The sequence below is a fragment of the Sinorhizobium sp. Y406 genome (genome assembly GCF_058732025.1).
On the sequence record NZ_CM178975.1, the window covers coordinates 627,086 to 1,079,874 of the forward strand.

Consider the following 452,789-nt stretch of genomic DNA (forward strand, 5'->3'; position numbering starts at 1 on the left):
CGGCGGCGAAGGAGAGCGCCATTCGACCGCCGCAGCACTGGCCGATTTCCGGGCCGAGCGGTATTTCCAGCCGATGCTCGGCGGTCGCGCCCCGAAGCAGGTCGCGCGCGTGGTCGATCGCCATGAACTCCAATTGCCCGCCGCCGATGGTGGCAAAGATGCGGTCCTTCGAGACGAGCATCCAGGCATCCGTATCGCGCGGGGTCGAGCCTGCCGCGCCCGTCACCTCGATGAGGATACAGGCGGGCTCCCGGGCGAGAAAATCGCGGATGTCCTTTCTTGTCGCCATCTCCATCATCCGTCCGCTTCTGCCGAGCGCAGTCGCTCGATTGCCATCAGCACACGCTCCGGCGTCGCCGGCGCGTCGATGCGCGGCGGAATACGATAGCCCGCCACGCTCGCCGCTGCCATGGATATCGCTTCGAGAACTGAAATGCCCAACATGAAGGGCGGTTCCCCGACTGCCTTCGAGCGACGGATCGTCTCCTCGCGGTTGACCGACCATTCGGCGAGCCGCACATTGAAGACACGCGGCCGGTCCGAGGCGAGCGGGATCTTGTAGGTCGAGGGGGCATGGGTGCGCAGCCGCCCCTTTGCATCCCACCAGAGTTCCTCGGTCGTGAGCCATCCCATGCCCTGGACGAAGGCGCCCTCCACCTGGCCGAGATCAAGCGCCGGATTGAGCGACCGGCCGACGTCATGAAGGATATCGGTGCGCTCGACCTGGTATTCGCCGGTCAGCGTGTCGACGGAGACCTCGGAACAGGAGGCGCCATAGGCAAAGTAGTAGAACGGCCTTCCCTTGCCCTCCGAGCGGTCCCAATGGATCTTCGGCGTCTTGTAGAAGCCGGCCGCCGAGAGCTGCACGCGCGCGGCATAGGCGGACTTGATGAGATCCGCAAAGGCGATGCGCTCTGCGCCTACGCGGACCATATTCGGCTCAAAAGCCACGTCGGCCTCGCTGAGGCCGTAGCGATCCGCCGCGAAGCGCACCAGCCGCGCCTTGATCTGCTGGGCCGCATTGGCGGCGGCCATGCCATTCAGGTCGGACCCGGAGGAGGCCGCGGTCGCGGACGTGTTCGGCACCTTGCCGGTCGAGGTCGCCGTCACCTTGATGCAGTCGAGATCGACCTGGAACTCGTCCGCCACGACCTGGGCAACCTTGGTATGGAGCCCCTGCCCCATCTCCGTGCCGCCATGGTTCAGCTGGATCGACCCGTCCGTATAGACATGGATCAGGGCACCGGCCTGGTTGTATTCCGTCTTGGTGAAGGAGATGCCGAACTTCACCGGCGTCAGAGCGATGCCGCGCCTGACCACGTGGTTCTCGCGGTTAAACGCAAGCACGGCCCGCCGGCGGGCAGCGTAATCGGCTGAGGTTTCCAGTTCCCCGATGATCCGGCCGATGATGTTATCTTCCACCGTCTGGTGGTACGGCGTCAGGTTCCGCCCCTCGCCGCCATAAAAATTGAGCTTGCGGATTTCGAGCGGATCCTTGCCGAGCGTATAGGCAATGTCCTCGATCATCCGCTCGCCGCCGACCATGCCCTGCGGACCGCCGAAGCCGCGAAAGGCGGTGTTCGAGACCGTATTGGTCTTCTGCGGCCGCGAGCGCAGCCTGACATTCGGGTAGAAATAGCAATTGTCGGCATGGAAGAGCGCACGGTCGGTCACGGGCCCGGAAAGATCGGCCGAGAAGCCACAGCGCGCGGCGAACACCGCGTCCACCGCCTCAATGTGGCCTTCGTCGTCGAAACCGATCTTGTAGCCGACATGGAAATCGTGGCGTTTGCCCGTCGCCGTCATGTCGTCGTCGCGGTCCGGGCGCAGCTTGACGGCGCGGCCGAATTTCTTCGCCGCAAGCGCCGCGGCGGCGGCGAACAGGTTCGCCTGCGTCTCCTTGCCGCCGAAGGCGCCGCCCATCCGGCGGATATTGACCGTTACCGCATTGGATGGAACGCCGAGCACCTGGGCGACCATGTGCTGCGTCTCGCTCGGGTGCTGCGTCGAGGCGAAGACCGTGACCTCGTCGTCCTCGCCGGGGATGGCGAGGGAGATGTGACCTTCGAGATAGAAATGATCCTGGCCGCCGATCCGCATCTCGCCTTCGACGACATGCCGCGATTTGGCAAAACCGGCTTCGATATCACCCCGTTCGAGCTTCAGCGGATCGACGACCAGCGGATAATTCGCAGCCGCGGCCTCCACAACGTCGGTGACGTGCGGCAGATCCCGGTATTCGATCCTGACCTTTGCCGCCGCACGCCGGGCTGCGTCGCGCGTGGTGGCGATGACGGCGAAGACCGGCTGTCCATGGAACTCGACCTTGTCGGTTGCGAACACGGGATCGTCGTGCTTGTGCGCCGGACTGATGTCGTTCTCGCCGGGAATATCTCTGGACGTCACGATGCCGATAACGCCGGGGCTGCTCGTCACCGCGCCGAAATCGATGGAGAGGATTTCGGCGTGGGCGCGCTCAGACAGGCCGAGATAGCCGTGCAGCGTCCCGGCCGGCTCGGAAATATCGTCGATATATTCGGCCGTTCCGGTGACATGCTTATGGCCGGATTCGTGCCGCTCCTGCTCATGGACGCCACCGCGGATGCGATCGACGGGCTGCATCACATTCATGTGCTCAAGCCTCCTAAACGGCGACCGCGAGACCGCGGTCGATGCGGAAATTGCTCGTCCCCTGGGTTTCCAGATAAAAGCGACGCAACAGGTTCTCGGCGACGAGCATCCGGTAGTCGGCCGAGGCCCGCCAATCGCTGAGAGGCGTGAAATCTCGCTCGAAGGCCGAGGCGGCCGCCTCGACTACGGCTTCGCTCCAGATGCCCCCCTTCAGCGCCGCCTCCACGCTCCTGGCGCGCTTCGGCGTGCCCGCCATGCCGCCGAAGGCAATGACCGCATCGGCAACCCTACCTTCCTCGAACTTCACGCGGAAAGCGCCGCAAACAGCCGAGATATCCTCGTCGAACCGTTTGGAAACCTTGTAGACCGCAAGACGCTCCTCCCTGCCGATGAACGGGACCCGGATGCTCTCGACGAATTCGCCGGGCTCGCGATCCTGTCTGCCGTACTCGATGAAGAATCCTTCGAGCGGCAGCGTCCGCCGCCTCTCTCCCTTGCGCAAAGTCACCGATGCGCCGAGCGCGATCAGTGCCGGCGGCGTGTCGCCGATCGGAGAGCCGTTGGCGATATTGCCGCCGATGGTGCCCATGTTGCGCACCTGCTCGCCGCCGATCCGGTCCCAGAGCTCGCTGAGTTGCGGCAGATGACGGACGATTACCGGATAGGCCTCCGAATAGCTGGCACCTGCGCCAAGCGTGATGCCGCTCTCGTCTACGGAAATCCGTCGCAACTCGTCGAGAGGGGAGAGGTGAACGACCGGCGCGATCTCGCGCATGAACTTCGTCACCCACAGGCCGACATCGGTCGAGCCGGCAACGATCGTCGCGTTCGGATTGGCTTCGAGCACCGCAGCGAGATCGTCGACCGAGCCCGGCAGCACGATGCTTTCGTCCTCGCCGCCGATCTCGACGCGACGGCCATCCTTGAGCGAGACGAGCTGTCGGGTGATCTTGTCGCGTTCGGCAACCAGCGGATCCTTTCCGAGCTCACCGATCGACGAAATCGCTTCCGCCGCGCGGATTATGGCGGCATAGCCGGTGCAACGACAGAGATTGCCCTGCAGCGCCTTCTCGATCTCCCGGATGCTCGGTTGCGCGTTCCCCATCCAGAGCCCGTAAAGCGACATCACAAAACCGGGCGTGCAGAAGCCGCACTGGGAGGCATGGGTCTCAACCATCGCCTGCTGCACCGGATGCAGCGGACCACTCGGCTGCGAAAGCGCCTCGACGGTCACGACATGACAGCCGTCGAGCGAAGCAACGAAGCGAATGCAGGCATTGACGGATTCGTATTTCAACCGGCCCTCGAACAATCGACCGACGAGCACCGTGCAGGCGCCGCAGTCGCCCTCGGCGCAGCCTTCCTTGGTGCCGCGCAAGTTGCGATCGATACGCAGGAAGTCGAGCAGAGTCTGGACCGGCGAGACTTCGGCAAGCTCGACCAGCCGATCGTTCAGGATGAAGCGGATCGTGTTGCGGATCTCGATTATCATTGCTTGTCAGCTCCCGCGATAGGTGGAATAAGCGAAGGGCGAGAGCAGGAGCGGCACGTGGTAGTGCGCGCCTGGATCGGCAATTCCGAAGCGGATCGGGATGAGGTCGAGGAATGGAGCGGCAGCGCCTTCGGCGCCCATATATTCGCCCGCGTGAAACCGCAATTCATAGATCCCGCATTCCATCGCCTCTCCGCTGATGAGCGGGTCATCGCATCGGCCGTCGCCATTCGTACGGACCGACACAATATGCTCGCGCCATTCGCCGTCGAGACGGTAAAGGTCGATCCTCAGGTTCGCCGCCGGCTTGCCGCTTGCCGTGTCCAGCACGTGGGTGGTCAGCCGCCCGGCGCCGCCGCTCTCAGTTTGCATGCCTTTCCTCCTCCCAACTCGCTCCTGGCAGTCGATGGCCGAGTATCCGGAGGACTGCCCGCCTTGTGTAGCGCGCATAGGCTTCGAGACTTTCAAATTTTTCGAGGGGAATTGGACCCGATATTCCTCGCTACGAATCCTTCCTCGAAAAAACAACAGGAGGATTTGCTTCACATGAGATATCCGCGCGATCTCCACGGCTACGGCCCCGATCCGAATGTGGCCTGGCCGGACCAGGCCTGCATCGCCGTGCAATTCGTCGTCAATTACGAGGAGGGCGGCGAAAATTGCGTGCTGCACGGCGATGCGGCTTCCGAGGCATTTCTCTCGGAAATCGTCGGCGCCGAGCCCTGGCCCGGCAAGCGCCATTGGAACATGGAGACGATCTATGAATACGGCGCACGCGCCGGCTTCTGGCGCTTGCACCGGATTCTTACCGACCGGCGCGTACCGGTTACGGTCTATGGCGTCGCAACCGCCTTGCAGCGATCACCCGCACAGGTGGCCGCCATGCAAAGTGCAGGCTGGGAAATCGCTTCGCATGGGCTGAAATGGATAGAGCACAGGGATTTCACTGCCGAGGAAGAGCGCGCGATAATTGCCGAAGCGGTCCGGCTGCACACCATCGTCACCGGCGAGCCGCCGCGGGGCTGGTATACGGGCCGCTGCTCGGAGAACACGCTCGATCTCGTCACCGCGACCGGCGGCTTCGATTATATTTCCGACAGCTATGCGGACGACCTGCCCTACTGGCACGAGCATGCCGACCGGCACCAACTCGTCATCCCCTACACGCTCGACGCCAACGACATGCGCTTCGCAACGGCGCAGGGCTTCAACAGCGGCGATCAGTTCTTCAGTTACCTCAAGGACAGTTTCGACATGCTCTATGCCGAAGGGCTGGCCGGCTCTCCGAAGATGATGAGTATCGGCCTTCACTGCCGTCTCGCCGGGCGGCCCGGGCGGGCAGCTGCCCTCGCCCGCTTCATCGATTACGTCAAGAGCCATGAAAAAGTCTGGCTCGCCCGCCGTATCGACATCGCCCGCTACTGGGCCGACGCCTACCCGTTCCGCCCGGCGGACGATCGCCCCTCGCGGCTTTCCGAGGCGGACTTCGTCGCCCGTTTTGGCGGCGTATTCGAGCATTCGGACTGGATCGCCCGGCGCGCCTTTGCCCGCGAGCTCTCGCCTGCCCACGACACGGCCACCGGTCTCTCCGCGGCACTGACGGCGGTCTTTCGCGGGTCGAGCGAAGCGGAACGCCTTGGGGTGCTCAATGCCCACCCGGATCTGGCGGGCAAGCTCGCCCAGGCGAAGCGCCTGACCGAGAGCTCGACCAACGAACAGGCTTCGGCCGGTCTCGGCGCGTTGACGGATCGTGAGCGGGAACGCTTCGCGACGCTCAACGCCGCCTATGTCGAGACCTTCGGCTTCCCCTTCATCATGGCGGTCAAAGGGCGCAGCAAGGACGAAATCCTCGCCTCCTTCGAAGAGCGGATCGGCAACGACCGCGATACCGAATTCGAGACGGCATGCCGCCAGGTGGAGCGGATCGCGGTGCTGCGCCTCGAGCAGATGCTACCGGACTGAAGACAGCAAAAGCAGAACGAAACAGCCGGACCCGCATCGCTGCGGGTCCGGCTGTTTCGTCTGAAACGTAGATCGTCACTCGGCAAAGAAGGCGAAGCGCACGATGAACAGCGCTGCAACGATCTGCGTCGCCGGGTGGATGACGGTCCAGCGGCCCGTGCACAGCTTCAGGATCACATAGCTCACGAAGCCGAAGGCAAGACCGTTGGCAATCGAGTAGGTGAAGGGCATGGCGAGCGCCGTCAGCGCAGCCGGCGCCGCCTCGGTCAGGTCGTCCCAATCGATTTCCGTCAGTTCGCGCATCATCAGCCCCGCAACGTAAAGCAGCGCCGGCGCGGTCGCGTAGGACGGGACGGCGGCGGCGAGCGGTGAGACGAAAAGGGCCGCGAGGAACAATACCGAAATGGTGAGCGCGGTCAGGCCGGTGCGGCCGCCCGCCTGCACGCCTGAGGCGCTTTCGACATAGGCGGTGGTGCTGCTGGTGCCGATCATCGATCCGGCGATAATGGCCGAACTGTCGGCAAGCAGCGCACGTCCGAGGCGGTTGGGCTTGGCTTCTTCCACCAGCTTCGCCCGCTTGGCAACACCGATCAGCGTACCGGTGGCATCGAAGACTTCCACGAGCACGAAGACGAGGATCACATGGACGAGACCGCCATGCAGGGCGCCCATGATGTCGAGTTGGAAGAACGTCGGTGCGATGCTCGGCGGTGCGGAGACGACGCCCTTGAATTCGGAAACGCCGAGAACCATCGACAGGACCGTCACGACGAGAATGCCGATCAGGATCGAACCGCGGACTCGTAGCGAGTCGAGCACAGCAATGACGAAGAAGCCAAGGATTGCCAGCAGCGGCCCGGTCTGCTTCAGGTCGCCGAGGCCGACCAGCGTCGCCGGATTGTCGACGACGATGCCGGCATTCTTGAGCGCGATGATGCCGAGAAACAGGCCGATACCGGCCGCAATGGCGCTGCGCAGCGAATGCGGAATACCGGCGATCAGCCAGCTGCGGACGCCCGTCACGGTCAAAAACAGGAAGATGATGCCTGAGATGAACACGGCGCCAAGCGCCTGCTGCCAAGTGAAGCCGAGTGCTGCCACCACGGTGAAGGCGAAGAAGGCGTTGAGCCCCATGCCCGGCGCCATGCCGATCGGCCAATTGGCGACGAGCGCCATTACGGCGGAACCAAGGGCCGCCGCAAGACAGGTCGCGACGAAGACCGCGTCGCGGTCCATGCCGGTGGTCGAAAGGATATCCGGGTTGACGAAGATGATGTACGACATCGTCAGGAATGTCGTGAGACCCGCCACCAGCTCGGTGCGGATTGTGGTGTCATGCTCTTTCAGTTTGAATAGTCGCTCGAACATTGTTCCTCCCTTGGATCACGGCTCATGGACGTGATCGATCCTCATGGCAGGACGCGGACTCGTGGAATCCGGCCGCCTCTCCTCGACCCGCTCCGGCAGGCGCACCGCCGCGAGACAGGGGCCGGCAACCGCTCCTCCGGCTCCGACCATTGCTGTTTCTGACCGGTCGTTGGACGATCCAGGTTCACGGCGGCCCTTTGGCCGCGGCGCACGAGCGCTCTCGCCTCTCATTCGCAGCCTGCTGATTGTGCTTCGTCGCGCGAGCGACCGCTAGCCGCCTATTTCCCAAAGGAAAACGAAACACTTTCAAGAATCTCCAGGGCAGTCGGCATGCTGCACCCGATCCCCGTAGCAAACGTCCGAGGCTCCGAATGCCTTACTTTGCAACTATTGCGTTGCTTCGAAGCCGGCTATAGCCGCCGGCCGCTTCGCGCCGAGAGGGCCTGCCTCAATTGCTGGAGAACGTCATCGCGCTGATCCACCAATGCCGTCGCGATCGTCCTGAGCTCGCACCTCAGCCCATAGAGCTGATCCAGCAGCGTCAGAATGATCGGCACGGCGTCATCATTGACGTTCATGTCGCTGCGCAGTTCACAGACCAGGCGAATTCGAGCGATATCGACCTCGTCGAAGACGGGCCCTGCTTCGCCTTGCGATGGCATGATCCAGCCGCGCTGCACCCATTGACGCAACTGCCTGAGGGTGATTGTACCGAAGACTTCGAGGACTTCCCTTTCACGCAGCTTCATTGGGCCCTCCGTAGTGCTCCGCGCGGATCATAGGCATGCGCCCCGCGCCAGCCTTCCATGAACTTCTCCAGCTCAGGATCGACCTTCTCCGGCAGAACAACATTCAGGACGACGCGCTGATCCCCCGAGGAGCCCTGTTGAGGCTTCACGCCCTTGCCCCTGAGACGAAGGACATTGCCGGTGTTCGACCCCTTGGGAACGGTCATCGATACCCGGCCGGAAATCGTCGGCACCTCGATCTTGGCGCCGAGCACCGCCTCGTACAGCGTGATCGGCAGGTCGATTTCGATGTCGTTGCCGTCGCGACGGAAAACCGGATGAGAACGGACGCTCACCTGGATCAGGGCGTCCCCGTTCTCGCCGCCGCCGATCCCGGCCGTGCCCTTCCCCTTGAGCCGCAGAGTACTGCCGTCGCGCGTGCCGGCGGGAATCGTGAGATCGAGCGTGTTTCCGTCGGGAAAGGTGATGCGGCGGCGGGCACCGTTGACGGCCTCGAGGAACTCGATCTCAAGCTGGTAGTAGAGGTCCTGACCGCGCGCCTTGAACCGTCCCCCGCCCCGTCCCCGACCGAAAAGATCGGAAAAAATGTCCGACATATCCTCGAATTCGCCCGCTCCGGCCGAGGAAGTGTAGCGGCGTGCCTGGTCTGCGTCGGCGTAGTGCCGATAGTAATGTTGCTGCGGTCGCTCCGCCCCCGAGGCATCGATCTCGCCGCGATCGAAGCGGGCGCGCTGTTCGGGGTTGTTCAGCAGCTGGTAGGCCGCCGAAAGCGTCTTGAATTGCGTTTCCACCTCCTTGTCGCCCGGGTGCAAATCGGGGTGCAACTGCTTCGCACGCTGGCGATATGCTTTGCGGATCTCATCCTGCGTGGCGGTGCGCGAAACACCAAGAACCTGATACGGATCGTCACTCACCAATTGCCCTCCATCGACTTCATCCACGGATCCCGCAACCATCCGGCAGCCTCGATCTTTCCAAACCGCGCCAGCAGCCCAGCCGCAGCGCAATGGCCCCGGTGGAAGACCTGATGCCTCACGGGCGGCGATCCGCACTAAGGACATGGTGTCATTGAGCATCGATTTCAAAAAGGGGGGTGAGAGGGCCCAGCCGATAGGCGAATCTGGATTCGAGCTTAAGGCCAATTTCCCCGCCGCCAGCAAGTCAAAGTGCTACAGCGCCGCGGTTCTTATAAGACACGCGACGCTGTAGGCGGATCGCAGCAATGGCTCAGTCTTTTTTCTCGGCGGTTGCGACCGGTTCCGTCGTCAAATTGAAATCCGCCATCTCTTCCGCGGTGAGGTAGTAGAGCCGGTCCGGCGGCGTTTCGAGGGCATTGATCCAGAGCCCGGCGCCGATGCCCATCGAATGAAGGTGACGGGCCACGCGGGCGGTGGTGGATTGTGCGGCCGACATGGCCTGTTCCGCCGTCGTTTGTCCGCTACCGCTAAAGACCTGGTGCACGCCGACGACGGCGTCCTTTTCGGCGATGCGCGCCACGCCGCCGGCAAAGACGATCGGGCAGGAAGAGGCGCAGAGCGCCCGTGATGCCACCTTGGTATCGAGTTGCCTTTCGCGGATCAGTTTCGACATGGCGAGCGCGTCCTCCACCGACCCGCCCGGGGAATTGAGCGCCACCGTCTTCACATATTCACCGCGCTTCCCGATCTCCTCGGCGAAGCGCGCCGCGGCCCCGAGGTCGATCGTACCTTCGGCGAGCAAAACGCCACCGGATTTGAGCTCGAGTTTCATCGGCTGGCGCAGCACTTCGTTGGAGCTGGCGGGCTGCACCGGCGGAGCGCTTGGCGCGCCTTCGGTCAGCGCCGGAGGCAGGACCGGCTGGTCCTGGCGATTCGGGTCGATGCCCGGAAATTCGGCGTTCATGGCTGCGATTTCGCGCATATCGATCCAGAGGAAGATCCCCGCCGCCGACAACAGGGTGAAGAAGGCGCCGCGCATCAGCATGCCGTCGTCAAGCCGCGCCAGCGCCTTGCATGCCTCATCGATCCTCATGCGACCGATCCTTTGCACGCGCCCTCGCCTCCAGGCTGGTGATGTTGTTCAGCTCTTCGCCTTCCGGAGGGGCGTCAATCTCAGAAGGGCTCACCCCCCTTGCCGTCACGGCTTGCTGTACCTCAAGCGCTTTCAGGAGCTCGGCCGCCGTAATGCGCTCGGCAAACGGCATCTTCTCCTCCTGTTTGCGGATGACGCCATGCACCGTGGCCAGAATGAAGACCAGCACGCCCGGCAGCAGGTCGATGGAAATGGCCCCGGCCCAAGCCGGTATGAAATCGGCCGCGTAGCGCAATACGGCTTCGGCGGAGGAGAGCGGCACGAAGCGGCGCTCCGCCACGGGCGCACGGGCGAGAATTTCGTCGGCCGCTTCGGAAAGGACCCTGGACTGCGCCGCGACGGAGGACCGTACCGTTTCCATCACCGTGTCCTGGCGGTTGACGAGATCGGCATTGCCGCCATCGGCGACCGGCGCGATGAAACCGAGGGAGAGGTCATCTGCGGCGCGGCGGATGGATGGCGCGATCGAAGTCTGCCCAAGGGAGGCTATTACGCCTGTAAGCGCCACCACTTCGGAGGAGAACTGGTCGGCACGCGGCGACACCGCGCCCGGCGCCGAGACGAGCCTGCGCATGGTTTCGAGCCGCTTCTGCCCGTTATTGAACAGTTTCGTGACCTGTTCACGGGAGGCATGGACGCCATTCTCCAGCTCCCTCATCTGCGCCGACATCTGCGACAGAAGTTGCACCACGCTTCCGGATCCTTGCGTCCCCGTCAGCGCGCCCGATTGCCGCTCCGAGACGGCGAGCTGGGCAAAGCGTTCGGATGCACGCTGGATATCGGGAAGCAGGCTTTGGGCCGCAAGCGCATTCTGATGCGCCTGGTCGAGGTCGCCGCTGTAGTCCTCCACCGTTTCCGCAAGGTGCTGTTCGAGCGCGGCCGAACCGGCCAGCGCCGCCGCATTGAGCCAGCTCGACATGGCGATGATCATCGCCGCACCCAAAGCCATCACACCCAGCATCGCCACTCGGCCCGCATGGGTGGTCACATGCGGATAGAAGCGCGCCATATAGGACCAGAAGGCGTATATGCCGACCGAAACCGAGGCCGAGTAGATGATCGCCGCAAAGAACACCGCGGTCGGCGAGCCGTCCAGAAGGCTGCGCACGCCGAGGTAGGTGTAGACGCCCGAGGCGAGCGCCAGCACTGCCAGCGCAAAACGCGTCATGGTTTCGACGGCCGCGACGCCCTCGTGCAAACGTTGGGATGCTCCGAGCGTCATGAGCGAAATCTCCGCAAAGGAATGTATTCCTTAACAAAGAATGAAGAAGCGGGCGGAATAAAGGCCGCCGCTTTGCAGCGGGCCTGGCCCGCATTTCTCGCACTTCTTGCGCTCTGCGTATGACTGTGGCGAGGTGGATACGGGGGAAAGCCGCGAAAAGCTTGTCATCCCTGACGAGTGGAAAGAAACGAATACGAGTTTCACTCATCAAGTGTCATGCGCGGCGGGGAACACGCAATTGTCCAGTGGAAGATGTCCATGTGATCGGATACCCGTGCCCACCAGGTTAAAGATCACACCGCTGCGGCCGGCCCGCCGAAGGTGAGGTTTGCTTGGACGTCGACATAAAGCCGCTTCAAATGCAAAGCTGGGGTGGTCGTTCACGGCATCTGATATAGTTATGACCGCATGTCGTACCGGAAAAAAGCTGATGCAGTTTCAGGAGAGGACTTCCTTGTCGCCGCTCTCTCGACCGATCCGGAAAGCTGGGCTCTGTTCCTCGATATCGATGGTACGTTGCTTGACCTTGCCGAAACGCCGGACGCCATAGCGGTTCCGCCTTCGCTGCCCGCCCATCTCGAGGCCTTGTCGCGAAAACTCGGAGGCGCGCTCGCACTTGTGACCGGTCGCGGGCTTGATTATGCGGGGCAGCTTTTTTCGCCGTTCCGTTTTCCCATCGCCGGACTTCATGGTGCCGAGCGCCGCGATGCGGATGGCCGGATGTACAAAGCCGCGGCGACGGCGGAATTTGAGCGACTGAAGGCCGATCTGATCGCCGATACGGCCAACTGGGCGGGCGTTCTGATCGAAGACAAGGGAGCGGCAGTCGCCGCCCATTACCGGCTTGCGCCGGACCGAAAGCACGCACTTGAACCGCTGATAGAGCGGGCATTGATCCGAGCGGGACCAGACTGGACGATCCAGCACGGCAAGATGGTTATCGAAATTCGTCCGGCCAGCGCCGACAAGGGCCAGGCCGTGGCGGCGTTTCTGGCGCAGCCAACCTTTGCCGGCAGACGCGCGATCGCGATCGGCGACGATGTGACCGACGAAGCGATGTTTCGCACGGTCAACCGGCTCGGCGGCTATTCGATCCGCATCGGTCCGCCTTTGCCTGCGAGCGAAGCGCTGGGCACCACCCCTTCTTCCGAGGCTTTGCGCGCCATCATCGCCAGGTTGGTCTCCTGAGCACCTGACATATTATCTGCATGAAAGGCATTGAGCATGAGCCGCCTCGTTATTGTCTCCAACCGCGTGCCCGTTCCGGACAAGGGCGGCGTTGCGCCCGCTGGCGGGCTGGCGGTCGCGTTGAAAGTCGCGCTTGAAGAGCATGGCGGCATTTGGATGGGTTGGTCGGGAACGTCGAGCGGCAAGCACGAGCCGGCGCCGCTTGCGCATCTCCAGCAGGGCAATGTCACCTATGCGCTGACCGATCTGACCGATACCGACGTAGAGGAATACTACCACGGCTTCGCCAATCGCGTTCTCTGGCCGATCTGCCACTATCGGCTTGATCTCGCCGAATACGGTCGCAAGGAAATGGCCGGCTATTTCCGCGTCAACCGCTTCTTCGCCCATCGCCTGGCGCCGCTTGTCAAGCCCGATGACGTCCTCTGGGTGCATGACTACCACTTGATCCCTCTCGCCGCGGAACTGCGTCAGATGGGCCTGAAGAACCGTATCGGCTTTTTTCTTCACATTCCCTGGCCGCCTGCGGACGTGCTCTTCACGATGCCTGTTCACGAGGAGATCATGCGTGGCCTGTCGCACTACGACGTCGTCGGCTTTCAAACCGATCACGACCTCGAGAACTTCGCCAGCTGCCTCAGGCGGGAAGGCATCGGCGACGAAATTGGCGGAGGCCGCTTCAGTGCCTATGGCCGCGTATTCAGGGGCGGCGTCTATGCGATCGGCATCGAGACTGCCGCCTTCGCCGAATTCGCCCAAAAGGCATCCACCAACAGCACGGTCAAGAAGGCACGGGAAAGCATTGAACACCGCAGTCTGATAATCGGTGTCGATCGCCTGGATTATTCCAAGGGAATCACGCAGCGCATCGACGCATTTGAACGCTTCGTCCTGGACAATCCGGCCTACAGGGGGCGCGTTACCTATCTGCAAATCACGCCGAAGTCGCGCTCCGAAGTGCCGGAATATGAAGCTATGCAACGCACGGTTGCAGAACAGGCCGGCCGGGTGAACGGCGCACTCGGCGCCGTCGATTGGGTGCCTATACGTTATATCACCCGCTCCGTCGGCCGTCGCATTCTTGCAGGGCTTTACCGGCTGGGCAAAGTCGGCCTCGTGACGCCGCTTCGAGACGGCATGAACCTCGTCGCGAAGGAATATGTGGCCGCGCAGGATCCGGACGATCCGGGCGTGCTTGTGCTATCGCGCTTCGCGGGCGCTGCCCGCGAGCTGCGGGGCGCGCTTCTCGTCAATCCATACGACATAGAGGGGACCGCGAACGCCATGGCGCGCGCGCTCAGCATGCCGCTGGAAGAGCGGAAGGAGCGTTGGCAGCTGATGATGGACCACTTGCTGGAACACGACGTTTCGCGCTGGTGTCGTAATTTTCTCAACGATTTGACAGCATGATCGGATCAGTTCGGTCAGGGCGCTCCGCAGCGATTGCCGATCTCAATGCTGCATGGCGTTCGAGGTGCCGCAGGATCATATGCTCGCTGCTAGGGTCCTGACCCTAGAACGATGCGCAAAGCTGGTCCTCACCACTTGAACAAGGCGTTCGGCCGGGAGCAATATCAGAACTCCAGGATCGCATAGGGCCGCCCGGACGGCTTCTCGACATGGGCGGCGACGTTGTAAACGGGCGCGCCGCCGGGTGTATTTCCTCGGTAGGTGCCCCTGTGCGCGTGGCCATGAACGACCGCACTCACCCGAAAGCGGTCGATGGTTTCGGCAAACCGCGAGCAACCAAGAAACGGATAAATCGCCTCCGGCTCTCCGGCGACGGTTTCCGCGATCGGGGCATAGTGGAGCACCACGACGGAGTGCCGCGCGCTGACCTTTCGCAGGGCGTTCTCCAGGCGCATCGCCTCATCGACCGTCTCGGATACCATCGTTTTGATCGCGGGCTCGCCGAAGGAGCCGAGCATGTGGCGGCCGAAGCCGCCCACGAAGCCTTTTGTGCCGGCGAAGCCGACGCCGGCGACCTCAACCGCCTGTCCGTTGAGGAGGTGCACACCGGCCTTCATCAGGATCGCCGATATCTCGTCGACGGCATTGCACTGGTGATCGTGATTGCCGAGCACCGCCACCACCGGAACCGTGCAGGACTTCAGGTCGGCGGCGAGGAGTTCGGCTTCCACGGGTTTGCCGAGATCAGTGAGGTCGCCGGCGATCACAAGCACGTCCGCCACGCGCGATATCTCTGAAAACAGCTCCGTGCAGGAGGCCGAGCCGTCCTCCTTCACATGAAGATCCGCGACCGCTGCCACTTTCGTCTTGCTCATCGCGCTACTCCTTGGTTCCCGTACGCATCTCGACATCGCCGCCGACGTCGGCGAAGCCCCATTCCGTGACGTCGACTTCGTAATCCGCTCGCGAGTACATTCGTCCGCGGCATATCTTCGTCTGCGACAGCGGAAGTTCCCCCTGCGCGGCCAACCGACGCAACAGCTCGTCGAGCAGCCATGGCGGGACCCGGTCGCGTTCGGAAGGATATATCCACCGGAAGTTGAGGAGATGAATCAGCAAAACCTCCCAATGCGCGTCCATGTAGTCGAGCAGCCTGCGCCAATCGATCTGATCGTGGGACTTGAGGATCATATGAGCCACGTCGGCGCCATCGTAGCGCTCGCGAAGCTGAATGAAGGATTTCGACCAAACCAGTTCCGTCGGTGCGACAATCGAGACTGCGTTGGCATTGATCTTCACCTTCAGCGCATGTTCGAACCAGGCATCGCTGACCAGCATCGTTCCGTTCGAGGAGGAGAATATGACGTCGAAGAAATGCTTGCCCTTGTAAACCTTGCCCAGCCAGCGCTCGTCCTCGATCTCGGCGGTATAGCCGAGTGACTGGAAATGGTTGAGTATGCGGGCGAAATCGCCTGCCTTGCAAAATATATCGAGGTCCTTGGTCAGCCGCGAGATGCCCGTATAAGCACTGACGGCGAACGTGCCAGCGATCAGGAACGGGATTTTCGACTTCACAAGATCGGCGATGGCGGTCGCGACGAAGTCCTCAGCCTCCGCGCCGGCGAGTCGCGGCAGCGCCAGCGGAGGCTGAGCGCGGCGAGAGGATTTCTGCTGCGATGACCTCGCCATATTCTCGTCTCCTGCGAAGGAATTCCTACGAGAACATTCGAGAACTTGAGTATGTTCCGCTCGTCTCGAATCAGCGCAGCTCGGCTCGATAGGGCGAAAGTCGCCGGAGACTTTTTGTAGCCGACGTCCCCCGCACATGTTGAGGGAAAACATGCGCGGTTTTTCCGCGCACTGGCCTTCAGCCGGTCATTCAAGTCGAAGGACCATGCCCGGCAAAGATGCGGACGCGCAATCTCCGGCTTGCGGGGACAGGCTCCATAATTGCGCAAAAGCGTTTACCCTTACGGACGTTTTCTTAAACGGAGTACCGAAATCCCGGAATAAGACCTTCCTCTCTGATCAAACCGCAGATAGCGTCTCAGCGTAGCTACATCTCTAAGCTACGTCCCCGCTCCCAACGAAGGCAACTGGAGGCGGGACTTGCCCCGCCCTCGTGCGGGGCTTTTTCGTCGCTCGTGGCGAGTCGATTGTTAAAGAGATGCGTCTGCCGATGAGCGGAAGCGCCGGCGACATGAGCCGGAGTGCCGCCCCGCCCTGCATTATGCTCGCCCTTGGCGCTCCCGATCGTCGAGAACATTTCATTTCGTTAGAGTAGCGGCGCCTTCTCCAAAGAGACTAGGCGCTCATGGAGCGACGCCAGCCAGCAGATCTTTATGAACCGCAACGGCGGCAATCTCTCCGTGCGCCATGGCCACGCCGAGCTGATTAAGACCGGTCACGACATCTCCGGCCGCGTAGAACCGCTCTACATTGGTGCGCTGGTGAGCGTCGGTGGGGATCCGCCCTTCTTGGTCAAGTCTCACTCCGACACTGGCAGCAAGGTTGGAGCGTGGCCTGCAGCCGAGCGCGGAATAAACCGCCACGGGCTCCAGCCGCCTACCCTCCGCCAGTTCAAGCATAAGGCGACCGTCCGCCGTCGGACCGTGTGACAGCAATGGGGATGTGGCGAGGCGCACCGGCTCGCGCACATCGGCGGCACTGACCCCCTGCAATTCAACACCCAGGGTCGCAAGCGTCACGTCATCCGTAAACGACAGGAGGAATTTTGCTTCCTTCAGTGCCCGCCGGGTGTGACCGATGACGACGACAGCAGCGCCGTTGATCTCGTAACCGTCGCAGATGGGGCAAATCCGCAGATTGCCTTTTCGCACCAGCTCCGTTGCATCCCGCCACGGCGGGAGAATGTCCACGAGACCTGTCGCGCAGATCATGGCACGGCTGTCGAGCGTGCGTTCCGCGACCATGCACTGAAAACCGGCACTCGCCTGCTCGACCCGATCCGCGCAGCCGGCGATGTAGTCGACGCCAAGCTTTTGGACCTGCGCACCCATTCTGGTGAGAAGGTCTCGACCCGGAATCCCGTCGGGGAACGCCGGATGATTGAATGATCTCGGGATAAGGGAAGCGCGGCTTTGTCCGCCGTCGGTTATGATTACTCGTCGGTTGAGCCGCGCGAGGTAGATGCCCGCGACGAGCCCGGCGGGGCCTCCGCCCAGAATGACGCAATCGTACATCGGCCGGGCGCTCCCGCTTGCTGGGTTCTGTATGGAATTCGACCCGGACGCTGACGCCCGGATGCGGCCAAACTGCCGAACCCTCGAGGTGTTCCCGAAGAAATAGTTCCTGGGGAGAAAATGGCGAGTTCGTCCTCGTGCCGGGCCACTCCCAATTCGCTGTCCGAGGAACATGTTCCGTCCGGCCCAGTTGAAACCGCAACGTGAAGCGAACGCGGGCATCGCGGTAACGCGTTCTCGTCAGCGACTGAAGGAGAGGTGATGAGAGTGCTTGTGGTAGGGGCTACCGGCCTGATCGGCTCGGCCGTCTGCGCGAGGCTTCTCGAGCGGGGCATGACGGTGGTGCGCGTGGTTCGTCCGGGCACTTCCCGGTCATGGACCGGCGAAGCCGTGGAACTCGATCTTGCGCGCGCCGTCTGGCCCGCAGACTGGCTGCCTCATCTGTCGGACATAGCGGCGGTGGTCAACTGTGCAGGCACGCTTCAGGACGGGCCGGGCGAGGATACAACCGGCGTCCACGTCCGCGGTCCCTCGGCGCTGTTCGAGGCTTGCGAAAAGGCAGGCGTGCGCCGCGTCATTCATTTTTCCGCAATGGGTGTCGAAAAGCAGCAACCGTCGCCGTTCTCGCGCACCAAGTTCGAGGGCGACCAGGCGTTGATGGCCCGCGACCTGGACTGGATCATTCTGCGCCCCTCCGTCGTCCTCGGCCCGGGCGCCTTTGGCGCCAGTGCGCTCTTCCGTGGCCTCGCGGCACTTCCTGTGCTGCCGCTCATGCCGGATACCGGTCGCCTGCAGGTCGTGCGCCTCGAAGACGTTGTTCGCACCGTCGAGATGCTCGTTCACCCGAGTGCCCCCAAGCGGCTGGTCCTCGAAGTTGCGGGACCAGAGACCCTGTCCTTCGAAGAAATCGTGGGCGCTTACCGGCGCTGGTTCGGCTGGCCCCCAGCCCGCACGCTCTCCATCCCCGCGCCGCTCGCACACCTCCTCTACAAGCTCAGCGACCTTGCCGGAGCGCTCGGCTGGCGTCCGCCGACGCGGAGTACGGCCCAAAAAGAGATCACCCGCGGCGCCACGGGCGACAACCGCGCCTGGGCGGAGGCCATACAGGTCGAACCGACAGCGCTCTCGGCAGCGCTGGCGCATACGCCGGTCTCTGTTCAGGAAAGATGGTTTGCCAAGCTGTATCTCCTGAAGCCGGTCGTCTTCGTCGTGTTGTCACTGTTCTGGATCAGCACCGGGACCATATCGCTAACGGCCGGATACCAGATCGGCATCGATCTCATGGAACGCACCGGCGCTGGTGTCCTCGCCGGTCCCAGCGTCATTGCCGGAGCGGTCGCAGACATCGTCATCGGACTTGCCATTGCGGTTCGTCGAACCAGCCGCACGGGTCTCTATGCTGCTATTGGCCTCTCCCTCTTCTATGCCGTCGCCGGGACGATTCTGCTTCCGGAATTGTGGAACGAGCCGCTCGGCCCGCTCATGAAGATCTGGCCGATCATCGTGCTTCACCTCGCCGCTTTGGCGATCATCAAGGAGCGATGATGCTCTATTTCGTCCTCAAGTACCTCCACATCATCGGCGCCTCCGTGCTGTTGGGCACGGGAGCCGGAATCGCATTCTTCATGCTTGTGGCGCATCGCACCGGGCGCGCCGACACCGTCGCTGCCGTTGCGCGCATCGTCGTCCTGGCGGACTTCCTGTTCACCGCCACCGCCGTCTTCCTGCAGCCGATCACGGGAGTAGCTCTTGCCTGGCATGTGGGTTATTCGCTGGCGGAGGGGTGGATTGTGTTGTCGATCCTCCTGTACCTGCTAACGGGTGCATTCTGGCTGCCGGTGGTGTGGATGCAGATGGAGATGCGCAGACTCGCGGAGGCCGCCGACAAGGACGGGAAGCCCTTGCCCAAACGCTATCACAGGCTCTTTCATCTGTGGTTCGCCTTCGGCTTTCCCGCCTTTGCCGCAGTGCTCGGGATCTTCTGGCTAATGATCGCTCGGCCCGCAATAGAGTGGTAGCCGCACGGTTCCCGCCTGGCCGGTGCGGAAACATTTCGTTGAGTTCGTCGTTCGTATCTGGGGTTCGGCGACCTGTCGCCGCTCCGCAACATGCCCCTGCAATCATCGCAGACTGGCAGGGTCTTCCCTCAATACTCGATCCGGGAGGTGAGCGAATGGATTTTCTATCCAGGATGGAACGCGAAATCGAGCTACTGCCGGACTGGGTCGTGAGCGTGGGAGTGCTTGCCGTTTTCATTTCCGCGGGACTTCTCATCCATCGACTCGCTTTCGGCCTATTGCGACGGCTCGTCGGCCCGAAGGATCTATTCTGGCGCTCGTTCGTCGCGCGCGCGGAACGGCCGGCGAGAATGGTGGCGCTCGTGTTCGGCCTCTATGCCGGCGCGTCGGTGGCACCGCTCACGTCGAGCCAGGCCGGCGCTCTACGCCACGTGCTTCTGGTTTGTTGCATCATCCTGGTGGCGTGGATCGTCCACACTGCCATACATATCTGGTCCGTCGTCTATCTCAGACGGTTCCAGCTCGATGCCGAGGACAACCTCCTCGCACGCAAGCATGTCACCCAGTTCCGGATCATGCGCCGCATCGCCAATTCTCTGCTCATCGTTCTGGCGGCAGCGGCTGTGCTGATGACCTTCGAGAACGTCAGACAATATGGCGTGAGCCTTCTTGCGTCCGCCGGCGCCGCCGGTATCGTCGTGGGTCTCGCCTTGCAGCCGGTCCTGAAGAACCTCCTGGCCGGCGTACAGCTTGCGATCACACAGCCCATCCGCATCGACGACGCCATCCTCGTCGAGGGAGAATTCGGACGGGTCGAAGAGATCACCTCCACCTACGTCGTCGTGAAACTCTGGGACTGGCGCCGTCTCGTTCTTCCATTGAACTATTTCATGGAGCATCCCTTCCAGAACTGGACGCGCGAGAGCGCTCCGCTGATCGGTTCGATGATGGTCTACCTCGACTACACGATGCCCGTTGGCGTCATTCGCAGGAAGGTGGAGGAGATTGCGTCGCGGTCGGTCAATTTTGACGGCAAGGTTCTGAATGTGGCGGTAACCGATTTGCGCGAAAATGTGATGCAGATCCGCGTCCTCGCCTCGGCTGCCGACTCTGGCCGCGCCTTCGATCTGCGTTGCGAGCTGCGCGAGCAGATCATCGATTTCGTGCAGCAGAAATTTCCGAACGCGTTGCCGCGTTTGCGTCTGGAGGAGACACCATCGGCGACTTCGCCTGGTAGATCAGGCGATTGGCAAGAGCGGAGCGGATGATTGTCTCGCGAACTGCCGCAAGGGCGCAAGCGTGACAACCTTGGCACATCGCAATGCCGTCTGGGGAGGGCGGCAACCGCCCCACCTTTAATCCACCTCGGTTAAAGGAGACATGCAGCATTTCGAAGTGCTACAGCGACCTTTGCGCGTCTAATAAGACGCGCGGCGCTGTAGAGACATGGAATCCGGCTGCCACAGGGCCTATATCTTGGCTCGGGAATCGAAAGGTAATCGCATGAATATCGGCGATGTCGCACGCGCTTCGGGCGTCTCGGCGAAAATGATCCGCTACTACGAAACGATCGGCCTCATTCCGCCTGCGAGCCGCAGCCAATCCGGCTACCGCACCTACGGCGACAATGACGTCCACACGCTGCGCTTCATTCGCCGGGCACGCGATCTCGGCTTCACCGTCGAGCAGATGGGCGATCTCCTGGCACTGTGGCGGGATCGGTCACGCGCCAGCGCCGAGGTCAAGAAAATCGCGCTTGATCAGGTGAAGATCCTGGAGCGCAAGGCAGACGAACTGAAGGCAATGAGCCGCACGCTCAAGCATCTGGCCGCGCATTGCCACGGCGACGCCCGGCCGGATTGCCCGATCCTCGACGATCTTTCAGGGGGCGTCAGCGAGCCGGAAACGTCAGGCGAGCCGGCCCGGTTCGGACGCACCGACATCAATCCCCTGCAGGGTGCACAGCGATCGCGAGCATAGCGGCATCGAAGCGGAAAGGAGCAACCTATGACCATGCCTCGCCGGAAATTCCTCGCTGGCGCACTGGCAGGCTCGTTCGTCTTTGTTCCCGCTCTGCGCACCGCTGCGGCGGGCGATGCGCGCATGGACGTCTACAAGGATCCGCTATGCGGCTGTTGTGAGAGTTGGGCCGCAGCAATGAGACAAGCGGGGTTCTCAGTCAGCATTCACGACGAAAGCAACATGACCGCGATCAAGCGTCGCTTCGCCATCCCGGCGGAGTTGGAGGCCTGCCACACCGCCGTTCTCGACGGCTATGTCGTCGAGGGGCATGTGCCCGTGGAGGCGGTGAGAAAGATTCTAGCCGAGCGCCCGGACATCGCGGGCATCGCCGTGCCCGGCATGCCTGCAGGCTCGACCGGCATGGGTGACGACCCCGAAGCCAGCTATGAAGTCTATGTGATTCCACGACAGGCTGGGGGGATGCCGACAATTTTCCACAGCGTGCGCCCGCGAACCGAGCCCTGAAGCTTGCATTCACCGGAGTGCATGCGATGCGCTGTGCTTTACAGCGCCGCGCGTCTTTTCCGACGCGCAAAGGTCGCTGCAACTATTTGAATCTGCGCATCGAGCTTTCGGACAATCGGGGACGATTTTCGGGCCGATGCGCTGGCGGAAATGAATTATTTCGCGACGAAGAGCAGGTCGAAGCCTCTAATTTCGCGCCGAGCGACAGATTTGCGGAGCGCCACCCACATCGCGGAGGGATTTTCAAGCCGAAAGCCGCGGAAGCTCCGGACGAGGCGGATCGTCGCCGCGACGGTGCGAAGCACCCGTAGCGCGGCGGGGCCGGACAGCGTGGCCGCAAGGATCTGCGGGTGCACCGCAAGGAGCACGCCCGTGGTCCTCCTCCGATCGATCGCGCGAAACTGGTTGAGCGCCTTATACTCGTAGCCTTCAATGTCGATTTTGATGCAAAGCCGTTCGCTCTTCGCCATCGCCTGGAGTTCCGGGATGGTGACGGTCCTGGCGGTAATCGCCATGCCCGTTTCGTCGGCAATGAGCGCCGAGGTTTCCGAGCTACCGAAGCCGCCGCCGACGGAGTGGAGCACTAGGCTCTCATCCTCGGAGAGCGCGGCAGCGATGAGTTCCACCCGGCCGACGTTTCCCGCCCGCATCTGCGTCAGCACATCGAAGCAGACCGGGTCGGGCTCGACGGCAATGACGTCGTGCGCGATCTGCGCAGCCCAATAGGGGGTCACGCCGATCCAGCCGCCAATGTCGATGAACGTCGTCCTGTCGTCCACGAGGCGTTCGATATTACGGAACGTGCCGGGCTCCCACTCCCCGGCCTGGAGCCGGGCGAAGAAGCGCTTCTTTTCCGGTTTCTCGGGAAAGTATACGGTTTTTTGGAAATAAGTTATCGCGCGCATGGCGCTTCTCTAGCGCATCGACCCGAAAATCGAAATCGTTTTTCCGAAAGCGCGATACGTAGGTGCAAAGAGATACAGCGTGTCTGAAGAGACGCGCGGCACCGTGCGCATGACTTGGGGAATCGGAACCGGCTCACGACAAGATCACCAAGCCAAAGCGACCGCGGCATCTGGCAGAAAACGAAAAACCTCAGGCTTCGACGCGTTGGGCGCGGCTGCGGGCCTCTGTCAGTTCCGACGTCGTCTGGCTGAGGCGATCGGCAAGAACGCGCATGATTTCCACAGCCATCTCAGGAAAATCGGCCAATAGCTTCAGGAAATCGTCCTTGCGGATGCGCAGGGCTTCGAGCGGCGTCGTCGTCGTGATCGTAGCGGTGCGCGGCGTATTACAGAGAATGGCGATCTCGCCTATGATCGAATTCTCCTCCACCTCGGCGACCTTCACCGCGCCGCTGGGCGTCGAGACCAGCACGTCGGCCTTGCCTGACAGGATGACATAGGCAGCATCGCCGATGTCCCCCTGATGAAACAGGTTCTCTCCCGCGCCATAGAGCACTCGGTCTGAGGTGAAGGCCAGGAGCTTGAGCTTTGCAGGTGGCAGACCGGCAAACAGCGTAATCCGTCGCAGCATTTCCACTTCATCTTTTAGGAGCATGTCAGTCCGCTTCTCTCCGCATCTCTCACGGGCGCATACACCTCCCGTCCCCACGTTCGGGAAATATGCCTGCCTCCTCACACAAATACTACATCAAGATGCCAATTCCTTGTAGTCGCTGTCCTTTGCGGGCGTTTGCGCGCTCTCATCCCTCAACAGGCGCCCATTCTCGAAATGCGCAACGCGATCGAAGAGTTCCGAAAGGGCCGGATTGGAAATGACCCAGACGATGGCTGGATTGCGATTCTCATCGCGGAGGAACGCAAAGACATTCCGCGTAATTCGGTCCTGCGTCCGCTGATCGAGGGCAAGCAGGGGCTGATTGAACACATAGAAGTCCGAGACGCGCATGAGCGTGCGCGCCAGATTGAGTTTCTGTCGCTGACCAGCCGTCAGGCGCTTGCCGCCCGCCCCGACGTCGAAATCGAGGCCGAAGGCCAGCACCTTGCCGTCAAGCCCAAGCGATTCGAAAAGATCGCGCACGATCGCGCGAATTCTGTCCGAACCGTCCGTGTGCTTGTGGCCAATGCGGCCGAAGAGCACGTTGTCGATGATGCTCGCAGAAGCCATGTAGCGGCTCGGCTCGTAATGCTCGATGATACCCACGAGATCGGCGGGCAGGCCGTCGCTGAACTCGCGCCGGGCCTCGACGATCTTCTTCATCAAGTCATCGCTCAAGAGACCGAAGCGGTGCCGCGTCTCGATGTAGCCGAAGCATAGGCGGATGATGCGAATAGCGTCATCTTCCGAGACCTCTTCGAGCGGCCGCCCTCTCAGCCTCTGCAGGAGCCCTTCATAGACGGGAATCTCATCACTCGTCATGAAGGTGAGCTGCTGGAAGAACGGATGATCCGGAGGCAGGTCGCGGAACAATTCGACGACGTTTTCCGCGATCTCCAGCCCCATTTCATAAAAGGTCTCGTGCAGACCCGCGCGCTTCAGCACCGTCTTGAAGAACGGATGGTTTTCAAGCGCCTGCTCCCACCTTGCCCGGTCCGTTACGGTTCCGAAAAGCAGGTTCTCGCCGACGGTCGCCTCGATGTTGTAGGTGCCAGGCTCGAAGAACACGACCAGATCGCTTAGCTTCTCGTCCTCCAGGCGCCGGCGCAGGGCGCCTCGCATATCGACGATCTCGCCTGCGAAGTCCGCATGTTCTACCGGATCCATGGTTGAGCGGACGGCCAGCGCCAAGACGTCATTGGTCAGCAGTACAACATCGAGAACCGCCCTCACCTTGGCAAAGAGATCCTCCGTGCCGGTCACACCGGCGGCGGCGTAGTCGATCCAATCGCTGTTGATATCGAGCGACGGATTGCCGGCAAGCTTCGCTTCCAGCAACTCCCATCTGCGGTGGGCGGCCCTGTCACCCTCATAGACGACCTCGGTCAACGGCGCGTGCTTCAGCCCGTAGAGAAGATTGTCGCCTAGGCTGCCCTGGAAGGCGTAGACCTCGGAAGAGGCATAGGAGATCCGCCGCCCGACGATGGCTTCCGGCACTTCGCGGATATCGTTGTCACCGACGACGATCCTCCCGCTTGCGGGCCACGTCAACCGGCCGAGAGCCTCGGCCAGCGCCTCGCCGCCACTGCCGGTGCCGCCGGTGATCGCAACCGTCTCGCCCGGACGGATCTGGAGCGACACGTGCTCGACGAGCTTCGCCCCGCCGTCATCGGCGAGCGACAGATTGACCGCCGCAAGCGCGCCGCTCAGTTGAGGAGCCGGCTCGACCGAGACCTCCTGGACCTTCGGATCGATCAGCGGTTCGACGCTGAACTGTTCCACGACCTGCGTGTATTTCACCTGGACGTCCTGGCGGGCCTGATCCCAGTCTATCAGTTCCTTCAAAGGACCTGGCAGATCCTTGTAGGCACCGATCACCGCGACGAGTTGGCCAATGTCGAGCCGCCCCTGCAGCGCGAAATAGCCGCCGATCGAGTAGAAGAGGAATGGCGTCACCTGGGCGAGGAAGTTGTTGAGAAACTTCACCAGGAACTTCCATTGGTAGAGGTCGTAGCGGATCTTGAAGATATAGCCAAGGCGCGCGGCGATATCGGCCCTCTCGTAGTTCGACGTATCATGACCGCGGATGGTGTGAATGCCGTCGACGATTTCGCTGACCCGGCCCGAGAGCTGACGGGCGGTCAGCTGGCGCTCGCGGCCGAGGACCAGCAGCCGCTTGCGCATGCGCGGAATGATTATCGCCTGCAGGGCGACGACGAGCGCCGCAACGAAGCCGAGCCAGAAATTCTGGAGAAGGATGAAGACCAACGCAGTCAGCGCCTGCCCGCCGAGCAGCGCCGGCTGCACGAAGGCGTCGCCCGTGAAGCCGCCCATAGGTTCGACCTCGTCCTTGACCATGGTTGCGATTTCGGCAGGCTTTACCCGCTTCAAATAGTTGGGCGGGAAGCGCAGGACGCGATCGATCAGTTCGAAACGGATGCGTCTGAGGAGCCGTTCGCCAAGGCGGCCCTTGTAGGTGTTGATGTAGAACTTGAAGAGACCGTTGACGATCACGAGCAAGAGAAACACGAGGCTGAGCGCCAGCAGCGTACCTTGCCGGCCAAGCTCCAAGCCGGAAAACAAATCGACATGACCAACGATCGGCAAATCGAAGGAAATCGGCATGAAGGGCTGGGTAGCCCCGGGTGTTTCGAAGCCGTCACCCTGAATTGGCCCGTTGACGATCTGCTTCGGCAGGTCGAAGGACAGGAAATAGGGAATCATCGACAGTGCCACGACCAGCAGGATCCAAAGCTGCTGCTTGCGGGTATGAGTCCATATGTAGCGGGAAAGACGTGTTTCCATGGGTCGGCAATGAAACCTGAACTATAATACGGGATCGCGCGGCCGCCTTGATGGCAGACGCTCGCCGCACATGGTTTCTCTACATCTGATCTTCAATGGCTTCCCTTCAACCAACTGTGACCGCTCGCCACGAGCGCAGGCTGCCGTTGCGCCACGGACTTCAAATATGGTGAGCTCCCCATCGCCCGAGCCGAGGGCTTCTCGCGCGCTGCTTGCGCTTGGTACAGGGTGAGCTTACAACACCCGCATGACGCATGCCAGCCACTCCCCCCGCTCCGATGCAGATTGGCACGAGAACGCCTACGATCTTGTGCGGGGACTCGCCGCCTATTCCGGAAGCTTGCTGGCGGACGGCATCGCAAGGGTGATAGCCAAGCATCCGCATGCGAACATTGCCAACGCCTTCAACTACAAGCAGGTCGGCTGCAAGCTCTGGGCACGCGAGAAGCTCTTCGATTGCGCCGGCCCCTGCTATCGCAAGATTGCAGTTCTCGGCGGGTGGTACGGCGTACTGCCTGCCATGCTCCTCGAAGACCCACGCTTCGACATTGCGACTGCCGTAAGCTATGACATCGATCCCGCGGTTGAAGAGGTTTCGCGCACGCTGGGTGCCGGGTTTGGCGAGAGATTTCGCGCGGTCACCGCCGACATGTATGCCCTCGATTATCGGGCGATCGGGGCCGATCTGATCGTCAACACGAGTTGCGAACACATTGCGGACCTTGCCGGTTGGCTTCGCCTCCTGCCCTCCGGAACTCGCGTTCTTCTCCAGTCGAATAACTATTTTAGCGAACCCACACACATCAGCTGTGTTCACTCGCTCGACGAATTCCGTGCCCAAGCCGCTCTCGCGCATATCGATTTCGCGGGCGCACTGCCGATGAAGAAATACACGCGCTTCATGCTGATCGGAACGGTCTGATCGTTCTATCTCGCGACAACTGATCCTCGAGGATCATTGCGGTCTGCGCCGCACCGTTTAAGTCGAGCGGCGGCATGGCCGATCTTGGCCGCACGAGCATTGCTTCGACGCGATGCGCAAGGTCCTCGGGCGTGATGCCCTCTTCTGGCAGAACGGCCGCAAGACCAAGCCTTTCAAGCCTCTCCGCACGTGTACTCTGTTCGGTTTCCCCGCCCGCGGTGAAGGGAATGAGCAACGAAGCGCATCCGGCGCGAAGGACATCGCAGACGGTGTTGTAGCCGGCCTGAGAAACCGAAAGGCGGGCACCGGCGAGCAGGTTCGCAAAGTCCTGACGGAAGCGAAACAGACCGACGCCCGCGGGCAACGCTGCGCTGAGCGCATCGAAATCGCCTTGCGGCAGGTTGGGACCGGTCACCAGGCACCAGCGAAGCGCGTCCGGCAGCAGCCGCGCAGCCGCGAGCGCGGCGGCGATCAATTCCTTGCCGACCGCACCGCCGCCGGCGGAGACTACGACGTCGAATCTTTCGCTCGACTGCGCTGGCGGCGGCGGTGCGACGAGGCCCGTATAGACGACCCTGTCCGCGACCTCGCCTGCGAGCGGAAAGGTCTCCTCAAGCCGCGCGAAGGCCGGATCGCCATGGACGAGCACCAGATCGAAATGCTCCCTGACGAGCGCCACCGTCTCCTCCGCGCGTCCTGGCTTCAGCCGCTCCTGCAAGATGTCGCGCAGCGAAGTCGCGACGAGAGGACGCCGTTCCATGGCCGCAATGGCGTCGAGCAGCGGCAGGAGTTCGAAGCGCATCTGCCGGCGCCCGAACGGGAAAGCTTCTATGATGACAACGTCCGGCTTGGCACGCCGCAACGCATCGATAAGCAGGTCCTTTCGGTGCTCAAGGAATGCCGGCGTCACCGGATCGCCGGCCGCGTCGCAGAGACCGGAAAAGCCATGATCGCCCGCCGCCACCGCCGGTAGGGCAACCGTCTTTATTCCCGCTCCCGGAAAGCCCGGCACGGGCAAGCCGCCCATCACCATCGCCACGTCGAAGCCCCGTTCGCCAAGCGCCTTGGCAATTCGACTCGCCCGCGCGAGATGGCCGATCCCGAGAAGGTGCTGGACATAGAAGAAGACGCGCCGTTTGCTCAAGGAACCTTTCTCCATTCTTCTTGGAAAAGCCCGATCAATTGGCGGACGCTCGAGTGATGATCGAATTCGGTGCGCACGCGCCTTTCCGCGGCCGCCCCGAGGTGCCGCCTAAGATCGGGGTCGCGGATCAGGCGCTCGAGCGCCGCGGAAAGCGCGCGAGGGTCTTCGGGCGGCACCACGAGACCGTTTTCCCCATCATCGAGCAATTCCGGCACGCCGGAGACAGCGGTCGAGACACAGGCGAGCCTCTGGCTCGACGCCTCGACCAGGACGTTCGGCAGACCGTCGCGGTCACCATCCGCGGCAATCCGGCAGGCGAGTGCGAAGACATCGCTTTCGCGGTAACGGGCAAGGACGTCCTTCTGATCGAGCGCGCCGTTCCAGCTCACCCGTTCGGCTAGGCCAAGCTCGCCGGCGAGTGCGCGAAGTTCCCTCGTCAGATCACCGGCACCGATGTGGTCGAATCGCCAATTGAGGTCGGGGGGCAGCAGCGACAGCGCCTTCAAGAGAACGTCGAATCCCTTCTTTGCGACCGCCCGGCCGACGCTGACGATCCGAACGGGATCGTCCGGGTCCGAGCCGTCGCGGCTCGAATGATCACCCGCAAACACCGGAAAGCGGGCGAGATCGAGGCCATGATAGCTCAGGTGCACACGCGATTCGGCATCCGTGAGGCCCTTGAGATGCTCGAAACCTGTCCTGGTGCAGGTCACGGTCCAGCGAGCGCGCCCCAGCTTCTCGGAAAGCTCCCAGTCGGAAGACGTCCAGATGTCCTTCGCATGCGCCGAACAGGTCCAGGGAACGCCGGCCATGAGGCTGGCATAGGCCGTGACCGATGCTGGCGTGTGGATGAAATGCGCGTGCAGCCAGCCTGCGTCTCCGGGCCACTCTGCGAAGAGCACCAGCGCCTGGCCGAAGCGGCGAAAGCGGTTGCGCGTCCTGTCACGCAGGAGGTCGCGGAGGAAGGGCCCGAGCGCGCGCCAAAAACCGGCTTTCGGCACCGACCTGACAAGCGCCCGCAGCACGCGACGGGGTTCATCGTGCAAATATTCCGGCAGATAATGGACGGCGGCGCGGATCTCGTCATGGACGGGGTGGCGCTTCAGGTCGGTCGGTCGGCGGAGCGCGATAAGCACGAGCTCGTGTCCCGCCCTTTCGAGACCAAGCAATTCCTGCGCGATGAATGTTTCCGAAAGGCGCGGATAGCCCTTCAGGACGACAGCGATTTTTCGATTCGAGGACACGGATATCAGCTTGTCTGCTTTACGATGCTCAAGTGCTGTTGCGACCGGTGGTCGAGCCAATCTCCGACGATGTCGGAAATGTGCATAAGGCCCTCCAGCCTCAGCCCGTGGGCGCTGCGGGACGGCGGTGCGCGATGCGGCAGGGCCTTGATGGCGGCGGCGAAGCGCAACGGATCTTCGGACTCCTGCGGCAGCAGCATGTCGACGAGGCCGAGGGCGGAGGCACGCTGCGCCCGGATCAACTGCTCCTCACGCGGTACCAGTCGCGGCACGATCAGCGCTGGCTTGTCGAAGGAAAGGATCTCGCAATAGGTATTATATCCGCCCATCGACACGACGCCTTTGGCGCCGGCGACCAGTTCCTCCATGCGATTGTCGAACTCGATCATCCTGATGAAGGGTATGCTGCTGCCCTTGCGGGTCAGCTTGTTGCGCTTCTTGGCAGGCATGTAGGGTCCGAGGACGACAAGCGCATTGTAGGTCAGTTCGGGATCCTGCTGATAGGCATGGATGACATCATGGATCAGATCGGCGCCGTCGCCGCCGCCGCCGGTCGTCACGAGGATGTAATCCCCCTCCGGCCTGTGGCTCGGCATATTGTCGCGCGGAACGCCTCTTTGCAGGAAGCCGACGAAGTTCATCCGGTCGCGAACGGCCATGGGCACATCCAGTCCCACCAACGGATCATAGAAGTCCGGCGGGCCATAAACCCAGATGGCATCGTAGAACTGCTCGATCTTACGCATCGTGTCGCGGCGTTTCCACTCGACCTCAAGCAGGTGTGGCGCGTCCATGACGTCGCGCAGACCGAGGACCAGCCGGGTTCCGTGCGCCTTCAAATATGTCAAGGTGTCCTCTACCTCGCCGCGCAGGCCCATCGGCTCCTTGTCGACGATGAAGATGTCCGGCTTGAAGGTCTCCGCCGTGGAGCGAATGATCGACTGGCGCATCTTCAGCGTCTCGTGCAACTCGATGTGCCGGTCGAGCGAGGTGTATTCGCCGTTTCGAAGCTTGATGACGCTCGGGATCTTCACGAAATCGACGCGGGCGCGATAGTCGAACGCGCCGGCGATCGTCGCGCCGGAAATGATGAGAATCTGCAGACCGCTATAGTCCTCGACCAGCGCATGCGCAATCGCACGACAGCGCCTGAGGTGACCGAGGCCGAAGGTATCATGGCTGTACATCAGGATTCGGGCATCTTCGAAACGCCGTGTCATGCCAGAACCTTTCTCTTCTTGAGACCGCGGCCCGCTGCAGCGCGAGATGGCCCGGGAGGTGAGGTGATACCGAGGCTATTTGTAGGGATCGGCGGCGTCGCGCAACCCGTCTCCCAGGAAGTTGAACGCCAATATCACAAGAATAACAGGTATGGTCGGTAACAGCAGCCATGGGTAGAAGGCAATGACGCTGACGCTTCTTGCCTCCGTCAGGAGGATGCCCCAGCTCGTGATCGGCGGCCGGAGACCGAGACCAAGGAAGCTCAGCGCGGTTTCGCCGAGGATCATGCCGGGGATCGAGATGGTGGCCGTGGCGATCAAATGGGACATGAAGCCCGGCACGAGATGGCGCCCGATGATACGGCTGCTTCTTGCTCCCATCAGCTGCGCGGCAAGGACATAATCTTCTTCTCTCAAAGCAAGCAGCTTCGACCGCACGGCGCGCGCAAGCCCGGTCCAGTCGAGCAGCCCGAGGATCACGGTGATGCCGAGATAGATCAGGATCGGGCTCCATGTTGCGGGCATGATCGCCGCGAGCGCCAGCCACAGGGGAATGCTCGGTATCGATTGCAGGACCTCGATCAGCCGCTGGACGACGAGGTCGAAGACCCCACCGTGATAGCCGGCCAGTCCGCCGATGATGATACCCAGGACGAAGCTGACGGTGATGCCGAGGAGACCGATCGTGAGCGAAATCCGCGCGCCATAGATGATGCGCGACAGCACGTCGCGACCAAGCCTGTCCGTGCCGAGGAGAAAGAGCTGACCACCTTCTGCCGGACAGAAGAGATGCACATTGCTTTCGAAGAGACCCCAGAAGCGATAGCTGTCGCCGCGACAGAAGAAACGCACCGGCTCCACGTCGGCAGGGTTGTCCGCATAGTTTCGCTTCAGCGTGTCCATGTCGAGCGTCATGGTCCGGCCATAGACGAAGGGGCCGACGAATTCGCCCTCATGGAAAAGATGGATCTGCTGCGGCGGCGCATAGATGAAATCGACATTGCGCGTATGCAGATTGTAGGGCGCCAGGAACTCGCAGATGAGGATCATTCCGTAGAGGACCGCAAGGAAAATGCCGGACGCAAGCGCCAGCCTGTGACGCTTGAATTTCCACCACATCAGGCGCAACTGCGATGCCTGGTTGACGCGGACTTGCTCCTCCGTCATCTCCTCGACCGAATAGGGATCGAAGGGAGCGGTCGAAACGTAATGCGGCAGGGGCTCGCCGGGCGCCGGAATGGGGGACGTCACTTGGTGCTCCTGCCTTGCAAGCGAATTCTCGGATCGAGGACGGCCAGCGCCAGATCGGAAATCAGCACGCCGATGACGGTGAGGAAGGCGAGGAACATCAGAAACGAACCGGCCAGATACATGTCCTGGCTCTGCAGCGCCTTGACCAGCATCGGGCCGGTGGTCTCGAGCGAGAGCACGATCGCCGTGATTTCCGCACCGGAGATGATGGCCGGCAGGATCGAGCCGATGTCGGAGATGAAGAAATTGAGCGCCATGCGCAGTGGATATTTGAGCAGCGTCTTCGTCGGCGAAAGCCCCTTGGCCCTCGCCGTGACGACATATTGCTTTTGAAGCTCGTCAAGCAGGTTGGCTCTCAGCCGCCGGATCATGCCGGCCGTACCGGCGGCGCCGATAATGACAACCGGAATCCAGATGTGTTCGAGGATCGATTTCGCCTTCTCCCAGCTCATCGGCTCCGCGAAATATTTCTGGTCCATGAGATGGCCGATCGAGGTGCCGAACCAGATGTTGGCGAAATACATGAGGATCAGCGCCAGCATGAAGTTCGGGACTGCGATGCCGATGAGCCCGACCAGCGACAGGCCGTAATCGCCCCAGCTATATTGATGCGTCGCGGCATAGATGCCGATCGGAAAGGCGATGATCCAGGTAAACACGATCGTGAGGAAGGAGACGAGAATCGTCAGCCACAACCGGTCGCCGACGACCTCGCTCACCGGCAGCTGGTATTCGAAGGAATAGCCGAAGTCGCCCTGCAGCATGCCCCCGACCCAGTAAACGTAACGCAACACTGCCGGCTTGTCGAAGCCGTACTCTCTGCGCAGCGCCTCTATCTGCTCCATGTCGACACCCTCGCCCTGGGCGCGCAGTTCGGCAATGTAGCTTTCGAAATAGTCGCCCGGCGGCAGCTCTATGATCGCGAAGACGAGCGCGGAAATGATGATGAGGGTCGGCACCATGACAGCGATACGCCAGAGGATGTAGCGAAGCATGTCAGTTGCCCTCTTCCAGCCAGAACGTATCGGTCTTGTAGACGCCGAAATAGCTCGTCGGATCGAAGCCATAGAGCCCCTCATCCGGGAAGTTGCGCAGTTTCTCCGTGACGAGGATCGGCTGTAGCGATGCGTTGACCAGTCCTATCGAGAAGACCTGGTCCGTGTAGATGGAGAGCATCTCCTTCCATATCTCTTCCCGCTCGGCAGCGTCGGAGGAAAGCCTCCAGCGCTTGAGAAGCTTGAGAAGCTCGACGACCGACGGCATATCGGGCGCCTCACCCATCTCGCCGTGGGACATGTAGTTGAGCCCCCAGACCGGCCATTGCAACTGGTCATCCGCAGTCGGCGCGAGCTGGCCGGGATTCATGTCTGCCGTCGGCACGCCGTTGTCGATGCCGAACCACAGCGACATGATGATCTCGCCGCCGACGGCGCGGCTGCGGAAGGTATCGCGCTGCGAGGCACGGATGAAGAGCGATATGCCAACCTTGTGCCAATAGTCGGCGACAAGCTGGAGCACATCCGTATCGAGCGTGCTTTCGCCGGGCGTTTCCACGACGATTTGCGCCCTGCGCCCGTCGGGCAGGAAACGGATGCCGTCGCTGTCGCGTTCGACGAGACCGGCCTCGTCAAGCAGCGCATTGGCGCGATCCGGATCGTGAGCGATCCAGGCACTGGCGAATTCAGGCGCGAAGAGCGGGCTCTCCGGCAGGACGGTATCGGCGCTTTCCTTCGTCAGGCCGTAGAACATCGCCATGTTGATTTCGCGCCTGTCGATCGCCAGCGACAGGGCCCGGCGGACGCGCACGTCTCTCAGCAACGGCCGCCAGACCGGATCTGCGCAGTTGAGATTCGGAAGCAACGCAAGGCGCGAACCTTGCGTCTTTTTCCACAGCTTGACCTTCACCGGATAACGCTTCTCAGCATCCTTGAGGAAAGTGTAGTCGACAAAGTCGATGCCGGTCGCCTGCAGGTCGCTCTCACCCGTGCCGGCCTTTGCCGGAATGAGCGCGGACGAGCTGACACTGAGCACGAACCGGTCGATATAGGGCAATTGCAGGCCGTTTTCGTCGACGCGATGGAAATACGGGTTGCGCTCGAAGATGAACTGTTCGGCCGGCAGCGGCGTGGTGTTGCGCCAGGGATCGAGCGTTGGAAGATCCGGATTTTCAGGGCGATAGGAGCGCGCCATGCGCATATGCAATTGGCTCCACTTCTTCAGGCGCTCCTGCCTGAGGATCGCCTTCAGCTTTTCCTCGTCCTGGTACTTCTCGTGGAACTGCTTGAGGTAGGCGGACGGCACGGCAATGACCAGTGGCTGCGGCGCGGCAAGCTTCTGGAGGAAATCCGGGTTGGGCACCGACCAGGAATAGCGCAGGGTGCGCTCGTCTAGGGTTTCGAACTTCCCAGCCTCCCCATCGATGACCAGTGCCGTTGGCAGGCCAGCCGGCGACAATTTCTCGTTAAGCAGCACATCCTCCCAGCAATAGCGGAAGTCCTCCGCCGTCAGCGGCGTGCCGTCCGACCATTTGTGACCTTCACGCAGGCGGAAGGTGAAGATGCGATCCTCTTCCGTCTCATAGCCCTCGAGAACATCGGGGTGAAGGTCGAGATTCTCATCGTAGCCGACCAGCCGGGCATAGCCGTAGATCGTCATTAGGCGAATATCCTTAGCGCTGCCGATCAGCATACGGAGCCTGCCGCCATGGCGGCCCGGTTCCCGTCCCATCGCAGCGACCTTGATTACCCGCGGGATCTTCGGCAGTCGTTCATTCAGCGGCGGCACCTTGCCTTCAGCGACGAGCGGCGCCAGAGCGTCGAGCTCGCGCGTGGCGCCGAGCAGCGATCTCGGCAACGCCGTCGAGGCGAGCATGCCGAGCGCGGTTCTTCGCGTGATCACCGTCGTAACTCCCTTGCATCCACCGATTTCCGGGCGAGCACGAAATGACCGCCGCCGAGATCGGCGGGAACCAGCGCATCCCTCTCGCCGCCGCCGACGAACTGTGCGCCCCATTGCCGCTGATCCGAACCGCCGCTCGCCTGGAGCGACTCGAAGTCGAGCTTGCGGTCGAGGTCCGGATAGGGCACGGCCGCCAGCAGCGATTTCGTATAGGGGTGGACGGGGTCGCGCATCAGCACCTCGCGCGGCGCCAGTTCCACGATGCGGCCGGCGCACATGACGGCAATGCGGTCCGCCATGTAGTCGACGACGGCGAGGTTGTGCGAGATGAACAGCATCGTCAAGCCGAGCTCCTTCTGCAGATCCTTCAGGAGGTTGAGGATCTGCGCCTGCACCGACACATCGAGTGCCGAAACGGGCTCGTCGCAGATCAGCAGCTGCGGCAGGAGAGCCAATGCTCGCGCAATGCCGATGCGCTGCCTTTGGCCGCCGGAGAAACTGTGCGGGTACCGGTTGATGAAACGCTGGTCGAGGCCGACCGCCTGTAGCAGGGAGCGCACGGTTTCGACCCGCGACCGCGGCGTACCCCGGCCGTGAATTTCAAGCGGTTCGCTCAAGATGTTCTTGATCGTCAGGCGCGGAGAGAGCGACGACACGGGATCCTGGAAGACCATCTGGATCTTCGTGCGCATCGCCTTGAGGTCCGCCCCTTGGAGCTTCAGGACATCCACCGGCCCGTCACCGTCGTCGAAGGCGACAGAGCCGCTATCCGGAGTCACGGCTCGCATAAGAATCTTGCTGACCGTCGTTTTGCCGCAGCCACTTTCGCCGACCAGACCCAGGCATTCGCCGCGGCGAATATCGAAGCTGACATTGTCGACCGCCCGGTGACGCGAACCGTCGTCGCCACCAAACCAGCCGGAACTGCGGGTCGTGAACGTCTTCGAAAGATCGCGCACCGACACGAGGACATCCGGTCCGGCCGCTCGTTTCGCCTGCTGGCTGCCGATCAGCGTGTCCGCCTTGACCGGCACTTCGCGAAGCGCCTTCAACCGTTCGCCGGGCTTCATGTCGAAATGCGGCACGGCGGCCATCAGCCCCTTCAGATAAGGGTGCTGGGGATTGCGAAAGATCGCATCGACCGGGCCGGCCTCGACGATTTCCCCATGATAGATTACCACGACCTCATCGGCCATGTTGGCGACGACGCCGAGATCATGCGTGATCAGCAGCATTGCCATGTTCATCTTGGCCTGGAGCTCACGCAGGAGCTGGAGAATCTGAGCCTGCACCGTGACATCGAGAGCGGTTGTCGGCTCGTCGGCAATCAGCAGCGCCGGCCGACAGATCAGTGCCATCGCGATCATCGCGCGCTGCCGCATTCCACCGGAAAGCTCGAACGGGTACATGTCGTATGCTCGCTTCGGATAGGCAAATCCAACATATCCCAGAAGCTGCTCGGTCCGCTGCCGCCGCTCGGCCTTGTCCGCATCCGTATGAATCGTCAGCACTTCGGAAATTTGGTTTCCGACCGTATGGAGCGGCGACAGCGACGTCATCGGCTCCTGAAAGATCTTGCTGATGCGCGCACCGCGAATCTCGTGGATCTCGCGTCCATCGGGCTCCAGCGCCAGAAGGTCGACAGGCTTTCCAACCGCCTTCGGGTCACTGAACAGGACCCGCCCGCTGACCTTGGCCACGCTCGGCAGAATGCCCATGATCGCCTGGCTGATCGCCGATTTTCCCGAGCCGGACTCACCGACGAGCGCGGTCACCTTGCCCGGCAAAATCCTGAAGTTGGCCCCCCGGACCGCATGCACTTCGCCCCCAAGAACCGAAAACGTGATCCGCAGACCCTCAACTCGCAGCAGGTCCGCTCCCAAGCTCATTGCAACACGCTTCCTTCGCGCCACTCCTCGCATAATCCGGCTTGGTATTATGCAAGCAACCCCAAAGTGTTATCAGCGCCGCTCGCGCATCCGCGGCGGCCGTCAAGCAAAAACAGTAGCCTAGGTTCAACAGGCTGTCCAGCAGACCGGAAGGCGGGTGAATTCGCCTAAAAGGGGCAAGTGCCGTTCGTCAACACGTCGGTGCAAAATGGCGAGCGACGGAAATCGTCGTAGTAGAGCGTCCAGTCGGTGGTATCGGCAGCGCGATAGGGACCGAATTTGAAATACTGGTTTTCACCAAGACCCTTGTCCGCATGACCGATATGGCCTTTCACCGTCACGATCGGCTTACCATTGGCATAGAGCTCAATGTGGCCGGTACCGTCGGGGCCAGGTTTGGTGTAGACGGCGAAATCGATCCAGCCGGAGTCGGGATGGGGCAGCGGGTTGCCATGATTGGTAACCCTCACGGCCGTCGTGCAGGAATTGAAGAGGCTGCCGTCTTCCGGCTCCCAATTGCTGTCTGCCGCAACCAGAATGCGCATCTGGTTAACGTCAGGGCGGAGCCAAACGGGCGTCTCGCCGGCGCCGCAGCGTGCGGGGACATTGTCGGGCCCGGTCGAAGCCGGCGGCAGGTAATTCGTCTCTACGGTCGCGAAAAGCTTGCCGAGATCCATGCGCAGCGCAAGGAAGGGACTGAAATCGCCATCCGCACCGGGGTCGATCTCGCGTTTCCACTGCGCGATGAGGTAGCGGTGATCGCCGTTCGGGATGGGATCGTCGAACTTTACCGCGAAGCCGTACCAGACGCCCTCGTCGTAAGGCACGCGCAGCTCTGTCTTTTCCCAGATTTCCGCCCGCTCGCTGCACCCGTCGTTCAGGCTTGGGCAATGGGGTACCACGCTGAGCTTCAGGCCCCCAGTGCCCGTTCTTTTGACGAGGCTTTGAAACTCGACCGATCCAGCACTTTGTTCGAAGTTCTCACGGTAATAAAGGCCGCCCTCCGGGGCGAAATCCTTGCCGTCGAAGCCGTCGACGAGCTTGCGCTCCGTCGGCGGCTGCGACGATTGAGCACCCGCAACGCCGGGCAGAATGAAAATGGCAGCCAGCAAAACGACGCGAAGCATTGAACTCCTCATTGAAGCATCTTGTCGATCAGACCGCGCGGCCCCGACACCTGTTTCTTGTTACGATAGAGCAACATGACATGCTCGGCTTCGGAGAGTCCATCCTCAACCGCGCGCTCTGCATTCTCGTCCACGATCGCGGCAAGGGCAGTATCGCGCGGGTAAAGCACGGTGAACTTCTGGCGCACCCCGCGCAAGGTCTCCTCGCCAAGGGTCAGCCAGTCGCCCCCGCAGTAGTTGACGAAGGCTTCGCTGGCGACAACGCTGTGGCCATATTTCTTCGTCAGGCTCTGCAGCCGCTGCACCTCGTTCACTGCGGAGCCGAAGACTGAGAACGTCAACCGGTCCCGAAGCCCCACATTGCCGAACATGACATTGCCCACATGCAGACCGATGCCAAAGCCGATCGGATCGCGGCCAAGTTTTTTCCGCTCGGCATTGAGGGCGGCCATGCGCGCGCTCGCTGCGCCGACGGCCGCGAAAGCCTCTCGGCTGGCCAGTTCCGACGGCTCCCGGTGCCTGCCGCAGGGATAGACGGCGATGAAGCCGTCGCCGACAAAGCTCAGGATTTGACCGCCGTTGCGATTGAACGGCGTGGCGATAGCGTCGAAGAAGCCATTCAGCGTTTCGATATAGGCCTGCCGCCCCTCCTTCTCCGCCAACATGGTGGAATCGCGCATGTCCGCCATCACCAGGGCAGCGCGAACCGTCTCGCCATCGCCGCGCCGAACCTGTCCGCTCATGACTCGCCGTCCGGCATTGGCGCCAAGATAGGTCGTCAGCATATTGTCGGCGAGCTTGCCGAGCACGGCGACCTTTGCGGCGATCGCCAAGTGGTTCTGGAGCCGCAACAAGGCCGCGATGACGTCATCGCTGAAGCCGCCGTGGCGATCCGTCGTCCACGAGCCGACCATGCCATGCTCGGATTCTGCGCCGAGCGGCTGCATGAACGCGATATAGTCGGTTGCGCCCTGCTCCTTCAACTCGTCAAAAATCGGAAACTCCGACGGTTCAGACGGGTCGATGCGCCGTCTCACATGGTCGAGATTGTTGCTGAGCAGGTAATAATAGGGGCTCTCCAGGAAGCGCTGCGGATTGCGTGCCAATTCCTCGTGGCGCAATCCGGTCACCTCGATGCCCCTGCCGCGCCACCAGGTAAAGCCGAGTGCGTCATAGAGCGGGTGCAGCATCGAGAAAGACAGATGGACGCGCATCAGCGGCAGGCCCGCCGCCGCGAGCCTTTCGCAGAAGCCGCGCACGATCGTCTCCAGCGTTTCGTCGCTAAGCGAAGTGCGCATGAGCCAATCCGCAACCTTGTCCAGGAGGATTTCGGAAACATTGCCATCGGATTGGCTCATTGGATGTCCTCATCGTTGCGGTGGCGTCCGCTCCCGCTACGGCAGGACGGCAAAAGGGATCGCCTGACCGGGGCAGCATCAGAAGTTTCGCACCGTCGAATTAGAAAAGTTCACGCCGCATTGCGGCAGACTCGTACGGCGACCGGGTGTCGCCTGCCCTCCGCAGATATTCACGGTCGGGCAGGATTTCCAGAGACCTCCGCAATTTTCGATCGCAGAGCGACTCTTACACGAAACGTCGGCTCCGTTTGCACCCTCGAATTGCCGGGGTTGCGTGGAGCGGAACGGCCCGTGCTTGACTTGAGGCTGCATTATCGCCAACAAAACGGAATCGAAATGGCAGCCGCACCATGGTCAGATCGACCGCCTGAGAACACTGGAAACTTAACTTGACCTCCCCTCATCACGACCGGCTCCTCGAATCGATTACAGCGCACGCCGCCCATGTCGGCGTCATCGGATTGGGCTATGTTGGCCTGCCGCTCGCCATTGCCGTCGCGCGCTCTGGTTTTTCGGTAACCGGCTTCGACATCGACCCTGCGAAGATCGTCGCACTCGATGAGGGGCGCTCGTATGTCGAGGCAGTTACGGACGACGCTCTCGGACGCGAAGCGGAAGCCGGGCGCTTCCGCTCGACGACCGATTTCGCCGGCCTCGGCCTCTGCGACGTGATCGTGATCTGTGTACCGACACCGCTCACCAAGCACCGCGATCCCGACCTCTCCTTCGTGGAAAAGACGTCTCACGCGATCGCCAAGACCTTGCGGCCGGGTCAGCTCATCGTGCTGGAGTCGACTACCTATCCCGGAACCACCGATGGCGTTGTGCGCGCGATCCTCGAGGAGACGGGACTGAAGTCGGGCGCTGACTTCTTCCTCGGGTTTTCGCCAGAGCGGGAAGATCCCGGCAACCGCGCCTTCGAGACGGCCAGTATCCCCAAGGTGGTCGCCGGCGACGGTGCACTCGCCGCGGCGCTCATGGAGCGGTTCTATGGCGCCGTGGTGGCGTCGGTCGTGCCGGTCTCATCCAATGCGACGGCCGAGGCGGTGAAGCTGACGGAGAATATCTTCCGTGCGGTCAACATCGCGCTCGTCAACGAACTCAAGGTCGTCTACGACGCGATGGGCATCGATATCTGGGAAGTGATCGAGGCCGCCAAGACGAAACCGTTCGGCTACATGCCTTTCTATCCCGGCCCAGGACTCGGTGGGCACTGCATCCCAATCGATCCGTTCTATCTCACATGGAAGTCGCGCGAATACGAATTGCCGACCCGCTTCATCGAACTCGCAGGCGAGATCAACTCGGCCATGCCCCGCCATGTGGTCGGACGGCTCGCCGAGGCGCTCGACCGCCGGCAGGGAAAGGCGCTGAGCCGCTCGAGCGTGCTCATCATCGGCCTTGCCTATAAGAAGAACGTCCCTGACATTCGCGAGAGCCCGTCGCTGAGGCTGATCGAACTGATCGAGGAACGGGGCGGCAAGGCTTCCTTCCACGATCCGCATGTGGACGAAATTCCCTCGACGCGAGAGTATCCTTCGCTGAAGGGACGCCGGTCTGTCGCCTTCGACGAAGACACAATCCGCCGTTTCGATGCCGTGCTTGTCGCGACGGACCATGACGCCGTCGACTATGCCGCCCTCGTCCGCTGGGCGCCGCTGATCATCGACACGCGCAACGTCTTTGCGCGCCGAGGACACTCGGCGGACCACATCCTCAAGGCATGACGGAAGAACCGGCGACCCCACTAGATCACGATGATTTTAGGTCGGATGGACCTAAATTCATAAACGTGATCGATTCTAAAGAGTTGGCGCGGGATGCGGGGCGGAAAACCGCGCACACTTTTCCTCATCCCGCGCTAGCGAACCGTCCCGGAAAGATCGCCTTGAGGTTCTTTGCAGCCATTGCATAGCCGCCGGCGGCACCGTCGATGAAATGCATGTGATCGCGGCTCATGGGTGTGGGAACGATGCAGGTCATCAGTGCCGAGTCCTGCCGATGCAGTCCGTACCGGCAAACGCGTGCGTCCACCCCTCGCTCCAGCCGCTCTTCGATGCGGCGCAACCGATCGGCGCTGACGTCGATCGTCATCTTGAGCCCGTCATCGAACTTGCGGAAATCGGAATTGCTGGCGAGATCGTGCTTGTATTGAGCGACATCGAATTTGCCAAGATTGAGGCCTAGCCGGAAGCACAGGAAGAGCACGAGGCTCTGCAGTGCGATCCACGACCAGGCGAGCAACCGCCAGCTTCTCGAAGCCACGGCGCGCGATTCGACCGTGACCCCGTTGATCGACAGACGCGGCTCCGGGCCGTCTTCGGGCACCGGGTGCGCCGCCCGCTCCTCGCCCTCGGCCAAGGCCACGATCTCGCCGATCAAGGCCTGGAATTCGGGGCCGCTGCCACGCTCGCCCGGCAGGGCGATGATCGAGACGATGGCGCCGTGTCTTGAGACGATCGGGCTCCAGCGGCAGGAGAGGCCGGTCAAGTCGGGCCTCGTGCCAGGCGGCGCCGCCTCGACCTGGTAACGGCCTGCTTTCATCTCGGCTTCCGCCCAGCTTGCGCCGCCGCCGGAAAACATGGCGTAGGAGACCTGCTCGCTCGCCTTGAAGCGGGCCACGCGCATGTCGAGCCCCTGTGCCCGAATGTCGGAGACGGGCACCAGCGCAGCACGCAACTCGAGGCCGAGTTCCTCCGCCACCCAGGTCTTGGCCGCCGCGAGGGCCGATCGCGCCTTGACCGCCACCGCCGCCGGTATGGCGGCAAGCGCCCCGTCGCCGCCGAAGACGAAGGCCAGGTTTCGCTCGTCAAGCGCATTCATGAGCGCTGATATCACGCTGGCACCGGCGGTATTGACGCTCTTGTACTTCCCGTCCGCAATCGCGCCGGTAGAATTGACAATGTCGGCAACGGCGAGCAGCCAGCCTTCAGGCAGGGGCCTGTAGTTGGCCTCGTCTGCAACGCCTTCGAACGCCTCGAAAAGCGGTAGGTTCGCGTAGAACTGCATGTCGGCCGCGTTAGCCATGGATATCCATACCCTTCAACTGATCGCGCGAGCGGGCCCGCTACCGGATCAGCGCCCGATCAACATCTATCGCGTCCCGCCGATGGACAAACACGTTGGTGCGCCAAAACAGAGTTTCAAGGGGGGCTCCGGTCGGCCGCACCAGAGATGCAGTCCGGCCGCGAGGCGCGAATGCCTTGCAGGACCATGATAATGTGTGCTTGTCTAGTCAGCGCGCTTTAGGCAAGGGGCTCGAAGCGGGCAGGATAAAGCCGGATTGGAATGCAGGAAGAAACCTTTCGCGTGAGGTTCTGGGGCGTACGAGGCAGTTTGCCGGTTTCCGGTGAGCAATTCCTGGCCTATGGCGGCAATACCTCCTGCATCGAAGTCCGCTACGGCAACGAGGTGCTGATCTTCGACGCCGGTTCCGGTATACGGGAAGCCGGGCTGTCACTGATGCGGGAAGGCATATCGAAATTCGATGTCTTCTTCACCCATAGCCATTACGACCATATTATCGGCCTGCCCTATTTTAAACCGATCTACCGCTGCAGCACGGCGGTGCGTTTCTGGTCCGGGCACCTTCACGGGCAGATGTCGACCCGGGAGATGATCAACGAGTTCATGCGGCCGCCGTGGTTCCCGGTCGGCACGGGAATATGCGAAGCCAGCCTCGACTGCGTCGACTTCGGTCCTGGCGATACGCTTTCTCCCCGAGACGATGTCTCCGTCCGAACAATGAGCCTTGTTCACCCGGGCGGCTGCGTCGGCTACAGGGTCGACTGGGGTGGCCGCGCTGTCGCGCTCATCTATGACACGGAACACGAGCCGGGCATCCTCGATCCCGCGCTCCTCGATTTCATCGCCGGCGCCGACCTGATGGTCTACGACTGCACCTATCTGGAATCGGAAATTCCGACCTATCGTGGCTTCGGTCATTCGACAGGTATGCACGGTTCACGCTTGGCAAAGGCCGCCGGCATTCCGCGGCTTGCCATGTTCCATCACGACCCTTCGCGCACCGATGCGGCGCTTGCCGCGATGGAACAGGAAGTGCAGGTTTTCTTTCCCGGTGCGTTCGCCGCTCGCGACCGCCAGATCATCGACCTATGAGATCGGCGACGCTGCGCCACCGGCAGGCGGGGTGCGACGCGGTGATTTCGAACAGCTTCGACAGGAACGCCCAGACGCTCTCGTCGTGAACCAGGTGGTGGGTGAGGATTCCGACCGTTCCCTCGCCATCACTTACCTCGTCCAACCGCCGCAGGATTTCGTGGACGAGCATCGCGTGATCGCGACCGCCGCGTGTCCCCCGCCAATCCATCACGTCCACATGGGTATTGATGAAAGCGAGCTCCGGCCGGCGAAGGGCGGCGGCTTTGCCGGCGGCCTCCGGGCCGAAGACCGAGAGCGCCCTGAATCCGATATTGGAGAGTTCGGCAACTACCCCGGCATCGATGCGGTTCCACGGCGGGACGAGCAACGGCACGAAGGCCGCGGGAAAGAGCATGCGCAGACGCGCATATCCGGTGCTCAATTCCCCGACGATCGCGCCGCTCGGCCGGTGCGCTCCGAGTTCCTGCCGCTTTTCTCCCGCCGAGGCGTGATTTTCGTGCGACCAGCCGTGAACCGCAACGCTGATGCCGCGGCGTCCGGCGACGCAGCGCGCGAGGCGTTCGTCGGTATAGGCGGGTATGACGGCCAAGGTCGCCGGCACGGAGAAGCGCTCCGTCAGGTCGAGCAACCGGTGAAGCGCCGCGGTGGGTTCGACCGCATCGTCGTCGCGCAGCCAGAAATCGACACTTTGCCCGGCGTCCTGCAAATGGTCGAGGCGGTCGATCAGCGCCTGCCAAGCGGAATGCCCGGTCATGGCTTGCTCCTCACATAATGGTCGAATATCCCGCCGAGGCGCTGAGCGGCAGCCGGAAGTGAGCGTTCTTCGAACACGAAACGGCGCGCACGCTCGCCGCATTCGGCCAGAAGCGTCTCGTCATCGCGAAATCTCCGGATTGCCGCAGCGAGAAGCGCGACGTCCCCGGGCGGCGTCAGAATTCCCGTCTCACCATCCTTGACGACCGCAGGCACGCCTGCCGTCCTTTGCGCTACGACCGGCAAGCCCGCCGCCTGCGCCTCGAGATAGGAAAGCCCGTATGCCTCACCGCAGCCGGGCCAGACATAGAGATCGGCGCTAGCCAGAATTCCGGCGATCGCCCCCGGCTGCGTCGCACCGGCCCAGTCGAGCCGCTCTGCCGGGAGGAAGGAAAAGGCATCAGAAACCTCCGCGCTGGCAGGACCGTCCCCGACGACCGTCAGCGTCCAGGGCAGATCGACAAGGTGCTGCAAAGCACGCGACAGCATTCGAAAGCTGTCCATCTTGTCGCCCGGCCGCATCATGGCAACCGAGATCAGCCGGAAGCTCCCGCTCTTTCTTCTTTCCAGTTTCTCGAAAGGCGCTACGTCGATGAAGGGCGAGAGCATCGCATAGCGCCCGTCCGGGATTGCGCTCTCCAGTCCCTCCCGATCTCGCTGAGTGAAACAGACATTGACGGCGGCCTGCCGCGCACCGGCGGCCACCTCGTCCTGGGCAAGCTTCCAGGGCCCGTGACTGCGACGGGACGAATAGGAGCTCTCGGCCGTCACATAGGGAATGGAGAACTCCGCCGACAGGCGGGGACCGATCAGGTCCGGGGACTTGTAGTAAGGATGGTAGCAGAACCACGCATCGGGTGCGCCGCCCTGCCGCCAGAGGGCGCGAAGGCGCGCGATCTCCTGATCTGCCTGCAGGCGTAGCGTCGAGAAATCCGCATGCGAGGCTTCGCGCGAGAAGCTTCGCAAGCGCGAAGCGATGTCGACCTCATGCCCTGCCAGTTGCAGCGCTTCGATGAGCATGCGCGCCATCTGCCGGTCGCCCGAGGGGACTGGGTGGTCAGGGGGTTTCAGAGGCGCATGGAACGCGATTTTCATTGCGCCGCGAGCTATCCCGCCTTCCAGACCCCATGTCAACAGCAGGCACGAGCACTCTCGTGCTCGCAGGATCAATCACTCAGCCTGCTGCCGCGGCCCGGACGAACTCTCCGGAATCATGCCGATGGCCGAGCTTTTCCGAGAGCTCTTTCGCCGCGTCGATCAGGACACGGAGATAGGCATCGCGATTGCGCAAACCGTCCTCCTTGGGGGCGACAAGGCAGAGTGTAGCGATGCAAATTTCGCCCGCATCATAGACCGGCACGGCGAAGCAATGGGTGAAACTGTCTACGATGCTGTTGAAAGTGAAGTAGCCGTTCTTCTTGGCTTCGCGGACTTGCGCGATGAATTCGGCCGGGTCGAGCCGATGCCCGTTCGGCAGCAGGAAATCCTCCTGCGGGATGAAGGCCAGTAGCTCCTCGTCGCTCATATGATCCACGAGCAAGCGGCCAGAAGCAGTCCACGGAATGGCGACCGGTTCGCCGATATTCGTCGAGATGCGGAAGGGCCGGCTGCCCTCGTTCATCAGAACGACGGCATATTTATTGCCTTCCAACTGGCACATCTGCGCGGTTTCGCGCGTCTCTTCGGCAATCCGCGCGAGCAGATGCTCCGACTCGCGGATGAGATCGAACTGCTCGGCATAGGCGGCGCCGAGAAAATAGAGCCTGCGGCCCAGAAACACGCGGCCGTCGTCGCCCCGATATTCGAGCACGCCCTGACGGAGAAGCAGATTGACGAGTTCATAGACCGACGAACGCGGTGCCTCGATCCCCTGGGCGATTTCGTTCGGGCGGAGCGGCTGGCGCTGAAGACGCAGGAAGTCGAGGATCTCGAAGGCCCGGTCGAGCCCCCGTGCCCGGCGATTGATCGTGTCTGCTGCGTCCGTCATCGCACCCTCGGTTTAGATCGGAACGCGACGAGAAGGTCCCATCCCGCTCCGGCCACTTGGAAGATCACTTCATTTAGCCTTGTAGGCCACGCAGTCAACTTCAACCTTGCAGTCGACCATCATGCGCGACTGCACACAGGCGCGTGCCGGCGGGTTCATGCCGAAATATTCGGCGTAGACACCGTTGAAGGTCCAGAAGTCGCGCGGGTCATCGAGCCAGACGCCAACCCGGACCACGTCTTCGATCCCGTAGCCCGCCTCGTGAAGGATGGCGATCATATTCTCGATCGCCTTACGGCTTTCGGCAATGATGCCGCCGCCGATGATCTCGCCGCCCTCCATGGCAACCTGGCCCGAGACATAGAGCCAGCCATTCGCCTCGACGGCGCGCGCAAAGGGCAAGGCCTGCTTGCCCGCACCGGTTTCGCCCGTCCCATAACGCTTGATCGTCACACGTCACTCCACTTCTTGATTTTTCAGCTGAATGTCAATTGAACGCCGAGGATTTCAGGAATTCCGCCAGCCGCTCCGTCTTCGGCTTCACAAACATCTCGCGGGGGTCGCCCTCCTCGCCGATCCGCCCCTGGTTCATGAAGATGACCCGAGACGACACCTCGTAGGCAAAGCGCATCTCGTGCGTGACGATGAGCATGCTCATGCCGTCTTCCGCGAGCCCCTTGATCACCTGCAGCACCTCGTTGACGAGTTCCGGGTCGAGCGCGGATGTCACCTCGTCGAAGAGCATCAGCCTCGGATTCATGGCGATGGCGCGGGCGATTGCGACGCGCTGCTGCTGACCGCCGGAAAGCTGACCGGGGTAATGGTCGATACGGGAGAGGAGCCCCACCCGGTCGAGCCATTTCTCGGCAAGCGCCCTTGCTTCGTCGCGACCCATCTTCTTCACCTTGATCAGCCCCAGCATCACATTTGCCGCGGCGCTCATGTGCGGAAACAGATTGAACTGCTGGAAGGCCATGCCAGTCAGGGCGCGCTGGCGAGCGATCTCGCGCTCCGGCTTGCGACGGCGCACGCCGCCAACCGTCTCGTAGCCGATTTCCGCGCCATCGAGGGTGATGGTGCCACCCTGGAACTCCTCGAGCATGTTGATGCAGCGGAGCATTGTCGTCTTGCCGGAACCGCTCGAGCCGATGATGCTGATCACCTCGCCCTGGCGCATCGTACAATCCACGCCCTTCAGGACCTCGACCGTGCCGTAGCGCTTGTGAAGATCACGGATTTCGAGAAGATTGTTCATCGGGGCCTCACGATGGAACGGCGGTCTTGCGCTCGACGTAGCGGCCGAAGCGCTCGATGCCGTAGTTGATGACGAAATAGAGGAAGCCCGCGAAGAAATAGAATTCGAGGCTCATGAAGGTGCGGGAGATCACTTCCTGCGTGCGCAGCAAGAGCTCGGCCACGCCGATGATCGAAAGCAGCGTCGAAGCCTTGACCATTTCGGCCGCGGTGTTGACCCAGGCCGGCAGCGCCTGGCGCAGCGCCTGCGGTCCCAGCACATAGGCGAAGGTCTGCGGGAAGGTGAGCCCGATCGCCTTCGCGGCCTCGGTCTGGCCCTTCGGGATAGATTGCAGCGCCCCGCGCACCAGTTCGCCGACATGCGAGCTGCAAAAGACCGCAAGCGCCAGAACGCCCGCCTGGAACGGGCCGAGATTGATGCCCACAGTGCCCAGGACGTAGTAGCTCGCAAGTACGAGGACGAGCACCGGCGTGCCGCGGATGAAATCCGTGTAACCGCGGACCAGCCATTTGAGCGGTCTCACGCCATAGGTGAGCGCCAGCCCGACAAAAACGCCCAGCACCGTACCGACGACGATCGACGATAGCGAGATCGAGATCGACACGCCAAGGCCCTTGAGAAGTGGAAACCGCGCCACCCAGAGCTGATCGAGAAAGGAGAAGTCCATTGGCGTCACCTCGGCACGGCGAGCCGCCGCTCGACGGCCCGCATCAGCGCGGCCAGCAGCGAACAGGTTGCGACATAGAGGCAGCTCGCGACGATCCAGGTCTCGATGACCCGGAACGTTTCGACGTTGATCTTGCGCGCCTCGAAGGTGAGTTCCGGAACCGCGATCGCAGCGGCGAGCGAGGTGTCCTTGAAGAGCGAGATCAAGGTGCTGCCGAGCGATGGCAGCACGTTGCGCAGCATCAGGGGGATAATGATCGAGATGCGGATCTGCAACTCAGTCAGTCCGATCGCCAGCCCAGCTTCGCGCTGCCCCGGCGGCACGGCGATGAGACCGCCGCGAAAGACCTCGGCGAGATAGGCGCCGGAATAGATCGCAAGCGTCAATACGAAGCTCTCGATCTTGCCGAGACGGATTCCGAGTTCGGGAAGGGCGAAATAGCTGAAGAGGACGAGGACCAGGATCGGCGTGTTACGGATCATCGTCACGTAGAGGCCGGCCGGCTTTCGCAAGAGAACCCTCTTCGAGACCAGGCCGAAGGCCGTAATCAAGCCGATCGCACACCCGGCGAGGATCGCCAGTGCCGCCAGACCGAGACTGAGTGCAAGCCCTTGCAGGAGAAGGTCGAAGGAGCGCCAGACGGCCGAAAAGTTCAAAGTATAGGTCATGAGCGATAGCCCGATGGGACCGAGCCACTGGCAGTTTCGTCGCTTGACGGGAACTGCCAGTGGTTTCGGGCCTTACTTGAATTCGACCGGGAAGCCGATCTGCGGCGGCGTCAGGTCCTTGCCGAACCAGGTTTTGAAGGACTTGGCATAGAAATCGAACTCGACCCCCGTCATCGCCTCGTGCAGCGCCGTGTTGACGAAGTTCAGCCAGTCCTGGTCGCCGCGTTTCACCCCGCAGGCATAGGTCTGCGGGTTCCAGCCATAGCCGGCATCCTTGTAGCGGTCCGGATTTTGGGTCATGTACCAGGCAAGCGACGATTGGTCCGTGGCCGCGGCATCGGCACGGCCGGATTCGAGCGCCTGATAGATCAGGTCCACGGACTCGTATTGGTCGACGGTCGCCTCGGGGAGTGCGGCGTGAACCATATCCTCCGCATAGACGTTCTGCAGCACCGAAACGGTGACCGAGGAGCCCCCGGCCTTCAGCGCCTCATAATCGGCATATTTGCCGTCGCCCTTCAACATCAGGCCGACACCCTCGCGATAATAGGGAATGGTGAAGGCGATCTGCTGGGCGCGCTCGCCGGTCACCGTCATGAACTGACAGGTGATGTCCACCTTGCCGGTGGTGATGTTGGGGATACGCGCGTCCGATGACTGATTGACGAATTCGATCTTTTCCGGGTCGCCGAAGAGCGCCTTGGCGATGATGCGCCCCATGTCGACGTCGAATCCCTGCAGTTTGTCTTCTGCGCTCTTGAAGTGCCACGGCGCGTTCGTGCTGCCGGTGCCGAGTATTAGATGGCCCCGCGACAGCACCTCGTCGAGCTTGCTGGAGGGTTGCTGTGCAGCGGCCGGCATGGCTGCCAATGCCGTGACGGCAAAGCTCGCCGCCATAGTCAACGTCTTGATCATCGGTGATCTCCCCTTTTTTTGTTCCCGGTATCTGTGTATTCCAATATACCGGACACTAGTCCCGAATATCGGATTGACCTATCAAAGGCCTCGGTTCATAACTTGTCAAGCGGGCTCGGCGAGATTCGCCGTTTTCGCTTTCGATCATCGGAGGAACGGAGGCCGCATGACCCTGCCGATCGAGACGCCCGCCGTGCTCGTCGATCTCGACGTTGCCCGGCGCAATATCCGGGCTTTCCAGGCCTATGCCGACAGGCACGGGATCCGCGTGCGACCGCACATAAAGACGCACAAGCTGCCGCAGATGGCCGAGTTGCAGCTGGACGCGGGAGCGGTTGGAATTACCTGCCAGAAGGTGAGCGAGGCGGAGGCGATGGTCGACGGCAGCCCCCGCATCCAAGATGTGCTGATCACCTACAATATTCTCGGGGCAGAAAAGCTGGCGCGGCTCGAAAGCCTGAACGCGCGCGTGACCCTCAGCGTGGTCGGCGACAATCAGACCGTCCTCGATGCCCTGTCGGCCCATTTCGCCCGCACGGAAAAGCCGCTCACAGTGCTTGTGGAATGCAACACCGGTGCGGATCGCTGCGGCGTGGCGACGCCTGCCGAGGCCGCTCACCTTGCCCGCCGTATCGCCGACGCTCCCGGATTGCGCTTCGGCGGCCTGATGACCTATCCGCCGGCCGGCGCCGCGGCACAGGTGCAGTCTTTCATGAGCGAGGCAAAGCGGTTGATCGAGGCCGACGGGCTGGTGGTTGCGAGCATTACATCGGGCGGCACTCCAGGCATGATGCGGGCGGCGGAGGCGCCCGTCGCCACGGAATACCGGCCAGGCACCTACATTTACAACGACCGCTCGCTTGTTGCCCGCGGCGTGGCAACGTGGGAGGATTGCGCCCTTACCGTGCTTGCGACCGTCGTCTCCGTGCCGGCGCAGGACAGGGCGATTATCGACGCCGGCAGCAAAGTGCTGACCTCCGACCTGCTAGGCCTCACCGGCTACGGCCATGTGCTCGGCCGAGACGACATTTGCATCGATCAGCTTTCCGAGGAGCACGGCCGGCTGGTCTCGGATGGTGCGATTGGCCTTGAGGTCGGCGAGCAGGTCCGGATCGTCCCGAACCACGCCTGTGTCGTGACCAATATGGTGGATACCATTCATGTCCTTAAAGGCGGCGCACCGAAAACGAAATGGACAGTCGTCGCGCGAGGGCACGTGCTCTGAAGCGCTGACCCGCCCGCCCGCGTCGGCACTCCTCTATTTGCCTGTGCTGTGGCATATTGCGGTGTGACCCAACAGCAGAGGATCAGGCGGGCACGAAATTCCCCAAAATCCTGCAAAGACGACAGGACATTTCGCGAATGATAGTTCCAGCATCATAGGTTTGCGTTGCAGTAGTCGACTAAATTGATAGTTTTATTCGGCAAAGGATGGAGGTCGGGATGAGCTCGAATAAACTTGCCGGAATGCTGAAATTAGCGCTCGTGGTTGGAAGCCTGCAACTTGGCTCGATCGGCCTCGCTCAGGCGGACACGACGATCCTCAACGTCTCCTATGATCCCACGCGGGAACTCTACAAGGACATCAACGCCGCCTTCGCCGAGAAATGGGCGGCCGATACTGGGGAGACGGTGATGATCCAGACCTCCCATGGCGGTTCGGGAAAGCAGGCCCGCTCAGTCATCGACGGCTTGGCGGCGGATGTCGTGACGCTTGCGCTGGAAGCCGATATCGACGCGATCGCCGCGGCAACCGGCAAGATCCCCGCCGATTGGAAAAGCCGCCTCGCGAACAACAGCGCACCCTACACCTCGACGATCGTCTTCCTTGTCCGCAAGGGCAATCCTAAGGGCATCAAGGATTGGGGCGATCTCATCCGCGACGATATCCAGGTGATCACGCCCAATCCCAAGACCTCGGGCGGTGCCCGTTGGAACTTCCTCGCCGCCTGGGCCTGGGCACGCGCTGCGAACAATGGCGATGAGGCAAAGGCGCAGGCATATGTAAGCGAACTCTTCAAGCATGTTCCGGTTCTCGATACCGGCGCGCGCGGGGCAACGACCACCTTCGTCCAGCGTGGCCTCGGCGACGTATTGCTCGCCTGGGAAAATGAGGCCTATCTTTCGCTTGACGAACTCGGCCCCGACAATTTCGACATCGTCACGCCATCGATTTCGATCAAGGCCGAGCCGCCGGTGGCGCTCGTCGACGGCAATGTCGACAGCAAGGGCACGCGTAAGGTCGCCGAAGCCTATCTCGATTATCTCTACAGCGACGCCGGGCAAAAGATCGTGGCCAAGCACTACTATCGCCCCTTCAAGCCGGAAGCCGCCGATCCCGAGGACGCTGCGCGCTTCCCCGAGGTGAAGCTCGTCACCATCGCCGATTTCGGCGGATGGAAGGAAGCGCAACCGAAATTCTTCGCCGATGGCGGGATTTTCGACCAAATCTACAAGCCGGGACGATAAGATCCGATGGCCTCTCGCACACGCATGCGATGGCGGTTTCGGCAGCCGAGCGTCATTCCGGGGTTCGGATTGGCGCTCGGCGTCACACTGACATGGCTCACCCTCATCGTTCTTATTCCGATTGCCGGTCTTCTTTGGCGCTCGAGCGGCCTCGGTTGGTCGAAGTTCATCGCGCTGACACTTGACGAACGTACTGTCAACGCGCTGACGATCAGCTTCGGCACCGCGTTCATCGCGGCGATCGTCAACCTCGTCTTCGGCGTCGTCCTCGCCTGGGTTCTGGTGCGCTACCGCTTCCCCGGCAAGCGCGTGATCGACGCCATGGTCGATCTACCCTTCGCGCTGCCGACCGCCGTCGCCGGCATTGCGCTCACGACCCTTTATGCGCCGAACGGCTGGATCGGCGCGGTCCTCGAACCACTCGGCATCAAGATCGCCTTCACCCCGGCCGGCATCATCGTCGCCCTCGTCTTCGTCGGCCTGCCCTTCGTCGTCCGCACGGTGCAGCCAATCATGGAGGAAATCGACAAGGAGGTCGAGGAAGCGGCCGCGACCCTCGGCGCCAACCGCTTCCAGACGATCAGCCGCGTGCTGCTGCCGGGCCTGTTGCCGGCCGGCTTGACAGGCTTCGCGCTCGCCTTCGCCCGCGGCGTCGGCGAATATGGTTCGGTCATCTTTATTGCCGGCAACCTGCCCTATGTATCGGAGATCGCCCCGCTGCTGATCGTGATCCGGCTCGAGGAATTCAACTATCCGGCGGCGACCGCGATCGCCGCGGTGATGCTGCTCCTCTCTTTCATCATGCTGCTGGTCATCAACATGATCCAGGCCTGGAGCAGACGGAGATATGGCCATGGTTCATGATTTCAGCCCGGCACCGGCCACGGCACCCTCCCTGCTCGTCGGCGCGGCAACGTCGGAGAGCCGGCTCGCCCGCTCGGTGCTGATCACGCTCGCACTCGGCTTCGTCGCCCTCTTCCTGCTGCTGCCGCTCGCCACCGTCTTCATCGAGGCGTTCCGCAAGGGGCCGGCGGAGTTCTTCGCAGCACTTGCCGATCCGGAGACCATCTCCGCCGTCTTCCTGACGCTGACTGTCGCCGGCATCGCCGTTCCGCTCAATCTCGCGTTCGGCGTGGCGGCCGCCTGGGCAATCGCCAAGTTCGAGTTCAAGGGCAAGGCCTTCCTGACGACGCTGATCGACCTGCCATTCTCCGTGTCGCCGGTCATTTCCGGTCTGGTTTTCGTGCTGCTTTTCGGCGCCAACAGCGTGCTCGGGCCCTTTCTCCAGAGCTTCGGCCTTCAGATCCTCTTCGCCGTTCCGGGACTGGTGCTCGCCACTGTCTTCGTCACCTTCCCCTTCGTCGCGCGCGAGTTGATCCCGCTGATGCAGGAACAGGGCACGAGCGACGAGGAGGCGGCGCTGTCACTCGGCGCCAGCGGCTGGCAGACCTTCTGGCATGTAACGCTGCCCAACATCAAATGGGGCCTGCTTTACGGCGTGCTGCTCTGCAACGCCCGGGCCATGGGCGAGTTCGGCGCCGTCTCCGTCGTTTCCGGCCACATTCGCGGCCAGACGAACACGATGCCGTTGCAGGTCGAGATCCTCTACAACGAATACAACTTCGTCGCCGCGTTTGCGGTCGCAGCACTCCTTGCGCTTCTGGCGCTGGTGACGCTCGTCCTGAAGACGGCGCTTGAACTTCGCTACAGCGACGAGATCGCTGCCAGCCGCAGGCATTGAAAGGTCCATAAGGCATGGAAGTCCGCGTCCAGAACATACGCAAGGAATTCGGCCGCTATCCCGCGCTCGAAGACGTCTCGCTCGACATCCGTACCGGCGAATTGATCGCGCTGCTTGGCCCCTCCGGCTCCGGCAAGACGACGCTGCTGCGGCTGATTGCCGGGCTCGAGAGCCCCACCGACGGCGTGATCTTATTCGGAAACGAGGACGCGTCGAAGAAAAGCGTGCAGGAGCGCAATATCGGTTTCGTCTTCCAGCACTACGCGCTGTTCCGGCACATGACGGTGCTCGAAAACGTCTCCTTCGGGCTAAAGGTCCGACCCGCCAGCAGGCGGCCGCCGGCCGCCGAGATTCGCCGCCGCGCGCTCGAGCTTTTGGACCTCGTGCAGCTATCGAGCCTTGAAAAACGCTATCCGGCCCAGCTTTCCGGCGGCCAGCGCCAGCGCGTGGCGCTCGCCCGCGCCATGGCGGTGGAGCCCAATGTGCTTTTGCTCGACGAGCCTTTCGGCGCGCTCGACGCGCAGGTCCGCAAGGAACTCCGCAAGTGGCTGCGCGACATCCACGACCGTACCGGCCACACGACCGTCTTTGTCACCCATGACCAGGAGGAGGCACTGGAGCTTGCCGACCGCGTCGTGGTGATGAGCAAGGGTGCGATCGAGCAGGTGGGGACACCCGACGAGATCTACGATCACCCGATCTCGCCCTTCGTCTATGGCTTCATCGGTCAGTCGAATTGCCTCGATGTCACGCTTCAAAGCGGCGAGATCTGGTTCGAGGACCGGTCGATCGGCCTGCGTGCGGCGAACGAACCGGACGGACCGGCAACCCTCTATTTCCGCCCGCACGACGTCGAACTGATCGACGGTTGCGGTGGCTGCCTCGCCGGACTCGTTACCGCCAGCCGGCGCGTGGCGGGCACACGGCACCTGGAACTGGACCTCGGCCGGACCCAGCCTCCGGTCGAGATCGAGTTGCCGCCGGAGCGCGCCTCTTCGACCGACCACACCCGCATCGCCTTCCGGCCGACGAAATGGCAGCTCTACCGCACTGAGTGCGATTTGGCTGTCGCGCCGATGCCGGCGGAACCAGCACAGGTAGAACGCGCACAAACCGGGACGTAACAGGATATTCAACGGTTCGCTTAGTACTACAGTTGTAAATGACCTCGCTTTCTGTAGTGGGCGAGCATAGCCTGAGCCTGATGGTTTCGTCGCCAGAGAGACCCGGCGAGAATGAAAGCCCGTTTTGCGGGCTTTCACATGATCAGTGCAAGTGAATTTCGCATGAAGCCGTCCGCCAGTCGACTGGCCCGGAAAGAAATCATGATTTCTTGACGTGGTCGCCTGCAGCGGAAGCACCTGAGCATGACCAATCGCATACTTTTGTAGGCAGCCGATCGTGAACTTGGCAAAGAAGCGCTCATTTCCTCGCCGATATCTTAAGGCTATCCGGCTGGTATTCGAAGAGTGTAGTTTCTTCTGGCCGAGGTTGGAGGTCGATATGGAAGCGGATAGACTTGCCCCGGTGGTGAGCCGAGCTCTTGTGATTGGAATCCTGCAGTTCGGCTCTATCGGCCTCGCTCACGCCGATACGACGATCCTGAACGTGTCCTATGACTCGACGCGGAAACTCTACAAAGAATTCAATGCCGCCTTCGCTGAAAAATGGGAGGCGGATACAGCCAAGGCGGTGACGATCCGGACCTCCCATGGGGGCTCGGGCAAGCAGGCGCGCTCCGTCATCGACGGGCTGCCGGCGGACGTGGTGACGCTGGCGCTCGAGGCCGATATCGATGCGATCGCCGCGGCGACCGGCAAGATCCCAGCCGATTGGAGAACCCGCCTCGAAAACAACAGCGCCCCGTACACCTCGACGATCGTCTTCCTCGTCCGCAAGGATAATCCGAAAGGTATCAAGGACTGGGGCGACCTCGTCCGTGACGATATCCAGGTGATCACGCCCAATCCGAAGACATCGGGCGGCGCCCGCTGGAACTTCCTCGCCGCCTGGGCCTGGGCGCGCGCGGAAAATAACGGCGACGATGCCAAAGCGCAGGAATATGTGGCGCAATTGTTCGAGCACGTACTCGTTCTCAACACCGGCGCCTGGGGGGCGATGACCACATTCGTCCAACGCGGATTTGGGGATGTGCTGCTTGCCTGGGAGAACGAGGCCTACCTCTCCCTCGAGGAACTCGGCCCGGACAAGTTTGAGATCGTCACGCCATCGATTTCGATCAAGGCGGAGCCGCCGGTGGCGCTGGTCGACGGCAATGTCGACCGCAAGGGCACGCGCAAGGTGGCGGAAGCCTATCTCAACTACCTCTACAGCGATGTCGGACAGAAGCTTGCGGCCAAGCATTATTACCGGCCGTTCAAGCCGGAATTCGCCGACCCCAAGGACACCGCGCGCTTCGCCGATCTCAAACTGGTCACCATTGACGAATTCGGCGGTTGGACGGAAGCTCAGCGGAAGTTCTTCGCCGACGGCGGGGTTTTCGACCAGATCTACAAGCCGGGGCGGTAAGATTGCATGGCCCTTGGCAGCCGAGCGTTTGAGCCGCAGGCATTGAAAGGTCCAGAGATCCATGGAAGTCCGCGTCCAGAGCTTACGCAAGGAATTCGACCGCTTCCCGGCGCTTGTCGACGTTTCCCTGGATATCCGCTCCGGTGAGTTGATCGCGCTGCTTGGCCCCTCCGGCTCCGGGAAGACGACGTTGCTCAGGCTCATTGCCGGTCTCGAAAGCCCGACCGAGGGCACGATCTTCTTCGGCGCCGAGGACGCATCGAAGAAAACCGTGCAGGAACGCAACATCGGTTTCGTCTTCCAGCACTATGCGCTTTTCCGGCACATGACGGTGCTCGACAACGTCTGCTTCGGCTTGAAGGTGCAGTCCGCCGCCCGCCGCCCGCCGCCCGCCGAGATCCGCCGCCGGGCGCTCGACCTTTTGGAACTGGTGCAACTCTCCGGACTAGAAAAGCGCTATCCGGCCCAGCTTTCCGGTGGCCAGCGCCAGCGGGTCGCGCTTGCTCGCGCCATGGCGGTGGAACCGAGCGTGCTGCTGCTCGACGAGCCCTTCGGCGCGCTCGACGCGCAGGTGCGTAAGGAACTGCGCAAGTGGCTCCGGGAAATCCATGACCGCACCGGTTATACGACCGTCTTCGTCACCCATGACCAGGAGGAAGCGCTCGAGCTTGCCGACCGCTTGGCCGTGATGAATAAGGGCGCGATCGAGCAGGTCGGCACGCCCGACGAGATCTACGACCACCCAATTTCTCCCTTCGTCTACGGCTTCATCGGCCAGTCGAACTGCCTGGAGGTGACGCTTGCGAGCGGTGAGATCTGGTTCGAGGACCGCCCGATCGGTCTGCGCGCCGCAAACGAACCGAGCGGGCCGGCAACCCTCTATTTCCGCCCCCACGACGCCGAGCTCATCGAGGGCTCCAGCGGCTGCCTCGCCGGCCGCGTCACAGCGAGCCGGCGCGTCGCGGGCACGCGCCACTTGGAACTCGATCTCGGCAAGACGCAGCCTTCGATCGAGATTGAGTTGCCGCCCGAGCGCGCGTCCTCGGCCGACCGCAGCCGTATCGCGTTCCGCCCCACTAAGTGGAGGCTGTTTCGCAGTGAGTAGCCGAACTCTATCATTGAGCGTGAGCGATCGGAGGCTGAGCTCCAGGGCCGGCAAGAATTTCCCGGATGTTCTTGGAAGAGTATCTCGACACCGGCGCCCGGGCGGCAACGACCACCTTCGTGCGGCGCTGCCTTGGTCGTCACGCAGGCACTAAATCCACGACGCCGGCGACTTTGGCAGCCGGCCCTCGGGATCGACGACGTCGAGCCTCGGTCCATTCTTGCCATTCCAGCGCCAGAGCGCGGCACAGGTGCCGCCGGGCGACATGAAGGACGGGTAGATCACGCCGTGAAACCCGCGGGCGAGGAGGTTCGCGTGCACGGTGTGCGTCTGCGGCGCCACTCCGCGGTCGAGTTCCTCGCGCCATTCGCAGCGGTGAATGGCCTCCTCAAGGTCAAGCTCGGCGAGCACGCCGGCGTCGGTAAGGTCTGCAAGCTTCGCGTCACGCAGTTCCAGCTTCACGATAAGTGCCGGATGCTGGACGAAACCCTGATTGTATTCCGCCCAGGCGGTGGAAAGCTCGCGCGCCGCATAGATGGTCGGCGTGCCGATCGGATTCCATCGGCCGCCGAATCGGGCGGCACCCTCACCGGAAAGCGGCATATGCGCCCAGCGCGGCACGAAGGCGCGCCAGAGCTCCGTCGGCTCGGCTGGCGTCATCAGGAATAGACGCCGGCGCGCACGGACTCGAGATAGGCAAGCACCTTGTCGGCCTTGCCTTCGCCCACCAGGTCATGGGCCGTCTTCCCGGCCCAGCCCGGGATCGGCTGATGCTTGAACCAGATGACGGCACGGGTCTCGTCCCCCGCCATTTCCGATGCCATTGCAAGGATGCGCACGACCTGGCTCAGCGCGCTGTCGACCTTCCGCACCCCGGACTTGGCGGTCAAGGTGTTGCGGGCGACGCCGATCAGCTTGGCGAGTTCCGCGAGCGTCACGCCCAGCCGGTCGGCAACCAGGCGGGCCGACAGATACGGCGAGTGGTCCTCTCCGAAGCGCGCAGCGGTAATGTCGAAATCGACAGCGATCATGACCAATCTCGATCCTGTTTTGATCAGCTTGATGTTAAAATAGGATCAAATTCTGATTAGTTCAAGCGCAAGCAGAGCTCAAGCGCGCCAGGACGGCTCACGGCGCTCGAAAAAGGCCGATACCCCTTCCCGCGCTTCGTCCGTCTCCCAGGTATCGGCGAGTCGCTCGATCGTCGCGGCAATGATAGCATCGGTGATGGGAGCACCTAGCGATCGCGCCAACCGCTTCGCCCGCCCGGCTGCTGCGGGAGCGGCGGCAAGATAGGTTAGGGTTTCGGCTTCGATCGTGGCGTCCAACTGGGCGGCATCGACAACCGCCGTCACCAGCCCTGCGGTCGTCGCCTCTTGCGCTTCGAAAAGCCGCCCGGACATGAACAGTGGCCGGGCTCTTCCCTCGCCGATCCGGGCAACGACATAAGGACTGATTGTGGCTGGGATCAAACCGAGCCGCGTTTCCGTCAGGCCGAACTTCACCCCCTTCGCCGCAATGACGGCGTCGCAGACGCTCATCAGCCCGACGCCGCCGCCGAAGCTATTGCCGTGCACGCGCGCGACCAGCGGTTTCGGCAGTTCATTCAGCGCCTTGAGCATCATCGCCAGCCGCGTCGCTTCGGCGATCCGCGTCTGCCGATCAGCGGCAAACTGCTCGCGCATCCATTCGAGATCGCCCCCGGCGCAGAAACTCTTCCCTTCGGCATCGAGCACGACCGCGCGCACTGCCGCATCGGCAGAGAGCCTGACGGCTGCGTCGGTGAGTTCGCCGATCATCACCGCGGAAAGGGCATTGTGCTTTTCGGGGCGGGCAAGCGTCAGCCGGGCGATACCGCGATCCTCGACGACAAGTCGAATCGTGTCATAGGTCATGCGGCACCTAACAAGGACCGGGCGAAGGCTGCGGCGTGATCGAGCTTCTCCCCATCAAGACCCGTCGAATATCCTTTTGTCAGCAGGAAGGCGTTCACCGCGAGCGAGTCGACATTGCCCGCCGCCCCTGGAGCATAGGGGCAGCCGCCGAGGCCGGCCACGGAGGCGTCGAACACCCTCAGCCCGTGATCGAGGGCAGCGGCGATATTGTCGAGCGCCCGACCGGACGTATCATGAAAATGGCCCGCGAGCTTGCTCGCGGCAATCTCGCCGAGCACTGCCGCGAGCATCGCATCGACGGCTTTCGGCGTGCCGCGTCCGATCGTGTCGCCGAGGCTGATCTCATAGCAGCCGAGGTCAGCCATAAGCCGCGCGACGCGCAAAACCGCCGTCGGCGCGATGGCGCCCTCATAGGGACACTCGATGACGCAACTCACATAGCCGCGGAGCGGAATTCGACGGTGATGGGCCGCCTCCGCGACCGGACGAAATCGCTCGATGCTCTCGGCGATCGAGCAATTTATGTTCTTCTGCGAAAAGGTTTCCGAGGCGGAGGCGAAGATCGCCACCTCGTCGGCACCAGCGGCAATTGCCGCCTCGAACCCCTGCATGTTGGGCGTCAATGCGGCGTAGCGCGTGCCCAGCCGCCGTCTTATGCCCGATAGGACGGCCGGCGCGTCGGCCATCTGCGGCACCCAGCGCGGGCTGACGAAGCTCGTCACTTCTATTCGTTCGTAGCCGCAATCGGAAAGGAGATCGACGAGCCTGATCTTGTCGGCCGTGTCGACCAGACGCGGCTCGTTCTGAAGCCCGTCGCGGGGCGCCACCTCGACGATCGTGACATGTCCTGCCCGCTGCGAGGTCATTACTCAGCCGCCTCCTCTTGTAGCGTCACGAGCACCGTACCTTCGCTGACCTGCGCTCCCTCGGCCACGAGCACGCTCGCGACAGTTCCCTCGCGCGCAGCCGAAAGGGTCAATTCCATTTTCATCGCCTCCATGACGACGAGCGCTTGGCCCTTGGCCACAGCCTCCCCCGCCCCGACCCGGACCAGCTTGATCAGTCCCGGCATCGGCGCGATGAGTTCGTCGTCGGCGATTTCTCCGCCGTGTCCGCCAGCGAAATGGTCCGGCAACTGGAACGTCAGGTTGCGGCCGTCGACAAACAGGGTCAATGTCTCGCCTTGGCGAACGAAGCGCAGCGCCCGCCGCCGGCCCGATACCTCGACACTGGCGCCATCCTCGAAACGCTCCAGCACTAGCACGGGAAAGGTGCTCGTACCCGCATGAACCGCGAACTGATCACGCCCGCGCGCCTTCAGCGTCACGACCGAGTGCCCGCCCGCATGGTCGATCATGACGGTCCGGTCCGCGTCGCCCCAGATCTGCCAATGGCCGAGCGATAGCCACGGATCGTTGGCGGTGATCGGCCGGAGCACATCGGTCGAAACGATCGCCGCCAATGCCAGTTCCTCGTCGTCCGGGGCGACCGGTGCCGTGAGTCGTTCGATTTCGCGGTCGATCAGTCCCGTGTCCGGCCTCCCAGAGCGGAATTCATGCTCCTCCGTCAGCCGGATGAGAAAGTCGAGATTGGTCGCCGTCCCGCCGATGCGGCTTTCCTTGAGTGCGGTCTGCAGACGCGCGAGGGCCGCCGCTCGATTGCCGCCATGGACGATCAGCTTGGCGACCAAAGGATCGTAATAGGGAGTGATCGCATCGCCCTGCCGTACGCCGGAGTCGATCCGCACGCCTTCGTCCGGAAAGCTCAGGTGCTTCAGTTCACCCGTTGCCGGCAGGAAGCCCCTGGCGGGATCTTCCGCATAGATTCGTGCCTCGAAGGCCCAGCCATCGACGCCGATATCCGCCTGTCTTCGCGGTAGCGGTTCGCCGGCAGCGACGCGCAATTGCCATTCGACGAGGTCGAGCCCGGTAACTGCCTCCGTCACCGGGTGCTCCACCTGCAAGCGTGTGTTCATCTCCATGAAATAGAACCGGTCCGGCCATAGCCCGTTCGTCACATCGGCAATGAATTCGACCGTGCCAGCCCCGACATAGCCGATCGCCTGCGCCGCTCTGACCGCGGCGTCGCCCATGGCGCGGCGCACCTCCGCCGTCATGCCCGGCGCCGGAGCCTCCTCAATCACTTTCTGGTGACGGCGTTGCAGCGAGCAGTCGCGCTCGAAGAGGTGAACGATATTTCCTTGGCGGTCGCCGAACACCTGCACCTCGATGTGGCGCGGCCGCGTCAGGTATTTCTCGATCAAGACCGCATCGTCGCCGAAGGCGGCCTTCGCTTCGCGCCGCGCCGATTCGAGCGCCTCGATGAAATCCTCCATCCGCTCGACGCGCCGCATACCCTTGCCGCCACCGCCGGCTCGTGCCTTGATCAGCACCGGGTAGCCGATTTCCGCCGCCTGCCCTGCGAGGAAGTCCGCCTCTTGTGCATCGCCATGATAGCCCGGCACGACCGGAACGCCGGCGCGCTCCATCAGGGCCTTGGCCGCGTCCTTGAGACCCATGGCGCGGATCGCAGGCGCGGGCGGGCCGATGAAGATCATGCCGGCAGCCTCGACGGCTTCGGCAAAGTCGGCATTTTCCGAAAGGAAGCCGTAGCCTGGATGAATGGCGTCCGCCTCAACGCTTTTCGCCGCCGCAATGATCCGCTGGATCGAGAGATAGCTGTCGGCGGCGGGTGCCGGCCCGATCCGTATCGCTTCATCCGCCAGTGCCGCATGCATCGCCCCGTCGTCGGCATCGGAATAGACGGCAACGGTGCGCATGCCGAGGCGATGAGCAGTTCTGATGATGCGGCAGGCAATCTCACCGCGATTGGCAATCAGGAGCTTCGAAACCATGCGTCTCTCTTCCGCTTCACTGCGCCGCCACCACTTCGACCTCGAGCAGCCAGGCCGAATCGAAAATACCGGTGACCACGACCGTCATCGCCGGCGCCAGGGTGCCGAGATACTCGTTGCGGATCTCCCGGTTCTCGACGGTGTGCTGCCTGTCGGCGAGATAGGTCGTCACCTTCACGACATCGGTCTTGGGCATGCCAGCGGCCTTCAACTGCGCATCAACGTTGAGCCACACCTGGCGCGCCTGGGCGTCAAACCCCTCCGGCACGGCATCGTCCGATGTCATCGGGATCTGGCCGCTGACAAAGAGCAGCCGGCGGAAGTTCTCGATGCTGACCGCCTGCGAATAGCCGCCGCGAGGCTGCGGCGCATTCATGGCATTGATATTGTCCCGTTTCATCCCCGACCCTTCCATAACCTACATTCTGAACAAGCCGAAACGCGTCTCCTCGATCGGCGCATTCAGCGCCGCCGAGAGCGACAGGGCCAGAACCTCGCGGCTCTTGCGCGGATCGATGACGCCATCGTCCCAAAGACGCGCCGAGGCATAAAGCGGATGGCTTTGGCGTTCAAAAAGATCGAGAACGGGTTTGCGGAAACGTGCTTCCTCCTCGTCGCTCCAAGGGGTGCCGGCCCGACGCAACGCTTCGCCGCGCACGGTCGAGAGTACTCCCGCCGCCTGTTCGCCGCCCATGACGGAGATGCGGCTGTTCGGCCAGGTCCAGAGGAAGCGCGGCGAAAAGGCCCGGCCGCACATGCCGTAATTGCCGGCCCCGAACGAGCCGCCGACGAGCATGGTGATCTTCGGCACCTTGACGGTCGCGACGGCCGTCACCAGCTTGGCCCCGTGCTTGGCGATGCCCTCGGTCTCGTACTTGCGCCCGACCATGAAGCCGGTGATGTTCTGCAGGAAGACGAGCGGAATGCGGCGCTGCCCGCAGAGTTCCACGAAATGCGCGCCTTTCAGTGCCGATTCGGAGAACAGGACGCCGTTATTGGCGATGATGCCGACCGGCATGCCGTGGACATGGGCGAAACCGCAGACGAGCGTGGTTCCGAAACGCCCCTTGAACTCGTCGAAGCGCGAACCGTCCACGATACGGGCGATAACCTCGCGAATCTCATAGGGCGTCCTCACATCGGCGGGGACGATACCGGCGATTTCGCCCGGATCGTAGAGCGGCGGCTCAGGCGCGCGCAGTTCCACCGTCCAGGGCTTTTCGCGGTTCAATGCGGAAATGACGCGGCGCGCAAGCGCCAGCGCATGCGCGTCGTCGCGGGCGAGGTGATCGGCAACGCCGGAGAGACGCGTATGCACATCGGCACCGCCAAGATCCTCGGCTGAGACAATCTCTCCCGTTGCTGCGCGCACAAGCGGCGGACCAGCGAGAAAGATCGTGCCCTGCCCCTCGACGATGATCGTCTCGTCCGACATGGCCGGCACGTAAGCGCCCCCGGCCGTGCAGGAGCCCATCACCACTGCGACCTGGGGAATGCCGGCCGCAGACATGTTCGCCTGGTTGTAGAATATCCGGCCGAAGTGATCGCGATCGGGAAAGACCTCGTCCTGGTTCGGCAGGTTGGCACCGCCGGAATCGACGAGATACACGCAAGGGAGACGGTTCTCGGCCGCGATCTCCTGCGCCCTCAAATGCTTTTTCACCGTCATCGGATAATAGGTGCCGCCTTTGACGGTCGGATCGTTGCAGACGACCATGCATTCGCGGCCGGAGATACGGCCGATGCCGGAGATCAGCCCGGCACCGGGTGCGTCGCCGTTATACATGCCGTGCGCGGCGGTCGCGCCGATCTCGAGAAAGGGCGTCGCAGGGTCGATCAGCGATGCAATCCGGTCCCGCGGCAGGATCTTGCCTCGGCTGACATGGCGTTCGCGCGCCGCCTCCCCGCCCCCGGCAGCGGCGAGCCGCACCGCCTCCTCGACGGTCGAGATCGCCTCCGCCATGGCGGCGCGATTTGCCCTGAACACATCCGAGGATGGCGAGATTTGCGATCGCAATATTGTCATGGTCCCCCCAGACCTATCCTTTCGCTCCGCCCCGCTATTTCGTTTCGGCAAAGAGCTCCCGGCCGATCAGCATGCGGCGGATTTCGCTGGTGCCGGCGCCGATCTCGTAAAGCTTCGCGTCGCGCAGCAGCCGGCCGGCCGGAAAGTCGTTGGTGTAGCCGTTACCGCCAAGCGCCTGGATCGCCTCAAGCGCCATAAAAGTCGCCCTCTCCGCCGCGTAGAGAATGCACCCCGCGGCATCCTTGCGCGCCGTCTCGCCGCGGTCGCAGGCGGCCGCTACCGCATAGACATAGGCGCGTGCGGCGTTCAGTGTCACATACATGTCGGCAAGCTTTCCCTGCATCAACTGAAACTCGCCGATCGGTTGACCGAACTGCGTGCGTTCATGGAGATAGGGGACGACGACATCGAGGCAAGCGGCCATGATGCCGAGCGGACCTGCTGAGAGAACAACCCGCTCGTAGTCGAGGCCCGACATCAACACCTTGACACCCTCACCGATCTTGCCGAGCACGTTTTCTTCCGGAACCTCGCAGTCCCTGAAGATGAGCTCCGAAGTGTTCGAACCGCGCATGCCGAGCTTGTCGAGCTTCTGGCCGGTCGAGAAACCGGGAAAGGTCTTTTCGACCAGGAAGGCGCTGATGCCGCGCGGTCCGGCCGCCGGATCGGTCTTGGCATAGACCACCAGCACATCGGCGTCGGGGCCGTTGGTGATCCACATCTTGCTGCCATTCAGAATGAAGCGGTCGCCGCGCTTTTCGGCCCTAAGCTTCATGGATACGACATCCGAACCGGCGCCCGGTTCGGACATGGCCAGCGCCCCGACATGCTCACCCGAAATCAATTTCGGCAGATATTTCGCTTTCTGCGGCGGGGTGCCGTTGCGGTTGATCTGGTTGATGCAGAGATTGGAATGGGCGCCATAGCTCAGGCCCACCGAGGCGGAAGCGCGGCTGATCTCTTCCATCGCCACGCAATGGGCAAGGTAGCCAAGGCCGGCACCGCCATACGACTCGTCCGCCGTAATACCGAGCAGCCCCATCTCGCCCATCTGGCGCCAGAGCGGGGCAGGGAAGGCATTGTTGCGGTCGGCCTCGTCCGCCAGCGGTGCGATGCGCTCGGCAGCGAAGCGGCGAACGCTGTCGCGCAATGCGTCGATCTCCTCGCCGAGTGCGAAGTTCAATCCACCTTGAAACATCCCGTCCTCCTCCTTTGGCAACCCGGCGATAATCTCCTCACCCGGGTGGCCGAACCGTGCTGCAATTCAACATGCTGCAGCGGTCCATGATAACGCCGCGCGGCTTTGTCGCGAACGATAACATCGCTGACGGCTAATTTCCTTCCAAAGAGCTGGCCCGCCAAGCACGATCTGCAAAGAAGAACCCGGCGCCAACAGCAAGACGCTGCTCCGCCGTCGCCTGCTTCAGTGCCCGCCAGCGCCCGGGCCACCGATCGTCGCCCGTCAGATCTTCTGTACAATAGGGGAGAAACCAACTATTTTTTGGCAATGGATGCAACTGACAGAAAAATCGTTGGCATACTCAGCGCAGATGCGCGGACCTCGTTAACGGAAATCGGCGCGACGGTCGCCCTTTCCCCCTCGGCGGTCAACGAGCGCATCCGCCGCCTCGTGGCTGGCGGCGTCATCCGCGGTTTCACGCTCGAAGTCGATCACCGGTCGCTGGGGTTCGACGTGCTTGCCTTCGTCTGGATCGCTCTTTCCGCCGACGCCGACGAGACTGAATTTCGCAGATTCATAGCTGGCCATCCGGCGGTCGCGGAGTGCCATCATGTCACCGGCGGATGGTCCTATTGCGTCAAGGTCCGCATGCCGACGCTTGGCGACATCGAACCCTTTCTCGGGGAATTGAAGGCGCGCCGTTTCATCGGCCGCAGCGAAACGGTGATCGCCCTCTCAACCGTCGCGGAAAACACCCTCACCTTACCGGGCGGCGAAGACCCGAAGCGAGGGTGAACATGACCCTCATGCTTTTCGTAAAAGGGCTGGTGCTTGGAGTTGCGATCGCCGCGCCGCTTGGCCCGATCGGCTTGCTCTGCATCAATCGTACGCTGGAGCGCGGCTTCTGGGCCGGCGTAGCAGGCGGACTTGGTACCGCACTCGCCGACGCCACCTATGCCATGCTCGCGGCGGCAGGATTTGCCGCCTTCGCAGCGACGCTTGCGACGCTTTCGGTTCCGCTCGGACTCATCGGCGGCCTCTTCATGCTCTGGCTCGGCTGGCGCGGTCTGAGGCCGACGCCAACGGCCACGGCTGTCGAGGTGGGCAGCCGCGGTCTCGCCCGCATGGTGGCGGCAACCTTTCTGCTGACGATGGGAAACCCGACCACCATCCTGTCCTTCGCTGCGATCTTCGCGGGTCTCGGCCTTGCCGCGATCGGCGACAGAATGAATACGGCGATCGTTGTGGCCGGCGTCTTTCTCGGCTCGCTTGCCTGGTGGTTCGCCTTGAGCGGCGGCGTTGCGTTTGCTCGAGCGAAGCTGCCCGAGCGTTTCGCCGCGTGGACGTCTCGGTTTTCAGGGCTCATCCTGATCGGGTTCGGCGTCGCCGCGCTTGCTTCGGCAGGTGCCGACCTCATCCGCCGCTGACAGACGACCTCCGCCCTTTGTCTCGGCGAACCGCGCGACGGCAGCGAAACCGGTTATGGCGCGAGCAACCGATGGTGGTCGCGCGAAAAATGCTGGGCAATACGGAAGAAAAAGGCATTTCAGCTGCAGAAATTGGCGCGCAAAGATTGCATGGTCGCCGCGATTCAAGCACATTTGGATTCAAGACTACACCTATAGGTAATCGAGTAGGTAATCGAGCTTGCAAGGAGAATAGCAGATGAAGAAGGATCCCAATCCGATCGATGTCTTCGTCGGTTCGCGCGTGCGAATGCGCCGATTGATGGTCGGACTGAGCCAGGAAAAACTTGCCGACGGCCTGGGCATCACTTTCCAGCAGGTGCAGAAATACGAGAAGGGCACAAACCGCGTCGGCGCAAGCCGGCTGCAGGCGATTGCCGACATCCTTGGCGTGCATCCGAGCTTCTTTTTCCAGGAGGACGACAAGACCCAGGCGCGCGAAGCCCCTGCCGATATCCAGGAATCGCAGGAGATTTCCTCTTTCGTCGCATCGCGCGAGGGCATCGCCCTCAACAGAGCTTTCCTGAAGATCGCCGATCCGGTCCTGCGGAAAAAGATCATCTCGCTCGTTGCCGCTATGGCGAACACGCCGGAGGCGGAGCAACTTCCACCCGGGGCGCACCACAGCGAATCCCTGCACAGCTGACGGTCGTCGGTTGTGGCGGCCTGGAAAGGACCGAGTACCGCCGACGCAAGGCGCGGACAAGTCGGGCCACCTCGTGCCTTGCCGTTCGACATCACGCGACTGCCGCATCAACGATACGTTGCAGCATATGCCCGAACCGGCATGACGCCGTTGCCCGCATGAAAGTCGTCTTCGTCGGTCCTACGGTTCCCGATGCCTCGGAAATGGCCGGTGAGGCGCTCGTCATTCGTCCGCCTGCCCGGCAGGGCGACATATTGCGCGCCGTGCGCGACGGTACCACCGCGATCGGCATTATCGACGGCATTTTCGAGCGTGTCGCGCCGGTCTGGCACAAGGAGATCCTTTTCGCTCTGTCGCAAGGCATTGCCGTCCTTGGCGCAGCGAGCATGGGAGCCCTGCGCGCTGCCGAATGCGCCGCCTTCGGCATGATTGGGATCGGCGCGATTTACGGCGAATACGCAGCGGGCGGGACTGTGGACGATTCCGACGTGGCGTTGCTGCATGCTCCGCAAGAGCTCGGCTACGCGCCGCTCACCCTTCCCCTCGTCAACGTCCGGGCGACACTGCGGCGCCTCGCAGAGCGGCAGACCATTTCGGCAAAGCACGCATCGGCGATCGAAGACGCCGCTGCCAAGCTCTTCTACAAGGAGCGAACCTGGCCCACCATCATCGCAGGCGCAAGCCTCCCGCATGCGGATCGCGAAGCTCTGGCAGCGTTGCTGCGCGCCGGATATGTCGACCAGAAGCACGCGGACGCTCTGGAGCTGTTGAAGGAGCTGTCTCTTCTGTCGGGAGCGGACGCCTCGAGGCAGGGATGGACGTTCAATGCGACAAGTCTCTGGACGCGACTTCAGGAAATGTAGTTGACGCTGCGCATTGGACTTGGAGCTTCGCGGCGGCGGTTTTACCGCTCGGGTGGTTCCCACGATGGTAAGATCTTAATTGGCAGCGAAGCAGTAGAATAGACCGTCTCCGCCGGTGCTCCTGAACGCTTCCAGCGTACAGCCGCCACGCGTCGAATGGGACGAGTTCCACGACTTGGCGGCAGCCGAGTCGTCCAAGCCGGTGCGGTCGCTGTGGCCCACGATCGCTGCGCCTTCCGCGCCGCCCATCGTCCAGTTGCCGCACGTTTCCGGCGCCGCCGTTCCATCGGGCAGTGAGCCCGTCAGAATGTCGTGGCGGTTCGGGTTGTCACCGCGGCCGGGGATGACTTCTCCTTTTTCGTTGAGTGCCGTCTGCTTGGATATGTTGTTGCCACCGCCATGCAGCGAGGCAACATCATCGGCAATCCTTTCACCCTTGGCGTTGTACCAGGGTCCTGTGCCAATGCGATCCTTGGCATTCTCACGGTCAGTGGAGAGATAGGCTCTCCAGGTCTTGCCTGTCGAACCACTGGCCGCCGCCAGCGCGCTACAATGGGCGTCTGCGCCCGGAAGGCCTCCGAGGTCCCCGCCCTCGCCTGGGTTGACGCTGGTGACGAAGAAGCTCATCGACGTGTCCTGGGCGCGGGCTGCGAGGACCGAACAGGCTAATGCGGCTGCGACGAATACTAGCCGACGTTTCATGACAACCCTCCCGCGATATTCGAGCCTTCAGTGTATTGTCGGAGTCGGCGGCCGTAAAATCGAAATCTCGTGAGGAGAACGGCGTGCCGCCCGGGCCTTCCAGTATTGGCGAAGAGCGGCACCGCTCTCCGTTGACGTTCGGAACCGAAGAACTCCGTTTTGAATTGTAGCTGCATGACCAACCGTGCAGCAACGGATACGGGGTTGCGATGGCGACGAGGACATCCGCAGATTCGAAAACAGCTTTCGCGTTGCCCGCCACCAGCGAATGGTGGACGCAGCACCGCGGCGACTGGCCGGTCGTCGCAACCGCCATTCACAATGGGCACATGGCTCGCGACGCAGTGCGAAGCCTGTTTGCGCTTTCCGAAGCAGAACGTCGGCGTGAGGAAGATCCGTTCACCGAGTTCCTGATCCGCGACATCCCGAACCGGATCGTCGTTCACCGCTCGCGGTTTGAAGTCGACATCAACCGGGCGCGAAGCGGCGCCGTCTATCTGCGTCCGGAACAGGCTTGGGGCCTCAGGGTCTGGAAGACGGAACCGCCGCGGGATCTCGTCGAAGCATGCCTCGCCATGCACGACGAGTACTATGCGATGCTGCATTCGTTCCTTGCCGGGGTCGAGCGCTGCCACGGACGGTTCGTCGTTCTCGATGTGCACAGTTACAATCATCGACGGGCGGGCCCGGGATCGGAACCTATGCTCCCGGCGGAGGCGCCTGACATCAATATAGGCACGTTCTCCATGGACCGGCGAAGATGGTCATTTGTGGTGGATCGCCTGGTGGAGGCGCTGCGCGCCTCCGACTTTCCCGGCGGCCGATTGGACGTCCGCGAGAACATCGCATTTCAGGGCCGGGGCGAGCAGACACGCTTCATCCACGAGCACTTTCCAAACACGGGCTGTGCGATTGCGGTCGAATTCAAGAAAGTCTTCATGGATGAGTGGACCGGCGAGCCGCGGGGCGATGTCCTCACGGCGCTCAGGCGACTCGTTCGATCGGCCGTGCCGATACTGCTCGACGAATTGGAGGCGCGTCGATGAAGCTGGCGAATGCAAATGCCGCGAGGGGTGCGGACGCTCCGGAATGGCTTGATGAAGCCTTGAGCGCCATCCAAGCGGGCAAAGCCGTGCGCAAGGAACTTGCCGACGGAGGCCGCCTCCATATCGACCGGGCACTGCCCTTTCTCTGCGTCCATATCTCGGGAGACGAAGAGCCCGTCGCCCGTGAAATAGTCCAGGCGAACGCGTCCTATCTGCTCGCGCCCGATGTCGCCGCCGCCACGCCCGTCGTAATGGCCATTGGAAAGCTGCTCGAGCGCCGCTTTGGTGATTTCATGGTGCTCGAAGTCGGTGAGTTCGCCCGCGATCAACTCTTGACCGAGAAGGCGCCGCTGCTCCCCCCTTTCAAGATCGAAGTCGTCGCAGGCAGTAAAGGGAGCATCCAGACAGCCGCGAGAGCATTTATCGATGCCGTGGAGGTCATCCAGGGTAAATTCCGCACGCCGCAGGTCGAGTTCCGCGACTGGCCGGAATACGGGAGCGACGCAAATGACACGCTTGAGGTCCCCTTCCCGATGATGCGCGTGTGCTTTGCACCGATCTACCGCCAACGCGAATCCGGCAATATTTATCCGGAGGTGCGCGAGCGCCTGATCGCCAACGTGTACGATGCTATCCTGCATGCCTTTGCGGCCTTCGCCGAAGCGACGAGCAGCCTCACTTTTTCGACACATCGCGCCCTTGGGAGGAAGGCCTTCGTCGATGCAGTGATCCGGACTGACCGGAGTATCGATGAAGTCGCTTCCACTTTCGATTTCCTCCTGGCAGTGACACCGATCAACGCGGAAGCGGCCTGGAGCGAATTTGCGGCCAGCGACTGCGAGCGCGCGCCGCGCTTCCTCTACCGACCCTTGGTCCTGCAAGTCGATGCCGCGAAAATGAAGCTCTTTTCGATCCCGTTCGAGCACCTCGAGGATCCCGTGCTCTATCAGCTCTATCGCGAGAAGCAGCAGGAGCTCGATCTGCAACTATCGATGCTGTCGGCGCGGGACACCGCGAAGTTCGTTGAGTTCGGCCGTGCCCTTTATGGCCCGGTGGAGCCTGGCCTTTTGCTGACCGCGCGAGATATTCTCGCCCGAAGCCAGGGCGTCGTCTCGGATGTCGCACGAAGGGCCGAACAGCGCGCGGACTGCTATGTCGTCGAAAAGCGTGCGCGCGAGATGATCGCCGAATACGCGCGGCGTTACGACGGCTTCGAAGCCTGCGTCGAGGTACGGGACGACCTTCCCTCCGGACTGCTGGTTTCGGGCAAGAGGCTGTTGATCGCCCGAAGCACCGTCATGGCTGCAGGCCGTGTCGAGCCTCTCCTCAGCCATGAGATCGGCGTTCACCTCCTGACCTATGTCAACGGATCAGCTCAGGGCCTGCGTCTGTTTCGCTCGGGCCTCGCCGGGTACGAGGGCATGCAAGAGGGGCTTGCAGTCTTTGCGGAATATCTGTCGGGCGGCATGACGGGTGAACGGCTTCGTCTCATCGCTGCCCGCGTGGTTGCCAGCGCCGCCATGCTCGACGGCGCCTCCCTGCCGGAAGTCTATCGCGCCCTCGTCGCGGATTATGGATTCCGGAAAACGGAGGCCTTCAACATCGTCCTACGCGTCTATCGGGGTGGGGGTTTCGTCAAGGACGCGATCTACCTGCGCGGACTGCTGCAGCTTCTCGACCACCTGGCGGACGGCGGAACGCTGGAGCCTTTCTGGATGGGAAAAATCGCGGCTTCACATTTCGGCGTCATGCAGGAACTGCACGCACGCGGTCTGCTCGGGGCGCCGTCGGTCGATCCCATATTCCTCGATTATCCGGAAGCATCGTCCCGGCTTGCCAGAGCGCATGCGGGAATGGCTCCGCTCGACATGTTGCAACAATAGGAGCCGCTAATGCGCATCGCCTTTTTTGTCAATTCCATTGAAGGTGAGGCGCCTTACTATACGACGACGTGGCTGGCGCTTGCCGCGCTCGCGCGCGGCCACGAGGTCTGCTACGTCACGCCGGGAGATTTCGTGCTGCGCCCGGATGACAGCATGCTGATCCGCGCGACGACCCTGGAAGGCTCGAAACCGAAGAAGCCGGAGACACTGCTTGGCGCCTTGCAGAGCAAACAAGCGAAAATCGACACGATCGACCTGCGCGAAATCGATGTGCTTTTTCTGCGAAACGACCCCTCCGAAGATGCGGACAGCCGCCCCTGGGCGGTTTATGTCGGCACGAACTTTGGACGGTTGGCGGCGGCGCGCGGCGTCATCGTCCTCAATGACCCCGAAGGCCTGGCGCTTGCCCAGAACAAGCTTTATTTCCAGGGCTTTCCTGAGGCCGTACGGCCGACGACGCTGATCTCCAGGAGTATCGAGGAAATCCGGGCGTTTCTCGACAGCCATTCGCGCGGCGTCGTTCTGAAGCCCCTGCAAGGCTCCGGCGGCAAGAATGTCTTCAAGATCGGCTCCAAGGACGAGGTCAACCTGAACCAGATCTTCGAGGTCGCCAGCGATGGGGGATATCTGATAGCGCAGAGCTTTCTGCCGGATGCCGTCGCCGGTGACATCCGTCTCTTCCTCATGAACGGGCGGCCCCTCGAGCGCGATGGCGTGTATGCCGGCTTTCGGCGTGTCCCGGCCAAGGGCGATGTTCGCTCGAACATTCATGCCAGTGGAACGCCTGAAGCCGCCGCCATCACACCGGAGGTTCTGGCAATCGCCGAAAAGCTGCGTCCCAAGCTCGTAGAGGACGGCATGTTCCTGGTCGGTCTCGACATTGTCGGCGACAAGGTGCTGGAGGTGAACGTCTTCACACCCGGCGGATTCCCCGAGATTGCGGCGATCGTCGGTGTGGATTTCAGCGACGCCGTCATCGCGGCGCTGGAGCACAAGCTTCACATCCAGGAACTCTATGGCGGCCGGGTGCCAAACCGTACTCTGGCGACCCTTTGATATGAACCCTGGACAAGGACGCCAGCGTGAGACCGACGAACCGATAAGGCTGGCCACGCTCGCCGGAGATCGGCCGCGAACCGCGCATCTCCTGCGTGTCGCCGCCGATCTATTTCGCCTCAAATTGATGCAATATTCGGAAACGCAAATAATTTAGGCAGCCATATTGCGAAAATTGCTGCACCGCATGATGATGCGGCATGACTCATCGCGACCTGACCATTCTGGTGATTGACGAGAATGCCATCCGTGCCTCGATCATTGAGGCCGGATTGCGCGATGCCGGCCACAGCCGGGTCAGCGTCGTTCACGACGTCCATGGCGTCGGGCGCGTCATCGAACGGCTGCAGCCGGACGTGATCGTCATCGATCTGGAAAACCCCAATCGCGATTTGCTGGAGAGCATGTTTCAGCTCTCCCGCTCGGTCAAGCGCCCCATCGCCATGTTCGTCGACCGCTCCGACAGCAGCATGATCGAGGCGGCGATCGATGCCGGCGTCTCCGCCTATGTGGTCGACGGGCTGCGGCAGGAGCGGGTGAAGCCGATCCTCGACATGGCGATCGGCCGATTCAACGCCTTCTCTCGCATGGAGCGTGAACTCGCGGAAGCGCGCAGCGAGCTCGCGGACCGTAAGGTGATCGACCGCGCCAAGGGTATCCTGATGAAATCGCGCGGCATCGGCGAAGAAGAGGCCTACAAGCTCCTGCGCACGACCGCCATGAACCAGAATCGCAAAATTGCCGAGATCGCACAGAGTCTTGTGCTTGCGGCGGGATTGCTGGAGGACCCTTGAATGGCTGCCACCGCCGACATCACTCTTGGTTACATGCCGCTGTTCGACAGCGCGGTCCTGATCGCCGCCGTAGAGAAGGGCTTTGCCGGCGACGAGGGCCTGTCAGTGCAACTCGTTCGGGAAACGTCCTGGGCGAACATCCGCGACCGGATCGCCGTCGGTCACTTTCAGGCAGCGCATATGCTGGCACCCATGCCGATTGCATCCAACCTGGGCCTGACACCGCTGTCGCTGGAGCTTGTCGCACCCTTCGCGCTCGGTCTCGGGGGCAATGCGGTCACGGTTTCACGTGAGCTTTGGGGGCGCATGTTTGCCGAGGGTGCCGGACCCGGCACCGATCCGAGCGCCAACGGCACAGCTCTTTGCCATGTCGTCGAGAACCGCCGTGCGGCAGGCGAGTTGCCGCTGCGCTTTGCCGTCGTCCACCCCTTCTCGGGCCACAATTATGAGCTGCGCTACTGGCTTGCGGCCTGCGGTATCGACCCGGAAACGCATGTCGAAATCGTTGTGGTTCCACCGCCCCTGATGGCAGACGCGCTGGCAACCGGAGCCATCGATGGCTTTTGCGCCGGCGAACCCTGGAACAGCGTTGCCATTGCAGACGGCGCGGGGCGCATTGTCACAACCAAGGCGTCGATCTGGCGCCTCAGCCCCGAAAAGGTACTGGGCGTCTCGGCGCGATTCGCCGCGGAAAACCGCCCGGCGCTGGACGCCTTGCTGCGGGCGCTTTACCGCAGTTCGATCTGGTGCGGCGACAGCGCCAATCACGAAGAACTCGCCGCCCTGATGAGCGGATCCGAGCACCTGGGCCTTCCACGCGAAAGGCTGATGCCGATCCTGACCGGGCATCTGGCGCTTGGCGACGGCGCCACCGATGCGATACCGGAGTTCTTCGTGCCGCATGCCAAGGGGGCAACCTTTCCCTGGCAGAGCCATGCACTCTGGTTCTACAGTCAGATGGTTCGCTGGGGCCATGCAAAGCACGCGCCCGCCCAGGCCGAGCGCGCGCGCGACACTTATCGGCCCGATATCTATCGACAGGCACTGAAGCCGATTTCCGCGCCAATGCCGGGCGCCAACATGAAGGTCGAAGGGGCGCTGACCGCGGCGGCACCCGTCGGCGCCTCCGAAAAAGGACTGGTACTCGGCCCCGATGGCTTTTTCGACGGGCGTATATTCGACCCCGACCGGCTCGACGCCTATCTTGCGAGCCAAAGCTGAGTCCGCCCAACGTTCCCTGCCCCATTTTTGTGCACTGCGCAAAATTTACTCAAGCGCTGACTTATAGAACATCCGAGCTCTGTTTGGCTCTACCCTATAATCCTTTGAAAATCCGCGATAATCCGCTGGCTGGCGAAACTGGCACGGTTCGTGCATGGATAAAAGCATAGTGCCCCGCGGGGCTCGAAAAAGTTTGCGTCCAATGAGGGGCGCTAAAGGCAAGGCTGCCAAACCGGGATCACGCTCTGAACGAGGGGGAGCGTTGGATTCGGTTTGGCAGCCTTTTCTTTTGCTCCCTGAAACATCGCAACCACAGGCGAACTTCCCATCGCCGCCAGACAGGAGAATAGCATGAGCAGACGTTCCATCGACAGATTCGCGAAGTGTTCGATCGTTGCCGCGATGGTGGCTGGCCTCTACAGCGGCACGGCTTCTGTCGCAGCAGCGGAAATGCTTGAACTTGAAAAGGACGAACTGAAGCTCGGCTTTATCAAGCTCACCGACATGGCGCCGCTGGCGATCGCCTATGAAAAGGGCTTCTTCGAAGACGAGGGCCTTTTCGTCACGCTGGAGCCGCAGGCAAACTGGAAGGTGCTGCTCGACCGGGTGATCACCGGCGAACTCGACGGCGCGCACATGCTGGCCGGCCAACCGCTCGCCGCGACGATCGGCTTCGGCACCAAGGCCCACATCGTCACGCCCTTCTCGATGGATCTGAATGGCAACGGCATCACCGTCTCCAACGACGTCTGGGCGATGATGAAGGAGCACATTCCGTTCGGCGACGACGGCAAGCCGGTCCACCCGATCAAGGCCGATGCGCTGAAGCCTGTGGTGGATCAGTTCAAGGCCGAGGGCAAGCCGTTCAATCTCGGCATGGTCTTCCCGGTCTCCACTCATAATTACGAACTTCGCTACTGGCTTGCTTCCGGCGATATCCATCCGGGCTTTTATTCGCCGGAAAACGTTTCGGGACAGATCAAGGCCGATGCGCTGCTCTCGGTGACCCCGCCGCCGCAGATGCCGGCAACCCTCGAAGCCGGCACCATTGTCGGCTATTGCGTGGGCGAACCGTGGAACCAGGCAGCCGTCTTCAAGGGCATCGGTGTTCCGGTCATCACCGACTACGAGATCTGGAAGAACAATCCGGAGAAGGTCTTCGGGCTGACGAAGGAGTTCACCGAGAAGTACCCGAACACGACGCTCGCCCTGACCAAGGCGCTCATTCGCGCCGCCGAGTGGCTGGACGAGAACAACAATGCCAACAGGGCCGAAGCGGTCGAAATCCTGTCGCGCAGCGAATATGTCGGCGCCGACGCGGAGGTCATCGCGAATTCGATGACCGGCACTTTCGAATATGAAAAGGGCGACAAGCGCGACGTTCCGGACTTCAACGTCTTCTTCCGCCACTACGCGACCTATCCCTACTACTCGGACGCCATCTGGTACCTGACGCAGATGCGCCGCTGGGGCCAGATCGCCGAGCACAAGGACGACGCGTGGTACGCCGAGACCGCCAAATCCGTCTACCTGCCGGACGTCTATATGAAGGCGGCGGAGATGCTGGTCGAAGAGGGCAACGCCGATAAGGCCGATTTCCCCTTCGGCACCGACGGCTACAAGGCACCGACCTCCGACTTCATCGACGGCATCACTTTCGATGCCAAGGCCCCGAACGCCTACATCGACTCCCTCAAGATCGGGCTGAAGAGCGGCCAGACCGTCTCCGGTTCGGAGGTCGTCGGCGGCTGACATGCGGCGGGCGAGCGCGACCTTCTGGGGTGCGCCCGCCATCCCTTGGACCCACAAATTTCAACAGATGAGACGAATTCATGACTCAAGCGATCACCGTAGCTGACCCGCGACTTGCGCGACGAGAGCGTCTGTTCCAGCGGATCAACAGAGCCGCCGGCTGGCTGAACGTGCTCGGCCTCGGCTGGGTGACCCCGATCCTGCGCATCGCGGCCGGCGACAACGTCGCCGAACAGATGTCGGAGATCCGCAAGGCGCTTCTGGTGCCGCTTGCCGGCATCCTGTTCTTCCTCGCTCTCTGGGCCGTCCTCGCGCCGAAAGTGCAAACATCGCTCGGCGCCATTCCGGGGCCGACCGCGGTGTTGGCGCAGGCAAACGTGCTTCTCAAGGACCATATCGCGGAACGGCGCAAGGCCGACGCCTTCTATGCCCGACAGGACGAGCGCAACGCCAAGCTCGTGGCCGAAGGCAAGTCCGGTCAGGTGAAACATCGCATCTTCACCGGCAAGCCGACCTATCTCGATCAGATTGCCACCTCGCTTTTGACCGTCGGCCTCGGATTCGCGATCGCGACGCTGGTAGCCGTGCCGCTCGGCATCGCCTCCGGCCTGTCGAAAACGATCAATGGCGCCATCAATCCGCTGATCCAGATTTTCAAACCTGTCTCGCCGCTGGCATGGCTGCCGATCGTCACCATGGTCGTCTCCGCCCTTTACGTAAATCCCTCGGACCTCCTGCCGAAGTCGCTGGTGATCTCGGCGGTGACCGTGACCCTCTGTTCGCTGTGGCCGACGCTGATCAACACGGCGCTCGGCGTCGCCTCGATCGACAAGGATCTGGTCAATGTCGGCAAGGTGCTGCAGCTCTCGACCGCGACCACCATCCGCAAGCTGGTGCTGCCGTCCGCCCTGCCCCTGATCTTCACCGGCCTGAGGCTGTCACTCGGCGTGGGCTGGATGGTACTGATCGCCGCCGAGATGCTCGCCCAGAATCCAGGTCTCGGAAAGTTCGTCTGGGACGAGTTCCAGAACGGCTCCTCCGACTCGCTCGCGCGGATCATCGTCGCGGTGCTGACGATCGGCATCATCGGCTTCATCCTGGACCGCGTGATGTACGCGCTGCAGTCCGCCTTCACCTTCTCGTCGAACCGGTAGGAGGCACGCGTGACCATTCTTGAACTGAGCGACGTCTCGAAATCCTTTGGCGAGGGAAAGTCTCGCAACGACGTGCTTGCGTGCGCGAACCTCAAAGTCGAGGAAGGCGAATTCATTGCGATCGTCGGCTTTTCCGGCTCGGGGAAATCGACGCTGATCTCCCTCCTTGCCGGCCTGTCAGCACCTGACAGCGGCGCCGTGCTCTTCCGCAACAAGGAGGTGACCGGTCCCGGTCCGGAGCGCGGGGTCGTCTTCCAGTCCTATTCGCTGATGCCCTGGCTCTCGGTTCGCGCCAATGTCGCCCTGGCGGTCGATGCGGTGCATGGCGGAAAATCCAAGGCCGAGCGGAAGGTGATCATCCAGAATTACATCGACATGGTCGGTCTCTCTCACGCGACGGAACGCCGACCGGCGGAACTTTCAGGCGGCATGCGCCAACGCGTCGCGGTGGCCCGGGCCCTCGCGATGCAGCCGGAAGTCCTGTTGCTCGATGAGCCGCTGTCGGCGCTCGACGCACTGACCCGTTCCAAGCTGCAAGACGAGTTCGCCGATATCTCGTCGAAAGAGAAGAAGACCATCATCCTCATCACCAATGACGTCGATGAGGCGATCCTGCTCGCCGACCGGATCATTCCGCTGACGCCCGGCCCAAAGGCGACGCTCGGCCCCAGCTTCGCGGTGAACCTGCCGCGGCCGCGCGACCGCGCGGAAATGAACTCCAATGCCGAGTTCATCCGACTGCGCGCTGCCGTAACCGAATATCTGATGGATCTCGGCACCGAGCGCAAATCCGAGGACGGCAGCGCCGTTTCCCTGCCGAACGTGGTCCCGATCACGCAGAAGACGCCCAAGCTGCCCGATGCCTATGCCCGCAAGGCGCATTCGGCGATCGAGAAGAGCTATGTCGAGTTCTTCGAGGTTCGCAAGGTCTATCCGACGCCGAAGGGCCCGCTGACCGTCGTCGACGGCTTCGACCTTAAGATGAACAGGGGCGAATTCATCTCGATCATCGGCCATTCCGGCTGCGGAAAGTCGACCGTACTGTCGATGATGGCCGGCCTCAACCCGATCTCCTCCGGCGGCATCATTCTCGACGGTCGGGAGATCTCGGGCGCCGGACCGGACCGGGCGGTGGTGTTCCAGGCACCGTCGCTGCTTCCCTGGCTGACCGCCCGGGAGAACGTGGCGCTGGGCGTCGACCGTGTTTATCCGGACGCGACCCCTGCCGAGCGCCGCGACGTCGTCGAATATTACCTGCAGCGCGTCGGATTGGGCGATGCGATGCACCGTCTGGCGGCCGATCTGTCGAACGGCATGAAACAGCGGGTCGGCATCGCCCGCGCCTTCGCGCTGTCACCGAAGCTGCTGTTGCTCGATGAGCCCTTCGGCATGCTGGACAGCCTGACCCGCTGGGAACTCCAGGAAGTGCTGATGGATGTGTGGAAGCGCACGCAGGTGACGGCGATCTGCGTTACCCACGACGTCGACGAGGCCATCCTGCTCGCCGACCGAGTGGTGATGATGTCGAATGGGCCGAACGCCCGGATCGGCAATATCATGGAGGTTAACCTGCCGCGACCCCGCTCGCGCAAGGAGCTCCTGTCACATCCCGATTACTACGCCTATCGCGAGGAACTCCTGGACTTTCTCGAGGCCTATGAAGGCGGCGCAAACCCCGCTCCCGAGCATCTCGAAGCGATCCGGGCAAAGCGCGCCGCCCGAACGATGCTGTCCGCCCAAACCCTCAAGACACAAGCCGCGGAGTGATGGAATGACCGAGAAACTGGTGATCGTTGGCAATGGCATGGCGCCGGGGCGCATGCTGGAAGAGCTCTTCGAAAAGGCGTCTGGGCGCTACGACGTGACGATCTTCAACGCCGAGCCGCGCGTCAATTACGACCGCATCATGCTCTCGCCGGTGCTCTCCGGCGAAAAGGACTATGAAGAGATCATCATTCATGGCGACGGGTGGTACATCAAGCATGGCATTACGCTCTACAAGGGCCACAAGATCATCGCGATCGACCGCGCTGCCAAGACGGTGACGTCCGACCACGGCGTCACGGAAAGCTACGACAAACTGGTGATCGCCACCGGCTCGGTGCCCTTCATCATTCCGGTGCCCGGGAAAGACCTACAGGGCGTGATCACCTACCGCGATCTCGACGACGTTCAGGCGATGCTGCTTGCGGCCCAATCGCGCGAAAAGGCAGTCGTCATCGGCGGCGGTTTGCTTGGCCTCGAGGCGGCGGCCGGTCTCAAGTCGCGTGGTATGGACGTGACCGTGCTGCATGTGATGCCGACGCTGATGGAACGCCAACTCGACCCGGCCGCCGGCTATCTGCTGCAGAAGGCCGTCGAGGAGCGCGGCATCAAGGTCCTCACGAGGGCGAACACCAAGCGCATCCATGGCGAGACCAGGGTCGAGGGCATCGAACTCGAAGATGGCCGGATCATTCCGGCGACGCTGGTGGTGATGGCGGTCGGCATTCGGCCGAATGTCGGGCTTGCCAAGGAAGCGGGCCTCGCCATCAATCGCGGCATCGTCGTCGACGCCGGCATGCAGACCTCCGACGGAAGCATCATGGCACTTGGCGAATGCGCCGAGGTCGGCGGCATGGTCTATGGCTTGGTGGCGCCGCTCTACGAAATGGCGCGGGTAGCCGCATCCCATCTCGCCGGGGACCGCAGTGCCGCCTTCGTGCATTCCGATACACCGACCAAGCTGAAGGTGACGGGCATCAATCTCTATTCGGTCGGCGACTTCGCCGATGGCGACGGACGCGAAGAGATCGTGCTGCGCGATGCCACCGCCGGCATCTACAAGCGGCTCGTGCTGAAGGACAACCGCATCATCGGCACGGTGCTATATGGAGAGACCGCCGATGGCGCCTGGTTCAACGACCTGTTGAAGCGCGGCACCGATATCTCCGAAATGCGCGATACCCTGATCTTCGGCCAGGCCTATCAGGGAGGATCCCCGCTGGACCCTACGGCGGCCGTTGCAGCCTTGCCGGATGATGCGGAAATCTGCGGCTGCAACGGCGTCTGCAAGGGCAAGATCGTCTCGACCATCACGGGCAAGGGTTTAACCTCGCTCGACGAGGTGCGTGCCCACACCAAGGCGTCTGCGTCGTGCGGCTCCTGTACGGGGCTGGTCGAACAGCTGATGTCCGCCACGCTCGGCGCTGCTTACAACCCGGCCGCGGTGCAGCCGATGTGCGGCTGCACCGATCTCGGACACGACGACGTGCGCCGCCTCATCAAGGCGAAGAAGCTGAAGACCATTCCCGCGGTGATGCAGGAGCTCGAGTGGAAGACCTCCTGCGGCTGCGCCAAATGTCGCCCGGCGCTCAACTATTACCTCGTCTGCGATTGGCCGGACGAATATGCCGACGACTACCAGTCGCGCTTCATCAACGAGCGCGTCCACGCCAATATCCAGAAGGACGGCACCTATTCGGTGGTGCCGCGCATGTGGGGCGGGGTTACCAACTCCAAGGAACTGCGCGCTATCGCGGACGTCGTCGACAAGTTCAATGTGCCCATGGTCAAGGTGACCGGCGGGCAGCGCATCGACCTGCTCGGCATCGAGAAGGAAAACCTGCCGGCCGTCTGGGCGGATCTCGGCAAAGCGGGCTTCGTCTCCGGTCAGGCCTATGCCAAGGGTCTGAGAACGGTGAAGACCTGCGTCGGCTCCGACTGGTGCCGCTTCGGCACCCAGGATTCGACCGGCCTCGGCATCCGCATCGAGAAGTTCATGTGGGGCTCCTGGACACCGGCCAAGGTCAAGATGGCCGTCTCCGGCTGCCCGCGCAATTGTGCGGAAGCGACCTGCAAGGACGTCGGTGTGATCTGCGTCGACTCCGGCTACGAAATCCACTTCGCCGGGGCGGCGGGGCTCGACATCAAAGGCACCGAGGTCCTGGGATTGGTCAAGACCGAGGAGGAGGCGCTCGAACATATCGTGGCGCTCACGCAGATGTATCGCGAGCAGGCCCGCTACCTCGAGCGCATCTACAAATGGGCCAAGCGCATCGGCCTCGACGAGATCCGCCGGCAGATCATGGAAGATGCGGAAAAGCGGAAAGCCTATTTCGACCGCTTCGTCTTCAGCCAGAAGTTCGCCCAGGTCGACCCCTGGTCGGAGCGCGTCTCCGGCAAGGACAAGCACGAATTCAAGCCGATGGCCGTCATCCAGAAGGAAGCAGCGGAATGAACGCTCATAATCTTGCAACCGAAGCCGCGTGGATTCTGGTCGGCACCGTCGACGACATCCCACGCCAGGGTTCGCGCCGCGTCCGCAATGGCGAAACAAAGATCGCGGTCTTCAGGACAATCGATGACCGGATTTTCGCATTGGAAGACAAGTGCCCGCACAAGAACGGGCCACTCAGCGAGGGGATCGTACATGACGGTTGCGTCACATGTCCGCTCCACAACTGGGTGATTTCGCTCGAAACCGGGGAGGCCCAAGGCGCGGACGACGGAAGGACATCAACCTTCCCGGTCCGGATCGAGGGTCGGGAAATCTACCTCGACCTGACAACCAATTTTGCAGCTCGCTGAGTCGCTGCCGAACGCGAAAAGGAACCGCGATGTCCTACGTAGCTCCCCAGGAATTCGCCACCAAGATGATAGATGCGGGCGAGTCCAAAGTCTTCATGTCCACAAAGGACACACTGATCCGCGCCTACATGGCCGGTGCCATCCTCGCGCTTGCCGCAGCATTCGCGGTCACGATCACCGTCAACACGGGAGAGCCGCTGATCGGCGCCTTGCTCTTTCCGGTCGGCTTCTGTCTGCTTTACCTCATGGGCTTCGACCTACTGACCGGCGTCTTCACGCTGGCGCCCTTGGCGCTCATCGCCAAGCGTCCGGGCGTGACGATCGGCGGTATTTTACGGAACTGGGGTCTGGTTTTCGTCGGTAATTTTGCCGGCGCGCTGACGACCGCCGTGTTCATGGCGATTATCTTCACCATGGGCTTTTCGCAGGAACCCAATGCGGTCGGGCAGAAGATCGGTTCGATTGGTGAATCGCGTACGCTGGGCTACGCCGCTGCCGGGGCCGCTGGTATGCTGACGCTCTTCATCCGGGCAGTCATGTGCAACTGGATGGTTTCGACCGGCGTCGTCGCGGCCATGATGTCGAACTCGGTTTCCGGCAAGGTCATCGCCATGTGGATGCCGATCCTGGTCTTCTTCTATCTCGGTTTCGAGCACTCGATCGTCAACATGTATCTCTTCCCATCGGGCATCATGCTCGGCGGCCAGTTCACCTGGATGGACTATTTCCTCTGGAATGAAATCCCGACGGTGGCAGGCAATCTCGTCGGCGGCGTTACCTTCGTCGGTGGGATGATCTACGCGACCCATTACAAGACCTCGCCGAGCCGCAATTCGACCGAAAAGCCCGCCACGCGCCTTGTTGCCGCCGAATAAACTGACACAGCAGTTATCTGGTCCCGCCTCGCGGCGGGACCGTTTCCTTTTTGGGAAGGTTTGATGCTGAAGTCGCTCACCCCGGGCAAACTCACGGTTGATCTCGGGCAGTACTCGTCGGCGGGTCGCAAGACGATCAATCAGGATTTCCATGGCGCCATCGTTCCGGCCGGTGCCGCCCTCACGGTGAAGGGTATCGCTCTTGCCATTGCCGATGGCATTTCCTCGAGCCCGGTCAGCCATATCGCCGCGGAGACAGCGGTCAAGAGCTTCCTGACCGACTATTACTGCACCTCCGATGCCTGGACGGTCAAAACCGCCGCAAGCCGCGTGATCGACGCGACCAATTCATGGCTCAGTGCCCAGAACCGGGGCCTCGAAGATCGCGATCACGCCCATGTGACAACGTTTTCGGCGCTCGTTCTGAAAGGCCGGAGGGCTCATCTCTTCCATGTCGGCGACAGCCGCATCTGGCGGCTTTCCGGCCGCAGCCTTGAGCCGCTGACGACCGATCATCGCCTGGCGCCTTCACATGGCGAGAGCTATCTGGGCAGAGCGCTTGGATTGCTCCCCTCCGTCGAGATCGACTATCGCCGGCTGGATCTCCAGCCCGGGGACGTCTTCGTGTTGACAACCGATGGCGTTCACGACAGCGTTTCTCTCCGGACTATTGCCGCATGCATCACTTCGAACGCGGACCTTTCCGCCGCAGCGGCCGCTATTGCAACGTCGGCCCATGAAGCGGGAAGCAGCGACAATCTGACGATTCAGATCGTCCGGATCGAGGGCCTGCCTGAAGACGACCTGGAGCCGGTCTTTGACAAGGCAGATTCGTTGCCCCCGGCGCCATTGCCTCGCGTGCCCTGTGAGTTCGAGGGCTACCAGCTTCACCGGCAGATCCACGCGAGCCACCGCAGCCATATCTTTCTGGCCACCGAACCGGAAACGGGTGAGCGCGTGGCTCTGAAGTTTACATCGGCTGACATGCGCGAAGACGAAAACTACCTTCGGCGCTTCGCGATGGAGGAATGGATCGCGCGCCGCCTCTCGAGCGTGCACGTCTTGAAGAGCCGGCAGCCGCTAAAGCCACGCAGATCCCTCTACCTGGTTACCGAATTCGTCGAAGGCGAGACCCTGGCTCAATGGATGGCAGACCGGCCGCAAGCCGATCTCCGCGCAGTGCGCGATATCATCGGCCAGATTGCTGACGGTCTTCGCGCGCTCCACCGCAAGGAAATCATCCATCAGGACTTGCGCCCCGAGAACCTCATGATCGATCGGAGCGGGACCGTGAAAATCATCGACTTCGGTTCGGCCTTGGTGGCTGGCCTCAACGAGGCAGCGCCAGGGATCGACCGCGGCGACATACTCGGCACAGTCCAATATGCGGCCCCGGAATATTTCGTGGGGGACCATGGGAGCGAGCAATCCGACCTCTATTCGGTCGGCGTGATCGCCTACCAGATGCTGACCGGTCGTCTGCCTTATGGCGCGGCAGTCGCGCGGACTCGCAATCGGCGACAGCAACAGAAGCTGCGCTTCAGCAGCTTGCGGGAAATCCGCCCGGATGTGCCGGATTGGGTGGAGGGGGCGATCCGCAAGGCGGTCCATCCCGATCCCGCCAAGCGGTATCAGGTGTTATCGGAGTTCGTGTACGACCTCTCGCATCCGAACCCAAACATGGTCGCGACTGATCCGCAGTCCCTGATGGATCGCAACCCTCTGTTGTTCTGGAAGTGCCTGACCGTCCTCTTGAGCCTGGTGACCATAGGACTGCTCCTGAAAGACTTCGGTTAAGGCATATTGCCTATTTTGTAGGCATAAAATGCAAACTATTAAATCTTGTGCACTCGCGGTTTTTTTGCCAGTATAGGCAGGCAGTCAGGCGACTCCGTTGCCTTGGTCTTCCTAGAAACGGTGCATCCGCAACGGAGCGGCCCCACCGCCAGCCTTACATCCAGGCGCCAGCATCGACGCTGTGTAACTCATCCGTTTCCCGCAGGGAGACTGGCTGAATTGCATGGCGCTTTTTTCGTTTGGGCAGGCTCACGATAAGGGAGCGTTCTCAAGCGGCGCATCCCACCTGACCCGATGGTCAAACGAGGAATTGGTACGATCGAATGCCAGAACCGGTCCAAGAGAAGAGCACGAAGACCACCTGTCCCTATTGCGGCGTAGGCTGCGGCGTCATTGCCCGCGTCGGCAACGACGGTAGTGTCAGCATCACGGGCGACCCCGAGCATCCGGCCAATTTCGGACGGCTCTGTTCCAAGGGATCGGCGCTCGCCGAAACCCTCGATCTGGACGGCCGCCTCCTTTATCCGGAAATCGGTGGACGGCGGGCCGGCTGGGACGAAGCCCTTGACCTCGTCGCCGAGCGCTTTTCGCAAAGCATCGCGGAACATGGCCCGGACTCAGTCGCCTTCTACGTGTCGGGGCAATTGCTGACGGAAGACTATTACATCGCCAACAAGCTGATGAAGGGTTTCATCGGCTCGGGCAATATCGACACGAACTCGCGGCTCTGCATGTCCTCATCGGTGGCGGGGCATCGCCGCGCTTTCGGGTCCGACACGGTGCCGGGAACCTATGAGGACCTGGAGCTTGCCGACCTCGTCGTGCTGACGGGCTCCAACCTTGCCTGGTGCCATCCGGTCCTTTATCAGCGCCTCGCATCGGCAAAGGCGAGCCGGCCGGAAATGAAGGTTGTGGTCATCGACCCGCGGCGGACGATGACCTCGGACATCGCCGACATGCATCTGGCGATCGCGCCCGACGGTGACACGGCACTCTTCAACGGCCTCCTGAGCCATCTCGTGACAAGCGGCGCGATCGACCAGAACTACATCTCCGCGCATACGCGTGGCTTCCCGGAAGCCTTTGCCGCCGCCTCGGCGCTGGACCTTCCCGCACTCACCAGGGCGACCGGCCTGACGCTGGCGGAGCTTGGTGATTTCTATCGGTTGTTCGAAACGACCGAGAAGGTCGTGACCTGCTACAGCCAGGGCGTAAACCAATCGGCCTCCGGCACCGACAAGGTCAATGCCATCCTCAATTGCCATCTCGCCACCGGCCGCATCGGTCGGCCCGGCATGGGCCCCTTCTCGCTGACGGGTCAACCCAACGCCATGGGCGGGCGCGAAGTCGGCGGGCTCGCCAACATGCTCGCCGCCCACATGGATCTCGAAAAGCAGCACCACCGCGATCTTGTGCAGCGTTTCTGGAACGCCCCGGGTCTGGCGACCAAACCCGGCCTCAAGGCAGTCGATATGTTCCGCGCTGTCGCCGACGGGCGCATCAAGGCGTTGTGGATCATGGCTACGAATCCAGTCGTGTCGATGCCCGACGCCGATGCGGTCGAGGCAGCGATCAAGGCCTGTCCCTTCGTCGTGGTCTCAGACGTCTTACGGGAGACAGATACGGCCCGTCACGCCCATGTGACTCTGCCCTCGCTCGGCTGGGGCGAGAAGAGCGGCACGGTGACGAATTCCGAGCGACGAATCTCGCGCCAGCGCGCCTTCCTCGTTGCGCCCGGAGAAGCACGCGCCGATTGGTGGCAACTGGCCGAAGTCGGGCGGCGAATGGGATTTGCGGAAGCCTTCGGCCACACCTCTCCGGCCGAGGTTTTCGCCGAACACGCCGCCCTTTCCGGCTTCGAGAACGACGGCCGCCGTGATTTCGACATCAGCGCTCATGCCGCGATCGACGAGGCGGGCTACGACGATCTCCCGCCCTTCCAGTGGCCGCAGCCGAAAGGCACTGCGCCTGAGGAGAGGCGTTTTTTCGCCGAGGGCGGGTTCTACCATCCGGACCGCCGCGCCAATTTCATCGCGGTCGAAGCGGTGAAGGCAAGACCCGCCAATGACGCCTTCCCCTTCACGCTCAACACCGGCCGGGTACGCGACCATTGGCACACCATGACGCGCACCGGCAAGAGCGCCCGGCTCTCCAGCCATCTCGCCGAGCCCTTCGTCGAGATCCATCCGCGCGATGCACAGAAGCTCGGCATAGCGGATGCCGATCTCGTGACGATCGAAAGCCCCTACGGACTCGTGGTCGTGCGCGCCCTGATCACCGAGCGGCAGGCGGAAGGCAATCTCTTCGTGCCGATGCACTGGAACAATCAGTTCGCCGCGAAGGGCCGCGTCGACGCACTTGTGCCACCCGTCACGGACCCTTTCTCCGGACAGCCCGCCTCGAAGAACGTGGCGGTCCGCGCCACGCGCTTCGCGGCCAAGACCTACGGCTTCGCCGTTTCCGCACAAAAGCCCGAGGTGTTCGATGCGCCCTATTGGGCGGCCGCCAAGGCCGAAGGCGGATGGCGCATGGAACTCGCCTTCAGGGGCGATGGCCCCGATTGGATCGACTGGTGTCGGCAGGTCTTCTCCATCGCTGCCGATATTGAGCCGATTGGTTACACCGACCGGACCTCAGGCGAATTGCGCCTCGCTTTCTTCGACGAAGACCGGCTGCTTGCGGCGCTCTTCCTTTCAACCCGGCCGGTTGCCGTCGCGCGCAATTGGGCGGTGTCGCAGCTTGGCGCGTCGCACGCAAACCTCAGCAGGCGCTTCGCCGTGACGGCGGGGCGGCCCGGCGCCGACAAGCCCGATCCGGGCGCAACCGTCTGTTCCTGCTTCAGTGTCGGCGTGAACCAGATCGCCGCCGCGATCCGCGACGGCTGCCACAACGTCGAGACGATCGGCGAGAAACTCAGTGCCGGCACCAATTGCGGCTCCTGCCGCGCCGAGATCAGAGGGATAATCCATGCCTGTCTTGCAGCCGCTGCCGAATGACGTGAGTCCAAAGCATCGCGTCGCAACATTGGCGACGCTGCCGCTTTTCTGGTCGCTGACGCGCAAAAGGGTGGTCGTCGCCGGCGGCAGCGATGCGGCCGCCTGGAAAGCGGAACTGCTTTCGGCTTGCGGCGCCGAGGTCCATCTCTACGCGCGGCGTTCCGAAGCGAGCGAAGGCCTTCTCGACCTCATCACCCGTCGGGCTGCCCATGAATGTGGCCGTCTCGTCCATCACGACGACAGCTGGCACGACGGCGTCTTCGAAGGCGCAGCTCTGGCGATCGGCGATTGCGAGGACGGTACCGAAGCGGAAGCCTTCTTCAAGGCGGCACGAACGGCCGGCGTTCCGGTGAATGTCATCGACAAGCCCGCCTTCTGCCAGTTTCAGTTCGGATCAATCGTCAACCGCTCCCCGGTCGTGGTGGCGATCTCGACCGACGGAGCGGCACCGATCCTTGCCCAGGCGATCCGTCGGCGCATCGAAACGCTGCTGCCGCCGGCGATCAAGCACTGGGCAACGATCGCCCAGAGGATCCGCGAACGGGTCAATGCGCGGCTGCAGCCGGGTGCCGCGCGCCGCATCTTTTGGGAGCGTTTCGTCGATCGGTCCTTCCAGGACACACCGGAGGAGGGTGTGGAGACGCGGCTGATGGCGGAGTTGGGGCGTCTGGCGACGCCACGCCCCGCCATCGGCCGCGTCACCATCGTCGGGGCCGGTCCGGGCGATGCGGAATTGCTGACGCTCAAGGCGGTGCGCGCCCTGCAAGCCGCCGATGTCATTATCTATGACGAGCAGATTTCCAGCGACGTCCTGGAACTCGCCCGCCGTGAGGCCAAGCGCATCCTCGTCAGCCAGTTGAACCCTACGGCAAGCGGCAAACCGAGGGCTGAGGATGGAGCGCAAGTGGCGGCGCTCGCCAAAGCGGGCAAGCGCGTCGTTCGGCTTCAACCCGGAAATCCGAGGGCGACGAGCGCGGGCATCGAGGAAGCGGAAAGGCTTGAACGGCTCGGCATCGCCGTGGAGCTTGTCGCAGGCGTGAATGCGGATAACGGCGACGCCAATGCCGCGGCAATGGCAATTCGGTTAATCGATTCCACCCTACCGCGCCGCGCGTCTTGTTAGACGCGCAAAGATCGCGGTAGCAAATGTCTTTGCCCTTTAATCGAGGTCGACTTACGGAGACGTGCAGTACGAGACTCAGGGCTCGGAGTCCTTGGGGCACAACGCCTCAAGTCGATCGAGAAACGGCCGCTGCGCCGGGTTTATCTTCGCACGCGCGTCTGCCAGCGTGAACCAGCCGGCGCGATCGACCTCCGGAAACGATTGCGTGCGGCCGCTGCGCGGCGGCCATTCCATGTCGAAACTGTTGCTCCGGAGGCGGTCGATGTCGAAATCGCTCTCGCTCGCATAGGCTGCGACCAGCTTGCCGCCTTTCTGGCGCTCCTCGCCAAGAGACGTCAGCCGGCCGGTCACCGCGATACCCGTCTCCTCGTGGACCTCGCGCCTTGCCGCGGCCTCCGGCTGCTCATCGGGACCGTATTCTCCCTTCGGGATCGACCAGGCTCCAAGATCACGGTTGTTCCAGAAGGGTCCGCCAGGATGTACGAGCAGGACGAGAATCCTGCCGGCTTCATGTTTGTAAAGCAGAATGCCCGCGCTCTTCTTCGACATTTGCTATCCTCGGTTGCTGCCGAAAAACGCCAGTGTCGCAGTGATCGACACAGCTGTGAAGGGACGCTCTGCGCGCGGCTTTCGAAAAACCGCACTCTTGTCAAAACCATACGCTATAGTCGGAAGCTCAGCATGTGGCCAACCTGCTCTCCGCGAAAGGCTCGGCTATGCGAGCGATGGTGCTAGAGGAAATCGGCAAACCGTTGGTAATGGTTGAACGCCCGCTTTCCGATCCGCTTGCCGGACAGATAAGCCTAAGGGTCGAAGCCTGTGCCGTGTGCCGGACCGATCTGCATGTGGTAGACGGCGACTTGCCGCAGCCCAGGCTGCCGCTTGTCCCCGGCCACGAGATCGTCGGTGTGGTCGAGGCGGTCGGCGCCGGCGTGGATCAGGCACGGATCGGCCGCCGCGTCGGCGTGCCATGGCTCGGCCACACCTGCGGCACCTGCTTCTATTGCCGCTCCGAAGCGGAAAATCTCTGCGATGCGCCGCTATTTACCGGTTATACCCGGGATGGCGGCTTCGCGACGAATGTCGTCGCTGACGCCGACTACGCATTCGATCTCGATCCTGCGGGCGACCCGGTGGCGCTCGCGCCCCTGCTCTGCGCCGGGCTCATCGGCTGGCGCTCGCTGAAGCGGGCAGGAGAAGGCCGGCGTATCGGTCTGTACGGCTTCGGCGCCGCCGCGCACATCATCGCCCAGATCTGTACCTGGCAGGAAAGGGAGGTCTATGCCTTCACGCGTCCCGGCGACGTGACGGCGCAGCGCTTTGCGCGCGAGCTCAGTGCGGTCTGGGCCGGGACATCGGACGAAGCCCCGCCCGAGTTGCTGGACGCAGCAATCATTTTCGCACCGGTCGGACCTCTTGTACCGAGAGCGCTCCAGGCGGTGCGCAAGGGAGGCCGCGTCGTCTGCGGCGGCATCCATATGAGCGACATTCCTGCCATGCCCTATGCGCTCATTTGGGGGGAGCGCGAGCTTCTGTCCATTGCCAATCTGACGCGTCAGGACGCGCGCGAATTTTTCGAGATCGCCGCGCGCGCCGGAGTGCACACCCGCACAAGCGTCTATCCCCTGGATGAGGCGAATGCCGCCCTCGATGACCTTCGCAACGGCAGACTGAGCGGCGCCGCCGTGTTGGTGCCTTGATGGCCGCCTTTGCTGCCGCCCCCGCTCAGCTTGTTGACACGGATCAATGATCGCAACCGCCGACAATCTACGATCATGCCACATGACCTGGATCAACCCGCGAAGGAGATTCCTGATGACGTACAAGACCATTCTCAGCGTGATCGGCGTCAACGGTTTTGAAGATGATCTGCAGGCGGCGGCTGATATCTGCGCGGAGAGCGAAGCCCATCTGACGGCGTTGATGGTCAAATTGGCCGCACCGCCCCCGCTTGGCGACTATGCCGCCACGATGTCGGTCGCGTGGCTCGATGAACGGGAACGGGATCTCTCCGATCTGCGCAAGAGTGTGCAGGGGGCCAAGGCCGTGCTGTCCAGAACGGGAGTCTCCTTTGAAGTCGACAGCATTTATTCTGAATTTGCCTGGGCCGACAACGAAATAGGCGACCGCGCCCGCTATGCCGATCTGACACTGATCGGCACCGGGCTCGCCGCCGATCCCGAATTGCGGGCTCGCACTGTCAACGGTGCCCTTTTCAACTCGGCCCGGCCCGTGCTGCTGGTGCCGAAGGGCCGACGCGCGACCATGGCCCCGAAAACGGTGCTGCTCGCCTGGAATTCCCACATCGAGGCAGCGCGCGCCGTAGGCGGGGCCCTAGAGTTGATGGGCGCCGCCGATCTCGTCCATGTAACCATGGTCGATCCGGAGGATTCGCCCGTAAAGAGCGGTGAAGAGCCGGGCGCCGACATCGCCGCCTACCTCGCCCGCCACGGCGTCAAGGTCACCGTTGACCGTCTGCCGAGCTCCGGCCATCGTGTCGAGGACGTCATCAACCGGCATGCGCTTGCGATCGGCGCCGACCTTATCGTCATGGGCGCCTATGGCCACTCGCGCATGCGCGAGCGGATTTTCGGGGGTGTCACGAAATCAATGATCGACACGGCAGCGGCGCCGGTGTTCATGGTCCATTAAAGGTAGCGCATCGGCCCGAAAATCGTACCCGATTTGCGGAAAGCCCGATGCGCTAGCCTTCCACCACCGCAGCCCGTCCGGTCACTTCATCTATGACGAGGCAATAGAAGAGATGCGGCGACGTGGCGAGGATCTCCTGTGGTGCCGGTTTCAGCCCTCCCGGCTCCCACCAATTCGGATATGCCTCGAGCGCCGACCAGGCATGCAGGTGCTCCTGATGCCATTGCCCCCTCTCCGGAAGCTCCTGATATCGTCCGTGCACGACCACGCTTTTCCACTGGTGCCGGTCCAGAAATTCGTCGACCTGCACGCAGACATGCGGATTACTGCGCATCCACTCGATCTTTTGCCCAGGCATCGAAAAGCTGTAGAGACACTGGCCGGCATGAGCATAGTAGATGGGAACGACATACGGCCTGTCGCCCTTGACGCAGCCCAGCCTCCCCAAGCGATGCGACGAAACGAGGGCGAGGCATTCGTGCTCGGACATTTCCCTGACGAACATGGTTCTATCCCTTCATCCTGCGGCCAGAATGATTTATATCTTAGACCGCTCGAGCTGCATTGAGATAGCTCAAGGGCTGAGCTTCATCCACCTCGGTGGTCACCTACAGCGCCGCGCGTCTTTGTCCCCAAATCGAGCTCGATCAAAGGAGACATGCAGTGGGCCGGTGATTGACGCGGATCAAAGAGTGTAAGCATCGCTGCCTGATAATGTTTTTGATGAGAGTGACACGGCGTCGGAATTGAGCCCTAGGCGAGACGTATTGAGCGTCGTTCGCAAATCCGATTGTCGAACAGGGCGACAAGAAGCAGCGAATAGAGGAGTTGCCTTCATGCCCAAGAAGACCACGGACAAGTTCGCATCCACATTTTGGCCCCAGGTTCCGGCAGCGGTTGACGGCCGCATGTTTCTGCTGTCGATGGGACATTTCCAGGCGACGGCGATGCAGGCAATGCTGCGTTACCAGATCGAAGTGCTGACCTTCATCAAAAACCGCAGCGAACACGACAGACAATTCCTGGAGGAACTGCTCGCGTCGGATTACGCGCGCGACGGCTTCGATCTCTATTGCAGCTTCTGGCGGGAGGCACTTCAGGACTATTCCGACGAGGCCGAGCGCCTGACGCGGCTCGGCTCGCAAATGGCAGCGCAGACGGCCAGGCAGGTTCGCGACGATCAGGAAGAGCTGACGGAGGAAGTCGCGACGAGGATGGTCATGTAGCAGCCGGAGCGCTCCGGCACGGGAATATTACAGCGCCGCGCGACTTTTCAGACGCGCGGCGCTTGCTTTACCTCATAGAATCTGCGCAACGGCCGTTTTCGCGGTTGCTCTCATCCGATCGTCAGATGGACCGCCCAGCCGACGCCGACGGCCAATGCCGAGGTCATCGCCAGCGGAAGCCAATAGGCCGTGGTGCCGGACGAAACTGCGGCGACGAAAACCCGGCCGGCGGCATTGGCGGCGATGGCTGCGAGCACCGCATCGCCGATGATCGTCAACGGCAGGGATTGGCTGCTTGTCCGCAATGCGCTGAGGACGGCGACGTCCACGTCGAAGGCTGCAGACAGCGCCGAGACGGCAATGAGACTCTCGTGCCCGATATGCACCACCAGAGCCGCCCCCAGGGTCGCGGTCAACGCGAAAAGCGTTGCGAAAATGAGCAGCGGCATGAGGTCGAAGGGATTTCGTGCGCTCACCGCCCGGCCATTCGGCGTTAATCCACGCCCCATCAACACGGCACCAACGAGCGCGAAGACTGCGGCGCCGGCAAAGACTGCGGGCGCGACCTGCGGAAGGACCGCCGGGGAAATGACGGCGATGATCACCTGCGTCCGCAGAAGCGATACAACGGCAGCCAGGTTCGCCGCGCCGGCCAAAGCCTTTGCGCTCTCGCCGCTCCGGACCTTCTGCCCGAAGCTCGCGGTGACGGCGGTCGAGGAGACCAAAGCGCCGGCAAGTCCGCTGACGAGCAGCCCGCGCGTCGAACCGAACAGACGCACGGCGATATAGCCCAGGAAGGAAATCGCGGCGCTGAGGACGGTAAAGAACCATATCTCCCAGGGGTTGAAGCCGCCCCACGGATCAATGGCGCGGTCGGGCATCAAAGGCAAACCGATCGCCGTCATGACCGAAAGCGCGAGTGCGGAGCGCAACTCGATCCATGACAGGCGTTTCAGAAGCTTGTGAAGGACCTCGCGGCTAGCAAGCACAGCGGCAACGGCAGCCCCGCCGGCCGCCGCCGCGCGGAAGTCGCCGGCAACCGCTAATCCGCCGAGCGCAAACACACAAAGCGCGGCGACGACGCCGGTGACGCTGAAGTCGGCGTCATGGCGGGCCTCACGCAGTTTGAACCATGCAAAAGCGAGGGCGAAGCCTAAGAACCCGGCGGCGAAAATGAAGCCGCCGCCTTGCTCTCGCGCCAGAGCGCCGAATACGCCGCCAAGCAGGCCGGAGATCCCGTAGGTCCTGATGCCCGCCGTGCGGCTACCCTCCGGTGCATCCCGCTCGCGCCATCCGCGTTCGAGGCCGACAAGAAGGCCGATCGCAAGAGCAAGGCCGAATCTCGGAATGAGCGATTCCATCAGGATGTCCAGACCCCTGGTTTTGTTCAGCAGGCTGCAATGACGAGAACAGTCGCCATTACAGGCGACGACATTCTCTCTTGTTTGCGGACGGCCCGCAGTGACCGAAGTCAAAGCCGCCGACGGACGGGGAACAAGGTTGAGATCAGTACCTGATGCGCAATAGCGGCTGCATTATTCGGACGAGCCCCTTGCCTTGGGGAGTATGCTGGCAAGCTCCATCGGGAAGGGGAAGATCACCGTCGAATTCTTCTCGCCGGCGATGACGTTCAGCGTGCTCAGATAGCGCAATTGCATCGCCTGGGGCTCCCGGGCGAGAATTTCTGCCGCTTCGAGCAGTTTCGCTGCCGCCTGCTGTTCGCCTTCGGCATTGATGACCTTGGCGCGCCGCTCCCGTTCGGCTTCCGCCTGGCGGGCGATCGCGCGGATCATGGATTCGTTGATGTCGACATGCTTGATCTCGACGGTCGCCACCTTGACGCCCCAGGCATCGGTCTGCACGTCGAGGATCTTCTGGATATCGTCATTGAGACGGTCGCGCTCGGCAAGCATCTCGTCGAGATCGTGCTTGCCGAGTACAGAGCGCAAGGTCGTCTGGGCGAGTTGGCTGGTGGCCGCCATGAAATCCTCGACCTGGATCGTCGATTTCTCCGCATCAATCACCCGAAAGTAGATGACGGCGCTGACGCGGACGGAAACATTGTCATGGGAAATGACGTCCTGGCTCGGGACGTCGAGAACGCGGGTTCTCAAGTCGACCCTCACCATCTGCTGGACATAAGGAAGGAGGAGGATGAGGCCCGGGCCCTTGACGCCGGTAAATCGGCCGAGCGTGAAGATGACGCCGCGTTCATACTCCCTGAGTATCCGGATCGCATAGGCGATAACGATCAGCAGGAGAAACAGCGCCGCCACCAAAGGGGCGAGACTTCCAAATAAGGGCATCGAGATCCTCCTCTTCCCGCCTGGCGAGTCTTGGCACACCGATCCACAGACCGCGTGATCGGCTGCACGACATCGTGCGGGATGGGAGGGCGACTATGGACGCTCTGCCTTACCCGCCGCTCCAACTGCCTTGCGCATGGCGCACGACCTTGAGCGTCAGGCCGTCGCGGCCGACGACCTTGATCTCCTCACCCGGATCGAGCGGCTCCGTGCTCACCGCCTTCCAGCGTTCGCCATGTGCGATTACGTAACCGGCGGCGCCCGCCCAGCTGTCGACCTTGCCCGATAAGCCGATCATCTGTTCCGAACCGGTGACGACCCGATGCCGGTGCGAGAGGAAGGCGAGGCGCGCGACGATCAAACTGAAGGCGAGGCTTGCGATCGCAATGCCGCCGAGAACTCGCCAGGACACCTGCAGCCCCGGCACGTCGGTATCGAACAGGATGGCAGCGCCGAGCACGAGGGCGATGCCGCCTCCGATTCCGAGCACGCCGAAGGACGGCGAATGCGCCTCGCCGACCAGCAGCCCGCTCCCGAGCAGGATGAGCCCGATGCCGGCATAGCTCACCGGCAGCACGGCAAGCGCATAGAGGCCGACCAATAGGCTGATGCCGCCGATCGTGCCCGGCACCATCGTTCCGGGCGACAGGAACTCGAAAATCAGCCCATATATGCCGACGATCATCAGCAGGAGAGCAACGTTCGGATTGGTAATGACGGAGAGCAAGCGTGTCCGCCAGTCGGGCGCCAGATCCTCGACGACCAGGTTCGCCATGTCGAGCCGGACATCCGTCTGGGCGACGCGGACCGTACGACCGTCGGCCTGCCTTAAAAGATCCTCCATGGTGGGAGCGACAAAATCGATGACATTCTCGCGTGCCGCCGCAGCCGAAGACAGGCTTGCCGCCTCCCGGACGGCGCGTTCCGCCCAATCAGCGTTGCGGCCGCGCAGTTCGGCGAGCCCGCGAATATAGGCTATCGCATCGTTGAGGAGCTTCGCTTCGGCGGCACTGGCCGGACGCTTGTCCGCACTCTGCTCGTCTGCGTCACCGGGTGTTTCCTTGTCCCCCTCGTCCCCGCCGAACAGCCCTCCGCCGATGGCGATCGGCGTGGCAGCGCCAAGATTGGTCCCCGGCGCCATCGCAGCCACATGGCTTGCATAGAGGATGTAGGTCCCGGCACTTGCCGCCCTCGCCCCGCTGGGCGCGACGAAACTCGCCACGGGCACTGAGGAATCAAGGATGGCACGAATGATCTCGCGCATGGAGGTGTCGAGACCGCCCGGCGTGTCCATCTGCAGAACGACCAGTGCGACGCCCCGTTCACGGGCACGTTGAAGACCTTTCGTCACATATTCCGCCGTAGCCGGGCCGATGGCACCGTCCACATGCAGGACGAGCGCGACACGCTCCTGTGCGGACACACGGGGCGCCGGCAGCGCAAGCGCCGCCAGGAACAACAGCACCAGGGCGAGGATTCTAGACATCCGCCGTCAAAGCCTCTTGGTCTCGGCGCGTGAAGCGCGCGGCATCGCGCTTTCCAATGCCACTACCCTTCGTCGAAATTCGACTTCCCTAATATAGGCCAGAACGGCAGAAAGTGTAAGAGATGGCCTCGGAGCCTGCCGCAGAAGTTGCATTGACGCTGCACGTTCAGCAAGGGCAGCTAGCTGCCTCTCCAGATCGACAACGCCACTGACACGCAACGGGATTGACACTGATGCGCCACCGATGGTATTTATGCTGAGTAAACGTTAACCCACAGGACCGCATCCGTGACAGCCTCGCTGACCGACATAGCCAAGCGCGCGGGCGTTTCCGTCAAGACCGTCTCCGGCGCATTGCATGGCGGATCGGCGCGCATGTCCGTTGAGACGCGGCAACGCGTCAAGGAGATCGCCGAGGAACTCGGCTATGTCACCAATCTTGCCGCCCGCAGCATGCGCCAGGGCTGGATGCCGCTGATCGGCGTCGTCGCCGATGACTTGATCACCTCGCCCTTCGCCACCGAAATCATACGCGGCCTCGACGGCGCAGCGCGTGCATCCGACATGGCAGTCTTCGCAATGACCCTGAGCGGCCGGCGGGACGTAGCCTCTGTACTGGAGGAGGTACGCCGTTTCCGTCCGCGTGCGATCGCTTACGCGGCCATGTACCACAAGACCGTGTCCCTGCCGGAGGAATTTGCGGATACCGTCGGCGTGATGATCAATTGCCGCGAAGCCAATGACCGTGTCACTTCGCTGGTGCCTGACGAGGTGGGCGCCGCGCAGGAGATCACCAGCTACTTGATCGATGCCGGGCGACGCAATATCGTCTTCATCAACCTGCCTGGTCTGCTTGCCGGCGAATTGCGCGAAGCGGGCTTCCGGCGGGCAATGACCGATGCTGGCCTCGACAGCACTTGCACCCGCGTCTTGCCTGCCGTCCGTCGCGCCGTCTACAGCGACAGGGCGCCTAGTCTCGTCCTTTCCCATGTCACCGAGTTGATGCGCGGCCCCAATCCGCCCGATGCCATCCTTTGCGGCAACGACCGCGTGGCCATGGAGGTTTATGCGGCGCTGCGTCGGGTGGGCGCACAGATCCCGGACGATGTCGCCGTTGCGAGTTTCGACAACCAGGTCGACATCGCGTCGCGTCTGGATCCGCCCCTGACGACAATGGCCCTGCCACATCGCGCCATGGGGCGGCAGGCTGCCGACATCCTGCTCGCCGGCGATGCTGCGCGGGGCGAAGTGCGCAAGCTGTCGTTCCAATTGGTGGAGCGAGCATCCGTCTGATTTCGTGCAGCGTGAAGTTATTTGAGGAGGAGAGACTATGATGGGTAAACGATTACTTTCACTGCTGATGGCATCCGCCGCCCTGAGTGGCTTCGCAGAGGCGAAGACCGTGATCCATGTGATGCATCAAGGCGATCCCGGCTGGGTTGCGACCTATGGCGATGTCGCCAAGCGGTTCGAAGCGGCCAATCCGGATGTGGATATCGAGCTCATTTACGCGCCGCATGACGCCTATAATGAGAAGTTCAGCGCGGCCGTCATGTCCAGGCAATTGCCGGATATCATGGAACTCGATGCACCGTTCCTGGCAAACTACGTCTGGTCCGGTTACCTGCAGCCGATCAAGCCGCTGATCGACCAGGACGTCCTCGACGACATGACCGAATCCAACATCGCACAGGGCACCTATCCGGTAGACAAGGATCTTTACGCCGTCGGCCTTACCGACTCGTCCGTCGTCCTCTATGGCAACCGGAAATACCTGGAAGCCATCGGCGCTCGCATCCCCAAGGGAGTGGACGACGCCTGGACGCGCGAAGAGTTCGAGGGGTACCTCGAGAAACTCTCCAAGCTCGACGGCGTCAAATGGCCGATCGACACCTTCCGCGGCTATGGCATCAAAACCGAGTGGATCACCTATGCGTATGGCCCGGTCCTGCAATCGGCGGGTTGCGACCTTATCGACCGCTCGACATGGAAGTCCGTCGGAACGCTCGACAGCGATGCTTGCGTCGATGCCATGGCTATGATGCAGACATGGGTGAAGAACGGGTGGGTCGTGCCGCAATCGTCGGGCACCAATCAGTTCTTTGCCGAGGGACACCCGGCGGCCCTGGCGATGGGTGGTCACTGGTTCTATGCCGAAGCCGCCGCTTCGATGAAGGACGATGTCGTGGTGATGCCGCTGCCGAAATTCGGACCGAAGGGAGCAAGCCCGAACGGAACCTGGATCTGGGGGATCACGACCGCGTCCGAGCATCCGGACATCGCCGGAAAGTTCATCAGCTTCATGCTGAAGGACAAGCAGTTTCGTGACTATGCCCGGGACGACTCCGCTTATCCCGGCCTGAAGAGCTTTGCCGCCGATTCACCGCTCTACGACGCCGGCGGCCCAATGGCCGTGGCCTTCGAGCAGGCCTCCAAGACCGCGGTTGCACGACCGCCGCATCCGGCTTACCCGATTATTACCTCCGCTTTCATGGGAGCCGTCGACGAGATCTTCAATGGCGGTGACGTCAAGGCCGCACTCACGGCCGCAGCAGAGAAGATCGACGAGGATATCGACGAGAACGACGGCTACCCGCCCTTCGACGAGCAGCCATGACGTGATCACAGCTTCGCGGCGCCCCACGGCGCCGCGCGGCCCGTCAGGCATCACAGCTCGTGATTGATCTGAGAGGGCAGGCAACCACGCGGCCAAATGACTGCCGGGCGATACGCCAGTCGGCGCTGAACGCGACTCAAAAGGAGGAGATCATGACCTTGCAGCAATCGGCGCTGCCGACGACTGTGACCGCGACCCACCCTGCTTCGCGGCGGGACAGAAGCCGGCTGTACCAGGAGATCGGCATGCTCGCGCCGGCGGTGATCCTCCTGACGATCTTCCTGATCGTGCCGTTCCTCCTGTCGTTCTGGACGGCCATGACCAACCAGCCGCTGGTGCCGCGTCCGACGCCCGTTCGCTTCATCGGCTTCAACAACTTCCTGCGCATCCTCAGGGACGATCTCTTTTGGACATCGCTCTGGAATGTCTCGCGCTTCACCTTCTGGATACTGCCGGTCCAATGCGGACTGGCATTTGCCACGGCAATGCTCTTGCACCAGAAGCTGCCGTTCCGCAATTTCTTCCGCGGGCTCTTCTTCCTGCCCGCTATCACCTCAATGGTGGTCGTCTGCGTCATCTGGGGCACGCTCTTCCAGTATCCGACAGGACCGCTCAACCAGGTAATCGGCTTCCTTTCCGGCGGCAGCATTCAGCCCATCGACTGGCTTGGCGATCCCGAGTGGGCGATGTTCTCGATCGTGCTTCTCTCGGCCTGGCAGGCCTACGGTTTTCAGATGATCATCTATCTCGCCGGTCTGCAGGGCATTCCAGACGAACTTTACGATGCCGCGCGGATCGACGGCGCCAACGCCTTCCAGCGCTTCTGGCACGTGACCATGCCGGGGCTCCGGCCGACACATGTGTTCGTCCTGGTCATCACCACCATCCAGGCCTTCAAGCTCTATACCCAGGTCGCGATCCTGACCCAGGGTGGTCCGAAGAGCAGCACCGAAACCGTGGTGCACTACATGGTGCGCTCCGGCTTCGAAGAGCAGAAGCTCGGGCATGCCTCGGCCGTCTCGGTCATTCTCTTTTTGATCGTGCTCGTCATCGCGCTCCTGCAGCGCCAACTCCTGAGGCGTTACGATGTCTGATCTCGTCCTTTCCACAGCACAGGTGGAGGTAAAGCCCGCGCGCTCCGCAATCGGCTCGCTGCGCACCGTCCAAACCGCCTGCATTCTCATTGTTGCCCTTGTGATCGTTTCGCCGCTCCTGATGCTGTTCGTGGCGAGCCTCAAGGACGACCGGTTCCAGATCCTGGCGGATATGGGTAGTTTCCGGGCCTTCTGGGTGTCCGATCCCACGCTTTCGAACTTCCAGGAGGTCGGCAATTTCTCCGGCCAGCTTGCCTTCGGCCGCTATCTCGTGAACTCGCTGATCATCCTGGCGAGCACCGTCGGCTTCGGGCTCATCGTCAATTCCATGGCTGGCTTCGTGCTCGCCTGGGGGTCGCTGCGCGGCCGTGCGCTGATCCTGTCGCTGGTAATCGCGCTCTACGTCATCCCGCAGGAGAGCATCATCATGCCGCTCGTCATCATGGTGTCTCGCGCCGGCATGACCGACACCTTCGCCGTGCAGATCGTGCCGTGGGTCGCAAGCCCGCTCTACATTTTCTTGTTCTACCAGTTCTTCGCGCAACTGCCGAAGGAACTGTTCGAAGCCGCTCAGATCGATGGCGCTTCGGTTTTCCGCATCTACCGGTCGATCTTCCTGCCGCTCAGCCTGCCGGCGCTGGCAACCGTGTCGATCCTGATGGGGATCGAGGCCTGGAACCAATATCTCTGGCCGATTCTCGTGACGCAGACCGATTATGCCCGGCCGATCGCCGTCGCCATCGCCACCTTCTTCGGTCAGGACAGCATCTATTGGGATCGCGCCATGGCCGCCTCCGTCCTGATGATGATCCCGATCCTCGTCCTCTATCTTGCCTTCCAGCGCTGGTTCGTAAGCTCCTTCGTTGGTTCCGCCGTGAAAGGTTGATCAATGACAAGCCATGCAAACCCCTCTTCCCTTGTCGGCAGCCTTGAATCGCTGAACGCCGACCTCCCCGCTGGCGCCATCATCCATGCGTGGCTGAAGGCAGTTGGGGCCGGAGCACCGGCCGAGATGACGGCGAGCCGGGAAGGAAAGGAAATTGGCCGGCTCTCCGCGGGAAATGCCGAGGAATTCGAGCACGGGACGTTGGTCGTTGAGGGTGGCGGCAAGACCGTGCTCACCTACGACCCGACCACCACCGCTGTCTCGGTTGTCTATGCCTTCTCAGAAGCGAGCGTTTTCAAGGAGGGCATCCGTGTGCTCTTGTACGGCGAGGGTAATGCGCCGCCCGCCGTTCCGGGCAGCTACCATTTCCGGCCCCCCTTCGGCTGGATGAACGACCCGAACGGATTCGGCCGCTTCAGCGACCACGTGCATCTCTTCTATCAGCACTACCCGCACAGCCTTCGCTGGAACACCATGCATTGGGGCCACGCGGTCTCCGAAGACTATTTGCACTGGCGACATCTGCCGGTCTTTCTCTTTCCCTCCGCGGAGCTTTCGGCACGAGCCGACGGCCGTGGCGGCGCCTTTTCCGGTTCGGCCATTCCGCGTTCCGGCGAAGAACCGGGCATCCGCGTCTTCTTCACCGAACAGGTCAAGGACCGTGAGCCCGAGGAACAGATCCAGTTGACCGCGGTAAGCCACGACCTTATGACCGCCGGCCCAGCCGAACTCGTTCTTGCCGAGCGCCCGATGGGCCTGGATCTGACACTCGATTTCCGCGACCCCTACGTGTTCAAGGCCCCTGATGGCCGCTGGAAGATGCTTGTCGGCAGCCGCGATCAGGCGGGGGGCGTCGTCCTCATTTACGAAACTGCTGATCCGGATGCAGCCGCCGGTTGGACTTACATCGGCATTCTCCACCGCGAGGACCGTTTCGGGATGACGGCTGCCGAATGTCCCTGCATCATACCGCTCGACGGGGCGGAGGACGATCCGCAAACCCGCTGGGCGCTGATTTTCGGGCTGCTCACCAGCCGCGATCCGGCGACCGGCAGGCGCAACCTCACGGTCGCGACCGTCGGCCGTTTCGACGGCCGATCCTTCTTCAGGGAGTTCGAGCAGGAGCTGGATTTCGGTACCGACGCCTATGCATTCCAGGCCTTCGTCGATCGTGCCGGCCCAGTCGGCATCGCTTGGCTCGCCAACTGGACGGATGTATCGAAGAAGACCGATTTCCCGACGGCGATGACGCTGCCGCGCCGTCTCCTGCTCGAAGACGGCGCGTTGCGGACGCCGCCGGTCGCGGGCGCCGAGAGCCTGCGTCGGCAACTCATCGACGATCACCGGCTGCTTTCCGGCGAGGCGGTGGATCTCGGCAACGGCGCCGTCGAGATCGTCATCGATCTTTCGGCACCGGGCGCTGCATTCGATCTCGAATTCGACCATCCCGAGGTCGAACTCGGGCTCCGACTCGACGAGCAGGGTTTGAGCATCCTCTATGACGCGCCTGAGGGCAAATTTCCGCCCCGCTACATCGCTGCCGGGGCTCGGCCCTCGACGCTTCGCATCTTCCTCGACATGGGCTCGATCGAAGTGTTTGCGGACAATGGCCGCTGGACGGGCACGAAGCGCCTGCCCGGTTTCGACGGAATCCGCTCCGCCCGCCTCATCGCGCACCAGGGCAATGTCGCAGCCGCCCGCCTATGGCAACTCGCGCTCTGACAAGTCAACAGGGAGAACTTCATGGCATCCGTCTCGATCGAACAGGTTCGCAAGCAATACGGCGCCGTGCCGGTTATCCACGGCGTCTCCATGGACATTGAGGATGGCGAATTCGTCACCCTCGTCGGCCCCTCGGGGTGCGGCAAGTCAACGCTTCTGCGCATGCTTGCCGGGCTTGAGGATATCAGCGGCGGCGACATCCGCATCGGCGGCCGCGTCGTTAACGATGTGGCGCCGAAGGAGCGCGACATCGCCATGGTCTTTCAGAGCTACGCGCTCTATCCCCATATGACGGTCGCACAGAATATGGGGTTCGCGCTCAGGCTCAAGGGCCAGGATAAGGCAACGATCGACGAGCGCGTGCGCGAGGCGGCCGACATCCTGGCGCTGGGCCCCCTGCTCGACCGGCTGCCGAAACAACTTTCCGGCGGGCAGCGCCAGCGTGTGGCAATGGGGCGTGCAATCGTCCGCCACCCGCAGGTCTTCCTGTTCGATGAACCGCTGTCGAACCTCGACGCCAAGCTGCGCGTCACCATGCGTGCAGAGATCAAGGAATTGCACCAGCGCCTGAAAACCACCACCGTCTACGTCACCCACGATCAGATCGAGGCGATGACCATGGCGGACCGGATCGTCGTGATGCGCGGCGGCAAGGTCGAGCAGATCGGCAGGCCGCTGGAGCTTTACGACCGGCCGGCCAACACATTCGTCGCGAGTTTCATCGGCTCACCAGCGATGAATCTCTTAGAGGGTAGGATCGTGGACGGATCATTCGTCACCAGCGGCGGCGTGGCCTTGCCGCTGCCGAGCGACGGCAAGGGCGATGCAGCCGGCATCTACGGCATTCGACCGGAACATTTGACGATTACCGAAAGCGGCGCCCCCGCCACCGTCGTGGTCGTGGAGCCGACGGGGTCCGAAACGCATGTGATCGTGAAACTCGGATCAGCGGAGATGACGCTGGTGCTGCGCGACCGGGTCGACCTGGACCCGGGCCAGCCGATCACGATCGCCCCGGATCCCTCGAAGATCCATCTATTCTCTTCAGAAGGAGTGCGCCTCAACTGACGCGCCGCCGGGCAACTGGCGTGACCTCAGAACGACGCTCGCTCGACAAAACGGCCGGACACCCGCACGATCCCTGGCGGGTGCGTGTCCGGTTCGATCGCGGCGAACATCGCCGCGGCACCCATCTCGTAGTATGGGAGCGCCATGGTCGACAAGCCAGGCTGCAGCATTTTCGCGATCGGGTGCAGATTGTCGAAACTTGCCACGCCAACGTCTTGGCCGACCTTCAACCCGAGATCCGCTAACGCGAAGTAGACGTTCATCGCGAGCATGTCCTGGCCACAGAGAATCAGGTCTGGGCGAGCGGCCGCGGCCATGAGTCCCGGAAGGATGTGATCAGCAATGAACACCGGGGCACCTGCGCTATCCCGAACGACGGCGGTGTGGACGGCACCCGAGAGATCGAGGCCGCGCGCCGCGCCCGCTTCGACAAAGCCGCGCGCTCGCAGCGGGGCCGCAACGATATCTTCGGGAAGGTTCAGGAATACTGGCCGCCGGTAGCTGCGATCAAGGATGATCGACGTCAACTCGTATGCGAGCCGATAGTCGTCCGGCACGATGGCGTGATACCCGCCAACGGCGTCGAAGCAATTCAGCAGCACGCAGGGAATGCGGGTTGCGGTGCGATCGACCGACTGGTGATAGGGGGTCGCATAGATCACCGCTTCGGCCCGAAAAGCGGCAAGCTGCTCTTCTGCGTGCCGTTCCGTCTCGCTGTTTCGTTCGACGTTGAACAGCATCATCTGCTTGCCGGCTTTCCAGGCGGCATCCTGGGCGCCGCGGATGAGTTCTATCGAGGAGGAGGTGGTGGCGACCCGGTCGGATATGAAGCCGATGACATTGCTCTTCTGCGATCGCATCATGCGCGCCGCCTGAGAAGGCGTGTAGCCGAGTTCGCCGATGATGGCTTCAATCCGCGCACGTGTCTCCGCGTTCACCAGCGGGTCACGATTGATGACCCGTGATACGGTTTTCAACGACGTCCGGGCACGCCTTGCAATCTCCCGCTGCGTAATCAACGACCCCTCCAAGTTTCTTCGGCCACTTATATCGGACGATCGGCCAGCGGGGCAATCTCATAGGACGGATATTGACAACGTGAGACAATGCATGGACAGTGCAAGAAGCGCATATGACATCGTGAGACATTTGCAACACCTGAAAAGACTTCCGGGAGGGGAGCCTGTGCGAACCGATGGGAATGCGGGCGTTGTCCGACGAGGTATGTGGATCTGGAGGCGACAGGAGCGAGCGATGACTGCTCTCTCCTGGCAATCGGGAGGGAAAGATGACTTCAAGCGCGGCGAAGCGGCCTACCTACAATTCTCCGTCACAAGCACACTGGGTCAGTGCCCCCCCGGGATCGTTCCAGCTCGAGACGCCCTTGGGAAAGGCTTCGAACGCCGACCTCGTACAGTGGATCACTGAGGATGTTGCGCTGCCTCACCGTGTCGTGGAGCAGACCGAAGACACGAACAACAGCGGCGTCGGCGACAAACCGGACGCCAAACCGGTCGATCAGGAGCAGTCGCTCGGGAGATCCGACGACGGCGATTCGATCCTCCAGGAACCCGAACTCCGCCACGACCGCAACGTATTCCGGCAGGACAATTCCGGTGACGACGACCATTGGGACGTGCGTGCCGCCGTTTCGCTAGTCGGCGAGGCAGAGGTCTATAAGTTCGCTCCCAAAGAGTGGAGCTTTCTCTCGCTCCGTGGGCCGGCCGACGCCTTCGATGATCTCCGAATTGGACCGAACTCTCCTGAGTTTGTCGGGCGAGACGACGCAGCTACCGAAGGGTTAGATGCCGGCCATAGCGGACCTGAACCCGCTTCTGTCGCCGTTGCCTTGTCGCCTACACCTGTCCAGGAGACAGGGTCCGCCGAGGAGCCCTACCGGCCGACTTACCACTTTGCCCCGGAAACGAACTGGATAAATGACCCGAACGGGTTGTTCTATCTCGACGGCGTTTACCACATGTTCTTCCAATATAATCCGGAGGGCAGCCAGTGGGGCAACATGTCCTGGGGACACGCCACCAGCACCGACCTTGTCAACTGGACCGAGCACGAGGTTGCCCTTCCCTACGGCGCCGAGCAGCAGATTTTTTCCGGAAGCATCGTGGTCGACTACAACAACACCAGCGGCTTCGGTTATGGCGCGAACGGCGAGCCGCCGGTGGTGGCGATCTACACCGCCAATATCCCGCCGCAGAACGGCGAACCCCAGGATCAGGAGCAGGCGCTTGCCTACAGCCATGACGGCGGCATGACCTGGACATTTTACGAGGGCAATCCGGTCCTTGACATTCCGGACCCGGAGTTCCGCGACCCCAAGGTTTTTTGGCAAGACAATCCCGGTGACGACGACTATTGGGTCATGGGCGTCGCCCGCCCGCTCAGCCGCGAGGCAGAGTTCTACAAATCCTACGACCTGAAGGACTGGAGCTATCTCTCTTCCTTCGGACCGGCCAACGCCGTCGGCGGCATTTGGGAGGTGCCCGACCTCATCAAGATGACGGTCGAGAATACCGGCGAGACCAAATATCTGCTGATCCAGAACCTCAATCCCGGCGGCATCGCGGGCGGATCGGCGGCGCAATACTTCATTGGCGATTGGGATGGAGTGACGTTCACTGCCGATAACATCAACACCGCCGGAAACGCTGACGACGTCGTTTTCGACGGGTTCGAGTCCGGCTATGATGGCTGGACGGTCGAGGGTTCCGCCTTTGGCTCCGGCCCCGCTTCGGGAGTCATCGGCTTTCAGTCCCCGGTTGTCGGCTTCGACGGCGCAGGGCTCGTCAACAGCTTCCGCGATCCGCAGGGCAATGCGGGCGATTCCGGTACCGGGCGGATGCTGAGCGATACGTTCACGATCGAGAAGAACTTCATCAACTTCAAGATCGGCGGCGGGGGCCATGCCATCAACCTCGACGTGATCCGCGATCCAGGCGCTCCTGGCGGCACGACCATCGCCGACTTCGAGTACGGACTGCCTCAGGGCTGGGTCGGCACGGGTCACTTTGTCACGACCAGCCCGGTCGTGGCGGGAAACTCCAACGGTCCCGGCCAGTTGGCGAACTGGGACGGCGTCGGGCTGCTGAGCACGTTCAACGTGCCTGACGGGACCTACGACAGCCCCACGGGGACGATCACCTCGCCCGAGTTCGTGATTGATGCGAAGTACATCAACTTCAAGATCGGCGGCGGAAACCACAACGGCGTCGATACGCCCGATCCGCTAACCCAGATGCAGCTCATCGTCGATGGCCAGGTCGTCCGCACGATGTCAGGCGGATGGAGCGAGGCGCTCGGCCAGCAGCACTGGGACGTCGAGGAATTCATCGGCAAGTCTGCCCAGATAAGGATCGTCGACGAGCATTCGGGCGGGTTCGGCTACATAATGGTCGATTCGATAGAGATGAACGACTCCCTGCCTGCAACCGGCGAGATATTCGAGGACTGGGAAGTCGACGGTCCGCCGCCGGGTTGGACGGCCTCTGGCGATTTCGCCGGCTCGGGCGGCCTCGGCCCGATCGGAACTTCCTCCGGCAGCGGTTTCGGCTCCGATGTCGGCCGGGTTCTCGATACCTTTTACAGTGGCGACCCGGCTACGGGCGAGCTCACCTCGGACGCCTTCACGGTCACCAAAGACTACATCAATGTCCGCATGGGTGGCGGCGGCCACACCGGCGAGTTCGGCACGACGGTCGATCTGATCATTGATGGCCAGGTCGTCGACTTCGCGACGGGCAAATTCAGCGGCATCCTAGACTGGACCTCGTGGGACGTGTCGGAATATGTCGGCCAGCAGGCGCAGATCCGGATCCGCGATGCGAGCAGCAGTAGTAGCTGGGGCCATATCTTCGTCGACCGCATCGAATTCGCCGACGAGGCCTTCACGCCGACCCAGCTCAGCCCGACCGCAATCAATCTGATAGTCGATGGGGAACGGGTCGCGACCGCAAGCGGCAACTTCGACGAGGTCCTCGACTGGAAGGGCTGGGACGTCTCACAATATGTCGGGAGAGAGGCGCAGATCGAGATCATCGACTACAACACTGGCGCCTGGGGCCACATCAACGTCGACGCAATCACCTTCGCCGACAGCGCCTATCCGACCTCGGAGTTCCTGGCCGATTGGATCGATTACGGCGCCGATCACTATGCCACGATTTCCTGGCACAACCTGCCCGATGGCGAGCGGCCGACCGCGATCAGCTGGATGAACAATTGGGCCTACGCGGCCTCGATCCCGACGGGCGACTTCCGCGGCTCGATGACGATCCCGCGCGAATATTCGCTGCGCGAGGTCGATGGCGAGATTCGGCTGATCCAGACGCCGGTCGAGCAACTCCAGGAACTGCGGCGCGAGCATATTTCGGTCGAGGACGTTATGGTTGGCGACGGCTTGCTAAAGGCACCGTTCGAGGGCAACGCCCTGGAGATCGTCGCCACGTTCAAAGCGGCGGACGCGGATGCGTCACGCTTCGGCGTCAAGGTGCGCGTGGGAGACGGCCAGGAGACGCTGGTGGGCTATGATGCCACGACCGGCGAGGTGTTTATCGACCGCACCCAGTCCGGCGTTATCCCCGCCGACAGCTTCGCAGCCGTCCATTCCGCACCGATCGAGATCACGCCGGAGGGCGATATCAAGCTCCACATCTTCGTGGATGCGGCTTCGGTCGAGCTCTTCGCCAATGACGGCCTGCGCACGATCACCGACCAGATCTTCCCCGATCCGGAGAGCCTCGGCGTCGAACTCTTTGCCGAGGGCGGCACTGCGACGGCAGATCTCGACATCTGGAAGCTCTCGACCGAGGACGGGAAGGAACAGGCGCCACGCAGTTATATCGGGACTGACGGCAACGATCTGCTGACCGCCTGGGAGGGGGCCGAAGGTGCGCTGCGCTTCGACGGTCGCGGTGGCAGTGACGTGATCGTGGGGAGCGACAAGATCGACAGGATTGAGGGCGGAGCCGGCAACGACATGCTGCGCGCCGGCGGCGGCAGCGACTGGGTCCACGGCGGAGCCGGCAACGACATCATTGCCGCCGGCGGGGGCGCACTCGACCGAGTCTGGGGCGGCACGGATGCCGATGTCTTCCTGTTCGCATCGGAAACGAATGACGGTCATCGCGATCGTACGGTAATCGGCGATTTCGAAGTCGGCATCGACGTGATCGATCTCGGCGGCGCCGACGTCGTCAACCACAAGAGCCTGTTCGGATCGTTGGTCCTCACCCTCGATGGCGACGCCGATCAGATCGTTCTAACCGGTGTTACGCGGTATGACGACTCACTGTTCCTTTGACTGCAGAAGCGCGGCCGGTTCCGCCCGGTCGCGCAATGCCTTCAGAGTGGACTCCATGCGGGCGATCACAAAAATTCCGAGATGGAATCGTCGACAATGATCACGGGTCGGCCGAGAGAGCAGGCCTCGACCCGTGCGTCGACGCGATAAACGGATTTCAGCATGTCCGCCGTGATAACCTCCCGTGTCGGGCCGCTCGCGGCCACCGAGCCGCCGCTGATGACGATCGTATCGTCGCAATAGCGCAGTGCATGGTTCAGGTCGTGCAGTGCGATCAGCACCGCCATGCCTGATTTCGCAGCCAGGCGCTTCATGAAGCCCAGCACCTCGATCTGACGAAAGAGGTCGAGCGCCGATGTCGGCTCGTCCATCAGGAGCACTTCGGGCTTCCGCACCAGCGCCTGCGCGATCGACACGAGTTGGCGTTGGCCGCCGGAAAGCTCCCCGAGGCCGCGAAAGGCCAGGTCGTCGATCTTCAGCGCCGCCAGGACACGGTCGATTTCCTTAAGCTCGCTATCCTTCACTTTCCAGCCGGAGCCTTGCTTGGCCGAGAGCAGCACGGACTCATAAACCGTCAGAACCGCATTGGCGCCGGTGTCCTGCGGCATGTAGCAGATCGCCCCCGGGCCATTGGCCGTGTCGGAGAGATGGACGAGGCCCGGTCCGGCGGTAAGGCCGGCGATACGCTTGAAGAGCGTCGATTTTCCCGCCGCGTTGGGACCGATGACAGCCGTCAGGCGGCCACCCCTCAACGTCCCGGTGCTGATGTCGGATAACACGATGCGCCGACCATAGGTCGCGCCGACCTCCGTGAGCGCCAAGGCTACCATGACCGTCTCCTGTTGGTGAAAATCAGCACGAAGAAGAAGGGGACGCCGACGAGCGCCGTGATGACGCCGATCGGCAGCACGGCGCCCGGAATCAACATCTTGCTGACGACGGATGTCGAAGACAGGAGCAGCGCCCCGCACAGAACCGACGCCGGCAGGAAGAAGCGCTGGTCCTCGCCGACGAGCATACGCGCAATGTGCGGGCCGACGAGACCGACGAAGCCGATCGTGCCGACGAAGGAAACCGGGATCGCTGCCAGCAAGCTGACGGTCATCATGGTTTCGAGCCGCAGGCGTCGAACATTGATGCCGAAGCTCGCCGCCTTGTCGTCGCCGAGCCTCAGCGCCGTCAGCGCCCAGGCGCGGCGCGCGAAGAGCGGCACGGCTATCAGGAGCACCGCGCCGGTAATCCAGACTTTCGGCCATGTCGCCTTGGTCAGGCTTCCCATCGTCCAGAAGACGACCGCGGCAAGCGCCTGCTCGGAAGCGAGATATTCGAGCAGCGAGAGCGCCGCATTGAAAGTGAACACAAGCGCAATGCCGAGAAGCACGATCGTCTCGACGGTGACGCCCCGCATGGTCGAGGCGAAATGGATAAAGAGGGCGGCGGCCATCGCCATCAGGAAGGCGTTGATCGGCACCATGTACTGAACCGCGACGGGGAAGACTGCAATGCCCGCCACGAGGCCGAGGGCTGCGCCGAAGCTTGCCGCTGCCGAGATGCCGAGCGTGAAGGGGCTCGCCAGAGGATTGGCGAGGATTGTCTGCATCTGCGCACCTGCCAGCGACAGCGAGGCGCCGACGGTGACGGCCATCAGCGCGATCGGCATGCGGATGTCCCAGATCACCACGCGCAGTTGGTCATTGACGCTGCCGGCGTCAAGGAGCGCCGTAAGGACATCGGACAGCGGATAATTGGCAGGGCCGAGCGCCATATCCACCGACACCGAGAAAAACAGCGCCGCGACCATAGCCGAGAGCATGAGCAGCCGGCGCGCCGCAAGAGCACGATAGCGCCCGTGCCCTTCCATGCCGGAAGCCTCACCCGCGAACGCGACCATCATTCACCTCCATTCGAAAGCGAAGCGAAATAACCGGACCGATAGGCGATCGGCAGGAACTTCTCGTGGAACTCGCGGAACGTCTTATCCGGATCGATATCGGCGAACAGCTCCGGATGGAACCACTTGGCGAATTGCTGGATCGGCACGAATTCATAAGGCGCGCCGTAAAACTGATGCCACACTGCATGGACCCTGCCCGCCTTCACCGCATCGAGGTTTAAAAAGGCGGGACGCTGCATCAGTCCCTTCAGCCGCTTGATTGCAAGCGTCGGACTGGCCCCGCGACCCACGGGAACGAACTGGCTGATGTCGGATTCGGCCGACCAGTTGCTGCCGGTGACGATCACATGATGCGGATTGGCGACGACGATCTGCTCGGGATTTAGGTCCCCGAAGGTCGATGAGATAACGTCCGAGCCGATATTGTGACCGCCGGCAAGTTCCACCATCTGCCCAAAGTTCGCCGGGCCGAAGGTGCGGCAGCAGGCGGCGTCGCCGGAAATCCCGGGCGCACGCTCGATGAAGACCTTCGGACGTGCGATAGTGCCGGCCTTGGCGAGGCGATCTGTAACGACGGCAATCTGCAAACGCCGCCAGCCGATGAATTCCTTCGCCTGTCCCTCCGCCCCGAAGAGCCGACCGAGGATTGCGGTGGACAATTCGCTGTTCTTTGCCGGATCGACGCGGAAATCGAGGAAAATGACGGCAATACCGGCTGCCGCAGCCTTTTCGATGAGTCCCGATTCCTCGGCCGCTTCCTGCGCCTCGAGGTTCAGCGTCAGCACGTCAGGCTTCAGCGCAATCGCCGCTTCGAGGCTGAAGTCCCCGCTCGGGACATAGCCGAAGCGCGGCAGCTTCTCGATCTCCGGAAAGCGCTCGAGATAGCCGGCATAGGAATCCGGGTCCTTTTTGATCAGATCGTCGCGCCAGCCGACGATCTGATCAAAGACATGTTCACCTTTAAGCGCCGCGGCGATGTGAATCTGTCGCGCCTCGCCGAGCAATATCCGCTTTGCCGGAATGTCGATCTCGACCTTGCGGCCGGCGACATCGGTTATTTCTGCAGCACCAACTGGCGCCGCGATGATGAGCGCAGCAAAGATCGCCAGGAGAACTTTCTTTAATGCCGGCATCTGCAAACCTCGACGGAAGAACGACCGGAGAGCCCTGCCCTCCGGTTCCATTGCTTACTGGCTGACGTTCAGCGAGACGAAGTAGCCGCTCTCGTAAGGCAGCGGCAGGAAACGCTCGTGCAGTTCCTTGAACGTCACCTCCGGATCGAGATCCTTGAACAGGTCGGGATGCAGCCATTTTGCGATCTGCTGGATGGCCACGAACTGATAAGGATTGTTGTAGAACTGGTGCCAGATGGCGTGGACATTACCCTCCTTGACCGCTTTGACACCGGTGAACGCCGGACGCTTTGTCAGGTTTTCGAGCTTGCGCAGGGCTTCCTTCTCATCCGCGCCATAGCCGACGCCAACCCAGTTGCCACCCGGCACATAGCCTTCCCAGTTGCCGCCGGTGATGATCACCTGGTCCGGGTTCGCGGCAATGATCTGTTCTGGATTGACCGTGCCGAAGGTGCCCGGGATGATATCCTTCGCCATGTTTCTGCCGCCGGCAAACTCGACCATCTTGCCGAAGTTCTCGTCACCGAAAGACATGCAGCAATCGTCGGAATAGCCGCCGGCGCGCTCCATGAAGACGAGCGGCCTCTCCGGATTGGCCTTCGACAGGACATCCGTCACCTTGGCGATCTGCTCGGCGCGGAACCTGATGAATTCCTCGGCCTTTTCCTCCTTGCCGAACAGCTTGCCGATCAGGCGCATGCTGGGCTCGGTGTTTTCCATCGGCTTTTCGCGGAAATCCACATAGACGAGCGGGATGCCGACCTTTTCGAGTTTCTCAATGTGGCCCGCCTCTTCCGTCGCCGTCTTGGCGTCGATATTCATCAGCATCACGTCGGGCTTCAGGGCGACCGCCTGCTCGATGTCGAAGGTCCCATCCTTCATGCCGCCGAAGGTGGGCAGTTTGGCGATCTGCGGATACTTGGCGAGAAAGGCGGCGTAGCTCTCGGGATCGGCCTTCGTGAAATCGTCACGCCAGCCGACGACGCGTTTGAAAGGCTCCTCCTTGTCGAGGGCGCCAACAAAGTAGATCTGGCGTCCCTCTCCGAGAATCACGTGCTCAATCGGCACATTGACTTCGACCTCACGACCGGTGACGTCGGTCACCTTGACCGTTTCAGCGAGTGCCGGGCTCGAAAAAAGCACGCAAAGACCCGCGGCAGCCGCAGCCGCCCTGTTGAAAACTTTCATTGTTTGTCGCTCCGCTGAAATTTTGACGCGATCTAATATTTCATGACTTTATCAGTCAACAATTATCTTTTAGAACGCTTCCAAACGTGAAGGAGCAGTGACAGACATGAGCGACGTGGCAGAGCGGCGAAATTACGATCTTCGCGACGAGATCAAGGCCTATTGGTCGGAGCGCGCCGCCACATTCGATCTTTCTCCGGGGCATGAAATCTTCTCCGAGGAGGAGCGCGCCGCCTGGCACCGTCTTTTCCTGCGGCACCTCGGGCACGGCGGCGGACGCCCGGCACTGGACCTGGCGAGCGGAACCGGGGTGATCTCTCATCTGCTGGACGACCTCGGGTTCAAGGTGACAGGCCTCGACTGGGCCGAGCCTATGCTCGAGCGCGCCCGCCGCAAGGCGAAGGACCGAAAACGTTCGATTTCCTTCCGCATCGGCGACGCGGAGAACACGATGGAGCCGGATGACCGGTATGACGTCATCGTCAACCGGCATCTCGTCTGGACGCTGGTCGATCCGGCCTCGGCCTTCGCGGAATGGCTGCGCGTATTGAAACCCGGCGGCCGGGTGCTGATCGTCGACGGCGATTTCGTCAACACGAATGCGCTCGAGCGATTCTTCGGAAAGCTGAGCGCCTGGGGCCAGCGCGCGAGGATATTCGGGCCAGACACGCCGATGCACTCGCGGGAGATGATGGAAGCGCACCGCAGCATTCTTTCGCGCGTCCATTTTGCCAATGGCGCACGCGCCGAGGCAGTCGTCGATCTCCTGCGCAGGGCCGGCTTCACGGATATCGAGGTCGACACCGATCTCGGCGAGATACACCGTATGCAGGCGAAGAACTGGAACTTTTTCAAAGGGCTCGCGCGCAAGAGCCAGCACCGCTATGCGATCCGTGCGAGCAAGCCTTTGCCCGCAGTGTAAGACAGGAGCCGTAAAGGCTGCCTCGCGTGCAGCATTGCGCAGTATGACACGCGCAATGCACGATGCCGCCCATATCATTTGCGATGTGGGCCACAAAGCTGCCGCTCAATGGTCAGCAAATTGCCCCGCCACCGCCCAATCGAGCCCTCTTGCGCCCTGCATGGTCCCGCTCGCTTCCCGTTCGAATTCGATTCGGGAGCGATAAGCAGGCGGTTTTGCTGCCGATCACGTCATGCAGGTTAGAGAGGAATGAACATGCTCACTCGTCGCACATCCGTTGCATCGTTGACCGCTGCAGCCTTCAGTTTGATGGTCTTCAGTCCCGCAGTTGCACTGGAACTCGCCCAAGCGCAGCAGGCCGAGCCCGTGCAAGGCCAGACCGGCGCCACAAGCGCGCCTATCAGCGACCAGAAGCTCGAGGCCTTCGCCGTCGCCTATCTCCAGGTCGACAAAGTCAGGCAGGCATATTCGACAAAGATTGGTTCTGAGACGGACGCGTCGACAAAGGAGAAGCTGCAGACCGAGGCCAATCAGGAGATGGTCAAGGCAGTCGAAGCCTCGCCGATTTCCGTCGAGGAATATACGAGCATCCTGACCGCCGCGCAGAACGATCCGGCACTCGCCAAAAAGGTGCAGGAGAAACTTCAAAGTTCCCAGCCGGCGCAGCAATAAGCCGTTTCGGCCCTTACGGGCGGTGTTCGCGCCGGCGGACCTGCCCGCTTGGCTTATCCGGCGAAAAGCCAGAACAATGACGCACCAACCACAATAAAGAGCGCAATAATCGCAAGCAGCCGGGCCATTCCGGAATTGGTATTGCCGCCCAGGGTCCTGTTCCAGGCCTCGCCACCAGCGCCGTCGTCGTAGCGGACGGCGTGATCGCCCACCGCCTCCCAATCTTCACTCCGTGCATCGATCGGATGGTGGTGCCCGATCCTTTCGTCACTGCCATGGTCCTGCGCGGAGGGCGGCATCTCCGGTGCCCTCGCGCGGTCTCCGCCATTTGACTGTGTTTGTTGCATCTCGCTCTCCGGAAACACTTCGTGGAACTCGCTGCCCCGAATGAGCAGCAAAGCCGGGAACGGAAGATCAGTCGTCCGCACGATCGGCACGTTCAGGATGCCGGCGCGGGCACCGGCATCCTGCAATGACCTCTACTGACTTCCGGCGCCGCTTTTAGGGGCTTTGCGCCGGGGCGACGGCGACCGTTTAGACGGCCTAGCGCCGCCATTCCCGAGATTCGGCGCCGAACCGCTTTGCCCCAGCATTTCGCGGAAGGCCTGCTCCCAATGCCGCATATGCTGGCCCTCGGGGCAGCCTTCCTGCTCCCAAATGGCGTAGGCTCGGCGCCTGATCAGCTCTTCCTCGTGATTTTCCATATGGTCACCTCTCCGTTGGACTGCACTACTGGTTTAACTGTAACGACAGGCGCCGCTTGTTTGTTCCGTCGGCTCAACTGGCTTCCGGCTCAGACCTGCTGGTCGAGCTCCGGGTAGCGACGAAAGATGCAGGATTCGTTGAACGCAAGACGGCGATCCGACGCCAGATAGCGGTGGATTCGCGGTCGGGCCGCAACGGAGTCATGCAGGGCGACCAAGGCTGGTACGCGCGGCTCATGCACCCGCATGGCGTTCGGGAATGCATAGCGAAGTCCCTCGACGAGGTGAAACAACGAGAGATCGACATAGCTCAGCTCCTTCCCGACAGCATGCTCCCGCCCCGCGGGGTTCCGGTTGAGAATGCGTTCGAAATAGCCGAGGAACTTCGGCAGCCGATTGTTGAGAAACTCCGCCGACCGCCGCAGCGATTCCGGCTTCTGCTGCTCATAATAGAGTGACACGCTGATCGGGTGATGCGTATCGTGAATTTCGGCAAGCAGGTCGGTGATCGTCAACTGCAGACCATTGGCGACGTGACGCAGCCCTTCGTCCTGCGGTGCGAGACCGAGCCGCGGTCCGAGATAAAACAGGATATTGGCAACCTGCGAGATCAAGAGATCGCGATCCACCAGAAAGGGCGGCGCGAAAGGGATGGAAGCGGCACCCGGATCCTTCATCAGTGCCAGCATCTCCTGTAAGCCGCCCGGCAGGCGGGCAACATCGACATAGTCGGTGCCCGCCGCCTCGAATGCGAGGCGCACGAATTCGCCTCTCCCGGGTATCCCGCCCCAATAGTAAAGCTTGTAGGGCATGAAAGGCTTCCCCCTTCGCCAATATTCGGCAAGCTCCGCCTCACCTGGGCGCCCGACCGAAATCTCTTCGCAGTTCGTTCTTCGCCCTTTCGAGAATATGACGCCGGTCGCCGTTCAGCCCCGCACCCGCCCTGTTGATGTAGAACGTCAACATGGAGATGGCCGAGCGGAAGGGGCTTGCTTTGCGGCGATCGCTCGCCTCCGCCGACCGCTTCAAAGAATGCGCGATTTCTTTGGGATCGTCGAGTGTGAAGACCCCCGGCTCGAGGTCCATCGCGTCGCTCTGAACTTCTTGGACCAATGGGCTTTGGTCTCTGGCTTCTTACCCATGGCCGTTCACCCGCGTCGGCTGTCGTCAGCGCAACCACACCGGTACCTCGGAAGCGCCCCGAATGTCTGATGCCCGATGCTTCCAACCAAGCTCTTCCCAAGCGAAATGCTGTGCGGCAGTCTGCGCCTTCTCCTTGGTCGAATAGACTTCCGGCAAGAGATATTCCCTGTCACCATAGGTCAGTAGCGCCCGGCCGCTTCGAACATCGAAATGAAGCTGCAGGCACTCTTGCGTTTGCATGGAAGCCTCCCTGATCGATCTTGGAACTGGGGAATTATGCGCGGTTTTCTCACTCTTTAGAACGGTCCACATACCTATTTTTGAGTAGAAACATTTACCCTCGTGGAAACGGCGACCGGGCAAGGAAGTTCCGGAAGGCAGAATGTTCTTCGGGCTGTCGCCAAGCGAGGGGTGGCGCTGTCAGCCCGGATATTTGCACCGGTCAGTACCAGTCCCGGGCGCGACCTCGGACCCGTCACATTCGGCCTTCCGGCCCTCGCGGCTTTGCTCCCAGCCGAAGACGCTTCGCCCGCCGAAACGTGGCGAGTCCCTGAACTCTCCGGCGACGATTTCCTTGAGGTCCGGCCCGGTGGCGTAGCGCTCCAGCCGGCGCGACTGGTCGTCGAGCCGCTTCAGAGCCGCAAGCTCCTCATCCCGCCCGAGCCGGCCCTTCCTTACCGCCGACTTCATGACATTGATGGTTTCGTCATAGACCTTGAGCGGCACCGGAAAGGGGTGGCGGTCCTTGCCCCCATGGGCAAGCGAAAATCGGGCGGGATCGGAAAACCGGAAGGGGGCGCCATGGACCACCTCGGCGACCAAGGCGAGCGCCTTGACCGTGCGCGCCCCGACGCCCGGCACCATCAGCAGTTCCTCGAAGTCCTTTGGCCCTCGATCGGCGGCAGCCGCAAGATTGCCGTGCAGGCGCCGGAGATTGACGTCGCTCTCGCGCACATCGTGATGGGCCGGCATGATCAGATGCGGCAAGGTCGGCTGGCTCTGCGCGATCGGCACAGCCCCGCGCGTCTCGATTCTCGCAACTTCGCGGATCAGCCCGTCGGGGCCGAGCGAACTGAGGAGCGCGAGTTGGCCCTGGCGCGAAGCGGCGGCGCGCCGGTCCGCAAGATTGACGATCTCGCCCTGCCCCCTCCCTTCGATTGCTGCATGGGGAGAATCCACGAAGCTCTCCAGTCCTTCCGAGAGCCAGTGATAACGGCGTGCCTGCCGCCGGTCCCCATTCATGCCTTGCTGGACGACGACCCACTTGGCGTCGTCGGTAACGATGAAACCGTGCAGGTAAAGATCGAACCCATCCTGCACGGCGGCACTGTCGACTTTGGCGACAAGCCGGCTTGCATCGGCAAGCAGGAGGCCATCGAAGCCGACACGATCTCCGATTGCCGAGAGTTCGGCCGGCGTCTTGCGGGAATGCTGACCACGGCCGCCGCAAACATGGATGCCGAGTTCGCCGGCACGCGGCGTCAATCCACGTTTCATCGCGCCGATCACGCTGGTGGTAATGCCGGACGAGTGCCAATCCATGCCCATGACGGCGCCGAAAGACTGAAACCAGAAGGGCTGGGCAAGCCGCCTCAGAAACTCGTCGCGGCCATAGTGGTGTACGATCGCCTCGGCAATAAGCACGCCAAGACGTGTCATGCGGTCGCCGAGCCATTTCGGCACGCGCCCACCATGCAGCGGCAGATCCGCATTGCCTGATCTTTGCGCCATCGCACCACGATCCTTTCTACCTTGCCATCCCTGCCCGTCAGGCAAGCATCGCCACCGACGCACACATTACTTGCTTCGGATGTTCTCGGAAAGTTCTCAAGGACCGCGCAGCGCTACAAGATTGGCGAGAAGCGCCGATGCGCCTACATAAGGGCGGCACAGTTGGAAGGAACATTCATTGGTATGGGACGACACATTCTTTTCGCGGAACGCCGTCGAAGTCGCGTCTGATCTGATCGGCGCGGAACTTACAGTGTCTGGCGCCGGCGGCATTATCGTCGAAACCGAGGCCTACCTGCGGGACGACGCGGCGTCGCACAGCTTCGGCGGCACGACCGAGCGTAATCGCGCCATGTTCGGTCCCTCCGCGCACGCCTATGTTTATCTGTCCTACGGCCTTCACTGGTGCTTGAACTTCGTTTGCCTGCCCGGCAGCGCGGTGCTGATCCGGGCGATCGAACCGAAATGGGGGCTGGAGGCGATGCGTGAGAGACGCGGTGTTTCCCGGGACCGGCTTCTGTGCTCGGGACCGGGCCGTGTCGGCCAAGCCCTGGCGATCACCCGGGAACAGAACGGCCTGCCGCTCCGGCAGGAGCCTTTTCGCCTGCGTGTTCCCGAATCAAGGCCGGAAATCTCCGCCGGCCTTCGCATTGGCATTTCGAAAGCCGTCGAGCAGCCCTGGCGTTTCGGCCTGGCGAACTCCACGTTCCTCAGCCGGAAGTTCTAACCAACTGAAGCGCCGAACCGGGCCTCTGAACGCCGCGTCCATCAACGCTCGCAGGTACCGACGAGCGTGGCCTCGGCGATCCTATGCTTGCTAGCCCGTTTCCAGGCCTCGGCGGCGCCGACTTCCTCTGGTATCGAGAGGTTGCCGACGTCGAGAGCCGCCAGCCTGAACTTATAATGGTGAGTGCCGGTTCCGGGCGGTGGCTGTGGCCCGTCGTAGCGCGCATTGCCGAAATCGTTCTTGATGAACTTGATACCGTGTTCAGGGCCGGTATCGACAGACTGCTGAAGTTCGGTCCAATTGCCCGGGATGTTGATGATCGCGCAATGGCGGAAAAGGCCGCTCACGGCGTCCGGGTCCTCAATGACGAGGGCGAAGCTCTGCGTGCCCGCCGGCGTGCCCGTCCACTTCAGAGGCGGGAACAGGTTCTCTCCGAAACGGGTATGCTTGCTGGGAATTGGCTGGCCGTCAGCGAATGCGGGGCTGATCAAACTGAAGGTCATCGCCTGCCTCCTTTCATATGTCCGCATCGAGATGGGCGAACGGTCGTGGCGATCCCCCAAGCCGTTTGGTGCGGGAGCGTTGATCTCGCTCAAGGATCGCCTACAGCGCATCAGATAGGCTTGACTGGCCGATGCTCAAGAGCGCCGGCACTAAACGTGGTCAGGCTCGCTCGAACACACGATATTCCGCGAAAGGCGATCATCGACCGGTAAGCACCAACGACTGCATTCCGAGGAGTCCAGCAGCTATGCATGATGCGGCGTCGACGACAGCGTCCCAGCCATCGGACTCGACCGAAACTGAGAATACATCCGCCACAACCAATAGGACGGTCGCGCCCGAGCTCGCCTGGCACGCCGTCGCGCCGGAAGCCGTCCTCGACGTGCTTCGCACGGATGCGAGCGGTCTCTCCGCGGAGGAAGCAGGCCACCGGTTGGAAACCTGCGGCCCCAATCGCCTGCCGGCTGGCCCGCCCCGGGGCGTCCTGAGGCGCTTCCTGCTGCAATTCCACGACCTGCTCATCTACGTTCTGCTGACCGCCGGCCTGATTGCTGCCGCCATCGGCCACGGGCCGGACTCCCTGGTCATCTTCGCCGTTGTACTTATCAACGCCGTCATAGGCTTCGTTCAGGAAGGTCGCGCGGAGAGGGCGCTGGATGCGATCCGGGCCATGATCGATCCACAGTCTTCCGTCGTCCGCGACGGCCATCGCGCCACCATCAGGGCAGACGAAGTGGTGCCGGGCGATATCGTTCTGCTCGAAGCCGGCGACCGTGTGCCCGCCGACCTCAGGCTCATAAAGGCGCGCAATCTGCGCATCGATGAGGCCGTTCTCACCGGCGAGTCCGTGCCCGTCGACAAGTCGATCAGGCCTGTCGCCGGCGACGTGACGCTCGGCGACCGGTTTTCCATGGCCTTCTCGGGCACCTTTGTTGCCGCCGGACAGGGGGCGGGTGTTGCCGTCGCGACGGGTGCGCAGACCGAACTCGGGCGGATCAGTTCCTTGATTGGCGCGGTGGAACGTATCGCCACCCCGCTTGTCCGACAGATGGGCCAATTCGCCAGGCAGATCACGATCACCGTCCTCGGCCTTTCCACCCTCGTCTTCGCCTATGCCGTACTCATCCGCTCCTACCGGCTGGAAGACGCCTTCATGACGGTGGTCGGCCTGGCCGTCGCAGCAATTCCCGAAGGTCTCCCCGCGGTCATGACCATCACCCTGGCCGTCGGGGTCCAGCGCATGGCGCGCCGAAACGCCATCATTCGCCGCCTGCCCGCCGTCGAAACGCTGGGTTCCGTCTCCGTGATATGCTCCGACAAGACCGGCACGCTCACACGCAACGAAATGACTGTGAGCGCCATTCGCACGGCCGACCGCGAGATCGAGGTGGACGGAGCCGGTTACCGGCCGGAAGGCAGCTTCCGGATCGGCGGGCGCAGGGCGCTGGACCCGGCCGCCGATCCGGTTCTTGAAGAACTGTCGCTCGCCGCACTTCTCTGCAACGACGCGCATCTCGAGGAACGCGGCGAGGAGTGGACGGTCAACGGCGACCCGATGGAAGGGGCGCTCGTCACATTGGCGATAAAGGCCGGGCACGACGCCGCGGCGGCGCGGACCGGCTTTGTCCGCCTCGACGAGATCCCCTTCGATTCCCGCCATCGGTACATGGCAACGCTCAATGCCCGCAATGGTCGCCCGCCCGTGGTCTACGCGAAGGGCGCGCCTGAGCGCATCCTCGCCATGTGCAGCCGCGTCGCAAGCTTCGACGGCGAGCAATCGCTGGATACCGCCGACTGGCACGACAGGATACAGGCGATGGGCGACGCCGGTCAGCGGGTGATCGCATTGGCGCACCGTCCGATGCGGCATGGCACCCGCGAAATCGCGCCAGCGGATGTGGAGCACGATCTCATTTTGCTCGGTCTCGTCGGGCTCATCGACCCGCCGCGTCCCGAGGCCATCGCTGCTGTCGCCGAATGCCGGGCCGCGGGCATCCGGGTGAAGATGATTACCGGAGATCATGCCGCAACGGCACGCGCGGTCGCCCTGCAACTCGGGCTCGCGGACGCACCAAAGTGCGTCACCGGGCAGGATCTGGACAATGCGGGAGAGGCCGGAATCCGCAGACACGCCAGGGAGGCGACGGTCTTCGCCCGCACCAGTCCGGAGCAGAAGCTGCGCCTGGTGGAGGCGCTGCAGGCGGATGGGTCGACCGTCGCCATGACCGGCGATGGGGTGAACGACGCCCCAGCCTTGAAGCGCGCGGATGTCGGGGTCGCCATGGGCTGCAAGGGGACGGAAGCCGCCAAGGAGGCGAGCGACATGGTGCTCGCCGACGACAATTTCGCCTCGATCGTCTCGGCCGTGCGCGAGGGGCGCACGGTCTACGACAATCTCACCAAGGTGATCGCCTGGACCTTGCCGACAAATGGCGGCGAGGCCTTCACCATTGTGCTGGCGATCCTGTTCGGGCTGGCCCTGCCCGTCACCCCCGTGCAAATCCTCTGGATCAATATGGTAACGGCCGTCGCCCTCGGCCTGACCCTGGCCTTCGAACCGACGGAACCCGGCGCCATGCAACGGCCGGCCCGCCCCCCAGGAGAGAGAATCCTCTCCAGGCGACTACTATGGCGAATCCTGTTCGTCTCGGTGCTGATGGTCGCCGGCACCTTCGGCATTTACGCCTGGGCCGTCTCGCGCGGGCTATCGGTCGAAACCGCGCGCACCATGGCCGTGAACACGCTGGTCGTCATGGAAATCTTCTACCTGTTCAGTGTCCGCTATGTGCACGGTACGTCCCTGACATGGCAGGGCGTCCTCGGCACCCGTGCGGTCCTGATCGGCGTCGCGACTGTCGTTGCAGCACAATTCGCCTTCACCTACCTGCCACCGATGCACTTGATCTTCGGCAGCCGGGCCGTCTCATTCACCGATGGAATGATGATCGTAGCCATCGGCGTCGCCCTGCTCTTTGTTGTGGAGGCCGAGAAGCGGATCGTCGCATCGTTCAACCGCGTTACCGGCGGCAGGCGATCGGAGGAGAGGCCTTGAATGCAAAGCGAAGGAATTCACGCCGATGCATTCATTCGCGAAGCTGATGAATTGATCAAAAACCGTGCATGGATCGCAGCGCCCGAATGTGCCAATGGCTGGGTTTCACGAGGATCTCGTTATGGCCGTCGATACCGCTTCCGTTTCCGCCGCGCCCGGCACCGCTCGCGCCGGCGTGCTGATCATGCTTCTCGGCATGCTGATGTTTTCGCTGAACGACGTCATGGGCAAATGGCTGGTGGCAACCTATTCGGTCGGACAGGTGGTGCTGATCCGCAGCATCGCCGCGGGTCTCGTGCTCTTTCCGTTCCTCTGGACCCGCGGACCGAAAAGGCTTGTCGCGGTTGAAAGGCCGGGCCTCCAGCTTGCCCGCGTGTTCGCCTCGACAGCGGAGGTCTTCGCCTTTTATTTCGCCGTCATCTCCCTGCCGCTCGCCGATGTCATGACCTATTGGCTGGCCGCGCCGATTTACGTGGCAGCCGTTTCGCCGCTGGTGCTGAAGGAGCCCGTCGGCTGGCGGCGGTGGACAGCAATCGCCATCGGCTTCGTCGGCGTCATCATTGCGCTCGAGCCCTCCTCGCAAGCCCTGACGTTGCCGGCGCTGGTCTCCATCTTCGGCAGCATGTGCTTCGCCTTCATGATGGTTTCCGGACGCTCGCTACGCGGAACGCCGGACACGACCCTCGCGTTCTGGCAGGTCGTTGGCGCGGCGATTGCCGGCCTCCTCTGGGCGCCCTTCGATTGGACGCCGCTGAACCCACTCGACACCGCTTTGCTCGGCCTCCTCGGCGTCGTCGCCATGCTCGCCCATGTTCTCGTCAACCGGGCCTTGAAGCTCGCCGATGCAGCGACCGTCGCGCCGCTGCAATATACACTGCTCTTCTGGGCGATCGTCTTCGGCTGGCTGGTCTTCGGCGACAGCCCACGCCTGTCGATGGTGCTGGGCGCCGGCCTTATCGTCGCCTCCGGCCTGTTCATCTTCTTCCGGGAGCAGCAACTGAAGCGGCAGGGAAAATTGAAGGATTAGGTAGAGGGCGACGCGCCTTTCCGCCCACTGTATTGCCTTCCACACTTCTTCTCGCCGCGACCTTTGCACGCCTGAACCGCGGCGCTATCGGCTCGATCAGTCCGCGACCACCATCTGCTTCTGTGTGCCGAGCCCCTCGATGCCAAGCTCGATGACGTCGCCGGGCTTGAGATATTGCGGCGGCTTGAACCCCAGGCCCACGCCGGGCGGCGTGCCGGTAGAGATGATGTCGCCCGGATGCAGGGTCATGAACTGCGACAGATAGCTGACGAGGTACGAGACGCCATAGACCATGGTCTCGGTCGTGCCGTTCTGCTTCGTCACACCATTGACGGTGAGCCACATCTTCAGGTTCTGCGGATTGGCAATTTCGTCACGGGTGACGAGCCACGGACCGATGGGGCCGAAGGAGTCGCAGGATTTGCCCTTCGTCCACTGGCCCGATCGCCTCGCCTGGAAATCGCGCTCCGAGACATCGTTTACGACACAGTAGCCGGCGACGTGATCGAGCGCTTCGGCCTGGTCAACATATTTTGCCTTCTTGCCGATGACGACGCCGAGTTCGACTTCCCAATCGGTGGCGACCGAGCCGCGCGGAATGATGACATTGTCGTTCGGCCCCGTGATCGCCGAGGTCGCCTTCATGAAGATGACGGGCTCGGGCGGAACCTCCAGGCCGGACTCGGCAGCATGGTCGGCATAGTTGAGTCCGATGCAGATGAACTTGCCGGTGCCGGCGACGCAGGCGCCGAGGCGCTGCGCACTATCGACCGCCGGCAGGCTCTCGATCTCGAGTCCGTCCGCCCATGCGAGATCGGCGATGGCCGGACCTGAAATATCGGCGATTACGCCGGAGAGATCGCGGATTCGGCCGGCGCCATCCAATACGCCCGGCTTCTCCGCCCCTTCAGGTCCATAGCGCAAAAACCTCATCCAGCTTCTCCCCGGCAATCGTGACGAATGACTGTGTCTGACAAATCAAACAGTGCCGTGGATGTAAAGCGGTTTTGCACAGTCGCAGTACGCTTTCGGGATCTCGGCCGCGCCGAAATCGACGTCGATCGAAGCGTACGGCAGCACGCGACAACCCGCCGATTTCGCGATCGAAGGCCCCGCGCTTTGCAGAACGGAGCCTTGCGCTATCTTCTGCCGGAAAAGGCAAAGATGTCGACCGGGTGGTCGAGTCCGCGCAACGCATGGGAGCCGAGACTTTCCAACTGTGCGGCGCATCCCGCCCTTTCGACGAAGGCGCGTGAAAGAAGAACCGGACGCTTGAGTTCCTTGGTCAGGCTCTCGAGGCGCGAGGCGACGTTGACTGCGGGTCCTATGACGGTGAAGTCGAGGCGCTTGCGCGAGCCGATATTGCCATACATCACGTCCCCCACATGGACGCCGATGCCGTAACCGAGCGGCTCACGACCTTTGCGCAGGTTCTCCTCGTTGAGCTCGGCAAGAGCTGCCTGCGCCTCCGCGATGGCGCCGAGCAGGTTGCTGCAGGCGCACGGGTCACTGAGCGGGAAGATTGCCAGGAGCCCGTCGCCCATGAATTTCAGAATCTCGCCGCCATGGCGCTCGATCGGCTCCGACATGGCGTCGAAATAACCGTTCAACAGGTCGATCACGTCGTCGCGCGGCCAGAGATCCGACAACCTGGTGAAATCGCGCAGGTCGCAGATCAGAATGGCGGCGCCAACCGTCACGCCAGTGCCGCGCGTCGTCGCTCCCGCCAGGATCTGTTCGCTCGCATGCGGGCCGACATAGGTTTCGAGAAGTGTACGTGCGAGACGGTTCTTCAGCCTGATCTCGCTGACGAGCGACAAGGCCGGCAACACGTCCTTGAAGAGTTCTATGTCGCCCGGGCGAAAGCCGCCTTGCCGGTCGCTGGCGAAGGTGATGACGTGCTGTTTGCCGAGCGTGTGCTCCAGCGGCCAGGCGATGTACTCGGTGATGCCCTCAGCCCGCAGATCGTCGTAAAGCGCGTATTCCGCTCCATCGCGGGAGGAACCTTCGAGAGAGTGCCGCACCTCGGACGCTCCGTTGTTGATCTCGTAAAGTGGGCTGTTCAGGTATTGCGAACTGTCCTCGGTCCCGTAATTGTAGAGGTCGATTTCGGCTTCGGACAATCCCTTCCGCCACAGGATCCGCGCGCCTATCCATTGCGGATGATGAATCCGGAAATGCAGCGTCGCGCGCGCGACCGGCACACCGGCCTCCGCCAGTTTCATGCACATCTCGACAAAGATATTGTCGATGTAGCGCTCGCCGCGCGTCTCGTTCACCAGCCAATCCAGGACGTGCCTCCGCTGGACGGGCCACCTTCCTTCGCTGCCATCGGTTGAATTCAGAAGTGCATCCGATAAAGATTGCATAGCAACCTCCGCTTGCGGCATCCTTGAATCGGAGCCGATATATACAAGCATGCACGACGCCACTGCCGGGCACAATCTGCCATCGTTCAAAATGCCAGGGATCGCTGAGCGGGTTCCCGCGCGTTCAGATGAACGCCTTCCAGTTGGAGCATACGCAGCTTGGCGGACACACCGCCGGGCGCCGAGAAGCCGCCGATCTTGCCGCCGGCGGCCAGCACGCGATGGCAGGGGATGATCAGGGCTACCGGATTTCCGGCCATCGCCAGGCCGACATCGCGCGCGGTCTCGGGGCCGCCTCCGAGGGCCTTCGCCAACGCGCCATAGGTGGTGGTATGCCCCCATGGGACCTGTCGCGCCGCTGCATAGACTTTCACGAAGAATGCGTCCTGCCCTTCGAGGTCGAGATCAACTGCGGAAAAATCCGTCTCGCTCCCGTCGAAATATCGTCGGACGGCAGTGATCGTTTCCTGCACTCTGGGCGGCGACGCGTGCGGTTCGCCCTTGAAAAGGCGGCGCAACAGCAGCCGTTCGGTCATGGCCGCGGTTTTCGTCGGCAGCTGAAAGCGGGCGATGCCGCGCCCGCTCCAGGCGATGCCGCAGAATCCGCCGGCGGTTTCGAAGACGCAATAGTGGTGCGCTTCCTCATTCATCGAAAGCCTCCGCATTCATGTCACATGAAGATCGTGTCATCCGAGGCCCGAATCAACCCGCTTTGCAAAGCGGTCACACGCGAAGTGCTCGCTTCCCGATCAAAAGAGGCGACGAAACACCTGAACTGGAGCATTCATGATGTATGAAGGCAGGCGCCACTGCCGCGGCCGACTTGCCGCGAGCCTCGAGCGCTATACGATACGTGGCGCAGCACTACACTTCGCCGCTACCGCAGACCACATGCCTCTGAAGACACCGGCGCTGTAGCGACGAAGTGCCTCCCCCGCTATGACGCTGTCCGGGCAGAGGTCATCCTCGGTCGATGGCTCGCAAAGAGCTTCCTCGCGGCCGACTTGATCGCCGCCTTGACCACCTGCCTGTAGACGCCGCCAGCTTAGCCGAGGAATATCTGGCGCAGGCGAGCGAACAGGCCCGGCTGTTTCTCGACCAGCATCGTGCGGATGTGACGCGCTGCGGTCGATGCACTAACCGTCGCACCGAAATGGCAATAGCAAATAACCTTGTGCAATTGCTCGTCGCTCAATTCGAAGAACCGCTTCGCCTCGCCGTAGCTATCATTATCCAGCCCAGCCGCCCGCAGAACGGGATCTTCGAACGCTACGGAGATCGGCGTACCGTCGCCGCGCATGGTCGCGCGAACGCGTGCCGGCTGATACTCGGTCTCGTGCAGCGTCGAAAGCCGTCTCTGAGGGTTCTGCTCCAGAAGCTCTGCCCAGCGCTCTAGACGCTCGCTGCGCGACAAAGCCCGACGGGGAAAGTCCTGATTGACCTCGGCGACGATTTGCAGTTCGTCGATTGCATGGTGCTTCATTGTGACCTCCTACTCAGACGATAGTTGGTCCCCCTTTTCAGCCTCATAGGCCTACTCAGCGTGACTCCAACCGGCCGCGAAGTCCAATCACGAAAGTGCCTTTCGGCATTAAACGATCAGAAACTCGCGAGGCGGCACCAACAAAGCTGCGCGCCGGCGGGGTCGCCTCGCCGTGAGGCAATTACAATTGAGATAACCGTCGGCAGTGAGGCCTTTCAGTCCTCGCGGAATGCGTGCCGCATTTGGTCCGTCAGCGGCTTCGTCAGGTAGGAGATGACCGTGCGGTCGGCGATCTTGATGAACACCTCCGCAGGCATGCCCGGATAAAGAGACAGTCCGGCCAGCCTGGCCAGGCTTTCAGGCTTCGGACGGATGCGCAACGGATAGTAGCTGGCGCCGCTACGCTCGTCCGTCACGAGATCCGGCGCCACGGTCACGACCTCGGCCTCGACTTCAGGCGTCGTTCGTAGATTAAAGGCGCTGAATCGGATTTCGACCGGTTGGCCGACCTGGACCTGGTCGATGTCGTTCGGTGCGATGCGCGCCTCCACTGTGAGGTCGTCCGCCTCCGGCACGACGAGCATCAGCGTCTCGCCGGGATTAATCACGCCGTTCACAGTATGAATGGCCAGTTGGTAGACCCGGCCGGAGAGCGGTGCGGTGATATCGAGCCGCCGCAATTGGTCGGTCGCGGCCGTGCGGCGCTCCTCATATTCGGCGATCTTCGCCTCGACGTCCGTCAGTTCCTTGGAAATCTCGGTGCGCCGGTCTTCGTCGAGTTGAAGTATCTGCAAGTCGATTTCGCTCGATTTTCCTCGCGCCTGTGCGCGCCCTGCGATGTGGCGACCGCGGTCGCCCTCGAGTTCCGCCCGCTGCCGCTTCAGGGTAGTCACGCGCTGCATCGGCACCAGCCCCTGGCCGTAGAGGGAATCGACGCCCGTCAGTTCCTCATCGATGAGCCTCAGTGCATCCTCGATCGCCTTCAGTTGGACGGTCAGTCCTTCGATCTCGTCGGCAAGCTGCGCCTTTCTCGAGGCAAGCTGGCTCTTCATCCCGGTGAGCGCCGAGCGGCGGCTTGCGAAGAGCCTCCTCTCGCCGTCCACGAGTTTTGCCGCCGCCGCACCGGAAATGAAACTCTCGAGATCCGCGTCGATTTCAAAGTCCGGCACGCCGATGCGCTCGGCCTGAAGCCGCGCGCGACGCGCATAAAGCTGCGCCAGCGTGCCTTCGACGATTGCCAGGTTGGCGCGAACAGTAGTCCCGTCGAGGCGGATCAGCACCTGTCCGGCTTCGACGCGGTCGCCCTCCTTGACCTTGAGTTCGCCGACGATGCCACCCGTCAGATGCTGGACCTTCTTGACATTGTCGTCGACCACGACAACGCCACCGGCGACGATCGCGCTCGAAAGTTCCGTCGTCGCAGCCCAGCCGCCGACGCCGGCGACGAGCGCGAGCGCGAGGACGGAGACTCCGACCAGGTGCCGCCCGAGCGAGCGCTGCGCACTCATCTGTTCCTTACGTTTGCTCATTGTGCCGCCTCCTGGCCCTCCGTCGCGACCGTGAACCGCGATGACGCCACGGGTTGTGGCCGAAGCACCTTGCTCAACACCTCGTCCTTCGGACCAAAAGCCTGCATGCGCCCCTCGTGCATCATCAAAACGAGATCGGTGCTGGCAAGGGCGCTCGGCCTGTGGGCGATGACGACGACGATGCCGCCCCGCGCGCGCACGTTCATGATCGCCTCGCTCAAGGCCTGCTCCCCTTGCGCGTCAAGGTTAGAGTTCGGCTCGTCGAGCACCACGAGGAAGGGATCGCCATAGAGGGCTCTCGCAAGTGCGACGCGTTGACGCTGGCCGGCGGAAAGAGCTACACCGCCCTCACCGATTTCGGTGTCGTAGCCATTCGGGAGCCGAAGGATTAGGTCGTTCACGCGCGCGGCTTGGGCGGCAGCGACGATCGCTTCGGGCGGCGCATCCGCGGCGAACCGGCAGATGTTCTGCGCCACGGTTCCAGCGAAGAGCTCGACGTCCTGCGGCAGGTACCCGATGTGCCTGCCGAGCGCGTCGGTGTCCCACTGGTCGAGTGCCGCCCCGTCGAGGCGAACGGAGCCGCGATAGGCGGGCCAGACGCCGATCAGGGCCCGTGCCAGCGACGATTTTCCGGAACCGCTCGGGCCGATGACGCCAAGCGCACTGCCGGCATGCACGGTGAAACCGACATCGGTGAAGATCAGGCGTTGTGCCGCCGGCGGACCGCTCGCCAATGCCTCCACGCTCAAGCGTTCCCGAGGAGCGGGCAGTGCCAGTGGCGCCTCCGTTTCCGGCAGTGCGCCCAGCAGGTCCTTCAGTCGCTGCCAGCTTTGGCGCGCCGAGACGAGGCCGCGCCAATTGCCGATCGCAAGTTCCACCGGAGCGAGCGCCCGGGCGGTCAGGATTGAGCCTGCGATAATGATGCCGGGCGAGGCCTCGCCCTCGATGACGAGTATTGCGCCCGCCGCCAGCACTCCGGATTGCAGCGCCATGCGGAAAACTTTCGAGAGCGCGCCGTAACCGTTGCCGATATCGGAGGTGCGCCTGTTCTGGTCACGGAACTCCGAATTGCGTTCCTCCCAGAGGCTCGTCAGCCGGCCGGTCATGCCCATGACCTGGACGACTTCGGCATTGCGCTGCGAGGCCTGGGCAAAGGCGTTGCGCAGGCCTGCCGCTTCGGATGCCTTCCTGGAAGGCGCCTGCGTATTACGATTGGTGAGATAGGTCAGAACCGTCAGGATGAGGCCGCCGCCGATCGCGACATAGCCGATCACCGGGTGGAACAGAAAGCAGATCGCGACATAGAAGGGCAGCCACGGCAGGTCGAACAGCGCCGCTGGCCCGGCACTCGAGAGAAAAGAGCGGACCTGTTCGAAGTCGCGGAGCGCCTGGAGGCCGTCCCCTTGCATCCGAAGCTTCAGCGGCGCCTTGACGAGCGCCCGGTAGATGCGAGCGCTGAGGCTTTCGTCGAGCGCTCCGGCAATGCGCACCAGCATGCGCCCGCGGATCAGTTCGAAGACGCCCTGAAAGCCATAAAGCAGCAAGGCGAGGAGGCTCAGCGCGACCAGCGTGGGAATGCTTCGGCTCGGCAAAACCCGATCATAGACTTCGAGCATGAAGAACGAGCCGGTCAGATAGAGGATATTGACGAGCGCACTGGCGACGCCGACGCCGATGAAGGCCGTTCGGCAGTCGCCAAGGGCGGAGGCGGGATCGATGTTCCTGCCGTTCGAACCGGGCTCAGGCACTGGCTGCATTCTCCCTGTCGACGCGGTCGGTGAACGATGCGGACCTTTCCAGTCGATTCCGACAGACACGTTTCAAAGTTCTGCTGTGTTCGCTCATGCTTGGTCTCGTTGACTATGCCGGCTGCTGCCAATGGGCCTGGAGTTGTCTACCTGAAGCCAGCGGTTTATGGAAAGGCTCCCGGTTGACCACCATCCTTTACCTTGACCGCCGAACCCGCGGCTTCCTGCCGGCCTCTGCAGCTTCTCCGTACGGAGTTGCCAAGTTGTTACCGACATGCCGAAAAGTCCGGCGGCGGACATGGTCGATTTAACTATAGCAGAAAAGCTGCATCTTCTGCTTGCACTACTGAAATCATCTACACGAGATCGGCGACCGATGAGGCAATATCTGAGGAATCTCACTGCAAAAGAGCGCAACGCAACGACAGACCGGCATCTCGCCTTCTATCTCACTTTCGTCGCTGGCGCCGCCAATGCCGGCGGCTTCATGGCCGTGCAACAATACACCTCACACATGTCGGGCGTTGTTTCGGCGATAGCCGACAATATCGTGCTCGGCAAATTGGCGCTTGTCGCAGCCGGGCTTGTGGCACTGGCATCATTTGTCGCCGGCGCGGCTACCTCCGCGATTCTCATCAATTGGGGACGGCGCTTGGAACTGCAGGCGGAATACGCACTGCCCCTGATGGTCGAGGCGCTCCTGCTCATCGGATTTGCAACGATCGGCCCCTTTGTCGATTCGCAGGAAGACGTCATCGTCTCGGTGACCATTGCGTTGCTGTGCTTCATCATGGGCCTGCAGAATGCCATCATCACAAAGCTTTCGGGCGCCCGAATCCGAACGACCCATGTGACCGGTCTCGTCACCGACGCGGGCATCGAACTCGGCAAGCTCCTCTATTGGAATGGCAGCACGCCCGGAGGGGACCGAGCACCCGTGCGAGCCGACCGTCAAAAGCTGAGGCTGCTGACGTCGCTGATCGGCCTCTTTCTTACAGGCGGTGTTTGCGGTGCAATATTCTTCAGCGCATGCGGCATGGCCGCGGCACTTTTCCTTGCCGCGCCGCTGACGGTCATCGCTGCGCTGCCGGTAGTCGAAGATCTTCGCGCCGTCTTGGGTCGATAATGCCGCCCCGCCGCAGCGCAATTCACTCGGCTACGGCATGTATGCCGAGCAAGTGGGCCGTACCAGACGCTTCTTCCTCCTGGGCGGCATCGCAACCCTCGATGTTGCCGCCTCTTGCCCATAGAGCAGCATGGCTCATCAGCTTTTCCATCTCCTTGCGGAGCCGGTGCCAGGTGAGAATGTCTTGCGCGTGCAAGGCGTTGCTACGGAGATCGTAGAACCGACCGATCTCGTCGCCGCTCTCGTTCCGGGCGGCTTCCAGCCTCGACTTCAATGCGTTCGCCTCGTCTTTCGCCTTGAAATAGCGACGCATGACTTCAATCAATGCTAGGTCGTTTCGGCTCGCATCCAAGGGCGTTCCTCCGCGTGGTTTCATGGCTGCTGGTCGAAGGGAGTATCAACATTCGGGCCAAGGAAGGATCGCCATCGCGCGAAACTTTGGCACTTTTCCGGCGGCGGCCTCGGGAAAGTCATGTTCGCAGCGCGACGCGGCTTCGCGGCGCCGAACCGCGTCACCGATTCGAGCACGAGGGAAACCTGGCCGCGGCCGCTATCGCGATCCGTCACTACTTCTGACGGTAGACAAGCACGGGAATGGTCGAATGCGTCAGCACCTTGGCGGCAACACTGCCGATGACCAGCGCGCCGAAACCGCCGCGGCCATGCGAAGACATCACGATGAGATCGGCATCGATCTCCTCTGCCTTCCCGATGATGGCACGATAGATGTCATGGGTTCGCGTCTGATCGGTCCTACAGGGAACGCCAGCCGTCTCGGCTTTGGCGCGCGTAGCGGAAAGGATCTCGGCGGCATGTACATCGGAGAGCGCCTCATATTGCTCTCGCGTTTTGGCCAGTTGCTCCGCGTCGATCGAGACGAGGTGAAACGGCTCGATCACCGTGAACACCGTGATCTTGGCGCCGATCTCCTTGGCGAATGCAATGCCGGCGTCCACGGCAAGCGTGGCGAGCGGCGATCCGTCGGTGGGGATAAGGATGTTGCGAAACATGAAAGCCTCCGTTGAACCCCACTTCAGGCTATTCGCACCAGTCTCAACGGCATTGACGCAGATCAACAGAGCGCCAACCACAAGAAAAAGGGCCCGGAGATTTCGCCGGGCCCTGTATCTACCTGCAATGGCGGCAGTGCTCAGACCCCTGCGTGGAGTCGCTCGTGAGCGCCCTGCTTCACATTTTCCGCCTCCAGATCGGCATGCGCTTGCGCGTGCCGCCGGTTGTAGCGGATCGACGACCAGAGCGAGAGGCCGATAAGTCCGGCCCCGCCGAGGCCGGTAATGACCTCCGGAATGTGCACCAAAGTCTGGCAATACATCACCACCGAGAGGATGAGGATCGCGTAGAATGCCCCATGTTCCAGATAGCGGTAAGCGCTCAATGTTCCCTTGTCCACAAGCATGATCGTCATGGAGCGGACATACATCGCACCGATGCCGAGTCCAATGGCGATGATGAAGAGGTTCTGCGTCAAGGCGAAGGCGCCGATCACGCCGTCGAAGGAGAAGCTGGCATCAAGCACCTCCAGATAGAGGAAGGCGCCGAATCCGCCCTTGGCCGCAGCGCTCATGGTCTGCTGCGACGCGTCGAGCAGACCGCCGACGACCTCCACCAGGAGGAATGTCAACAGACCGTAGACCCCGGCATGTACGAAGACATTCGCCTCTTCACCCTCGAGCAGGGCTGAAAAGCCGAGAATCAAGCTGAGCACGAAGGCGATCTCGATCCCTTTCACCGTCGCAAATCGCGCCATCTTCCGCTCGATCCACGCTATCCAGTGCACATCCTTCTCCTGATTGAAGAAGTAGCTGAGCCCAACCATCATGAGGAACGTGCCGCCAAAAGCCGCGATCGGCAGATGCGCCTCGTGCATGATGCGGGCATATTCCTCGGGCCGCACTGAGGCGAGAATGATCGCCTCGACCGGGCCGATATTCGCCGCGATGACGACGATCAACAGCGGGAAGACGATGCGCATGCCGAAAACGGCGATAATGATGCCCCAAGTCAGGAACCGGTGCTGCCATTCCGGCCTCATGTCCTTGAGCTTGTTGGCGTTGACGATTGCGTTGTCGAAAGACAAGGAGATTTCGAGAACGGCGAGCACGGAGCAAATGAAGAAGACTGTTGCCGTGCCGCTGATGGTACCGGTCGATTGCCACCCGACCCAGGCGCCGAGGAGAAGACCGATGGCCGTGAAGATGAAGGCCCACCGGAAATAGTCGAGCGCACCCTTGTTCGAATGAGCGTCAATCATGGCGAACCTCCCCTGCATATGCAGTTGCGTAGGCAGAAGGGAGATTGGTTGCGGGAAAAAAACGCATAGCCGAAAGGGCACATGCGTCGAGCATGGGATTGATTTTCATGGTAGCTATTCCGCCGGCCTGATTTGCTGGCGGTACCGACATCACGAGAGCGCCGTAAACTCTCGCCAGAGGGGCCCGGCACCAATGTTCATCCCGCGATCTGATGCCTGAGAGCGGGAGCGACCCTTTAATTAGCAAGGCTTTGCGCCGCGTCAAGAGGATGCGGACGCCACTTACCGACAAACATGCAGGCCTGCGCGGCCCGCGGGAACCAAAACGGGGCCGATAGGTGTGGCTTTCGATAGTAGATGCTGTGAGGAAGCGTCATGCACTGTTTCTGGTGGGATAAAACCGTCGAGTTGGAACTTGGAGAATCGGGCGGACACCGCTCCGTGAAAAAGCACGCGGGAAGCCGTGGAACTTCTGCTGCTGCGTTGGCCTCAGAAGGATGGACGCGCCTTTGCGGCTGCGAAGCGGACGTGCATTCAGGCGCTGGATGGCAAGGTGAGGACGGAGAAGGCCCGAAAGGCGTTCATCAAGGCCGCCGAAGAGGCGCATATCTCCATCAGCAGCCATTGACGGTGGTCCGGCCCAAGACGCAAAGCGGCTCCGCCCGGTGGGCGGAGCCTATCCTGTACCAGTAAAGCCGGAGCGCGCAGTTTCCGTAGGGCTTGCGGAGAGGGAACTATATCTGCGCGTTCCGGCCATCAAACCTCTCTGGCTACGATTTGTTCCGGTAGCCACATGCAAATCCTCGTGGAGGACAAGCCCCAGTCGGGGCTTCAGCGGCCTGCCCAGCATGCGGCACGGTCGGGCCGGACGAAGGAATCATTAACCATCTTGCCGATAGACGGGACATTCAGGCGAATGCGGAGTGATTCGATGGCAAGAAACTTGGACGAACGGATGATGGGGCGCAAAGGTGGAGAAATCCTCGCATTTCCCTTGGCGGCTCGGGCGGGCGACGTCAATCGCTGTGCGCGGGAACTCGACCGTGTCCATGGCGATGCCGCCGTCTATTACTGGAGAACGGAGTGCCGCAAGCTCGCCGAGCGGCTTTCGGCACTTGGACTGAGAGATGAAGAGATCCGCCGCGAGATTATAGGCTTCCAGGTGGAAGTGCAGGCCGCGATGGCGCGGCGCTACCAGCAGCCGGCCGTCGGACGCAATCGTTCCGACAGCGGCGCCTGACCGACCAATGCACCGGCGTCAACGCTCCTGCGCCGCCTCCGGATCGAGCTTGGCACGCAGCGCTGCATCGCGGAGAATGGATGTTATCTCCGCGGTCATCGCGTTCTGCCTGGCAAAGGCCTCTGACGGGACCACCCCCGGATCCTCCTCGTGATCCTGAACGATCCGGGCCTCATCGATGGTGCGGCTGATTTCCGCCCACAGGTCTTCATGGCGTGACAGACCCGAAAGGACGGCGACCAGGATCTCCCGATGGGCCGCCAGTCGGAACTCGAGCTTCTCCATATTCGCCTCCCAAATCCTTTAATTTCGCGAGCCCAGCGCGTTTAAAGCGCGCCGCCCGCCAGGGCTTGCGACGCGCTCCGCTGGGTTCTACCCTGTCGGCGACATGTCGCTGTGCACCGACCGAACCGGCCAACTCTCACAAGCCGAACACGTGCCGACTACTGAAGGATCTGAACGACGGTTCGGTCCGCGGGTTTCACGATAACGCGCTGATCATTGACGATCGCATAGGCGTAGTCCGGTTGGTCCGGAATCGTGTGGATCTCCACGGTCTCGGGTAGCGGCTGTCCGGCGACGATCTCGCCCTCGATGGTGACGGACGGGGTCTGCTGCTCGAGCACATAAGTCCTGACTGGGTCGGGCAGCACGACCGTCGTCTGGGCGACTACCGATGCCGGCAGAAGCAGGGCGGCACAGATCAGAGCAATTCTCTTCATGATCTATTCTCCTTTCTCACGCCTCTTCAACCGGCTCGACCAACTTTGGTTCCCTGCGAGGGCGACGCGCGCAGGAAAGCGGTCCTTTTCGGGCTTCGTCCTGGAAATTCGAAGAGCGCCCTCAGTCGACGGAGTTGAGCGTCATCGACGTGCCGGCGGCAGCGACATTAAGGCCGAGCTGGCCGGTCACGCTCACCGTTTGCAAGTGGATCGATCCCGCAGTGCCGCCGACAAGCACGTTGGCACCGACGCCAGCGCCGATCGTGGCCTCGGCGGTTGCACCCTTGTAAAGGCCGCTCAGCGAGCCGTGATGATAGCCGGCCGTCGGTGCGAACACGGCCCAGAGGAGACGACTGCGCATGGTAAAGCCAACATCGATACCAAGCTTGCGGATCTCCCCGGTATAGCGGTCCTCGATCTCAGCGCCGCCGAGCGAGCGAAAGGCGCACTCGATTTCCTTGGAAGAGCCGAGCACATATCCAGCGCCGCCGCCGATATCGCACTCGAGATAACCGATCTTGACGCCGTTCTGCGCATCCTGGATCACCGGCGGCGCCGGTTCCCGATAGGGCGCAAGGTCCGCCGCATGGGCGAACACGGCTACAAAGGTCAGCGAGACGGTGAAAACTGCGATGGCAAGATTCGACTTCATTTATTTTCTCCTTATCGCATCGTCGCAGGCAGAACGGAACGGACCCGCTCCAGGCGAAGTGCCGCGACCGCGCGCCGCATGGAGGGCCTTGCCTGCGAAGACGGGCGCACCGTTCGGGCGTATTGAGACATTTCAGAGGCGAACCGGCCTAGGGGGAGATTTTTGGAGCGCAGTGTTGCCGATGCGTCAATTCAACCGGAGAAATTGCTCGACAGCTCGCGAGTGCCCGGTGACATTTCGGTGTTTGACGCACGTCCAATCCGCCACGCAGAATGGACGAATTTAATAGGGCCTGACCCTAATTGCGGGCTCCGTTTAGCCGCCATTGACCAGTTGCAGAATGAGCTGGTGCACATTGCCGCCGTTGCTGAGCTCAGCCCGGTCGAACTGCCGGCTTTGCAGTCTTTGGGCGTTGGAAAGCGTGCCCAGCCGCTTCGTCATCTCGGCCTTGATCTTGTGGCATTTCGGGTCCGCCGGGACGGTAAGGCCGACCGTGGTCGCCTCGATTTTCCGCACCATCTCCTTGATGTACTCGCCATGCACCAGCTCATGGCGATACACGCCGGAGATGAACACCTGCCAGCGCTCCTTCGTCCCGACCGGCAACGGCTTGGCCGGCTCGGGCAGCGTGTAGGTAATGGCAAGTCTCGGCACCGCCGAAACCAGCACGCAAGCATCGCCTTGAGCCTCATACTTCCGGGTCCAGGTGAGCTTGAAGCTCGTAAGCGCAATGGCGCGCGAGAGCCCACCGACCTTCGGCCCCCGCTCGCCGATCGACGCATAGAGCTCGGGGCCGGACAGGCCGGCAATATGATAGGTTTGAACCTTCTCGACCGCCTGCCATTCGCCGAGCGCGGCCGCGGGCGCTAGCACAAGACAGACCAGCAACACACACAATCGATGGCCCGTCTTCACGCAAATCCCTCACAAACACCTTTTGATGGCCGCAGAAACTAAGAGGGACGCGCGGCGGTTTCAATCACCTCCATGCCTGCCGATGGCTGGCGCGCATCACACGCTGCTCAGCAGAAGGCTGGTCTCGCTGTTGGCGACGCCGTCTATCATCCGCACTTCGCGGAGGATCCGATCGAATTCGGAAAGGTTGGCCGCGCGAATATTGGCGACGAGATCCCAATTTCCGTTCGTCGTGTGCAGTGAATAGATCTCGGGGATCCCGCGTAGCTTGCGAATGACCTGCGTCGTCGATTTCCCAATGACCTCGATCATCATGATCGCATGCACGGTATTGACATCGTAATCCTCCCTGACACGCACCGTGAAGCCCAGGAGCGTCCCGGTTTCGATCAAGCGGTCCAACCGGTTCTGCACGGTGCCGCGGGCAACGCCGAGTGCATCCGAAAGCCTGGAGAGCGACGCTCGACCGTCTGCACGAAGGTGGGCAATGATACGGCGATCCAGATCATCCGGCGTATATTTTGCAATGGTCGTGTCTCTCGAATTCATTTTGACAATATTGTACAATCATCCTGAACAAACTGCTCGATTCTATGGCGAAAATAGCACAGCTTTGCGCTTTCGACCAGCAGCGCCAATCGTTACGCTCTTGGATGCCGATCTCATGCAGGAGGAACATCGATGCTCTCACCGCTCCCGTCCGCGAAGGCAATGGTGCCGTTCGTCAGCGTCGAGAACATGATGCGTCTCGTTCATCACCTGGGCGTCGAGACCGTTCTGGCGGAACTCGCGGACGCCATCGAGGCCGACTTTCGCCGCTGGGAGAGCTTCGACAAGACGCCGCGCGTCGCCAGCCATTCACGCGACGGCGTGATCGAGCTGATGCCGACCTCGGATGGCAGCGTCTACAGCTTCAAATATGTGAACGGCCATCCCAAGAACACTGTCGACGGACTGCAGACCGTGACGGCTTTCGGGCTGCTTGCCGAGGTTTCGACCGGCTATCCGGTACTGCTCACGGAAATGACGCTGCTGACGGCGCTCCGGACGGCCGCGACCTCGGCGATGGCCGCACGGCATCTGGCGCCGAAGAGCGCGCGCACCATGACGATGATCGGAAACGGCGCCCAGGCTGAATTCCAGGCGCTGGCGATGAAGGCCGTCTGCGGCATCGATACAGTTCGCCTCTACGACATCGACCCCCGGGCGACCGAGAAAACCGTTCAAAATCTGGCTGGCTTCGACCTCAAGGTCGTCGCCTGTCGCTCGGCGCAAGAGGCTATCGAGGGGGCGGAGATCATCACCACCTGCACGGCCGACAAGCAGTTCGCAACGATCCTCACCGACAACATGGTCGGCGCCGGCGTCCACATCAACGCGATCGGCGGCGACTGTCCCGGCAAAACGGAGCTCCACCGCGACATCCTCAAGCGCTCGGACGTCTTCGTCGAATATCCGCCGCAGACCCGCATCGAGGGAGAGATCCAGCAGATGGCACCGGACTTTCCGGTGGTGGAGCTCTGGAAGGTCGTCACCGGCGCGGCGCCGGGCCGGCGTGACGCAAAGCAGATCACGCTGTTCGACAGCGTCGGCTTCGCGATCGAGGACTTTTCGGCGCTGCGCTATGTGCGCGAGCGGCTGTCCGGCACGGATTTCTACCAGAACCTCGACATGATCGCCGATCCGGACGATCCACGCGACCTGTTCGGAATGCTGCAGCGCGCGAAGTAACATGATTCCCGGACACCTACTCCACGTGCAACTCTTCGATGACACCGGCAGGGAAACGTCCGATTCCATCTTCCCCAACGATGGTAGAGGCTTTTAAAGCGCGTCGCGTTTAATGGTATTCGTGCAACGCGCTTTAGTTCTTTGTTTTCATGCACGTCGTTGGCCCAAAACCGCTTCACACTTTTTGGGCGACATGCATTAGCGACGCTGCTATTTGCGCAGCCGGAGCAAGGCCTTTCTGGCCTCTTCCACCAAGGGGTGGTCCGGGTGCCGGCGGATGAAGCGCTCGTAAGCCTCCACCGTATTTTCCGCACGCACCCGCTCGAACTCCGACCTGACGGCGGCTTCGTGATCCGGAGGCTTCTGCATGTTCACTCCGATTGCCTTTGGGACGCCGGCTGCTGTAACAGGCGTACACATTGCTGCCAGTATCATCAGGGCATAAAACGTAAGCAACTTAGGGAACGGCACGATTCTCTCCAATCTTCACGAACCCGTTATGGAAATCGTAGGCATTCGGCGCCTACCGTCCCCATACGATCTGTCTATTTGATCGTGGAGCAATGTGCTCGCGCATCGCAATCGGGAATTTCGCATGAGTGGTACCGGTAAAACAGTCAAGACCGTCAGCGTGACCAGCAATAGCATGATCAACGGCGTGCTTTCTGGTTCGGCGTGGAGCGGCACCATCACCTATGCGTTTCCCACCTCCGCCAGCAGCTACGCCTATGGCGGCGAGCCGGATTACGGTTTCAGCGCCATATCGACGGCACAGAAGAACGCCGCACTTTTCGCCTTGGAGCAATCCTACGGCACGGCCGCCAATGACGGCTTTTCCGTCGAGGGGTTTACCAACGCCACGTTCAGCGCCGGAAACGCGAGCAGCGCGACAATTCGCCTTGCCCAGTCCCGCATGCCGGAGACCGCCTGGGCTTACATGCCGGACACCTATACGGACGCCGGCGACGTCTGGTTTGGCACCGCCTATGCCGGCACCATTTACGACTATCGCAAGCCCGTCGCCGGCAATTACGCCTGGCACACGCTGCTCCACGAAATCGGCCATGCACTCGGATTGAAACACGGTCACGAGACGGAAGGCGCGTTCAAAGCGCTGCCCAAGCAATACGATTCGATCGAATATTCGATCATGACTTATCGCGGCTATGTCGGCGCCGGCACGGGTTACCATTACGAGCGCTACGGCGCGCCGCAGACCTTCATGATGGCCGATATCGCCGGGCTGCAGGAAATGTACGGCGCCGATTTTACGACCAACAGCGGCAACACGGTCTACAAATGGACGCCCGGCAGCGGCGTAACCCTGGTCAACGGGGAGGTGGGCATCTCTCCGGGGGCCAACCGCATCTTCGCCACCATCTGGGACGGCGGAGGCAACGACACCTTCGACCTCACTGGCTACAAGACCGGACTCAAGGTCGATCTGCGCCCGGGGAAGGCATCGACATTCAGCGCCGACCAACTCGCCTATCTCGGCGGTGGTCCCAACAGCGGATACGCGGCAGGGAACATCTTCAACGCGCTGCTCTATCGCGGCGACACCCGCTCGCTGATCGAGAATGTCAAGGCCGGCTCGGCCGCCGACTCGATCATCGGCAATCAGGCAGCGAACAGGCTGTGGGGCAATGGCGGCAACGACAAGCTCTACGGCGAGAGCGGCAATGACAGGCTCTACGGCGGAAGCGGCCATGACAGGCTGTCTGGCGGCAGCGGCAATGATCTCCTCTATGGCGACGCTGGAAACGACCTCGTCTATGGCGGTAGTGGATCTGATCAACTGACCGGCGGCAGCGGCAATGACACGCTTCGAGGCGATGCAGGCAACGACCGGCTTTATGGCGGAACCGGAGCGGATAAGCTTACCGGCGGGACTGAGGCCGACACCTTCGTGTTCAGATCGATAAACGACAGCACCGTTGCCTCCACGGGCCGCGATACGATCTACGATTTCCTCCCTTCCGAGGGCGACAGGATCGATTTGTCCGCGATCGACGCAAACACGTCCACATCTGGCGATCAGGCGTTCACTTTCGTCGGTACGGCCGCTTTCAAAGGCAAGAAGGGCGAGCTCAGTTACGTTAAGACGAGCTCGGATACCTATATCTACGGCGACGTGAACGGCGACAAGAAGGCCGACTTCGCCATCCACCTGGACGACGCCGTCACGTTGCAGAAGGGCTATTTCGTGCTCTGAGCCGTGTGCCGGGTGTACGCGCCGCCAACTCGGCTGTGGCCTCAGAAGAGAGCGGCGTGAGCATTGTCTACTGCCCGGCGGAGGTCGTCGATCGCCGAAGCCGAAGGCAGGACTTCGCCCTCCAGTTCGGGCGGCATCTTCCAGCCGGGATCAATGCCCTGCATGTTCGGCAGCTCGTGGGCAATGCCCTTGTGACAGTCGATACAGGTCGCGCGGCCGGCGAGAAGATAGCGCGTGTGGATCTCGGCGGCGCGCTGCGTCTGCTTCTGCAGGTCCATGGCAACGGAGGAGTGGCAGTTCCGGCATTCCAAGCTGTCGTTCGCCTTCAAGCGTGCCCATTCGTGTTGGGCAAGTTCCAGCCGCTTTTCCAGGAACTTCGGTCGCGTATTGATCGTGCCGAAGATCTTGCCCCAGACCTCCTTCGACGCCTGCATCTTGCGGGCGATCTTGTCCGTCCATTCATGCGGCACGTGACAGTCCGGGCAGGAAGCCCTGACGCCGGAACGGTTGGAGAAGTGAATGGTCCGCGTCAGCTCCTCATAGACATTGTCGCGCATCTCATGGCACGAGGTGCAGAACGTCTCGGTATTGGTAAGTTCGAGCGCCGTGTTGAAGGCGCCCCAGAACATCACCCCTCCGACAAAGCCACCGAGGGTCAGGAAGCCGAGGCTCAGCGTTGCCGCGGGCGTGCTGACAAGACGCCACGCCCAGAGGACGAGTTTGCGGATTGGGCCCATCTCGTCACTCGCTCCCCGCCTTCTTGATACCCATTTCGCTCATGTCCCTGAAGGTGTTGCCGACGAGCGGCTGGACGTCGGCCTGCGGCACATGACAGGCGGTGCAGAAATAGCGCCGCGGAGAAACGTCCGCGAGCATCTGTCCCTCACGCGTCATATAGTGCGTGACGCTGATCATCGGTGCGCCGGAATCTTGCGTGAATTCCCGCTTGTGACAGGAAAGGCAGCGGTTGGTGTTGACGGAGAGCTGATAACCCTCGATCGAATGTGGGATTACCGGCGGCTGGTCGGGATAGGCGCGCATCTTGCGCTTGTCGTCGACCACCCATTTCGGCAAGGGCGCGGCCGTGCCCGTGGCGATCGGCGGCGTCGGCCCCTGAAGCTCGGGAACCATCTTCTCCACGACCTGGCCAACTGCCGTCGTCGCGGCAAATAGAGCGAGCCCCGCAAGGACGGCCACGAATTCTGGTCGCCGGATCAGGCGACGGGTAGGATCTTGACCGCGCATTTCTTGAAATCCGTCTGTTTGGAGATGGGATCTGTCGCGTCGAGGGTCACTTTGTTGATCAACTGGCTGGCGTCGAACCAGGGCACGAAGATCACGCCCGGCGGCATCCGGTTGCGGCCGCGCGTTTCGACGCGCGAGCGTATTTCGCCACGGCGCGAAACAACACGGACCTCCGCCCCCTGATTGATGCCGCGCTTCCTGGCATCATCGGCATTCATGAAGCAGCGCGCCCCCGGGAAGGCGCGATAGAGTTCCGGCACCCGCATGGTCATCGAGCCCGAATGCCAGTGCTCGAGTACGCGGCCGGTGACGAGCCAGAGATCATACTCCTCGTCCGGCGGCTCCGCCGGCGGCTCGTAAGGCACGGCAAGGATGACGGCCTTGCCGTCGGGACGCCCGTAGAATTTGACGCCCTCGCCCGCCTTCACGTAGGGGTCGAGGCCCTCGCGGTAGCGCCAGAGCGTCTCCTTGCCGTTCACTACTGGCCAGCGCAGGCCGCGCACCTCGTGATAGCGGTCGTAAGGCGCCAGGTCGTGCCCATGGCCGCGCCCGAAAGAGGCATACTCCTCGAAGAGACCCTTCTGGATGTAGAAGCCGAAGGCGTCGGCCTCGTTGTTCGCATAGTCTCGGTTCACTTCGCTCAAAGGAAAGCGATCGACCGCGCCGTTCTTGAACAGAACATCGAAGAGCGTCTTGCCGCGATAGGAGGGATTGGCCTCCAGAATCTCGGTCGGCCAGACCTCCTCCGTCGTGAAGCGCTTCGAGAACTCGGCAATCTGCCACAGGTCCGATCGTGCCTCGCCCGGCGCATGTACGAGTTGGTGCCAGACGTGGGTGCGGCGTTCGGCATTGCCGTAGGCTCCCTCCTTCTCAACCCACATGGCCGCCGGCAGAATGAGGTCGGCGCTCATGGCCGTGATCGTCGGATAGGCGTCCGAGACGACGATGAAGTTTTCCGGGTTGCGATAGCCCTGATAGGTCTCGTTCTTCGTATTGGGCGCGGCCTGGACATTGTTGTTGACCTGCACCCAATAGAAGTTGAGCTTGCCGTCCTTCAGCATCCGATCCTGCTCGACGGCGTGGTATCCTGGCTCCTCCGGGATGATGCCGTGGGGAACGCGCCAGATCTCCTCGGCATGTTTACGGTGCTCCGGATTGGTCACCGTCATGTCGGCCGGCAGCCGGTGGGCGAAGGTGCCGACCTCGCGGGCGGTGCCGCAAGCGGAGGGCTGGCCGGTCAAGGAGAACGGGCTGTTGCCGGGTTCGGAAATCTTCCCCGTCAACAGGTGGATGTTGTAGACCATGTGGTTGGCCCAGACGCCGCGCACATGCTGGTTGAAGCCCATGGTCCAGAGCGACATCACCTTGCGGTCAGGATCGGCATAGAGTTCGGCGAGTTCCTCCAGGAAGCCCGGGTCGACTCCAGTGATCTCCGCCGTCTTTTCCAGCGTGTATTCCGAAACGAAGATCTTGAATGCCTCGAAATCGATCGGTTCCATCTTCGCGGGGTCGTTGGCATTCGCCGCTCTGACCTCGATCGGATTGTCGGACCTGAGGCCATAGCCGATGTCGGCGGCCCCTTGCATGAAGGTCGTGTGCCTGTCGACGAAATCCCGGTTCACGCGACCGGTCGTGATGATGTGATTGGCGATATAATTCAGGATCGCGAGGTCAGTGCCCGGCTTGAAGACGATCGGCACGTCGGCGAGATCCATGCTGCGGTGAGTGAAGGTGGAGAGAACCGCCACCCGCACATGCGGGTGCCCCAACCGACGGTCGGCAAGCCGCGTCCAAAGGATCGGATGCATTTCCGCCATGTTGGAGCCCCAGAGCACGAAGGCATCCGCATGCTCGAAATCGTCGTAGCAGCCCATCGGCTCGTCCATGCCGAAGGCACGCATGAAGGCATAGGCTGCCGACGCCATGCAGTGTCGTGCATTCGGATCGAGGTTGTTGGAGCGGAATCCCGCGCGCATCAGCTTCGTCGCGGCGTAACCTTCAAAGACCGTCCATTGCCCCGAGCCGAACATGCCGACGGACGTCGGCCCCTTCTCTTTCAGCACCCGCTTGCATTGCTCGGCCATCACGTCGAAGGCCTCATCCCAGCTGACCGGCTCGAACTCGCCGTCCTTGCTGAAACGGCCGTTCTGCTTGCGTAAGAGCGGCGTCTTCAGCCGGTCAGCGCCATACATGATCTTCGACAGGAAATAGCCCTTTATGCAGTTGAGGCCGCGATTGACCTCCGCCTGCATATCTCCGTGGGTGGCGACGACCTGGCCTTCTTTCACGCCCACCATGACGCCGCAGCCGGTGCCGCAAAAACGGCAAGGAGCCTTGGACCACTTGATTTCGAGTGCCTCGACTCCGCCCGGAACCGGCTGCGCGGAGACCGGCAGCGCAATGCCGGCAGCCGCGGCGGCAATGCCGGCAGCATGCGCCTTCAGAATGTCACGCCGCGTCAGTTCGCCGCTCATGTCTGCGTGCCTCCTCTTCAAGTTCGAGCGTGGTCGGTGCGAAATTCGCGCCTATCCGTGACCCGCATCGACATGCTCAAACACCATGCTGGCGGCGACGACGCCGTCGAGACCGGAAATCCGCGACAGGCATTCGCCGAGCATGCCGGAACTCGTGCCTTCGATCACCACCACGATCTTCCCGCCCTGATGGCCGTAGACCTCCACTGTCTCCATCTGCGCAAGCGCCGCGAGAACGCCGTCCAACTTCGCCGGAACGGCGGCGATGACGGCACTGGAGATGTGACATTGCGCTTTCGCATCAGGCATGGGCGCCCTCCTTCCTGCGCTCGCCGGCCCGGATCGCCCCGACCGGACAGAGGCCTATGCAGGCACCGCAACCGCTGCAAAGATCATCATCGACTTCGGGCAGGAATGGCCCGCCCATGCGGGGGCGGAAACGGATCGCCTGCTGCGGACACGCATCGTGACATGACTGGCAGGCAACGCCGTTTCGCGTCAGGCAAGAAGCGCCGATCGCGGCCATGTGCGGAAAACGGCGGATGTTCGTTGCCTGGAAGACAGGCTCCGGGCAAGCGCGCAGGCAATCGCCGCAGAATAGGCACTCCCCATGCGCAAAAACGAGCGACGGCCAGCCGCCGTCGAGACGAACGATATTCGTGGGACAGGCATCGACGCATGCGCCGCAACCCGTGCATGCGGCGAGTGTCTCGATCGTTGCGCCCGGGGGACAGATGCGCGCCACTTTGGAGCCCCTCCCGAGAAGCACGCCCCGTCTGGAGATGTTGCTCGCGCCTGCCACGGCCACCTCAATGCCCCGTCGGCGGGCCGGGAGGCCCGAAGACAAGCTGCAGCATCCACACGATAAAGCCGTAACCGCCCACGACGCCGACTGCAACCAATGGCCATATGCCAAAGGCGAGCACGAAAAAGGTTAAAAGCTCCTTACGCCGTTCGGAGCGGAGCGGCGTCGCCGGTCCACCGGAAGACAACTCCGACATGCTGCATCTCCCCATGCAACTGTTGGAATAGTAACAATCATTTTCGGGAAAGAAAGGAAAATAAACTTAACTCCGTTCGTCACCAATAGAATTGATCTATGTCAAAATATCTCGGCTCACTCCTTTCCGGGCAGAACCATTCTTTTCATGAACGACGGGATACTTAGCACATTCATGAGTCGAAATGTTTCGCAGCCGCAAGGGTCATGACGGCGGTCGGCGTCGATTTTTCGACTGGTGTTTCGACTGGTGCCATGCGTTGGTCGCTTCGTCGGCCCCGTATTCATCCCCCTCGACGACAGAACCCCAGGCGCACCGCGCTCAGGCAGCCAGATACAATCGCTGGGTGAACTCCGGCAAGTTTGCGGGACGTTGACACATCGCGGTTATCGGATTATGAGTGACGAAATCCAAAAATCGTCACTCATCAGAAGCCCCCAGCAATGCCGCAGACATCAGACAGTATCGAAGCAAGCCGGCAGGAGAACATCGCGCGGATTCTCGATGCCGCCGAGCGGCTCTTTCGCCATTACGGCTACAGCAAGACGAATGTGGCCGATATCGCTCGCGAGCTCGACATGTCGCCGGCGAATATCTATCGCTTCTTCTCCTCCAAGACCGAAATCCATCAGGCGCTATGCGCGCGCATGCTGGCCGCGAGCTATGAGCAAGCGCTGGAGATTTCCCGCCTTCCCCTGAGTGCCGCCGAGCGCCTGCGCCGCTACGCGCATGGGCAGCACAGGCTCACCGTCGAAACCATGCTCGACGAGCAGAAGGTCCATGAGATGGTCGTCGTTGCGATCGAGCGAGAGTGGCACGTGATCGAGAAGCACATCGATCGCATTGACGGGCTCATCGCCGGCATCATCCGAGAGGGCATCAGCGCGGGCGAGTTCGCCAATCAGGATCCCGAGACCGCCGCTCGCTGCTTCACTGCCTCTCTCTTGACGCTCTGCCACCCGCAGATGGTGGCGCAATGTCTTGCGAAGGAAAACCGCCCAACCTCGGACGCGTTGATCGAATTCGCGATCAAGGCCTTGAAGTATTAACGAAAATGCCGCCGCTGCGGCAGCGTACCAGGAACACAAACGATGTCCTTCACAAGCGTCTTCAAACAGCCCTTTGCTGGCCGCCTATTAGGTGTGGCCGCTCTTGCCGCCCTACTCGCCGGCTGCTCGGAGGAGAAGGCCGAGACGAAGGAAATCATCCGGCCGGTCAAGGTGGTCGAGATTGCCGGCACGGGCGAAACGCGACGGCTCGTTTATGCCGGAGCGGTCAAGGCACGCACTGAGATGAATCTCGGCTTCCGCGTCGGCGGCAAGATCACCGAGCGGCTCGTCGACATCGGCGACCGCGTAGAGCCGGGCGACGTTCTCGCCCGTCTTGATCCGACCGATTACGAGCTCTCGGTCAAGAGCGCCGAAGCCAACCTTCTCGCCGCCGACAAGCAGGTTCAGACGGTTGCGCTCACGAAAACGCGGGCCGAGCAGCTTTTTGCGCGGAAATTCTCCTCAAGGGCCGAGCTCGATCAGGCAAGCCTCGCCTATGATCAGGCCGTCTCCACGCGCGATGCCGCCGCTTCCGCCCTGAGCCAGGCAAGAAACCAGGTGACCTACACGAGGCTACTCTCCGACCAGCCCGGCATCATCACCGCCGTCAATGCCGATATCGGCCAGGTCGTCGGCACCGGCACACCGGTCGTGACGGTTGCAATCGACGGCGAGAAGGAGATCGAGGTCGCCGTACCGGAACTCGATATTGCGGAGTTCAAACCGGGCAAGGAGGTGCAAGCGCGCTTCTGGTCCAACGACATGCTGACCCTCGAGGGTCGGGTGCGGGAGGTGTCCGGCAGCGCCGAACGGCAATCCCGGACATTCTCGGTGCGTATCAGCCTGCCCGATGACCGGCGCGTCCTGCTCGGCATGACCGCAACGGTCGAGGCGGCTGCAGCGAAGTCAGAGACCCTGATCTCCATTCCCTTAAGCGCGCTCGCCCGAAAGGACGACAAGGACATCGTCTGGACCGTCGATCGCGACGCATCGACGGTTCACGCCCGCGCCATCAGGCTCGCCGACTTCACCGGCGATCAGGTGCGGGTCGCGGAGGGCCTCGCACCGGGCGACCTCGTCGTCACAGCCGGCACGCAGTTCATGACCGAGGACCTGAAAGTAAAACTGCGGCCCGACGCGCAACAATCCGCCAGCGCCGGAACACAGATCGTCCGCTAACCACACAGACCAGACAGGAATACCGATCATGCACGCCTCCACGGGGGAGAAGAAGCCGTTCAACCTGTCGCGTTGGGCGATCGGCCATCCGAGCATCGCGCGCTTCCTCTTCGCGCTGATCATTGTCACCGGCGCCCTCGGGCTCGTGCGCATGGGGCAGCGAGAGGACCCGGAATTCACCTTCCGGACGATGGTCGTCCAAGCGGTCTGGCCGGGCGCTTCGATCGAGGAGATGCAGCATCAGGTCGTCAACAAGATAGAGCGCAAGCTGCAGGAGACGCCGCATCTCGATTTCGTCCGCTCCTATACGCGCTCGGGCAGCACCATCATCACCGTGCAGATCGAGGGCGATACGGATGCGGACGACGTTGCCGACGCCTTCTATCAGGTCCGCAAAAAGGTGGGCGACATCGCCAATGAACTGCCCGAAGGCATGCTCGGCCCCTATTTCAACGACGAGTTCGGCGACACCTATATCACCATGCACGCCATCAGTGGGCAAGGCTACACCTATCCCGAACTGAAGCGGTTCGCGATAGACGGCCGCGACATGCTCCTGACGACGCCCGGCGTGGAGAAGGTGGTGATCCTCGGCGACCAGCCGCAGAAGATTTATATCGACGTCTCCTCCAAACTGTTGGCCGCGCGCGGGCTCACGCTTGCCGACCTGCAAAACGCCATTGCCGGCCAGAACAATGTCGACCCTGCCGGCAGCGTCGATACCGGCACCCGGTCGGTGCGCATTTCCGTCGACGGGGACGTGACGCGGGTCGAGGACATCCGCAACCTGCGCCTGCGGACGGGCAGCGAAGCGATCCGCCTCGGTGACATAGCGACGATTACTGCGGGGCTCGAGGACCCTTACGCGCGCAAATTCCGATTCAACGGCCATGACAGCGTGCAGATCGGCGTGGTGATGGCCAAGGGTCACAACGTCACCGATGTCGGCAAGGCAGTGGAGGCAACCTATGAACGTTTTGAATCCTCGCTCCCCCATGGCGTATCGGTCGACCAGATCTCCAACCAGCCGGAAGTCGTGACCGAGGCGATGAGCGAATTCATGCACGCTCTCATGGAAGCGCTGGCCATCGTTCTCGTGGTGTCGTTCCTGTCCATCGGCTGGCGCTCGGGCCTGGTGATTGCGATCGCCATACCGCTGGTGCTCGCCGCCACCTTCGCCATCATGTACGAGTTCGGCATCGACCTGCAGCGCATTTCGCTGGGCGCGCTCATCATCGCGCTTGGCCTGCTGGTTGACGACGCGATGATCGTCGTCGAACTCATGGAGCGAAAACTAGAGGAAGGCCTGGCGAAGATCGATGCGGCGAGCTTCGCCTATTCCTCGACCGCCTTCCCGATGCTCACCGGCACACTGATCACCATCGCCGGCTTCATTCCGGTCGGCTTTGCGCAATCCACTGCGGGCGAGTATGTCCGTTCGCTCTTCTATGTGGTCGGCATCGCTCTGGTCGTCTCCTGGTTCGTGGCCGTCTACTTCACGCCCTGGCTCGGATACATGATCCTGAAGCAGCGCCACCATGCCGGCGGGCATCACGACGTTTTCGACACGCGCTTCTACCGCCGCCTCCGGTCGGCCGTCGGCTGGGCCGTGCGCCACCGCGTCATCGTGCTCGTCATGACGCTGGCAGCCTTCATGACCAGCCTCTGGGCCTTCCAGTTCATTCCCAAGAATTTCTTTCCGCAATCGTCCCGGCCGGAGATTCTCGTCGACTTATGGCTGCCGGAAGGCACCAGCATCAGCGAGGTCGAGCGTCAGGCCCGGGCCCTCGAGGCGCGCATGATGGACGACGAGGACAAGCGCTTCATCGCCACCTATATCGGCGAAGGCATCCCGCGCTTCTTCCTGCCGCTCGACCAGCAGCTTCGCAATCCAAACTTTGCGCAACTGCTCGTCATGGCGAAGGACGAGCCCGCGCGCGAACGGCTGATCCTCAAGCTGCGTACGATCCTCGCCGAAGACTTCCCCTCGATCCGCGCCAAGGTCGACCGCCTGTTTCTCGGCCCCCCGACCGGCTGGCCGGTTCAGATCCGCGTGATGGGTCCCGATCGCCAGGAACTGCGCCGCATCGCCGATCAGGTGAAGGCGAAGTTCAACGAGAATCCCTTGCTCGGGGCCGTCCATGACGACTGGCTGGAGCCCGTGCCGGCGATGAAGCTCGTCATCGACCAGGACCGCGCCCGCGCGCTCGGCGTCAGTTCGCAGCGCGTCCGCCAAATGCTGCAGGCGGCGATGTCCGGTGTCCCGCTCGACGATTTCCGCGACGGCGAGGAAACGGTCTCGATCGTCGCCCGCGAGCCGAACGGCAACCGGCACCTGCTGTCGGCAGTCAATTCGGTCTATGTGCCGACGGATTTCGGCGGCTTCGTGCCCGTCGCCCAGATCGCCAAGGTCGTGCCGGTCATGGAGCAGGGGATCGAGTGGCGGCGTGATCGCCTGCCGACGATTACCGTGCGTGGGACGCTGCCGGACGGCGTCCAACCGAACGACGTCACGATGAAGCTCTACGACGAGCTCAAGGGGCTTCGGGACGGGCTTGCACCCGGTTACAAGATAGAGGTCCAGGGTGGCGCCGAAGACAGCGCCGAAAGCCAGGCGTCGATCGCCGCCAAGGCGCCGATCATGCTGCTCGTCATCCTCGTCCTGCTGATGGTGCAGCTCCAGCATTTCGGCAAGTCGATACTTGTGCTCGCCACGGGTCCGCTCGGCATCATCGGTGCGGCTGCGGCGCTCCTTGTCAGCGGCGCCCCCTTCGGCTTCGTCGCCATTCTCGGCGTCATAGCACTTCTCGGCATCATCATCCGAAACTCGATCATCCTCGTCGACCAGATCGATCAGGACATCGCCGGCGGGATGGAGCGCTCCGAGGCGATCGTCGGCGCTGCCGTGCGTCGGTTCCGGCCGATTATGCTAACGGCGCTCGTCGCGGTGCTCGCGATGATACCGATCTCGCGCAGCATCTTCTGGGCGCCGCTCGCCTACGCGATGATGGGCGGCATCCTGGTCGCGACGGTGCTGACGATCCTGGTGCTGCCGGCAGGTTATGCCGTGTTCTTCGGCAAGGAACCGAAGGTGCGGAAGTCGGACAGGGATGAGGCAGTGCCGGACGGGGGCGCTGACGCGGATGCAAAGCGCTATCCCGCCCCCATCGCCGCGGAATGATCGTGCGCGACGAGAAATGGATGGAAGGCCCGGCTCCTACAGCTCCGCGCGTCTTATCAGACGCGCAAAGGTCGCTGTATCACTTTAGGGTGCTGCATGTCTTTGTCCTTCAATCGAGGTCGATTAAAGGAGACATGCAGTAGACTTGCCGGGCCTTCCGTATCGCGGCCTCCCCCGCCTATCTCACGAGGCCGCGATAGATCGAAGGCAGGGCGGCCGGCAGCCTGCCGATACTACTGACGACGGCATATCCGTTCTGCCCGAAGATCGTGGGCACATAGGACTTCGCTTCGCGATCGACCGTCACTCCGAATACATGAATGCCGGAGCGTCGCGCCTCGGTAACGGCGCGGCGACTGTCCTCAAGCGCAAAGCGCCCTTCGTAATGGTCGACATCGTTCGGCTTGCCGTCCGTCAGGACGATCAGCAGCTTCCGGCGGTTCGGGCGCTTGACGAGACCGCTGGCGGCGTGGCGGACTGCCGCGCCAATGCGGGTGTAGTACCCCGGCTTGAGCGCCGCGATGCGTGCCTCGACGGCGGACCCCATCGCCTCGTCGAAAGCCTTGACGGTTTCGACGCGCACCCAGTCGCGCCGGCGCGAGGTGAAGGTCAGGATTTCGTGGGAGTCGCCGCAGGCCGCGAGCCCATGTGCCAATACCAGGAGCGCCTGCTTCTCCACGTCGAGAACGCGGAGATCGTCGAACCAGGCATCGGTGGAAAGCGAAACGTCGACGAGGATGGTCACGGCGAGGTCGTGGGCCTGCGGTCGGCTCATCATGTGGATGCGGTCGCTGCCCTGGCCGCCGGCCTTGAGGTCGGTGCGGGCGCGCACCACGGCGTCGAGGTCGAGATCCGCGCCGTCGATCTGCGCCCTCAAGAGCTCGTGCCGCGGCCGCAGCACTTCGAATTGCCGCCTGACGCGGCGGATCAGGCTCTTCGTCGCCGCATCCGTCTCGCCGACGATCCCCTCGCCTGATGCAGGCGCGGCAACGACGCGGCAATAATCCCGAAGATAGCTGCCACTGCGGTAATCCCATTCGGGATAGCTGTGCTCCGCCGTCAGCGCCGTGCGGTCAAGCGCTTCCGGCGGCAGGTCGAGATCGAAGCGGAACCGCGCCGCAGGCCGCCCCTGGCGCTCGCCAAGTGTCATCTCGTCGAGTTCGTCCGCAGCCTGTGCGTCGTGCTCGTCGCTGTCGTCGGACGGCCGGTCGACATTGACCATCTCGGCCATGGCGAGGATTTTCTCGAAACGATTGAGAATGAACGGGCTACGTTCCTTCTGTCGCTGCGCCTCGCGGGTCGCCACATGGCGGGTCGTTTCGACCCCTTCCGCCCTGCCGCCACGGGCAGGCTCATCGCCACCCTCCCGTCTCTCTGTCTCCTGCCTGAGCAGCGCCTCCGGCCAGAGCGGCACGGGAAGCATGGGTAGGTAACCGGGTGGTGCACGCCGTGGAAAGATGACCGGCACGATCTCGTCGTCCCGGCCGGTGCCGGCCCTCAGCATGCGTAGCACTCGGTTCTCGACGTGCTGCTCGACCGCCGGCAACGTCCGCCCTTGCCGCACCTCCAGCACCGCCCGGCACAGGCGGCGATAGCGCGGGCGCAACGCCGGAAAGGCGTCAAGCACCCTTTTCACCGTCTCTTCCGCGCGCGCGAGGCCGGCGAGGTCAAGAGCGAGAGGATCGCCGGCGCCGACCGGTGACAGCGGCATGACAGCCATCATAGCGGCGAGCCAGAAATAGAGATCGCGGTTGAGGCGCCTGAGTGGGAAGAGGTCTATTTCCGCCGGAAGCATCAGCGTCGCCTGGTCGCGCGCCGGCTGCACCAGCTTCTCTTCGCCAAGCCCCATGCGCTGGCGCAGCCGCAGCCGATGTGTGGAGGTGCGGCCGCGCGCCGGTGCGATCTGCACCGCCTGCTCTCCGCCGAGACCGCGGAAGTAGACGGCAAGCACCGTTTGCACATCTTCGAGCCGGACGGCTTCCTCCGGAAAACGCGGCCAGCTGCGCGTGTTGCCGATGAAGCGGTGCCAGGCACGGCCGACAGTCTCTTCGAGTTCGAGGAAATCCAGCATCTCGGCCCCTTCAACGGACGATCGCGTCGGCGACCTCGATCAGCGCGGCCTTGACGTCCGGCTCGTCCGTCAACGGTTCGATCATCGTCGCGATCACCGCGTCGCGCAGCGACAGGCCGCTATCGACGAGGCTGGCGCAGTAGACGAGGAGGCGCGTCGAGACGCCCTCCTCGAGATCATGCCCTTTGAGCGCCCGAAGCCGGTGGGCAAGATCGACGAGCGGCGCGACGCGGGCCGCGTCGAGACCGCTTTCCTCCGCCACCACGGCAATCTCGCGCGCCCGCGGCAGAAAATCGAACTCGATGGCGACGAAACGCTGGCGCGTACTCGGCTTCAAGCTCTTCAAGAGATTCTGATAGCCAGGATTATAGGAGACGACGAGCATGAAGCCCGGCGGCGCCTCGAGCACCTCGCCGGTGCGCTCGAGCGGCAGGATGCGCCGGTCGTCGGTGAGCGGATGAAGCACGACGGCGACGTCCTTCCTTGCCTCGACGATCTCGTCGAGATAGCAGATGCCGCCCTCACGCACGGCACGGGTCAGCGGCCCGTCCACCCATACGGTGTCACCGCCCTTCAGGAGATAACGGCCGGTCAGGTCCGCGGCCGCGAGGTCGTCGTGGCACGACACGGTCGAAAGCGGCAAGCCGAGTTTGGCGGCCATGTGAGCGACGAAGCGTGTCTTGCCGCAGCCGGTGGGCCCTTTCAACAGCAGCGGAAGCTGGCGCAACCAGGCGCTCTCGAAGAGCGCACATTCCTGACCGGAGGGCGAATAGGCGGGGATCTCATAACCGGAAAGCGAGGGGTTTTTCAGGGCGATATTCATGGAGGATCTCCGAAGTCGGTTGCGGGGCAGCGGTGGGTCGGCTGCTAAGGCCGGCCCTCCACCCTCACTCGGCGGGCTGAATGGCCCGGTTAACGACAAGGCTGCGGCTCCTGCCGGGGACCAGCACCGCCCAGGCGAACATCAGCGCGGAGACGAGCACCACCGCACCCGAGCCGAGGCGTATCCAGTAGAAGAGCGCGAGTTGCTCCTGTACCACCATGAAGCTCTCGCCGAGAACTCGTTGCAGGTGGACCTGGACGACACCGGCGAAGGTGAGCGCGAAGGTCATCACCGACATGGCAGTACACATGGCCCAGAAGCTGGCGATCGACAGCCACTGGTTATAGGGCGCCCGTCCACGGATCTCCGGAATGGCATAGGCCATGACGGCAAGGTTCAGCATCACATAGGCCCCGAAGAAGGCGAGGTGTCCATGCGCGGCGGTGACCTGCGTGCCGTGGGTGTAGTAGTTGACCGAGGACAGCGTGTGCAGGAAGCCCCAGACGCCGGCGCCGAAAAAGGCCATGACCGAGCAGCCGATCGACCAGAGGAGCGCCGCCTTGTTCGGGTGCTTTCGGCCGGCCTTCCAGGTCATCACGAAAGTGAAGACCACCATGGTGAAAAAGGGTGCGACCTCGAGCGTCGAGAAGAGCGAGCCGATCCACTGCCAGTAGCCCGGCGCGCCGATCCAGTAATAGTGGTGACCGGTACCGAGGATGCCGGAGAAGAGCGCCAGGCCGACGATCACGTAAAGCCACTTCTCGACCACCTCGCGGTCGATGCCGTTGAGCTTGATCATCAGGAAGGCCAGAACCGAGGCCATGATCAGTTCCCAGACACCTTCGACCCACAGATGGACGACATACCACCAGTACATCTTGTCGAGCGCCAGATTGGCCGGATTGTAGAAGGCGAAAAGGAAGAAGATCGCCACACCCCAGAGACCGAAGATCAGGATGTTCGTGACCGTTGTCTTGCGCCCTTTCAGCACCGTCAGCGTGATGTTGTAGAGGAACATCAGCGCCACGACGACGATGCCGACCTTGATCGCGAAGGGCTGTTCGAGGAATTCGCGGCCCTCATGGATGTGGAAAAGATAGCCGACCACGGCAACGGCCGCGGCGACGAGGAAGATCCAGAACTGCGCAATTGCGATCTTGGGGCTGTAAAGCTCCGTCTCCGCCTCCTCCGGCAGGAGATAATAGGTGGCGCCCATGAAGCCCATCAGCAGCCAGACGATCAGCGCATTGGTATGGACCATGCGCACGATGTTGAAAGGCAAGAGTTCCGAGAGCGTGTTCGGCAGGACATAGATCGTGCCGGCGAGAACGCCGAACAGGACCTGGGCGAGAAACAGGCCGAGCGCGCCGTAGAAATACAGCATCGCGACCTTCTGCGTTTGATATTTCATGTCTTTTCTCCTTCTCCCGCCAAGCTCAACCCGCCTCGTTCGGCGGCCAGTTCTGCGTCTTGATGCGGCTCGTCCATTCGAGGAAATCGGCGAGATCGTTCAGTTCCTGCTCGGTCAGATTGAACTGCGGCATCTGCCGCCGACCCTCGGCGCCGGAGGGCTGAGCCGCCATCCAGGATTTCAGCGTCTCACGGGCGCCCTCGGGATCGCTTTCGCCGCCCCAGCGCTTCCAGACATTGCCGAGTTCCGGAGCGAAATAGGCGCCTTCGCCAAGAAGCGTGTGACAATTGATGCAGGAGTTCTTTTCCCAGACGTGCTTGCCGCGGGCGACCGAAGCCGTCAGCGTCGTTTCGTCCGTCGACTCCGTCTTCATGTAATAATGACTGTGGGCCGTGAGCCCGACGAAGATCGCGAAGAAGAAGATGGAGCCGCCATAGAAGACGTTGCGGGCCCCTGTCTTGGTAAGGCGTTCTGCCATCCCATGGTCCTTTCGATTCCGGGAGGCCGCAAGCAGCGGACCGGTCTGAACGATTCCCCGCCGGTCGGCTGCGGAATCGACATCCGCAAACACCGGCAAACGCGATCCTTTCTAGGGATTCCGAACGGGCGTTCTTTGCGTTTCGGCAAATAGTTGGGAAGAGGGCCTCACCCGCCCGACGGAAAGGCGGCGATGAGCGTTTTCGCCGCAGCCGCAAGAGCGAAGAAGATCGGCCAGGCAAGGAGGGCGATGCGTAAGTGTCGCGAACCGAAACGCAGGCCGAGGAAGTCAAGCACGACGAGACGGGCCTTCAAAACCGCGATCGTCAGAAGCGCCGCAGCGAGGGCAAGTGAGAGCGCCGGATCGCTGACCTCGCGGACGAGGAGCATCCCGGCACCGACCATGGCAACGAGCCATATCCAGGTTTTCTTCAACTGTTTGGGGCCACTGCCGTTCATCGGATCAAACCAGATAGAGAATGGGGAACATGACGATCCACACGAGATCGATCACGTGCCAAAGCGTGGTCACGAGTTCGACATTGGCCGGTCGCGGCCTCCAGGCGACCAGGATGAGCACTATGCCGACGAAGGCCACATGGACGAGGTGGAAGCCGGTCAGGATGAAATAGAGCTCGAAGAAGGAGCGAAACTCTGCCTCGCCGGCGAATCGGATTTCCGTGCCGTACTCGTAGAGCTTGATGGCGACGAAGGCGAAACCGAGCAGCGCCGCAAGCACCAGTGCCCGGCGGCGCGTGGCGAGCCTCGCTCCCTTGCCGGCCGCGACCGCCGCCTGCCATCCGCTTGTCAACAGCACGAGCGTGTTGATGGCGGCAATCCCCGGCTTCAGATGCAATCGCGCGACAGCGAAATCACCCGGCGCGATCACCGAGGCTACCAGAAAGGCGCCGATCAGAATGCCGAAGGCGGCCAACTCGCTCCAGACGAGAATCCAGAGAAGCAGCGTGTCTTCTTCCTCTTCGCCAGATCCCATTTCGCCGGTCGCGCCGGCCGCCATTGCTCGTTGCATGCCGCATCTCCCCAGGAAACCAGGAAAGCGCATAGGAGAATGGCACCGCCGCTTCTTTGCGCCCGATCAAAGACCAAAGCGGCCCGCTCGCTATGGTCGGTGAGGAAATGGAGACCACCATGAACGACGCGCAGATCGGCCTCTCGGTCGCCACCCCGATCATCATCATCTTCGCCCTCGTGCTCTATCGCATGGGGGTTCTCCAGCGGACCGGCGCAATCGCCGCGGTGCTGGCGTCGGTCGCTTGCGCCGCAGTGCTGTTCATCGACAAGTAGAGGGCCGGATAATGACGCCCTCGCCCCTCAAAAACCTTCAGGAACGATATGGCGAACTCCTCCAGCTGTGCGATTCCGTTGAAGCGATTATCGACTCGGTCGCCGGTCGGATCGATCCCGATCTTTGTCTGGCAACCGCAGCCAAGATTTCGAAGCCCGGCGGGCCGGTCGCGGCCCCGCCACATTCCCGCACAACGTCACCGGACCCGCAGCCATTGCTTGCGGCCACTCTCCAGTCAGCGGTTGCGGGACGAAGCGTGCATTCCTGGAGCGCGGTCGATGCGATGCTGCGCGTCTTTCTCGACGAGCTTCGGCGACACGTCGCAGCCGAGCAGGTTCTGCTCCAAGCAATGGAGGGGGCGAAAGCCGTCCACTGAGTACAATGACTGAATTCCTGCTGGCGCTCGGCGCCTTCCTCGCTCTCCATTCGATACCGGCGCTGCCTGCCATTCGCGAGCGGCTGATAAGCCACCTCGGTCGGGCAATCTATTTCTCGCTTTATTCCGCCGTGTCGATCGTCCTGCTCGGCTGGGTCTTCTATGCGGCGCTGAACGTCGACTACGTTCCGCTGTGGGAGCCGGCGCCCTGGCAGGCCTGGGCGACGTTGATCGCCGCGCCCATTGGCGTATTCCTCGTGCTCGCCGGCCTCTTCAGCATCAATCCGCTCTCGATCTCGATCCGCCAGGGCGATGAGCCGGGAGCGGTCGTCGCGATCACCCGTCATCCGGTGCTATCGGGCTTTGCCCTCTGGGCACTCGGCCACCTCATCGCCAATGGCGACCTGCGCTCGCTGATCCTCTTCGGCGGCTTCGCCCTCTTCGCGCTTGGGGCCATGCCGATGTTGGAAAAGCGCGCGCGCCGGAGACTGAAAGACGCATGGCACAGGGAGGCGGCAAAGACATCCATCCTGCCCTTGGCAGCACTTCTTCGCGGACGCGCCCGAATAACTGCCGATGCTCCGCTCGCCGTCGCCGCCCTGGCTACCGTAGTCACAACTACCTGGCTGCTTTCCGGCGGCCACGCCGTGCTGTTCCATGCCGATCCGCTCCTTCTGGCGACGGCGTTTTGACGAGCCTGCTACCGGGCGCCGCCTGCAGCATTGTGCATCTTTCAGGACGCTTCCGGACGCACCGCGCGTCTCGGCACCCGCAATCGCGGCCAAGCTCCCGTCGGAAATAACATGACCATTCGAGGAAGGGCGCGACCGAAGGACTCAACCGATGCAGACGCGGGCGGGAGCGCCGACTATGCGGCGCTCGATTGAACATCAACCCGGCAAAGCAGCGAGCGCGTGACGCAGGTCGGCAACAACATCCTCGGCGTTGCAGACCGACATTGAGCCTGATCGTCTTGCCGCTGACGTTGAAGCGGGCAAAGACATTCGTTTCCGGCGAAATGCTCGGCGCGGCCTTCGCGGGCATGACCAGACTCTCAGGCCCGCCCTTGAACGGTGTTACCTATTTCACGGTGCCGTCCGGGGTTACTGCGGGGCTGGGGCCGCCGGTCCCAGTCTGATAGGTGGGATCGCGGTCCGTCGGGGCCGGTATCCCCTCTTCCGTGCGCGGCGGACTTCCTACACTACCGGTTTGTTCGTTCGAAGGCGAAGGCTGAACTTCCTCCACCGCCGCAGTCGGTGCGTCGGCATCCGTGTCGTCGGCCCATAGGGCGATAGCTCCCCAGACGAGCATCGCCAGGACAAGACTTGTCGCGAGCACCACAAACACGGGAAAGCCCAAACGGCCCTGGCGCGTCTCCGTCGTCGTGAAGGTCTTTCTGTCTGACTCATGTGTGGCTGAGGGCGGGTCGCCCCGTTCGTCCAGATGATTGCTCATTGAACTTCTCCGTTCACCGTGCCTCGACAACGAATGTCCGCTGCACAATGTTCCGGACAAGGCTGGCACTGGCGCAACACCCGCTCCCAAGCGACAAACTGGCTCGCTATTGGAGGGATCGGAGCGACCGGGTAGCGTAGCGGGGCTGATCGGAGGAGCGGCAACATGTACCCTGTTCGCTGCCCGGCTCACACGTCTTCTTTAAATCGTAACCAAACTGGAGAAACATGCAGGAATTGAACGAGCGATCTGTGCGTCCGCGCGGCGTTTTGATTGCGGCGATCCTTTCGGAGGGCGACGATGTTTGTTCTGATACTCGGCCTGCTGATCTTTCTGGGTGTCCATTCGGTTCGCATCTTTGCGCCCGGCTGGCGCGACCGACGCCTTGCCGACATGGGGGACGGCCCCTGGAGAGGGCTCTATTCGCTCGTTTCCCTGGCCGGCTTCGTGCTGATCATCTGGGGCTTCTCTATTGCCAGGCCGGATGCTCCGATCCTCTACGAGCCACCGGTATGGATGAAGCACATCGCTCTTGCGCTGATGCTTTTCGCCTTCATCAGCCTCATGGTGTTTGCCTTCCCAGCGGGTCGCCTGAAGCCGGCTCTCAAGCATCCAATGCTCGTGTCGGTAAAGATCTGGGCTCTTGCGCATCTGCTCGCCAATGGCGATCTCGCCTCGCTACTGCTCTTCGGTGCATTCTTGGCCTGGGCAGTAGCCGATCGCATTTCGGCTAAACGCCGCGGCAATGGAGTGGCGGCGCCGGGCCCGGCAACATGGGATATCGGGGCTGTGGTCGCGGGTGTGGCGCTTTACGTGCTGTTCGTGTGGCGACTGCACGAATGGCTGTTTGGCGTCACGCCGCTTCCCTGATCCGCAGCTCCCCGCCCGGGCGGTAGCTAGCCTTATTTCGATTACAGCGCCGCGCGTCTGTTCAGACGCGCCAAGGTCGCTGTAACTCTTTGAATCTCGCATCGAGCTTTCCGAAAATCGGGTACGATTTTCGGGCCGATGCGCTAGACGCCTCGCTTGTGAACCGGTCTGCTGCTCGCCCGCACGGCGTGAAACGTCGCGCGCAAAAGAGCGGTAACGCAGCCTCTGTTTGCTGAGCTCTTCAAGCAATCGATCATTGCGAACGCTATTGACGCCACAATCATGGCTGGCTATAGCGGATAAATCTTGACTCAATTACTCAAGATAAATAAGCAGTGCAAAGAACAAGCGCGAGGGCCTATCTGCATGGAATATTGCCTTCTCTCCCCAGCACGTTTGATTCCGACTGAAGAGGTGAACCCCGAAAGAGTCGATGCCCTGCAGGCCAAGATCCTGCAGGAGGGCTCCTGGACAGCGCCAATCACGGCAGAGAAGGATGCCTTGTTCGTGATGGACGGCCATCACCGGTTGACGGTTGCGCATCGCCTCGGGCTCACAGCTATCCCGGTCGTTCTTCTCGACTACGATTCGGTGCGCGTGGAGAGCTGGCGTCCTAATGAGACGGTCACGCCGGGCGATATCTTCGACATGGCGCGCAGTGGCCGTAAATTTCCATACAAGACAACGCGGCACGTTTTCGCCAAAGGTTTGCCGGCATGCGATGTGCCACTTGAAGTCTTGTACGGTCCCGTTCCGACGGGCATGGCCCCCGGCCCTTCCGCGGGGGCATTGTCATGATGCTTCATTGTCAGAAAATCGGCCGCGAGCTGCCACCGATGCTCCGACCGGCAACCGCGGACCTCCTCACCCGGCACGCTTCCCTTCTACTCGACTGGGTCGACCGCTACGGCTCGCCGCTAAACCTCATCTGGCCGCAAGCCCTTAAGGAGAACCTTGCCGCCCTGAGAGGCGTTCTGACGGAGAACGGCGTCCGGCATGCGATCTACTATGGGGCAAAAGTCAACAAGTCCGCCGGGCTGATGCGAACGGCACTCGGCGTAGGCGCTGGAATTGACGTTTCCAGCCTTTATGAACTTCGGGACGCAAGGCGGCTCGGGGCCGATGGTGCAAGGGTCGTGGCGACGGGACCAGCGAAGACGGGTGCGTTCCACAGAGAACTCGTCGGCTGCGGTGCGCTGATATCGGTGGATTCCCCCGAAGAGTTGGAGGACCTGATCGGCGCTCTGCCGGCAAGGACGAGCCCGCAGCCGGTCCTCTTGCGGCTGCGACCGAGCGACCAGAGCAAGAGCCGCTTCGGCATGCCGGCCGACGCCATCGCTCAGTGCCTCGCGCGGCTTTCCGGCGAAAGGCAATTGCGATTCGACGGGCTTCATTTCCACCTCAACGGCTACCGTTGGAAGAGCCGCGCCACAGCGTTGAGCGAGGCTGCCGGCCTCATTTCGGAAGCCCGGCGAATGGGATTTTCTCCGCGCATGATCGACATTGGCGGCGGCCTGCCCATCCAGTACGTCGATCCGATCAAATACCGGGACCATCTCGCCGCCCAGACGACCGACGACTATCGCACCGGGAAAATACCGGAATCCTTCTATCCCTATGGCGGCAGTTTTTCCGCCTCCGATTGGCTGCACCTGCTCTTGCTGGCAGAGATGGCGCAAGGCCGAAGCGTTGCCGATTATTTCACGCGGGAGGGGCTTTGCCTTGCGATGGAGCCGGGCCGCGCGCTGGCGGACCAGACAGCCATCTCTGTCTTCAAGATCTCGCGTGTAAAGGCTCTCGGCCCGGATACGCACGTCATTTTCGTCGAGGGCAGCAGCTTCAGCGCCTGCGAAACCTGGTTTGCTTCCGAATTCCTGATCGATCCCATTCATGTCCCGGCAGCTCATGTGCCGGCAGCGAGGCCGTCGCTTTCCGCGACGCCTCCAGGTCGCGCCTATCTAGCCGGACACAGCTGCCTCGACGAGGACGTGCTCAGCAACAGGTGGCTGTCCTTCTCCGTCGCGCCGCAAGCCGGCGACCTGCTCGTCTTCGCCAATACCGGCGGCTACCAAATGGATCTTCTCGAAAACGAATTCCACCGTCACCCGATGCCCGCCCGCCTCTGTGTCGCAGGGGATGCGCAAGGGCAGCCCTATCTCATTCCCGACACAGTTGAGGAGGCTTAGATGCTGCATACGACCGTAACGCAATTGATTGGCCAGACGCCGGTGATGTCGATCGCGGTCCCGAACCGGGACGCCACTCTGGTGCTGAAGATCGAGAAGAACAATCCCGGCGGCTCGATGAAGGACCGCATGGCGCGCAGCATGGTGGTCGCCGCGCTTCAAGACGGGCGCCTCGCACAGGGCGGCACGATCGTCGAATCATCCTCCGGAAACACCGGAACGGGCTTGGCGTTGGCGGCCCTGGAGTTCGGATTGCGTTTCATCGCGGTGGTGGATCACCACGCGGCACCCGACAAGATCCGTATGATGCGGGCGCTCGGCGCCGAGATCCGCTACATAGAAGGCGATTTCCGCGAGGACGAGGTTGCGGTCGTCGAACGACAAAGATTAGCCGCGCAGCTAGGCGCTCAGCTTCCAGGCGCGCTTTTCATGAACCAATCCGATAATCCGGCGAACCCGGAAGGCTATGCCGGTTTCGTCGACGAGTTGCTGGCCCAACTCCCGGACGGAATTGATGCCTTTATCGGCTGCGTCGGGACAGGTGGCTCCATGACCGGGATCTCCCAGCGGCTGAAGCACCACAACCCGTCTGTGTATACGATCGCAGTCGAGCCGGCTGGTTCGATCGTCTTCGGCAAGCCGGGGCATCCCTACTACCAATCGGGCACCGGCACGCCGGCGGGAGACGAAGTGGGCAAAGTGCTGGATTACGGCTGCATCGACGAGGGTGTCCAGGTGACGGATACCCAAGCCTTCGAGACGGCGCGCTACATGGCCCGGCGCAAGGGGCTGCTGGTGGGCGGCTCGACGGGTGGCGCCATCTACAAGGCGCTGGAATTCATCGCCGCTGGCAAGCTGACCGGCACGATCGTGACGACGGTTGCGGATGGCGGAGAGAAGTATCTTGGCACGATATTCGACGACGAATGGATGGCCAAGCGCCGCCTGTTCGATCCAGCGATCGCCGCCCAACTGGACGGCTGGCTCGCCGCCAGGGCGTGCGCGGCATGAAGGTGACCATTTGTGGCGCAGGCCGTACCGGGCACTTGAACGCGGTACTGTTCAAGCAGGTTCCAGGCGTCGAGGTTTCTGTCCTGACCAACTCCACAGCTTTGGCCGAGCGATGGGCAGAGGGCGACGACGTCTGGCAGGCAGAGGCTCGAAACGGTCGCATCTTGAGCGCTCGACCCGACCATGTTGGAACCGATCCGGCCCAAGCGCTCGAGAGTGCCGACATCGTCGTCATTACGCAGCCCGCCCAGGCGAGGCCGGCCCTGTTGGATCGAATAGCGCCGCACTTGCCGCAGAATAAATGCGTCCATGTCGGAGCAATCCCCGGCTTTTGCGGCTTCGATTGGCTCGCGGCAAAGGCTCTCTCGGGGCGCGAAAATGCGGTCATCTGGGGCATGAAGGATGTGCCCCACATCGCCTTCGACCTGATCGCGGGCCAGCGCGTGCGCATGGGCGGGGCGAAGGCGGAAATCTTCGTCGCTCTTCATCGCCGTGAAAGCGCGGCAAGCGGCGCCACGCTCGCGGCAATATTGAATCGCCTCTACGAGGCTCCCGTCACCCTGCTGCGGGACTACCTCGAGATTACGCTGACGCCCGGCAACGCACTGATGCACCCCGCCGTCCTTTATGCGCTCATCGGCCCCGGAGCACCCTGGGAGAACAGGCCGTTCGACGAGCCCCTGTGCTGGTGGAGCGATTGCCCGCAGGCAGGCGCCGAGCTCTTGGAGGCTTGCGATGCCGAGAACCAGGCGATCCGCCGTGCAAGCGAGGCACGTCTCGGCATCGACCTCAGCTCGGTAAAACCACTTCAGCAGGAGTTGGTCGAAGCCTATGGCAACCAGATCGCGGACGCCCGGACCATGTACACGCTTCTACGCACAAATCGCGCCTATGCGGACATCCGAGCCCCCCTGGTTGCCAACCCGTCCGGCCCGGGATTGGTCGTCGATCGCGAAAGCCGCGCCTTCCATGAGGACCTAGCCTTCGGACAGGCGCTGCTCGTCACAATGGCCGAGCGGCTCGATGTGGCCGTACCGGCCATTGCCAAGACCTATCAATGGGCGCGCGACTATCACGGCGGCTTGGCCACCGGAGTGCCCGCCTATGTACCCTCAGATTGGCCGGAGGCAGCCTAATGGACGATAAGATTTCTTCCGCAACTGCTCAGATCCACTCAGACGATACAGAGCTTCTAGCGAACGCGGCACGAAATGCGATAAGCCGTCTGGTCCGTTGCCTCTTCGCGGAACGCCTGTTGGATCCGGATGCACTGCTACGGGCTCGCGACGGCCGCCAGGCCTGGTTGCCGCTTTGGCAGACGCGCCGCGTGCTGCATTTTTCCGATCTTCGCCGGGCGCCCGCCGGAACGTTTCAGAACCGCGGGCAAATCGAGGCCTTGGACGCAAGCGGTACCCGGCGTCGGATCGAGGACCCGTCCGTCCTGATGCGGGAGGTTGCGCCATCGATCGCGTTTGCCCCTGCGGCCGACGGCTTGGAGCACTTCGTCCGCGACGTGGACAACAGCATGCGCAACGACGTTCTTGCACGGCGACATCGGAAACGCTGGAGTGCCGAACTACGCGAGCAGATCGGCCAGGCAGACGCAATCGGTTTCCTTGCTTACCTTCAAGAGACCTTGCCGCCGCACCTGGTAGCCATGACGCTTGACCAATGGGGCGCCCTTGAGGGACATCCCTTCTATCCGACATGGAAAGCCAAGCCCGGCCTGGCGCCGGACGATGTCGTTGCCTTGTCGCCGGAATTCGGCGCTCGTGTGCGCCTGCGGGTCGCCGCGTTGCGCAGCGGCTGGGCCTACATAGAGAAGATGCCGCATGTCGATGGCTATTCGGAATGGTTCGCCGAGAACTTCCCGGACCTCTGGCGCGAGTGGGAGAAAGCCTTGGGAGAGCGTGGTAAATCGCCTGCGGATTGGCTGCCTCTGCCCGTGCATGCCTGGCATCTGGAGAACTTCGTCCGTCAGGAATTCGCGCCCGAGATCGAGGCTGACGTTTTCGATCCGGAAGGCCCGGAAATCGAAACGCTGCCGTCAATGTCCTTCCGCACGATGCTGCCGGAAACGCGGGACCCAAGGCCCTTCATCAAGCTGCCGGTCGCGATCTGGATGACGAGCGAGCAGCGGACGCTGCAGGCCAAGTCGATCCATATGGGGCCACGCCTCAGCACGTTGATTTCCGACATGCTGGCGAAGGAGGATGACCTCAGGAGCGGGCTGGAGATATTCACCGAGGAACTGGGCGCGATTCTGCGTCATCCCGATACCGGTGACGAACATCCGGGCCGCTTTCTGTCGGTGGTCTATCGCAACACCGATGCTCTTGCCCGTCGAGACGGCCTGCTGCCGGTGACTGTCGCCGCGCTTCTGACCGCTGGCCCGGTCGACGGTCGGCCACTGATCTGCGAGCTCATCGGAAGAAGCGGCGACGAGAGCGAAGCGGCGATCGCCGCATTCTTCCGGCTCTATGCACGCACCGTTGTCCGCCCGCCTCTGGCCATGTATCTCCTCTACGGCCTCGCATTCGAGGCGCATCAGCAAAACAGCACGGTCCTTTTCGACGATCGCGGTCTGCCACGGAAGCTCCTGATCCGCGATTTCGGCGACGGCCGCAGCTTTGCGCCGCTCTTCAAGGAGCGCGGTTACGAGCTGCAACCGTTCAGTCGAAAAGGCATTCTGCCAACCACCTTCGACGATGATATCAGCCTCGTGCGCTCCTTTGTCATCGATGCCTGCTTCGTCTGCCATCTTCACGAGATCGCCCTTTGCCTGACCGAACAATATTCGCTTGCGGGTGACCGCCTTTGGCGCATCCTCAGGGAGGAGACGGAAGAGGCGTTCGATACGTTGCGATCGCGCATGCTGTCGGATGCGTTCTGGCTCGAGGAACGCCAGGCCTTCCTCGAGCGGCCCTGGCCGACACGGTCAGTCCTGCGGATGCATCTCGAAGGCTATCGCGACTATCGCGTCGAGCACCAACTGCCTAATCCGCTGGCGAGTACAGAATGACCGGTGCAGTCGCGGCCCTGCGCGGCTTCGGACCCGTTTTCGCGCTGCTGTTCGGACTTCAATTCATCTCCATGGGCGCCATGGAGATGAGCGGTCCTTTCTGGCCGATCCAGATAAAGGCGCTGAGCGCTTCCGATAGCGTTTTCGGCCTGGCGGGAATTGGCGTCTATGTCTGCCCCATGCTTGGCGTGTCCCTGACGAGTGCCTTTTGGGGGCGGATGGGCGACCGCTACGGCAATCGCCTCATGATGGTGCGCGCGCTGGCTGGCCTGGCGGTGACGCAACTCCTCGTCGCTTTTGCCGACGACGTCTGGACCATTCTGGTGCTGCGATTCCTGCAGGGTGCCTGCGCTGGCTATATCGCACCGGCCCAGGCCTATGGGGTGCAGGTAACCGGCGGGCGGGATCGCGCCCGCCTCTTCGCCTGGCTGCAGGTGGCGACGAATGTCGGCTCGCTCGCGGGCGCCTTTCTCGGCGGGATCATTCTCGATGCCTTGCCTTTCGCGACCGTCAACCTCACCGCCGGCATGATCTGCGCATTCTGTGCCGCCGTCGCCTGGGTGAGCCTGCCCGTTTTGCCGGAAGGAAGAGGTCTCACGGTGGCGGCGAAGGCGACAGCGGTATCACACCCGCCTTCTACCGGCGTCCCGTTGATCGGAGTTTTCTGGCTGATGGGAATGCTGCTTGCAAGCAGGATGGTGCTGCAGGTGCCCTTTTCCCTCTATATGTCTGAGGTTTACGGCGCCCAGCATTGGATCACCGGCTTGAGCTATGGCCTTCTTGCGCTCGGCTTCGTGGTGGCAGCGCCGGTGTGGGCATGGAGCTTCGAAGGGCGAGCGCCGTCCTTTGTGTTGGGATGGAGCGTGGTGATCGCCGGCGGATGCTCCATCGTTACCGGGCTGGCGGACTCGACGCGCGTCATAGGGCTCTTCGCAGCGCTCTATTTCACCTGGGGCGCGCTCCTCGGAGGAACCACGCCGGTTCTCCTGTCGCTCGTTTCGGCAGCCACGCGAAGTGAAAAGCAGGGCTCCGTCCTGGGGGTGGCGCAGACCTGCCAGCAAGGTGCTTCCGTCATCGGCATCATTGCGGGGGTCGCCGCCACGCAATATTTCGGGCTCGAAGCTGCCTTTCCGCTCGTCTCGGGCCTCTATGGCCTGTCATTTTTCGTGGCGCTCGGCCTGTGGCTCAAGTCGCGCCAATCACTTCGGTAAAGGAGAAATATTGTGTCGAAACATTGTTTGCTGGCGCGTGCCATGTTGACAGCTCTTGTCTTGATGATCTTCGGCCTGGCAAACGTCTTTGCCGGCGAACAGACAACACCCCCGCAAGCACCGATCACCGTCACCGACATTGCCGGCCGGCAGGTGAGCGTGAAGGCGCCCGTCAAGCGCATTCTTCTCGGAGAGGGCCGGCAGCTCTACCTCATTGCCTCGCTCGAGCCGGACGATCCACTGGCGCACGTCGTCGCCTGGCGCAACGACCTGATCGAGGCGGACCCTGCCACCTATCAGCAGTATCTTGAGGCCTATCCCAAATTGGCAGAAGTTCCTGCCTTCGCAGGCAAGGAGAACGGACTGATCGACATCGAATCGACCATCGTCCAGAAGCCCGATGTAGTCCTCCTCGATCTCGAGGCCATGCGCGCCAACGAGGATGCCAAATATGTCGAGAAGCTGGCTGAGCTGAATATTCCGGTTCTCTACATCGACTTCCGCCACTATCCGCTGAAGAACACCGAGCCGACCATTCGCCTGCTCGGCAAGATCATGGGGCGCGAGGCGCGCGCGGAAGAGATCATCGCGTTCCGTCGCGAGGCGATGGCGCGCGTCATCGAAATTATCGCCCGGGCGAAACCGGAGCGCCCCCGAGTATTCATCGAGCGGATCGGCGGCTATGCCGATGATTGCTGCCTTTCCTTCGGCGCGGAAAACTTCGGCAAATATGTCGAGCTTGCCGGTGGCCACAATATCGGCAGCGATATTCTTCCCACGACCTTCGGACAGCTCAATCCCGAACAGGTGATCGCCGCCAATCCGGAACATGTCGTCGTCACCAGCGCCGACTGGGAGGCCTATGTGCCCGGTGGACATTGGATCCCGCTCGGCCCCGGCGCCGATCCAAAGGTGACCCGCGAAAAGCTCGAATGGTTCACCAGCCGCAGCGCCTACATCGACATCGCGGCCCAAAAGGCGCGGAACTTCCACGGCATCTGGCACCAGTTCTACAACAGCCCCTACGAGTTCTTTGCCGTCCAGCAGCTGGCGAAATGGTTTCACCCGGAGCTGTTTGCCGATCTCGATCCGGACGCGACATTTGCGGAGTATCACCGCCGTTTCCTGCCCATTCCCTATCGGCACGGCTATGCCGTCAGCCTCACCGGCAGTGCGGATTGACGGGTAGCCACGGGGCGAACCGGCGATGGCGGAGCTCAAGCCGGATTGGGGATAGTTCAACAAACGGAACCAGTAGTCGTCAGCGGGCGAGGCTCTCAAACCGAGAGCCTCGCCTTCGCATTCTCTTATCAGTTCGCTGCTGGCCTCGATCCGATGGGTGAGCTTGTTATTGCTGCCAAGCGGCAGAAAGCGCCGGCCTTTGGCCAGCGCCTTCATGAATGTCACCGAGACAGGTCGTCACTGGGGCGTCGACACGCACCTTGCCATCAGAAGTCGGTCGTCATGGAAACCTTGACAGTGAGCGGCGCACCCTGCGACAGCGTGCCGAAGCTTGCAACGCCGGACCAGTAGTCGAGGTCGAAGACGTTCTCTACGTCGGCGCGGAAGGTGATCGGCCTCTCGTGGATTTCGGTCAGGTAGCGGGCGCCGAGGTCAAGTCGCGTCCAGGAGGGGATTTCCTGGGTATTTGCCGTGTTGACGAATTGCTCGTCCGTGTGAATGACATTGCCGGTGAGCGTCAGGCCGGGCAAGAAGGGCGTGTCCCACTCCGCCCCCAGATTGACCTGCAGCGCGGGCACGCCGATAGGGGTATTGCCGCGTTCTGTGTCGACGCTTGTTTTCGTGATCTCGCCGTGAATGAAGGTCACTCCTCCGAGTACTCGGATCGCGGGGGTCACTTCGCCGAAGACGTTCAACTCCACGCCGCGGTGGCGTTGCTCGCCGCCTTCGACGAAGACGAGATCAGTGCCGCGCGCTTCAAGCACGCCGAAGGGCTTCTCGATCTGAAAGGCGCTGACAGTGACCGCCACTCGCCCGAGATCGACCTTCGTGCCGATCTCGTACTGCCTGGATCGGTAAGGCGCGAGCGTTTCGCCCGAATTGACAGCCGTCGACGGAGCGGTGTCGCCGACGCTCAGGCCCTCGACGTAGTTGGCGTAAAACGCGACATTCTCCCACGGCTTCACGACGATGCCGGCGAGTGGTGTCAAGGCACTCTCGTCGGAAGACGAAGAAACCGCACCGGCCGTGGTGTTGTAATTTTCAGTATCAATGTGCTGCCAGCGCCCGCCCAGGGTCAGCTGCACGCGTTCATCGAGCACCGACATGGTGTCGGAAAGCGCGAAGCCGTAGAAGACGTTTTCCGAGAGTCTTGGTACATGCGTCGGCTGCGGCACATCCTGCTTGGGGCGGGGAAGCGGGTCGTAGATATTGGTTAGCTGCGCGGTTCCTGAGTTCGAGCCGCGGGCAAGGCGCTGCTGCAGTCCACTGACCTGGAACGTAACCGAATGATCAACAGCGGCCGTCTCGAACTCGGCGCGTACACCGGTCTCGGCCGTCAGCCGGTCGACATCGAAAATGAAATTTTGCGGCGTGACGCTGACATCGCCTGCGGAGTTGAGAAGCAGTGGTGTGCCGAAGAGCCGCTCGACGCGCGACTCGCCGCCGCCGACGGCTGCGAACACAGTGACGGCGTCGCTCACGTCGTATTCGACGCGGCCGAGCCACGACAGGTCGTCCGTCCTCGCCCATTCCCACGGCTCCTGGACGTTGGACCGGCCGTCCGGCGCATCGGGAATATTAAAGCTGCTGCTATCGGGGAAGAAGGGGCGATGCGGGGCATCGATGTCCTGCCGCTGACCGATGACGTCCAGCGTTGCTCTGAAGTCTTCTCCCTCATAGTCGAGCGCAAGAGCGCCGACCGTCACGTCAAGTGACTGATTGTCGATTGCCGTATCGCCGCCGTGATAACTGCCGTTGAAGCGAACGCCGAATTGGCGCTCATCGCCGAACCGGCGACTGACGTCGACATGTCCGCCGCCATAAAGATCCGAAGCATAATCGGCCGTGACACGGGTCAGATCGACGTCCGACGCGCGCTTCGGCACGATGTTGATGGTGCCACCGACGCTGCTATTCGGCGAGATGCCGTAGAGGAGCGCCGTCGGTCCCTTGAGCACCTCGACGCGCTCGATGTAGTCCGTAAACAGGCGGTAGGTCGGTGCAACACCGAAGACGCCATCGAAGGCGACTTCGCCGAAGTTCCCCTCGTTCAAAGGGAAGCCGCGGATGTAAAATGAGTCCAGCATACCGCCGGAGGCGTGCGTGCTTCTCACCGAGGGGTCGTTGGCGAGGACGTCGGCCACGGTTGTCGCGTTCTGGTTTTCGATCGTCTCTGCCGTGTAGCTCGTGATGTTAAACGGCGTATCCATAAAATCGCGGTTGCCGAGCAGACCCAGGCGACCGCCGCGCGCCACTTGGCCCCCCGCGTAGTCTTCCGGCTCAGTACCTATTGTCGCAGTCGAGGTGCCCGCCTTCACCTCCAGACGCTCCAACACCGTTGCATCTTGTGCCAACGCGGCGCGGCTTACGCTCGCTAGCAGAACAGCCAGCAGTCCGACACGCAGTTCCATGCACATCCCCTGTATCCCATTGACCAAGACCATTTGACGGCCCCGGCAGGAGCGAATGTCGTTGGTGCGAGCGGGGTGTAAAATAACATGACTATAATTGTCAACATATACACTGCAATATTGCAGCGGGGTCATCACGCCCGTCTCGGTTTAGGCTAGATTTCGCCCTATGGATGCACGGAACAGAGCAATACCGCTGTTCGTTGTTTACGGCGGAGGAAAATCGAATACAATTTCTGGTCTGTGCACGCTTAATTGCGTGCAAGAGGCCGATCCGTGTCGCACGACCCTTGGAGTGCGACACGCCTTAGCCGATCCAGAGGAGAGACTCCCGGCCCAGCCGGTCATTGTGAGGTCAGCCCCGTGGATCAGAGGAGAACAATGAACGTTCTTTTGGCCGGTCAAAAAAAGGAAGGTTTCTCAACGGCCCTCGCGCAGGTGCTCGACGGGGTCCCGTCGCCTCTGGTGGTCAAAGACAGCGCCTTGCGAATCCTGTTCGTCAATCTTGGCGCCTGCGCCCTGCTCGGCCGGCCAAGGGACGAACTCATCGGGTGCACCGATGGCGACATCTGGCCGAAAGAACGGGCCGATCGCCTGCGGGCGCTCGACCAGGCCGTGCTTGCTACGGGCAGGGAGCGCAGTTGCGAGGAACAACACGTATCTGCCGATGGTCGCGAAAGTGTGCTGCTGATGACCAAGCGGCGCCTCGTGCTGAAAGACCCCGCGGGTTTCAGCGAGACGTTCCTGGTCACCTCCCTTTCCGATGTCAGCGAGTTGCGCAACACACAACAGGTGCTGCGGACAAAGGAAGAGCACCACCGCGCCGTCATCGATCTTCATCCGCAGATCCCCTGGACGGCCGATCCGGATGGCAACATCCTGGAGGTCGGGCCACGATGGGCCGAACTGACTGGAATTCCCGAAGACGAAACGCTCGGCAGCGGCTGGATGAAGGCGCTTTGTCCCGATGACGCCGGCAGCGTCGATCGGCAATGGCAGCACGCCCTCTCGACAGGCGAGCCGCTCGACGTGGAATACCGCGTACAGATGGCAACCGGTGACTATCGCTGGTTCCGTGCACGGGCCGCTGCCCGGCGGGACGCGGCGGGAAGCATCTTACGTTGGTATGGCATTCTCGAGGACGTCGATGATCGGCGTCGCGCGACGGATGCGCTCAAGGAAAGCGAGGCGCGCTTTCGGGCGATCGCCGACAACGCACCGGTGATGATCTGGGTGGCGGACAGGACAGGTCACACAAGCTTCTTCAGTCGCCTGTGGCTGGAGACCACCGGCCAGAGTGAAGAGGAGGCCCTGGGTTTCGGCTGGGTCGACGTGATTCACCCGGATGACAGACAGGCGGTGGAGACTGCATTTTTCAGTGCCGGTACTACGCGCGCGCCGGTCCGGACCGAGTATCGCCTAAGGCGCGCCGACGGCAGTTGGGCCTGGATCCTCGATGTGGGGCAGCCGCGCTTTTCCTCCGACGGACGCTTTCTCGGTTATGTTGGCTCCGCCCTCGACATCAGCGAGCGGCGCGCCGCCGAGATCGCGCAGCGGGAGTCAGAGGCATTCATCAAAAGCATCATCGACAGCAGCGTCGATTGTGTGCGCGTGCTCGACCTCGACGGCCGGCCGCTGATGATGAACAGGGCGGGACGCGAGCTCTTCGGCATTTCCGAGGACGCCTGCATCGAAGATCAGACGTGGCGCTCTATCGGCTTGCCGGAGGACGCGCCAAAGGTGCAGGCTGGCTTCGAGGCGGTGCGGCAAGGGCAAAGCGCGCGATTCGAGATAATCGTTCGCGATGTCCAGGGAAGAGAGCACTCCATGGACGTCAACGCCACGCCGGTGCTCAATGCCCAGGGCAAACCGTTCCGTATGCTCTCCATCTGGCGCGACATCACCGATGCGAAACGGGCAAGCGCTGACCTGCAGGCCGCCCGCGACGCGGCCGAGGCCGCCGCGAACCGGCTGTCGGCGGTGCTCGAAAGCACGATGGATAGTGTCATCCTGGTCGATGAACTCTGGCGGCTGCGCTATCTCAATGAGAACGCCAAGCGCCTGCTTCGGCTCGACGACAACGCTTTGGACCTGCCTCTGTGGCGGCTATTTCCACGCGAGCGTAAGGGCGTGTTCGCGAAGAGCTGCCGAAAGGTCATGAAACTGCGCAAACCCGCCGCCTTCGAAGACTATCTGCCGTCGCTCGACATCTGGATCGAGGTCAACGCCTCGCCGACCCAGGACGGCATCTCCATATTCTTCCGCGACATCACTGAACGCCGGCGTACGGAAGAAGACCGCTTGCTGGCGCACAAGCAGATCGCGCATATGGCCAGACACGACATGCTGACCGGGCTGCCCAATCGCCTGTCCTTCCGCGAGTGCTTCGACAGGGCGCTCGATCCCGGCCGCGGCAAGAGGAGGATTGCCGTTCTCTGCCTGGACCTGGACGGGTTCAAACTGGTCAACGACACGCTCGGTCATCCCGCCGGTGATGCGCTGTTGCGTCAGGTGTCCGCGCGGCTCGCCCAGATAGTCGCGGAGAGCGATACGGTCGCAAGACTGGGCGGCGATGAATTCGCCATCATCCGACCCTTGTCGCCAAAAGCCGACGCGCCATCGATTCTTGCGGAGCGTGTGATCCAGGCACTCAGCGAGCCCTTCACCATCGACAATATCAACGTTGCAGTTGGTGCAAGCGTCGGCATCGCCACGACTCCAGAGGACGGGACGACGGCCGACGAACTCATAAAAGCCGCCGACATTGCGCTCTACAGCGCCAAGGCAGCTGGGCGCGGCACCTATCGGCAGTTCGAGGCGACGATGGGTGCGCAATTGCACGCCCACCAGCAGATGAAGCTGGCCCTGCGTGAGGCGCTGAGCCGCGGCGAGCTGGAGCTTCATTATCAGCCGCTGATCAGCCTGCACTCGAAGAAAGTCAGCTGCTGCGAGGCTCTGCTGCGCTGGCGCAGCCCGGAGCGGGGCCTGGTGGCGCCGGATCATTTCATCCCCATCGCAGAAGAGACGGGGCTGATCGTGCCTATCGGGGAATGGGCCCTGCAGCAAGCCTGCCGCGATGCAGCCGGCTGGCCGGCGGACGTCGCCATCGCCGTCAATCTTTCGCCCGTCCAATTCAAAAGCAAGAGGCTGGTGGGGGCGGTCGCGACGGCAATCAAGTCCGCAGGCATCGATCCCGCTCGCCTGCAGATCGAGATCACCGAAACCGTGTTGCTCGACGAGAGCGAGCACAATCTCGAGCTTCTCCAGGAATTGCGCAACTTGGGCGTCAAGATTGCCATGGACGATTTCGGTACCGGCTATTCGTCACTCGGCTATTTGCGCAGCTTCCCCTTCGACAAGATCAAGGTCGACCGCTCCTTCATCCATGACCTGCCGCGGGGCAAGGAATCGCTTGCAATCGTCAAGGCGGTTGCCGGGCTGGGCCATAGCCTCGGAATCACCACCACGGTCGAAGGGATCGAGACAGAGGATCAGCTCAACATCGTCAGCTCGGAGGGATTCGACGAGGCCCAGGGCTTTCTGTTTGCGCTACCGCTGTCAGCCTCGGAAATCATGGAGTTGATCCGGCAATCGCCGCCGCCATAGGCCTTTGGCGGCTGCGACTATTGACTAGGGAGTTGACCCGATGGGACGTTCGTTGGTTGCGATGTATCGTGCAGCTTTTGTCGCAGGACCGACCGCCTGCCGCTATCGCCGAACACTGCCCGACCATGGGGGAGAGCATCGATGAACTCGCATGGCATCGCACTTATTGCAGATGACGACGAGTTCTTCAGAATAGCCCTCTCGGCGATCCTGAAGAATAAGCTCGGTTTTGCCGAGGTCGTGGAGACCGGTTCTCTCGATGAAGCAATCGAACGGCTTGCGGATCGGGACGACTGTTCCGTCGCGCTCTTCGATCTCACCATGCCCGGTATGGAGAGCGCCGCCAACCTGGGAGCGGTGCGCGAGGTTCGCCCGGACATTAAGGTGGCAGTCGTCTCGGCCTCCTCGCGCCGAAGTGACATTCTGACCGCTTTGGCGGCCGGCATTCACGGCTACGTGCCGAAGAGCCTTGGTGCGCAGGAGCTCGCCGCCGCGCTGCGCACGATCCTGAATGGCGCAATCTATGTCCCTCCTTCGCTTGCCGGCCGGCCAAGCAGCCCGGCAGAGCCTGAGCCTGAGCCTGCGGCACCAGCCACCGCCCCGCTGGAGATCCCCCCAAAACGGGCAATGGAATTCCTGACGCCGCGGCAACGGGAGGTGCTTTTCCTGCTCGTCGACGGGCTGTCGAACAAGGAGATCGCCCGCAAGCTTCGCCTGGGCGAAGGAACCGTGAAGATCCACATGGCGGCGCTCTTTCGCAGCCTGCGGGTAAGAAACCGCCAGGAGGCCGCCGCGGCCGGTGCCCGGCTGCTACCAGTGGCCGAGGGGCGGTAGACCATCCGGATAGACCTTTGCCGGCCATGTGGTCGAATGGCCTGAATGAATGTGACGACGTAGTTAGGTAGCAACGAAAATCGATGTGAGTCGGAAATGCAGCGAGGCGGAACGAGAATCAGTGAGGCCCGGTCAGCCCCCGAAGCAGCCCGGAGCGTCCGCCCGCAAGGCACCATCGACGCATTCATCAGCGATGTCGTCGCCGCGGAAATCGCACGCCAAATGCGCCTCAGCGTCGCAACGTCACGCAGTCCCGCCCTCGTTGCAGCGGTCCAGCGGGTCATGAGCCGGCACGGCATCACCGACCCACATCGTCTGCGGGATCGCATTGCAGCCGATGACGCGCTGCGGGAGGAGGTTCTCGACGAAGTCACCGTACGGGAAACGCATTTCTTCCGCGATTCGAAGCAGTTCGAATTGCTGCGCCACACGATTCTCCCGCATTTGTGCCGGCCGCGAGCGAGCGCGCCAGCGCGGATCTGGAGCGCTGGCTGTGCAAGCGGAGAAGAGCCCTATTCGCTCGCCATTCTCTGCGCGGAGGATGGGCACCCGGTGCGGATATCGGCCTCTGACATATCGATGAAGGCGCTCGCAGAAGCTGCCGAAGCGGAATACGGCGAGTGGTCGTTCCGGGAAATGGGCGAATATCTGAAGCGCCGCTATTTCCTGCAGCGCGGCGACCGATACCGGCTCAGGCCGGATGTGGCACGCAGCGTCCGCTTCACCCAAGTGAACCTCGGCTTCGACAGGCTGCCTGCGCCCGATCGCGGGTTGGCCGGCTTCGATCTCATCCTGTGCCGCAATGTGCTCGTCTATCTCGACGCCGCCGACCTCATGCGGGTTGCGGAGGAATTGTTCACCTGCCTCGCCGAGGGTGGATGGCTGCTGACGGCTCCGACCGATCCCCCGCTCTGGAGGTACGCCTCCTTTCAAACCGCGACGACCGGTGCCGGTCTCGTTTACCGAAAGCCCATGCACGTTGCTCGCGAAGCCGGTTATGAAACGCGGTACTCCAAGGAAGCACGCCGATGACGGCCCCCGTACTCTCCAACCCCCGCATGATCGATTGGGAGGATGTGAAGCGGCGCATAGCCACAGCCATCGCGCAGACGGAGGCACTTCTCGACTCTGCCAGCCCTGGGGCCGACCGCGAGGTACCGTTTCCCCCCGCACGCGTTTCAGACGGGGCGCCGAATGGTGGTCCGTCGCGGGTGCTGAAAGTCGCCACTTTCGTGCTGTCGGGCCGCCGCCTCGCACTTGATGTGCACTATACCTGCGAGGTCGTCCCGATCGGGCGCCTGAGCCCGCTTCCGGGATTGCCGCCCCATGTTAGCGGCGTTTACGACCTGCGCGGACAATTGCTTCCGGTGTTCGATTTATCCGATCTATTCGGCCTTTCGCCCATACAGCCGAGGGATATGGCTTGGGCGTTGGTCTGCGGCAGGGAGCAGGCCGAATTCTTGGTTGTGGCCGAGACCATGCCGGAGTTGGAAGAAGTCGCTCCGGAAACGCTTGCGCCCGCCAAGACGGAGGCGATGGAACTCGCTTTGGCGCAGGCGACGGATGGGACCGTGGTGATCGACGCTTCGCTTCTCTTCGACGATCGCCGGCTTTTTCCTTGCGACGATCAAGCCAACCCCGAGGCGGAGGACGACGCGCCATGAGCATTTCCTGGACGCGAAGCCTTTACGGCAAGCTGGGTCTTGCCATGCTGATGTTTGTGGCGGTCTCCGCCTTTCTGGTCGGCTCGAGCTATTTCGCCCTGGAGAGGGTGCGCAGGGATCTTTCCGCAACGGCGTCGCTCAGCAGGGAACGCGCTTTCTATCAGATGCTCTATCTAGTGAGCCGCCTGGCGACTGCAGAAGGCCCGGATCGCGCGGCTACCGTCGCCGAGCTTCGCGACCTGTTGCAGCGTAATGAACGGATGCTCGCGCGATTGGTCGCCGGGGAATTTTCCCTGGGAATTGCCGCCGAGGCCGACCGGCAAGCCCTCGCCGAATTGAAGCAGCTTCAGCAGCGTTGGGCAGAGGAAGTGCGCCCCGCAATCGAGCGTGCGATTGACCGGACCCCGCCCGGCCCGGCGGCACTCGACGACCTCGACCGGCAGATCCGAACCTACTCGGCCGCTGTCAACGAAAAGATAGACTCGATCGAAGACGCCGCGACGACCCGGCTGCAGAAATCGCAGTTGCTGCAGTTCGTCTTGTCGGGATTGGCCGTGATCTTGCTGCTCCTCGTCCTCACCGTGCTGCGGCACTTCGCCCGCCGGACCAGTGCGCTGGTGGAGGTCGCCAGGAAAGTGAGCGCCGGAGACCTCGAGCGACGAGCTGCCTATGAGGGCCGCGACGAATTGGCGATCCTGGGTCTCTCCTTCAACCACGTAACGAGCAAGCTGTCGGGCATGATCGAAAATGAGCGTGACGACCGGGAGAGGCTGGAGGAGCTGCTCGCCACCATTTCCGAGACCGCGCAGCACCTTTCCTCCTCGGCGGCCGAGATCCTGGCCGGAACGACGCAGCAGGTGGAAGGCATGCGCGAGCAATCTTCCGCCGTGGCCGAAACCGTCGCAAGTGTCGATGACGTGCTTCAAACGGCGGAGCAGGCGGCGCAGCGGGCACAGCAGGTGTCGGCCTCCTATGAAACGGCCGTGACCGTCAGCAGTGAGGGCCGCAAGGCGCTCGACGACACGGTCACCATGATGAATACGGTGAACGCCCGGACGGAAGCGATTGCCGGCGACATTCTTTCGCTCGCTGAAAACAGTCTCGAAATCGGTGAGATCGTCTCGGTCGTGGCCGAGATCGCCGACCAGACCAATCTTCTTGCCCTCAACGCGGCAATCGAAGCGTCGCGTGCCGGCGAACACGGCAGGGGGTTCAACGTGGTCGCGAGCGAAATCCGGGCGCTTGCTGACCAGTCCAAGTCCGCGACCACGCGCGTTCGGCGGATTCTGACCGAGATCCAGAAGTCGACCAATGCCGCCGTAGTCGGCGCCGAGGAAGGAACGAAAAGCGTCAGCCGTGCGCTCGATACCGTGCGCGAGGCCGGCGATACGATCCGGCAGCTCGAGTCGATCATCGCCGATTCCGCCCGCTCGGTGGCGCAGATCGCCGCCTCGGCCGGCCAGCAGAAAGCGGGCATGAAGCAGATACACGACGCAATGCACTACATCGACCAGGCGAGTAGCCAGAACCTCTCGGCCATTCGCCAGGCGGAAGAAGCTGCAAAGGACTTGAACGAGCTTGGGTCCAGATTGAAGCACATGCTCGCGGATCATGGCAATTTCAGATGATGAAACCCGAAGAACTCGACCGTCAGTTGTTGGAATTGTTCACGCAGGAGGTGCGGGAACGTGCCGCCGACATCGAACGGATGCTGATCGGCATTGAGGAAGCCACCGAGCCAAGCGACAAGCGCGCCCTGCAGGAGAGGCTTCTAAGGACCGTTCACAGCCTCAAGGGCGCCGCTGGCCTCGTGCAGGTGCGCGGTGTCGAAACGATCTGCCACTGGATGGAGGAAGTGCTCGCCACCGCCGGGAACGAGGACCGCTCGCTCAATCCGCGCCAACTCGATCAGCTTCTCAAGGCCGCGGACGCCATTGCGGAAGCCGCACGGCAATTGGCCCGCGGCGAAAAGCCCGCGACCGAACAGTTGGAGAGCGATGTTCTCGATTTGGGAACAACATTGCCGCCTGCCGATGACGACATGGATCGGCAGGCGGCGCCGTCAGTGTCTCGGGCGGAGCTTGCCGTTCCGATCCGCTCGACCGACTTGGATGGCTCGATGCGCGTCTCCGCCGAGCGGCTGGACGCCCTGCTTCACAGGAGCGGCGAACTCTTGTCTTGGAATGTGGCCATGCGCCGGCATGCCGAGCAGGCGTCTCTTCTGAGAGAAACGGCAAGAAGGCTCCGCGCTCACAAGGCCCGTCCCGAACGGGAAGCTGCAAGCATTGAAAGCGGCCTGCGCGCGCTTACTGCTTCGATGCGCCGGGATGCGCGGCTAATGCACGGCGCCCTCGTCGCGCTTGGCCAGGAGGTGCGGCACGCACGCACCCAGCCCTTTGCGGAAGCCTGCCAGGGGTTGACGCGCGTCATCAGAGACGTGGCGGCGGCGACCGGCAAGGCGGCACGGCTGGAAGTCAGAGGCGGAGACATCGAGATTGACCGTTCGATCTTGGCCGGCCTGCAGGATTCGCTCCGGCACCTGGTCCGCAATGCCATCGCCCACGGCATCGAGCCGGCGGCGGAGCGAAGGGCAGCCGGAAAGCCGGAACAGGGTCTCGTGACCGTCTCGGCAACGGTCACGGGAGACCGGGTTCAGGTGGTCGTCGAGGACGACGGCCGCGGCCTCGATCCGGCAGCACTGCACAAGCTTGTTGGTGACACGGAGTCGCATGGACCGAACGGCGAAGGGCAACTCCTTCAGCACGTTTTCAAGCCCGGCATATCCACGGCACCCAGGGTCACCAAACTCTCGGGCCGCGGCATCGGGCTCGACATCGTCAGAAGCGCCGTCGAGGGAATGCGCGGCACCGCGACCGTGGCACGTCCCGCAGAAGCTGGAACGGCATTTACGCTCACCCTGCCCCTGACGCTCGCCACCGTGCGCGCACTTGAAGTGGTGGCGTCAGGTCACGTCTTCACGATCGACAGCTCCTCCGTCGAGCGCGTCATAAGGCTTGCTTCACACGAAATTGCGGTGGAGGAGGAACGGGTCGTCGCCACGACCAGGGACGGGAAACTCCCGGTGATCGACCTCGCCGGCTGGCTTGGATTGCGGCCGACGGCCGCTATATCAGCGAAGGCGTCGGTGCCAGCCGTGATTATCGGAACGGGAGGCCGGCAGGCTGCCGTTCTCGTGGACGAGGTCGCGGGGGAACAGGAACTGCTTGCGCGCTCGCTCGGGGCTCGCCTGAGAAATGTTCGCCGCTATTGTGGCGGCATGATCCTGCCGGATGGTCAAGTCGCGCTGCTCCTCAACACGGCCCTGCTGATCGAGGCCGCGGTGGAAAGGACTGCGGCGCCAGATACATTCCCGCAGCCGGCGAACCGGACAATGCGCCGTAAAGTGCTGGTCGTCGACGATTCGAAATATATCCGATCGCTCGTCCGACTCATTCTCGATGGAGCGGGATATGAGGTGGCGATGGCGGCAAGCGGATCGGAAGCCCTGGCGCACCTTAGCGATCGCGGCGCCGACATCGTGGTGGCCGATGTGGACATGCCCAATATGGATGGGTTCGAACTGACCGAGGCCATCAGGGGTTCCGAACGGCTTTCAGCCGTGCCGATCGTGCTCTTCACCGGCCGCGAAACGCCGGAAGACAGGCTGCACGGCCTGAAGCTCGGTGCCAGCGCCTATGTGACGAAGAGCCATTTCGATGCGCAGCACTTTCTCGAGACCGTGCGTCGGGTAGGCTGAGGCATCCATGGTTCGCATCCTGCTCGCCACAGGGAGACTCGACCTCCAGGAACTGGTGGAGAATGCTATCGGCGCAGATGGAGCGGCCATGCTTGTCGGGGTGGCGCGCAGCAATGCCGAAGTGGTCAGGCTGGCACGGGAGCTTTCGCCTGACATCGTGACCATGGAGTTGAGGCTCGGTGGGCAGGACAGCGACGCGGCGGTCCGGGAAATCATGACTTCGGCGCCGGCCCCAATCCTTTTGTTGTCGCGCGAAAGCAGCGCGGCGCTCGGAGCGGTCTCCGCACGCGCACTGGAAGCGGGCGCGCTCGCCGTTACCCCGGCGCCGCCGGCGTTCGAAGCGCGCCCGGAAAAGGCGGCGGCGGAGAAATTCCTGGCGACGATCAGAGCGATGGCGCAGGTCAAGGTGGTGCGGCAGTGGCCGAAAAAGGGCGCCGCCGCCCGCAGCGACGCAGGCAATGGCGACGGCGATCTTCCGGTAGGTGTCGTTGGGATTGCCGCGTCCACCGGCGGTCCGGCGGCGATCCGATCCATATTGATGCGTCTTCCGGCTGCCTTCCCGGCCCCAATCCTGATCGTTCAGCACATGTCCAACGGGTTCATAGATGGTGTCGCCGCCTCGCTCGACGCGAATGTCCCGTTGAGGGTCAAGATCGCGGCCGACAGGGAGCGGCTGCGGCCCGGGACAGCCTATCTCGCGCCGGATGGTTTCCAACTCGGCGTCTCCAGTCGAACACGCATCCGCGTTTCCGAGGATGCGCCGGTGGACGGCTTCAAGCCATCAGGTTCCTATCTCTTCGCCTCCATAGCGCGTGCCTTCAGGGCCCGGTCTCTTGCCGTTGTGCTGACGGGAATGGGAAGCGACGGCACGGAAGGTCTTCGGGCGCTGCGCAGGGCGGGCGGCAGGGTGATCGCCCAGGACGAGACGAGCTCCGTCGTTTTCGGCATGCCGAAGTCGGCGATCGGCGCAGGCGTCGTCGATCTAATACTGCCGCTCGAGGCCATAGGCGAGAAGATCATGGCCCTGGCGCAAGGCGAAGCGGACGGCTCATAGGCCGTGACGGTCTCATGCCCAGCAATTCAGAGCTACAGTGGCCGTTGCGCGTCTGATGAGACGCGCGGCGTTATTACAAAAGCACAGGCGACTGCGGCGCCGCGGACGCTCGACCCTTGCGCGCGGCGCCGCAATCTGCCCTCCCCCGAATCATTGTACTCCGGCGATCTGAATGGCCGCCGGCGTGATGATCACGGCGAAGAGAACCGGCAGGAAGAACAGGATCATCGGCACCGTCAGCTTCGGCGGCAGCGCCGCCGCGCGCTTCTCCGCCTCGCTCATGCGCATATCGCGGTTCTCCTGCGCCATCACGCGCAGCGCCTGGCCGAGCGGGGTCCCGTATTTTTCCGCCTGGATCAGACTGGTCACGACGGCGCGCACGCCCTCGACGCCGGTCCTGAGCCCCAGGTTTTCGAAGGCCTGACGCCGGTCCTGCAGATAAGAAAGCTCGGCCGTCGTCAGAAGGACCTCTTCGGCGACTTCCGGCGATTGCGCGCCGACTTCCTCGCCAACCTTGCGGAGGGCGCTTTCAATGCCCATGCCGGATTCGACGGTAATCAGCAGCAGGTCCAGCGCGTCCGGCCAGGATCGGCGGATCGCCTGCTGCCGTTTGGCTGTCTTGTTCCTGATGTAGAGCGCCGGGGCGAAATAGCCGACCGAGCCGACACCGGCAGTCATGGCGACAACCATGACCAAGTGCATATCCGGCCGGATGACGAGCAGGAGATAGAGGAGAGCGGCGGCGAAAATGACGAACGGCGCGATCAGCCTGACGGCAAGAAAGGTCGTCACCGCGGCCGAACCGCGATAGCCGGCCATGCTCAGCCTGCGGACGATCTCACCGTCCTCCGCCTGCCTGGCGAGGTTGAAGCGATCGACGATCGCCTTGTAGAAGCGCTTGGGTTCGGCCCGCAGGGAGACCTTGCTCTTTTCGGCGTTGAGGCGGGTACGCTCGCGCATGCGGATGCGTTCGCGCTCGCTCTCCACCTTGCGCATGCGTTCGGCAAGCGTATCGCGGAAGATATAGGGCCAGGAGACGGCAACGACGGCGGAGAAGGCGGCGAAGCCAGCCATCATCGCGGAAAGCTGCTCCGGATCGGGGATGTGGGCGCCGAGATTCATGCCGGTTCCTCAAAAGTCGAAATTGATCATCTTGCGCATCACCAGAATGCCGATGCCCATCCACAGCGCGCAGCCGACAAGCACGATCTTTCCAGCAAGGGTGGTGAACAGCAGCGCCATGTAATCCGGGCTGGTCAGATACACCGCGCCGGCGACGAAGAACGGCAGCGCGCCGATAATGCCGGCGGAGGATTTGGCCTCCGCACTCATGGCCTTGATCTTGGCCTTCATCTTCTTGCGCTCGCGCAGCACCTTGGACAGATTTCCAAGCGCCTCCGAGAGGCTGCCGCCGGTGCGGCTTTGGATGGCAATGACGATGGCGAAGAAATTGGCCTCGGGGAGCGGGATGCGTTCGCTCATGCGCTGGACCGCTTCATCGACTGGAATGCCCAGCGTCTGGTCCTGCGCAATCGTCACGAATTCGCCCTTGACCGGCTCCTCGGTCTCGGCCGCGATTACTCGCAGGCAATCCGTCATCGGCAAGCCTGCCTTCAAGCCGCGGACAATCACGTCGACGGCGTTCGGGAACTCGTCGGCGAACCGCTTCAGCCGCCCCTTGCGCTTGCCATTTACATAGAGATGCGGCAGGAAAAGACCGCCCGCGAGTGCAAAGCCCGCAGTGGTCAAGGCGCCATATCCCGCAAGCAGCATCACTACATATGTCGCGAGGCCCGCGCCGCCCGAGACGAGCCAATAGGTTCTGGTCGACCAGTCGAGTCCGGCCTGGCGAAGCCTGGCGGCGAGCGTCGGCTTGCTGTTCTTGCGCGCGTTCGCCTTCTGCTTCTCTTCGATTTCGCGCAGCGTCTTTTCCACCGAGCGGCGACGGTCGCGGGCGTCCTCATCGACAGCTTCCATCCGCCGTGCCTCTGCCCCGCCCGCCACGCGATCAAACCTCTGCCGGTAAGCGCCGGCCTTGGCGGCGCGCGGATAGAGCGCGGCCAACATCAGGCCGCCAACGGAGGTCGACGCCAGCAAGAATACGACAATGGGAAACAGCGAAGAGCTCAGCATGTGACTTCAATCCATGATCTCTTGGGGCAAGCCGCCATTCTTCCGTTCTATGCCCAAGCAACGTGTGCGTCAGGCGGCCGCCTTTACCTCGGCGGCATCCAGCGCCCGGGCGAGCCGGGCTTCCTCGCCGTAATAGCGGGCGCGGTCCCAGAAGCCCGGGCGGCCGATACCGGTGGAGCGATGCTGCCCGATGATGTTGCCTTTCGCGTCCTCGCCGAGAATGTCGTAGACGAAGAGATCCTGCGTGGTGACCACGTCGCCCTCCATGCCGAGCACTTCGGTGATGTGGGTGATGCGGCGCGAACCGTCGCGCAGCCGCGCCGCCTGGACGATCACGTCCACCGAGGAGACGAGCATTTCACGGATCGCCTTCGCCGGCAGCGAATTTCCACCCATAGTGATCATCGCTTCGACACGCGATATGGCCTCGCGCGGCGAGTTGGCGTGGAGCGTGCCCATCGAGCCGTCATGGCCGGTATTCATCGCCTGAAGCAGGTCGAAGGCCTCCGGTCCGCGTACCTCGCCGACGATGATCCGCTCCGGCCGCATGCGCAGGCAGTTCTTCACGAGACTGCGCATGGTGATCTCGCCCAGCCCTTCGATGTTCGGTGGCCGCGTTTCAAGCCGCACGACATGCGGCTGTTGGAGCTGAAGCTCGGCCGCATCCTCGCAGGTGATGATGCGCTCGCAATTGTCAATATAGCCCGTCAGGCAGTTGAGCAGCGTCGTCTTGCCGGAGCCGGTGCCACCGGAAATGAGTACGTTGCAGCGCACGCGGCCGATGATCTTGAGGATCTCGGCGCCCTCCGGCGAGATCGAGCCGAACCGCACCAGTTGGTCGAGATTCAGCTTTTCCTTCTTGAACTTGCGGATCGTCAGGCTGGGGCCATCGATCGCCAATGGCGGTGCTATGACGTTGACGCGCGAGCCGTCGGCGAGCCGCGCATCGCAGATCGGGCTTGCCTCGTCGACGCGGCGGCCGACCTGGCTGACGATGCGCTGGCAGATGTTCAAGAGCTGCTCGTTGTCGCGGAAGCGGATGCCGGTTTCCTGCACCCGCCCGCCGACCTCGATGAAGACCTGGCTGGCTCCGTTGACCATGATATCGGCGATGTCGTCACGCGCCAGAAGAGGCTCGAGCGGGCCGTAACCCAGAATGTCGTTGCAGATGTCCTCGAGCAGTCCCTCCTGCTCGGACTTGGAAAGCCCGGCCTTCTTGGCCGCGACGATGTCGTCGACGATGACGCCGATTTCCCGACGCGCCTCTTCGCCGTCCATGTTCGACAGCGCGGCCACGTCGATTGTGGCGATCAGCGCGCTGAAGATTTCCTTCTTCAGGCCGTAATATTGTTGGGATGTTTCGGTCTTGGCAGCAGCAGGAGCGGCAAACTTTAAAATCTCGCTTGCCGCCGGAACGAGGTGTGGTTCGCGCACGGCCTCCGGCTCAACTGCCGTTTCGATGAGCTTCTGATCCAGTATGGACTTCTTGCCGAACATCGTCGTCGCTCTGTCTGTCGTTGAGGGTATTCGTCATCGATGGATGCGACAGCGGAAGGCAATGGAGCCTTCCGCTTCGCGGCCGGCGGCTCGATTAGATGGTGAGCTCAGTCGCTATCTTGTTGAACACGGCGGTTACGTCGGTGCCAACAAGCCCCACCGCGGTGATGATCGCGACGGCGATGAGACCGGCAATCAGGCCGTATTCGATAGCGGTGGCACCGGATTCGTTGCGGACGAAACGGACGAGAAGATTTTTCATGGGGTCGATCCTTCAAGTGGGTTGAGGTTGCGCCGACATAGGGTTCGGCATCACAGGGCCGGGCCGGGTTCTGCCCTCGCTTCCCGCTTGCTGTGTGGCTTCCATATAGACTTTGTTAACCCTTTTGATCCATTCAGCCTGATGGCCGATACCGCTTCCGGATGAAATCGGCCTGTCGGTCTAGTCCGATCGACCAGCACGCGATTAATGCTATTCTACGTTGATCAGCCGGACGGATGATCCGTCCGTGTACTGGAATTGGAGTGGTCCGATGCGCATGGGCGTCAACTGGTCTGTTCTCGCCATGGCGGCGTTTGCCGCGATCGGTGCGGCTCACGCGGCGGAAGACCCACCCGCGGCCGCCGGCGCGCAAGGCGCCGTTCGACAGGCGGAGGGCGTGGTCAAGGTCATCGTCGATTTTGCGAGGCCGCTGATGCTTGCCCGGCCGGCCAGCACCGTCATCATCGGCAATCCCGCCATCGCACAAGCGACGCTCAGCGACGACAAGACCGTAGTCCTGACCGGCAAGACCCCGGGATCGACCAATCTGATCGTGATGGACGCGGATGGCGGCGAGGTCGCCAACCTCGTCGTCGACGTCGTCGCCGCCGGCGGCCGCCTGGTCACCGTGGACCAGGGCGATGGACGGGCGACCTATAGCTGCTCCGATCGCTGTGATCGGGTGCGACCTGGCGAGGCAAATCCGGCCCCATCTGCTCCGCCACCGCAAGTCATAGAGGGCGCCGGCTCGGCAGGCGCCGGCGAGCCATGACCGCCCCGCAACACGGGAGAGCGGTTATCCGATCGGGATCCGCCGCGACAGTCCAAGGCTGATGGGACTCTGCGCCAACCCGGGAAGCAGGAGCGTGAACGGATAGCGGATCGACAGCACGCGGAATGCGATGCCGTCCACGGTTTCCTTGCCGACGGCAATTTGCAGCAACTGCGGATCCCCGCTGTCGAAATGATCGCGCACCGCGCTTTCCAGCTTCGCCTGTGCTTCGCTGTCGGGCGCGTCTTTGGCGACCTGTCCGATGAGGACCCTGCGCGCTGCGATGTCGGCGGCGTAGGAGAGATCGTTCTGCACATAAAGCGCGCGGCCGAACTCGATGATCCCGAGCACCAGCAGAAGCAGGGGAAAACACACCAGCGCGAATTCGACCGCCGTCGCGCCCGACTGGCTCGTCCAGGCGCGATGAAGGACACGCGAACGTCTCGTCATCGCACCTGCACCTGCATCGCCGAACTGAGCTGAAAGGCCGGAAGCACCTCCGGCACGGACATCGGCCGAAAGGTTTTCGTTGCCTCCAGGCGATAAAAGACGAACTGAGCGGCCGCGTTGGCGCAAGGCGCCGTCCCGCAGCCCGGCGCCACGTCAGGCGTGACATCGGCGTTTTCCGGGCAGGCGCAGTAGCGCTTCACCGGCGCCAGCATGACCGCGGCGGGCGTTGCGCTTTCGGCAAGCGTCGACTGCAGCACCTTGTCGACCTGTGCCGCGCCGGGATCGGCCATGGCGGCCTGCGCGCCGGCGCGCAGCACATGGTCAATCGTCATCCGCTCGAAGAGCGCAAGTCCGAGATCGGCCGCGGCCACGAGACCAAGTGCAAAGACGGGAGCAATCAGCGCAAATTCCACGGCGGAAACGCCCGCCTCGGCTGTCTTCAGATCGCCCACCTTCCTGAGGAGGGTGGAACGGGCCTTCGGCGCACCGCGCGCGAAAACACGCTGTACCAAGGCCTTGAGACCTTTTTTCTGGGTTCGTCGCTCGCCTCTGCCGCCGACCTGACCGGCAAGCGCCGTCACGGCGCGGCCCACCTTCGAGTCCGGTGCCTGCTCGATGACCGGCCGACCGTCGTTTGCCGCTTTGCCGAAAAGCTGCGGATCGAAGGGAATGCATATGCTCTCATCGAGCCCTACTGCCGCGACGAAATCATTCGGCTTGATCTCGGCAAGCTTCGGGATCTCGGTCTTGTTCAGCACGAGTCGCGGCGGCGGATCGTTCGGTCGCGCCTTCCTCAGAAAGTCGATCAGGTTCTTCGCGTTGCGCATGCTGGCGAGATCCGGCGTCGCAGTAACCACGATCTCGTCGGCCTCCAGCAGGATCTTCCGCGTCCATGGCGCCCAGTTATGCGGCAGGTCGACCACGATGTGCCAGGAGCTTGAGCGAGCGACCTCCAGCAGACGATCGACATCCTCTTCCTTCGGAGTGAAGGGCTGGCTGAAGTCGGCGCTCGCCGGAAGGAGATACAGGCGATCCGCATAAGGCACTGCCAGACGCCGCAATAGCACGTCATCGAGGCGCTTGGTACCATCGAGCACGTCGGCCATGCCTTGCAGCCCCTCCACGTCGAAGTTCAGGCCGAGCGTGCCGGATTGGAGGTCGAGATCGGCCACCAGTACGTCGGCATCGACGCGCTTCGACATAGCGAGCGCCACGTTATGCGCGACCGTGGAGGAGCCTGTTCCCCCCTTTGCCCCGACAAAGGCGACGATGCGCCCGAGCTTCTCTCCGCCCGGGTCGCGGAAGCAGCGATGCACCGAAGCGACGAACTCCATCGGCGCCAGAGGCAGGACGAGATAGTCGCTGACGCCGGCGTCCATGAGCTTCTTGTAGAGGCCGACATCGTTGGAGCGACCGATGACGATGACCTTGGTGCCGGTGATGCACTCCATGGCTAAAGCATCGAGCGCGGCCATCAGCCGGGCTTCGTCGTCATGGCTCTCGACGACCACGAGGTTCGGCGACGTGACGCCGCCATAAAGGGCGGCCGCGTCCTCTATGCCTCCTTTCTTGATCGCTACGGTGGCACGGGCCATGCGGCGGTCGCTCGCTGCTGCGCGGATCGCCTCAGTCACCTCTTCCGACCGGCAGAAGACGGCGATCTCCACCTTGGGAACAGGCGTGACCGAGGGCCCGACCGCCGCTTGCGACATATCGTGGGTTTGGTTTCCGAGCTGTTTCATCTGTCCGAGATTTCCCTGAAATCGATCAACCGCATGTTTCCTTGAGCCAAGGCCAGGCATCAAACATGCTGCAAATTCAATAGGCTACAGCGACATTCTGCGCATCTGAGGAGGCGCGCGGCGCGGCCGCGCGGGATGGGACCTCAATTATCGACGTTTGCCCGCCGCTGACGAAGCGCACCACGCCCCTCCGGTTTCCGTCCGTTTCGATGAGCGGCGGTTCGTGATTGTCGGTAACCGCACGGAGCGCCAGCGAAACCGTGCCGGAGGCTTCCGCGGCCGCGATGGTTGCGATCTGTTGCGGATCCACTTCGAGCGTCGCGGTCTTTCCGACGACGGAGGTGCCGTCGGCGCCTTCCGAGACGGTCTGGTCGACCGCGAGCACGCGGATGTTGGAAAGGATGGCCCGGCTGATGATCTTGCTGTCCCCGCCGGACGGGTCCTGGCGGGCGACCGTGTGGATGACGTCCACATGGTCGTTGGGCAGGATGAAGCCGCCGGCGGTACTTTCCGCCGTCACGCGGACGGCGATCGCCCGCTTTCCTGATGGCAGCATGCTGGAGAGAAAACCGGCGCCGTGATCGGCGAGCTTGTCTTCACGGATCGGCTCCCCCGTGACGAAGCCGCTCTGGGTAAACTTGCCCTTGAACGCTTCGATCGCATCCGGGCGTGAACTGCGGCTGATGAACACCGGCGGGATCTCGCCTTCCCATGTCTGCCAACGCAGGCTGGCCTCCTCTATGGCCGAGCCGCGTGCCAGCTCGGCAGCGGCGACGAGCACCTCCTCGCGTGGCGCCTGCGGGATCTCGACGGCGGCGGCCGGCGGCTGGTCCGCTACGCCGAGCGCGAGCCACGAGGCAGCACCGCCGGAAAGGAGCGCGATCAGGAGAATGGCAACACGGATCATCAGCTTACCTCGTTCATGTGTCGTTTCGTGCGCAGTGTCAGAGCAGGGCCGAGAACCAATGGCTCTGCGGCAGCAGGAGCAAGGCCGCCGGCGCTATGGCCGCCCCATAGGGAATGCCGGTTTCGCGCGCGTGCAGTCGGCTCGACCAGGCGCGTTTCTTCAGGGCGATCGGCAGGGGCACCCGGCGGAATTGAATGAGCGCAACCGTCAGGGCGGCGCCGATCACCGAAACGTGGAGGAGAAACGGCAACGCAAGGTCCGCGCCAAGCCAGAGCACGGCCATGGGCAAAAGCTTCGCGTCACCTCCGCCGATCCAGCCGAAGGCGAAGAAGGTGAAGGTGCAGACGAGCACGCCGGAGGCGACGAGGACACTTGAGGAAATGGTGGTGAGGTCGACCCCGGCGGCCGGTGCAAGGACCGCGTAGGCGACTGCCAGCACACCCACCAGTCGGTTCGATATCGTCATTGTCGCCACGTCCCGGACACCTGCATAGGTCACCAGTCCGGCAAAGAGGAAGAAGGCGAGCCAAGCTGCGGACGTGGAGATCATCTTTTATCCTTTCGCGGGGGCCCGAGGGCCGGTTTGAAGGCCTGCGAAATGTGCCGATTCAACAGCGAAATCACCATTCGGCCTGATGGCCTAGACCGAAGCTTGAGTTCGGGCCGCAACGAAGCCCCGAAGCGAACTAGACCGACCGGCCGAATCGCAAGAGCTGGCGCACCGGGATATATCGTCCCTCCAACGACACTCGGGATTTCCGCGAATGGACGACACTCTAGAAGACAAGAAACAATCTGCCTGTCTTCCGCGTCGATGGCGCAGGGACGAGCGCGGCACGGTGGCGGTGATCGCCGCAATCAGCTTTCCGGTTCTCGTCGGCGCCATGGGACTTGGTGCGGAAACCGGATATTGGTATCTGAAACACCGCAAGCTCCAGCACGCTGCCGACGTGTCGGCGCATGCGGCTGCGGTGCGCCTGCGTGCCGGAGATGGAAAACCGGCGCTCGAGGCCACGGCCAAACTCATCGCCTCCCAGAGCGGTTACTCGCCGACGGTCGGTACCCTGGCGATAGGCCCATCTTCGTCACCGAAGGCAAGTGCGGGAACACATGACAGGCTCGAAGTCGTGCTGACGGAAACGCGGCCACGGCTGTTTTCCTCGATTTTCTCCAAGGAACCCATCACGATGAAAGCCCGTGCGGTTGCCCAGGTCGAGGGTGGTGCGGTCGCCTGTGTGCTTGCGCTGTCGCAGACGAAATCGGGCGCCGTGACTGTCTCCGGGTCGACTTCGGTCGACGTGACGGGCTGCGATGTGGCTTCGAATTCGGACGCGGCCAATTCATTCCTCATGTCCGGCTCCGGCTCCATGAAGGCCGACTGCGTCCATGCGGTCGGTGGGGCCGTGACGACGGCGGGCTTGACGTTGAGCAAATGCGAAAAGGTTCACGAAAACGCGCCGGTGAGCATGGATCCCTATGCGAGCGTAGCCGAGCCCTATCCCTGGCCTGGCTTCGCCTGCGACGCTTCCGGCACCAGGAACATCGGCAACCCGGGCCAAAAGACGCTCGTGGGGACAACCCAGACGCACCCCAGCGGGGTCAGAGTCAAATGCTTTCCGAACGGACTTGATATCAAGGGAACGGTCGAATTCGAACCCGGCCTCTATATCATACTGAGCGGCACCTTCTCCGCGAACGGCGGCAACGTGACTTCGACCTCCGCCGCGCGAGTTCAGGTCGGCCCCCCGGTAAACGGGTATGACGGCGTTACCTTTTTCCTTGCGAACGATGCTCGGCTGGATCTTAGAGGAAACGTCACGGTCGATCTGAAGGCTCCGACCTCGGGACCTTATTCCGGAATTCTCTTTTTCGGCAGCCGCAGCCAGACGGGCGTGAGCCATGTCATCAACGGCACTTCGAGCTCAGTCTTGACCGGCGCGCTCTACACACCAGCGTCGTCGATCGAATACAAGGGCAATTCGGCGACGACGAGCGGATGTACGCAACTGATCGCGGACACGATCACCTTCACCGGCAATTCGACGATGCAGTCGGCCTGTGACAAGGCGGGTACCAGGAAGCTCCTGGCAGACCAGACCGTGAAGCTGATCGAGTAGGACGGCTTCGCAAAGTCGTGTGCAAGCGCCTGCCCTGCCGCATTCTATGGCGGGATTTGTCAAAGGAAACCACCATGGCCCACGCCGAAGATCGCCAAGTGGCGAGAAGGAAATCTCTCAAACGCGCCCGTCTGATACGTGAAGGCAGCGGAGGCATAGGCATCGAGTGCCTAGTCGTGGACATCAATTCACGGGGAGCACGCCTGCGATTCGGTGCTCCGGTTGCTGCCGGGCCAGAGGTCCAACTGCTCTTCATTCCGGAACATGTAACTGCTTCCGCATGGGTTGTCTGGCAAAACGGCTCGGAGATCGGCGTGGAATTCACGCGGCCGCTGCCATGGCTCCGCAATCTCGACATGAGCAATCCCGTGAGCAGGCATCCGCGCGAGAAACCTGCCGGTCGATGACGCGACGAAGCGCTCATCCCAAGCGCAGGGGCGATCAGAATCTGGTGCTCCCAAGCGAGCGATAAAAAAATCGTTTGGGGAAAGCGGAACCTTCCACGCTTCGGCCGGTTCGGAGCGAACCGTGATCACGGTGCAACAAAAAGGAAGGACATCAACATGAGAAGGATTCACCTGCTGGTTGGCGCAGTCTCCATGGCCATGGCCTCGGCCGCCATTGCTCAGGACAGCTCCGGCTCGGCGTCCGGCGCCGCCTCGGGAACCGCTGCCACCAGCACCGATATGTTGCAGATGACGCAGGCCGAAAGGGACGCGACGGCAGATTGGACAGGCCCGATCGCGGACGCGCTGTTTACCGATCAATCCAAGACGTCGCTGCGTAGCGAAGCGGAAATCCGGTCCAACTGGTCTCAACTCTCGGCAGAGCAGCAAAGCCAAGTGAAGGAGGACTGCAATACCGTCCAAAGTGCATCGGCGGACACGAGCACGACGACAGGCACGACCACGCCGTCGGGCGACACGACAGCAAGCACCACCACCGACACGACGACCGGCGGCGCTGCAGGCTCGACCTCGGGCGAGACTACAGCCAGCACGGCTACCGGATCATCCTCCGGCACCGCCGACACATCGGCATCGACGAGTGCAGGGGGCGTGATGTCAGTCGCGCAGCTCTGCAATATCGTCCGCAACATGTAGTCCTGACGAAACTGGTGCGGGAGCTGAGCTCCCGCACCAGTCGAGACGGGTATGGCCGAAAGCCACACCCGAAGGGAGTTCGTCGATCAAACCAGATCGAAGCGATCGGCGTTCATCACCTTGGTCCAGGCCGCGACGAAATCCTTCACGAACTTCTCCTTTGCGTCGGACTGGGCATAGACCTCCGCCAAGGCGCGAAGCTGCGAATGCGAACCGAAGATCAGGTCGACGCGGGTACCGGTCCACTTGACTTCGTCGGTGTTGCGGTCGCGGCCCTCGTAGACGCCCTCCTGGCCGGCAACGGGAGACCACTTCGTGCTCATGTCGAGCAGGTTGACGAAGAAATCGTTCGTCAACGCTTCGGGACGCGACGTGAAGACGCCGTGTTCCGGCTCGCCCGCCTTCAGCACGCGCAGTCCGCCGACGAGAACCGTCATTTCCGGTGCAGTCAACGTCAGCAACTGCGCGCGGTCCACCAGGGCCTCTTCCGGCTTCATGAACTGCCGCCGACTGCTCACATAATTGCGGAATCCGTCGGCACGGGGCTCCAGCGCTGCAAACGAAGCGGCATCGGTCTGTGCTTCGGAGGCATCCATGCGACCAGGCGTGAACGGCACGATCACGTCGTGACCGCCGGCCTTCGCCGCCTTCTCTATACCGGCAGCGCCCGCAAGCACGATCAGGTCGGCAAGCGAGATTTTCTTGCCGCCGCTCTGGGTGGCGTTGAAGTCCTTCCGGACGCCTTCGAGAACTGCGAGCACCTTGGCAAGCTGCGCCGGCCGGTTGACCTCCCAATCCTTCTGCGGTGCGAGACGGATGCGCGCACCATTGGCGCCACCGCGCTTGTCGGACCCGCGGAAGGTCGAGGCGGACGCCCAGGCGGTGGAAACCAGTTCCTGCACCGTGAGGCCGGACGCGAGAACCGTGGCCTTGAGAGCGGCGACGTCCTTCCCGTCGACCAGCGGGTGATCGACGGCCGGAATGACGTCCTGCCAGATCAGGTCTTCGGCCGGTACCTCAGGGCCGAGATAACGGACCTTGGGACCCATGTCGCGGTGGGTCAGCTTGAACCAGGCGCGGGCAAAGGCGTCGGCGAACTGATCCGGATTTTCGAGGAAACGGCGCGAGATCTTCTCATAGATCGGATCGAAGCGGAGCGACAGGTCCGTTGTCAGCATGGTTGGAACACGCTTCTTCGATGCGTCAAAGGCGTCCGGGATAGAGGCCTCGGCATCCTTCGCCTTCCATTGATAGGCGCCGGCAGGGCTCTTGGTCAGCTCCCACTCATAATTGAACAGGTTTTCGAAGAAATAATTGCTCCACCGGGTCGGCGTCTGAGACCAGATCACTTCCGGTCCGCCCGTTATCGCATCCGCGCCAACGCCGGTGCGGAACGTGCTCTTCCAACCAAGCCCCTGATCTTCGAGTGCGCCGCCTTCCGGATCTGGGCCGATGAAGGACGGATCGCCGGCACCATGGGTCTTGCCGAAGGTGTGGCCGCCGGCGATCAGCGCCACGGTCTCTTCGTCGTTCATCGCCATGCGGGCGAATGTCTCCCGGATGTCGCGGGCGGCCGCGACCGGGTCCGGATTGCCGTTCGGGCCCTCCGGGTTGACATAGATGAGCCCCATCTGCACGGCGGCGAGCGGATCGTCCAGTTCCCGTTCGCCGCTGTAGCGCTCATCGCCCAGCCAGGTGCCTTCCGGTCCCCAGTAGAGTTCCTCCGGCTCCCACACATCGGCACGGCCGCCGGCGAAACCGAAGGTCTTGAAGCCCATGGATTCGAGCGCGACGTTGCCGGTGAGAATCATCAGATCCGCCCAGGAAATCCGGTTGCCGTATTTCTGCTTGATCGGCCACAGCAGACGCCGGGCCTTGTCGAGGTTGGCGTTGTCCGGCCAGCTGTTGAGCGGCGCGAAACGCTGCTGGCCCTGACCGGCACCGCCGCGGCCATCGGTGATGCGATAGGTGCCGGCGCTGTGCCAGGCCATGCGAATGAACAGGCCGCCATAGTGACCAAAGTCGGCCGGCCACCAGTCCTGCGAATCCGTCATCAGCGCATGAAGATCTTTCTTCAGCGCGTCGAGATCGAGTTTCTTGAACTCTTCTGCGTAGTCGAACTCGTTGCCCAAGGGGTCGGCGAGACCAGACTGGTTATGAAGAACCTGGACGTTCAGTTGGTTCGGCCACCAGTCGCGGTTCGATCTACCGCTGCCCCTCTGGCCATGCGCAACGGGACATTTGCTCGCGCTTTCGGTTTCCTTGTCCATGATATTCTCCTGTTGCTCCATATGTCTGCCATTCAAAGGAGGAGCACTTCTGCCGTCCGCACGGGGTTTGCCGCGCAGTGAGACTGCAATACCGTCAAGACGCAGACACGGGTGTCGATACGCCTCCTCCCTTGCCATCGTACATATCGGAAGCAGGTGATAGAATTAAGTTGGATTTACCAATCGTCGCGATAATCTGAGATTATGGGGATCCGGGGTCTGGCCTCTCTCTTTGTGGATCAAAGGGAAGGCTTGGGGGCAGCATTCCATCGGCGCGCTGGAAATGCCCCGGGGCCTTCGTCTCGACCTATGGATCCCACGCCTTCGCCAGCGGCCCGACCGGCAATCCGATAAGGTCAATCGCACGCGACGCCAGGTGGTCGACGACATCATCGATGGTCTTCGGACAATGATAGAAGGCGGGGGTCGGCGGCATCACGATGGCGCCCATCTCGGTGACGGCGGTCATATTGCGAAGATGAGCGAGATTGAGCGGCGTCTCGCGGGTCATCAGCACCAATCGCCGCCGCTCCTTGAGATGCACGTCCGCCGCTCTAACGAGGAGATTGTCCGCGAGCCCGGCGGCGATCGCCGCCAGCGTGCGCATCGAACAGGGTATGACGATCATTCCGGTGGTCGGAAAGGAGCCGCTCGCCGGCGCCGCCCCGATATCCTCTGCCGGATAATTCCGGTCGGCCAGCATCAGCAGTCGGTGCAGCGCATCCGGCCCGACCTCGTGCAGCAGCGTGCGCCGGGCCGCGTTCGAAACGATAAGGTGCGTTTCGACCGCCGGGATTTCCGAAAGCCGCTCGACGGTCCTCACCGCAAGCGCAGCGCCGGACGCACCCGAAATGCCGACGATGACCCGCGTCTTGTTCATAGTCGTTCCCCCAAGCCCAATTCCGTCCAGAACTGATCGACCCGAGCGACGACTTCCGCCGGCATCGCGAGAACGCGGCCCCACTCGCGTTGCGTCTCGGCGCCGATCTTGCCGGTCGCATCGAGACCGAGCTTGCCGCCGAGCCCAGGCTTCGGCGAGGCGAAGTCGAGGTAGTCGATCGGCGTGTCGTGAAGGATGGTAACGTCCCGGCTGGCATCGAAGCGGGTCGAGAGCGCCCAGAGGATATCGGCCCAGTTTCTGACGTCGACATCAGGATCGACGGCAATGATGAGCTTGGTGTAGTTGAATTGTGGCAGCATCGACCACAGACCCATCATGATGCGCTTCGCCTGCCCCGGATAACGCTTATCGAGCGAAACGACCATCGCCCGATAGGAACACGCCTCCGGCGGCAGGTGGAGATCGGCGATCTCCGGAAACTGCCGTTTCACGAGCGGCAGGAAGAGTTCGTTCATCGCCTCGCCGAGCTTGGACGGCTCATCGGGTGGACGCCCAGTGAAGGTGGATAGGTAGAAGGGCTGGCGGCGCATGGTGATCGCCGAAAGTGTCATGACCGGAAAGCGCTCGACGGAATTGTAATAGCCGGTATGGTCGCCATAGGGCCCCTCGTCCGCCGTCTCCTCGGCGGAAACCACACCTTCGAGCACGATCTCGGCCGTTGCGGGAACGGTGAGCGGCACGCTGACCGCCGCGGCGACCTGCGGCCGTTCGGCCCTCAGCAACCCCGCGAAATTCAGCTCGCTCATGCCTTCCGGCAGCGGCATTACGGAGGCCAGGATCGTCGCCGGATCTGCGCCGATGGCGACGGCGACCGGCATGTCCTTGCCGCGCTGCTGCCAGAGGCGATGGTGCCGGGCGCCGCCGCGATGCGCCAGCCATCGCAGGATGAGGCGATCAGGGCCGAGCACCTGCATGCGATAAATCCCGACATTGACGTCGCTGGGGTCGTCGGGCGCCCGCGTGATCACGAGTGGCCATGTGACAAGCGGCGCCGGCTCGCCCGGCCAGCACCATTGGATTGGCAAGCGCGACAGGTCCGCGTCCAGTCCGCGCCAAACCACATCCTGCACCGGTGGCCTCGCAATGCTGCGCGGGCGCATCGCGAGCGCCGCTTTCAGCAGCGGCAGCTTGCTCCAGGCGTCCCTCAGGGATTGTGGAGAGCGCGGTTCGCGCAGTTCCGCAAGCCTTTCGGCGAGTTGCGGCAATCCGCCGGGAGCCAGTCCGAGGCCCCACTCGATCCGCTCGCGCGTGCCGAAAAGATTGGCGAGAAGCGGTATATCGCAGGCGCGACCCGAGGCATCCACCGGTCGCTCGAAAAGCAACGCAGGCCCCTCCGCCAGGAGAACCCGCCGGTGGATTTCCGTCACCTCATGCACGAGCGAAACGGGTCTCGCAATGCGCTTCAGGCGGCCGTGCCGCTCCAGCATAGCGGCGAAATCCTGGAGCCCGGCAAAACGGCGAATGGTGGGGATTGCGCGATTCATGCGAGCGTCTCTCGCCCGCGAAAAGACTTCTGTCTTTGCTCTAGCTCAAATTGTGCCGCGGCGCTTGTCGCTAGGGTCCGCCGAAACCGCCGAACCATCATTTCGCAAAGGCGAGAGATATGGAGTTTCCGCGTCCGCTGGCCGCACCCCTCGTCGTCCTGCCGATCGTGCTCATGGAAAGCGCGGTGCGGCTCATGTTCAAAAGCCTGCTTAGGCGGCATCCCATGCTTTTCGACAGGCTCGGGGAATATAAAGGCAAGCGTTATGCCTTCAGCCCAACCGACCTGCCGCTCGTCTTCCTGGTGGAGCCGGCCCGCCCCGCGATTTCGCTGATGCGCAAGCCTGCCGATCCGCGAGCGGACGCCGTGGTCGAAGGTCCGCTCTTCCGACTGCTCGCCCTTCTCGAAGGGCGCTGCGACGCCGACGCTCTTTTCTTCTCGCGCGAACTCACCGTTGTCGGCGATATGGAAGCAATGCTTGCATTGAGAAATGCGCTAGATGGCATGGCGATCGACCTGCCACGCGATCTCGGCGACGCCGCCGGTCCTCTCGCGCCGGTCGTCAGCCGCGTGGCAGCCACAATCCGCCGCCGTGTTCTCGCCGGGGAGAATGTCTCATGGAGTTGATCTGTCCGGCGGGCACGCCGGCCGCCTTCCATGAGGCGGTCGATGCAGGCGCCGATGCGGTCTATTGCGGCTTCAGGGATGAAACGAACGCACGCAATTTCCCCGGCCTCAACTTCTCGCGCGAGGAATTGCGTGAGTCGATCGCCTATGCCCGGCGCAAGGGAACCAAGACCCTCGTCGCCCTCAATACTTTCATGCGTGCCGGCCATGAGAGCCTCTGGTATCAGGCCGCCGCCGATGCGGTCCGGCTCGGCGCGGACGCTCTGATCCTCGCCGATTTCGGCCTTATGGCCCATGTCGCGGAGACCTATCCCGAGCAGAGGCTTCACGTCTCGGTGCAGGCCACTGCATCGAACCCGGATGCGGTGAACTTCCTGGTCGAGGCCTTCGGTGCCAAACGCGTCGTTCTGCCCCGCACGCTGACAATCTCCGACATCGCCCGGCTCGCCCGACAGGTTCACTGCGAAATCGAGGTGTTCGTCTTCGGCGGGCTGTGCGTCATGGCCGAGGGGCGCTGCTCGCTCTCCTCCTATGCCACCGGCAAGTCGCCCAATATGAACGGGGTCTGTTCGCCGGCAAGCCATGTGCGCTATCGCCAGGACGGCGGCGATCTCGTTTCCGAACTCGGCGCCTACACGATCAATCGCTTCCCTGGTGATGAGCCGGCCGGCTATCCAACGCTCTGCAAGGGCCGGTTCGATATCGCCGACGCACGCGGCTACGCCTTCGAGGACCCGGTCTCGCTCGATGTCATGGACCAGATCGACGCCCTGCGCGAGGCGGGCGTCAGCGCACTCAAGATCGAAGGCAGGCAGCGCGGCAAGGCCTACGTCGCCGAAGTGGTCGCGACATTGCGTCGGGCGATTGATGCGAAGCCGGACGAGCGCCGAGCTCTGCTCGCCCGGCTCAGGCTGTTGAGTGAAGGCCAGCGCACCACGCGCGGCGCCTATGAGAAACGCTGGAGGTAGATGCCGATGAACGCCACCACTCCCACGCTCACACTCGGTCCGGTCCTTTATCTCTGGGACAGCGAGAAATGGCGGGACTTCTACTTTCGCGTGGCCGACGAGGCCCCGGTCAGTGACGTGGTGATTGGCGAGACCATCTGCTCTAAGCGGCTACACTTCACCGAGCCCTATCTCGTCTCCGTCATCGAACGACTGGAGGCTGCGGGAAAGCGCGTCGTCCTGTCGACCCTGGCCCTCGTGACGCTCGAACGGGAGAGCCAGTACGTCCGCGCGCTCACCGCCGAAAGCGCCTATCCCCTTGAGGCGAACGACGTTTCGGCACTCGCCTTGCTCAAAGGAAGGCCGCATTCCGTCGGGCCGCTCGTCAACGTCTACAATGCGGCAACCGCCCAGCTGCTGGCAAGGAGGGGCGCGACGAACATCTGCCTGCCGCCGGAACTTCCGGCCGCATCGGCCTTCGCAATCGCTTCCGAAACGCCCTGTACCGTTTTCGAAGTCTTCGCCTTCGGGCGGTTGCCGCTCGCGATTTCGGCGCGCTGCGCCCATGCCCGCGCCAAGGGGCACATCAAGGACAATTGCCAGTTCGTCTGCGGAGAGGATCCGGACGGTCTGCCGCTGAAGACACTCGACGGGCAATCTTTCCTCACGCTCAACGGCGTGCAGACGGTCTCTTTTACCTGCCAGGCCCTGCTCCCTGAACTGGAGGAGCTTGCCGAACGCGGCATTGCGCGCTTCCGCCTTTCGCCGCAGAACTGCGACATGGTGGCGGTCGCGCGACTTTACGACGACGTTCTCTCCGGTCGCATGGACGCCAAAGACGGTGTTGCAAGGCTACGGGAAGTCTATCCGGACGCACCGCTCTCCAATGGCTTCCATCATGGACAGGAAGGCGCTGCCTGGGTCGCCCGCGCCCGCAACATCGAGCATCGGGCGAGCGCATGAGCGGGCGCCTGCTTGGTCCACTATCCGGGTCCCCATCCGGATCGCAAGGCGCTGGCGACATAGGGCAGGCGCTCAACCGCGTACGCAACATCATTCTCGCCGCCGCGCTCGATTGCGACTGCCGTGCCAGGGTCGAGGAGGCACTCGCCCGGCTCGAGCAGTTCGAGCGGCACCGGGAAAACCGGCGGCGAATTCTCATGATCCGGGACCGACAATGCACCATTGCCGCACTCCTGGAACTGCTTCCGGATTTGAGCGCTCTTGACGCACGAGCGCCCGATGGCGGCGTGATCGAGGAAGCAAGCCTGCTTCTCGCCGACATTGCTTCTGCCGCCAATACCGGCGCGCAAATCCTCAACGAAATGCTCAATGCCGAAGCACGCTACGCCACGCCGGCCTGAGGAAGTGATCGCGTGGTGCCAACACCTTGGTCAGCTGTCCGCCGGGCGCGGTTTGCGCCAGGCAGGAGCGCTTTGCCGGTCCTATTCCGCTGCTTCGCGGGGCAGGAATTCGGGTTCCGTGGGCGCGAGCGCCTTGACGAGCGCCACGATCCTCCGGCGCACCTGTCCATCGCTCAGCCGGGCAAAGGCGCGGTTGAGCGCGACGCCCTCCTCCGTCGCCAGGAACTTCAGCATCTCGTCGCTGGAGGCAATTGCCGGATCCTGCTGGCTCTCCCTGGTCCCCTCGGGACCGCCCTCGAAAAAGTAGGAAATGGTGACGCCGAGCACCTCTGCCGCCCGCTGGAGCCGGCTGGCACCCACGCGGTTGAGGCCCTTTTCGTACTTCTGAACCTGTTGGAAGCTTACGTCGAGCGCTTCGCCGAGCTTGGTCTGGCTCCAATCCAACGCCAGCCTGCGCAAACGGATGCGATTGCCGACGTGGATGTCGATTGCGCGCGGTTCTTTCTTATTCGGTCGCCCCTGCATTATTACCTCGTTTGACGGTTTCGAGCTCAATGCTCGAGACACAAATGGCAATGGAAAGCCTCCCCAGACGACGGATTCAGTACAACCCGTCGAGGCGAGACTAGTTTTTCAACTTTAAATCACGCCTCTCTTGAATATGTCGGACTGGAAATAAATGACATACGAAAATAACCTGGCGCCTATCCGGTAAGCGCATGTCATATCCCGAAGACGTCACTATTCCGATCGAGCGATAGTAACACCGGTGAGCGCCAATGCTCCCTGCCGCGCCACCGGACTTGTCGCGCTGATCGAGAATCATCGCGGGTCGGCCGCCGAATCGTGCGTCCTATCTTCGCCGGACCACCCGTGAACCTCGCCGCTCATGAGGCTCGTCGTGTCCTCGGTCGCAGCGCAGCCCACACCAATGCCGTGTAATATTAACGAATGCATTTTGTCGTCGCTGCCCGCGGCTTTTGCCAATTCCGGCTGTTTGTTGCGCGTTGCGGATAGGACCTACACCAAAGGATAGTTTACGGCCGAACTAATATACGCTTATTTCGTATGACAATTTCGGCCGCAGGGGATGTTGGCTGAAGGGAGGTGGCGTGAGTCCAATGTCCATTTCGGCGCCCTGCCATCCGGAGCGCTCATCCAGAGAGCTCTTCTGTTCATCGGTGCTCGAATGAGGTACGTCAATCAACGCTTCGGGTTCCGGATCGTCGAGGCAGACGCCGACGAGACGACGGAACATTGCGAAAGGACGCTGTCGCCCGCCAGGGTTGAGCCCTTGGAGAAGAGCGGCCGGATCCTGGTGGAGGACCGGCACTATGAGTCCGGACCTTTCAGCATCTGGTCCGGCAAGTGTCATTCCGGCATGCGCGTGAGCTTTTCTGAGCCACCGGAGCTCTATGTCCTTTATCTTCCCGTCGCGAGCGCACTGGCGGTGGATGTCGGCAGAAGGCAGCTGATCTCCATCCCCGGGACGGCGATGGTCGGCAACGTAGGTTGTTTTGACAAGCTTACGTTTTACGAAAACCGGGGCCACATAGGCATTGCTTTCGAGAAGGCGGCGATGGTCGGCCAATTGAGCCAAATGCTCGATTCCCCCATCCTGGACGACATCGACATGTGCGCCACGATCGACATGGCATCGCCGGCCGGTTCGCGGCTAGCGTCTCTCGGCAACCTGCTCTGGAATTGCTTCGACACCGAAGCCGACGACTGTGTCTCATCGAGCGCAACCTCCAACCTCTTCCGCGCGGCCATGGCCATGATCCTCGAAACCGTGCCGCACAACTACAGCGCGCGATTGAGTCGGCCAATCTCTCCCGCTATGCCGCGTAATCTGAAGCGGGCGATCGAATTTATGGTGGCCAATATTTCGCAGGCCATGACCGTCGCCGACATTGCCCGGGAGGCCGGGACGAGCGTGCGGGCTCTGCAGGCGGCTTTCCAACAGTTCAAAGGGGCCACCCCTCTCGGTTATCTGCGCCAGATGCGGCTCGAGGGCGCGCACAAGACACTTGCCGACGCCGGCAACTCGCTCTCGATTGCGCAGGTCGCGCGTGCCTGGGGCTTCACCCACATGGGCCGGTTTTCCGCGATCTATCATGATGCCTTTGGCCAAACACCGTCCGAGACGGCCAAGCAACACAATGTGCGGGGACTCGGGACCTCGTCGCACAGAGCAAGGGGCTGAAAGACGCGCGGTTCCGTCGCCGAACGGGCGGGCTGCTTCGCCTCCTGCCATCACTGCCAATCCAAGCGAATGGCATTTTCCCGCGTGATCTGGATATCCCTGCGTCATTCGGCCAGAGGAAGTGACCCCTAATTTACCCATGAATAATGTTTTGCCGTGAACCATCCGTTCGCAAAGAAACACTATTGGGCATCAAATTCATGCATCTTGGTTTCGGCTTTTTGCGGCAGATCGGCGGGCGAACGGGAGCAGTCCTCAGCGACAGGAGCGGCAACGTTGCCATTACCGTGGCGGTCTGTCTCGTGCCGATGATGCTCGCGGTGGGCGCCAGCCTGGACTATACGCGCGCCTACAATGTCCAGAGCAAGATGCAGTCGGATCTCGACGCCGCGCTGGTCGCCGCCATCAAGCAGGTCGACGACTACGATGAAGACAAACTCGTCGAAAAGATCGAGCAGTGGTTCGAAGCCCAGTCCGATCGCAGCGGTTCCACCTACGACCTCACCGACATCACGGTGGACAAGGACGGGCATACGATCAGGGCCTCCGCCAGCGGCACGGTACCCACAACCCTGATGACCCTGGCGAATATCAAGAGCGTCCCCGTCGGCGTCGTCAGCGCCATCGAAGGACCCGCAACCTCCTATCTCGAGGTTTATATCGTCCTCGACAAATCGCCCTCGATGCTGCTGGCCGCCACGTCCGAGGGACAGGCGCAATTGCGCGCCGACGCCAATATCAGCTGCGAATTCGCCTGCCACAGCGCGGGCGACCCCGTCAAAAAGAACAAGACGGGCCCGGTGATCGCTTCAACCTACTACGACTACATCAAGAGCCTCGGGGTGAAGCTTCGCACCGACGTCGCACTCGACGCGGTCGAAGAAGTGCTCGACATGATCGACAAGGCCGACGAGGACCATAAGCGCATCAAGGTCGGCCTCTACGGCCTCGGGGAAACCATCTCCGAGGTCCTCGCCCCGACCTATTCGACCAGTACCGCGCGAAAGAAGCTCTCCGACGACAGCAGCGGCCTCACCAGCGCGACGTCCACCGTCTCGACGGATTTCCGTGCGGCGCTTACGGCTTTACAAAAGAAAACCGGAAAGGCCGGGGACGGGACGTCGGCAAACTCGCCGCTCAAGCTTGTCCTTCTGCTTACGGATGGCGTCCAGTCACATCGCGACTGGGTGATCACCGGCGTAAACTGGACCTGCCTGGAATATAAGAACAACATCTGCCTTCGGTTTAAGAGTGGTGCAAATTGGGGACTCGTTACACCGCTCAATCCCACTTGGTGCGGCTATCTCAAAGACAATGGCGCAACCGTGGCCGTGCTTTACACGGAATACCTCTCTATCCCGCTTGATTGGGGATACAACGCGACGCTGGACGCAACAATGTCCAGCAGCAAATGGACGTCGACCTGGGGCGGCAAGTTGCGTGGCGGCGTCAGCAGCGGCACCAGCCGCCACGACTACATTCCGATCGCGCTGCAGGACTGCGCCTCCTCGGCCAACCTCTATATCCCGGCCGCATCCGAAGAAGACATCGCCGCCGGGCTCTCCACACTGTTCACTCAGTACCTTACGTCGGTTCGACTCACCCAATGAAAAGGTGTCCAACCATGCACCTTCTGCGTCGCCTGCTGCACGACAGAGGGGGAGTCGCTGCGATCGAGTTTGCGCTGGTGGCGCTGCCTCTCTTCATTCTCATCTTCGGCATTCTCGAACTCGGCGCGATCTTCTTTATCGATTCGGCGCTTGACGCTTCGGTGCACAAGTCCGCGCGATTGATCAGAACGGGCCAGGCGACAGAGGGCAAAATGGGCATTTCCGGATTCAAGGCGGAGATCTGCAGCAATCTCGCCTATGTGCTCAACTGCGAGAAGAACCTCCTCGTCGCCGTGAACACGGTGACCGACGCTACGTCCAGCGGGGCGATGAAAACCATTGGCAATAGCGGCACGGTAACCATTACGGAGAATTTCGATATTGGCCGCGGCAGCGACTATGTTCTCGTCCAGGCCTTCCTGCCCTGGTCGCCGATCGTCAATCTCTATTCGCTCTCGAGTCATACCCTTGCCGACGGCAGCTACCTGCTTGGCGCTTCCGCATTGCTCCGCAACGAACCGTTTTGAGGACGCCGGATGAAATCCCCCAGACCTTCCGCCATCCTGTTCAAGCGCTTCCGCATGGGCCGCGAGGGCGCCGCGGGAATCGAGTTCGCACTGCTGCTGCCGCTCATGCTATTGCTGCTTGCCGGTCTCGTCGATCTCGGACAGGGGCTGACGGTTCGCCGCAAGGTCGCTCAGGTCTCAACGACGACCAGCGAAATCATTGCCATGCAGAGCACTTGGACCAAGGCGAGCGTCAGTACCATCCTTTCGGGCGTCAGTTCCATCTTGCAGCCCTATGAGGTGGGCGATTTGACCATCCTCTTATGCGTCGTCGACATCGCCAACAACGGCAAGGCGACCGTCAGTTGGTCAGCCGCCTACGGCACTCAACCGATGTCCGCGGGCGAGGAGTCTCCGGTAGAAGTGCCGAAGAAACTAAAGGAGAAGGGCGTCCAAATGGTCGTGACCCGCGTCCAATACAAGCTCGACACGATCTTCTCCGGTTTGTTCGAAAGCTTCACCGGTGGCGGCGCCTACAACTATGATCAGCATTTCTTCATTCGGCCGAGAAATAGCGATACCATCACATATGGCTAGACGACCTTCTGAAGCTTTGCATCCCTGCCCTCGCGGTGACCTGAGACAGGCTGCACTCGCTATTTTGCGCCCAGCGTATAGGAACTTCGCAGAGCGGATACGGCATCAACCGCAAAGTGGTAGCCCAAAACGGACGGAACAGCTTACAGTCTGTGCGTGGGTGCAGGGCAGCCTCGGGCATGATGCCCTGGGTTAACGTGCCAGCGGCTCCCAGCCGCTGGCACGTTGCCATCCAAGAAGCTAGAGAGCGCTGTTCAAGCTACCGACGCGGCTTGTCCAGAATGCGGAAATGCGGCCGTCTCCAGGTCCCGTAGTTATGCGGCAAGACGTCCCGGTGCAGTCGGCCTTGTCCGAAACCGCCCAGCGACCCGACCGAGATCCTGCACCTCTTCGCTCAGCGCGCGACAGGCCGCATTCGTTTCCTCGACCATGGCGGCGTTCTGCTGCGTAACACCGTCCATCTGCTGCAGCGCTGCGTTGATATCGGCAAGCGCCGAGGATTGCTCATCGGAGGCTGCGACGATCGCGCCGATCAGACCGCTGACTTGCAGCATGTGATCCTCGATTCCGGTCAGTGCGGAGCCGGTCTGGTTCACGAGCTGCACGCCATCGGTGACTTCGCGGGTCGACGTATCGATCAGCGCCTTGATCTCCCTGGCGGCATTTGCAGAGCGGCCGGCGAGCTCGCGTACCTCCTGCGCGACCACGGCGAAACCCTTGCCGGCCTCCCCGGCCCGGGCCGCCTCGACGCCTGCATTCAAGGCCAGGAGGTTGGTCTGAAACGCGATCTCGTCGATGACATTGATGATCTGCTGAACGCGCGCCGACGATCCGGCGATCCGCTCCATCGCCGCGACCGCATCGCGCACGACGGCCGCGGATCGTTGCGCCCCGTCCTTGGCGATGCCCATCACGAGGCTTGCTTCGCGTGCACGCTCCAGTGAATTGCGCATGGCTGCCGTGATCTCGTCGCAGGCGGTTGCCGTCTGCACCAGCGAGGCCGCCTGCTGCTCGGTGCGCTTTGCGAGATCGTTGGTGGCATCGGCGATTTCCGACGAACTCGACCCAAGGTGTGCCGTCGCCTGAAGTACACCGGAAATGGTTTCGGCAAGCCGCTCGACACTACCGTTGAACTCGGTCCTGAGCTGATCGAACTCGCTCGTGAAGGCCACGTCGATGCGGGTCGAGAGATCGCCCGACGAAAGACGGCCCAGTCCCCTGCTGAGCTCTTCGATCACCATCAGCCGGTTCTGGTCTTCCGTTTCCTTCTGCTGCCGCAGAATCGCCTCCTGCTCTTCCCGCTCCCGGCGCTCTCCTTCCGCGCGTTCGCGCGCATGGCGCCGTTCGATCGCGGCTTGGCGGAAGACGGCGACCGACTTCGCCACCGCACCGATCTCGTCCGTCCGGTCCGAATAGGGCACGGCCTTGCTATAGTCGCCGGCGGCCAGCGTCTCCATGTAGGCGGACATCGCCGCCAGCGGCCGGACGGCCCTGCGGCGGAAGAACCAGAGGCCGGCTGCCAGCAGGCCGACCGAGATCACCGAACTTGTCGCGGCGGCGGCCGAAAGGCGTTCGGTTTCCAAGTCCGCAGCCGTTTCTTGTTCGCTTTGGAAGGCGACGGCCATCGACACCAGTTCGTTGACGGCGACCTCGTGATGATGAAAGCCCGTCCTCAATTCGGCTAGGGCGCGCTCCGCAGCGGTGACATCGCCCTCACGCATCGGGGCGAGGAACTTCTGTTCCATGACCGCCCAATAGAGATCGGCCCTGGCGAGCACCTCGTTTTCCAGCTTGGCCATCAGTCTCTCGGGTGCAGTCGATTTCTTCCAGTAATCCCGCCGCTCGTCATAGGCTCCCTTGAGCGCGGCTATCTTCTCCATGTCCTTGGGGGCAAGTGCCGGATCGGCAATGGCCTCCATCGCCAGCATGTAGGACTCGACCGTGTAGAGGGGCGGAGGAAGGATATCGGCGACCAGATCCTTGCCGTAGACGATCTGGGTGTAGACAGGACCGTTCACCCGCAGTTTGTTGAAGGCGTACGTCTTGATACCGATGGAGACCAGTAGACCGATCGCGATGATCGCTCCGAAGACCATCATGCCGCGCGCAATATTGAATTTCATGAGCTTGCCCCGAAAATGCTCTTCCGCTTGGGAAACCCGCCCGTCAAACAAAAAAGCAACGATCCAAGTTAGCCACCAGCGCAGAAAGCAGCCGTCGCGTGCAGATGCTGCCCATGCGCATCTTCTGCCTGGCGACATATAGTTGCTTAGAAGTATAGCGCAGCCGATGGTTGCGGAATCGTAAAGACGCCGAGTCTGGTGGCCCCCAGCGGATATTTCCCTGCGCAAATCGGATATTGAGGGCGCTCGTCAGGCTCGCTCGATTGCGGCGACAAGGAGATCGATCGCCCCAAACACGTCCACCGGCTGCCAAGTCGCCGGATTGCGGTAGCTCGGATAAAGCGCAAGCGCTGCGGCAGTCAGCGCATCGATCGATGGTCTGGCCGCCGCCCGGCGCGCCAGTGCCGCTTGCGCGGCCGGCCCTGCACGGTCATCCGTCAGTCCCCAACCGGCATAGAAGGGCACTGCATAGGAGCGGACGGGCAGCTCCCGCAGCAGGGCATCGAAACCCACCTGGCTCGAGACTGTCCAGACCTCGTCAACGACATCGAGGATGGAGGCAACCGAGATTTTGTCCGCGAGCAGGATGACGCCGGGCGTGCGGGCTGCGCGTTCTGTCATGTAGCCTTTCCGATAGCCGGCCATCACGTCCGGATGCGTGCGAACGATGCACTGCGCACCGCTCGTGAGCGCGTCTTCGAGCATCCGCTCGAATGAGCGACGACTGCCAAGCGCCCGTTCGACCGAGACGTCGCCCAGGACCTGATCGACGAGGAGGATGCGCCGGCGGCTGCCGCGCTCGATCTTCGGCTGGCGATGCGGCAGGTTGTTGTATTTCGAAAGCCTATGGCGAACCATACGCTCGCGGATCTGCTTTCCGGCGGCGTCGTGCCCGCCACCCGCCGCCTCGGCGATCAAGAGTTCAAGGCGCGATGCCCGTCCGCCGTCGACCGGCAGCGCCAGGTCGTCGGCAATGATCGAAACCGGAGCGGCACCGTCTTTGCCCAAGCCGACCGAACGCAGGAAGCCATCCTCCAGGTGCCAATGCGGCAGCCGTCGGGCGCCGGCGATCGCCATCGCCGTCTTTGCAGGAATGCGCCCACCCCAGGAAACGATGCCCTCGATCCCCGGCGACAGGGTCGAGACAAGTGGTTTATCTCCAAAATAGCGGCCGAGCCAAGGGAAGGCCCGGCGCACGAAGAACGTCGCCCCGAGCCTCATGCTCTGCTTCGGCCACCAGGCCTTGCCGATGATCTCGGGCAAATCATCCATCAGTTGCCTCACCCATACCCGCCTCTCATCGACCCTCCGGCCGACGCCGCATCAGAAATCAGGTTAGGCATGGAAATGCAATCGCCTTCAGCGCCGCGCGTCTTTTCAGACGCGCAATGGTCGCTTTCCGGAAATCGGATCCGGTTTCGGGCTCAGCCAGCATTCTTGCCCATGATATCAGCCACCGTCGAGCTCGATAAGGAAGTACGTCGTCGGCCCATAGGGCGTGTCGTTGGAAAGGCGGAAGGTGACGGCACCGGTACCCGCATGCACCGGCGGATAGACGGTTCCGTCGAGACCAACGGGCGAGACGCGCCACTTTGCCGCCGTCCTCGACAGGGCCAAGTCGACGCGGCCCTTGCGGATCAGGACCGGCAGCCTGCCGAAGTCTTCGATGATGCGCTCCTCGCTATCGCGAAAGACCATGTCGGTGTTCTGGGCATCCGTCGCGAAGATCAAAAGCAGCCGACGACTCTCGTTAAGGATGTTGTCGCCGTCGATCACCGAAAGCGCGACAAGACCATTGCCGTCCGCCTGTTCGATACGGAGCGTGCCGAGATCGATCGGCTCGCGCAGCGAGGAAAACGCCGCCGCTTCGGTCGCTGGCGTCGAGATCCGGAGTTGTCCGGTCGAGCGATCGAGCAGAATCTCTCCGGTATCGCTCTCGTAGCGCCCGTGTGCGATGTCGGTGCGATTGCCAGGGGGCAGGCGCCCGCTTCTGCGCAAGTGCTCCATAACGCCCCCGGCATCGTCAGGGCGCGGCTGGCCGACACCGACTTCTTCGTCCAAGTCGTCCTCCCGGAGCAATCCGATCCTGCCGATCAGCGCTAAATCCGTCAGCCGCTCCGGCTCCCGTGCCTGCATGTCCTCTGAAAGATCCGGCTCGCCGCGCACCGCAAAGGGAATCGTAATGCCCGACTCGGCGATGTCACCCCGGCGATAAAGGAGCGCGGCCAGCGTCTCGCCGGCACGGGCGACCGGATCGAGAGCGATCGCATAGGGAAGCATTGCACGCTTGTGCGGATAGGGTTCGCCGTAGGCGAGCGCGATCGGTCCGTGGCCGTGACGGCAGAGCGCATCCCAGCCCTGAAGAGCGGCATAGGCCGGCATGACAAGGCCGGCCTCATAGCGGTAGCGGTTCCAGAAGAGGTGGTCGTATTCAGTGACGACAAACGGCTTCCCAAACCAGCGCGCGGCGGCCGCCATCCGCATGTAATTGGCTCCGTCGTCGATGGAACTCGCCTGCAACAGGGCGCTGCCCGGCGCATAGCCGCCAACCCAATCGTGATAGGTGTTCATTGTGACCGCATCGAGATCACGCCGGGTCAACTCCGTCTGTACCGTCGGCCAGTTGTTGTAGCTGCTGATCAGGCCCTGATAGCCGAAGTCGCGCAATACCTTGCTCATTCGCGCGACGGAAGCCTGTTCCATTTCAATGAAGAACGCCTGCAGGTCGCGCATGCGCGCGCCATCCCTATAGCGGTCGGCCGGGAGTTCCACCGTTCCCGCTTCAAGCTGTTCGCCGTCGCTGAGGTCTCCCCAGGCCTGTGCCAGGGCGCCGGTCGACCGGTAGCGCCTTGCGAGCCAACGGTTGAAGGGAGCGGCGAGCGCCGCGTCGTAATGCGGTTCGCCGAAACGCTCGTGCACGACGCTGTCGAACTCGATGCCGTTTTCATTGGCGAGGATTACGAGCGCCAGCGCGTCGTCGCGAATGGGCGCAGTCCCGGTATAGGGATTGACCACCGCAAGAAATCTCTCCTGCAGCGTCTTCCAGTGCTGGAACGCCTCATCGTCGAGATGCAGGCGGAGCTTGAGGTCGCCATTCGCCTCCCAGCGGTCGTCGTGGCCACCATAGGCGCCGCGCGACGATGAAAGACCGTCGATGATCCAGTAGATGCCGTTGCGCTTCAGTGCCGCGAGCAGATAATGGATGCGGTCCAGCGTCCCCGGATCGAAATCGAAATCCTTCCGGCGATCGTGCATCAAGCTTGCATCGGTGAAGTGAAGCCGCGCCACATTATAGCCATGGAGCGCAAGCTGGCGCGCGTAGCGGTCGGCGCCGTCATGATCCGGAAAGCCGCCGGACGCCGGGCTCCAGGCAAGCGATGCGCAGAACATCCGGACCGGCTCTTTCGGCGCGGCCGCATAGGCCAGCCGTCCCCCGGCTCCGGCGACGAGGCGATGCCCGGCATCGATCGGCCCATTCGGCAGGAAGGACGAAAAGTCGAGCGGGCTTCCGGCCTTCATTTCAAGCGAGATTTCGCGAACGGGTACCCAATCGTCCGAGGCGCCTGCCAGGGGCGCCCAACAGCCGCAGGCGATCGCCGTCGCGACGACAAGGCTGGCGATCTTCATGCCCGCTTTCCGAGTATTCTGCTCTCGATCGGCGCGTCCGGCGGCTGACGGCTCCGAAGCAAGCCAACCGGCAGAGCGGCGGCATGGAAGAACCAGGCGACGACGGTATAAAGCCCCATGCCGAGGCTGCGCTTCTTGGCGCTCGCCAGCGCAACGACGCCAAGCAGCATGGCGGCGACAGCAGTAGACGCCATGATCTTATCGGGCAGGAACAGAAGAAGCCCAAGACAGAAGAGCCACCAGAGGTGGACGAGTGCCCAAAGCCTGAGCTCCGGCAGTTCCCTCAAAAGCTCAGGGAAATAGGGCTTCCCGAGCGAGGCGCGCAGGAGCTCGCCGATCCCGAAGAGATATTTGCTCTTCCAGCGGCGAACCAGCAACCGATAGGAATTCACGCTGTGGCCGAAGTGCTGGACGAAACGGCGGTCGAGGCGATGGAGCCCCCAACCAGCGTTACGCAGCCGGATGCCGAGATCGAATTCCTCGTAACCATGCAGGTTCCGATCCGAGAAATAGCCCACCTCCTCGATCGCGCAACGCCGATAGAGGCCCCCGCCGTTCATGCGATCTATCCCTCCCGTGCGGTTCTCGGGTGCGTTGCGGTTGACACGTCGCGCGAATTCGAGATTGGCGACGTGCATCTCCTCGACATGCCCCGTCACGCCGGCAATCGCGGGATTGTCGGCAAGGAAGCGGACGGCGTCGTCGAGAAAGCCGTCATCGAGTAGCATGTCTCCGTCGATGAGGCAGACATGTTCGCCACGGGAATATTGAAAGCCCAGTTGCGGACCGATCCCGCAGCTCGGCCGCGCAGGCGGAGCAATCTGCGCGATGATAACGGGATAGCGCGCGGCGATCTCGATCGTGCGATCGGCCGAGCCGCTGTCGGCAACGATGATCTCGCCGCCCTTGCCCTTCAGCGCCACGAGCGCGCTTTCGATCGTCGCGGCAATGCGCTTTTCCTCATTCAAGGTCTTGATAATAACGGATATTGTCAAGATGCCCCCTCGGCTCACGATCCGTCAGGGTTTACATTCCGCACCGCTCCAGACTCGGCCGGCCGGAATCGCTGCGCATAGCGAACAGAGAGCCACGCCACGCATACGCCGCATGCCGTGCCCGCCATCTTGACCGCAAGGTCGCCGAACCGCGCGTGCCGGTCGGGCGAAACCATCTGCAGCAGCTCAAGACCGGCCGCGCCGGCCAGAAGCATTGTCAGAACGAGCCCCCTCCGCCTCGGATAGGCAATGGCAAAACTGAGCCCGAGCGCCCCGTAGGCGCCGAACCTTTCGAATTGCACCCAGTTGCCGATATGCGGCCGCATGCCAACCGGCGACAGCGTGGAATAAACGACCACAGCAAGCAGGAGCCATGCGACCAGGGAGACAGCGCGCCTGAAATTCATCATTCGACTGCCTACCCTATCGATTCAGCGCCCCATAGACAGCAAGCGTCTTCTGCGCGACGCTCGTCCAGCTATGGGTCGCTTCGACATGCGCCATGCGAGCGAGTACCTCTTCTTCGCCCGGCAGATTCTCGAGTTTGCCGGCAATGGCCGCGGAGAGTGCCTCTATATCGCCGAGGGGAAAATAGTCTTCTGCCGGCAGGCCAAGCTCGCGGTTGGCAATGATGTCGCTCGCCAGCACCGGCAAACCATAGGCCATCGCCTCCAGCAGCGCGATCGGCATGCCCTCGTGACTTGAAGGCAGGACGAAGAGCGCCGCGTTGGCGAAGAGATCCGTTAGCCGGTCGCCGGCCTGGAAGCCCGTAAGGACGACGCCAGGTACATTGCTCGCCACCACCCTCACCTCTCGTGCGTAGGGCGTCTCGAATTCGGCACCGCCCGCCAGCACGAGCTTGAAGCCGGCATCGCGAAGCTTTGCGAAAGCCTGGATCAGGTCGATCTGTCGCTTTTCCGGCACCAGCCGTGCCGCAAGCAGCACGTAGCGGCGTCGCGCCAGTCCGAACTCCTCGAGAATGCCGCTCTCGCCGCACAGTGACGGGACGGCGACGCCATTTGGCACGAAGGAGACAGGCACTCGGTAGCGCGCACCCATTGCTTCCACGATTTCTCTCGAAATCGCGATGCGTCCATGCGCAAGCCTCATGCCCAGGCGCTCACCGAGCTTCAGCATGCTCTTGGCAAAGCCGCCCCATTTCTGCCGGTCGTAGTCATAGCCGTGATGGGTGACGACAACTTTCAAACCGAACAGCCGCGCGAGCGGCACCATCAGAGCCGGGCCGATCGCGTGGATGTGCAGGATATCGGGACGCCGAAGTGCGGCGAAACACACGCCGAGGAAGGTGTGCACGATCGCTTCGAGGGCCATCCTCCGCGGCGCCCAGATCGGAAAGACGCGGACCCCGTCCCGGGACGAAAGTGGGGACTGCGCCAGATAGCGGTTCCGTCCCACGACCTCGATTTCCCAGCCTTGCGCCGCCAGCTTGGCCGCAAGCATTTCGACATGCTTTTCGACGCCGCCCTGCACATTCGGAATTCCGCGCAATCCGAGCATCATCACCCGCTGCCGTGCGCCTGTTCTGGCGGCGGATAGCAGGCGCGGCGAAAACCTGTCGAGCTCTTGGTCCGAGAACCCCTGGCCGCTCAAACTCACCGCAAGCGGCGCCTGTTGCGGATTTTCAACGCGCTGCACTGCAGACCTACTGCTCATGATGGTAACGCCCCGGGAGGTTCCCTGATGAACATTCCCTCTAAAGGCTGAGCACTTTCGGTCGGCGTAAGAACATCGCTAAATTTTTACGGAGATGGCCGAAAATCGGACGTACTGCTCGACCGTCAGGCGACGCCCAGCGTCGCGTAGAGCTCCAAGGTCCTCGACCGATAGGCGGCTGCGGAAAAGTCGCGGTCGATCCAGGCCCGGCCTTCGGCACCCATGCGCGCGCGCTCCTCCGGCGAAAGTGCTGCCATCCGGCGCAGCGCACCTGCGAGGTCTTCGACGTCTCCCGAGAGCGCCAGGAGCCCCGTTCCCTCCCGCACCATTTCGGGAATGCCACCGATCGCCGCGCCGATGACAGGTCGGCCGAGCGCGTAGGTCTCGAGCACGCTGATCGGTGCGTTCTCGTACCATTCCGACGGCAGCACGAGTGCGCGGGATTCACCGATCAGCCGATGCAATTTCTCGCCGGAGAGATAGCCTGCGAAGGTCACGTCAGCACCGAGTTCGCCGGCCAGTTGCCGAAGGCTTTCCTCTTCGGGCCCGGTCCCGGCAATGACGAGCCGTTCTCCCGCAAGCGCGATTGCCCGGATCAAGGTTTCGATCCCCTTTTCCGGAGCGAGCCGCCCGGCAAAAACGAAATAGTTGCTCTCCTGCCAGTCACTGCGCAAGCCGGAAACATCGACGAAATTCGGAATATGGACCATCTTCTCGCGCGGCCAACCCCATTCGACGAGCTTTTCCAGATAGAAGCTGCTCGGCACCACCAGCCGGTCCACCTTGTCTCGATAGAGCCCGAGCATCCGGTGCAGCATGCTCTCCGCGAATACGACCGCGCTCAACGGCAGCGAATCCTTGACGCAACGGTGACGGAGCACATTGTAGATCCTGCCCCCGCGACAGTCTTCGCAAACCTTGCCGGCGCGCAGCATCTTATAAGAAGGGCAGGCGAGCTTCAGGTCATGCACCGTCATTACGACCGGAATGCCCGCGGCCTTCAGCGTGGAGAAGATCGCCGGCGAAAGATGGTGGTAGACGTTGTGGGCATGGGCGACGGACGGCCGGGTGCGGTCTACCAATCGGCCGATCTTTCGCTGGGCCTCCACTGAATAGATGACACTCGCTGCCTGAGCCAACTTGCGCAAGGGGCCGGTCCTGCGGCCATACTCGATCTCGGAAACGAAATAGTCCGACCAGGGCGACGCTTCGTTCATGTCGTGCTGCATGGCGAAGGGAACGACGTCCCATCCGAGCTCGCCGAACATGTGCATATGATCGAAGAACACCGCCTCGGACCCGCCGCGCCGGTAGTAATAGTTGTTGATCGCCAGCAGGCGTTTTCCGGCAGCGTCAGGCTTGGACACGGTACTGCTCCCTACCAGTTGAGCGCGTCCAGCGCCCGATCGACGGGGAGCACACGGCATCCTTTGCCGACCGCGTAGCGGACGAGGTGGTCGAAGGTTTCCGGCGTGCAGCCGTAGGGCGTCGGCCGCGGTGCGATGTCGTGGGTGAAGAAGACAAGCCAGCCGGGCCGATCGGCGATATCGTCGATCCACCGTGTCAGGTCTCTTGCATGCTGTTCCGGCTGCCGGATTTCCACGGCCTTGATCATCAACGGGTCGACAACGCCGCGATTGATCGCCTCGCCGGCGCCGCGACAGGTCCGGTAGCGCCGGCGCATCACGGCCCGGGCCGGCGGCCAGGCAGCATTATAGGGGAAGGCGAAGTTGCGCGCCGGCTCCGGGACACCGAAGCTCTTCAGATAGTGCGCATTCCGATCGAGATCGTCGTCGAGGCGGCGAATGTCGCGTATCCGGCGATGTGCATAGGTATGGCAACCGATTTCATGGCCCCGCGCAAGAATCTCGCCGCATCCTTCCCGTGTGATCAGCGTCCGGTCCGGCTCGATCTTTCCAGCCAGTCCGCCCGCGATATAGAAGGTGCCGCGAACGCCGTGCCGCTCGAGAATGGACGCGCCCTCGTTCAGCGCGCTATCCGGCACGTCGTCGAAGGTGAAGGAGACAAGAGGCACATCCGTCTCGAGCTCGCGCCGTCCACGGGCGAAGTTCCAGATCAGCCGGTTTGCCACGCGGTCCACGAGCGAACCGATCCGTCCCTGCCATTCAAGCATGAGCAACTCGACTCCTATTCACGGCAGCAGGCGCAGCGGTCAGCGCGGCGCTCGACTGCAATTGCAAACCATAAAGTGCAAACATGAAGGTGAACCAGAGCAGACTGCCGCCCTCGAAGAAGAGGCTCTCGAGGCCGGCGTGGAAGATCGTATAGAGCCAGATACGAATGAAGAGTCGCGTCAGATGCGAATGCGCACGATCAGGGGCGATGCGCGAGATATTGCGCAGCGGCAGCACGATAAGCCAGGTCAGCGTCAGAACGAGCCCTGGGAAACCGGTGGTCAGCGCAATATCCAGATAGGAATTGTGGCCGTTGGCGGCGGCCACGGCCCAGGTCTCGATCGTGCCGCCGCTATAGACCAGTTCCTCCGTCTGCCAGAAACTCTTGAAGCCATGGCCGGTCAAAGGCCGTTCGGCGAGCGCGGAAAAGGCGAAACGCCAGATGTCGGCACGGTTTGTGAAGGTCGCATCGATGCCGAGCCCGGCGATGAATTCGCCAAGCGGCCTGAAGACGGCCGAGCCGACGGCGAAGAGATTGAACAGCCCGACACCACCGATAACGATCGGGACACGCAGAAAGCGCAGTCTTTCGAAGAGCCAGGCGAGCAAGAGGATCGCCGGCAGCATTGCTGTCGACGTCTTGCCGCCGGTATTGACCAAGAAAAGAAAGGAAAGCCCCACGATCGCAAGCCCCGCGACGCGCGACCAGCTGTTCATGACGAAAAGCCCGAAGAAGGCGGCGAGCACCATGGCCGCGGCCGCGCTGTTCTTGTGCGGGAAATGGCCGCGCCAAAGCCCCGCATTCATCGGCTCGCGCAGTTCCGATGCCTGATGGATGGCCAGCGTCGGCTTGAACAGAACGCCATAATAAGCAAAGCCGAGCATGATCAGTGTGCCGATGCCGAGCATCTTGGCGAAGTGGCGCTCGGAGGCCGGCAGCAGCAGATAGATGCTGGCATTGAGCGTCATCATCGTCGAAAGAATAATGCCCTTGATCCCCAGCATCGGGTGGACGGAGATCACGGAGACGAAGAAGAACCAGGCATAAAGCAGTGCCAGCAGCACCCGAGGCTGCAGGATGATGCCGCGCATCGGGTGGAGCAGTCCGTAGCCCAACATCCCGGCGGTCAGGAACAGCGCGAGAATCTGGTTCAGCCGGTTGGAGTTTCCAGCGGAGGGATCGAGCACGGCCTCGCCCGTGAGGTCGACATAAGGATCGATCGAGACCCACAGGAACAGGAAGAGGGCCATGAAAAGGAAGGCGGCAACGCGCAGCCTCACGGCCTGCGCACTGATCTCCGCGAAGCCGGTGTCGCTCATGGCGCCCGCAGCCCTAGGCGGTCGCGCGCTGTTGGGCGCGAAGATATCGCCACAGGCCGAGGCCAAGAGCCAGGGTAACGCCGATCCCAAGGCCCGCCACGGCGCCGCCGATCAGCAGGATGACCGTGCGCGGTGGCCAGCTTCGCGACTCCGGCGGCAGCGCACGCGAGATGACGCGGATGTTTGTGGTATCGATCTGCTGGCGTTCGGTGATCTGTTGCGCGCGGGCGAGATGCGTTTCATACACCGCCGCCTTGGTGCGCGCGTCGCGTTCGAGATCGCGAAGATGGACCTGCGCGTCATTGTCGGTAAAGACGTTCGACCTCTCGTCGTTCGCTTTCACCCGCAAGGCATCGAGAGATGAGCGTTCCCGATCGAAATCGGCCTTCGCGCGTTCCGCTATGCGCCGCGCCTCCTGATTGATCGCCGCCTCGAGCGTCGTGCGCTCCGAGCGCGCCGCGGCGAGACGCGGGTGCCTCTCGCCATAGGTAAGCTGCATTGCGCCGATCTGCTGCTGCACGGTGTTGAACTGCTGGCGGAGATTGGTCATGTCGGCCGACTCGAAGACCGAGGCGCTGGCGGTCTGCCCTTGCGCGATCGCCGCGCTCATCTGCTTGTAACGGGTTTCCGCCTGGATGAAGCGCTGCTGCGCTTCGAGGACCTGGGTGTTGAGTTCGCCTGACAGCTGATTGCTGACAAGTTCGCCATTGGCCGACAGCAGTCCATTGGCCCGCCGGAAATCCTCGACCTTCTTTTCCGCCTCGGTCACGCTCCGGCGCAGTTGATCGAGCCGCGCATTGAGGTTTTCCGCGACGCGGCCGGCACTCTCGGCGGCCGATTGGAAGAGTTCCGCCTCAAAGGCATCGACGATCGCATCTGCGAGCGTCACAGCCTTGTCCGGTGCCTCGCTCCAGACTTTCAGGACGACGACGAAGGAGCGTTCCTCGCGGCGCGCCTCGACCCGCTCGGAGAGTGCCCGCATGGCGGCCAGTTCCTTGCCGGCCTTCGTATCCTGCGACGAAAAGAGAGCCATCAGCGCCGAAAGCGACGTCGGCTTGACGTATTCCGGATCCTCCGTCAACCGCAGCTTACTGATGACGCGTTCGAAGACGTTTCTCGACGTCAGCGTCCTGAGCTTGCTTTCGACCTCCAGCAATTGCGCATCGCGCTGCGGATTGTTCATGAAGACGTCGTCGCTGACGACATTGAGGTTCGCGGGATCGACGACAATGTCGGTATAGACCGTGTAGCGCGGAGTCGCCGTCATCGCATAGCCGAGGGCACCGGCGACACAGACGAAGAGTGCAAGAACGATCCAGCGAAAGCCGTCGCGCAGCCAGGCGACGATGTGATCGATCCCGATGCTGCCGAGCAGAGGAAGCCCGGGAAAATAATCGCTAACTCGTGGGCGGGGCGATATGCTCGCAGATCGGGGAGCGACCGGCGCCGGAGCGGGAATCTTGGATGGCTCGGGGCGATCCGGCAGGAGATCGAGCAGCGAACCGCCGCGCGAGCGCGGCCGCTCAAAGCGCGTCTCAAGGCGCAATGTTTGTCCCTCGGGCTCGCTCGGCCGGTACATCCGTCGTCTTTCCCCACGCGTGCTCGCCAAAGAGCACGGCCCCTGCTGCGCGCAGTGATTGTTAAGACTTAGGCTCGCAGAGTGAACATTCGGTTAAACGCGCCGGCGGCCGGTAACCTTTCATCGAAAGCCCCGCCGACGGCCGGCGATCAGAAATCGGTCAGCAGCCTGCTCCAGCTTTCCGACGCAAGCCCGCCGATATAGATGTCGTTGCCGAGGGCCGCTTCCTTGATTTCCGCATGGCGGGTCACCATGCAGAAGTAGCCGCGATGCCGGAAAGAAAGCCAGCGCTGGCGCGAAATGGCGTTCATCAAGAATGGCTGGCCCATGCCGGCCGCAACCGCGTAACCGTCCTCGTCGAGGCTCGCGAACATCGCGGTGGTGACATCGAGTTCCCTTCCGGCCTCGCATAGAACATTGAGCACATGGGCAACCCGCTTCGCCCTTCCGAAAAAGAGGAAAGCGCCAATCGCCCTGCCGTCGTCGGAGCGGACGATCCTGCTTTGCAGCGTCCCGAGGCTCCGGTTCCGCGAGGCGACGCTGGCCAGCCAGTCGAATTCGCGCTTCGACCAGCTTGGACGAACCGAAAACCGCTCCAGCATTGGCGCGGCGCACTCGAAGAATGCGTCGAGGCTCGCGGCTTCCGCGCGGCATCCCGCAGTGAATTCGGCTTTGAGCGAAGACCGCCACCGGCGGAGCGCCCGATCGACCCATCCAAGCGCGCCAATCACCGGCCCCGAGGCAAGGAGGGGCATCTGGCGTGCGGCGAGCAGCGCCGCAGCGGCAAGCGGCCGGAAGGCGCGCCGCCACTCCAGACTCTGGATCGGCAGAATGATGCCGCCGCCTGCCGTGCAATGATCAGCGCTCACCGGTGAGGAGCTGTCGGAGAAGCACATCTCCTGCCGCGCCGCCCGCACTGTGCGTGCAAGCCGCGCGGCACCTGCGGCGCCACCCCTGCCGTCGACCATGAAGGCGCAGAGAAGGCGGGCCACCATGCGCCGGCCATTCACGGTGAACTCCATTGGCACCGAGAGGATGGCACTGTCCATACGGCCATCGCTATCTTCATGAATGACGCTGCCATGTTCCGGTGCATAATGCGGGCTGCCAAAAAAAACGGCTTCGAGATATCGGATCAGATCGTCGCCGGCTTCGCTATCCCGCTGGCGGAAGACCTTGTTGAACAATCTTGCAACGGCCGGCAGGTCGGCCCGTTCCATCGCCCGGATCGAAGTCATGCGGTCACTGGAGCCTTCGGCTGCCGCGAAAGACCGCGCCTGCGACAACTCGATCGTCATACGCCAGCCTCGCCGGGAGCGAGCACCCGCCGGGCGGCGCTTTCGCGGTCGCGCCGCACGAAGTGCAGGAATACGCCCCAGGCACCCACCACCATGGCAGTCTCGATCACGTAGAACGAGATGAGCGTTCCGGTCGGCGGTGCATACCAGCTTGCCCAGGCGGCAAGACCGGCGCCGGCAATGCTGCCAAGACCCATCACCGTCGCACGCGGAGCGTGGTAGCCGGAGGCGCCCAGTGCTTCCACGGCCACGGACCAGATCGCCAGCGGCACGACCACCCAGCAGAGAATTCGAACGAAGCCGACGAGTGAGACGTATTCCCTGCCGAAAAGATAGGGCAACGCCGGCGCCAGCAGAAAGACCACTACCGCCGCCGCAACGCCGATGACCGCCGCAGCGGCGAGCACACGCAGCACGCGCTCAAGCGCGTGGTGCAGCCCTGCAGCCGACAGCCTGGCAGAGCCGGGATAGATGAGCCGGTTGAGCGCCTCCACCGACAGATAGCTGCTTTCCAGCATTCGGCGGGCGACACTATAGCTCGAAACGAGCTCAGCGCTGGCGACGAGGCTCAGGACGAGAAGATCCGCATTCTGGCGAAGCGCACGCAGAATGAAGGGGATGGCGAAGTAGAGCCCCTGCGGCAGTTCCTCCCTCACGACGGCATAGCGCGGTCTTCCGAGGCCTTTGAGGACCTGCAGGCAGAGCAGTGCGACGAGGACGTGGCTGAGGAACTGCCAGACGGCCCAGTCGGCGACCGTCGACACGCTGAAGACGATGCAGGCGAGAGCGGCCGCCGCGGTGCGCGCTACGGCAAAGCCGACGACCACTGTATTGGCCGAGGTGAAGTCGGAATGGGCGAGAAAGATCTGTTCGGCGAGCACGATCACCCGGACCAGCACGATATTGGTGACGAGCATCAGCATCACCATAGCTATGTTCGTGACCGGATCCGGCGACAGGCTGAAGAAGAAGGGCAGAATGAGCGTGCCCACGAGTATCAAAACCGTACCGCTGGCGACCGTCAGAATGATGTTGTGACCGAGCATCACGGGATAGATCGTCCGGTCGCGAGCGACCCGGCGCACGAGGCATTCCATCGCACCGAGCCCGCAGAGGTGCACGGCGATATTGGCGACGGCTGTCATGGCGACGAAGACGCTGAACTCGTCGACGCCGAGCCAACGCGCGAGAATGGCAAAGGTAAGGAGCTGGGCCGCAGAACTGATGACGAGGCTGCCGCCCGATGCAGCATAGGAGAGAAGCATCGGCAGAAGGGCCCTGTAGCCTTTCGGTTCCGTCGCGCCTTCCGAAGCCATCCAATCAGCCTTGCACCCGTAACAATACTCGGCGTGGGAGTGGCTTCTCGCCGCCCGCTTTTGCCGGTTGCCGCGCAACTTAGCGCTTAGAGGTGATTGTGCGGTTAACAGGAGCAGCTCATTTGCATTTCAGCTTCCGTTTACCTCGCTGCGCTAGGGTCCGCGAAGCCATCCGACGATCGAAGGAGCATTCGTGCTGCAGGACGACAATGAGACCCGCCCGGCCGACGGCCGACCGCCCCTTGTCCGATTTATGGAGATCGAACTCGAGCTTGCGCCAGACGTGCTCGTGCCGCGGGAAGAGACGGAACTGCTTGGACGCAGCGCTGTCGCCATCCTGCGAGACCGTGCGGGGCCGGCATCGATCGTCGACATGTGCTGCGGATCCGGCAATCTCGCCTTGGCAATTGCTGCGGAAGTGCCCGCGGCGCGGGTTTGGGGTGCGGACCTGACCGACAGCACGGTCGCCCTCGCCCGCCGCAATGCCGAGCGCCTCTCGCTCCAGGATCGCGTCTTCATTCGGCAGGGAGATCTTTTCGCCGCCCTCTCTGGGGAAGATCTCGAAGGCGCGGTCGACATGATCGTCTGCAACCCACCCTATATCTCCACCGCCCGCCTAGAGGGCGACAGCGCCCACCTTCTCGACGCGGAGCCGCGCGAAGCCTTCGACGGCGGCCCCTATGGCATCTCCATCCACCAAAGGCTGATCCGCGAGGCGGGCGCCTTTCTGAAACCCGGCGGCTGGCTGCTCTTCGAATTCGGAGAAGGTCAGGATCGGCAGGCGGCCGCCCTCCTCGCCCGCACGAAAGCCTACGAGGCGGTGCGCTTTGCCGAGGACGCGGCGGGCAAGCCCCGCGTCGCCATTACGTGCAAGCGCGCCGGAGTCGAGGGCAATCGATGAGCGACATCCGTCCGCTGAGGTCGGAAGACATCACCGCCGTCGCCGGCCTTTTCCAGAAAATCTTCCGCAAAAGCGACGAGGCGCCACCTCAGGCGCTCACCGCCTATCTGCGCCACCTCTACCTGGAGGCCCCCGGCTGCGATCCGGAAATTGCGCCGCTCGTGCATGTCAACGACGCAGGCCGGATCTCCGGTTTCGTCGGAGTCAATGCACTACCCATGCGTCACAATGGCCGGAGCCTACGCGCCGCGATCTGCGGATCTCTGATGGTCAAAAATCGCGACAGCGACCCGATGGCCGGCGCCCGGCTCCTGAAAGCCTTTCTTGCCGGCCCGCAGGATCTCTCCTTTAGCGAGACCGCCAGCGAGATCTCGACGCAAATGTGGACGCGGCTGCGTGGCCTTGTGCTGCCGCAATACAGCCTCGATTGGGTGCGTGTCATTCGCCCGGCCGCCTTCACTCTGGAACTCGTTACCCGCAGGCTGCGCCTAGCCCGTAGCCTTGCTCCGCTCGCTCGCGCATTCGACGGGCGATACCGCGGCAAGATGACCCGGGGCGACCTGCGCTGGTCTGCTGTGTCGGCGGAGGCGAATACGAATGGCACCCTGAAGGTCGCAGATATAGATCGGGAAAGCTTCGCCGAACTCTTCCCGATCCTGACCCGACAGTTCGCCGTGCAGCCGGCTTGGACCGGAGCTCAATTCGCCCACATTCTTGCAGATGCGACCGAGAAGCCGGACTATGGCGAAGCCCATTTTGCCGTCGTCAAGGCGCGCACCGGCGCGCCCGTCGGTGCCTTCTTCTACCACTTGCGCCCCTGGAGAATTGCCCGAGTCCTCCAGGTTCTCGCGCTACCGGGGCAAGCCGGCTTGGTGCTCGACTGCCTGATCGACCATGCCGCCGCTCGCGGCGCCGCGGCCGTGAACGGGAGGACCCAGCCCGCGCTTCTCGAGGCGATGATGGGACGTCGGATCGGTTTCGTCCACGCGGCCTCGACGGTCATTCACGCGCGTGACGAGAAACTCCTCGAGGCATTCCGACACTCGCAGGGCTTCATCAACGGGCTCGCCGGCGAACATTGGAGCCGGCTGATCGGCGGCCGGTTCGACAAGTGACAGGCGAAGGGGGCACTCGACCGGCATCGTCGGCGTATTCGCCTCCGCTGCCCACCGCCTGGCGCGATAGTGATATCTTCCGCGGGCACCTTGATACTCACTGGCCAGGTTTTCTTGGCGCCGGGGCGTTCGCGTCGTCGAAATCGAACACATTTGATCAGCTGTCCTCAGAGGCACCAGAGATAACGCGTTAATATCCACGATCCCATCGCGCCATGGCGCACCGTTCGAACAGTTGAAAGGCATGACCATGAAAAAAATCGGTTTCCTGTCGTTCGGGCACTGGACGCCCTCTCCCCAGTCGCAGACGCGGTCTGCCTCAGACGCGCTCCTGCAGTCCATCGACCTTGCTGTCGCAGCAGAGGAACTCGGAGCGGACGGCGCCTATTTCCGCGTGCACCATTTCGCCCGCCAGCTCGCTTCGCCCTTCCCTCTGCTAGCCGCCGTCGGCGCGAAAACGAGCCGCATCGAGATCGGTACCGCGGTCATCGACATGCGCTACGAGAATCCGCTCTACATGGCGGAGGACGCGGGCGCGGCCGATCTGATCGCCGGCGGCCGCCTGCAGCTCGGCATCAGCCGTGGATCTCCCGAACAGGTGATCGACGGTTGGCGCTACTTCGGCTACGCGCCCCCGGAAGGCGAGAACGAGTCCGACATGGCCCGGCGGCACGCGGACGTCCTGCTCGACCTTCTTCGCGGCGAAGGCTTCGCCGAGCCCAATCCACGACCGATGTTTCCCAATCCGCCGGGGCTGCTGCGCCTGGAGCCCCATTCACCGGGACTACGTGAACGAATCTGGTGGGGCGCCGGCTCGAACGCCACCGCGGTCTGGGCTGCCAAGCGTGGCATGAACCTGCAAAGTTCCACGCTCAAGGACGACGAGACCGGCCTTCCCTTCCATGTCCAGCAGGCCGATCAGATCCGGGCATTCCGCGAAGCCTGGAAGGCTGCCGGCCACGAGCGCGAGCCGCGCGTGTCCGTCAGCCGCAGCATCTTCGCGCTGGTCAATGACCACGACCGCGCCTTTTTCGGCCACGGCAACCCGGACGAGGACAAGATCGGCTTCATTGACGACAAGACGCGGGCGATTTTCGGTCGCAGCTACGCCGCTGAGCCAGACCGCCTCATCGAGCAACTGGCGAAGGATGAAGCGATCGCAGAAGCCGATACGCTTCTCCTGACGGTCCCCAATCAGCTTGGCGTGGGCTACAATGCGCATGTGATCGAATCTATCCTCACCCACGTCGCGCCGGCTCTTGGCTGGCGCTGACGCGCGTTCGAGGATTGATCGCTGGAGGACCACGATGCCAGCCGTGCGGGACATGAGCTATGATGCCTGGCTTCGGCACAGCTTTGGAGAACCGGTCCGCGCGCACGGCAATCCGTGGTACTTCGACGAGGACCCACCATGGTGGGATCCGCAGCCGCCTCGAGCAATCGAGTATTTCACCGAGCTCTTTTCAACGACTGAGCAGTCGCTCGCCGGTTTTTCCGATGCGCAGATCGCGCAGGGCCTTACCTATCTCTTGAACACCAGCGCTTCGGGTGACAATGGTTGGTTCTTGAGCGAGTCGATTCCCGTTGAGAAACGGTTAGCCTGCGTCGCGGCAATCGAGCATATCTTCACCGACCTGTTCGCACCGAGATGTGCCGCCGTACTGGGTCACATAGACGAACCCGGCGCAAAGCCGCTGAATATGGTCTGCTATATGTGGTGGGACGTCTTCCCCTGCTTGGCGCTGCCCGAAGATCCGGACTGCGACAACCTGCACCGGACCGCGATAGAAGTCATGCGCCGAACGCTGCAGCTCGACTCGATTGCGTGCCAGGAGGCTGCCCTCCACGGACTTGGCCATTGGGCACGTCAACGGCCGGACCACGTCCTGGCGGTCGTCGACGCGTTCCTTGCAGACGGTTGCGGCCGGCGAGCCGAACTAACGTCCTACGCCCATTCAGCGCGGTGCGGCTGCATTCTCTGATGTTGCAGTATCCGGGCGAGCAAAGACGGCCGGCACTCTGTCCGGCCGCTCGATGTCTCAGGCTGCGCGAACGGCCTTCAACGGGATCTCTATATCGACTTCCAGCGTCGAGACATTCTCGCCGCGGTCCATCTTAACGCTCACCTTGTCGCCATCCACCTGGACGTGCTTGGCGATGACGGCGAGGATCTCTTCCCGGAGCTTCGCCACCAGGTCGGAGTGCCCCACCGACGCCCGCTCATGAGCGAGCAGAACCTGCAGTCGCTCCCGCGCCGTCGGCGCCGACGTTTGTTTACTGAAGAAGCGAAATATGCTCATGCTGCCCTCCGTCCGAATATTTTGCCGAAGAGGCCGCGCTTCTCGCCCGGAATGGTCATCGGGACGGTCTCGCCGGTGAGACGGCGGGCGGCGTCGAGATAGGCGAGCGCCGGGGCGCTGCGGTTGTCGGCAAGGGTGACTGGCGCGCCGACGTTGGAAGCGCGCAGCACATCCGTGCTTTCAGGAACGATGCCGATGAGCGGTATCGAAAGGATCTCGAGAACGTCATCGACCTTCAGCATATCGCCCCGCTCGGCGCGGGCCGCGTCGTAGCGGGTGAGCAGCAGGTGCTTCTCCACCCGTTCGCCGCGCTCGGCCCGTTCGGTCTTGGCATCTAGCAGGCCAATAATGCGGTCAGAGTCGCGAACGGAGGAGACTTCCGGGTTGGTGACGATAACGGCGATGTCGGCATGGCGCATGGCGAGCGTCGCGCCACGTTCGATGCCGGCGGGACTGTCGCAGATGATCCAGTCGAAATGCTTCTTGAGTTCGCCCATCACCTGCTCTACGCCCTCGGCCGTCAGAGCGTCCTTGTCGCGCGTCTGCGAAGCAGGCAGCAGGAAGAGCGTATCGAGACGCTTGTCGCGGATCAGCGCCTGCGGCAGCTTGGCATCACCCTGGATGACGTTGACGATGTCATAGACAACGCGGCGCTCGGCGCCCATGACGAGGTCGAGATTGCGCAGGCCGACATCAAAGTCGACCACCACGGTCTTTTCGTTTCTCTGCGCCAGCGCCGCACCGAGCGCGGCGGTCGATGTCGTCTTGCCGACGCCACCCTTGCCTGATGTCACAACGATTACTTTCGCCATCTTCCCGCTCCTGTCTGCTGGCCGGCCGCCGGCTCAGTTAAGTCTTTCTGCCATGATCGAATCGCCTTCGAGCCAGAGTTGCACCGCCTGGCCGCGAAGGTTTGGGGCCATGTCTTCGGCCGTCTTGTAGACGCCGTCGATCGCCAACAACTCCGCTTCGAGCCGGCGGCAGAAGATCCGCGCCGACGCGTTGCCGACCGAGCCGGCCAGCGCCCGTCCCCTGAGCGTTCCATAGATGTGAACCGAGCCGCCGGCGATGATCTCCGCGCCAGACGCGACCGAGCCGACAACGGTGACGTCGCCCTCGGGAAAGATCACCGACTGTCCGGATCGCACGGGCTCGCGAATGACGATCGACGAGATCGTCCGCGCCGCTTGCTGCTCCGCCTGAGGGGACGCTGACGCCATCTCGTTGGCGCCCGCCATCTTCGCGTCGGCGCCTGCCTCAGTTGTGGGAATTTCGACATCGGGAGCCGGTCGCCCGCCGCGCATCGCTGGCGGCATGCCCGGCTCGAACAGTGACGGACGCCCGCCCTCGATGCCCATGATTCGGACATTGCGCTTGCCGAGCTCATCGATCAGTTTCTTCAATTGCCCCCGATCGATTTCGATGCCCGCGACGTCGAGCACCACTGGGCGACCCAGAAAGAATCCGGCAGAGCGCGAGGCCAGATCGTCGAGACGGGTGAGCCACGTTTCGAGCGGCGGCTCTGGCGAGAGCACCAGTGCAAGGAACGAGCGGCCCTTGATGCGTATGGAGCGGGTGTCTGTTAGCACTTTGGTCATCTACGTTAATTTTCCGTTGCCTAGATGTAGGCGAGTCACGGTTAACAAAGCGTTAATTTCGCTACCCTGCACGGGGCTGGAAAAGCGGGCCGAACCGCTCGCTTTCGTATCTGTCGACGCCATCGGCGCCGCCGCTTCGTGGAGATTGCTCCAAGTCAAAGGCGTTATGGATTAATATGGTTGCGTCGGGTCTTGCAGTGCATGGAGGCATGCTTCCTGCCGGTTGGACGCACATCTCTTCGAATTGGGAGGGAATCATGAAGATCCTGATCGTGTACGGAACGACCGAGGGCCAGACGCGGAAGATCGCAACATGGACGGAAACGCATCTTCGCGAGCGCGGGCATCAAGTCGAAATCCTTAACAGCGCGGCACTCGGGCCTGATCTGAAGCTGGACGAATTTCAAGCGATCATCATTGCTGCGTCGGTCCACCAAAAGCACCACCAGGACACCGTGGTGAACTTCGCGTTCGCCCATCACGACCTACTGAACGAGAAGCCCTCGGCGTTCATATCCGTCAGCCTGTCGGCCGCCCTGGAAGAGGGGAGAGCGGAGGCGCAAGAATACGTGGATCGCTTCGTCTCCGTGACGGCATGGCAGCCACGGGCAACGCTTCTTCTCGGGGGCGCATTGCGCTATACGGAATACGACTACTTCCAGGAGCAGGTCGTCAAATTCATCGTCATGAATCGCAACAATCAGGCGATCTCCGAGCGCGATCACGAATTCACCGACTGGGATGCCCTTGGCGACTTTGTCGACCGGTTTCTTGAAATCACCGGCTAATCATGCTCGGGAAGTGTCGCGCCGACGACGTCGCGGGACCGCGCCGGGCGCTTGACGAGCGCCCGGCAAGTCCGAATCAGTCGCCGATCTCTGCGACCGGTTGCACGAGTTGCGGCCCGAGATGCAGAAACCGGGTCGCCTTGCGCTTGGCGGCAACATCTGCCCATACGCGTTCGACCTGAACTGCCGTCAGGTTCGCGGCGCGGCCGACCTCCTCGGCGCTCAAGCCATTGTTAAGGCCATAAAGGCAGAGATCCATGCGGTCGTAGGGGAGCGAGAAATAGAACTCCTCCTGCGTCTGCTCGAGCGAGTAGGTGTCCGTCGTCGGCGGACGGCGGCGGATTTCCTCGGGCACGCCTAGATAGGCTGCAAGGGCATAGACCTGGGACTTATAGAGATGGGCAATCGGCTTGACGTCCGCCGCGCCATCGCCGTTCTTGACGAAGAAGCCCTGGTCGTATTCGAGCCGGTTCGGCGTACCGAGCACGGCGAAATTGAGCCGGTCGGCGTGATAATATTCAATCTGCTTGCGCGTGCGCTGTTTCATGTTCGTCGCGGCGACGATGCCGAGATAGACCGATGGCGGCATGCGCAGCTTGGTACGATTGCCCGTCGGGTCCTGCACCACCAGCGAGGAGATATTGTAGCCCTCGCCCTCGAGTGCATTGGCGATGACGATCTTCGACGCCCAGCCCGGTCCGTAGTCGGGCACGAGTTCGCGGATGAAGGCGTCGCGGCGCTCGTAGCAGCCCATCGCCGCAAGCGTCGGGCCGATATCCTCGACAATCGCCTCGACGCCGAACGTGTCCGCCACCAGACGGCCAAGGCGCAGGCTTTCCGGATCGGAATCGTTTTCCGGCATGAAGAGGCAGAAGACATTCTGGGCGCCGACCGCACGTACCGCAAGTGCCACAGAGACGCTGGAATCGATGCCGCCCGAAAGGCCGAGCACGAGGCCGCGCTTGCGCATGCCCCTCAGTTGCGCGCGCAGTCCCGCAACGATGCGATCGGCCTCTGCCGCCGCATCGATTTCCAGGGTCTCGGCGGAGAAATCAAATCGCTCCTGATCCGGGCGGATATTCATTCGGCGGGCTCCAATGTTTCGGCTGCCAGCCTGCGGCTGACCTTGCCGGTGTCGGTCTTCGGCAGTTCGGTGCGGAACTCCACGATCTTCGGCACCATGAAATCTTCGAGATGACGGGCGCAGTGGCGGATGATGTCCTTTTCGGTGAGCGTGGCGTCCGAGAGGACCACGAGCGCCCCGATCGCGTGACCGAGCACCGGGTCCGGAACGCCGATGACGACGGCTTCCGCGATACCCGGATGGGCGTGCAGAACGGTCTCGACCTCCTTGGGTGCGACCTTCTCGCCGCGCGTCTTGATGATGTCGTCCTTGCGCCCGACGAAATAGAGGAAGCCCTCCTCGTCGGTGCGAAAGAGATCGCCGGTATGGAGCACCCTCTCCCACGGGTTCGGGCCCGGGCGCAGCATTTGCGCGGTCGCGGCATCATTGCGCCAATAGCCTTGCATGACATGCGGGCCGCGGATGACAAGCTCTCCGGCCACGCCCGGGGCGACGCGCTTGCCCTCGTCGTCGACGACGAAGGCTTCCGTGTTGGGAATAGCGATACCAACCGAGCCCGGCCTACGCTCGAGCTGCTCCGGCGGCAGGTAGGTGCAGCGCTTGCACTCCGTCAGGCCGTACATCGAATAGAGCCGGGCCGAGGGAAACAGTTCCCTGAGCCGCGCGATATGGGCCGGCGGGAGCGCGGCGGCGGTGTTCGAGAGATAGCGCAGGCTCGGCAGAAACCCGGGCTCGAGATCGCGCATCTGCAGGATCATCGCGGCCATTGTCGGCACGAGCGGGAAGCCGGTGACACCTTCCGCGCGAATGCGCTCGAAGATCGCCTGCGGGAAGGCAAAGGACTTTTCGAGGACGAGGGTGGCGCCGAGACGGATCGCCATCAGCAATTGATAGAGACCGTAGTCGAAGGCGAGCGGCAGGACGTTGAGGATGACGTCGTCCGGCCGGTTGCAGAGATAGGTGGTGATCGACTCCGACGCCGCATCGATGTTGCGATGGGTCATCATCACGCCCTTCGGGCGGCCGGTCGAGCCGGAGGTGTAGATCAGCATGGCAAGGTCGACGTCGATGCCGCCATGCGCCGCGGGCGGCCGTGCCGTCGTCAGGCACTCCTCGAATGACAGAGCCCCATCAGGCATTCGGCCGCCGGGTCCAGCGGTCGAGACGACGAAGGGAGTATGGCCGGAAGAAATCGTCCGCGCCTCGGCAACAACCGGCATCAGCTTAGCTTGCGTCAGGATCGCCGCCGCCTCGCAATCGGTGACGATATAGGCGAGCTTGTCGGCCTTGGTGGAGGCGTTGATCGGGCTGAAGGTCGCGCCGGCCTTGAGGACCGCGAAGATCGAGACCGCCGCTTCCCAGCAATTGTCCATGAAGACGAGAACACGATCGTTCCGCTTTACCCCGGTTGCGGAAAGCGCCGCGGCAAGCCGGCTCGAAAGATCGTCGAGCTCGTCGTAGCTCAATCTTCTCCGGTCGGTGACCAACGCCGCCTTCGCGCCATTCGCCGCGGCGTTCTTCGAGAGGAATTGCTCGAACCTCATGCTCTTAAAGCCCCGCTCTGCCGCCGCATCAGGCCGTGACCGGCACGGCGGCCCTGGATTGGATGAAGCCGGTGATGCGTGCCAGCGAATCGAGGTTGGCCGGCACGATGTCGGCATCGGCCATGGCGATTCCGAACTGGTCCTCGATGAAGGCGACGAGTTCCAGCACGCCGGTCGAATCGATGATGTCGTTTTCGATCAGCGATGCCGTATCGGTGAGGTCGTAGGAGGTATCGCCGAAGAGAAAGTTTTCGATGATGAAGGTCTTGACCTTGTCATTGATCGTCTGCGCCATGTGTTTTCCTTTCTGTCGGTTCAAGCGGCTGCCGCCTTGCGGCCGGCACCGGTGAATGTCTGCAGCCATAATTGCGTCGAGAGGACGCCGACGAAGGCCGCATTGTCGCGGAAGCCCGAAGCCGGCCGCGTGCTGCACTTATCATGGAGCTTCGCCACGGCCTTGGCATTGAAGAGGCCCCCGGAGGCGACCGCCTCCTCGCTCAGCGCCTCGCGAACGTAATCGAAAGCGCCGGGACCGCCGAAGGAATGACTGTCCGGTGCACGATATGGCTGCTTCGTCCGCTTGCCGATCGCGCGCGGCAGGAGATCCTTGGTGGCCTCGCGCAAAATGTGCTTCTCGGTCAGGCCCTTGAGCTTCATCTCCGGCGGTAATTTCGCGGCGAACTCCACCAGGCGGTGGTCGAGGAAAGGAAAGCGGCCCTCGATGCCGTGCGCCATCGCCATGCGGTCGCCCTGGCTCGAAAGGATGTAGCCCGGCAGCAGGAATCGGCTTTCGAGATATTGCCCCTGGTGCAGCGGATGCCAACGCCCGAAATCCCTTGGCAGGCGATCGATCAGTTCTTCCGTCGCATCATAGTCCTTGAGCTCCGCGCGCAGCCCGGCGGAGAAGAAGAGTTTCGTGGCCGCCGTGCCCTTGAAACGCGGCCGGTGCGAGAAAAGCGGATCGTCCAGCAATTCATCGCCGGCCCCGAAGAAGGCGGCGAGGTATTCCGGCGACTGTTGCTTGAGGCCCGGCAGATAGGGATAGAGCTTGCGGAAGAGGTGCGGCCTGAGGCGCGAGCCCGGCTGGCGCCCGCAGAAACGGCGCACGCGCGCCTCCTTGAAGATGTCATAGCCGGCGAACACCTCGTCGGCGCCCTCACCCGTTAGCACCACCTTCAGTCCCGCCTCGCGCACCAACCCGGACAACTGGAAGAGCGGCGCGGGGGCCGTGCGGATGATCGGACGTTCGGCAAAGCGGATCACCTCGGGGAACACGCTGGCGATGTCCCCCGCCCGGCAGGCAACGGCGCTGTGTTCCGTTCCGAGGGCTGCGGCCATTTCCAGCTGAAATGCGCTCTCGTCGTGTTCCACGCTGTCGAAGGTGACCGAGAATGTCCGAAGCCCCTGTGGCGTCATGCCGGCCGCAAGGGTCGAGACGATCGAGGAATCGAGCCCGCCGGAAAGATAGGCCCCGACCGGCACGTCGGCACGCATGCGGATGCGGGTCGCATCGCTCAACAGCGCGCGCAGGTCGTCGGCGGCGAGTCCCTCATTGGTATAGGCCGGCATTTGGCCTTGTTCGGGGAACTCCAGTGTCCAGTAGGCGCGCGTGACGACGCCGCGCTCATCGGCGATCATTAGATGGGCCGGTTCAAGTTCCAGAATATTGCGGAAGGGCGTGCGAGGTGCGATCGGCGCCCAGAGCGTAAAAATCTGGTCGAGCGCGATCGGATCGATATCAGCGGTCACACCGGGGACTGCGAGCAGAGCCTTGACCTCGGAGGCAAAGTAGAGCGTGCCTCCCTGTGTCGTGTAGAACAGCGGCCGCACGCCCATGCGATCGCGCGCCAGCATCATCCGGCGGCGCCTTCCATCCCAGATTGCGAAGGCAAAGTCGCCGTTGAGCAATGAGACGCAGTCCTCGCCCATTTCGTCATAGAGGTGGAGGATCACTTCGGTGTCGCTAGAAGTGCGAAAGCGCCGGCCGCGGGCCTTTAGCTCGTCTCGAAGCTCGACGTAGTTGAAGATTTCGCCGTTGAAGGCAATCGTCAGTTCGCCACTTGCATCCGACATCGGCTGCTGGCCGTCGCCAAGTCCGACGATCGACAGCCTCACATGGCCAAGGCCGGCCTGCGGCGTGGTGAAAACCCCCTGCTCGTCCGGGCCGCGATGGGCAATCGCTGCCGTCATCCGTTCGAGAAGGGTTTTTCCGTCTCGAATTGAACCAAAATAACCGCTGATACCGCACATGCCGGATTTGCTCTCACACCCCAATCGCGCCGAGACTATAGACGGAATGGAAGCAGCAAGAGTTAATCGCGAAAGAAACCTGCGATGATGGTAAATCATTAAAATCAGACTGAAAGAACGGAAATGATGAAGCGGCGGACTTCCCGCCAAAGACAACATTCATTTTATTAAACTTTGACTTTATACCCCCAGCCATTGGAGATCGCACTGTGTGACCACAGCCAAGTGCATTGCTTGACTTAACACCGCACCTGTCTCAGGCAGATGGAATGGATGCCCTGGTTTCCAATTTCTTAACAAAATCGGTTCAATCTTCGTCATCGAAGCGCAATATCGCTCGGAGCGCATGATGAGCTACGACTGGACCGGCATACGCACACGCCGGATCAAGATGATGAGATACGGAATTGCCGCCGTCCTGGCCCTATGCCTGCTGCTAGGCGCGGCGTCGGTGACCTTGCACGCCTTATAGGAAGCTTGGGCAATCACCTGATGATGCATGGGGTCGGCCTGTCGAGTTAACCCCTGCGATGGATGGCAGAAATATACGCTGCCCGATTGCGGCAAGCGCACCCATCAAATGTAATCCACAGCGCACCTATTGATGAAGACCTGAACCTTGACCAGTGGACACTCCAGGAGTGGAATCCACTATGAGGCGCAAGCCTGAGGCTGCCGCCAACGCAGTTTCTGCAGCGGCGGCCTCACCACTCGAGCAACCTGTCGGGTGGCGAGCGAAAGCCCGACAACTCTCGGCCAAGTCGCTGCAACTGCGAGGCCGCCGTAGCCACCGCATACAGTCGGCCCCAACGGCCAAGCATTCGCAAAATGGAACCAAAGCTGCGCTTGCGTGTTCCTGGGGAGCCGCCACGGAGGGTTCACATGCAGTCTCGATATATTCCGACGGAGGTGTTCCTGCGCCTCGAAAGAGAATGGCAAAACATGCGCCACGCCGAACGTCATCTGGAACTCGAGGCCGAGCGGCCAGAGTCCGACAGGACCGGATTGGAACCGGCCGCCCCCGCAGGAAGACACGACGAATTCACTTCCCACGCTGCGGATAGAACGTCTCTCCACGCTTGAGCATCGAGACAAAAGCTTCGATCTTCTTTCGCCGTCCCGCTTCCGTCTTCACGTGGTGCAGGCGGAAGGCCAGAGCGTAGCGGTTCTGAGCGGTCAACTTGTCCAGCATTTCGCTGGCTTTCGGCTCGGCATCTATGGCGGCCTGCAGATCGTCGGGAATCTTCATCTGCCGCCCGCTCTCATAGGCACGGTCCCAGCGCCCGTCGGCCTTGGCAGCTTCGACCTGCTTCAACCCATGCTCCGTCATCCGGCCCGCTGCGATTAGGCGCGCGACATTTTCCACGTTGATCCGGCTCCAGATACTTTTGCGCCTCCGCGGTGTGAAGCGCTGAAGATAGCTCCTCTCGTCGAAGCCCTTTCGCAGACTGTCGATCCAGCCCCAGCAGAGAACGACTTCGATGGCCTCCTCGGGCGCGATCGATCGGAGCCCGGAGCCCGCCTTGTGGATCTTGATCCAGACTTCATCCTGCTTGTCATGATTCTGCCCGAGCCAATGGTAAAAGCTCTCTGCATCCTCGAAGGAGCGAACCGTCGCGGGATTGACATAGACGGGCGTCACAGGCCGGCCCCCATATTCGGTTAACGTTGGCAAGTGGAGGCAGGCTCACCGTACCGCGACCGCCGGGATAATGGGAGACTGTCATTCATCCGGATGTCACGGTCAATCCGGCCGCAGCGGCAAAATGCGACTCCCCATCCGCGTTGCCGCGGCGTGGAAATTCGTCTAGGGCTTGTCGGCTCCGAGGAAGCGGAAACGTCCTAGCGGACGTCCCTCAAGTCGGAACGACTTGAGCAGACATGCAGCAGCACCCACGGCATCGAAGGAGCTTCCTATGCCCAAGATCATATCCCATCTCTGGTTTCCGGAGCACGCACAGCAGGCCGTGGATTTCTATGTCTCGGTCATCCCGAACTCGCATCAGGCCTCGGCAACCACCGTTCCGGCGGATACGCCGAGCGCCCCCCCCGGCAGCGTCAAGGTGATCGAGTTTACGCTGGACAACCAGAATTTCATCGCACTCGAGGCCGGACCTCTCGATGCCTTCAACCACGCCTTCTCCATCGTGGTCGAATGCGACAGCCAGGAGGAGATCGACCGCATTTGGGATGCCTTTCTGGGAAATGGCGGCACGGCGGAACAATGCGGCTGGCTCAAGGACCGTTGGGGGCTTTCCTGGCAGATCGTGCCGCGCGTGCTCGGCGAAATGATGATGAGTGCCGATCGCGAGAGCGCCAAGCGTGCGACGGAAGCGATGCTCGGCATGGTGAAGCTCGACATCGCCGCGCTCCAGCGCGCGTTCCAGGGCAAGGGCTGAGAACTTCCGTTCACGACTTCGTGGCCGCTCCCGCCGCAGGATCTCATGATCTCGCCCGATAAGCGGGATAGACTTCCAAGTCTTCGGCGCAGGAAGGAGCGGCTCCATGGCAATCACCCGGCGCATCGCCTTGCAGGCGCTTGGCCTCGGTGCCCTGCTGCCGCTTCTGCCAGGCCGCGCGCTCGGGCAGCGCAATGTCCTCACTCGGCCGATCCCGTCCAGCGGCGAGGCGATGCCGGTGGTCGGCCTCGGCACCTGGATCACCTTCAACGTCGGGAACGACCCGGTGCTGAAGGACGAATGCGCCACCGTGATGGCGGCCTTCTTCGAGCACGGCGGCCGGATGATCGACTCGTCGCCCATGTACGGCTCTTCACAGCCAACGATCGGCTACGGCCTCAAGAAGCTCGGCCACCCGAAGAGGCTGTTCTCGACGGAGAAGGTCTGGACTTCCGATCCGCAGCACGGCTCAGCACAGATTGAGGCGTCGCGAGCCTATTGGGGCGTTTCGGCATTCGACCTGATGCAGGTGCATAATCTCGTGTCCTGGGAGGAGCACCTGCCGGCGCTCTTCGACATGAAGGCTGCGGGGCGGCTGCGCTATGTCGGGATCACCACGTCGGAAGGGCGCCGGCATCGAGAGATCGAACGCATCATGGCAAGGGAGCCGGTCGATTTCGTTCAGATCACCTACAATATTCTCGATCGCGAAGTGGAGCAGCGGATCTTGCCGCTGGCCGCAGAGAGGGGAATTGGGGTTATCGTCAACCGGCCCTTCCGGCAGAAAAGGCTTATTCGGCGTTTCGAAGACGAGCCCCTGCCGCCCTGGCTTGCCGAGACGGGCGCGCGCAACTGGGCGCAGTTCCTGCTCAAATTCATCATCTCGCATCCAGCGGTCACCTGCGCCATTCCCGCCACCACGCGCGTCGACCATGTGCGCGACAACCTCGATGCGGCGACAGGGATCCTGCCGGATCACGGCTTGCGCCGGCGCATGGCCAGCTATGTGGAATCACTCTGACGTCTGGCCTTAGGATGCCTGTTGATGGTGATCTGGACGACCTACGATCTTGCGGACTTCCTGATGTTCTCGCCGCGCGTCTACGTTCGCCTGGTCGAGAGTTACAATCAGGCGGTCTGGCCGCTGCAAGTCGTCTTCATCGCGGGGGGCCTGCTCGCTTTGGTCCTCGCGATGACGCGTAACCGGGCTATCGTCCTGCCCGCGCTGGCGGTGGCCTGGGTCTTCTGCGCCTGGCAATTGCTGTGGGCGCGCTATGCCGTCATCACTTGGCCGGCGTCCTATGCCGCCGCCGCTTTCCTCCTGCAGGCGGGCCTGCTGATCGTGAGTAGCCGCTGGGCGGGCGGGCCGGCACCGCAGGCGAAGCGGTATTATGGCGGCATCGGCCTGATGCTCTTCGGGCTCGTCGCCTATCCTCTACTGGCTCCCCTTGCCGGCCGCTCCCTCGCCTCGGCCGAAGTCTTCGGCCTGATGCCTGATCCAACCGTGGCGACGACGCTCGGCGGCGTGCTGGCGCTCTCGCCCAAACCGCCCTGGCTTCTACTGCCGATTCCGCTCCTCTGGTGTGCCTTCAGCGGGCTCACGCTGTGGGCGCTGCAGGATGCCGGCGCCTGGGCGCCGTTCGCCACCATTGTCGCAACGCTCACGCTCTTGCTGGCAGGCGACCGATAGCGGCATCACTCCTTCACCGCACCCGTCATCGACGACACGTAGTAGTCGACGAAGAACGAATAGAGGAGGACGACGGGCAGCGAGCCGAAGAGCGCGCCCGCCATCAGCGCGCCCCATTCGAAGACATCGCCGCGCACGAGCTCCGTCAGCACGCCGACAGGTACGGTCTTGTTCTCCGACGACTGGATGAAGGTCAGCGCATAGATGAACTCGTTCCAGGAAAGCGTGAAGGCGAAGATGCCGGCCGAAATCAGTCCCGGTACCGCAAGCGGCAGGATGATCCTGACGAGGATCTGCCATCGCGTCGCGCCGTCCACCAGCGCGCTCTCCTCGAGCTCGAACGGGATCGAACGGAAATAGCCCATCAGCAGCCAGGTGCAGAACGGAATGAGGAAGGTCGGATAGGTGAAGATCAAAGCCAGCTTGGAATCGTAGATACCGAACTTGAAGACGATGAAGGCGAGCGGGATGAAGAGGATCGACGGCGGCACCAGATAGGCGAGGAAGATCATCAGCCCGACCGGCCGCGCGCCGGTGAAACGCACCCTCTCGATTGCATAGGCCGCAAATATCGAGGCGGCGAGAGAAAGGATCGTCGAACCCACGGCAACAAGCATCGTGTTCCAAAGCCAGCCGGGATAGGAGGTTTCGAAAAGCAGGTATTTGATATGCTCGAGCGTCGGCCTCACCACCCAGAAGGGGCTGTAATTGTTATAATCGGTCAGCTGCGCATTGGGCTTGATCGCGGTGATCGCCATCCAATAGAACGGAAAGAGCAGCACGAAGACGAAGACCGCCATCGGCAGGTAAAGCACGACGATCCTTCGCGGCAAACGGTTCAGATAGCTCATGCCCTCGGCGGTATCGGTGAGGACCTCGTCTTCGATTTTCGTCACGGTGGTATTCATTGTCCCCTCCCGCTCAATCCTGGCCGCCCTGCTGCCACTTGCGCCGTTGCAGCCCGAAGAAGCTGAACATGATCGCGGCGAGCAGGAAGGGGATCATCGCGACTGCGATCGCCGCCCCTTCGCCGAGCTGGCCTCCCGGAATGCCGCGCTGGAACGAAAGTGTCGCCATCAGGTGCGTCGCGTTCACCGGTCCGCCTCTGGTCAGCACGTAGATGAGCTGGAAATCGGTGAAGGTGAAAAGCACCGAGAATGTCATCACCACGGCAATGATCGGCGTCAACATCGGGAGCGTGACGTAGCGGAAGCGCTGCCAACTCGTGGCCCCGTCGAGCGAAGCCGCCTCCTGCAGCGACGGCGGAATCGTCTGAAGGCCGGCAAGCAGCGAGATCGCGACGAAGGGAATGCCGCGCCAGACATTGGCGGCAATGACCGAAGCGCGCGCATTGGTCGGATCGCCGAGAAAGTTGATTGGCCCGTCGATCAGGCCGAGCTGCATCAGCGACCAGGAAATGATCGAAAACTGCGAGTCGTAGATCCACCAGAAGGCAAGCGCCGAAAGCACCGTCGGCACCACCCAGGGCAGAAGAATGATCGCGCGGAAGAAGGATTTGAGTGGTAGGTTCTCGTTGAGCAACAGGGCCAGCCAGAGGCCCAGCACGAACTTCAGGATTGACGCCACGAAGGTGTAGAGAAGCGTATTGAAGACCGAGAGCCAGAAGACCGAATCCCGTGCCAGGAATTCGTAGTTCTCAAGGCCGATGAAGATGCCGTCGCGACCGATCCGCGTATCGGTGAAGCCGAGCCATACGCCGAGGCCCAAAGGATAGGTCAGGAAACAGATTAGGAAGACGGCGGCCGGCAGCATGAACAGGAAGCCGAGCACATTGTTGTTCTGCATCAGCGACGCCATGGCGCCTGGCGGCTTCTCGGACGACGTGTAGGACATCGGTCTTCTCCGGCTGAAGTGAATGGCGTCGGCAGGAACAGCCGCCGACGCCTTGCGTGCCGCGGCGGTTTCACCGCCGCCCCGAGCTTCAGACGCGGTAGTAGCGGTTTGCCCGCCGCTCCGCTTCAACCATCGCCTCTTCCGGCGTCATTTGGCCGGTGACCGCGGTCGCGAACATGTCTACTAGCACGTAATCGGCCATGACACCCGCGGAAGCATAGCCAAGCGGACCGGCATAGCCGTTTGGCCGCAAGGTCGCGGAGGCCTTCGCATAGGGCGCGTGGATCGGATCGGCCGTCCAGACCGGATTGTCGGCAAAGGCCTTCAGCGGCTGGCAGCAATAGGCGCTGGAGCCCTGAATCCAGGCGTTCATCTGATCACCCTCCATCATGAACTTGATGTACGCCTTGGCCGCTTCCGGATATTTGCTGTGGTTGAAGAGCAGGATAGAGCTCGTCTGGTGAAGCTCGACGCTTTGCCCGACCGGCCCGACGGGGAAGTTGGTCGTGCGGATATCGGCCGCAATTTCCGCAAGCGCCGGATCCTTCTTGGCCGCGTAGTAGAGCGACACGCCGTTCGCCGTCAGCGATACCTGGCCGGCGAGGAAGGCGCGGTTGTTGTTGATGTCGAGCCAGCTTTCGGTCCCGGGAATGAAGGTCTCGTAAAGCTGCTTGGCATAGTTGATCGCAGCCAGCGTCTCCGGGCTGTTGATGGTGACCTTGCCGTTCTCGTCGACCATCTTGCCCCCATGGCTCCAGAGCAGCCAATGGGCATAGTTGTTGCCGTCGCCGACGGCCTTGCCGTGCGGGAAGCCAGCCGGCGTTCCCTTGGCCTTCAGTGCCTTGCAGAGCTCGAGGAAGCCTGCGGTATCCTCGGGGAATTCGCTGAAGCCTGCGGCATGCATATGGCTGTCGCGGTAGCAGACCGCGTTGCCGATCGCCGTCAGCGGCATGGCTATGAACTTGTCGTCACGGGTCGCATAGCCTTTCAAGCCGTCATACCAGCCGCCATATTTTTCGCCGAGATAATTGGCGAGTTCCGTCAGATCGACGAGTTTGTCCGGGTACTGATGCGCGTCGTCAAACCAGCACAGCACCATATCGGGTCCAGAACCGACATTGGCTGCGACGGCTGCCTTCGGGCGAATGTCCTCCCAGCTCTCCTTGTCGATACGGACCTCGACGCCGGTCGTCTCGGTGAACTTCTTGGTATTGGCAAGCCAGGCGTCTTCGTCGCCCTGGACGAATGGGGTCCATCTTAAGAGCCTCAGGCTTGCGCCCTCCTCCGGCGTGTAGGTCGGCTCCGCTTGCGCGAAGGACGGTCGGGGGCTGAGCGGAAGCCCGGCCATGCCCGCGAGCGCCGCGGAACCCGCGAGGAAATCACGTCTCTTTATCGGCATTGGTACTCCTCCTTCAAACAGCGGGAGCATCTTCTTCCCGCATTCGCCGCCCCGCTTGACGAATGCACCCGATGCCCGGCAGGTCGCCGGACGATCGTCCGCGCGGCGGCTCAAGGAGGGCTCCTCCCTCTCCCCGTCTGCCGCGCGGCCTCAATCAACCAGTCGCCGGCCGCTTTCGGCGTCGAACAGGTGAACATGCTGGCTGTCGATCGCCAGACGGATCGTCTCGCCGGGCCTGGCGTTGACGCGTTCCCGAAAAACACCGGTCACCTCCGCGCCGCCGAGCTTGACGATCATCTGAGTCTCGTAGCCGGTCGGCTCGATCACCACGACCTCGGCCGGCAATCCGTTCGGATCGAGGGACAGGTATTCGGGCCGGAGGCCATAGATGAGATTGCGCCCCCGTGCCGCGGCGGCCGGGCGCGCCACGGGCAGAGCCGTGCCGTCCACCGACAGGAAGGCGTTGGGATTGTTCGCATCGAGCCGGCCATTGAGCATGTTCATCGCCGGCGAGCCGATGAAGCCGGCGACGAAAAGATTGGCCGGCTGGTCGTAGAGATCGAGCGGCGCCCCGATCTGCTCGACGATGCCGTCATGCATGACGACGATCTTGTCGGCCATGGTCATCGCCTCGATCTGATCGTGGGTGACGTAGACGGTGGTCGTCTTCAGGCGCTGGTGCAACTCCTTAATTTCGGCGCGCATGGCAACGCGCAGCTTCGCGTCGAGGTTAGACAGCGGCTCGTCAAACAGGAACACCTGCGGATCCCGCACGATCGCCCGGCCCATCGCGACGCGCTGGCGCTGACCGCCGGAAAGCTGGCGCGGATAGCGGTCGAGCAGTCTTGAGAGGCCGAGAATGTCGGCGGCCGCCCCGACGCGCTTATCGACGTCGTCCTTCGCCGATCCTTTCAGCATCAGCGAGAAGGCCATGTTGTCCCGAACCGTCATATGCGGATAGAGGGCGTAGTTCTGGAACACCATGGCGATGTCGCGGTCCTTCGGCGGCAGCCGATTGACGACACGGTTGCCAATACGGATTTCGCCGGCGGTGATGTTTTCGAGCCCGGCCAGCATCCGGAGCAAAGTCGATTTTCCGCAGCCGGACGGACCGACGAGAATGACGAACTCGCCATCCTCGATCTCTATGTTCACGCCCTTGATGACGGGGAAAGCACCGAAGGACTTCCTGACATCGACAAAATCCACGCCTGCCATTTACACTCCTCCCAGAACCTCATTCTCCCCGGACGCCAACGTTATCGCCCCTGCGAGATATAGGGCGGGCGGAGAGCATTGACCGCTATCCGCGGCCGACCAGCGGCATTTTCGTCGCCATCACCGTCATCGTCAGAACATTGGCCGAGAGCGGCAGGCCGGCCATGTAGACAACGGCCTCGGCGACGTGCTTGACCGGAATGGTCGGCTCGGACGCTATCTCGCCATTGGCCTGCAGCACACCACTGCTCATCTTTTGCGTCATGTCCGTTGCGGCATTGCCGATGTCGATCTGGCCGCAAGCTATGTCGAAGGGCCGCCCATCGAGTGCGGTCGACTTGGTGAGCCCCGTGATCGCGTGTTTCGTCGCCGTATAGGGCGCGGAGTTGGGTCTCGGCGTCGTCGCCGAAATCGATCCATTATTGATGATGCGCCCACCGCGCGGTTCCTGCGCCTTCATCAGCCGAAAAGCCTGCTGGGTGCAGAGAAATGCACCCGTCAGGTTGGCGGCGAGTATCCCGCTCCATTGCTCGAAGCTGATCTCCTCGAGCGGCACCGGCGGCACGTTGGAGCCGGCATTGTTGACGAGCAGGTCGAGCCGGCCAAACTCACGGCGGATTGTCTCGAAAAGGCCCGCCACCTGATTGGGGTCGCCGACGTCGCAGGGAACCGCCCGGACGGTGCCGCCGGTTTCCGCCGCGATCTCGTTTGCCGTTTTCTGCAGTACATCCAAACGGCGCCCGGTGATGATGAGGGCGTAGCCCTCGGCGCTCAGCGCCGTTGCCATGCCGCGTCCGACGCCAGTGCCGCCGCCCGTCACGAGGGCGATCTTGCCTTCGCCCGATTTCTTGCCTTCTGCCATCTCAGATCTTGCCTCCGAGTTCGTCCTCGATATGGATGCGGATGATCTCGTCGAAGCTGGTTTCGGCGGTAAACCCGAGTTCGCGCGCCCGGCGTGCATCGAAGTTGGTTGGCCAGCCGGCGACGATCGCGCGGATGACGGGATCCGGCTCGCGGCGGATGAGGCCGACGGCCTTCGCTCCCGCGACGCGCCCGAGCGCCTCGATCTCTTCGCCGACCAGCGCCGATAGTCCCGGCATGGTGAGGTTGCGCCGCGGCCCGATACGGTCGGTATCCATGCGTGCCGCGTGGACGAAAAACCCCACGGCCGAGCGCGGGCTTGCAAACCAGTGTCGGACGTCTTCGTCGACCGGCAGCACGGCCACTTTCCCGGCGAGCGGTTCGCGCAGAATGTTGGAGAAGAAACCGGAGGCCGCCTTGTTCGGCGCGCCGGGCCGAACGCAGATGGTCGGCAGGCGGATGCCGATCCCGTCGAAGAAGCCGCGCCGCGTATAATCGGTCAGCAGCAGCTCGCAAATCGCCTTCTGCGTTCCGTAGCTCGTCAGCGGCGTGGTGAAGAACTCGTCGCCGATCTTCTCCGGGAACGGCTGGCCGAAAACGGCGATCGACGAGGCGAAAATGACGCGCGGTGTGTAGCGCTCGCGCTGGCCTTCCTGGCGGATCGCCTCGAACAGCGCCCGTGTGCCGTCGAGATTGACGCGGTAGCCCTTGTCGAAATCTGCCTCTGCTTCACCGGAGACGATTGCCGCCAAATGGAAGATCACGTCGGGCCGCGCAGCAACGAGCCGTTCGGCTCCGCCCTCCGACGCGAGATCGAGCGCAAACGTCTCCGAAATCGCGGAAAGGGCTGCCGGGGCCACCGGTTCGACCACGTCCACCAAAGTCAGCAGCGCGATCCCATGGCCGAGAGCATCCGGCTCCGCGGCCAGCCGTTCGACGAGTTTTCGGCCGATCATGCCGGCCGCACCGATGATCATGACGTGCATTCGCGGCGAACCTCCTCCTGTTCGGCCACCGTCCGGATCAATCCGGGTTGAGCGTTCCCTTGTGCTTCTGCTTCTTGCCGCCCGCAGCGCCTTTGACGAGCAGGTCCTTCGTGGTCTGATAGATGCGCATCAAGTGTTGGCGGAAGGCCGCGACGACCGCCTCTCGGTCCCCTCGCCGGAGGCCTTCGACGATCTCGCTGTGATCCTGATAGCTCGCCTCGATGGCGCCCGCCCGGGACATGGCGCTGCGGCGATAATCCATCATATAGGTGTACAGGTCGGTGACGAAGTCCGACAGCAGCAGATTACCGCAGGCTCGGTAGATCGCCACATGGAATTCGCGATCGCAGATGAGGAAGCGCATTGCGTCGTTGCCGCAGAGCCTTTGCGTTTCCAGCAAGGCTTCGAGCTTGCGCAGCGTTTCTTCATCCATGTTCTCGGCGGCGTCGCCCACCACCTTCAGCTCTATGTGAAGTCGGGCTGCGTGGACGTCTTCGAGATCGTAGCTGTCGATGGCATTGGGCGAAGCGATCGTCACGGGCAAATGACTGAGGTCGACGTTGGCGACGCGGCTGCGGCTGCCCTGTGAAACCTCTATGATGCCGCGCGCTGCGAGCGTCTGGATTGCGCCGCGTACAGTCTCTCGGCTGACGTGGAGCACACTTGCCAGCTCCCGTTCGCCCGGCAGTTCGTCGCCCGGCCGCAGCATGTTGGTCGCGACCAGCACCATTAGCTTGTCGGAAATCACCTCGCGCGCGGTCCGGCGCTCAAGGCTCCGGCCGACCTTCGGCATCTGCGTGAGGATTGGACTGCCGTTCACTCTCACCGCCTCCGACTGATCAACTGGTTGGTCCACCGGATCAGTATGATGAGTAGGGAGCAAAGCGGGCGTCGGGTCAACCCCTCTTCGTTGCCGCGCCGCACAAAAAAAATTCCGCGCTCTCGTTTGCAGTGCATGATGACGGGACGACCCGGTCACCCGTGATCGTGGTCTTCACGGTTCTGATGCGAAGGCAGTTCGAGCCCGAAGGTCTTCACGAGATCCTCGACCTGCGCCGGGGTCAGATAGCGCGGATTGAGATTGCGCAGCAGCAGGTAGAGCTTTGCGGTCTCCTCGAGCTCCTCGGTCGCGAACACCGCCGCCTCGAGACTTTCGCCGCCGACCACCGGGCCGTGGTTGGCAAGCAGCACGGAGGAATATTTGCCGGCCAGGCCTCGGATCGCATCGGCGACCGCGGGATCTCCGGGGCGGTAATAGGGCACGAGCGCCGTTTCGCCGGCACGCATGAGATAATAAGGCGTCATCGGCGGCAACACGGCGCGCGGATCGATTTCGGGCAGCATGGTGAGCGCCACCGCATGGGTCGAATGCAGATGGACGATCGCCCGCGCGCTGCCGCGCGTCTCATAGAGGGCGGAGTGCAGCGGGATCTCCTTCGTGGGCTTGTCGCCGGAAACGAGCCGTCCTTCTTCGTCGAGCCTGGAAATGCGGGCCGGATCGAGGAACCCGAGCGAGGCGTTGGTCGGCGTCACCAGCCAGCCGCCATCGTCGAGGCGCAGCGATATGTTGCCGGAGGAGCCTGGAGTGAGCCCTCGCTCGAATAGCGAACGGCCGTAGCGGCAGATTTCCTCGCGCAGACGCGTCTCGGACATGGGGGCGGTCCTTTCGAGTTCAGGCGGTTGCGCCTTCGACAAGTTCGAAACCGAGGTCGACGACCTGCGACGGTGCGTTCGAAACGACGAGCTCAGCGGCCACCTGCCCCGTCATCACCCGGGGCGTGCGGATGGTCGAGAGCGGCTGCGGTGTTGCCCGACCGATGTCGAGGCCGTTATAGCCGAAGATCGCCAGTTGCGAGGGGATCGAAATTCCTCGCGCGAGACAGTGGAAATAGCCACCGATCGCCATGTCGTCGTTCGAGAAGTAGACGGCATCGAGGCCAGGCGAACGGGCAAGCAGCTGTTCCAAGCCCTGTCTTCCGCTTTCCACCGACGAGGGGCCTGGACTGATCTGCCGATCCACGAGCGGGAAACCGGCTGTCTCCAGCGCCGCGCAGAAGCCGGCGTAACGCTTTCCGGCACGCGTATCGCGCTCGACATCATGGCCAACATATCCGATCCGGCGATAGCCACGCTTCAACAGAAACGCAGCGCTTTCCCGGCCGGCCGCGCGGTTGGAAAAGCCGACAGCGATATCCACCGGTTCGCCGTCCACGTCGAGCACCTCCACGACCCGGCGGCCGCTCGCGCGCATCATCTTGCGCGTGCCCTCATTGTGTTCGAAGCCCGCGAGCACCACCGCCGTCGGCCGCCAGGCGAGCATCGCCGCAACGAGCGCCTCTTCACGCCCCGGATCGTAGTCGGTAACGGCGAAAACAGCCTGGTGCTGGTTTGCCTCCAGCACGCCGCTTGCGCCGCGCAACAGGTCGGGAAAAACAATGTTCGAGAGCGAGGGTATGACGAAGGCGACGAGACGCGAGCCGGCGGAGGCGAGCGTCCCGGCTATCCGGTTCGGCACGTAACCGAGCCGCTCGACGGCTTCCATCACCCGGTCCCGCGCCTTTCGAGAAAAGGAACCTTCGTTTCGCAGGACACGTGAAACTGTACTCTCGCCGACGCCGGCCGCTTCCGCCACCTCTGCCAGTGTTACCGTCCCCTGCTGCTTGAAATCCACACTCATTAGAACCCTGCTCCGGCCTGATTGCGGTGACATCAAGAACCAGCCGCGTTCCATTCAACATCAGTTTTTTTGGCAGCGCTACCATTTTCCTCTTGGCAGCGCTGCCAAACTGTCGTAGATAATTATGGCAGCGCTGCCACTTTTGTGGGACGCGCCTCGTCGGGCGATTGCATGGCAATTCAAGAAGTGGAGGAAATCATGACGCTGCAAACACCGGTGCCGGTCGATGGCGCATATCTGGATCGGGCAGTCGAAGACCGCGCCTATGCCAAGGTCTTTTGGAGAATTATCCCGTTTTTGATGCTGTCCTACATGGTCGCCTATCTCGATCGCGTCAATGTCGGATTCGCCAAGCTGCAGATGTCGAGCGAGCTCGGCCTTTCGGAAGCGGCCTACGGCATCGGCGCGGGGATTTTTTTCATCGGCTACTTCCTGTTCGAAGTACCGAGCAACGTCATCCTCAACCGGGTCGGTGCCCGCGTATGGATCGCGCGCATCATGATCACGTGGGGCGCCATCTCCGCCGCCTTTGTGTTCACGACGTCGGAGACGGTATTCTACGTCCTGCGCTTTCTGCTCGGGGTGGCCGAGGCGGGGTTCTTCCCGGGCATAATCCTCTATCTCACCTGCTGGTACCCGTCACACCGTCGCGCCAGAATTGTTGCGACCTTCATGTCGGCGATTCCGATCTCGGCCATCTTCGGCAATCCGCTGTCCGGGCTGATCATCGACAGTTTCCATGGGACCCATGGCCTCTCCGGCTGGCAATGGATGTTCCTCATCGAGGCAATCCCCGCCGTCCTGCTCGGCATGGTCACCCTGTTTTACCTTGACGACAGGATTGGCGACGCCAAATGGCTCACGGACGTCGAAAAGAACGTACTCATCGTGAACATCAGCGCCGACAACCGAGCGAAAGCCTCTAGCCCGCACGACATCGCCTCGACCATGACTGATCCGCGCGTCTGGCTGTTGTGCCTCATCTATTTCTGCTTCGTTCTCGGGCAATACGGACTGAATTTCTGGATGCCGACCATGGTCAAAGCCTCGGGCGTGGCCGGAAACCTGCAGATCGGCCTGATCTCCGCCATTCCGTATATATTCACCTTCGTCGCCATGCTGGCGCTCGGGCGCTCCTCGGACCGGCTGCGCGAGCGCCGGTGGCATCTGATCGTCCCGGCTCTGATCGCGGCGGGCGGCTTCGTCACCGCGACCATGGCAGGAAGCACGACTGTCGCCATTCTCTGCCTTTCGTTTGCCGCCGCCGGCGCCATCAGCTGCGCGCCGCTGTTCTGGTCGCTCCCGACGGCCTTCCTCGCCGGGAGCGGCGCCGCCGCCGGCATCGCCTGGATCAACTCGGTCGGCAACCTTGCCGGATTCCTCGGACCGTTTATGGTCGGCTATCTGAAGGATTTCACCGGCAGCAACAGCGCAGGCATGTATTTCCTGGCCGCCGTTCTTGTTGTCGGCGCGCTCGCGGTGTTGGCGGTGCCGGCCAAAAGCGTCAACCGCTAAGCAGAAATCCATCGGTTGACCGACGAGTATCTGCTTAGACTCCTTAGGATTGCCGCAGGTTCTGATTGCAAAACCGTGGGACACTTTGCGGAACCTGCTTGGAAGCCAAAAAACCCCTCCCGGCCGTCAATCCGGAGGGGTCGCCAAACTCACGACGGGAGATACTGTCATGTCATTGAATGGTGAAAATCACGACCCCCGTGCGGCCGTGATAGGTCTCGGCTCCATGGGCTTCGGCATGGCGCAGTCGATGGTGCGCGCCGGCCTTGAGGTTGTCGGTTACGACATCACCGAGAACGCGGTGGAGCGCTTCCTCGCCGAGGGCGGCCGCGCTGCGCAAAACCTGACGGATGCGGTTGAGGGTGCCGATATCGTGGTGTCGGTCGTCGTCAATGCGCAACAGACGGAAGCGGTGCTTTTCGGCCCCGACGGGATCGCGAGGGCAATGAAGCCTGGGTCGGTCTTCATTTCATCGGCGACGATGGACCCAGCTGTCGCGCGCAGGCTGGCTCAGCGGCTCGAGGCGCTCGGGCTCCACTATCTCGATGCACCGATTTCGGGCGGCGCTGCTAGAGCCGCGAAAGGCGAGCTGACGATCATGGCGTCGGGCTCGCCCCAGGCCTTTGCCGCGGCGCGTCCGGCGCTCGATGCCATGGCCGCCAAAGTGTATGAACTGGGCGACGTGTCCGGGATCGGCGCCGCCTTCAAGATGATCAACCAACTGCTTGCCGGCGTGCATATCGCCGCCGCCTGCGAAGCGATCAGCTTTGCGGCCAAGCAGGGTCTTGATCTTCAAAAGGTCTATGAAGTGATCACCGCTTCGGCCGGCAATTCCTGGATGTTCGAGAACCGCGTTCCGCACGTGCTCGCAGGCGACTACACACCGCTCAGCGCCATAGAGATCTTCGTCAAGGATCTCGGCATCGTCCAGGACATGGCGCGCGCCGAGCGCTATCCGGTGCCGCTGGTGGCGGCCGCGCTGCAGATGTATCTCGCTGCGTCCGGCGCCGGCATGGGCCGCGACGACGATTCCTCGCTCGCGCGCCTCTATGCCCAGCTTTCCGGCACCACGTTGCCGAGCAAGAGTTAGGAGCGCAGCCATGCCGGTCTTTGCCGCCAATCTGACGATGATGTTCAACGAGTGGTCGTTCCTCGACCGCTTCGACGCCGCCGCCGCGGCGGGTTTCACCGCCGTCGAATGCCTCTTTCCCTATGAGGCGCCGCCAGAGGCGGTTGCCGAGCGGCTGGCGCGCAACGAATTGCAGCAGGCGCTTTTCAATCTGCCGCCGGGCGATTGGGCCGCAGGCGAGCGCGGCATCGCAGCCCTTCCCGGCCGCTTCGACCAGATGAAGGCGGATGTCGAACGGGCGCTCGATTATGCGGAAGCGACCGGCGTCAAAAGGCTGCACCTGATGGCGGGGCTTGCCGATCCTGCCGATGCGGCGGCAACGATCGCCTATCGGCGCTCGGCGGCCTACGCGGCAGAGCGCCTTGCCGACAAGGGGCTCGACCTGGTGATCGAGCCGATCAACGGCCGCAACATGCCGGGCTACTTCCTCAATGATTTCGGCAGCGCCGAGCGGGTGATCTCGGAACTCGGCCACGCCAATTTGAAGCTGCAGTTCGACATCTATCACCGCCAAATTATCCATGGCGACGTAACCATGGCGCTTCGCCGCCTAATGCCGATCATCGGCCATATCCAGATCGCCAGTGTGCCATCCCGGCACGAGCCGGATGGGGAGGAGCTCAACTATCCTTTTCTCTTCGGGGAAATCGACAGGCTCGGCTATAGCGGCTTTGTCGGCTGCGAATACACGCCCCGCGGGTCGACGCTCGACGGCCTCGGCTGGTTGAAACCGTTCGCAAGGAGCTGAAAGATGGCCATACTCCTCGGTTCGATCGCCGACGATTACACCGGCGCCTCCGATCTCGCGAACACGCTGACGAAGAACGGGCTTAGCACGGTGCAGACGGTCGGCATCCCCTCCCCCGCTCTTGCCTTGCCGGACGTCGACGCCGTCGTCGTCTCGCTCAAGATCCGGTCCGTCGCCGCCGGTGAGGCCGTTGCGGCCGCTTTGAAGGCCGAAAGGTGGCTGCGTGACCGGGGCGCCGCGCATGTGCTCTACAAGGTCTGTTCGACCTTCGATTCGACCGATCGGGGCAATATCGGCCCGGTGACGGAAGCGCTGAGCGAGGCCGCAGGCGGCGGGACCGTCCTGATCACCCCGGCCTTCCCGGAAACGGGGCGCACCGTCTATCTCGGCCATCTCTTCGTCAACGGTCAGCCGCTCAACGAAAGTCCGCTCAAGGACCATCCGCTGAACCCGATGCATGATCCCAATCTGGTGCGAGTAATGGCGCGGCAGTCGCGCGGCGCGGTTGGGCTCGTCGACCTTCCGACCGTGATGGCAGGACCTGACGCGGTGATGGCACGGATCAGGGCGATGAATGCGACGGGCGTAGCGACGGCGATCGCCGATGCGGTCGCGGAAAACGACCTCGAGACGCTCGGCGAAGTGGCGTGGCAGACGGCCCTGTCGACGGGCGCCTCCGGCCTTGGGCTCGGCCTTGCGCGGGCGATCGCACGGTCCGGCCGCGCATCCCCGCCGGGCGGTACGGCGACCGACGCCATTCGCCCCGTCGGTGGTCTGGCGGCAATCGTCGCCGGCAGTTGCTCGGCGGCGACATTGCGGCAGATCGAGGTCGCCGAACGATCGATGCCGGTCTTGCGGCTCGACACGGAAAGGCTGCTCACGGGATCCGACGAGATTGCCGCGGCAATTGCCTGGGCCGGCGAGCGGATCGCGGCAGGGCCCCTCGTCATTGCCGCAAGCGCCGCACCCGACATCGTCTCACGGCTGCAGGCGCAATACGGACGGGAGGCGTCCGGTCACGCCATCGAAGCTGCGACGGCAGCGATTGCCAGCGAGCTTGTGGCGCGCGGCGTGAAGCGTCTCGTCGTCGCCGGCGGCGAGACCTCCGGCGCCACCGTCGACCGGCTTGCCATTCCTGCTTTCCTGATCGGCCCGGAGATCGCGCCCGGCGTACCGGTGCTCCGCACCGTTGGCAATGAGCAGGGCGAGATGCTGATGGCTCTGAAATCAGGCAATTTCGGCGGCGAGGACTTCTTTGCTGCGGCATTGGCGAAGATGCACTGATGCTGAGGCAGGTTCCGGAATAGCCCACGGTCGTGCGATCAGAACCTGCGACTTGGTGCCCGTGATAAATGGCCGAATTGGGTGGTGGAAAGCGGAGCTTGGACAGCAACCCCTTGGGTGGCGGCAATCCATGCGAGAAGCCGACATCTCGACACTTCCGGCTCACAAGAGCTTGAGGGGAAGCAACACTGGCCCTCTCGACTACAGCGGCTTTTCCGTCAGTAATTTGCCGCTCAACAAATCCCGAGCTTCGCTCGCACCCTCGCTCTTCAAAGTCGCAGGACCGGCGGCCAGCGGTTCGTTGGCGCGCCTGCCGAACTGCTCGATGTCCTCGATCAGCATTTTCATTTCGGCAATTTCCTTCACCTGATCGCGAGTAATCCTATCTGCCAAATAGCGCACACGCGGATCACGAATGTCAGCCTGGCGCGCGTTGCTGATGGCTATGGAGTGATGCGGAATCATCGCTCTCATGAAGTCGACATCGCCGATTAGCGCTTGGCTGCGGTTCACAGTCAGCAGCGTCCAGCCTCCGATGATCGCCACCGCAAGTACGGCAATTTTCGCGACTTCTGGTCGGTACATCCGCCACATGAAAGCCAGCATTACCGCTGTCATGACGCAGCCCATCACCAGGGAGGAAATGAACCGGGTCAAGCTGAACAGCGCATGGTCCCAACTGTAAACGAGCTGGTACATCAGAAAGAACATGATTACCGTCGATGTGGCGATCATCGCCGCGAAGCGTCCCCACCCCATACTCATCATTTGATGCTGATCCATCGCCGCGACCTCCCGGTTCAGGCGCTAAACGGATAAGTTGGCTTTTTGTTCATATTCAACACTGCCGGGCATGCCCGACGCGCTGAATTTTCGAGTCCGGTGAATGCATTGAGAGCTGCGAGGATGCCGGAACTTCAGCAGCAGTAGCAGGCGTTTTCAGCGCCGTCCAAATCGGGAGCGGGCAGGCTCGATAAAGAGCATCCGGCGAGCGCTGGGCTGGCTGCCGGTGCACGGCTACGATGTTCGGGGGACGGTGCAGTGCAGGAAGCTCGCCCGTGGTTCGGGCGTCATCGATGAATCGGCGAATGGAGGCTACGCGCGGTCCGCCGACGGCCTCGGCCTCCCCGACGATCGCCATGCTGACGCAGAAGCCCTTGCAAACATTACTGCTTCACAAGCTTCTGGGCATCTTTCGGGAAGGATTTGTGGTCGCCATGCGTATGCCCGCCGCTCGCCATCTCACGATGATGGTTGTCGGACTGCGCGATTTCAGGATTGTACGAAGCGCCATGCATTGCGGCAGAAGCCGTCGGCAATGAGTAACCCGTCAGCGACATGACAATCGCCAAGCGGAGCAGAACCAGCATCTTCTGCAATGTGATTCGAAACATACTCATCCAACCGAGGACGAGCATCGGTCCCAAAGTTGTCAATTGCCAGTTCATGCAGACACGCGATTCGCGTCTATTATGTGGCACCGCAACGAACGGCCGCGGAATCTATCTGGCTGAAGACGGATGTCATGGTTCCAACGATGGCAGGGCCAAGCAAGAAATGGCCGGGCATGGAAGGGCGCATCGCCGTTCCCGTTCCTCGATCCGCACGAGGTCCGATGACAAATCTGAGCACGTATCTCAGCCTTTCACTCGTCGCATTCGGCGCTGCGACCTTTGCTGCCTTTCCAGTCCGAACCCGTGCCGACCTGCTTGCGTCAAGGCAATTCTCAACGGCCCGGCTTCTCGTCGCCGCGAGCGTCGGCGACTGCTTTGGTCGGTCGGCAATTGAACGTCAAGGCCATCCTCCGCTCGCTGCCATCAATCGACAGCATAGCACGTTCGTTCCACCAAGAAGGGCTACCAGGTTTCGTGCCTTGCAGGCCGTAGTGACGCGGACAGAAACATAATTACGACCAAGATGGCCAGCAATTCTCTTGCGCGTCTCCGGACGGCGACGAGCGCTCACGGAGCGCGGCGCCCGACGAATATTTTGGGAAGGATTGCATCTGGATGTGTTCGAAAGCGGTGAAATGGTCTGCCCCCATCCTTGTGGCGGCCGCGGTTGCCGCCGCGGCCATTTCGGCAGCGGCGGCACAGGTGGTTTCATCCGACAAACTGGTTCAGGAAAGGCAACGGGACATGAAAGCGATGGCGGCCGCGGCCAAAAGGATCAACGACATGTTCAAAGGCACGTCACCTTATGATGCGAAGGCGTTCAAAGCGGCCGCCGAATCCATCAGGGCGCATTCTGGGGAAAGGCTGTCTTCGCTGTTTGACGGCTCCGTCACTGCCGCCGGCTCGAAGGCCAGTTCAAACATCGAAACTGAGCGACCGAAGTTCCACGACCTGGCGGCCGAACTTGGCGTCTACGCCTCGGCGCTTTCGATCGCGGCCAATCGCAACCCGGATGTTCTCGGTCCTGAAATGCGAATGCAGGGCGGCGATGCGATGATGGGTGGGCCGATTGCGAGGAAGCCGCAGGCGACGCGGGACGTCGCGTCGATCCCCGCAGAGCACGCGTTTCACATGATGCTGCAGACTTGCACCTCCTGCCACGCCAAGTTTCGCCTCCAGACCGAGTAGTCACAGGCGCCGAGTTTGCTTCGTTATAGCCGTTTCCCGAGCTTTCTGTGCTGTTTGCGCCAACCGTATCGCATCAGACCGCGGCTTGCAGATTGAGAGCACGGTCGTCGTGATCAGTACGGCAATGCCTGCCGGCAGATTCGACCAGATTGACGTTCGCCGAGAAGACGCCGGGCACTACGAGATGGTCTTTTCGACATGTCGCAGGCAGGAGGCGCACGTCGTGCCTTCGATGCCGAAGTTCGGTGGAGACTGGTGCTGAAGTGAGGATTTTTCGATCTGTGTCAATGCAGTCATCGGAGCGATTCCCATTGCCACCGCACCGTCAGATAATCCTTCCAAAAAAATGAGGTGACCTGCCACTGAGTTTTCATCCAGCGGCGATTAGAGCCTCGGCGTCGAGCAGTATGTCGCGGCGAATGCTGAGGGCCTGGCCGAACTTGATGAACGTCGTCCCAGAGTGCCCCGGCAAAGAGGAAGGTATTGTCGATCGTCGACAGCTCGCATTGCCGGACGCGCCTGCCGTCCGGATGATTCGCTCCGATCCTCGGAATTCCGCAGACAATTCTGACGGCGGAAACAGTCTATGCGCCCGCCACGATCGGCGATTAGCGCCGTCGCCTTGTCGACCATCATTCCGCGGATCGGATCCTTGGCGAACGCGTGCCGCGCCTTCCTTCAGGAAAGGGGACGCGGACGCCGATGCTGGTTGATGTTGCTTAGGGTGGTCGCAGCGCGCGCTATGACCGTCTGTTCGAAGTCGAGCTGATCCGCATCAAGGTGGATTTTCGCGCTAGCGGTATTTTCAGAAGAATTGCGGGCACCTTGCTGCGAGGTGACTGCCAAGCCGGATGAGTTGGGAGAAACGAAAATGGCGACACCGCGAACGATCCTGCTGGCGAGTTCCCTGTTTGTGCTCGGAACGCCGGGCTTTTCCGAAGACGCACATCACCCGGAGTCGACAGCCGGACAGATGAGCGAGCAAACGACGCAAACGCAAGCCCCCGCCACCAGCCCGAGCGCCATGATGCCGCACGGCATGATGTCCGGTGGCATGATGAGCGGAATGATGGGGATGATGGGCGGCGGCCAGGCGCCACTGGGCATGATGGGCGCGGGTCAAGGGCCGATGGGCCCACCCGATATGGGACTGATGGCCAAGATGATGGCCCCCGAACACATCGAGGGGCGTCTCGCGTTCCTGAAGACGGAACTCAAGATAAAACCCGAGCAAGAGTCGTTGTGGAACGCCTTCGCCGAGGTTCTGCGCGCCAACGCCCGCGGCGTGCAGGATGGCATGATGCAAATGCCGGGCGCAATGGGACCGGGTGGGCCCGCGGCGACCCCATTGCAGCGCATTGAGTTCCGGGAAAGCGCTCTCGCAAACCGGCTCGACGGAGTGCGCAAGCTGAAGGGAGCTCTCGCTCCTCTCTATCAGGCGCTCGACGGAACGCAGAAACAGATGGCGGACAGGCTGCTCCTGCCGCCGATGATGGGAATGATGTGAACGAACGGCCGGGGAGGCCATCGCGATGAGCAGCGAAGACCGCGCTGGGCAACCGGCGCCGGAGTTGCACAGCGGACATGATCGCGAAGGTGCGGAGCCAGCCGGATTCTGGCGATCGAACACAGGGATCGTGCTGAGCGGCTTCCTGTTGATCGGTGGCTTTCTCCTCCTCTCGGAGCATCGCCTGCACGCATTCAGCTACCTGCCTTATCTGCTTGTCCTTGCCTGCCCACTCCTGCACCTGTTTCACCATGGTTATGGAAGCCATGGAGCGCACAAGCACGAGTGGCAGTCGGGAGCGGGGGAGAAATCGAGGGCTGATTGAGCCGGCCGAGGCGACGCTCTCCTCCTCTTATTTCGCGGGAGGCATGGCGCGCGCGGCAGGTTCCATGCTGAGGGCTGAATTGGTCCTCTCGGCGCCGGGGCGCTCGGTTGGTGACGCATGAGCACGCTCGATACCAAATTGCAGCGGGATTTGCGGCGACTTTGGGGGCAGGTCCTCGCCATCGCCCTCGTGGTCGCTGGTGGTGTCGCATCGTTGGTGATGTCGACCGGATCGTTCCGATCGCTGGATGAGACGCGCACGGCCTATTACGAGAGGCACCAGTTCGCCGACATATTCGCGGAAGTGACGCGGGCTCCGAAAACGCTTGTCGCGAGGATCGCCGAGATCTCCGGCGTCGCCGCGGTCGAGGCCCGCATCGCCGAATTCGCACTGCTAGACATACCGAACTTTCGCGAGCCGGCGACCGGCCGTTTGATTTCTCTTCCGGAGAATGGTCCGCCGCTTCTCAATCGGCCTTATATGCGAGTCGGGCGCTTGCCGGACGCGAACGATCCGGACGAGGTAATGGTCAATGAGAGCTTTGCGAAGGCGCACTCCTTTGAACCGGGAGACCGCTTCTCGGCTACGCTCAACGGCCGAAAGCGCGAGCTTACCATCGTTGGCATCGCACTGTCGCCGGAATTTGTCTACGCGATCGGGCCCGGCGATCGCATGCCCGACGATCGCCGCTTCGGTGTGATCTGGATGTCGGAGCGCGCCCTGGCCGAGGCCTGCGATCTCGATGGCGCGTTCTCGTCGGTGAGCCTCAAGTTGATGCCGGATGCGGTGGAAACCGACGTCATCGATGCGATCGATGACCTGCTTGAGCGCTATGGCGGCGGCGCAGCCTACGGACGCAAGGATCAGACGTCCCATGCCTATCTCGATCACGGCCTCGACATGCTCAGGAACATGAGCCGCACCCTGCCGCCGATTTTCCTCATCGTCAGCGCCTTTCTCGTCAACCTGACGCTCAGCCGACTCGTGGCGCTCGAAAGGGAGCAGATCGGGCTTCTCAAGGCACTGGGGTACCGAGACACCAGCATTGTCGTGCACTATTTGAAATTCGTCGCCGCTACCGCCCTCATCGGCATCATGATCGGCAGTGCGGCGGGGACCTGGCTGGGTTCCTATGTGACGCGGCTTTTCGGCGAGTATTACCGCTTCCCGTTCCTCGTCTTCTCCGAGAATTTCAACGTCTATGTCCTTGCGGCTGTTCTCAGCACGGCGGCTGCGCTGGGGGGCGCGCTCCGCTCCCTTCGCGAGATCACCTCGTTGCAGGCGGCGGTCGCGATGCAGCCGCCGGCTCCCCCGACGTTCCGACGCCTGCTGCTCGGATGGCCTACATTCGGTACGCTCATCTCGCGGCGAACGATGATGATGCTCAGAAACATCGCCCGGAAGCCGATCCGGGCAGCCCTGGCGACGCTGGGCATGGCCTTTGCGACCGGCATTCTCGTCGTCTCGCTGTTCGTCGGAAATGCCATGGAGGAACTGATCGACGTGACCTACTTCATGGCCGATCGCCAGGACGCCACGGTCAGTTTCGTCGAGAAGCGGCCGGAGACGGTTCTGTTCAATCTGAGCAGACTGCCCGGCGTGCTTGCGGTCGAACCTTATCGTCAGGTCCCCATCCGCGTCCGAAAGGGAAGCCGCGAGCGCAGGACATTGCTGTCCGGGAGGCCCGCCGGCGCAGACCTCAGCCGGATTATCGATGTCGATCTGCGCACCGTCAGCTTGCCGGAGGCGGGGGTGGCAATTTCCGCCTATCTCGGGCGCCTTCTGGATGCGCGCGTGGGCGACATAGTCGAAGTGGACCTGCTCGACGGCCGGCGGCGGACAATTCCGCTGACGGTGACCGCCCTCGTGGAGGACTATTTCGGCATTGCCGCGATGATGGACGCGCAAGCGCTTTCCCGCTTGTTGCGCGAAGCCCCCACGGTGAATGGCGTCCATCTCAGTGTGGATGACGGCAAGCTTGATCTGCTCTACGAGGCCATAAAGCGGATACCGACGGTTGCGGGGGTCGCGCTGCAGCGTGTGTCCCTCGTGAACTTCCGTCAGAGCCTGGCGATCATCGTCACGACGATGGCCGGAATCTATACTGGGCTGTCCGTCGTGATCGCCTTCGGCGTCGTCTACAACAGCGCCCGCATCTCGCTTTCGGAGCATGCGCGCGAACTCGCAACACTCAGAGTCCTTGGCTTCAGCCAGGGCGAGACGATGCGCATTCTGCTACTCGAACTGGCCGTCATTGTCGCCCTTGCCCAGCCGCCGGGTTGGGCAATCGGCTACGGCCTTTCATGGGTGATGAACAAGCAGCTTGCCGGGGAGCTCATGCGCGCGCCCCTCGTCGTCGAGAATGCCACCTATGTGCTGGCGACAGCGATCGTCTTCTTCGCAGCATTGATTTCGGCGCTTGTTGTCGGGCGTCGCGTTTACGAGTTGGACCTGGTGTCCGTGCTCAAAACCAGGGAATAGGGCCGTGCAAAGGAAGTGGCTGAAACGGGCCGGATGGCTTATCACTGTCGGGGCGGCGGCTGCTGCCGCCATCTGGTTCGCCTGGCCGCGGCCGGTGCCCGTCGACACGGCACCGGCGGCGAGGGTGCCGATGGCCGTGACGGTCGACGAAGAGGCACGAACGCGGGTCCGGCATGTCTACACCGTATCCGCGCCCGTTACCGGAAAGGTCCTCCGTATCTCTCGGCCCGACGGTCACGACCAGACCTCTTTGCATGTCGGCGACGAGGTGATCGTGGGCAAGACGATCGTCGCGGTCATGGAGCCAGTGACTCCCGGCCTGCTCGACGTCCGCTCTCGCGCGGAACTGGAGGCGGCGCTCGTCGCGGCAAACGCCGTGGTGACCTTGGCGGAGGCCGAAATACGCCGCATCGAAGCGGCAGTCAGTTTCGCTCGTGCCGAGCTTGCGCGCGCGGAGGGGCTTGCGCGCAGCGACACGATTTCCGCGCGGGACCTGGAAAAGGCGAGGTTCGATCTCGAGACGATCGAGGCCCAACTCGCGACGGCGAAGGCACAGCTCGAGGTCCGGCGGCGAGAGCAGGCGGTGGCATCGGCGCACCTCACCGGATCGTCCGAAGCGGATGCAAGCGCCGGCGAAGGCTGCTGCGTCCAAATCCGCGCACCCGTGAACGGCCGCGTGCTCAGGATCGTCCAGGAGGACGAAGCAGTCGTTCAGGCCGGCGCGCCGCTCGTCCAGATCGGCGATCCGAAGGACCTCGAGATCGTCGCGGATTTTCTCTCGACCGAGGCCGTACAGATCAAGACCGGTGCTGCGGTCACCATTGACGGCTGGGGTGGACCGATCGTGCGCGGCCGGGTGAAGCGAGTCGACCCCGCCGGTTTTGTCAAGGTCTCGGCCCTCGGCATTGAGGAACAGCGCGTCGGCACCGTGATCGATCTCGTCGATCCACCCGAATCCTGGGCCCGACTGGGTCACGACTTCCGGGTCATCGTTCACGTGGCCATTTGGGAATCGGCAGACGCCCTGACCATACCTGTGAGCGCGCTGTTCCGGCGCGGCGACGACTGGGCCGTCTTTGCGGTCAAGGACGGTCGTGCCCGTGCCACGATCGTGCGCACTGGACAGCGAAACAGCAAACTGGTCGAGGTGTTGTCGGGGCTTTCTCCAGGGGACAGGGTCTTGCTGCATCCAAGCGACCGGGTGGCCGAGGGTACGGCGGTGGCGGAGCGCGAGACGCGCTCCCTAGAGTAGCCTCTTATGAGACTCTTTGTCCGCTTAAGCGCGGCGGAGCTGTTGTTCACAGCGAGATGATTGAACGACAGCAACGGGTCGAGAGCGGTATTCTGTTCCGGTACTAAGTGTTAGATTAGGTTTTCGTCACTGGGCGCATCGGCCCGAAATTCGTATCTGCTTGAGAGGACTTGCTTGGCTATAGGCTAGTCCCTCGGCAATTGCCGCGCTGCCCACTCGCTTTTCGGGATCGCCTTGCCAATGGCGTAACTGAAGGAGACGACCGCCGTGGTCTCGGAGCTGACCTCGCATTTGAAATCAACCGCGTACCATTTCCGCTGGCTGCGGAAGGCGCCGCCATTGGCACTCATGCCATCGGGAGAAACCAACCCTCCCGACGGGCCGAACGGCACGAGCATGTCCGGAAAGGCATCGGGTCTCTGCCGACGGATCTGCTCGAGCGCCTCGATGGTGCATAGCTGGACGATACGCCTCTTTGGCGGCAGCCGACCGATCGCCTGCTTGACGCGCGGATCGGACAGCGCATCCTTGGAGTAGAGTTGCCGTGCTTCTTGGAGCGCTGGCGCCTGACGCTCGGGTGCTGTCTGCTCGGGATTTGCGGCCTTATCCGCCTTGGCGGCCTGCGGCGTGGGCTTCGCCTCGGGAACGGGCGCGCTCGGCGGCGCTACGGCATCGGCGGCCGCGTTGACAGCCTCCTTAGCTTCAACGCGCAATTCCGCAGGTGCCGTCCTGATAACGGACGGTTCGTCTTTCGCGGCACTCTCCGGCTTCGGCCGTGCAAGATCGATCGTCTTTGGTGCCGCCGGGGGCAATTGCGGCTGAGTGGGCTTTTCCTTGTCGAGCCGCGCGGAAGCGGACTCGAATGCCTGCGGCTGCGCACGCGCTCGCTCCGGACTCGGCTCCGTACGTTCTTCCGGCGACTTCTCCTCCGCTTGCGACGGCGGTGGAACGAGCTCGACATTCACGCTTTTCTCCTGCGCCGGCGGGCCATGCTCTGGCAATCGGACCAGCAGCAAGAACGCCAGGGCCAGATGCAGGGCGACCGAGGTCGGTATGCCCCAACCGGTTTCCCCCCACATTTTCCTGATGACGCGTTGCATTGCTCGAAAGTCCGCGGACACTATCCGCGGAACCTAAGAGCTCGACCGCCTTACAACAAGGGTGAATGCCGTCACCCGTGCTCGATGCGATAGGGGGCAGTGAAGAAATGCTCCTCCAGATTGCAGCCTTCGCCGCCGCGGTCGACGACGACGAAGTCGGAAATCCCATGAAGCGGCGTCAGGATGCCGTGCCAGACGTTTCGTGCGATATTGACGCCCTGGCCGGGCGCGGTCTCGAAGGCGATCGGCGTTCCCGGATGGCCACCTTGATCCGGCGCAACGACGACGAGAAATGTGTTTTTCGTCAGCGGCACGAAAGCCTGGCTGCCGAGCGGATGGCGCTCGACCATGGTCAGCGTCAGCGGCAGGTCATAGGGCTCGCCGCGCAACCGGCTAATCAGCACCCGCGCGCCCGGCCCGGTCGCCTCGACCTGGGCAAGATCATGGTGGCGGGTGCACTTGCCGGCGTTGATCGGAAAGCTCTTTGCCGCGTCCATTTCGATCACATCGCCGAAGGGCGCGAAGGCAGCAGGGGTCAGGGGCCGGATCGGCAGGGACATCGCTTGAACTCTGCCATGCAGTTTTGCTTCTATCTCGCTCATTGGATCAGTATCGCCCTGAAATCATTGACGTTAGTGCCGGTCGGCCCGGGTTTGAAGAGATCGCCGAGCAGGTCGAAAGCGGTCCAGCTGTCGTTGTCATCGAGCAGCGCCGCTGCACCGGCCCCGCGCTTGAGGAGCCGGCCGGCCGTCCTGTCGTCGGCGAATGCGCCGGCATTGTCTTCGGAACCGTCGATGCCATCCGTGTCGGCGGCCAGGGCCGAGATGCCTTGAACGCCGTCGATGCCGAGCGCGAGCGACAGCAGGAATTCGCCGTTGCGGCCACCCTTGCCTGTGCCCCGCATGGTGACGGTGCTCTCGCCGCCGGAAAGAAGGACAACTGGCTTCTGGAAGGGGCGTTCACGCGTCGCCACCTCGCGGGCGATGGCGGCATGGACCAGCCCGACGTCGCGCGCCTCGCCCTCGATGGAATCCGACAGAATGGCTGCCGCAACTCCCGTCGCCCGCGCTTTTGCCGCTGCGGCCTCCAGCGAAACGCCAGCGGACGCGATCAGCCGCACTTCATTGCGGGCAAAACGCGAATCGAATGGCGTCGGCGCATCCGCCGCCATCGACGCCAACCACCGCATGACCGCGCCCGGCAGAGATAGTCGGTAGCGCTCGATGGTGTTCATGGCATCGAAGCGGCTCGAATGGTCGGCAATCGTCGGACCGGAGGCGACGAGAGCGGGGTCGTCACCGGGAATATCGGAAACGACGAGCGAAACCACGCGCGCCGGATGGGCGGCCGCAGCCAGCCGGCCGCCCTTTATCAGGGAGACCTGCTTGCGCAACGCATTCATCGCCCGGATCGGCGCACCGGAGGCAAGCAGCGCGCGGTTGACGGCGATTTCATCCTCGAGTGACAGCCCCGGCGGCGGTGCCGGCAGCAGCGCCGAGCCGCCGCCGCAGATCAGCGCGACGACGAGATCGTGCTCGGTCAGGCCGTCGACCTCGGCAAGAAGCCGGCGCGACGCCATGAGACCATTCTCGTCCGGCAGGGGATGGGCGGCTTCGAGTACGTCGATGCGCTCACAGCGAACGCCGAAGCCGTAGCGGGTCACGACGGCGCCGCCAAGCGGCCCGTCCCACAGCCGTTCGAAGGCGCGCGCCATTTGCGCGGCGCCCTTGCCGGCACCAACGACGACGGTGCGCCCCTTCGGCCGCTTCGGCAGATTGGCCGCGATGACGCCCGCCGGGTCGGCGGCGGCGACCGCCGCCGTGAATAAGGTCTCCAGGAATGCACGCGGATTGGCGATAACGGCCATAAATCCCTCCCTTTCGAAAAAGACCCGGGCGGCGGCTCCTCCTTCCGCCGCCCGGATGCACGATCGCCAATGGTGGATGGGGAAGCCCGCCCGGCGGATCATGCGCTTCGCAGCACTTCACGCGACCGGATGGTTCGCCATCCGCTCCAGCGCGCGGACCAATCCGGAATGGTCGAGTCCGCTGTCGCCATTGGCGGCGCAAATGTTGAAGAGTTCCTGCGTCGCCGCCGTATTCGGCAACGAGATGCCGAGGCTCTTCGCCCCCTGCAGGGCGAGATTCAGATCCTTCTGATGCAGCGATATGCGGAAGCCCGGTTCGAATGTCCGCTTGATCATGCGTTCGCCGTGCACCTCGAGGATGCGTGAGGAGGCAAAGCCGCCCATCAGCGCCTCACGCACCCGCGCCGGATCGGCGCCCGCCTTGGACGCGAAGACCAGCGCCTCGGAGACTGCTTCGATCGTCAGCGCGACGATGATCTGGTTGGCGACCTTGGTCACCTGCCCGTCACCGCAATCGCCGACCAGCGTGATGTTCTTGCCCATCAGCTTGAAGAGCGGCAGAGCGCGCTCGAAAGATTCCGGCGTGCCGCCGGCCATGATGCTGAGCGAAGCATTCTTCGCACCGACTTCGCCGCCGGAGACCGGCGCGTCGATATAGTCGGCTCCCGTTTCGCGGACCTTCCTGGCGAATTCCTTCGTGTCGATCGGCGATATCGAGCTCATGTCGATGACGAGCTTACCCTCGCCGAGACCGTAATAGACGCCGTTCTCGCCGAAGAGGACATCTTCCACTTCCGGCGTGTCCGGCAGCATGAGGATGATCGTGTCGAGGGCCTCGGCAAGCGCCTTCGGCGTCTCGACGAGTTCCAGGCCGTGGTCGACGAGCTCCTGGCGCGGCGGGATGACGAATTTCGAGGTGATGATCCTGTGGCCGGCATCCTGCAGGTGACGCGCCATCGGCGTGCCCATAATGCCCAGTCCAATGAAACCGATAGATGCCATTACTTAGCTCCTGATCTTGATGATGTCTGCGGATTGGCGGCGTGCGAGTTCGGACCCGAGCCAGCCGAGCCCGTCCGCGGTGGCCGTTCGCGGCTTGTATTCGCAGCCGATCCAGCCGTCGTAGCCGGCGGCCTCAAGCGCGTCGAAGACGAAGGGGTAGTTGATCTCGCCGGTGCCCGGCTCGTTGCGACCCGGATTGTCGGCGAGTTGGATATGCGCGATCCGGTCCGAATGGCGCTTGTAGGTGCCGATCAGTTCGCCCTCTGTGCGCTGCTGATGATAGAGGTCGTACTGAATGAAGATGTTGTCGCTGTCGACTTCCTCGATGATCGCGGCCGCCTGTCCGACCGTGTTCAGATAGAAGCCCGGAATGTCGAAGCGGTTGATCGGCTCGATCAGCAGCCGGATGCCGTGCCCGCCAAGTTCGCTTGCCGCAAGTTTCAGATTGGCAACGAGTGTCGTGCGCAACACGCTGTCCGGCACGCCGTCGGGCGCGATGCCGATAAGGCAATTTACCTGGCTGCAATCGAGCGCCGTCGCATAGTCGATGGCACTGGCGACACCCCGGCGGAATTCGTCGATGCGATCCGGCAGGATGGCGATGCCGCGCTCGCCGCCCGCCCAATCGCCGGCCGGCAGGTTATGCAGGACCTGGACGAGTCTATGGCGATCGAGCGCGGCGCGCAGCGCCATTTTCTCGAACTCGTAGGGAAAGAGAAATTCCACCCCTTCGAAGCCGGCCCTGGCGGCGAGCGAGAAGCGGTCGAGGAACGGTGCCTCGTTGAAGAGCATTGTCAGGTTTGCCGCGAATTTCGGCATTGCGGTTACTCCTCCTGGAAGTTGCAGCGGGATGCGGGCGGAAAACCGCATACACTTTTCCTCATCCCGCTCTCATTGATCAGTCGAGCAGGGCGGCGGCGATCGCCGTCGGTGCATCCTCGCCCCGCTCGGCGAGGTCCTCGAACTCGACGACCGCGTCGATATCCGCCCCCATGGCGATGTTGGTGACGCGCTCCAGGATGAATTCGATGACGACCGGAACCCGATATTGCTTCATCAGCGCCGCGGCGCGCTCGAAGGCGTCGGCGAACTCGTTCGGGCTCCTCACCCGGATCGCCTTGCAGCCGAGCCCTTCCGCGACCGCCACGTGGTCGACGCCGTAGCCCTTTTCCGCGCCTTCGCCCGCATTGATGTTCTCGAAGGCGAGGCTCACCTCGAAGTCCATCTCGAAGCCGCGCTGCGCCTGGCGAATGAGGCCGAGATAGGAGTTGTTCACGACGACATGGAGATAGGGGAGCTTGTGCTGCGCCCCGACCGCCAGTTCCTCGATCAGGAACTGGAAATCATAATCGCCGGAAAGCGCCACGATCGGACGGTTCGGGTCGGCGGCGCGCACGCCGAGTGCTGCCGGCAGCGTCCAGCCGAGCGGGCCGGCCTGGCCGCAGTTGATCCAGTTGCGCGGCCGGTAGACATGCAGGAACTGCGCGCCGGCAATCTGGCTGAGGCCGATCGTCGAGACATAGCAAGTGTCGCGGCCGAAGGCCTTGTTCATCTCCTCGTAGACGCGCTGCGGTTTGAGCGGTGTCTCATCGAAATGGGTCTTGCGCAGCATGGTGCCCTTGCGCTCGCGGCATTCCTCCGCCCAGGCCGACCAATCTCTGAGCTTGCCGGCGGTCCTCCATTCAGTCGCGACGTCGAGGAAGAGCTTGAGGGCGGCTCCCGCGTCCGAGACGATGCCGAAATCCGGCGCAAAGACGCGGCCGATCTGCGTCGGCTCGATATCGACATGGATGAATTTGCGGCCTTCCGTGTAGGTCGGAATGCTGCCGGTATGGCGGTTGGCCCAACGATTGCCGATACCAAAGACGAAATCCGAGGCAAGCAGCGTCGCATTGCCATAGCGATGCGCCGTCTGAAGCCCGCACATGCCGGCCATCAGCGGATGATCGTCCGGGATCGTGCCCCAGCCCATCAGCGTCGGGATGACCGGAACGCCGGTGATCTCGGCGAACTCGACAAGCAGGTCGGAGGCATCCGCATTGATGATGCCGCCCCCGGCAATGATCAACGGCCGCTCCGCCGCATTCAGCATTTCAATCGCCTTCTCGGCCTGCGCGCGCGTGGCGGCGGGCCTGTAGGGCTGAAGCGGTTCATAGGTGTCGGGATCGAACTCGATCTCGGCAAGCTGGACATCGACCGGCAAATCGATCAGCACCGGTCCGGGCCGGCCCGATCGCATCAGGTGGAACGCCTTCTGGAAAACGAAGGGGACGAGCGCCGGTTCCTTGACGGTGACTGCCCATTTCGTCACGGGCGCCGCAATCGCGGCGATGTCGACCGCCTGAAAGTCTTCCTTGTCGAGGCGCTCTCTGGGCGCCTGGCCGGTGATGCAGAGGATCGGGATCGAATCCGCCGAGGCCGAGTAGAGGCCGGTAATCATGTCGGTGCCGGCCGGCCCCGAGGTGCCGATGCAGACGCCGATATTGCCGTGCTTCGCCCGGGTGTAACCCTCCGCCATATGCGAGGCGCCTTCCACATGGCGCGCCAGGATGTGACGGATCGAGCCGCCCGCTTTCAGCGCCGAATAGAGCGGATTGATGGCGGCACCCGGCACGCCGAAAGCACAATTAATGCCTTCCTTCTCCAGAACATGAACCGCCGCATCGACGGCGCGCATCTTGGTCATGGCAACTCCTCCTGTTCGAGTGAGATGCTAAACCATCCGGAGACTTGTTCAACGCCATTATGGAAATCATTCCCATGCTATGGAAATAATGATTTTCAAGAAAATTGGGAAAATCGAACGCAATCGCTGTAGAGCATTATGGACGCCAGTGATTTGGAGAGGTCCATGGAATTGACGGTGAAGGGAAAGCGCGGGCGCAAGGCGGCGGCAAATGCCGCTCCCTCCTCCGTTCAGGTCCTCGACCGGGCCCTGTCGCTCCTTGCTATCGTTGCCGAGGGCGATGGATCGACGCTCACCTCACTCTCGGAACGCACCGGCATGGCGCCTTCGACGGTACACCGGCTGCTGACCTCGCTTGCCGGCCACGGCGTGGTCACGCATGAGGGCGACACCGGCACCTGGACGATCGGCGTCAGGGCCTTCGAGATCGGCAATGCTTTTCTGCGTTTCCGCAAGCTCGGCACGATCAGCCGGCCTTTCCTGCAGCATCTGATGGAGGAAAGCGGCGAAACGGCAAACGTAGGCATCGAGGACGGTGGTGACGTGGTCTTCATTTCGCAAGTCGAAAGCCACGCGCCGATGCGCGCCTTCTTCCGTCCCGGCCGGCGGGGGCCGATCCACGCGTCGGGCATCGGCAAGGCGATCCTTTCGGCCTGGTCGGACACGGAGATCGCCAAGGTCTTGAACGACAGACCGCTCGCGCACTTCACCGCCCGCACGCTCGACACGCCGACGGCGCTCATGGCCAATATCAAGGAAACCCGCGATCGCGGCTGGTCGGTCGACGACGAGGAGCATACGCTTGGCATGCGCTGCATCGCCGCTCCGGTCTTCGACGAATATGGCCAGGCGATCGGCGGCATTTCGGTCTCCGGCCCGAGCGTTCGCATCGACGACGCGAAGCTCGCAAGCCTCGGCCCCCTCGTCCGCAGAATCGCGGATGAATTGACTCGCGCAATCGGCGGCCACAGGCCGGAGGAGCGCTGATCAATCGATTTTCAGTAGGACCGGCAGTAGACGGCCATACGTTTCAACCCTCAACCAGACCTCAACAGCGACTTCGACAGGCGAGTAATATGAAGAGCAATTACTTTTTTCCGGAGGGTGGGCACCCGCCGCAGACGAATCTCCTGACCGACCGGGCCGTGTTCACCGAGGCCTATGCGATCATCCCCAAGGGCGTCATGCGCGACATCGTCACGAGCTACCTGCCGTTCTGGACGAACACGCGGCTTTGGGTGCTCTCGCGGCCGCTGTCGGGCTTCGCCGAGACTTTCTCGCAATATATCATGGAAGTAGGTCCCTCGGGCGGAAGCGACCGGCCGGAAGCCGACCCGCGCGCCGAGGGCGTACTCTTCGTCGTCGACGGCGAGTTCCGCCTGACGATCGGCGGCCAGTCGTACCGGATGCAGCCCGGCGGCTATGCCTATATTCCGCCCGGCAGTGAATGGAGCCTGCACAATGACGGCGGTACGGCCACCCGGTTCCACTGGATCCGCAAGGCCTATGAGAAGGTCGAGGGACTGCCCTTTCCCGATCCGATCGTCACCAATGAACGCGAGGTCACGCCATCGCCGATGCCGGACACGGAGGGTCGCTGGGCCACCACCCGCTTCGTCGATCCGTCCGACATGCGCCATGACATGCATGTGACGATCGTCACCTTCGAGCCCGGCGGCGTCATCCCCTTCATGGAGACCCACGTCATGGAGCACGGCCTCTATGTCCTCGAAGGCAAGGCGGTCTACCGGCTGAATTCGGATTGGGTCGAGGTCGAAGCCGGCGACTATATGTGGCTGAGAGCCTTCTGCCCGCAGGCCTGCTATGCCGGCGGGCCGGGCAAGTTCCGCTACCTGCTCTACAAGGACGTCAACCGCCATATGGCACTCGGCACGCCCGGCCGCTTCGCCTGAACCGGCCGGACAACCGCCGCCCGCGATATTGCGACTTCCGCGGATCGGACTTAGCCTTGAAGCATGGCGACATCGAAGCTCGAGGCCTACCGCAAGAAGCGGGATTTTTCGAAGACGCCGGAACCGGCCGGCGGCCTTGCCGGCGACGGCAACCGCTTCGTCGTGCATAAACATCACGCCACCGCCGACCACTATGACCTGAGACTTGAGGTCGGCGGTGTCCTGAAAAGCTGGGCTGTGCCCAGGGGCCCGTCGCTCAACCCCGCCGACAAGCGGTTGGCGGTCGAGACCGAGGATCACCCGCTCGACTATGTCGATTTCGAGGGTGTGATCCCCGAGGGGGAATATGGCGGCGGGCCGATGATCGTCTGGGATACGGGCGTCTGGGCGCCGATGGAAGACGTCGACGAGAGCCTGCGCAAAGGCGCTTTCAAGTTTCGCCTCGCTGGCGAAAAGCTCAAGGGCGGCTGGATGCTGGCCCGGCTGAAACCGAAGCCCGGCGAAGAGGAAAAGCGCAACTGGCTTCTCTTCAAGGAGCGAGACCCGGCCGCCGATGCCTCCATGGACATCCTCGCCGCCCGACCGGAGAGCGTCAAATCGGGCCGGCGGATCGAGGACCTGGTCGAGAAGCCGCGCCCTCCCGCCAAGCCTTTCAAGCTCAATGCCGCGGCTCTCCCGGGCGCCGAGAAAGCCCCGCTGCCCACACGGATCGAGCCGCAGCTCGCGACGCCGACGGCCACACCACCGGAAGGCGCCGGAGAACGCGAGGATTGGCTGCACGAGATAAAGTTCGACGGATACCGCACGATGGCGCACAAGGCCCGGGACGATGTGCGCCTGATCACCCGTGGCGGTCTCGATTGGACGAAGCGCTATGGCGATCTGCCCGAGGCCTTCCGGCGCCTTGCCTGCCGCGACGCCGTCATCGACGGCGAGATCGTCGCGCTCGACGCGTCCGGGGTCAGCCGCTTCGCGCTGCTGCAGGAGGCGTTGTCGACCAGCGTGGAGAACCGGCTTGTGTTTTATGCCTTCGACCTCCTCCACCTCGACGGCTGGACCCTGGTGAACGCGCCTCTCGACAAACGCAAGGAACTGCTGAAACGATTGCTTGAACCGCATGTCTCCAGCCGCTCTGCCATTCAATACAGCGATCATGTCAGCGGCGGAGGCCGCGCCTTTTATGACAAGGCTTCCGAACTGGGGCTTGAGGGCATCATTTCCAAACGCGCATCGGCGCCCTATCGGAGCGGCCGCTCCAAGACCTGGACCAAGACCAAGGCGCTCACGGCGGAAGATTTCGTCATCGCCGGCTATACCGTTTCGGAAGCCGCCGAAGGCATTGCCGCACTGGCGCTCGGCGAGTGGATGGATGGCGAATTGCAGTATCGCGGCAAGGTCGGCACCGGCTTCGACACGGCGATGCTCAAACACTTGCGAGAGCGGTTGGAACCCTTGCGTTCCGGCGCAACCCGACTCGAAGGAGCGCCGAAGGAGATCATCTGGGTTCGGCCCGTGCTGACGGCGCGCATCCACTATGGCAACCGGACGACGGACAACGTGCTTCGCCACCCGGTTTTCAAGGGGCTTCGGGAGGTCGAACTTTCAACGCCGACCGCCACCAGTCGCAAGCGCTTCATCTCCGACGCCGACCTTGCTGGCATATCGATCACCAATCCGACGCGCCGCCTGTTCGGAAAGTCCGGGCCCACGAAGCTCGATGTCGCCGTCTACTACGCCGCTGTCGGCGATTTCATGCTGCCGCACATCCTCGGTCGCCCGGCCTCACTCGTTCGCTGCCCGACGGGGCGGCCCCAGGACTGCTTCTTCCAACGTCACCCCTTTACCGGCATGCCGGCTTCGGTGGCCGGTTTTGAGGCCATGAGTTCGGAGGGAGAGCCGAAAACCTATTTGTCGGTTGAGGACGCCAAGGGCTACCTGGCGCTCGCGCAATTCGGCGTCGTCGAATTCCACAGCTGGGGATCGACGCGAAAGCGGCTGGAAAAACCAGACCGCGTCGTCTTCGACCTCGATCCGGGCGAAGGCATCGGCTGGCGTGAGGTGGTCGAGGCGGCAGTCCACATCAAGCAGGAATTGGAAGCGCTCGATCTCGTTCCCTTCGTCAAGACGTCGGGGGGCAAGGGCATCCATGTGGTCGTGCCCGTCAAACCGAAGCTCGACTGGAAGAAAGTGCACAAGGCGACCGGCGACATGGCCGCCCGGCTCGCCGCCACCGCGCCGGAAACCTTCATCACCACGATGAGCAAGGGAAAACGGTCCAACCGAATCTTCATCGATATCCACCGCAACGCCCGCGGGCATACCGCAGTTGCGCCCTATTCCCTTCGAGCCCGCACGAACTTGCCCGCCTCCACCCCGCTCAGCTGGAACGATCTTGAAACTATCGACGCTCCCGAGGATTTAAACTATTCTTCGCTTCCCGGCCTTCTGGCCACTTCCGGCGACCCCTGGGCCGAAATCGACGCATATGCCAGGGACTTGCCGCTCATTTCCGGGAAGTAAGCGCGTTGCCGAGCAGGAGACCATCATGGCACCCAGGGCAAGTTGGAAAGGCTATCTGAGACTGAGCCTCGTAAGCTGTCCCGTACGGCTTTACCCGGCCACTTCGACGAGCGATCGCATCGCCTTCAATCAATTGCACAAAGACACGCACAACCGGATCAATATGAAACCGGTCGATCCGGAACTGGGACTCGTCGAGCGCTCCGATCTCGTCAAGGGCTACGAATACGAGGACAAGAAATACATCATCATCGAGGATTCCGACCTGGAAAGCGTCAAAATCGAATCCAACCACACGATGAATATCGAGGCCTTCGTCGAGGAAGAGACCGTGGACGTCATCTACCGCGACGCGCCTTATTACCTGGCCCCGGACGGGGCAATGGCGGAGGAGACCTTCATTGTTCTGCGCGAGGCGCTGCGCAGGACCGGCAAGCTCGCAATAGCACGCCTCGTGCTCTCGAGCCGCGAGCGCGTCGTCACCATCGGTCCGCGCGAGACCGGCATGTTCGTCTGCACCCTGCGCAACCCGAATGAGGTACGCGGCACGGCCGATTACTTCGGCAACATCCCCGTCGGCAATCCCGATCCGGAAATGCTCGAGCTTGCAGAGGCGCTCATCAAGCAGAAAGCCACGGTTTTCGATCCGAAGAACTACGAAGATCGTTATGAGGTGGCGCTGATGAAGATGATCCGCGAGAAGCTCAAGGGCCACAAGCCGATCATCGCGGCCGCGCCCGAACGCGGCAACGTCATCAATCTCATGGACGCGCTGAAGGCGAGCCTCTCGCAGGCGAAACCGCCCGCCCCGAGCAAGAGCAAGGCCAAAGCTGAGCCGGCCTCCCCACAGGCCGCTAAGCCTGCGCCGACCCGGCGGACCGTGTCAAAGCCCGCCGCCAAGAAGAAAGTCTGATGGTGGTCGCAGGCCAGATATTCGGCACAGTCGGCGCGATTTCCTCATTCCCACGACGGCTGCTCGCGAAAGAGGTCGAGCGGCAAGGCGGGCATCTACGGCGCGGAGTCACGCGTCAGACGGCTTGCGTGGTCTTTGGCCGCGGTCTGCTGGCAAAGGCAACGGAAGCGGACATTCAGGCGCGTGTCGAACGCGAAGCCGGAGAGAGCCGGCGCCTCCTCAGCGAGAACGGCTTGCTGCGGCTTCTCGGCCTGGCGACGGCGACGGAAACATCGGCGCTGACGCGGCAATCGCTGATCGATCAGTCGAGCCTGCCGCCGCGCCTCTTCCACCTCCTCTCGCTGTTCGACGCCTTCGAGCACGACAGCGAGCCCTATTCATTCCGCGACCTGATCCTTGCCCGCAAATATGCCGGGCTGGTCGCGAGCGGTGCCGGGTGGAGCGCAATCGTCCGCTCCGTGCACCGTTCCGGGCAAATCGCATCTCTGACTGCGCTCTCGCTTCACCACAAAGGCAGCGATGCGATCTACGCGCGTCGCGCCGAGGGCTTGAGCGAGCTCGACGGGCAATTGCTGCTTGACCTCGATGCCCCGGACGAACTGGCGCTCGAAGAGCTTTTTGCCGAAGCCGAAGCGGCCGAAGAGGCGGGCGACTACGACGAGGCGGCGGCGATCTACCGGCGCTACCTCGCCATCGATCGCACGGATTCCGTCGCCGCCTTCAACCGCGCCAATTGCCTGAGAGCGGCCGGCCGCGAAACGGAGGCTGTGCATGATTATGTCCGGGCGCTCAAGCTGGATCCCGCTTTTGCCGAGGCCTGGTTCAACCTTGCCGGGCTCGTGGGGACACGAGGCCACGTCAACGCCGCTCGCCGGCACCTGACAAAGGCGATCGCGCTCGACGGCGAGTATGCGGACGCGGTCTTCAATCTGGCAAAGCTCGAATTCGATGCCGGCGATCTCGGCGAAGCACGGCGCTGGTGGATCCGCTATCTGGAACTCGACAGGGACTCCGAATGGGCCCGAACGGCCGAGCGTGGCGTGCACTTCGTGAACCTTCATCTGAGGTCGAAAACGGTTGGCTGAGATGGGCTTGAATTTCCTGTTCGACGGTCCCGAGGATGCGCCCGCCACCATCCTTCTCGCCCATGGCGCCGGCGCGCCGATGGATTCGGCTTCCATGACGGCCACCGCCCTGGCGCTTGCCGGCGCGGGCTTCCGCGTCGCCCGCTTCGAATTCGGATACATGGCGGCGCGCCGGACGACCGACGGACGCAAGCCCCCGCCGCGCGCCGAGACATTGAAGCCGGAATATGAGGCCGCCGTGGCCGCGCTCACCGCCACGGGCCCTCTCGTCATCGGCGGCAAATCGATGGGCGGGCGCGTCGCCAGCATGGTCGCCGACGACCTCTACGCCGAGGGAAATATCGTCGGTCTGCTCTGCCTCGGCTATCCTTTCCATCCGCCGGGAAAGCCGGAGCAGCTCCGGACACGGCACCTCGTCAACCTTGAGACGCCGACGCTGATCTGTCAGGGAACCCGTGACGAGTTCGGCACAAGGCAAGAAGTAGAGGGCTACACACTCTCCGACCGGATCGATATCCTCTGGCTGGAGGACGGCGACCACGACCTCAAACCGCGCAAGCGCATATCCGGCTTCTCGACCGCCGATCACCTGAAGAACGTCGCCGAAGCGGTCGCCGGCTGGGTCGGCACGCTCGTCCGCTGAGCCGGCCCGTTATGAAGCTCGCCACCTTCAACATCAATGGTGTGAACAAGCGGCTCGAAAATCTCCTCGCCTGGCTGGCGGAAGCCGAGCCGGACGTTGTTTGCCTGCAGGAACTGAAGGCGACGGACGAACAATTCCCGAGATCAGTGATCGAAAGCGCCGGCTACGGCGCCGTCTGGCGCGGCCAGTCGGCCTGGAACGGTGTCGCGATCCTCGCCCGGGACGCCGAACCGATTCTGACGCGTGCCGAATTGCCCGGTGACCCGTCCGACAGCCAGAGCCGCTATATCGAGGCGGCCGTCAACGGAATCCTGGTCGCCTCGCTCTACGCTCCGAACGGCAATCCGCAGCCGGGACCAAAATTCGACTACAAACTATCCTGGCATGCGCGTTTCGCCCGTCATGCGGCAACGCTCTTCGAAGCCGGCCTGCCGGTCGTGCTCGCCGGCGACTACAATATCGTTCCAGAGCCGCGCGACATCTACCCGACTCGCTCCTACGACGACAATGCCCTCGTGCAACCAGAAAGCCGTGCAGCCTTCCGGGCATTGCTAGACCAGGGCTGGCTCGATGCGCTGCGGAAACTTAATCCGCAGGACGAGCTCTTCACCTTCTGGGACTATCGCCGCAACCGCTGGCAGCGCAACGCAGGCCTTCGCCTCGACCATATCCTCCTGAGCCGCAAGCTCACGCGCCGGCTTACCGCCGCCGGCATCGACCGGGCTGTCCGCGGCCGCGAGAACGCCAGCGACCACGCGCCGGTCTCGATCACGCTGCGGAGTTAGGCCTACCGCATGCCGCAGAAATCGACCTCGATTTGGACCGGCCACTATTTGGGTCTGGCGATCCCGCGCCAATCGTGCACCATAGGAAGAGAGCGACAGGGAGGCACACGATGACGAAAGCGACTGTGGGTTTCATCGGGCTCGGGCTCATGGGCCAGGGCATGGCAGCCAACATCCTGAAGAAGGGTTGGTCGCTCTCGGTCATGGCGCACCGCAACCGGGCGCCGGTCGAAGCACTTGTCGCGGATGGCGCGAGCGAGGTTAAGACGCCGCGCGAGATGGCGCAGGGCTGCGACATCATCGTGCTTTGCGTCACCGGTTCGCCGGAAGTGCTTGCGGTCATCGAAGGTGCGGATGGCATTGCGGCCGCTGCGCGGGCGGTCACCATTGTTGATTGCTCGACCTCCGATCCGTCCGTCACCATGAAGCTTGCCGCGGATCTCTCCCGCAAGAACATCACGCTCATCGATGCGCCGCTCAGCCGAACACCGGCGGACGCGGCCGCCGGCACGCTCGACGTCATGGTCGGCGGTGCGGAGGAGGACCTGCGCCGCGTTCGGCCGGTGCTCGAATGTTTTGCCGGCCGCATTGTCCATACGGGCCCGACCGGCACCGGCCATACGATGAAGCTCCTCAACAACTTCCTGTCGATGGGCTATGCCGCGCTCTATTCGGAGGCGCTGATGCTCGGCCGCAAGGCGGGGCTGACGCCGCAAATCTTCGACAGCGTCATTCGCGGCGGGCGCATGGACTGCCCCTTCTACCAGACTTTTTTCCGCTGGGTGCTCGAGCGCGATCCGAACGCGCATAAATTCGCGATCCGCAACGGCTTCAAGGACATGAGCTATCTCTCGGGCTTCGCCAATGCCTGCGGCGCAGCGAACCCGATCGGTGCTGCCGTGCGCAACTCATTTGCCCAGGCGGTCGGCGCCGGACGAGGCGAAGACTATGTGCCGATGCTGTCGGACTTCGTCGCCGAGGCGAACGGCTTGCCCAAGCAGGGGTGAAGCGCCTCGATCGGCGCTGCGCTTGCCGCTCGCCATCGCGGTCGCCCGTGCAATGAGAGAATACCATCATCGCGGAAACATTATCTCGCAGAAATGCGAGGCCGCCGACCGCGTGCGGCTTTGACTGCCCGCGCTCGAATGGCAATTGTGCCATTTCTCAAAATGGAACGAATGTTCCGATCAATCCCGGCAGCCAATCGAAACATTCCTGGAGGAAACAATCATCATGACCGCCCTTGCCTTCGCGCTCAACCATATGACGGCGCCGAAACTGCCGCTCGGCGCCTTTTTCGAACTGGCGAAAACGCTCGGAGTTTCGGCCGTGGAGATTCGCAACGACCTTGCCGGCAACGCTATTCTCGACGGAACGAAGCCGGGGGCGGTAAAGGCGCTCGCCGAGAAGCACGGCGTGAAGATCATCTCGATCAACGCCCTGCAGCGCTTCAACGAGTGGAACGCGGCGCGTGAAGCCGAGGCGCGCGAGCTCATCGCCTATGCCCACGATTGCGGCGCCGAGGCGCTGGTGCTGGTCCCGGTCAATGATGGCAGCGGCCGGGCGGAGGGCGAGCGCCAGGCAAATCTCAGGACGGCGCTCAAAGCCCTCAAGCCGCTTCTCGATCAGGCCGGAATCATTGGTCTCGTCGAGCCGCTCGGCTTCGAAATCTGCTCACTGCGCTCGAAAACAGAAGCGGCCGAAGCAATTCGCGAGATCGGCGGATCGACCTTCCGCCTCGTGCACGACACTTTCCATCACCACCTTGCCGGCGAAGACGCCGTCTTCCCGGAATTGACGGGTCTGGTGCACATCTCCGGCGTAGCGGACGGTGCCGTTGCCGTCGCCGATATGCGCGATCCGCACCGGGAGCTGGTCGACGCGGCGGACCGGCTGGACAATGCGGGCCAGATCCGGCGGCTCCGCGCAGAGGGTTATGCAGGGCCCTTTTCCTTCGAACCCTTCGCTCCCTCGGTGCATGACCTCGGCGACCCGGCGAAGGCCATACGCGAGAGCATGACTTATCTGCAGTCGCAGGCCTGATTGCCACGCGCGAGGTCGAGAGCGGAAATCGATCCGGGCGTTGCAAGACGGACTTGACGACGCTCGGATAAAATGGAATACATATTCCGTAATGGTAGACAACTAGTTTGTTTATTCCGTTTTCGCCGGGAATGAAGTGAAGTGGAACACTGCTTCCGGGTGGGATGAGTTTGATCTGAATGGATCGAATTTCCGGCCAACGAGAGAAAGGTGTCGCCGGCACCGAATGTGGAGGAGAAGAGCATGAAGAAGTTTATCCTGGGCACCGCAATGGCCGTCATGATGTCGACGGCCGCGCATGCGGAAACCATCGGCGTTTCGATGGCCCTCTTCGATGACAACTTCCTGACGGTTCTGCGGAACGGCATGCAGGACTATGCCAAGACGATCGACGGCGTCGAATTGCAGGTCGAAGACGCTCAAAACGACGTCGCCAAGCAGCAGAGCCAGATCCAGAACTTCATCGCTGCCGGCGTCGACGCCATCATCGTCAATCCGGTCGACACCGACGCCACCGCCGCCATGTCGAAGATCGCCGAAGACGCCGGCATTCCGCTGGTCTATGTCAACCGCGAGCCGGTGAACATCGACACGCTGCCGGAAAAGCAGGCCTTCGTCGCTTCCGACGAACGGGAATCCGGTACGCTTCAGACGCAAGAAGTCTGCAAGCTGCTCGGCGGCAAGGGCAAGGCCGTGGTGATGATGGGCGAACTGTCCAACCAGGCGGCCCGCATGCGCACCAAGGATATCCATGATGTCATCGAGACCGATTCCTGCAAGGGCATTGAGATCGTCGAGGAGCAGACCGCGAACTGGTCCCGTACCCAGGGCTCCGACCTCATGACCAACTGGCTTTCGGCCGGTATCGAATTTGACGCCGTTATTGCCAACAACGACGAAATGGCCATCGGCGCCATCCAGGCCCTGAAGGCCTCCGGCCGCTCGATGGACTCGGTCGTCATTGCCGGCATCGATGCCACGCAGGATGCGCTCGCCGCCCTGGCTGCCGGCGACCTCGACGTGACCGTGTTCCAGAACGCCGCCGGTCAGGGCAAGGGTTCGGTCGATGCCGCCCTCAAGCTCGCCAAGGGCGAGTCAATCGACAAGAAGGTCTACATTCCCTTCGAACTCGTGAACAAGGACAACCTCGCCGACTACCAGGCAAAGAACTGATCGTTCTTCCGGGAGCGCGGCCGCGCCGCGCTCCCCCTAGAAACAAGTCCCGGCCGAGGCTCTGAAAGAGCCCATTAGAAGGCACTTCCGCCCGCCCCGAGGACGGTCCGGTCGAAACCGGAAAATGGGAGGCAATGAGATGACGCTCAGTCCCACGACGATGGCAGCCGTGCGCGCCAGCGGTGCCATACCCAATGCCGACTATTTGCTGGCTGCGGAAGGCGTCCGCAAGGAATTCCCCGGCGTTGTCGCGCTCGACGACGTGGAGTTCAAGCTGAAGCGCGGCACCGTGCACGCGCTGATGGGCGAGAATGGCGCCGGCAAATCGACGCTGATGAAAATTCTCGCCGGCATCTACCACCCGGACAAGGGGTCCGTGAAGCTCAGGGGCGTCGACATCCAATTGAAGTCGCCCCTCGACGCCCTTGAGAACGGCATCGCCATGATCCATCAGGAACTGAACCTGATGCCCTTCATGACGGTCGCCGAGAACATCTGGATCCGCCGCGAACCCAAGAACCGCTTCGGTTTCGTCGACCACCGCGAGATGCGCCGGATGACGGCGAAGCTCTTCGAGCGCCTCAAGATTCATCTAGACCCCGACATCGAAGTTCGCCACCTTTCCGTCGCCAACCGGCAGATGGTGGAAATCGCCAAGGCGGTCTCCTATGAATCCGACGTCCTGATCATGGACGAGCCGACCTCGGCGTTGACCGAGCGCGAAGTCGCGCATCTCTTCGAGATCATCCGCGACCTTCGCTCGCAGGGCATCGGCATCGTCTACATCACCCACAAGATGAACGAGCTGTTCGAGATCGCCGACGAGTTCTCGGTTTTCCGAGACGGCAAATTTATCGGCACCCACGCATCGAGCGAGGTGACCCGCGACGACATCATCCGCATGATGGTCGGCCGCGAGATCACCCAGATGTTCCCGAAGGAGGACGTGCCGATCGGCGATGTCGTGCTGTCGGTCAAGAACCTCACCCTCGACGGCGTCTTCCATGACGTCTCCTTCGACGTGCGGGCCGGTGAAATCCTCGGGCTTGCCGGCCTCGTCGGCTCGGGCCGCTCGAACGTCGCCGAAACGCTGTTCGGCGTAACCCCGGCAAGCTCCGGCACGATCTCCATCGACGGCAAGGAAATTGTCATTGGCACCCCCAACACGGCGATCCGCAACCGCATGGCCTTCCTGACCGAGGACCGCAAGGACACGGGTTGCCTTCTCATCCTCGACATTCTCGAGAATATGCAGATCGCCGTGCTGCAGGACAGGTTCGTCAAGGGTGGCTTCGTCAGCGAAAAGGAGGTTACGGCCGCCTGCGATGACATGAGCCGCAAGCTGCGCGTCAAGACGCCCAACCTGCACGAGCGCATCGAAAACCTTTCGGGCGGCAATCAGCAGAAGGTGCTGATCGGCCGCTGGCTGCTCACCAATCCGCGCATTCTCATCCTCGATGAGCCGACGCGCGGTATCGACGTCGGGGCTAAGGCCGAAATCCACCGGCTCGTCACCGAACTCGCCCGCAACGGCGTCGCCGTCATCATGATCTCGTCGGAAATGCCGGAGGTGCTCGGTATGAGCGACCGGATCATGGTGATGCATGAAGGCCGGGTCACGGGCTTTCTCGACAGGGCGGAAGCCACCCAAATCAAGGTCATGGAACTTGCCGCGCGTTAAGCGCGCTGCCGACCGCAGGGAGGAACGAAAGATGGACACCAATATTGCCGCACAGGGGACAACTTCGCCGCTCGCCGGAACGCGACGGCGCATGCCCCCCGAGTTCAATATCTTCCTGGTGCTGATCGGGATCGCGTTTGTCTATGAAATTCTCGGCTGGATATTCGTCGGCCAGAGCTTCCTGATGAATTCGCAGCGCCTGACGATCATGATCCTGCAGGTGTCGGTGATCGGCATCATTGCCGTCGGCGTCACGCAGGTTATCATCACCGGCGGCATCGATCTGTCTTCCGGCTCTGTCGTGGGCATGACGGCGATGTTTTCGGCGAGCGTTGCGCAGGCATCCACCTGGCCGCGAGCCCTCTATCCGTCGCTCACCGACCTGCCGGCGATCGTGCCGATCGGCCTCGGCGTCGGGATCGGTCTGGTGGCCGGCTTCATCAATGGAAGCCTGATCGCGAGGACCAAGATTCCGCCGTTCATCGCCACGCTCGGGATGATGGTGTCGGCGCGCGGTATCTCCAAGTGGTACACCAAGGGCCAGCCGGTTTCCGGCCTCACCGAGCAGTTCAACTTCATCGGTACGGGCATCTGGCCGGTCGTGGTCTTCCTCGTCGTCGCCTTCATCTTCCACATAGCGCTGCGCTATACCCGCTACGGCAAGTTCACCTATGCGATCGGCGCCAACGTCCAGGCGGCGCGCGTCTCGGGCATCAATGTCGAGGCACACCTGGTCAAGGTCTATGCGATTGCCGGCATGCTGGCGGGCCTCGCAGGCGTCGTCACGGCCGCCCGCGCCCAAACCGCACAGGCCGGCATGGGCGTCATGTACGAACTCGACGCGATCGCCGCGACCGTCATTGGCGGTACCTCGCTGACCGGCGGCGTCGGCCGCGTCACCGGCACGGTCATCGGCACCGTCATCCTCGGCGTGATGACTTCCGGCTTCACTTTCCTCAGGGTCGACGCCTACTACCAGGAGATCGTCAAGGGGATGATCATCGTCGCTGCAGTCGTTGCCGACGTCTATCGCCAGAAAGGCCGCAAGAAGGCGTAAGCGCTTTTCTGCTCTCCCAGCGCAGTGCCTGGCCGGGATGAAGAAATTCATCCCGGCATTTTTATTGCGCTGCCTTCAGAGTGATGGGCGATTTATCTCCTCCCAACGTTATCAGTGGAACGGCTTTCCGCTTCGAAACGCAGCGGCCGCAGCTGTTGTGATATTTCGCCAGTCGAAACAAACCATTTACGCGATGCCGAGTTGATGTCAGGTTATTGTCGGCCTCTTAAACGGGCTGAATCGCTGGCGATCCGTGGAGGCGGATTGCCAGCGGAATATCGGGAGGAAGGCGCCATTCCGCTCAGAGGCTGCCGGTGATATCGGCCATCCGTTCCTCCCGTTCGCAATGACGATCAACGCGTGGGACGAACCGCGCACATGGAGGAGGACCGACCTTGAAGCACTTTTTCCTGGCATCCATTCTCGCCGGCGCCCTCGCGCTGCCGGTCTACGCAGCCGACTACACGATCATTGCGCCGGCAAATCCCGGCGGCGGCTGGGACCAAACGGCCCGTTCGCTGCAGACCGTGATGCAGCAAGAAGGCGTATCCGGCAATGTGCAGGTACAGAACGTGCCGGGCGCTGGCGGCACCATCGGCCTCGCCCAGTTTGCGAGCCAGCAGAAGGGCGACCCGAATGCGCTGCTCGTTGGCGGATACGTCATGGTGGGCGCAATTCTGACCAACAATTCGCCGGTGACCCTCAAGGACGTAACGCCGATCGCGCGCCTGACCGGCGAATACGAGGCGATCGTCGTTCCGGCCTCGTCCGAAATCCAGACGATGGCTGATCTCGTCGAGGCGCTCAAGAAAGATCCGGGCGCGGTCTCCTGGGCCGGCGGTTCGGCCGGTGGCACCGATCACATCGCGGTGGGGCTGATCGCCAAGGCTGCCGGTGTCGATCCGACGAAGATCAATTATATCGCCTATTCCGGAGGCGGCGAAGCGCTGGCAGCGATCCTCGGGAGCCAGGTGACCGCCGGCATCTCCGGCTATGGTGAATTCGAATCGCAGATCAAGGCCGGTGCCCTGCGGCTGCTTGCCGTCTCCAGCCCCGAGCGCATCGAAGGCGTCGATGCTCCGACGCTGAAGGAATCCGGTCTCGACGTGGTTGTCGAGAACTGGCGTATGATCGCCGCCGCCCCCGGTCTCACAGAGGAGCAGGAAGCCGCCATTACGGCCGATATCGAGAAGGTCGCCAAATCCGCCGCCTGGCAGGAGGTCCTGAAGACCAAAGGCTGGCAGGACACCTATCTCGCCGGTGACGCCTTCAAGGAACAGCTCGCCAAGGACACTGCCGCCACGGAAGCCGTGCTGAAGGATATCGGACTGGTAAAATGAGTCAGGGAGATCACCCTTCGTCCCAGACGCGCCGCCCTGATTGGGCGGCGCTCACCATCGCCGTCGTGCTGGCGGTCATTGCGGGCATCATCTTTTGGGACGTGTCCCGCCTGACAGGTCTCGCCGGCTATTCCCAAATCGGCCCGACCACGGTGCCCTATGCGATCGCCCTCTGTCTCCTCGTACTGGCGGTTTGGACCGCGATCGAAGCGCTGAGGGGCGATTTCCCCGAACGCGACCACCAGGACCTCGGCCCGGTCGCCTGGATCGTCGGCGGGCTTGCGGCGCAAATGTTGCTCCTGAACACGCTCGGGTTTTCAATCGCCACGGGAATGCTTTTCGCGCTTGCGGCGCGCGGCTTCGGCAAGCGCAAGCTGTGGCTGTCGGTGCCGATCGGCATTGCCTTCAGCTTCGTCGTCTGGGTGATCTTCGCCAAGCTTCTGAAACTGTCGCTGCCGGCAGGGCCGCTTGAACGCCTGTTCTTCTAAAGAAGGCCGACGCCCATGGGTACTTTTGATTTCCTGTTGCAGGGTCTGCTGGTCGCTGCCCAGCCGATGAACCTGCTCTACGCGCTGATCGGCGTTACGCTCGGCACCGCCGTCGGCGTGCTGCCGGGCATCGGCCCGGCACTCACGGTCGCGCTGCTGTTGCCGGTCACCTATCAGCTTGATCCCGCCGGCTCGCTGATCATGTTTGCCGGGATCTATTATGGCGGCATGTACGGTGGATCGACCACCTCGATCCTGCTCAACACGCCAGGCGAGAGCGCTTCGATCGTGACGGCGCTCGAGGGCAACAAGATGGCCCGCGCCGGACGCGGCGGACCTGCCCTTGCGACGGCCGCAATCGGGTCCTTCGTGGCGGGCCTGATCGCCACGCTGGGGCTCGCCTTCATTGCCCCCTATATCGTCAAACTGGCGCTCGTCTTCGGCCCCCGCGAATATTTCGCGCTGATGGTCCTCGCCTTCGTCACGGTGTCCTCGGCCTTTGGAGATTCGGCATTGCGCGGGCTCACCTCGCTTTTCGTCGGCCTCACCCTCGCCATCATAGGCATCGACCAGTTGACCGGACAGGCGCGTCTTTCCTTCGGCGTGCCGGACCTGCTCGACGGCATCGAAGTGACGACGCTCGCCGTTGCCATGTTCGCGATCGGCGAAAGCCTCTTCATCGCCGCCCAGGGCGACCGCGGCCCCGATAAGGTCGAGGCGGTCCGCGGATCGGTCTGGATGAATGCCTCGGACTGGGCGCGTTCCTGGAAGCCGTGGCTACGCGGCACCTGCATAGGTTTTCCCATCGGCGCGATGCCGGCGGGCGGCGCCGAAATCGGCACGTTCCTTTCCTATGCGGCCGAAAAGCGCCTGACCAGGCACCCGGAGGAATTCGGCAATGGCGCGATCGAGGGCGTCGCCGGGCCCGAAGCGGCAAACAACGCTTCGGCCGCCGGCACGCTGGTGCCGCTCCTGACGCTCGGGCTCCCGACCACGGCGACCGCCGCGATCATGCTGGCCGGCTTTCAGCAATTCGGTCTTCAGCCGGGGCCGCTGCTCTTTGCCACCAATCCGCAACTGGTTTGGGGCCTCATTGCCAGCCTGCTCATCGCCAACTTCATGCTGCTGGTCCTCAACCTGCCGCTGATCGGCCTTTGGGTACGGCTCTTGACGATCCCCAAGCCGTGGCTCTACGCCGGTATCCTCTTGTTCGCGACGCTCGGCACCATCGGCGCCAACCCCTCGGTCTTCGAACTCGGCATGCTGCTCGCCTTCGGCCTGCTCGGCTACCTCATGCGCATCTTCGGCTATCCGATCGCACCTGTGGTCGTCGGTTTGATCCTCGGGCCGCTCGCCGAGCAGCAATTGCGCCGTGCGCTGTCGATCAGCCAGGGGGATGTCACCGTGCTCTTTACCTCGCCGATCGCGGCGGTGCTGCTGGGGATTGCTGCGCTCGCCTTCATCGTGCCGTTGATCATGCGGGCGCGCGGGCGCGGGGACGTACTGACGCAACTCGCCGCCAGCGAAGACTGATCCACGCTCTCAGCGATGTGCAGGCCCGGCCGGCAAACCCGGCCGGGCCTGCTTGCATTGCATGGCTGAGCTGAGGTTTTGTGCGTTGCAAAAGACGCACGGGACGCCCATCTTCAATTCTTCAAAGCAATGAAAGTGAGCAAAGAGATGAGCAAGAACCGCATGGGTTTCATTGGCCGCGCCTTCGCCGTGCTGAGCGCAGCAACCGCAGCCGCCGCCGCTGTCGAGGGCAACCGCCGCCCGCATGCACGGGATCTCCGCACGCTCGGCATCGACCCGGCAAGCTTCCCGGATACCCGCCGGGGCTGAGAACGCACGAAATCGCGCGGCGAAAAGCCGCCAATTGTATCAGACGCGCAAAGATCACTGTCCTTGAGTTGCCGCATCGTTAAGCCGACGTCCATAAACCAGCGGCGACTCGTAGCCAGGTGGCAGCCGGTTCTCCTCCCATAGATCGCTTGACATGCTCCGTCTGCGAGGCTTGACCCGCAGCACCCGAGTGCGATCATCGCCAGATGATCAATGCTGTGCTTCTGGACCTTGCCGGGGTCGTCTATGATGGCAACAGGGCCGTTTCCGGGGCGGCGGCTGCCGTTTCCCGCCTGCGCGCCTCCGGTCTCCCACTCCGTTTCGTCAGCAACACCACCCGCTCGACAAAGCATGCGGTTCTCGAACGGCTCGCAAGCCTTGGGCTTCCCGTTTCGAGCGACGAGTTGTTCACGCCCGCCGAGGCGGCGTGCAACTGGCTTCGTGATCACCGCCGATCGCCGCACCTTCTCGTTCACCCGGATCTCAAGTCCGATTTCCGCGACGTTCCGGCGGCCGACCGAAAGGCCGTAGTCGTCGGCGACGCGGGCGACGCCTTCGACTACCGGTTGCTGAACGAGGCGTTCCGGCAACTGATCGGCGGCGCCGAATTGCTGGCGCTCGCGCCGAACCGCGCCTTCAAGGACAGAGACGGAGAATTAAGCCTCGATGCGGGCCCGTTCGTCGCGGCGCTTGAATATGCAAGCCAGACAACGGCTTTCGTGCTCGGCAAACCTGCGCCCGAATTCTTCCGTTCTGCGCTCGCCACCATCCCCTGTCCGGCGGAGCATGCCGTCATGGTCGGCGACGATGCAGAGACCGATGTCGCCGGCGCGCTCGGAGCCGGTCTGGGACAGGCGCTCCTGGTGCGCACGGGCAAGTATCGGGTGGGTGACGAAACGCGTTTCGAGCCATCGCCGACCGCCGTCGTGCGCGATATTTCCGTCGCCGTCGACTGGATCCTTGCGCAACGGTGTGCCTGAAAAAGAATCATGGCGCCGGCTGCGAGGCCGACGCCATGAAACATCCTGGGAGGATTAGGACCTACAGCGCCGCGCGTCTTTTCAGACGCGCAAAGGTCGCTGTAACGCTTTGAATCTGCGCATCGAGCTTTCCGAAAATCGGGTACGATTTTCGGGCCAATGCGCTAGGCGACCTTGGATACTTCCACCGGAACGCTGGCGATCGTCTTCAGAACGCGGGAAGCGATCTGGTAGGGGTCGCCCTGGGAGTTCGGACGACGGTCTTCGAGGTAGCCGCGATAGCCGTTGTTGACGAAGCTGTGCGGAACGCGGATCGATGCGCCGCGATCGGCAACGCCGTAGCTGAACTTGTTCCACGGTGCCGTTTCATGCTTGCCGGTCAGGCGCATGTGGTTGTCCGGACCGTAGACCTCGATGTGTTCCTGCAGGTTCTCTTCGAAGGCGGCCATCAGCGCTTCGAAATAGTCCTTGCCGCCGACTTCACGCATGAAGGCGGTCGAGAAGTTGCAATGCATACCCGAGCCGTTCCAGTCCGTGTCACCGAGCGGCTTGCAGTGATATTCGACGTCGACGCCGTATTTTTCCGTCAGGCGCTGCAACAGGTAGCGCGCCATCCAGACCTCGTCGGCCGCCTTCTTGGAGCCCTTGCCGAAGACCTGGAATTCCCACTGGCCCTTGGCCACTTCGGCGTTGATGCCTTCATGGTTGATGCCGGCGGCAAGGCAGATGTCGAGATGCTCTTCGACGATCTGGCGCGCGACGTCGCCGACGTTCTTGTAGCCGACGCCCGTATAGTAGGGGCCCTGCGGTGCCGGATATCCCTGCTCCGGAAAGCCGAGCGGACGGCCGTTCTTGTAGAAGAAGTATTCCTGCTCGAAGCCGAACCAGGCGCCTTCGTCATCGATGATCGTGGCGCGGCTGTTCGACGGATGCGGCGTCTTGCCGTCCGGCATCATGACTTCGCACATGACCAGTACCCCGTTGGTGCGGACCGGGTCCGGATAAACGGCAACGGGCTTCAGGACGCAGTCGGAGCTACGGCCCTCGGCCTGCATCGTCGAGCTCCCGTCGAAGCCCCAGAGCGGAAGCTGTTCGAGCGTCGGAAACGCGTCGAATTCCTTGATCTGCGTCTTGCCGCGGAGATTTGGTACGGGCGTGTAGCCATCGAGCCAGATGTACTCGAGCTTATACTTGGTCATTAGCGAATCTCTCTAACGTGGTGCTTCGAGGGTGAGCAAATCCTGAAGCGGCCTCGACGCGCATGCGCAGCTCGACCGCCAGGGATCGATCCTCTCTAAGCATCAAGCGTGCCAATTCGCGGCCCGACTGGACATTTTCTCGCCAAATAGGCGGTTTCGAACCGGATTCACGCCGGTTTGCCGGGCCTTCCGGGCGACCATAGGTGCTGGAATCCGCCCGGCTCCCTGGCCACGGCATCCTGTCACGGCGTTGATTTTCCTGAAGGATTACACGCCAGCCGCCGAGAAACGGCCCATCGCCATGCCCACAAATGCATCAAATGGAATCGATTGCCTAAAAAAGACACTGCGAGCTTGCGCCACAATGGCAAACAACCAGGAGTGCTCTCAATTCTGGCATCAGATTGAATATTTTTTCGGCATTGCGCGCAAATCATGTGCAATTTGTTGTGCGACAGACTATCTTTCTCGACAGGACTCACGGGAGACCAGAGCATGGCCACGAGTTTATACGGCAAATCCGCGACGATCCTGCAGTTTCCGAAGAGAGTATCCCGACAGCTCGATGAGCGTCGCTTGGAGCCCAAGGGAAAGATGGATGCTATTCCGTCGGACGTATGCGTGGCAGTTGATGGCTGCTGGTATCACGAAGAGGCGCTTCAGGAAGACGCCACCAAACACTGATTGGTGGATCGCCGCCGCGAGTCTGGACATCTGCCGCGATCAACGTCTCCCGCCGAGTTCATCGATATGAAGAAGCATGTCGGCGGGATCTTCAAAAATGCGGTAGGCGCCGGCGTCCCTGAGTTCATCACGACCGTAGCCGCCACTTAACAGCCCCACACCGAGCGCCCGGCAGCGCACCGCCGCAAGCATGTCCCAAATGCTGTCGCCGACCACCACCGCCGTTTCTATCGGCGCGCCGAGTTGCTCTGCAGCGGCGAGAAAGAGGTCCGGATCAGGCTTGGCATATTTGACGAGATCCCTCGTGACCACCGGGACCGCCGCCGGATCGACGCCAAGGGCCAGGAGATTGACGGCGGCGGTCTCCAGGCGACCACTGGTCGCGATGGCCCAGGATATCTTCGCATCGGTGAGCCAGGCCAGCAGTTCGCGCGCGCCGGGCAGCGGCCGAATGCGGTCCGCCTGCCGCTTGTAAGCCTCGGCATGGCGCTGGCGCAGCCGCGCCACGCGCTCCTCGCTGAACTCCACGTTCGTTTCCCGCAGCAACTGGTTGGTGAAGAGGCCGCCGCTCATGCCGATCTTGCGATGGATTCGCCAGACGGAAAGATCGATGCCTTCATCGTCGAGCGCCTCTTTCCAGGCGAGCACGTGTTGATAAACGCTGTCGACGAGCGTGCCGTCCAGATCGAACAGGAACACCGGTTCAATGCGCATGCCGCTTCTCCTGTTTTCCGACGTTTTCGTGACGTTAAGAATATGGCGCCGTCTTTCTGTACGACCAGGCGTGTGATGCCTATTCACGAAGGAGGAAATGAAGATTGCCGGAGAGATCGGAGATCACGACCTCGCCCGCATCCCATGGGAGGACGGAGACCGGTCGTGTCAGCCCTTCAACGAGAGCGCTCCTTTCGCCCGTCTTCCTGTCGAGCATGAGCAATCGGCCGCTCCCCCTTCGGAATCCCTCTTCCTGGTCATAGTTTCCGTGTTCGAGCACCAGCATCGCCCCGGCGCGGTCGAAGGCAATCGCGACGGGAGCATTGAGATCGTCGGCCTCGAGCCTCACTTCGGGGTCTTCGCCCGAAATTGGAAACGAGACGATCCTTCCGGCACCCGGCAAAAACGGGAAGCCGCCGAAGAGCGCGACATAGAGGCGTCCGTCGCGAAGGGCAATGCCGGTCGGCACGGCATCGATCTCGTACTCGCCACCTGCCCGGAACTCCGTCGGCGATAGGCTCTCCATTGCGCTCGCCCCTCGAGCCAGTCGGCGGAAAGTCACAACTGTTTTCTTCGCGCCGTCGGGCCCGACATAGTCGACGCTGTTGCGAGCCGCATCGACCACATAGAAGCCACTCTCTGCCGTGACGAAATCGAAGGGATTCCAGAATTCATTGCTGATGACTCGCGTCTTTCCGGCCGCGTCTAGATAAATCAGACTGTGATCCAGGGGGCCCTCGTTGGAATTGACCGGTGTCCACCCCTGGGCAATCACGAACGCGCCGCGATGGCGCAGGACGCGATAGGGTCCGGTCGGGTCGCCGATCACGTCGAGCCCGTGCGGGAATACCGGACCGAAGGCGACGAAGCCGCCTCCCGAGCCCCGACGAAGCAGGCGGCCGCTCGCGAGATCCGTCACGAGCAGCGCATCGCCATCGCGCTCGAGGCCGCCAAGAGCTGCGCCCGGTAAGTGGACTGTCTCAAGCCGATGGCCGGCCGCCGCCGACGGTCCGGCAGGCGCATTCACCGGAAAGAACAGCCAGGCAGCAGCGATCAGGGCGAGGAACGCACGCATCGGAAACCGCCATTGGCTGCAAAACGGAAGTCGGGATCGTATGCGAGCCGATAGGTGGTCGTGAGGTGGTTCGGATCGCTGTTCCAGGCGCCGCCGCGAAGTACGCGATGGCGCTCGTCGCCGGCGACGGATGTCCCCTCATAGGGCCGGTAGGCATCGCCCGTCCATTCCCAGACATTGCCGACGAGGTTGAGTGCGCCCTCCTCGCTGGCGCCTGCGGCAAATGCGTCCGCCGGTGCGGTCATCAGGTAGCCGTCGCGATCGTCGCCGGTGCAACAGACATCACTGCCGGCATTCGCGCGCATCTTGTCAGGCGGTGCTTCGCCCCAGGGAAAGACTCTCCCCTTCGTGCCGCGCGCAGCCCGCTCGTATTGCTGCTCGGATGGCAGAACCAGGCCGTAGTGCTGGCAAAATGCGTCGGCGTCGCTCCAACTGACTCCGACAACCGGCCGATCGGCGATACCCAGCAGCGGATGATCGGCGTAGAAGGCACGACGATGTCCGGTCGCCGCAACGAAGCGCTCATATTGCCGATTGGTAATCTCGGTGCGGTTGATGGCGAAGGCCTGCCCCTCGATCAGCCGGCGCGGGCTCTCATTCTCCGGGCCGTCGTCACGACCGAAAACGAAAGGGCCGGCCGGAACTTCAACCAGCGGGTTACCGGCGATCGGGCCGAGGTCTCCGGCAACTGCGCCGGACGCCATGAACAAAATGACTGCCGCGTTCGCGGCGGTCAGTCGGCATCCGAACGGATCACGCCATATCCAATGTCGTCGAAAGCCGCGTCTCCACTTGCACCCCCCTCTGCCCTGCCGGGCGAGGCAAAGGGGGGCATCTACAGCCGCCGCGCGAAACCAATTCGCATCCGACACCTTAGCGATCTGGCTGAAAGTCCACACGCCGCTCCGTCTCCGCATCGAACAGGAACATACGATCCGCGGCGATCTTGACGCCGACGGGCTGGTCGATCTGACCGGGGAAATTCTTGTCGGCGCGCAGGGTGATGAGCTCGCCGCCAAGCTGCAGACTGACCAGCGTGTTCTCGCCGGTGAGTTCCACCGAATAGATCGGCGCGACGAGATTGGCGTCCGGGGCCCCGGCGCTCGTCACCTGGATGTCTTCGGGACGCACGCCCAGCACCGCACGATGGAGATCGATGCGGCCGGCCCCTCCAACCTTCAAGCCGGCGCTCGCGAAAACACCGCCCCTCATCTCCCCGGGGATGAGGTTCATCGCCGGCGACCCGATGAAGCCGGCGACAAACAGCGTTCGCGGATTGCTATAGATATCCCTCGGCGTCCCAAGCTGTTCGATGACGCCCCTGTTCATGACCGCGACGCGGTGGGCAAGCGTCATCGCCTCAATCTGGTCGTGCGTCACATAGATCGTCGTCACCTGCAATTCGTGCTGAAGGTGCTTCAGTTCCGCGCGCATCTGCGTGCGCAGCTTTGCGTCGAGGTTGGAGAGTGGCTCGTCCATCAGGAAGACGCGCGGCGTGCGCACGATGGCGCGAGCGAGCGCCACACGCTGGCGTTGGCCGCCGGAGAGTTCCTTGGGCAGGCGTTTCAGCATGGTATCAAGCTCGACGCGGCGCGCCACTTCGGCAATGCGGCGCTTGTACATGTCGGGTGGCACTTTGCGAATCTTCAATGGATAGCCGATATTGTCCTCGACCGTCAGGTGCGGGTAGAGCGCATAGGACTGAAAGACCATTGCGACGTCGCGGTACTTCGGCAGCACGTCGTTGATGCGGTCGGAGTCGATGTAGATGTCGCCCGATGTCGGCTCTTCGAGACCAGCCACCATCCGCATCGTCGTCGTCTTGCCGCAGCCGGACGGCCCGAGCAGAACGAGGAACTCCTTGTCCTTGATTTCAAGGTTGAAATTGGCGACGGCGACAAAGTCGCCGAATTTCTTGGTCACGTTCTCGAACCTGACGGAGGCCATCAGTCTCAACCCTTGACGGCGCCGAGGGAAAGACCCCGGACGAGATGTTTCTGGACGATGAAGGCGAAAATGACGATCGGCACGCAGGCCATGAAACCGGCGGCGCTGATCTCGCCCCAGTAGGTCGTGTATTGCGTCACACGTCCGGCAATGCCGATCGGCAGCGTCTGCGACTGCTCGGTGAGCGTGATGACCAGTGCCAGCAGGAATTCGTTCCAGGAGATGATCAGGCAGAAGATGGCGGTTGCCGCGAGGCCGGGCCGCGCGAGCGGCAGGGCCACGTGCAGGAACGCGCCCCAGCGCGTATCGCCGTCGACGATCGCCGCCTCTTCGAGCTCGACCGGAAGGTCCTGGAAATAGCTCTTCATCATCCAGGTCGCAAAGGGCAGGTTGAAGGCCGTATAGGCGATGATCAGCGCCGCCTTCGTGTTGAGCATGTCGAAGTAGTTGAAGAAAAGGTAGAGCGGAATGATGCTGACGATCGGCGGCATCATGCGCGTCGACAGGATCCAGAAGGAGACATGTTTGCGCCATTGCCAAGGATAGGTGAACCGCGCCAGCGCGTAGCCCGCCATAGTGCCGAAGACCACGGCGATTGCGGTCGTCCCCACCGCGACGAGGAAGCTGTTCAGCGCATAGCGCAGGAACGGGCGCTCGATGAAGGCCTGTTCGTAATGCTTCAGCGTCGGGTTGCGCGGCACCCATTCGGGCGGCACGGCGAAGATGTCGATGTCGAATTTGAACGAGTTCGCGGCGATCCAATAGACGGGGAAAAGCGTGAGGATCAGCGCGACGAGAATCGTCCCATGGGCCGCAAGGCGAAGCAGCGTCTCACGAGTGCGGCTGCGCGTCTTGAACCTCATCGCCATCTCACTCCACCAATCGCATGCGTTTCATGAACCAGGTGCTGAGGACGATCGTCACGAACAGCACGAAGAGCGATATCGCCGCCGCATAGCCGGGATCGGCGAAACGGTAGGCGACCTGATAGATGTAGAGGCTCAGCACCTTGGTACGGTCCGCCGGGCCGCCCCCCGTAAGGATGAATACAAGGTCGAACAGCCGCAGCGCATCCATGACCCGCAGCAGCAGCGCAATGGCGATGACCGGCTTCAGGAAGGGAATGGTAAGGTCCCAGAACTGCCGCCAGGACGAGGCGCCGTCGAGCTCGGCGGCCTCGTAGGGCTCGATCGGAAGGCTCGCGAGCCCGGCCAGCATCAGAAGGAAGATGAAGGGAGTCCACTGCCAGACATCGGCGACTATGATCGAGAACATCGCCAGATCGACATCGCCGGCCCAGGCCTGGGTCGGAAGGCCGAGGCGAAACATGATCTCGTTCAGCACGCCGAATTGCGGCTCGTAGATCAGCTTCCAGGTGATCGCCACCGCGATCGGCGGCAGCATCATTGGAACCATCAGCACCGTCTTCAGGAAGGTCAGCCTGCGGATATATTTGTCCAGGAGCAGGGCGAGGCCGAGACCGAACAGGAACTCGACCGAGACCGCAACGACCGTGAAGATCGCCGTGTTGCGCAATGCCACCTGGAACTGGCCGTCGGAAAGAAGACGGGTGAAGTTGGCGGCACCGACGAACTGCCAGGGCAGATCGGGATTCGGGCTGATCCGGTGGACAGCCGCATAGAACATGTAGAGGCTTGGAAAGATCGTCAGCGCCAAAAGGATGACGACCGCCGGCGCAAGCATCAGATAGCGCAGGCGGCGTTCCGCCCAATGCTCAAATCCACCTCCGATTTCGAGCGACGCGGCAGAGGTGCCTTTCATCCGCATGGATCCTCCGACGGAGCCTTTCACCGGAGGCCGCGCTGGGGAACTCCAGCGTGGCCGCGGCAAGCGGGGCATGATGCCCCGCTTGCCGCGAGGCACCGGCTATTTCAGCCCGGTGATCTGTTCGACCGCGGCTTGCGAGTTTTTCAGCGCCTCTTCCGGCGTGATCGTGCCTGCGACAGCCTTGGAGAGCTCGATCCCGAAGGCGTTCTCGATTTCCGGCCACTTCGGGTGGCGCGGCCGTGGCGTCGAGGCTTCGATCGCTTCCATCAGCACGGGATAGTGGCGGAACTTCTCCTGCTTGGCCAGTTCCGGATCGGTGAAGACCGATCGCCTGACCGGCGGGTTGCCGCGCTCGGCAGAGATCTTGATCTGCTCGGGCGAGGTCGCCCACATCATGAAGTCGAAGGCTTCCTGCTTGTTCTTTGCGGCCGACATGATGCCCATCGTCCAATGACCGATTTCCGAACTGCCCGGCTTGGTGCCGTCCGGTATCGGGCTGTAGGAAATCTTGCCCACCATTCTCGACTGACTTGGATCCTCGAAGGTCGCTACCCAGTTCGGCCAGTTGATCGAAGATGCGGCCGTCCCCGCGGCCATCGCCGTGCCCACTTCATTGGCATTGTAACTTTCGACGCCCTTCGGCGAGACGTCGCGCAACGCCATGAACATCTTCATGGCCTCGGCCCCTTCCGGCGTATCGATCGTCACCTTGGTACGGCCCTGGTCGAACATATCGGCACCATAGGACCAGAAGATCGGCATGAAGTCCGCAACCACGGGATTGCCCTGGCCACCGCGGAAGACATAGCCGAAATAGCGACCGCCTCCCTGCTCTGTCAGCGCCTTGGCTGCCTTCAGCACATCGTCCCAGCTCTCCGGGGCCTCGACGCCAACCTCCTTGAACTTGGCGGCGTCATAGAAGAACATCTGGGCGTTGCCGACGTAGGGAAGGCAGACATAGGGACCCTCATCATAGGGGTTGCGGCAGATGGCCCGCGATTTCGACAGGAAATCGTCGTCCGGCCCTTCGACACCGGCGTTCTTGAAGTAGGTGGTCAAATCCTCGAGATGCCCGTTCTCGGCGAAGAACGGGATCCACGGATCATCCATCAGAATGATGTCGAACACGCCGGACCGCGTCGCGCCGGCATTGGCGCCCTGTTCGAAGACATTGGCGTAGGGGGCCTGCACGATCTCCACCTTGGTGCCCTTCAGCTTGGCGTAGTCGGCAGCGGCAGCTCTCAAGCCGTCGCCTTCACTGCCCGAGGGTACGAGAATCGTGATATCGGCCCAGGCCGACGCGTTGACCGCCAGCACTGCTGTGGCGACGGCCAGCGCAAGAGACACTTTGCGCAACATGATGTACCTCCCAATCCGAGCCCACCGCGGAACCACTTCTCCCGGTGGTCCCGCGCGATCCGGCCTGGCGGAGATGCTACAGTAACGCAACGAGCGTGAGACCCGACCTCGAGGCGAGGTCGGAGATCACGAGGGGCTTCTCCACAAGCCGACGTTGCTCTTCACCAAATCTAGCACATCACGCCATATTTAGAGAACGCTGTATTCGTAGTTACTTAGTAGATGCGACCCGCTACCCCATGACGGATGGTTTTCGATAGCCGTGCGGGAAGGCGTTCTTGAGGACGCGCAAAGGGCGCTGTCATGAGAGCATTGCCTCGGCAGCGTTCATTGCGGCCGACGCACTGTCGCCTCGTCAGCGCTGAGCGCCGTCTCACGGGTACCGGAAACGATGATCTCGAGCACCTGATGCTCGTCGGTATTCCGGATATAGCGATCGCCCACAAATTCGCCGCGCTTCAGCACCATGACGCGATCCCCGACGGCGAAGATGTCGACGAGACGATGGGAAATGATGATCTGGGCGACGCCCTGCCTTTTCAACTCGAGCATGGTCTCGAGCAGCCGCTCCGTCGCCATTGCCGAAAGATTTGCGGTCGGCTCGTCGAGGATGACGACGCGGGGCTCGAAGGAAATGGCGCGGGCGATCGCAACCGATTGCTGACGCCCACCCGAGAGGCTTTCGACCTTCTGGTAGACCGAATTGACGTCAACCTTCAGCCGCTTCAGCACGCGGTCCGCTTCGGAATACATCTTCCTTCGATCGACGAAGGGCCCCTTCAGCGGCCAGCGGCCGAGAAATATGTTCTGGCCGACATCCATGTTGCCGCAGAGAGCGAAGTCCTGGTAGATCATCTCGATGCCGGCATCGCGACTCTCGTGCGGGCTTTTGAAGTGAACGGCCTTGCCTGCCACCCGTATCTCGCCGGCATCGCGCTGATAGGCGCCGGTAAGGATTTTCATGAGCGTCGACTTGCCGGCCGAGTTGTCGCCGACAAGACCGAGGATCTCGCCGGGATAGAGGACGAGGTCGACATCGCGCAACGCCTGCACGGCCCCGAAGGCCTTGTCGATGCCACGCATCTCGACGATCGGTTGGGATAATGCCGTGTCAGCCATGGACGCTTCCCCCGATACGCGCGCCGCTTGCGACCCTGGTCCGCAACCGCCCGAAGACATTGGCCTGGCGCACCCATATGTCGATCAGCACGGCGATGATGAGAATGCCGCCGATAAAGACGTTGATCCAGTGCTGCGGCATGCTGAAGCCCTGGACGTTGAGCTGCAGCAGCGCCCGGATCAACGTGATCACCGCAGCGCCCGCGAGCGAACCGATCATGGTGCCGAAACCGCCGAAGATAGAGCCGCCGCCGATGATCACCGACGCGATGGCGTCGAGTTCGCGGAACTGGCCGGCGACCGGGTTGAAACTGCGGAAATAGGCGATGTTGATCAGACCGGCCATGGTTGCGCAGAGCGCCGCAAACATCAGCGAAAGGAAGCGGACGCGATTGGTGTTGATGCCGGCGTAGGCGGCGGCGCGCAGATTGCCCCCCGTGGCGCAGATCTTAAGCCCAAGCGGCGTGTAGGCCAGCACGACGCCGGCAATGACCGCGACGAAAAACATCCAGATGGTCTGGATGCTGACGACCTGGGCGACCGCGCGCAGGATGCCGGGCGGCAGCACCAGGCCGAAATAGAGGAGCACGTCGTTTACCTTGCGGCCGATGAGATTGTAGGCCTCGGTCCAGCCGGTCAGCTGCTGACCGGCGACGAACCAGGCGGCCAGGCCGCGCGCCATGTAAAACATGCCGAGCGTGGCGATGAAGGAAGGAAGCCTGAAGCCGACCGTAACGGTCGCGTTGACGAGCCCGGCCGCCATGCCGGCGAGGAGCCCCATTGCGATCGCCGTCATCGGATCGGCGCCGAGCACCTTCAGGAAATAAGCCGCGGTGCTGCCGGCGAGCGCCAGCACAGCACCGACCGAGAGATCGATATCGCCGGCGGCGATCACGTAGGTGAGCCCGATGGTGATCAGCGCCAGTTCCGAATAGTTGAGCAGGATTGCAAACGTGTTGGAGAGATTCCACCAATAGTCCGGCCTGAGCGCCAGGCCGGCCAGCCACAGGACAAGCGTGAGCATGATCGCGAGCGCGTCGCGGCGGGCGAAAAACTTGCCGAAGCCCCTCGCCGACAACACCATTTCGCTCGCCGTCGCACCCCTGGTCTGGGCGCCGGCAAGGGCAATCCCCCCGACCTCCCGGGCTGCGGGCGGTCGGCGCCCCGTGAGCCACGCCCAGAAGCGGGCCGCAGCCTGGCGGCGGATGAGATAGGGTTCGATCAGGACGGCGATGATGAGCAGCAGGCCGAGAAAGACGAGAACCGCTCCCGCCGGCAGCGTATAGCGGGCACCGACCTCGATGCTCTCGCCGTCGATGACCACGGTTCGCGTGATCGGCCATCCCTGGCGCAACACCTTGTCGATCAGAACGACGACCGCCGCGCCCAGGCACGAGCCGATCACCCGGCCGCGGCCACCGAGGATCGACGCGCCGCCGATGATGACCGACGCGATGACGGTCAATTCCCAGCTGACCCCGTAGAGGGGTGTCGCGCCCTTGTCCTGGGCGGCCGCCATCAGCGCGGCAAGGGTTGCCGCGAGCGATGAGATCAGATAGGCGCGCACGCGCACCCAGTTCGTGGGAATGCCCGCATAGACAGCCGCCTGCTCGTTGCCACCGGTTGCGAAGGTCTCATAGCCCCAGCGGGTCTTGGCGAGAACAAGCGCCCCGAGGGTGCCGGCCACGGCGAAAGCGGCGATCTGGTTGTTGAAACCGAGGGTATTCGTTTCGCCCAGATGAAAGAAGAACGGGTAATCTTTGGCTTTGCCGGAATAGTAGATCGCCTGCCCATGCGTCAGCGCGAGCACGAAGCCACGCCCTATGAAGAGCATCGTCAGCGTCGCGATGAAGGCCGGCACTTTCAGGAGCGTGACGAGCACGCCGTTGACGAGGCCGATCGCGGCCCCGAGAAGGACACAGAGAAGGACGGTCCCGACAACCCCGAGATCCAGCACATTCGACGCGAAGAGGCGCGCGAAGACGACCGCGATCAGCCCGTAGGTGGAGCCCACCGAAAGATCGAGGTCCTTATTGGCGATCACAAAGGTCATCCCAACGGCGATGATGCCAACACGGGACGTATCGCGCAGAAGTGCGTGCAGGGCCTCCGTCGAGCCGAAGAAGCCGGGATTGACGATTACGCCGGCGAGATAGAGCAGAAAGAGGAAGACGATAAGGCCCGCCTCCCAGCCGCCTGCGATTTGAGACGGGGCGCGGCCGAGTGATATTGTCTTGCTCGGGGTCATTTGGACGTCATCCCGGTTGCTCTTCGCACGACGGGTAAGCCCATCCCCCTCCGGTCGGCAGGCCAGAGGGGGTGGGCTTCGCGCTCAGTTTTCGAATCGCTTGCCGATCTTCTCCACGTTCTCCTTGGTCACGAGCTGCGCGCGCGTATCGAGGTTCGCAGCGGAGATGCCGCGGTCGATCTGCAGGTAAAGTTGCATGACGGGCCAGAACCCCTGCAGGAAAGGCTGCTGTCCGAGCGAGCCCGTCAGGTTGCCTGCGACGATGCCTTCCTGCTGTGCCGGGCCAAGATCGAAGCCAAAGGCGCAAAAGTTGTTCGTCCAGCCCATCTGCTCGACCGCCTTGACGAGCGGCGGTGTGAAGACGTTGTTAGCCGTGAAGGCGCCGACCACGTCACCGCGCGACTCGAACAGCGAGACGAGCGCATTGACCGGATCGTTCGGGTTCGTATCGATGCCGACATTCTCCGGACCGGCGTCGACCTTGAAGGCCTCGAGCTTGCCGGCATCCTTCAGGGTCTTGACGATCGCGTTGAAGGCGGCCGTCACGCGGTTGTTCACCTCGATATTGCCCATCGCCGTCGACGACGGCAGCAGGATAGAGCCGCTGGTCTTGCCGCTGTCGAGCACGCATTTCGCCAGCGCTTCGCCGCCGATCGCGGCGGCCGAGGCATCCTGACCGGTATGGCTGATGTTGCTGCGATTGAGCAGCGTGTCATCGTAGGAGTTGGTCGTCGCAACCGGAATGCCGGCGGCTTCCGCCGCCTTGACGATGTCGTTATAGGCGCCGACCTGCGGCGTCGTCATGATGATGCCGTCGATCTTGGGGTCGCGAACGATCTGGTTCAGGATCTCGATCTCGCGTGCCGGGTCGTCCACCGGCGATTCCGAGCCGAGCAGCAAAATCTCGGCGCCGATCATGTTACCGGCCACCTTGGCGCCGACATAGACCGGGTCGAAGAAGCCGTTGCCGGCTGTGTGGGTGACGATCGCGAAGGTCAGATGACCGTCGGCAGAATGGAAGTCCTTCGTTTCGGGGGCCTCCTTGGCCGCCTCCTCGAAATCATAACCGCCGACCGCCCTTTCGACGCTGCCGGATTGTGCGAATGCGTATGTGAAGCCAAGTGATATGGCCGCGGCCGACACCGCGGAGAGCAAAATTCGCCTCATGATCGGTTCCTCCTCCTGCCAGGGCGAGCCATTCGGGCTTTTGTCGAGAGAAGCGCCGAAGGTTTCCTCCCATTCGTTTGATTTCTTGAGCGACTCCGGTGTCTCCGGGATCGTCGTCTAAAACTCGATGTCGAGGTTATCCTCATGGTCATGGTGGCCCGGAAGTTCCGGCGGCGGAGGGCCCGGCACTTCGGCCACCATTGCCTCCGTCATGATCATCAACCCGGCAACGGACGCGGCACCCTGAAGTGCCGTGCGCACCACCTTCACCGGATCGATTACGCCCGCGGCCACCAGATCGCGGAACGTTCCGGTCTGCGCGTCATAGCCGGCGCCGTAATCATCCGATTGCAGGATCCTGGCGGCGATCAGCGAGCCGTCTTCACCGGCATTGGCCGCGATGTACTTCGCCGGCCACGCGATCGCTTCCCTCACGATACCGATCCCCGCCTGCTGGTCGGCATTGTCGACCTTGAGTGTCCTCAGCGCCTCGCTCGCTCGCAAGAGGGCGACGCCGCCGCCCGGCAGGAGTCCCTCCTCCACGGCTGCGCGGGTGGCGTGCACGGCGTTGCGGACGCGGTCCTTCTTCTCTCGCAGCTCCGACTCGGTCGCGCCACCAACCCGGACGACGGCGATCCCGGACGAGAGCCTCGCCAGCCGCTCCTCGAGCTTATCGCGGTCGAAATCGTCGGTGGTGCGCTCGATCTGCGCCTTGACGACAGCGACGCGCGTCGCGATTTCCGCCCGCGAACCGCCGCCCTCGGCGATCGTCGTATTCTCCTTGTCGATCTTGATCTTTCCCGCCCGACCAAGGCCTTCGAGCGGCATGGTCTCGAGCTTGAGGCCGAGATCCTCCGAAACCACCGTCCCCCCGGTCACAAGCGCGATGTCCTGCAGGATGGCCTTGCGCAGTTCGCCAAATGCCGGCGCCTTAACGGCCGCGATTTTGAGGCCGCCGCGAATCCGATTGATGATCAGCGTGGCCCTGACCTCGGGTTCGACGTCCTCGGCGATGATGAGCAGAGGCTTGTCGGCCTGCATCACCTTTTCCAAAAGCGGCAGTATCTCGCTGAGGCTTGCAAGCTTGCGATCGCAGACGAGGACGAAAGCATCCTCCATCTCCACCTGCATCTTGCGCCTATCGGTGACGAAATGGGGAGAAATGTAGCTGCGGTCGAACTGGATGCCAGTCGTCACTTCGCACTCGGTCTCCAGCGAGCGGCCTTCCTCGACCATGATAACGCCGTCCGTGCCGACCTTCGCCATCGCATCGGCGATGATGCGGCCGATCTCCCGGTCTCCGTTGGCCGAGATCGTGGCAACCTGCTCGATCTCGGCATTCGAGGTAACGGGCCTTGCATTCCGGCGCAACTCGGCCAGAACGGCCTCGACGGCGCGATCGATGCCGCGCTTGATGTCCATCGGGTTCATGCCGGCGGCAACCGCCCGCACGCCGCCTCGCAAGATCGAATCGGCAAGCACGACCGCCGTCGTCGTTCCGTCCCCGGCCAGGTAGGAGGTCTTGATCGCGACTTGGCGCAAGAGCTGAACGCCCATCTCCTCGAACCTGTCTTCCAGATCGACCTCCCGCGCGACCGTTACGCCGTCCTTGGTGATCTTGGTGCCAAAGGAACGGTTGATCGCGACGTTCCGGCCGCGCGGCCCAAGGGTGACGCCGACGGCGTGCGCGAGGGTGTCGACACCATTGAGCATGCTGTCGCGCGCGCCGAAGGCGAGCTTGATGTTCTTTGCGGTCATATTGTCCTCCCTTGCCTGCGCCATGGCGCAAACCGTAGCGGCCGGCGTCCCCTATTTGGTCTGCGCCATCAGGGGCCGCAGCGTACTCGCTATCTCATCGGCTGAGGCGTTCGCCTCCATCCCGCGCACGAACACGCCCTGTGGGTCCATGATGTAGATGTACGTGCTGTGATCGACGACGTGATCGCCATCCGATCCGGAGTCATGCCGCTCGCTAAAGACGCCATATGCGCGCGATACGGCGGCGATCTGCCGCTCGCTACCGCTTAAGCCCACGATCCGCGGATCGATCGCGCCGGTATATTGCCCCATCACGTCGGGTGTATCGCGGACGGGATCGACGGTGATGAACACCAGCTGGACGCTTCTCGCCGCGCGGCCGAGCCTGTCGAGCGCTATCGCCATTTCGCTGAGCGTGGTCGGACAGATGTACGGACAATTGGTATAGCCGAAGAAGACCAGCATCCACTTCCCGCGGAAGTCGGCGTCGGTGACGGCCTTTCCATCGCGCGCGACCAGACTGAACGGCCCGCCGACCGTCACCGGAGGCGCTGCAGAGGCAGGCGGGCTCGCAACAAGCGGCGCCGCCGCCATGAAGTCGAAGAGGATCGCCCAATGGAAGACCGATGCTCGACGACGGTCGTTCAGTCCCTCCATCCCGCGCCTCCTTCCGGCGAAGCAGACATCGCCGTTGCGCCGTCAAGGCCAATGGCTGCGTCGCGAGGCTGGCGGGTTGGACCGAAACCGGAATTACAAGAGAGTCAATGAGATTACCGCGATCGAGCGTTCCCGCCGGCCTACCAGCACGCCAGCCCAACCGAATTCGCATTTTCGGCTTGATATTAGAATCATTCTGAACAAGAATGCAACTTTCCTTTGAGGAGGGAGGCTTTGCTGTGGGAAGGCGCCGCTTCTTATTGGAGTTTCTCGTTGCCGCAACCGTGACGATCGCATCCCCGGCCCTTGCTTACGACGTGAGTGCCGTGAGCGGAGGAGGGTCGATCGAGGGCACGATCGTCTATCGCGGCAACGTTCCGATGAAAACGATCATCCCGACCAAGGACGTCGAGGTTTGCGGCCAACCGCGCGAGGATCCGCTGATCCGCGTCGATGCGAACCAGGCGGTTGAAAGCGCGGTTGTCTACCTCGTCGATGTGGCATCCGGCAAGGATTGGCCGGAGCCCGGCAAGACACCCGAACTCGACAACGAGAAATGCCGTTTCGTGCCCGAGGTTCAGGTGATCGCGCCAGGGCCGCTTGACGTCATCAATTCCGACCCGGTGCTGCACAATACGCATGGCTATTACGGCAGGCGCACGGCCTTTAACCTAGCCTTGCCGAACCAGGGCCAGCGCATCCCCACCGAGCTACCCCGTCCAGGCACCGTCCGCATCGATTGCGACGCCCACGGCTGGATGGAGGGCTGGATCTACGTCGCGGACAATCCATACTACGCCGTGACCGGCCCCGACGGAAAATTCTCGATAACGGACATTCCCCCCGGCGAGTACAAGCTCGTCGCGGTACAGCCATTCACCGGGCCGACGGAAATGTCCGTCAGCGTTGAGGGTGGAAAGGCCACAACGCTCGATATCGAGCTGAAGAAGCAATAGTACCCGAGTAAAGAAGAACAATAAAAGTTACGACGTGGCCCGCGCCATGTCTGCCTCTGTGGGGCCGAGCCCTTCTTTCGGCCGAGAGGAGGAAACGTCATGTCTGACGAACTTGATCGCATTCGTCGCGAAATGCATTCCGTATTGCAGCCCGAAGGGGTTCGCCCCGACGATACGCTGAAAATCACCCGCCGCACCTTCATCCACGGATCGCTGATCTTCGGCGCGGCCACTGTCGGCCAGACCTTCGCGTGGTGGCCGCTGCTCAACACGCTCGACATCGCGCATGCCGCCGAGGCGCCGTTCAAATTCGCCTGGATTTCAGACACCCATCTCTATCCGAGATCGCTGAACACCCGCTTCGTCGACAAGGTCGTGCGTGCGGCGCAGGAGGTCCAGGCAATGGATCCGCCGGCGGATTTCCTGATCTTCGGCGGCGATCTCGCCCAGCTTGGGAAGATCGAGGAACTCGAGCTCGGCGTCGACCTGCTGAAAGACATCACGGTCCCGAAACATTATATCCCCGGCGAGCACGACTGGTATCTCGACATGGGCAAGAAATGGGGCGAGCTGTTCGGGCAGCCCAACTGGACCTTCGACCACAAGGGCGTGCGCTTCATCGGCCTCGACACCGTCAGCCGCGCACCGGACTACTGGACGGCAAAGAACATGACCCCGGAGGAGCGCATGGGCCATATGGCCACGCTCGACGGTACGGTCGCCGGGCCCTGGGCCGGTGTCGGCCGCGACCAGCTCGATTGGATGGAAAAGACGCTGGCCGACTGGGACAAGGACCGGCCCGTGATTATCTTCAGTCACAATCCGCTCTACGAATATTATCCGCCGTGGAATTTCTGGGTGCGCGACTGGCGCCAGGTGCATGAGGTGTTGAGACCGTACACCAAGGTCACCAACATTCACGGGCATGTGCATCAGGTGCTCTACAACGAGATCGGAACGTTGCGGTCGATCGGCATGCTGGCGACCTCATGGCCGTGGCCCTATGCGCCGGAAGGCGTGCCCAAACTGACCAAGCCGATGATCCGTGTAGACCCCGGCGATCCCTTCGACGGCGTCGGCTGGAGCAAAATCGACGTGGCGGCGACCGACGAGGTGAACACGGAATATGTGATGTGGGGCCGCAAGGAAGTCTTCGTCCAGTCCGCCGCGGACTACGACAAACATGTTTCGGAGGTTATCCGGCCGAGGATCGCCGACAATATGTGGCCGTACTAGGGCGCGCCGCATTTCAGGGCGGGGAGAGCAGGAAGCTGCGCCCCCGCCCTGTCCCATGGGAATCGATCGCGCTCGTGATTTTGGAGCGATCTGATCCAAAATCATCGCGATCTCAGCGGAGGAATGGTCATGACAACCCGCTCGAAGTTCCGCTTGTCACTGCGGCGTTTCGCCTTGCTTGGGGGGATCGCCATTGCCGCCATTGTCGCAGGGCCGAGCAGCGCCCACAAGGATCCGGTAAGGCCGGAGCAGTTAAAGGCCTACGAGGCCGTCTTCATGGAACAGGTGAGGAAGGGAGATCTTCTCTTCCATGGCGACCAGGCGATGGCCGAGCAGTTGGGCGTTGCGGAAGACCTTTCGAAGACCGGCATGGCCTGCGCGATGTGTCATCCGATGGCATCGGATACGCATCCGCAATCCTTCCCGAAATTCCAGGCGCAGATGGCCGAGTTCGCCACGCTGCGCGACATGATCAACTGGTGCATCGAGAAACCGAACCAGGGCGTGAAGATCGATCCGGAATCGGAGGCAATGAAGGCGCTCGAAGCCTACATCACCTGGTCCAACACCGGCTCAGTGCTGCAACCAGGCAAATTCTGAAACCCGCCCCGCGGGCCTGATCGACTTGCGGGGGGCATGGGCGAGATGGCCGGCATCGGCAGCCCGGCCGGCATGATGAGGGGAGGGATGTCTTGGCGGAGACGGGCACCGTGTTGCGTGGCAGGTTCGCCGGCGTCGACCTGGACGCTCTGGTCGAATGGTCGGCCGTGCGCACCTGGCTCTACTGGGGCATGTTCTGGCTGATGGTGACGCCCTCCGTAGGCGTCGCGATCTCGGGCCTCTTCACCTTCCCGGACTATCTCGGCACCGGCAATATCGAACTGACCTTCGGCCGTCTGCGCCCGGTGCATGTCAATGGCGTCATCTTCGGCGCCTTCTCGGCGTTGTTCATCGGCGAATGCTACTATCTCGTGCCGCGTCTCTGCGGCGTGCGAGTGCCTTGGCCGCAATTGGGCGTACCGTTGGCCTGGCTCTGGAATCTCGCGCTCGCGGCCGCGCTCGTCTCTCTCGCCTTTGGCGAGAATCATGGCCTGGAAGCAGGGGAGCTGCCGCTCTTCGCCGAAATCCCGATCTTCGCCGTCGTGGCGATCGCCACCCTGCAATTCTTGACCGCCATCGCCCGGCGGTTGGAGCCGCCGCTTTACGTCGCGCTCTGGTATCTGATCGGCGCCTTCATCTGGACGACGATGAACCTCGTTCTCGGCAGTTTCATCCTGCCCTACACGATCGCCGGAATCAACAGCGCGGCCTTTCACGGCCTTTACATCCACTACATCGTCGGCCTGTGGCTGACGCCGGCCGGCTATGTGCTCATCTATTACTTCCTTCCGATCAGCGCCGGCAATCCGCTCTTTTCGCACAAGCTTTCGCTGGTCGGCTTCTGGTCTCTGGCACTCTTCTATCCGTTCGTCGGCATCCATCATTATCTCTTCAGCCCGATCGCCGACTGGGCCGAGACGATCGCCATCGTCACCTCGATGCTGCTGATCATTCCCGTGTGGACGGTGCTCGTGAACTTCTTCGGCACCATGATGGGCAAGTGGCACGAATTCGGCCGCAACCTGCCCGCCAAGTTCCTGATCATGGGCTCGATCATGTATCTCATCGGCTGCTTCCAGGGCTCCACGGAGGCGCTGCGCAGCATCCAGCAGCCGACGCATTTTACCGATTTCGTCATCTCGCATTCGCACCTGACCGTCTTCGGAACCTTCGTCGTCTGGGCGATGGGCGGCCTGATCTATGTCTGGCCGCGTGTCTGGGGCCGTGAGCTCTGGTCTTTCCGCATGGGCAATTGGTCGTTCTGGCTGATCACCGTCGGCATCTCAACCATGGGGCTGGTACTGACCGCCGGCGGCCTGCAGCAGGGCTTCCAATGGATGAGCGGTGTCGAATGGCTGGATACGGTTGTGCCGATGAAGCCCTATTGGTTCGTGCGCACGCTTTCCGGCATTAGCATGGATATCGGCATGTCGCTGCTGGTCATCAACCTGATGCTGACGGCGCTCCGTGAGCCCGTCACCGAGAGACGAACCGCCTTGCGGCCGGGTGCCGAGCCTGCCGGGGAGCCTGCCGAATGACCGCGCGGTTCGTGGCCCTGGTGGCGGGCATTGGCTTCTTCTTCCTCGCCGTGATCACGCAAGGCGTCCTGCCCTTCTTCGAGCCGTCGGCACGAACGACGCGAGTGACCTCGGTCGTGAGGACCAATCTCGGGCAACTCAAATGGATGGTCGCCGAGGCGACCGATTACACGCCCTTGCAAAAGGAGGGCCGTGCGGTCTACCTGCGCGAGGGCTGTTGGTATTGCCACTCGCAATATGTCCGCCCGGTCACCGGCGAGACACGCCGCTGGGGGCCGGTGACCGAGGCCGGCGAATATGCCTTTGACGTGCCGCACCTCTTCGGCACGCGACGCATCGGGCCGGACCTGATGCGGGTCGGCTTGAAATATGGCGACGAGTGGCACCTGGCGCATTTCTGGGATCCGCGGATGGTGGTGCCGGACTCGATCATGGCCCCCTATCGCGACCTATTCGACCGATCGGCGAACGGCGTGCGGATCGTCGATGACGGAGCGGGCGGCCGCACCCTGGAGAGGACGCCGGCGACCGAAGCCCTGTTCGACTTCGACAGCGAGACTTCGATCTCCTTGACACCGAACGCCGATGGCCTGCTCTTCGTGCCCCTCGAAGCGCGCGACAAGAAATTGGTTGTCCTGACCCCCGGCGAAGAGTTCGGCGGCGACGTCGTCAACATCGCGGCCGAGACGCAAGAGCTTCATGCCCTCATCGCCTATCTCCAGAAACTCGGCACGCGGCGCGGCAAATGGCGGGATCTGTTCGAGCCGCAGCAACTTGAGACGATCGACGTGACGCTGCCGCGGTCCGACGAGTGGATCGGCTATGGCAAGACGGTCTACGAGCGGCGCTGTCTCGGCTGCCACGGCGCCAGGGGCGACGGCAACGGGCCGGCCGCGACATTCCTCTACAAGCAGCGGCCGCGCGATTTCACCGCCGCCGTCTTCAAGTTCAGGCTGACCAGGGAGCCGCTGCCGACCGATGGCGATCTCCTGCGCACGATAACGCGCGGCGTCCGCGGCACGGCGATGCCGGCCTGGCACGAATTGCCGATCAACGACCGCCTCGCCGTCATCCAGTACATCAAATATGAACTCGCCGTCGACCGTTCCGATCCGTCCGCGCCCTACGCCTTCTTCATCGAGGAACCGCCCGGCCCGCCGCTCATCATCGGCAAGCCGCCGCAGCCTTCTCAGCAATTGCTTGCTCGTGGCGCGGAGATCTGGCAGGCTGCGAAATGCTGGGAATGCCATGGCCAGCGCGGCAAAGGCGATGGCGAGAAGGCACCGGGCCTCAAGGATGATCTCGGTTTTCCGATGGTGCCGGCCGACCTCACCAGCGGCCAGTTCAAGTCAGGCGCAACGGTCGAGGACATCTACCGGACGATCTCGACCGGCTTGAGCGGTACGCCGATGCCATCCTACCGGAACGCTTTCCCGGACGAGGACCGCTGGGCGCTTTCCTACTACATTCTTTCGCTTTCCGCCTACAAGGATCCGCTCACGCTCGAACCGTTGAATATCAACGAGGCCGACCGCAAGGCCCTCGATGACCTGACTTTGCAGGCCCACACGCCGGACAAGGCCTATGAGCCCGGAAGCGGCGCGGAAGTCGGCGCCGCGGGCGCGCGCCAGATCGCCCAGGGAGACTGAACGATGCCCGATTTCGAAATCACCGGCCCCTATGTCGGCGCTTTGATGATGAGCCTCGGCGCCCTCTGCCTCTTCATCTGGGGCGTGTTCTCCGGCGCCCTGCGCAACACCGAGGAGGCCTCACGGCAATTCTACGAAAGGGAAATGGAAAATGACAGACGTCCAGCCCGGCAATCCAGAGAGCGCAAAGTCTCCTGACGAAACCGGTCACGATATGGAGGAATACGGCGGCGGAGCCATCGAAGGGCGGCACGGCTATATCCCCCTATGGTTGCTCGTCGTCTATTTCGTGCTCTTCGCCTGGGCACTCTACTACTCCTATCAGTATTGGGGCGGAGTGGGTCCCGGGCGCATCTAGCAGGTTCCGCAAAAGTGTCCCACGGTTTTGCGATCAGAACCTGCAGCAAACAAAGGCATCCAAGCAGACATTCGTGGATTTTCCCGTGAACGCCTGCTCAGCAGGAGGAACGAAATTGTTGCCAGCCAGGATCATCCTCGCCGTCGCGGTGCTGAACCTGCTCTTTCTGTTTTCCGAACTGTCGCTCAACGTCTATCTGAGCTACTTCGGCTGACGGGAGGGCGTTCCATGCTTCCGGAAACGGCTTTTTCATTGAGCGATGCCGGCACGCTCCAGACCATTGCCTTTGTCGGTGGAGCGATCTTCCATATCGGCTTCTTCGTCTGGGTGGCCTATCTCGTCTGGAAATAGGAGCGGGAGCGGGGCATGTCCGAGATGACTCCCTATCTCGTCTTGTTCATCGCCGGCTTCGCCGGCAGCTTCCACTGCATCGGCATGTGCGGCGGCTTTGCCTGCGCACTCGGTCGTGATCCGCACGGAACCGCGGCCACCCTCGCACGGCACCTGCTCTACAATAGCGGCCGGCTAACCAGCTATTGCTTCCTCGGCGTGCTCGCAGGCGCCCTTGGCCAGGCGATCTGCACCTCGACCGGTCCTTCCGCGCCGCTTTTGGACGCACCGTTCGATCTCGCCCAGCGCCTGCTTGCGATCGTCGCAGGGGTCATCATGGTCATCATCGGCTTACAATTCTTCGGCCTCATCAAGCGACTCCATCCCTTCGCGGCCGACACTGGCGGAGCCAGGTTCGCGAGTGCCCTGCGCAGGCTTCTGGGTGCGCCGGGACGCGCCGCACCGCTGGCCTTCGGCGTGTTCAACGGGCTCCTGCCCTGCCCCCTCGTCTATGCGTTCCTGGCGCAGGCGGCGAGCACGGCGGGCGCGCTTTCCGGCCTCATGACGATGTTGGCTTTCGGGCTCGGGACCTTTCCGGCAATGTTCATGATGGGCGGCGTCGGCAACGCTCTCGGCCCGCTCTGGCGACGGCGTGGCGTGCGCCTGGCCGGTTCCTTCATTCTGCTCCTCGGGCTCGTCACCCTCGGCCGCGGGCTCCTGCCGGCCGGTCTCCTGCATGGGGAGCACCTGACATGAGCGGGCGCGAGACCACCCTCTGCAGCCATTGCCTGCTGCCCGCGGGCAGGCGGCCTGTCCAATACAGGCTCGAGGGCAAGGATCATGCCTTCTGCTGCTACGGCTGTCGGATCGCCTATGAGGTCAGGCACGGCCGAGGCGAGGAGTCGGAGGCGGCGTGGCTGCTCGTCCGCATTGGCGTCGGCGCCTTCCTTTCGATGAACATCATGCTCTTGAGCCTCCTCGTCTATACGGGCACCTTCGCGGGTCCGGAGGCCCATATGCTGCCGTGGATTCACGCGCTGATGTGGCTGTTCGCGACGCCGGCCGTGCTGATCCTCGGCGGCCCGTTCCTCGGCGAAACACTGCGCGGCGCCGCCGAGGGCCGGCTGACATCCTCGGCGCTGATCGTCATCGGCGTCGCGGCCGCCTATCTCTACTCGGCATTCGCTGTCCTCAAGGGCGAGAACCATGTCTATTTCGACACAGCCTCGATGGTGCTGATGCTGTTCACGCTTGGCCGCTATCTCGAGGCCGAAAGCCGCGCCAAGGCTGCGCGTGATCTCGAACCGCTTCTCGCCGCGGAAACCGCAACTGCGACGATCGTCGCGAACGGCATCGAGATGCGGCGCCCGGTCGGCTCGGTCGCCACCGGCATGCTGGTGCGGGTGCGCCCGGGCGAGCTCGTTCCGGTCGACGGCATCGTTGTGGATGGAGAGTCCAGCGTTGACGAGGCCATGATCACCGGCGAAAGCCGACCGGTCACGAAGACAGTCGGCCTGCCGGTCATCGCCGGGAGCATCAATTTCGACGGACCCTTGCTCGTCAAATGCAGCGGCGCGGGCACCGACACGCGCTGGGCCCGCATCTGCCGCTCGGTGCGCGATGCCCTTTCACGGCAAAGTCCGACCCAGCGCATCGCCGACCGGATCGTCAGCCTCGCCGTGCCGATCGTCCTCGTCTCAAGTGGCCTGACGATCGCCTATTGGGCGCAATCCCAACCCCTCGACCAGGCGCTCATCACCGGACTTGCGGTTCTCGTCGTCGCCTGCCCCTGCGCGGTCGGGCTCGCAGCTCCGCTTGCGACCACGCTCGGCATCGGCCGGCTGGCGCGCCGCGGCTGCCTGGTTCGTGATCCCGGCCTGATGGAAACGCTCGCGACGCTCAGATGTGTCGCCTTCGACAAGACCGGCACGCTGACGGTCGGCAGACCGCAGGTGACCGCCATCGAGACCGACGGCGCGGCAGAGGAGGACGTGCTCACCCATGCGAGCGGCCTCGAGCGCTATTCCGAACATGCGCTGGCGAAGGCCGTGACCTTGGCCGCTGTCGAACGCGGCATTCGACCACCCGAGGCCAAGGCCGTTCGCGTCGACCCGGGCCGAGGAATCCGTGGTGTGATCGGCGGGCAACCTGTCGCGGTCGGCAATGAAGCGTTGATGCGCGATCTCGGCTGGTCGTGTCCCCCGCCACTGCGCGAACGGGCGCGCCGATTGGGGGTCGATGGCTGCACGCTCGTCCATGTCGGCTGGAACGGGCGTGTCCATGGCGTGCTCGCGCTTGACGACACACCACGCCAGGAGGCGCAGATGGTCGTCGACTCGCTCAAGGACCGCGGCTCGCATCTTGCGCTTCTGACCGGCGATGGGATGAAACCGGCCCAACGTGTTGCCGCGGCTGTCGGCATAGACGAAATCGAAGCCTCCTTGTCGCCGGAAGCCAAGCGCGTCGCGCTGGCGCGTATCCGCCGCCGCCACGGCACCATGGCGATGGTCGGCGACGGTCTCAATGACGGCCCCGTGCTGGCGGATGCCGATGTCGGGATCGCGGTCGGCTCGGCCACAGATCTCGCCCGCGAGGCCGCCGCGCTTACCCTTCCGGATGGCGGGCTCTGGATGCTGCCATGGGTGATCGACATCGCCCGTGCCGTGCGGCGCACCATTCTCACCAATCTCCTGTGGGCCTTCGGCTACAACCTCGTCGCACTCACGGCCGCCGCCCTCGGGCTGCTGCAGCCGATCCTCGCCGCCGCCGTCATGGCGGGTTCGAGTCTTCTCGTCGTCATGAATTCCCTGAGGCTCGCCCGTGTGCCAGACCCGGATCCGGTGTTTGCCGATCGGCAGCCGCGTGACGATCAGGACGCGCCGCCGAAGACATCCGCCGTGAAGGCCGAGTACCAGCCAATCGCCTGATGGGCGACCTTGCGGCGGACCTCTGCGCTCTCGCCCACCTTGTTGATGAACATTTCCTTGGTCTTTATCTTCCCGTCCTCAGCCGCAAAGGTAATGGCATTGGTGAAGGCGTCGTCGGGCGCCAGGAACGTGTAGCATGAGTTGAAGAGATGCGGCGGGAAACGTGGCGAGCCCGTAAGCGCGGCCGCGATCGCGAAGGCGCAGGCCTTTGCCTGACTGTTGGCGGAGAAGGCGGATTTCGGCATATCGCCACCGATGATCGCGTCGCCCACCACATGGATGCCGGGCTGCAATGTCGACTCGAACGTCGCCGGATCGACCGGGCACCAGCCCGTGGCATCGGCGAGGCCGGTTCTTTGCGCAATCAGTCCGGCCTTCTGCGGTGGGATGATATTGGCGACCGCCGCCTTGAAGGTCTGGCCTTCCGTCACCACCGAAAACGTTGCCGTATCCACCGCCTTGATCTTCCCGATGAACTGCCCCGGCAGCCATTCGACCATGCCCGGATAGTGGCGCGACCAGGCGTCCTGGAAGAGTTCCTGTCCCGAGAACTTGTCCTTCGCGTCAAGGATCAGAATCTTCGACCTCGGTTTGAACTGCTTGAAATAATAGGCGACGAGCGAGGCGCGCTCGTAAGGGGCCGGCGGACAGCGGAATGGGTTCGGAGGCGCCGCGATGACGAACACCCCGCCATCCTCCATGCTTTCGAGCTGACGGCGCAGAAGCGTGCTCTGCGGCCCGGCGATCCAGGCATGCGGCATGCGCTGTGCTGCCGCCTCGCCATAGCCGCCGATCTCGCCAAATTCGAGGGTAATCCCCGGCGCGACCACGAGGCGGTCGTAATCGAGCTTCGCGCCGCTCTCGAGTGCGACCGCCTTGGATGCAGGATCGACCGCCACCGCCGCATCACGGATGACGGCAATGCCATGCCGTTTGGCAAGCGTCCCCAGATCGAAGGTCAAGGAGGCGAGCGAGCGAAGGCCGGCGAGGTGGAGATTGCTGAAGAAACAGGTGACGTGGGTGGCGTTCGGTTCGACGAGGCTGACATCCATGGTCTTCATGTCGCCGAGATATCGGGCGAGCGTCGCGCCGCCGATGCCGCCGCCGATCACGACGACCTTCGGCCGCGCTTGCGCCCGCGCGACATGCGGAGCGGCCGCCGCCAGCAGCGCTCCTCCCACCAGGCGGCCGATCTGGCGGCGCGTCCAATCCGTCATGGCTTTCTCCCGGCGTTGGCTTTTTCTGAGAGATAGCGAGCCACCGCTCGGACTTCCTCATCGCTGAGCGACAGGGCGACGGCGTGCATCACATGGCTGGGGTTTTCGGAGGCCCTGTAGGCGACCATGCGCTTGACGATCGCCTCTTCGCCCAGTGCCACGATCGGCGGAATGCCCTGTCCACGCCCGGCCGGATCATGGCAGGATGCGCAGGTGGCGGCTATCCGGGAACCCTCATTGATATCCTCCGCGGCCGAATTTCCAGAGAAAAGGAGCAGCATTGTTCCGGCTGCGATCTTCGTCGCAAGCGAGACGATATTGGCCAAGATCCCCCCTCCTGTCAGGTGACCACTAAGTCGTGAAACAGCGAATAGGTGGCGCCGCCGTCCTCCTCCCAGGAAAATTCGAGCCGGCCGCTTTCCGTCGCACGCAGATGGAACTCGAAGAATGGATTGGCTGAAACTGCCTCGTGCAGATCGACGCGGAAGACCTCGACGCCCCCATGGCGACAGACGAAGCGGTTGATGATCTTGCGCGGGATCGTCGCGCCGGTGTCGTCGGCGCGGAGCCCAGTCTCCATCTGGTGCTGGATGATGGCCTTGATCGTAAAGACCTCGTTTCTCGCCACCGAGCCCGGAACCATCACGCGGGGTATGGGGGTGCTCACGGCCCGCCTCCTTGTGTCACTGACATCCATTGGTGGCAACGGCCACCCAGGTCTTCGCCATCAACAGGCTGCCGTCACTCATCTCGGCAATCGCCAGGACATTTTGGGGCGCGGCAAGCCGAATGCGGGTCGAGACGCGCGGCAGGCTGCGTCCCGGAACGAAATTGAACTGCACGACTTCGACGAGCGGATTTTGCGGCGCGAACACACGCACGGATTTGACATGGTCGGCCTCCGTCATCGGGCTGTCGACCAAGATGTCCATCGGCACGGTGTAGCCGGTCGAGAATTCCGCCGGCATGTCCAGATGAACTCGTTCCGAAAGCGTCGCCCTTCGCCCCGTCCATTCCTCGACGAAGCTTTCGACCGCGTCGGCGGCTCGCACGCGTTTCATGCCGGGAGCCAGTACACAAGCGAAGGCTCCGATCGTCCCGGTCACCATGTGGCGGCGCGTCAAGCTCATGGTCCCGTCTCCACCGTCATTCCCGGCAAAAGAGTACACCCTGCCCATTTCCCCGTAAATCTTTAGCGATGCGCGAGGCGCAGATAGGCCATAAGATCGGACAGGCACGTTTCCGCAGACTCTATCCACTTTGCGCAGCCTTTTCTTGATCTTTGTCAGGCCCGACAGTTGTTGGACAGGTTCGAAAGAACAGCATCCGTCCCCGCGGGCGATACCCGCTTAGCGTGCATTCGAGAAGGAAGAAAAAGAATGGAAAGACGTGATTTCCTCAGGGGTCTGGCGCTGCTTGCCGCCTGCCCGCTTTGCCTCGAGACCGCCTATGCCGCCGAGGGCGTGCATTGGAGCTATGAAGGCGAAGAAGGGCCCGAGAATTGGGGTTCGCTGAGCGAGGAGAATGCCGCGTGTTCGGCCGGCTCGCAGCAGTCGCCGATCGACATCCGTGAAGCGATCAAGGCGGATCTGCCGGATCTGGGGCTCGACTGGAAGAGCGGCGGCAGCATCGCCAACAACGGCCATACGATCCAGGTGAAGGCCGCACCCGGCGGTACGCTGAAGCGCGGCGACAAGACCTACGAGCTGGTACAATACCATTTCCACGCGCCGAGCGAACATCTGGCCGAGGGCAAGAGCTTCGCCATGGAGGCGCATTTCGTTCACAAGCACGCCGAGACCGGCGCGCTCGGCGTCTTCGGCGTCTTCATTACCCCCGGCGCGGAAAACGCGACCTTCGCGAGCCTCGCCGCGAAGTTCCCACAGAAGGCCGGTGAGGAAGCCGCGCTCGACGCGGTCGACCCGCACGGCCTCCTGCCCGCCTCGCTCGACTATTGGGCCTATGAGGGCTCGCTCACCACGCCGCCCTGCAGCGAGATCGTCGACTGGATGGTGGCAAAGACCCCGATCGAAGCGGCGGCCTCGGACATCGAGAAATTCACGGCGCTCTACTCGATGAACGCGCGCCCGGCACTTTCCGCCAACCGCCGCTACGTACTGAGCTCCAGCTGATCTCGTCAGCCGCGGCCGTCGCTCCTCCCCGGCGGCCGCAAGACAATCCCGGTAAACGGCGCAGCCTTAAGGGGGCGCTGTAATCGTCATTTCTCTCCCGGGCGTGCTTGCGCCGGGCGCCCTTCGCTGCAAATGTCTCCACCACCGAAACAGGCGGCGGCGAGGCAATCATGTTCGATCTCACAGGCAAGACTGCGCTGGTCACCGGCGGCGGGCGCGGCCTCGGCCTTGAAATGGCAAAGGCGCTTGCCAGGGCCGGTGCCTGGACGGTGATCAACGGCCGCAGCCGCCAGAATCTCGAGGAAACACGCGAAAGCCTTGCCGCCGACGGGATTTCGGTCGCGATCGCACCGGGCGACATCACACAGGATGTCGAGACAATTCTCGCACGCGCGACCGACGAGACCGGGCAACTCGATATCCTCGTCCATGCCGTCGGCGAGCGGGACCGGCGCGGCACGGAGGCGATGGCGCCGCAGGATTTCGCCGCCCTGCTGAACACCGACCTGACGGCGGCCTATTCGGTCGCGAGGTCAGCCCTGCCGCTGCTTCAGCGCTCCTCGGCGGGTCGGTTGATCTTCGTGACGTCGATTGCAGCCTTCGCGGCCAGAGCCGGGGACCCTGCCTATACGGCGGCCAAGGGCGGGCTCGAGGCTTTGACGCGCTCGCTGGCGGTCGAATTCGGCGCGGAGAACCTGACGGTCAACGCGATTGCGCCAGGCTGGTTCGCCACCGAGACCAATGCCCATCTCGCGGTCGACCCGGACCTCAAGGCCTTCGTCGAGGTCCGCATCCCGTTGAAACGCTGGGGGCGGCCGGAAGAGATCGGCCCGGCCGCGGTTTTCCTCGCGTCGCCGGCGGCAAGCTTCGTCAACGGCACCACGCTCACCGTCGATGGCGGCATGACCGTCCAGATGTGAGGGACGCGAGACCCTAGGGGTCAGGACCTGTTAAATTCATCCATTCTGCGCGGCGGATTTCGTGTCTGGTTAGGAGGGAAGATGCGGGAAATGCCGAACATCTTCAAATCTTCCCGACGCAGTCAGGCGCGAAATCCGCCGCGCAGAATGGATGAATTTAACAGGTCCTGACCCTATCCCGCCTTTGCCTCCTGCGCGCCGCGCAGCATACGGATCAGTGCGGAGAAATCTTCGTCACCATGGCCGAGCTTCTCGAAAAGGCTGTAGAGCTGTGCCGCCTGCGCACCCATTGGCGTTGCGGCGCCGGCGGCGCTTGCCGCCTGCTGCGCAAGTCTCAGATCCTTCAGCATCAGGCTCGCCATGAATCCCGGTTCGTAGCCGTTGTTGGCGGGGGATGCCGGAACGGGGCCCGGCACCGGGCAATAGCTCGTGAGCGACCAGCACTGACCGGAGGAGGTGGAGGCGACGTCGAAGAGCGCCTGGTGCGAGAGGCCCAGCCGCTCGGCCAGCACGAAAGCTTCGCAGACGACGGCCATGGAGACGCCGAGGATCATGTTGTTGCAGATCTTCGCCGCCTGGCCGGCGCCGGCGTCGCCGCAATGCACGATCTTCTTGCCCATCGCCTCCAGAATGTGCTTGCCGCGGGAGAAGGCGCCTTCGCTGCCGCCGACCATGAAGGTGAGCGTACCGGCAGCGGCACCCGCCGTACCGCCGGATACCGGCGCATCGAGCGACAGGCAGCCGGCCGTATTGGCGAAGCCATGGACCTTGCGCGCGCTTTCCACATCGATCGTCGAGCTATCGATCAAGAGCGTGCCGGGATCAACGAAGCCGAGCAGTTCATCCCACACGTAAAGCACGTGCGAACTCGCCGGCAGCATGGTGACCACGCATTCGCTTTCGCGTACCGCCTGGGAAATCGATCCGGCTACGGAAACGCCCGTCTTCGCCGCCGCATTGCGCGAGGCCTCCGAGAGATCGAATCCAGTGACCGCGTGTCCCGCCTTCACCAGATTGGCGGCCATCGGCCCACCCATGTTGCCAAGCCCGATAAAGGCGATCTTCGTCATATCCTCTCCTCCTCACCTCAACGTCCTCTTTTCGGCGGCGCGTCGCGCCACGCTAGCGGTCGTCTTCACCCGCCGGCAAAAAGCGGCGCGCCCTCATGTCGCTCGAACCGAGCGAGCACTTGCGACGTCACCTCCTCAAGCCCGACCGACCATCTGGGATTGCGATCCTTGTCGATCACCGCGGCGCGCACGCCTTCGTAGAAATCCGGGTTGGAAAGCATGCCGACCGTCGCCGCATATTCCCGCTCCAGGCATTCGTTGAGCGTCGCGCTGATGCGCCCGGCTCTCAGCATCTTGAGCGTCAGCTTCAGGCTGATCGCCGATCTGGTTTTCAAAAGCTTCCGCGTCTCCTGCGCGAAATCCGAACGCTCGCCTTTCAGCGCCTCGAGGATTTCCTCCACCGTGTCGAAGGCGAAGCAGCGCTCGATGAGGGATAGGTGGCCGAGAAGCGCCGAGGCCGGCGGCTCGCCGGAGACGGCATCGATCGCCGCGGAAACCTCCTCGGCCGTGGCCGACGGCGGGAGCTTGCCGAGCGCCACCAGAAGCTCGTCGATTTTCTCCGACGGAACGAAGCTGTCGGCGAGCCGCGCGTGGATTGCCGCCGCCGAGCCGATGTCGCGGCCGGTCAAACCAAGATAGGTGCCGAACTCCCCCGGCGCACGCGGCAAGAGCCAGGTCGCGCCGACATCGGTGAAATAGCCGATCCCCGTTTCCGGCATGGCGAGTCTGGTGCGCTCCGTGACGATCCTATGGCTGCCATGGGCGGATATACCCACACCACCGCCCATGACGATGCCATCCATGATCGCAATGTAGGGCTTTGGAAACGCGGAGATGCGGCTGTTGACGATGAATTCCTCGCGCCAGAACTGGGCCCCTTCCTCCGGGCGCTCGCGGCCGCTCTCATAGATCATGCGGATGTCGCCGCCGGCGCAAAGCCCACGCTCCCCTTCCCCAGTGACGAGGACGGCGGCGATGGCCGGGTCGCGCTCGAATTCGGTCAGAGCCTTGTCGATGGTGCGGATCATGGCGCGGTTCAAACTGTTCAGCGCCCGCGGCCGGTTGAGCCGGAGCCTGCCGATCGCGCCGTCGCGCTCGACGATGACTGCCGGAAGAGCGGTCTGCATCTCCATCAACTATCCTTCCTATTTGCGGCCCATGATCGCCCGCGAGACGATCAGCCGCATGATCTCGTTGGTCCCTTCGAGTATCTGGTGCACCCTCAGGTCCCTGACAATCTTCTCGACGCCACAATCGGCGAGATAGCCGTAGCCGCCGTGCAATTGCAGCGCGTCATTGGCGACGGCAAAGCAGCGGTCTGTGACAAAGCGTTTGGCCATGGCGCAGAGCTTGGTCGCCTCCGGATCCGCCGCGTCCAGCGCCGCGGCCGCCCTCCAGAGAAAGGTGCGGGCGATCTCGAGATCGGTCGCCATGTCGGCGAGCCGGAACTGCAGCGCCTGGAACTCGCCGATCGCGCGCCCGAAGGCGCGCCGCTCCTCAACATAGGCGAGCGCCTTGTCGAAGGCGGCCTGGGCGCCGCCGAGCGAGGCGGCGGCGATGTTCAGCCGTCCGCCATCGAGGCCGGCCATGGCGATCCTGAAACCTTCGCCCTCGGCACCGAGCCGGTTCTCGGCCGGCACGCGGACATTGTCGAGCATCACCGCCCGGGTCGGCTGGGCATGCCAGCCCATCTTCTTCTCATTGGCGCCGAAGGTGAGTCCCGGAGTGTCCTTCTCGACGATAAAGGCGGAAATGCCTTTCGGCCCCTCTTCGCCGGTGCGCGCCATCACGATATAGAGGCCAGATTCGCCGGCACCGGAAATGAACTGCTTCTGACCCGTCAGCAGATAGGCGCCGCCCTCGCGCACGGCCCTGGTCTTCAGCGCCGCCGCGTCCGAGCCGGAACCGGGCTCCGTGAGGCAATAGCTCGCCAGGGCCTCCATGGTCAGAAGCCGCGGCAAGAATTGCCGGCGCTGCGCGTCCGTGCCGTAGCGGTCGATCATGCCGGCGCACATGTTGTGGATCGACACGAAGGAGGCAATCGCCGGGCAGCCGGTCGCCAGCGCCTCGATGATGATTGCCGCATCGAGACGGGTGAGCCCCGTGCCGCCGATGTCGTCGCGCACATAGATGCCGGCCATGCCGAGCGCTGCGGCGGCGCGCAACGTGTCAACCGGAAAATGCTTCTGCTGGTCCCAGTCGATCGCGCGAGGCGCGAGTTCGTCGCGCGCGAAATCGAGCGCCATCGCGCGGATGGCCTCCTGCTCCTCCGACAGGCGAAAATCCATATGCATGCCCTCCCTGACCCGCATATTGACCATGTGCCGTGGTGTTACACCAAATTGCGTACAGGCACAGAGGCAAATTCTCACAGTATCTGTTCAAAAACGAACAGAAATCGCATGAGCGACGCTCAGTTCTCGCTCAAACGATACGGCAGAGCGGCGCGCATGTCATGGTCGACAATGAGCTTACGCTTGAGCGGCGGCACGGCGCGGCTGGCGCATTTCGTGCGCTCGCAGATGCGGCAGGAAATGCCGATCGGGTCGAAGGCGGCGCGGTTGCCGAGGTCCATGTCGTCGGCATAGACGAAAGCGTCCGCATAGGAGATCTCGCAACCGAGCGCCAAGGCATAGCGTGGATGCGCCGCGCGATAGCCGCCTCCACCCTTGGTGATCTGCGTCGCCAGACAAAGGTAACGCACGCCATCCGGCGTCTCGGCGAGCTGGCGAATGATCCGGCCCGGGGTCTCGAAGGCCTGATGTACGTTCCAGAGCGGGCAGGCGGCACCGAAACGGGCGAATTGCAGCTTGGCGGCGCTGTGGCGCTTGGTGATGTTGCCGGCCCGGTCGATGCGCGCGAAAAAGATCGGGATACCTTTCTGTCCCGGCCTCTGCAGCGTCGAGAGCCGATGGCAGACCTGCTCCAGCGATGCGCCGAAGCGGGCGGCGATGAGCTCGATGTCATGGCGCAGCTCGCGCGCCGCCTTAAGAAAGGCTTGGTAGGGCAGGATGAGAGCGCCGGCGAAATAGTTCTGCAGCCCGATCCGACAGATCTCATAGGCCTCCTCCGTGCGGAAGCCGGCGCTACCCGCCACCCGGTCGATCTCCTCACGGCCATGAAGCTGGGCGACCTGCAGCGCGAGCTGGAAGTCGCGCGTCGGCGCCGGCGCGTAAGGATTGAGCGTCAAGGTGCGGGCACGCGAGTCGAAACGGCGGATCGCCTCGTCGCCGGCGGCACCGCGCACGACACGCACGCCATGCCGCTGCTCGAGGTAGTTGGCGAGCGCAGCGTGGTTGTCGCCCTCGCCGAGGCCGAGCTCGCCGGCCAAATGCTCGGCGAGCAAATCTATCTCATGGATATAGTTGTCGACGAAGTGGAAGAAGTCGCGCACTTCCTCGTACGGGGTGGTCTCGACGACGGCGGCATCGCGGCCGATCGTGTCGTCGATGCTGGCAAGCTGTTCGCTGTTGCGGCGATAGGCCTGGTGGCACTTGACCAGCGCATGGGCGAGTCCCGGCGCGTTCTGAACGACGAGTTTCAATTCCTGCAGGCTCGACGAATAGACCTCGAACAGGGGATCGCTCAAGGCTTCCGAGAGCGCCGACAGCAACCGGTCGCCCTCGCCCGAGGAAAGCTCGGCAATGGCGATCTGAAACTTCTCCGCAAGCGCCAGCAGAACGGCGGCCGAGACCGGCCGCTGATTGTTTTCGATCTGGTTGAGGTAGCTGGTCGAGATGCCGATGCGCTCGGCGAACTGTCCCTGCGTCGCCCGGTTTGCTTCCCGGAGTTCCCTGACCTTGCGGCCGATATAGAGCTTTCCGATCGCCATTTTGCAACTTTGCAATTTACGTTTCACATTTTTCCAAATTCCACATTTGCACATGTTCGACCGTTTTGCCATCGGGCCCGTCGCGCTATTGCGAAGGAGGCGAAGCCTCTGCACAATCAGCAAGAAATCGGGAGGAGAGACGATGCGCGCGATACTCGAACAGGTGGAAGCCCGCCGGGCTCAGGCCCGTGCGGGCGGCGGCGCACGCCGCATCGAAGCGCAGCATGGCAAGGGCAAGCTGACCGCGCGCGAGCGCATCGAGGTGCTGCTCGACGAGGACTCCTTCGAAGAATACGACATGTATGTCACCCATCGCTGCGTCGACTTCGGCATGGCGGACCAGAAGATCGCGGGCGACGGCGTCGTCACCGGCTGGGGTACGATCAACGGGCGGCAGGTCTATGTCTTTTCCCAGGATTTCACCGTGCTTGGCGGCTCGCTTTCGGAAACGCACGCGCAGAAGATCTGCAAGATCATGGACATGGCCGTCCGAAACGGCGCGCCGGTGATCGGCCTCAACGATTCCGGCGGCGCCCGCATCCAGGAAGGCGTCGCATCGCTTGCCGGCTATGCCGAAGTGTTTCGCCGCAATGCCGAGGTTTCCGGCGTCATCCCGCAGATATCGGTGATCATGGGGCCTTGCGCCGGTGGCGCCGTCTATTCGCCGGCGATGACCGATTTCATCTTCATGGTGCGTGACAGCTCCTACATGTTCGTGACCGGCCCGGATGTGGTTAAGACGGTGACGAACGAGATCGTCACGGCGGAGGAACTTGGCGGCGCCCGCACGCATACCACCAAATCCTCCGTGGCCGACGGCGCATTTGAGAACGACATCGAAGCGCTCGAAGAGGTCCGGCGGCTTTTCGATTTCCTGCCGCTCAACAACCGCGAGAAGCCGCCGGTCCGGCCCTTCCATGACGACCCGGCGCGCATCGAAATGCGGCTCGACAGCCTCATCCCGGAGAGCGCCGCCAAGCCCTACGATATGAAGGAGCTTATTTTCGCGGTGGCCGACGAGGGCGACTTCTTCGAGTTGCAGCCGGAATTCGCCCGCAACATAATCACCGGCTTCATCCGGCTCGAAGGCGAGACGGTCGGCGTTGTCGGCAACCAGCCGATGGTGCTCGCCGGCTGCCTCGACATCGATTCCTCACGCAAGGCCGCCCGCTTCGTGCGCTTCTGCGACGCCTTCTCGATCCCGATCCTGACGCTCGTCGACGTACCCGGCTTCCTGCCCGGCACCGCCCAGGAATATGGCGGCGTCATCAAGCACGGCGCCAAGCTGCTTTTCGCCTACAGCCAGGCGACCGTGCCGATGGTGACGCTGATCACCCGCAAGGCCTATGGCGGCGCCTATGATGTCATGGCCTCGAAACACATCGGCGCCGACATCAACTATGCCTGGCCGACCGCCGAGATCGCCGTAATGGGCGCCAAGGGTGCGACCGAGATCCTCTACCGCTCCGAACTCGGAGCCCCGGAGAAGATCGCCGCACGCACGAAGGAATACGAGGAGCGCTTCGCCAATCCCTTCGTCGCCGCCGAGCGCGGCTTCATCGACGAGGTGATCATGCCGCACTCCTCGCGCCGCCGCATCGCCCGCGCCTTTGCGTCGCTGCGCAACAAGCAGATGGAGACGCGCTGGAAGAAGCACGACACGATCCCGCTTTGACGGAGCCCGCCATGAGCCACGAGCCGAACCCGGAAATGACGCCCGAGGCCGCCCGCCGCGACCACTGGCAGATGCTGCGCTACTTGGCCCTAAACGCCCTTTACGGCGTGCTCGTCGGCACTGCCGTCGCCACTGCGCTGATCTGGCTGAACGTCGGCGCGGTCGGTACGCACATCGCCCGCTCGGCCAACCCCTTCCTGGCCACGGCTATGGTGGTTAGCCCCTTTGCCCTTCTCTTCGGCGGCGCTGTGGCGGCCTCTTCCATTGCGCTTCTGCCCTACCGACGAAAGTTCAGGCGCTGATGCGACACAAAGGATTCAAAGAGAAACGCATGTTCAACAAAATCCTCATCGCCAATCGCGGCGAAATCGCCTGCCGCGTCATCCGAACCGCGAAGAGGCTCGGCATTGCGACTGTGGCCGTCTATTCCGATGTCGACCGCGATGCCATGCATGTGCGCATGGCGGACGAGGCCGTGCATATCGGCCCGTCGCCCTCCAGTCAGTCCTATATCGCCATCGAGAACATCCTCGAGGCTATCCACAAGACCGGCGCCGATGCCGTCCACCCGGGCTACGGCTTCCTGTCGGAAAACGCCGCCTTCGCCGCGGCGCTGGAGAAGGCGGGCATCGCCTTCATCGGGCCGCCGGTTCGCGCCATTGAGGCGATGGGCGACAAGATCACCTCGAAGAAGCTTGCCGCGGCAGCGGGCGTCTCGACCGTCCCCGGCCATATGGGGCTGATCGGGGACGCGGACGAGGCCGCGCGTATCGCCGCATCGATCGGCTTTCCGGTGATGATCAAGGCGTCCGCCGGCGGCGGCGGCAAGGGCATGCGCATTGCCTGGAACGAGCGCGAGGCGCGCGAGGGTTTCCAGTCTTCGAAGAACGAGGCGAAGAGCTCATTTGGCGATGATCGCATCTTCATCGAGAAATTCGTGACCGAGCCCCGCCACATCGAGATTCAAGTGCTCGGCGATCAGCATGGCAACATCGTCCATCTCGGCGAGCGTGAATGCTCAATCCAGCGGCGGAACCAGAAGGTGATCGAGGAAGCGCCCTCGCCCTTCCTCAACGAGAAGACGCGGCGCGCCATGGGCGAGCAGGCGGTCGCGCTCGCAAAAGCCGTCGGCTACCATTCGGCCGGCACCGTCGAATTCATCGTCGACGCGGACCGCAACTTCTACTTCCTGGAGATGAACACAAGGCTGCAGGTCGAGCATCCGGTGACGGAACTGGTGACCGGCCTCGACCTCGTCGAGCAGATGATCCGCGTTGCCGCCGGCGAGGAGCTCGCTTTCCGCCAAAAAGACGTGAAGCTCGAGGGCTGGGCAATCGAAAGCCGGCTCTATGCGGAAGATCCCTACCGCAACTTCCTGCCCTCGATCGGCCGGCTGACTCGCTATCGTCCGCCAGCGGAGGGCCGGCGGGAGGACGGCAAGATCATCCGCAACGATACCGGCGTTTTCGAGGGCGGCGAGATCTCGCTTCATTACGATCCGATGATCGCCAAGCTCTGCACCTGGGCGCCGGACAGGGCAACGGCCGTCGACGCGATGGCGGACGCACTCGACGCCTTCGAGGTCGAGGGCATCGGCCATAACCTGCCCTTCCTCTCCGCCGTGATGCAGCAGGAGCGCTTTCGAGAAGGGCGGCTGACCACCGCTTATATCGCAGAGGAATTCAAGGACGGCTTCCAGGGCGTCGCGCCGGACGAGGCTTCCGTGAAGCGATTGGCCGCCGTCGCGGTGACGGTCAACCAGGCACTGCAGGAGCGCGCCAGTCAGATTTCCGGTACGATCGGCAACCATCGCCGGGTCGTTGGCTACGAGTGGGTGGCAAGCCTCGCCGATCGGGAGTATCAGGTTACCTGCGGCACCTCCGCCGACGGTGCCTATATCCGCTTCTCCGACGACAGCATCATTTCCGTTGCCACCGACTGGGTTCCGGGCCGCACGCTCGCCACCTTCAACATCGACAATCAGCCAATGGCCGTGAAGGTCGAACTCGCCGGAACTGGCATCAGGCTGCGCTGGCGCGGCGTCGACGTGGTCGCGCGCGTTCGAAGTCCGCGCGTCGCCGAGCTCGCCCGTCTGATGCCGAAGAAGCAGCCGCCGGACACCTCGAAGATGCTGCTCTGCCCGATGCCCGGCGTCGTAACCTCGATCGCGGTGAAAGAAGGCGACACGGTCGAGGCGGGACAGTCGCTAGCCGTCGTCGAGGCGATGAAGATGGAGAACATCCTAAGGGCGGAGAAGCGCGCCACAGTGAAGCGCGTGGCCATCCCCGCCGGTGCGAGCCTGGCGGTCGACGAATTGATTATGGAGTTCGAGTGATGGCACTCGCCCAGCACCGCGACCCTGGCAAATTGCCCCTCTCCTCGGGTTAACCCGAGGACTGACCCTCTCCCCGCACGCGGGGAGAGGGGAATGAGACGGCGCGGCATCTCCCTTCTCTCCGCGCGCGGGGAGAAGGTGGCGGCAGCCGGATGAGGGGCTGCCCACAATTGGCGGCAGCCGGATACCAATGACCGACGAAGCGTAATTCGGAGCGAATGCGATGACTGAGAAGACCATCAAGGATTGGGAAGCCGTCGCTGAAAAGGAGCTGAAGGCCTCCCCCGAAAGCCTCGTCTGGCAGACGCCGGAGGGTATCGCGGTCAAACCGCTCTACACGCGCGACGACCTCGCCGATCTCCGGCACCTCGACTCGCTGCCTGGCCTGGAGCCGTTCGTGCGCGGACCGCGCGCCACCATGTATGCAGGGCGCGCCTGGACAATCCGGCAATATGCCGGCTTTTCTACGGCGGAGGAATCCAACGCCTTCTACCGCAGGAACCTCGCCGCCGGGCAGCAAGGCGTTTCCGTCGCTTTCGACCTTGCCACCCATCGCGGCTATGACAGCGATCATCCACGTGTCGTCGGCGACGTCGGCAAGGCAGGAGTGGCGATCGACTCGGCCGAGGACATGAAAATCCTGTTCGACGGCATCCCGCTCGAAAAAATCTCCGTCTCGATGACGATGAACGGGGCGGTGATCCCGATCCTCGCCAATTTCATCGTCACCGGCGAGGAACAGGGTGTCTCGCGCGACAAACTCTCCGGGACCATCCAGAACGACATCCTGAAAGAGTTCATGGTCCGCAACACCTATATCTACCCGCCCGAGCCTTCGATGCGGATCGTCGCGGACATTATCGAATATACGGCGAGAGAGATGCCGAAGTTCAACTCGATTTCGATCTCCGGCTATCACATGCAGGAGGCGGGCGCGACGCTTGTCCAGGAACTCGCCTTCACGCTCGCCGACGGGCGCGAATATGTGCGGGCGGCGCTTGCCAAGGGGTTGAACGTCGACGATTTCGCCGGCCGGCTCTCCTTCTTCTTCGCAATCGGCATGAACTTCTTCATGGAGGCAGCGAAGCTGCGTGCTGCACGGCTGCTCTGGACCCGCATCATGAAGGAGTTCAATCCGCAAAAGCCGTCATCGCTGATGCTTAGGACGCACTGCCAGACCTCTGGCGTGTCGCTTGCCGAGCAGGATCCCTACAACAACATCATCCGCACCGCCTTCGAGGCGATGTCGGCGGTGCTCGGCGGCGCGCAATCGCTGCACACCAACTCCTTCGACGAGGCGATCGCGCTGCCGACGGAATTTTCCGCCCGCATCGCCCGCAACACGCAATTGATCCTGCAGCACGAGACCAGCGTGACCAAGGTCGTCGATCCGCTCGCCGGCTCCTATTACGTAGAAAGCCTGACGAACGAGCTTGCGATAAAGGCCTGGGCCCTGATCGATGAGGTCGAGGCGCTCGGCGGCATGACGAGGGCGGTCAATGCCGGGCTGCCGAAGCGGCTGATCGAAGAGGCCGCAACCCGCCGCCAGGCGGCGGTCGACCGCGGCGAGGAGGTCATCGTCGGCGTCAACAAGTATCGCCTCGAGAACGAGCATCCGATCGACATCCTCCAGATCGACAACGCTGCGGTCCGCGCGGCGCAAATCAAGAGGATCGAGGAGACCAAACGGCGCCGCGACTCGCTGAAGGTAAAGGCAGCGCTGGAAGCCTTGGCCGAAGTGGCGGTGAGCGGCAGGGGGAACCTGCTAGCCGCGGCCGTCGAGGCTGCACGGTCACGCGCAACCGTCGGCGAAATCTCGGAAGCGATGCGCCAGGCCTTCGGCGACTACACCGCCGTGCCGGAAGTGGTCACCGACATCTATGGAAAGGCCTATCAGGGCGATCCGGAACTCGGCGTGCTCGCCGACCGGCTCGGCGAGGTGACGAAGCGGCTCGGTCACAAGCCGAAGATCATGGTCGCCAAACTCGGTCAGGACGGTCACGACCGCGGCGCCAAGGTGATCGCGTCTGCCTTTGGCGACATCGGCTTCGACGTCGTCGCCGGGCCGCTGTTCCAGACGCCGGAGGAGGCCGCCGATTTGGCACTTGCGGAAGAAGTCACCGTCATCGGCGTCTCCTCGCTTGCGGCCGGCCACAAGACGCTGATGCCGCAGCTTGCGGAAGCACTGAAGACGCGCGGCGGCCAGGACATCATCGTCGTCTGCGGCGGCGTTATTCCGCGGCAGGACTATGATTACCTGATGGACAACGGCGTCTCCGCCGTCTTCGGCCCCGGCACCCCTGTGCTCGATGCCGCCCGCGCGGTGCTCGACCTGATCGAGGGAAAGCGGCGCAACATCTGATCCCGCACGCTCCGGAATTCGGCCTTGCGTTCCGGCCGCCATGGGGGACAATCAGGATTGAGCCGCGCCGGACGAGCGAACTACCGCAGCGATGCGCGGGCTCCACAGGGAGGACGGGCAATGCGAAAGCTGCAATCGCAAGGGGTCCATCACATCACTCTGGTCGGCGCGGACCGCCGGACATCGATCGACTTCTGGGAAGGCGTGCTCGGCATGCCCTTCATCTTCGAACAGCCGAACCTCGACCGGGCATCGGAAAGTCACCTCTATTTCGACCCGGGCGACGGCCGGCTGATCACCATATTCACGGACGAAAACCGCAAGCCCGATCCGAGCCGCACGCCGACGGATATCGGCTGCGTCCACCACATCGCCTTCGCCGTTTCGCGAGCCACCTTCCAGCAGGCGGTGGAGCGGCTGAACGAGCGGGAGATCAGCCACAGTGGCGTCAAGGACCGCGGCTTCATGGATTCGATCTATTTCGAGGACCCACTCGGCCTCCTGATAGAACTTGCCTCCTACCGTTTCGAACCGCCGGCCGGCCATACCCATGCCGCGGTGCTGATGGAGGCGCATCAAATCCGGGTGGCGCGCGGCGACTACGCCATTGCCGAAGTGCATCTCGCCGATGCGATCGAAGCACTCATGCAACGCTCGCGACCGACGCTGTCGGCCGATCGCGCCCCGAAGAATCCCTACTGAGGAACGGAGGTTCAATCATGTCGAAGATAATACTCAATGTGATCAAGCCCAGCGTCAACAACATGACGGTTCGCGTGTTCCTGCGGGCAGCAGGTCTCGACTTCACCGAGCACGACGTCTACGGGCAGACGCGTACCCCCGAATATCTGGCGAAGGCCCCCTCGCATCTGACGCCGATGATCGAAACGGCGGACCTGCCCAGGGGCGCGCTCTGGGAAAGCTGCGCCATCATGCAATATCTCTGCAACAAGCACAGTCTCGACCAGTTCTATCCGAAGGATCCGGAGAGGCGCGCGATGATCGACAGCGCCATGTTCTACCTGATCGGCACCTTCTATCCCTATCTCGCACGGGCCACCTATCCGGCTCTGCACTTCCCGCAATATCCGGGCGAGGTCGGCTATACCGATGCCGACCATGACACGAAGGAGCAGGCCCGCAAGGCCGCCGCGGATGCGCTTGCAGAACCGCTGGAGGTCTTCCATACCTTTTACATGGCCGGCAAGCCCTTTATCGGCGGCGACCAGCCGTCGATCGCCGACATCAGGCTGGCCGCGACGCTCGAATTCCTGGAGGCGATCGAGTACCCGCTGCCGGCTTGGGCGACGACCCATATGGAAGCGATGGAGAAGGCGCTCGGGACGGCCTATTCCGAACCGGCCGCCGACGTGCGCGGTTACATCGCCTATGTGAAGGCCCAGCGGGAAGAGGAACTCACGGGAACCGCCTGAACGCTCATGAAATCAGCAGAATGATTCCGGTTGCCCCGAGCGCCAGCGTCCAGAGGCGGTCGAAATTGATCCAGGCTGTCCGCAGGGCGGCAAGACCGACCCAGGCGAAAACGATGAGCGCGATCGCAGCGATCACGGTGAGCATCGCGCCCGTATGAACGCCGACTGCGGCAAGAGAGATGGGTAGCGAACTGCTCATCCCGGTGATCGCGGCATGATCCGTGAGGCAGAGGCTCATCACCGCCGGCACCAGCATCAGCCCGGCACCATGGCTCGTCGCCATCAGGAAGGACCAGAGCGCAAGTCCGGCCATGCCGGTGCGCATACCGACCGTCACGCGGTGGCGGTGCCCGTATATGCCGTAATAGCCGGCGAGGCCGAGAATGAGGATGGCGGCGGCAAGTTGCAGGTTCCGCAAGTCCAGGACGGCCCCGAATGCCGTGACGACGGCCAACACCATCGCAATGGAAACGGCATGACCGAGTGCTATCGGCACGAGGGACAACCAGACGATCCGCGCACTTTGCCGGTGAAGGCCGAGCGCCACGGCGAAGAGCCAGCCCATTGCCGGGTTTGCGCCGTGGAACGCCCCGAGGCCCGCCAGCGAAAGCCATGGCCAGATATTCGTCATTTGCTCCGGTGCGGCCGCACAGTCCCACACTCCTCAGAGTTCATCCTTCAAATCGAACTGTCGGAGGCCGGTTGCCCCTCCCCCTGCACGCGGCGAGAAGGAGTCTTTCGGCGGCGCGGTATATCCCTTCTCCCCGCCAGCGGGGAGAAGGTGGCTGCACGCGAGGGGCCGCCGCCTGCCTTCACACTACCCAGTTCCGTTCAAGGATAGCAGTAGGAATCCGAAGAGCAATCGCCGCCTTCCAATCGAACCTGATGGGGCCGATGACCCTTCGGCCAATCGACGAAGAATTTTTCGTCGACCGCAATGCCGCCACTGTCGCCGACGTCGAGCTTCACCATCCAGCCATCGATGCCTTCCGGATAGAATTGCGGGTCGATCGCGCCATAGAGCGAGTTGGTGAAATAGATGCGCTTGCCGTCGCGGCTGATTTCCACCATCTGCGGCCCGCCGTTGAGCGCGCCATTCGGGGCCTTCGGATGGCTCGCGCGCGCTACGATCCCGCCGATCCGCACACGGCCGGCCTCCTTCGGCGCGAAAGGATCGGAAACGTCGTACTGGATCATGTCGCCGGTGCCCCAGCAGGAGACATAGAGAAAACGATCGTCCATCGAGAGATCGATGTCGGTGACGAGCGGCGGGACGGCCTGAAACCCCTTGAGCACGGGCGGCAGGAGTTCCGGATCGGCGGGCTCCGCCGGAATCTCGATCACCTTCTTCACCGCCCATTGATTGCCCTCGCGATACCAGGTCCAGATCGAGGCGGAGAGGTCCTTCAGGCTGATGACGCAGCCGACGAAGCCATAGGCCTTGGTCGGATCGTGGGCTGGGCGCAGTTCGAAAACGAGTTGGTGCTCCTCGCCGAAATCGATCTCCTGCACGTGCTTGCGCCTGGTGAGATCCCAGAAATGCAGCCTCCGCCCATATTTCGAAGCGAGCAACACCTCGGGAACGAGGCCGTTCTCGAAAGTGTCTGGTGTTCCCCACTCGCTGGTGATCATCGTGTCGTGGCCGAGATGCCACCAGAAATCATAGGCGAGCTTCTGCGGCCCGCGATCCATCTCCCACTGCCCAAGCACGTCGAAACTGTCGTGGTCGAGCAGGAAGATGCCGCCGGGCGCGTTGCCGTCGCGGTCGGCGAGTGCATTGACATAAATGCCCTCCGGGCCGCAATGAATCGTGTGCAGTCGTGAATAATTTGCCTTTTCGGCAATCTCCGACGGCTCGATGACGCGGACGATCTCAGGCTTCCTGGGGTCCGGCTTGGTGTCGATGATGTGGAGCCGCGACGACCGCAATCCCGGTACGACCAGATAGCGGCGCTCCACATGCGGATGCGGCGCATTGGGACAAAGGCAGGACGAGCAGGCATTCCAGCCGAAATGGTGAAGCTCGTCCCCGACATTCGGCATCTCGACCTGCCCGACGATCTGTGAGTAGGTCGCCGACGCCGGATCGACATCGACGACCGCGATCGCGTCCGGCCGCTTCCGGTCCGGGTCGAAGGCGGCAACATAGGCAAGGGTCTCCTTGGGTGCCTTTGCAGCCATGCGCGGTGATGGATAAAAGGAAGGATCGGGTCGCCACGTCGCCATTTCTGTTCTCCCCCAAAAGAAAACAATGCGTGGATCCTGATGCAGGATTTAATAGATGCGGCAAAAACTCGTCGGAAATGCGGCGCCCGTGCCACAATCGGCCGCCGGCAAAGCGAGGATCAGTGATCTAGGTCTCGATCCTGAACTTCATCCGATCGGCGGCAAAGCGCGTGCGCGAGTATTCGATGGGCCGCCCCTCAAGGTCAGCATTGACCGAGAGCGCCTCGATGACGATTGCGCCGGCCGAAAGGTTGAGCAGCTTGAGCTCCTCCGCATCGGCGTGCCGGGCGACAATCTCCGTCGAGACGCGAACATAGTCGTCTAGCCCTTGTGCCGCGAAGGCCTTGGTGACGGAACCGAGGCGCGCGTATCGCTGCGCCATCTCGGGAAACCGGCCGGCCGGAAAATAGGCGATGGTCGCCGAGAGCGGCCGCCCGTCGCCGCTGCTGACCGACTGCAGTTCCACCACGAAGGCGCCCGGCGGAAGCGCAAGAGCGGCCGCGACTTCGCCGCTTGCCTGCACCTCCCTGTGAGCGAGCAGTTGTGAGCCGATTTCCTTTACCTGACCGCCGAGCCCTGCAGAAAAACGGGTCCGCCGGGAGATCGGATACGTCACCCGGCCCTTGCGCTCGATCAGCGTGCCGCGCCCCTGCACGGCGCGCACCAGCCCCTCTTCTGCAAGCGCTGCCAACGCACTGCGCACCGTGTGACGGTTGACGCCGAACTCGCGCGCCAGCGCCGTCTCCGGCGGCACCATTCCCGTCGCGTCGTAATCGCCATTGCTGATCGCAAGTCTTACGCGGTCGGCGATCTGCCGCCAGAGCGCAACCCCCGTCTGCCGCTCCACGGTCTTCCTTGCCACCATTTTCCTCCCCGATGTCACAGGCCTGTCACTTGCGAAGGCTAAGGAAAGGCATAAGATGTATATTTGTCTAGATCAATAGACATTTAAGGGTATGAACATGAACGCGACAGAAAAGCATGACGGACTTGCGGAACCGGCTGCCGAACGGCGCGAAGCCATGCGGCTTCTCGCTCGCGCCACGCGTGCCGAGCTCGCCGCCGCCTGGCAGGCTATCGCCGACAAGCCGGAAGTGGCGGCGGTGCGCGGCCCCGAAACGGGCCTCGTCATGGTGCGCGGCCGTATCGGCGGTGGCGGCGACCCGTTCAACCTCGGCGAGGCGACGGTGACCCGTGCGACGGTCCGGCTTTCGAGCGGCGAGATCGGTCATGGACAATTGCTCGGAACCGACAAGGAGCGCGCCCGCCTTGCGGCGATCTTCGACGCGATCTATCAGAACCCGGCCTCCAAACCCGCCGTCGAAGCACTGCACCGGCAGATCGCGGCGCGCCTTCTGGCAGAGGAACGCCGCAAGGCCGAGGAAACGGCTGCGACCCGCGTCGATTTCTTCACCATGGTCCGCGGAGAAGATTGATGGGCGCCCAGTCGCAAATCTATGCCGGCGCCTTTGCCGACCCGGTCTTTTCGGCACAATCGGTCTTTCGCATGCTGATGGACTGCTTCGCCCGGCCCGGCTCCATCGGACGCCTTTCGGCGCCCGCCGAACCGCCGTCTCCGCTCGGCCAGGTCAGCGGTGCGGTCGCGCTCACGCTTTGCGACCACGATACCCCCGTCTGGCTCTCTCCGGCGCTCTCCAGATCCGCGGTGCCGCAATGGATCGCCTTCCACACGGGCGCCGGGCTCACGGAAATCAAGGCCGAGGCCCGCTTCGCCTTCATCGACAAAGGCGGCCCCATTCCGGGCTTCGACCAGTACGCGCTCGGTTCGCAGGAATATCCCGATCGCTCGACGACCCTGGTGATCGAGGTCGAGGCCCTGACGGGCGGGCGCCGAATGACCGCGCGCGGACCGGGTATCAAGGGCGAGGCCGTCGTTGCGCCGAAAGGGCTGCCCAACGTCTTTCTCGATCTCTGGGCCACCAACCGGGCGATCTTCCCCCGCGGGGTCGATTTGGTGCTGACGACCGAAGAAGGCGTTCTCTGCCTGCCGCGCACGACCAGGCTGTCAACCGAGGAGTGAGAGCATGTATGTAGCCGTCAAGGGTGGGGAAGCCGCCATCGCCAATGCCCACCGCCTGCTCGCCGACCGCCGCCGCGGCGATCGCGCGCTGCCGGCGATCACCATCGAACAGGTCATCGAGCAGCTCGGCCTGGCCGTCGACCGCGTCATGGCGGAAGCTTCGCTCTACGACCGGTCGCTTGCCGCCCTCGCCGTGCGCCAGGCGCGCGGCGACATGATCGAGGCGATCTTCATCCTGCGCGCCTACCGCACCACCCTGCCCCGCTTCGCTTCTTCCCGGCCGATCGACACGGCGAAGATGAAGATCGAACGGCGCATCTCGGCAACCTACAAGGACCTGCCTGGTGGCCAGCTCCTCGGGCCGACCTTCGACTATACCCACCGCCTGCTCGACCCCTCGCTGATCGGCGACGAATCGGTCGCCGAACCGGCCCGCAAGGAGCCGGGCGAAGCGGTCATGCGCGTCTCCGATATTCTTGACGACGAGCGTCTGATCGAGGGTGACGGGGAAATGCCGGAGGGTCATGTCGCGGGCGATCTCACGCGCGAGCCGATGGAGTTCCCGATGGCGCGCGATCTCCGCCTGCAGGCGCTCGCCCGCGGCGACGAGGGCTTCCTCCTGGCGCTCGCCTACTCCACCCAGCGCGGCTACGGCCGCACCCACCCCTTCGTCGGCGAGATCCGCATCGGCGAAGTCGAGGTCGAACTCGACCTGCCGGAACTTGGCTTCGCCGTTTCGCTCGGGACAATCCACGTGACCGAATGCCAGATGGTCAATCAGTTCAAGGGATCGGCGAGCGAGCCGCCGCAATTCACCCGCGGCTACGGCCTCGTCTTCGGCCAGAGCGAGCGCAAGGCCATGTCGATGTCGCTCGTGGACAGGGCACTCAGGACCGACGAGTTCGGCGAGGATATCGTCGCGCCCGCCCAGGACCAGGAATTCGTCATCTCGCATGCCGACAACGTCCTGGCGACCGGCTTCGTCGAGCATCTGAAACTGCCGCATTACGTCGACTTCCAGGCGGAGCTCGACCTGGTGCGTCGCATGCGCCGTGAATACGAGGACGCCGGCAATGCCGGCGACAGGAAAGAGGCAGCCGAATGAACGACCTCGCCACCTACAATTTCGCCTATCTCGACGAACAGACGAAGCGGATGATCCGACGGGCGATCCTGAAGGCGATCGCCATTCCCGGGTATCAGGTGCCTTTTGCCTCGCGCGAAATGCCGATGCCCTATGGCTGGGGCACCGGCGGCGTGCAGGTCACCGCCGCGATCCTCGGACCTGACGATGTGCTGAAGGTCATCGACCAGGGCGCCGACGATACCACCAATGCCGTCTCGATCCGCGCCTTCTTCCAGAAGGTCGCCAGTGTCGCGGTCACCACGAGAACGAAGGAGGCGACGATCATCCAGACGCGGCATCGCATTCCGGAGGAACCGCTGAAAGAGGGGCAGACGCTCGTCTATCAGGTGCCGATTCCCGAACCCTTGCGCTTCCTGGAACCGCGCGAAACGGAGACGCGCAAGATGCATGCGCTCGAGGAATACGGCCTCATGCATGTGAAGCTCTACGAGGATATCGCCCGCAACGGCCACATCGCTACCACCTACGCCTATCCGGTCAAAGTCGAGGACCGCTATGTCATGGACCCCTCGCCGACGCCGAAATTCGACAATCCGAAGATGCGCATGTCGGGAGCGCTGCAGCTTTTCGGCGCCGGCCGCGAAAAGCGCATTTATGCCGTGCCGCCCTTTACCGAAGTCGTCAGCCTCGACTTCGAGGACCATCCCTTCGAGATTCAGGCCTTCGACAGACCCTGCGCGCTCTGCGGCGCCGAAAACGTCTATCTCGACGAGGTGGTGCTCGATGACAAAGGCGGACGCATGTTCGTCTGCTCCGACACCGACCATTGCGAGGACAGACAGGCGCATGGTCATGCGGGCCCCATGCTCGCTCGTCCCGAGCATCTAGGAAAGGAGGCCGCCCAATGAGCGCTGCACCGCTCCTCAAGGTCAATGATGTCTCGAAATTCTACGGGAGCCGCATCGGCTGCCTAAATGTTTCCTTCGAGCTCTATTCCGGCGAAGTGCTCGCGATCGTCGGCGAGTCCGGCTCCGGCAAGACGACCCTGCTCTCCTGCCTGTCTACGCGGCTGACGCCGACCTCCGGCATTGTCGAATACCGCATGCGCGACGGGCAGTACCGCGATCTCGCGCGCATGGGCGAAGCGGAGCGCCGCTTCCTGATGCGCACCGACTGGGGCTTCGTCCACCAGAATCCGGCCGACGGGCTTCGGATGACGGTCACGGCCGGTGCCAATGTAGGCGAGCGGCTGATGGCGGTCGGCGGCCGGCACTACGGCAGGATCCGCGCCACCGCCACCGACTGGCTGAGGCGCGTCGAGATCGGCGAGGACCGCATCGACGACCAGCCGCGCGCCTTTTCCGGCGGCATGCGCCAGCGCCTGCAGATCGCCCGCAATCTCGTGACCGCACCGCGCCTCGTCTTCATGGACGAGCCGACAGGCGGCCTCGACGTCTCCGTGCAGGCACGCCTGCTCGACCTCTTGCGCGGGCTCGTGCACGATCTGGGGCTTTCGGCGATCATCGTCACGCACGACCTCGCCGTGGCTCGGCTCCTGTCGCACCGGATGATGGTGATGAAGGACGGCGCCGTCATCGAACAGGGATTGACGGACCGGGTCCTCGACGACCCGCGCGAGCCCTATACGCAGCTTCTCGTCTCATCGATCCTGCAGGTCTGACGGATGAACCACGATCATGCGGCAAGGAGAATAAGAGTCATGGCTACTCCGCTCGTTGTTTCAGAAGTCTCGAAGAGCTTCACCATGCACCTGCGCGATGGGGCCCGCCTGCCGGTGGTGGATGACGTCTCCTTCTCCGTGAGGGCCGGCGAATGCATGGTTCTCGGCGGCCCTTCCGGCGTCGGCAAGAGCTCGATCCTGAAGATGCTCTACGGCAATTACGGCGTCGACCATGGCCAGATCCTGGTGGAGCATGATGGTCGGCTCGTGAACCTCGCCACGGCCGAGCCGCGCCTGGTGCTTGAAATCCGCCGAATCACGCTCGGCTATGTCAGTCAGTTCCTGCGCGTCGTGCCGCGCGTCTCCGCCCTCGACATCGTGGCCGAACCCCTGCAGGGGCGCGGGATCGCGATCGAGGAGGCGCGCGAACGGGCGGCGGAGCTGCTGTCGAAACTCAACCTGCCGAAGGCCCTCTGGGACTTGCCGCCCGCCACTTTCTCCGGCGGAGAGCAGCAGCGCGTCAACATCGCCCGCGGCTTCATCACCGACCACAAGATCCTGCTGCTCGACGAGCCAACCGCCTCGCTCGACGCGAAGAACCGTGCCGTTGTTCTTGGGATGATTGCCGCGAAGAAGGCCGAGGGAACGGCGCTGGTCGGCATCTTCCACGACGAGGAAGTGCGCGACGCCGTCGCCGACCGGATCATCGACGTGTCGCAATTCTCACCAAGAAAGAGTGCCGCATGAGCAAGAGGCTGGGCATCGAACCTTTCGTCCATCCGGCCGCGAGTGTCGTGAACTCGACGCTCGGCCGCTATACGGAAATCCAGGAGCGCTCGCGGCTCGAGGAAGTCGAGTTCGGCGACTACTCCTATATCATGCAGGACGGCTCGATCTGGTGCGCGACCGTCGGCAAGTTCGTCAACATCGCCGCCGCCGTGCGTATCAACGCCACCAACCATCCGACATGGCGCGCGACGCTGCATCATTTCACCTATCGTGCCCCGATGTATTGGGACGACGCCGAGCCGGATCACGACCTTTTCGCCTGGCGTCGCCAGAACCACGTCACCATTGGCCATGACGTCTGGATCGGCCATGGCGCCACGATCCTGCCCGGCGTGACGGTCGGCAATGGCGCTGTGATCGGCGCCGGCGCCGTCGTCTCCAGGGATGTCGCCGCCTACACGATCGTCGGCGGCGTGCCCGCCAAACTCATCCGCGCGCGCTTTACCGCGGAGATCGGCGAGGCCATGGACCGGGTTGCCTGGTGGGATTGGGACCATGCCAGGCTGCGGCGCGCGCTCGACGATTTCCGGCACCTCTCGGCTGAAGAGTTTTTGATGCGGTACGGGTGACCCGTTTGGGCTAATTCACGGCGAGGAGACAGACATAGCAGATGACGGTGACGAGCAGGGCGCGAAAGGCAAAAGCCACACAGCGGTATTTGCTGCAGGCGATCGCCGAAAGCACATCGGCATTCTCGACGTACTGGCGCAGGAGATAGGATCGGTCGCCGCCACCCGCGGCCTCCAGAAAACCGGCGCGATGGGCCGGCCAGGCACCCCAGAACAAAGTGGTCGACGTGGCGCTCTTCCGCGGCAAGACGACGAGAATTGCCGATATGATTGTAAAGATCGATGCTAGCGCCAAGACGGCCGACAATACCATCGGCAATGAATCGCCCCCTACATAGCGATGCCATGTAAAGACACCCCTGCCTTCTTGCGAAGAAATTAAAAAAGCGAACATGAAAGTGAAGATATAGGCTGCTTTCTGATCTGACATCTTGATCTGATCATAGAAAATGTCGTTGATTTTGCGGATGTGATCGTAATATTCCGGCCCCGCATCGCGGGTACTCAGACATTCGGCCGCGCCGTCCAGTTTAAGCAGGTTTCCGCCCGCGCTCATCGCCAACAACCCCTTATGTGCTGTTTCAGCTTTATTACACCGTCGCAATAAAACAATCCTGCCCAAAAGAGCGATCTTGACTTTTCGCTCGCCGAATTCCACTGGATTCATGCAACGAGGGGATAAATCGCTGATGCGGGCGACACTTAAAGGGGCATGCCTGGCCGCAATCGCACTTGTTGCGCCAGGGCAGGCGTCTGCCGAGCGGTTGCCGCGTCCGACGCCTGTCGCCGGCTCCGTCATCTCCCGCAAGGCCGGCGAGGAAGTGCGCTTCGTCGACGTATCCAACTGGCAGATCGTCGATCTCGCCCAGGACCTCCTGGCCGGAGACGTTCTGCGAACCAACACCACCGGTGCGCTCGCCGTGCTCTTTGCGGACCGGACGCAGATCCGGCTGGGGCGGAACACGGCCCTCCGCGTCAAAGAGATCGGCCAGGGCGACACCAGTCTCGAACTGCAGTCGGGCACGATCTGGGCACGCGCCGAACGCGGCGGCGACGGCCTTGCGGTCGACACGCCCGCCGCAACCGCTGCCATTCGCGGCACGGATTGGACGCTGACCGTCGGCGCCGACGGCAAGACCTCGCTCATCGTTCTTGAAGGCGTGGTCGAACTGAAAAACGCCTTTGGTAGCGTAACGGTTGGGCAGGGCGAGGGCGCGGTCGCGGCAATCGGCAGCGCGCCGACCAAGATCGTCATCGTTACCCCGAAAGACCGCGAGCAGATGCTCTTCCATCTGTCCCTGCGCGATGCCTTCGTCTGGATGCCGCCTTCGCCACTTAAGGTCTCCGATATGCGTCGGGAACGCGGGCGGATCGAGGCGCAACCGGAGTCCTCCCGGACCGCCGAGGACAGGCTGACCCTGGCCGAAATCCACCTGACGCTCGACGGGCGACAAAAGGCGCTGGCTGCACTTGATCAGGCGCGGCGACGGGGCCTTGATCGGTCGCAGACCGCGCGTGCCACGCTGATAGAGGCGCTCATAGCCGGCTCCGAGAACCGCCAGGACGATGCGGCCAGGCTGTTTGCAGAGGCAGCGCCCGGCCTCGACGCCAAACGCCGCCCCATCGCCGACTATGGCGGATATTTCGCCCGCGCGCTTGCCAATCCCGACCGGGTCGAGGACCCTCCCCGTCAAGCGGCCGGCGCCTATGGCGCGCTGGCCGCGGCTTGGACGGCGGGGTTCCGGGCCGATATCCGTGCCGCGATCGAGACGCTCAAAAGAGCCGAAAGGCAGAACCCGGACGATGCCACTCTACCCGCCGCCCGAGCGCAATTTGCGATGCTGCTCGACGATCGTGAGGAGATGCGCGACGGCATCGACAGGGCGCTGGCGATCGATCCGGACGATCCGACTGCACTCGAAGCGCGCGCGAACTATCGACTCCACATCGAAAACGACAAGGAAGGCGCGCTTGCCGATCTCGAGCGGGCGCTGATGACCGCGCCCGGTTCTCCGTCGATCTGGAATTCGATCGCCCTCGTCCAAGGCGAGCGGGGTGACCGCCGCGCCGCTGAAAGGGCGCTCAGGAAGGCGATGGAACTCGATCCGGCAGACCCGCTCTATCACGCCAATCTTGCGATCCAGTACCTGGACGAATTGCGGCTCGCCGAAGCCAAACGCGAGATCGATGCGGCGCTGGCGATCGATCCTTCCTTCGATGTGATGCTGGTTGCGCGTGGGCGATATCACATGCAGAACGGGAACATGGACAGGGCGGTTGAAGATCTGCTCGCCGGCTCGACCGCCAACCCGGCCTATTCCAATGCCCAACTCCTGCTCTCGGCGGCCCATTACGAGAGGGGCGAGCGGATACCTGCTGCCCAGGCACTCGACAACGCCGACCGGCTCGATCCGAATGATCCCGTCGTCGCGCAGGTCCGCACGGCCATCGCCATCGATGCCTATGACGCGGATGCAGCGATCCACAACGCCCAGGACTTCATGAGACGCGTCCGGGCGCAAGGCGGCGACACGGCGGCCCTTGGTGCCAACCAGGAAGCGGGATCGACGCTTAACGATGCCTTCCGCCTGCAGGGTCTCGACGCCTGGGGCCAGTATTACGGCGATGTTGTCTTTGATCCCTTCACCGGCGCAAGCTACGTGGACCAGGCCGTGCACGGCAGCGTCAATCCGTTCTTCAACAATTACGACTTCGCCACGGACGCGATCGCCAACACGGTCAATCCCACCAGTTTCTCCGCACTCGTCCAGGGGCTGCTGATCGAGCCGCACATGCTGGCAAGCCGCGAGCGCACGGCCAACCTGCTGCGGTCGCCGTTCCTGGAGGCGGAGCTTGGCGGCGGCTTCATCGCCAATGAAGATCATACCGGCTGGGTAGGAGAAGCGGCGATCCGCGGATTGACGCTATCCCCGTTCCCGATCAGCGTCTACGGCACGTTCCAATGGGAGGAGCCGAGGGACACGGTAGATCTCGCGGGAGGGCGCATGGAGCGCGAATTGCGAATCGTCGGTGGCAATGGTTATGTCACCGCCAGTCCGACCCCCGACGACCGCATCGTGAGCTTCGCGAATTATTCGGACGTGGACGAGTTCCAGGAATTTCTGCCCGCTCCGCCGGACGTCAACATAGGCGACAATTCCTCCGGGGTCATTTCCGGCCTCGCCTGGAGTCACACATTCGACTACCGCAGTGTCGGCAATGCAGCCCTGTTTTTCAAGGAACTTCGTACCGACGATAGCGTCACCATTCGCGACGCGGTCGGCGCCGGGAGCAGCCTTGATGTCGATGCAAAGGAGCGAACATACGTCGCCGCGGTCAATCACATGTACGGCGTTGGAGACCTGACGTGGCGTTATGGCGCTGAAGGTGGAAGCGTCCGGACCGACACCGCGACTCGTGCCAGCCTCATCTTTCCACCGGTACTGCCACTCCCACCTTCCTTCGAGTCATCTGTGCGGGCGGTGGCGAAGGCTTATGTGGATGGGCTTTACGAGATCGCGCCCAACCTCAAGGTCGAAGGCGCACTGTTTGCCCGCTACATCGAGGACGTCAATGACAACCATACCAGACTTGAGCCGAAACTCGGGGTCGCCTGGGCGCCGATCGAAGGCCACTGGCTGCGTGCGGCTGTCCAACGCGAAGGCTATGGCTTCGGCGCGGCGACGCTCGCGCCGATCGGCATCGTCGGTCTGCAGCCCAACCAATTCCTGATTGGCCCCACCGGATATGCCGACACGCTGGCACTCCACTGGGACGCCGAATGGGACGAGCGGTTCTTCACCGCGGTCGATTATCAGCATCAGGAAATTCGCGGAGGCTCGGTCAATGTTCCATTCTCGACGACGGAATTTGCATTCGATAAAGCGAGAGCCGAGCGCCTGGCATTGACCGCAAACCTTGCACTCGGCCACGGCCTCGGGCTCTCTGCGACCCTGGCCCGCATGGCAAGCGAAAACCTCTCGACGGGGAGCAGTGGCGATCTTCCCTTTCTGCCGGAAAATGCTGCCCAAGTGGCACTGACCTGGGTCAATATCGCGAATGTCAAAGCAACAATCGCTGCTAATTATGTCGGCGAGCGCAGAGATCTTGCCACGACGCTTGGCGACTTCTGGACGCTCGACGCGGCACTGCAGTGGGAACCATTCGACAAACGCATCGAGGTGGAGCTCGCCGGCTTCAACCTGCTTGACGAGGAATTCGAACTCCGAAACGGCTTGCCCGGCTGGGGACCGACCGTGAAGGGCACGGCCAGAGTGCGGTTCTGATGAACAATCCCCGACCGGCCCTTACCGATCGAGCTGCACCCAGGCAGACAAGTGCCGATCGGCTTTCCGCCACCCGGAGAGTGAAGCTCGGCGCCCTCACGGTTTTTGTCACAGTCCTCGTCTCGCTTGCCTCGCTCACCAGCGCCTGGACGCTCGCGGACCTTCGAGTCTACGACTATTTCTCGACCTTCGGACGCCCATCCTTGCCTGCGGATGGACCGGTCATCGTCGCTATCGATGAGCCGTCAATGGCCGAGATCGGCAGTCAATGGCCCTGGCCGCGCGCGCTCCACGCCCGGCTGGTCGAAGCGCTCCGGGAGGCGGGCGCGCGGGCGATCGCTTTCGACATCGTCTTCGCCGAGCCGGCGGTGGCGGCTGAGAATGATGCGGCGCTCGCCACCGCTCTCGGTCCGGACGTCGTGCTTGCCGGCGACCAATCGCTGATCGAAACGCCGCAGGCCGAACAGTTCGTGCGCACCGAACCCCTGCCGCTCTTCATCGAATGGGGCGCGAAAGTAGGCATCGCCTCGGTCCATCTCAGCGGCGACGGCACCTTGCGGCAGGTTCCGACCTATCCGGATGGATTCGCCCTTGCCCTCGCCGGTGTCGCCGGGCGCGAAACCGCCGTGCCTCCGGAAAATGCTCTGATACAGAGTTTCGGTCCGCCGCGAACCTATCCGACCTTCTCCTATTACCAAGCTCTGGACCCACCCAATTTCCTGCCCGAAGGTGTTTTCCGCGACCGCGTCGTGATCGTCGGCCTCAGTCTCCAGAATGCTCCGTCGATCGCCGGCGGCGGAATAGACGCTTTCGCCACCTCCGACACGGTCCATTCGCGCAGCCTGGTCGCGGGTGCGGAGATCCAGGCAACCATATACGACAATCTCGTCCACCGACTGTTCGTCCGGCAGGCCGGTACCGGCATTGCCATCCCGGCCACCGTTTTCGCTGCGCTCGCGGCCGCGTTTGCCGTCTTCAAGGCGACAAGCTGGAAAACGCTCGGCGGCGGCACCCTCGCCCTGGCCCTGATGATCGTCGGGAGCTATGCGCTTCTCCGTCTGAGGCATCTGTTCGTCTCGCCAATCGGCCCCGCACTCGCCTTCTTCGCCGTTGCGGTCGGCCAGGCGGGCCTCGACTACGCCGAAGAGCGCCGACGGCGGCGGGCGATCACGCGCGCCTTCTCGCAGTATCTCTCGCCGACTCTCGTGGAACGGTTGGCGCAGGACTCGTCTCAGTTGAAGCTCGGCGGCGAACGGCGCACGCTCACGATTCTTTTCTGCGACATTCGCGGCTTCACGACGATCGCGGAGGACATGAAGGACGACCCGGAGGGCCTGACGACGCTGGTCAACCGCCTTTTGACGCCGCTGTCCGACGCCGTGCTGAACCAGGGCGGCACTATCGACAAATATATCGGCGATTGCCTGATGGCCTTCTGGAACGCCCCGCTCGACGATCCGGACCATGCGTTTCATGCCGTCACCGCGGCCCTCGACATGCTGGCCGCGCTCTCCCGGGTCAACGCCGAACTCGAAGCCGAAGCCAGGGCCGTCGGGGGCGTGCCGCGCCGGCTTCGCATCGGCATCGGTATCAATACCGGCGAATGCATTGTCGGTAACATGGGCTCCGCTCGCCGTTTCGACTATTCTGCGCTCGGCGACGCCGTTAATCTTGCGTCTCGCCTGGAAGGCGCATCGAAGCACTATGGCATCCCCCTCCTGCTCGGCGAACGCACTGCGGCGCTTGCCGCTTCAAAATATACGATCGCCGAGCTCGACCGGATCAGCGTCAAGGGTCGGAGCGCGGTTTCGCCCGTTTTCACCGTCGCCGAGAATGTCACGGCAGTGGCGCTTGCCCGACATCGCGCCTATCTCGAGGCAAAGTATCGCGGCGAGATCACGGTAGATGACGGGCTGTTCGACGAGCTCAAGACAGCCCTGCCATCGCTCGCACGCTATTACGAGAGTGAGCGGGAACGGCTGGTGCAGTAGTGCCGAAATCTCGTCACATCACGGGCGCGTTCGGGCGGCGCGCACGGCTGCCGCGAGAAAGCCGCGCAGCACCGCAAGCAGCGCCTCCGGCTGCTCGATACTGGGGATATGCCCGGCGTCGCGGATGATCTCGAAGCGGGCGCCGGGGATGAGCGCCGCGGTGGAGCGCACCAGGTCGGGCGGCGTCGAGCCGTCCTGGTCGCCGGCAATGCAGAGCACCGGCACGGCGATCTTGCCGGCCGCGTCGGTGTAGTCGGCGTCGCGGATCGCCGCGCAGGTGCCGACATAGCCCGCCACCGGCTGGCGCACCAGCATGTTGCGATAGCCGGCGAAGGCCGCGTTTTCCGGCCGGCGGAAGGCCGGCGTGAACCAGCGCTCGAGCACGCCGTCGGCGATCACCGCAAGCCCCTTTGCCTCGACAGCGGCGATGCGTTCGTCCCACATCTCGGCCGTGCCGATCTTGTGGGCGGTGTTGGAAAGCACGAGCGCCCGCACCAGGTCGGGGCGGCGCTGATAGAGCGCCTGCGCGATCAGGCCGCCGACCGAGAGCCCGCAGACGATCGCCTTCTTCACCCCGAGCCGATCGAGAAGACCGGCAAGGTCGGTGGCCAGTTCCTCGATCGAATAGGGAACCTGGCCGATATCGGAAAGGCCGTGGCCGCGCTTGTCGTAGAGAAGCATGGTATGGGCGCCGGCGAGCCCGATGACTATATCGCGCCAGATGCGGAGATCCGTGCCGAGCGCATTGACGAAGACGATCACCGGCTTGTCCGTGACGGCGCCGATCAATCGGTAATGAAACGTGTTGTCATTGATACGGGCGAACTGCATCGCAGATTTCCTCCGCCGCCTTCAAAAGCTCATCCGGAGCACCACGGCTTCGCGCCCGACGATCGGTGGAGAAGAAGGTCACCCCGTGATCACGATCAGGACTTTGCAGCGGGCCGAAGCCCCTGCTTGTCGAAAAAAGCACGCCACATCTAAAAGGTTCCACTGATTGGCCTTTTGCGTCATTGGCGCATACGTGCGTTCGGCTCCTTAATACCCCCTCGCCGCCCCGGCGCCGATGCGGCTGTCGACGGCGCCGTTGTAGCGCGCGCCGCCGCCGGTCTCGATTTCGCTCACGCTGCCTCCACCGACCAGGATGCCCGTCGCCTGCCCCCAGATCTTCCAGTTCTCATCGACCTGAACATTATGACCCATGGTCGAAAGCAGCTTCAGCGAATCGGGCGAAAGAGCATAGGGCTCCATGTACACCTTGTCCGGCAGCCACTGATGATGAATGCGCGGCGCATCGACCGCCTCCTGAATGTTCATGCCGTGATCGATCACGTTGAGGATCGCCTCCAGCGTGATGGTGATGATTCGGGCTCCGCCCGGGCTGCCGATCACCATGAAGGGCTTGCCGTCCTTGGAGATGATGGTCGGGCTCATGGAGGAAAGCGGCGTCTTGCCGGGTGCGATCGCGTTCGCCTCTCCCTGGACGAGACCATAAAGGTTGGGCGCGCCGGGCTTGGCGGTGAAATCGTCCATCTCGTTGTTGAGCAGGATGCCGGTTCCCGGCGCGACGACGCCGGCGCCGAAGGAGCCGTTCAACGTATAGGTGACTGCAACCGCATTGCCCTCGTCGTCGATGATCGAATAATGCGTCGTCTCCTTGCTTTCGGCAAAGTCCGCCGGCGTCAGCGCCTCGGAAATGCCCGCCCTGAAGGGGTCGATCTTCGCCCGGATCTCGCGGGCATAGGCCTTGTCGGTGAGCTTCGCGACCGGGTTCTGGACGAAATCCGGGTCACCGAGCGCCGTATTGCGGTCGACATAGGCGTGGCGCATCGCCTCCACCATTGCATGCACCGTCCCGGCGGAACCATAGCCGAGATAGGTGAGCGGATAGCCCTCGAGAATGTTCAGTATCTCGCAGATGATCACCCCGCCCGAGGAGGGCGGCGGCGAGGAGACGATGTCATAGCCGCGGTAATTGCATTTGACCGGCGCGAGTTCGCGCACCTGATAGCGCTCGAAATCCTGCTTTGAAAGGATGCCGCCCCTTTCCGCGCTCGCCTTGACGATCAAGTGGGCGATCTGCCCCTTGTAGAAGGCGTCCGGCCCATCCTCCGCAATGCTCGCGAGCGAAGCGGCCAGATCGACCTGCACCAGGCGTTCGCCGACGGCGAATGGCTTGCCGTCGGCTTTCAGGAAGATCGCGGCGGCGGCCGGATCCTTTGCCAACCGATTGGCCGCGCGCTCGAACGCGCCGATATCGCCCTGCTCCAGCACGAAGCCCTCGCGCGCAAGCCGGATCGCTGGCGCGACCAGTTCCTTGAGCGGTTGCGAGCCGTAGCGGCTGCGGGCGAATTCGAAGCCTGCGACCGGCCCCGGCACGCCCACGGCAAGATAGCCTTCGGTGCTCAGGCCTTTGACGAGATCGCCCTTGTCGTCGAGATACATGCTCTTGGTCGCGGCAAACGGCGCGCGTTCGCGGAAGTCGAGAAAGGTCGTGCGGCCATCCTTGAAGCGGATCGTCATGAAGCCGCCGCCGCCGATGTTGCCTGCGGTCGGGTAGACGACGGCAAGCGCATAGCCGACGGCGACCGCCGCATCGACCGCATTGCCGCCCTTCTTCAGCACCTCGACGCCGACATCGGAGGCGAGGTGCTGGGCGGTTACCACCATGCCATGCTCGGCCTCGACCGGAGCGGGCGAGGCTGCCCATCCCGGCTGCGGCGGGACCGAACCGAGCGCGAATACCAGCGCAAAGGACAGGCTCTTCCAGGTGAAACTGCGCATGCACACCTCCCAGTTCGCGCGGGCGTCTGCGCCCGGCTCTTCAGATCGTCTCTTCAACCGTGGACTGTAGCACCAAAAAATGCAGTCGCGAAAGCGAGTACTTCACGCTCCGTCTGCCGGCCTTCGGCTCCGCTTCCGCTGGCGATTCGTCGTTGCCCCGTTATCGCCTTGCCTGATTTGGGGCCGGCTTGTCCGCCGCGTCAATGCCTCCATGCGTATCAATCCTTTTGGGCTAATCCGAAAGGAGTACACTCGATTGACTGTCCGGGCCTGCCGTGACACTCTCTTGTGCGGTGCAGCACTGCGGCACCACCCTTTGCTACGGTCACCCGGATCGAGGACTGAGCACATGCGGCTGGATGAACCGGTCTCCGAATATCCCGAGACCCGCGGCCTCCCGGTCGATCGCCTGATGCATTCATTCCAAAATCGCAAGTTGCACCCCCCGCTCGTCGGGCGACCCAACAATTGCCGTCATTGTGGCGTTTGTGCATGTCGCCTCGCTGTCGGGAGGGTGCAAGCGGGCACGGCAAGACGTCTCTATGAAGGAGAAGAAGCGGTATGAATGTTCTGTTTGCCGGCGGCAATGGTTACTATCCCGAATTCAGCGGCGGCGTTCAGTCGAGCACGCACCATCTCGTCCAGCAATTGCGCGACCGCGGCCACCAGGCAGGTGTGCTGGCCGCCCTGTTCGGCGATGGCTTCTTCGGCTTCAAGGCGCGATTGAAGCTCAAGCTGTCCGGCGAGCGCGGCGTCATGGACAGCTTTCCCGGTTATCCGGTCGTTCGCGGCTGGTTTCCCTGGGAGGCGGCAACCGTTGCCGTCAGGAGACTTCAGCCGGATGTGGCGGTCGTGCAGTGTCACAAATCCGTGCCGATCGGCAAGGCGCTCGAGGCGCATGGCGTGCCTCTGGTCGTCTATTTGAGAAATGTCGAGTTCCATGAGCTTGCCGGCGACCTGCGCGAACTGAACTTTGCGCTCTATATCTCAAATTCGGAATTCACCGCCCGGGCCTACAAGCAGAAATTCGGCATTGATTCGGTGGTCATCCCGCCAACGATCAATCCCGAAACCTACAAGACACCGACGACCCGGGACTATGTGACCTTCATCAATCCGTACAAGGAAAAGGGCTTCGAGCTGGCGGTACAGATCGCCGCGAATTGCCCGGACATTCCCTTTCTCTTCGTCGAGAGCTGGAAGCTTTCCGACGACCATCGTGCCGAAATCGAGAAGATCATCACGCCACTCAAGAACGTTCGGCTGGAAAACCGCACCAGCGACATGAAAACCATATATGGTCGCACGAAGATTCTGCTTGCGCCGAGCAAATGGGAGGAGGCCTGGGGTCGGGTCGCCTCCGAAGCCCATTGCAGCGGCATTCCGGTGGTCGGCTCGCGCCGCGGCGGGCTGCCGGAAGCGATCGGCGATGGCGGCATCGTCCTCGATTACGATGCGCCGCTCGACGAATGGACCGGCGCCATCCGTCGTCTCTGGAGCGACGAGACGGAATATCAGCGGCTGTCGAAAGCCGCTTTGGCTTTCGCCGGGCGCCCGCTCATGCAGCCGGCGCGGCAGTTCGCCGCCTTCCTCGAAGTCCTCGAGCGGGCCGCCTTGAGCCGCTCCGCCGAACGCAAGGCTTCCTGAGGCAAGGCATGCGCATCGGTTTTGTAGTCGGGCAATTTCCACAACTGTCGGAAACGTTCGTCATCGGCCAGATGGTCGGCCTTCTCAAGCGCGGTTTCGAGGTCGAGGTCGTCTGCAACGGCATCACGGACTGCCATCTCGCCAATAGCGGCCGGGAGCCCCTGGCGACGCTTCTCGAGCGAACCCGCGACTGGTGGGGCGCGGCGGCGCGCGCGCGGCCCGCGTTGCGGCGCCTGCCGCCGAAGCTCCACGACAAGGTTTCCACCGCCCTTGACCTCACCTCGGTTGCGAGACTGAATGGCTGCGACGCAGTCGTCGCCCATTTCGGCCACAATGGCGCCCGTGCTGCCCGGCTGAAGAAATGGAAACGGCTGACTCCTCCGATCGTCACCATCTTTCACGGCTACGATGTCGGCGTGCCGATGCACGAGGGCGATCTCGACCGCTACAGCGACCTCTTCCGCCACGGCACGCTGAACCTGACGGTGAACGACTTCTTCCGCCGCGCCCTGATCGGGGCCGGCGCCCCGAAGGAGAAGGTCGCGGTCCATCATATGGGCATCGACCTGCACAACATCTCCTATGCCTGGAAGTCCTGGCGCCACGCGTCGCTGCAATTGGTTTCGGTATGCCGGCTCGCCGAGAAGAAGGGTGTGGAATTTGCGCTCCGCGCCCTCGGACGGCTTGCCATCGACGCGCCGAAGCTTGCCTGGCACTATCGCATTATCGGCGACGGTCCCTTGCGCAGGAAGCTCGAAGCGCTCGCCCGCACACTTGGGATCGCCGATCGCGTCTCCTTCCTCGGTAGCCTAGCTCATGAGGACGTCAAGCAATGGCTGAGGCGCTCGCACGCCTTCGTCCTGCCGAGCGTGACCGCCAGCAACGGCGACGTCGAAGGCATCCCGGTGGCGCTGATGGAGGCGATGGCTGCCGGCCTGACGGTGGTCAGCACCGATCACTCCGGTATTCCCGAGCTGGTCGAAGACCAGAAGACGGGCTTTCTCGCTCCTGAAAGGGATTTCGAGACGCTCGCTGACCGGCTCCGCTTCGTCGCCGAGCATCCGGAGCGATGCGAACTGATTGCTCGGCAGGCGCGGCGCAAGGTCGAGGCGGAATTCGACGCGGAGCGTCTCGACGAGGAATTCGCCGGCATCGTCAGCCGCTGCGCCAGAAAGAGACAGGCCGCTTGAACCAGGAAAACCTTCAATTCGGACGCCTCGCCCTGCGCGGTGGCCTGGTGACCGGCGGCGCGCAAGCGGTCCGCATGGCGATCCAGTTCATTTCCGTCGTCGTGCTCGCCCGGCTGCTGGCGCCGGAGGATTTCGGTCTCGTCGCCTCCGTGAGCCCAATCGTCGCCTTCGTCGGACTGTTTCAGAATCTGGGGCTGCAGCAGGCCGTCGTCCAGCGCAAGGAGATCGGCGAGCGCCAACTCAACCAGGTCTTCTGGATCAGCGCCCTCATCGGGTTTGCCTGCACGCTCGTCGTCGTCGCGCTGTCCCCGGCCGTTGCCACCTTCTACGGTGATCCGCGGATGACGGCGATCACCGTTGCCGCCGCCCTGCCGCTGCTTCTCGGCAGCCTTGCGTCCCTGCCACTGGCGCTGATGAACCGGCATCTGAAGTTCGGCCAATTGGCGCTGAACGATGTCTATGCTGCGGTCGTCGGCCTCCTCGTCACCGCCACAGCCGCCTGGCTCGGCATGGGCTATTGGTCGCTGGTGATCGGCCCCGCCGCCTCGGCCGCCATCGCGCTGCTGGCGGCCTGGCTGTCGACCCGCTGGGTACCCGGCCGGCCGGATTTTTGGATCGACCGCGACATTATCTCCTTCGGGGCCAATCTCACCGGCTTCAATCTCGTCAACTTCTTCTCGCGCAATCTCGACAACATTCTGATTGGCAAGTTCGCCGGAGCCGTCGAGCTCGGCTACTACGACCGCGCCTACAAGCTCCTGCTGTTTCCGCTGCAGAACATCACGCAGCCGCTGTCGCGCGTGATGATCCCGCTCATGAGCCGCATCCAGGAAGACAAGGCGCGCTTCCGCGACATCTATCTGCGAACGAACTGGCTGCTGGCGATCGTCACCATGCCCGGTATCGCAGCACTCACCCTGGCGGCCGAACCGACGGTCGGCATCCTCTTCGGCGAAAAGTGGCTGCCGGTCGCGCCGATCTTCGCCTGGCTCGGCATCGCCGGTCTCATGCAGCCGGTTTCGAGCACCACCGGCTGGATCTTCATCTGCCAGGGCGAAACGAAGACTATGTTCCGCTGGGGCATCTATTCGTCGCTGACGACGGTGCTCGCCTTCGCTGTCGGCCTCAAATGGGGGGCGGTCGGTGTCGCCGCCGCCTATGCGGTGAGCGGCTACCTGCTGCGCGTGCCGGTTTTGGCATGGCTTCTGCAGCGCATCGGTCCGGTGTCGGCAGGCGACTTCCTGCTGGTGCAGGGCCTTTTTCTCGGATCGGCGCTCGTCGCCTGGCTCTGTTACGGGCTGCTGCCGGAGGCCCTGACCGGAACCTCCGACATGCTTGCACTCGGCTCAGCCATCGCCCTCAACTACGGGCTAGCGCTGGTCTTTGCGCTCGTCCTACGCCCGCCGCGCCAGGTCCTGCTCGACGTCCTCAGGCGAGGGCTGGGCGCTGTTCGCAGTTGAACCCTCGATCAGCGGGCGGATGAGATCCGCCGCCGACATGGCCGAGGCATGCTCCTCGACAACCGCCTCGAGGCTCACCGCGCGATAGTGATCGAGACTGCCGGCGAAGCGGTCGAGCCTGGCGCTCGCCTCGTCCGGCGTCACCGTGTCGATATCGAGCAGCACGTCGGCAACGCCGATGCGCTTGGCAAGTTCCTTGGTCTTGAACTCGTAGGCGATCGGCAGCACCGGCGTGCCGACGCACAGCGACATGATCATCATGTGCATCCGCGTCGCCACGACGAAATCGAAATCCTTGACGACCGCCATCAATTGTTCGGGCGTATGGAAGGACGCGTCGACCGTCGCGTGACTTGCGATTTCGGGGGCAAGACCGGAGACGATCACCTCTGCCGTCTTCGAATCGTCATGGGCATATTCCGGCACGCCCTGGCAGGTGGAAATGAAGGTGACCTCCTTGCCATGATCGCGCACGAGACGCGTGGCGATCTCGCGAACGGAGTCGATATAGCGGTCCATGCCGCCGGCGCCGTCCTTCACGTAATGCCAGTGCCGCACCGAAATGCCGACGCGGCCGCTCGGCGCCGGGCGGCCGACGATCAGCAGCGCCTTGACCCGCTCAACATCGGCGAGCGCGAAGACGGCATCGGCAATCACATGGCACTTCCCCGGATCGTCGACCAGATCGAGGATGTGCTCGCGCGAACGCTCGTCACGCAGCAGGATCAGTGGGCTCAGCGCGAAAACCGGCTGCAGCATCCGGCGGTTATAGGGCTTTTCGAACGGCCCCAGCGACTGGGTGAAGAAGATCGGCCTTTTGCCGAGCATCTCGCCCACCTTGAATTCGTTGATGCGTCGCTCGAGCGAATAGTTCTCCACGAGATAGGTGCCGCCGGTGGTGATCACCAGATCGGCATCCCTGTAGAGCGCCAGGCTCTTGCGGTCGTCGTCGCTGAAGAAACGCCGGTCGAGATAATTGCCGCTGCCGACATGGCTGAGGGCCTGGAAGACCGCCTGGTTATAGACCTGCTTCAGCGCATTCTTGAGGGTGTTGTCGTCATATTTGTACTTGAAGAAGGATTCCGACGGGAGCTTGCGAAGCTCGATATCCGGATAGTGCTCCTTCGGATAGAGCCTTCTCGCCACTTCCGGCTGGCTATCGAACACCAGGAATTCCACGCCCTCGCCCAACAGCGTCTTCAGGATATGCCTGATCGCGAGCAGGATCGCCGCGTCGCCCGTGTTCAAGCAGACGGTGTTTTCGACTACAACTTTCATGTTTCGTCATCCCCGTGTGAAAAAGGTCCTGCGGACGTGGAAGGTCATGCCGGCCGGCTCGCCCAATACAGGATGCTCCCGCACCGGACGGAAAGTCCCGCGACCGCGGTTCTGTCGCGTAGTTTTGGTGAATTCATGGCCGGAAGGCGTTTGCCGTCCGCCGGAGAGCACACGTTTGGCGGGAGAAACCGTTAGGGAAAGCCGATACCAGTCCCGCTCGGACTGGATCATCCATGGGTGACTCCAGATTGGATGAGCGTATCGGCCTGGCTCGCCCCTGCGATCATCTGCAAACGGCAAAATCGCGTGGCTGGCCCGGCCTCGTGTTCAGGCAAGGCCAGCCAGCCCGCAACGCACGCTACTCGGCAGCCATTGCCAGTCGCACTACCTGTTCCTCCGTCGGATCCTCATGGATTTCATCTGCAGTCGGCTTGATCCGGAACCAGGCGGCATAGAGCGCCGGCAGGAACAGCAGGATCAGCACCGTGCCGACCGCCGTTCCGCCGATCAGCGTATACGCCATCGACCCCCAGAAGACCGAGTGTGTGAGGGGAATGAAGGCCAGCACGGCGGCGAGTGCGGTCAGGATCACGGGCCTCGTGCGTTGCACCGTGGCCTCGATGACGGCGTGATAGGCGTCGAGGCCGGCAGCACGGTTCTCCTTGATCTGTTCGGTCAGGATCAGCGTATTGCGCATCAGGATGCCCGCCAGCCCTATCAGGCCCAGTATGGCGTTGAACCCGAAGGGCTGATTGAAGGTGAGCAACATCGGCACGACGCCGACGAGGCCAAGCGGTGCCGTCAGCATGACCATGGCCATCGTCGAGAAGGATCGCACCTGCAGCATGATGACGATCAGCATCGCGGCGATCATGGCCGGGAAAACCTTGCCCAGCGCGGTATTCGCCTTCGCTGCCTCCTCGATCGATCCACCCAATTCGATGCGATAGCCGGCCGGAAGCGATGCGATCAGCGGCTGAAGGGCAGTCATGATCTGCTTTGAGACCTCCGGAGGCTGGGTCGCTTCATTGATGTCCGAGCGGATCGTGATGACGGGCGTGCGATCGCGGCGCTTCAGGATCGGCTCTTCCAGATGGATCTCCGAATGGCCAATCTGGTCGAGCGGAATCGGGCGCCCGTCGCGGCTCATCAGCGAGAAATCCGCCAGACGCGTCGGATCCAGCCGCTCGCCGCCGGCGCTGCGTGCGACGATCGGAACGTTACGGATGTCCTCGCGCACCTGCGTAACCGGGATGCCGGTGAGGAGGAACTGCAGTTGCTGGGCCGCCTCGGCTGGCGAAAGGCCGATGAGGTTCAATCGCTCCTGATCCGGGATGAAGCGGAGCACGGGCGTGCGATTACCCCAATCGCGGTTGGCCTGCCGCACGTCCGGGACGCCGCGCATGATGTCGAGCGCCTTCTCGGAAATGCTGTACAGTTGAGCGGGATCAGGTCCCATCACCCGAAACTCGACCGGGAACGGCGTGTAGGGTCCGAACACAAGCTGGGTGACGCGTACATAGGCCTCAGGTACGAGCCCCTGCGACACCGCTTCGCGCAGCCGGTGCTTCAAGGCCTCGCGCGCCTCCGCGTCCGGCGTAAGCACGACGATCTTGGCAAAGGCCGGATCAGGCAGTTCCGGCGCCATCGCGAAGAAGAAGCGAGGAGCGCCCTGGCCGACATAGCTCGTGACGAGCTTGGCCTCGGACTGCTCGTCCAGCCACTGTTCGAGCTTCTCGACTGCCGCCGTCGTCGTCTCGATGCTGGCGCCTGCCGGCAGCCGAACCTCCACCAGCACCTCCGGGCGGTCGGACGTCGGGAAGAACTGCTGTTTGATGGCGCCCATGCCGACCACGGAAAGCGCGAAGGCGATGCCAACGACAGCGCAGGTCAGAAACTTGCGGCGCACCGCAAAGGTAATGAGCCGTCGCAGACGCCGGTAGTTCGGCGTGTTGTAAATCGCCTCATGACCGCCCTCGACCGGTTTGATCGCGGGCAGCATCTTGACGCCGAGATAGGGCGTGAACACCACCGCGACGACCCAGGAGACGATGAGGGCGAACCCCACCACCCAGAAGATGTTGCCGGCGTATTCGCCCGCGGTCGATCGCGCGAAGCCCACCGGCAGGAAGCCGGCGATCGTCACGAGTGTTCCCGAGAGCATCGGCGCAGCAGTGTGGCTCCACGCATAGGCCGCCGCCTTGATGCGGCCCATGCCCTCTTCCATTTTCACCACCATCACCTCGATGGCAATGATGGCGTCATCGACGAGAAGGCCGAGTGCCAGGATGAGGGCGCCGAGCGTGATGCGGTCGAAGAACCGACCCGTCTCCAACATAATAAGGAAGACGACCGCAAGCGTCAGCGGGACGGCAGCCGCCACCACGATGCCGACCCGCCAGCCGAGGCTGATGAGGCTCACTATCAGCACCACGCCGAGCGCCATCGCGAACTTCATCATGAATTCGTCGACCGCAGAGGTGATGTTGACGGCCTGGTCGGTTACCTTGTCGATCGTCATCCCGAGCGGCAGTGCCGATGCGATCGCTGCAGTCCTGTCCTCCAGCGCCTTGCCGAGCGCGAGGCCGTCCCAGCCCTCCTGCATCACAGCCGCAAGCATGATGGTCGGCTCACCCTGGCGCCGGATCAGGTAGGTCGGAGGATCCTGATAGCCGCGGCGGACCTCGGCGATGTCGGAGAGCTTCAGCGTCCGCCCGGCAGCCGCAATCGGCGTGTCGGCGATCGCCTGGACACTGTCATAAGCGCCGTCGACCCGAATAAAGACCTGCGGCCCCTTTGTGTCGATCGAGCCCGCCGGTGTAACGGTGTTCTGCCGCTGCAGGGCGGCAACGATATCCTGTGCCGAGACGCCGAGGGTTGCCAGCTTGGCGTAGGAGAACTCGACGAAGATCTGTTCGGGGCGTTCACCGAGGATGTTGATCTTCTTGACGCCGGGCACGTGCAGGAGGTCCTGGCGGATCACCTCGGCCTGTCTGGCCAGCTCACGCATCGGCATGCCCTTTGCCTTTAGCGCATAAAGGGCGAAGCTCACGTCCGAATATTCGTCGTTGACGAAGGGACCGTAGACGCCGGAGGGCAGATTGCGGGCTTCATCCCCGAGCTTCTTGCGGGCCTGGTAGAACTCCTCGTGCACGACGAATGGCGGGGTGCTGTCCTTCAGCGTGACCGTCATATACGCATAGCCCGGCCGTGTGGTCGTCTCCACCCGGTCGTACCAGGTCAGCTCCTGAAGCCGCTTCTCCAGCGGTTCGGCGACGAGGTCCTGCATTTCGCGTGCCGTCGCGCCGGGCCATGCCGTCGTGACGGTCATGGTCTTGATGGTGAAGTTCGGATCCTCCGCCCGTCCAAGCATAACGAAGGCGTAGGCGCCGGCGGCCACCAGCAGGAGGATGAAGAACAGGGTGACGGCGCGTTCGCGAACGGCTATCGCGGAAAGATTGAGGTTCATCTTCAGTTGCCCCCACTTTCGGATGCAGTTCTGACGCTAGCACCTTCCTGTAGGAGATGAGCGCCGAGCGAAACAATCGGATCGCCAGGGTTCAATCCGGAGATCATGGCGGTCTCGCTGGTGACGCGGACAAGTTTGACGGGTCGAAAGCGCACGCTCGAGCTGGCTCTGTCCAAGACCCAAACGCCGGTCTTCTCGCCATCGTCGAGCACGGCTCCGAGCGGCACCTGGACTTCCGGCTGGCTCACCTGGTTTGCAATCCGAATGGTAACCGTGGAGCCGAGCGGCGCTGCCGCGGCCTCGCCATCGAGGACGTAGCGGGCCTCGTAGGTACGCGTCTGGGGATCGGCGTAGTCCGATAACTGCCGCAGATGTGCCGTGTAGCGACGCTCATCGCCTCCATACAGGCTGGCCTCGGCCTTAGAGCCGAGCGCCGGCCGGAGCGTCTCGGGAAGTGCGATGACGGCCTCGCGGGGACCGGCGTGGGCAAGTCTAACCACCGGCTGACCGGCGGCGACAACCTGCCCCGGCTCGCCGAGCGTTTCGACCACCGTTCCATCCGCATCCGCCGCCAGGACAGAATAGGTCGCCTCGTTCTCTGCAACCCTTGCTTCCGCTTCGGCGGCGGCGAGCCGCGCCAAGGCGGTATCGAGCGCTGCCTTGGCCTGCTCGTAACGCTGCGGCGTTGCCGCCAGTCCATTCTTTACGAGAACAGCATAGCGCTCCTCGTCGGCACGCGCCTGGACCAGGACAGCGCGTGCTGCAGCGACAGCGTTGCGCCTGGCGGTGAGCGCAAGCTGTAGATCGGTCTCATCGATCCTCAGAAGCGCCTGCCCGGCCGTCACCTGTTCACCGATGTCCACGAGGCGCTGGGTGATCTTGCCCGGCACCCGGAAACCAAGATTGCTCACAACTCGCGCGGCGATCGTACCTGTGAAGGCTCGCTCGGCTCGTTCGGGTCTCGTCGCTTCCACGACCCTTACAAGTGACGATGCGATGCGGGGATCCGCAACCTCTGCGTCTCGTGCAGGCGTTTCGAAAACGAACGCATACGCCGCGCCCCCGGCTGCAGCCACGAGGCCGATCGCTGTGAAAATGAATTTGCGCTTCATGCCAGATGCCCCTTGTTGACAGGCGTCGCCATAATTAGATTGCAATCTAAATCTAAAAGCGCTATAGATGTCAACTGAAATCTAATTGGAGGTGGATCATGAGAGTTAGCCGCGCCCAGGCGGAGGCAAATCGCGAAGCCGTCATCAACGCAGCGAGCCGGCTTTTTCGAGAGCGCGGCTTCGACGGCATCGGGCTCAAGGATCTGATGAAGGGGGCCGGCCTGACCCAGGGCGGGTTCTACAAGCAGTTCGAATCCAAGGAAGATCTTGCGGCACAGGCATCGAGGCGGGCGATGGAGCACGCGACACGCAGATGGTCGGCCGTTGCCGCCGAAAGTCCTGATCCCCTCAAGGCCGTTATCGAGCTCTACCTGTCGACGGGACATCGCGAAGAGAAGAGCGACGGTTGTCCGTTGGTGGCGCTTGGCGCTGACGCGGCGCGTCAAAGCGAGGAGGTGCGCGCTTCATTCCAGGACGGAATTCAAGCTCATCTTGAAATCCTCGACGAATTGATGCCGGCGGCGGAAGGTCCAGAGGCCCGTGGCAAAGCCATGGCAATGCTGTCGCTCATGGTCGGTGCTGTAACGATCTCGCGTATCCTGAATGATGAAGAGATGTCGGAGCGGTTTCTCAACGTAGCGGCCGACGAAGTTCGGCGGATCGCCGCCTCCGCCGGGAAAGCATGAGATTCCCGCGATCTCCTCGCGGAGGTCATAACTGTAGCCGCCTGATCCTTGGATTTCTGAAGATCACCCACGCCGTTTCGCGGACGGATCCAAACAAAATACAACGGAGAACACATGCGCCGTATCGTTGTTACAGGCATGGGAGCAGTCAGCCCCCTCGGAGCCAACGTGACGACTTCCTGGTCTCGGCTCTTGTCTGGGCGTTCGGGCATCCGACGGCTCCCGGACGAAGTGGTGGGAGACCTGCCGGCGAAGGTCGGTGGAACCGTGCCCTCGCTGGAAGAAGACCCCCAGGCGGGCTTCGATCCGAATGCCGTCTTTGCCCCAAAAGATCAGCGCAGGGTCGACCGCTTCATTCTCTTCGCGCTGGCAGCCGCACAAGAGGCACTCGAGCAGGCGAACTGGCGACCTGACTCCGAAACCGACCGCCTGCGCACAGCCACGATCATCGCTTCAGGCATCGGCGGGTTCCCCGCCATTACGGAAGCGGTGCGAACGGTCGATCAGCGGGGTGTCCGGCGTCTTTCACCGTTCACGGTGCCCTCCTTCCTCGTGAACCTGGCAGCGGGACAGATTTCCATCCGCTACGGCTTCAAAGGTCCGCTCGGCGCCCCGGTGGCAGCGTGTGCGGCCGGCATTCAGGCGATCGGTGACGCGGCTCGTCTTATCCGCGGCAATGAAGCCGACATCGCGGTATGTGGCGGAACGGAAGCATGTATGAATACTGTCAGCCTCGGTGGCTTTGCCGCGGCGCGCTCTCTTTCGACCAGTTTCAATGACACACCTGATCGGGCCTCGCGCCCCTTCGATATGTTGCGCGACGGCTTCGTCATGGGCGAAGGCGCCGGCGTCCTGGTCATCGAGGCTTTGAGTCACGCGCTCGCACGCGGCGCTAAACCGCTAGCCGAGCTCGTCGGCTACGGCACGACTGCCGACGCTCACCACGTCACTTCCGGTCCCGAGGACGGCGACGGCGCGCGCCGCGCCATGGAGATCGCGATTGCCCAGGCCGGAATTTCGCCGCGCGAGATCCGCCACCTCAATGCGCACGCGACCTCGACGCCAGTCGGCGACCTGGCAGAAATCGAGGCGATCAAACGGGTATTCGGCGCAGAATCCAGCGTGGCCGTCAGCGGAACGAAGTCGGCGACCGGACACCTGCTCGGAGCTGCCGGCGGGCTTGAAGCCATTTTCACGATCCTGGCGCTTAGGGATCAGACGGCCCCGCCGACGCTCAATTTGAGCGCTCCTGATCCGGCCGGCGACGCGATTGACTTCGTTGCGGACCAGGCCCGGCCAACGGAGATGGACTACGCGATCTCCAACGGCTTCGGCTTTGGAGGCGTCAACGCCAGCGCCGTGTTCCGACGATGGACCGACAAGCTTGCCGCCCGTGCCTGAAGCTTGGCCCGGCGGCATGAACGAGAGCGCTTACGCCATTTCCACACGAAATCCAGCACAAAGAAGGAAGTAACTGCAATGAACAAGACCAATCTTGGCGTCGCCCTGGTGACTGGGGCATCGACCGGCATCGGATACGCGACGGCTAGAGCCTTGCAGAAGGCGGGCTTACGCGTCTTCGGAACCAGCCGCCGCGCGATCCCCGAAAGATCCGACGGCATCACCATGCTGACCTGTGACGTGACCGATGACGCATCCGTGACGAAACTGGTCGAGAAGGTGCTCGCCGAGACAGGGCGTATCGACCTGCTCGTCAACAATGCCGGCATCGGACTGCTCGGCGGCGCGGAGGAGTCCTCAACCGCCCAGGCACAGGCGCTCTTTGACGTGAACGTCTTCGGCGTGCTCCGCGTCACCAACGCGGTGTTGCCCACCATGCGGAGTCAGGGCAAGGGCAGGATCATCAACATCAGTTCCGTTCTCGGGTTGATCCCGTCCCCCTATAATGCCCTCTATGCATCAACCAAGCACGCCGTCGAGGGCTATTCCGAATCGCTCGATCACGAATTGCGGACATTCGGAATTCGGGTGGCGCTGGTCGAGCCCGGCTATACCCGCACCACCTTCGAGGAAAACCTGACAAAACCCGATCGTTCCCTTGCCGTCTACGATGCGGTGCGCGCTGACATGGAAGTGCAGATGCGGAAGAGCGTTGAAAGCGGCGACGACCCCGAGATCGTAGCAGAGACGGTTGTCAAAGCGGCAACGGCCAAGGCGCCGAGAAGACGCTACACCGCGGGAAAACTCGCCGGCCAAGTTCGCTTGCTGCGCCGTTTCGTCCCCGAATCCGCATTCGACAAGAGCTTGCGCAAGCAGGTCGGGCTACCGGCCTGACGTCTACGACCTCGACGATGTCCGCAACAATCCGGTCCAGTTCATCCGGCAGGCCGGAAATCCGGATCCTTGGGGGCAAGCTGGACGGCCGGCGGCTCGAGCGAGAAGCGCAGCTCGCCGGCGTCACAGACCGCAATTGTATCGGGTGTGCACCAGGATCTGCGAATAGGACGGCTCGACCGTTACGCCGCTGACGTTTTCACGGATCCATTTGGCGGCCGCCGTCAGCTCGCCGCTGAAGTCGTGCGAAATGACATAGTCCATGACGCCGGATTCCAGCAGGTTTCGCGAATGGTTGGTCAGCTCGTGGCCGACGAAGACCATGTCGCGGGCCCTTCCGGCGTCCTCCAGTGCCTTTGCCACGCCCCTGTTGGCGCCGGCGACATTGTAGATCGCTGCCGGGTAACCATGTGCCTCGAAATAGCGGGTCAACTGCTCACAAGTGCTCTCCGGCCTGTCGTCCGAAATTACACGTTCCTCGATCTTCAAATAGGGAAAATCGGAGCGCAGCACCCTGCGGAAGCCCATCTCACGCTCTTGCTGGCAGCGGAACGCCACGCTCATGACGATCAGAATATTGTTACGCTGCTTCGGAAGCGCGTTGCCGATCAATAGCGCTGCCACGCTGCCGGCGGAATACTGGTCGTTGCCTATATAGGCGCTTCGACGGGAACTCGGCAGATCGGTCGTCAGGCAAACGACCGGTATTTCGATGGTCCGAAGCTTTCGTATCGCGCGATTGATCGCCGGATGCTCGCGAGCGATGACCACGACGCCATCCGCTGCGCTGCCTTGCTGCTCAATCCGGCGCGCGAAAGATGAGGGCTCGACTTCGCTCGTGGTTACATAATCTCCCTCAATCTCGATCCCGGCAACGGTTCGGTTGACCTCGGTTACAGCGGCCGCCATTGCTGCATTGAAGCTTTCGCCAGAGTCACAGAATAGACGAATATGCAAAGGGATGTCGCGGTCCGCGCTTTCGTTCTTCAGCTTTTCGAGCGCCGCCAGGACGCGGGCTCTCGTTCGTTCTCGGACGCCGCTGCGGTTGTTGAGGACCCTGTCGACCGTCGCAGGACCGACTCCCGCGAGCTGGGCAATTTCATGGACCTTGGGGCCTTTCCATGTCCGATTTTGCAGGTGATCGACCACAGCTTTCTCCAGTTTCCGCCTAAAACTGATGGTAAAAGCATCATCTCGGAAGTCATTGCCCATTGCAACGCCAAATTTTTGAACGGTTTGCCACAATTTTGCGCCACGCGGATTTCCTGATGTATTCGACATCATAAATCGCGCTTCGTCTTCCTTGTATGATGTGATTCCAATCCAGATAATCACATCGTTAACGGAGGAGGAACCCCATGAATTTCCGAAATTCAGTTCTGCTTTCTGCCTTGATGGCCGCCACCGCACTCGGAGGCATGGCCAATGCGCAGGACGGCGAAAAGCGATATCGCTTCGTCATGGTCTCACACATCGGATCGAACGATCCGAACATGGGTTGGCTGACGAAGTCGATGGAGGAGTTCGAAAAGAAATATCCGAACGTCAAAACCGATTACATCTCCACCAACAACTATTCGGTCCAGGAACACGTTCGCCTTCTCGAGCAGGCGATCTCGACTCAACCTGATGGCATCGCCGTCCCGATCGTCAGTTCCGACGCCTTTGAAGGGCCGCTGCGCAAGGCCATCGAGGCCGGCATTCCGGTCGTCGCCTTCAACATTCCGGACGGCCGGCCGGAAGGCGAGCGCATCCCCTACCTGACCTATGTCGGCGGCGACGAGTACCTCACCGGCAAGAAGCTCGGCGAATACGCGCTCGAAAAGGCCGAGGCAGGCGAAATTCCGAAGCCGACCCATGTCGTCTGCGCAAGCCATGACACCGCCCACCAGGGTCTCAAGGCTCGTTGCGCCGGAATGAAGGACGCAATGGAGAAGGCCGGCGCCAAGGTCGATGAACTCTTCATCGGCGCCGAACCGGCGACGGCACGCAATACCTTGCAGTCCTTCCTGCAGGCCAACCCGGACACCAACTACATCTTCACGGTTGCTGGCTGGTCTTCACCCTGGGCATGGGGCGTCGCCAACGAGATGAAGCTCGATCCGGATGTCGACGACAAGGGCGTGACGGTCCTGACCGTGGACGAAGGCCCGGTTTCGATCGAAGGCGTGCGCGCCGGGCACGTGCTGGCCACGAACAGCCAAGGCTTCTGGCTGCAGGGCTATGCCCCGATGGAATGGCTCTACTGGAACAAGGAGTTCGGCTACGCACCGCAATCTGACATCCTGACGGGCCCCGTCATCATCAACAAAGACAATGCCGACAAGTGGGCGGAGCTGGTCCGCGGCGTCTTCGGCGACAAAGCCTACGACGAACAGAACACCTGGTAAGGGTTTCCTCCCGGGCAGGGCAGCCGGGTTCCGTCGGATCCGGCTGCTCTCATTCCTTTGCGCGTGTCTGACATCGCGCTTTGAAAGCAGCGGGCATAGTCTCATGAAACAGCTTGTGCGAAGTCAGGGCTTCGGCGCGATCATTGGCGTCGTCGCCATGCTTGTCGTCTTCACGTTGATCGATTTTTACGGCTGGTGGACCATCCAGACCGTCGCCAATGTCGCCCAGTTCACGGCCATTCTCGCCTTTGTCGCGATGGGCCAGGCTCTGGTCATCATGACGAAGGAGATCGACCTGTCCGTCGGGTCGGTTTACGGGCTGGCCGGTGTCGCCTTCATCACGATGGAACCGGCGCTCGGCGTGCCCGGCTCGCTTATCCTGGCGCTTGCAATCGCGGCGCTCGCCGGATTGCTTCAGGCGATCGCGGTGGTCAAGGGGCAGTTGCCATCGATGATCGTCACGCTCGGCGGCCTCTTTACCGCGCGTGGGATCATCTATGTCTGGACCGGCGGCTCGGTGCACAATTTCTCGCCGGCGGCACGCAGCCATCCGATGACACGCCTGTTTGGCGGCGAGATTTTCGGCATCGAAGCCGCCATCTTCTGGCTGATCGCCGTCGCCGCAATCCTCAGCCTTATGCTGTGGGCAACGCCGTTCGGCAACCGGCTCCTGGCGACAGGCGGGAGCCGCGTGAGCGCGGAATCGCGGGGCGTGCGCACCGATCGCATCAAGATCGCTGCCTTCATCCAGTGCTCGCTGCTGGCAGGCTTCGCCGGAATCCTGACCTTGTGCAACCAGCCGCAGACCCATGTGACGCTCGGCGAGAACATGGAGCTCGAGGCGATCGCCGCGGCAGTCATCGGCGGCTGCCTGCTGACCGGGGGACGCGGTTCGATCCTCGGCGCCATCCTCGGCGCGCTGATCGTCGTCAGCTTCCGCTACGAACTGATTGCGCTCGGCGCGCCGTCGTCCTGGTACATCACCTTTGTCGGCGTCGTGCTCATCTTCGCGGTCATCTTCAACCAGAAACTGGCCCGCTTCCTCGGGCACAGCGTTTGACGCGGGAGGACGCTCAAATGACGAACAGACACCCCCTCATTCAGGTCAAGAACCTCGACCTTCACTTCGGCGCCTTCCATGCCCTCAAGAACGTCTCGGTGGACTTTCGTGCCGGCGAGCTGATCGGACTGGTCGGGGACAACGGCGCCGGTAAGACCACGCTGATCCGCGTTCTCTGCGGCATCTATGCGCCCAGTTCGGGCGAGGTCTTTTTCGACGGCAGGAAGGTCGAGAAATTTCACCCGAAGCTCGCCATCGACAAGGGGATCGAAACGATCCAGCAGTCCGTCGGGCTTTGCGACAACCTGTCGATCGCGCGGAATTTCTACCTGGGGCGCGAGCCCGTGAAGCGCATTCTCGGCATCCCATTCCTCGACTTCGCCAAGATGCGCGAGAAGTCGAGCGGGGTCATCCGGCAATTCGGACTGCGGGACAACGTCTCCGCCGATGACGAGGTGGAGCGCCTTTCCGGCGGCGAGCGCCAGTCGGTGAAGATCGGCCGCGCGGTCGAGTTCAAGAACCGCGTCGTCATCATGGATGAGCCGACGAACCACCTGTCCGTACGCGAGCGCGAGCACGTCAATGAGTTGGCGGTGCAGCTCAAGGAGCAAGGTCTTCTGGTGGTCTACATCACCCATGACATCTTCCAGGTCCACAAGCTCGCTGACCGTATCGTGATCATGGAGAACGGCGCGAAAGTCGCCGACGCGACCACGGATGCAATGACGGCTGAAGAGTTGGAGGAAGTCATCCGCCAGGGCGGTCGCGTGGTGGAAAAGCCGGAGGCGGTGTGATGACTCTCGCCGCTGCGAAACCGCTCATCCGACGGCATGCCGAGATCGGCATTTTCCTGATTGGGGCCGTCCTGATCGTCCTCTTTGCGACGACCTCCGACGGCCGGTGGGCCAATCTCTACAATATCGGCACTATTTTGCAGGTAACCGCGACGCTCGGGCTGATGAGCCTGGGCGTGGCGCTCGTCATCGGGACCGGCGAGATTGACATCTCCGTGGGCTCGACCTTCGGAATGGGGGCGCTGGTCTATCTGTGGATCGCCCCGGTCGTCGATCCCGCCCTGGCCGCCTTCGCCGCGATTGCCGTTGGCGCTGCAATCGGCCTGGTCAACGGATTGCTGGTCACGCGAACGGGGACGCCTTCGCTGATCATCACACTGGGCACGCTGATGATCTTTCGCGGCATCGCGATCGCGCTGACGGAAGGGTTCTCCTTTTCCGTTCCCTATGCTGCCCGCAAGGGCTGGAGCTACCATCTGCTCGGCGGCGGCGAATTCCTTGGTTTCAATACCGCCCTCTACTGGCTGATGCTGGGGCTCGTCATCCTAACCGTCATGCTGAAGGCGATGCCGTTCGGCAATCGGTTGCTGGCGGTCGGCGGTTCGGCCGAGAGCGCCCATTCGCGCGGCGTCAGGGTCGATCGGGTGAAGCTGTCGGCCTTCATCCTTTGCGGTGTCCTTGCGGCTTTCGCCGGAACGCTGGAGGCGGGCAAGCTCGGTTTCGCCGACGGCTCCATGGGGCGGCTCATGGAGCTGCAGGCGATTGCCTCCTGCGTGCTTGGCGGCTGCCTGCTCGCCGGCGGGCGCGTTTCCCTGATCGGGGCGCTGATGGGCGCTTTCGTGCTGTCCTCCATTCAATCCTATCTCGTCGTCACGGGCGTTCGCCCGCAATGGTTCATACTGATCCTGGGCCTCATCGTGGTGATCGCCGCCTATGGCGACCGATCCCTGCGTCAATGGGCACTACGGAAATAAAGGTTCTCAAATGTCTGTCAGATTAGCGATCATCGGCGCGGGTATCATGGGCGCCGACCACGCCCGGATTGTCTCCGAAGACCTGCCGGGGGCAAGTCTTCAGGTGGTGTGCGACGCCTCCCCGGAGCGCGCCCGAAAGGTGGCCGAGGAATGCGGCGCGGCCGATGTCGCGACCAACGCGGTCGAGACCATCAGGCGCGGCGATGTCGATGCCGTGCTGATCGCCAGCCCGGACGAAACCCATGCGCCGCTATCGCTCGCCGCGATCGAGGCGGGCAAGCCGGTCCTTTGCGAGAAACCCCTGTCCCAGAGTTCTGAGGAATGCCTCGGCGTAATCGCGGCGGAACTATCGCAGGGCCGTCAGTTCGTCCAGCTCGGCTTCATGCGGCGCTTCGATCCGTCATACCGGGACATGAAGGCATTGCTCGACGACGGTTCCCTTGGCGGCGCGATCATGATGCATAACTTCCACCGCAACGTCGAAGCGCCAGCGAACTTTACCGGTCAGATGGCGATTACCAATTCGGCACCGCATGAGTTCGACGTCGCGCGTTTCGTACTCGGAGCCGACTACAAGGCGATCTCGGTTTTCCAGCCCGCAGGCATCGACGCATCGAAATCCGGAGCACCGGTATTCATGGTTCTCGAAACCGACAAGGGACAGCTCGTCAACATCGAGATCAACAATAACGCCGCCTATGGCTACGACGTTCGCGGTGAACTGATCGGCGAGAAGGGATCAATTGCCCTGAACGCACCTGTCTACACGCGCCACAATGGCGAACTGATGGCCTACGAGCGCTATGCACCCGATTGGCGCCCGCGCTTTGCCGAGGCCTACCGACTGCAGAACAAGGCGTTCCTGAACTTCGTTCGAACCGGCGTTTTCCCTGCAATCGCCTCCGACGCTTGGGACGGCTATTGCGCCGCGCTGGTCGCAGAAGCCGGCGTCGAGGCGCTGCGCACGGGCGAGCGCGTTATGATCGCAAGGACGGAAAAGCCGTCCCTCTACAAGCAGTAAAGGGTTAAAGAAATGAAACTCGGCTTCGTTTCCGACAGCCTCGGCGGAATGACCTTCGATGCGCTACTCGACAGCGCTGCGCGCCTTGGAGGCTCGGGCGTGGAGGTCAACACGGGCGGCTGGTCGACAGCTCCCCACTTCGACCTGAAGACTATGAAGGCAAGTGCCGATGCCCGCCGCGCCTTCACTCGCGCCTTCGAAACCCGCGGGCTCGAGATCATTGCGCTGAATGCCAATGGCAATCCCTTGCATCCAACCCAACCCGAGCAGGGCGAGTGCCTCAAGGACACGATTCGCATCGCCGGCGAAATGGGGATCAAAACCGTCTGCGCCATGTCCGGACTGCCGGCAGGACGTAATGGCGATCTGATGCCGAATTGGGTCGTCTCATCCTGGCCGCCGGAAACGCAAGCGATCCTGCGTTACCAGTGGGAAGAAAAACTTCTGCCATTCTGGACCGAGATCGCCAAGCTCGCCAGCGAGAACGGTGTCGAGCGGATCGCACTTGAACTCCACGGCAACCAGTGCGTCTACAACGTCCCTTCGCTCCTCAAATTGCGCGCTGCGATCGGTCCGGTCATTGGCGCCAATCTCGATCCATCACATCTGTTCTGGATGGGGGCCGATCCACTGGTCGCAGCCGAAGCCCTCGGCGATGCCGTCTATCATGTCCACGCCAAGGATACGATGCTCAACGCGCCGGTCCAGGCCACGACCTCACTGCTGGAGAACGGCTCGCTGATGGACATCTCGGCGCGCAGCTGGTCCTACATCACCCTCGGCTTCGGCCACGGCGAGGAGTGGTGGCGACAGTTCTGCTATCGCCTGAAGATGGCAGGCTATGATGGCTGGCTGTCGATCGAGCATGAGGACGTGCTGCTCAATAGCCTCGAAGGGTTGGAGAAATCCGTCTCCCTGCTCAAGGCGGTGATGCCCGTCGCGCAGAGTGACTTCAAGCCGCAGGCAATCTGAGGGTCGACGACGGTGCGCCCGAATTCACATGGACACCCGTAATGGCGGCTCACATCTGGAGGACAGTAGAGAATGCGAGGCCTGAATGAAGATGCACCACCAAGCAGTCTTTCGGAACTGAAGTCGATGATCGCCTCGAGACAGCTCGAATTCCCAGATCAGCTTGAACGGGTTGTTCGCTGCGCGCTCGTCACGCCGGAACTAATCGCCTTTGGTAGCTCCAATTCGGTGGCACTTGCCTGCTCGGTGTCACCGACGACCGTGGTCCGGCTCGCAGGCTTCCTCGGCTTCCAGAACTTTCGAGATCTTCGAACTCTGTTTCGGGAGCACTTGAGGCGGCGTGCCGCACGAGTGTCGGCATCCGGCAGGTCGGAATCCCGCATCTAATGTCGTCCGGAAGTTGTCGATGTTTGCCGTTCAAGACGCGGATGTCTGCCGTCCGCTACACCTACTGCATGTCTCCTTTGATCGACCTTTATTCAAGGACAAAGACATGCAGCAATTCAAAGCCCTACGGCGACCATGGCGTCCAATGGGACGCGCGGCGCTGTAGAAAGCCATTACCTTGGGCACCAAGCACCAAACTGTCACGGCTGAGGTCGCCACTATTGCACGAGCGGCCGCAAGGCCGCTTGCGTCTCCTTAAGCAGCGGCAGATAGCGCTCCGCCAATTCGCCGGCAGCCACGTGGGCGGCCGGCGCGCCGATGTTGAGCGCCGCGACCACCCGTCCGCGCGCGTTGATGAGCGGCACGGCGATCGAGCAGAGGCCAAGCTCGAGCTCCTGGTCGATCACCGCATAGCCCTGGTCGCGAACCCGCCGTAGCTCCGCCACCAGTTCCTCCGGGTCAGTCTTCGTGTGCGGCGTGTTCGCCTTCAATTCCGTGCGGCGCAGAATGTCGCGCGCCTCCGCTTCGGGCAACGCGGCGAGCAGGACCCGCCCCATCGAGGCGCAATAGGCGGGAAGGCGGGAGCCGGGCATCAGGTTGATCGACATGACGCGGCGCTGCGAGGCGCGCGCCACATAGACGACCTCGGTGCCGTCGAGCACCGAGACTGAGGCGCTCTGGCCGGCTTTCTCCGAAAGCTGGTCCAGATGGGGCTGCACGATTGCGGCCAGCGGAGTCGCCGAGAGGTAGGCATGGCCGAGCCGCAGGATCTTCGGCGTCAGCGCGAAGAACTTGCCGTCATAATCCGCATAGCCGAGCTGCGAAAGGGTCAGCAGCGAGCGCCGCACGGTCGCGCGATCAAGCCCCGTGATCTTCGCGGCCTCCGCAATCGAGAGCCGCGGCTGTGCCTCGCCGAAAGCTTCGATGACCGCGAGGCCGCGCGCAAATCCGCTGACGAAATCCGTTTCCCGCATTGCTCCGTCCCTCTCATTTCCGTGCCATTGTGTGCGATATGCGAACAAAAGTCAAATATCGCACAAAGAAATTGACGGACGAAGCAAACAGGCGCTTATTCCCGGCAGTGCCGCTGACGAATGGGCCCTAGCCCGGGGAAAACAGGCCCGGAAAATCTTGGAGGAGGAAGAATGGCTCGCATCCTGCCGCTTGCCGAAGCCGTGGCGGAGAATGTCCGCGACGGCGACACCGTCGCCATGGAAGGCTTTACGCACCTGATCCCCTATGCCGCCGGGCACGAGGTGATCCGCCAGGGCAAGAAGGATCTATTCCTCATCCGCATGACGCCGGATATCCTCTACGATCAGTTGATCGGCGTCGGCGCCGCCCGGGGCATGAAGTTTTCCTGGGGCGGCAACCCCGGTGTTGGCTCCTTGCACCGCTTCCGCGATGCGGTCGAGAACCAATGGCCCCGGCCGCTCGAGATCGAGGAACATTCGCATGCGGCGATGGCGAATGCTTACGAGGCGGGCGCGGCAAACCTGCCCTTCGCCATGCTGCGCGGCTATATCGGCGCAGACCTGCCCAAGGTGAACCCCAACATCAGGAGCATCACCTGCCCCTTTACCGGCGAGGTGCTGGCCGCCGTGCCCGCGATCCGGCCGGACGTCACCATCATTCACGCCCAGCGCGCCGATCGTAGCGGCAACGTGCTGATCGAAGGCATCGTCGGGGTGCAGAAGGAGGCGGTGCTTGCGGCCAGGCGCTCGATCGTCACAGTAGAGGAGATCGTCGACGAGCTCTCGCCGCCCTCCCCGAATTCCGTCGTGCTGCCAGGCTGGGCCGTGACCGCCGTCGCCCACGTGCCCGGCGGCGCCTTCCCCTCCTATGCGCATGGCTATTATCCGCGCAATAACGCCTTCTACATCCGTTGGGACGAGATCGCCCGCGACCGGGAAAGCTTCACCGCCTGGATCAAGGAGAACGTACTCGACGCGAACCCGGGAGACTTCGCACGCCATGCCGCGAAGAAGTCGTCCAAGGCTGCATGAGGAGACGAGGATGACGGATTTCACCCCTAATGAAATGATGACGATCGCCGCCGCGCGCGCGCTCTCCAACGACGACGTCTGCTTCGTCGGCATCGGCGCCCCTTCGGCCGCCTGCAATGTCGCGCGGCTGACGCATGCGCCGGATATTACTTTGATTTATGAAAGCGGCACGGTCGGCACGAAGCCGGATGTGCTACCGCTCTCGATCGGCGACGGCGAGCTCTGCGACACGGCGCTCTTTACCGTTTCGGTGCCGGAAATGTTCCGCTATTGGCTGCAGGGCGGCCGCATCACCACCGGCTTCCTGGGCGGCGCCCAGATCGACCGCTTCGCCAACCTCAACACCACCGTCGTCGGGCCCTATGACCATCCCAAGGTGCGGCTGCCGGGCGGCGGCGGAGCGCCGGAGATCGCGTCGAATTGCGGCCGCATCTTCATCACCATGGCCCTGACCAGGCGCGGCTTCGTCGGGACATTGCCCTTCATCACCTCCATGGGTCACGGCGAAGGCGGCAACCATCGCGAAAGGCTGGGCCTCTCGACGAAAGGGCCGACCCGCGTCATCACCGATCTCTGCATCCTGGAGCCGGATCCGGAGACGAAGGAACTGACCGTCGTCTCCATCCATCCCGGCGTCGGCCGCGACCGGATCGTCGAGAATTGCGGCTGGCCGATCAAATTCGCCGACACCGTCATCGAGACGCCGGCACCGACCGAGACCGAACTCGCGGTGCTGCGTGACATCAACGCCCGCACGAAGAAGGCCCATGAGGGCACCGGCTCCGGGAAGGAGGCCGCCTGATGCGCGACGCTTACATCTGCGACTATATCCGCACGCCGATCGGCCGCTTCGGCGGCGCACTCTCCGCGGTGCGGGCCGACGACCTCGGCGCCGTCCCGCTGAAGGCGCTGATGGAGCGCAATGGTTCCGTCGACTGGGAAGCAGTCGACGACGTGATCTTCGGCTGCGCCAACCAGGCGGGCGAGGACAACCGCAACGTTGCGCGGATGTCGCTGCTGCTGGCCGGTCTCCCGGTCTCCGTTTCCGGTACCACGATCAATCGGCTCTGCGGCTCCGGGATGGATGCGGTGATAAGCGCCGCCCGGGCGATCAAGTCCGGCGAGGCGGAGCTGATCATCGCCGGCGGCGTCGAATCCATGTCGCGCGCGCCCTTCGTGCTGCCGAAGGCGGAGAGCGCCTTTTCGCGCCAGGCGGAAATCCACGACACGACGATCGGCTGGCGCTTCGTCAATCCGCTGATGACGGCGCAATACGGCGTCGACTCGATGCCGGAGACCGGCGAGAACGTCGCCGAGGACTATAAGGTCTCCCGCGCGGACCAGGACGCCTTTGCACTCTTAAGCCAGGCGAAGGCCGCCGCGGCACAGGCGAACGGCCGCCTTGCCCGGGAAATCGTCGCCGTCACGATTCCGCAGAGGAGGGGCGAGCCGGTCATCGTCGAGAAGGACGAGCATCCGCGCGCCACGACCATCGAGGCGCTTGCCAAGCTGAAGGCGCCATTCCGCGCAGGCGGCACCGTGACCGCCGGCAACGCCTCCGGCGTCAATGACGGAGCGGCGGCGCTGGTCATCGCTTCGCAAGAGGCTGCGGAAAAGCACGGGCTGACTCCGATCGCGCGGATTCTCGGCGGCGCGACCGCCGGCGTGCCGCCGCGCGTCATGGGCATCGGCCCGGCGCCCGCCTCTCAGAAGCTCATGGCGCGGCTCGGCATGGCTGAAGACCAGTTCGACGTCATCGAGCTGAACGAGGCCTTCGCGAGCCAGGGCCTGGCGGTGCTGCGCGAACTCGGGATCGCCGACGACGATCCCCGCGTCAACCGCAACGGCGGCGCCATCGCACTCGGCCATCCGCTCGGCATGTCGGGCGCCCGCATCACCGGTACGGCGGCCCTGGAACTCATCGAAACCGGCGGGCGCTATTCGCTCTCGACCATGTGCATCGGCGTCGGTCAGGGCATCGCCGTGGCGCTGGAGCGGGTGTAGCGCGGTCTCAGCCCGAGGTCGCCGGGCCCTGCGCTCCCTATGGGGCTTGCGGTAACCCCTCCCCAACCCCTCCCCACAAGGGGAGGGGCTGCATGGCGGCACCGCCCCGCGCCTTTCCACCGGGTCCACAAGTGGTGGAGCAAAGGCAGTGTTGCGGAGGGCGCGGCAACCTGCCCCTCCCCCTTGTGGGGAGGGGTTGGGGAGGGGTCTTGTCCTGCATCTATCCGGCAATGCGGAAACCCGTCGGCGCCTCAATCGAGGGAGCATCCTCGCTCGCGACGGTGGAGACCGAGGCACCCGGCGGTCCCTCCCAGAACCGGTGCAGCATCGTGTCGACGGCGGCCGTTGGTCCGGCAATCAGGGCCGTGACGGATTCGTCCCGCTCGTTGCGGACCCAGCCGCAAAGACCAAGCATTTGAGCTTCGTTGCGCGTCCAGGCGCGAAAGCACACGCCCTGCACCCGTCCGGTGATCCGCACCAGAGCCGCCTTGCGATCCTCCGCCATGGCTATCTCCCTGATCTGCCCTTTTCGAATCTGGCGCAAATCCCGCCAAAAGCAAGCGGATCGACCCCGGGGCAAGGGACGGGGGCCGCCCCTATTGCGTCCGCCAAGGCCGCAGCCACCGTGAAATTCTGCGCCGTTCGCGGCCTATGGAATAAATATTTCATCGAAAAGGGCTTGCATTTGCTGCGCCGCAACATTATTGTATGACTTAACGATAAAGCACACCTCCTCCCAAGCTCTATCGTCGGATCGGCAATCCTCCTCCTCCCAATTGCCGGTCGGAATCGAAAGCCCGGCGTACCTCCTCCCACGCCGGGCTTTCTCTTTTTCCTTCCCGAAATGGAATATGTGTTTCGCAGCTCGAAGCACTGGATCGGACGCACTATAATGTCCGGGACGCTCGTGGCGATAATCGGGAACGTTTCGCGAGACCGAGCATCCAAGGTGCGACCATCCACGGTGCGACAAGGAGCCGATCATGCCCATCGCCGAACCCCAGGAACACCGTCCGTCGCCGGAATATCTCGAAACCTTGCGCTCAATCATGCAGACGCATAACCGCAGGCTCTATCGCATCGCCAGGAGCATCGTGCGGAATGACAGCGATGCGGAAGACGTGTTACAGGAGGCCTATGTCCGCGCCTTCTCCCACATCGCGGCATTCCGCGGCGCCTCCGCCCTCTCGACATGGCTCGCCCGCATCGTCATCAACGAGGCGCTCGGACGCCTGCGTAAAAGCCGGCGCCAGAAAAGGCTGGCCGACGACCTATCGCACCAGGCGGAGATCATCGCCTTCCCGCTTGCAGCCACCAACGATCCGGAAAAGACGATGGCCCAACGACAGATCCTCGACCTCGTCGAAAAGGCGACCGACCATCTCCCGGACATCTATCGGACCGTCTTCGTCCTCAGAGTGATCGAGGGCCTTGGCAATGAGGAAACCGCCGACCTGCTGGGCCTGCGCGCCGAAACCGTCCGCTCGAGACTGCATCGGGGGCGCCGACTTCTGATGGAGCACTTGCAGCGGCAGATCGGTCCTGTCCTGCTCGACGCCTTTCCCTTTGCCGGCAAGCGCTGTGAGCGCCTCACGGAAGCCGTTCTGGCTCGTCTCACCCAGCAATTCCCCAGATAACAGGTTAATGCATGTCGCCCAAAAGTGCGCCGCGGTTTTGGGACAACGACAAGAAAAAGAACGAAAGCGCGTTGCACGAATACGATTAGACGCAACGCGCTTTAGCGCGGGATGCGGCGGAAAACCGCGCGCACTTTTCCTCAGCCCGCGCTAAAGGCGGCGGTGATTAAATGGGAACGTTTCACCCGCCGGAGCATCCAAAGCGCGTTGTGTTTAATGCTTTGAACTTCGAGGAAAGGAACATCCCATGACCATCAGACTGACGACCGCGGCGGCGGCAATCGCTCTGCTGATCGGCGCCACCGGCGCCCTCGGCGCCGGCAAGCCGACGGATCCGCAAATCGCGCACATCGCCTATACCGCCGGCGTGCTCGATATCGAAGCAGCAAAGCAGGCCATTGCCATGTCGAAGAACGAGAGCGTGATCGAATTCGCCAAGGGCATGGTCCGCGACCACGAGGCCGTGAACACGCAGGCGCTCGATCTGGTGAAGAAGCTGAACGTGACGCCTGAAGACAACGACACCAGCAAGGCGCTGTCGCGGGCGGCCGAAATGAAGCGCGAGGAGCTGGCGAAGCTTTCAGGCGTGCAGTTCGACAGGGCCTATATCGACAACGAGATTGCCTATCACAAGCAGGTCAATGAGGCACTGGAAACGCAACTCATTCCGTCCGCTCAAAATGCCGAGCTCAAATCTCTGCTCGAGACAGGGCTGAAGCTGTTTCAGGGTCATGAACAGCACGCCGAACATGTAGCGACCGAATTGAAGTGAGCACGGCAATGACCCGAACACCATTCGCGTTTTTTCTGTTTTTTCTAGGGGCCGTGACCGTGGCAGCCGCCATGCAGCCAAGGACCATCCAGGTGGCCATTGAACGGCTCGCCTTCTCGCCTGCGAGAATCGACGCGAAAGTCGGTGATACGATCGAGTGGATCAACGAGGACGGGCTTGACCACACGGCAACGGTGAAAGGGGGCAGCGAAACCCTGATCCCCGCGCACAAGACGGGTCACCTTCGGCTGCAAAACCCCGGCAGCTTCGACTACATCTGCCGGTTCCATCCGAACATGAAGGGGCGCATCGTCGTGCGCCCCTGATCCGCCCTCAGTGCACGCCGAGGAACTGCTTCAGCTCCGGCGTCTGCGGATTGGCAAATACCTCGTCCGGTCGGCCGATCTCATGCACGCGGCCGTGATGCATGAAGACGACGCGCGAGCAGACGTCGCGGGCGAATCTCATCTCGTGCGTCACCATCAGGAGCGTCATGCCCTCGGCGGCGAGTTCGCGCACGACCGCGAGCACTTCGGCCACCAGTTCCGGATCGAGAGCCGAGGTGATCTCGTCGCAGAGCAACGCGATCGGCTGCATCGCGAGCGCGCGGGCGATCGCCACGCGCTGCTGCTGGCCACCGGAGAGCTCGTCCGGATAGGCGTCGAACTTCTGTTCGAGCCCGACCCGCTCCAGCATCTTGTGCGCCATCGTCTCGGCCTCCGCCTTCGGCGTCTTCCTGACGACCATTTGCGACAACATGACATTGCCGCCGACGGTCAGGTGCGGGAAGAGATTGAACTGCTGGAAGATCATGCCGACCTTCAATCTGAGCGCCTTCAGGTGCACCTCGTCGTCGATCAGCTGCGCGCCCGCAACGGTGATCGAGCCCTGGCTGATCGTCTCCAGCCCGTTGATGCAGCGTAAGAGCGTCGACTTGCCGGAGCCGCTCCTGCCGATGATGGCGATCACCTCGCCCGGCTCGACATCGAGATTGATGCCTTTCAGCACCTCGTTCGGACCAAAGCTCTTGCGGACGTCAGTGATTTCGATGAGCGACATTGAGCTTCCTTTCGAGGATCTGGCTGCTCTTCGAGAGGGGCCAGCAGAGCGCGAAATAGATGAGGGCGACGAGGCCGTAGACGGTGAACGGTTGGAAAGTGGCATTGGTGACGACGGTACCGGCCTTGGACAGTTCGACGAAACCGATGATCGAGGTGAGCGCCGTGCCCTTGATCACCTGCACGGAAAAACCGACGGTCGGCGGCACCGCGATCCGCATCGCCTGCGGCAGGATGACGTAACGCATCTGCTGCAGCCGGCCCATGCCGAGGCTGGCGGACGCCTCCCATTGCCCCTTGGCGATCGCCTCGACGCAGCCGCGCCAGATCTCGCCCAGGAAGGCGGCGGTCCACAGGATGAGCGCCAGACCCGCCGCCAGCCAGGCCGGCACGTCGATGCCGAAGAGGCCGAGGCCGAAGAAGGCGATGAAGAGCTGCATCAGGAGCGGCGTGCCCTGGAAGAGCTCGATATAATATTTAGCCAAGGTCCGGGTCCATCTCCGCCGGCTGATGCGCGAGAAAAGCAGGACGAGCCCAACCATCCCGCCGCCGACGAAGGAGACGAGCGACAGGACGATCGTCCAGCGGGTCGCGAGCAGCAGGTTGCGCAGGATGTCCCAGGTCGTGAACTCGATCATTACGCCGCCCTCCTTGGAAAAATGGCCCAGCCGACCATCGACAGCACCTGACGCAGCAGGATCGCCAAGACGAGGTAGACGGCGGTCGAGACGATATAGGCCTCGAAGGCGCGGAAGGTGCGCGACTGGATGAAGTTGGCGGCGAAAGTCAGGTCCTCGGCGGCGATCTGCGAGACGACGGCGGAACCGAGCATGACGATGACCACCTGCGAGGAGAGCGCCGGCCAGATGCGCTCAAGCGATGGCACGAGAACCACGTGGCGGAACGTCTCGAAAGGGCTCATGGCGAGGCTCGCGCCCGCTTCGAACTGGCCCCTCGGGGTCGCCTGGATGCCGGCGCGGATGATCTCCGAGCTATAGGCGCCGAGATTGACGATCATGGCGAGGTTGGCTGCCTTGAGCTCGCTGAGCTGCAGTCCGAGCGACGGCAGCCCGAAGAAGATGAAGAAGAGCTGGATCAGGAAGGGCGTGTTGCGGATCAGCTCGACATAGCCCGCGACGAAGGGCTTCAGCCAGGCCGGCCCGAGTGCCCGCACCCAGGCACAGACGATGCCGAGCAGGATCCCGGCCACAGCGCCGACGGCGATCAGCTCGATCGTGATCGCAATGCCCTTCGCGATCTGCGGGTAGTATTCGAAGAGCCAGCCGAATTCGAATTGGTAATTCAAGGGCGCACTCCTGTTGGACGAGCGAGAGCGCCATCCGGCCCTACAGCGCCGCGCGTCTTATAAGACGCGCAAAGGTCGCTGTAGCACTTTGATTTTCTGCATGTCTTTGTTGAGACATGCAGTGGCCGGATGGCGCCGATGTCGGGCTGTTTAGAGGTCGGCGGGCAGGTCCGTGCCGAGCCACTTCTGCGCGATGGCGTTCAGGCTGCCATCCGCCTTGGCGGCGGCGATGATGCCGTCAACCTTCTCGAGCAGCGCCGGTTGTTCCTTGGAAAGGCCGATATAGCAGGGCGAGTTCTTGATCAGGAACTTGAGCTCCGGCCGCTTCGGCGGGTTCTTGGCAAGGATCGCCGCGGCAACGACATTACCGGTAGCGACCGCCTCGACCTGGCCCGACAGGAAGGCCGAGATCGTGCCGTTATTGTCTTCGTAACGCTTGATGACGGTATCGGCCGGCGCGACCTTCGTCAGTTCCAGATCCTCGACGGCACCGCGGGTAACGCCGACGGTCTTTCCGGCAAGCTCCTCGGCCTTGGTGACGGCAACATCCGCCGGCGCAAAGACGCCGTTGTAAAACGGCGCGTAGGCGGTCGAGAAGTCGATCACCTTCTCACGGTCGGGGTTCTTGCCGAGGCTCGAGATGACGAGGTCGACCTTGTTGGTCTGCAGGTAGGGAATGCGGTTGGCGCTGGTGACCGGGACGAGCTCGACCTTCACGCCGAGCTTCTCGGCGATCAGGTTCGCCATGTCGATGTCATAGCCGACGGGCGCCATGTCGGTGCCGACGCTGCCGAAGGGCGGAAAATCCTGCGGTACGGCCACGCGCAACGTGCCGCGCGCCTCGATGTCGCCGAGCGCATCGGCCTTGGCGACGGAGCCAAAGCCGATCGTGGTGGCGATCGCCGCCACGGCGACGAAGAGTCTTCTGGAAAGCATCGGGTCATTCTCCTCTGTTGATTTCATGGTTTGGTTTTGTGGGATGCATTCGAAGATGCGGGCACCTGCGGTGGGAGCGACAGCGAGCGCCTCAGATCGGCGAGCGGGTCGGGGCGCCGCGACAGGTCCAGCCCCGTCTCCACTTCGTCCAGATGCTCGACGGCAAGCGCCGCCGCCTTCTGGAAATCGCCCTCCTCAATCGCCGCGACGATGCGGCAATGGCCGAGATGCGATTGCATGGCATGGAAGTCGGACTGGTAGATGAGCGAGATCAGGATCGTGCGCGCGGTGAGATCGCGGAGGATCTCGACGAGAATCGGATTGCCGGAGAGTTCGGCGATGCGGATGTGGAAATCGCCCATGAGGCAGGTGAGCCTCTGGCGGTCGTGCGCGGCGATCGCCGCCTTTTCCTCGGCCAGATGCGCATGAAGCGTTTCACGGCCGTTCTCCGAGAGATGGTTCATGCTGCTGAGCAGCCCCGCCTCGATCACCCGGCGCGCTGCATAGACGGTGATCGCCTCCTCGGCGGAGGGCTCCACAACGAACCAGCCGCGCCGCGGGCTGACCTTGACGATGCCGCGCTGCTCGAGCCGCATCATCGCCTCGCGTACCCGCGTGCGGGAAACATTGAAGAGGCTCGCGACCTCGTTCTCGCTCAGCCGCGTGCCGGGACGGATGCGCGCCGAGAGGATCCCGGAAAGGACGGCCTCGTCTATGCTTGCCTGGACATTCTGCTGTGGCGACAAATCTTGCATACAAGACAGGCAAGCAAGTCGCGTGCCAAGGCCGTCAGTTGATCTTTATCAAGGACTTACGCTCTGCCAAGGCTGTTATCGGCAATGGATTTGTCACAATTGCCCATATTTTCATCAGAAACTAAGGTATGGCGGCAAGACAGCCATGTTGCCGTAAGAACAATCAGGGGACGGACGCAATACCCCCTCTGGCCTGCCGGCCTTCTCCCCCACAAGGGGAGGGAGATCGACTCGCGGCGAGCCAATCGCCCCAACGGGAAGGCTTGGCAATGCATAGCCGCTTGATGGGTGCAACGCGCGTGCCACATCCGATCTCCCCCCTTGTGGGGGAGAAGGCCGGCAGGCCAGAGGGGGTGTCGCCGCGAGCTCAATGTCAACGTCGAGCGTGTGCCCGAAGCAGCCGCCCATTCAATCCATATCGTCGCCGGCCCCATTGTCGCGGTTGCCGTAGATGATCTCGCGCTTGCCGACATGGTTGGCGGCACCCACCAGGCCTTCCTTTTCCATGCGTTCGACCAGCGAGGCGGCGCGGTTGTAGCCGATGCCGAGGCGGCGCTGGATATAGGACGTGGAGCACTTCTTGTCGCGCAACACCACCTTCACCGCCTGCTCGTACAATTCGTTGCCGTCTTCCGCAGCGATCGCGCTCTTGTCGAAGACCGCGCCCTGGTCCTCCTCCTCTTCCTCCTCCTCGTCCGCCGTGACCGTTTCCAGATATTCGGGACGGCCCTGGGTCTTCAGATGTGCCACGACGAGCTCGACCTCGCGGTCGGAGACGAAGGGGCCGTGAACGCGGGCGATGCGGCCGCCGCCGGCCATGTGCAGCATGTCGCCCTGGCCGAGAAGCTGTTCGGCGCCCTGTTCGCCGAGAATGGTGCGGCTGTCGATCTTGGACGTGACCTGGAAGGAGATGCGCGTCGGGAAGTTCGCCTTGATCGTGCCGGTGATGACGTCGACCGAAGGACGCTGCGTCGCCATGATCAGGTGGATGCCGGCGGCGCGCGCCATCTGGGCGAGGCGCTGGATGGCGCCTTCGATCTCCTTGCCGGCGACCATCATGAGGTCAGCCATCTCGTCGACGATGACGACGATATAGGGCATCGGCGCCAGATCCATCTCCTGCTGCTCGAAGAGCGGCTCGCCGGTCCCCTTCTCGAAACCGGTCTGGACCGTGGTCATGATCGGCTCGCCCTTTTCGCGGGCGGCCGCGGCCCGCTGGTTGTAGCCGTCGATATTGCGGACGCCGAGGCGCGACATCTTGCGATAGCGGTCCTCCATTTCGCGCACCGCCCATTTGAGCGCCATCACCGCCTTCTTTGGATCGGTCACGACCGGCGTCAGCAGGTGCGGGATGCCGTCATAGACGGAGAGTTCGAGCATCTTCGGATCGACCATGATCAGCCGGCATTCCTCCGGCTTCAGCCGGTAGAGCAGCGACAGGATCATGGTGTTGATCGCCACCGACTTGCCCGAACCGGTGGTGCCGGCGACGAGCAGGTGCGGCATCTTCGCGAGTTCGGCGATTACCGGTTCGCCGCCGATCGTCTTGCCGAGGCAGAGCGCCAGCTTGCAACCGGTCTTGCGGAAATCGACGGATTCGATCAGTTCGCGGAAATAGACGGTTTCACGCGTCGCATTCGGTAGCTCGATGCCGATGACGTTACGGCCGGGCACGACCGCGACGCGCGCCGAGAGCGCCGACATCGAGCGCGCAATGTCGTCTGCAAGGTTGATGACGCGCGAGGATTTGACGCCGGGCGCCGGCTCGAATTCATAAAGCGTCACCACCGGACCGGGGCGCACATGGATGATCTCGCCCTTGACGCCGAAATCCTCGAGCACGCTTTCGAGAAGCCCCGCATTCTGCTCGAGCTGCTCCTGCGTCATGAAGAAGCCCTGGCCCTCAGGCGGCTCCTGCAACAACTCCGCGGACGGATATTCGTAGGAATCGGCGCCCGAGAGCCGGGTGCTTCGAACGACCGGCTGGAGCGGCGCGGCCGCCCGTTCGACGACGGCCGGCATGGTTACCGCGGCCTTGGTCGCAGCAGGCTGCGTCTCCTCTTCCTTGACCACCGGCGTTTCATCGGGCTCAGCCGGTGCCGCGGTCTGCGCGGCCACCGGCACGACATCGGCCGCTTCCGTCTGTTCCAGATGATCGACCGTCGCCGGTCGCCGGCATTCGACGATGCGGAAAAGCGAGGTGATCGCTGCCGGCAGTTCTTCCGCCGGCGCGGCGGGCGCGGTCTGCGGCATCGCCGGAAATTTGGCAGGGATCACGGCCGCCGCCGAGACTTGCGTCTGCTTCGGGGCATGGCTCTGCTTCGGGGTCTCCACCGTTGCTTCCGCCGGACCGACGGAAACCCGGGAGGTGCCGGTCGCAGGCATCTCCAGCGGTATGAATTCGAAGAACGCATGATCGGAGAGGTGCGCAAGCTCGGCGCCGGCCTTGAGCATGGGGGTGAAACCGAGAACGGTCTCGTCGACGGCGGCCTCTGCCGCTGCTTGAGGCTGCGCGAATTGCGGCTCCTCGGCCTTGGCGACGGTTGGTATCCCCTCCGCGGAGAGGGTTTCCGGGATGGCCCGCGGGGCCCGCGGGGCATCCGCGGACTGCATGTGCGACCAGTGCGGCAACTGCCGCATCAGCACGCGCAAGAGCTCCGACGGGCTATGAGCCGGCGCGTCCGCTTCGGGTGCGACGGGCGGCGCGACGCCGGCCGGGGCCGGTTCCGCCGCTCGCACTTCCGGGAGATCATTGGCCGCGAGCGGCACTGCCTGGTCTTCGGGCGGGTTTTCTACGACCGCGCTCTCCTCGGCCTCTTCTTCCTCGACCGCGGGTGCCCGGCGTTTCATGAATTCGCGCTCCGGCGTGCGGGTGAAGCGGACATTCGGCGAGAGGAAGAAATGGCTTTCCCAACTCGGCCCCTCCGATTGGCCGGTAATGTCGGCAAGCGTCGGCAGCGGGTCGCGCGTCAGCGCCGTCACCTGCGCTGGCGCATAGGCGGAGCCATGACCATAGAGCCGTGCCGCCCGGTTTACATAGCCCGCATCGTCGGCCTCGCGGCGGCCAACTCGGCGCGGCGCTTCCGGTGCCTCGAACAGGTGATCGTGAGCGGCGGGCGTTTCCGACTGGGTGTGTGTGTGTCCCGGCATCTCCAGACGCGGATGTCCGAATTCATCCGCCTGATCTGCCTCATGCAAAGCTGCCGTCGAGAAGTTTGTCCGGGGTATACGCATGGCCTGAAAACTCGAAATTCATCATCGAAGGGGCTGTTCCTAGCGAATAGGAAATGAAGGTTAACAAGTTCCTTCCCGGGGGAGCCCGCCGGATGCGCCTGAGCCCCCCAATGCCCGCTTTTCGAGGGCCCAACGAGACCGCGCAGCCGGAGTTTTCCGGTAATTGAACCCCGCGCCTTCGCCGGCTTTGACCGCTCATCAATTTCTGTTTCAACCGCGGAAAAACTGCACGGCCCGGAAGAAAGCGATCATCCCTTAAAGGGGCAAGAGCTGCGCGCCACCGGACCTTGAACGCCCTTCAGGTGCGGAGCCGAATCAGCACCGCCGACGGATTGGCCTCATCTGAATAGACATCGAAGCTGGTCGCCGGTAAAATCTCATGATCGGGCGCGAAGCTGGTCCGGCAAAGTGCCCTATGATTTCCGATCAGAATACCTGCGGCAAAGCAAACTGAGCATATATTTCGACGGCCCACGCGCGAGCGTATGCTTGGGAAGGTGCCATCGCACATGGCCAACGAGTCCATCAGACGCAGGCTTGCTGCCATTCTGGCGGCGGACGTAGTCGGCTACAGCCGGCTCATGGAGCGGGATGAAAAGGGCACCCATACGCTGCTCATGGGGCGGTGGACAGAGGTGCTGGAGCCGCTCGTCGCCAGCCATCAGGGTCGCGTCTTCAAGAGGACCGGAGACGGTGTGCTCGTCGAGTTCGGCAGCGCCGTCAATGCGGTCGAATGCGCCGCAGCACTTCAGGAGGCCATGGCGTCCGCAAACCGGGCGGCGTCGGAGACCCCCGCCATCGTCCTGCGCGTCGGCGTAAACCTCGGCGATATCATGGTCCACGACAGCGACCTTTTCGGCGACGGCGTCAATGTGGCTGCCCGCATAGAGGCGCTTGCCGCTCCCGGTGGTGTGGCGATTTCGGACGGTATTCATGAATACGTGCATGGTCGCGTCGGGCTCGATTTCATCGATGGCGGAAATCACGACGTCAAGAACATCGAGCGCCCGGTGCACATCTGGACGTGGTCGCCGGAAGGTCGCGCGATCGATCCGGTCGAAACCGAGGGCAAAACCACGCCGCAGCTGCCACGGAAGCCATCGATAGCCGTCCTGCCGTTCGACAACATGTCCGGCGATCCGGAGCAGGGCTATTTCGCCGATGGCATCACCGAGGACATCATCACCGATCTCTCGAAGGTATCCGGGCTCTTCGTGATCGCCCGGAACTCCTCTTTCGCCTACAAGGGCAAGTCTCCGGACATCCGCAAAGTGAGCCGGGAACTGGGTGTCCGCTATGTTCTCGAAGGCAGTGTGCGTCGGGCCGCCGACCGAATCCGCATCAACGCCCAGATGATCGACGGGACGACCGGCGGCCATCTGTGGGCCGAACGCTACGATCGCGGACTTGAAGACATATTCGCAGTGCAGGACGAAGTGACCCGCACGATCGTCGAGGCGCTGCGAGTAAAGTTGACCCCGAGCGAAGAGGAGCGGCGCGAGAGCCGCGGCAAGGTCGATCCGGAAGCCTATGATCTGCTCGTTCGCTCCCGCCGGTCCACCCTGCAGTTCAACGCACAATCGTCCATGGACGCGCGCAGCATGCTGAAGCGCGCCATCACGATCGATCCGGGCCTGGCGGCGGCCTACGCCGCACTCTCGATCGTCGCCCTGACCGACTTCATTAATCAGTGGAACGGCGCGACCCCCGACAATCTCTCGCAGGCCCTCGAACTGGCCCAAAAGGCAATCGAAACGGACGAAACCGAGCCGCAAGGCCTACACGCACTCTCGCTTGCCCTTGCCTGGATGCGACGTCTGGATGAGGCGGAGCGCGCTGCCGAGCGGGAGCTCGAGCTCGACCCAAATTCGGCCACCGCCTATACCGCACTGGGCAGCATAAGGGATTTCCAGGGGCGGCACGAAGACGCCCTGGCGCTGTATACGCGGGCCAACCGGCTCGATCCGCAATTCGATTTGTCGCTGCATTTTCTCGGGAGGGCTCTCTTGAGCCTCGAACGCTTTGACGAGGCCGAGATCGCCTTCAAGCGTCGACTGACGCTTGCGCCGCGATCGGACATGACGCGCTTTTATCTCGCCTGCCTTTATGGTCGCACTGGACGACACGAAGAAGCACGACGCTATTGGCGAGAGGTGCTGGAGGTCAACCCGAATTTTTCCATCGATCATCTCAAGCGCGCCCTGCCCTACCGGGATCCCGGCCTGCTCGATCGGCTGGCGGACGGCCTCCGGCTGGCCGGCGTCTCCATTTAATCAGAGCCCGGTCCATGGGAGCATGGAGGCGCCACACTCGTGGAGAAAGGGCAACCGACATGGGTAACAATCTTGCAGTTTCAAGTTCCCTCGCGCTCCTGGGCCGACTGCTTCTCTCGGCTATCTTCGTCTCTTCCGGCGTGGAAAAGCTGGTCGATCCCTCTGGTACAGTCGGTTATATAAGCGCGGCCAATCTGCCATTGCCGTGGTTCGCCTATGCGGTTGCCCTGCTGGTGGAACTCGGCGGCAGCATCCTTCTCGTCCTCGGTTACCGAACGAGGCTGGCGGCACTCGTCCTGGCACTCTTCACCCTCGCATCGGCACTCGGTTTTCATATGGACTTCGCGGACCAGAATCAGACGATTCATTTCATGAAAAACATCGCAATTACGGGCGGTTTCCTGCAGGTGATGGCATTCGGCGCTGGCGGCTTCAGTCTGGATGCACGAGCCGGGCGCGCCTGAGCGGCACGGCTGGCGGAGTCACGCATTTTCCGCCGTAACCGTCAGGAACCGTACCGGTTCGGGGCCGACGTCGACGTCAATCAGTTCGAGCGAGCGCAGGATCAGGTCGATCGACCGCCTCGCCTGGATCTCCGGCGCCTGGTCGAGCACGATTGCCATGACACCCTCGTTGAGCGCCTTGCGCGACTGCTCGGAGAGCTCATGGCCGACCCAGCAGACGTCGCGCGCCGCGTGCTCCTTCAGGATCGCGGCCACCGAGCGGTTGTCGCCGCCGGCGGTGTAGAGGCCGATGATATCCGGATCGTCGCGAAGCGCCGCGCGCAGGAGTTCCATCGAGGTGATGTCATCGTCATAATCGAACATCACTTGGCTGAAGAAGTGATCACCGACGTGTTCGGCGAGATAGGCGGAAAAGCCGCGGATGCGTTCCTTGTGGTTTTCATAGGCGCCGCTGTGGCAGAGCGCTACGAAAGCGCCCCGCCGCCCGACGAGCATCCGCGACATGTAGAAGGCAGCCGTTCGTCCCGCGGCGTAATTGTCTATTCCGACATAGGCGAGTTCCGGAGCAGGCCTCGTCATGATCTGCACGACCGGCGTGCCCTCGCCGGCGACCGTCCTCAGGCTCCTCACCACATCCGGATGGTCCGGCGCCACCACGATCAGCGCCGAGCGGCGAACCGTCGGATGGGCAATGTGATGGGCGAACTCCTTCGGATCGTTCTCGCGGGCGAAGGTGCGGTGCACGACGATGCTCTTGTCCAGTAGCGCCGCGATCCGCTCGAAGGCGTGGTTCATACGCGAGTAGAAGCTCGTCTCGGGGCGGACGAGAATGACCTCGATCCGGATCATCCCCCTATGCGCTTCCGGCAAACTGTGGCGATAGTTGAGCTTGCGCGCAGCGCGAAAGACTTTTTCGACCGTTTCCGGCCGAACCCCGCCGCGGCCGTTGACGACGCGCTCGACCGTCGCTGTACCGACGCCGGCCTCCCGCGCCACATCCTTCAGGGTGATCCTCACCATGGCACTCCCTCCTGAAACGCAGTTCAACCGGCGAGAGGAACCCTCGTCAATGATCAAATTTGATCAAAGTAGATTTAGGGCCCGGAAGCGGCCGGAGCTAGTCTCTCCGACAGTTCGGGAGGATCTCTCGATCCGAACCACAACTCGAAGATCGGGCGCCGCTCGCTTCCAGCGATTGGTGCGACGGAGGAGCAGCTATGAAGATCGCACTCGACCCCTATATGCATCGCCACCTCGGCCTGCGCGACCTATGCCGGAAGGCCGCCGAGCTTGGTTACGACCATATCGAGCTTTCGCCGCGCGAGGATTTTCTCCCCTGGTGGGTGCGACCGCGCGCGCACAAAGAGCGGATCGCCGAATTCAAGTCGGCGCTCAGGGACCACGGCGTAAAGCTCGCATCGATCCTGCCAATGTATCGCTGGGCAAGCCCGCATGAGGACGAGCGCCAGGCGGCGGTGCGCTACTGGAAGGAAGCGATCCAGGCGGCCGTCGAGATGGGTTGCGACACGATGAATTCCGAATTCGGCCGCGGTCCCTCGCCGGACCGCGGCCATCGCTCCAATTGCTGTGGCGGCATGCATAGCCACGAGCACAGCGAGGCCGCGTGGTGGCGTTCTATGGAGGAACTTGTGCCGGTCTTCGAGAAGGAAGGCGTAACGCTCAACATGGAGCCCCATCCGGAAGACTGGTGCGAGACGCTGCAGCCGGCCGTCGACATGCTGAAGACGATCGGTTCCAAGAACGTCAAGTTTCTCTATTGCGCGCCGCATACCTTCTACTTCGGCAATGACATGGCGGAGATGATCCGCGAGGCCGGGTCGCTGATCGCCCATGTCCACGTGGCCGATACCTACAACCACAAGGCCTCGTCCGGTCTGCGCTACATCATCAACCCGCCCGGCGCGAAGGTGACCATCCATCAGCACATGGACATGTATCAGGGCGAGATCAACTGGGACGTCTTCTTTTCCTCGCTCGCCGGGGTCGGCTTCGACGGCATCGTCACGGCCTGCGTCTTCGGCTGGGAAGAGCGCGCCGACGAGTCCGGCCGTTTCATGCGGGAGGAAATTCAGAAATACGTGGACAAATATTGGCCGGCCGAACGCGCGTAAGCGTTCACTTACCGAGCATCGACAGGGACGACTCCCATGACCATCACCATCACGACCGCCCCCTGCTGCTGGGGCGTTGACGACGTCAACAACCCCAACCTGCCCGCCTGGGAGCGCGTCTTCGACGAGGCGGCGGCCGCCGGCTATGGCGGTCTGGAACTCGGCCCCTACGGCTATGTGCCGCTCGAGTCCGAACGGGTCGCCCGGGCGCTTGACGAACGCAAGCTCTTCATCGTCGCCGGCACGATCTTCGACGATCTCGTCTCGCCGGAGAACCAGGCCAACCTGCTGCGCCAGACCGACGAAATCTGCGCCGTCATCACGCGATTGCCGCAGCCGCAGCAGCTATCCGGTCAGCGTTTCAGGACGCCCTATCTCACCGTCATGGACTGGGGCCACGACGAGCGGGATTATTCCGCCGGCCATTACGACCGTGCGCCGCGGCTATCGGACGAGGAGTGGCGCGGCATGGTTGCCAATATCAAGGCGATTGCCGCGGTCGCCCGCGACAAATACGGCGTGCGCGCCGTCATCCATCCGCATGCCGGCGGCTATATTGAATTCGCCGACGAGATCGAGCGGATCGCTAACGACGTGCCGGCGGCGCTTGCGGGCTTCTGCATCGACACGGGCCACACCTATTACGCGGGCATGGACCCGGTCGAGACGCTGAAGAAATATGGCGGTCGCCTCGACTATGTGCATTTCAAGGACATCGACGAAACGGTCTTCCGCCGGGTGCTTGGCGAGAATATCCGGTTCTTCGAGGCCTGCGCGCAAGGTGTCATGTGCCCGATCGGGCGCGGCATCATCGACTACCCGGCAATCAGGCAGGCGCTCGACGAGATCGGCTATCAGGGCTTCATCACGGTCGAGCAGGAACGCGATCCCTTGAGTGTGGCGGGAAGCCTCACCGACGTGAAGGAAAGTCGCGATTATCTGCGCTCGGTCGGGTTTTGAAGCAACACTTGGGAACACCACAATGTCAGAGAAGAGAACGAAACCGATCCGCTGGGGCATGATCGGCGGCGGGCGCGGCAGCCAGATCGGCTACATCCATCGCTCGGCGGCGCTGAGGGACAACACATTTGAACTCGTCGCCGGCGCCTTCGATATCGATGCGGCGCGGGGCCGCACCTTCGGCATCGACCTGGGATTGGACGAACAGCGGAGCTACCCGGACTACCGGACGCTGTTCGCGGAGGAGGCGAAGCGCGCCGACGGCATCGAAGCGGTCTCGATCGCAACGCCGAACAACACCCATTTCGGGATCTGCAAGGCGGCGCTCGAACACGGCATCCACGTCGTCTGCGAAAAGCCGCTCTGCTTCACCGTTGCCGAAGCGAAGGAACTGAAGGCACTGGCAGAAGCGCGCGGCCTCATCGTCGGCGTCACCTATGGCTATGCCGGCCATCAGATGATCGAGCAGGCCCGCGCCATGGTGAAGAACGGCGATCTCGGCGAAATCCGCATCGTCAACCTGCAATTCGCCCACGGTTTCCACAGCGCCGCCGTCGAGGAACGGAACCCGTCGACCCGCTGGCGCGTCGACCCGAAATTCGCCGGACCCAGCTATGTGCTCGGCGACGTCGGCACGCATCCGCTTTATCTTTCCGAGGTCATCCTGCCGCACATGAAGATCAAGCGGCTGATGTGCGTGCGCCAGAGCTTCATCAAGAGCCGGGCACCGCTCGAGGACAATGCGGTGACCCTGATGGAATACGACAACGGCGCGATTGCCAATGTCTGGTCGAGCGCTGTCAATGCCGGCTCCATGCACGGTCAGAAGCTTCGCATCGTCGGATCGAAGGCGAGCATCGAATGGTGGGACGAGCGGCCGAACCAGCTCTCCTACGAGATCCAGGGCGAACCCGTCCGCATCCTCGAGCGCGGCATGGACTATCTCTATCCGCAAGCCCGCCTCGACGATCGTATCGGCGGCGGCCATCCGGAAGGCCTGTTCGAGGCCTGGGGCAACCTCTACCGCCGCTTCGGCCTGGCGATCAACGGCCATCGCGGGTTGGCGCCGGAAAGCAGCAAGGACCTCGTCTTTCCCGGCATCGACGCCGGGCTGGAGGGCGTACGCTGGGTCGAAAACTGCGTCCGCTCGGCCGATCGGGGCGGCGTCTGGGTGGACTACGGGTAAATCAGCGACGGAGCAGCGACTTCTGACGATCCATGAAGTTCGCGTGGTATTTCCCCAGCATGTTCACCGCCTCGTTGACGAAGACAGGATGCGTTTCGGGTACGAACTCGATTGTTGGCGACTTCCCGTTGCGCCTCAGGCGCGCGTAGACTCGTCCGGCTTCGTCCCTCAACTCTTCCGGCATTTCCGGCTTCGGCCTGTCCCCATCGGAGAGCCGATCGAAGACCAGTTGGAAGCGCTGGTCGGTGTCGGCGGCGCGGAATTCCGAAGAAGCGATCTCCTCCTCTGCCGCGACGCGCGCGTCCACTTTATCAAGCAGTGCGCCGATCGCCATCCAGCGGGCGCGGCCGGCCCTGGGTGCCGGACCGATGGCGCGCGCGACGTTGTGCGGTACGCTGTCGGCGACCTGTAGGAGACGGGAGAGCTCGCTCTTCTGCACCGCAAGCGCATCGCCGATCACCTTGCGGTCGAAACCGCGTGCGGCAAGCGCCGCAGCGAAAAGCGCCCGCTCGATGAAGGAGAGGTTGCGCCGCTCGGCATTTTCCTTGCCCTGGGCCAGCACCAATTCGTCGTCGGAAAGCGGCCGGACGATCGCCTTCACCTGGAGCTCGAGCCGGCGCACCGCCTTCAGGCGACGATGACCATAGGCGGTCTGGTAATGCCCTTGCTTGTCCGGATGCGGGCGGACAAGGATCGGAGATTGCTGCCCGTTCTCGCGAATGCTCTCGACGAGCGCCACAAAATCCGGATCGTCGACTTCGCCGTCGGTCAGGCGATCTTCGATGAAGGAGGCTTCGACGAGCGCCGGATCGAGCGAAACGACGCGCTCGCCCGCCGTCAGCGCCTCGCGAAGTGCGCGCGCCTCCTCCGCCTCGCGGGTGATGCTGCCGAGTGAAAGCCCCATGGCCTTGACCGCGCCGGAGGCCGCGCGTGGCGGAGTCGGGGCGGGCGTGCTTCTGTTGACAGGTGTCAACTCGGCCGGGTCCGCAGAAGGCTCACCCGCGGCCTGTGGAGAGGCCGGAGCCCCACCCATGAACAGCGCCCGCAATTCGTTCTTCCGGTTGTTGCCTGCCATCTTTTAGCGCCCCCACGCCGCGTGAATGAGAGCCTCGATCTCGCCGTTGACGGCATTGAGCGACTCGATTGCCCGGTCATAGGTGGCGCGGGTGAAGTTCTCCCGGCCCACCTCGTAGAGCGTCTGCTTGGTGAGCCCCGCATCGGAGATCGCCGTCGACTTGACCATCGACGAGGTCAGCACCCGATCGCCGAAGAGCGAGCGCATGAAACCGACGATCTGCGCCTGCGGCCCGTCATTCGGCTCGAAGCGGGTGACGAGATAGCGCAGGAAGTCGAAATTGAGCTCGCCGCCGGCCTCGCGCACGACGCTCAGCAGGTCCGAGGTCATGTAGAGGAACTGGTTCATCGAGGCGACGTCGAGCATCTGCGGATGCACGGTGACGATGACTGAGGTCGAGGCGCAGAGCGCCGAGAGCGTCAGATAGCCGAGCTGCGGCGGGCAGTCGATGACGACGACGTCATAATCATCGGCGACGCTTGCGAGCGCCGTCTGCACCCGGGCGAAGAACAGGGGCCCGGCATCCGAGCCGCTCTGACGGGCGCTCAAGGCCTGCGGCGTCGTGTGTTCGAATTCCTGCAGCTCGAGATTGCCCGGCACCAGGTCGAGCCCGTCGAAATAGGTCTCGCGGATGATCTCTCGCAGCGGCCGCGCCTCGGCGTCATAGCGGATGGCGCCGTAGAGCGTGTCGTTGCCGGTCAGGTCCAGCTCCGGCTGGTAGCCGAAGAGCGCCGAGAGCGAGGCCTGCGGATCGAGGTCGACGGCCAGCACCCTGTGGCCGGTCAAGGCAAGGTACTGGGCCAGATGAACCGACGACGTCGTCTTGCCGGAACCGCCCTTGAAGTTGGTGACGGAAACGACCTGCAGATGCTCGCCGCGCCTGGTATCGCGCCATTTCAGGTAGCCGCGCGCCTTGGCGCCGTTGCCCTTGGCAATCGCCTGTTCGGCAAGATGGCGGCGCAGCGCGTTGATGTCGGAAAGCGAATAGGAGCGACGCCCGCCGGCGCCGGTATCAGGCTGGGGCCCCTCGCCCGCAAGCGAGAGTTGCCGGAGATAGCCGTCAGAAACGCCGATGAGTTTTGCGGCCTCGCCGGAGGTGAAGCTTCTGAGCGTCTTCCTCGCCAAAGGCGGGAACAGCCGGTCGCGCATGGCTTTCAACTGCTCCGAAAGCGCCCGCGCATCCGCCGCAATCGCCTCGTCCGCTGACCTGCGAAGGCCCTGGCCGGCCGTCGCCAACTCGCCGATTGCGCTTGCGGCTTCGGCCGTCGAACCCGTCATGTCCATCGCCAAATCCCCCCATACCTACGGCGCCGCGCACCCTTTCGGACGTGCGAAGGCCGCCGTGAACTCTTTGAATCGGCGCAGTGGCAAAAGACGACGAAGCCTCTTCGCCGGCCGCACAACTGCGCCCGCCGCCATTCCTTACAGTGCAATCGCTGAGCTACGCTGAGTTTCGGAATATGCGATCTGTTCCGTTAGAGGAATGATTCATCCTCTGATTCGCGTCAAGCCATTTCTCAAGGATTGGACGTTTGCAGCGCCGCGTCTTTTCGGACGCGCAAAGACCGCTGTAAATTCTAGGCCCGAATTTCGAGCTGATGCGCTAGCGGTTCGGCGGCGCGCGGCCGTATAGCAACAGCATCACGATGATGACAACGCCGTAGACGATCTGACGGCCGGCCTCCGGCATCTGCATGACGGAGAGGATCGATTGCAGGAGCGTGATCAAGATGACGCCTGCGACCGTCCCGTAGTAGGAGCCGCGGCCGCCGAGGATGGACGTGCCGCCGAGCACGACCGCCGCGATGGACGGCAACAGATAGGGATCCCCCATCGCCTGCGCAGCCTTGGACGCATAGCCCGCGAGCAGCACGCCGCCGAAGGCGCTCAAGGCGCCAGACAAGGCGAAAGCCATCATGACCACCCGCCTTGTGCCGATGCCGGAGAGAAAGGCTGCGCGCTCGCTGTTGCCGATGCCGTAGACGGCGCGACCAAAAGCGGTCCGCGTCAACAGGAACACCATCGCCATGCTGACTGCGAGCCAGACGAGGATGGCATTGGGCAGGCCCGGAACGATTGCGCCGGTTGCAAGCCACCTGACGGCGGGGGGCGCCGAATCCTGAGGCGAGAAGCCGCCGGTGTAGACGACCATCAGCCCCTGTGCGACCACATTGGACGCAAGCGTCACAATCATCGAAGGGATGCGCAGAAAGGCGACGCCGACGCCGTTCAAGAGACCGAAGGCGACGCCGCAGAGAACGCCGGCGGGAATGGCGACAACGGCTCCCATGCTGCCGAGCCCGGCCGCGGCGCAGGCCATCATGGCGCCGCTTGTCATCACCCAAGGAACCGACAGATCGATATGCCCGAGAAGGATGACGACCATCATCCCGGCGGCCACGACGCCGAGAAAAGACGCGACCTTGAGCTGTTGCAGCAGATAGTCCGGTGATAGAAAGTTGCTTGAATAGAGGCTGCCGAGCGAAAGGAGAAGCAGGATGCAGCCGAAGGCAGTCAGCACGGCGGGATCGGCGCGCCGAAGAAGACCGGGAAGGCGCGCCCGGATCGAAATTCGGCTTTCGGACGTCTCGCTCATTGGAACCAGTCCAGCCGGTTACGGACACGCAGGAGCGCGAGCGAGCCGATGCTGACCGCGATCAAAAGCACGATGCCCTGAAGGAGCGGCTGCCACAGCGGGTCGACGTCGAAGGCAAACAGCATGTCGCCAGTGGTGCGCGCCGCAAAGGCGCCGAAGATCGCCCCCACCGCGCTGCCGCGACCGCCATAGAGCGACACCCCGCCGAGCACGACTGCGGCGATCGACCACAGCGTATAGGCATTGCCGCTGGCATAGGCCGCTTCGCCAGTATAGGTGAAGAAGGTGAGGAACAATCCCCCCATTCCCGCGAGCAGTCCGCCCAGGAGATAGGCGGCAAACTTGCCGCGCCGGATCGGCATGCCGGACATGAAGGCCGCTTGCTCGGAAGAGCCTGCCGCATAGGCAGCCCGGCCCACGATCGATCTTTTGAAGGGCAGCCAGACGATGAGGACGACGGCGGTCAGCGCAACCAGGCTCGAGGGTACCACCCCGAAAAGCCGACCGGTCAGCGCGTCGGCAAGAGTCTCGTTGACGGAGCCGCCTGGAAAAGGCCGAAGCAGGAGCGCCAGGCCGAAATAGACGGCTCCTGTCGCGATCGTCGCGACGATCGGCTGCAGACGTCCGTAGATCACGAGAAGGCCGTTGATCGCGCCGCAGAGCGCCCCGACCATCAGCACCGCTGCGACGCCGAGAGCCGTAGGCACGGCCGCGCCGACGACGATCCAGGAGGCAATGCAGTTGGTGAGCACGAAGATCATGCCGACCGACAGGTCGATGCCGGCGGTGATCACCACCAGCGCCTGTGCCATGGCGACAAAGGCAAGCAGCACGCCCTTGTTGGCAGCGGTGTGAACGACATTCGCGGTGAACCCGGCCGGGTGGTTGGCGACATAGACGGCAAACATCACAAGGAAAAGCGCGAGCCCGGTCAGCGTCCCGCGCTGTTCGTTCAGCCAATAGCGCCACTCGTTCATGCCGCTGTTCCCTCCTGACCTTCGTCGACATTGAGGGCGCTGGCGATAAGCGCGCGTTCGCTGATCTCACCGTCCTTGAGTTCCCGCACGATGCGGCCGTCGTAAAGAACCAGCACCCGGTCGCAGCAGCCGATCAGCTCGTCGTAGTCCGTCGAATAGAAGACGATCGCCGCCCCGGCCTCCGCCAGCCGCCGCAACAGCTGATAGAGCTCCTGCTTTGTGCCCACGTCGATGCCGCGCGTCGGGTCGTTGAGCAGAATGATCCGCGGCTTTCGCATCAGCCATTTGGCAATCACAACTTTCTGCTGATTGCCGCCGGAAAGCGCGCCGACGGGCACGTCGAGGCCGGCGGTCTTGATCTCCAGCAGCCGCACCATGTCGTTGATCAGTTGCCCTTCCCTCTTCCGATCGATGATGCCGCCGGCGGAGATCTGGTCGAGCGCCGCGAAGGAAAGGTTCTCCCGCACGGTCATCGGCAACATCAAGCCCTCCGTCTTGCGGTCCTCGGGGATGAGCGCCATGGAGAGAGGCGGTTTGCGCGCCTGCGTCGGACTGCTGATCGTCACCGGCCGACCGTCGACGAGCACCGAGCCGCTCATTCCGCGCAAAACCCCGAAGAGGGCGAGAAGAAGCAGCCGCTGGCCCTGGCCCTCAAGCCCGCCGAGGCCGACGACCTCTCCCTCGGCGACCGAGAACGAGATATCGCGCAGCCGATCGCCCCAGCCGAGATTTCGGCATTCGAGCACCGGCGCCTTCGCGGTCACAACCGCCCGCCTGTGTCTTGCGGGAAAGACGTTGCTGTATTCGCGCCCGATCATCATCTGGACGATGTCGCTGTTGCTGTGGCTCCCGGCCGGGAAGGTCGCGACATTGCGACCGTTGCGAAAGACCGTGCAGGTATCGGCAAGCTCGGTGATCTCGTGCATGCGATGCGAGATATAGAGCAGCGCAAGGCCTTCCTGACGCAACCGCTTCAGAACCGCGAAGACCTTCGCGACATCGCTCGCCGTAAGCGCCGAGGTCGCCTCGTCGAGTATGAGCACCCGCGGCTTCGAGGCAAGCGCTTTGGCGATCTCCACCATCTGCCGGCGTGAGAGCGGCAGATCCTTGACGGCTGCGCGCGGATGGATGTCATCGGCGCCGGCTCGCGCCAGGGCCTCCTCCGCGAGAGCGCGCTGGGCACGCCGGTCGATCAGGCCGAAACGGTGGGGAGGGTTGGAAATGATGATATTGTCGGCGACGCTCAGGTCCGGGATCAATGAAAGTTCCTGGAAAACGCAGGCGATCCCTGCCGCCGCAGCCTCGGCCGGCGAACGAAACGTGACCTCCCGGCCATCAAGCAGCATCCGACCCTCGTCCGTCGCCACGACCCCGGCCATGATCTTGATGAGCGTCGACTTGCCGGCACCGTTCTCGCCGAGAACCGCATGAATTCGGCCCGGCGCAACTTCGAGATGGGCATTCTCAAGGGCGCGGACCCCGCCATAGCGCTTCGATATGCCTTCCATGCGGATGAGCGGGGACGGTGTCTCTGCTGCGATCATCGGGTGCCTCGGACCGAATTGTCAGCGCATGCCGCACGGCAGAAGGCGCGGCATGCGCATCGTTCAAAGGGGAGAAGCTACTGGTTCTCCTTGGTCTGACCCATGATCTCCTGGGCCGTGAAGTTGATGCCGCAGGTCGGGAAGGCATTGCCGACAAAGAAGTTGTCGGACTGGTCCGGATAATAATCCTGGCCCTCCTTGAAGTTCGGATCTTCGACGATCGCCAGCGGCAGCTTGATCGACTGCGGCACCACCTCGCCCTCGAGGGCCGCAATCGCCGTCTTGATGGCGACCGCGACCTGGGCCGGGCCGGTGCCGGCCGACGAGCACTTCAGTCCCTCGTCCGCGTGCTTGGCGCAGAACTTCCGGAATCCGTTTTCCGTCTCCCCGCCGAACGGCACGAAGGGATGACCGGCGTCGATCAGCGCCTGTACCACGCCGGTGTCGCCACCCTGCGCGGTGATGCCGTCGAATTTCTTATGGACGGCGATCGCATCCGCAGTCGCCTTTTGCGCTGTCGGATCGTCCCACTTGCCGAGCACCTCGACGACATCCCATTTCTTGCCCGTGGCGGCGAAAGTCTCCTGGATGCCGTTGTGGCGATCGGTATCGACAGAAGTGCCGGGCACGCCGCGCACTTCGAGGATCTTGCCGCCTTCCGGAAGGTGCTTGGCGAGCCAATTCGCCCAGAGCACGCCGAGGCCTTTCTGGTCGACATTGACGTTGATGGCGTCCTCGGTGTCGAGGACGTTGTCGAACGCGACCAGCACCACGCCCGCTTCCTTGGCCCGCTTAATGACCGGCCCGAAGGCGGTGGGGTTCTGCGCATTGACGATGATCGCGTCATAGCCGGAATCGATGAAATTGTTGATCGCCGAGATCTGCGCCGGGACGTCCTCGCCCGTGGACACGACCTTGAACTCCTTGAGCTTGGCCGCAACGTCCGGCTGTGAGGCATAGGCCTTGGCTGTCTGGATCATCTGAATGCGCCAGGTATTGGCGATATAGCCATTGGCGAGTGCGATCCGGTACGGCCCCTCCTTTTTCGGAAACTTGAAGAATTTCGTCTCGGGCGTCCACGGAGCGAAGCACTCCGGATCGGCCGAAGGGCCGGCGACGATTTCAGGCTCTGCGGTGACGGTGGTGGATAGAAGTGCGAATGCAGCGGCTGTGAGAATGCCGCTGACGAGCGTTCTGGTCATCGAATTCCCTCCCGTTATGTCATTCTGCGATCGGCATCGATCGGGTGCCGCGGCGATCATCCGTCGCAGACACGTCTGCCGGCTGGAGCGGACAAGGCAAGCTCCACCAACGGCGCAAATCATCGATACGCAAGTCCAGTGACGCCCGACAGGCTCCTCCCGAGGGCGTCATGGCGAAATCGTAGCGCTACCAATATCTTGTGTAAAGCGACGGCTGCGGCCAACGAAGGACGGAGCGTAACGCCTGTCGAATTTGAATGGGCGCGGCCGCGGCCGCGCCTTCCGAGGAGTTCTCCTCAGCCTTCGCGTCCGGGTCTCTGAGGCGGGTTGAATCGATCGAGGAAAGCCTCGATCGAGCCGCGGCCGAACCGCATGAGGCGGCGCCGGACAAGGATGGACATGACCCGGGCGGCGGTGGAGAAGGTCATCTCGTCCAGTGGCCCTGAGCCGCGCCAGGGCTTCGTGAGCTGATCGGTAATGATACCGAGCATGTTGGCGGGCAGAATATCCGTGCAGGGCCTCATCCATTCGAAGACGGCGCTGATCGGGAGAACCTTGCCCTCGAAGGTAACGATCGGCTCCGGCATGTCTTCTTCCCAATCGTCATAGGCTTCAAGAGCATCCCTGAAGAGGGTCTGAAGCGTGATCGGGGCATGCCCTTCGTAAAGCTCAGGCAGGAAATTCGTCATTGTGTCTCCTCCAAGGGGTGAGGCCGGAAACGCGAATGGCCAATTCTGTCCGCAATAACGGATTGTGATGCTCTTTCACAAAGCGTGCGCAGTATGGTTCAAAGCTCGCCCCGGCGCAAACGCAATCGGCCGCAAAGCCGGATTACAAGGGGAGAGCCGCCCCGCGGCAAACGCGCACGGGCCTCAAACCATTGAAACGGCAGTTCGAATCCCGGCCTGTGGAAAACGCGACTATACAGTCAGATGGCGGCGCGCCTGCGGCGTATCCAGCGTCTCCGCCGGCCCATCATGCACGAAGGAGCCGCGATCCATGATGTAGACGTGGTCGGCAAGCTCGCGGCAGAAGTCGAGATATTGCTCGACGAGCAGGATCGCCATGCCGGTCGATTCCTTCAAATATCTGATCGCCCGGCCAATATCCTTGATGATCGACGGCTGGATACCTTCGGTCGGCTCGTCGAGCACAAGGATCTTCGGGCGGGTGACGAGCGCGCGGGCGATCGCAAGCTGCTGCTGCTGGCCGCCGGATAAATCGCCGCCGCGCCGCGCCAGCATCGACTGAAGAACGGGAAACAGGCTGAAGATGTCTTCGGGGATCGAGCGATCTGCCCGCTTCAGTGGCGCATAGCCGGTCTCCAGATTTTCCTTCACCGTCAACAGCGGAAAGATCTCGCGCCCCTGCGGCACATAGCCGACGCCCAGCTTGGCGCGGCGGAAAGGCGCCATGCCGCCGAGCACCGTGCCATTGAAGGCGACCGTGCCGGAAGTCACCGGATGCTGACCGGTGATCGCCCGAAGCAGGCTCGACTTGCCGACGCCGTTGCGCCCGAGCACGCAGGTGATCTTGCCCATTTCCGCCGTGAAGGAGACGTTACGCAGCGCCTGGGCGGCGCCGTAGTGCAGATTGACGTTCTCGACCTTCAGCATTGCATAGAAATCCTTCCGCTCATCGGCCGAGATAGTTCTCGATCACCTTCGGATCGTTACTGACGAAATCGATCGAGCCCTCGGCCAGCACCGAACCTTCCGCGAGGCAGGTGACTTTGACACCGAGCTCGCGGACGAAGCCCATGTCATGTTCGACCACGACGACGGAGCGCGTCCTGGCGATCTCCTTGAGCAGGATCGCGGTTTCCGCCGTCTCCGCATCGGTCATGCCGGCGACCGGCTCGTCGACGAGCAAGAGCTCCGGCTCCTGGGCGAGCAGCATACCGATTTCCAGCCATTGCTTCTGGCCATGCGAGAGATTGGCGGCAAGATCGTCCCGGCGCGCGGTCAGCCGCACGGTCGAAAGGATTTCCTCGATCCAGGCCCTGTCCTCGCCGGTGAGCCGATAGAACAGCGTGGCGAAGACGCCGCGGCGGCGGTTCAACGCCAGTTCGAGATTGTCCCAGACCGTGTGGTTTTCGAAGACCGTCGGCTTCTGGAACTTGCGGCCGATGCCGAGCTGGGCGATTTCCGCCTCGTCCTTCTGGGTGAGGTCGATGTCGCCCCTGAAATAGACCTCGCCCTCGTCCGGCCGCGTCTTGCCGGTGATGATGTCCATCATCGTCGTCTTGCCGGCGCCGTTCGGCCCGATGATCGCTCGCAACTCCCCCGGCTCCACGATAAAGGAGAGCGAGTTCAGCGCCTTGAAGCCGTCGAAGGAGACGGAAACGCCATCGAGATAAAGCAGGCTCCTGGGTTTCTTCTCGGTCATGACGATTACTCCGCAGCCATTGGTTCTACGGCCGCAAGGCCCCCTTCCACATCCCCGTTCTGCCTCCGGGCCCTCGCGCGAGCGGCGCGCCTTCGCGCGAGGAAGTCCTGCGCGGTGCCGACCACGCCCTTGGGCAGGAACAGCGTCACCAGGACGAACAGTCCGCCGAGCGCAAAGAGCCAGAATTCGGGAAAGGCGGCGGTGAAGATGCTTTTTCCGCCATTGACGAGGATCGCGCCGACGATCGGGCCGATCAGCGTGCCGCGGCCGCCGACAGCCGTCCAGATGACCACCTCGATGGAATTGCCGGGGGCGAACTCGCCGGGATTGATGATGCCGACCTGCGGGACGTAGAGCGCGCCGGCGACGCCCGCCATCATCGCAGAGACGGTGAAGGCGAAGAGCTTCATGTGCTCGACCCGGTAGCCGAGGAACCGGGTGCGGCTTTCCGCATCCCTGAGCGCCACCAGTACCTTGCCGAGCTTCGAGCGCACGATGCCGGAGGTGATGACGAGCGAGAGGGCGAGCGCCAGCGCCGAGGCGGCAAACAGGGCGGCGCGGGTGCCGTCCGCCTGGATGCTGAAGCCGAGAATGTCCTTGAAGTCCGTCAGGCCGTTATTGCCGCCGAAGCCCATGTCGTTGCGGAAGAAGGCGAGCAGCAGCGCATAGGTCATCGCCTGGGTGATGATCGAGAGGTAGACGCCGTTGACGCGCGAGCGGAAGGCGAACCAGCCGAAGACGAAGGCGATGAAGCCCGGGACGAGCACGACCATCAGCGCCGCGAACCAGAACATGTCGAAGCCGTACCAGAACCAGGGCAGCTCCTTCCAGTTGAGGAACACCATGAAGTCCGGCAGCAGCGGGTCGCCATACGAGCCGCGGGCACCGATCTGGCGCATCAGGTACATGCCCATGGCATAGCCCCCGAGCGCGAAGAAGGCCGCGTGCCCGAGCGAGAGGATGCCGCAAAAGCCCCAGACGAGGTCGAGCGCGAGCGCCAGCAGCGCATAGGTCAGATACTTGCCGAAGAGCGAGACGAGGTAGGTCGGGACATGCAGCGGATGATCCGGCGCCGTCAGGAGGTTGAGCGCCGGCACGAGAACGGCGAGTGCCATGAGAATCGCCACGGCAATGACGATCGTTCGGTCCAGCGATTTGACGAGAAACGAGGTGATCATGCTTCCACCGCCCGGCCCTTGAGTGCGAACAGCCCGCGCGGCCGCTTCTGGATGAAGAGGATGATCAGCACGAGCACGAGGATCTTGCCGAGCACGGCCCCGGCATAGGGCTCCAGGAACTTGTTGAGGATGCCGAGAGAGAAGGCACCGACCAGCGTGCCCCAGAGATTTCCGACGCCGCCGAAGACCACGACCATGAAGCTGTCGATGATGTAACCCTGGCCGAGATTTGGCGAGACGTTGTCGATCTGCGAGAGCGCGACTCCCGCCATGCCGGCAATGCCGGAGCCGAGCGCGAAGGTGAGCGCATCGACCCATGGCGTGCGGATGCCCATCGAGGAGGCCATGCGTCGGTTCTGCGTCACGGCCCGCATCTGCAAGCCCATCGGCGTCTTCTTCAGGAGGAAGAGCAGCGCGGCGAAGACGGCGAGCGCGAAAACGATGATCCAGAGGCGGTTCCAGGTGATCGTCAGCCCGCCAAGGTCAAAGGCGCCGGACATCCAGGAAGGATTGCCCACCTCCTGATTGGTGGGACCGAAAATGGTGCGGACCGCCTGCTGCAGGATCAGCGACATGCCCCAGGTGGCAAGCAAGGTCTCGAGAGGGCGGCCATAGAGAAAGCGGATGACGCCGCGCTCCATCGCCAGTCCGACCACGCCGGTGACGAGGAAGGCGAGCGGCAGCGCGATCGCCAGCGACCAGTCGAAGAGACCGGGAAAGGAACCGCGAACGACATCCTGGACCAGAAAGGTCGTGTAGGCGCCGAGCATCACCATCTCGCCATGCGCCATGTTGATGATGCCCATGACGCCGAAGGTGATGGCAAGGCCGATCGCGGCGAGAAGCAGCACCGAGCCGAGGGAAAGCCCATACCAAACGTTTTGCCCGGCCGCCCACAGCGCCTGCGTCTGCTCGAGGCCGGCAATGGCCGCCTCGATGTCCGGCTTCAAGGTCTCGTCTGCCGCACCGAGCGACGAGGACAGGACGGAGAGCGCGTCGCGCCCGCCGCCTTCCTTGAGCGTCTGAACCGCCCGCCGCTTCTCCTCGACCGTCCGGTCGGAGATCAGGAGGGACGTGGCGCGTGCCTGCTCGAGCAGGGCGCCGACCTCGGCATCCTTCTCGGCGGCAAGCGCATTCTCGATGGCGTCGAGGGCATCGGCATTCGGCGATTGCAGCACCGACTGCACCGCTTTGAGGCGTGCATTGCGGTCGGGGCTCATGAGCGTCAGGCTGCCGAGCGCGGTGCGCACCGCACGGCGGATGCCGTTGTTGACCTTGACCTTCGAAAGGGACGCCTTCGGCGCCTCACCGGCACTTTCTCCGGACACCGGGTCGGTGAGCGTGAGCTTCGAACCGCTCCCCGTCGTCAAGAACACCTGGCCATCCGCCTTGCGCACATAGAGATCGCCCTCGCCGAGCGCTTCGAGGATGGGCACAACCCTCGGGTCGCCGGTCTTCGCCAGCGCCGCGATGTGCTCGTCCAGGTCGGAGAGCTTGGCCTCACCGAAGGCGTTCACCAGTTCGCGCAGCCCCTCCTCGGCTCGAGCCCCCGGGGCGGCTGCGGCAATGAGGAACACGGCTACCAGCATGGATAGGAAGATGCGGTACATTCGCCTCTCGCTTCGTCAGTTCAGAGCGGATGGAACGGTAGGCTCCTGCCCATCCCGCCCGCCTTCGCGTCGCCCGACCGATCACGTCCTGCCTTGCAGTGCGTGCGTCCTTCGGCAGCCAAAGTCCCTCCGTCCGGACGCATTCGGACGGAGGGTTTTCCGGGGGTCGTTTCGTCTTGGAAAATGTCTCACAGGAAGCGGCCGGAACGCCGGCCGACCCCCTCGAACATCTCTTTCGTCACGAAGACCCGGCCTGAGCCTCGCGGATCAGGAGCCCTTGCCGCCGCACTTGCCGGTGGCGACGTTGAAGTTGCCGCAGGACATCGGTGCGCGCCAATCGGAGATCAGGTCCTTCGAGTCCGGCAGGTAGTCCGACCATTCGTCGCCGACGACGAGGCCGGGCGTCTCCCAGACGGTCTCGAACTGACCGTCCGCCTGGATCTCGCCGATCAGCACAGGCTTGGTGATGTGGTGGTTCGGCATCATCGTCGAATAGCCGCCCGAAAGGTTCGGCACGGAGACGCCGATCATCGCGTCGAGCACGGCGTCGGTGTCGGTGGTGCCGGCCTTCTCGACCGCCTTCAGCCACATGTTGAAGCCGATATAATGGGCTTCCATCGGGTCATTGGTGACCCGCTTGTCGTTCTTGGTGAAGGCCTTCCAGGTTTCGATGAACTCGGCATTGGCCGGATTGTCAACCGACTGGAAATAATTCCAGGCGGCCAGGTGCCCGACGAGCGGCCCGGTGTCGAGGCCGGCAAGCTCTTCCTCACCCACCGAGAAGGCAACAACCGGGATGTCTTCGGCCTTGATGCCCTGGTTGGCGAGTTCCTTGTAGAAGGGCACGTTGGCGTCGCCATTGATGGTCGAGACGACGGCGGTCTTCTTGCCGGCCGAGCCGAACTTCTTGATATCAGAGACGATCGTCTGCCAGTCGGAATGGCCGAAGGGCGTGTAATTGACCATGATGTCCTCGGGCTTGACGCCCTTGGCGATCAGGTAGGCCTCGAGGATCTTGTTGGTCGTGCGCGGATAGACATAGTCCGTGCCGGCGAGCACCCAGCGCTCGACCTCTTCGTTCTCCATCAGATAGTCGACGGCGGGGATCGCCTGCTGGTTCGGCGCAGCACCCGTATAGAAGACGTTGCGCTGGCTTTCCTCACCCTCGTACTGGACGGGATAGAAGAGGATCGAGTTCAGCTCCTCGAATACCGGCAGCACCGACTTGCGCGATACGGACGTCCAGCAGCCGAAAACCGCCGAAACCTTGTCGACCGAGATCAACTCGCGCGCCTTCTCGGCGAAAAGCGGCCAGTCGGAGGCCGGGTCGACCACGACCGCCTCGAGCTTCTTGCCGAGCAGTCCGCCCTTCTTGTTCTGCTCGTCGATCAGCATCAGCATGGCGTCTTTCAGCGTCGTCTCGGAGATCGCCATGGTTCCCGAAAGCGAATGCAGGATGCCGACCTTGATCGTGTCCTCGGCGGCAAAGGCGCCGTTGAACGCAGTCGTCGAAAGGACGGCAGCGATAAATGCGCCGGTGACGCGTGCCTTGATAGTCATCTGATTTGAACCCCTCTAGTTCTGGTCGCCGCAACGGAGTGCTCGTTCTCCTTGGCCGTTGGGGATCATCCGACGTCGGGACTGCACTGCACATACGTCATTCTACGTAGACGTCGGGGGGAAGAAGGAACATCGCACGGCCCGTAGCGAAAGGCTCCGCCCCCACAGATGACTCCTGCGACCAGCGTTCCTGTGATATGGTTCCGGCTTGTGCTTCCTGCTCGAGGAACAGGAAAATGCAAGCCTTTGCAGCCGTCGCGCGAACCTGTTTTCCGGCCTTACTGGCCGGTTGCATGCTGCTCATGCCTGCGGCGGCGGCCGAAGAGGCTGCCGATGTCGCGACCGGGACCCGGCTCGCGGAGTTCCTTCGGGCGGCGCGAAGCGTGCTCTCGAACTATCAGCCGCTGATCAACGATCCGTCCGTCGGCGACAAGCATCTCGACGGCGAGCGCTTCACGACGGAGGCGATCGCCTTTTACGCCAAGCGCACCGGCCATCCCTTGATCACCGCCGACCTGTCCGAGCGCGACCGCAAACTGATCCAGGCGCAGATCGAGGCGATGCGCGAGGTCGTCGACGAACAGCAGGCCGACATCAACCGTCCCGGCATCGGCTTCAAGGGCTTCGTCCCGGCCGTATTCGCGCGGTTGATGAACGAGAAATTCGCCGCCAAGGTGGGCGTCGAGGCGCTGGTCCGCGTGACGGCACCCGAGGATCTGGTACGCAATCGCAAGTCCCTCCCCGATGCCTGGGAATCGGGGGTCATCGAGAATGTTTTCTCGGACGCCGACAGGCCGAAGGGCGACAGCTACACCGAAGTGACGACCGTCGACGATCGCCCCGCTTTCCGCATGCTGCTGCCGGAATACTACACGGAATCCTGCCTTACGTGCCATGGTGCGCCGAAGGGTGAAATCGACGTCACCGGCTATCCGAAGGAGGGAGGAAAGGCGGGCGACCTCGGCGGTGCGATCAGCATCGTCTTGTTCAAATGAGTGCGCCGGATGAGCAACTGCGGTCGTTTTGGGCCATAACGGCGCCCAAGAGGCTTGCTCACCGCCTTGCCGGGCTACCGATCTCCGCCCGCGTTGCGGCCCTGACGGCGGCCGGGCTGATCAGCCTCATCCTGTCCTCGCTGTTTCTGACGCAGGCGCTCTATCGAAGCGCCGACCGCATGGCCGAGACGACGGAACTGTTCGACCGCGCGGCATCGGCAGCCGCGGCGCACGTCGCCTTCGGGGACCTCAGATACTGGCTGACCGATCTCTCGGTAAGCCTCTTGATGAATTCGCAGCGCAATGCCGAGCGGGCGCGCGAACGCCTGGAGGTGCAGCTGGAGCGTCTGGCAAAGCACTCGCCCCGGACGGTCGAGGGAATCCGCAAGGAAGTCGCCGCCTATGTCGAAACGGCGCTCCAAGCGACCGATGCCTATACTCAGGACAACCGCATCATCGGCAATACGCTGCTGGCCAAGGCGCGCACCCACAGCAGCAGCGTCGATCAGGACCTGAACGCGCTCGTCGAGCAGGTAAAGGCCGAGGCGGAGACCGCCCGGAGCGAGGTGGTGCAGCAGGCGCAGAGGACCGCCACGGCCGCCGCCATCCTGGTTGGTGTCCTCGTCGTGATCGGCTCCGTTCTCACGCTTCTCGTCCTGCGCTCGATCGTCGGTCCGCTCCGGCGCCTCAACCGCGTGATCGGCGATCTGAAGGAAGGTCGCTACGACGTCGAAATACCCCAGGGGGGCGGCGACGAAATCGGGGCAATGGCAAGGACGCTATCGCTGTTCCGGCAAAGCGCGATCGAAAAGAAGAAGCTCGAGGAGGAAGCAGAGCGGCAAAGACGCACGATCGCCGCGGCGCTCGAGGCGATATCCGATGGATTCGTCCTCTATGATCCGGACGACAAGATCCTGGTCGCCAACAGCAAATATTGCGAGATCTTTCCCAGCCACGCACCGAACACGCTCCGCGGCAGGAGCTTCCGCGACGTCCTGGAGGAGGATGTCGCGAGCGGGCACGTGGACCTCGAAGGCAGATCACCGGCAGAGTGGATCGTGGAACGCCTCAGCCTGCACCGGGATCCGGCCGGCTTCGTCGACGAGAAACGGTTCGGCGACAAATGGGTCCGCATCACCAAGCGCAAGATTCCGGACGGCGGGACTGTCGCCGTCTACACCGACATCACCGAACTGAAGCTCAGGCAGGTCGAGCTCGAACGGGCGAAGAGCAACGCGGAATCGGCAAGCGAGGCGAAGAGCCGCTTTCTCGCCTCGATGAGCCATGAGCTGCGCACGCCGTTGAACGCCATCATCGGCTACAGCGAAATGCTGATCGAGGAAGCACAGGAGCAGGAAGAGGAGGCGTTCGTGCCCGATCTCGAAAAGATCGCGTCCGCCGGCCGGAACCTCCTCTCGCTCATCAACGACATCCTCGACCTGTCGAAGATCGAGGCCGACCGGATGGAGGTCTTCCTCGAAACTTTCGACGTCGCCGAATTGCTGCGCGACGTGAGTGCCACGGTCGCACCGCTGATGGCGAAGAACGAAAACGCGTTCGTCCAGGAGTTTGGCGCCGACTTAGGCGTGATGACCTCCGACCAGACCAAGCTGCGCCAGAACCTTTTCAACCTGCTCAGCAACGCGGCAAAATTCACCAAGGCCGGCCGGGTGACGCTTTCGGTGCGGCGCGAAGCGAGGGCGGACGTGGACTGGCTCGTCTTCAAGGTGTCCGATACCGGGATCGGCATGACGCCGGGGCAGCAGGAGCGGCTCTTCAACCCCTTCACGCAGGCCGATGCCTCGACCACCCGGAACTACGGCGGCACGGGACTGGGTTTGAGCATCACCCGCAGCTTCAGCCGCATGATCGGCGGCATCGTCACCGTCGAAAGCGAAGTCGGAAAGGGATCGGTCTTCACGATGGAAGTGCCGGCGGAATGCGGACAGCAGACCAGCGGAGAGCAAACGGCGGAAGCGTCGCCAGCCGCGCCGGGTCGCACGGCCCTGATCATCGACGACGAACCGGCCGCCCGCAGCCTGATCGCCAGGGCGCTTGCGGAAGCGGGGCTCGCCTCGATCGAGGCGGCAAGCGGCGCCGAAGGCATAGCCGCCGCGCGGACGCACCGGCCGGCGGCAATCATCCTCGATATCATCATGCCACATCAGGACGGCTGGGCGGTGCTGCGGGCGTTGAAGAGCGATCCCGAACTGTGCACGATCCCGGTGATCCTGGCGACGATCCTTGCCGATCGCGAGCTCGGCCTTTCGCTCGGCGCCGTCGAATATCTGACGAAGCCGATCGACACCGAGAAGCTGATCAGGACGATCGAGGCCTGCGGCGGCGGCAATCGCGATGTGCTCGTCATCGACGACGATCGGGCATCGCGCGATTTCCTCCGTCGTATTCTGGTGAAGAGAAACTGGACGGTTCACGAGGCCGCCGACGGCATTCGCGGTCTCGAACTGATGAAGCGGCTGCTGCCGCGCCTCGTTCTGCTCGATCTTCTGATGCCGGAGATGGACGGCTTCGAGACCCTCAGCGAAATGCAGAGAATTCCGGAACTGCAGAAGATTCCCGTCGTCGTCGTCACGTCGAAGGACCTGTCCGCAAAGGAATTGCGATGGCTGCGCGACCGGGCGGTCGCCGTCGTCAACAAGGGCGCGAACAGCAGGTCCCAGCTGGTCGAAGCGCTCGAACGGCAGATCCCATCGCAGGAACCGGCGGCCCCGGCGACCACGAACAACTGACGCGCATGACCGAAGGCGAACCGAAATGACGAGAATCCTTCTGGTGGAAGACAATGAAATGAATCGCGACATGCTTTCGCGGCGACTGTCTCGCCGCGGCTTCGATGTGCTGATCGCGGAGAACGGCGAGGCGGGCGTCGAGCTCGCAACCTCGGAAAAGCCGGACCTGATCCTTATGGACATGAGCCTGCCGGTGATGGATGGCTGGGAGGCCACACGACGCATCAAGGCCGATCCCGCGACCTGCGACATCCCGGTCATCGCGCTCACCGCGCATGCGATGGCAAGTGATCGGGAGATGGCGCTCGAGGCCGGCTGCGACGACTATGACAGCAAGCCGATCGATCTCTCGCAGCTTGTCAGGAAGATCGAGAAACTGCTGGAGACTTCGCATTGAGCACCGCTTAGATGAGTATCGGAAACGAGTTTCAGCGCCAGGCCATCGCCGCCCATGTCGAGCAGCGGCTGGCTGGCCCTGCGCGGGCGATCCTGGGGTTCCAGGAGTTGCTGCTCGAGCAGGCGCGGGATCTGGGTCTGACGCGCCTTTTGAGCGACCTCGAGCGGATCGGCGCCGCTGCCAGGCAACTGAACGGCCTCGTCGATCGGTTGACGGACGGCAAGGCCGATTGCGCCGGGGCGGGCGACCCGGATGCGGAGGCAAGGCTGCGCCACGATCTGCGCACGCCACTCAACGCCATCATCGGCTATTCGGAAATGATCTTGGAAGATTCGGGCGACTTGCAGCCGCACACGCTGAAGGAAGACCTCGCCGAAATGCTTTCGGCAGCGGCGGACCTGTTGAAACAGGTCGATGCGCTTGCCGGCTTTTCGCGCGGCGAGGCGATCGAAGTGATCGAGCCGGAGGTTCGAACCGAAATAGACGCGGCCGAGCTCGAGCGGCTTCTGTTCAGCCACGAGCACGAGGCATGTTCCGCTCCGACCGGCAGGATACTCGTCGTCGACGACGTAGCCAGCAATCGCGATCTTCTCTCGCGGCGCCTGCGGCGCGAAGGCCATCGCGTCTTCACCGCCGAGTCTGGTCTCGCTGCGCTCGCAAGGCTCTCGGAAGACGAGTTCGACCTCATCCTGCTGGACATATTGATGCCCGACATGAACGGCATCGAGATGCTCTCGCGGCTGAAGAGCGAGAACCGGTGGCGGCACGTCCCCGTAATCATGATCTCGGGCTTGAACGAAGTGGCGGCGGTGGCTCGGTGCATCGAGGCGGGCGCCGACGACTATCTGACGAAACCCTTCAACCCGATCCTCTTGCGCGCGCGCATCAACGCCACGCTCGAGAAGAAGCGCTGGCTCGACCGCGAGCACCGCTATCTCGAGCAGATCGAAACGGAGAAGAGCCGTGCCGACGCGCTCATCCATGCGATCCTGCCGCATCAGATCGTTTCGCGACTGCATGGCGGGGAGGAGATCATCGCCGATCGTTTCGACGAGGTTTCCATTCTCTTTGCGGATATCGTCGGCTTCACGCCCATCGCGGCGCGGCTGGCGCCATCGGACCTGGTCCGGCGCCTGGACAGGATGTTCAGCAAGTTCGATCTCCTGACGCAGGAGCATCGCGTCGAGAAGATCAAGACGATCGGCGACGCCTATATGGCCGCCTGCGGCATCCCCGAACCCTCGGCGGACCACGCCGACAGGATCGTGGCGCTCGGCAAGTCGATGCTGGAATCGCTCGAGACCATGGCGCCCGACGGCGACCGCTTCCGCATCCGCATCGGCGTTCATTCCGGGCCGGTCGTCGCCGGCCTGATCGGCCGGCTGCGTTTCGTCTATGACGTGTGGGGGGAAACCGTCAACGTCGCGAGCCGCCTGGAGTCCCAGGGCGTTGCCGACCATATCCAGATCTCGGAGGCGACCCGGCAGGCGCTTCGCGGATCGTGGCGGCTGCAACCCCGCTGCGCGCTGGAGTTACGAGGCGTCGGCGCGATCGAGACCTATCTCGTTCGGTAGTTCCCCCTTCGCACTCCGAAATATAGATCAATCGGAAAAAACTCTTCTAAAAGTAATACTTGAAAAACCGACTCGACCTGTAGGTCTTTCTCTGATTTTATTCTGCCGTACTGTTTTCAGATGCTTTCAAGGGGTTGATGGCAGATGGCTTACGACTGGGACGGAAAGCGCACGCGTCGTCTTCAAATGCTGAGATTCGCGGGAGCTCTGGCCATCCCTGCCCTCCTCTTCGGTTCCGCCATTGCGGCCGTGGAGTGGAGCGAAATGGGTGGTACGGCCGTGAGGACGGTGCACCTTCGATAATCTCCGGCGAAACAGCATTTCATCTTTGGCGCCGAAATCGGCGCATGGTGGTCTCCGTCGCTGCGGTGCCGGAGGAAGGGGTACGATGAATTCCGCTCAAGTCTTCAGTTTCGATCCGATCGGCCCCGCCGAACTGGCCATGATCGGAAAGGCCTTCCAGGACGAGCTGCAAATGCGGGCCTTGCCCCGCCAGTCGGGCGAAGCCGAAACACTCGCCGCAAGGCTGATCAGCGCCTATCAGGCAGGAATTCGGGATGATCTGGGCCTGAGGATCGTCGCAGGTCTGTCCTGAGCCGCGCGCGGCGGTGAGCCTGGACATCGACACGTGAGCGGGGTCGGGCTCGCTTTCACTGCACGGGGTGCTGCGCCAAGCAGACGATAGCCCCGTTCGGCATTGCGAAGGACCCGAGATGCGCCGGAGTAAGTAAATTGTGCCAGCCGGAAAGCGGTTCGGACGCGCTCGTTCCGACACCAACGCAAATCTCACGAGAGATCCATCACAACTTGGCTCCCATTTTCACAGTCGCGCCACCAGATGTAGCCATGGCATGAATGATCCTCTCGATGTCAAGAACCATTAAGGGGGTGAACGTCAGGCCAGCCCCAGAAGATCGGCGAGTTCATCCGCCGCTTTCGTGGAAAAGTCGGGTTTTCGGGTCGCTACAATTATTAGGCGAAAAGCGCCCGACAGGCCGGGTCCGGATCGCCACCAGCGGAAGTGAGTAGGAGCGCATCACGTAACGCGTATTGGTCCTCAGTGCGGCCCAGAAGTCTCACCGCCACCAGGAAACATTTCAGGGCCTGTCGGGCGCGCCGGCAGCCGGCAATCTTCGTGCTTCTTTGGATCAATCACCGACTGCGGCCTGAACGGCGATCTCGACGAGAATGTTTTCGGCCGCGAGGTTCGCCTCCACGGTCGCGCGGGTGGGCAGAGCGTCCTCAGGAATCCAGCCTTCCCAGACCGCATTCATGACGGCGAAGTCGGCGACGACGTGCTTCAGCCAGACTTGTGCGAAGAGGATCTTCGACTTGTCGGTACCGGCCTTGGCGAGCAGTTCGTCGATGCGGGCAAGCACCTGCGCCGTCTGGCCGGCGACATCCTGTGTGCGGTCGGCGGCGACCTGACCGGTGACATAGGCGATGTTCTTGTGGACGAGCACATGGCTCAAGCGCTTGCCGTTCGGCTCAAATCTTTGGATGGACATCAGGCATACTCCTTCTTGGGTTGTTGAGAAAGAGTTCGGCGGCGTTCCGGATCGCCATCGCTCCGGAACGAGATCGTCCAGCAATTTGGGTCGTCGCGCGCTCGCGCCCGCCTATCCGCTCGTCGGGCTCACCAATGGTTTCAACCCGCGTGCGGCATTCGATATCGAGCGGGCGGTGTTGACGAGTTGCGGCGCAAGGTCGGCAAGCGCATCCTTCAACGTCCATCGGCTGAAGGGCACGGCGATGTTGACGGCACCCAGCGGGCGTCCCTCCGCATTGACGATTGCCGCCCCGACCGCGATGTCGCCGACGTAATATTCCTCGTTGGTGAAGCCAAAACCGTCGCTGCGCGCCTTGCGGACGATCTCCGCAAGCCGCTCCGGGTCGGTCTCGGTGTTCTGCGTATAAGCGACGAGGCGCGAGCGGCCGATGATAGCGGCTGCCTCCTCCGGCGAGAGCGCCGAAAGATAGGCCCGGCCGGCGGAGGTACAGTACATGGGTAGGCGCTGACCGAGCGGCACATGGATCGAGATCTGCTTGTGGCTTGCGAAGCGCGAGACGTAGGCCATGTCCGTGCCTGAGGGTTCGAGCAGATTACAACTCTCCTGCGTGCTACGGTTCAGCTCGTGCAGGTAGGGATTGGCACGCTCGATCAACTCGCTGGTCTGGAGATAGCCGGCACCGATCTCAAGCGATTTCGGAGTCAGGCGGTAGCGCTTCGACTGCGGCTCCTTGGCGAGATAGCCAAGCGCCTCGAGCGTGAAGGCCGAGCGTTGAACGGTGCTCTTGTTGAGACCGGTGGCCTCGGCCATCTCGACGAGATTCATGCTCGGCCGACCCGCGCCGAATGCCGCGAGCAGCGCCACTCCTTTTGCCAGGGACGTAATGAAAAGGGCCGAGTTTTCTGCTTCGCTCAATGGATCGGACAACTGCTCAAACTCCCGGCTTCGCGGAACAACCGCCACGATAGCGCCTTCTCGAAACCACTCGCCACCGCTACGGCGCCGCGCGTCGTCTTATCAGAGGCGCAGGGAACGCTGTAGCACTTTGAATTGCCCCAAGTTTCATCCCTTACATCGGCGAGAATTTCAGGACCCATACAGTAGCGCCGCGCCATTCACAGCTTTCCTTCTAGGCCATTGCTGTCACATCGGATGCGTAACGCGGCGCAGGAAGTCGCGCGTGCGCTCGTGTCGGGGCTGATGCAGCACGTCGCGCGCCGGGCCCTGCTCGACAATTCTGCCGCCATCGAGGAAGAGTACGCTGTCGGCCACCTCCCGCGCGAACTGGATCTCGTGGGTGACGACCAGCATGGTCATGTGCTCCTCGGCAAGGCCGCGCATGACCTGCAGCACTTCCCCCACCATTTCCGGATCCAGCGCCGATGTCGGCTCATCGAAGAGGATAGCAGCAGGCTGCATGGCGAGCGCCCGAGCAATGGCGACACGCTGCTGCTGACCGCCGGATAGCGAGCCCGGATAGGCGTTGAGCTTGTCGCCGAGCCCGACGCGCATCAGAAGCTCGCTCGCCCGCTCGCTGACCTCGCTCCTGTCCTGGCGCAGGACGTAGACGGGTCCTTCCATCACGTTTTCGAGGGCCGTGCGGTGCGGGAAGAGATTGAAGCGCTGGAACACCATGGCGACGCGCGTGCGGATCTCATGGATGCTCGCGTCCTCCGTATCGACCACTGCCCCGTTGATCGTGACGCGGCCGGACTGGTAGGTCTCGAGCCCGTTGACACAACGCAACATCGTCGATTTCCCCGAACCGGACGGGCCGATCAGGCATACGACCTTGCCTTTGTCGACGGAAGCGTCGATCCCTTTCAGCACTTCGTGTTGGCCATAGGCCTTGTGGACGTTTTCGAAACTGATCATTTCGACCTCCCGAGCGCGACTTCAACATGACGCATCACCATGTTGAGCGGGATGGTGAGGCAGAGATAGAGGAGCGCCACGAGCGTGAAGACGGTCATGTTGTCGAAGGTGGAGGAAGCAAGCGCCTTTCCCTGCATCGTGAGTTCCGCAACCGTGATCACGGAAACTTGGGAGGAGTCCTTCAGCAGCATGATGACATTGTTCGCATAGGGTGGCATGACGATGCGTACGGCCTGCGGCACGATCACTCGTCGCATCATCAAGGGATGCTTCATACCGATCGACTTGGCAGCCTCGATTTGGCCGCGGTCGATCGCCTCGATGCCCGCGCGGAAAGTCTCGCCGATATAGCAGGAATAGGTGAGTGCCAGGCCCGCTACGCCCGCTTGAAAGGCCGTCAGGTCAATGCCGATGTCCGGCATGACGAAGTAGATGTAGAAGAGCACCACCAGGATCGGGATACCGCGCACGCCTTCGACGAAAATGCGGGTCGGCAGTGCCAATGCCTTTATGCCGGATGTCCTGAGCAGCGCCCAAGTCATGCCGAGGACCGTCGCGAGCGCAAGCGAGGCGAGCGTGATCGCGATCGTCAGCCACAACCCGTTAAGGAGAAGTGGCAGATATTCTGCCGCGCGGGTGGCGAAGGTGTTCATCTAAGAGCTCCATCATTGAAGCGAGGCCGGGGCCGCCGGTTGCCTACGTTTGTCGGCAACTCGGCGCGTCGAGCAGGGCTGCGACAGCCCCACCCAAGCCAGCCAACGGCATCAAATGCCGTACTTGGCGAAAATCTTCTTCAAGTCGCCGCTTTCCTTCAGCTTAGCGATCGAGGCGTTGATCTTCTGGAGCAGCTCGGCCTTGTCTTTCGGCACCGCAAGCGCCACGTCGCCGGACTTCAAGGGCTTGTAGCCTTCGACCAGACGGACGCCGAGTGCCGGGTTCTTGCTAATCTGATAGGCGACGATGGGTTGATCGCCGAAACCTGCCTTGATGCGACCGAGCTTCACATCCCGCATGATATCGGCGATGCTGTCATAGAGCTTGACCTCGCCGAAGATGCCAAGCGCCTTGAGAGAGTCGGCGAAGGTTGTGCCGATCTGTGCTCCGACCGTCTCGCCCTTCAGCGCCTCGATCGTGTAGTTCTCGGGACTATCAGCTGCCACGAACATGGCATCGCCGTATGAATAGACGGTGTCGCTGAAGTTCACGACTTTCCGACGTTCATCGGTCGCGAGCATTCCCGCCGAGATGACGTCGATCTTGCCGGCATTGAGGCTCGGGATGAGGGCAGAGAAGGCCGTGAGCTCGAACTTTGCCTCGAAACCGTTATCGGCGGCGATGGCATTGGCAATGTCGACCATTGCCCCGGTGACCTGCTGACTCGAGGTGTCGACGAAGGTGAAGGGCACACCGGTGGTGGTTACGCCCACCTTCACCGCGTCGGCAGCGACAGCCGGCCCAGAAAATGCGAGTGCGAGGCCAAAGGCGCCGATCGCCAGTTTCTTGATAAACATAGGTATTCCCCTTTCTTGGTTTTGCTTGGGTTCGTTACGTTTTAGGAATGCGATCGCCTCACTTTGCGGAGGCTTGCCGCTTGTCCTTGGCCTGCAGCCAGCGGTAGGCGATCCGCTGCCCGAGCCTCAGGAAGGGCGGGAGCGGATAACGTGTGGGTTCGCGGGTCAGAAACGAGGCCTGTGTGTCGAACGGCTTTCCGGCCGCCATCAGGGCCAGCTTGGTGCCGACATGGAGCGAGAAGGAAACGCCACTGCCAGCATAGCCGCCGCCCCAAAAAACCTCCGACAAACCGGGAACGCGATAGACGAACGGGAGCGAATTGCGGCTCACCGCCACCCAGCCACCCCACCAATAGTCGATGGCGATGCCTTCGAGTGCCGGAAACTTCCGGACCATGGCATTCGTGAGATACTGGCGATGTTTCGGGTTTTCCGCGTCGCTGCCGGCGATGGCGCTGCGGCCGCCGAAGAGCATGCGGTCGTCCGGCAGGCGACGATAGTAGAAAAGTAGGCTGCGCGTGTCGAACATGCAATTGCCTGAGGGGAGGCTTGCCGCGATCTGCTCGGGCGTCATCGGCTCCGTGACGATGATCTGCGAATGTACGGGCAGCACCCGCGCGGAGAGGCGAGGATGGAGCTTGGACGACGTATAGCCATTGGTGGCGACGACCACCTTGCGTGTCCTGACCGTTCCGTTGGGTGTGACCAGCCGGTGAACTCCGCCTTCGCTCTGCCAGCCGATAACAGGCGAGTTCGTATGAATTGCGGCGCCGTGGGAACGTGCCATCACATGGACGCCACGGGCGAGCTTCAAGGGATTCATCGAAAAGCCGTCGGGAAAATGAAGCGCGCCGAATGCTTCGGCGCCTTGATGAGCACCCTTGAGTTCGCCGGCAGGGACAAAACGCGCGGGGTAGTTGAAGACCTCGTTGTAGAGCGCGGCCTCACGCTTGAGGCTGGGTTCATGCGCTGCGAAAGCAGCGACTTTGTAAACGCCGTCCGGCTGCGCGTCGCAATCGATATTGCCCTCTGCAATCAACCGCCGAACCGTGCCGAGCGCCGCGCGCATCTCGCCGAAGTAGGCGCGTGCCACGTCCTTCCCGTAGGTCTCGACCAGGGCGGCGGCGGGAACGCGGCCGCCGGAAATGCGGGCGAAACTGCCATTTCGACCGCTGCATCCCCAGGCGGTGGAGCGCGCCTCCAGCACGACAGGCTTCATGCCATGGTCGCGGGCGAGCGACAGGGCGGCGGAGAACCCGGTGTAGCCCCCGCCGATGATGACCACGTCCGCATTGACGTCGCCCTCAAGCGGGCCATCATCCTCCGGTTCCGGACCACTTATTGCCATCCAATAGGAATCCGGCTTCGGCTGTGTCTCGCTTGGATAGGCATGAACCAGAGGATCGTACACCAGCTTCATCCCGCTTGCTATCGCTATGCGATATTCTTCTATCGATTAATACGAAACTATACATTGAGAATGATTTATGTCAATCGGCTTGCGACGTTCGGGCGCGTCGCAGCGAATTCAGGGATCTGCTCACAGCGAGATCGATCGAGGCTGGTAGCCGCGCGTTCAACAACCCCAAACTGAACAGCAGCGACGACCGCCAAAAGGGTCGTCGAAAATACCGCAATGATCGGGATGGCGCGGCAGGAAGATAGCGAGTGCCCGCGGATTGGACATCGAAGGGTACCCAATCCAATCCAGTGGGGCGTCTTTTCGAACGCCTGCTTTCGGCACGACGGAGCGATTCCGTTTCGGAATTCTTCTGCCGGGACACCATGGAGGCGTTCCGGCAGGCGCAATGACGGCTCCTGTCTGCAAACGCCGCCGTTCAGCACTTTGCCTACCTCCGGTTTCCACCCTGTCGAGACGATTGGCATGTGCCCAGGGGACGCGGCGGCAAACCGACTGCGAGTCCCTCGCCTTGAGTGGAATTGAACCGAGGACCTGTTTGGTTGGCTCGCTATTAGCGCATCCTCAACGAAGGCGAAGCTTCGGCTAACGCTGAAATAACGGCGAATAACCATTATGGGTGAATTCTCTGGCTGACAACCACCATAAGTATTAGGATTTACGCCTTGCAGTGGAGCTCGTGATCTGGGGGAGAGCCGCGTATGGCCCACTATGCTGACGCAGTGCAAGATTATGCCAAACTGCACCTGCTGGGTGCGTTTGCACTAAAAACCGCGGACGACCGTGACTGCACGCCGAAAAACAAGAAGGCTCAGGCGATCCTCGCCATGCTTGCTCTTTCCCCGCGTGGCGCGCGAACGCGCGCCTGGCTTCGCAACAAACTCTGGAGCGACAGCGATGAGCATCACTCCTCCAGTAGCCTGCGTCAGACATTGTTCGAACTCAAGAGAGCCCTTCGTGACGCAGCGGTCGATTTTCTCGAGTTCGACCGGCAAGCCGTGAGTGTCCGTTTCGACCGTGTATGGATCGATGTCAGGGCGCTTACAGACAATCCGGGTCGACTGGCGGAGAAACCGAACCCTGACGCGCTCAACTATGACCTCCTTGAGGGCATGGACATCAATGACGAGGAATTCGAAGACTGGCTTCTGATGGAGCGGTCCGCATGGCAGAAGAAACTTGAAGACTTTGCCAGCAGGATTGGTAGTCCGCCGCTGAACAACAATAGCCAAGGCCATGCGCCAGCGGTGCCATCCAAGAAGATCCAGATCGAGATCGGATTGCTGCCGAGCATCGTCCATGGCCAGAACTGCGGAATTCAGACCCTCGGCGATTTCATTACCGAATCGATTGTTACCAGCCTGGCCGAGTTCCAGAATCTCAAGCTCCTGGATTTCAGAATGGATTTCGGCGCGACAGCACTTATCGACCAGCGGAGTCAGGCCGACTTTCTGGTTCGCACCCGGGTGCTTGGCGTCGCTGACTCGGTCACGCTGACTTTCTTGGTCTACAGTGCAGATACGCTCTCGCTGCTCATGAGCCAGTCCGCACAGTTCCGCGTTCAGGAGATCGAACATGACGACATGGCGACCATCAATCACTTCATTGGTCAGAATATTGATCAGCTCGCCAAAACCGTCGAACGTTATGCCGAAAGGGTAACCGCTTTCCGTAATGACCGGCAAACCTTGGTCGGCTACAGCATTCTGAGTGGAATGTTCAACCTCGACGATCAAAAGTTCCGCGACTCGGTCAGTCTCCTCGAGCGTTTGTCAGCCGATAACGGGAACAGCCTGTTCAAGGCTCTGTTAGCATATTCAGCATCATTTGCTCTGGGCGAGAATCTGGGAAGGATCGACCAGGCGAGTCTTGAAATGGTCGAGAAGCTTGCCAGCGATACACTCCAAGCAAACCCCTTCAATTCCATAGCACTCGCCTGCTTGGGACATGTCCATGGCTACGTATTCAACCGCCATGAGTTCGCGGCCGATCTTTTCAATCGCGCCGTCCGCCTGAACCCGATGCAGGCCTTTGTGTGGGACCATCTCGCGCTACACAGACTGTACACAGGCGACCTCGAGGGTGCTCAGACAGCGTCGGAACGTGCGGTCTACTTGGGGACATACAGCCCCATCAACTACACCTATGAGACCACGTGCTGCATGATCTCCACACTATCCGGAGATCATCGCCGTGCTGTCCATCTCGGTTTCCGGGCGCTTGCAAAGCAGCCCAACTTCAATGCGGCCATCCGCTATTCACTGGTCTCGTGCGGCCACCTCGGGGCTCAATCGCAAGCCCAAGATCTTCTGAACCGCATGCTTCAGGCGGACCCTGACTTCGTTGATCCGGAGGTTCAGCGTAGCCGTTTCCGGCTTCCGATCCCTCACGCCTGTGACCTTGTGTTGGATGGCATCAAGAAGGCTTTTGCTTAGGAGGACGGCTTTGAAAACCCCCCTTGAATTGCTCTCCCGCTGCTCATTTGCGGTTTCGACAACCGGACTGGTCCTGAAGCACGGCGATGCAGATGACTCGACTGCCGTCTTCGATGGTTTCGAGGCCGGGTTCACTGTAGGAGGCGGGTCGCTCAGCACGATGCTTTCGCTGAACAGGAGTTCCCGCAACACACTCAATCGCAATCGCAATCGCAACAGGAACAGGAACAGGAACAGAAATCGAAACCAGAATTCACGAGTCGGATCGAACGACGCAGGTTATCGACTAGACCTAGAGCCGTGGAAGGAGCGCAGGCTGGTCTACTCGATGGAGCAACGATGGGCTGCACTGCCGTTGAGGCCGCCGCCCTCCCCCGAGGTTCTCAGGCGCGAATGCATCGAACTCCTTAGGAAACAGTACCGTCGGACGCTTCCGGAAAACCTCGGACGGCTCGAGGAAATCGTCGCCGAGAACACTATGGACCTCAGCGCCTATTTGCGTCCACTCGGCATTGAGGAAAAGGATGGCTATGACGCGACCGTTGGCCTCATGCTTCTGGTTCTGCTGATCTGTGATGAAATCGGCATGCGCTACAAGGAACGCTTCGCGGCCGCTCGACCGAACTTCACCGACCCCCGGTTGCGACCCTATCTGCCCAATCCCGCCCATGCGTCTTATCCAAGCAACCACTCGTTCCAGTCCTTTGCGATCGCATTCGTCATTTCGAGGGTGATTCCGGAGCACCCGGCAAGCTCGGAATTGTTCAAAAGTGCCCGCCGAGTTGCAGAAAATCGAGAATGGGCTGGGCTCCATTATCGCTCCGACAGCGACGCCGGACATGACCTGGCGAGGATGGTGATGCCGATCCTTGAGGTTGTGTGTGAGGAGCAAATGCTTGCCGCACAAAAGGAGTGGATCTAGGCCATGCACAAAATCGAGACGACACAAAGCACGCTTGGACGCGAAGCCTATCGGGACTACCCGGCGCTATGGCATCTGGACACTATAGGCGTTCTGCCAGCGCTCATCGAGGCGGGCAGACAGGACAACACTTATCGGGATGAGCGGAAGACCCGGGTAGCAATCATCGATACCTCAGTTGCAGTCGGTCACCCCTGCTTACGTGGAGCAGTCAACCGGAAGCTCGCAATCGACTTTTTTTCAAACAGACTCGGAGCATTCCCGTATTACGAGAGTTCAATTCGAATTGACGACATTGTGTCGAACGCGCGAACCGCGGCAGCAAACGATCTGCCCGAATGCGGCGTATTGCTGAACGAGATCCTTGACCGCCTGTCCCCGAACAGTCTCCCCCTCATCAACGGTGTTGAGGCAACCGCGTCGCCGGTCTTTTCAACGCACGGCACCGCAATCGCTGGTTTGGTCGCGGGACGCCCAACCATCGTCGAAATCGCAGAGGAGTATCTGGGACACGGCGCACGCGACGTTGAATTCCCGCTTCCCTACTCTGGCGTCGACCCGTTCTGCGAAGTCGTGCCGATTTCGACCAACTTCGACACGGATCCTGAACAGCTCATTTTCGCATTCCTGTATGCCGAACTGATCGACGCTGACGTCATTTTGTTGCCGCGCAGTATTCCGGATCCGTATCGCACGCTACCTCAAATCGAGAATGTGGACGTGAAGGGTCATTCGCTCGTAGATCTTGTGTCGGTGTGCGAGATCTCCCCGAGGGAGAAGCTTTTGTGGAGTGAATTGGCCCAGTTGATCATCAACATCTCGCTGAACAGACCGATCATCTGCGCGGCTGGGAACAATCGGGAGGAACAGCCGATCTATCCGGCAAACCTAGCAACTGAGCACAATGGGATCATATCCGTTGGCGCGGCTAACGCCAAAGGCATGATGTCGAGCTATTCGAAGGGCACGAATGCCACGGTCTTCGCACCAAGTAATGACGGCGAGGCCTACGATCGGGACGAAATACGCCTGGATACGCAAAATGCCCATTACGACCCCACGGGACTTCCGCCGTTAAATGACAATCGGAAATTTTCGCATTTCGAGATCATCACCACGGACGTCCCCGGCATACACGGCTACTCCTACAGCCCGTTCGCGAGCAATGAACCGAAAACAGGAATGCGTGAATTCGGCTCCTATTTCTGCCGTTTTGGCGGCACGTCCGCTGCTTCGGCGCTTGTCGCCGGCTTTGTTTCTCTGGGCTTTTCCCTCGGCAAACTGCAGAAGAGAAGCGACGGCGTCACAGCCAAAAGCTGGCTGTTGTCAAATACCGTGAAGATTCTGACGGACGAAGGTAGTTTCCTTTTGCCGAGCTGGAATGGAAAGGTCCATTTTCCCGACCTCTATGGCCTTTGATTCGTTGGCATCATCGCCGGCCGATCCGGCTCATCGAAACCCGTTGAGTCAAGCAGTAGAGCTCACCGGTAAACTGAGTACGAGGAGGTCGCCAGACATTTCTACTAGGCTTGCGCCGAACCGACTGTAGAGGGCCCTGGCGGCATGGTTGTCGCGTGAGACGACAAGATTGAGGCAATCCACTTTCCGCTCGCGCAGCACCGCCAGAACCCTGCGCATGATGACATCGCCGAGCCCCCGGCCCCGGCTTGAGGCAACGACGTAAATGTCGAGAAGCATCGGCGCGGGAGACGTTACCAGTGAGACCCAGTAGTAGCCGAGGACACGGTTTTGCTGTTCCAACACCTCGATGTGATGCGCATCCGGACTGCCGATTGCCCTGGCAGTCCGATCCGCCATAACGGCGCCTTCCTTGAGAGTGGCGGCACGCCCTTTTGTGATGCCGAATGTCTCCCGCTGTGCCTCCGCGATCATGGATAGGTCTTCCTCGATCGCGGGGCGCCAACTGAGATCAGCGAGGATGTCACGCACGGCAGAACAAGCCTTCCTCGACCAATGTTTGCGCTACAGCGAGGCCCGTCTCCTCGTCCAAGCCCATCTTTTCGGCAAGATCAGCGGGTGTCACGGTTGGTTTCTCGGCCAACCACTGCAAGCCATTCCGCTGGTTAGCCGGGAATGACGCCATCTTTTCGCCAATCACGAGATAGGCTCGGTTATCACGTTGCGCGATTTGCAAATGACTGCCGGCCACCTTTTTGAGCTTGTCGTGGAAACCCAAGCAAGCGCCGCGCTCGACAATTTCGCGAAGCCGCCCGGGGGCAGGCAGCACGTCTTCATCACCATGGGACGAAACCATGATCCGGGCGAATGTAGAGAGGGCCTTCTCGTTGGCCAATTGCTTCATGGCCTTGCACACGGATCGTACCTCCATTGGGAGATCACACGGCATGGCAGAAGGCAGAACCGGCTCTCGGAGGATGCTGTCTGGAGGCAGTCTCTGCTGCAATGCAGAGTGAACAATGTCGATCCAGCGATAGGACGAGACGCCAAGCGCGACGTGAACCGAGTAGGCAATTGAGACTGGCGCATGAATTTCGCCGCGCGGCAAGTAAAGGCAATCGCCGGGGCTCAGTTCGACTGATTGCGTCATTGCGCCGACCGGATCCACTCCCGGACGAAAACGTTCACCCCCGAGCGGGCGCGGATTGTTCATGTTGGCGAAGAGGGGCCAACGTTTGGAGCCGGCAATCTGCAGCACAAAGAGGTCATGCGTGTCCCAGTGCGGCGGAGTGCTTTGGTTGTCGGGTGGCGTCAGGTAGACATTGGCCTGAACGGGGCAGCCAAACAGCTTCTCTGCGGCAACTCGCAGCCGATTGAGGCCGGGTAGCCAGTAATGCGCAGCCCGCAGGATGATCGTCACGCCTTTCCCATGCAGATCGTAGACGCGTCGTGGCGATACCAGCCCGTTTTCGCAATACGCGCTCTTGTCCAGCGGTGTCTGATCATGCGCCATGTCGAAATTGCCAAGCGGCAGCCGCATATTGGAAATCAGATTTTCCAGTTCGGAAAGGGTTACGCAGCCATTGAATGTGCCGGCACCGCGGCCGGTTACAAGGTGAGTGCACCTATTCCAGTTCTCCGTCCAGAACGTCTCCGGCGGCGTGTCGCCAAGGAGCAAGGACGCAAGCGCATGTTGGTTTAACTGGGCCATATTTCATACTCCTTCCTCACTGCATTCCAGTTCTTCCAGGGAATCGACCAGCTTGCTTAGGGCATGGGCCACCAGCAGGCGATCGGGCATATTGTGCTTGAAGGACGGACAGGCCGCCTGCCCCTCGTTCCAGCTCTTGGGACAGGCGCCTCCGCAAACGGGCAGCATCGGACATTTCGAACAACCATAACTGCCGTCGGCTACGTCTGCGTTGAAGACTCCGAACCGGTTGACCGATCGGTTCACGTCATCGTGCTGCAAGGTGCCGATTCGGTGACGGTTCGGTGAGCCATAGGCATCGACATAAGGAGTTTCGGTGCAGTTAAAGATGTTTCCATAGGCATCGATGACTTCGCTATCGGGCTGAACGGCCATGCAGACGATCTTCTTTCTTGTCGGCAAAAGCCCCATAGAGAAGCCGCGGGACATTGCATAGACGGCCCAATCAAGCTCGTTTCGGGCATAGGTCTCCGGTGCCAGCGCTAGGTCCGAGGCCGCGTTGCCCCAGTCGTGGATGGGTGCGAAATAGACATTGATCCGGCCCGCGAGGCCGGCGTCGGCAAGGATGTCGATCAGTTGCTCGACGCTGTGGGCGTTGCGTGCATCGACGTTGCACCGGATCCTCAGCGCCAGCGGCAAATCCGGCTGACGAGCGACATCGATGAGATTGGCAAGAATCCGGTCGAACGACGGCCCGCCTGTCTTGAAGAACCGGCGCGCGTCATGCTCTCGCGCCGGTCCGTCGAGCGTGATTTCGGCGCTATGTACATTGTGCTCGGTGGCAAGTTCACGGGCGGTCGCAACATCAAGCTTGACGCCGTTCGTGACGATATGGGCGGAATAGTCGGCGCCGTGACGGGATGCGATCTCTTTCAGGCAGGGGCTCAAGGCGCGAAGCGAGGCAAGGCCAGCAAGGGGTTCTGCGCCGAACCAGCCGACATGAAGGAGTTCATAGCGCCTGTTCCTGAATTTCCGCTCGATACGTTCGAGAATACCTTTCTGATTCGCCTCATCGAGCCGCCGCCGCGAATGCGTCTGACCGCAATAAGTACAGCCTAGCTGGCAGAAGGCCGAGGGCTGGATGACCTGATAGAGGCGGGTCGTTTTTGAAATGGCAGCATCGTTCTCCCTCAAGACCTCGGCGAGCTCGCCCGTCCTGTCACGGACCAGCAGATTCGCCTCTATAAGGCGCTCTATCGCAGGGGCCGGAACTCTGCTGAATCTACCCTTACACAAGTCTTCCCAGAGTGCGGCGTCGAACCTGAAAATCCTGCCTGACCGGGTGGCGAGCACCAGCCGATGCACGCGTACGCTGCCACAGTCGACAAATGCTTCGCTGGCGACGACGTATCGCGAGAGGGCAAGGCCCTGCTGATCGCTTTGCGCGGAATGGACAGTCATCACATCCTCCGATGTCTCGGCATCGGCCTTTCCGGGCCTGCCGCATACTCGACGGATCGAAACGATCGGGCCCTAAGACAGGAAAATCCAATCGTCCCGATGGTTCAGGGGGCCCACCGCCCGGGAGGCAAGGCGGTGGGAGTGCAGCCGTTAAACGGGCTGCGTTAGCGGATCGCGCCGCGCAAGGCGTTGATCAGGGCAAGCCCCTTCTCTGCGTCGGAGCCGATATCTGGAGCGCCGCAGACGTTATTCTTGTCGAAAAAGGCCCGGGCGCTTTCCAGCGAGGCAATCCCGCCGACCTCGGGAGTCGCGCAAACGTTGTTCTTGTCGAAGAACGCACGTGTGGCTTCCGCTGCACCGGCGACCTCGGCAAGCTCATAGGGACCCATCGAATCGACACGGGTAAGGGCGGCACCGATCTCGATATTGGCCTTTTTTAGCAGGGCGCGGACACGTTCTTTCTTTTCGGTCTCAACTGGCATGATCTTTCTCCTCTTCCTTTTGTCCTCACCGAACGAGGGTGAGCGGGAGGGACCATGCGACAGCCAGTGTTATAGCGCCGACAGTCGAGCGTTAGCCCTGCGTCATTTTCAGAACTTTTCTTGGCGACGCCTATTAGGACGCAAAAGATCTGGCGTTGCGCACCTGAGAACAGCGGTCAGTTCGGTCGCTCCGGGCCACTGCGTTTTCCCCGGCGCTCAACAAGGGTACATGGCAGCTTGGCTGGAAGACCGAGTTCGATCTCTACGCTTGAACGGACTTTGCCGACCGCGTGCTCACCGTTGCCCAAGGGGCCGGAGCAAGAATGAAGCCGAAGATCCACTTGCAAGACGGCTGGTGTCAGGAGTCCACCTCCACCGTTGGCTCGCGATCCGGCAAGTACTCCAAAGGGCAGCAATCTGCCACCCGCGATAGGTTTGATCCACGCCGGCGCGTTGTTTGTATTTGGATGCAGTGCCGGAGACGATCGAAGCTGGCCTCCAGCTCTCGCAAGCGGTGCTCGTTGACATCGGCATTCCGATGGGCCTGATTGCATCGATCCCCGGGAAACGGGATGAATTTCGCCAGCTGCTGCAGCCCACGGACGGATCCGGCAGAGAACGGCATGCCATCCGCGCTCCGCAGGCGGAAAGTCACCTGCCCCGTAGGCAGCGCTCAAGCTCCGATGAGCATGAGCACACTCAGGATCGCTAATTCGAGGGCAGGTGCGGTCCGACCCGCACGATCGAGCACTCACACCATGCCAGGCACGAAATCCGTCCGAGGGGGCAAATTGCGGTATTCCGCTGCCCGAGGCGATGCAGCAGTCGTTGCACAAGCTGGTCACGCAGGCGGCGAGCACGTAATAGGGCAGAGTGGCGAGGTTAATCGTCTAAGTCGCCGGAACGCGACGCAGAAGCCCTACGTAAGACCGTATGTCCGTCTTCGTGGCTGAGGTGGCTCGCCCCTACACTGGTCTTCCGAGGGTTGCTCGGACAGGCCGAGCCGATCCTCATCACAGGAGGACGAGTCGTGGCAGATTATAAAGAAGTGTTCGTTGGAATCGACGTCGCCAAACTGAAGAATGCGATTGCCGTCGCCGAATCCGGCCGGGAGGGAGAGATTCGCTTCTGGGGTGAGGTTGACGCGTCTGATACGAGCATGCGCCGCATCATCCAGCGGATAGCTGCAAAGTTTGACCGCGTTCAATTCTGCTACGAGGCCGGACCAACCGGATACGGGCTGCATCGGCTGATCCGATCGCTCGGCCATGAATGTGTGGTCGTCGCTCCATCATTGATCCCCAGGAAGCCGGGCGACAGAGTAAAGACCAACCGTCGAGATGCGCTCGCGCTCGCCCGGCTATTGAGGGCCGGCGAGCTCACGGCGGTGTGGGTTCCCGACGAGGGCCATGAGGCGATGCGCGACCTCGTCCGCGCACGGGCTGCGGCTGTCGAGACGTTGCGGGTTCACCGGCAACAGATCAGCGCTTTCATGCTCAAACACGGTCGTATCCATCCACGCAAGAAGGGCTGGACGATGCGATACCTTTGCTGGCTCCAGGAGCAACAGTTCGATCATCCGGCGCATCAGATCGCCTTGCAGGAAATGGTCGAGGCGGTGCGCGTCTCGAAAGAGCGCGTCGGACGCCTGGAGACGGTAATTGAGGAATTCGTCCCGAACTGGTCTCTGGCTCCGGTCATTCGAGCTCTGCAGACGCTGCGAGGGGTTGATCTGATCGTCGCCGTTACATTCGCCACGGAAGTCGGCGACGTCAGCCGTTTCGAGAGTCCGCGCCAATTGATGGGCTATCTCGGCTTGGTCCCTGGTGAGCGATCCACGGGTGAGACCGTCAGACGGGGCTCGATCACAAAGGCAGGCAACGGCCGGGTTCGGCACATGCTGGTCGAGAGCGCGTGGACTTACCGGCACCCGCCGAAAGTCGGCGCGAGAAAGCTATACCGTCTGGCGGAAGCGCCGCCGGCAGTCAGAGAGATCGCGTGGAAGGCTCAGAGTCGGTTAACGGCTCGATATCGCCTGCTGGTCGCACGGGGAAAACGGACGACGGTGGTTTGCACCGCAATTGCCCGAGAATTGGCCGGCTTCATGTGGGCCGTTGCAAGGGAGGCGCAGGCGATCAGGACATAGGTCACTGCAGCGAACTTGCACCTCGCGCATGGGCGGAGGCGGGACAACGGCAGGGGAACATCCGTCAGACGCTTTATGGCCGGCATTGTCCGACGCCCGCAGTAAGATAGGAACAGCCCCGGACGCACAATCGGGAATGCGGTATCCAACCCGCGCATCAGAGCTTGATCACCGACGTCCTCGAGTTCCGCCTCCACCCATACGCGATCATCATGAGAGGCCCGTTCGCGAGAGCGGCAGCTTCTTCGTGCCCAATGCATTGACAATGGACATCAGAGCGCTGTTTTGGCCCCACCTTCCGTATCACGGTTTGATTGACGATGTTGAGCCCGAACGAGGGCTTGGACATATGTCGATTTCACAGCTTACGCTTACATCCAGCGATGAAGAGCCGGCGCGCCGGTTCGAGGTTTTCACGGGCAGCGGCCGGCGGCGCGAGTGGAGCGGCGAGCGCAAGGCGCAGATCGTCGCGGAGAGTTATGAGCCAGGCGTGACGGTCTGCTCCGTGGCTCGGCGTCATGGATTGACCCCGCAGCAATTGTTCACCTGGCGTCGGCTCGCTCGCAAGCCGCTCGGTGCTGCGCCTGTCGTCGAAGACGTTCCGATGTTTGCGCCAGCGGTCCTGGTGCCGTCTGCGATGCTTGACGCAAAAGAACCGGAGCGAGTGCGTGGCTCAAGAAAGAAGTCGAGTAGCGGCGCAATCGAATTGGAGATCGGCGGGGCGATCGTGAGGATCGCATCCGGCGCGGACGCCGCTACGATCGCCGCCGTCATTCAGGCCGTGAAGGCACGGTCGTGATCGGGCCGTCGGGAGCGGTAAAGGTCATGGTCGCCACCCGGCCAGTCGATTTCCGCAAAGGTGCGGAGGGCCTGGCGGCGCTGGTCAAGGCCGAGATGGGTGCTGACCCGTTCTCCGGCACGATCTACGTGTTCCGGGCCAAGCGCACGGACCGGATCAAGCTCGTCTTCTGGGATGGCAGCGGCGTGTGCCTTGGAGCGCGGGCGGTTCATCTGGCCATCCGCGGCCGACGGCACGGTGGTGATCACGCCGGCGCAGCTCGGCTATTTGCTCGAAGGCATCGACTGGCGAATGCCGCAAAAAACCTGGCGTCCGACGTCGGCGGGATGAGCAAAACCGCTGGCATGGCGCGAGCGAATATGATTCCATCCCGCCATGACCGATGCGGCCGATCAGCTTCCCGACGACCTTGCCAGCGCGCATGCGATGATCCTCGCCGAGCGTGCGGCTCGCCGTGAAGCCGAGGCAGTTGCCGCCCGCGCCCAGGCGGTGAACTCGCATTCGGATGCGCTGATCGCCCGGCTGAGGCTGGAGATCGAGAAGCTGAAGCGCGACATCCATGGCAGCCGCTCGGAGCGCAAGGCCAGGCTTCTCGAACAGATGGAATTGCAGCTCGAGGAACTGGAGGCCGACGCCGGCGAAGACGAACTGGCGGCGGAGCTGGCGGCACGCTCCTCGGCTGTCAGGGCCTTCGAGTGCAAGCGTCCATCGCGCAAACCTTTCCCAGAGCATCTGCCGCGCCAACGCGTCGTCATTGACGCACCAGCCAACTGCCCGTGCTGCGGATCGGCCAAACTGGCGAAGCTGGGTGAAGACGTCACCGAGACGCTGGAGGTGATTCCGCGCCAGTGGAAGGTGATCCAGACCGTGCGCGAGAAGTTCTCCTGTCGCGAATGCGAGAAGATCACCCAGCCACCGGCACCCTTCCATGTGACGCCGCGCGGCTTTGCGGGACCGAACCTGTTGGCAATGATCGAGAAGTTCGGGCAACATCAGCCGCTGAACCGGCAGAGCGAGCGTTATGCTCGCGAGGGCATCGACCTCAGCCTCTCGACGCTTGCCGACCAGGTCGGGGCCTGCGCCACGGCATTAAAGCCGCTGCATGCGCTGATCGAGGCGCATGTGCTGGCCGCCGAGCGGCTGCATGGTGACGACACGACCGTGCCGATCCTGGCGAAGGGCAAGACCGATACCGGCCGCATCTGGACTTATATCCGGGATGACCGGCCGTTCGGCGGAACATCGCCCCGGCGGCGCTCTATTATGCCTCGCGCGACCGGCGGCAGGAGCATCCCGAGCGCCATCTGAAGTGCTTCACCGGTATTCTGCAGGCTGACGCCTATGGCGGCTACAATCCGCTGTTCAAGGTGGATCGCGATCCCGTTCCGCTGACCCAGGCGCTGTGCTGGGCGCATGCGCGGCGCAAATTTTTCGTGCTTGCCGACATCGCCAGCTACGCCAAGCGCGGAATGAATGCTGCCGCGATCTCGCCTATTGCGCTGGAGGCGGTCAAGCGCATCGACGCGCTGTTCGACATCGAGCGCGACATCAACGGTCTTTCAGCCAACGACCGGCTGCAACGACGTCAGAAGGACGGCCGTCCGCTCGTTGATGAGCTTCAGACCTGGCTTCGATCTGAGAGAACAAAGTTGTCGCGCAGTTCACCGGTTGCCGAGCCGATCGACTAAATGCTGAGGGACGGGTTTACAGCCTTCCTCGGTGATGGCCGGGTCTGCCTGACGAATAACGCCGCCGAACGGGCGCTGCGGGGCTTCGCTCTCGGCAGAAAATCGTGGCTCTTTGCCGGCTCCGATCGTGGTGCCGATCGCGCCGCCTTCATGGCGACGCTGATCATGAGCGCCAAGCTCAATGACATCGATCCGCAAGCCTGGCTTGCCGACGTTCTCGCCCGCATCGCCGACACGCCGATCATCAGGCTCGAGGAACTGCTCCGGTGGAATTGGCGGCCAGTAATGCCCCTCCAGGGTCAGGCTGCCTGACCTGGGGCGTTCGCCGATAGGTGCGAAGCGTTGGCTTCCCAGCAAACACAACGAGGTTCTCCCTATGAGCGAAGTTCCAAAAATTAAACTGTTCTTTGAGTGGGGCGGTGGAGTTCTCTGGTGCGCCAATGACGCTGCTCATCAACGCTTTGACGTAGGGCCTATTGAAGACAAGCTGTCCTTGTCGAATGAAATCCGACAGCGATTGCATGGCATTGCAGTGTGGCATGATACAGCACTGGATTGGAACAATCCTCCGGGGCCGAGCCCATGGTCCAAAGCGGAAGATGTCAAATTTGCCGAAGCAGTTGACCAGCTTGTTGAGGACATCAGACGGGAACTCGGGCCCGGATACGAAGTCATCAACGAACATTGTCCCATCTATTAAATTCAATTGAGATGCCGGCGTTACCTCCGGCACGTGTCGATACGACTAAGCGCCGGAGGCATTCTGCTAGCCGCGGCCCTGACCGGATGGATACGTCAATTCGACGTCTGGCGCAGTTGAACGCAATCGAACTGGAGACCAGGGATTTCAACAAAGCCGGTGCTGAGCCTGCTCTGAGAGCTTCGGGTACTTTCATTTATTTCGTCTATTGCGTCTGCTTCGAATATAAGATAGAAATGGGTTTCAAATGGAGGGTTTTCAAAATGACAGTTCCAGCAGCAGCCCAGGAACTGGGCGGGCGCCTGCCGTCGGCCTCCGAAAAAGCTGCCGCGAACCACCTGCGGAAGATACTGGCGGCTCATGCGACCGGCGACGCAAAATTGCGCGTGCTCGACGATGAGACGCAGCAGCCAACGGAGATTACCCTCACCCCAGCGCTTTCCAGCCTCCTAATGGAGCTGTTGCGTCATATCGGAAAAGGTGACGCGGTGACGCTTGTTCCCGTCAGCAAGATGCTGACGACGCAACAAGCGGCGGATATTCTCAATGTATCGAGGCCGTTCCTGATATCCCTCCTCGATAAGGGCGAGATCGAGTACTCCCTTGTTGGTCGACATCGAAGGATTCAGGCCGATCAACTGTTCAAATACAAGAAGGAACGCGACGAGAAGCGGAGTAAGGCCCTTGCAGATCTTGCCGAGTTGGACGCGGAGCATCTGTAAGCTTGTTCGCTAACCGCTTCACCGCCTTCGTCGACGCCTGCACACTCGCAAGTGCACTAAAGCGAAACTTGCTGCTGACTCTTGCGGAAGCGGAATTCTTCCGCCTCCGCTGGTCCGCAATTATTCTCGATGAGACCCAGAAGGCCATCGAAAAGATCCTGGCCGACAAGGACGTCGCCGACGCCACCCTACGTGCATTGCGCGCAAGAGCAAGCATGGAGGCTGCATTCGAGGAAGCGATGGTCGTTGATTTTGATCAGTTTCTCTCCGCTTGCGAGGGTCTCCCCGACGAAAACGACGCGCATGTAGTTGCAGCTGCTCTGAAGACGCAGGCTGCTGTAATTGTGACCGATAATCTGAGAGACTTCCCCGAGGAATTGCTCCGCCGGTTGAACCTTGAAGCGAGGTCGGCCGATGCCTTTATCGCTGATATAATTGCCTTGGATACCGGTAGAGCGGTAGCAGCGATCAGACGCATGAGAGAGCGCTTCGGAAGGCCGGTAAAAGCCGCCGAGGTCCTTCTTTTGGATATGGAGGCAAACGGCCTCACGGAAACCGTGGACGTTCTAAGGCCCCACATTCTCTCGCTTTAGGTTCGAAGGAGCCCGCCTACCCTCTCTGGAGCGCCGCAACGCCATAGCCGTGTTCCCGTTGATACATTATGCGATCTTGGAAGCACGCCTTCATGCAAAATTATAATTCATTTTATTATATTATAAACGAATCAAATTTATTGCTTTTTTTTAAAACGGGGAGGCAACCGTGCGCATCACATTGAATGCCAGTTTGATAATGATGGGCTCTATCGTGGTCCTGACGTCGGTCGGGTCGCTCGGGGTCCAGGCAACCGCAATCGACCAGTTCAATGTCGGCGGCCCTGCCTATCAGGACATTATCATGAAGAAGGACTTTGTCGCCGACGTCGCACCACCGCCGATAAATCTCGTGCAGCCCTATGCGTTGGCGCTGGAGTCGATGAGCTTTCATCGCACTAGTGAAAAAAACCTCGACCAGCTCGACCGGCTGCGCGCTGAGTACGAACGCAAGAAGCAGATCTGGACGAACTCCACCCTTCCCGCGGAGATCCGCGAGACACTCGCGAAAGACGTCTTCCCGAGCACCGACAAATTCTGGGGTATTGTCGAAACTCAGCTGAAGCCGGCGATCAGGAATCGGGACAAGCCAGCAATCGCGATGGCCAGCCAGAATTTGCGAGACGGTTTTGCCGAACATCAGGCCGTTATGGAATCCGCGATGGAACTGGCCAAAACCGCGGTGCTGGCCGATCAGTCCCACGCTCTTGCTACAGCCTCCACCTTGGCGCTCATCGGCTCGATCGCCGCCGTCGCCTCCATCACCATCCTGGTCTTCGGCCTCGTCATGCTGCGAACCCGCGCGATCGCTCCGATCCTGCGCATGAGCGAGACTATGGGCCATCTGACGGCCGGGCGGACGGATCTGGCGGTGCCCTATCTCGCACGACGAGACGAAGTGGGCGTCATGGCGGCCGCCGTCGAAGTCTTTAAGGAAAGCACCACATCAAAGGCGCGGCTGGAAGCGGAAGCGGCACGGCTGCGAATCGAAGCGGAAAACGAGCGTCTGGCGATCCAGGCAGCGTCGGAAGCAGCAGCAGAATTGAAGTTGAAACAGGCGACGAGTGGGCTTGCCGGCGGCTTGAACAAGCTTGCTTCCGGCGACCTGACGATCGAGCTTTCCGACGCCTTCTCCTCCGAGTTCGAAGGACTACGGGCGGACTTCAACCAGGCCGCTCTCCAGCTCGGCACTCTGCTCGCCGACATTTCCTCCACCGCAGGCGTGATCGCCGGGGCAACGAAGGAAATCAACGCCGATAGTGACGATCTATCCTCAAGGACGGAGCGACAGGCGGCGAGCCTCGAAGAGACTGCGGCCGCACTCGAGGAAATCACCGGCAATGTCACCTCGACCTCGGGACGAGCGGACGATGCACGCAAGATCGCCGATATTGCCAATCGTAGCGCCGAGCGGTCAGAAGATATCGTCAACCGCGCCATCGAGGCGATGAGCCGGATCGAGCAGTCTTCCGGCCAGATGTCGAAGATTGTGGGAGCGATCGATGAAATCGCATTCCAGACCAATCTTCTCGCCTTGAACGCCGGCGTTGAGGCTGCGCGCGCCGGTGACGCGGGGAAGGGATTTGCCGTTGTTGCCCAGGAGGTCCGCGAGCTCGCCCAGCGGGCGGCAAAGGAAGCGCGTGACATCAACCAACTGATCGCCATCTCGAATGCCGAGGTGGAAAACGGCGTGCGTTTCGTTCAGGGGGCCGGCCAGTCGTTGAACGAGATCGGCACGCATATCCGCGAAATCCACCAGCTCATCCAGGCAATCGCCACATCGGCGCGCGAACAAGCCGTCGGCCTCGCCGAAGTCAACGCCGCCGTAAACATGATGGATCAGTTCACCCAGCAGAACGCTGTCATGGTGGTGCAGACGAATGGCGCCAGCGCCAGCCTCGCCGAGGAAGCCGAACGCCTGGCCCAATTGCTCGGCCGCTTCCGTTATCCAATACAAGCAGCCCAGCCGGAGCAGGATCGGGCGGCTCAAGCCCCTGCCAGACATTCCAGGCAGGCCCCCCTCCCCGGATCGTCAGTAGCCGGTAGCGTTACAAAGTTGTCGAAACAGGCTGCGTGAACGGGATGTAGAAGAGAGAAATTAGGAGAGCGGGGGAACATTGGTCTCCCGCTCTTTGCGGTTTGGGCGGCACGCGACTGCCTGTGAGAAAGTGGGTTGTTCTCCCCCCAAACGATGATGGGGCCTTAAGGCCCCATCATCGTTGCGTTCGTGTTGTTCCCGTTCGCCTTACCCGATCATCCGGAGCAGTTGGTCGATGCTTTTCTTTGCATCGCCGTAGAACATGCGGGTGTTGTCCTTGTAGAACAGCGGGTTCTCGATGCCGGAATAGCCGGTACCCTGGCCGCGCTTGGAGACGAGCACCTGCTTGGCCTTCCAGACCTCTAGCACCGGCATGCCGGCGATCGGGGAATTGGGATCCTCCTGGGCGGCCGGGTTGACGATGTCGTTGGAGCCAATGACGATGACGACGTCCGTGTTCGGGAGGTCCTCGTTGATCTCGTCCATTTCGAGCACGATGTCATAGGGCACCTTGGCCTCGGCGAGCAGCACGTTCATGTGGCCCGGCAAACGGCCGGCGACGGGGTGGATGGCAAAACGCACCGTCTTGCCGGCGGCCCTGAGCTTTCGGGTGAGTTCCGAGACCGACTGCTGGGCCTGCGCCACCGCCATGCCGTAGCCTGGAACGATGATGACACTGTCGGCATCGTTGAGCGCAGAGGCAACGCCGTCAGCGTCGATGGCGATCTGTTCGCCCGAAATCTCCATCGCCGGTCCCGTGGTGCCGCCGAAGCCGCCGAGGATGACCGAAATGAACGAGCGATTCATCGCCTTGCACATGATGTAGGACAGGATCGCACCCGAGGAGCCGACAAGCGCGCCGGTGACGATCAGGAGATCGTTGCCGAGTGTGAAGCCGATCGCCGCTGCCGCCCAGCCGGAATAGCTGTTCAGCATCGACACGACCACCGGCATGTCGGCGCCGCCGATGCCCATGATCAGGTGATAGCCGATGAAGAGGGCGAGAAGCGTCATGGCAATCAGCATCCATGCGCCGGCGCCATTGGCATACATCAGGAGCAGCAGCAGCGACAGGATGGCGGCGGCGGCATTGAGGAAATGCCCGCCGGGCAGCTTCTTCGCCTTGCCGTCGACCTTGCCGGCCAGCTTGCCGAAGGCGACGACCGAACCGGTGAAGGTGACCGCCCCGATGAACACGCCAAGGAAGACCTCGACCTTCATGATGGCAAGCTCGACCGGGCTCTTGTGGGCGAGGATGCCGGCAAAGCCGGAAAGCGCCGAACGCGCCGTCTCGTTGAGGCCGGCAATGTTGGCCGCCTCGATATGGGCGTTGAAGCCGATGAACACGGCCGCAAGGCCGACGAAGGAATGGAGCGCTGCGACAAGCTGCGGCATCTCCGTCATCTGCACGCGCGAGGCAACGATATAACCGGCAGCCGAGCCGCCGACGATCATCAGAAGAATGATAGCCCAGCTATCAACACCGGGGGAAAAGACCGTCGCGATGACCGCCAGCGCCATGCCGACAATGCCATACCAGACGGCGCGCTTGGCGCTTTCCTGACCCGAAAGCCCGCCGAGCGAGAGGATGAAGAGGACTGCTGCCGCAACATAGGCGGCCGAAATGATACCGATGGTCATACTGTGATCCCCCCGATCACGACTTCTGGAACATGGCGAGCATGCGACGGGTCACAAGGAAACCGCCGACGATGTTGATCGTGGCGATCAGCACCGAAATTGCGGCAAGCGTCGTCACCAGCCAGTGGCTCGAGCCGATCTGCAAAAATGCGCCCAGGATGACGATGCCGGAGACCGCATTGGTCACGGCCATCAGCGGCGTGTGCAGCGAGTGGGAGACATTCCAGATGACCTGGAAGCCGATGAAGCAGGACAGCACGAACACGATGAAGTGGTTCATGAAGCTAGCAGGCGCAAAAGCACCGACCAGAAGCAGCAGCGCCGTGCCGATCAGAAGCAGCAGGCCCTGGCTGCGGGTCTGCGCCTTGAAGGCGGCGACCTCCCTGGCCCGCTTTTCCTCCGGCGTCGGCTCCTTCACCTTTTCCTTGGGGCTCTGTGCCGCGATCGCCTGGATTTTCGGCGGCGGCGGCGGGTAGGTGATCTCTCCCCGATAGGCGACGGTCGCGCCGCGGATCACATCGTCTTCCATATTGTGGATGATGACGCCGTCCTTGGCCGGCGTGAGATCGCTGATCATGTGGCGAATGTTGGTCGCATAGAGCGTCGATGCCTGGGCGGCCATGCGGCTCGGGAAATCGGTGTAGCCGATGACGGTCACGCCGTTGTCCGAGACGATCTTCTGGTCCGGCACGGTCAGATCGCAATTGCCGCCGCGTTCGGCCGCAAGGTCGACCACGACCGAGCCCGGCTTCATCGCCGCGACCATGTCGGCGAGCCAGAGCTTTGGCGCATCGCGGCCGGGGATCAGCGCCGTGGTGATGACGATGTCGATCTCCGGCGCCAGTTCGCGGAACTTGGCCAGCTGCTTCTCGCGGAACTCCGGCGAAGACGGGGCGGCATAGCCGCCAGTGGCGGCGCCATCCTGTTGCTGATCGGCAAAATCGAGATAGACGAACTCCGCGCCCATGCTTTCGATCTGCTCGGCGACTTCAGGCCGCACGTCGAAGGCGTAGGTGATCGCGCCGAGTGACGTCGCCGTGCCGATCGCGGCAAGGCCAGCGACACCGGCGCCGATGACCAGCACCTTCGCCGGCGGCACCTTGCCCGCCGCCGTCACCTGGCCGGTGAAGAAGCGGCCGAAACTGTTGCCTGCTTCGATGACGGCGCGGTAACCGGCAATATTGGCCATCGACGACAGCGCGTCCATCTTCTGGGCTCGGCTGATGCGCGGCACCATGTCCATGGCGATCACGCTCGCGCCGGTCAATCGCGCCTGCTCCAGAAGCTCTTTGTTCTGCGCCGGATAGAAGAACGAGATCAGCGTCTTGTCCACCGAAAGCAGGGCCAGCTCCTCCGCCTCCGGCGGCCGAACCTTGGCGATGACGTCGCCATCGGCATAGACGGCCTCGCGCGTCGCAACCACCGTCACACCCGCCGACCGGTACGCCTCGTCCGAAAACCCGGCCGCCAAGCCAGCACCCGTCTCCACCAAGACCTCATGCCCAAGCTTCTTCAGCTGCAACGCACTCTCCGGCGTCAACGCGACACGCGCCTCACCGAAAAACACCTCTCGCGGTGTCGATATCTTCATGTCAAACCTTTCCCTTACCGGCGCAACGCCGGTTCATGTGTCTTGCGAGATTTCTCTGAAATCGCCGGTGTCAGCCGGCCGATCTGCTTTTGGACTTGCTCAGCCTGTGGAGCCTGGCGCCGCACCAACCGAGGAGTGGCAGAATGGCGAGGCCGAGCGCGAGACCGCTGTTGCGCGGCTGAACCACGACGATGTCGCGGGTGAAAGCGGTGGCCGTACCCGTTCGCGTGGAGACCTGACCGTAGACAATGTCCGTGTCCGAAGGGATTGTTACGGCAAAGGCGATCAAATCTTCCTTCTCGCCCGACTTGACCGACCGGACCCGATAGCCGAACCCGGAACCTGCCGCCTGTTCGACCTTGAACCGCGCCAGTGACGCATGAGCCTCAGCCCGGCCGAAACGCACATCGACCATGTCAATGTCCGCGGGCTTCCGTCTCACCACAATATCCCGGCCATGCACGACATCCGCCTGCGGCGAGACGACGGACAGGTAGTCCGCCTCCTGAAAACGATCGGCCGCCGTGAGCGTCAGGTAGAAGGTCGAGCCGGTCTTGGCGAATATGCGCTCGTCAGGATGATTGCTCTGGATCGGGCGCGTCCAGCGTTCCTCCGGAACCACATCCGCAACCACGACACTTCGACCACTCATATCGACGACATCGAGCGTTCGCGCGGTTCCTTCGACGGGTTTTTCATCCACATAAAGCACCATGTCATAGCGGCCGGCGGGGAGAGCGACCCGATAGGCCCGGACCGGCGCCGTCACAAGCCGGAGACTCGGCGTCGGCAAGGCCTCGGGAGGTGGGATGATTTCAGCGGGTGCGCCCTTCATCCGGGCGGCGCCGGCTTGTACGAGCTTTTTCTCGTATGTGGTCTGGCGCGCCAGAGCCTCGGAATAGCGCCGATTGAACGATCGCTCCTCGTCTTGATAGGTCCTGTAAGCGGCAACCGCGGCATCACCCCACAACAATTGCCCGCGGCCGTTCACGGCTCCCTGCGGATAGAGAACCACATAGGATGACGGGCGGATGATCGCGATATCCTTGCCGTCTTGGTTGATCTTCAGGACGCCATCGATGTCCTGACGTTTCGCTTCCAAATCGACATAGACCTGCCGTGAGAGCGGCCAGTAGTATTCCTTGGTACCGACGAAGGAGAGCGCGCTGTCCTCGCCCGTAATCAGATGGAGCGCCGATGACCGCGAAGGCAGGAACATTTCCTGGAAAGCGAAGCCATCCCACACGCGCCCGGTCACGACGACGGCATCCCGGCGCTCGGGCTCGATTGCGGCAGCGCTGCCGGCCGTCATCGCGGCAAGGAAAAGGGCAAAAAGAACGGATCTCATGCGCCGGCTCCCTTCACGCGCGCTGTGAACCGGGCAGCGACCAGCAGGAAGATGGTCAGCCCGACGGAGGATGCGATCTGCGCAAGATCCGGTGTCGTTCGTTCGAAGGCACCCTGAACGAGCAGACCGGCACCCGCGACCGGAGAAAGCACGTGGACAAGTGGCGCTGTATTTTCTAGCCCGGCACGCAGGTAAAGCGCAAACAAGCTCATTTCATCGGCCGTCATGCCGCGCAGCAGGCCGAGTGTGGCCTCATAAACGGCCGTTGCCGATACCAGCGACAGATAGGCGACGACCGCGCCACGCACGGAACCGGCCCATGCGGACACCAGAAGCCCCAGCCCCATCACTGGCAGGACGAAGATGACAGATCCCCCAAGCGAGAAGAATACGGAGAGGTGGATCAAGCCTGCCCCGAGTGGTTGGGCAAGCAGGAGATAGGCACAATAAAGCGCCATCAACCCGCCAAGCACGATCACTTCGACCAGATATTTCGCCAGGATGACCGCCGACCAGGAAACCGGCCCGACGAGCAGAACCTCCAGAGTGCCATGCTCCCTTTCCCAACTCAGCCCACCTGCAAGGCGCAGACCCAAGACAAGACCCAGAAAGATGACGACAGCGACGTTCAAGCCCGCGAGGGGATCGGCAGCCACGACGACGGATTCGGTCTGGAACGTGTTCTGGAAACCGGAGCCATAGGCATAGGCCATCAGCGCGATCACGGCCGCCACCAGCCAGAACCAGATCGCATGGAATTTCGCCGCCGTCTCCCGCCGGACCAGAAGCACGGTTTGCCGCATTAAACCGGGAGGGTTAAGCTCCAATCCGACGAAGGCGGGGCAAACATGTTCCATGGCCGGTCTCTTACATCACGGTACGGATGAGGCCGCCGTCGATGCGCAGCGCCGATCCATTGACGATGCCGGTGCGTGACGAGCCGAGGAAGGTGACGAAATCCGCCACTTCTTCCGGCTTGGACAGGCGCTGGATCAACGAAGTCGGGCGGTTTTCCGCGACGAAGCGGCGCTCTGCCTCCGGCGTCGGAACGCCGGGATAGAGGCCGGCAATGAGGTCGGCCACACCTTCGGTGCTGCAAGGGCCGGGCAGCACGGAATTGACGGTGACATTGGTGCCTTTCGTCGTCTCGGCAAGATTGCGGGCAAGCGACAGCTGCATGGTCTTCGTCGTGCTGTAAGCCGGCATTTCTGGGGCGGGATTGATGCCGGATTCACTCGCCATGAAGACGACGCGGCCGGCATCCCGCGCCAGCATCTTCGGCAGGTAATGGCGGGCAAGGCGCACGCCGCTCATCACGTTGACTTCGATGAGTTCATACCAGCGGTCATCGCCGGCCTTGTAGATATCGACCGCCTCGTAAATTCCGAGATTGACGACCAGCACGTCTACATCGGGACAGTTGGCAATCAACTCGTCGCAGCCTTCGCGCGTGCCGGAATTGCCGACGGCGGCTTCCAGTTTCGCTGCCGGCACCTCGGCGCGAAGGCGGGCGATCGCGCGCTCGATCGTCTCGGCACTGCGCCCGTTGATCACCACGATCGCGCCTTCGCGAGCCATGGCCCGCGCTATGGCGAAGCCGAGGCCACCGGTCGAGGCGGTGATCAGGCAGCGGCGGTCGTTATACCCCAGGTCCATCGGACATATCCTTTCTTACATCAGGGTGGCGGCCGGTTCGTGGCCTGCCGAAAATTCCGGCCGGGTTAGGCCGAGAAAGACATCTTCGAGCGTCGGCGTGTCGGCGTCCACGGAAAGAACCGTCAAACCGGCCGCCGACAGCAGGTTGACCGCCTTGGCGCGCGCGGCGCGCGAGTCACCCGGGGAAGCAATCAGGCGAAACCGTAAATGTTGCGACCCAGCCTGCCGGGCCTCGCCGATCTCGCGAATGGCGGAGATCGCCTGCAGCGCGCTGTCTATGGGTTCGAAGATCTCAGCCTGCAGGCCACCATGTGCCCAGCCGGCGGGTGCAATCTCCGATGGCCGGCCCGCGGCGATCACCTCGCCTTCGCGCATGAAGACGACGCTGTCGCAGACGCGCTCCATCTCCGCCAGCTGATGCGAGGAAAACAGGAGTGTGACACGATCCGACTTCATCTCGCGGAAGATCGCCCGCATGTCGGCCACGCCGTTCGGGTCGAGGCCGAGTGTCGGTTCGTCCAGCATCAGAAATTCCGGTCTGTGCAGCATGACGCGCGCCAGACATGCCCTCTGCTGCATGCCGCGCGAGAACACGCCGAGCCTGCGGTCGGCAGCGGAACGCAATCCGACGCGATCGAGGACCTCGTTCACCCGCGTCGCCGCATCCGGCACTCCATAGAGATCGGCAAAGAAGCGGAGATAGGCCCGCGCAGTCATGTCCGGATAGATTCGCGGCCGTTCCTGAAGATAACCGCTGCGCGAGCGGGCAATAGAGAGATCACCTCGGTCGCGGCGACCGAAAAACTCGATCGTCCCTGCATCCGGCTCCAGAAGCCCCATGATCATGCCCATGACCGTCGTCTTGCCCGCGCCATTCGGTCCGAGAAAGCCGGTGATCTCGCCTCGCGCGACCGAAAAACTTGCGTGCTGGACAGCCTGCTTCGTACCGAAAGACTTGGCGAGACCGTCAACGACAAGAGCATGGGTTGCCATCGCCATTCCCTTCTCAGTAGACCACCGGCATCATGTAGAGCCGTGCGAGATTGATCACGATCATCGTGACACCGGCGGCGAGCAGGAATTCCATCGGCCAGGCAAGCAGCTTGACGCGGTCGTTCCAGAGCTTCAGCGCCACGATGACCACAACGGCGGTCAGCGAGGCGGGCCAGTGTGACACATTGCCGGTCATGACCGTGCAAGAGCCGAGAAGCAGCGCCAGGATCAGGCAAAGAACGAATTTTCCCTGCATCTCACATCTCCTCGTTTTCGGATTGGCTGGCAGCGGCTTGCGCGATCGTGCGGCCGGAACCAGGCTCGAACAGATAGATCCAATTTGGATCGAAGCCGGCGTACAGGCGGCTGCCCTCCTCTTTCGCCAGATGAGCGGTTTCGGTCGTGGAGCTGCGCGTCGTGATGGTCACGCCGCCACACTTGAGGACGTAGAGGTTCTCCGCGCCGGTTGGCTCGAAGGAATAAAGCTCGGCGGCAACACCATGACCGCCATGGGCCTTGTCGCTGACCGAAATGTGCTCCGGCCGAACGCCAAGCCGAACGCCTTGCCCAACAAGGTTCTCGACACCGTTCTCCCGTATCCAGGTCGCATCGAGCGGGATGACGAAATCCTCCGTCATGGCAGCGATCTTCCCTTCGATGCGGCCGATGCGGACATCGAATACGTTCATCTGCGGTTCGCCGACGAAGGTCGCGACAAATTCGGTCGCCGGGCGTTCGAAGATTTCGCGCGGGGTGGCGAATTGCAGCATCTCGCCGTCCTTCATGACGATGATGCGGTCCGCCATCGTCATGGCTTCGAGCTGGTCATGCGTCACGAAAATCGTGGTGACACCGACACTCTTCTGGATATGGCGCAGTTCGGCGCGCATCTGACCGCGCAGCTGTGCGTCGAGATGGGACATCGGTTCGTCCATGAGAAAGACGTCGGCATCGCGAACCAGCATGCGTGCGATCGCCACGCGCTGCAGCTGCCCTGCCGATAACTGATCCGGCTTGCGCTGCAGGACTTCGGTGATCTGCATCGTGCGAGCAACCGCATTCACCTTGCGGGCGATCTCGGTCCGCGGCAGGCGGCGCACTTCCAGCGGATAGGCGATATTGCCGAAGACCGTTAGGTGACGATAGAGGCCGTAATCTTGGAAGACCATGCCGACATTGCGGTGGCGCGGGCGCAGGAACGTGACATTGCGGCCGCCGATCGCGATCCGTCCGCTGCTTGGCATTTCAAGCCCGGCGATCATTCGCAACGTCGTGGTCTTACCGCAGCCTGACGGGCCGAGAAGGAAGACGAACTCGCCATTGTTGACGGTGATATTCACATCGTTGACCGCATGGAAAGCACCGAATTGCTTCATGAGGCTGTTGATCTCGATTTCAGCCATGGTGACGCTCCAATGTCTTGCCTTTGCTGGTGTGGAGAAGGATCATTTGCGCACGACCCCTTGGGACAGACCGCTGATAAGTTGGCGCTGCAGGAGCAGTATGAAGAGGATGAGCGGCGCGGTAATAAGGACCACCGCGGCGCCCAAAACGTTCCACCTGATATCGGCGCCGATGGAATAGGCCATGATGGCCGGCGGCATGGTTTTCGCCTGGGTACTGGTCAAGAAGGTTGCGAAGGCAAACTCGTTCCATGACAGGATCATCACGAAAATGGCGGTTGCCGTGATCGAGGGTGCCATGATCGGCAGCGTGACCTTTCGAAATGCCGCAAACCACGTGTCACCGTCCACCATGGCGGATTCCTCGTAACGTCGCGGAATGTCGCGGAAGTAGCCGGTCAGCATCCAGACGACAAAGGGAAGCTGCATTGCGGTGTAGAGGATGATTAGCCCCAGCAGGGTGTCGAGCAGGCCAGCGGTCTGGAATGTCACGAAGATCGGGATCAGCACGGCGACAGGTGGCATCATGCGGTTGGTGAGCACCCAAAAGGACACGTCATCCCGCCCTGGAAAGTCATAGCGTGCCAGCGCATAGGCGCAAAACATGCCGATCGTCACCGAGAAGAAAGTAGAAGCGAGCGACACGACGACGCTGTTGAAGAAGTTCTTCATGATCCCCTTCTCAAAGATCAGATAGTCAAACGCTTCGAGCGAAGGGGTAAAGAACCATATTGGTGTGGCCGAGGATGAGGTCGCGCCGTCCATAAATCCGACCATTACCACCCGCAGATAGGGGAGGAAATTGACGACGCAGACGAGGATGAGGACGACGTAGACCCACCAGTTGCGCTGCACCGGCGGTGCATCGGGGGACTCGATCGTGGAACCGAATTTTTTCATAGAAACCTCCTATTCGGCCACTTCGGTCTTGGACCGGAAGACGCGGATGAACACGAAACTCATCACGATTATGATCATCATCATGATCAGCGAGAGCGCTGCGGCCTTCGACGCGTCGAAGAATTCGAGACCGGTCTTCGTGAGGAAAACGTTGAGCGTGGTGGTGGCATTGCCTGGCCCGCCGCGTGTCATGATGACAATCAACTCGTAAGTGCGGAAGGCATCCATCGTGCGGATGATCACGGCGATCAGGATCGCCGGGCGCAGCAGTGGCATGGTGATCGTCCAAAAAACCCGCCAGGACCCCGCACCATCAATCTCGGCCGCTTCATAGGGCTGGCGCGGGATTGAGGCGAGCCCGGCCGACAGCATCAGGAACATGAAAGGAGTCCATTCCCAGACGTCGACGAAGACCAAGGTTTGGAACGCAATGACTGGATCGGACAGGAACGGGATTTCACCGACGCCCAACGCGCGGGTGAAGGCGCCGACATAATAGGTCATGAGGCCGGCGCCAGGATAGAACATGTAGCGCCAGATCAGCGCGGCGACGAGCGGCGGCAGGATCATCGGAATAAGGATGAAGAGGCGCATGAAGGCGATGCCGCGCAATTGCCGCTGAAAGAGCAGTGCAAGACCAAGTCCGAGCCAGAATTCGATGAAGACTGCCTGAACCGTGAAGAGCAGCGTTTTGCGTAAGGCGTGCCAGAATTCCGGATCCTGCACGACGGCCTGATATTGGTAGAGGCCTACGAAGTATTGCGGAATATACGGCTTCGACAGAATGACATTATGGGCCGCAATGTAAAGCGAATAGAGGAACGGATAGATTCCGATTGCGAACAGAATGATCAGCGTCGGCGCCATTAGCACCCAAGGGAAGATTGTCCTGTTCGAGGGGCCGAAACGGGACAGGAAGCCCCGCTGCCCGAAGGTCAGCGCATGGGCTGCAGTGGTTTGTTCCGAGATCGACATGTCTCAGTCCCTTTACATTGATAGTGAGAAAAGGCGGCGCGTCGTTGCAGATCGCGCCGGGTTGGCCGTCCGGGTGTCAGACACGCCCGGACGGCCCCGACGATCAGTTCCAGGTGGACGGCAGGCGGTCGTAATAGGACAGGTCGCGCCACTGCTGCTTCGGCAAGTCGTCGCGGCCCGGAATGTAGTAGCCGCCCTTTCGCATGGCTTCGGTCATGCGCTGTTCCATGTTGGCGGCGGCCGTCTTGCTGTCGATCTCACCGATCCAGACACGATTGCCTTCCTCGCCCATAATGTCGGAGATTTCAGCCCATTCCGGCACGCGGATGCGCTCGTCCGGATTGGTTTCCTTCAGCATGAATTCATAGACGCCCGGCCACCAGGGCTGGTATTTGGCCAGCGTCTCGCTCTTGTAGGTCGAGTGTCGCGAGGGACCTGCGCCATACTGCGTCGCACGGGCCTGAATGTCCTTGGATGTCAGCCACTGGATGAAGGTCCAGGTCGCTTCCTTGTTCTTGGAATCCTTGGACAGGCCAAGCGACCAAGCCCCGAACCAAGGGTCGATCACGCCGTTTGGGCCGACCGGAGTGTGCAAGTGGACATTCTTGCCGGCCACCTTTGCCTGCGTTTCCGGGTCTTCGAAAAAGCCCTTTATGAAGTCCTGGTAATTCCAGGTTCCAAACGCATTGCCCGCCTGGTAGACGGCCGTCGCCTCGCCGATGCCCCAGTTGGCGCTGTCGGACGGCATGAACTGCTTGAAGCTGGTGAAGTAATCAATCGAGGCGACAGTTCGCTCGTTGTTGATAGAGATCTTCCAGTTCTTGTCGACATATTCGTCGCCCTTGGTCTCCGGCGTCTGGAAGGCATAGAGATATGGAAGATAGGTGACACCCCAGAACCATCGGCCCGGAATATTGGCGAACCCGATCATGTTGCTTTCGGGATTGTTCACTTTCTTGGCGGCGTCAAACATATATTGCGTGGTGAATTCCGGCGAGAAGCGTTCCGGCAGCTTGAAGCCTGCGTTTTCAGCTACGTCCGTCCGGAAGGTAGTGCCGACGGGGCCGGCGCCGATCGGGATCGTGAAGAGCGTGTCGTTGAAGACACCCGTGCCGCTGATGACACGCGGTAGGAAGTCGTCGATATCGTAGTCAGCGTCGGTCAGCTCCGTGTTCTTCACATAGGGCATCAGCGGCTCGAGGAAGCCGGCAGCGGCATATTCGGCGAGCCACATCACGTCCACGGCGAAGAAGTCGTAGGTGCCGGTGCCCTGCTGCATCTCAACCAGAGATTTCTGCCGGTAGTTTTCGAAAGGCACCTCGTCCACGACGACCTTGATGCCGTATTTCTGCTCGAATTCCGGCAGGAACTTTCCGAGCGCGGCAAACTGCGGCATGGACGGAGCAAGGAAGTGGATGGTCGTGCCGGCAAGCGCTTTCTGCGCCTCTGTCTGGGCGTGCGCCGGCAGCGACAGCGTCCAGAGCGCAAGGCCGGCCGCAAGTGCGACCGAGTTTTTCATGACGTTCATTCTCTCCTCCTCAGGTTTGGTGATGCATGCGTACCCTTCGCCACGCCCTGTCAGGCGTGGTGTCCTGCTTTCCCCCTCGTCGTGAAACGTGCCTGGCGCACGGTGCGGCCCCGGTCGGCATCGAAGAGATAGACGAAGTCCGGGTCGATCCGGAACGAGATCGGTGCGCCGATCGTGCGGGGATATTGGAGTGCGGCATCGATCGTCGACATCGCGCGGATCACCGTCCCCTCGACGTCGATATCGAAGACAACACGCGAGCCGAGCGTTTCGACAGCAAAGACCGCGCCGTTGACCCGGCAGGCATGTGTGCTGCCCGCGTGGCACAGGGAAAGATGTTGAGGTCGCAGACCCAGCAGATACCTATCGCCCGGCCGGAGCACCTCGCCGTCCTGCATCCAATCCTTGTCGACCTCAATGTAGGCCTCGCCTATGCGCAGGAACGTGCAGCCGTTCGATTCCGAAATCTCGGCCTGCATGACATTCATGGGCGGTTCGCCGATGAAGGTTGCCGCAAACAGTGTCGCCGGCCGGTCGAACAGTTCCTGCGGGGCGGCGATCTGCTCAATTTTTCCCTTGTTGATCAGCACGATGCGGTCCGCCATGGTCATGGCTTCGAGCTGGTCATGGGAGACGTAGAGCATCGTCGCGCGGAAATCGCGCTGCAACCGCTTGAACTCGACGCGCATGCGCGCTCGCAGTTGGGCATCGAGATGCGAGATCGGTTCGTCCAGAAGGAACACATCCGCGTCGCGCACCAGCGCCCGGCCGATCGCCACGCGCTGTTGCTGGCCACCGGACAGTTGGGCTGGTCGGCGCTCCAGCAGCTTTTCGATCTGTAGGGTTTCCGCCACGCCGGAGATATGACGGCGGATATCCGCATCGGACATTTTCCGAATACGCAGCGGATAGGCGAGGTTTTCGTATACCGTGAGATGAGGAAACAGCGAGTGCTTGTCATAGACCATGGCGAGGTTGCGCTCACGCGGTGTCCAGCGGGTCACGTCGCGCCCTCCGATCATGATGCGCCCGGCGGTCACGTCCTCCAGTCCGGCTACGAGGCGAAGCGTCGTGGTCTTGCCCGCCCCAGAAGGGCCGAGCAGAAACACCGCCTCGCGGTCCGCCACATCGAGCGAGACGCCGTTCAGCGCGGTGAAGCCACCTTTGAAGGCTTTCGCCAGGTTTTCGATCTGAAGGTCAGCCATGGTCTTTTCCGGTTCAAAAATCAGAGAATTGCGCGGATGGTCCCACCTTCGGCGCGCATCGCCATGCCGTTGAGGGTGGGCGACGCGGCGAGATGGACAACGCTGGCGGCCACCTCTTCGGGGGCAATCATCCGGCGGATGAGCGAGGTCGGTTCAGTCTCGTCGAAATAGTCGGAGACAACCTGTTCGCGCGTGATGCCCTTTTCGCGGGCGATTTCCTCATGATAGCGGCGCACGGCCGTCGTATCGGTCGGCCCCGGCAGGATGGTGTTCACGCGTACCCGGGTGCCACGCGTCAGTTCCGAAAGCGCCCGGGACACGCCGAGAAGGCAGGCCTTCATCGCGCCGTAATGCGGCATCCAGGCCTGTGGCTTTACCGCGCTTTCACTGCTGATGAAGACGATCGAGCCTTCGCCGCGCTCCAGCATGCCCTTCAAGACAAGGCGCGACATGCGCACACCCGTCATCACATTGACGTCGAAAAAGCGGAACCAGTCTTCGTCCCGCGTCTCGAAGAACGGACGGACCTCAAAAATGCCGACCGAATTGATCAGGAAGTCGACCGGCGCCACCGCAGCGGCGAAATCGGCGAGCCGCTTGTCCTCGCCGGCAACCGTCAGGTCGCACGCCATCCCCCGGCCATGCTTGCCCAGGCGGTCGACAGCAGCATCGACCTCGACTTCGGAAAGACCGCTGACGGTCGCACGGGCGCCCTCGGCGACAAACGCTTCGGCAACCGCAAGGCCAATGCCCGTCGCCCCTCCCGTTACAAGCACATGCTTGCCTTTCAACCCGTAATCCATTGCCTAACCTCCATTGGCTTGCGGAGCCATGAAGCTCCGGCGCACCACCCCTCCAGGCGGCCTGCGCGCTCCTCTTCTTACGGCCTGACGGCCGCTAGCCTCTCGGGCCGAGGACTTTGCCCTGCCGATAGAACTAATTTTTTTTTACATATTTTGCAAGAAAATAAATTTTACTCGATTACGCCGCGGTTTGCCACCAACGCATCGAGGTCTCGCCACCTTCGCCCGCAAAATGCTGCAGGGAGAAATCGATAAAAGCGGCCGTGCGCGCGGGAAGCCGCCGACGCGTATCGCTGATCAGACTGACGCGCGTTGCGGCTGGCTCGAAACGCGCAAGGATCGGCACCAGCCGCCCCGAACGCAGCTCCGGCTCGATGTCCGCGCGCGTCGCGCGCAAGACGCCAAGTCCTTGCAGAGCGAGAGTTTTCAAGGTCTCCGGGTCGCTTGCCCGAAACCGTCCACCAACGGTGATGCTGCTTTGAGCCTCCCCCTCGAAGACCCAGACATCGCCGCCGATCATCGAGCCTTCCAGGCGGAGACAGTCGTGATCCTCCAGCGCTTCGGGCGATGACGGAATGCCGCGCTCCGCCAGATAGCCGGGAGCCGCCACTGTCACGGTTTCCATCATGAACAGTTTGCGGATCGTGAGACCCGAGTCCTTTACCGGGCCAGCGCGCAGCGCAGCATCGAAATGAATTTCATTCAGGCTGCCGGGTGGATCATAGCGCAGCGAGAATTTGACATGCGGATGCGTACGGGCAAAGGCATGAACAAGAGGCAGTACGTGACTGCGGCCAATATCCGTCGCGCAGGAGAGCACCAACCCTCCCTCGACCGCACGCCGCCGACCGCCCATTTCACGCTCGAGATCCGCAAACCCGGAGAGCACGGGCTCCGCGCGCTCCAGCAACAGACGGCCCTCCTCCGTCAGGAAAAGCGAGCGCGTCGTGCGCCGCACAAGCGCCATGCCGTAATGATCCTCCAGCGCCTTTAGGCGTCCGCTGATCGTTGCCGGCGCCATGCCGAGACGATTTGCAGCACGCGCCATGCTCTGTGAGCGGGCGATTTCCGAAAACATCCTGAGATCGGCCAAACAGTTCATCCGCAGTCCCTCCGTTCAGGCAGCTTGCCTGGCGGTCCCGGTGTCCCAGGCGCCGTTTCATCGGCGCCCTCCGTCTGAGAAACCGAAGCCGTCATTAAGCAGTAACACCACCGGGCGGAATCCCGCTGCGAATATTAGTCATTTCATTATGGAAAAAGCGTCACAAATCGAAATCGCTACGGCGCGATGTGTTTGATCAGATAGTCGATGAAGACACGGATACGCGGCGCGAGCGGCGATTGGTCCGCATAGATGATGGAAACCGGCTCACGATCACCCGGGTTGAATGTTTCGAGGACGGAGACCAGTCGCCCCGCCTTGAGATCGTGCCCGATGTGGAAGTCCGAAAGACGCGCGATGCCAATGCCGTCAAGGGCAAACCGGCGGAGGCTTTCGCCATTGTCGAGACTGAGATTGCCCTTCACCGCCAGATCGAGCTGGGTGACGACACCGTCCTGATCGACGCGGAACGGCCATTTGCCATAGCTGCGGCTGAAGCCGAGCGTCAGGCAATTGTGCTCCAGGAGATCGCGCGGCTCGATCGGAACGCCATGCCGCTCGAGATAGGCGGGGGATGCCACAACATGGCGCGGCGATGACGCGAGACGGCGGAAACGGATCGTGGAGTCGGTCAGCACGCCGGTGCGGATGGCCACATCAACGCCCTCGCGAATGAGGTCAGCGGTCGTATCCGACAGGGAGAACTCCAGCGATATATCCGGGAAGGCCTCGAGAAAACCGGTAACCAGCGGCGCGACACGATGAATACCGAAGGGCACGTTGCAGCTGACCCTGAGCTTGCCACCGATCTGGCCAGCGCTTTCCCGCACTCCGCGCTCCAGGCTCGATATATCCTGCAGGATCTGTTTGCCCCGGGCGAAATAATCCTCCCCCTCGACGGTCAGGCGCAGCTTTCGCGTCGAGCGGATTGCAAGCGGCAGACCAAGGCGCGCCTCGATGCGCGCGACAATCTTGCTGATGGCCGAGGGAGACAGGCGCAAGGCATCCGCAGCCGCGGTGAAGCTGCCGGTCTCGACGACTTTGACAAAAACCTCGATTTCGGAAATGCGACCGGACATTGCGTTTCTCTCATTCGTGACAGGTTATCACTTCACTTATGACAGTGCCCTGGTTACTGCCGCAACCCGGAAATGGCAGTGCTCTCCTTCGACCCAATGGAGGAGACTGAAACATGTATCAGAAACGGGCACTCGTGGCCGGTGCGACCGGCATTGTTGGGCTCAACGTGGCCGAACACCTGCGCGATCTCGGCGGCTGGGAGATAACCGGGCTTTCGCGCCGGCCACCCGTCGGCGCATCCTATATGCAGACGCATGCCGTCGATCTCCTGGATCGCGAAGCCGCGCTGAAGACGCTGGCGACGCTCCGCCCGACCCATGTCTATTTCTGCACCTGGACGCTCGGGAAGAGCGAGGACGAGAATATCCGGCTGAATGGCGGCATGCTGCGGACACTTCTGGATGGCGTTGCGGCCGCCGGCACGGTGGAGCATGTCGCCGTCGTCACCGGCACGAAGCATTATCTCGGCCCGTTCGAGGACTATGGCAAGGTCACGCCGGTGACGCCCTTCCGCGAGGATGCGCCGCGCCTGACGAAGAAGAATTTCTATTACGAGCTTGAAGATGTCGCGATGGACTATGCTGCCCGCCACGGCTACGGCTGGTCGGTGCACCGCTCACATACGATCATCGGCTATGCGGTCGGCAACCTTATGAATATCGGTGCGACGCTCGCCACCTTCGCCTCCATCTGCAAGGCGACCGGCCGGCCCTTCACCTTTCCCGGCACGCCCACGGCCTACCACGGCATCAATGACATCACGGACGCGCGGCTACTCGCCAGGCACATCGTCTGGGCCTCGACGGAGCCGAACGCGCGCAACGAGGCTTTCAACGCCACCAACGGCGACGTCTTCCGCTGGGAACAGCTGTGGAAACGTATCGCCGACTATTTCGGCATCGAGGTGGGCGCCTATCCCGGCCACTACAACTCCCTGACGGAGCGGATGCAGGGCCTCGATCCAGACTGGCAGGCATTGGTGCGGCAGCATGGCCTCCAGCCGCACGCTCTCGACCGTCTCGCCTCCCCCTGGCACACGGATCTCGATCTCGGCCGACCGATGGAATGCCTGCATTCCATGGCAAAGAGCCGGGCGCTCGGCTTCCAGGAAATCCAGGACACGGAAAAGTCCTTCATCGACGTTTTCGATCGCCTGCGCGCGGAGCGCATCATTCCCTGAGAGCATCCGAGGTCTCTTCACGAAAAGAGCGCATCGGCCGGCCGATGCGCTCTTCTATTTGCATCAATAAAAAAATCCCGCCGTCAGGCAGCGGGATAGGGATGGGCGTTGAGCAGGCCGGCTAGGCGTGACAGCGCCCGCGGCCCGGCATTCACCTGGCCGCATTCGACGGCGCTGACCCCGGGCACCGCCATCAGGAAGGTGCGGACAGGACCGACAAAGGTCATGGCGAGGTTTGGGCAGGCCCGGCAAGCGCCGGTCAGCGCAACGCTGACCACGCCATCCTCGCTCACATCGGTGATTGCGATATCACCGCCATGACCGAGGATGAGAGGCCGCGCACGGCCAAGGGCAGCGTCAAGGGCGACACGATCGATCATGCCACCAGCCCCAACTCGCGCTTCTTCGCCTCGATATCGATGCCCATGCCGCGCGCAAACGCCTTGCCGAGGATATTTTCCTTCATCTCCCGGGTGATCTCCGGATAACCGTTGCGCTCCTGCAGTTCCTCGGGCATTTCGAGATTGGCGAGCGTATCGATATAGGTCTGCACATGCGGCCAGATGAAGGCTTCCGAGCCATAGCAGATGCGGTCGGAGCCGACAAAAAGCAGTGCTTCGCCAAGCCTCTGCAGCATTTTCCAGGGCTGGAGATAATACTGGTTAAACCAGAGCGGCAGGATCAGGTAGATGTTCACGAACCGGCTCGCGATGGAGATCGTCTCGTCGACATAGGGATCGCCGAGGTGATGGATGCCGAAATTCAGCTCCGGGAAATCGGCGGCCGCATACTGGATGTCGTTTGGCTTGAAGGCCTCGACCGGCCCAAGTTCCAATGGAAAGCCCTTGTGGAACTGGACCATCTTCACGCCAAGCTCGATCGCCTTTTCCCAGAGCGGATAGGCGATATCGCGGTCATCGGCCCGCCAGGAACACCCGCGGGACTGGTACTGATAAAACTTGAAGCTGACGGCGCCGAGCTCATGCACCTGCCGCTCCATTTCCTTCAGCGCCGAACCGACGCCATGATAAGCCGGATCGACACCACCGGTCAGCACGATGCGGTTGGGATCCTTCTGGGCGAGCGCATGGCTGAGTTCCACGGGACCGAGACCCGCCCGCCAATGCGAAAACAGCGGCACGGAGCAGGCGCAGGCCATGTCCGTGTCGGCCTTGCCGAACAGCATGTCCACCGCCCAGTCGAGGTCAGGATTGGAAAACGTTTCGGTTGCCGGCGGCGGCCCGCGCCGGCCCGTCAAATTGATGAAGCCGGTCAGCTGTTCGCGCAGGATGCGCACGCGCCGGCCGTCGCTACCGTCCTTGATCTGGCCATCGCTGAAATCCTGGCAATGCACCGCCGCGTCAAAGACAAACATTCCGTCTTTCATTCGCTTTCTCCCATCGATCCAAAGGCGCAGATGCGCCGTGGCAGCCCTGAAAAGGCCATTTGGATCAATATCATGGAGACGAATGCGGCAGTCATCGAGTTATCCGAAGACTGCCTTCGCGACAGCTAAGCCTCGCCGGTCGGGTTCAACCGAGATGGAAGAGATCCGCAAAATCCTGGTACAGCGCCGGGCCGCTGGCAAGCACCAGTCCGCCCTTGGGAAGGGCCGTTCCCGGCTCTGGATAGACCAGAAAGCGGCCGCCCGCCGCCTTGATGAGAGCGAGCCCGGCAACGGCATCCCACGACCACATATGGCGCTCGAAATAGCCGTCCACCCGGCCGGCAGCGACATAGGCAAGCATCAGCGCACCGGCACCAACCTGGCGGAAGCTGCCGCCGGACGAGAAGAGACGTTCGGCATCTGCAGCAAAGGCGGCCGGTGGAACACGGTGATTGTACCCGAGGCCGAAGCTCGTCTTGTCGATGCTGCCAGTGGTGCTGACCGAGATCGGCACGCCGTTGACGGTTGACGCAATCCCGTCGGCACCGGCAAAGAGCTCGTCACGGAGCGAGTCATAGATGACGCCGAGGATCGGCTCGCCCTCCGACCAGAGACCGATCGAAACGCACCAATTGTGCGCGCCCTTCAGAAAATTCGACGTACCGTCAAGCGGATCGACACACCAGACGCGCTCCGCGCCCTCGGCGCCCGACATGCCGGTTTCCTCGCCGAGAAACCCATCCTCCGGAAAGGCCGGGCGAAGAATGGCGGCGATCGCCTCCTCTGCTTCGCGATCGGCGATGGAAACGAAGTCGTTCAGCCCCTTCTGCTCGATGACCAGCTGGCTGCGTCGTCCGTAATGGGACAGCAACAGGCGCCCTGCTTCACGGGCAGCATGTTTGGCGGCAGCAAGGCGGGTTTCCAGCCCGGCAGCGGAGGAAGACGTATCGGGCATTCACGGAATCCTTTAATAGCGGGTCAGCGCGGTCACGTCGGAAGTCCGCTCCAGGCCTTCGATGGCCCGACCGAAATTGCGCACCGCATAGAGCGAATAGAGCGTGTCGATGACCTGAAGCTGCGCGATCTTCGAGACCATGGATTCATGATATTCGCCCGGCCCGATCACGCCCGTGATGGTCGGCGTGAAAAGGCAGATATCCGCATGCCGCACGATCGGCGAATCCGGGAAGGATGTGATCGCCAGCGTCGCCGCGCCCTGGAGCTTCGCATGCTGCAGGCTATCCACGGTCGAAATGGTGCGGCCGGAATTCGAGATGCCGATCGCCAGCGATTTCGGCCCGAGCGTCGAAGTCGAGATCTGCCGGATACCCAGATCACGGAAGAACAGGCAACGCTTGCCGACCCGCATGAAGCGCAGCAGCGCATTTTCCACGCAGAGCAGCGACGCGCCCATGGCGAAGAAGCCGAGCACGTCGGCTTCCTCGATCGCCTCGACGGCGCGCTCCAGTTCCTTTTCGGCAAGTCCCGCCCGCGTATCCGAGACCGTCATCGCATAACGGGCCGCGACCTTCGAGAGAACCGATGAGGTATTGTCCTGGCCGGTGATGTCTTCGTAGACGTGCCGTTCCGACAGTGGCTCGGCCGCGGCAGTTCCCTGGGACAGCTCTTCGGCGATCAGGATCTTGAACTGCTGAAAACTCTGCACGTCGATCTCGCGCACGAAGCGAGTGACCGTTGATTCCGAGACGTCGCACTGGAGTGCGAGATCCTTGATCGAGATCGATTTTATCTCTTCCGGAGCCTTCAGCACCCGGTCGGCGATGCGTCGCAGGGCCGGGTTCATGTAACCGGCCTTCCAGCGAATCCGGATCAGAATAGATTGCCTGTTGTCCGCTGCCTTATCCATCGATCACGACTCCGACTGTTTCGTCGCAATTCTATAACCGGCAAGTGCCCGAGAATGAAATTTCTTTTTTCACCAGATCCTGCTTGATGCCCTCGCGCTCTCGCGTGTGGCGCGAACAAGGTCATAGGCGGCGCGTGCCGCCACGAGCGAATCGTCCCACGCCTTGCGCCACAACCGCACCCCCCCGACAAGCGCATCGCTCAGGACGCGGGAGGAAAAGCCCTCAACAGTAAAGTCGCCGGAATAACCCGCCGTCGCCAGCGCCTTGAAATAGGCGGCCAGATCGAAATGTCCACCGCCGAGCACGCCGCGATTGCTGTCGGCGACATGGGCGTAGCCGAGAAGTGAGGCGTTGCGGTGGATGGCGGCGGCGATGTCACCCTCCTCGATGTTCATATGGAAGGTATCCATATGAATGAACAGATTGGCGCCGCCCGACGCGCGGATCAACGATGCGGCCTCATCCAGCGTATTGACGAGATAGCTCTCGTAGCGATTGACCGGCTCCAGTCCGAGGCGGACCCCCAGTTCGCCGGCACGGCGGTCGAGCCGGGCAAGGCTCTCGGCAACCTGCGCCCGCGCGTCCTGCGTCGCCGGCGCGGAATAGCTCGAGAAGGCGGCATAGGTGATGCCGGAGACGGCGGGGGCGCCGAGCTCCGAAGCAATCTCCAGGGCTCTTGCGACCGTTTCCTCGCCACGCCGGGCAATCGCCGTGTCAGAGGAAGAAATGTCGGCATCGGGACCGAGGGCCATGCCGAGACGAAGCTCCAGCCCCGCCTCGCGCACCACCCGCCGGGTGAGCGGAATGTCGAGCGCCGCCGGATCGAACATCAGCACCTCGATCAGTTCGAAACCGATCTCCGCCGCTGCCCGGCAGCTTTCCGCCGCCCTGTCGCTCGACCAGTCGTCGGTGAAGACGAGGCTGTGTATTCCGAGTTTTCCGCCCATGTCTTCCTCCCGAAATTCAGCCGAAGATGGAGCGGATCGTGCCGCCGTCGGCACGATGGCAGACACCGTTCATGGCTGCGTTGGTCATCAGCTGCACCACGCCGCGCCCGTGCAGGGCGGGATCGATCAGCTTCTGCGTTAGGTTTGACGGCTGAACGTCGCGGTAGAAGTCCGCGAGTGTCTGCTCGATCGTCTTGCCCTGCTGCTTGGCGAGATCGGCGAAATAGGTCTCGACCGATTCCGTTGCGGTCGAGCCCGGCATGTAACTGTTGACGCGCACATTAGTGCCGCGCGTCAATTCCGCCAGCGAACGACTGAGTCCCAGCATCGCGGTCTTGGTGACAGAGTACGGCGTCATGTTGCCGATCGAACGGATTGCTGCCTCCGACGAGATGAAGACGATGCTGCCATCGTTGCGCGCCAGCATGTCCTTCATCACCAGGCGAGTGATGCGGATCGCGGTCATCAGATTGTGCTGGAAATATTCCATCCAGCGATCGTCGCTCACTTCGAAGAAATCGTTGACGTCGAAGACACCGATATTGTTGACGAGGAACGAAACAGGGCCGAAACCGGCGGCAAAATCCGCAAGCGCAAGGGCACCCTCCTGCGTCAGGAGGTCGGCGACGACGCCGTGGCAACGCGGGCCGATCGATGCCGCCGCCTTGTTGAGCTTGGCCTGATCACGACCATTGATGATGACGGTCGCCCCCTCTTCGTGGAAGGTGCGGGCAATCGCGTGGCCGATGCCTGTCGCGCCGCCGGTCACGATGACGATCTTGTCCTTAAGTCCGAAGTCCATGTTTGCTGCTCCCTTGTCGGTTGCTCGCCTGCGCGGTCCGCGCAAAATGCGCCAGCCGTTCGCAGGCCGTGTTGATCTGATCGAAAACCGCCTCAAAGGCGTCTCGCGATTGCCCCCATGGGTCGATGATTGTCGTTTCCTCGCCCGGCGCGACATAGGCGCCGAGACGGCCGATGCGGGCATGGCCGTTCTCCGGGCGGAGTGCCCGGATGGCCTGCATGTTGTGGTCGTCCATGCCGAGGATCAAGTCGAATTCCTCGAAGTCTGTCTTCCGAATCTGCCGCGCGACCAGCGCTTCCAGCGCGACGCCGCGGGCGGTGGCAACCGCCATCGTCTCGGCATGCGGCGGCTTGCCCACGTTCCAGTCCATGATTGCTGCGCTATCGATCCGGTGCCCCGGCAAGGCAGCGCGAAGGATGCCGTCGGCCGTTGGCGAACGGCAGATATTGCCGCGGCAGACAATGAGTATCGAAAGCGGGGGCCGCCCGGCGGCGCGAACCCGAAATGCCGTCGACACGTCGGCCAGCCGGACTTCGGCTTGT

General features: G+C 62.5%; 409 protein-coding genes and 6 pseudogenes (2 of these 415 running past the window's edge). 192 read left to right on the forward strand and 223 right to left on the reverse strand.

Going from position 1 to position 452,789, the window contains the following annotated elements; translation table 11 throughout:
* The 4 genes in view from xdhC to uraH are tightly spaced (at most 13 nt apart) and all read right to left on the reverse strand, a layout consistent with a single transcriptional unit that may run on beyond the window.
* Window positions 1-289, reverse strand: partial view of a xanthine dehydrogenase accessory protein XdhC gene (gene xdhC, locus AC4P1R_RS19855; RefSeq protein ID WP_151613726.1) — the 5' portion only. It extends 566 nt beyond the left edge of the window; only the first 289 of its 855 coding nucleotides appear in the window; its start codon is at window positions 287-289; the stop codon falls past the left edge of the window.
* Between the two features lie 5 nt (window positions 290-294).
* Window positions 295-2,631 (reverse strand): xanthine dehydrogenase molybdopterin binding subunit, encoded by a 2,337-nt coding sequence (gene xdhB / locus AC4P1R_RS19860; RefSeq protein ID WP_151613727.1) that lies wholly within the window; start codon window positions 2,629-2,631, stop codon window positions 295-297.
* 13 nt (window positions 2,632-2,644) lie between these two features.
* Window positions 2,645-4,123 (reverse strand): xanthine dehydrogenase small subunit, encoded by a 1,479-nt coding sequence (gene xdhA / locus AC4P1R_RS19865; RefSeq protein ID WP_151613728.1) that lies wholly within the window; start codon window positions 4,121-4,123, stop codon window positions 2,645-2,647.
* A 6-nt stretch (window positions 4,124-4,129) separates the two neighbouring features.
* A complete protein-coding gene (gene uraH / locus AC4P1R_RS19870; protein WP_151613729.1) occupies window positions 4,130-4,495 on the reverse strand; it encodes a hydroxyisourate hydrolase in 366 nt (121 codons plus the stop codon).
* Window positions 4,496-4,669: 174 nt separating this feature from the next.
* On the opposite strand from uraH, the gene puuE reads away from it, so the two are divergent.
* Complete coding sequence (puuE, locus tag AC4P1R_RS19875; RefSeq protein ID WP_151613730.1) at window positions 4,670-6,085, forward strand: allantoinase PuuE; 1,416 nt, start codon at window positions 4,670-4,672, stop codon at window positions 6,083-6,085.
* A 75-nt stretch (window positions 6,086-6,160) separates the two neighbouring features.
* On the opposite strand, the gene AC4P1R_RS19880 is transcribed toward puuE, so the two are convergent.
* From AC4P1R_RS19880 to AC4P1R_RS19900, 5 genes are all read right to left on the reverse strand, one after another.
* Window positions 6,161-7,453 (reverse strand): NCS2 family permease, encoded by a 1,293-nt coding sequence (locus AC4P1R_RS19880; protein WP_069457720.1) that lies wholly within the window; start codon window positions 7,451-7,453, stop codon window positions 6,161-6,163.
* 410 nt (window positions 7,454-7,863) lie between these two features.
* Entirely contained in the window at window positions 7,864-8,202 is a 339-nt protein-coding gene (locus tag AC4P1R_RS19885; RefSeq protein WP_151613731.1) for a chaperone modulator CbpM, read from the reverse strand.
* The gene (locus tag AC4P1R_RS19890) at window positions 8,199-9,116 is read right to left on the reverse strand and encodes a DnaJ C-terminal domain-containing protein (protein ID WP_151613968.1); all 918 of its coding nucleotides are present in this window, start codon (window positions 9,114-9,116) and stop codon (window positions 8,199-8,201) included. The genes AC4P1R_RS19885 and AC4P1R_RS19890 overlap by 4 nt, the downstream gene beginning before the upstream one ends.
* A 313-nt stretch (window positions 9,117-9,429) precedes the next feature.
* Entirely contained in the window at window positions 9,430-10,212 is a 783-nt protein-coding gene (locus tag AC4P1R_RS19895; protein WP_151613732.1) for a COG3904 family protein, read from the reverse strand.
* Window positions 10,199-11,494, reverse strand: coding sequence for a hypothetical protein (locus tag AC4P1R_RS19900; RefSeq protein ID WP_151613733.1), 1,296 nt, complete (start codon window positions 11,492-11,494; stop codon window positions 10,199-10,201). The genes AC4P1R_RS19895 and AC4P1R_RS19900 overlap by 14 nt, the downstream gene beginning before the upstream one ends.
* A gap of 408 nt (window positions 11,495-11,902) precedes the next feature.
* Here AC4P1R_RS19900 and otsB point away from each other — a divergent pair, with 408 nt between their 5' ends.
* On the forward strand, window positions 11,903-12,682 hold the full coding sequence (otsB, locus tag AC4P1R_RS19905) for a trehalose-phosphatase (RefSeq protein ID WP_151613734.1): 780 nt from the start codon (window positions 11,903-11,905) through the stop codon (window positions 12,680-12,682).
* Window positions 12,683-12,718: 36 nt separating this feature from the next.
* On the forward strand, window positions 12,719-14,092 hold the full coding sequence (otsA, locus tag AC4P1R_RS19910) for an alpha,alpha-trehalose-phosphate synthase (UDP-forming) (protein ID WP_069457725.1): 1,374 nt from the start codon (window positions 12,719-12,721) through the stop codon (window positions 14,090-14,092).
* A gap of 164 nt (window positions 14,093-14,256) precedes the next feature.
* On the opposite strand, the gene AC4P1R_RS19915 is transcribed toward otsA, so the two are convergent.
* The 3 genes from AC4P1R_RS19915 to AC4P1R_RS19925 all read right to left on the reverse strand — a co-directional run bounded on the left by AC4P1R_RS19915 (window position 14,257) and on the right by AC4P1R_RS19925 (window position 17,295).
* The gene (locus tag AC4P1R_RS19915) at window positions 14,257-14,967 is read right to left on the reverse strand and encodes a metallophosphoesterase family protein (RefSeq protein WP_151613735.1); all 711 of its coding nucleotides are present in this window, start codon (window positions 14,965-14,967) and stop codon (window positions 14,257-14,259) included.
* Window positions 14,968-14,971: 4 nt separating this feature from the next.
* On the reverse strand, window positions 14,972-15,781 hold the full coding sequence (locus tag AC4P1R_RS19920) for a nucleotidyltransferase family protein (protein WP_069457727.1): 810 nt from the start codon (window positions 15,779-15,781) through the stop codon (window positions 14,972-14,974).
* A gap of 623 nt (window positions 15,782-16,404) precedes the next feature.
* A complete protein-coding gene (locus tag AC4P1R_RS19925) occupies window positions 16,405-17,295 on the reverse strand; it encodes an NAD(P)/FAD-dependent oxidoreductase (protein ID WP_151613736.1) in 891 nt (296 codons plus the stop codon).
* Window positions 17,296-17,553: 258 nt separating this feature from the next.
* Here AC4P1R_RS19925 and AC4P1R_RS19930 point away from each other — a divergent pair, with 258 nt between their 5' ends.
* The 5 genes from AC4P1R_RS19930 (at window position 17,554) to AC4P1R_RS19950 (ending at window position 21,800) form a co-directional block, all read left to right on the forward strand.
* A complete protein-coding gene (locus AC4P1R_RS19930; protein WP_151613737.1) occupies window positions 17,554-18,840 on the forward strand; it encodes an SDR family oxidoreductase in 1,287 nt (428 codons plus the stop codon).
* Window positions 18,840-19,313: a DUF2269 family protein gene (locus tag AC4P1R_RS19935; protein ID WP_151613969.1), complete on the forward strand. Its 474-nt coding sequence runs from the start codon at window positions 18,840-18,842 to the stop codon at window positions 19,311-19,313. Before AC4P1R_RS19930 ends, AC4P1R_RS19935 begins: the two co-directional genes overlap by 1 nt.
* A 155-nt stretch (window positions 19,314-19,468) precedes the next feature.
* Window positions 19,469-20,581, forward strand: a complete 1,113-nt coding sequence (locus tag AC4P1R_RS19940; RefSeq protein ID WP_151613738.1) for a mechanosensitive ion channel family protein — start codon at window positions 19,469-19,471, stop codon at window positions 20,579-20,581.
* Window positions 20,582-20,816: 235 nt separating this feature from the next.
* Window positions 20,817-21,293, forward strand: coding sequence for a Cu(I)-responsive transcriptional regulator (cueR, locus tag AC4P1R_RS19945; protein WP_151613739.1), 477 nt, complete (start codon window positions 20,817-20,819; stop codon window positions 21,291-21,293).
* Between the two features lie 33 nt (window positions 21,294-21,326).
* Window positions 21,327-21,800 carry a DUF411 domain-containing protein gene (locus AC4P1R_RS19950; RefSeq protein ID WP_192803891.1) on the forward strand — a complete coding sequence of 158 codons (474 nt, stop codon included), beginning with the start codon at window positions 21,327-21,329 and terminating at the stop codon, window positions 21,798-21,800.
* Between the two features lie 155 nt (window positions 21,801-21,955).
* On the opposite strand, the gene AC4P1R_RS19955 is transcribed toward AC4P1R_RS19950, so the two are convergent.
* The 3 genes from AC4P1R_RS19955 to AC4P1R_RS19965 all read right to left on the reverse strand — a co-directional run bounded on the left by AC4P1R_RS19955 (window position 21,956) and on the right by AC4P1R_RS19965 (window position 26,165).
* Window positions 21,956-22,705, reverse strand: coding sequence for an FkbM family methyltransferase (locus tag AC4P1R_RS19955; protein ID WP_151613741.1), 750 nt, complete (start codon window positions 22,703-22,705; stop codon window positions 21,956-21,958).
* Window positions 22,706-22,895: 190 nt separating this feature from the next.
* On the reverse strand, window positions 22,896-23,360 hold the full coding sequence (locus tag AC4P1R_RS19960) for a Crp/Fnr family transcriptional regulator (protein WP_151613742.1): 465 nt from the start codon (window positions 23,358-23,360) through the stop codon (window positions 22,896-22,898).
* Between the two features lie 93 nt (window positions 23,361-23,453).
* Window positions 23,454-26,165: an ABC transporter transmembrane domain-containing protein gene (locus tag AC4P1R_RS19965; protein ID WP_151613743.1), complete on the reverse strand. Its 2,712-nt coding sequence runs from the start codon at window positions 26,163-26,165 to the stop codon at window positions 23,454-23,456.
* A gap of 247 nt (window positions 26,166-26,412) precedes the next feature.
* On the opposite strand from AC4P1R_RS19965, the gene AC4P1R_RS19970 reads away from it, so the two are divergent.
* A complete protein-coding gene (locus AC4P1R_RS19970; protein WP_151613744.1) occupies window positions 26,413-27,087 on the forward strand; it encodes a class I SAM-dependent methyltransferase in 675 nt (224 codons plus the stop codon).
* Here AC4P1R_RS19970 and AC4P1R_RS19975 read toward each other — a convergent pair.
* The 9 genes from AC4P1R_RS19975 to AC4P1R_RS20015 all read right to left on the reverse strand — a co-directional run bounded on the left by AC4P1R_RS19975 (window position 27,065) and on the right by AC4P1R_RS20015 (window position 39,218).
* Window positions 27,065-28,246, reverse strand: coding sequence for a glycosyltransferase family protein (locus AC4P1R_RS19975; protein ID WP_151613745.1), 1,182 nt, complete (start codon window positions 28,244-28,246; stop codon window positions 27,065-27,067). The genes AC4P1R_RS19970 and AC4P1R_RS19975 overlap by 23 nt on opposite strands.
* Entirely contained in the window at window positions 28,228-29,475 is a 1,248-nt protein-coding gene (locus tag AC4P1R_RS19980; protein WP_151613746.1) for a glycosyltransferase family 4 protein, read from the reverse strand. Before AC4P1R_RS19980 ends, AC4P1R_RS19975 begins: the two co-directional genes overlap by 19 nt.
* 5 nt (window positions 29,476-29,480) lie before the next feature.
* A complete protein-coding gene (locus AC4P1R_RS19985) occupies window positions 29,481-30,695 on the reverse strand; it encodes a glycosyltransferase family protein (protein WP_151613747.1) in 1,215 nt (404 codons plus the stop codon).
* 75 nt (window positions 30,696-30,770) lie between these two features.
* Entirely contained in the window at window positions 30,771-31,946 is a 1,176-nt protein-coding gene (locus AC4P1R_RS19990) for an ABC transporter permease (protein ID WP_151613748.1), read from the reverse strand.
* The gene (locus tag AC4P1R_RS19995) at window positions 31,943-32,941 is read right to left on the reverse strand and encodes an ABC transporter permease (RefSeq protein WP_069457740.1); all 999 of its coding nucleotides are present in this window, start codon (window positions 32,939-32,941) and stop codon (window positions 31,943-31,945) included. Before AC4P1R_RS19995 ends, AC4P1R_RS19990 begins: the two co-directional genes overlap by 4 nt.
* A 1-nt stretch (window position 32,942) precedes the next feature.
* Window positions 32,943-34,844, reverse strand: a complete 1,902-nt coding sequence (locus AC4P1R_RS20000; protein WP_151613749.1) for an ABC transporter substrate-binding protein — start codon at window positions 34,842-34,844, stop codon at window positions 32,943-32,945.
* A complete protein-coding gene (locus tag AC4P1R_RS20005) occupies window positions 34,841-36,733 on the reverse strand; it encodes an ABC transporter ATP-binding protein (protein ID WP_151613750.1) in 1,893 nt (630 codons plus the stop codon). The genes AC4P1R_RS20000 and AC4P1R_RS20005 overlap by 4 nt, the downstream gene beginning before the upstream one ends.
* Window positions 36,734-36,900: 167 nt before the next feature.
* On the reverse strand, window positions 36,901-37,860 hold the full coding sequence (locus tag AC4P1R_RS20010) for a polysaccharide lyase family 20 protein (protein ID WP_151613751.1): 960 nt from the start codon (window positions 37,858-37,860) through the stop codon (window positions 36,901-36,903).
* Between the two features lie 8 nt (window positions 37,861-37,868).
* Window positions 37,869-39,218, reverse strand: coding sequence for an adenylate/guanylate cyclase domain-containing protein (locus AC4P1R_RS20015; RefSeq protein ID WP_151613752.1), 1,350 nt, complete (start codon window positions 39,216-39,218; stop codon window positions 37,869-37,871).
* Between the two features lie 389 nt (window positions 39,219-39,607).
* On the opposite strand from AC4P1R_RS20015, the gene AC4P1R_RS20020 reads away from it, so the two are divergent.
* A complete protein-coding gene (locus AC4P1R_RS20020) occupies window positions 39,608-40,945 on the forward strand; it encodes a nucleotide sugar dehydrogenase (RefSeq protein ID WP_151613753.1) in 1,338 nt (445 codons plus the stop codon).
* Window positions 40,946-41,069: 124 nt separating this feature from the next.
* Here AC4P1R_RS20020 and AC4P1R_RS20025 read toward each other — a convergent pair whose 3' ends face one another.
* Window positions 41,070-42,245, reverse strand: a complete 1,176-nt coding sequence (locus tag AC4P1R_RS20025) for a DUF3095 domain-containing protein (RefSeq protein WP_151613754.1) — start codon at window positions 42,243-42,245, stop codon at window positions 41,070-41,072.
* A gap of 261 nt (window positions 42,246-42,506) precedes the next feature.
* Here AC4P1R_RS20025 and AC4P1R_RS20030 point away from each other — a divergent pair, with 261 nt between their 5' ends.
* Window positions 42,507-43,337, forward strand: a complete 831-nt coding sequence (locus AC4P1R_RS20030) for an MBL fold metallo-hydrolase (RefSeq protein WP_069457195.1) — start codon at window positions 42,507-42,509, stop codon at window positions 43,335-43,337.
* Here the strand turns inward: AC4P1R_RS20030 and AC4P1R_RS20035 are convergent.
* The 8 genes from AC4P1R_RS20035 to AC4P1R_RS20070 form a co-directional block, all read right to left on the reverse strand.
* Window positions 43,324-44,094, reverse strand: coding sequence for a polysaccharide deacetylase family protein (locus tag AC4P1R_RS20035; protein WP_151613755.1), 771 nt, complete (start codon window positions 44,092-44,094; stop codon window positions 43,324-43,326). The two genes, AC4P1R_RS20030 and AC4P1R_RS20035, sit on opposite strands and share 14 nt — an antisense overlap.
* Window positions 44,091-45,188, reverse strand: coding sequence for a glycosyltransferase family 4 protein (locus AC4P1R_RS20040; protein ID WP_151613756.1), 1,098 nt, complete (start codon window positions 45,186-45,188; stop codon window positions 44,091-44,093). The genes AC4P1R_RS20035 and AC4P1R_RS20040 overlap by 4 nt, the downstream gene beginning before the upstream one ends.
* A gap of 79 nt (window positions 45,189-45,267) precedes the next feature.
* Entirely contained in the window at window positions 45,268-46,080 is an 813-nt protein-coding gene (locus tag AC4P1R_RS20045) for an IclR family transcriptional regulator (RefSeq protein ID WP_069457192.1), read from the reverse strand.
* A 69-nt stretch (window positions 46,081-46,149) separates the two neighbouring features.
* Window positions 46,150-46,533 carry a RidA family protein gene (locus AC4P1R_RS20050; protein ID WP_151613757.1) on the reverse strand — a complete coding sequence of 128 codons (384 nt, stop codon included), beginning with the start codon at window positions 46,531-46,533 and terminating at the stop codon, window positions 46,150-46,152.
* Between the two features lie 34 nt (window positions 46,534-46,567).
* The gene (locus AC4P1R_RS20055) at window positions 46,568-47,335 is read right to left on the reverse strand and encodes an amino acid ABC transporter ATP-binding protein (protein ID WP_151613758.1); all 768 of its coding nucleotides are present in this window, start codon (window positions 47,333-47,335) and stop codon (window positions 46,568-46,570) included.
* A gap of 7 nt (window positions 47,336-47,342) precedes the next feature.
* Complete coding sequence (locus AC4P1R_RS20060) at window positions 47,343-48,002, reverse strand: amino acid ABC transporter permease (protein WP_069457189.1); 660 nt, start codon at window positions 48,000-48,002, stop codon at window positions 47,343-47,345.
* Window positions 48,003-48,007: 5 nt separating this feature from the next.
* Entirely contained in the window at window positions 48,008-48,670 is a 663-nt protein-coding gene (locus AC4P1R_RS20065; protein WP_069457188.1) for an amino acid ABC transporter permease, read from the reverse strand.
* Window positions 48,671-48,742: 72 nt separating this feature from the next.
* On the reverse strand, window positions 48,743-49,585 hold the full coding sequence (locus AC4P1R_RS20070; protein ID WP_069457187.1) for a transporter substrate-binding protein: 843 nt from the start codon (window positions 49,583-49,585) through the stop codon (window positions 48,743-48,745).
* A 166-nt stretch (window positions 49,586-49,751) separates the two neighbouring features.
* Here AC4P1R_RS20070 and AC4P1R_RS20075 point away from each other — a divergent pair, with 166 nt between their 5' ends.
* The 7 genes from AC4P1R_RS20075 to AC4P1R_RS20105 all read left to right on the forward strand — a co-directional run bounded on the left by AC4P1R_RS20075 (window position 49,752) and on the right by AC4P1R_RS20105 (window position 57,429).
* A complete protein-coding gene (locus AC4P1R_RS20075) occupies window positions 49,752-50,810 on the forward strand; it encodes a D-TA family PLP-dependent enzyme (RefSeq protein ID WP_151613759.1) in 1,059 nt (352 codons plus the stop codon).
* Between the two features lie 218 nt (window positions 50,811-51,028).
* Entirely contained in the window at window positions 51,029-52,054 is a 1,026-nt protein-coding gene (locus AC4P1R_RS20080; protein WP_151613760.1) for a sulfate ABC transporter substrate-binding protein, read from the forward strand.
* 6 nt (window positions 52,055-52,060) lie between these two features.
* Complete coding sequence (gene cysT, locus AC4P1R_RS20085) at window positions 52,061-52,918, forward strand: sulfate ABC transporter permease subunit CysT (protein ID WP_034855454.1); 858 nt, start codon at window positions 52,061-52,063, stop codon at window positions 52,916-52,918.
* Window positions 52,908-53,795, forward strand: coding sequence for a sulfate ABC transporter permease subunit CysW (cysW, locus tag AC4P1R_RS20090; RefSeq protein WP_151613761.1), 888 nt, complete (start codon window positions 52,908-52,910; stop codon window positions 53,793-53,795). Before cysT ends, cysW begins: the two co-directional genes overlap by 11 nt.
* Window positions 53,796-53,809: 14 nt before the next feature.
* The gene (locus AC4P1R_RS20095) at window positions 53,810-54,919 is read left to right on the forward strand and encodes a sulfate/molybdate ABC transporter ATP-binding protein (protein ID WP_151613762.1); all 1,110 of its coding nucleotides are present in this window, start codon (window positions 53,810-53,812) and stop codon (window positions 54,917-54,919) included.
* Window positions 54,920-55,298: 379 nt separating this feature from the next.
* Window positions 55,299-56,324 (forward strand): sulfate ABC transporter substrate-binding protein, encoded by a 1,026-nt coding sequence (locus AC4P1R_RS20100; RefSeq protein WP_151613763.1) that lies wholly within the window; start codon window positions 55,299-55,301, stop codon window positions 56,322-56,324.
* A gap of 61 nt (window positions 56,325-56,385) precedes the next feature.
* Entirely contained in the window at window positions 56,386-57,429 is a 1,044-nt protein-coding gene (locus AC4P1R_RS20105) for a sulfate/molybdate ABC transporter ATP-binding protein (RefSeq protein WP_151613764.1), read from the forward strand.
* A 150-nt stretch (window positions 57,430-57,579) separates the two neighbouring features.
* On the opposite strand, the gene AC4P1R_RS20110 is transcribed toward AC4P1R_RS20105, so the two are convergent.
* From AC4P1R_RS20110 to AC4P1R_RS20145, 8 genes are all read right to left on the reverse strand, one after another.
* A complete protein-coding gene (locus AC4P1R_RS20110; RefSeq protein ID WP_151613765.1) occupies window positions 57,580-58,089 on the reverse strand; it encodes an RES family NAD+ phosphorylase in 510 nt (169 codons plus the stop codon).
* The gene (locus AC4P1R_RS20115) at window positions 58,089-58,460 is read right to left on the reverse strand and encodes an antitoxin Xre/MbcA/ParS toxin-binding domain-containing protein (protein ID WP_069457180.1); all 372 of its coding nucleotides are present in this window, start codon (window positions 58,458-58,460) and stop codon (window positions 58,089-58,091) included. Before AC4P1R_RS20115 ends, AC4P1R_RS20110 begins: the two co-directional genes overlap by 1 nt.
* A gap of 78 nt (window positions 58,461-58,538) precedes the next feature.
* Window positions 58,539-59,324: a crotonase/enoyl-CoA hydratase family protein gene (locus AC4P1R_RS20120; protein ID WP_151613766.1), complete on the reverse strand. Its 786-nt coding sequence runs from the start codon at window positions 59,322-59,324 to the stop codon at window positions 58,539-58,541.
* Window positions 59,321-60,190, reverse strand: a complete 870-nt coding sequence (locus AC4P1R_RS20125) for a hydroxymethylglutaryl-CoA lyase (RefSeq protein WP_069457178.1) — start codon at window positions 60,188-60,190, stop codon at window positions 59,321-59,323. Before AC4P1R_RS20125 ends, AC4P1R_RS20120 begins: the two co-directional genes overlap by 4 nt.
* Window positions 60,190-62,178: an acetyl/propionyl/methylcrotonyl-CoA carboxylase subunit alpha gene (locus tag AC4P1R_RS20130; protein ID WP_492178526.1), complete on the reverse strand. Its 1,989-nt coding sequence runs from the start codon at window positions 62,176-62,178 to the stop codon at window positions 60,190-60,192. Before AC4P1R_RS20130 ends, AC4P1R_RS20125 begins: the two co-directional genes overlap by 1 nt.
* 16 nt (window positions 62,179-62,194) lie before the next feature.
* On the reverse strand, window positions 62,195-62,578 hold the full coding sequence (locus AC4P1R_RS20135; protein ID WP_492178528.1) for a RidA family protein: 384 nt from the start codon (window positions 62,576-62,578) through the stop codon (window positions 62,195-62,197).
* Window positions 62,579-62,596: 18 nt separating this feature from the next.
* Window positions 62,597-64,204 (reverse strand): carboxyl transferase domain-containing protein, encoded by a 1,608-nt coding sequence (locus AC4P1R_RS20140; protein ID WP_069457175.1) that lies wholly within the window; start codon window positions 64,202-64,204, stop codon window positions 62,597-62,599.
* Window positions 64,205-64,238: 34 nt separating this feature from the next.
* Window positions 64,239-65,402, reverse strand: coding sequence for an isovaleryl-CoA dehydrogenase (locus tag AC4P1R_RS20145; protein WP_151613769.1), 1,164 nt, complete (start codon window positions 65,400-65,402; stop codon window positions 64,239-64,241).
* Between the two features lie 309 nt (window positions 65,403-65,711).
* Here AC4P1R_RS20145 and AC4P1R_RS20150 point away from each other — a divergent pair, with 309 nt between their 5' ends.
* From AC4P1R_RS20150 to AC4P1R_RS20165, 4 genes are all read left to right on the forward strand, one after another.
* Entirely contained in the window at window positions 65,712-66,179 is a 468-nt protein-coding gene (locus tag AC4P1R_RS20150; protein ID WP_492178530.1) for an Lrp/AsnC family transcriptional regulator, read from the forward strand.
* 2 nt (window positions 66,180-66,181) lie between these two features.
* Complete coding sequence (locus AC4P1R_RS20155; RefSeq protein WP_192803830.1) at window positions 66,182-66,811, forward strand: LysE family translocator; 630 nt, start codon at window positions 66,182-66,184, stop codon at window positions 66,809-66,811.
* 238 nt (window positions 66,812-67,049) lie between these two features.
* The gene (locus tag AC4P1R_RS20160; RefSeq protein ID WP_492178531.1) at window positions 67,050-67,496 is read left to right on the forward strand and encodes a helix-turn-helix domain-containing protein; all 447 of its coding nucleotides are present in this window, start codon (window positions 67,050-67,052) and stop codon (window positions 67,494-67,496) included.
* A 158-nt stretch (window positions 67,497-67,654) separates the two neighbouring features.
* Complete coding sequence (locus AC4P1R_RS20165; protein WP_492178532.1) at window positions 67,655-68,359, forward strand: TfuA-like protein; 705 nt, start codon at window positions 67,655-67,657, stop codon at window positions 68,357-68,359.
* A 75-nt stretch (window positions 68,360-68,434) separates the two neighbouring features.
* Here AC4P1R_RS20165 and AC4P1R_RS20170 read toward each other — a convergent pair whose 3' ends face one another.
* Entirely contained in the window at window positions 68,435-69,061 is a 627-nt protein-coding gene (locus AC4P1R_RS20170; RefSeq protein WP_069457169.1) for a hypothetical protein, read from the reverse strand.
* Window positions 69,062-69,270: 209 nt separating this feature from the next.
* Here AC4P1R_RS20170 and AC4P1R_RS20175 point away from each other — a divergent pair, with 209 nt between their 5' ends.
* The 14 genes from AC4P1R_RS20175 to AC4P1R_RS20240 all read left to right on the forward strand — a co-directional run bounded on the left by AC4P1R_RS20175 (window position 69,271) and on the right by AC4P1R_RS20240 (window position 89,327).
* The gene (locus tag AC4P1R_RS20175) at window positions 69,271-70,107 is read left to right on the forward strand and encodes an N-formylglutamate amidohydrolase (protein ID WP_151613771.1); all 837 of its coding nucleotides are present in this window, start codon (window positions 69,271-69,273) and stop codon (window positions 70,105-70,107) included.
* The gene (locus AC4P1R_RS20180) at window positions 70,104-71,990 is read left to right on the forward strand and encodes a flavohemoglobin expression-modulating QEGLA motif protein (RefSeq protein ID WP_151613772.1); all 1,887 of its coding nucleotides are present in this window, start codon (window positions 70,104-70,106) and stop codon (window positions 71,988-71,990) included. The genes AC4P1R_RS20175 and AC4P1R_RS20180 overlap by 4 nt, the downstream gene beginning before the upstream one ends.
* Window positions 71,991-71,999: 9 nt before the next feature.
* Window positions 72,000-73,046 carry a glutathione synthase gene (locus AC4P1R_RS20185; RefSeq protein ID WP_151613773.1) on the forward strand — a complete coding sequence of 349 codons (1,047 nt, stop codon included), beginning with the start codon at window positions 72,000-72,002 and terminating at the stop codon, window positions 73,044-73,046.
* Between the two features lie 200 nt (window positions 73,047-73,246).
* On the forward strand, window positions 73,247-73,840 hold the full coding sequence (locus AC4P1R_RS20190) for an ANTAR domain-containing response regulator (protein ID WP_069457165.1): 594 nt from the start codon (window positions 73,247-73,249) through the stop codon (window positions 73,838-73,840).
* Window positions 73,841-75,061, forward strand: a complete 1,221-nt coding sequence (locus tag AC4P1R_RS20195) for a CmpA/NrtA family ABC transporter substrate-binding protein (RefSeq protein ID WP_492178534.1) — start codon at window positions 73,841-73,843, stop codon at window positions 75,059-75,061.
* Window positions 75,062-75,463: 402 nt separating this feature from the next.
* On the forward strand, window positions 75,464-76,813 hold the full coding sequence (locus AC4P1R_RS20200) for a CmpA/NrtA family ABC transporter substrate-binding protein (RefSeq protein ID WP_492178797.1): 1,350 nt from the start codon (window positions 75,464-75,466) through the stop codon (window positions 76,811-76,813).
* An 80-nt stretch (window positions 76,814-76,893) separates the two neighbouring features.
* On the forward strand, window positions 76,894-77,967 hold the full coding sequence (locus tag AC4P1R_RS20205) for an ABC transporter permease (RefSeq protein ID WP_069457163.1): 1,074 nt from the start codon (window positions 76,894-76,896) through the stop codon (window positions 77,965-77,967).
* Window positions 77,968-77,976: 9 nt separating this feature from the next.
* Window positions 77,977-79,734 (forward strand): ABC transporter ATP-binding protein, encoded by a 1,758-nt coding sequence (locus AC4P1R_RS20210; protein ID WP_151613775.1) that lies wholly within the window; start codon window positions 77,977-77,979, stop codon window positions 79,732-79,734.
* A 4-nt stretch (window positions 79,735-79,738) separates the two neighbouring features.
* Window positions 79,739-82,186, forward strand: coding sequence for a nitrite reductase large subunit NirB (gene nirB, locus AC4P1R_RS20215; protein ID WP_492178535.1), 2,448 nt, complete (start codon window positions 79,739-79,741; stop codon window positions 82,184-82,186).
* Window positions 82,183-82,536, forward strand: a complete 354-nt coding sequence (gene nirD / locus AC4P1R_RS20220; protein WP_069457160.1) for a nitrite reductase small subunit NirD — start codon at window positions 82,183-82,185, stop codon at window positions 82,534-82,536. Before nirB ends, nirD begins: the two co-directional genes overlap by 4 nt.
* 29 nt (window positions 82,537-82,565) lie before the next feature.
* Window positions 82,566-83,411, forward strand: a complete 846-nt coding sequence (locus tag AC4P1R_RS20225) for a formate/nitrite transporter family protein (protein WP_069457159.1) — start codon at window positions 82,566-82,568, stop codon at window positions 83,409-83,411.
* 63 nt (window positions 83,412-83,474) lie between these two features.
* Window positions 83,475-85,208 carry a bifunctional protein-serine/threonine kinase/phosphatase gene (locus AC4P1R_RS20230; protein WP_069457158.1) on the forward strand — a complete coding sequence of 578 codons (1,734 nt, stop codon included), beginning with the start codon at window positions 83,475-83,477 and terminating at the stop codon, window positions 85,206-85,208.
* A gap of 323 nt (window positions 85,209-85,531) precedes the next feature.
* Entirely contained in the window at window positions 85,532-88,204 is a 2,673-nt protein-coding gene (locus AC4P1R_RS20235) for a nitrate reductase (protein WP_069457157.1), read from the forward strand.
* Window positions 88,176-89,327 (forward strand): siroheme synthase family protein, encoded by a 1,152-nt coding sequence (locus AC4P1R_RS20240; protein WP_069457156.1) that lies wholly within the window; start codon window positions 88,176-88,178, stop codon window positions 89,325-89,327. The genes AC4P1R_RS20235 and AC4P1R_RS20240 overlap by 29 nt, the downstream gene beginning before the upstream one ends.
* 75 nt (window positions 89,328-89,402) lie before the next feature.
* On the opposite strand, the gene AC4P1R_RS20245 is transcribed toward AC4P1R_RS20240, so the two are convergent.
* The gene (locus tag AC4P1R_RS20245; protein ID WP_069457155.1) at window positions 89,403-89,876 is read right to left on the reverse strand and encodes an NUDIX hydrolase; all 474 of its coding nucleotides are present in this window, start codon (window positions 89,874-89,876) and stop codon (window positions 89,403-89,405) included.
* Between the two features lie 167 nt (window positions 89,877-90,043).
* Between AC4P1R_RS20245 and AC4P1R_RS20250 the strand changes: the two genes are divergently transcribed.
* Together AC4P1R_RS20250 and AC4P1R_RS20255 are read left to right on the forward strand one after the other, a co-directional pair.
* Window positions 90,044-91,027: a zinc-dependent alcohol dehydrogenase family protein gene (locus tag AC4P1R_RS20250; RefSeq protein WP_225191515.1), complete on the forward strand. Its 984-nt coding sequence runs from the start codon at window positions 90,044-90,046 to the stop codon at window positions 91,025-91,027.
* Window positions 91,028-91,142: 115 nt separating this feature from the next.
* Window positions 91,143-91,979, forward strand: coding sequence for a universal stress protein (locus AC4P1R_RS20255; RefSeq protein WP_492178538.1), 837 nt, complete (start codon window positions 91,143-91,145; stop codon window positions 91,977-91,979).
* A gap of 52 nt (window positions 91,980-92,031) precedes the next feature.
* On the opposite strand, the gene AC4P1R_RS20260 is transcribed toward AC4P1R_RS20255, so the two are convergent.
* The gene (locus AC4P1R_RS20260; RefSeq protein WP_151613784.1) at window positions 92,032-92,484 is read right to left on the reverse strand and encodes a pyridoxamine 5'-phosphate oxidase family protein; all 453 of its coding nucleotides are present in this window, start codon (window positions 92,482-92,484) and stop codon (window positions 92,032-92,034) included.
* Window positions 92,485-92,815: 331 nt separating this feature from the next.
* On the opposite strand from AC4P1R_RS20260, the gene AC4P1R_RS20265 reads away from it, so the two are divergent.
* Window positions 92,816-93,205: a hypothetical protein gene (locus AC4P1R_RS20265; protein ID WP_151613785.1), complete on the forward strand. Its 390-nt coding sequence runs from the start codon at window positions 92,816-92,818 to the stop codon at window positions 93,203-93,205.
* Window positions 93,206-93,315: 110 nt separating this feature from the next.
* On the opposite strand, the gene AC4P1R_RS20270 is transcribed toward AC4P1R_RS20265, so the two are convergent.
* From AC4P1R_RS20270 to AC4P1R_RS20280, 3 genes are all read right to left on the reverse strand, one after another.
* Window positions 93,316-94,566, reverse strand: a complete 1,251-nt coding sequence (locus AC4P1R_RS20270) for an MgtC/SapB family protein (protein ID WP_151613786.1) — start codon at window positions 94,564-94,566, stop codon at window positions 93,316-93,318.
* Between the two features lie 174 nt (window positions 94,567-94,740).
* The gene (locus AC4P1R_RS20275; protein ID WP_151613787.1) at window positions 94,741-95,511 is read right to left on the reverse strand and encodes a slipin family protein; all 771 of its coding nucleotides are present in this window, start codon (window positions 95,509-95,511) and stop codon (window positions 94,741-94,743) included.
* Window positions 95,512-95,620: 109 nt separating this feature from the next.
* Window positions 95,621-96,997 (reverse strand): NfeD family protein, encoded by a 1,377-nt coding sequence (locus AC4P1R_RS20280; RefSeq protein ID WP_151613788.1) that lies wholly within the window; start codon window positions 96,995-96,997, stop codon window positions 95,621-95,623.
* Window positions 96,998-97,285: 288 nt separating this feature from the next.
* Between AC4P1R_RS20280 and AC4P1R_RS20285 the strand changes: the two genes are divergently transcribed.
* The 6 genes from AC4P1R_RS20285 (at window position 97,286) to AC4P1R_RS20310 (ending at window position 104,384) form a co-directional block, all read left to right on the forward strand.
* Entirely contained in the window at window positions 97,286-98,290 is a 1,005-nt protein-coding gene (locus tag AC4P1R_RS20285; RefSeq protein WP_151613789.1) for a LacI family DNA-binding transcriptional regulator, read from the forward strand.
* A gap of 40 nt (window positions 98,291-98,330) precedes the next feature.
* Window positions 98,331-99,614 (forward strand): ABC transporter substrate-binding protein, encoded by a 1,284-nt coding sequence (locus tag AC4P1R_RS20290; protein ID WP_151613973.1) that lies wholly within the window; start codon window positions 98,331-98,333, stop codon window positions 99,612-99,614.
* A 152-nt stretch (window positions 99,615-99,766) separates the two neighbouring features.
* Complete coding sequence (locus AC4P1R_RS20295; RefSeq protein WP_151613790.1) at window positions 99,767-100,708, forward strand: carbohydrate ABC transporter permease; 942 nt, start codon at window positions 99,767-99,769, stop codon at window positions 100,706-100,708.
* Entirely contained in the window at window positions 100,701-101,594 is an 894-nt protein-coding gene (locus AC4P1R_RS20300; RefSeq protein WP_151613791.1) for a carbohydrate ABC transporter permease, read from the forward strand. The genes AC4P1R_RS20295 and AC4P1R_RS20300 overlap by 8 nt, the downstream gene beginning before the upstream one ends.
* A 3-nt stretch (window positions 101,595-101,597) precedes the next feature.
* Window positions 101,598-103,316 carry a glycoside hydrolase family 32 protein gene (locus tag AC4P1R_RS20305; protein WP_151613792.1) on the forward strand — a complete coding sequence of 573 codons (1,719 nt, stop codon included), beginning with the start codon at window positions 101,598-101,600 and terminating at the stop codon, window positions 103,314-103,316.
* A 21-nt stretch (window positions 103,317-103,337) separates the two neighbouring features.
* A complete protein-coding gene (locus AC4P1R_RS20310; protein WP_151613793.1) occupies window positions 103,338-104,384 on the forward strand; it encodes an ABC transporter ATP-binding protein in 1,047 nt (348 codons plus the stop codon).
* 26 nt (window positions 104,385-104,410) lie between these two features.
* Here AC4P1R_RS20310 and AC4P1R_RS20315 read toward each other — a convergent pair whose 3' ends face one another.
* Window positions 104,411-105,403, reverse strand: coding sequence for a LacI family DNA-binding transcriptional regulator (locus AC4P1R_RS20315; protein ID WP_151613794.1), 993 nt, complete (start codon window positions 105,401-105,403; stop codon window positions 104,411-104,413).
* Window positions 105,404-105,768: 365 nt separating this feature from the next.
* Here AC4P1R_RS20315 and AC4P1R_RS20320 point away from each other — a divergent pair, with 365 nt between their 5' ends.
* Window positions 105,769-109,701 (forward strand): GH32 C-terminal domain-containing protein, encoded by a 3,933-nt coding sequence (locus AC4P1R_RS20320; RefSeq protein ID WP_192803831.1) that lies wholly within the window; start codon window positions 105,769-105,771, stop codon window positions 109,699-109,701.
* Window positions 109,702-109,766: 65 nt separating this feature from the next.
* Here AC4P1R_RS20320 and AC4P1R_RS20325 read toward each other — a convergent pair whose 3' ends face one another.
* The 4 genes from AC4P1R_RS20325 to AC4P1R_RS20340 are packed head-to-tail and all read right to left on the reverse strand — an operon-like array spanning window position 109,767 to window position 113,916.
* A complete protein-coding gene (locus AC4P1R_RS20325; protein ID WP_069457140.1) occupies window positions 109,767-110,531 on the reverse strand; it encodes an ABC transporter ATP-binding protein in 765 nt (254 codons plus the stop codon).
* Window positions 110,525-111,595 (reverse strand): FecCD family ABC transporter permease, encoded by a 1,071-nt coding sequence (locus AC4P1R_RS20330; RefSeq protein ID WP_069457139.1) that lies wholly within the window; start codon window positions 111,593-111,595, stop codon window positions 110,525-110,527. Before AC4P1R_RS20330 ends, AC4P1R_RS20325 begins: the two co-directional genes overlap by 7 nt.
* Entirely contained in the window at window positions 111,592-112,728 is a 1,137-nt protein-coding gene (locus tag AC4P1R_RS20335; protein WP_151613796.1) for an ABC transporter substrate-binding protein, read from the reverse strand. The genes AC4P1R_RS20330 and AC4P1R_RS20335 overlap by 4 nt, the downstream gene beginning before the upstream one ends.
* A 54-nt stretch (window positions 112,729-112,782) precedes the next feature.
* The gene (locus AC4P1R_RS20340) at window positions 112,783-113,916 is read right to left on the reverse strand and encodes an ABC transporter substrate-binding protein (protein WP_151613797.1); all 1,134 of its coding nucleotides are present in this window, start codon (window positions 113,914-113,916) and stop codon (window positions 112,783-112,785) included.
* 106 nt (window positions 113,917-114,022) lie between these two features.
* On the opposite strand from AC4P1R_RS20340, the gene AC4P1R_RS20345 reads away from it, so the two are divergent.
* Together AC4P1R_RS20345 and AC4P1R_RS20350 are read left to right on the forward strand one after the other, a co-directional pair.
* The gene (locus tag AC4P1R_RS20345; protein ID WP_069457136.1) at window positions 114,023-114,838 is read left to right on the forward strand and encodes a class I SAM-dependent methyltransferase; all 816 of its coding nucleotides are present in this window, start codon (window positions 114,023-114,025) and stop codon (window positions 114,836-114,838) included.
* A gap of 255 nt (window positions 114,839-115,093) precedes the next feature.
* On the forward strand, window positions 115,094-115,510 hold the full coding sequence (locus tag AC4P1R_RS20350; protein WP_069457135.1) for a DUF4168 domain-containing protein: 417 nt from the start codon (window positions 115,094-115,096) through the stop codon (window positions 115,508-115,510).
* 53 nt (window positions 115,511-115,563) lie between these two features.
* On the opposite strand, the gene AC4P1R_RS20355 is transcribed toward AC4P1R_RS20350, so the two are convergent.
* The 6 genes from AC4P1R_RS20355 to AC4P1R_RS20380 all read right to left on the reverse strand — a co-directional run bounded on the left by AC4P1R_RS20355 (window position 115,564) and on the right by AC4P1R_RS20380 (window position 119,088).
* On the reverse strand, window positions 115,564-115,983 hold the full coding sequence (locus AC4P1R_RS20355) for a hypothetical protein (RefSeq protein WP_151613798.1): 420 nt from the start codon (window positions 115,981-115,983) through the stop codon (window positions 115,564-115,566).
* Between the two features lie 6 nt (window positions 115,984-115,989).
* Window positions 115,990-116,214 carry a DUF2934 domain-containing protein gene (locus AC4P1R_RS20360; protein ID WP_069457133.1) on the reverse strand — a complete coding sequence of 75 codons (225 nt, stop codon included), beginning with the start codon at window positions 116,212-116,214 and terminating at the stop codon, window positions 115,990-115,992.
* Window positions 116,215-116,303: 89 nt separating this feature from the next.
* Entirely contained in the window at window positions 116,304-117,026 is a 723-nt protein-coding gene (locus AC4P1R_RS20365; protein ID WP_492178541.1) for a glutathione S-transferase, read from the reverse strand.
* A gap of 40 nt (window positions 117,027-117,066) precedes the next feature.
* Window positions 117,067-117,300: a DUF3175 domain-containing protein gene (locus tag AC4P1R_RS20370; RefSeq protein ID WP_151613800.1), complete on the reverse strand. Its 234-nt coding sequence runs from the start codon at window positions 117,298-117,300 to the stop codon at window positions 117,067-117,069.
* Window positions 117,301-117,381: 81 nt separating this feature from the next.
* Window positions 117,382-117,597, reverse strand: coding sequence for a hypothetical protein (locus AC4P1R_RS20375; protein WP_069457130.1), 216 nt, complete (start codon window positions 117,595-117,597; stop codon window positions 117,382-117,384).
* 180 nt (window positions 117,598-117,777) lie between these two features.
* Window positions 117,778-119,088, reverse strand: a complete 1,311-nt coding sequence (locus tag AC4P1R_RS20380; protein WP_492178543.1) for a DUF763 domain-containing protein — start codon at window positions 119,086-119,088, stop codon at window positions 117,778-117,780.
* 178 nt (window positions 119,089-119,266) lie between these two features.
* Here AC4P1R_RS20380 and AC4P1R_RS20385 point away from each other — a divergent pair, with 178 nt between their 5' ends.
* Window positions 119,267-119,815, forward strand: a complete 549-nt coding sequence (locus AC4P1R_RS20385; protein WP_069457129.1) for a DNA-3-methyladenine glycosylase — start codon at window positions 119,267-119,269, stop codon at window positions 119,813-119,815.
* A gap of 41 nt (window positions 119,816-119,856) precedes the next feature.
* Here the strand turns inward: AC4P1R_RS20385 and AC4P1R_RS20390 are convergent, their stop codons facing one another.
* Window positions 119,857-120,318 carry a YbhB/YbcL family Raf kinase inhibitor-like protein gene (locus AC4P1R_RS20390; RefSeq protein ID WP_069457128.1) on the reverse strand — a complete coding sequence of 154 codons (462 nt, stop codon included), beginning with the start codon at window positions 120,316-120,318 and terminating at the stop codon, window positions 119,857-119,859.
* 248 nt (window positions 120,319-120,566) lie between these two features.
* Between AC4P1R_RS20390 and AC4P1R_RS20395 the strand changes: the two genes are divergently transcribed.
* Window positions 120,567-123,371 (forward strand): cation-transporting P-type ATPase, encoded by a 2,805-nt coding sequence (locus AC4P1R_RS20395; protein ID WP_151613802.1) that lies wholly within the window; start codon window positions 120,567-120,569, stop codon window positions 123,369-123,371.
* 121 nt (window positions 123,372-123,492) lie between these two features.
* Window positions 123,493-124,398 (forward strand): DMT family transporter, encoded by a 906-nt coding sequence (locus tag AC4P1R_RS20400; RefSeq protein WP_069457127.1) that lies wholly within the window; start codon window positions 123,493-123,495, stop codon window positions 124,396-124,398.
* 96 nt (window positions 124,399-124,494) lie between these two features.
* Here AC4P1R_RS20400 and AC4P1R_RS20405 read toward each other — a convergent pair whose 3' ends face one another.
* The 6 genes from AC4P1R_RS20405 to AC4P1R_RS20430 all read right to left on the reverse strand — a co-directional run bounded on the left by AC4P1R_RS20405 (window position 124,495) and on the right by AC4P1R_RS20430 (window position 131,536).
* Complete coding sequence (locus tag AC4P1R_RS20405; protein ID WP_151613803.1) at window positions 124,495-125,331, reverse strand: fumarylacetoacetate hydrolase family protein; 837 nt, start codon at window positions 125,329-125,331, stop codon at window positions 124,495-124,497.
* Between the two features lie 206 nt (window positions 125,332-125,537).
* Window positions 125,538-126,767 carry an adenylate/guanylate cyclase domain-containing protein gene (locus AC4P1R_RS20410; protein ID WP_083265216.1) on the reverse strand — a complete coding sequence of 410 codons (1,230 nt, stop codon included), beginning with the start codon at window positions 126,765-126,767 and terminating at the stop codon, window positions 125,538-125,540.
* 86 nt (window positions 126,768-126,853) lie between these two features.
* Window positions 126,854-127,417: a methylated-DNA--[protein]-cysteine S-methyltransferase gene (locus AC4P1R_RS20415; RefSeq protein ID WP_492178545.1), complete on the reverse strand. Its 564-nt coding sequence runs from the start codon at window positions 127,415-127,417 to the stop codon at window positions 126,854-126,856.
* 395 nt (window positions 127,418-127,812) lie between these two features.
* A complete protein-coding gene (locus tag AC4P1R_RS20420) occupies window positions 127,813-128,250 on the reverse strand; it encodes a hypothetical protein (RefSeq protein ID WP_069456871.1) in 438 nt (145 codons plus the stop codon).
* Window positions 128,251-128,465: 215 nt separating this feature from the next.
* On the reverse strand, window positions 128,466-129,779 hold the full coding sequence (locus AC4P1R_RS20425; protein WP_492178547.1) for an HlyD family type I secretion periplasmic adaptor subunit: 1,314 nt from the start codon (window positions 129,777-129,779) through the stop codon (window positions 128,466-128,468).
* Window positions 129,776-131,536: a type I secretion system permease/ATPase gene (locus AC4P1R_RS20430; RefSeq protein WP_492178548.1), complete on the reverse strand. Its 1,761-nt coding sequence runs from the start codon at window positions 131,534-131,536 to the stop codon at window positions 129,776-129,778. The genes AC4P1R_RS20425 and AC4P1R_RS20430 overlap by 4 nt, the downstream gene beginning before the upstream one ends.
* 367 nt (window positions 131,537-131,903) lie before the next feature.
* Here AC4P1R_RS20430 and AC4P1R_RS20435 point away from each other — a divergent pair, with 367 nt between their 5' ends.
* A complete protein-coding gene (locus AC4P1R_RS20435; protein WP_492178549.1) occupies window positions 131,904-132,653 on the forward strand; it encodes a YoaK family protein in 750 nt (249 codons plus the stop codon).
* Between the two features lie 22 nt (window positions 132,654-132,675).
* Here AC4P1R_RS20435 and AC4P1R_RS20440 read toward each other — a convergent pair whose 3' ends face one another.
* From AC4P1R_RS20440 to AC4P1R_RS20450, 3 genes are all read right to left on the reverse strand, one after another.
* Window positions 132,676-133,005 carry a hypothetical protein gene (locus tag AC4P1R_RS20440; protein WP_492178550.1) on the reverse strand — a complete coding sequence of 110 codons (330 nt, stop codon included), beginning with the start codon at window positions 133,003-133,005 and terminating at the stop codon, window positions 132,676-132,678.
* A gap of 214 nt (window positions 133,006-133,219) precedes the next feature.
* Entirely contained in the window at window positions 133,220-133,663 is a 444-nt protein-coding gene (locus AC4P1R_RS20445; protein ID WP_492178552.1) for a universal stress protein, read from the reverse strand.
* A gap of 140 nt (window positions 133,664-133,803) precedes the next feature.
* Entirely contained in the window at window positions 133,804-134,925 is a 1,122-nt protein-coding gene (locus AC4P1R_RS20450; protein WP_151613806.1) for a DUF475 domain-containing protein, read from the reverse strand.
* 375 nt (window positions 134,926-135,300) lie between these two features.
* Between AC4P1R_RS20450 and AC4P1R_RS20455 the strand changes: the two are divergent.
* Together AC4P1R_RS20455 and AC4P1R_RS20460 are read left to right on the forward strand one after the other, a co-directional pair.
* Window positions 135,301-135,553, forward strand: a pseudogene (locus AC4P1R_RS20455) (DUF982 domain-containing protein).
* A gap of 303 nt (window positions 135,554-135,856) precedes the next feature.
* Window positions 135,857-136,165: a DUF6074 family protein gene (locus tag AC4P1R_RS20460; protein WP_492178553.1), complete on the forward strand. Its 309-nt coding sequence runs from the start codon at window positions 135,857-135,859 to the stop codon at window positions 136,163-136,165.
* Between the two features lie 18 nt (window positions 136,166-136,183).
* Here the strand turns inward: AC4P1R_RS20460 and AC4P1R_RS20465 are convergent, their stop codons facing one another.
* The 5 genes from AC4P1R_RS20465 to AC4P1R_RS20485 form a co-directional block, all read right to left on the reverse strand.
* Window positions 136,184-136,450 (reverse strand): hypothetical protein, encoded by a 267-nt coding sequence (locus AC4P1R_RS20465; RefSeq protein ID WP_492178554.1) that lies wholly within the window; start codon window positions 136,448-136,450, stop codon window positions 136,184-136,186.
* Window positions 136,451-136,608: 158 nt separating this feature from the next.
* Window positions 136,609-136,887, reverse strand: coding sequence for a DUF1236 domain-containing protein (locus tag AC4P1R_RS20470; protein ID WP_069456882.1), 279 nt, complete (start codon window positions 136,885-136,887; stop codon window positions 136,609-136,611).
* Window positions 136,888-137,008: 121 nt separating this feature from the next.
* Complete coding sequence (locus AC4P1R_RS20475; protein WP_492178555.1) at window positions 137,009-137,539, reverse strand: DUF992 domain-containing protein; 531 nt, start codon at window positions 137,537-137,539, stop codon at window positions 137,009-137,011.
* 315 nt (window positions 137,540-137,854) lie between these two features.
* Window positions 137,855-138,454, reverse strand: a complete 600-nt coding sequence (locus AC4P1R_RS20480; RefSeq protein WP_151613808.1) for a DUF922 domain-containing Zn-dependent protease — start codon at window positions 138,452-138,454, stop codon at window positions 137,855-137,857.
* 96 nt (window positions 138,455-138,550) lie between these two features.
* The gene (locus AC4P1R_RS20485; protein ID WP_151613809.1) at window positions 138,551-139,003 is read right to left on the reverse strand and encodes an Lrp/AsnC family transcriptional regulator; all 453 of its coding nucleotides are present in this window, start codon (window positions 139,001-139,003) and stop codon (window positions 138,551-138,553) included.
* Window positions 139,004-139,135: 132 nt separating this feature from the next.
* On the opposite strand from AC4P1R_RS20485, the gene ocd reads away from it, so the two are divergent.
* Window positions 139,136-140,185 carry an ornithine cyclodeaminase gene (ocd, locus tag AC4P1R_RS20490; protein WP_151613810.1) on the forward strand — a complete coding sequence of 350 codons (1,050 nt, stop codon included), beginning with the start codon at window positions 139,136-139,138 and terminating at the stop codon, window positions 140,183-140,185.
* A 210-nt stretch (window positions 140,186-140,395) separates the two neighbouring features.
* On the opposite strand, the gene AC4P1R_RS20495 is transcribed toward ocd, so the two are convergent.
* Window positions 140,396-140,554, reverse strand: a complete 159-nt coding sequence (locus tag AC4P1R_RS20495; RefSeq protein ID WP_106407740.1) for a hypothetical protein — start codon at window positions 140,552-140,554, stop codon at window positions 140,396-140,398.
* A gap of 226 nt (window positions 140,555-140,780) precedes the next feature.
* Here AC4P1R_RS20495 and AC4P1R_RS20500 point away from each other — a divergent pair, with 226 nt between their 5' ends.
* On the forward strand, window positions 140,781-142,400 hold the full coding sequence (locus tag AC4P1R_RS20500; RefSeq protein WP_492178557.1) for a M10 family metallopeptidase C-terminal domain-containing protein: 1,620 nt from the start codon (window positions 140,781-140,783) through the stop codon (window positions 142,398-142,400).
* Window positions 142,401-142,441: 41 nt separating this feature from the next.
* Here the strand turns inward: AC4P1R_RS20500 and AC4P1R_RS20505 are convergent, their stop codons facing one another.
* The 6 genes from AC4P1R_RS20505 to napE are packed head-to-tail and all read right to left on the reverse strand — an operon-like array spanning window position 142,442 to window position 147,120.
* Window positions 142,442-143,137: a NapC/NirT family cytochrome c gene (locus AC4P1R_RS20505; protein ID WP_069456890.1), complete on the reverse strand. Its 696-nt coding sequence runs from the start codon at window positions 143,135-143,137 to the stop codon at window positions 142,442-142,444.
* Between the two features lie 4 nt (window positions 143,138-143,141).
* Window positions 143,142-143,645: a nitrate reductase cytochrome c-type subunit gene (locus AC4P1R_RS20510; RefSeq protein WP_151613813.1), complete on the reverse strand. Its 504-nt coding sequence runs from the start codon at window positions 143,643-143,645 to the stop codon at window positions 143,142-143,144.
* Window positions 143,615-146,119 (reverse strand): periplasmic nitrate reductase subunit alpha, encoded by a 2,505-nt coding sequence (gene napA / locus AC4P1R_RS20515; protein WP_492178559.1) that lies wholly within the window; start codon window positions 146,117-146,119, stop codon window positions 143,615-143,617. The genes AC4P1R_RS20510 and napA overlap by 31 nt, the downstream gene beginning before the upstream one ends.
* 51 nt (window positions 146,120-146,170) lie before the next feature.
* Window positions 146,171-146,428 carry a chaperone NapD gene (locus tag AC4P1R_RS20520; protein WP_151613815.1) on the reverse strand — a complete coding sequence of 86 codons (258 nt, stop codon included), beginning with the start codon at window positions 146,426-146,428 and terminating at the stop codon, window positions 146,171-146,173.
* Complete coding sequence (napF, locus tag AC4P1R_RS20525) at window positions 146,421-146,921, reverse strand: ferredoxin-type protein NapF (RefSeq protein WP_492178561.1); 501 nt, start codon at window positions 146,919-146,921, stop codon at window positions 146,421-146,423. The genes AC4P1R_RS20520 and napF overlap by 8 nt, the downstream gene beginning before the upstream one ends.
* 7 nt (window positions 146,922-146,928) lie before the next feature.
* Complete coding sequence (gene napE / locus AC4P1R_RS20530; RefSeq protein ID WP_151613817.1) at window positions 146,929-147,120, reverse strand: periplasmic nitrate reductase, NapE protein; 192 nt, start codon at window positions 147,118-147,120, stop codon at window positions 146,929-146,931.
* A gap of 443 nt (window positions 147,121-147,563) precedes the next feature.
* On the opposite strand from napE, the gene AC4P1R_RS20535 reads away from it, so the two are divergent.
* From AC4P1R_RS20535 to AC4P1R_RS20545, 3 genes are read left to right on the forward strand one after another with little or no spacing between them, the layout of a single operon-like run.
* Window positions 147,564-148,169, forward strand: a complete 606-nt coding sequence (locus tag AC4P1R_RS20535; RefSeq protein WP_069456894.1) for a TetR/AcrR family transcriptional regulator — start codon at window positions 147,564-147,566, stop codon at window positions 148,167-148,169.
* Window positions 148,170-148,211: 42 nt separating this feature from the next.
* The gene (locus AC4P1R_RS20540) at window positions 148,212-149,348 is read left to right on the forward strand and encodes an efflux RND transporter periplasmic adaptor subunit (RefSeq protein ID WP_492178563.1); all 1,137 of its coding nucleotides are present in this window, start codon (window positions 148,212-148,214) and stop codon (window positions 149,346-149,348) included.
* A gap of 28 nt (window positions 149,349-149,376) precedes the next feature.
* Window positions 149,377-152,529, forward strand: a complete 3,153-nt coding sequence (locus tag AC4P1R_RS20545) for an efflux RND transporter permease subunit (RefSeq protein WP_492178565.1) — start codon at window positions 149,377-149,379, stop codon at window positions 152,527-152,529.
* A gap of 178 nt (window positions 152,530-152,707) precedes the next feature.
* Here AC4P1R_RS20545 and AC4P1R_RS20550 read toward each other — a convergent pair whose 3' ends face one another.
* The 6 genes from AC4P1R_RS20550 to AC4P1R_RS20575 form a co-directional block, all read right to left on the reverse strand.
* Window positions 152,708-154,600 (reverse strand): nitric oxide reductase activation protein NorD, encoded by a 1,893-nt coding sequence (locus AC4P1R_RS20550; RefSeq protein ID WP_492178567.1) that lies wholly within the window; start codon window positions 154,598-154,600, stop codon window positions 152,708-152,710.
* Between the two features lie 10 nt (window positions 154,601-154,610).
* Window positions 154,611-155,423 (reverse strand): CbbQ/NirQ/NorQ/GpvN family protein, encoded by an 813-nt coding sequence (locus AC4P1R_RS20555; RefSeq protein ID WP_069456898.1) that lies wholly within the window; start codon window positions 155,421-155,423, stop codon window positions 154,611-154,613.
* Between the two features lie 64 nt (window positions 155,424-155,487).
* Window positions 155,488-156,834, reverse strand: a complete 1,347-nt coding sequence (locus tag AC4P1R_RS20560; RefSeq protein WP_069456899.1) for a nitric-oxide reductase large subunit — start codon at window positions 156,832-156,834, stop codon at window positions 155,488-155,490.
* A 25-nt stretch (window positions 156,835-156,859) separates the two neighbouring features.
* Window positions 156,860-157,312, reverse strand: coding sequence for a c-type cytochrome (locus AC4P1R_RS20565; RefSeq protein ID WP_151613822.1), 453 nt, complete (start codon window positions 157,310-157,312; stop codon window positions 156,860-156,862).
* Between the two features lie 167 nt (window positions 157,313-157,479).
* A complete protein-coding gene (locus AC4P1R_RS20570; protein ID WP_069456900.1) occupies window positions 157,480-157,770 on the reverse strand; it encodes a cytochrome C oxidase subunit IV family protein in 291 nt (96 codons plus the stop codon).
* A 4-nt stretch (window positions 157,771-157,774) separates the two neighbouring features.
* Window positions 157,775-158,341, reverse strand: coding sequence for a cytochrome c oxidase subunit 3 (locus AC4P1R_RS20575; RefSeq protein WP_069456901.1), 567 nt, complete (start codon window positions 158,339-158,341; stop codon window positions 157,775-157,777).
* Window positions 158,342-158,460: 119 nt separating this feature from the next.
* Between AC4P1R_RS20575 and AC4P1R_RS20580 the strand changes: the two genes are divergently transcribed.
* Together AC4P1R_RS20580 and AC4P1R_RS20585 are read left to right on the forward strand one after the other, a co-directional pair.
* A complete protein-coding gene (locus AC4P1R_RS20580; protein ID WP_151613825.1) occupies window positions 158,461-158,616 on the forward strand; it encodes a hypothetical protein in 156 nt (51 codons plus the stop codon).
* A 382-nt stretch (window positions 158,617-158,998) separates the two neighbouring features.
* Complete coding sequence (locus tag AC4P1R_RS20585; protein WP_151613826.1) at window positions 158,999-159,685, forward strand: NnrU family protein; 687 nt, start codon at window positions 158,999-159,001, stop codon at window positions 159,683-159,685.
* Window positions 159,686-160,073: 388 nt separating this feature from the next.
* Here the strand turns inward: AC4P1R_RS20585 and AC4P1R_RS20590 are convergent, their stop codons facing one another.
* Window positions 160,074-160,448, reverse strand: coding sequence for a hypothetical protein (locus tag AC4P1R_RS20590; protein WP_069456905.1), 375 nt, complete (start codon window positions 160,446-160,448; stop codon window positions 160,074-160,076).
* 300 nt (window positions 160,449-160,748) lie between these two features.
* On the opposite strand from AC4P1R_RS20590, the gene AC4P1R_RS20595 reads away from it, so the two are divergent.
* The 8 genes from AC4P1R_RS20595 to AC4P1R_RS20630 all read left to right on the forward strand — a co-directional run bounded on the left by AC4P1R_RS20595 (window position 160,749) and on the right by AC4P1R_RS20630 (window position 169,930).
* Entirely contained in the window at window positions 160,749-161,318 is a 570-nt protein-coding gene (locus AC4P1R_RS20595) for an NnrU family protein (RefSeq protein WP_151613827.1), read from the forward strand.
* A 366-nt stretch (window positions 161,319-161,684) separates the two neighbouring features.
* Complete coding sequence (locus AC4P1R_RS20600) at window positions 161,685-162,116, forward strand: ParB N-terminal domain-containing protein (protein WP_492178800.1); 432 nt, start codon at window positions 161,685-161,687, stop codon at window positions 162,114-162,116.
* Window positions 162,113-163,504: a Y4yA family PLP-dependent enzyme gene (locus AC4P1R_RS20605; protein ID WP_492178570.1), complete on the forward strand. Its 1,392-nt coding sequence runs from the start codon at window positions 162,113-162,115 to the stop codon at window positions 163,502-163,504. Before AC4P1R_RS20600 ends, AC4P1R_RS20605 begins: the two co-directional genes overlap by 4 nt.
* Window positions 163,505-164,515, forward strand: coding sequence for a cysteine synthase family protein (locus AC4P1R_RS20610; protein WP_069456909.1), 1,011 nt, complete (start codon window positions 163,505-163,507; stop codon window positions 164,513-164,515).
* On the forward strand, window positions 164,512-165,651 hold the full coding sequence (locus AC4P1R_RS20615) for an NAD/NADP octopine/nopaline dehydrogenase family protein (protein WP_492178571.1): 1,140 nt from the start codon (window positions 164,512-164,514) through the stop codon (window positions 165,649-165,651). The genes AC4P1R_RS20610 and AC4P1R_RS20615 overlap by 4 nt, the downstream gene beginning before the upstream one ends.
* Complete coding sequence (locus tag AC4P1R_RS20620; RefSeq protein WP_492178573.1) at window positions 165,651-167,537, forward strand: IucA/IucC family protein; 1,887 nt, start codon at window positions 165,651-165,653, stop codon at window positions 167,535-167,537. Before AC4P1R_RS20615 ends, AC4P1R_RS20620 begins: the two co-directional genes overlap by 1 nt.
* Window positions 167,534-168,748 (forward strand): MFS transporter, encoded by a 1,215-nt coding sequence (locus AC4P1R_RS20625; RefSeq protein ID WP_492178575.1) that lies wholly within the window; start codon window positions 167,534-167,536, stop codon window positions 168,746-168,748. The genes AC4P1R_RS20620 and AC4P1R_RS20625 overlap by 4 nt, the downstream gene beginning before the upstream one ends.
* Before the next feature lie 63 nt (window positions 168,749-168,811).
* Window positions 168,812-169,930, forward strand: coding sequence for an ABC transporter substrate-binding protein (locus AC4P1R_RS20630; protein WP_492178801.1), 1,119 nt, complete (start codon window positions 168,812-168,814; stop codon window positions 169,928-169,930).
* 266 nt (window positions 169,931-170,196) lie between these two features.
* Here AC4P1R_RS20630 and AC4P1R_RS20635 read toward each other — a convergent pair whose 3' ends face one another.
* Complete coding sequence (locus tag AC4P1R_RS20635) at window positions 170,197-172,341, reverse strand: TonB-dependent receptor (RefSeq protein WP_492178803.1); 2,145 nt, start codon at window positions 172,339-172,341, stop codon at window positions 170,197-170,199.
* A 381-nt stretch (window positions 172,342-172,722) separates the two neighbouring features.
* Between AC4P1R_RS20635 and AC4P1R_RS20640 the strand changes: the two genes are divergently transcribed.
* The 7 genes from AC4P1R_RS20640 (at window position 172,723) to AC4P1R_RS20670 (ending at window position 183,256) form a co-directional block, all read left to right on the forward strand.
* Entirely contained in the window at window positions 172,723-175,947 is a 3,225-nt protein-coding gene (locus tag AC4P1R_RS20640) for a sensor domain-containing protein (RefSeq protein ID WP_492178576.1), read from the forward strand.
* Window positions 175,948-176,088: 141 nt separating this feature from the next.
* Window positions 176,089-176,781, forward strand: coding sequence for a response regulator (locus AC4P1R_RS20645; RefSeq protein ID WP_492178578.1), 693 nt, complete (start codon window positions 176,089-176,091; stop codon window positions 176,779-176,781).
* 222 nt (window positions 176,782-177,003) lie between these two features.
* The gene (locus AC4P1R_RS20650; protein WP_492178580.1) at window positions 177,004-177,813 is read left to right on the forward strand and encodes a CheR family methyltransferase; all 810 of its coding nucleotides are present in this window, start codon (window positions 177,004-177,006) and stop codon (window positions 177,811-177,813) included.
* A complete protein-coding gene (locus AC4P1R_RS20655) occupies window positions 177,810-178,445 on the forward strand; it encodes a chemotaxis protein CheW (RefSeq protein WP_492178582.1) in 636 nt (211 codons plus the stop codon). The genes AC4P1R_RS20650 and AC4P1R_RS20655 overlap by 4 nt, the downstream gene beginning before the upstream one ends.
* Window positions 178,442-180,073: a methyl-accepting chemotaxis protein gene (locus AC4P1R_RS20660; RefSeq protein ID WP_225191445.1), complete on the forward strand. Its 1,632-nt coding sequence runs from the start codon at window positions 178,442-178,444 to the stop codon at window positions 180,071-180,073. The genes AC4P1R_RS20655 and AC4P1R_RS20660 overlap by 4 nt, the downstream gene beginning before the upstream one ends.
* Window positions 180,070-182,202, forward strand: coding sequence for a hybrid sensor histidine kinase/response regulator (locus tag AC4P1R_RS20665; protein WP_492178584.1), 2,133 nt, complete (start codon window positions 180,070-180,072; stop codon window positions 182,200-182,202). The genes AC4P1R_RS20660 and AC4P1R_RS20665 overlap by 4 nt, the downstream gene beginning before the upstream one ends.
* 7 nt (window positions 182,203-182,209) lie before the next feature.
* On the forward strand, window positions 182,210-183,256 hold the full coding sequence (locus AC4P1R_RS20670) for a chemotaxis protein CheB (protein ID WP_492178586.1): 1,047 nt from the start codon (window positions 182,210-182,212) through the stop codon (window positions 183,254-183,256).
* Between the two features lie 150 nt (window positions 183,257-183,406).
* On the opposite strand, the gene AC4P1R_RS20675 is transcribed toward AC4P1R_RS20670, so the two are convergent.
* The 4 genes from AC4P1R_RS20675 to AC4P1R_RS20690 all read right to left on the reverse strand — a co-directional run bounded on the left by AC4P1R_RS20675 (window position 183,407) and on the right by AC4P1R_RS20690 (window position 187,148).
* Window positions 183,407-184,378, reverse strand: a complete 972-nt coding sequence (locus tag AC4P1R_RS20675) for a type II secretion system F family protein (RefSeq protein ID WP_492178588.1) — start codon at window positions 184,376-184,378, stop codon at window positions 183,407-183,409.
* 9 nt (window positions 184,379-184,387) lie between these two features.
* Window positions 184,388-185,389 (reverse strand): type II secretion system F family protein, encoded by a 1,002-nt coding sequence (locus tag AC4P1R_RS20680; protein ID WP_492178589.1) that lies wholly within the window; start codon window positions 185,387-185,389, stop codon window positions 184,388-184,390.
* Window positions 185,390-185,458: 69 nt separating this feature from the next.
* A complete protein-coding gene (locus AC4P1R_RS20685) occupies window positions 185,459-186,886 on the reverse strand; it encodes a TadA family conjugal transfer-associated ATPase (protein WP_492178590.1) in 1,428 nt (475 codons plus the stop codon).
* A gap of 94 nt (window positions 186,887-186,980) precedes the next feature.
* Entirely contained in the window at window positions 186,981-187,148 is a 168-nt protein-coding gene (locus AC4P1R_RS20690) for a Flp family type IVb pilin (protein ID WP_492178591.1), read from the reverse strand.
* Between the two features lie 271 nt (window positions 187,149-187,419).
* Here AC4P1R_RS20690 and AC4P1R_RS20695 point away from each other — a divergent pair, with 271 nt between their 5' ends.
* Entirely contained in the window at window positions 187,420-187,920 is a 501-nt protein-coding gene (locus AC4P1R_RS20695; protein ID WP_492178592.1) for a pilus assembly protein N-terminal domain-containing protein, read from the forward strand.
* 24 nt (window positions 187,921-187,944) lie between these two features.
* Here the strand turns inward: AC4P1R_RS20695 and AC4P1R_RS20700 are convergent, their stop codons facing one another.
* The 4 genes from AC4P1R_RS20700 to AC4P1R_RS20715 all read right to left on the reverse strand — a co-directional run bounded on the left by AC4P1R_RS20700 (window position 187,945) and on the right by AC4P1R_RS20715 (window position 191,569).
* Complete coding sequence (locus tag AC4P1R_RS20700) at window positions 187,945-188,370, reverse strand: TadE/TadG family type IV pilus assembly protein (protein ID WP_492178593.1); 426 nt, start codon at window positions 188,368-188,370, stop codon at window positions 187,945-187,947.
* Complete coding sequence (locus tag AC4P1R_RS20705) at window positions 188,367-190,112, reverse strand: AAA family ATPase (RefSeq protein WP_492178595.1); 1,746 nt, start codon at window positions 190,110-190,112, stop codon at window positions 188,367-188,369. The genes AC4P1R_RS20700 and AC4P1R_RS20705 overlap by 4 nt, the downstream gene beginning before the upstream one ends.
* Before the next feature lie 76 nt (window positions 190,113-190,188).
* A complete protein-coding gene (gene cpaB / locus AC4P1R_RS20710) occupies window positions 190,189-191,019 on the reverse strand; it encodes a Flp pilus assembly protein CpaB (protein WP_492178596.1) in 831 nt (276 codons plus the stop codon).
* Between the two features lie 37 nt (window positions 191,020-191,056).
* Complete coding sequence (locus AC4P1R_RS20715) at window positions 191,057-191,569, reverse strand: A24 family peptidase (RefSeq protein WP_069456928.1); 513 nt, start codon at window positions 191,567-191,569, stop codon at window positions 191,057-191,059.
* A gap of 214 nt (window positions 191,570-191,783) precedes the next feature.
* Here AC4P1R_RS20715 and AC4P1R_RS20720 point away from each other — a divergent pair, with 214 nt between their 5' ends.
* The 3 genes from AC4P1R_RS20720 (at window position 191,784) to AC4P1R_RS20730 (ending at window position 194,239) form a co-directional block, all read left to right on the forward strand.
* Window positions 191,784-193,136 (forward strand): pilus assembly protein TadG-related protein, encoded by a 1,353-nt coding sequence (locus tag AC4P1R_RS20720; RefSeq protein ID WP_492178597.1) that lies wholly within the window; start codon window positions 191,784-191,786, stop codon window positions 193,134-193,136.
* Window positions 193,137-193,210: 74 nt separating this feature from the next.
* Complete coding sequence (locus tag AC4P1R_RS20725; RefSeq protein WP_151613847.1) at window positions 193,211-193,543, forward strand: PilZ domain-containing protein; 333 nt, start codon at window positions 193,211-193,213, stop codon at window positions 193,541-193,543.
* A gap of 156 nt (window positions 193,544-193,699) precedes the next feature.
* Window positions 193,700-194,239, forward strand: coding sequence for a hypothetical protein (locus tag AC4P1R_RS20730; RefSeq protein WP_151613848.1), 540 nt, complete (start codon window positions 193,700-193,702; stop codon window positions 194,237-194,239).
* Window positions 194,240-194,325: 86 nt separating this feature from the next.
* On the opposite strand, the gene katG is transcribed toward AC4P1R_RS20730, so the two are convergent.
* From katG to AC4P1R_RS20745, 3 genes are all read right to left on the reverse strand, one after another.
* Window positions 194,326-196,509, reverse strand: coding sequence for a catalase/peroxidase HPI (gene katG, locus AC4P1R_RS20735; protein ID WP_492178599.1), 2,184 nt, complete (start codon window positions 196,507-196,509; stop codon window positions 194,326-194,328).
* A gap of 307 nt (window positions 196,510-196,816) precedes the next feature.
* Window positions 196,817-197,389, reverse strand: coding sequence for a UbiX family flavin prenyltransferase (locus tag AC4P1R_RS20740; protein ID WP_492178601.1), 573 nt, complete (start codon window positions 197,387-197,389; stop codon window positions 196,817-196,819).
* Window positions 197,386-198,894, reverse strand: coding sequence for a UbiD family decarboxylase (locus AC4P1R_RS20745; protein ID WP_492178603.1), 1,509 nt, complete (start codon window positions 198,892-198,894; stop codon window positions 197,386-197,388). Before AC4P1R_RS20745 ends, AC4P1R_RS20740 begins: the two co-directional genes overlap by 4 nt.
* Before the next feature lie 119 nt (window positions 198,895-199,013).
* On the opposite strand from AC4P1R_RS20745, the gene ubiT reads away from it, so the two are divergent.
* From ubiT to AC4P1R_RS20765, 4 genes are read left to right on the forward strand one after another with little or no spacing between them, the layout of a single operon-like run.
* Window positions 199,014-199,520: a ubiquinone anaerobic biosynthesis accessory factor UbiT gene (gene ubiT / locus AC4P1R_RS20750; RefSeq protein ID WP_492178605.1), complete on the forward strand. Its 507-nt coding sequence runs from the start codon at window positions 199,014-199,016 to the stop codon at window positions 199,518-199,520.
* The gene (gene ubiU, locus AC4P1R_RS20755) at window positions 199,511-200,488 is read left to right on the forward strand and encodes a ubiquinone anaerobic biosynthesis protein UbiU (protein ID WP_492178606.1); all 978 of its coding nucleotides are present in this window, start codon (window positions 199,511-199,513) and stop codon (window positions 200,486-200,488) included. Before ubiT ends, ubiU begins: the two co-directional genes overlap by 10 nt.
* Entirely contained in the window at window positions 200,489-201,430 is a 942-nt protein-coding gene (gene ubiV, locus AC4P1R_RS20760) for a ubiquinone anaerobic biosynthesis protein UbiV (RefSeq protein ID WP_492178608.1), read from the forward strand.
* Window positions 201,427-201,831 carry a hypothetical protein gene (locus AC4P1R_RS20765; protein ID WP_225191427.1) on the forward strand — a complete coding sequence of 135 codons (405 nt, stop codon included), beginning with the start codon at window positions 201,427-201,429 and terminating at the stop codon, window positions 201,829-201,831. Before ubiV ends, AC4P1R_RS20765 begins: the two co-directional genes overlap by 4 nt.
* Window positions 201,832-201,912: 81 nt before the next feature.
* On the opposite strand, the gene AC4P1R_RS20770 is transcribed toward AC4P1R_RS20765, so the two are convergent.
* Window positions 201,913-202,356 carry a helix-turn-helix transcriptional regulator gene (locus tag AC4P1R_RS20770; RefSeq protein ID WP_225191426.1) on the reverse strand — a complete coding sequence of 148 codons (444 nt, stop codon included), beginning with the start codon at window positions 202,354-202,356 and terminating at the stop codon, window positions 201,913-201,915.
* Window positions 202,357-203,020: 664 nt separating this feature from the next.
* Here AC4P1R_RS20770 and AC4P1R_RS20775 point away from each other — a divergent pair.
* From AC4P1R_RS20775 to AC4P1R_RS20790, 4 genes are all read left to right on the forward strand, one after another.
* The gene (locus AC4P1R_RS20775) at window positions 203,021-204,037 is read left to right on the forward strand and encodes an AraC family transcriptional regulator (RefSeq protein WP_492178610.1); all 1,017 of its coding nucleotides are present in this window, start codon (window positions 203,021-203,023) and stop codon (window positions 204,035-204,037) included.
* A 200-nt stretch (window positions 204,038-204,237) separates the two neighbouring features.
* Complete coding sequence (locus tag AC4P1R_RS20780) at window positions 204,238-205,647, forward strand: TadE/TadG family type IV pilus assembly protein (protein WP_492178804.1); 1,410 nt, start codon at window positions 204,238-204,240, stop codon at window positions 205,645-205,647.
* 14 nt (window positions 205,648-205,661) lie between these two features.
* Entirely contained in the window at window positions 205,662-206,174 is a 513-nt protein-coding gene (locus AC4P1R_RS20785) for a TadE/TadG family type IV pilus assembly protein (RefSeq protein WP_492178612.1), read from the forward strand.
* 9 nt (window positions 206,175-206,183) lie between these two features.
* A complete protein-coding gene (locus AC4P1R_RS20790; protein ID WP_492178613.1) occupies window positions 206,184-206,750 on the forward strand; it encodes a TadE/TadG family type IV pilus assembly protein in 567 nt (188 codons plus the stop codon).
* Between the two features lie 314 nt (window positions 206,751-207,064).
* Here the strand turns inward: AC4P1R_RS20790 and AC4P1R_RS20795 are convergent, their stop codons facing one another.
* From AC4P1R_RS20795 to AC4P1R_RS20850, 12 genes are all read right to left on the reverse strand, one after another.
* Entirely contained in the window at window positions 207,065-208,873 is a 1,809-nt protein-coding gene (locus AC4P1R_RS20795; RefSeq protein ID WP_492178615.1) for a methyl-accepting chemotaxis protein, read from the reverse strand.
* A 249-nt stretch (window positions 208,874-209,122) separates the two neighbouring features.
* A complete protein-coding gene (locus AC4P1R_RS20800; RefSeq protein WP_492178617.1) occupies window positions 209,123-210,145 on the reverse strand; it encodes a capsular polysaccharide export protein, LipB/KpsS family in 1,023 nt (340 codons plus the stop codon).
* Between the two features lie 177 nt (window positions 210,146-210,322).
* Entirely contained in the window at window positions 210,323-212,500 is a 2,178-nt protein-coding gene (locus AC4P1R_RS20805) for a glycoside hydrolase (RefSeq protein WP_492178618.1), read from the reverse strand.
* A complete protein-coding gene (locus AC4P1R_RS20810) occupies window positions 212,497-213,495 on the reverse strand; it encodes a glycosyltransferase family 2 protein (RefSeq protein ID WP_492178620.1) in 999 nt (332 codons plus the stop codon). The genes AC4P1R_RS20805 and AC4P1R_RS20810 overlap by 4 nt, the downstream gene beginning before the upstream one ends.
* Before the next feature lie 14 nt (window positions 213,496-213,509).
* The gene (locus AC4P1R_RS20815) at window positions 213,510-213,902 is read right to left on the reverse strand and encodes a VanZ family protein (RefSeq protein WP_492178621.1); all 393 of its coding nucleotides are present in this window, start codon (window positions 213,900-213,902) and stop codon (window positions 213,510-213,512) included.
* Window positions 213,903-213,918: 16 nt separating this feature from the next.
* Window positions 213,919-215,016: a glycosyltransferase family 4 protein gene (locus tag AC4P1R_RS20820; RefSeq protein WP_492178806.1), complete on the reverse strand. Its 1,098-nt coding sequence runs from the start codon at window positions 215,014-215,016 to the stop codon at window positions 213,919-213,921.
* 278 nt (window positions 215,017-215,294) lie between these two features.
* Entirely contained in the window at window positions 215,295-216,536 is a 1,242-nt protein-coding gene (locus AC4P1R_RS20825) for a glycosyltransferase family 4 protein (RefSeq protein WP_492178622.1), read from the reverse strand.
* An 11-nt stretch (window positions 216,537-216,547) separates the two neighbouring features.
* Window positions 216,548-217,303, reverse strand: coding sequence for a polysaccharide deacetylase family protein (locus tag AC4P1R_RS20830; RefSeq protein ID WP_492178623.1), 756 nt, complete (start codon window positions 217,301-217,303; stop codon window positions 216,548-216,550).
* On the reverse strand, window positions 217,296-218,624 hold the full coding sequence (locus tag AC4P1R_RS20835) for an O-antigen ligase family protein (RefSeq protein ID WP_492178625.1): 1,329 nt from the start codon (window positions 218,622-218,624) through the stop codon (window positions 217,296-217,298). Before AC4P1R_RS20835 ends, AC4P1R_RS20830 begins: the two co-directional genes overlap by 8 nt.
* Before the next feature lie 13 nt (window positions 218,625-218,637).
* Window positions 218,638-220,203 carry a GumC family protein gene (locus AC4P1R_RS20840; protein WP_492178626.1) on the reverse strand — a complete coding sequence of 522 codons (1,566 nt, stop codon included), beginning with the start codon at window positions 220,201-220,203 and terminating at the stop codon, window positions 218,638-218,640.
* Between the two features lie 149 nt (window positions 220,204-220,352).
* Window positions 220,353-221,501, reverse strand: coding sequence for a GNAT family N-acetyltransferase (locus tag AC4P1R_RS20845; RefSeq protein ID WP_492178627.1), 1,149 nt, complete (start codon window positions 221,499-221,501; stop codon window positions 220,353-220,355).
* Window positions 221,498-222,817, reverse strand: a complete 1,320-nt coding sequence (locus tag AC4P1R_RS20850) for a lipopolysaccharide biosynthesis protein (RefSeq protein ID WP_492178629.1) — start codon at window positions 222,815-222,817, stop codon at window positions 221,498-221,500. Before AC4P1R_RS20850 ends, AC4P1R_RS20845 begins: the two co-directional genes overlap by 4 nt.
* 193 nt (window positions 222,818-223,010) lie before the next feature.
* On the opposite strand from AC4P1R_RS20850, the gene AC4P1R_RS20855 reads away from it, so the two are divergent.
* From AC4P1R_RS20855 to AC4P1R_RS20870, 4 genes are all read left to right on the forward strand, one after another.
* On the forward strand, window positions 223,011-223,718 hold the full coding sequence (locus AC4P1R_RS20855) for a N5-glutamine methyltransferase family protein (RefSeq protein ID WP_492178630.1): 708 nt from the start codon (window positions 223,011-223,013) through the stop codon (window positions 223,716-223,718).
* Window positions 223,715-224,833, forward strand: coding sequence for a hypothetical protein (locus AC4P1R_RS20860; RefSeq protein WP_492178631.1), 1,119 nt, complete (start codon window positions 223,715-223,717; stop codon window positions 224,831-224,833). The genes AC4P1R_RS20855 and AC4P1R_RS20860 overlap by 4 nt, the downstream gene beginning before the upstream one ends.
* 250 nt (window positions 224,834-225,083) lie before the next feature.
* Complete coding sequence (locus tag AC4P1R_RS20865; RefSeq protein ID WP_069461172.1) at window positions 225,084-226,106, forward strand: LLM class flavin-dependent oxidoreductase; 1,023 nt, start codon at window positions 225,084-225,086, stop codon at window positions 226,104-226,106.
* Between the two features lie 34 nt (window positions 226,107-226,140).
* Window positions 226,141-226,815 carry a hypothetical protein gene (locus AC4P1R_RS20870; RefSeq protein ID WP_492178632.1) on the forward strand — a complete coding sequence of 225 codons (675 nt, stop codon included), beginning with the start codon at window positions 226,141-226,143 and terminating at the stop codon, window positions 226,813-226,815.
* A 57-nt stretch (window positions 226,816-226,872) separates the two neighbouring features.
* On the opposite strand, the gene minE is transcribed toward AC4P1R_RS20870, so the two are convergent.
* From minE to minC, 3 genes are read right to left on the reverse strand one after another with little or no spacing between them, the layout of a single operon-like run.
* On the reverse strand, window positions 226,873-227,133 hold the full coding sequence (minE, locus tag AC4P1R_RS20875; RefSeq protein ID WP_492178633.1) for a cell division topological specificity factor MinE: 261 nt from the start codon (window positions 227,131-227,133) through the stop codon (window positions 226,873-226,875).
* Complete coding sequence (minD, locus tag AC4P1R_RS20880; RefSeq protein WP_492178634.1) at window positions 227,130-227,945, reverse strand: septum site-determining protein MinD; 816 nt, start codon at window positions 227,943-227,945, stop codon at window positions 227,130-227,132. Before minD ends, minE begins: the two co-directional genes overlap by 4 nt.
* A gap of 33 nt (window positions 227,946-227,978) precedes the next feature.
* Window positions 227,979-228,731: a septum site-determining protein MinC gene (gene minC, locus AC4P1R_RS20885; RefSeq protein WP_492178636.1), complete on the reverse strand. Its 753-nt coding sequence runs from the start codon at window positions 228,729-228,731 to the stop codon at window positions 227,979-227,981.
* Between the two features lie 257 nt (window positions 228,732-228,988).
* On the opposite strand from minC, the gene AC4P1R_RS20890 reads away from it, so the two are divergent.
* A complete protein-coding gene (locus AC4P1R_RS20890; RefSeq protein ID WP_151612043.1) occupies window positions 228,989-229,519 on the forward strand; it encodes a flavodoxin domain-containing protein in 531 nt (176 codons plus the stop codon).
* A gap of 76 nt (window positions 229,520-229,595) precedes the next feature.
* Here the strand turns inward: AC4P1R_RS20890 and nadE are convergent, their stop codons facing one another.
* The 5 genes from nadE to AC4P1R_RS20915 form a co-directional block, all read right to left on the reverse strand.
* Window positions 229,596-230,603 (reverse strand): NAD(+) synthase, encoded by a 1,008-nt coding sequence (gene nadE, locus AC4P1R_RS20895; RefSeq protein WP_151612045.1) that lies wholly within the window; start codon window positions 230,601-230,603, stop codon window positions 229,596-229,598.
* Complete coding sequence (locus tag AC4P1R_RS20900; RefSeq protein WP_151612046.1) at window positions 230,600-232,147, reverse strand: class I adenylate-forming enzyme family protein; 1,548 nt, start codon at window positions 232,145-232,147, stop codon at window positions 230,600-230,602. The genes nadE and AC4P1R_RS20900 overlap by 4 nt, the downstream gene beginning before the upstream one ends.
* A gap of 28 nt (window positions 232,148-232,175) precedes the next feature.
* Complete coding sequence (locus AC4P1R_RS20905; protein ID WP_151612048.1) at window positions 232,176-232,442, reverse strand: acyl carrier protein; 267 nt, start codon at window positions 232,440-232,442, stop codon at window positions 232,176-232,178.
* A 20-nt stretch (window positions 232,443-232,462) separates the two neighbouring features.
* Window positions 232,463-234,397, reverse strand: a complete 1,935-nt coding sequence (gene asnB, locus AC4P1R_RS20910) for an asparagine synthase (glutamine-hydrolyzing) (protein WP_492178638.1) — start codon at window positions 234,395-234,397, stop codon at window positions 232,463-232,465.
* A 1,042-nt stretch (window positions 234,398-235,439) separates the two neighbouring features.
* Window positions 235,440-236,039 (reverse strand): YdeI/OmpD-associated family protein, encoded by a 600-nt coding sequence (locus AC4P1R_RS20915; RefSeq protein WP_492178640.1) that lies wholly within the window; start codon window positions 236,037-236,039, stop codon window positions 235,440-235,442.
* A gap of 274 nt (window positions 236,040-236,313) precedes the next feature.
* On the opposite strand from AC4P1R_RS20915, the gene AC4P1R_RS20920 reads away from it, so the two are divergent.
* The 3 genes from AC4P1R_RS20920 to AC4P1R_RS20930 all read left to right on the forward strand — a co-directional run bounded on the left by AC4P1R_RS20920 (window position 236,314) and on the right by AC4P1R_RS20930 (window position 238,486).
* The gene (locus AC4P1R_RS20920; RefSeq protein WP_492178642.1) at window positions 236,314-236,796 is read left to right on the forward strand and encodes a VOC family protein; all 483 of its coding nucleotides are present in this window, start codon (window positions 236,314-236,316) and stop codon (window positions 236,794-236,796) included.
* 106 nt (window positions 236,797-236,902) lie between these two features.
* The gene (locus AC4P1R_RS20925) at window positions 236,903-237,817 is read left to right on the forward strand and encodes an aldo/keto reductase (RefSeq protein WP_151612056.1); all 915 of its coding nucleotides are present in this window, start codon (window positions 236,903-236,905) and stop codon (window positions 237,815-237,817) included.
* 24 nt (window positions 237,818-237,841) lie between these two features.
* Window positions 237,842-238,486: a DUF6064 family protein gene (locus tag AC4P1R_RS20930; protein WP_492178643.1), complete on the forward strand. Its 645-nt coding sequence runs from the start codon at window positions 237,842-237,844 to the stop codon at window positions 238,484-238,486.
* A gap of 5 nt (window positions 238,487-238,491) precedes the next feature.
* Here the strand turns inward: AC4P1R_RS20930 and AC4P1R_RS20935 are convergent, their stop codons facing one another.
* From AC4P1R_RS20935 to AC4P1R_RS20975, 9 genes are all read right to left on the reverse strand, one after another.
* The gene (locus AC4P1R_RS20935; RefSeq protein ID WP_151612059.1) at window positions 238,492-239,394 is read right to left on the reverse strand and encodes a carbohydrate ABC transporter permease; all 903 of its coding nucleotides are present in this window, start codon (window positions 239,392-239,394) and stop codon (window positions 238,492-238,494) included.
* A 13-nt stretch (window positions 239,395-239,407) separates the two neighbouring features.
* Window positions 239,408-240,340, reverse strand: coding sequence for a carbohydrate ABC transporter permease (locus AC4P1R_RS20940; protein ID WP_151612061.1), 933 nt, complete (start codon window positions 240,338-240,340; stop codon window positions 239,408-239,410).
* An 88-nt stretch (window positions 240,341-240,428) separates the two neighbouring features.
* Window positions 240,429-241,739 carry an ABC transporter substrate-binding protein gene (locus tag AC4P1R_RS20945; RefSeq protein WP_492178646.1) on the reverse strand — a complete coding sequence of 437 codons (1,311 nt, stop codon included), beginning with the start codon at window positions 241,737-241,739 and terminating at the stop codon, window positions 240,429-240,431.
* A 150-nt stretch (window positions 241,740-241,889) separates the two neighbouring features.
* Window positions 241,890-242,957 (reverse strand): ABC transporter ATP-binding protein, encoded by a 1,068-nt coding sequence (locus tag AC4P1R_RS20950; RefSeq protein ID WP_151612063.1) that lies wholly within the window; start codon window positions 242,955-242,957, stop codon window positions 241,890-241,892.
* A gap of 85 nt (window positions 242,958-243,042) precedes the next feature.
* Complete coding sequence (locus AC4P1R_RS20955; protein WP_151612065.1) at window positions 243,043-243,819, reverse strand: SDR family oxidoreductase; 777 nt, start codon at window positions 243,817-243,819, stop codon at window positions 243,043-243,045.
* A 1-nt stretch (window position 243,820) separates the two neighbouring features.
* A complete protein-coding gene (gene denD / locus AC4P1R_RS20960) occupies window positions 243,821-244,804 on the reverse strand; it encodes a D-erythronate dehydrogenase (RefSeq protein ID WP_273362707.1) in 984 nt (327 codons plus the stop codon).
* A 37-nt stretch (window positions 244,805-244,841) separates the two neighbouring features.
* On the reverse strand, window positions 244,842-245,624 hold the full coding sequence (locus AC4P1R_RS20965) for a FadR/GntR family transcriptional regulator (RefSeq protein WP_273362704.1): 783 nt from the start codon (window positions 245,622-245,624) through the stop codon (window positions 244,842-244,844).
* Between the two features lie 155 nt (window positions 245,625-245,779).
* Window positions 245,780-246,457 carry a 3-oxo-tetronate 4-phosphate decarboxylase gene (gene otnC / locus AC4P1R_RS20970; RefSeq protein ID WP_273362701.1) on the reverse strand — a complete coding sequence of 226 codons (678 nt, stop codon included), beginning with the start codon at window positions 246,455-246,457 and terminating at the stop codon, window positions 245,780-245,782.
* 19 nt (window positions 246,458-246,476) lie between these two features.
* Complete coding sequence (locus tag AC4P1R_RS20975) at window positions 246,477-247,481, reverse strand: LacI family DNA-binding transcriptional regulator (RefSeq protein ID WP_151612072.1); 1,005 nt, start codon at window positions 247,479-247,481, stop codon at window positions 246,477-246,479.
* Window positions 247,482-247,679: 198 nt separating this feature from the next.
* Here AC4P1R_RS20975 and AC4P1R_RS20980 point away from each other — a divergent pair, with 198 nt between their 5' ends.
* The 4 genes from AC4P1R_RS20980 (at window position 247,680) to otnK (ending at window position 252,157) form a co-directional block, all read left to right on the forward strand.
* Window positions 247,680-248,996 carry an MFS transporter gene (locus AC4P1R_RS20980; protein WP_492178807.1) on the forward strand — a complete coding sequence of 439 codons (1,317 nt, stop codon included), beginning with the start codon at window positions 247,680-247,682 and terminating at the stop codon, window positions 248,994-248,996.
* A gap of 169 nt (window positions 248,997-249,165) precedes the next feature.
* A complete protein-coding gene (gene ltnD / locus AC4P1R_RS20985; RefSeq protein ID WP_151612076.1) occupies window positions 249,166-250,086 on the forward strand; it encodes an L-threonate dehydrogenase in 921 nt (306 codons plus the stop codon).
* A 10-nt stretch (window positions 250,087-250,096) separates the two neighbouring features.
* Window positions 250,097-250,873 carry a 2-oxo-tetronate isomerase gene (gene otnI, locus AC4P1R_RS20990; RefSeq protein WP_151612078.1) on the forward strand — a complete coding sequence of 259 codons (777 nt, stop codon included), beginning with the start codon at window positions 250,097-250,099 and terminating at the stop codon, window positions 250,871-250,873.
* Window positions 250,874-250,876: 3 nt separating this feature from the next.
* Window positions 250,877-252,157 (forward strand): 3-oxo-tetronate kinase, encoded by a 1,281-nt coding sequence (otnK, locus tag AC4P1R_RS20995; RefSeq protein ID WP_151612080.1) that lies wholly within the window; start codon window positions 250,877-250,879, stop codon window positions 252,155-252,157.
* A 201-nt stretch (window positions 252,158-252,358) separates the two neighbouring features.
* On the opposite strand, the gene AC4P1R_RS21000 is transcribed toward otnK, so the two are convergent.
* Complete coding sequence (locus AC4P1R_RS21000) at window positions 252,359-252,940, reverse strand: DUF305 domain-containing protein (RefSeq protein ID WP_492178648.1); 582 nt, start codon at window positions 252,938-252,940, stop codon at window positions 252,359-252,361.
* Between the two features lie 238 nt (window positions 252,941-253,178).
* Window positions 253,179-253,557: pseudogene (locus AC4P1R_RS21005) on the reverse strand (hypothetical protein); the annotation flags it as partial.
* A 609-nt stretch (window positions 253,558-254,166) separates the two neighbouring features.
* Here AC4P1R_RS21005 and AC4P1R_RS21010 point away from each other — a divergent pair.
* Window positions 254,167-254,739: a cytochrome c gene (locus tag AC4P1R_RS21010; protein WP_273361423.1), complete on the forward strand. Its 573-nt coding sequence runs from the start codon at window positions 254,167-254,169 to the stop codon at window positions 254,737-254,739.
* Between the two features lie 145 nt (window positions 254,740-254,884).
* On the opposite strand, the pseudogene AC4P1R_RS21015 reads toward AC4P1R_RS21010, so the two are convergent.
* Window positions 254,885-255,036 (reverse strand): annotated as a pseudogene (locus tag AC4P1R_RS21015) (cation transporter); the annotation flags it as partial.
* 574 nt (window positions 255,037-255,610) lie between these two features.
* Between AC4P1R_RS21015 and AC4P1R_RS21020 the strand changes: the two are divergent.
* The 4 genes from AC4P1R_RS21020 (at window position 255,611) to AC4P1R_RS21035 (ending at window position 260,304) form a co-directional block, all read left to right on the forward strand.
* The gene (locus AC4P1R_RS21020) at window positions 255,611-256,246 is read left to right on the forward strand and encodes a Spy/CpxP family protein refolding chaperone (RefSeq protein ID WP_492178649.1); all 636 of its coding nucleotides are present in this window, start codon (window positions 255,611-255,613) and stop codon (window positions 256,244-256,246) included.
* Between the two features lie 25 nt (window positions 256,247-256,271).
* Window positions 256,272-256,571: a DUF2933 domain-containing protein gene (locus AC4P1R_RS21025; protein WP_151612087.1), complete on the forward strand. Its 300-nt coding sequence runs from the start codon at window positions 256,272-256,274 to the stop codon at window positions 256,569-256,571.
* 117 nt (window positions 256,572-256,688) lie between these two features.
* The gene (locus AC4P1R_RS21030) at window positions 256,689-259,052 is read left to right on the forward strand and encodes an ABC transporter permease (protein WP_492178651.1); all 2,364 of its coding nucleotides are present in this window, start codon (window positions 256,689-256,691) and stop codon (window positions 259,050-259,052) included.
* Between the two features lie 4 nt (window positions 259,053-259,056).
* The gene (locus tag AC4P1R_RS21035; RefSeq protein WP_492178653.1) at window positions 259,057-260,304 is read left to right on the forward strand and encodes an efflux RND transporter periplasmic adaptor subunit; all 1,248 of its coding nucleotides are present in this window, start codon (window positions 259,057-259,059) and stop codon (window positions 260,302-260,304) included.
* Window positions 260,305-260,489: 185 nt separating this feature from the next.
* On the opposite strand, the gene AC4P1R_RS21040 is transcribed toward AC4P1R_RS21035, so the two are convergent.
* The 6 genes from AC4P1R_RS21040 to gcl all read right to left on the reverse strand — a co-directional run bounded on the left by AC4P1R_RS21040 (window position 260,490) and on the right by gcl (window position 266,959).
* Complete coding sequence (locus tag AC4P1R_RS21040; protein WP_492178654.1) at window positions 260,490-261,404, reverse strand: DUF930 domain-containing protein; 915 nt, start codon at window positions 261,402-261,404, stop codon at window positions 260,490-260,492.
* A 71-nt stretch (window positions 261,405-261,475) separates the two neighbouring features.
* Entirely contained in the window at window positions 261,476-261,964 is a 489-nt protein-coding gene (locus tag AC4P1R_RS21045; protein ID WP_492178808.1) for an ureidoglycolate lyase, read from the reverse strand.
* Between the two features lie 38 nt (window positions 261,965-262,002).
* On the reverse strand, window positions 262,003-263,271 hold the full coding sequence (locus tag AC4P1R_RS21050; protein WP_492178656.1) for a glycerate kinase type-2 family protein: 1,269 nt from the start codon (window positions 263,269-263,271) through the stop codon (window positions 262,003-262,005).
* Window positions 263,272-263,388: 117 nt separating this feature from the next.
* On the reverse strand, window positions 263,389-264,273 hold the full coding sequence (locus AC4P1R_RS21055; protein WP_492178658.1) for a 2-hydroxy-3-oxopropionate reductase: 885 nt from the start codon (window positions 264,271-264,273) through the stop codon (window positions 263,389-263,391).
* A gap of 3 nt (window positions 264,274-264,276) precedes the next feature.
* On the reverse strand, window positions 264,277-265,092 hold the full coding sequence (gene hyi / locus AC4P1R_RS21060) for a hydroxypyruvate isomerase (protein ID WP_492178659.1): 816 nt from the start codon (window positions 265,090-265,092) through the stop codon (window positions 264,277-264,279).
* 79 nt (window positions 265,093-265,171) lie between these two features.
* Window positions 265,172-266,959, reverse strand: a complete 1,788-nt coding sequence (gene gcl, locus AC4P1R_RS21065; RefSeq protein WP_492178661.1) for a glyoxylate carboligase — start codon at window positions 266,957-266,959, stop codon at window positions 265,172-265,174.
* A 165-nt stretch (window positions 266,960-267,124) separates the two neighbouring features.
* On the opposite strand from gcl, the gene AC4P1R_RS21070 reads away from it, so the two are divergent.
* The 17 genes from AC4P1R_RS21070 to AC4P1R_RS21150 all read left to right on the forward strand — a co-directional run bounded on the left by AC4P1R_RS21070 (window position 267,125) and on the right by AC4P1R_RS21150 (window position 285,422).
* The gene (locus AC4P1R_RS21070; protein WP_492178663.1) at window positions 267,125-267,946 is read left to right on the forward strand and encodes an IclR family transcriptional regulator; all 822 of its coding nucleotides are present in this window, start codon (window positions 267,125-267,127) and stop codon (window positions 267,944-267,946) included.
* Between the two features lie 89 nt (window positions 267,947-268,035).
* Window positions 268,036-268,872: a bifunctional allantoicase/(S)-ureidoglycine aminohydrolase gene (locus tag AC4P1R_RS21075; RefSeq protein ID WP_225191390.1), complete on the forward strand. Its 837-nt coding sequence runs from the start codon at window positions 268,036-268,038 to the stop codon at window positions 268,870-268,872.
* 63 nt (window positions 268,873-268,935) lie between these two features.
* Entirely contained in the window at window positions 268,936-271,392 is a 2,457-nt protein-coding gene (gene ligD / locus AC4P1R_RS21080) for a DNA ligase D (RefSeq protein ID WP_492178665.1), read from the forward strand.
* 25 nt (window positions 271,393-271,417) lie between these two features.
* Window positions 271,418-272,305 (forward strand): non-homologous end joining protein Ku, encoded by an 888-nt coding sequence (gene ku, locus AC4P1R_RS21085; RefSeq protein ID WP_069461094.1) that lies wholly within the window; start codon window positions 271,418-271,420, stop codon window positions 272,303-272,305.
* Entirely contained in the window at window positions 272,305-273,390 is a 1,086-nt protein-coding gene (locus tag AC4P1R_RS21090; RefSeq protein ID WP_492178666.1) for a tetratricopeptide repeat protein, read from the forward strand. The genes ku and AC4P1R_RS21090 overlap by 1 nt, the downstream gene beginning before the upstream one ends.
* Window position 273,391: 1 nt before the next feature.
* Complete coding sequence (locus AC4P1R_RS21095; RefSeq protein WP_492178668.1) at window positions 273,392-274,033, forward strand: alpha/beta hydrolase family protein; 642 nt, start codon at window positions 273,392-273,394, stop codon at window positions 274,031-274,033.
* A gap of 11 nt (window positions 274,034-274,044) precedes the next feature.
* Window positions 274,045-274,818, forward strand: coding sequence for an exodeoxyribonuclease III (xth, locus tag AC4P1R_RS21100; RefSeq protein ID WP_069461091.1), 774 nt, complete (start codon window positions 274,045-274,047; stop codon window positions 274,816-274,818).
* A gap of 74 nt (window positions 274,819-274,892) precedes the next feature.
* On the forward strand, window positions 274,893-275,825 hold the full coding sequence (locus tag AC4P1R_RS21105) for an NAD(P)-dependent oxidoreductase (RefSeq protein WP_492178669.1): 933 nt from the start codon (window positions 274,893-274,895) through the stop codon (window positions 275,823-275,825).
* Between the two features lie 226 nt (window positions 275,826-276,051).
* Entirely contained in the window at window positions 276,052-276,861 is an 810-nt protein-coding gene (locus AC4P1R_RS21110; RefSeq protein WP_492178671.1) for a TIM barrel protein, read from the forward strand.
* 243 nt (window positions 276,862-277,104) lie between these two features.
* Window positions 277,105-278,034 (forward strand): sugar ABC transporter substrate-binding protein, encoded by a 930-nt coding sequence (locus AC4P1R_RS21115; RefSeq protein WP_492178672.1) that lies wholly within the window; start codon window positions 277,105-277,107, stop codon window positions 278,032-278,034.
* A gap of 139 nt (window positions 278,035-278,173) precedes the next feature.
* On the forward strand, window positions 278,174-279,715 hold the full coding sequence (locus tag AC4P1R_RS21120; RefSeq protein WP_151612115.1) for a sugar ABC transporter ATP-binding protein: 1,542 nt from the start codon (window positions 278,174-278,176) through the stop codon (window positions 279,713-279,715).
* Between the two features lie 31 nt (window positions 279,716-279,746).
* Window positions 279,747-280,772: an ABC transporter permease gene (locus tag AC4P1R_RS21125; RefSeq protein WP_151612116.1), complete on the forward strand. Its 1,026-nt coding sequence runs from the start codon at window positions 279,747-279,749 to the stop codon at window positions 280,770-280,772.
* 395 nt (window positions 280,773-281,167) lie between these two features.
* Window positions 281,168-282,112 carry a Bug family tripartite tricarboxylate transporter substrate binding protein gene (locus AC4P1R_RS21130; RefSeq protein WP_151612118.1) on the forward strand — a complete coding sequence of 315 codons (945 nt, stop codon included), beginning with the start codon at window positions 281,168-281,170 and terminating at the stop codon, window positions 282,110-282,112.
* Window positions 282,109-282,600, forward strand: a complete 492-nt coding sequence (locus AC4P1R_RS21135; protein ID WP_151612120.1) for a tripartite tricarboxylate transporter TctB family protein — start codon at window positions 282,109-282,111, stop codon at window positions 282,598-282,600. The genes AC4P1R_RS21130 and AC4P1R_RS21135 overlap by 4 nt, the downstream gene beginning before the upstream one ends.
* A gap of 15 nt (window positions 282,601-282,615) precedes the next feature.
* Window positions 282,616-284,133 (forward strand): tripartite tricarboxylate transporter permease, encoded by a 1,518-nt coding sequence (locus tag AC4P1R_RS21140; protein WP_151612122.1) that lies wholly within the window; start codon window positions 282,616-282,618, stop codon window positions 284,131-284,133.
* A 147-nt stretch (window positions 284,134-284,280) separates the two neighbouring features.
* The gene (locus tag AC4P1R_RS21145) at window positions 284,281-284,442 is read left to right on the forward strand and encodes a hypothetical protein (RefSeq protein WP_151612124.1); all 162 of its coding nucleotides are present in this window, start codon (window positions 284,281-284,283) and stop codon (window positions 284,440-284,442) included.
* A 206-nt stretch (window positions 284,443-284,648) separates the two neighbouring features.
* Window positions 284,649-285,422, forward strand: a complete 774-nt coding sequence (locus tag AC4P1R_RS21150) for a TIGR01458 family HAD-type hydrolase (RefSeq protein WP_069461083.1) — start codon at window positions 284,649-284,651, stop codon at window positions 285,420-285,422.
* A gap of 164 nt (window positions 285,423-285,586) precedes the next feature.
* Here the strand turns inward: AC4P1R_RS21150 and AC4P1R_RS21155 are convergent, their stop codons facing one another.
* On the reverse strand, window positions 285,587-286,621 hold the full coding sequence (locus tag AC4P1R_RS21155; protein ID WP_151612128.1) for a glutamine synthetase beta-grasp domain-containing protein: 1,035 nt from the start codon (window positions 286,619-286,621) through the stop codon (window positions 285,587-285,589).
* A gap of 495 nt (window positions 286,622-287,116) precedes the next feature.
* Between AC4P1R_RS21155 and AC4P1R_RS21160 the strand changes: the two genes are divergently transcribed.
* Window positions 287,117-287,305, forward strand: a complete 189-nt coding sequence (locus AC4P1R_RS21160) for a DUF2735 domain-containing protein (protein WP_069461081.1) — start codon at window positions 287,117-287,119, stop codon at window positions 287,303-287,305.
* A 39-nt stretch (window positions 287,306-287,344) separates the two neighbouring features.
* Here the strand turns inward: AC4P1R_RS21160 and AC4P1R_RS21165 are convergent, their stop codons facing one another.
* From AC4P1R_RS21165 to AC4P1R_RS21220, 12 genes are all read right to left on the reverse strand, one after another.
* Complete coding sequence (locus AC4P1R_RS21165; protein ID WP_069461080.1) at window positions 287,345-288,019, reverse strand: HAD family hydrolase; 675 nt, start codon at window positions 288,017-288,019, stop codon at window positions 287,345-287,347.
* Between the two features lie 79 nt (window positions 288,020-288,098).
* Window positions 288,099-289,094 carry a ScyD/ScyE family protein gene (locus tag AC4P1R_RS21170; RefSeq protein ID WP_151612129.1) on the reverse strand — a complete coding sequence of 332 codons (996 nt, stop codon included), beginning with the start codon at window positions 289,092-289,094 and terminating at the stop codon, window positions 288,099-288,101.
* Window positions 289,073-289,798, reverse strand: a complete 726-nt coding sequence (locus AC4P1R_RS21175; RefSeq protein WP_192803833.1) for a formylglycine-generating enzyme family protein — start codon at window positions 289,796-289,798, stop codon at window positions 289,073-289,075. The genes AC4P1R_RS21170 and AC4P1R_RS21175 overlap by 22 nt, the downstream gene beginning before the upstream one ends.
* 169 nt (window positions 289,799-289,967) lie before the next feature.
* The gene (locus AC4P1R_RS21180) at window positions 289,968-291,041 is read right to left on the reverse strand and encodes an ABC transporter ATP-binding protein (RefSeq protein WP_151612133.1); all 1,074 of its coding nucleotides are present in this window, start codon (window positions 291,039-291,041) and stop codon (window positions 289,968-289,970) included.
* Between the two features lie 5 nt (window positions 291,042-291,046).
* Window positions 291,047-291,904 (reverse strand): carbohydrate ABC transporter permease, encoded by an 858-nt coding sequence (locus AC4P1R_RS21185; protein ID WP_492178675.1) that lies wholly within the window; start codon window positions 291,902-291,904, stop codon window positions 291,047-291,049.
* 7 nt (window positions 291,905-291,911) lie between these two features.
* A complete protein-coding gene (locus tag AC4P1R_RS21190) occupies window positions 291,912-292,823 on the reverse strand; it encodes a carbohydrate ABC transporter permease (protein ID WP_492178677.1) in 912 nt (303 codons plus the stop codon).
* Between the two features lie 105 nt (window positions 292,824-292,928).
* Window positions 292,929-294,188, reverse strand: coding sequence for an ABC transporter substrate-binding protein (locus tag AC4P1R_RS21195; RefSeq protein ID WP_492178678.1), 1,260 nt, complete (start codon window positions 294,186-294,188; stop codon window positions 292,929-292,931).
* Between the two features lie 327 nt (window positions 294,189-294,515).
* Entirely contained in the window at window positions 294,516-295,307 is a 792-nt protein-coding gene (locus AC4P1R_RS21200) for an ATP-binding cassette domain-containing protein (RefSeq protein ID WP_492178679.1), read from the reverse strand.
* Window positions 295,300-297,555, reverse strand: a complete 2,256-nt coding sequence (locus AC4P1R_RS21205; protein WP_492178680.1) for an ABC transporter permease — start codon at window positions 297,553-297,555, stop codon at window positions 295,300-295,302. Before AC4P1R_RS21205 ends, AC4P1R_RS21200 begins: the two co-directional genes overlap by 8 nt.
* 84 nt (window positions 297,556-297,639) lie before the next feature.
* Window positions 297,640-298,722, reverse strand: coding sequence for a substrate-binding domain-containing protein (locus tag AC4P1R_RS21210; RefSeq protein WP_492178682.1), 1,083 nt, complete (start codon window positions 298,720-298,722; stop codon window positions 297,640-297,642).
* Between the two features lie 117 nt (window positions 298,723-298,839).
* Window positions 298,840-300,480: a chaperonin GroEL gene (gene groL / locus AC4P1R_RS21215; protein ID WP_492178684.1), complete on the reverse strand. Its 1,641-nt coding sequence runs from the start codon at window positions 300,478-300,480 to the stop codon at window positions 298,840-298,842.
* Window positions 300,481-300,531: 51 nt separating this feature from the next.
* Entirely contained in the window at window positions 300,532-301,137 is a 606-nt protein-coding gene (locus AC4P1R_RS21220; RefSeq protein WP_492178685.1) for an SCO family protein, read from the reverse strand.
* Between the two features lie 206 nt (window positions 301,138-301,343).
* On the opposite strand from AC4P1R_RS21220, the gene AC4P1R_RS21225 reads away from it, so the two are divergent.
* The 10 genes from AC4P1R_RS21225 to AC4P1R_RS21270 all read left to right on the forward strand — a co-directional run bounded on the left by AC4P1R_RS21225 (window position 301,344) and on the right by AC4P1R_RS21270 (window position 310,731).
* Window positions 301,344-302,093, forward strand: coding sequence for a carboxypeptidase regulatory-like domain-containing protein (locus AC4P1R_RS21225; RefSeq protein WP_492178686.1), 750 nt, complete (start codon window positions 301,344-301,346; stop codon window positions 302,091-302,093).
* 99 nt (window positions 302,094-302,192) lie between these two features.
* On the forward strand, window positions 302,193-303,329 hold the full coding sequence (locus AC4P1R_RS21230) for a metallophosphoesterase family protein (protein ID WP_151612150.1): 1,137 nt from the start codon (window positions 302,193-302,195) through the stop codon (window positions 303,327-303,329).
* 129 nt (window positions 303,330-303,458) lie between these two features.
* Window positions 303,459-303,929 carry a c-type cytochrome gene (locus tag AC4P1R_RS21235; protein WP_492178687.1) on the forward strand — a complete coding sequence of 157 codons (471 nt, stop codon included), beginning with the start codon at window positions 303,459-303,461 and terminating at the stop codon, window positions 303,927-303,929.
* A gap of 92 nt (window positions 303,930-304,021) precedes the next feature.
* Window positions 304,022-305,467 (forward strand): cbb3-type cytochrome c oxidase subunit I, encoded by a 1,446-nt coding sequence (locus tag AC4P1R_RS21240; protein WP_492178689.1) that lies wholly within the window; start codon window positions 304,022-304,024, stop codon window positions 305,465-305,467.
* Window positions 305,464-307,116, forward strand: coding sequence for a cbb3-type cytochrome c oxidase subunit II (locus tag AC4P1R_RS21245; RefSeq protein WP_492178691.1), 1,653 nt, complete (start codon window positions 305,464-305,466; stop codon window positions 307,114-307,116). The genes AC4P1R_RS21240 and AC4P1R_RS21245 overlap by 4 nt, the downstream gene beginning before the upstream one ends.
* 3 nt (window positions 307,117-307,119) lie before the next feature.
* Window positions 307,120-307,314 (forward strand): hypothetical protein, encoded by a 195-nt coding sequence (locus AC4P1R_RS21250; protein WP_151612157.1) that lies wholly within the window; start codon window positions 307,120-307,122, stop codon window positions 307,312-307,314.
* The gene (locus AC4P1R_RS21255) at window positions 307,268-307,474 is read left to right on the forward strand and encodes a hypothetical protein (RefSeq protein WP_492178692.1); all 207 of its coding nucleotides are present in this window, start codon (window positions 307,268-307,270) and stop codon (window positions 307,472-307,474) included. The genes AC4P1R_RS21250 and AC4P1R_RS21255 overlap by 47 nt, the downstream gene beginning before the upstream one ends.
* 228 nt (window positions 307,475-307,702) lie before the next feature.
* On the forward strand, window positions 307,703-307,825 hold the full coding sequence (locus AC4P1R_RS21260) for a hypothetical protein (protein WP_269808419.1): 123 nt from the start codon (window positions 307,703-307,705) through the stop codon (window positions 307,823-307,825).
* A gap of 15 nt (window positions 307,826-307,840) precedes the next feature.
* The gene (locus AC4P1R_RS21265; RefSeq protein ID WP_492178694.1) at window positions 307,841-308,560 is read left to right on the forward strand and encodes a sulfite exporter TauE/SafE family protein; all 720 of its coding nucleotides are present in this window, start codon (window positions 307,841-307,843) and stop codon (window positions 308,558-308,560) included.
* Entirely contained in the window at window positions 308,557-310,731 is a 2,175-nt protein-coding gene (locus AC4P1R_RS21270; RefSeq protein ID WP_492178695.1) for a heavy metal translocating P-type ATPase, read from the forward strand. The genes AC4P1R_RS21265 and AC4P1R_RS21270 overlap by 4 nt, the downstream gene beginning before the upstream one ends.
* Here the strand turns inward: AC4P1R_RS21270 and AC4P1R_RS21275 are convergent.
* The 4 genes from AC4P1R_RS21275 to AC4P1R_RS21290 are packed head-to-tail and all read right to left on the reverse strand — an operon-like array spanning window position 310,674 to window position 313,078.
* Complete coding sequence (locus AC4P1R_RS21275; protein WP_492178696.1) at window positions 310,674-311,948, reverse strand: FCSD flavin-binding domain-containing protein; 1,275 nt, start codon at window positions 311,946-311,948, stop codon at window positions 310,674-310,676. The two genes, AC4P1R_RS21270 and AC4P1R_RS21275, sit on opposite strands and share 58 nt — an antisense overlap.
* Entirely contained in the window at window positions 311,945-312,274 is a 330-nt protein-coding gene (locus tag AC4P1R_RS21280; protein ID WP_492178697.1) for a c-type cytochrome, read from the reverse strand. The genes AC4P1R_RS21275 and AC4P1R_RS21280 overlap by 4 nt, the downstream gene beginning before the upstream one ends.
* A 14-nt stretch (window positions 312,275-312,288) precedes the next feature.
* Window positions 312,289-312,591, reverse strand: coding sequence for a thiosulfate oxidation carrier complex protein SoxZ (soxZ, locus tag AC4P1R_RS21285; protein ID WP_492178809.1), 303 nt, complete (start codon window positions 312,589-312,591; stop codon window positions 312,289-312,291).
* Window positions 312,592-312,631: 40 nt separating this feature from the next.
* Window positions 312,632-313,078 (reverse strand): thiosulfate oxidation carrier protein SoxY, encoded by a 447-nt coding sequence (locus AC4P1R_RS21290; protein ID WP_492178698.1) that lies wholly within the window; start codon window positions 313,076-313,078, stop codon window positions 312,632-312,634.
* 249 nt (window positions 313,079-313,327) lie between these two features.
* Here AC4P1R_RS21290 and AC4P1R_RS21295 point away from each other — a divergent pair, with 249 nt between their 5' ends.
* Window positions 313,328-314,080 (forward strand): carbonic anhydrase, encoded by a 753-nt coding sequence (locus AC4P1R_RS21295; protein ID WP_492178700.1) that lies wholly within the window; start codon window positions 313,328-313,330, stop codon window positions 314,078-314,080.
* A gap of 170 nt (window positions 314,081-314,250) precedes the next feature.
* Window positions 314,251-315,000 (forward strand): SDR family oxidoreductase, encoded by a 750-nt coding sequence (locus AC4P1R_RS21300; protein WP_492178701.1) that lies wholly within the window; start codon window positions 314,251-314,253, stop codon window positions 314,998-315,000.
* Window positions 315,001-315,173: 173 nt separating this feature from the next.
* Here the strand turns inward: AC4P1R_RS21300 and mmsB are convergent, their stop codons facing one another.
* The 4 genes from mmsB to AC4P1R_RS21320 form a co-directional block, all read right to left on the reverse strand.
* A complete protein-coding gene (gene mmsB, locus AC4P1R_RS21305; RefSeq protein ID WP_492178702.1) occupies window positions 315,174-316,070 on the reverse strand; it encodes a 3-hydroxyisobutyrate dehydrogenase in 897 nt (298 codons plus the stop codon).
* Window positions 316,071-316,135: 65 nt separating this feature from the next.
* Window positions 316,136-317,203: an enoyl-CoA hydratase/isomerase family protein gene (locus AC4P1R_RS21310; RefSeq protein ID WP_492178703.1), complete on the reverse strand. Its 1,068-nt coding sequence runs from the start codon at window positions 317,201-317,203 to the stop codon at window positions 316,136-316,138.
* Between the two features lie 12 nt (window positions 317,204-317,215).
* Window positions 317,216-318,358 carry an isobutyryl-CoA dehydrogenase gene (locus AC4P1R_RS21315; protein WP_492178705.1) on the reverse strand — a complete coding sequence of 381 codons (1,143 nt, stop codon included), beginning with the start codon at window positions 318,356-318,358 and terminating at the stop codon, window positions 317,216-317,218.
* Between the two features lie 125 nt (window positions 318,359-318,483).
* A complete protein-coding gene (locus AC4P1R_RS21320; protein WP_492178706.1) occupies window positions 318,484-319,902 on the reverse strand; it encodes a helix-turn-helix domain-containing protein in 1,419 nt (472 codons plus the stop codon).
* Between the two features lie 142 nt (window positions 319,903-320,044).
* Between AC4P1R_RS21320 and AC4P1R_RS21325 the strand changes: the two genes are divergently transcribed.
* The 6 genes from AC4P1R_RS21325 to AC4P1R_RS21350 all read left to right on the forward strand — a co-directional run bounded on the left by AC4P1R_RS21325 (window position 320,045) and on the right by AC4P1R_RS21350 (window position 327,707).
* Window positions 320,045-321,577, forward strand: coding sequence for an acyl-CoA carboxylase subunit beta (locus AC4P1R_RS21325; RefSeq protein WP_492178708.1), 1,533 nt, complete (start codon window positions 320,045-320,047; stop codon window positions 321,575-321,577).
* An 11-nt stretch (window positions 321,578-321,588) separates the two neighbouring features.
* A complete protein-coding gene (locus AC4P1R_RS21330) occupies window positions 321,589-321,879 on the forward strand; it encodes a hypothetical protein (RefSeq protein WP_492178709.1) in 291 nt (96 codons plus the stop codon).
* Window positions 321,880-321,908: 29 nt separating this feature from the next.
* On the forward strand, window positions 321,909-323,912 hold the full coding sequence (locus tag AC4P1R_RS21335; protein WP_492178710.1) for an acetyl-CoA carboxylase biotin carboxylase subunit: 2,004 nt from the start codon (window positions 321,909-321,911) through the stop codon (window positions 323,910-323,912).
* Between the two features lie 223 nt (window positions 323,913-324,135).
* Entirely contained in the window at window positions 324,136-326,274 is a 2,139-nt protein-coding gene (scpA, locus tag AC4P1R_RS21340) for a methylmalonyl-CoA mutase (RefSeq protein WP_492178712.1), read from the forward strand.
* Window positions 326,275-326,394: 120 nt separating this feature from the next.
* Window positions 326,395-326,976, forward strand: coding sequence for a VOC family protein (locus AC4P1R_RS21345; protein WP_492178714.1), 582 nt, complete (start codon window positions 326,395-326,397; stop codon window positions 326,974-326,976).
* Window positions 326,977-326,993: 17 nt separating this feature from the next.
* A complete protein-coding gene (locus AC4P1R_RS21350) occupies window positions 326,994-327,707 on the forward strand; it encodes a glutathione S-transferase family protein (RefSeq protein ID WP_492178715.1) in 714 nt (237 codons plus the stop codon).
* Between the two features lie 4 nt (window positions 327,708-327,711).
* Here the strand turns inward: AC4P1R_RS21350 and AC4P1R_RS21355 are convergent, their stop codons facing one another.
* The 3 genes from AC4P1R_RS21355 to phnF all read right to left on the reverse strand — a co-directional run bounded on the left by AC4P1R_RS21355 (window position 327,712) and on the right by phnF (window position 330,795).
* Window positions 327,712-328,338: a hypothetical protein gene (locus AC4P1R_RS21355; RefSeq protein ID WP_492178717.1), complete on the reverse strand. Its 627-nt coding sequence runs from the start codon at window positions 328,336-328,338 to the stop codon at window positions 327,712-327,714.
* A 200-nt stretch (window positions 328,339-328,538) separates the two neighbouring features.
* Window positions 328,539-329,933, reverse strand: a complete 1,395-nt coding sequence (locus tag AC4P1R_RS21360; protein WP_492178719.1) for a selenium-binding family protein — start codon at window positions 329,931-329,933, stop codon at window positions 328,539-328,541.
* Between the two features lie 127 nt (window positions 329,934-330,060).
* Window positions 330,061-330,795, reverse strand: a complete 735-nt coding sequence (gene phnF / locus AC4P1R_RS21365; RefSeq protein WP_492178721.1) for a phosphonate metabolism transcriptional regulator PhnF — start codon at window positions 330,793-330,795, stop codon at window positions 330,061-330,063.
* Window positions 330,796-330,895: 100 nt separating this feature from the next.
* On the opposite strand from phnF, the gene phnG reads away from it, so the two are divergent.
* Genes phnG through AC4P1R_RS21400 form a run of 7 tightly spaced genes read left to right on the forward strand, consistent with a single transcriptional unit; the run spans window position 330,896 to window position 336,100 of the window.
* The gene (phnG, locus tag AC4P1R_RS21370) at window positions 330,896-331,369 is read left to right on the forward strand and encodes a phosphonate C-P lyase system protein PhnG (protein WP_492178722.1); all 474 of its coding nucleotides are present in this window, start codon (window positions 330,896-330,898) and stop codon (window positions 331,367-331,369) included.
* Window positions 331,369-331,974, forward strand: a complete 606-nt coding sequence (gene phnH / locus AC4P1R_RS21375; RefSeq protein WP_492178724.1) for a phosphonate C-P lyase system protein PhnH — start codon at window positions 331,369-331,371, stop codon at window positions 331,972-331,974. The genes phnG and phnH overlap by 1 nt, the downstream gene beginning before the upstream one ends.
* 4 nt (window positions 331,975-331,978) lie before the next feature.
* Complete coding sequence (locus AC4P1R_RS21380; RefSeq protein WP_492178725.1) at window positions 331,979-333,079, forward strand: carbon-phosphorus lyase complex subunit; 1,101 nt, start codon at window positions 331,979-331,981, stop codon at window positions 333,077-333,079.
* Window positions 333,076-333,969: an alpha-D-ribose 1-methylphosphonate 5-phosphate C-P-lyase PhnJ gene (locus AC4P1R_RS21385; protein WP_492178727.1), complete on the forward strand. Its 894-nt coding sequence runs from the start codon at window positions 333,076-333,078 to the stop codon at window positions 333,967-333,969. The genes AC4P1R_RS21380 and AC4P1R_RS21385 overlap by 4 nt, the downstream gene beginning before the upstream one ends.
* A complete protein-coding gene (phnK, locus tag AC4P1R_RS21390; protein ID WP_492178728.1) occupies window positions 333,966-334,742 on the forward strand; it encodes a phosphonate C-P lyase system protein PhnK in 777 nt (258 codons plus the stop codon). The genes AC4P1R_RS21385 and phnK overlap by 4 nt, the downstream gene beginning before the upstream one ends.
* A gap of 39 nt (window positions 334,743-334,781) precedes the next feature.
* Entirely contained in the window at window positions 334,782-335,489 is a 708-nt protein-coding gene (phnL, locus tag AC4P1R_RS21395) for a phosphonate C-P lyase system protein PhnL (protein WP_492178730.1), read from the forward strand.
* A complete protein-coding gene (locus AC4P1R_RS21400) occupies window positions 335,486-336,100 on the forward strand; it encodes a DapH/DapD/GlmU-related protein (protein ID WP_492178731.1) in 615 nt (204 codons plus the stop codon). The genes phnL and AC4P1R_RS21400 overlap by 4 nt, the downstream gene beginning before the upstream one ends.
* Window positions 336,101-336,110: 10 nt before the next feature.
* Here AC4P1R_RS21400 and AC4P1R_RS21405 read toward each other — a convergent pair whose 3' ends face one another.
* Window positions 336,111-336,656 carry a Pycsar system effector family protein gene (locus AC4P1R_RS21405; RefSeq protein ID WP_492178810.1) on the reverse strand — a complete coding sequence of 182 codons (546 nt, stop codon included), beginning with the start codon at window positions 336,654-336,656 and terminating at the stop codon, window positions 336,111-336,113.
* Between the two features lie 133 nt (window positions 336,657-336,789).
* Between AC4P1R_RS21405 and AC4P1R_RS21410 the strand changes: the two genes are divergently transcribed.
* Both AC4P1R_RS21410 and AC4P1R_RS21415 read left to right on the forward strand, forming a co-directional pair.
* On the forward strand, window positions 336,790-340,386 hold the full coding sequence (locus AC4P1R_RS21410) for a FecR domain-containing protein (RefSeq protein ID WP_492178732.1): 3,597 nt from the start codon (window positions 336,790-336,792) through the stop codon (window positions 340,384-340,386).
* Window positions 340,386-342,377 carry a CHASE2 domain-containing protein gene (locus AC4P1R_RS21415; RefSeq protein WP_492178734.1) on the forward strand — a complete coding sequence of 664 codons (1,992 nt, stop codon included), beginning with the start codon at window positions 340,386-340,388 and terminating at the stop codon, window positions 342,375-342,377. The genes AC4P1R_RS21410 and AC4P1R_RS21415 overlap by 1 nt, the downstream gene beginning before the upstream one ends.
* An 18-nt stretch (window positions 342,378-342,395) precedes the next feature.
* Here the strand turns inward: AC4P1R_RS21415 and pcaD are convergent, their stop codons facing one another.
* Together pcaD and ggt are read right to left on the reverse strand one after the other, a co-directional pair.
* Window positions 342,396-343,208: a 3-oxoadipate enol-lactonase gene (gene pcaD / locus AC4P1R_RS21420; protein ID WP_492178735.1), complete on the reverse strand. Its 813-nt coding sequence runs from the start codon at window positions 343,206-343,208 to the stop codon at window positions 342,396-342,398.
* Between the two features lie 207 nt (window positions 343,209-343,415).
* Window positions 343,416-345,161 (reverse strand): gamma-glutamyltransferase, encoded by a 1,746-nt coding sequence (gene ggt / locus AC4P1R_RS21425; RefSeq protein WP_492178737.1) that lies wholly within the window; start codon window positions 345,159-345,161, stop codon window positions 343,416-343,418.
* Between the two features lie 561 nt (window positions 345,162-345,722).
* Between ggt and AC4P1R_RS21430 the strand changes: the two genes are divergently transcribed.
* From AC4P1R_RS21430 to AC4P1R_RS21440, 3 genes are read left to right on the forward strand one after another with little or no spacing between them, the layout of a single operon-like run.
* The gene (locus AC4P1R_RS21430; RefSeq protein ID WP_492178738.1) at window positions 345,723-346,808 is read left to right on the forward strand and encodes a glycosyltransferase; all 1,086 of its coding nucleotides are present in this window, start codon (window positions 345,723-345,725) and stop codon (window positions 346,806-346,808) included.
* An 8-nt stretch (window positions 346,809-346,816) separates the two neighbouring features.
* Window positions 346,817-347,998 (forward strand): glycosyltransferase, encoded by a 1,182-nt coding sequence (locus tag AC4P1R_RS21435; RefSeq protein ID WP_492178739.1) that lies wholly within the window; start codon window positions 346,817-346,819, stop codon window positions 347,996-347,998.
* The gene (locus AC4P1R_RS21440; protein WP_492178740.1) at window positions 347,995-349,458 is read left to right on the forward strand and encodes a lipopolysaccharide biosynthesis protein; all 1,464 of its coding nucleotides are present in this window, start codon (window positions 347,995-347,997) and stop codon (window positions 349,456-349,458) included. The genes AC4P1R_RS21435 and AC4P1R_RS21440 overlap by 4 nt, the downstream gene beginning before the upstream one ends.
* On the opposite strand, the gene AC4P1R_RS21445 is transcribed toward AC4P1R_RS21440, so the two are convergent.
* The 3 genes from AC4P1R_RS21445 to AC4P1R_RS21455 all read right to left on the reverse strand — a co-directional run bounded on the left by AC4P1R_RS21445 (window position 349,393) and on the right by AC4P1R_RS21455 (window position 355,317).
* Window positions 349,393-350,736 (reverse strand): polysaccharide pyruvyl transferase family protein, encoded by a 1,344-nt coding sequence (locus AC4P1R_RS21445; RefSeq protein ID WP_492178742.1) that lies wholly within the window; start codon window positions 350,734-350,736, stop codon window positions 349,393-349,395. The two genes, AC4P1R_RS21440 and AC4P1R_RS21445, sit on opposite strands and share 66 nt — an antisense overlap.
* A 358-nt stretch (window positions 350,737-351,094) precedes the next feature.
* On the reverse strand, window positions 351,095-354,205 hold the full coding sequence (locus tag AC4P1R_RS21450) for an efflux RND transporter permease subunit (RefSeq protein WP_492178743.1): 3,111 nt from the start codon (window positions 354,203-354,205) through the stop codon (window positions 351,095-351,097).
* Between the two features lie 2 nt (window positions 354,206-354,207).
* On the reverse strand, window positions 354,208-355,317 hold the full coding sequence (locus AC4P1R_RS21455; protein ID WP_492178744.1) for an efflux RND transporter periplasmic adaptor subunit: 1,110 nt from the start codon (window positions 355,315-355,317) through the stop codon (window positions 354,208-354,210).
* Between the two features lie 98 nt (window positions 355,318-355,415).
* On the opposite strand from AC4P1R_RS21455, the gene AC4P1R_RS21460 reads away from it, so the two are divergent.
* From AC4P1R_RS21460 to AC4P1R_RS21470, 3 genes are all read left to right on the forward strand, one after another.
* On the forward strand, window positions 355,416-356,003 hold the full coding sequence (locus AC4P1R_RS21460; protein WP_492178746.1) for a TetR/AcrR family transcriptional regulator: 588 nt from the start codon (window positions 355,416-355,418) through the stop codon (window positions 356,001-356,003).
* A 114-nt stretch (window positions 356,004-356,117) separates the two neighbouring features.
* Entirely contained in the window at window positions 356,118-357,404 is a 1,287-nt protein-coding gene (gene fabF, locus AC4P1R_RS21465; protein WP_492178747.1) for a beta-ketoacyl-ACP synthase II, read from the forward strand.
* Between the two features lie 78 nt (window positions 357,405-357,482).
* Entirely contained in the window at window positions 357,483-358,298 is an 816-nt protein-coding gene (locus tag AC4P1R_RS21470) for an oxidoreductase (RefSeq protein WP_492178748.1), read from the forward strand.
* A 123-nt stretch (window positions 358,299-358,421) separates the two neighbouring features.
* Here AC4P1R_RS21470 and AC4P1R_RS21475 read toward each other — a convergent pair whose 3' ends face one another.
* Window positions 358,422-359,459: a LacI family DNA-binding transcriptional regulator gene (locus AC4P1R_RS21475; protein ID WP_492178812.1), complete on the reverse strand. Its 1,038-nt coding sequence runs from the start codon at window positions 359,457-359,459 to the stop codon at window positions 358,422-358,424.
* 197 nt (window positions 359,460-359,656) lie between these two features.
* On the opposite strand from AC4P1R_RS21475, the gene AC4P1R_RS21480 reads away from it, so the two are divergent.
* The 7 genes from AC4P1R_RS21480 to AC4P1R_RS21510 all read left to right on the forward strand — a co-directional run bounded on the left by AC4P1R_RS21480 (window position 359,657) and on the right by AC4P1R_RS21510 (window position 365,896).
* Complete coding sequence (locus AC4P1R_RS21480; protein WP_492178749.1) at window positions 359,657-360,688, forward strand: sugar ABC transporter substrate-binding protein; 1,032 nt, start codon at window positions 359,657-359,659, stop codon at window positions 360,686-360,688.
* Between the two features lie 103 nt (window positions 360,689-360,791).
* Window positions 360,792-361,748, forward strand: a complete 957-nt coding sequence (locus AC4P1R_RS21485; RefSeq protein WP_492178750.1) for an ABC transporter permease — start codon at window positions 360,792-360,794, stop codon at window positions 361,746-361,748.
* 17 nt (window positions 361,749-361,765) lie between these two features.
* Entirely contained in the window at window positions 361,766-362,542 is a 777-nt protein-coding gene (locus tag AC4P1R_RS21490; RefSeq protein ID WP_492178752.1) for an ATP-binding cassette domain-containing protein, read from the forward strand.
* Entirely contained in the window at window positions 362,542-363,516 is a 975-nt protein-coding gene (locus AC4P1R_RS21495) for an ABC transporter permease (RefSeq protein ID WP_492178753.1), read from the forward strand. Before AC4P1R_RS21490 ends, AC4P1R_RS21495 begins: the two co-directional genes overlap by 1 nt.
* 10 nt (window positions 363,517-363,526) lie before the next feature.
* Window positions 363,527-364,537: a Gfo/Idh/MocA family oxidoreductase gene (locus AC4P1R_RS21500; protein ID WP_492178755.1), complete on the forward strand. Its 1,011-nt coding sequence runs from the start codon at window positions 363,527-363,529 to the stop codon at window positions 364,535-364,537.
* 12 nt (window positions 364,538-364,549) lie between these two features.
* A complete protein-coding gene (locus AC4P1R_RS21505; protein WP_492178757.1) occupies window positions 364,550-365,509 on the forward strand; it encodes a sugar phosphate isomerase/epimerase family protein in 960 nt (319 codons plus the stop codon).
* A gap of 126 nt (window positions 365,510-365,635) precedes the next feature.
* Window positions 365,636-365,896, forward strand: a complete 261-nt coding sequence (locus AC4P1R_RS21510) for a MurR/RpiR family transcriptional regulator (RefSeq protein WP_083265455.1) — start codon at window positions 365,636-365,638, stop codon at window positions 365,894-365,896.
* A 218-nt stretch (window positions 365,897-366,114) separates the two neighbouring features.
* Here AC4P1R_RS21510 and AC4P1R_RS21515 read toward each other — a convergent pair whose 3' ends face one another.
* Window positions 366,115-366,870 carry an IclR family transcriptional regulator gene (locus AC4P1R_RS21515; RefSeq protein ID WP_492178759.1) on the reverse strand — a complete coding sequence of 252 codons (756 nt, stop codon included), beginning with the start codon at window positions 366,868-366,870 and terminating at the stop codon, window positions 366,115-366,117.
* 171 nt (window positions 366,871-367,041) lie between these two features.
* On the opposite strand from AC4P1R_RS21515, the gene AC4P1R_RS21520 reads away from it, so the two are divergent.
* The 3 genes from AC4P1R_RS21520 to pcaF are packed head-to-tail and all read left to right on the forward strand — an operon-like array spanning window position 367,042 to window position 369,906.
* Complete coding sequence (locus tag AC4P1R_RS21520) at window positions 367,042-367,902, forward strand: CoA transferase subunit A (RefSeq protein WP_492178760.1); 861 nt, start codon at window positions 367,042-367,044, stop codon at window positions 367,900-367,902.
* Window positions 367,903-367,912: 10 nt separating this feature from the next.
* A complete protein-coding gene (locus tag AC4P1R_RS21525; RefSeq protein WP_492178762.1) occupies window positions 367,913-368,704 on the forward strand; it encodes a CoA-transferase subunit beta in 792 nt (263 codons plus the stop codon).
* Complete coding sequence (gene pcaF / locus AC4P1R_RS21530) at window positions 368,704-369,906, forward strand: 3-oxoadipyl-CoA thiolase (protein WP_492178763.1); 1,203 nt, start codon at window positions 368,704-368,706, stop codon at window positions 369,904-369,906. The genes AC4P1R_RS21525 and pcaF overlap by 1 nt, the downstream gene beginning before the upstream one ends.
* A gap of 220 nt (window positions 369,907-370,126) precedes the next feature.
* Here the strand turns inward: pcaF and AC4P1R_RS21535 are convergent, their stop codons facing one another.
* Entirely contained in the window at window positions 370,127-370,411 is a 285-nt protein-coding gene (locus tag AC4P1R_RS21535; RefSeq protein ID WP_492178765.1) for an acylphosphatase, read from the reverse strand.
* A gap of 478 nt (window positions 370,412-370,889) precedes the next feature.
* On the opposite strand from AC4P1R_RS21535, the gene AC4P1R_RS21540 reads away from it, so the two are divergent.
* The 3 genes from AC4P1R_RS21540 to AC4P1R_RS21550 all read left to right on the forward strand — a co-directional run bounded on the left by AC4P1R_RS21540 (window position 370,890) and on the right by AC4P1R_RS21550 (window position 372,641).
* Window positions 370,890-371,543 carry an RNA polymerase sigma factor gene (locus tag AC4P1R_RS21540; protein WP_492178766.1) on the forward strand — a complete coding sequence of 218 codons (654 nt, stop codon included), beginning with the start codon at window positions 370,890-370,892 and terminating at the stop codon, window positions 371,541-371,543.
* A gap of 247 nt (window positions 371,544-371,790) precedes the next feature.
* Window positions 371,791-372,315 carry a DUF4142 domain-containing protein gene (locus AC4P1R_RS21545; RefSeq protein WP_492178768.1) on the forward strand — a complete coding sequence of 175 codons (525 nt, stop codon included), beginning with the start codon at window positions 371,791-371,793 and terminating at the stop codon, window positions 372,313-372,315.
* Between the two features lie 8 nt (window positions 372,316-372,323).
* Entirely contained in the window at window positions 372,324-372,641 is a 318-nt protein-coding gene (locus tag AC4P1R_RS21550; RefSeq protein ID WP_492178770.1) for a cupredoxin domain-containing protein, read from the forward strand.
* Between the two features lie 7 nt (window positions 372,642-372,648).
* Here the strand turns inward: AC4P1R_RS21550 and AC4P1R_RS21555 are convergent, their stop codons facing one another.
* From AC4P1R_RS21555 to AC4P1R_RS21580, 6 genes are all read right to left on the reverse strand, one after another.
* A complete protein-coding gene (locus AC4P1R_RS21555; RefSeq protein WP_225192350.1) occupies window positions 372,649-373,374 on the reverse strand; it encodes an amino acid ABC transporter ATP-binding protein in 726 nt (241 codons plus the stop codon).
* A complete protein-coding gene (locus tag AC4P1R_RS21560; RefSeq protein WP_492178772.1) occupies window positions 373,352-374,011 on the reverse strand; it encodes an amino acid ABC transporter permease in 660 nt (219 codons plus the stop codon). The genes AC4P1R_RS21555 and AC4P1R_RS21560 overlap by 23 nt, the downstream gene beginning before the upstream one ends.
* A complete protein-coding gene (locus AC4P1R_RS21565) occupies window positions 374,011-374,679 on the reverse strand; it encodes an amino acid ABC transporter permease (RefSeq protein ID WP_492178774.1) in 669 nt (222 codons plus the stop codon). Before AC4P1R_RS21565 ends, AC4P1R_RS21560 begins: the two co-directional genes overlap by 1 nt.
* Before the next feature lie 150 nt (window positions 374,680-374,829).
* The gene (locus AC4P1R_RS21570; protein ID WP_492178775.1) at window positions 374,830-375,615 is read right to left on the reverse strand and encodes a transporter substrate-binding domain-containing protein; all 786 of its coding nucleotides are present in this window, start codon (window positions 375,613-375,615) and stop codon (window positions 374,830-374,832) included.
* A gap of 23 nt (window positions 375,616-375,638) precedes the next feature.
* Entirely contained in the window at window positions 375,639-376,370 is a 732-nt protein-coding gene (locus AC4P1R_RS21575) for a GntR family transcriptional regulator (RefSeq protein ID WP_492178776.1), read from the reverse strand.
* A gap of 408 nt (window positions 376,371-376,778) precedes the next feature.
* On the reverse strand, window positions 376,779-379,604 hold the full coding sequence (locus AC4P1R_RS21580) for a DNA translocase FtsK (protein ID WP_492178777.1): 2,826 nt from the start codon (window positions 379,602-379,604) through the stop codon (window positions 376,779-376,781).
* A 509-nt stretch (window positions 379,605-380,113) separates the two neighbouring features.
* Between AC4P1R_RS21580 and AC4P1R_RS21585 the strand changes: the two genes are divergently transcribed.
* Window positions 380,114-381,877, forward strand: coding sequence for an adenylate/guanylate cyclase domain-containing protein (locus tag AC4P1R_RS21585; protein ID WP_492178779.1), 1,764 nt, complete (start codon window positions 380,114-380,116; stop codon window positions 381,875-381,877).
* A gap of 59 nt (window positions 381,878-381,936) precedes the next feature.
* A complete protein-coding gene (locus AC4P1R_RS21590; RefSeq protein ID WP_492178781.1) occupies window positions 381,937-382,341 on the forward strand; it encodes a DoxX family protein in 405 nt (134 codons plus the stop codon).
* A gap of 18 nt (window positions 382,342-382,359) precedes the next feature.
* Here the strand turns inward: AC4P1R_RS21590 and AC4P1R_RS21595 are convergent, their stop codons facing one another.
* Window positions 382,360-383,361 carry a LacI family DNA-binding transcriptional regulator gene (locus AC4P1R_RS21595; protein WP_492178783.1) on the reverse strand — a complete coding sequence of 334 codons (1,002 nt, stop codon included), beginning with the start codon at window positions 383,359-383,361 and terminating at the stop codon, window positions 382,360-382,362.
* A 197-nt stretch (window positions 383,362-383,558) separates the two neighbouring features.
* Between AC4P1R_RS21595 and AC4P1R_RS21600 the strand changes: the two genes are divergently transcribed.
* The 3 genes from AC4P1R_RS21600 to AC4P1R_RS21610 are packed head-to-tail and all read left to right on the forward strand — an operon-like array spanning window position 383,559 to window position 386,619.
* Window positions 383,559-384,473 (forward strand): sugar phosphate isomerase/epimerase family protein, encoded by a 915-nt coding sequence (locus AC4P1R_RS21600; protein WP_069461015.1) that lies wholly within the window; start codon window positions 383,559-383,561, stop codon window positions 384,471-384,473.
* 36 nt (window positions 384,474-384,509) lie between these two features.
* Complete coding sequence (locus tag AC4P1R_RS21605; RefSeq protein ID WP_151612241.1) at window positions 384,510-385,433, forward strand: TIM barrel protein; 924 nt, start codon at window positions 384,510-384,512, stop codon at window positions 385,431-385,433.
* Window positions 385,434-385,455: 22 nt separating this feature from the next.
* Window positions 385,456-386,619: a Gfo/Idh/MocA family protein gene (locus AC4P1R_RS21610; RefSeq protein ID WP_492178784.1), complete on the forward strand. Its 1,164-nt coding sequence runs from the start codon at window positions 385,456-385,458 to the stop codon at window positions 386,617-386,619.
* A gap of 1 nt (window position 386,620) precedes the next feature.
* Here AC4P1R_RS21610 and repB read toward each other — a convergent pair whose 3' ends face one another.
* The 12 genes from repB to urtA form a co-directional block, all read right to left on the reverse strand.
* Window positions 386,621-387,694: a plasmid partitioning protein RepB gene (repB, locus tag AC4P1R_RS21615; protein ID WP_069461012.1), complete on the reverse strand. Its 1,074-nt coding sequence runs from the start codon at window positions 387,692-387,694 to the stop codon at window positions 386,621-386,623.
* 3 nt (window positions 387,695-387,697) lie between these two features.
* Window positions 387,698-388,978, reverse strand: coding sequence for a plasmid partitioning protein RepA (repA, locus tag AC4P1R_RS21620; protein WP_492177774.1), 1,281 nt, complete (start codon window positions 388,976-388,978; stop codon window positions 387,698-387,700).
* Between the two features lie 319 nt (window positions 388,979-389,297).
* Complete coding sequence (locus tag AC4P1R_RS21625) at window positions 389,298-390,290, reverse strand: ABC transporter permease (protein WP_492177775.1); 993 nt, start codon at window positions 390,288-390,290, stop codon at window positions 389,298-389,300.
* Entirely contained in the window at window positions 390,287-391,267 is a 981-nt protein-coding gene (locus AC4P1R_RS21630) for an ABC transporter permease (protein ID WP_492177776.1), read from the reverse strand. The genes AC4P1R_RS21625 and AC4P1R_RS21630 overlap by 4 nt, the downstream gene beginning before the upstream one ends.
* Window positions 391,264-392,811, reverse strand: coding sequence for a sugar ABC transporter ATP-binding protein (locus AC4P1R_RS21635; protein ID WP_492177777.1), 1,548 nt, complete (start codon window positions 392,809-392,811; stop codon window positions 391,264-391,266). Before AC4P1R_RS21635 ends, AC4P1R_RS21630 begins: the two co-directional genes overlap by 4 nt.
* A gap of 77 nt (window positions 392,812-392,888) precedes the next feature.
* Window positions 392,889-394,013 (reverse strand): sugar ABC transporter substrate-binding protein, encoded by a 1,125-nt coding sequence (locus AC4P1R_RS21640; protein ID WP_492177778.1) that lies wholly within the window; start codon window positions 394,011-394,013, stop codon window positions 392,889-392,891.
* A 296-nt stretch (window positions 394,014-394,309) separates the two neighbouring features.
* Window positions 394,310-394,702 (reverse strand): BRA0787 family protein, encoded by a 393-nt coding sequence (locus tag AC4P1R_RS21645; protein ID WP_069461007.1) that lies wholly within the window; start codon window positions 394,700-394,702, stop codon window positions 394,310-394,312.
* A gap of 231 nt (window positions 394,703-394,933) precedes the next feature.
* Window positions 394,934-395,629 (reverse strand): urea ABC transporter ATP-binding subunit UrtE, encoded by a 696-nt coding sequence (gene urtE, locus AC4P1R_RS21650; protein ID WP_069461006.1) that lies wholly within the window; start codon window positions 395,627-395,629, stop codon window positions 394,934-394,936.
* Between the two features lie 19 nt (window positions 395,630-395,648).
* The gene (gene urtD, locus AC4P1R_RS21655) at window positions 395,649-396,401 is read right to left on the reverse strand and encodes an urea ABC transporter ATP-binding protein UrtD (protein WP_492177779.1); all 753 of its coding nucleotides are present in this window, start codon (window positions 396,399-396,401) and stop codon (window positions 395,649-395,651) included.
* A gap of 5 nt (window positions 396,402-396,406) precedes the next feature.
* Window positions 396,407-397,579: an urea ABC transporter permease subunit UrtC gene (gene urtC, locus AC4P1R_RS21660; RefSeq protein ID WP_492177780.1), complete on the reverse strand. Its 1,173-nt coding sequence runs from the start codon at window positions 397,577-397,579 to the stop codon at window positions 396,407-396,409.
* Window positions 397,576-399,189, reverse strand: a complete 1,614-nt coding sequence (gene urtB / locus AC4P1R_RS21665; RefSeq protein WP_492177781.1) for an urea ABC transporter permease subunit UrtB — start codon at window positions 399,187-399,189, stop codon at window positions 397,576-397,578. Before urtB ends, urtC begins: the two co-directional genes overlap by 4 nt.
* Window positions 399,190-399,456: 267 nt before the next feature.
* Window positions 399,457-400,749 carry an urea ABC transporter substrate-binding protein gene (gene urtA / locus AC4P1R_RS21670; protein WP_492177782.1) on the reverse strand — a complete coding sequence of 431 codons (1,293 nt, stop codon included), beginning with the start codon at window positions 400,747-400,749 and terminating at the stop codon, window positions 399,457-399,459.
* Between the two features lie 236 nt (window positions 400,750-400,985).
* Here urtA and AC4P1R_RS21675 point away from each other — a divergent pair, with 236 nt between their 5' ends.
* The 5 genes from AC4P1R_RS21675 to AC4P1R_RS21695 all read left to right on the forward strand — a co-directional run bounded on the left by AC4P1R_RS21675 (window position 400,986) and on the right by AC4P1R_RS21695 (window position 407,060).
* A complete protein-coding gene (locus AC4P1R_RS21675) occupies window positions 400,986-401,744 on the forward strand; it encodes a Tll0287-like domain-containing protein (RefSeq protein WP_492177783.1) in 759 nt (252 codons plus the stop codon).
* Window positions 401,741-404,494, forward strand: coding sequence for a response regulator (locus AC4P1R_RS21680; protein ID WP_492177784.1), 2,754 nt, complete (start codon window positions 401,741-401,743; stop codon window positions 404,492-404,494). Before AC4P1R_RS21675 ends, AC4P1R_RS21680 begins: the two co-directional genes overlap by 4 nt.
* 25 nt (window positions 404,495-404,519) lie before the next feature.
* Window positions 404,520-404,891, forward strand: a complete 372-nt coding sequence (locus AC4P1R_RS21685; protein ID WP_069460999.1) for a response regulator — start codon at window positions 404,520-404,522, stop codon at window positions 404,889-404,891.
* Between the two features lie 11 nt (window positions 404,892-404,902).
* Window positions 404,903-406,465: an adenylate/guanylate cyclase domain-containing protein gene (locus AC4P1R_RS21690; RefSeq protein ID WP_492177785.1), complete on the forward strand. Its 1,563-nt coding sequence runs from the start codon at window positions 404,903-404,905 to the stop codon at window positions 406,463-406,465.
* Window positions 406,466-406,853: 388 nt separating this feature from the next.
* Window positions 406,854-407,060 (forward strand): hypothetical protein, encoded by a 207-nt coding sequence (locus AC4P1R_RS21695; protein ID WP_492177786.1) that lies wholly within the window; start codon window positions 406,854-406,856, stop codon window positions 407,058-407,060.
* Between the two features lie 377 nt (window positions 407,061-407,437).
* Here the strand turns inward: AC4P1R_RS21695 and AC4P1R_RS21700 are convergent, their stop codons facing one another.
* The 7 genes from AC4P1R_RS21700 to AC4P1R_RS21730 all read right to left on the reverse strand — a co-directional run bounded on the left by AC4P1R_RS21700 (window position 407,438) and on the right by AC4P1R_RS21730 (window position 412,773).
* Entirely contained in the window at window positions 407,438-407,617 is a 180-nt protein-coding gene (locus tag AC4P1R_RS21700) for a DUF1403 family protein (RefSeq protein ID WP_492177787.1), read from the reverse strand.
* The gene (locus AC4P1R_RS21705; protein ID WP_492177788.1) at window positions 407,614-407,973 is read right to left on the reverse strand and encodes a RidA family protein; all 360 of its coding nucleotides are present in this window, start codon (window positions 407,971-407,973) and stop codon (window positions 407,614-407,616) included. The genes AC4P1R_RS21700 and AC4P1R_RS21705 overlap by 4 nt, the downstream gene beginning before the upstream one ends.
* 111 nt (window positions 407,974-408,084) lie before the next feature.
* On the reverse strand, window positions 408,085-408,903 hold the full coding sequence (locus tag AC4P1R_RS21710; RefSeq protein ID WP_492177789.1) for an IclR family transcriptional regulator: 819 nt from the start codon (window positions 408,901-408,903) through the stop codon (window positions 408,085-408,087).
* Between the two features lie 216 nt (window positions 408,904-409,119).
* A complete protein-coding gene (locus AC4P1R_RS21715; protein WP_492177790.1) occupies window positions 409,120-409,851 on the reverse strand; it encodes an amino acid ABC transporter ATP-binding protein in 732 nt (243 codons plus the stop codon).
* The gene (locus AC4P1R_RS21720) at window positions 409,848-410,504 is read right to left on the reverse strand and encodes an amino acid ABC transporter permease (protein ID WP_492177791.1); all 657 of its coding nucleotides are present in this window, start codon (window positions 410,502-410,504) and stop codon (window positions 409,848-409,850) included. Before AC4P1R_RS21720 ends, AC4P1R_RS21715 begins: the two co-directional genes overlap by 4 nt.
* A gap of 111 nt (window positions 410,505-410,615) precedes the next feature.
* Entirely contained in the window at window positions 410,616-411,362 is a 747-nt protein-coding gene (locus tag AC4P1R_RS21725; protein ID WP_492177792.1) for an ABC transporter substrate-binding protein, read from the reverse strand.
* A gap of 58 nt (window positions 411,363-411,420) precedes the next feature.
* Window positions 411,421-412,773 carry an NAD(P)/FAD-dependent oxidoreductase gene (locus AC4P1R_RS21730; protein WP_492177793.1) on the reverse strand — a complete coding sequence of 451 codons (1,353 nt, stop codon included), beginning with the start codon at window positions 412,771-412,773 and terminating at the stop codon, window positions 411,421-411,423.
* Between the two features lie 710 nt (window positions 412,774-413,483).
* Here AC4P1R_RS21730 and AC4P1R_RS21735 point away from each other — a divergent pair.
* From AC4P1R_RS21735 to AC4P1R_RS21745, 3 genes are all read left to right on the forward strand, one after another.
* Window positions 413,484-415,217 (forward strand): AfsR/SARP family transcriptional regulator, encoded by a 1,734-nt coding sequence (locus AC4P1R_RS21735; RefSeq protein WP_492177794.1) that lies wholly within the window; start codon window positions 413,484-413,486, stop codon window positions 415,215-415,217.
* Between the two features lie 478 nt (window positions 415,218-415,695).
* Window positions 415,696-416,139 (forward strand): phosphatase PAP2 family protein, encoded by a 444-nt coding sequence (locus AC4P1R_RS21740; protein ID WP_492177795.1) that lies wholly within the window; start codon window positions 415,696-415,698, stop codon window positions 416,137-416,139.
* 3 nt (window positions 416,140-416,142) lie between these two features.
* Window positions 416,143-417,558, forward strand: coding sequence for a S8 family serine peptidase (locus tag AC4P1R_RS21745; RefSeq protein WP_492177796.1), 1,416 nt, complete (start codon window positions 416,143-416,145; stop codon window positions 417,556-417,558).
* A gap of 48 nt (window positions 417,559-417,606) precedes the next feature.
* Here the strand turns inward: AC4P1R_RS21745 and AC4P1R_RS21750 are convergent, their stop codons facing one another.
* From AC4P1R_RS21750 to AC4P1R_RS21765, 4 genes are all read right to left on the reverse strand, one after another.
* Window positions 417,607-418,032, reverse strand: a complete 426-nt coding sequence (locus tag AC4P1R_RS21750) for a GNAT family N-acetyltransferase (RefSeq protein ID WP_225192312.1) — start codon at window positions 418,030-418,032, stop codon at window positions 417,607-417,609.
* A 49-nt stretch (window positions 418,033-418,081) separates the two neighbouring features.
* Window positions 418,082-419,269: a JmjC domain-containing protein gene (locus AC4P1R_RS21755; RefSeq protein ID WP_492177797.1), complete on the reverse strand. Its 1,188-nt coding sequence runs from the start codon at window positions 419,267-419,269 to the stop codon at window positions 418,082-418,084.
* 3 nt (window positions 419,270-419,272) lie between these two features.
* A complete protein-coding gene (locus AC4P1R_RS21760; protein ID WP_492177798.1) occupies window positions 419,273-420,670 on the reverse strand; it encodes a radical SAM protein in 1,398 nt (465 codons plus the stop codon).
* A gap of 164 nt (window positions 420,671-420,834) precedes the next feature.
* Complete coding sequence (locus tag AC4P1R_RS21765; RefSeq protein ID WP_151612309.1) at window positions 420,835-421,152, reverse strand: hypothetical protein; 318 nt, start codon at window positions 421,150-421,152, stop codon at window positions 420,835-420,837.
* A gap of 780 nt (window positions 421,153-421,932) precedes the next feature.
* Here AC4P1R_RS21765 and AC4P1R_RS21770 point away from each other — a divergent pair.
* The 9 genes and pseudogenes from AC4P1R_RS21770 to AC4P1R_RS21810 all read left to right on the forward strand — a co-directional run.
* A pseudogene (locus AC4P1R_RS21770) lies at window positions 421,933-422,016 on the forward strand (integrase); the annotation flags it as partial.
* 166 nt (window positions 422,017-422,182) lie between these two features.
* Window positions 422,183-423,298, forward strand: a complete 1,116-nt coding sequence (locus AC4P1R_RS21775; protein WP_492177799.1) for an IS110 family RNA-guided transposase — start codon at window positions 422,183-422,185, stop codon at window positions 423,296-423,298.
* Window positions 423,299-423,647: 349 nt separating this feature from the next.
* On the forward strand, window positions 423,648-424,097 hold the full coding sequence (gene tnpA / locus AC4P1R_RS21780; protein WP_100675162.1) for an IS66-like element accessory protein TnpA: 450 nt from the start codon (window positions 423,648-423,650) through the stop codon (window positions 424,095-424,097).
* Window positions 424,094-424,427 (forward strand): annotated as a pseudogene (gene tnpB, locus AC4P1R_RS21785) (IS66 family insertion sequence element accessory protein TnpB). Before tnpA ends, tnpB begins: the two are co-directional and overlap by 4 nt.
* 45 nt (window positions 424,428-424,472) lie before the next feature.
* Window positions 424,473-426,097 (forward strand): annotated as a pseudogene (tnpC, locus tag AC4P1R_RS21790) (IS66 family transposase).
* Between the two features lie 64 nt (window positions 426,098-426,161).
* Complete coding sequence (locus AC4P1R_RS21795; protein ID WP_492177800.1) at window positions 426,162-426,485, forward strand: immunity protein CdiI family protein; 324 nt, start codon at window positions 426,162-426,164, stop codon at window positions 426,483-426,485.
* A 263-nt stretch (window positions 426,486-426,748) separates the two neighbouring features.
* Window positions 426,749-427,207 (forward strand): helix-turn-helix domain-containing protein, encoded by a 459-nt coding sequence (locus tag AC4P1R_RS21800; protein WP_085032794.1) that lies wholly within the window; start codon window positions 426,749-426,751, stop codon window positions 427,205-427,207.
* A 2-nt stretch (window positions 427,208-427,209) separates the two neighbouring features.
* Window positions 427,210-427,800, forward strand: a complete 591-nt coding sequence (locus AC4P1R_RS21805) for a PIN domain-containing protein (protein ID WP_492177801.1) — start codon at window positions 427,210-427,212, stop codon at window positions 427,798-427,800.
* Between the two features lie 169 nt (window positions 427,801-427,969).
* The gene (locus tag AC4P1R_RS21810) at window positions 427,970-429,877 is read left to right on the forward strand and encodes a methyl-accepting chemotaxis protein (protein ID WP_492177802.1); all 1,908 of its coding nucleotides are present in this window, start codon (window positions 427,970-427,972) and stop codon (window positions 429,875-429,877) included.
* A gap of 168 nt (window positions 429,878-430,045) precedes the next feature.
* Here the strand turns inward: AC4P1R_RS21810 and AC4P1R_RS21815 are convergent, their stop codons facing one another.
* From AC4P1R_RS21815 to AC4P1R_RS21885, 15 genes are all read right to left on the reverse strand, one after another.
* Entirely contained in the window at window positions 430,046-431,479 is a 1,434-nt protein-coding gene (locus AC4P1R_RS21815; protein WP_492177803.1) for an NAD(P)(+) transhydrogenase (Re/Si-specific) subunit beta, read from the reverse strand.
* Between the two features lie 16 nt (window positions 431,480-431,495).
* Window positions 431,496-433,070 (reverse strand): Re/Si-specific NAD(P)(+) transhydrogenase subunit alpha, encoded by a 1,575-nt coding sequence (locus tag AC4P1R_RS21820; RefSeq protein ID WP_492177804.1) that lies wholly within the window; start codon window positions 433,068-433,070, stop codon window positions 431,496-431,498.
* A gap of 70 nt (window positions 433,071-433,140) precedes the next feature.
* On the reverse strand, window positions 433,141-434,418 hold the full coding sequence (locus tag AC4P1R_RS21825; RefSeq protein WP_492177805.1) for a hypothetical protein: 1,278 nt from the start codon (window positions 434,416-434,418) through the stop codon (window positions 433,141-433,143).
* Window positions 434,415-435,275: an ABC transporter permease gene (locus tag AC4P1R_RS21830; RefSeq protein WP_492177806.1), complete on the reverse strand. Its 861-nt coding sequence runs from the start codon at window positions 435,273-435,275 to the stop codon at window positions 434,415-434,417. The genes AC4P1R_RS21825 and AC4P1R_RS21830 overlap by 4 nt, the downstream gene beginning before the upstream one ends.
* Window positions 435,276-435,285: 10 nt before the next feature.
* Entirely contained in the window at window positions 435,286-436,074 is a 789-nt protein-coding gene (locus tag AC4P1R_RS21835; RefSeq protein ID WP_492177807.1) for an SDR family NAD(P)-dependent oxidoreductase, read from the reverse strand.
* Between the two features lie 15 nt (window positions 436,075-436,089).
* Window positions 436,090-437,067, reverse strand: a complete 978-nt coding sequence (locus tag AC4P1R_RS21840; RefSeq protein ID WP_492177808.1) for an ABC transporter ATP-binding protein — start codon at window positions 437,065-437,067, stop codon at window positions 436,090-436,092.
* Window positions 437,068-437,080: 13 nt separating this feature from the next.
* Window positions 437,081-437,323 (reverse strand): hypothetical protein, encoded by a 243-nt coding sequence (locus AC4P1R_RS21845; RefSeq protein WP_133036475.1) that lies wholly within the window; start codon window positions 437,321-437,323, stop codon window positions 437,081-437,083.
* A gap of 1 nt (window position 437,324) precedes the next feature.
* Window positions 437,325-438,470: an ABC transporter ATP-binding protein gene (locus AC4P1R_RS21850; RefSeq protein ID WP_492177809.1), complete on the reverse strand. Its 1,146-nt coding sequence runs from the start codon at window positions 438,468-438,470 to the stop codon at window positions 437,325-437,327.
* Between the two features lie 42 nt (window positions 438,471-438,512).
* Entirely contained in the window at window positions 438,513-439,370 is an 858-nt protein-coding gene (locus AC4P1R_RS21855; protein ID WP_492177810.1) for a carbohydrate ABC transporter permease, read from the reverse strand.
* 9 nt (window positions 439,371-439,379) lie between these two features.
* Window positions 439,380-440,345 carry a carbohydrate ABC transporter permease gene (locus tag AC4P1R_RS21860; RefSeq protein ID WP_492177811.1) on the reverse strand — a complete coding sequence of 322 codons (966 nt, stop codon included), beginning with the start codon at window positions 440,343-440,345 and terminating at the stop codon, window positions 439,380-439,382.
* Between the two features lie 103 nt (window positions 440,346-440,448).
* The gene (locus tag AC4P1R_RS21865) at window positions 440,449-441,873 is read right to left on the reverse strand and encodes an ABC transporter substrate-binding protein (protein WP_492177812.1); all 1,425 of its coding nucleotides are present in this window, start codon (window positions 441,871-441,873) and stop codon (window positions 440,449-440,451) included.
* Window positions 441,874-441,923: 50 nt separating this feature from the next.
* Window positions 441,924-443,078 carry an ABC transporter ATP-binding protein gene (locus AC4P1R_RS21870; RefSeq protein ID WP_492177813.1) on the reverse strand — a complete coding sequence of 385 codons (1,155 nt, stop codon included), beginning with the start codon at window positions 443,076-443,078 and terminating at the stop codon, window positions 441,924-441,926.
* Window positions 443,079-443,098: 20 nt separating this feature from the next.
* A complete protein-coding gene (locus AC4P1R_RS21875) occupies window positions 443,099-443,881 on the reverse strand; it encodes an SDR family NAD(P)-dependent oxidoreductase (protein ID WP_492177814.1) in 783 nt (260 codons plus the stop codon).
* Window positions 443,882-444,059: 178 nt separating this feature from the next.
* Entirely contained in the window at window positions 444,060-444,983 is a 924-nt protein-coding gene (locus AC4P1R_RS21880; RefSeq protein WP_492177815.1) for a LysR family transcriptional regulator, read from the reverse strand.
* A gap of 176 nt (window positions 444,984-445,159) precedes the next feature.
* Window positions 445,160-446,062, reverse strand: a complete 903-nt coding sequence (locus tag AC4P1R_RS21885; protein ID WP_492177816.1) for a LysR family transcriptional regulator — start codon at window positions 446,060-446,062, stop codon at window positions 445,160-445,162.
* Between the two features lie 113 nt (window positions 446,063-446,175).
* On the opposite strand from AC4P1R_RS21885, the gene AC4P1R_RS21890 reads away from it, so the two are divergent.
* Window positions 446,176-447,243 carry an SDR family oxidoreductase gene (locus AC4P1R_RS21890; protein ID WP_492177817.1) on the forward strand — a complete coding sequence of 356 codons (1,068 nt, stop codon included), beginning with the start codon at window positions 446,176-446,178 and terminating at the stop codon, window positions 447,241-447,243.
* Window positions 447,244-447,326: 83 nt separating this feature from the next.
* On the opposite strand, the gene AC4P1R_RS21895 is transcribed toward AC4P1R_RS21890, so the two are convergent.
* From AC4P1R_RS21895 to AC4P1R_RS21925, 7 genes are all read right to left on the reverse strand, one after another.
* Window positions 447,327-447,623, reverse strand: a complete 297-nt coding sequence (locus tag AC4P1R_RS21895) for a NifU family protein (RefSeq protein WP_492177818.1) — start codon at window positions 447,621-447,623, stop codon at window positions 447,327-447,329.
* Window positions 447,620-448,630, reverse strand: coding sequence for an amidohydrolase family protein (locus tag AC4P1R_RS21900; RefSeq protein WP_492177819.1), 1,011 nt, complete (start codon window positions 448,628-448,630; stop codon window positions 447,620-447,622). The genes AC4P1R_RS21895 and AC4P1R_RS21900 overlap by 4 nt, the downstream gene beginning before the upstream one ends.
* Before the next feature lie 145 nt (window positions 448,631-448,775).
* The gene (locus AC4P1R_RS21905; protein WP_492177820.1) at window positions 448,776-449,585 is read right to left on the reverse strand and encodes an inositol monophosphatase family protein; all 810 of its coding nucleotides are present in this window, start codon (window positions 449,583-449,585) and stop codon (window positions 448,776-448,778) included.
* 12 nt (window positions 449,586-449,597) lie between these two features.
* Window positions 449,598-450,497 (reverse strand): MurR/RpiR family transcriptional regulator, encoded by a 900-nt coding sequence (locus tag AC4P1R_RS21910; protein WP_492177821.1) that lies wholly within the window; start codon window positions 450,495-450,497, stop codon window positions 449,598-449,600.
* 69 nt (window positions 450,498-450,566) lie between these two features.
* Window positions 450,567-451,445 carry a sugar phosphate isomerase/epimerase family protein gene (locus tag AC4P1R_RS21915; protein WP_492177822.1) on the reverse strand — a complete coding sequence of 293 codons (879 nt, stop codon included), beginning with the start codon at window positions 451,443-451,445 and terminating at the stop codon, window positions 450,567-450,569.
* Window positions 451,446-451,461: 16 nt separating this feature from the next.
* Window positions 451,462-452,247, reverse strand: a complete 786-nt coding sequence (locus AC4P1R_RS21920; RefSeq protein WP_492177823.1) for an SDR family NAD(P)-dependent oxidoreductase — start codon at window positions 452,245-452,247, stop codon at window positions 451,462-451,464.
* Window positions 452,231-452,789 carry the final stretch of an arsenate reductase/protein-tyrosine-phosphatase family protein gene (locus tag AC4P1R_RS21925; RefSeq protein ID WP_492177824.1) on the reverse strand. Its footprint extends 785 nt past the window's final position, so only the last 559 of its 1,344 coding nucleotides appear in the window; its start codon lies off the right edge, out of view — the gene reads right to left on this strand; its stop codon occupies window positions 452,231-452,233. The genes AC4P1R_RS21920 and AC4P1R_RS21925 overlap by 17 nt, the downstream gene beginning before the upstream one ends.

What these genes read in the sequence shown, in the direction of transcription:
- xdhB (WP_151613727.1), bottom strand. Translation starts at nt 2,631, where the DNA reads ATGAATGTGATGCAGCCCGTCGATCGCATCCGCGGTGGCGTCCATGAG.
- xdhA (WP_151613728.1), bottom strand. Translation starts at nt 4,123, where the DNA reads ATGATAATCGAGATCCGCAACACGATCCGCTTCATCCTGAACGATCGG.
- uraH (WP_151613729.1), bottom strand. Translation starts at nt 4,495, where the DNA reads ATGCAAACTGAGAGCGGCGGCGCCGGGCGGCTGACCACCCACGTGCTG.
- puuE (WP_151613730.1), top strand. Translation starts at nt 4,670, where the DNA reads ATGAGATATCCGCGCGATCTCCACGGCTACGGCCCCGATCCGAATGTG.
- AC4P1R_RS19880 (WP_069457720.1), bottom strand. Translation starts at nt 7,453, where the DNA reads ATGTTCGAGCGACTATTCAAACTGAAAGAGCATGACACCACAATCCGC.
- AC4P1R_RS19885 (WP_151613731.1), bottom strand. Translation starts at nt 8,202, where the DNA reads ATGAAGCTGCGTGAAAGGGAAGTCCTCGAAGTCTTCGGTACAATCACC.
- AC4P1R_RS19895 (WP_151613732.1), bottom strand. Translation starts at nt 10,212, where the DNA reads ATGAGGATCGATGAGGCATGCAAGGCGCTGGCGCGGCTTGACGACGGC.
- AC4P1R_RS19900 (WP_151613733.1), bottom strand. Translation starts at nt 11,494, where the DNA reads ATGACGCTCGGAGCATCCCAACGTTTGCACGAGGGCGTCGCGGCCGTC.
- otsB (WP_151613734.1), top strand. Translation starts at nt 11,903, where the DNA reads ATGTCGTACCGGAAAAAAGCTGATGCAGTTTCAGGAGAGGACTTCCTT.
- otsA (WP_069457725.1), top strand. Translation starts at nt 12,719, where the DNA reads ATGAGCCGCCTCGTTATTGTCTCCAACCGCGTGCCCGTTCCGGACAAG.
- AC4P1R_RS19915 (WP_151613735.1), bottom strand. Translation starts at nt 14,967, where the DNA reads ATGAGCAAGACGAAAGTGGCAGCGGTCGCGGATCTTCATGTGAAGGAG.
- AC4P1R_RS19920 (WP_069457727.1), bottom strand. Translation starts at nt 15,781, where the DNA reads ATGGCGAGGTCATCGCAGCAGAAATCCTCTCGCCGCGCTCAGCCTCCG.
- AC4P1R_RS19925 (WP_151613736.1), bottom strand. Translation starts at nt 17,295, where the DNA reads ATGTACGATTGCGTCATTCTGGGCGGAGGCCCCGCCGGGCTCGTCGCG.
- AC4P1R_RS19935 (WP_151613969.1), top strand. Translation starts at nt 18,840, where the DNA reads ATGCTCTATTTCGTCCTCAAGTACCTCCACATCATCGGCGCCTCCGTG.
- AC4P1R_RS19940 (WP_151613738.1), top strand. Translation starts at nt 19,469, where the DNA reads ATGGATTTTCTATCCAGGATGGAACGCGAAATCGAGCTACTGCCGGAC.
- cueR (WP_151613739.1), top strand. Translation starts at nt 20,817, where the DNA reads ATGAATATCGGCGATGTCGCACGCGCTTCGGGCGTCTCGGCGAAAATG.
- AC4P1R_RS19950 (WP_192803891.1), top strand. Translation starts at nt 21,327, where the DNA reads ATGCCTCGCCGGAAATTCCTCGCTGGCGCACTGGCAGGCTCGTTCGTC.
- AC4P1R_RS19955 (WP_151613741.1), bottom strand. Translation starts at nt 22,705, where the DNA reads ATGCGCGCGATAACTTATTTCCAAAAAACCGTATACTTTCCCGAGAAA.
- AC4P1R_RS19960 (WP_151613742.1), bottom strand. Translation starts at nt 23,360, where the DNA reads ATGCTCCTAAAAGATGAAGTGGAAATGCTGCGACGGATTACGCTGTTT.
- AC4P1R_RS19965 (WP_151613743.1), bottom strand. Translation starts at nt 26,165, where the DNA reads ATGGAAACACGTCTTTCCCGCTACATATGGACTCATACCCGCAAGCAG.
- AC4P1R_RS19970 (WP_151613744.1), top strand. Translation starts at nt 26,413, where the DNA reads ATGACGCATGCCAGCCACTCCCCCCGCTCCGATGCAGATTGGCACGAG.
- AC4P1R_RS19975 (WP_151613745.1), bottom strand. Translation starts at nt 28,246, where the DNA reads ATGGAGAAAGGTTCCTTGAGCAAACGGCGCGTCTTCTTCTATGTCCAG.
- AC4P1R_RS19985 (WP_151613747.1), bottom strand. Translation starts at nt 30,695, where the DNA reads ATGACACGGCGTTTCGAAGATGCCCGAATCCTGATGTACAGCCATGAT.
- AC4P1R_RS19995 (WP_069457740.1), bottom strand. Translation starts at nt 32,941, where the DNA reads ATGCTTCGCTACATCCTCTGGCGTATCGCTGTCATGGTGCCGACCCTC.
- AC4P1R_RS20005 (WP_151613750.1), bottom strand. Translation starts at nt 36,733, where the DNA reads ATGAGCTTGGGAGCGGACCTGCTGCGAGTTGAGGGTCTGCGGATCACG.
- AC4P1R_RS20010 (WP_151613751.1), bottom strand. Translation starts at nt 37,860, where the DNA reads ATGCTTCGCGTCGTTTTGCTGGCTGCCATTTTCATTCTGCCCGGCGTT.
- AC4P1R_RS20015 (WP_151613752.1), bottom strand. Translation starts at nt 39,218, where the DNA reads ATGAGCCAATCCGATGGCAATGTTTCCGAAATCCTCCTGGACAAGGTT.
- AC4P1R_RS20025 (WP_151613754.1), bottom strand. Translation starts at nt 42,245, where the DNA reads ATGGCTAACGCGGCCGACATGCAGTTCTACGCGAACCTACCGCTTTTC.
- AC4P1R_RS20030 (WP_069457195.1), top strand. Translation starts at nt 42,507, where the DNA reads ATGCAGGAAGAAACCTTTCGCGTGAGGTTCTGGGGCGTACGAGGCAGT.
- AC4P1R_RS20035 (WP_151613755.1), bottom strand. Translation starts at nt 44,094, where the DNA reads ATGACCGGGCATTCCGCTTGGCAGGCGCTGATCGACCGCCTCGACCAT.
- AC4P1R_RS20040 (WP_151613756.1), bottom strand. Translation starts at nt 45,188, where the DNA reads ATGAAAATCGCGTTCCATGCGCCTCTGAAACCCCCTGACCACCCAGTC.
- AC4P1R_RS20045 (WP_069457192.1), bottom strand. Translation starts at nt 46,080, where the DNA reads ATGACGGACGCAGCAGACACGATCAATCGCCGGGCACGGGGGCTCGAC.
- AC4P1R_RS20055 (WP_151613758.1), bottom strand. Translation starts at nt 47,335, where the DNA reads ATGAACAATCTTCTCGAAATCCGTGATCTTCACAAGCGCTACGGCACG.
- AC4P1R_RS20060 (WP_069457189.1), bottom strand. Translation starts at nt 48,002, where the DNA reads ATGGACTTCTCCTTTCTCGATCAGCTCTGGGTGGCGCGGTTTCCACTT.
- AC4P1R_RS20065 (WP_069457188.1), bottom strand. Translation starts at nt 48,670, where the DNA reads ATGACCTATACTTTGAACTTTTCGGCCGTCTGGCGCTCCTTCGACCTT.
- AC4P1R_RS20070 (WP_069457187.1), bottom strand. Translation starts at nt 49,585, where the DNA reads ATGATCAAGACGTTGACTATGGCGGCGAGCTTTGCCGTCACGGCATTG.
- AC4P1R_RS20075 (WP_151613759.1), top strand. Translation starts at nt 49,752, where the DNA reads ATGACCCTGCCGATCGAGACGCCCGCCGTGCTCGTCGATCTCGACGTT.
- AC4P1R_RS20080 (WP_151613760.1), top strand. Translation starts at nt 51,029, where the DNA reads ATGAGCTCGAATAAACTTGCCGGAATGCTGAAATTAGCGCTCGTGGTT.
- cysT (WP_034855454.1), top strand. Translation starts at nt 52,061, where the DNA reads ATGGCCTCTCGCACACGCATGCGATGGCGGTTTCGGCAGCCGAGCGTC.
- cysW (WP_151613761.1), top strand. Translation starts at nt 52,908, where the DNA reads ATGGTTCATGATTTCAGCCCGGCACCGGCCACGGCACCCTCCCTGCTC.
- AC4P1R_RS20095 (WP_151613762.1), top strand. Translation starts at nt 53,810, where the DNA reads ATGGAAGTCCGCGTCCAGAACATACGCAAGGAATTCGGCCGCTATCCC.
- AC4P1R_RS20100 (WP_151613763.1), top strand. Translation starts at nt 55,299, where the DNA reads ATGGAAGCGGATAGACTTGCCCCGGTGGTGAGCCGAGCTCTTGTGATT.
- AC4P1R_RS20105 (WP_151613764.1), top strand. Translation starts at nt 56,386, where the DNA reads ATGGAAGTCCGCGTCCAGAGCTTACGCAAGGAATTCGACCGCTTCCCG.
- AC4P1R_RS20110 (WP_151613765.1), bottom strand. Translation starts at nt 58,089, where the DNA reads ATGACGCCAGCCGAGCCGACGGAGCTCTGGCGCGCCTTCGTGCCGCGC.
- AC4P1R_RS20115 (WP_069457180.1), bottom strand. Translation starts at nt 58,460, where the DNA reads ATGATCGCTGTCGATTTCGACATTACCGCTGCGCGCTTCGGAGAGGAC.
- AC4P1R_RS20120 (WP_151613766.1), bottom strand. Translation starts at nt 59,324, where the DNA reads ATGACCTATGACACGATTCGACTTGTCGTCGAGGATCGCGGTATCGCC.
- AC4P1R_RS20125 (WP_069457178.1), bottom strand. Translation starts at nt 60,190, where the DNA reads ATGACCTCGCAGCGGGCAGGACATGTCACGATCGTCGAGGTGGCGCCC.
- AC4P1R_RS20130 (WP_492178526.1), bottom strand. Translation starts at nt 62,178, where the DNA reads ATGGTTTCGAAGCTCCTGATTGCCAATCGCGGTGAGATTGCCTGCCGC.
- AC4P1R_RS20135 (WP_492178528.1), bottom strand. Translation starts at nt 62,578, where the DNA reads ATGAAACGGGACAATATCAATGCCATGAATGCGCCGCAGCCTCGCGGC.
- AC4P1R_RS20140 (WP_069457175.1), bottom strand. Translation starts at nt 64,204, where the DNA reads ATGACAATATTGCGATCGCAAATCTCGCCATCCTCGGATGTGTTCAGG.
- AC4P1R_RS20145 (WP_151613769.1), bottom strand. Translation starts at nt 65,402, where the DNA reads ATGTTTCAAGGTGGATTGAACTTCGCACTCGGCGAGGAGATCGACGCA.
- AC4P1R_RS20150 (WP_492178530.1), top strand. Translation starts at nt 65,712, where the DNA reads ATGGATGCAACTGACAGAAAAATCGTTGGCATACTCAGCGCAGATGCG.
- AC4P1R_RS20155 (WP_192803830.1), top strand. Translation starts at nt 66,182, where the DNA reads ATGACCCTCATGCTTTTCGTAAAAGGGCTGGTGCTTGGAGTTGCGATC.
- AC4P1R_RS20160 (WP_492178531.1), top strand. Translation starts at nt 67,050, where the DNA reads ATGAAGAAGGATCCCAATCCGATCGATGTCTTCGTCGGTTCGCGCGTG.
- AC4P1R_RS20165 (WP_492178532.1), top strand. Translation starts at nt 67,655, where the DNA reads ATGAAAGTCGTCTTCGTCGGTCCTACGGTTCCCGATGCCTCGGAAATG.
- AC4P1R_RS20170 (WP_069457169.1), bottom strand. Translation starts at nt 69,061, where the DNA reads ATGAAACGTCGGCTAGTATTCGTCGCAGCCGCATTAGCCTGTTCGGTC.
- AC4P1R_RS20175 (WP_151613771.1), top strand. Translation starts at nt 69,271, where the DNA reads ATGGCGACGAGGACATCCGCAGATTCGAAAACAGCTTTCGCGTTGCCC.
- AC4P1R_RS20180 (WP_151613772.1), top strand. Translation starts at nt 70,104, where the DNA reads ATGAAGCTGGCGAATGCAAATGCCGCGAGGGGTGCGGACGCTCCGGAA.
- AC4P1R_RS20185 (WP_151613773.1), top strand. Translation starts at nt 72,000, where the DNA reads ATGCGCATCGCCTTTTTTGTCAATTCCATTGAAGGTGAGGCGCCTTAC.
- AC4P1R_RS20190 (WP_069457165.1), top strand. Translation starts at nt 73,247, where the DNA reads ATGACTCATCGCGACCTGACCATTCTGGTGATTGACGAGAATGCCATC.
- AC4P1R_RS20195 (WP_492178534.1), top strand. Translation starts at nt 73,841, where the DNA reads ATGGCTGCCACCGCCGACATCACTCTTGGTTACATGCCGCTGTTCGAC.
- AC4P1R_RS20200 (WP_492178797.1), top strand. Translation starts at nt 75,464, where the DNA reads ATGGTGGCTGGCCTCTACAGCGGCACGGCTTCTGTCGCAGCAGCGGAA.
- AC4P1R_RS20205 (WP_069457163.1), top strand. Translation starts at nt 76,894, where the DNA reads ATGACTCAAGCGATCACCGTAGCTGACCCGCGACTTGCGCGACGAGAG.
- nirB (WP_492178535.1), top strand. Translation starts at nt 79,739, where the DNA reads ATGACCGAGAAACTGGTGATCGTTGGCAATGGCATGGCGCCGGGGCGC.
- nirD (WP_069457160.1), top strand. Translation starts at nt 82,183, where the DNA reads ATGAACGCTCATAATCTTGCAACCGAAGCCGCGTGGATTCTGGTCGGC.
- AC4P1R_RS20225 (WP_069457159.1), top strand. Translation starts at nt 82,566, where the DNA reads ATGTCCTACGTAGCTCCCCAGGAATTCGCCACCAAGATGATAGATGCG.
- AC4P1R_RS20230 (WP_069457158.1), top strand. Translation starts at nt 83,475, where the DNA reads ATGCTGAAGTCGCTCACCCCGGGCAAACTCACGGTTGATCTCGGGCAG.
- AC4P1R_RS20235 (WP_069457157.1), top strand. Translation starts at nt 85,532, where the DNA reads ATGCCAGAACCGGTCCAAGAGAAGAGCACGAAGACCACCTGTCCCTAT.
- AC4P1R_RS20240 (WP_069457156.1), top strand. Translation starts at nt 88,176, where the DNA reads ATGCCTGTCTTGCAGCCGCTGCCGAATGACGTGAGTCCAAAGCATCGC.
- AC4P1R_RS20245 (WP_069457155.1), bottom strand. Translation starts at nt 89,876, where the DNA reads ATGTCGAAGAAGAGCGCGGGCATTCTGCTTTACAAACATGAAGCCGGC.
- AC4P1R_RS20250 (WP_225191515.1), top strand. Translation starts at nt 90,044, where the DNA reads ATGCGAGCGATGGTGCTAGAGGAAATCGGCAAACCGTTGGTAATGGTT.
- AC4P1R_RS20255 (WP_492178538.1), top strand. Translation starts at nt 91,143, where the DNA reads ATGACGTACAAGACCATTCTCAGCGTGATCGGCGTCAACGGTTTTGAA.
- AC4P1R_RS20260 (WP_151613784.1), bottom strand. Translation starts at nt 92,484, where the DNA reads ATGTTCGTCAGGGAAATGTCCGAGCACGAATGCCTCGCCCTCGTTTCG.
- AC4P1R_RS20265 (WP_151613785.1), top strand. Translation starts at nt 92,816, where the DNA reads ATGCCCAAGAAGACCACGGACAAGTTCGCATCCACATTTTGGCCCCAG.
- AC4P1R_RS20270 (WP_151613786.1), bottom strand. Translation starts at nt 94,566, where the DNA reads ATGGAATCGCTCATTCCGAGATTCGGCCTTGCTCTTGCGATCGGCCTT.
- AC4P1R_RS20275 (WP_151613787.1), bottom strand. Translation starts at nt 95,511, where the DNA reads ATGCCCTTATTTGGAAGTCTCGCCCCTTTGGTGGCGGCGCTGTTTCTC.
- AC4P1R_RS20280 (WP_151613788.1), bottom strand. Translation starts at nt 96,997, where the DNA reads ATGTCTAGAATCCTCGCCCTGGTGCTGTTGTTCCTGGCGGCGCTTGCG.
- AC4P1R_RS20290 (WP_151613973.1), top strand. Translation starts at nt 98,331, where the DNA reads ATGGGTAAACGATTACTTTCACTGCTGATGGCATCCGCCGCCCTGAGT.
- AC4P1R_RS20295 (WP_151613790.1), top strand. Translation starts at nt 99,767, where the DNA reads ATGACCTTGCAGCAATCGGCGCTGCCGACGACTGTGACCGCGACCCAC.
- AC4P1R_RS20300 (WP_151613791.1), top strand. Translation starts at nt 100,701, where the DNA reads ATGTCTGATCTCGTCCTTTCCACAGCACAGGTGGAGGTAAAGCCCGCG.
- AC4P1R_RS20305 (WP_151613792.1), top strand. Translation starts at nt 101,598, where the DNA reads ATGACAAGCCATGCAAACCCCTCTTCCCTTGTCGGCAGCCTTGAATCG.
- AC4P1R_RS20310 (WP_151613793.1), top strand. Translation starts at nt 103,338, where the DNA reads ATGGCATCCGTCTCGATCGAACAGGTTCGCAAGCAATACGGCGCCGTG.
- AC4P1R_RS20325 (WP_069457140.1), bottom strand. Translation starts at nt 110,531, where the DNA reads ATGGTAGCCTTGGCGCTCACGGAGGTCGGCGCGACCTATGGTCGGCGC.
- AC4P1R_RS20330 (WP_069457139.1), bottom strand. Translation starts at nt 111,595, where the DNA reads ATGATGGTCGCGTTCGCGGGTGAGGCTTCCGGCATGGAAGGGCACGGG.
- AC4P1R_RS20335 (WP_151613796.1), bottom strand. Translation starts at nt 112,728, where the DNA reads ATGCCGGCATTAAAGAAAGTTCTCCTGGCGATCTTTGCTGCGCTCATC.
- AC4P1R_RS20340 (WP_151613797.1), bottom strand. Translation starts at nt 113,916, where the DNA reads ATGAAAGTTTTCAACAGGGCGGCTGCGGCTGCCGCGGGTCTTTGCGTG.
- AC4P1R_RS20345 (WP_069457136.1), top strand. Translation starts at nt 114,023, where the DNA reads ATGAGCGACGTGGCAGAGCGGCGAAATTACGATCTTCGCGACGAGATC.
- AC4P1R_RS20350 (WP_069457135.1), top strand. Translation starts at nt 115,094, where the DNA reads ATGCTCACTCGTCGCACATCCGTTGCATCGTTGACCGCTGCAGCCTTC.
- AC4P1R_RS20360 (WP_069457133.1), bottom strand. Translation starts at nt 116,214, where the DNA reads ATGGAAAATCACGAGGAAGAGCTGATCAGGCGCCGAGCCTACGCCATT.
- AC4P1R_RS20365 (WP_492178541.1), bottom strand. Translation starts at nt 117,026, where the DNA reads ATGCCCTACAAGCTTTACTATTGGGGCGGGATACCCGGGAGAGGCGAA.
- AC4P1R_RS20370 (WP_151613800.1), bottom strand. Translation starts at nt 117,300, where the DNA reads ATGGACCTCGAGCCGGGGGTCTTCACACTCGACGATCCCAAAGAAATC.
- AC4P1R_RS20375 (WP_069457130.1), bottom strand. Translation starts at nt 117,597, where the DNA reads ATGCAAACGCAAGAGTGCCTGCAGCTTCATTTCGATGTTCGAAGCGGC.
- AC4P1R_RS20380 (WP_492178543.1), bottom strand. Translation starts at nt 119,088, where the DNA reads ATGGCGCAAAGATCAGGCAATGCGGATCTGCCGCTGCATGGTGGGCGC.
- AC4P1R_RS20390 (WP_069457128.1), bottom strand. Translation starts at nt 120,318, where the DNA reads ATGACCTTCAGTTTGATCAGCCCCGCATTCGCTGACGGCCAGCCAATT.
- AC4P1R_RS20395 (WP_151613802.1), top strand. Translation starts at nt 120,567, where the DNA reads ATGCATGATGCGGCGTCGACGACAGCGTCCCAGCCATCGGACTCGACC.
- AC4P1R_RS20400 (WP_069457127.1), top strand. Translation starts at nt 123,493, where the DNA reads ATGGCCGTCGATACCGCTTCCGTTTCCGCCGCGCCCGGCACCGCTCGC.
- AC4P1R_RS20405 (WP_151613803.1), bottom strand. Translation starts at nt 125,331, where the DNA reads ATGAGGTTTTTGCGCTATGGACCTGAAGGGGCGGAGAAGCCGGGCGTA.
- AC4P1R_RS20410 (WP_083265216.1), bottom strand. Translation starts at nt 126,767, where the DNA reads ATGCAATCTTTATCGGATGCACTTCTGAATTCAACCGATGGCAGCGAA.
- AC4P1R_RS20415 (WP_492178545.1), bottom strand. Translation starts at nt 127,417, where the DNA reads ATGAATGAGGAAGCGCACCACTATTGCGTCTTCGAAACCGCCGGCGGA.
- AC4P1R_RS20420 (WP_069456871.1), bottom strand. Translation starts at nt 128,250, where the DNA reads ATGAAGCACCATGCAATCGACGAACTGCAAATCGTCGCCGAGGTCAAT.
- AC4P1R_RS20425 (WP_492178547.1), bottom strand. Translation starts at nt 129,779, where the DNA reads ATGAGCAAACGTAAGGAACAGATGAGTGCGCAGCGCTCGCTCGGGCGG.
- AC4P1R_RS20430 (WP_492178548.1), bottom strand. Translation starts at nt 131,536, where the DNA reads ATGCAGCCAGTGCCTGAGCCCGGTTCGAACGGCAGGAACATCGATCCC.
- AC4P1R_RS20435 (WP_492178549.1), top strand. Translation starts at nt 131,904, where the DNA reads ATGAGGCAATATCTGAGGAATCTCACTGCAAAAGAGCGCAACGCAACG.
- AC4P1R_RS20445 (WP_492178552.1), bottom strand. Translation starts at nt 133,663, where the DNA reads ATGTTTCGCAACATCCTTATCCCCACCGACGGATCGCCGCTCGCCACG.
- AC4P1R_RS20450 (WP_151613806.1), bottom strand. Translation starts at nt 134,925, where the DNA reads ATGATTGACGCTCATTCGAACAAGGGTGCGCTCGACTATTTCCGGTGG.
- AC4P1R_RS20460 (WP_492178553.1), top strand. Translation starts at nt 135,857, where the DNA reads ATGGCAAGAAACTTGGACGAACGGATGATGGGGCGCAAAGGTGGAGAA.
- AC4P1R_RS20465 (WP_492178554.1), bottom strand. Translation starts at nt 136,450, where the DNA reads ATGGAGAAGCTCGAGTTCCGACTGGCGGCCCATCGGGAGATCCTGGTC.
- AC4P1R_RS20470 (WP_069456882.1), bottom strand. Translation starts at nt 136,887, where the DNA reads ATGAAGAGAATTGCTCTGATCTGTGCCGCCCTGCTTCTGCCGGCATCG.
- AC4P1R_RS20475 (WP_492178555.1), bottom strand. Translation starts at nt 137,539, where the DNA reads ATGAAGTCGAATCTTGCCATCGCAGTTTTCACCGTCTCGCTGACCTTT.
- AC4P1R_RS20485 (WP_151613809.1), bottom strand. Translation starts at nt 139,003, where the DNA reads ATGAATTCGAGAGACACGACCATTGCAAAATATACGCCGGATGATCTG.
- ocd (WP_151613810.1), top strand. Translation starts at nt 139,136, where the DNA reads ATGCTCTCACCGCTCCCGTCCGCGAAGGCAATGGTGCCGTTCGTCAGC.
- AC4P1R_RS20495 (WP_106407740.1), bottom strand. Translation starts at nt 140,554, where the DNA reads ATGCAGAAGCCTCCGGATCACGAAGCCGCCGTCAGGTCGGAGTTCGAG.
- AC4P1R_RS20500 (WP_492178557.1), top strand. Translation starts at nt 140,781, where the DNA reads ATGAGTGGTACCGGTAAAACAGTCAAGACCGTCAGCGTGACCAGCAAT.
- AC4P1R_RS20505 (WP_069456890.1), bottom strand. Translation starts at nt 143,137, where the DNA reads ATGGGCCCAATCCGCAAACTCGTCCTCTGGGCGTGGCGTCTTGTCAGC.
- AC4P1R_RS20510 (WP_151613813.1), bottom strand. Translation starts at nt 143,645, where the DNA reads ATGCGCGGTCAAGATCCTACCCGTCGCCTGATCCGGCGACCAGAATTC.
- napA (WP_492178559.1), bottom strand. Translation starts at nt 146,119, where the DNA reads ATGAGCGGCGAACTGACGCGGCGTGACATTCTGAAGGCGCATGCTGCC.
- AC4P1R_RS20520 (WP_151613815.1), bottom strand. Translation starts at nt 146,428, where the DNA reads ATGCCTGATGCGAAAGCGCAATGTCACATCTCCAGTGCCGTCATCGCC.
- napE (WP_151613817.1), bottom strand. Translation starts at nt 147,120, where the DNA reads ATGTCGGAGTTGTCTTCCGGTGGACCGGCGACGCCGCTCCGCTCCGAA.
- AC4P1R_RS20535 (WP_069456894.1), top strand. Translation starts at nt 147,564, where the DNA reads ATGCCGCAGACATCAGACAGTATCGAAGCAAGCCGGCAGGAGAACATC.
- AC4P1R_RS20540 (WP_492178563.1), top strand. Translation starts at nt 148,212, where the DNA reads ATGTCCTTCACAAGCGTCTTCAAACAGCCCTTTGCTGGCCGCCTATTA.
- AC4P1R_RS20545 (WP_492178565.1), top strand. Translation starts at nt 149,377, where the DNA reads ATGCACGCCTCCACGGGGGAGAAGAAGCCGTTCAACCTGTCGCGTTGG.
- AC4P1R_RS20550 (WP_492178567.1), bottom strand. Translation starts at nt 154,600, where the DNA reads ATGCTGGATTTCCTCGAACTCGAAGAGACTGTCGGCCGTGCCTGGCAC.
- AC4P1R_RS20555 (WP_069456898.1), bottom strand. Translation starts at nt 155,423, where the DNA reads ATGAATATCGCCCTGAAAAACCCCTCGCTTTCCGGTTATGAGATCCCC.
- AC4P1R_RS20560 (WP_069456899.1), bottom strand. Translation starts at nt 156,834, where the DNA reads ATGAAATATCAAACGCAGAAGGTCGCGATGCTGTATTTCTACGGCGCG.
- AC4P1R_RS20565 (WP_151613822.1), bottom strand. Translation starts at nt 157,312, where the DNA reads ATGGCAGAACGCCTTACCAAGACAGGGGCCCGCAACGTCTTCTATGGC.
- AC4P1R_RS20570 (WP_069456900.1), bottom strand. Translation starts at nt 157,770, where the DNA reads ATGAACGGCAGTGGCCCCAAACAGTTGAAGAAAACCTGGATATGGCTC.
- AC4P1R_RS20575 (WP_069456901.1), bottom strand. Translation starts at nt 158,341, where the DNA reads ATGCAACGAGCAATGGCGGCCGGCGCGACCGGCGAAATGGGATCTGGC.
- AC4P1R_RS20580 (WP_151613825.1), top strand. Translation starts at nt 158,461, where the DNA reads ATGAACGACGCGCAGATCGGCCTCTCGGTCGCCACCCCGATCATCATC.
- AC4P1R_RS20585 (WP_151613826.1), top strand. Translation starts at nt 158,999, where the DNA reads ATGACTGAATTCCTGCTGGCGCTCGGCGCCTTCCTCGCTCTCCATTCG.
- AC4P1R_RS20590 (WP_069456905.1), bottom strand. Translation starts at nt 160,448, where the DNA reads ATGAGCAATCATCTGGACGAACGGGGCGACCCGCCCTCAGCCACACAT.
- AC4P1R_RS20595 (WP_151613827.1), top strand. Translation starts at nt 160,749, where the DNA reads ATGTTTGTTCTGATACTCGGCCTGCTGATCTTTCTGGGTGTCCATTCG.
- AC4P1R_RS20600 (WP_492178800.1), top strand. Translation starts at nt 161,685, where the DNA reads ATGGAATATTGCCTTCTCTCCCCAGCACGTTTGATTCCGACTGAAGAG.
- AC4P1R_RS20605 (WP_492178570.1), top strand. Translation starts at nt 162,113, where the DNA reads ATGATGCTTCATTGTCAGAAAATCGGCCGCGAGCTGCCACCGATGCTC.
- AC4P1R_RS20610 (WP_069456909.1), top strand. Translation starts at nt 163,505, where the DNA reads ATGCTGCATACGACCGTAACGCAATTGATTGGCCAGACGCCGGTGATG.
- AC4P1R_RS20615 (WP_492178571.1), top strand. Translation starts at nt 164,512, where the DNA reads ATGAAGGTGACCATTTGTGGCGCAGGCCGTACCGGGCACTTGAACGCG.
- AC4P1R_RS20620 (WP_492178573.1), top strand. Translation starts at nt 165,651, where the DNA reads ATGGACGATAAGATTTCTTCCGCAACTGCTCAGATCCACTCAGACGAT.
- AC4P1R_RS20625 (WP_492178575.1), top strand. Translation starts at nt 167,534, where the DNA reads ATGACCGGTGCAGTCGCGGCCCTGCGCGGCTTCGGACCCGTTTTCGCG.
- AC4P1R_RS20630 (WP_492178801.1), top strand. Translation starts at nt 168,812, where the DNA reads ATGATCTTCGGCCTGGCAAACGTCTTTGCCGGCGAACAGACAACACCC.
- AC4P1R_RS20635 (WP_492178803.1), bottom strand. Translation starts at nt 172,341, where the DNA reads ATGGAACTGCGTGTCGGACTGCTGGCTGTTCTGCTAGCGAGCGTAAGC.
- AC4P1R_RS20640 (WP_492178576.1), top strand. Translation starts at nt 172,723, where the DNA reads ATGAACGTTCTTTTGGCCGGTCAAAAAAAGGAAGGTTTCTCAACGGCC.
- AC4P1R_RS20645 (WP_492178578.1), top strand. Translation starts at nt 176,089, where the DNA reads ATGAACTCGCATGGCATCGCACTTATTGCAGATGACGACGAGTTCTTC.
- AC4P1R_RS20650 (WP_492178580.1), top strand. Translation starts at nt 177,004, where the DNA reads ATGCGCCTCAGCGTCGCAACGTCACGCAGTCCCGCCCTCGTTGCAGCG.
- AC4P1R_RS20655 (WP_492178582.1), top strand. Translation starts at nt 177,810, where the DNA reads ATGACGGCCCCCGTACTCTCCAACCCCCGCATGATCGATTGGGAGGAT.
- AC4P1R_RS20660 (WP_225191445.1), top strand. Translation starts at nt 178,442, where the DNA reads ATGAGCATTTCCTGGACGCGAAGCCTTTACGGCAAGCTGGGTCTTGCC.
- AC4P1R_RS20665 (WP_492178584.1), top strand. Translation starts at nt 180,070, where the DNA reads ATGATGAAACCCGAAGAACTCGACCGTCAGTTGTTGGAATTGTTCACG.
- AC4P1R_RS20670 (WP_492178586.1), top strand. Translation starts at nt 182,210, where the DNA reads ATGGTTCGCATCCTGCTCGCCACAGGGAGACTCGACCTCCAGGAACTG.
- AC4P1R_RS20675 (WP_492178588.1), bottom strand. Translation starts at nt 184,378, where the DNA reads ATGAATCTCGGCGCCCACATCCCCGATCCGGAGCAGCTTTCCGCGATG.
- AC4P1R_RS20680 (WP_492178589.1), bottom strand. Translation starts at nt 185,389, where the DNA reads ATGCTGAGCTCTTCGCTGTTTCCCATTGTCGTATTCTTGCTGGCGTCG.
- AC4P1R_RS20685 (WP_492178590.1), bottom strand. Translation starts at nt 186,886, where the DNA reads ATGTTCGGCAAGAAGTCCATACTGGATCAGAAGCTCATCGAAACGGCA.
- AC4P1R_RS20690 (WP_492178591.1), bottom strand. Translation starts at nt 187,148, where the DNA reads ATGAAAAATCTTCTCGTCCGTTTCGTCCGCAACGAATCCGGTGCCACC.
- AC4P1R_RS20695 (WP_492178592.1), top strand. Translation starts at nt 187,420, where the DNA reads ATGCGCATGGGCGTCAACTGGTCTGTTCTCGCCATGGCGGCGTTTGCC.
- AC4P1R_RS20700 (WP_492178593.1), bottom strand. Translation starts at nt 188,370, where the DNA reads ATGACGAGACGTTCGCGTGTCCTTCATCGCGCCTGGACGAGCCAGTCG.
- AC4P1R_RS20705 (WP_492178595.1), bottom strand. Translation starts at nt 190,112, where the DNA reads ATGAAACAGCTCGGAAACCAAACCCACGATATGTCGCAAGCGGCGGTC.
- cpaB (WP_492178596.1), bottom strand. Translation starts at nt 191,019, where the DNA reads ATGATCCGTGTTGCCATTCTCCTGATCGCGCTCCTTTCCGGCGGTGCT.
- AC4P1R_RS20715 (WP_069456928.1), bottom strand. Translation starts at nt 191,569, where the DNA reads ATGATCTCCACGTCCGCAGCTTGGCTCGCCTTCTTCCTCTTTGCCGGA.
- AC4P1R_RS20720 (WP_492178597.1), top strand. Translation starts at nt 191,784, where the DNA reads ATGGACGACACTCTAGAAGACAAGAAACAATCTGCCTGTCTTCCGCGT.
- AC4P1R_RS20725 (WP_151613847.1), top strand. Translation starts at nt 193,211, where the DNA reads ATGGCCCACGCCGAAGATCGCCAAGTGGCGAGAAGGAAATCTCTCAAA.
- AC4P1R_RS20730 (WP_151613848.1), top strand. Translation starts at nt 193,700, where the DNA reads ATGAGAAGGATTCACCTGCTGGTTGGCGCAGTCTCCATGGCCATGGCC.
- katG (WP_492178599.1), bottom strand. Translation starts at nt 196,509, where the DNA reads ATGGACAAGGAAACCGAAAGCGCGAGCAAATGTCCCGTTGCGCATGGC.
- AC4P1R_RS20740 (WP_492178601.1), bottom strand. Translation starts at nt 197,389, where the DNA reads ATGAACAAGACGCGGGTCATCGTCGGCATTTCGGGTGCGTCCGGCGCT.
- AC4P1R_RS20745 (WP_492178603.1), bottom strand. Translation starts at nt 198,894, where the DNA reads ATGAATCGCGCAATCCCCACCATTCGCCGTTTTGCCGGGCTCCAGGAT.
- ubiT (WP_492178605.1), top strand. Translation starts at nt 199,014, where the DNA reads ATGGAGTTTCCGCGTCCGCTGGCCGCACCCCTCGTCGTCCTGCCGATC.
- ubiU (WP_492178606.1), top strand. Translation starts at nt 199,511, where the DNA reads ATGGAGTTGATCTGTCCGGCGGGCACGCCGGCCGCCTTCCATGAGGCG.
- ubiV (WP_492178608.1), top strand. Translation starts at nt 200,489, where the DNA reads ATGCCGATGAACGCCACCACTCCCACGCTCACACTCGGTCCGGTCCTT.
- AC4P1R_RS20765 (WP_225191427.1), top strand. Translation starts at nt 201,427, where the DNA reads ATGAGCGGGCGCCTGCTTGGTCCACTATCCGGGTCCCCATCCGGATCG.
- AC4P1R_RS20770 (WP_225191426.1), bottom strand. Translation starts at nt 202,356, where the DNA reads ATGCAGGGGCGACCGAATAAGAAAGAACCGCGCGCAATCGACATCCAC.
- AC4P1R_RS20775 (WP_492178610.1), top strand. Translation starts at nt 203,021, where the DNA reads ATGAGGTACGTCAATCAACGCTTCGGGTTCCGGATCGTCGAGGCAGAC.
- AC4P1R_RS20780 (WP_492178804.1), top strand. Translation starts at nt 204,238, where the DNA reads ATGCATCTTGGTTTCGGCTTTTTGCGGCAGATCGGCGGGCGAACGGGA.
- AC4P1R_RS20785 (WP_492178612.1), top strand. Translation starts at nt 205,662, where the DNA reads ATGCACCTTCTGCGTCGCCTGCTGCACGACAGAGGGGGAGTCGCTGCG.
- AC4P1R_RS20790 (WP_492178613.1), top strand. Translation starts at nt 206,184, where the DNA reads ATGAAATCCCCCAGACCTTCCGCCATCCTGTTCAAGCGCTTCCGCATG.
- AC4P1R_RS20795 (WP_492178615.1), bottom strand. Translation starts at nt 208,873, where the DNA reads ATGAAATTCAATATTGCGCGCGGCATGATGGTCTTCGGAGCGATCATC.
- AC4P1R_RS20800 (WP_492178617.1), bottom strand. Translation starts at nt 210,145, where the DNA reads ATGGATGATTTGCCCGAGATCATCGGCAAGGCCTGGTGGCCGAAGCAG.
- AC4P1R_RS20805 (WP_492178618.1), bottom strand. Translation starts at nt 212,500, where the DNA reads ATGAAGATCGCCAGCCTTGTCGTCGCGACGGCGATCGCCTGCGGCTGT.
- AC4P1R_RS20815 (WP_492178621.1), bottom strand. Translation starts at nt 213,902, where the DNA reads ATGAATTTCAGGCGCGCTGTCTCCCTGGTCGCATGGCTCCTGCTTGCT.
- AC4P1R_RS20820 (WP_492178806.1), bottom strand. Translation starts at nt 215,016, where the DNA reads ATGATGCTCGGATTGCGCGGAATTCCGAATGTGCAGGGCGGCGTCGAA.
- AC4P1R_RS20830 (WP_492178623.1), bottom strand. Translation starts at nt 217,303, where the DNA reads ATGCTTGAATGGCAGGGACGGATCGGTTCGCTCGTGGACCGCGTGGCA.
- AC4P1R_RS20835 (WP_492178625.1), bottom strand. Translation starts at nt 218,624, where the DNA reads ATGAGCGACACCGGCTTCGCGGAGATCAGTGCGCAGGCCGTGAGGCTG.
- AC4P1R_RS20840 (WP_492178626.1), bottom strand. Translation starts at nt 220,203, where the DNA reads ATGTACCGGCCGAGCGAGCCCGAGGGACAAACATTGCGCCTTGAGACG.
- AC4P1R_RS20845 (WP_492178627.1), bottom strand. Translation starts at nt 221,501, where the DNA reads ATGACGATCGAGTTGTCGCAGGCGCGGTCTTTCGCGGCAGCCGAAGGC.
- AC4P1R_RS20850 (WP_492178629.1), bottom strand. Translation starts at nt 222,817, where the DNA reads ATGGCTTCGGAAGGCGCGACGGAACCGAAAGGCTACAGGGCCCTTCTG.
- AC4P1R_RS20860 (WP_492178631.1), top strand. Translation starts at nt 223,715, where the DNA reads ATGAGCGACATCCGTCCGCTGAGGTCGGAAGACATCACCGCCGTCGCC.
- AC4P1R_RS20865 (WP_069461172.1), top strand. Translation starts at nt 225,084, where the DNA reads ATGAAAAAAATCGGTTTCCTGTCGTTCGGGCACTGGACGCCCTCTCCC.
- AC4P1R_RS20870 (WP_492178632.1), top strand. Translation starts at nt 226,141, where the DNA reads ATGCCAGCCGTGCGGGACATGAGCTATGATGCCTGGCTTCGGCACAGC.
- minE (WP_492178633.1), bottom strand. Translation starts at nt 227,133, where the DNA reads ATGAGCATATTTCGCTTCTTCAGTAAACAAACGTCGGCGCCGACGGCG.
- minD (WP_492178634.1), bottom strand. Translation starts at nt 227,945, where the DNA reads ATGGCGAAAGTAATCGTTGTGACATCAGGCAAGGGTGGCGTCGGCAAG.
- minC (WP_492178636.1), bottom strand. Translation starts at nt 228,731, where the DNA reads ATGACCAAAGTGCTAACAGACACCCGCTCCATACGCATCAAGGGCCGC.
- AC4P1R_RS20890 (WP_151612043.1), top strand. Translation starts at nt 228,989, where the DNA reads ATGAAGATCCTGATCGTGTACGGAACGACCGAGGGCCAGACGCGGAAG.
- nadE (WP_151612045.1), bottom strand. Translation starts at nt 230,603, where the DNA reads ATGAATATCCGCCCGGATCAGGAGCGATTTGATTTCTCCGCCGAGACC.
- AC4P1R_RS20900 (WP_151612046.1), bottom strand. Translation starts at nt 232,147, where the DNA reads ATGAGGTTCGAGCAATTCCTCTCGAAGAACGCCGCGGCGAATGGCGCG.
- AC4P1R_RS20905 (WP_151612048.1), bottom strand. Translation starts at nt 232,442, where the DNA reads ATGGCGCAGACGATCAATGACAAGGTCAAGACCTTCATCATCGAAAAC.
- asnB (WP_492178638.1), bottom strand. Translation starts at nt 234,397, where the DNA reads ATGTGCGGTATCAGCGGTTATTTTGGTTCAATTCGAGACGGAAAAACC.
- AC4P1R_RS20920 (WP_492178642.1), top strand. Translation starts at nt 236,314, where the DNA reads ATGCCCAAGATCATATCCCATCTCTGGTTTCCGGAGCACGCACAGCAG.
- AC4P1R_RS20925 (WP_151612056.1), top strand. Translation starts at nt 236,903, where the DNA reads ATGGCAATCACCCGGCGCATCGCCTTGCAGGCGCTTGGCCTCGGTGCC.
- AC4P1R_RS20930 (WP_492178643.1), top strand. Translation starts at nt 237,842, where the DNA reads ATGGTGATCTGGACGACCTACGATCTTGCGGACTTCCTGATGTTCTCG.
- AC4P1R_RS20935 (WP_151612059.1), bottom strand. Translation starts at nt 239,394, where the DNA reads ATGAATACCACCGTGACGAAAATCGAAGACGAGGTCCTCACCGATACC.
- AC4P1R_RS20940 (WP_151612061.1), bottom strand. Translation starts at nt 240,340, where the DNA reads ATGTCCTACACGTCGTCCGAGAAGCCGCCAGGCGCCATGGCGTCGCTG.
- AC4P1R_RS20945 (WP_492178646.1), bottom strand. Translation starts at nt 241,739, where the DNA reads ATGCCGATAAAGAGACGTGATTTCCTCGCGGGTTCCGCGGCGCTCGCG.
- AC4P1R_RS20950 (WP_151612063.1), bottom strand. Translation starts at nt 242,957, where the DNA reads ATGGCAGGCGTGGATTTTGTCGATGTCAGGAAGTCCTTCGGTGCTTTC.
- AC4P1R_RS20955 (WP_151612065.1), bottom strand. Translation starts at nt 243,819, where the DNA reads ATGGCAGAAGGCAAGAAATCGGGCGAAGGCAAGATCGCCCTCGTGACG.
- denD (WP_273362707.1), bottom strand. Translation starts at nt 244,804, where the DNA reads ATGCACGTCATGATCATCGGTGCGGCCGGCATGATCGGCCGAAAACTC.
- otnC (WP_273362701.1), bottom strand. Translation starts at nt 246,457, where the DNA reads ATGTCCGAGACGCGTCTGCGCGAGGAAATCTGCCGCTACGGCCGTTCG.
- AC4P1R_RS20975 (WP_151612072.1), bottom strand. Translation starts at nt 247,481, where the DNA reads ATGAGTGTGGATTTCAAGCAGCAGGGGACGGTAACACTGGCAGAGGTG.
- AC4P1R_RS20980 (WP_492178807.1), top strand. Translation starts at nt 247,680, where the DNA reads ATGACGCTGCAAACACCGGTGCCGGTCGATGGCGCATATCTGGATCGG.
- ltnD (WP_151612076.1), top strand. Translation starts at nt 249,166, where the DNA reads ATGTCATTGAATGGTGAAAATCACGACCCCCGTGCGGCCGTGATAGGT.
- otnI (WP_151612078.1), top strand. Translation starts at nt 250,097, where the DNA reads ATGCCGGTCTTTGCCGCCAATCTGACGATGATGTTCAACGAGTGGTCG.
- otnK (WP_151612080.1), top strand. Translation starts at nt 250,877, where the DNA reads ATGGCCATACTCCTCGGTTCGATCGCCGACGATTACACCGGCGCCTCC.
- AC4P1R_RS21000 (WP_492178648.1), bottom strand. Translation starts at nt 252,940, where the DNA reads ATGGATCAGCATCAAATGATGAGTATGGGGTGGGGACGCTTCGCGGCG.
- AC4P1R_RS21010 (WP_273361423.1), top strand. Translation starts at nt 254,167, where the DNA reads ATGTGTTCGAAAGCGGTGAAATGGTCTGCCCCCATCCTTGTGGCGGCC.
- AC4P1R_RS21020 (WP_492178649.1), top strand. Translation starts at nt 255,611, where the DNA reads ATGGCGACACCGCGAACGATCCTGCTGGCGAGTTCCCTGTTTGTGCTC.
- AC4P1R_RS21025 (WP_151612087.1), top strand. Translation starts at nt 256,272, where the DNA reads ATGAGCAGCGAAGACCGCGCTGGGCAACCGGCGCCGGAGTTGCACAGC.
- AC4P1R_RS21030 (WP_492178651.1), top strand. Translation starts at nt 256,689, where the DNA reads ATGAGCACGCTCGATACCAAATTGCAGCGGGATTTGCGGCGACTTTGG.
- AC4P1R_RS21040 (WP_492178654.1), bottom strand. Translation starts at nt 261,404, where the DNA reads ATGCAACGCGTCATCAGGAAAATGTGGGGGGAAACCGGTTGGGGCATA.
- AC4P1R_RS21045 (WP_492178808.1), bottom strand. Translation starts at nt 261,964, where the DNA reads ATGTCCCTGCCGATCCGGCCCCTGACCCCTGCTGCCTTCGCGCCCTTC.
- AC4P1R_RS21050 (WP_492178656.1), bottom strand. Translation starts at nt 263,271, where the DNA reads ATGGCCGTTATCGCCAATCCGCGTGCATTCCTGGAGACCTTATTCACG.
- AC4P1R_RS21055 (WP_492178658.1), bottom strand. Translation starts at nt 264,273, where the DNA reads ATGGCATCTATCGGTTTCATTGGACTGGGCATTATGGGCACGCCGATG.
- hyi (WP_492178659.1), bottom strand. Translation starts at nt 265,092, where the DNA reads ATGCCGAAATTCGCGGCAAACCTGACAATGCTCTTCAACGAGGCACCG.
- gcl (WP_492178661.1), bottom strand. Translation starts at nt 266,959, where the DNA reads ATGACCAAGATGCGCGCCGTCGATGCGGCGGTTCATGTTCTGGAGAAG.
- AC4P1R_RS21070 (WP_492178663.1), top strand. Translation starts at nt 267,125, where the DNA reads ATGGAATTGACGGTGAAGGGAAAGCGCGGGCGCAAGGCGGCGGCAAAT.
- AC4P1R_RS21075 (WP_225191390.1), top strand. Translation starts at nt 268,036, where the DNA reads ATGAAGAGCAATTACTTTTTTCCGGAGGGTGGGCACCCGCCGCAGACG.
- ligD (WP_492178665.1), top strand. Translation starts at nt 268,936, where the DNA reads ATGGCGACATCGAAGCTCGAGGCCTACCGCAAGAAGCGGGATTTTTCG.
- ku (WP_069461094.1), top strand. Translation starts at nt 271,418, where the DNA reads ATGGCACCCAGGGCAAGTTGGAAAGGCTATCTGAGACTGAGCCTCGTA.
- AC4P1R_RS21090 (WP_492178666.1), top strand. Translation starts at nt 272,305, where the DNA reads ATGGTGGTCGCAGGCCAGATATTCGGCACAGTCGGCGCGATTTCCTCA.
- AC4P1R_RS21095 (WP_492178668.1), top strand. Translation starts at nt 273,392, where the DNA reads ATGGGCTTGAATTTCCTGTTCGACGGTCCCGAGGATGCGCCCGCCACC.
- xth (WP_069461091.1), top strand. Translation starts at nt 274,045, where the DNA reads ATGAAGCTCGCCACCTTCAACATCAATGGTGTGAACAAGCGGCTCGAA.
- AC4P1R_RS21110 (WP_492178671.1), top strand. Translation starts at nt 276,052, where the DNA reads ATGACCGCCCTTGCCTTCGCGCTCAACCATATGACGGCGCCGAAACTG.
- AC4P1R_RS21115 (WP_492178672.1), top strand. Translation starts at nt 277,105, where the DNA reads ATGAAGAAGTTTATCCTGGGCACCGCAATGGCCGTCATGATGTCGACG.
- AC4P1R_RS21120 (WP_151612115.1), top strand. Translation starts at nt 278,174, where the DNA reads ATGACGCTCAGTCCCACGACGATGGCAGCCGTGCGCGCCAGCGGTGCC.
- AC4P1R_RS21125 (WP_151612116.1), top strand. Translation starts at nt 279,747, where the DNA reads ATGGACACCAATATTGCCGCACAGGGGACAACTTCGCCGCTCGCCGGA.
- AC4P1R_RS21135 (WP_151612120.1), top strand. Translation starts at nt 282,109, where the DNA reads ATGAGTCAGGGAGATCACCCTTCGTCCCAGACGCGCCGCCCTGATTGG.
- AC4P1R_RS21140 (WP_151612122.1), top strand. Translation starts at nt 282,616, where the DNA reads ATGGGTACTTTTGATTTCCTGTTGCAGGGTCTGCTGGTCGCTGCCCAG.
- AC4P1R_RS21145 (WP_151612124.1), top strand. Translation starts at nt 284,281, where the DNA reads ATGAGCAAGAACCGCATGGGTTTCATTGGCCGCGCCTTCGCCGTGCTG.
- AC4P1R_RS21150 (WP_069461083.1), top strand. Translation starts at nt 284,649, where the DNA reads ATGATCAATGCTGTGCTTCTGGACCTTGCCGGGGTCGTCTATGATGGC.
- AC4P1R_RS21155 (WP_151612128.1), bottom strand. Translation starts at nt 286,621, where the DNA reads ATGACCAAGTATAAGCTCGAGTACATCTGGCTCGATGGCTACACGCCC.
- AC4P1R_RS21160 (WP_069461081.1), top strand. Translation starts at nt 287,117, where the DNA reads ATGGCCACGAGTTTATACGGCAAATCCGCGACGATCCTGCAGTTTCCG.
- AC4P1R_RS21165 (WP_069461080.1), bottom strand. Translation starts at nt 288,019, where the DNA reads ATGCGCATTGAACCGGTGTTCCTGTTCGATCTGGACGGCACGCTCGTC.
- AC4P1R_RS21170 (WP_151612129.1), bottom strand. Translation starts at nt 289,094, where the DNA reads ATGCGTGCGTTCCTCGCCCTGATCGCTGCTGCCTGGCTGTTCTTTCCG.
- AC4P1R_RS21175 (WP_192803833.1), bottom strand. Translation starts at nt 289,798, where the DNA reads ATGGCGTCCGGCGCAGTTGCCGGAGACCTCGGCCCGATCGCCGGTAAC.
- AC4P1R_RS21180 (WP_151612133.1), bottom strand. Translation starts at nt 291,041, where the DNA reads ATGGCCTCCGTCAGGTTCGAGAACGTGACCAAGAAATTCGGCGACTTT.
- AC4P1R_RS21185 (WP_492178675.1), bottom strand. Translation starts at nt 291,904, where the DNA reads ATGAGGTTCAAGACGCGCAGCCGCACTCGTGAGACGCTGCTTCGCCTT.
- AC4P1R_RS21190 (WP_492178677.1), bottom strand. Translation starts at nt 292,823, where the DNA reads ATGAAAGGCACCTCTGCCGCGTCGCTCGAAATCGGAGGTGGATTTGAG.
- AC4P1R_RS21195 (WP_492178678.1), bottom strand. Translation starts at nt 294,188, where the DNA reads ATGTTGCGCAAAGTGTCTCTTGCGCTGGCCGTCGCCACAGCAGTGCTG.
- AC4P1R_RS21200 (WP_492178679.1), bottom strand. Translation starts at nt 295,307, where the DNA reads ATGGCTGACACGGCATTATCCCAACCGATCGTCGAGATGCGTGGCATC.
- AC4P1R_RS21205 (WP_492178680.1), bottom strand. Translation starts at nt 297,555, where the DNA reads ATGACCCCGAGCAAGACAATATCACTCGGCCGCGCCCCGTCTCAAATC.
- AC4P1R_RS21210 (WP_492178682.1), bottom strand. Translation starts at nt 298,722, where the DNA reads ATGAGGCGAATTTTGCTCTCCGCGGTGTCGGCCGCGGCCATATCACTT.
- groL (WP_492178684.1), bottom strand. Translation starts at nt 300,480, where the DNA reads ATGACCGCAAAGAACATCAAGCTCGCCTTCGGCGCGCGCGACAGCATG.
- AC4P1R_RS21220 (WP_492178685.1), bottom strand. Translation starts at nt 301,137, where the DNA reads ATGGAGGGACTGAACGACCGTCGTCGAGCATCGGTCTTCCATTGGGCG.
- AC4P1R_RS21225 (WP_492178686.1), top strand. Translation starts at nt 301,344, where the DNA reads ATGCAACTTTCCTTTGAGGAGGGAGGCTTTGCTGTGGGAAGGCGCCGC.
- AC4P1R_RS21230 (WP_151612150.1), top strand. Translation starts at nt 302,193, where the DNA reads ATGTCTGACGAACTTGATCGCATTCGTCGCGAAATGCATTCCGTATTG.
- AC4P1R_RS21235 (WP_492178687.1), top strand. Translation starts at nt 303,459, where the DNA reads ATGACAACCCGCTCGAAGTTCCGCTTGTCACTGCGGCGTTTCGCCTTG.
- AC4P1R_RS21245 (WP_492178691.1), top strand. Translation starts at nt 305,464, where the DNA reads ATGACCGCGCGGTTCGTGGCCCTGGTGGCGGGCATTGGCTTCTTCTTC.
- AC4P1R_RS21250 (WP_151612157.1), top strand. Translation starts at nt 307,120, where the DNA reads ATGCCCGATTTCGAAATCACCGGCCCCTATGTCGGCGCTTTGATGATG.
- AC4P1R_RS21255 (WP_492178692.1), top strand. Translation starts at nt 307,268, where the DNA reads ATGACAGACGTCCAGCCCGGCAATCCAGAGAGCGCAAAGTCTCCTGAC.
- AC4P1R_RS21260 (WP_269808419.1), top strand. Translation starts at nt 307,703, where the DNA reads ATGCTTCCGGAAACGGCTTTTTCATTGAGCGATGCCGGCACGCTCCAG.
- AC4P1R_RS21265 (WP_492178694.1), top strand. Translation starts at nt 307,841, where the DNA reads ATGTCCGAGATGACTCCCTATCTCGTCTTGTTCATCGCCGGCTTCGCC.
- AC4P1R_RS21270 (WP_492178695.1), top strand. Translation starts at nt 308,557, where the DNA reads ATGAGCGGGCGCGAGACCACCCTCTGCAGCCATTGCCTGCTGCCCGCG.
- AC4P1R_RS21275 (WP_492178696.1), bottom strand. Translation starts at nt 311,948, where the DNA reads ATGACGGATTGGACGCGCCGCCAGATCGGCCGCCTGGTGGGAGGAGCG.
- soxZ (WP_492178809.1), bottom strand. Translation starts at nt 312,591, where the DNA reads ATGGTTCCGGGCTCGGTGGCGAGAAACGAGGTCTTTACGATCAAGGCC.
- AC4P1R_RS21290 (WP_492178698.1), bottom strand. Translation starts at nt 313,078, where the DNA reads ATGAGCTTGACGCGCCGCCACATGGTGACCGGGACGATCGGAGCCTTC.
- AC4P1R_RS21295 (WP_492178700.1), top strand. Translation starts at nt 313,328, where the DNA reads ATGGAAAGACGTGATTTCCTCAGGGGTCTGGCGCTGCTTGCCGCCTGC.
- AC4P1R_RS21300 (WP_492178701.1), top strand. Translation starts at nt 314,251, where the DNA reads ATGTTCGATCTCACAGGCAAGACTGCGCTGGTCACCGGCGGCGGGCGC.
- mmsB (WP_492178702.1), bottom strand. Translation starts at nt 316,070, where the DNA reads ATGACGAAGATCGCCTTTATCGGGCTTGGCAACATGGGTGGGCCGATG.
- AC4P1R_RS21310 (WP_492178703.1), bottom strand. Translation starts at nt 317,203, where the DNA reads ATGGAGATGCAGACCGCTCTTCCGGCAGTCATCGTCGAGCGCGACGGC.
- AC4P1R_RS21315 (WP_492178705.1), bottom strand. Translation starts at nt 318,358, where the DNA reads ATGGATTTTCGCCTGTCGGAGGAGCAGGAGGCCATCCGCGCGATGGCG.
- AC4P1R_RS21320 (WP_492178706.1), bottom strand. Translation starts at nt 319,902, where the DNA reads ATGGCGATCGGAAAGCTCTATATCGGCCGCAAGGTCAGGGAACTCCGG.
- AC4P1R_RS21325 (WP_492178708.1), top strand. Translation starts at nt 320,045, where the DNA reads ATGCGCGCGATACTCGAACAGGTGGAAGCCCGCCGGGCTCAGGCCCGT.
- AC4P1R_RS21330 (WP_492178709.1), top strand. Translation starts at nt 321,589, where the DNA reads ATGAGCCACGAGCCGAACCCGGAAATGACGCCCGAGGCCGCCCGCCGC.
- AC4P1R_RS21335 (WP_492178710.1), top strand. Translation starts at nt 321,909, where the DNA reads ATGTTCAACAAAATCCTCATCGCCAATCGCGGCGAAATCGCCTGCCGC.
- scpA (WP_492178712.1), top strand. Translation starts at nt 324,136, where the DNA reads ATGACTGAGAAGACCATCAAGGATTGGGAAGCCGTCGCTGAAAAGGAG.
- AC4P1R_RS21345 (WP_492178714.1), top strand. Translation starts at nt 326,395, where the DNA reads ATGCGAAAGCTGCAATCGCAAGGGGTCCATCACATCACTCTGGTCGGC.
- AC4P1R_RS21350 (WP_492178715.1), top strand. Translation starts at nt 326,994, where the DNA reads ATGTCGAAGATAATACTCAATGTGATCAAGCCCAGCGTCAACAACATG.
- AC4P1R_RS21355 (WP_492178717.1), bottom strand. Translation starts at nt 328,338, where the DNA reads ATGACGAATATCTGGCCATGGCTTTCGCTGGCGGGCCTCGGGGCGTTC.
- AC4P1R_RS21360 (WP_492178719.1), bottom strand. Translation starts at nt 329,933, where the DNA reads ATGGCGACGTGGCGACCCGATCCTTCCTTTTATCCATCACCGCGCATG.
- phnG (WP_492178722.1), top strand. Translation starts at nt 330,896, where the DNA reads ATGAACGCGACAGAAAAGCATGACGGACTTGCGGAACCGGCTGCCGAA.
- phnH (WP_492178724.1), top strand. Translation starts at nt 331,369, where the DNA reads ATGGGCGCCCAGTCGCAAATCTATGCCGGCGCCTTTGCCGACCCGGTC.
- AC4P1R_RS21380 (WP_492178725.1), top strand. Translation starts at nt 331,979, where the DNA reads ATGTATGTAGCCGTCAAGGGTGGGGAAGCCGCCATCGCCAATGCCCAC.
- AC4P1R_RS21385 (WP_492178727.1), top strand. Translation starts at nt 333,076, where the DNA reads ATGAACGACCTCGCCACCTACAATTTCGCCTATCTCGACGAACAGACG.
- phnK (WP_492178728.1), top strand. Translation starts at nt 333,966, where the DNA reads ATGAGCGCTGCACCGCTCCTCAAGGTCAATGATGTCTCGAAATTCTAC.
- phnL (WP_492178730.1), top strand. Translation starts at nt 334,782, where the DNA reads ATGGCTACTCCGCTCGTTGTTTCAGAAGTCTCGAAGAGCTTCACCATG.
- AC4P1R_RS21400 (WP_492178731.1), top strand. Translation starts at nt 335,486, where the DNA reads ATGAGCAAGAGGCTGGGCATCGAACCTTTCGTCCATCCGGCCGCGAGT.
- AC4P1R_RS21405 (WP_492178810.1), bottom strand. Translation starts at nt 336,656, where the DNA reads ATGAGCGCGGGCGGAAACCTGCTTAAACTGGACGGCGCGGCCGAATGT.
- AC4P1R_RS21410 (WP_492178732.1), top strand. Translation starts at nt 336,790, where the DNA reads ATGCGGGCGACACTTAAAGGGGCATGCCTGGCCGCAATCGCACTTGTT.
- AC4P1R_RS21415 (WP_492178734.1), top strand. Translation starts at nt 340,386, where the DNA reads ATGAACAATCCCCGACCGGCCCTTACCGATCGAGCTGCACCCAGGCAG.
- pcaD (WP_492178735.1), bottom strand. Translation starts at nt 343,208, where the DNA reads ATGCAGTTCGCCCGTATCAATGACAACACGTTTCATTACCGATTGATC.
- ggt (WP_492178737.1), bottom strand. Translation starts at nt 345,161, where the DNA reads ATGCGCAGTTTCACCTGGAAGAGCCTGTCCTTTGCGCTGGTATTCGCG.
- AC4P1R_RS21430 (WP_492178738.1), top strand. Translation starts at nt 345,723, where the DNA reads ATGAATGTTCTGTTTGCCGGCGGCAATGGTTACTATCCCGAATTCAGC.
- AC4P1R_RS21435 (WP_492178739.1), top strand. Translation starts at nt 346,817, where the DNA reads ATGCGCATCGGTTTTGTAGTCGGGCAATTTCCACAACTGTCGGAAACG.
- AC4P1R_RS21445 (WP_492178742.1), bottom strand. Translation starts at nt 350,736, where the DNA reads ATGAAAGTTGTAGTCGAAAACACCGTCTGCTTGAACACGGGCGACGCG.
- AC4P1R_RS21450 (WP_492178743.1), bottom strand. Translation starts at nt 354,205, where the DNA reads ATGAACCTCAATCTTTCCGCGATAGCCGTTCGCGAACGCGCCGTCACC.
- AC4P1R_RS21455 (WP_492178744.1), bottom strand. Translation starts at nt 355,317, where the DNA reads ATGAAGCGCAAATTCATTTTCACAGCGATCGGCCTCGTGGCTGCAGCC.
- AC4P1R_RS21460 (WP_492178746.1), top strand. Translation starts at nt 355,416, where the DNA reads ATGAGAGTTAGCCGCGCCCAGGCGGAGGCAAATCGCGAAGCCGTCATC.
- fabF (WP_492178747.1), top strand. Translation starts at nt 356,118, where the DNA reads ATGCGCCGTATCGTTGTTACAGGCATGGGAGCAGTCAGCCCCCTCGGA.
- AC4P1R_RS21470 (WP_492178748.1), top strand. Translation starts at nt 357,483, where the DNA reads ATGAACAAGACCAATCTTGGCGTCGCCCTGGTGACTGGGGCATCGACC.
- AC4P1R_RS21480 (WP_492178749.1), top strand. Translation starts at nt 359,657, where the DNA reads ATGAATTTCCGAAATTCAGTTCTGCTTTCTGCCTTGATGGCCGCCACC.
- AC4P1R_RS21485 (WP_492178750.1), top strand. Translation starts at nt 360,792, where the DNA reads ATGAAACAGCTTGTGCGAAGTCAGGGCTTCGGCGCGATCATTGGCGTC.
- AC4P1R_RS21490 (WP_492178752.1), top strand. Translation starts at nt 361,766, where the DNA reads ATGACGAACAGACACCCCCTCATTCAGGTCAAGAACCTCGACCTTCAC.
- AC4P1R_RS21495 (WP_492178753.1), top strand. Translation starts at nt 362,542, where the DNA reads ATGACTCTCGCCGCTGCGAAACCGCTCATCCGACGGCATGCCGAGATC.
- AC4P1R_RS21500 (WP_492178755.1), top strand. Translation starts at nt 363,527, where the DNA reads ATGTCTGTCAGATTAGCGATCATCGGCGCGGGTATCATGGGCGCCGAC.
- AC4P1R_RS21505 (WP_492178757.1), top strand. Translation starts at nt 364,550, where the DNA reads ATGAAACTCGGCTTCGTTTCCGACAGCCTCGGCGGAATGACCTTCGAT.
- AC4P1R_RS21510 (WP_083265455.1), top strand. Translation starts at nt 365,636, where the DNA reads ATGATCGCCTCGAGACAGCTCGAATTCCCAGATCAGCTTGAACGGGTT.
- AC4P1R_RS21515 (WP_492178759.1), bottom strand. Translation starts at nt 366,870, where the DNA reads ATGCGGGAAACGGATTTCGTCAGCGGATTTGCGCGCGGCCTCGCGGTC.
- AC4P1R_RS21520 (WP_492178760.1), top strand. Translation starts at nt 367,042, where the DNA reads ATGGCTCGCATCCTGCCGCTTGCCGAAGCCGTGGCGGAGAATGTCCGC.
- AC4P1R_RS21525 (WP_492178762.1), top strand. Translation starts at nt 367,913, where the DNA reads ATGACGGATTTCACCCCTAATGAAATGATGACGATCGCCGCCGCGCGC.
- pcaF (WP_492178763.1), top strand. Translation starts at nt 368,704, where the DNA reads ATGCGCGACGCTTACATCTGCGACTATATCCGCACGCCGATCGGCCGC.
- AC4P1R_RS21535 (WP_492178765.1), bottom strand. Translation starts at nt 370,411, where the DNA reads ATGGCGGAGGATCGCAAGGCGGCTCTGGTGCGGATCACCGGACGGGTG.
- AC4P1R_RS21540 (WP_492178766.1), top strand. Translation starts at nt 370,890, where the DNA reads ATGCCCATCGCCGAACCCCAGGAACACCGTCCGTCGCCGGAATATCTC.
- AC4P1R_RS21545 (WP_492178768.1), top strand. Translation starts at nt 371,791, where the DNA reads ATGACCATCAGACTGACGACCGCGGCGGCGGCAATCGCTCTGCTGATC.
- AC4P1R_RS21550 (WP_492178770.1), top strand. Translation starts at nt 372,324, where the DNA reads ATGACCCGAACACCATTCGCGTTTTTTCTGTTTTTTCTAGGGGCCGTG.
- AC4P1R_RS21555 (WP_225192350.1), bottom strand. Translation starts at nt 373,374, where the DNA reads ATGTCGCTCATCGAAATCACTGACGTCCGCAAGAGCTTTGGTCCGAAC.
- AC4P1R_RS21560 (WP_492178772.1), bottom strand. Translation starts at nt 374,011, where the DNA reads ATGATCGAGTTCACGACCTGGGACATCCTGCGCAACCTGCTGCTCGCG.
- AC4P1R_RS21570 (WP_492178775.1), bottom strand. Translation starts at nt 375,615, where the DNA reads ATGCTTTCCAGAAGACTCTTCGTCGCCGTGGCGGCGATCGCCACCACG.
- AC4P1R_RS21575 (WP_492178776.1), bottom strand. Translation starts at nt 376,370, where the DNA reads ATGCAAGATTTGTCGCCACAGCAGAATGTCCAGGCAAGCATAGACGAG.
- AC4P1R_RS21580 (WP_492178777.1), bottom strand. Translation starts at nt 379,604, where the DNA reads ATGCGTATACCCCGGACAAACTTCTCGACGGCAGCTTTGCATGAGGCA.
- AC4P1R_RS21585 (WP_492178779.1), top strand. Translation starts at nt 380,114, where the DNA reads ATGGCCAACGAGTCCATCAGACGCAGGCTTGCTGCCATTCTGGCGGCG.
- AC4P1R_RS21590 (WP_492178781.1), top strand. Translation starts at nt 381,937, where the DNA reads ATGGGTAACAATCTTGCAGTTTCAAGTTCCCTCGCGCTCCTGGGCCGA.
- AC4P1R_RS21595 (WP_492178783.1), bottom strand. Translation starts at nt 383,361, where the DNA reads ATGGTGAGGATCACCCTGAAGGATGTGGCGCGGGAGGCCGGCGTCGGT.
- AC4P1R_RS21600 (WP_069461015.1), top strand. Translation starts at nt 383,559, where the DNA reads ATGAAGATCGCACTCGACCCCTATATGCATCGCCACCTCGGCCTGCGC.
- AC4P1R_RS21605 (WP_151612241.1), top strand. Translation starts at nt 384,510, where the DNA reads ATGACCATCACCATCACGACCGCCCCCTGCTGCTGGGGCGTTGACGAC.
- AC4P1R_RS21610 (WP_492178784.1), top strand. Translation starts at nt 385,456, where the DNA reads ATGTCAGAGAAGAGAACGAAACCGATCCGCTGGGGCATGATCGGCGGC.
- repB (WP_069461012.1), bottom strand. Translation starts at nt 387,694, where the DNA reads ATGGCAGGCAACAACCGGAAGAACGAATTGCGGGCGCTGTTCATGGGT.
- repA (WP_492177774.1), bottom strand. Translation starts at nt 388,978, where the DNA reads ATGGACATGACGGGTTCGACGGCCGAAGCCGCAAGCGCAATCGGCGAG.
- AC4P1R_RS21625 (WP_492177775.1), bottom strand. Translation starts at nt 390,290, where the DNA reads ATGAGCGAGACGTCCGAAAGCCGAATTTCGATCCGGGCGCGCCTTCCC.
- AC4P1R_RS21630 (WP_492177776.1), bottom strand. Translation starts at nt 391,267, where the DNA reads ATGAACGAGTGGCGCTATTGGCTGAACGAACAGCGCGGGACGCTGACC.
- AC4P1R_RS21635 (WP_492177777.1), bottom strand. Translation starts at nt 392,811, where the DNA reads ATGATCGCAGCAGAGACACCGTCCCCGCTCATCCGCATGGAAGGCATA.
- AC4P1R_RS21640 (WP_492177778.1), bottom strand. Translation starts at nt 394,013, where the DNA reads ATGACCAGAACGCTCGTCAGCGGCATTCTCACAGCCGCTGCATTCGCA.
- AC4P1R_RS21645 (WP_069461007.1), bottom strand. Translation starts at nt 394,702, where the DNA reads ATGACGAATTTCCTGCCTGAGCTTTACGAAGGGCATGCCCCGATCACG.
- urtE (WP_069461006.1), bottom strand. Translation starts at nt 395,629, where the DNA reads ATGCTGAAGGTCGAGAACGTCAATCTGCACTACGGCGCCGCCCAGGCG.
- urtD (WP_492177779.1), bottom strand. Translation starts at nt 396,401, where the DNA reads ATGACCGAGAAGAAACCCAGGAGCCTGCTTTATCTCGATGGCGTTTCC.
- urtC (WP_492177780.1), bottom strand. Translation starts at nt 397,579, where the DNA reads ATGATCACCTCGTTTCTCGTCAAATCGCTGGACCGAACGATCGTCATT.
- urtB (WP_492177781.1), bottom strand. Translation starts at nt 399,189, where the DNA reads ATGTACCGCATCTTCCTATCCATGCTGGTAGCCGTGTTCCTCATTGCC.
- urtA (WP_492177782.1), bottom strand. Translation starts at nt 400,749, where the DNA reads ATGACTATCAAGGCACGCGTCACCGGCGCATTTATCGCTGCCGTCCTT.
- AC4P1R_RS21675 (WP_492177783.1), top strand. Translation starts at nt 400,986, where the DNA reads ATGCAAGCCTTTGCAGCCGTCGCGCGAACCTGTTTTCCGGCCTTACTG.
- AC4P1R_RS21680 (WP_492177784.1), top strand. Translation starts at nt 401,741, where the DNA reads ATGAGTGCGCCGGATGAGCAACTGCGGTCGTTTTGGGCCATAACGGCG.
- AC4P1R_RS21685 (WP_069460999.1), top strand. Translation starts at nt 404,520, where the DNA reads ATGACGAGAATCCTTCTGGTGGAAGACAATGAAATGAATCGCGACATG.
- AC4P1R_RS21690 (WP_492177785.1), top strand. Translation starts at nt 404,903, where the DNA reads ATGAGTATCGGAAACGAGTTTCAGCGCCAGGCCATCGCCGCCCATGTC.
- AC4P1R_RS21695 (WP_492177786.1), top strand. Translation starts at nt 406,854, where the DNA reads ATGAATTCCGCTCAAGTCTTCAGTTTCGATCCGATCGGCCCCGCCGAA.
- AC4P1R_RS21705 (WP_492177788.1), bottom strand. Translation starts at nt 407,973, where the DNA reads ATGTCCATCCAAAGATTTGAGCCGAACGGCAAGCGCTTGAGCCATGTG.
- AC4P1R_RS21715 (WP_492177790.1), bottom strand. Translation starts at nt 409,851, where the DNA reads ATGATCAGTTTCGAAAACGTCCACAAGGCCTATGGCCAACACGAAGTG.
- AC4P1R_RS21720 (WP_492177791.1), bottom strand. Translation starts at nt 410,504, where the DNA reads ATGAACACCTTCGCCACCCGCGCGGCAGAATATCTGCCACTTCTCCTT.
- AC4P1R_RS21725 (WP_492177792.1), bottom strand. Translation starts at nt 411,362, where the DNA reads ATGTTTATCAAGAAACTGGCGATCGGCGCCTTTGGCCTCGCACTCGCA.
- AC4P1R_RS21735 (WP_492177794.1), top strand. Translation starts at nt 413,484, where the DNA reads ATGGCCCACTATGCTGACGCAGTGCAAGATTATGCCAAACTGCACCTG.
- AC4P1R_RS21740 (WP_492177795.1), top strand. Translation starts at nt 415,696, where the DNA reads ATGGACCTCAGCGCCTATTTGCGTCCACTCGGCATTGAGGAAAAGGAT.
- AC4P1R_RS21745 (WP_492177796.1), top strand. Translation starts at nt 416,143, where the DNA reads ATGCACAAAATCGAGACGACACAAAGCACGCTTGGACGCGAAGCCTAT.
- AC4P1R_RS21750 (WP_225192312.1), bottom strand. Translation starts at nt 418,032, where the DNA reads ATGATCGCGGAGGCACAGCGGGAGACATTCGGCATCACAAAAGGGCGT.
- AC4P1R_RS21755 (WP_492177797.1), bottom strand. Translation starts at nt 419,269, where the DNA reads ATGGCCCAGTTAAACCAACATGCGCTTGCGTCCTTGCTCCTTGGCGAC.
- AC4P1R_RS21760 (WP_492177798.1), bottom strand. Translation starts at nt 420,670, where the DNA reads ATGACTGTCCATTCCGCGCAAAGCGATCAGCAGGGCCTTGCCCTCTCG.
- AC4P1R_RS21765 (WP_151612309.1), bottom strand. Translation starts at nt 421,152, where the DNA reads ATGCCAGTTGAGACCGAAAAGAAAGAACGTGTCCGCGCCCTGCTAAAA.
- tnpA (WP_100675162.1), top strand. Translation starts at nt 423,648, where the DNA reads ATGTCGATTTCACAGCTTACGCTTACATCCAGCGATGAAGAGCCGGCG.
- AC4P1R_RS21795 (WP_492177800.1), top strand. Translation starts at nt 426,162, where the DNA reads ATGAGCGAAGTTCCAAAAATTAAACTGTTCTTTGAGTGGGGCGGTGGA.
- AC4P1R_RS21800 (WP_085032794.1), top strand. Translation starts at nt 426,749, where the DNA reads ATGACAGTTCCAGCAGCAGCCCAGGAACTGGGCGGGCGCCTGCCGTCG.
- AC4P1R_RS21815 (WP_492177803.1), bottom strand. Translation starts at nt 431,479, where the DNA reads ATGACCATCGGTATCATTTCGGCCGCCTATGTTGCGGCAGCAGTCCTC.
- AC4P1R_RS21820 (WP_492177804.1), bottom strand. Translation starts at nt 433,070, where the DNA reads ATGAAGATATCGACACCGCGAGAGGTGTTTTTCGGTGAGGCGCGTGTC.
- AC4P1R_RS21825 (WP_492177805.1), bottom strand. Translation starts at nt 434,418, where the DNA reads ATGAGATCCGTTCTTTTTGCCCTTTTCCTTGCCGCGATGACGGCCGGC.
- AC4P1R_RS21830 (WP_492177806.1), bottom strand. Translation starts at nt 435,275, where the DNA reads ATGGAACATGTTTGCCCCGCCTTCGTCGGATTGGAGCTTAACCCTCCC.
- AC4P1R_RS21835 (WP_492177807.1), bottom strand. Translation starts at nt 436,074, where the DNA reads ATGGACCTGGGGTATAACGACCGCCGCTGCCTGATCACCGCCTCGACC.
- AC4P1R_RS21840 (WP_492177808.1), bottom strand. Translation starts at nt 437,067, where the DNA reads ATGGCAACCCATGCTCTTGTCGTTGACGGTCTCGCCAAGTCTTTCGGT.
- AC4P1R_RS21845 (WP_133036475.1), bottom strand. Translation starts at nt 437,323, where the DNA reads ATGCAGGGAAAATTCGTTCTTTGCCTGATCCTGGCGCTGCTTCTCGGC.
- AC4P1R_RS21850 (WP_492177809.1), bottom strand. Translation starts at nt 438,470, where the DNA reads ATGGCTGAAATCGAGATCAACAGCCTCATGAAGCAATTCGGTGCTTTC.
- AC4P1R_RS21855 (WP_492177810.1), bottom strand. Translation starts at nt 439,370, where the DNA reads ATGAAAAAATTCGGTTCCACGATCGAGTCCCCCGATGCACCGCCGGTG.
- AC4P1R_RS21860 (WP_492177811.1), bottom strand. Translation starts at nt 440,345, where the DNA reads ATGTCGATCTCGGAACAAACCACTGCAGCCCATGCGCTGACCTTCGGG.
- AC4P1R_RS21865 (WP_492177812.1), bottom strand. Translation starts at nt 441,873, where the DNA reads ATGAACGTCATGAAAAACTCGGTCGCACTTGCGGCCGGCCTTGCGCTC.
- AC4P1R_RS21870 (WP_492177813.1), bottom strand. Translation starts at nt 443,078, where the DNA reads ATGGCTGACCTTCAGATCGAAAACCTGGCGAAAGCCTTCAAAGGTGGC.
- AC4P1R_RS21875 (WP_492177814.1), bottom strand. Translation starts at nt 443,881, where the DNA reads ATGGATTACGGGTTGAAAGGCAAGCATGTGCTTGTAACGGGAGGGGCG.
- AC4P1R_RS21880 (WP_492177815.1), bottom strand. Translation starts at nt 444,983, where the DNA reads ATGAACTGTTTGGCCGATCTCAGGATGTTTTCGGAAATCGCCCGCTCA.
- AC4P1R_RS21885 (WP_492177816.1), bottom strand. Translation starts at nt 446,062, where the DNA reads ATGTCCGGTCGCATTTCCGAAATCGAGGTTTTTGTCAAAGTCGTCGAG.
- AC4P1R_RS21890 (WP_492177817.1), top strand. Translation starts at nt 446,176, where the DNA reads ATGTATCAGAAACGGGCACTCGTGGCCGGTGCGACCGGCATTGTTGGG.
- AC4P1R_RS21895 (WP_492177818.1), bottom strand. Translation starts at nt 447,623, where the DNA reads ATGATCGATCGTGTCGCCCTTGACGCTGCCCTTGGCCGTGCGCGGCCT.
- AC4P1R_RS21900 (WP_492177819.1), bottom strand. Translation starts at nt 448,630, where the DNA reads ATGAAAGACGGAATGTTTGTCTTTGACGCGGCGGTGCATTGCCAGGAT.
- AC4P1R_RS21905 (WP_492177820.1), bottom strand. Translation starts at nt 449,585, where the DNA reads ATGCCCGATACGTCTTCCTCCGCTGCCGGGCTGGAAACCCGCCTTGCT.
- AC4P1R_RS21910 (WP_492177821.1), bottom strand. Translation starts at nt 450,497, where the DNA reads ATGGATAAGGCAGCGGACAACAGGCAATCTATTCTGATCCGGATTCGC.
- AC4P1R_RS21915 (WP_492177822.1), bottom strand. Translation starts at nt 451,445, where the DNA reads ATGGGCGGAAAACTCGGAATACACAGCCTCGTCTTCACCGACGACTGG.
- AC4P1R_RS21920 (WP_492177823.1), bottom strand. Translation starts at nt 452,247, where the DNA reads ATGGACTTCGGACTTAAGGACAAGATCGTCATCGTGACCGGCGGCGCG.